This is a genomic window from Marinobacter sp. GH_1 (genome assembly GCF_048595985.1).
GTDB classification, from domain to species: domain Bacteria; phylum Pseudomonadota; class Gammaproteobacteria; order Pseudomonadales; family Oleiphilaceae; genus Marinobacter; species Marinobacter shengliensis.
The window spans coordinates 344666-806038 of sequence record NZ_CP184460.1; the positions used below are offsets into that span (position 1 = coordinate 344666).

General features: G+C 57.0%; 425 protein-coding genes, 10 tRNA genes, 3 rRNA genes, 3 pseudogenes and 1 riboswitch (2 of these 442 only partly in view). Of the genes and pseudogenes, 250 read left to right on the forward strand and 191 right to left on the reverse strand.

The genetic code is table 11. From position 1 onward, the window contains the following. From ACNSOI_RS01520 to ACNSOI_RS01545, 6 genes are all read right to left on the reverse strand, one after another. Positions 1–1225, reverse strand: partial view of an NAD(P)(+) transhydrogenase (Re/Si-specific) subunit beta gene (locus ACNSOI_RS01520; RefSeq protein WP_152437120.1) — the 5' portion only. It extends 173 nt beyond the left edge of the window; only the first 1225 of its 1398 coding nucleotides appear in the window; the start codon lies at positions 1223–1225; the stop codon falls past the left edge of the window. A gap of 2 nt (positions 1226–1227) precedes the next feature. Continuing rightward, positions 1228–1515, reverse strand: a complete 288-nt coding sequence (locus ACNSOI_RS01525; RefSeq protein ID WP_058092994.1) for an NAD(P) transhydrogenase subunit alpha — start codon at positions 1513–1515, stop codon at positions 1228–1230. Next, positions 1515–2675: a Re/Si-specific NAD(P)(+) transhydrogenase subunit alpha gene (locus tag ACNSOI_RS01530; RefSeq protein WP_152437121.1), complete on the reverse strand. Its 1161-nt coding sequence runs from the start codon at positions 2673–2675 to the stop codon at positions 1515–1517. The genes ACNSOI_RS01525 and ACNSOI_RS01530 overlap by 1 nt, the downstream gene beginning before the upstream one ends. Then, complete coding sequence (gene mqo / locus ACNSOI_RS01535) at positions 2672–4189, reverse strand: malate dehydrogenase (quinone) (protein WP_420194961.1); 1518 nt, start codon at positions 4187–4189, stop codon at positions 2672–2674. Before mqo ends, ACNSOI_RS01530 begins: the two co-directional genes overlap by 4 nt. Positions 4190–4295: 106 nt before the next feature. Beyond that, a complete protein-coding gene (nfsA, locus tag ACNSOI_RS01540) occupies positions 4296–5033 on the reverse strand; it encodes an oxygen-insensitive NADPH nitroreductase (protein WP_152437123.1) in 738 nt (245 codons plus the stop codon). A gap of 155 nt (positions 5034–5188) precedes the next feature. After that, positions 5189–6238 (reverse strand): cytochrome-c peroxidase, encoded by a 1050-nt coding sequence (locus tag ACNSOI_RS01545; RefSeq protein ID WP_152437124.1) that lies wholly within the window; start codon positions 6236–6238, stop codon positions 5189–5191. A gap of 248 nt (positions 6239–6486) precedes the next feature. Here ACNSOI_RS01545 and ACNSOI_RS01550 point away from each other — a divergent pair, with 248 nt between their 5' ends. Next, the gene (locus ACNSOI_RS01550) at positions 6487–7032 is read left to right on the forward strand and encodes a rhodanese-like domain-containing protein (RefSeq protein ID WP_152437125.1); all 546 of its coding nucleotides are present in this window, start codon (positions 6487–6489) and stop codon (positions 7030–7032) included. A gap of 42 nt (positions 7033–7074) precedes the next feature. Here ACNSOI_RS01550 and ACNSOI_RS01555 read toward each other — a convergent pair whose 3' ends face one another. Continuing rightward, positions 7075–8037 carry an SLAC1 anion channel family protein gene (locus ACNSOI_RS01555; protein WP_152437126.1) on the reverse strand — a complete coding sequence of 321 codons (963 nt, stop codon included), beginning with the start codon at positions 8035–8037 and terminating at the stop codon, positions 7075–7077. Between the two features lie 83 nt (positions 8038–8120). Then, the gene (locus ACNSOI_RS01560) at positions 8121–8573 is read right to left on the reverse strand and encodes a hypothetical protein (protein ID WP_152437127.1); all 453 of its coding nucleotides are present in this window, start codon (positions 8571–8573) and stop codon (positions 8121–8123) included. A gap of 90 nt (positions 8574–8663) precedes the next feature. On the opposite strand from ACNSOI_RS01560, the gene ACNSOI_RS01565 reads away from it, so the two are divergent. The 4 genes from ACNSOI_RS01565 to ACNSOI_RS01580 all read left to right on the forward strand — a co-directional run bounded on the left by ACNSOI_RS01565 (position 8664) and on the right by ACNSOI_RS01580 (position 11046). Next, positions 8664–8792: a hypothetical protein gene (locus ACNSOI_RS01565; protein ID WP_267313113.1), complete on the forward strand. Its 129-nt coding sequence runs from the start codon at positions 8664–8666 to the stop codon at positions 8790–8792. 174 nt (positions 8793–8966) lie between these two features. Beyond that, the gene (locus ACNSOI_RS01570; RefSeq protein ID WP_420194962.1) at positions 8967–9833 is read left to right on the forward strand and encodes an MBL fold metallo-hydrolase; all 867 of its coding nucleotides are present in this window, start codon (positions 8967–8969) and stop codon (positions 9831–9833) included. Positions 9834–9860: 27 nt separating this feature from the next. Further along, complete coding sequence (locus ACNSOI_RS01575) at positions 9861–10286, forward strand: TIGR01244 family sulfur transferase (protein ID WP_152437129.1); 426 nt, start codon at positions 9861–9863, stop codon at positions 10284–10286. A 133-nt stretch (positions 10287–10419) separates the two neighbouring features. Next, the gene (locus tag ACNSOI_RS01580) at positions 10420–11046 is read left to right on the forward strand and encodes a peroxiredoxin (protein ID WP_152437130.1); all 627 of its coding nucleotides are present in this window, start codon (positions 10420–10422) and stop codon (positions 11044–11046) included. A gap of 56 nt (positions 11047–11102) precedes the next feature. Here the strand turns inward: ACNSOI_RS01580 and ACNSOI_RS01585 are convergent, their stop codons facing one another. Next, on the reverse strand, positions 11103–12206 hold the full coding sequence (locus ACNSOI_RS01585; RefSeq protein ID WP_420194963.1) for a PilT/PilU family type 4a pilus ATPase: 1104 nt from the start codon (positions 12204–12206) through the stop codon (positions 11103–11105). 95 nt (positions 12207–12301) lie between these two features. On the opposite strand from ACNSOI_RS01585, the gene ACNSOI_RS01590 reads away from it, so the two are divergent. Next, on the forward strand, positions 12302–13129 hold the full coding sequence (locus tag ACNSOI_RS01590; RefSeq protein WP_228715473.1) for a fructosamine kinase family protein: 828 nt from the start codon (positions 12302–12304) through the stop codon (positions 13127–13129). A gap of 72 nt (positions 13130–13201) precedes the next feature. Here ACNSOI_RS01590 and ACNSOI_RS01595 read toward each other — a convergent pair whose 3' ends face one another. The 4 genes from ACNSOI_RS01595 to ACNSOI_RS01610 form a co-directional block, all read right to left on the reverse strand. Next, positions 13202–14086, reverse strand: coding sequence for a mechanosensitive ion channel family protein (locus tag ACNSOI_RS01595; protein WP_152437133.1), 885 nt, complete (start codon positions 14084–14086; stop codon positions 13202–13204). Between the two features lie 56 nt (positions 14087–14142). Then, positions 14143–15456: a peptidoglycan DD-metalloendopeptidase family protein gene (locus tag ACNSOI_RS01600; RefSeq protein WP_420194964.1), complete on the reverse strand. Its 1314-nt coding sequence runs from the start codon at positions 15454–15456 to the stop codon at positions 14143–14145. 130 nt (positions 15457–15586) lie between these two features. Next, positions 15587–16951, reverse strand: coding sequence for a cytochrome P450 (locus ACNSOI_RS01605; protein ID WP_420195696.1), 1365 nt, complete (start codon positions 16949–16951; stop codon positions 15587–15589). Between the two features lie 120 nt (positions 16952–17071). Then, positions 17072–17392: a 2Fe-2S iron-sulfur cluster-binding protein gene (locus ACNSOI_RS01610; protein ID WP_420194965.1), complete on the reverse strand. Its 321-nt coding sequence runs from the start codon at positions 17390–17392 to the stop codon at positions 17072–17074. Positions 17393–17553: 161 nt separating this feature from the next. On the opposite strand from ACNSOI_RS01610, the gene ACNSOI_RS01615 reads away from it, so the two are divergent. After that, a complete protein-coding gene (locus tag ACNSOI_RS01615; protein WP_420194966.1) occupies positions 17554–18606 on the forward strand; it encodes an AraC family transcriptional regulator ligand-binding domain-containing protein in 1053 nt (350 codons plus the stop codon). A gap of 29 nt (positions 18607–18635) precedes the next feature. Here the strand turns inward: ACNSOI_RS01615 and ACNSOI_RS01620 are convergent, their stop codons facing one another. The 9 genes from ACNSOI_RS01620 to ACNSOI_RS01660 all read right to left on the reverse strand — a co-directional run bounded on the left by ACNSOI_RS01620 (position 18636) and on the right by ACNSOI_RS01660 (position 25988). Then, positions 18636–18875, reverse strand: a complete 240-nt coding sequence (locus ACNSOI_RS01620) for a sulfurtransferase TusA family protein (RefSeq protein ID WP_420194967.1) — start codon at positions 18873–18875, stop codon at positions 18636–18638. Further along, on the reverse strand, positions 18868–18993 hold the full coding sequence (locus ACNSOI_RS01625; RefSeq protein WP_264754036.1) for a hypothetical protein: 126 nt from the start codon (positions 18991–18993) through the stop codon (positions 18868–18870). Before ACNSOI_RS01625 ends, ACNSOI_RS01620 begins: the two co-directional genes overlap by 8 nt. Then, the gene (locus ACNSOI_RS01630) at positions 18990–20162 is read right to left on the reverse strand and encodes a formate dehydrogenase subunit gamma (protein ID WP_420194968.1); all 1173 of its coding nucleotides are present in this window, start codon (positions 20160–20162) and stop codon (positions 18990–18992) included. Before ACNSOI_RS01630 ends, ACNSOI_RS01625 begins: the two co-directional genes overlap by 4 nt. A gap of 85 nt (positions 20163–20247) precedes the next feature. Continuing rightward, positions 20248–20856: a formate dehydrogenase FDH3 subunit beta gene (fdh3B, locus tag ACNSOI_RS01635; protein WP_058092956.1), complete on the reverse strand. Its 609-nt coding sequence runs from the start codon at positions 20854–20856 to the stop codon at positions 20248–20250. 15 nt (positions 20857–20871) lie between these two features. Next, positions 20872–23757, reverse strand: a complete 2886-nt coding sequence (locus tag ACNSOI_RS01640) for a formate dehydrogenase subunit alpha (protein ID WP_420194969.1) — start codon at positions 23755–23757, stop codon at positions 20872–20874. 89 nt (positions 23758–23846) lie between these two features. After that, entirely contained in the window at positions 23847–24035 is a 189-nt protein-coding gene (locus ACNSOI_RS01645; RefSeq protein WP_058092954.1) for a twin-arginine translocation signal domain-containing protein, read from the reverse strand. A 41-nt stretch (positions 24036–24076) separates the two neighbouring features. Next, on the reverse strand, positions 24077–24688 hold the full coding sequence (locus ACNSOI_RS01650; RefSeq protein ID WP_152437140.1) for a TorD/DmsD family molecular chaperone: 612 nt from the start codon (positions 24686–24688) through the stop codon (positions 24077–24079). Positions 24689–24795: 107 nt separating this feature from the next. After that, positions 24796–25410 carry a DUF3306 domain-containing protein gene (locus ACNSOI_RS01655; protein ID WP_058092952.1) on the reverse strand — a complete coding sequence of 205 codons (615 nt, stop codon included), beginning with the start codon at positions 25408–25410 and terminating at the stop codon, positions 24796–24798. Then, positions 25410–25988 carry a DUF3305 domain-containing protein gene (locus ACNSOI_RS01660; protein ID WP_152437141.1) on the reverse strand — a complete coding sequence of 193 codons (579 nt, stop codon included), beginning with the start codon at positions 25986–25988 and terminating at the stop codon, positions 25410–25412. Before ACNSOI_RS01660 ends, ACNSOI_RS01655 begins: the two co-directional genes overlap by 1 nt. A gap of 152 nt (positions 25989–26140) precedes the next feature. Here ACNSOI_RS01660 and ACNSOI_RS01665 point away from each other — a divergent pair, with 152 nt between their 5' ends. Genes ACNSOI_RS01665 through ACNSOI_RS01680 form a run of 4 tightly spaced genes read left to right on the forward strand, consistent with a single transcriptional unit; the run spans position 26141 to position 30158 of the window. Further along, complete coding sequence (locus ACNSOI_RS01665) at positions 26141–28120, forward strand: 4Fe-4S binding protein (RefSeq protein ID WP_420194970.1); 1980 nt, start codon at positions 26141–26143, stop codon at positions 28118–28120. Between the two features lie 18 nt (positions 28121–28138). After that, positions 28139–28984 carry an Mrp/NBP35 family ATP-binding protein gene (locus ACNSOI_RS01670; RefSeq protein ID WP_076657196.1) on the forward strand — a complete coding sequence of 282 codons (846 nt, stop codon included), beginning with the start codon at positions 28139–28141 and terminating at the stop codon, positions 28982–28984. After that, entirely contained in the window at positions 28981–29685 is a 705-nt protein-coding gene (locus ACNSOI_RS01675; protein ID WP_138436867.1) for a biotin/lipoate--protein ligase family protein, read from the forward strand. Before ACNSOI_RS01670 ends, ACNSOI_RS01675 begins: the two co-directional genes overlap by 4 nt. Then, positions 29682–30158, forward strand: a complete 477-nt coding sequence (locus tag ACNSOI_RS01680; protein WP_138436866.1) for a DUF6505 family protein — start codon at positions 29682–29684, stop codon at positions 30156–30158. The genes ACNSOI_RS01675 and ACNSOI_RS01680 overlap by 4 nt, the downstream gene beginning before the upstream one ends. Here ACNSOI_RS01680 and ACNSOI_RS01685 read toward each other — a convergent pair whose 3' ends face one another. From ACNSOI_RS01685 to ACNSOI_RS01715, 7 genes are all read right to left on the reverse strand, one after another. Beyond that, a complete protein-coding gene (locus ACNSOI_RS01685) occupies positions 30159–31436 on the reverse strand; it encodes a molybdopterin-binding protein (RefSeq protein WP_342631705.1) in 1278 nt (425 codons plus the stop codon). Continuing rightward, positions 31433–31924 (reverse strand): molybdopterin-guanine dinucleotide biosynthesis protein B, encoded by a 492-nt coding sequence (gene mobB / locus ACNSOI_RS01690; protein ID WP_152437146.1) that lies wholly within the window; start codon positions 31922–31924, stop codon positions 31433–31435. Before mobB ends, ACNSOI_RS01685 begins: the two co-directional genes overlap by 4 nt. Further along, positions 31921–32508 carry a molybdenum cofactor guanylyltransferase MobA gene (mobA, locus tag ACNSOI_RS01695; protein ID WP_420194971.1) on the reverse strand — a complete coding sequence of 196 codons (588 nt, stop codon included), beginning with the start codon at positions 32506–32508 and terminating at the stop codon, positions 31921–31923. The genes mobB and mobA overlap by 4 nt, the downstream gene beginning before the upstream one ends. Continuing rightward, complete coding sequence (locus ACNSOI_RS01700) at positions 32501–33370, reverse strand: formate dehydrogenase accessory sulfurtransferase FdhD (protein ID WP_420194972.1); 870 nt, start codon at positions 33368–33370, stop codon at positions 32501–32503. Before ACNSOI_RS01700 ends, mobA begins: the two co-directional genes overlap by 8 nt. 65 nt (positions 33371–33435) lie before the next feature. Continuing rightward, positions 33436–34242: a substrate-binding domain-containing protein gene (locus tag ACNSOI_RS01705; RefSeq protein ID WP_420194973.1), complete on the reverse strand. Its 807-nt coding sequence runs from the start codon at positions 34240–34242 to the stop codon at positions 33436–33438. A gap of 67 nt (positions 34243–34309) precedes the next feature. Next, positions 34310–35053, reverse strand: a complete 744-nt coding sequence (locus ACNSOI_RS01710) for an ATP-binding cassette domain-containing protein (RefSeq protein WP_420194974.1) — start codon at positions 35051–35053, stop codon at positions 34310–34312. Further along, on the reverse strand, positions 35050–35748 hold the full coding sequence (locus ACNSOI_RS01715) for an ABC transporter permease (protein WP_058092941.1): 699 nt from the start codon (positions 35746–35748) through the stop codon (positions 35050–35052). Before ACNSOI_RS01715 ends, ACNSOI_RS01710 begins: the two co-directional genes overlap by 4 nt. A gap of 76 nt (positions 35749–35824) precedes the next feature. Between ACNSOI_RS01715 and ACNSOI_RS01720 the strand changes: the two genes are divergently transcribed. Next, positions 35825–36751, forward strand: a complete 927-nt coding sequence (locus ACNSOI_RS01720; protein WP_420194975.1) for a substrate-binding domain-containing protein — start codon at positions 35825–35827, stop codon at positions 36749–36751. Positions 36752–36843: 92 nt separating this feature from the next. Here the strand turns inward: ACNSOI_RS01720 and ACNSOI_RS01725 are convergent. Then, a tRNA-OTHER gene (locus ACNSOI_RS01725) sits at positions 36844–36965 on the reverse strand. Between the two features lie 636 nt (positions 36966–37601). Between ACNSOI_RS01725 and ACNSOI_RS01730 the strand changes: the two genes are divergently transcribed. Further along, positions 37602–38600: a lipid A deacylase LpxR family protein gene (locus ACNSOI_RS01730; RefSeq protein ID WP_420194976.1), complete on the forward strand. Its 999-nt coding sequence runs from the start codon at positions 37602–37604 to the stop codon at positions 38598–38600. An 819-nt stretch (positions 38601–39419) separates the two neighbouring features. On the opposite strand, the gene ACNSOI_RS01735 is transcribed toward ACNSOI_RS01730, so the two are convergent. Beyond that, the gene (locus ACNSOI_RS01735; protein ID WP_420194977.1) at positions 39420–40313 is read right to left on the reverse strand and encodes a LysR family transcriptional regulator; all 894 of its coding nucleotides are present in this window, start codon (positions 40311–40313) and stop codon (positions 39420–39422) included. 159 nt (positions 40314–40472) lie between these two features. On the opposite strand from ACNSOI_RS01735, the gene ACNSOI_RS01740 reads away from it, so the two are divergent. The 7 genes from ACNSOI_RS01740 to ACNSOI_RS01770 all read left to right on the forward strand — a co-directional run bounded on the left by ACNSOI_RS01740 (position 40473) and on the right by ACNSOI_RS01770 (position 46813). Then, positions 40473–41231 (forward strand): SDR family oxidoreductase, encoded by a 759-nt coding sequence (locus tag ACNSOI_RS01740; protein ID WP_153740097.1) that lies wholly within the window; start codon positions 40473–40475, stop codon positions 41229–41231. Positions 41232–41305: 74 nt separating this feature from the next. Next, positions 41306–42313, forward strand: a complete 1008-nt coding sequence (locus ACNSOI_RS01745) for a zinc-dependent alcohol dehydrogenase family protein (RefSeq protein WP_420194978.1) — start codon at positions 41306–41308, stop codon at positions 42311–42313. Positions 42314–42335: 22 nt separating this feature from the next. Further along, entirely contained in the window at positions 42336–43343 is a 1008-nt protein-coding gene (locus ACNSOI_RS01750) for a zinc-dependent alcohol dehydrogenase family protein (RefSeq protein ID WP_420194979.1), read from the forward strand. A 73-nt stretch (positions 43344–43416) separates the two neighbouring features. Continuing rightward, the gene (locus ACNSOI_RS01755) at positions 43417–44613 is read left to right on the forward strand and encodes a low temperature requirement protein A (protein WP_420194980.1); all 1197 of its coding nucleotides are present in this window, start codon (positions 43417–43419) and stop codon (positions 44611–44613) included. A 189-nt stretch (positions 44614–44802) separates the two neighbouring features. After that, a complete protein-coding gene (locus ACNSOI_RS01760; protein WP_420195697.1) occupies positions 44803–45309 on the forward strand; it encodes a lipid A-modifier LpxR family protein in 507 nt (168 codons plus the stop codon). 112 nt (positions 45310–45421) lie between these two features. Then, positions 45422–45745, forward strand: coding sequence for a thioredoxin (gene trxA, locus ACNSOI_RS01765; protein ID WP_224848255.1), 324 nt, complete (start codon positions 45422–45424; stop codon positions 45743–45745). Positions 45746–45865: 120 nt separating this feature from the next. Further along, positions 45866–46813, forward strand: coding sequence for a LysR family transcriptional regulator (locus ACNSOI_RS01770; RefSeq protein ID WP_420194981.1), 948 nt, complete (start codon positions 45866–45868; stop codon positions 46811–46813). Between the two features lie 153 nt (positions 46814–46966). Here the strand turns inward: ACNSOI_RS01770 and ACNSOI_RS01775 are convergent, their stop codons facing one another. Together ACNSOI_RS01775 and ACNSOI_RS01780 are read right to left on the reverse strand one after the other, a co-directional pair. Next, positions 46967–48043 (reverse strand): alkene reductase, encoded by a 1077-nt coding sequence (locus ACNSOI_RS01775; RefSeq protein ID WP_008175562.1) that lies wholly within the window; start codon positions 48041–48043, stop codon positions 46967–46969. 98 nt (positions 48044–48141) lie between these two features. Then, on the reverse strand, positions 48142–49104 hold the full coding sequence (locus ACNSOI_RS01780) for a LysR family transcriptional regulator (protein WP_420194982.1): 963 nt from the start codon (positions 49102–49104) through the stop codon (positions 48142–48144). A 102-nt stretch (positions 49105–49206) separates the two neighbouring features. Between ACNSOI_RS01780 and ACNSOI_RS01785 the strand changes: the two genes are divergently transcribed. Continuing rightward, complete coding sequence (locus tag ACNSOI_RS01785) at positions 49207–50247, forward strand: zinc-binding alcohol dehydrogenase family protein (RefSeq protein WP_420194983.1); 1041 nt, start codon at positions 49207–49209, stop codon at positions 50245–50247. Positions 50248–50421: 174 nt separating this feature from the next. Here the strand turns inward: ACNSOI_RS01785 and fghA are convergent, their stop codons facing one another. Together fghA and ACNSOI_RS01795 are read right to left on the reverse strand one after the other, a co-directional pair. Continuing rightward, positions 50422–51261 (reverse strand): S-formylglutathione hydrolase, encoded by an 840-nt coding sequence (gene fghA / locus ACNSOI_RS01790; RefSeq protein ID WP_153740084.1) that lies wholly within the window; start codon positions 51259–51261, stop codon positions 50422–50424. A gap of 54 nt (positions 51262–51315) precedes the next feature. After that, complete coding sequence (locus ACNSOI_RS01795; protein WP_247064201.1) at positions 51316–52443, reverse strand: S-(hydroxymethyl)glutathione dehydrogenase/class III alcohol dehydrogenase; 1128 nt, start codon at positions 52441–52443, stop codon at positions 51316–51318. Between the two features lie 198 nt (positions 52444–52641). On the opposite strand from ACNSOI_RS01795, the gene ACNSOI_RS01800 reads away from it, so the two are divergent. Continuing rightward, complete coding sequence (locus ACNSOI_RS01800) at positions 52642–53511, forward strand: LysR substrate-binding domain-containing protein (protein WP_123634556.1); 870 nt, start codon at positions 52642–52644, stop codon at positions 53509–53511. A 101-nt stretch (positions 53512–53612) separates the two neighbouring features. Here the strand turns inward: ACNSOI_RS01800 and ACNSOI_RS01805 are convergent, their stop codons facing one another. Then, positions 53613–54626, reverse strand: a complete 1014-nt coding sequence (locus ACNSOI_RS01805) for a GlxA family transcriptional regulator (RefSeq protein WP_420194984.1) — start codon at positions 54624–54626, stop codon at positions 53613–53615. Positions 54627–54689: 63 nt separating this feature from the next. On the opposite strand from ACNSOI_RS01805, the gene ACNSOI_RS01810 reads away from it, so the two are divergent. Beyond that, positions 54690–54992, forward strand: a complete 303-nt coding sequence (locus tag ACNSOI_RS01810) for a putative quinol monooxygenase (protein WP_008175538.1) — start codon at positions 54690–54692, stop codon at positions 54990–54992. 269 nt (positions 54993–55261) lie between these two features. Here the strand turns inward: ACNSOI_RS01810 and ACNSOI_RS01815 are convergent. Continuing rightward, a pseudogene (locus tag ACNSOI_RS01815) lies at positions 55262–55534 on the reverse strand (IS3 family transposase); the annotation flags it as partial. Between the two features lie 492 nt (positions 55535–56026). Between ACNSOI_RS01815 and ACNSOI_RS01820 the strand changes: the two are divergent. Next, the gene (locus ACNSOI_RS01820) at positions 56027–56359 is read left to right on the forward strand and encodes an SMR family transporter (RefSeq protein WP_354447277.1); all 333 of its coding nucleotides are present in this window, start codon (positions 56027–56029) and stop codon (positions 56357–56359) included. A 274-nt stretch (positions 56360–56633) separates the two neighbouring features. Here the strand turns inward: ACNSOI_RS01820 and ACNSOI_RS01825 are convergent. Then, a tRNA-Arg gene (locus ACNSOI_RS01825) sits at positions 56634–56710 on the reverse strand. 90 nt (positions 56711–56800) lie between these two features. Next, entirely contained in the window at positions 56801–57346 is a 546-nt protein-coding gene (locus tag ACNSOI_RS01830; RefSeq protein WP_420194985.1) for a YaeQ family protein, read from the reverse strand. A gap of 69 nt (positions 57347–57415) precedes the next feature. Here ACNSOI_RS01830 and ACNSOI_RS01835 point away from each other — a divergent pair, with 69 nt between their 5' ends. From ACNSOI_RS01835 to ACNSOI_RS01855, 5 genes are all read left to right on the forward strand, one after another. Continuing rightward, entirely contained in the window at positions 57416–57781 is a 366-nt protein-coding gene (locus tag ACNSOI_RS01835; RefSeq protein WP_061333474.1) for a CidA/LrgA family protein, read from the forward strand. Next, entirely contained in the window at positions 57774–58499 is a 726-nt protein-coding gene (locus ACNSOI_RS01840) for an LrgB family protein (protein ID WP_106694390.1), read from the forward strand. The genes ACNSOI_RS01835 and ACNSOI_RS01840 overlap by 8 nt, the downstream gene beginning before the upstream one ends. A gap of 97 nt (positions 58500–58596) precedes the next feature. Further along, complete coding sequence (locus ACNSOI_RS01845; RefSeq protein WP_061333472.1) at positions 58597–58803, forward strand: bacterioferritin-associated ferredoxin; 207 nt, start codon at positions 58597–58599, stop codon at positions 58801–58803. A gap of 129 nt (positions 58804–58932) precedes the next feature. Next, positions 58933–59409 carry a bacterioferritin gene (gene bfr / locus ACNSOI_RS01850; RefSeq protein WP_061333471.1) on the forward strand — a complete coding sequence of 159 codons (477 nt, stop codon included), beginning with the start codon at positions 58933–58935 and terminating at the stop codon, positions 59407–59409. A 9-nt stretch (positions 59410–59418) separates the two neighbouring features. Continuing rightward, positions 59419–60774 (forward strand): phosphomannomutase, encoded by a 1356-nt coding sequence (locus ACNSOI_RS01855; protein ID WP_420194986.1) that lies wholly within the window; start codon positions 59419–59421, stop codon positions 60772–60774. 181 nt (positions 60775–60955) lie between these two features. Here the strand turns inward: ACNSOI_RS01855 and ACNSOI_RS01860 are convergent, their stop codons facing one another. Next, positions 60956–62074: a phospholipase A gene (locus ACNSOI_RS01860; RefSeq protein ID WP_420194987.1), complete on the reverse strand. Its 1119-nt coding sequence runs from the start codon at positions 62072–62074 to the stop codon at positions 60956–60958. Positions 62075–62083: 9 nt separating this feature from the next. After that, entirely contained in the window at positions 62084–62416 is a 333-nt protein-coding gene (locus ACNSOI_RS01865) for a hypothetical protein (protein ID WP_420194988.1), read from the reverse strand. Positions 62417–62631: 215 nt separating this feature from the next. Here ACNSOI_RS01865 and ACNSOI_RS01870 point away from each other — a divergent pair, with 215 nt between their 5' ends. After that, complete coding sequence (locus ACNSOI_RS01870) at positions 62632–63045, forward strand: c-type cytochrome (protein ID WP_420194989.1); 414 nt, start codon at positions 62632–62634, stop codon at positions 63043–63045. A 62-nt stretch (positions 63046–63107) separates the two neighbouring features. Here the strand turns inward: ACNSOI_RS01870 and ACNSOI_RS01875 are convergent, their stop codons facing one another. The 3 genes from ACNSOI_RS01875 to rep all read right to left on the reverse strand — a co-directional run bounded on the left by ACNSOI_RS01875 (position 63108) and on the right by rep (position 68101). Continuing rightward, on the reverse strand, positions 63108–63647 hold the full coding sequence (locus ACNSOI_RS01875) for a hypothetical protein (RefSeq protein ID WP_420194990.1): 540 nt from the start codon (positions 63645–63647) through the stop codon (positions 63108–63110). A 10-nt stretch (positions 63648–63657) separates the two neighbouring features. Further along, positions 63658–65961 (reverse strand): galactose oxidase-like domain-containing protein, encoded by a 2304-nt coding sequence (locus ACNSOI_RS01880; protein ID WP_420194991.1) that lies wholly within the window; start codon positions 65959–65961, stop codon positions 63658–63660. A gap of 121 nt (positions 65962–66082) precedes the next feature. Further along, complete coding sequence (gene rep / locus ACNSOI_RS01885) at positions 66083–68101, reverse strand: DNA helicase Rep (protein ID WP_420194992.1); 2019 nt, start codon at positions 68099–68101, stop codon at positions 66083–66085. A 144-nt stretch (positions 68102–68245) separates the two neighbouring features. On the opposite strand from rep, the gene ACNSOI_RS01890 reads away from it, so the two are divergent. The 4 genes from ACNSOI_RS01890 (at position 68246) to rmf (ending at position 74310) form a co-directional block, all read left to right on the forward strand. Beyond that, positions 68246–69979 carry an EAL domain-containing protein gene (locus tag ACNSOI_RS01890; RefSeq protein WP_420194993.1) on the forward strand — a complete coding sequence of 578 codons (1734 nt, stop codon included), beginning with the start codon at positions 68246–68248 and terminating at the stop codon, positions 69977–69979. Between the two features lie 52 nt (positions 69980–70031). Next, positions 70032–72362 carry a Tex family protein gene (locus ACNSOI_RS01895; RefSeq protein WP_420194994.1) on the forward strand — a complete coding sequence of 777 codons (2331 nt, stop codon included), beginning with the start codon at positions 70032–70034 and terminating at the stop codon, positions 72360–72362. A gap of 65 nt (positions 72363–72427) precedes the next feature. Next, on the forward strand, positions 72428–73984 hold the full coding sequence (gshA, locus tag ACNSOI_RS01900; RefSeq protein ID WP_420194995.1) for a glutamate--cysteine ligase: 1557 nt from the start codon (positions 72428–72430) through the stop codon (positions 73982–73984). A gap of 113 nt (positions 73985–74097) precedes the next feature. After that, positions 74098–74310: a ribosome modulation factor gene (gene rmf, locus ACNSOI_RS01905; RefSeq protein ID WP_058091935.1), complete on the forward strand. Its 213-nt coding sequence runs from the start codon at positions 74098–74100 to the stop codon at positions 74308–74310. Between the two features lies 1 nt (position 74311). Here the strand turns inward: rmf and ACNSOI_RS01910 are convergent, their stop codons facing one another. Beyond that, a complete protein-coding gene (locus tag ACNSOI_RS01910) occupies positions 74312–74737 on the reverse strand; it encodes a flagellar basal body-associated FliL family protein (RefSeq protein WP_061333486.1) in 426 nt (141 codons plus the stop codon). Positions 74738–74804: 67 nt separating this feature from the next. Here ACNSOI_RS01910 and ACNSOI_RS01915 point away from each other — a divergent pair, with 67 nt between their 5' ends. Together ACNSOI_RS01915 and rsd are read left to right on the forward strand one after the other, a co-directional pair. Further along, positions 74805–75311: a disulfide bond formation protein B gene (locus tag ACNSOI_RS01915; RefSeq protein WP_072678674.1), complete on the forward strand. Its 507-nt coding sequence runs from the start codon at positions 74805–74807 to the stop codon at positions 75309–75311. 105 nt (positions 75312–75416) lie between these two features. Beyond that, positions 75417–75896 carry a sigma D regulator gene (gene rsd / locus ACNSOI_RS01920; protein ID WP_420194996.1) on the forward strand — a complete coding sequence of 160 codons (480 nt, stop codon included), beginning with the start codon at positions 75417–75419 and terminating at the stop codon, positions 75894–75896. A 70-nt stretch (positions 75897–75966) separates the two neighbouring features. On the opposite strand, the gene ACNSOI_RS01925 is transcribed toward rsd, so the two are convergent. From ACNSOI_RS01925 to ACNSOI_RS01935, 3 genes are all read right to left on the reverse strand, one after another. Then, positions 75967–76680 carry an FKBP-type peptidyl-prolyl cis-trans isomerase gene (locus ACNSOI_RS01925; protein ID WP_420194997.1) on the reverse strand — a complete coding sequence of 238 codons (714 nt, stop codon included), beginning with the start codon at positions 76678–76680 and terminating at the stop codon, positions 75967–75969. A 123-nt stretch (positions 76681–76803) separates the two neighbouring features. Beyond that, complete coding sequence (locus tag ACNSOI_RS01930; protein WP_420194998.1) at positions 76804–77187, reverse strand: DUF4124 domain-containing protein; 384 nt, start codon at positions 77185–77187, stop codon at positions 76804–76806. Then, the gene (locus ACNSOI_RS01935; RefSeq protein WP_420194999.1) at positions 77184–77717 is read right to left on the reverse strand and encodes a DUF2390 domain-containing protein; all 534 of its coding nucleotides are present in this window, start codon (positions 77715–77717) and stop codon (positions 77184–77186) included. The genes ACNSOI_RS01930 and ACNSOI_RS01935 overlap by 4 nt, the downstream gene beginning before the upstream one ends. 44 nt (positions 77718–77761) lie before the next feature. Here ACNSOI_RS01935 and ACNSOI_RS01940 point away from each other — a divergent pair, with 44 nt between their 5' ends. Continuing rightward, a complete protein-coding gene (locus ACNSOI_RS01940; RefSeq protein WP_420195000.1) occupies positions 77762–79708 on the forward strand; it encodes an ATP-binding cassette domain-containing protein in 1947 nt (648 codons plus the stop codon). A 1-nt stretch (position 79709) separates the two neighbouring features. Here ACNSOI_RS01940 and ppx read toward each other — a convergent pair whose 3' ends face one another. Further along, the gene (gene ppx, locus ACNSOI_RS01945) at positions 79710–81191 is read right to left on the reverse strand and encodes an exopolyphosphatase (protein ID WP_420195698.1); all 1482 of its coding nucleotides are present in this window, start codon (positions 81189–81191) and stop codon (positions 79710–79712) included. A 330-nt stretch (positions 81192–81521) separates the two neighbouring features. Here ppx and trxA (ACNSOI_RS01950) point away from each other — a divergent pair, with 330 nt between their 5' ends. After that, positions 81522–81848, forward strand: a complete 327-nt coding sequence (gene trxA, locus ACNSOI_RS01950; protein WP_011784020.1) for a thioredoxin TrxA — start codon at positions 81522–81524, stop codon at positions 81846–81848. 93 nt (positions 81849–81941) lie between these two features. Here the strand turns inward: trxA (ACNSOI_RS01950) and ACNSOI_RS01955 are convergent, their stop codons facing one another. Genes ACNSOI_RS01955 through moaB form a run of 4 tightly spaced genes read right to left on the reverse strand, consistent with a single transcriptional unit; the run spans position 81942 to position 84452 of the window. After that, positions 81942–82388: a molybdenum cofactor biosynthesis protein MoaE gene (locus ACNSOI_RS01955; RefSeq protein WP_420195001.1), complete on the reverse strand. Its 447-nt coding sequence runs from the start codon at positions 82386–82388 to the stop codon at positions 81942–81944. Position 82389: 1 nt separating this feature from the next. After that, the gene (moaD, locus tag ACNSOI_RS01960) at positions 82390–82650 is read right to left on the reverse strand and encodes a molybdopterin converting factor subunit 1 (protein WP_061332511.1); all 261 of its coding nucleotides are present in this window, start codon (positions 82648–82650) and stop codon (positions 82390–82392) included. Positions 82651–82652: 2 nt separating this feature from the next. Further along, positions 82653–83867, reverse strand: a complete 1215-nt coding sequence (gene glp / locus ACNSOI_RS01965) for a gephyrin-like molybdotransferase Glp (RefSeq protein ID WP_420195002.1) — start codon at positions 83865–83867, stop codon at positions 82653–82655. Positions 83868–83879: 12 nt separating this feature from the next. After that, positions 83880–84452, reverse strand: a complete 573-nt coding sequence (gene moaB / locus ACNSOI_RS01970) for a molybdenum cofactor biosynthesis protein B (RefSeq protein WP_420195003.1) — start codon at positions 84450–84452, stop codon at positions 83880–83882. 367 nt (positions 84453–84819) lie between these two features. Between moaB and rho the strand changes: the two genes are divergently transcribed. The 3 genes from rho (at position 84820) to ACNSOI_RS01985 (ending at position 88800) form a co-directional block, all read left to right on the forward strand. Beyond that, positions 84820–86082, forward strand: coding sequence for a transcription termination factor Rho (rho, locus tag ACNSOI_RS01975; protein ID WP_058091947.1), 1263 nt, complete (start codon positions 84820–84822; stop codon positions 86080–86082). 224 nt (positions 86083–86306) lie between these two features. Further along, the gene (gene ubiD, locus ACNSOI_RS01980) at positions 86307–87794 is read left to right on the forward strand and encodes a 4-hydroxy-3-polyprenylbenzoate decarboxylase (RefSeq protein WP_420195004.1); all 1488 of its coding nucleotides are present in this window, start codon (positions 86307–86309) and stop codon (positions 87792–87794) included. A gap of 13 nt (positions 87795–87807) precedes the next feature. Continuing rightward, on the forward strand, positions 87808–88800 hold the full coding sequence (locus ACNSOI_RS01985) for a 2Fe-2S iron-sulfur cluster-binding protein (protein WP_420195005.1): 993 nt from the start codon (positions 87808–87810) through the stop codon (positions 88798–88800). Between the two features lie 61 nt (positions 88801–88861). Here the strand turns inward: ACNSOI_RS01985 and ACNSOI_RS01990 are convergent, their stop codons facing one another. The 6 genes from ACNSOI_RS01990 to ACNSOI_RS02015 all read right to left on the reverse strand — a co-directional run bounded on the left by ACNSOI_RS01990 (position 88862) and on the right by ACNSOI_RS02015 (position 94920). Continuing rightward, a complete protein-coding gene (locus ACNSOI_RS01990; RefSeq protein WP_420195006.1) occupies positions 88862–90103 on the reverse strand; it encodes a heme biosynthesis HemY N-terminal domain-containing protein in 1242 nt (413 codons plus the stop codon). Next, positions 90100–91212: a uroporphyrinogen-III C-methyltransferase gene (locus tag ACNSOI_RS01995; protein WP_420195007.1), complete on the reverse strand. Its 1113-nt coding sequence runs from the start codon at positions 91210–91212 to the stop codon at positions 90100–90102. The genes ACNSOI_RS01990 and ACNSOI_RS01995 overlap by 4 nt, the downstream gene beginning before the upstream one ends. Beyond that, positions 91199–92038 (reverse strand): uroporphyrinogen-III synthase, encoded by an 840-nt coding sequence (locus tag ACNSOI_RS02000; RefSeq protein ID WP_420195008.1) that lies wholly within the window; start codon positions 92036–92038, stop codon positions 91199–91201. Before ACNSOI_RS02000 ends, ACNSOI_RS01995 begins: the two co-directional genes overlap by 14 nt. Continuing rightward, complete coding sequence (gene hemC, locus ACNSOI_RS02005; protein ID WP_420195009.1) at positions 92019–92960, reverse strand: hydroxymethylbilane synthase; 942 nt, start codon at positions 92958–92960, stop codon at positions 92019–92021. The genes ACNSOI_RS02000 and hemC overlap by 20 nt, the downstream gene beginning before the upstream one ends. Positions 92961–93045: 85 nt before the next feature. After that, positions 93046–93801, reverse strand: coding sequence for a LytR/AlgR family response regulator transcription factor (locus tag ACNSOI_RS02010; RefSeq protein ID WP_420195010.1), 756 nt, complete (start codon positions 93799–93801; stop codon positions 93046–93048). Positions 93802–93831: 30 nt separating this feature from the next. Further along, entirely contained in the window at positions 93832–94920 is a 1089-nt protein-coding gene (locus ACNSOI_RS02015; RefSeq protein ID WP_374786382.1) for a sensor histidine kinase, read from the reverse strand. 150 nt (positions 94921–95070) lie between these two features. On the opposite strand from ACNSOI_RS02015, the gene ACNSOI_RS02020 reads away from it, so the two are divergent. Genes ACNSOI_RS02020 through ACNSOI_RS02035 form a run of 4 tightly spaced genes read left to right on the forward strand, consistent with a single transcriptional unit; the run spans position 95071 to position 100094 of the window. Further along, positions 95071–96210, forward strand: coding sequence for a tyrosine-type recombinase/integrase (locus ACNSOI_RS02020; RefSeq protein ID WP_420195011.1), 1140 nt, complete (start codon positions 95071–95073; stop codon positions 96208–96210). Further along, a complete protein-coding gene (locus ACNSOI_RS02025) occupies positions 96207–97850 on the forward strand; it encodes a hypothetical protein (protein WP_420195012.1) in 1644 nt (547 codons plus the stop codon). The genes ACNSOI_RS02020 and ACNSOI_RS02025 overlap by 4 nt, the downstream gene beginning before the upstream one ends. Continuing rightward, positions 97847–99700 (forward strand): hypothetical protein, encoded by a 1854-nt coding sequence (locus ACNSOI_RS02030; protein WP_420195013.1) that lies wholly within the window; start codon positions 97847–97849, stop codon positions 99698–99700. Before ACNSOI_RS02025 ends, ACNSOI_RS02030 begins: the two co-directional genes overlap by 4 nt. Then, positions 99684–100094 (forward strand): TetR family transcriptional regulator, encoded by a 411-nt coding sequence (locus ACNSOI_RS02035; RefSeq protein ID WP_420195014.1) that lies wholly within the window; start codon positions 99684–99686, stop codon positions 100092–100094. The genes ACNSOI_RS02030 and ACNSOI_RS02035 overlap by 17 nt, the downstream gene beginning before the upstream one ends. 477 nt (positions 100095–100571) lie before the next feature. Here ACNSOI_RS02035 and ACNSOI_RS02040 read toward each other — a convergent pair. Further along, positions 100572–100742: pseudogene (locus ACNSOI_RS02040) on the reverse strand (integrase core domain-containing protein); the annotation flags it as partial. Between the two features lie 80 nt (positions 100743–100822). Here ACNSOI_RS02040 and ACNSOI_RS02045 point away from each other — a divergent pair. Continuing rightward, positions 100823–101992 (forward strand): tetratricopeptide repeat protein, encoded by a 1170-nt coding sequence (locus tag ACNSOI_RS02045; RefSeq protein WP_273157874.1) that lies wholly within the window; start codon positions 100823–100825, stop codon positions 101990–101992. Between the two features lie 36 nt (positions 101993–102028). On the opposite strand, the gene ACNSOI_RS02050 is transcribed toward ACNSOI_RS02045, so the two are convergent. The 6 genes from ACNSOI_RS02050 to ACNSOI_RS02075 form a co-directional block, all read right to left on the reverse strand. After that, positions 102029–103417 carry an SLC13 family permease gene (locus ACNSOI_RS02050; RefSeq protein WP_176282942.1) on the reverse strand — a complete coding sequence of 463 codons (1389 nt, stop codon included), beginning with the start codon at positions 103415–103417 and terminating at the stop codon, positions 102029–102031. A 24-nt stretch (positions 103418–103441) separates the two neighbouring features. Then, the gene (locus ACNSOI_RS02055; protein ID WP_420195015.1) at positions 103442–104026 is read right to left on the reverse strand and encodes an antibiotic biosynthesis monooxygenase; all 585 of its coding nucleotides are present in this window, start codon (positions 104024–104026) and stop codon (positions 103442–103444) included. Positions 104027–104149: 123 nt separating this feature from the next. Then, positions 104150–105481 (reverse strand): DUF1329 domain-containing protein, encoded by a 1332-nt coding sequence (locus tag ACNSOI_RS02060; protein WP_273134295.1) that lies wholly within the window; start codon positions 105479–105481, stop codon positions 104150–104152. A gap of 18 nt (positions 105482–105499) precedes the next feature. Then, positions 105500–107443 carry a DUF1302 family protein gene (locus tag ACNSOI_RS02065; protein ID WP_420195016.1) on the reverse strand — a complete coding sequence of 648 codons (1944 nt, stop codon included), beginning with the start codon at positions 107441–107443 and terminating at the stop codon, positions 105500–105502. Positions 107444–107485: 42 nt separating this feature from the next. Continuing rightward, entirely contained in the window at positions 107486–109951 is a 2466-nt protein-coding gene (locus ACNSOI_RS02070; protein WP_273134297.1) for an efflux RND transporter permease subunit, read from the reverse strand. 11 nt (positions 109952–109962) lie between these two features. Then, on the reverse strand, positions 109963–110559 hold the full coding sequence (locus tag ACNSOI_RS02075) for a WD40/YVTN/BNR-like repeat-containing protein (protein WP_420195017.1): 597 nt from the start codon (positions 110557–110559) through the stop codon (positions 109963–109965). A 21-nt stretch (positions 110560–110580) separates the two neighbouring features. On the opposite strand from ACNSOI_RS02075, the gene ACNSOI_RS02080 reads away from it, so the two are divergent. Then, entirely contained in the window at positions 110581–110886 is a 306-nt protein-coding gene (locus ACNSOI_RS02080) for a hypothetical protein (protein WP_420195018.1), read from the forward strand. Between the two features lie 41 nt (positions 110887–110927). Here ACNSOI_RS02080 and ACNSOI_RS02085 read toward each other — a convergent pair whose 3' ends face one another. Together ACNSOI_RS02085 and ACNSOI_RS02090 are read right to left on the reverse strand one after the other, a co-directional pair. Next, a complete protein-coding gene (locus tag ACNSOI_RS02085; protein WP_420195019.1) occupies positions 110928–112010 on the reverse strand; it encodes an IS630 family transposase in 1083 nt (360 codons plus the stop codon). A gap of 383 nt (positions 112011–112393) precedes the next feature. Further along, on the reverse strand, positions 112394–114097 hold the full coding sequence (locus ACNSOI_RS02090) for a sigma 54-interacting transcriptional regulator (RefSeq protein WP_420195020.1): 1704 nt from the start codon (positions 114095–114097) through the stop codon (positions 112394–112396). Between the two features lie 360 nt (positions 114098–114457). Here ACNSOI_RS02090 and ACNSOI_RS02095 point away from each other — a divergent pair, with 360 nt between their 5' ends. The 9 genes from ACNSOI_RS02095 to ACNSOI_RS02135 all read left to right on the forward strand — a co-directional run bounded on the left by ACNSOI_RS02095 (position 114458) and on the right by ACNSOI_RS02135 (position 121287). Continuing rightward, a complete protein-coding gene (locus tag ACNSOI_RS02095) occupies positions 114458–114718 on the forward strand; it encodes a phenol hydroxylase subunit (RefSeq protein WP_420195021.1) in 261 nt (86 codons plus the stop codon). Between the two features lie 52 nt (positions 114719–114770). Further along, entirely contained in the window at positions 114771–115772 is a 1002-nt protein-coding gene (locus ACNSOI_RS02100; RefSeq protein WP_420195022.1) for an aromatic/alkene monooxygenase hydroxylase subunit beta, read from the forward strand. Continuing rightward, positions 115769–116038, forward strand: coding sequence for an MmoB/DmpM family protein (locus tag ACNSOI_RS02105; RefSeq protein WP_043313075.1), 270 nt, complete (start codon positions 115769–115771; stop codon positions 116036–116038). The genes ACNSOI_RS02100 and ACNSOI_RS02105 overlap by 4 nt, the downstream gene beginning before the upstream one ends. A gap of 14 nt (positions 116039–116052) precedes the next feature. Next, the gene (locus tag ACNSOI_RS02110) at positions 116053–117588 is read left to right on the forward strand and encodes an aromatic/alkene/methane monooxygenase hydroxylase/oxygenase subunit alpha (RefSeq protein ID WP_420195023.1); all 1536 of its coding nucleotides are present in this window, start codon (positions 116053–116055) and stop codon (positions 117586–117588) included. A 72-nt stretch (positions 117589–117660) separates the two neighbouring features. Beyond that, a complete protein-coding gene (locus tag ACNSOI_RS02115) occupies positions 117661–118020 on the forward strand; it encodes a phenol hydroxylase subunit P4 (RefSeq protein ID WP_061332468.1) in 360 nt (119 codons plus the stop codon). A gap of 10 nt (positions 118021–118030) precedes the next feature. Then, positions 118031–119092, forward strand: a complete 1062-nt coding sequence (locus tag ACNSOI_RS02120; RefSeq protein ID WP_420195024.1) for an NADH:ubiquinone reductase (Na(+)-transporting) subunit F — start codon at positions 118031–118033, stop codon at positions 119090–119092. Positions 119093–119105: 13 nt separating this feature from the next. Then, positions 119106–119408, forward strand: coding sequence for a 2Fe-2S iron-sulfur cluster binding domain-containing protein (locus tag ACNSOI_RS02125; RefSeq protein ID WP_420195025.1), 303 nt, complete (start codon positions 119106–119108; stop codon positions 119406–119408). Positions 119409–119437: 29 nt separating this feature from the next. Further along, positions 119438–120361, forward strand: a complete 924-nt coding sequence (locus ACNSOI_RS02130) for a catechol 2,3-dioxygenase (protein WP_420195026.1) — start codon at positions 119438–119440, stop codon at positions 120359–120361. 89 nt (positions 120362–120450) lie between these two features. Next, complete coding sequence (locus ACNSOI_RS02135) at positions 120451–121287, forward strand: alpha/beta fold hydrolase (RefSeq protein WP_420195027.1); 837 nt, start codon at positions 120451–120453, stop codon at positions 121285–121287. Positions 121288–121294: 7 nt separating this feature from the next. Here the strand turns inward: ACNSOI_RS02135 and ACNSOI_RS02140 are convergent, their stop codons facing one another. Continuing rightward, positions 121295–122173, reverse strand: coding sequence for a LysR family transcriptional regulator (locus ACNSOI_RS02140; RefSeq protein WP_420195028.1), 879 nt, complete (start codon positions 122171–122173; stop codon positions 121295–121297). Between the two features lie 203 nt (positions 122174–122376). Here ACNSOI_RS02140 and ACNSOI_RS02145 point away from each other — a divergent pair, with 203 nt between their 5' ends. Further along, positions 122377–123300 carry a catechol 2,3-dioxygenase gene (locus ACNSOI_RS02145; protein WP_420195026.1) on the forward strand — a complete coding sequence of 308 codons (924 nt, stop codon included), beginning with the start codon at positions 122377–122379 and terminating at the stop codon, positions 123298–123300. 89 nt (positions 123301–123389) lie between these two features. Continuing rightward, positions 123390–124226 carry an alpha/beta fold hydrolase gene (locus ACNSOI_RS02150; RefSeq protein WP_420195027.1) on the forward strand — a complete coding sequence of 279 codons (837 nt, stop codon included), beginning with the start codon at positions 123390–123392 and terminating at the stop codon, positions 124224–124226. Positions 124227–124233: 7 nt separating this feature from the next. On the opposite strand, the gene ACNSOI_RS02155 is transcribed toward ACNSOI_RS02150, so the two are convergent. Then, complete coding sequence (locus ACNSOI_RS02155; protein WP_420195028.1) at positions 124234–125112, reverse strand: LysR family transcriptional regulator; 879 nt, start codon at positions 125110–125112, stop codon at positions 124234–124236. Between the two features lie 203 nt (positions 125113–125315). Here ACNSOI_RS02155 and ACNSOI_RS02160 point away from each other — a divergent pair, with 203 nt between their 5' ends. The 13 genes from ACNSOI_RS02160 to argH all read left to right on the forward strand — a co-directional run bounded on the left by ACNSOI_RS02160 (position 125316) and on the right by argH (position 137655). Further along, on the forward strand, positions 125316–126239 hold the full coding sequence (locus tag ACNSOI_RS02160) for a catechol 2,3-dioxygenase (protein ID WP_420195029.1): 924 nt from the start codon (positions 125316–125318) through the stop codon (positions 126237–126239). A 30-nt stretch (positions 126240–126269) separates the two neighbouring features. Continuing rightward, positions 126270–127730 (forward strand): 2-hydroxymuconic semialdehyde dehydrogenase, encoded by a 1461-nt coding sequence (locus tag ACNSOI_RS02165; RefSeq protein WP_420195030.1) that lies wholly within the window; start codon positions 126270–126272, stop codon positions 127728–127730. Between the two features lie 18 nt (positions 127731–127748). Beyond that, positions 127749–128534 carry a 2-oxopent-4-enoate hydratase gene (gene dmpE, locus ACNSOI_RS02170; protein WP_420195031.1) on the forward strand — a complete coding sequence of 262 codons (786 nt, stop codon included), beginning with the start codon at positions 127749–127751 and terminating at the stop codon, positions 128532–128534. 24 nt (positions 128535–128558) lie between these two features. Then, entirely contained in the window at positions 128559–129494 is a 936-nt protein-coding gene (locus tag ACNSOI_RS02175) for an acetaldehyde dehydrogenase (acetylating) (RefSeq protein ID WP_420195032.1), read from the forward strand. A gap of 12 nt (positions 129495–129506) precedes the next feature. Then, the gene (gene dmpG / locus ACNSOI_RS02180; protein WP_420195033.1) at positions 129507–130544 is read left to right on the forward strand and encodes a 4-hydroxy-2-oxovalerate aldolase; all 1038 of its coding nucleotides are present in this window, start codon (positions 129507–129509) and stop codon (positions 130542–130544) included. After that, positions 130541–131335, forward strand: a complete 795-nt coding sequence (gene dmpH, locus ACNSOI_RS02185) for a 2-oxo-3-hexenedioate decarboxylase (protein WP_420195034.1) — start codon at positions 130541–130543, stop codon at positions 131333–131335. Before dmpG ends, dmpH begins: the two co-directional genes overlap by 4 nt. A 9-nt stretch (positions 131336–131344) precedes the next feature. Then, the gene (locus tag ACNSOI_RS02190) at positions 131345–131536 is read left to right on the forward strand and encodes a 2-hydroxymuconate tautomerase (protein WP_027951160.1); all 192 of its coding nucleotides are present in this window, start codon (positions 131345–131347) and stop codon (positions 131534–131536) included. Between the two features lie 37 nt (positions 131537–131573). Beyond that, entirely contained in the window at positions 131574–132260 is a 687-nt protein-coding gene (locus ACNSOI_RS02195) for a hypothetical protein (RefSeq protein ID WP_339807258.1), read from the forward strand. Between the two features lie 5 nt (positions 132261–132265). Continuing rightward, complete coding sequence (locus tag ACNSOI_RS02200) at positions 132266–132721, forward strand: heme-binding protein (RefSeq protein WP_339807257.1); 456 nt, start codon at positions 132266–132268, stop codon at positions 132719–132721. Beyond that, positions 132721–134112, forward strand: coding sequence for an amidase (locus ACNSOI_RS02205; RefSeq protein ID WP_420195035.1), 1392 nt, complete (start codon positions 132721–132723; stop codon positions 134110–134112). The genes ACNSOI_RS02200 and ACNSOI_RS02205 overlap by 1 nt, the downstream gene beginning before the upstream one ends. 38 nt (positions 134113–134150) lie before the next feature. Next, positions 134151–135098 carry a ketopantoate reductase family protein gene (locus ACNSOI_RS02210; RefSeq protein ID WP_420195036.1) on the forward strand — a complete coding sequence of 316 codons (948 nt, stop codon included), beginning with the start codon at positions 134151–134153 and terminating at the stop codon, positions 135096–135098. A 26-nt stretch (positions 135099–135124) separates the two neighbouring features. Further along, positions 135125–135862 (forward strand): hypothetical protein, encoded by a 738-nt coding sequence (locus ACNSOI_RS02215; protein ID WP_176282656.1) that lies wholly within the window; start codon positions 135125–135127, stop codon positions 135860–135862. Between the two features lie 383 nt (positions 135863–136245). Continuing rightward, positions 136246–137655: an argininosuccinate lyase gene (gene argH / locus ACNSOI_RS02220; protein ID WP_420195037.1), complete on the forward strand. Its 1410-nt coding sequence runs from the start codon at positions 136246–136248 to the stop codon at positions 137653–137655. Positions 137656–137703: 48 nt separating this feature from the next. Here the strand turns inward: argH and ACNSOI_RS02225 are convergent, their stop codons facing one another. Next, entirely contained in the window at positions 137704–140145 is a 2442-nt protein-coding gene (locus tag ACNSOI_RS02225) for an EAL domain-containing protein (protein ID WP_106694424.1), read from the reverse strand. Between the two features lie 139 nt (positions 140146–140284). Between ACNSOI_RS02225 and ACNSOI_RS02230 the strand changes: the two genes are divergently transcribed. The 7 genes from ACNSOI_RS02230 (at position 140285) to ACNSOI_RS02260 (ending at position 148745) form a co-directional block, all read left to right on the forward strand. Next, positions 140285–143134: a class I adenylate cyclase gene (locus ACNSOI_RS02230; RefSeq protein ID WP_420195038.1), complete on the forward strand. Its 2850-nt coding sequence runs from the start codon at positions 140285–140287 to the stop codon at positions 143132–143134. A gap of 72 nt (positions 143135–143206) precedes the next feature. Further along, a complete protein-coding gene (lptM, locus tag ACNSOI_RS02235; RefSeq protein WP_420195039.1) occupies positions 143207–143377 on the forward strand; it encodes an LPS translocon maturation chaperone LptM in 171 nt (56 codons plus the stop codon). 44 nt (positions 143378–143421) lie between these two features. Next, positions 143422–144672: a diaminopimelate decarboxylase gene (lysA, locus tag ACNSOI_RS02240; protein WP_106694427.1), complete on the forward strand. Its 1251-nt coding sequence runs from the start codon at positions 143422–143424 to the stop codon at positions 144670–144672. A 14-nt stretch (positions 144673–144686) separates the two neighbouring features. After that, on the forward strand, positions 144687–145601 hold the full coding sequence (dapF, locus tag ACNSOI_RS02245) for a diaminopimelate epimerase (RefSeq protein ID WP_058091368.1): 915 nt from the start codon (positions 144687–144689) through the stop codon (positions 145599–145601). Between the two features lie 17 nt (positions 145602–145618). Further along, positions 145619–146371 carry a DUF484 family protein gene (locus ACNSOI_RS02250; RefSeq protein ID WP_061332525.1) on the forward strand — a complete coding sequence of 251 codons (753 nt, stop codon included), beginning with the start codon at positions 145619–145621 and terminating at the stop codon, positions 146369–146371. Between the two features lie 35 nt (positions 146372–146406). After that, complete coding sequence (gene xerC / locus ACNSOI_RS02255) at positions 146407–147339, forward strand: tyrosine recombinase XerC (RefSeq protein WP_420195699.1); 933 nt, start codon at positions 146407–146409, stop codon at positions 147337–147339. Between the two features lie 11 nt (positions 147340–147350). Beyond that, positions 147351–148745 carry a diguanylate cyclase gene (locus ACNSOI_RS02260; protein WP_420195040.1) on the forward strand — a complete coding sequence of 465 codons (1395 nt, stop codon included), beginning with the start codon at positions 147351–147353 and terminating at the stop codon, positions 148743–148745. A gap of 9 nt (positions 148746–148754) precedes the next feature. Here the strand turns inward: ACNSOI_RS02260 and ACNSOI_RS02265 are convergent, their stop codons facing one another. After that, positions 148755–148988: a DUF2789 domain-containing protein gene (locus tag ACNSOI_RS02265; protein WP_061332527.1), complete on the reverse strand. Its 234-nt coding sequence runs from the start codon at positions 148986–148988 to the stop codon at positions 148755–148757. A 97-nt stretch (positions 148989–149085) separates the two neighbouring features. Here ACNSOI_RS02265 and ACNSOI_RS02270 point away from each other — a divergent pair, with 97 nt between their 5' ends. Next, the gene (locus tag ACNSOI_RS02270; RefSeq protein ID WP_420195041.1) at positions 149086–151842 is read left to right on the forward strand and encodes an ATP-binding protein; all 2757 of its coding nucleotides are present in this window, start codon (positions 149086–149088) and stop codon (positions 151840–151842) included. A 13-nt stretch (positions 151843–151855) separates the two neighbouring features. Here the strand turns inward: ACNSOI_RS02270 and ACNSOI_RS02275 are convergent, their stop codons facing one another. Continuing rightward, on the reverse strand, positions 151856–152221 hold the full coding sequence (locus ACNSOI_RS02275) for a hypothetical protein (protein ID WP_072678634.1): 366 nt from the start codon (positions 152219–152221) through the stop codon (positions 151856–151858). 231 nt (positions 152222–152452) lie between these two features. On the opposite strand from ACNSOI_RS02275, the gene ACNSOI_RS02280 reads away from it, so the two are divergent. Further along, entirely contained in the window at positions 152453–153061 is a 609-nt protein-coding gene (locus tag ACNSOI_RS02280) for a hypothetical protein (protein WP_420195042.1), read from the forward strand. 7 nt (positions 153062–153068) lie between these two features. Beyond that, positions 153069–155279 carry a patatin-like phospholipase family protein gene (locus tag ACNSOI_RS02285; protein WP_420195043.1) on the forward strand — a complete coding sequence of 737 codons (2211 nt, stop codon included), beginning with the start codon at positions 153069–153071 and terminating at the stop codon, positions 155277–155279. 20 nt (positions 155280–155299) lie between these two features. Here the strand turns inward: ACNSOI_RS02285 and ACNSOI_RS02290 are convergent, their stop codons facing one another. The 3 genes from ACNSOI_RS02290 to ACNSOI_RS02300 all read right to left on the reverse strand — a co-directional run bounded on the left by ACNSOI_RS02290 (position 155300) and on the right by ACNSOI_RS02300 (position 158513). Beyond that, on the reverse strand, positions 155300–155962 hold the full coding sequence (locus tag ACNSOI_RS02290; protein ID WP_420195044.1) for a GntR family transcriptional regulator: 663 nt from the start codon (positions 155960–155962) through the stop codon (positions 155300–155302). Positions 155963–156039: 77 nt separating this feature from the next. After that, the gene (gene cls, locus ACNSOI_RS02295) at positions 156040–157476 is read right to left on the reverse strand and encodes a cardiolipin synthase (RefSeq protein WP_420195045.1); all 1437 of its coding nucleotides are present in this window, start codon (positions 157474–157476) and stop codon (positions 156040–156042) included. After that, positions 157473–158513, reverse strand: a complete 1041-nt coding sequence (locus ACNSOI_RS02300) for an AraC family transcriptional regulator (protein ID WP_058091334.1) — start codon at positions 158511–158513, stop codon at positions 157473–157475. Before ACNSOI_RS02300 ends, cls begins: the two co-directional genes overlap by 4 nt. A gap of 387 nt (positions 158514–158900) precedes the next feature. Here ACNSOI_RS02300 and ACNSOI_RS02305 point away from each other — a divergent pair, with 387 nt between their 5' ends. The 4 genes from ACNSOI_RS02305 (at position 158901) to ACNSOI_RS02320 (ending at position 162399) form a co-directional block, all read left to right on the forward strand. Beyond that, entirely contained in the window at positions 158901–159692 is a 792-nt protein-coding gene (locus ACNSOI_RS02305) for an alpha/beta fold hydrolase (protein ID WP_152437194.1), read from the forward strand. A 102-nt stretch (positions 159693–159794) separates the two neighbouring features. Beyond that, on the forward strand, positions 159795–160880 hold the full coding sequence (locus tag ACNSOI_RS02310) for an SMP-30/gluconolactonase/LRE family protein (RefSeq protein WP_152439572.1): 1086 nt from the start codon (positions 159795–159797) through the stop codon (positions 160878–160880). Further along, a complete protein-coding gene (locus ACNSOI_RS02315) occupies positions 160877–161341 on the forward strand; it encodes an acyl-CoA thioesterase (RefSeq protein WP_058091336.1) in 465 nt (154 codons plus the stop codon). Before ACNSOI_RS02310 ends, ACNSOI_RS02315 begins: the two co-directional genes overlap by 4 nt. A gap of 77 nt (positions 161342–161418) precedes the next feature. After that, positions 161419–162399, forward strand: coding sequence for an NADP-dependent oxidoreductase (locus tag ACNSOI_RS02320; RefSeq protein WP_152437195.1), 981 nt, complete (start codon positions 161419–161421; stop codon positions 162397–162399). Here ACNSOI_RS02320 and tcdA read toward each other — a convergent pair. Further along, positions 162396–163193: a tRNA cyclic N6-threonylcarbamoyladenosine(37) synthase TcdA gene (gene tcdA, locus ACNSOI_RS02325; RefSeq protein ID WP_420195046.1), complete on the reverse strand. Its 798-nt coding sequence runs from the start codon at positions 163191–163193 to the stop codon at positions 162396–162398. The two genes, ACNSOI_RS02320 and tcdA, sit on opposite strands and share 4 nt — an antisense overlap. Positions 163194–163450: 257 nt before the next feature. Then, a complete protein-coding gene (locus ACNSOI_RS02330; RefSeq protein WP_420195047.1) occupies positions 163451–165226 on the reverse strand; it encodes an acyl-CoA dehydrogenase C-terminal domain-containing protein in 1776 nt (591 codons plus the stop codon). 176 nt (positions 165227–165402) lie between these two features. On the opposite strand from ACNSOI_RS02330, the gene ACNSOI_RS02335 reads away from it, so the two are divergent. After that, entirely contained in the window at positions 165403–166137 is a 735-nt protein-coding gene (locus tag ACNSOI_RS02335; protein ID WP_152437196.1) for an SDR family oxidoreductase, read from the forward strand. A gap of 18 nt (positions 166138–166155) precedes the next feature. Here ACNSOI_RS02335 and ACNSOI_RS02340 read toward each other — a convergent pair whose 3' ends face one another. The 3 genes from ACNSOI_RS02340 to ACNSOI_RS02350 form a co-directional block, all read right to left on the reverse strand. After that, complete coding sequence (locus ACNSOI_RS02340; RefSeq protein WP_420195048.1) at positions 166156–167100, reverse strand: sodium-dependent bicarbonate transport family permease; 945 nt, start codon at positions 167098–167100, stop codon at positions 166156–166158. A gap of 174 nt (positions 167101–167274) precedes the next feature. After that, the gene (locus tag ACNSOI_RS02345) at positions 167275–167913 is read right to left on the reverse strand and encodes a ChrR family anti-sigma-E factor (protein WP_420195049.1); all 639 of its coding nucleotides are present in this window, start codon (positions 167911–167913) and stop codon (positions 167275–167277) included. Next, positions 167910–168509 (reverse strand): sigma-70 family RNA polymerase sigma factor, encoded by a 600-nt coding sequence (locus ACNSOI_RS02350; protein ID WP_061332542.1) that lies wholly within the window; start codon positions 168507–168509, stop codon positions 167910–167912. The genes ACNSOI_RS02345 and ACNSOI_RS02350 overlap by 4 nt, the downstream gene beginning before the upstream one ends. Positions 168510–168736: 227 nt before the next feature. Here ACNSOI_RS02350 and ACNSOI_RS02355 point away from each other — a divergent pair, with 227 nt between their 5' ends. Beyond that, complete coding sequence (locus ACNSOI_RS02355) at positions 168737–169783, forward strand: AraC family transcriptional regulator (RefSeq protein ID WP_420195050.1); 1047 nt, start codon at positions 168737–168739, stop codon at positions 169781–169783. Between the two features lie 3 nt (positions 169784–169786). On the opposite strand, the gene speA is transcribed toward ACNSOI_RS02355, so the two are convergent. Beyond that, entirely contained in the window at positions 169787–171697 is a 1911-nt protein-coding gene (gene speA / locus ACNSOI_RS02360) for a biosynthetic arginine decarboxylase (protein ID WP_420195051.1), read from the reverse strand. Between the two features lie 229 nt (positions 171698–171926). Here speA and speE point away from each other — a divergent pair, with 229 nt between their 5' ends. Together speE and ACNSOI_RS02370 are read left to right on the forward strand one after the other, a co-directional pair. Beyond that, the gene (speE, locus tag ACNSOI_RS02365; protein ID WP_061332546.1) at positions 171927–172808 is read left to right on the forward strand and encodes a polyamine aminopropyltransferase; all 882 of its coding nucleotides are present in this window, start codon (positions 171927–171929) and stop codon (positions 172806–172808) included. A gap of 92 nt (positions 172809–172900) precedes the next feature. Further along, positions 172901–173095 carry a DUF6316 family protein gene (locus tag ACNSOI_RS02370; protein ID WP_061332547.1) on the forward strand — a complete coding sequence of 65 codons (195 nt, stop codon included), beginning with the start codon at positions 172901–172903 and terminating at the stop codon, positions 173093–173095. Positions 173096–173171: 76 nt separating this feature from the next. On the opposite strand, the gene ACNSOI_RS02375 is transcribed toward ACNSOI_RS02370, so the two are convergent. After that, positions 173172–174419, reverse strand: a complete 1248-nt coding sequence (locus tag ACNSOI_RS02375) for an ammonium transporter (protein WP_152437201.1) — start codon at positions 174417–174419, stop codon at positions 173172–173174. Positions 174420–174490: 71 nt separating this feature from the next. After that, positions 174491–174829: a P-II family nitrogen regulator gene (gene glnK / locus ACNSOI_RS02380; protein ID WP_058091350.1), complete on the reverse strand. Its 339-nt coding sequence runs from the start codon at positions 174827–174829 to the stop codon at positions 174491–174493. Positions 174830–175213: 384 nt separating this feature from the next. Here glnK and ACNSOI_RS02385 point away from each other — a divergent pair, with 384 nt between their 5' ends. From ACNSOI_RS02385 to trmB, 3 genes are all read left to right on the forward strand, one after another. Continuing rightward, entirely contained in the window at positions 175214–175465 is a 252-nt protein-coding gene (locus ACNSOI_RS02385) for an accessory factor UbiK family protein (protein ID WP_061332549.1), read from the forward strand. 73 nt (positions 175466–175538) lie between these two features. Next, positions 175539–177065, forward strand: a complete 1527-nt coding sequence (locus ACNSOI_RS02390) for a YifB family Mg chelatase-like AAA ATPase (RefSeq protein ID WP_230713404.1) — start codon at positions 175539–175541, stop codon at positions 177063–177065. A 72-nt stretch (positions 177066–177137) separates the two neighbouring features. Next, a complete protein-coding gene (trmB, locus tag ACNSOI_RS02395) occupies positions 177138–177863 on the forward strand; it encodes a tRNA (guanosine(46)-N7)-methyltransferase TrmB (RefSeq protein WP_061332551.1) in 726 nt (241 codons plus the stop codon). 12 nt (positions 177864–177875) lie between these two features. Here the strand turns inward: trmB and ACNSOI_RS02400 are convergent, their stop codons facing one another. From ACNSOI_RS02400 to ACNSOI_RS02445, 10 genes are all read right to left on the reverse strand, one after another. After that, positions 177876–178370 carry a hypothetical protein gene (locus ACNSOI_RS02400; protein WP_420195052.1) on the reverse strand — a complete coding sequence of 165 codons (495 nt, stop codon included), beginning with the start codon at positions 178368–178370 and terminating at the stop codon, positions 177876–177878. A gap of 53 nt (positions 178371–178423) precedes the next feature. Beyond that, positions 178424–179569, reverse strand: coding sequence for a radical SAM family heme chaperone HemW (gene hemW, locus ACNSOI_RS02405; protein ID WP_420195053.1), 1146 nt, complete (start codon positions 179567–179569; stop codon positions 178424–178426). A 4-nt stretch (positions 179570–179573) separates the two neighbouring features. Then, on the reverse strand, positions 179574–180173 hold the full coding sequence (gene rdgB / locus ACNSOI_RS02410) for an RdgB/HAM1 family non-canonical purine NTP pyrophosphatase (RefSeq protein WP_106694531.1): 600 nt from the start codon (positions 180171–180173) through the stop codon (positions 179574–179576). Positions 180174–180177: 4 nt separating this feature from the next. Next, positions 180178–180624 carry a DUF4426 domain-containing protein gene (locus ACNSOI_RS02415; protein ID WP_061332593.1) on the reverse strand — a complete coding sequence of 149 codons (447 nt, stop codon included), beginning with the start codon at positions 180622–180624 and terminating at the stop codon, positions 180178–180180. Beyond that, positions 180624–181226 (reverse strand): methionine biosynthesis protein MetW, encoded by a 603-nt coding sequence (gene metW / locus ACNSOI_RS02420; RefSeq protein WP_061332555.1) that lies wholly within the window; start codon positions 181224–181226, stop codon positions 180624–180626. The genes ACNSOI_RS02415 and metW overlap by 1 nt, the downstream gene beginning before the upstream one ends. After that, entirely contained in the window at positions 181223–182371 is a 1149-nt protein-coding gene (gene metX / locus ACNSOI_RS02425) for a homoserine O-succinyltransferase MetX (RefSeq protein ID WP_420195054.1), read from the reverse strand. The genes metW and metX overlap by 4 nt, the downstream gene beginning before the upstream one ends. Positions 182372–182542: 171 nt before the next feature. Next, positions 182543–184507, reverse strand: a complete 1965-nt coding sequence (locus ACNSOI_RS02430) for a dynamin family protein (protein ID WP_420195055.1) — start codon at positions 184505–184507, stop codon at positions 182543–182545. 205 nt (positions 184508–184712) lie between these two features. Further along, positions 184713–185297, reverse strand: coding sequence for a YggT family protein (locus ACNSOI_RS02435; protein ID WP_420195056.1), 585 nt, complete (start codon positions 185295–185297; stop codon positions 184713–184715). 22 nt (positions 185298–185319) lie between these two features. Further along, complete coding sequence (proC, locus tag ACNSOI_RS02440; RefSeq protein ID WP_420195057.1) at positions 185320–186153, reverse strand: pyrroline-5-carboxylate reductase; 834 nt, start codon at positions 186151–186153, stop codon at positions 185320–185322. A 63-nt stretch (positions 186154–186216) separates the two neighbouring features. Beyond that, the gene (locus ACNSOI_RS02445) at positions 186217–186930 is read right to left on the reverse strand and encodes a YggS family pyridoxal phosphate-dependent enzyme (RefSeq protein WP_420195058.1); all 714 of its coding nucleotides are present in this window, start codon (positions 186928–186930) and stop codon (positions 186217–186219) included. A 52-nt stretch (positions 186931–186982) separates the two neighbouring features. On the opposite strand from ACNSOI_RS02445, the pseudogene ACNSOI_RS02450 reads away from it, so the two are divergent. From ACNSOI_RS02450 to ACNSOI_RS02460, 3 genes and pseudogenes are all read left to right on the forward strand, one after another. Further along, positions 186983–188018, forward strand: a pseudogene (locus ACNSOI_RS02450) (type IV pilus twitching motility protein PilT). Between the two features lie 194 nt (positions 188019–188212). Then, complete coding sequence (locus ACNSOI_RS02455) at positions 188213–189334, forward strand: PilT/PilU family type 4a pilus ATPase (protein ID WP_061332594.1); 1122 nt, start codon at positions 188213–188215, stop codon at positions 189332–189334. 158 nt (positions 189335–189492) lie between these two features. Continuing rightward, positions 189493–190890 carry an OmpP1/FadL family transporter gene (locus ACNSOI_RS02460; protein WP_420195059.1) on the forward strand — a complete coding sequence of 466 codons (1398 nt, stop codon included), beginning with the start codon at positions 189493–189495 and terminating at the stop codon, positions 190888–190890. 39 nt (positions 190891–190929) lie between these two features. On the opposite strand, the gene ACNSOI_RS02465 is transcribed toward ACNSOI_RS02460, so the two are convergent. Beyond that, a complete protein-coding gene (locus tag ACNSOI_RS02465; RefSeq protein ID WP_106694532.1) occupies positions 190930–191283 on the reverse strand; it encodes a hypothetical protein in 354 nt (117 codons plus the stop codon). A gap of 196 nt (positions 191284–191479) precedes the next feature. Next, positions 191480–194212 carry a DNA polymerase I gene (gene polA / locus ACNSOI_RS02470; RefSeq protein WP_420195060.1) on the reverse strand — a complete coding sequence of 911 codons (2733 nt, stop codon included), beginning with the start codon at positions 194210–194212 and terminating at the stop codon, positions 191480–191482. 85 nt (positions 194213–194297) lie between these two features. Between polA and ACNSOI_RS02475 the strand changes: the two genes are divergently transcribed. Continuing rightward, complete coding sequence (locus ACNSOI_RS02475; RefSeq protein ID WP_061332562.1) at positions 194298–194633, forward strand: DUF2782 domain-containing protein; 336 nt, start codon at positions 194298–194300, stop codon at positions 194631–194633. A 21-nt stretch (positions 194634–194654) separates the two neighbouring features. On the opposite strand, the gene ACNSOI_RS02480 is transcribed toward ACNSOI_RS02475, so the two are convergent. Beyond that, on the reverse strand, positions 194655–195152 hold the full coding sequence (locus ACNSOI_RS02480) for a fibronectin type III domain-containing protein (protein WP_061332563.1): 498 nt from the start codon (positions 195150–195152) through the stop codon (positions 194655–194657). Between the two features lie 268 nt (positions 195153–195420). Between ACNSOI_RS02480 and ACNSOI_RS02485 the strand changes: the two genes are divergently transcribed. Next, positions 195421–195837 (forward strand): hypothetical protein, encoded by a 417-nt coding sequence (locus tag ACNSOI_RS02485; RefSeq protein WP_061332564.1) that lies wholly within the window; start codon positions 195421–195423, stop codon positions 195835–195837. Between the two features lie 72 nt (positions 195838–195909). On the opposite strand, the gene ACNSOI_RS02490 is transcribed toward ACNSOI_RS02485, so the two are convergent. Next, a complete protein-coding gene (locus tag ACNSOI_RS02490) occupies positions 195910–196551 on the reverse strand; it encodes a DUF4124 domain-containing protein (protein WP_420195061.1) in 642 nt (213 codons plus the stop codon). A gap of 2 nt (positions 196552–196553) precedes the next feature. Continuing rightward, positions 196554–197192 carry an orotate phosphoribosyltransferase gene (gene pyrE / locus ACNSOI_RS02495; RefSeq protein ID WP_061332566.1) on the reverse strand — a complete coding sequence of 213 codons (639 nt, stop codon included), beginning with the start codon at positions 197190–197192 and terminating at the stop codon, positions 196554–196556. 81 nt (positions 197193–197273) lie between these two features. Between pyrE and ACNSOI_RS02500 the strand changes: the two genes are divergently transcribed. Then, positions 197274–198080 carry an exodeoxyribonuclease III gene (locus tag ACNSOI_RS02500; protein WP_152437211.1) on the forward strand — a complete coding sequence of 269 codons (807 nt, stop codon included), beginning with the start codon at positions 197274–197276 and terminating at the stop codon, positions 198078–198080. A gap of 145 nt (positions 198081–198225) precedes the next feature. Here the strand turns inward: ACNSOI_RS02500 and rph are convergent, their stop codons facing one another. Beyond that, entirely contained in the window at positions 198226–198942 is a 717-nt protein-coding gene (gene rph / locus ACNSOI_RS02505; RefSeq protein WP_420195062.1) for a ribonuclease PH, read from the reverse strand. Positions 198943–199125: 183 nt separating this feature from the next. Here rph and ACNSOI_RS02510 point away from each other — a divergent pair, with 183 nt between their 5' ends. Both ACNSOI_RS02510 and ACNSOI_RS02515 read left to right on the forward strand, forming a co-directional pair. Beyond that, positions 199126–199995: a YicC/YloC family endoribonuclease gene (locus ACNSOI_RS02510; protein WP_420195063.1), complete on the forward strand. Its 870-nt coding sequence runs from the start codon at positions 199126–199128 to the stop codon at positions 199993–199995. Positions 199996–200178: 183 nt separating this feature from the next. After that, positions 200179–201420 carry a tyrosine-type recombinase/integrase gene (locus tag ACNSOI_RS02515; RefSeq protein ID WP_420195064.1) on the forward strand — a complete coding sequence of 414 codons (1242 nt, stop codon included), beginning with the start codon at positions 200179–200181 and terminating at the stop codon, positions 201418–201420. A gap of 10 nt (positions 201421–201430) precedes the next feature. Here ACNSOI_RS02515 and ACNSOI_RS02520 read toward each other — a convergent pair whose 3' ends face one another. From ACNSOI_RS02520 to ACNSOI_RS02530, 3 genes are read right to left on the reverse strand one after another with little or no spacing between them, the layout of a single operon-like run. Next, complete coding sequence (locus tag ACNSOI_RS02520; protein WP_420195065.1) at positions 201431–201673, reverse strand: helix-turn-helix transcriptional regulator; 243 nt, start codon at positions 201671–201673, stop codon at positions 201431–201433. Continuing rightward, on the reverse strand, positions 201666–203390 hold the full coding sequence (locus ACNSOI_RS02525) for a DUF927 domain-containing protein (RefSeq protein ID WP_420195066.1): 1725 nt from the start codon (positions 203388–203390) through the stop codon (positions 201666–201668). Before ACNSOI_RS02525 ends, ACNSOI_RS02520 begins: the two co-directional genes overlap by 8 nt. A gap of 11 nt (positions 203391–203401) precedes the next feature. Beyond that, a complete protein-coding gene (locus ACNSOI_RS02530) occupies positions 203402–203602 on the reverse strand; it encodes a helix-turn-helix transcriptional regulator (RefSeq protein ID WP_420195067.1) in 201 nt (66 codons plus the stop codon). A 40-nt stretch (positions 203603–203642) separates the two neighbouring features. On the opposite strand from ACNSOI_RS02530, the gene ACNSOI_RS02535 reads away from it, so the two are divergent. Further along, positions 203643–203852, forward strand: a complete 210-nt coding sequence (locus tag ACNSOI_RS02535; RefSeq protein WP_420195068.1) for a hypothetical protein — start codon at positions 203643–203645, stop codon at positions 203850–203852. Between the two features lie 490 nt (positions 203853–204342). Then, positions 204343–204945: a conjugative transfer protein MobI(A/C) gene (gene mobI, locus ACNSOI_RS02540; RefSeq protein ID WP_420195069.1), complete on the forward strand. Its 603-nt coding sequence runs from the start codon at positions 204343–204345 to the stop codon at positions 204943–204945. 60 nt (positions 204946–205005) lie between these two features. Here mobI and ACNSOI_RS02545 read toward each other — a convergent pair whose 3' ends face one another. Genes ACNSOI_RS02545 through ACNSOI_RS02575 form a run of 7 tightly spaced genes read right to left on the reverse strand, consistent with a single transcriptional unit; the run spans position 205006 to position 218543 of the window. After that, a complete protein-coding gene (locus ACNSOI_RS02545) occupies positions 205006–207867 on the reverse strand; it encodes an ATP-binding protein (protein WP_420195070.1) in 2862 nt (953 codons plus the stop codon). Positions 207868–207871: 4 nt separating this feature from the next. After that, complete coding sequence (locus ACNSOI_RS02550) at positions 207872–208381, reverse strand: hypothetical protein (RefSeq protein ID WP_284453092.1); 510 nt, start codon at positions 208379–208381, stop codon at positions 207872–207874. Between the two features lies 1 nt (position 208382). Further along, positions 208383–209435 (reverse strand): AAA family ATPase, encoded by a 1053-nt coding sequence (locus ACNSOI_RS02555; protein WP_044628627.1) that lies wholly within the window; start codon positions 209433–209435, stop codon positions 208383–208385. Between the two features lie 9 nt (positions 209436–209444). Continuing rightward, positions 209445–212354 (reverse strand): DUF1156 domain-containing protein, encoded by a 2910-nt coding sequence (locus tag ACNSOI_RS02560; protein ID WP_420195071.1) that lies wholly within the window; start codon positions 212352–212354, stop codon positions 209445–209447. Beyond that, a complete protein-coding gene (locus ACNSOI_RS02565) occupies positions 212354–214030 on the reverse strand; it encodes an AAA family ATPase (RefSeq protein ID WP_420195072.1) in 1677 nt (558 codons plus the stop codon). The genes ACNSOI_RS02560 and ACNSOI_RS02565 overlap by 1 nt, the downstream gene beginning before the upstream one ends. Next, on the reverse strand, positions 214027–217596 hold the full coding sequence (locus ACNSOI_RS02570) for a helicase-related protein (protein WP_420195073.1): 3570 nt from the start codon (positions 217594–217596) through the stop codon (positions 214027–214029). Before ACNSOI_RS02570 ends, ACNSOI_RS02565 begins: the two co-directional genes overlap by 4 nt. Next, positions 217593–218543: a helix-turn-helix transcriptional regulator gene (locus tag ACNSOI_RS02575; protein ID WP_420195074.1), complete on the reverse strand. Its 951-nt coding sequence runs from the start codon at positions 218541–218543 to the stop codon at positions 217593–217595. Before ACNSOI_RS02575 ends, ACNSOI_RS02570 begins: the two co-directional genes overlap by 4 nt. Positions 218544–218746: 203 nt before the next feature. Between ACNSOI_RS02575 and ACNSOI_RS02580 the strand changes: the two genes are divergently transcribed. The 3 genes from ACNSOI_RS02580 to ACNSOI_RS02590 all read left to right on the forward strand — a co-directional run bounded on the left by ACNSOI_RS02580 (position 218747) and on the right by ACNSOI_RS02590 (position 222919). Next, positions 218747–219886, forward strand: a complete 1140-nt coding sequence (locus ACNSOI_RS02580) for a metallohydrolase (RefSeq protein WP_420195075.1) — start codon at positions 218747–218749, stop codon at positions 219884–219886. A 73-nt stretch (positions 219887–219959) separates the two neighbouring features. After that, the gene (locus tag ACNSOI_RS02585) at positions 219960–222170 is read left to right on the forward strand and encodes a Mov34/MPN/PAD-1 family protein (protein ID WP_420195700.1); all 2211 of its coding nucleotides are present in this window, start codon (positions 219960–219962) and stop codon (positions 222168–222170) included. Then, positions 222167–222919, forward strand: a complete 753-nt coding sequence (locus tag ACNSOI_RS02590; protein ID WP_420195076.1) for a hypothetical protein — start codon at positions 222167–222169, stop codon at positions 222917–222919. The genes ACNSOI_RS02585 and ACNSOI_RS02590 overlap by 4 nt, the downstream gene beginning before the upstream one ends. 99 nt (positions 222920–223018) lie before the next feature. Here ACNSOI_RS02590 and ACNSOI_RS02595 read toward each other — a convergent pair whose 3' ends face one another. The 7 genes from ACNSOI_RS02595 to ACNSOI_RS02625 form a co-directional block, all read right to left on the reverse strand. Further along, complete coding sequence (locus tag ACNSOI_RS02595; protein ID WP_420195077.1) at positions 223019–223369, reverse strand: DUF7673 family protein; 351 nt, start codon at positions 223367–223369, stop codon at positions 223019–223021. Positions 223370–223474: 105 nt separating this feature from the next. After that, on the reverse strand, positions 223475–223633 hold the full coding sequence (locus ACNSOI_RS02600; RefSeq protein WP_273071540.1) for a hypothetical protein: 159 nt from the start codon (positions 223631–223633) through the stop codon (positions 223475–223477). A gap of 48 nt (positions 223634–223681) precedes the next feature. Further along, positions 223682–224314 carry a recombinase family protein gene (locus tag ACNSOI_RS02605; RefSeq protein WP_420195078.1) on the reverse strand — a complete coding sequence of 211 codons (633 nt, stop codon included), beginning with the start codon at positions 224312–224314 and terminating at the stop codon, positions 223682–223684. A gap of 120 nt (positions 224315–224434) precedes the next feature. Continuing rightward, positions 224435–224824, reverse strand: coding sequence for a hypothetical protein (locus tag ACNSOI_RS02610; protein WP_420195079.1), 390 nt, complete (start codon positions 224822–224824; stop codon positions 224435–224437). A gap of 70 nt (positions 224825–224894) precedes the next feature. Next, positions 224895–225308 (reverse strand): hypothetical protein, encoded by a 414-nt coding sequence (locus tag ACNSOI_RS02615; protein WP_420195080.1) that lies wholly within the window; start codon positions 225306–225308, stop codon positions 224895–224897. Then, complete coding sequence (locus ACNSOI_RS02620) at positions 225301–226149, reverse strand: hypothetical protein (protein WP_420195081.1); 849 nt, start codon at positions 226147–226149, stop codon at positions 225301–225303. Before ACNSOI_RS02620 ends, ACNSOI_RS02615 begins: the two co-directional genes overlap by 8 nt. A 443-nt stretch (positions 226150–226592) precedes the next feature. Continuing rightward, a complete protein-coding gene (locus ACNSOI_RS02625) occupies positions 226593–227477 on the reverse strand; it encodes a universal stress protein (protein ID WP_420195082.1) in 885 nt (294 codons plus the stop codon). A 183-nt stretch (positions 227478–227660) separates the two neighbouring features. Between ACNSOI_RS02625 and gmk the strand changes: the two genes are divergently transcribed. The 4 genes from gmk to ACNSOI_RS02645 all read left to right on the forward strand — a co-directional run bounded on the left by gmk (position 227661) and on the right by ACNSOI_RS02645 (position 231370). Continuing rightward, positions 227661–228293, forward strand: a complete 633-nt coding sequence (gene gmk, locus ACNSOI_RS02630; protein ID WP_061332570.1) for a guanylate kinase — start codon at positions 227661–227663, stop codon at positions 228291–228293. An 87-nt stretch (positions 228294–228380) separates the two neighbouring features. Then, a complete protein-coding gene (gene rpoZ, locus ACNSOI_RS02635) occupies positions 228381–228593 on the forward strand; it encodes a DNA-directed RNA polymerase subunit omega (RefSeq protein WP_058091993.1) in 213 nt (70 codons plus the stop codon). Between the two features lie 171 nt (positions 228594–228764). Beyond that, a complete protein-coding gene (locus tag ACNSOI_RS02640; RefSeq protein ID WP_061332571.1) occupies positions 228765–230906 on the forward strand; it encodes a RelA/SpoT family protein in 2142 nt (713 codons plus the stop codon). 77 nt (positions 230907–230983) lie between these two features. Next, positions 230984–231370 (forward strand): RidA family protein, encoded by a 387-nt coding sequence (locus ACNSOI_RS02645; RefSeq protein ID WP_011784170.1) that lies wholly within the window; start codon positions 230984–230986, stop codon positions 231368–231370. Here the strand turns inward: ACNSOI_RS02645 and ACNSOI_RS02650 are convergent. After that, positions 231363–232232, reverse strand: coding sequence for an NAD-dependent epimerase/dehydratase family protein (locus ACNSOI_RS02650; protein ID WP_420195083.1), 870 nt, complete (start codon positions 232230–232232; stop codon positions 231363–231365). The genes ACNSOI_RS02645 and ACNSOI_RS02650 overlap by 8 nt on opposite strands. A 76-nt stretch (positions 232233–232308) precedes the next feature. On the opposite strand from ACNSOI_RS02650, the gene ACNSOI_RS02655 reads away from it, so the two are divergent. The 3 genes from ACNSOI_RS02655 (at position 232309) to ACNSOI_RS02665 (ending at position 236841) form a co-directional block, all read left to right on the forward strand. Next, positions 232309–233268 (forward strand): hydrogen peroxide-inducible genes activator, encoded by a 960-nt coding sequence (locus ACNSOI_RS02655; protein WP_058091990.1) that lies wholly within the window; start codon positions 232309–232311, stop codon positions 233266–233268. Positions 233269–233276: 8 nt separating this feature from the next. Next, positions 233277–235352: an ATP-dependent DNA helicase RecG gene (gene recG, locus ACNSOI_RS02660; protein ID WP_420195084.1), complete on the forward strand. Its 2076-nt coding sequence runs from the start codon at positions 233277–233279 to the stop codon at positions 235350–235352. A gap of 118 nt (positions 235353–235470) precedes the next feature. Further along, complete coding sequence (locus tag ACNSOI_RS02665; RefSeq protein ID WP_420195085.1) at positions 235471–236841, forward strand: HDOD domain-containing protein; 1371 nt, start codon at positions 235471–235473, stop codon at positions 236839–236841. Between the two features lie 276 nt (positions 236842–237117). On the opposite strand, the gene ACNSOI_RS02670 is transcribed toward ACNSOI_RS02665, so the two are convergent. The 8 genes from ACNSOI_RS02670 to ACNSOI_RS02705 all read right to left on the reverse strand — a co-directional run bounded on the left by ACNSOI_RS02670 (position 237118) and on the right by ACNSOI_RS02705 (position 252213). Continuing rightward, positions 237118–237576, reverse strand: a complete 459-nt coding sequence (locus tag ACNSOI_RS02670) for a DUF2489 domain-containing protein (RefSeq protein ID WP_420195086.1) — start codon at positions 237574–237576, stop codon at positions 237118–237120. A gap of 25 nt (positions 237577–237601) precedes the next feature. Continuing rightward, a complete protein-coding gene (locus tag ACNSOI_RS02675) occupies positions 237602–239896 on the reverse strand; it encodes a molybdopterin oxidoreductase family protein (protein ID WP_420195087.1) in 2295 nt (764 codons plus the stop codon). A 154-nt stretch (positions 239897–240050) separates the two neighbouring features. Then, the gene (locus ACNSOI_RS02680) at positions 240051–243287 is read right to left on the reverse strand and encodes an Ig-like domain-containing protein (RefSeq protein WP_420195088.1); all 3237 of its coding nucleotides are present in this window, start codon (positions 243285–243287) and stop codon (positions 240051–240053) included. A gap of 13 nt (positions 243288–243300) precedes the next feature. Beyond that, positions 243301–244638, reverse strand: coding sequence for an alkane uptake protein AupA (gene aupA, locus ACNSOI_RS02685; RefSeq protein ID WP_420195089.1), 1338 nt, complete (start codon positions 244636–244638; stop codon positions 243301–243303). 360 nt (positions 244639–244998) lie between these two features. After that, entirely contained in the window at positions 244999–248061 is a 3063-nt protein-coding gene (locus ACNSOI_RS02690; protein ID WP_420195090.1) for an Ig-like domain-containing protein, read from the reverse strand. A gap of 10 nt (positions 248062–248071) precedes the next feature. Continuing rightward, positions 248072–249409 (reverse strand): alkane uptake protein AupA, encoded by a 1338-nt coding sequence (gene aupA / locus ACNSOI_RS02695; RefSeq protein ID WP_152437223.1) that lies wholly within the window; start codon positions 249407–249409, stop codon positions 248072–248074. A 375-nt stretch (positions 249410–249784) separates the two neighbouring features. Next, a complete protein-coding gene (locus ACNSOI_RS02700; RefSeq protein ID WP_420195091.1) occupies positions 249785–250303 on the reverse strand; it encodes a PEP-CTERM sorting domain-containing protein in 519 nt (172 codons plus the stop codon). Positions 250304–250539: 236 nt separating this feature from the next. Continuing rightward, positions 250540–252213, reverse strand: coding sequence for a LuxR C-terminal-related transcriptional regulator (locus tag ACNSOI_RS02705; protein WP_420195092.1), 1674 nt, complete (start codon positions 252211–252213; stop codon positions 250540–250542). Positions 252214–252344: 131 nt separating this feature from the next. On the opposite strand from ACNSOI_RS02705, the gene ACNSOI_RS02710 reads away from it, so the two are divergent. Both ACNSOI_RS02710 and ACNSOI_RS02715 read left to right on the forward strand, forming a co-directional pair. After that, the gene (locus ACNSOI_RS02710; protein ID WP_420195093.1) at positions 252345–253112 is read left to right on the forward strand and encodes a class I SAM-dependent methyltransferase; all 768 of its coding nucleotides are present in this window, start codon (positions 252345–252347) and stop codon (positions 253110–253112) included. After that, positions 253113–254792, forward strand: coding sequence for a hypothetical protein (locus ACNSOI_RS02715; RefSeq protein WP_061332584.1), 1680 nt, complete (start codon positions 253113–253115; stop codon positions 254790–254792). Here ACNSOI_RS02715 and ACNSOI_RS02720 read toward each other — a convergent pair whose 3' ends face one another. From ACNSOI_RS02720 to rpsU, 7 genes are all read right to left on the reverse strand, one after another. Then, positions 254793–256259 carry a hypothetical protein gene (locus ACNSOI_RS02720; protein WP_420195094.1) on the reverse strand — a complete coding sequence of 489 codons (1467 nt, stop codon included), beginning with the start codon at positions 256257–256259 and terminating at the stop codon, positions 254793–254795. 273 nt (positions 256260–256532) lie between these two features. Continuing rightward, a complete protein-coding gene (locus ACNSOI_RS02725; protein WP_152437228.1) occupies positions 256533–256868 on the reverse strand; it encodes a hypothetical protein in 336 nt (111 codons plus the stop codon). A gap of 58 nt (positions 256869–256926) precedes the next feature. Further along, positions 256927–257484 carry a DUF6036 family nucleotidyltransferase gene (locus tag ACNSOI_RS02730; RefSeq protein WP_152437229.1) on the reverse strand — a complete coding sequence of 186 codons (558 nt, stop codon included), beginning with the start codon at positions 257482–257484 and terminating at the stop codon, positions 256927–256929. A gap of 167 nt (positions 257485–257651) precedes the next feature. Beyond that, a tRNA-Ile gene (locus ACNSOI_RS02735) sits at positions 257652–257728 on the reverse strand. 60 nt (positions 257729–257788) lie between these two features. Next, positions 257789–259636 carry an RNA polymerase sigma factor RpoD gene (gene rpoD / locus ACNSOI_RS02740; RefSeq protein ID WP_152437230.1) on the reverse strand — a complete coding sequence of 616 codons (1848 nt, stop codon included), beginning with the start codon at positions 259634–259636 and terminating at the stop codon, positions 257789–257791. Positions 259637–259786: 150 nt separating this feature from the next. Then, positions 259787–261523 (reverse strand): DNA primase, encoded by a 1737-nt coding sequence (gene dnaG / locus ACNSOI_RS02745; RefSeq protein WP_420195095.1) that lies wholly within the window; start codon positions 261521–261523, stop codon positions 259787–259789. A gap of 153 nt (positions 261524–261676) precedes the next feature. Beyond that, the gene (rpsU, locus tag ACNSOI_RS02750) at positions 261677–261892 is read right to left on the reverse strand and encodes a 30S ribosomal protein S21 (protein WP_007153483.1); all 216 of its coding nucleotides are present in this window, start codon (positions 261890–261892) and stop codon (positions 261677–261679) included. A gap of 234 nt (positions 261893–262126) precedes the next feature. On the opposite strand from rpsU, the gene tsaD reads away from it, so the two are divergent. Then, positions 262127–263182, forward strand: a complete 1056-nt coding sequence (gene tsaD / locus ACNSOI_RS02755; RefSeq protein WP_420195096.1) for a tRNA (adenosine(37)-N6)-threonylcarbamoyltransferase complex transferase subunit TsaD — start codon at positions 262127–262129, stop codon at positions 263180–263182. Between the two features lie 12 nt (positions 263183–263194). Here the strand turns inward: tsaD and plsY are convergent, their stop codons facing one another. Beyond that, on the reverse strand, positions 263195–263788 hold the full coding sequence (gene plsY, locus ACNSOI_RS02760) for a glycerol-3-phosphate 1-O-acyltransferase PlsY (protein WP_152439574.1): 594 nt from the start codon (positions 263786–263788) through the stop codon (positions 263195–263197). A gap of 145 nt (positions 263789–263933) precedes the next feature. On the opposite strand from plsY, the gene folB reads away from it, so the two are divergent. After that, the gene (gene folB, locus ACNSOI_RS02765) at positions 263934–264305 is read left to right on the forward strand and encodes a dihydroneopterin aldolase (protein ID WP_152437233.1); all 372 of its coding nucleotides are present in this window, start codon (positions 263934–263936) and stop codon (positions 264303–264305) included. Further along, positions 264302–264817: a 2-amino-4-hydroxy-6-hydroxymethyldihydropteridine diphosphokinase gene (folK, locus tag ACNSOI_RS02770; protein ID WP_420195097.1), complete on the forward strand. Its 516-nt coding sequence runs from the start codon at positions 264302–264304 to the stop codon at positions 264815–264817. Before folB ends, folK (ACNSOI_RS02770) begins: the two co-directional genes overlap by 4 nt. On the opposite strand, the gene pgi is transcribed toward folK (ACNSOI_RS02770), so the two are convergent. The 11 genes from pgi to dksA form a co-directional block, all read right to left on the reverse strand. After that, positions 264800–266461, reverse strand: a complete 1662-nt coding sequence (pgi, locus tag ACNSOI_RS02775; protein WP_420195098.1) for a glucose-6-phosphate isomerase — start codon at positions 266459–266461, stop codon at positions 264800–264802. The two genes, folK (ACNSOI_RS02770) and pgi, sit on opposite strands and share 18 nt — an antisense overlap. A gap of 54 nt (positions 266462–266515) precedes the next feature. Further along, the gene (gene panC, locus ACNSOI_RS02780; protein ID WP_152437236.1) at positions 266516–267364 is read right to left on the reverse strand and encodes a pantoate--beta-alanine ligase; all 849 of its coding nucleotides are present in this window, start codon (positions 267362–267364) and stop codon (positions 266516–266518) included. After that, complete coding sequence (gene panB / locus ACNSOI_RS02785; protein WP_061333538.1) at positions 267361–268155, reverse strand: 3-methyl-2-oxobutanoate hydroxymethyltransferase; 795 nt, start codon at positions 268153–268155, stop codon at positions 267361–267363. Before panB ends, panC begins: the two co-directional genes overlap by 4 nt. Before the next feature lie 119 nt (positions 268156–268274). Further along, positions 268275–268775, reverse strand: a complete 501-nt coding sequence (folK, locus tag ACNSOI_RS02790; RefSeq protein WP_152437237.1) for a 2-amino-4-hydroxy-6-hydroxymethyldihydropteridine diphosphokinase — start codon at positions 268773–268775, stop codon at positions 268275–268277. Continuing rightward, positions 268772–270142, reverse strand: coding sequence for a polynucleotide adenylyltransferase PcnB (gene pcnB / locus ACNSOI_RS02795; protein ID WP_152437238.1), 1371 nt, complete (start codon positions 270140–270142; stop codon positions 268772–268774). Before pcnB ends, folK (ACNSOI_RS02790) begins: the two co-directional genes overlap by 4 nt. Next, positions 270135–270566, reverse strand: coding sequence for a hypothetical protein (locus ACNSOI_RS02800; protein ID WP_420195099.1), 432 nt, complete (start codon positions 270564–270566; stop codon positions 270135–270137). The genes pcnB and ACNSOI_RS02800 overlap by 8 nt, the downstream gene beginning before the upstream one ends. Before the next feature lie 288 nt (positions 270567–270854). Further along, positions 270855–272252, reverse strand: coding sequence for a sigma-54-dependent transcriptional regulator (locus ACNSOI_RS02805; protein WP_152437239.1), 1398 nt, complete (start codon positions 272250–272252; stop codon positions 270855–270857). A 7-nt stretch (positions 272253–272259) separates the two neighbouring features. After that, a complete protein-coding gene (locus tag ACNSOI_RS02810; RefSeq protein ID WP_420195100.1) occupies positions 272260–275223 on the reverse strand; it encodes an ATP-binding protein in 2964 nt (987 codons plus the stop codon). Further along, positions 275213–275389, reverse strand: coding sequence for a hypothetical protein (locus ACNSOI_RS02815; protein WP_058090701.1), 177 nt, complete (start codon positions 275387–275389; stop codon positions 275213–275215). The genes ACNSOI_RS02810 and ACNSOI_RS02815 overlap by 11 nt, the downstream gene beginning before the upstream one ends. A 4-nt stretch (positions 275390–275393) precedes the next feature. Further along, the gene (gluQRS, locus tag ACNSOI_RS02820; RefSeq protein ID WP_420195101.1) at positions 275394–276311 is read right to left on the reverse strand and encodes a tRNA glutamyl-Q(34) synthetase GluQRS; all 918 of its coding nucleotides are present in this window, start codon (positions 276309–276311) and stop codon (positions 275394–275396) included. 47 nt (positions 276312–276358) lie between these two features. Continuing rightward, positions 276359–276799, reverse strand: coding sequence for an RNA polymerase-binding protein DksA (dksA, locus tag ACNSOI_RS02825; protein WP_058090703.1), 441 nt, complete (start codon positions 276797–276799; stop codon positions 276359–276361). Between the two features lie 178 nt (positions 276800–276977). Here dksA and sfsA point away from each other — a divergent pair, with 178 nt between their 5' ends. Further along, the gene (gene sfsA, locus ACNSOI_RS02830) at positions 276978–277709 is read left to right on the forward strand and encodes a DNA/RNA nuclease SfsA (RefSeq protein WP_286253623.1); all 732 of its coding nucleotides are present in this window, start codon (positions 276978–276980) and stop codon (positions 277707–277709) included. On the opposite strand, the gene ACNSOI_RS02835 is transcribed toward sfsA, so the two are convergent. Genes ACNSOI_RS02835 through ACNSOI_RS02845 form a run of 3 tightly spaced genes read right to left on the reverse strand, consistent with a single transcriptional unit; the run spans position 277693 to position 280059 of the window. After that, complete coding sequence (locus ACNSOI_RS02835) at positions 277693–278064, reverse strand: Rieske (2Fe-2S) protein (RefSeq protein WP_286253625.1); 372 nt, start codon at positions 278062–278064, stop codon at positions 277693–277695. The genes sfsA and ACNSOI_RS02835 overlap by 17 nt on opposite strands. Continuing rightward, entirely contained in the window at positions 278061–278429 is a 369-nt protein-coding gene (locus tag ACNSOI_RS02840; protein WP_061333546.1) for a pentapeptide repeat-containing protein, read from the reverse strand. Before ACNSOI_RS02840 ends, ACNSOI_RS02835 begins: the two co-directional genes overlap by 4 nt. 43 nt (positions 278430–278472) lie before the next feature. Further along, on the reverse strand, positions 278473–280059 hold the full coding sequence (locus ACNSOI_RS02845; RefSeq protein WP_420195102.1) for an AAA family ATPase: 1587 nt from the start codon (positions 280057–280059) through the stop codon (positions 278473–278475). 133 nt (positions 280060–280192) lie between these two features. Between ACNSOI_RS02845 and mrcB the strand changes: the two genes are divergently transcribed. Continuing rightward, the gene (gene mrcB, locus ACNSOI_RS02850) at positions 280193–282511 is read left to right on the forward strand and encodes a penicillin-binding protein 1B (protein ID WP_420195103.1); all 2319 of its coding nucleotides are present in this window, start codon (positions 280193–280195) and stop codon (positions 282509–282511) included. Beyond that, positions 282508–283089, forward strand: coding sequence for a tetratricopeptide repeat protein (locus ACNSOI_RS02855; RefSeq protein WP_286253630.1), 582 nt, complete (start codon positions 282508–282510; stop codon positions 283087–283089). The genes mrcB and ACNSOI_RS02855 overlap by 4 nt, the downstream gene beginning before the upstream one ends. A gap of 57 nt (positions 283090–283146) precedes the next feature. On the opposite strand, the gene ACNSOI_RS02860 is transcribed toward ACNSOI_RS02855, so the two are convergent. Next, positions 283147–284088, reverse strand: a complete 942-nt coding sequence (locus tag ACNSOI_RS02860; RefSeq protein WP_374787675.1) for a DUF4382 domain-containing protein — start codon at positions 284086–284088, stop codon at positions 283147–283149. A 193-nt stretch (positions 284089–284281) separates the two neighbouring features. Between ACNSOI_RS02860 and ACNSOI_RS02865 the strand changes: the two genes are divergently transcribed. The 4 genes from ACNSOI_RS02865 to ACNSOI_RS02880 all read left to right on the forward strand — a co-directional run bounded on the left by ACNSOI_RS02865 (position 284282) and on the right by ACNSOI_RS02880 (position 287386). Further along, positions 284282–284869 (forward strand): RNA polymerase sigma factor, encoded by a 588-nt coding sequence (locus ACNSOI_RS02865; RefSeq protein WP_106694490.1) that lies wholly within the window; start codon positions 284282–284284, stop codon positions 284867–284869. Positions 284870–284879: 10 nt separating this feature from the next. Beyond that, on the forward strand, positions 284880–285518 hold the full coding sequence (locus ACNSOI_RS02870) for an anti-sigma factor family protein (RefSeq protein ID WP_420195104.1): 639 nt from the start codon (positions 284880–284882) through the stop codon (positions 285516–285518). A gap of 62 nt (positions 285519–285580) precedes the next feature. Continuing rightward, the gene (locus tag ACNSOI_RS02875; protein WP_420195105.1) at positions 285581–285979 is read left to right on the forward strand and encodes a hypothetical protein; all 399 of its coding nucleotides are present in this window, start codon (positions 285581–285583) and stop codon (positions 285977–285979) included. Positions 285980–286063: 84 nt separating this feature from the next. Beyond that, a complete protein-coding gene (locus ACNSOI_RS02880) occupies positions 286064–287386 on the forward strand; it encodes a tetratricopeptide repeat protein (protein ID WP_420195106.1) in 1323 nt (440 codons plus the stop codon). A 49-nt stretch (positions 287387–287435) separates the two neighbouring features. On the opposite strand, the gene hemL is transcribed toward ACNSOI_RS02880, so the two are convergent. The 5 genes from hemL to ACNSOI_RS02905 are packed head-to-tail and all read right to left on the reverse strand — an operon-like array spanning position 287436 to position 292389. Beyond that, a complete protein-coding gene (gene hemL / locus ACNSOI_RS02885) occupies positions 287436–288716 on the reverse strand; it encodes a glutamate-1-semialdehyde 2,1-aminomutase (protein ID WP_420195107.1) in 1281 nt (426 codons plus the stop codon). A gap of 12 nt (positions 288717–288728) precedes the next feature. After that, a complete protein-coding gene (gene thiE, locus ACNSOI_RS02890) occupies positions 288729–289379 on the reverse strand; it encodes a thiamine phosphate synthase (protein WP_420195108.1) in 651 nt (216 codons plus the stop codon). A gap of 5 nt (positions 289380–289384) precedes the next feature. Further along, positions 289385–290191 (reverse strand): bifunctional hydroxymethylpyrimidine kinase/phosphomethylpyrimidine kinase, encoded by an 807-nt coding sequence (gene thiD, locus ACNSOI_RS02895; RefSeq protein WP_420195109.1) that lies wholly within the window; start codon positions 290189–290191, stop codon positions 289385–289387. Further along, entirely contained in the window at positions 290188–290610 is a 423-nt protein-coding gene (hemJ, locus tag ACNSOI_RS02900) for a protoporphyrinogen oxidase HemJ (RefSeq protein ID WP_061333554.1), read from the reverse strand. Before hemJ ends, thiD begins: the two co-directional genes overlap by 4 nt. A 3-nt stretch (positions 290611–290613) precedes the next feature. Next, entirely contained in the window at positions 290614–292389 is a 1776-nt protein-coding gene (locus ACNSOI_RS02905; protein ID WP_061333555.1) for a chloride channel protein, read from the reverse strand. A gap of 144 nt (positions 292390–292533) precedes the next feature. Between ACNSOI_RS02905 and argC the strand changes: the two genes are divergently transcribed. The 4 genes from argC to erpA all read left to right on the forward strand — a co-directional run bounded on the left by argC (position 292534) and on the right by erpA (position 295186). Next, a complete protein-coding gene (gene argC / locus ACNSOI_RS02910) occupies positions 292534–293571 on the forward strand; it encodes an N-acetyl-gamma-glutamyl-phosphate reductase (protein ID WP_106694535.1) in 1038 nt (345 codons plus the stop codon). Between the two features lie 12 nt (positions 293572–293583). Next, a complete protein-coding gene (locus ACNSOI_RS02915) occupies positions 293584–294324 on the forward strand; it encodes a DUF6776 family protein (protein WP_061333556.1) in 741 nt (246 codons plus the stop codon). Between the two features lie 3 nt (positions 294325–294327). Continuing rightward, positions 294328–294771, forward strand: coding sequence for a bactofilin family protein (locus ACNSOI_RS02920; protein WP_061333557.1), 444 nt, complete (start codon positions 294328–294330; stop codon positions 294769–294771). Positions 294772–294832: 61 nt separating this feature from the next. Next, entirely contained in the window at positions 294833–295186 is a 354-nt protein-coding gene (erpA, locus tag ACNSOI_RS02925) for an iron-sulfur cluster insertion protein ErpA (protein WP_061333558.1), read from the forward strand. A gap of 4 nt (positions 295187–295190) precedes the next feature. On the opposite strand, the gene ACNSOI_RS02930 is transcribed toward erpA, so the two are convergent. Further along, positions 295191–296291, reverse strand: coding sequence for an anhydro-N-acetylmuramic acid kinase (locus ACNSOI_RS02930; protein ID WP_061333559.1), 1101 nt, complete (start codon positions 296289–296291; stop codon positions 295191–295193). 2 nt (positions 296292–296293) lie between these two features. After that, positions 296294–297685, reverse strand: a complete 1392-nt coding sequence (locus ACNSOI_RS02935; RefSeq protein WP_106694499.1) for an OapA family protein — start codon at positions 297683–297685, stop codon at positions 296294–296296. A gap of 313 nt (positions 297686–297998) precedes the next feature. Between ACNSOI_RS02935 and tyrS the strand changes: the two genes are divergently transcribed. From tyrS to rplQ, 59 genes are all read left to right on the forward strand, one after another. Then, positions 297999–299201 (forward strand): tyrosine--tRNA ligase, encoded by a 1203-nt coding sequence (gene tyrS / locus ACNSOI_RS02940; protein WP_420195110.1) that lies wholly within the window; start codon positions 297999–298001, stop codon positions 299199–299201. A 477-nt stretch (positions 299202–299678) separates the two neighbouring features. After that, positions 299679–301219, forward strand: a 16S ribosomal RNA gene (locus ACNSOI_RS02945). 111 nt (positions 301220–301330) lie between these two features. Continuing rightward, positions 301331–301407: transfer RNA gene (locus ACNSOI_RS02950), tRNA-Ile, on the forward strand. Between the two features lie 124 nt (positions 301408–301531). Further along, positions 301532–301607 (forward strand) — tRNA-Ala (locus ACNSOI_RS02955). A gap of 315 nt (positions 301608–301922) precedes the next feature. Further along, positions 301923–304814 (forward strand): 23S ribosomal RNA (locus ACNSOI_RS02960). A 106-nt stretch (positions 304815–304920) separates the two neighbouring features. Further along, positions 304921–305034, forward strand: a 5S ribosomal RNA gene (gene rrf / locus ACNSOI_RS02965). Together the 16S, 23S and 5S rRNA genes with 2 tRNA genes alongside form the textbook arrangement of a ribosomal RNA operon. 211 nt (positions 305035–305245) lie before the next feature. Continuing rightward, positions 305246–306448, forward strand: a complete 1203-nt coding sequence (locus tag ACNSOI_RS02970) for a DUF6160 family protein (RefSeq protein WP_106693784.1) — start codon at positions 305246–305248, stop codon at positions 306446–306448. Further along, positions 306448–307533, forward strand: a complete 1086-nt coding sequence (locus ACNSOI_RS02975; RefSeq protein WP_420195111.1) for a hypothetical protein — start codon at positions 306448–306450, stop codon at positions 307531–307533. Before ACNSOI_RS02970 ends, ACNSOI_RS02975 begins: the two co-directional genes overlap by 1 nt. Beyond that, positions 307530–308081, forward strand: a complete 552-nt coding sequence (locus ACNSOI_RS02980; RefSeq protein WP_374787731.1) for a DUF6160 family protein — start codon at positions 307530–307532, stop codon at positions 308079–308081. The genes ACNSOI_RS02975 and ACNSOI_RS02980 overlap by 4 nt, the downstream gene beginning before the upstream one ends. A gap of 11 nt (positions 308082–308092) precedes the next feature. Beyond that, entirely contained in the window at positions 308093–310492 is a 2400-nt protein-coding gene (locus ACNSOI_RS02985) for a DUF6160 family protein (RefSeq protein WP_420195112.1), read from the forward strand. A 115-nt stretch (positions 310493–310607) separates the two neighbouring features. Further along, positions 310608–311573, forward strand: a complete 966-nt coding sequence (locus ACNSOI_RS02990) for a biotin--[acetyl-CoA-carboxylase] ligase (protein WP_420195113.1) — start codon at positions 310608–310610, stop codon at positions 311571–311573. Then, positions 311570–312304, forward strand: coding sequence for a type III pantothenate kinase (locus ACNSOI_RS02995; protein ID WP_420195114.1), 735 nt, complete (start codon positions 311570–311572; stop codon positions 312302–312304). The genes ACNSOI_RS02990 and ACNSOI_RS02995 overlap by 4 nt, the downstream gene beginning before the upstream one ends. Further along, positions 312301–312939 carry a hypothetical protein gene (locus tag ACNSOI_RS03000; protein WP_106693779.1) on the forward strand — a complete coding sequence of 213 codons (639 nt, stop codon included), beginning with the start codon at positions 312301–312303 and terminating at the stop codon, positions 312937–312939. The genes ACNSOI_RS02995 and ACNSOI_RS03000 overlap by 4 nt, the downstream gene beginning before the upstream one ends. Before the next feature lie 31 nt (positions 312940–312970). Next, positions 312971–313046: transfer RNA gene (locus ACNSOI_RS03005), tRNA-Thr, on the forward strand. Positions 313047–313086: 40 nt separating this feature from the next. Next, positions 313087–313170, forward strand: a tRNA-Tyr gene (locus ACNSOI_RS03010). Between the two features lie 10 nt (positions 313171–313180). Further along, positions 313181–313255, forward strand: a tRNA-Gly gene (locus tag ACNSOI_RS03015). Between the two features lie 13 nt (positions 313256–313268). Further along, a tRNA-Thr gene (locus ACNSOI_RS03020) sits at positions 313269–313344 on the forward strand. A 50-nt stretch (positions 313345–313394) separates the two neighbouring features. Further along, positions 313395–314591 (forward strand): elongation factor Tu, encoded by a 1197-nt coding sequence (tuf, locus tag ACNSOI_RS03025; protein WP_068351550.1) that lies wholly within the window; start codon positions 313395–313397, stop codon positions 314589–314591. A 44-nt stretch (positions 314592–314635) separates the two neighbouring features. Next, positions 314636–314711 (forward strand) — tRNA-Trp (locus ACNSOI_RS03030). A gap of 33 nt (positions 314712–314744) precedes the next feature. Then, a complete protein-coding gene (gene secE, locus ACNSOI_RS03035) occupies positions 314745–315113 on the forward strand; it encodes a preprotein translocase subunit SecE (protein ID WP_072678396.1) in 369 nt (122 codons plus the stop codon). Between the two features lie 12 nt (positions 315114–315125). Further along, the gene (nusG, locus tag ACNSOI_RS03040) at positions 315126–315659 is read left to right on the forward strand and encodes a transcription termination/antitermination protein NusG (RefSeq protein WP_058092381.1); all 534 of its coding nucleotides are present in this window, start codon (positions 315126–315128) and stop codon (positions 315657–315659) included. 119 nt (positions 315660–315778) lie between these two features. Continuing rightward, on the forward strand, positions 315779–316210 hold the full coding sequence (gene rplK, locus ACNSOI_RS03045) for a 50S ribosomal protein L11 (protein WP_058092380.1): 432 nt from the start codon (positions 315779–315781) through the stop codon (positions 316208–316210). A gap of 1 nt (position 316211) precedes the next feature. Beyond that, positions 316212–316910 (forward strand): 50S ribosomal protein L1, encoded by a 699-nt coding sequence (gene rplA, locus ACNSOI_RS03050; RefSeq protein WP_058092379.1) that lies wholly within the window; start codon positions 316212–316214, stop codon positions 316908–316910. Positions 316911–317122: 212 nt separating this feature from the next. Beyond that, the gene (gene rplJ / locus ACNSOI_RS03055; RefSeq protein WP_061333835.1) at positions 317123–317653 is read left to right on the forward strand and encodes a 50S ribosomal protein L10; all 531 of its coding nucleotides are present in this window, start codon (positions 317123–317125) and stop codon (positions 317651–317653) included. 39 nt (positions 317654–317692) lie between these two features. Next, entirely contained in the window at positions 317693–318067 is a 375-nt protein-coding gene (gene rplL / locus ACNSOI_RS03060) for a 50S ribosomal protein L7/L12 (protein WP_061333837.1), read from the forward strand. Positions 318068–318309: 242 nt separating this feature from the next. Next, positions 318310–322386 carry a DNA-directed RNA polymerase subunit beta gene (gene rpoB / locus ACNSOI_RS03065; RefSeq protein WP_061333843.1) on the forward strand — a complete coding sequence of 1359 codons (4077 nt, stop codon included), beginning with the start codon at positions 318310–318312 and terminating at the stop codon, positions 322384–322386. A 76-nt stretch (positions 322387–322462) separates the two neighbouring features. After that, positions 322463–326677, forward strand: a complete 4215-nt coding sequence (gene rpoC, locus ACNSOI_RS03070) for a DNA-directed RNA polymerase subunit beta' (protein ID WP_058092376.1) — start codon at positions 322463–322465, stop codon at positions 326675–326677. A 165-nt stretch (positions 326678–326842) separates the two neighbouring features. Continuing rightward, complete coding sequence (gene rpsL, locus ACNSOI_RS03075; protein WP_012139854.1) at positions 326843–327217, forward strand: 30S ribosomal protein S12; 375 nt, start codon at positions 326843–326845, stop codon at positions 327215–327217. Positions 327218–327330: 113 nt separating this feature from the next. Further along, the gene (gene rpsG, locus ACNSOI_RS03080) at positions 327331–327801 is read left to right on the forward strand and encodes a 30S ribosomal protein S7 (protein WP_011784243.1); all 471 of its coding nucleotides are present in this window, start codon (positions 327331–327333) and stop codon (positions 327799–327801) included. A gap of 18 nt (positions 327802–327819) precedes the next feature. After that, positions 327820–329925 (forward strand): elongation factor G, encoded by a 2106-nt coding sequence (fusA, locus tag ACNSOI_RS03085; protein ID WP_061333841.1) that lies wholly within the window; start codon positions 327820–327822, stop codon positions 329923–329925. Positions 329926–329960: 35 nt separating this feature from the next. Further along, positions 329961–331157, forward strand: coding sequence for an elongation factor Tu (tuf, locus tag ACNSOI_RS03090; protein WP_068351550.1), 1197 nt, complete (start codon positions 329961–329963; stop codon positions 331155–331157). Positions 331158–331343: 186 nt separating this feature from the next. Continuing rightward, a complete protein-coding gene (rpsJ, locus tag ACNSOI_RS03095) occupies positions 331344–331655 on the forward strand; it encodes a 30S ribosomal protein S10 (RefSeq protein ID WP_004580743.1) in 312 nt (103 codons plus the stop codon). Positions 331656–331730: 75 nt separating this feature from the next. Beyond that, entirely contained in the window at positions 331731–332369 is a 639-nt protein-coding gene (rplC, locus tag ACNSOI_RS03100; protein ID WP_058089994.1) for a 50S ribosomal protein L3, read from the forward strand. Between the two features lie 11 nt (positions 332370–332380). Further along, complete coding sequence (rplD, locus tag ACNSOI_RS03105) at positions 332381–332986, forward strand: 50S ribosomal protein L4 (protein ID WP_061333569.1); 606 nt, start codon at positions 332381–332383, stop codon at positions 332984–332986. Next, positions 332983–333276, forward strand: a complete 294-nt coding sequence (gene rplW / locus ACNSOI_RS03110; RefSeq protein WP_008174862.1) for a 50S ribosomal protein L23 — start codon at positions 332983–332985, stop codon at positions 333274–333276. The genes rplD and rplW overlap by 4 nt, the downstream gene beginning before the upstream one ends. 17 nt (positions 333277–333293) lie before the next feature. Further along, positions 333294–334121 (forward strand): 50S ribosomal protein L2, encoded by an 828-nt coding sequence (gene rplB / locus ACNSOI_RS03115; RefSeq protein WP_058089996.1) that lies wholly within the window; start codon positions 333294–333296, stop codon positions 334119–334121. Between the two features lie 23 nt (positions 334122–334144). Further along, positions 334145–334420 (forward strand): 30S ribosomal protein S19, encoded by a 276-nt coding sequence (gene rpsS / locus ACNSOI_RS03120; protein ID WP_061333570.1) that lies wholly within the window; start codon positions 334145–334147, stop codon positions 334418–334420. Between the two features lie 16 nt (positions 334421–334436). Next, positions 334437–334769 carry a 50S ribosomal protein L22 gene (rplV, locus tag ACNSOI_RS03125; protein WP_008940674.1) on the forward strand — a complete coding sequence of 111 codons (333 nt, stop codon included), beginning with the start codon at positions 334437–334439 and terminating at the stop codon, positions 334767–334769. A gap of 11 nt (positions 334770–334780) precedes the next feature. Beyond that, positions 334781–335464 (forward strand): 30S ribosomal protein S3, encoded by a 684-nt coding sequence (gene rpsC, locus ACNSOI_RS03130; RefSeq protein ID WP_058089998.1) that lies wholly within the window; start codon positions 334781–334783, stop codon positions 335462–335464. Positions 335465–335476: 12 nt separating this feature from the next. Then, positions 335477–335890: a 50S ribosomal protein L16 gene (rplP, locus tag ACNSOI_RS03135; RefSeq protein WP_044387654.1), complete on the forward strand. Its 414-nt coding sequence runs from the start codon at positions 335477–335479 to the stop codon at positions 335888–335890. Then, complete coding sequence (gene rpmC / locus ACNSOI_RS03140; protein WP_058089999.1) at positions 335890–336081, forward strand: 50S ribosomal protein L29; 192 nt, start codon at positions 335890–335892, stop codon at positions 336079–336081. Before rplP ends, rpmC begins: the two co-directional genes overlap by 1 nt. 1 nt (position 336082) lies before the next feature. Next, positions 336083–336349, forward strand: coding sequence for a 30S ribosomal protein S17 (rpsQ, locus tag ACNSOI_RS03145; RefSeq protein WP_044387650.1), 267 nt, complete (start codon positions 336083–336085; stop codon positions 336347–336349). A gap of 18 nt (positions 336350–336367) precedes the next feature. Next, a complete protein-coding gene (gene rplN / locus ACNSOI_RS03150; protein WP_007154005.1) occupies positions 336368–336736 on the forward strand; it encodes a 50S ribosomal protein L14 in 369 nt (122 codons plus the stop codon). A gap of 17 nt (positions 336737–336753) precedes the next feature. Continuing rightward, a complete protein-coding gene (gene rplX / locus ACNSOI_RS03155; protein ID WP_061333571.1) occupies positions 336754–337074 on the forward strand; it encodes a 50S ribosomal protein L24 in 321 nt (106 codons plus the stop codon). 15 nt (positions 337075–337089) lie between these two features. Continuing rightward, positions 337090–337629 carry a 50S ribosomal protein L5 gene (rplE, locus tag ACNSOI_RS03160; RefSeq protein WP_058090001.1) on the forward strand — a complete coding sequence of 180 codons (540 nt, stop codon included), beginning with the start codon at positions 337090–337092 and terminating at the stop codon, positions 337627–337629. Between the two features lie 12 nt (positions 337630–337641). Beyond that, positions 337642–337947: a 30S ribosomal protein S14 gene (gene rpsN / locus ACNSOI_RS03165; protein ID WP_058090002.1), complete on the forward strand. Its 306-nt coding sequence runs from the start codon at positions 337642–337644 to the stop codon at positions 337945–337947. An 88-nt stretch (positions 337948–338035) separates the two neighbouring features. Continuing rightward, positions 338036–338428: a 30S ribosomal protein S8 gene (gene rpsH, locus ACNSOI_RS03170; RefSeq protein ID WP_420195115.1), complete on the forward strand. Its 393-nt coding sequence runs from the start codon at positions 338036–338038 to the stop codon at positions 338426–338428. Positions 338429–338437: 9 nt separating this feature from the next. Further along, on the forward strand, positions 338438–338971 hold the full coding sequence (rplF, locus tag ACNSOI_RS03175; RefSeq protein ID WP_058090004.1) for a 50S ribosomal protein L6: 534 nt from the start codon (positions 338438–338440) through the stop codon (positions 338969–338971). A 9-nt stretch (positions 338972–338980) separates the two neighbouring features. Further along, positions 338981–339328: a 50S ribosomal protein L18 gene (gene rplR, locus ACNSOI_RS03180; RefSeq protein ID WP_011784258.1), complete on the forward strand. Its 348-nt coding sequence runs from the start codon at positions 338981–338983 to the stop codon at positions 339326–339328. A 12-nt stretch (positions 339329–339340) separates the two neighbouring features. Further along, positions 339341–339841 (forward strand): 30S ribosomal protein S5, encoded by a 501-nt coding sequence (gene rpsE / locus ACNSOI_RS03185; protein WP_058090005.1) that lies wholly within the window; start codon positions 339341–339343, stop codon positions 339839–339841. Positions 339842–339845: 4 nt separating this feature from the next. Further along, on the forward strand, positions 339846–340034 hold the full coding sequence (gene rpmD / locus ACNSOI_RS03190) for a 50S ribosomal protein L30 (protein ID WP_007153997.1): 189 nt from the start codon (positions 339846–339848) through the stop codon (positions 340032–340034). A gap of 1 nt (position 340035) precedes the next feature. After that, a complete protein-coding gene (rplO, locus tag ACNSOI_RS03195) occupies positions 340036–340470 on the forward strand; it encodes a 50S ribosomal protein L15 (protein ID WP_022989795.1) in 435 nt (144 codons plus the stop codon). A gap of 17 nt (positions 340471–340487) precedes the next feature. After that, complete coding sequence (gene secY, locus ACNSOI_RS03200) at positions 340488–341810, forward strand: preprotein translocase subunit SecY (protein ID WP_058090006.1); 1323 nt, start codon at positions 340488–340490, stop codon at positions 341808–341810. Positions 341811–341843: 33 nt separating this feature from the next. Then, the gene (gene rpmJ, locus ACNSOI_RS03205; RefSeq protein WP_004580765.1) at positions 341844–341957 is read left to right on the forward strand and encodes a 50S ribosomal protein L36; all 114 of its coding nucleotides are present in this window, start codon (positions 341844–341846) and stop codon (positions 341955–341957) included. Between the two features lie 141 nt (positions 341958–342098). Further along, positions 342099–342455, forward strand: a complete 357-nt coding sequence (gene rpsM / locus ACNSOI_RS03210) for a 30S ribosomal protein S13 (protein WP_029655315.1) — start codon at positions 342099–342101, stop codon at positions 342453–342455. A gap of 13 nt (positions 342456–342468) precedes the next feature. Continuing rightward, complete coding sequence (gene rpsK, locus ACNSOI_RS03215) at positions 342469–342858, forward strand: 30S ribosomal protein S11 (RefSeq protein WP_007153992.1); 390 nt, start codon at positions 342469–342471, stop codon at positions 342856–342858. 18 nt (positions 342859–342876) lie between these two features. Next, positions 342877–343497 carry a 30S ribosomal protein S4 gene (gene rpsD, locus ACNSOI_RS03220; RefSeq protein ID WP_058090007.1) on the forward strand — a complete coding sequence of 207 codons (621 nt, stop codon included), beginning with the start codon at positions 342877–342879 and terminating at the stop codon, positions 343495–343497. Positions 343498–343532: 35 nt separating this feature from the next. Continuing rightward, positions 343533–344537 carry a DNA-directed RNA polymerase subunit alpha gene (locus tag ACNSOI_RS03225; protein ID WP_008174911.1) on the forward strand — a complete coding sequence of 335 codons (1005 nt, stop codon included), beginning with the start codon at positions 343533–343535 and terminating at the stop codon, positions 344535–344537. Positions 344538–344570: 33 nt separating this feature from the next. Then, positions 344571–344969: a 50S ribosomal protein L17 gene (rplQ, locus tag ACNSOI_RS03230; protein ID WP_058090008.1), complete on the forward strand. Its 399-nt coding sequence runs from the start codon at positions 344571–344573 to the stop codon at positions 344967–344969. A 66-nt stretch (positions 344970–345035) separates the two neighbouring features. Here the strand turns inward: rplQ and uvrA are convergent, their stop codons facing one another. Next, positions 345036–347855 (reverse strand): excinuclease ABC subunit UvrA, encoded by a 2820-nt coding sequence (gene uvrA / locus ACNSOI_RS03235; protein WP_420195116.1) that lies wholly within the window; start codon positions 347853–347855, stop codon positions 345036–345038. 180 nt (positions 347856–348035) lie between these two features. Here uvrA and ACNSOI_RS03240 point away from each other — a divergent pair, with 180 nt between their 5' ends. From ACNSOI_RS03240 to ACNSOI_RS03330, 19 genes are all read left to right on the forward strand, one after another. Continuing rightward, entirely contained in the window at positions 348036–349406 is a 1371-nt protein-coding gene (locus ACNSOI_RS03240) for an MFS transporter (protein ID WP_420195117.1), read from the forward strand. Between the two features lie 56 nt (positions 349407–349462). Next, positions 349463–350002 (forward strand): single-stranded DNA-binding protein, encoded by a 540-nt coding sequence (gene ssb, locus ACNSOI_RS03245; protein ID WP_374816049.1) that lies wholly within the window; start codon positions 349463–349465, stop codon positions 350000–350002. Between the two features lie 191 nt (positions 350003–350193). Beyond that, positions 350194–351138 (forward strand): biogenesis protein MshI, encoded by a 945-nt coding sequence (locus tag ACNSOI_RS03250; protein WP_286253712.1) that lies wholly within the window; start codon positions 350194–350196, stop codon positions 351136–351138. Further along, a complete protein-coding gene (locus tag ACNSOI_RS03255; RefSeq protein WP_227510293.1) occupies positions 351135–351755 on the forward strand; it encodes a PilN domain-containing protein in 621 nt (206 codons plus the stop codon). Before ACNSOI_RS03250 ends, ACNSOI_RS03255 begins: the two co-directional genes overlap by 4 nt. Then, positions 351752–352429, forward strand: coding sequence for a type II secretion system protein GspM (gene gspM / locus ACNSOI_RS03260; RefSeq protein ID WP_420195118.1), 678 nt, complete (start codon positions 351752–351754; stop codon positions 352427–352429). Before ACNSOI_RS03255 ends, gspM begins: the two co-directional genes overlap by 4 nt. 1 nt (position 352430) lies before the next feature. Next, the gene (locus ACNSOI_RS03265) at positions 352431–352760 is read left to right on the forward strand and encodes a hypothetical protein (RefSeq protein ID WP_420195119.1); all 330 of its coding nucleotides are present in this window, start codon (positions 352431–352433) and stop codon (positions 352758–352760) included. Next, positions 352757–354469, forward strand: coding sequence for a pilus (MSHA type) biogenesis protein MshL (mshL, locus tag ACNSOI_RS03270; RefSeq protein ID WP_420195120.1), 1713 nt, complete (start codon positions 352757–352759; stop codon positions 354467–354469). Before ACNSOI_RS03265 ends, mshL begins: the two co-directional genes overlap by 4 nt. After that, the gene (locus ACNSOI_RS03275) at positions 354469–355308 is read left to right on the forward strand and encodes an ExeA family protein (protein WP_420195121.1); all 840 of its coding nucleotides are present in this window, start codon (positions 354469–354471) and stop codon (positions 355306–355308) included. Before mshL ends, ACNSOI_RS03275 begins: the two co-directional genes overlap by 1 nt. Then, entirely contained in the window at positions 355305–356411 is a 1107-nt protein-coding gene (locus ACNSOI_RS03280) for a tetratricopeptide repeat protein (protein WP_420195122.1), read from the forward strand. Before ACNSOI_RS03275 ends, ACNSOI_RS03280 begins: the two co-directional genes overlap by 4 nt. Beyond that, positions 356408–358174 carry a GspE/PulE family protein gene (locus ACNSOI_RS03285; protein WP_420195123.1) on the forward strand — a complete coding sequence of 589 codons (1767 nt, stop codon included), beginning with the start codon at positions 356408–356410 and terminating at the stop codon, positions 358172–358174. Before ACNSOI_RS03280 ends, ACNSOI_RS03285 begins: the two co-directional genes overlap by 4 nt. Further along, positions 358174–359403: a type II secretion system F family protein gene (locus ACNSOI_RS03290; protein ID WP_058090017.1), complete on the forward strand. Its 1230-nt coding sequence runs from the start codon at positions 358174–358176 to the stop codon at positions 359401–359403. The genes ACNSOI_RS03285 and ACNSOI_RS03290 overlap by 1 nt, the downstream gene beginning before the upstream one ends. After that, positions 359403–359984 (forward strand): hypothetical protein, encoded by a 582-nt coding sequence (locus ACNSOI_RS03295; protein ID WP_420195124.1) that lies wholly within the window; start codon positions 359403–359405, stop codon positions 359982–359984. The genes ACNSOI_RS03290 and ACNSOI_RS03295 overlap by 1 nt, the downstream gene beginning before the upstream one ends. 38 nt (positions 359985–360022) lie before the next feature. Beyond that, positions 360023–360544: a prepilin-type N-terminal cleavage/methylation domain-containing protein gene (locus ACNSOI_RS03300; RefSeq protein ID WP_061333581.1), complete on the forward strand. Its 522-nt coding sequence runs from the start codon at positions 360023–360025 to the stop codon at positions 360542–360544. 44 nt (positions 360545–360588) lie between these two features. Next, complete coding sequence (locus ACNSOI_RS03305) at positions 360589–361053, forward strand: type IV pilin protein (protein ID WP_420195125.1); 465 nt, start codon at positions 360589–360591, stop codon at positions 361051–361053. A gap of 129 nt (positions 361054–361182) precedes the next feature. After that, complete coding sequence (locus ACNSOI_RS03310) at positions 361183–361611, forward strand: type II secretion system protein (RefSeq protein WP_420195126.1); 429 nt, start codon at positions 361183–361185, stop codon at positions 361609–361611. Beyond that, positions 361608–362126, forward strand: a complete 519-nt coding sequence (locus tag ACNSOI_RS03315) for a type IV pilus modification PilV family protein (protein WP_061333584.1) — start codon at positions 361608–361610, stop codon at positions 362124–362126. The genes ACNSOI_RS03310 and ACNSOI_RS03315 overlap by 4 nt, the downstream gene beginning before the upstream one ends. Next, complete coding sequence (locus tag ACNSOI_RS03320; RefSeq protein WP_420195127.1) at positions 362126–362911, forward strand: PulJ/GspJ family protein; 786 nt, start codon at positions 362126–362128, stop codon at positions 362909–362911. Before ACNSOI_RS03315 ends, ACNSOI_RS03320 begins: the two co-directional genes overlap by 1 nt. Continuing rightward, the gene (locus tag ACNSOI_RS03325) at positions 362901–363317 is read left to right on the forward strand and encodes a hypothetical protein (protein WP_106693325.1); all 417 of its coding nucleotides are present in this window, start codon (positions 362901–362903) and stop codon (positions 363315–363317) included. Before ACNSOI_RS03320 ends, ACNSOI_RS03325 begins: the two co-directional genes overlap by 11 nt. Continuing rightward, complete coding sequence (locus ACNSOI_RS03330; RefSeq protein WP_420195128.1) at positions 363314–367018, forward strand: DUF6701 domain-containing protein; 3705 nt, start codon at positions 363314–363316, stop codon at positions 367016–367018. Before ACNSOI_RS03325 ends, ACNSOI_RS03330 begins: the two co-directional genes overlap by 4 nt. A gap of 13 nt (positions 367019–367031) precedes the next feature. On the opposite strand, the gene ACNSOI_RS03335 is transcribed toward ACNSOI_RS03330, so the two are convergent. Then, positions 367032–367478 (reverse strand): hypothetical protein, encoded by a 447-nt coding sequence (locus ACNSOI_RS03335; RefSeq protein ID WP_072678380.1) that lies wholly within the window; start codon positions 367476–367478, stop codon positions 367032–367034. A gap of 180 nt (positions 367479–367658) precedes the next feature. Between ACNSOI_RS03335 and ACNSOI_RS03340 the strand changes: the two genes are divergently transcribed. The 6 genes from ACNSOI_RS03340 to ACNSOI_RS03365 all read left to right on the forward strand — a co-directional run bounded on the left by ACNSOI_RS03340 (position 367659) and on the right by ACNSOI_RS03365 (position 373133). Beyond that, positions 367659–368402, forward strand: coding sequence for a MotA/TolQ/ExbB proton channel family protein (locus ACNSOI_RS03340; RefSeq protein ID WP_286253742.1), 744 nt, complete (start codon positions 367659–367661; stop codon positions 368400–368402). Then, a complete protein-coding gene (locus ACNSOI_RS03345; RefSeq protein ID WP_420195129.1) occupies positions 368392–368790 on the forward strand; it encodes an ExbD/TolR family protein in 399 nt (132 codons plus the stop codon). Before ACNSOI_RS03340 ends, ACNSOI_RS03345 begins: the two co-directional genes overlap by 11 nt. Then, complete coding sequence (locus tag ACNSOI_RS03350) at positions 368787–369206, forward strand: ExbD/TolR family protein (protein ID WP_058090026.1); 420 nt, start codon at positions 368787–368789, stop codon at positions 369204–369206. Before ACNSOI_RS03345 ends, ACNSOI_RS03350 begins: the two co-directional genes overlap by 4 nt. Further along, positions 369206–370039 carry an energy transducer TonB gene (locus ACNSOI_RS03355; RefSeq protein ID WP_420195130.1) on the forward strand — a complete coding sequence of 278 codons (834 nt, stop codon included), beginning with the start codon at positions 369206–369208 and terminating at the stop codon, positions 370037–370039. The genes ACNSOI_RS03350 and ACNSOI_RS03355 overlap by 1 nt, the downstream gene beginning before the upstream one ends. A 132-nt stretch (positions 370040–370171) precedes the next feature. Further along, positions 370172–372295: a TonB-dependent receptor family protein gene (locus ACNSOI_RS03360; protein ID WP_420195131.1), complete on the forward strand. Its 2124-nt coding sequence runs from the start codon at positions 370172–370174 to the stop codon at positions 372293–372295. Between the two features lie 175 nt (positions 372296–372470). Then, on the forward strand, positions 372471–373133 hold the full coding sequence (locus tag ACNSOI_RS03365) for a response regulator transcription factor (RefSeq protein ID WP_286253750.1): 663 nt from the start codon (positions 372471–372473) through the stop codon (positions 373131–373133). Between the two features lie 7 nt (positions 373134–373140). Here ACNSOI_RS03365 and ntrC read toward each other — a convergent pair whose 3' ends face one another. The 4 genes from ntrC to glnA all read right to left on the reverse strand — a co-directional run bounded on the left by ntrC (position 373141) and on the right by glnA (position 378038). Then, a complete protein-coding gene (ntrC, locus tag ACNSOI_RS03370; protein ID WP_286253752.1) occupies positions 373141–374574 on the reverse strand; it encodes a nitrogen regulation protein NR(I) in 1434 nt (477 codons plus the stop codon). Continuing rightward, complete coding sequence (gene glnL / locus ACNSOI_RS03375) at positions 374571–375671, reverse strand: nitrogen regulation protein NR(II) (protein ID WP_156471785.1); 1101 nt, start codon at positions 375669–375671, stop codon at positions 374571–374573. The genes ntrC and glnL overlap by 4 nt, the downstream gene beginning before the upstream one ends. Before the next feature lie 240 nt (positions 375672–375911). After that, entirely contained in the window at positions 375912–376436 is a 525-nt protein-coding gene (locus ACNSOI_RS03380; protein ID WP_286253756.1) for a DUF4124 domain-containing protein, read from the reverse strand. Positions 376437–376634: 198 nt separating this feature from the next. Further along, positions 376635–378038, reverse strand: coding sequence for a glutamate--ammonia ligase (gene glnA / locus ACNSOI_RS03385; RefSeq protein WP_058090032.1), 1404 nt, complete (start codon positions 378036–378038; stop codon positions 376635–376637). A gap of 391 nt (positions 378039–378429) precedes the next feature. Between glnA and typA the strand changes: the two genes are divergently transcribed. From typA to ACNSOI_RS03410, 5 genes are all read left to right on the forward strand, one after another. Next, entirely contained in the window at positions 378430–380241 is a 1812-nt protein-coding gene (gene typA / locus ACNSOI_RS03390; RefSeq protein ID WP_072678372.1) for a translational GTPase TypA, read from the forward strand. Positions 380242–380327: 86 nt separating this feature from the next. Beyond that, a complete protein-coding gene (gene pip / locus ACNSOI_RS03395; protein WP_106693307.1) occupies positions 380328–381290 on the forward strand; it encodes a prolyl aminopeptidase in 963 nt (320 codons plus the stop codon). Between the two features lie 106 nt (positions 381291–381396). Then, complete coding sequence (gene dtd / locus ACNSOI_RS03400) at positions 381397–381852, forward strand: D-aminoacyl-tRNA deacylase (protein WP_106693306.1); 456 nt, start codon at positions 381397–381399, stop codon at positions 381850–381852. Positions 381853–382343: 491 nt separating this feature from the next. Beyond that, entirely contained in the window at positions 382344–383321 is a 978-nt protein-coding gene (locus tag ACNSOI_RS03405) for a porin (protein WP_286253759.1), read from the forward strand. A 91-nt stretch (positions 383322–383412) separates the two neighbouring features. Then, positions 383413–384276: a CYTH domain-containing protein gene (locus ACNSOI_RS03410; protein WP_420195132.1), complete on the forward strand. Its 864-nt coding sequence runs from the start codon at positions 383413–383415 to the stop codon at positions 384274–384276. Here ACNSOI_RS03410 and mgtE read toward each other — a convergent pair. Together mgtE and ACNSOI_RS03420 are read right to left on the reverse strand one after the other, a co-directional pair. After that, a complete protein-coding gene (mgtE, locus tag ACNSOI_RS03415; RefSeq protein WP_286253761.1) occupies positions 384269–385624 on the reverse strand; it encodes a magnesium transporter in 1356 nt (451 codons plus the stop codon). The genes ACNSOI_RS03410 and mgtE overlap by 8 nt on opposite strands. Positions 385625–385632: 8 nt before the next feature. After that, the gene (locus ACNSOI_RS03420) at positions 385633–386802 is read right to left on the reverse strand and encodes a potassium channel protein (RefSeq protein WP_286253762.1); all 1170 of its coding nucleotides are present in this window, start codon (positions 386800–386802) and stop codon (positions 385633–385635) included. Between the two features lie 80 nt (positions 386803–386882). On the opposite strand from ACNSOI_RS03420, the gene glnE reads away from it, so the two are divergent. From glnE to ACNSOI_RS03435, 3 genes are all read left to right on the forward strand, one after another. Beyond that, complete coding sequence (gene glnE, locus ACNSOI_RS03425) at positions 386883–389789, forward strand: bifunctional [glutamate--ammonia ligase]-adenylyl-L-tyrosine phosphorylase/[glutamate--ammonia-ligase] adenylyltransferase (protein ID WP_286253763.1); 2907 nt, start codon at positions 386883–386885, stop codon at positions 389787–389789. 76 nt (positions 389790–389865) lie between these two features. Continuing rightward, the gene (locus tag ACNSOI_RS03430; RefSeq protein ID WP_072678366.1) at positions 389866–390789 is read left to right on the forward strand and encodes a branched-chain amino acid transaminase; all 924 of its coding nucleotides are present in this window, start codon (positions 389866–389868) and stop codon (positions 390787–390789) included. A gap of 75 nt (positions 390790–390864) precedes the next feature. After that, positions 390865–391608: a 3-deoxy-D-manno-octulosonic acid kinase gene (locus ACNSOI_RS03435; RefSeq protein WP_244177389.1), complete on the forward strand. Its 744-nt coding sequence runs from the start codon at positions 390865–390867 to the stop codon at positions 391606–391608. On the opposite strand, the gene ACNSOI_RS03440 is transcribed toward ACNSOI_RS03435, so the two are convergent. The 10 genes from ACNSOI_RS03440 to ACNSOI_RS03485 are packed head-to-tail and all read right to left on the reverse strand — an operon-like array spanning position 391598 to position 401326. Continuing rightward, entirely contained in the window at positions 391598–392704 is a 1107-nt protein-coding gene (locus tag ACNSOI_RS03440; protein WP_286253769.1) for a glycosyltransferase family 4 protein, read from the reverse strand. The two genes, ACNSOI_RS03435 and ACNSOI_RS03440, sit on opposite strands and share 11 nt — an antisense overlap. After that, complete coding sequence (locus ACNSOI_RS03445) at positions 392701–393948, reverse strand: O-antigen ligase family protein (protein WP_106693299.1); 1248 nt, start codon at positions 393946–393948, stop codon at positions 392701–392703. Before ACNSOI_RS03445 ends, ACNSOI_RS03440 begins: the two co-directional genes overlap by 4 nt. Continuing rightward, complete coding sequence (locus tag ACNSOI_RS03450; protein WP_420195133.1) at positions 393945–394952, reverse strand: WavE lipopolysaccharide synthesis family protein; 1008 nt, start codon at positions 394950–394952, stop codon at positions 393945–393947. Before ACNSOI_RS03450 ends, ACNSOI_RS03445 begins: the two co-directional genes overlap by 4 nt. After that, positions 394949–395689 carry a glycosyltransferase family 2 protein gene (locus ACNSOI_RS03455; RefSeq protein WP_106693296.1) on the reverse strand — a complete coding sequence of 247 codons (741 nt, stop codon included), beginning with the start codon at positions 395687–395689 and terminating at the stop codon, positions 394949–394951. The genes ACNSOI_RS03450 and ACNSOI_RS03455 overlap by 4 nt, the downstream gene beginning before the upstream one ends. Then, positions 395686–397293, reverse strand: a complete 1608-nt coding sequence (locus tag ACNSOI_RS03460; RefSeq protein WP_374815290.1) for a capsular biosynthesis protein — start codon at positions 397291–397293, stop codon at positions 395686–395688. Before ACNSOI_RS03460 ends, ACNSOI_RS03455 begins: the two co-directional genes overlap by 4 nt. Further along, on the reverse strand, positions 397293–397667 hold the full coding sequence (locus tag ACNSOI_RS03465; RefSeq protein ID WP_106693293.1) for a capsular biosynthesis protein: 375 nt from the start codon (positions 397665–397667) through the stop codon (positions 397293–397295). Before ACNSOI_RS03465 ends, ACNSOI_RS03460 begins: the two co-directional genes overlap by 1 nt. 21 nt (positions 397668–397688) lie before the next feature. Then, a complete protein-coding gene (gene gmhB, locus ACNSOI_RS03470) occupies positions 397689–398255 on the reverse strand; it encodes a D-glycero-beta-D-manno-heptose 1,7-bisphosphate 7-phosphatase (RefSeq protein ID WP_420195134.1) in 567 nt (188 codons plus the stop codon). Further along, positions 398252–399295, reverse strand: a complete 1044-nt coding sequence (locus ACNSOI_RS03475) for a glycosyltransferase family 9 protein (RefSeq protein WP_420195135.1) — start codon at positions 399293–399295, stop codon at positions 398252–398254. The genes gmhB and ACNSOI_RS03475 overlap by 4 nt, the downstream gene beginning before the upstream one ends. 1 nt (position 399296) lies before the next feature. Next, a complete protein-coding gene (hldE, locus tag ACNSOI_RS03480; protein ID WP_420195701.1) occupies positions 399297–400745 on the reverse strand; it encodes a bifunctional D-glycero-beta-D-manno-heptose-7-phosphate kinase/D-glycero-beta-D-manno-heptose 1-phosphate adenylyltransferase HldE in 1449 nt (482 codons plus the stop codon). Then, on the reverse strand, positions 400742–401326 hold the full coding sequence (locus ACNSOI_RS03485) for a D-sedoheptulose-7-phosphate isomerase (protein WP_286253784.1): 585 nt from the start codon (positions 401324–401326) through the stop codon (positions 400742–400744). Before ACNSOI_RS03485 ends, hldE begins: the two co-directional genes overlap by 4 nt. A 262-nt stretch (positions 401327–401588) precedes the next feature. On the opposite strand from ACNSOI_RS03485, the gene rfaD reads away from it, so the two are divergent. Genes rfaD through ACNSOI_RS03500 form a run of 3 tightly spaced genes read left to right on the forward strand, consistent with a single transcriptional unit; the run spans position 401589 to position 404280 of the window. Beyond that, the gene (gene rfaD / locus ACNSOI_RS03490) at positions 401589–402530 is read left to right on the forward strand and encodes an ADP-glyceromanno-heptose 6-epimerase (protein WP_420195136.1); all 942 of its coding nucleotides are present in this window, start codon (positions 401589–401591) and stop codon (positions 402528–402530) included. Next, positions 402527–403534: a lipopolysaccharide heptosyltransferase II gene (waaF, locus tag ACNSOI_RS03495; protein ID WP_420195137.1), complete on the forward strand. Its 1008-nt coding sequence runs from the start codon at positions 402527–402529 to the stop codon at positions 403532–403534. Before rfaD ends, waaF begins: the two co-directional genes overlap by 4 nt. Then, entirely contained in the window at positions 403531–404280 is a 750-nt protein-coding gene (locus tag ACNSOI_RS03500) for a glycosyltransferase family 2 protein (RefSeq protein WP_138438169.1), read from the forward strand. Before waaF ends, ACNSOI_RS03500 begins: the two co-directional genes overlap by 4 nt. Here ACNSOI_RS03500 and ACNSOI_RS03505 read toward each other — a convergent pair. Beyond that, complete coding sequence (locus ACNSOI_RS03505; protein ID WP_420195138.1) at positions 404264–405295, reverse strand: glycosyltransferase family 4 protein; 1032 nt, start codon at positions 405293–405295, stop codon at positions 404264–404266. The genes ACNSOI_RS03500 and ACNSOI_RS03505 overlap by 17 nt on opposite strands. Before the next feature lie 133 nt (positions 405296–405428). Between ACNSOI_RS03505 and ACNSOI_RS03510 the strand changes: the two genes are divergently transcribed. Further along, the gene (locus ACNSOI_RS03510) at positions 405429–406457 is read left to right on the forward strand and encodes a glycosyltransferase family 4 protein (protein WP_420195139.1); all 1029 of its coding nucleotides are present in this window, start codon (positions 405429–405431) and stop codon (positions 406455–406457) included. Between the two features lie 23 nt (positions 406458–406480). On the opposite strand, the gene ACNSOI_RS03515 is transcribed toward ACNSOI_RS03510, so the two are convergent. Then, positions 406481–407389, reverse strand: coding sequence for a lysophospholipid acyltransferase family protein (locus tag ACNSOI_RS03515; RefSeq protein ID WP_420195140.1), 909 nt, complete (start codon positions 407387–407389; stop codon positions 406481–406483). Further along, entirely contained in the window at positions 407386–408804 is a 1419-nt protein-coding gene (locus ACNSOI_RS03520) for a mannose-1-phosphate guanylyltransferase/mannose-6-phosphate isomerase (protein ID WP_138438165.1), read from the reverse strand. The genes ACNSOI_RS03515 and ACNSOI_RS03520 overlap by 4 nt, the downstream gene beginning before the upstream one ends. A gap of 122 nt (positions 408805–408926) precedes the next feature. Here ACNSOI_RS03520 and ACNSOI_RS03525 point away from each other — a divergent pair, with 122 nt between their 5' ends. After that, positions 408927–409727, forward strand: coding sequence for a glycosyltransferase family 2 protein (locus ACNSOI_RS03525; RefSeq protein ID WP_420195141.1), 801 nt, complete (start codon positions 408927–408929; stop codon positions 409725–409727). Between the two features lie 16 nt (positions 409728–409743). Here ACNSOI_RS03525 and ACNSOI_RS03530 read toward each other — a convergent pair whose 3' ends face one another. From ACNSOI_RS03530 to lpxL, 4 genes are read right to left on the reverse strand one after another with little or no spacing between them, the layout of a single operon-like run. Further along, the gene (locus tag ACNSOI_RS03530) at positions 409744–410751 is read right to left on the reverse strand and encodes a glycosyltransferase (protein ID WP_420195142.1); all 1008 of its coding nucleotides are present in this window, start codon (positions 410749–410751) and stop codon (positions 409744–409746) included. Next, positions 410748–411857 carry a glycosyltransferase family 4 protein gene (locus ACNSOI_RS03535; RefSeq protein ID WP_420195143.1) on the reverse strand — a complete coding sequence of 370 codons (1110 nt, stop codon included), beginning with the start codon at positions 411855–411857 and terminating at the stop codon, positions 410748–410750. The genes ACNSOI_RS03530 and ACNSOI_RS03535 overlap by 4 nt, the downstream gene beginning before the upstream one ends. Beyond that, on the reverse strand, positions 411854–412816 hold the full coding sequence (locus tag ACNSOI_RS03540) for a mitochondrial fission ELM1 family protein (protein WP_420195144.1): 963 nt from the start codon (positions 412814–412816) through the stop codon (positions 411854–411856). The genes ACNSOI_RS03535 and ACNSOI_RS03540 overlap by 4 nt, the downstream gene beginning before the upstream one ends. A gap of 3 nt (positions 412817–412819) precedes the next feature. Beyond that, positions 412820–413776, reverse strand: a complete 957-nt coding sequence (lpxL, locus tag ACNSOI_RS03545) for an LpxL/LpxP family Kdo(2)-lipid IV(A) lauroyl/palmitoleoyl acyltransferase (RefSeq protein WP_420195145.1) — start codon at positions 413774–413776, stop codon at positions 412820–412822. Positions 413777–413878: 102 nt separating this feature from the next. Between lpxL and waaA the strand changes: the two genes are divergently transcribed. Beyond that, positions 413879–415132 carry a lipid IV(A) 3-deoxy-D-manno-octulosonic acid transferase gene (gene waaA / locus ACNSOI_RS03550; protein WP_420195146.1) on the forward strand — a complete coding sequence of 418 codons (1254 nt, stop codon included), beginning with the start codon at positions 413879–413881 and terminating at the stop codon, positions 415130–415132. Between the two features lie 43 nt (positions 415133–415175). Here the strand turns inward: waaA and ACNSOI_RS03555 are convergent, their stop codons facing one another. Further along, positions 415176–416537 carry a TolC family outer membrane protein gene (locus ACNSOI_RS03555; protein WP_106693273.1) on the reverse strand — a complete coding sequence of 454 codons (1362 nt, stop codon included), beginning with the start codon at positions 416535–416537 and terminating at the stop codon, positions 415176–415178. A gap of 188 nt (positions 416538–416725) precedes the next feature. Continuing rightward, positions 416726–416839, forward strand: a riboswitch (TPP riboswitch). 81 nt (positions 416840–416920) lie between these two features. On the opposite strand from ACNSOI_RS03555, the gene thiC reads away from it, so the two are divergent. The 4 genes from thiC (at position 416921) to cpdA (ending at position 421380) form a co-directional block, all read left to right on the forward strand. After that, a complete protein-coding gene (thiC, locus tag ACNSOI_RS03560; RefSeq protein ID WP_286253809.1) occupies positions 416921–418798 on the forward strand; it encodes a phosphomethylpyrimidine synthase ThiC in 1878 nt (625 codons plus the stop codon). 458 nt (positions 418799–419256) lie between these two features. Then, complete coding sequence (locus tag ACNSOI_RS03565; protein ID WP_138438156.1) at positions 419257–419877, forward strand: NUDIX domain-containing protein; 621 nt, start codon at positions 419257–419259, stop codon at positions 419875–419877. Then, on the forward strand, positions 419874–420359 hold the full coding sequence (locus ACNSOI_RS03570; RefSeq protein ID WP_061332404.1) for a DUF1249 domain-containing protein: 486 nt from the start codon (positions 419874–419876) through the stop codon (positions 420357–420359). Before ACNSOI_RS03565 ends, ACNSOI_RS03570 begins: the two co-directional genes overlap by 4 nt. Positions 420360–420573: 214 nt before the next feature. Further along, positions 420574–421380, forward strand: a complete 807-nt coding sequence (gene cpdA, locus ACNSOI_RS03575; RefSeq protein WP_061332403.1) for a 3',5'-cyclic-AMP phosphodiesterase — start codon at positions 420574–420576, stop codon at positions 421378–421380. An 81-nt stretch (positions 421381–421461) separates the two neighbouring features. Here the strand turns inward: cpdA and metE are convergent, their stop codons facing one another. Further along, a complete protein-coding gene (metE, locus tag ACNSOI_RS03580; RefSeq protein ID WP_420195147.1) occupies positions 421462–423732 on the reverse strand; it encodes a 5-methyltetrahydropteroyltriglutamate--homocysteine S-methyltransferase in 2271 nt (756 codons plus the stop codon). A 114-nt stretch (positions 423733–423846) separates the two neighbouring features. Here metE and ACNSOI_RS03585 point away from each other — a divergent pair, with 114 nt between their 5' ends. The 3 genes from ACNSOI_RS03585 (at position 423847) to ACNSOI_RS03595 (ending at position 426561) form a co-directional block, all read left to right on the forward strand. After that, complete coding sequence (locus ACNSOI_RS03585) at positions 423847–424737, forward strand: LysR family transcriptional regulator (RefSeq protein WP_420195148.1); 891 nt, start codon at positions 423847–423849, stop codon at positions 424735–424737. Between the two features lie 48 nt (positions 424738–424785). Beyond that, positions 424786–425178, forward strand: coding sequence for a glycine cleavage system protein GcvH (gene gcvH / locus ACNSOI_RS03590; RefSeq protein WP_061332400.1), 393 nt, complete (start codon positions 424786–424788; stop codon positions 425176–425178). Positions 425179–425364: 186 nt separating this feature from the next. Beyond that, positions 425365–426561, forward strand: a complete 1197-nt coding sequence (locus ACNSOI_RS03595; protein ID WP_420195149.1) for a class I SAM-dependent rRNA methyltransferase — start codon at positions 425365–425367, stop codon at positions 426559–426561. Between the two features lie 187 nt (positions 426562–426748). On the opposite strand, the gene ACNSOI_RS03600 is transcribed toward ACNSOI_RS03595, so the two are convergent. Then, positions 426749–427405, reverse strand: coding sequence for an HAD family hydrolase (locus ACNSOI_RS03600; RefSeq protein ID WP_061332398.1), 657 nt, complete (start codon positions 427403–427405; stop codon positions 426749–426751). Positions 427406–427575: 170 nt separating this feature from the next. On the opposite strand from ACNSOI_RS03600, the gene ACNSOI_RS03605 reads away from it, so the two are divergent. The 3 genes from ACNSOI_RS03605 to ACNSOI_RS03615 all read left to right on the forward strand — a co-directional run bounded on the left by ACNSOI_RS03605 (position 427576) and on the right by ACNSOI_RS03615 (position 431757). Next, positions 427576–428106 (forward strand): RNA pyrophosphohydrolase, encoded by a 531-nt coding sequence (locus tag ACNSOI_RS03605; protein ID WP_061332397.1) that lies wholly within the window; start codon positions 427576–427578, stop codon positions 428104–428106. 12 nt (positions 428107–428118) lie between these two features. Next, positions 428119–430425, forward strand: coding sequence for a phosphoenolpyruvate--protein phosphotransferase (gene ptsP / locus ACNSOI_RS03610; RefSeq protein WP_061332396.1), 2307 nt, complete (start codon positions 428119–428121; stop codon positions 430423–430425). A 90-nt stretch (positions 430426–430515) separates the two neighbouring features. Continuing rightward, the gene (locus ACNSOI_RS03615) at positions 430516–431757 is read left to right on the forward strand and encodes a patatin-like phospholipase family protein (protein ID WP_061332395.1); all 1242 of its coding nucleotides are present in this window, start codon (positions 430516–430518) and stop codon (positions 431755–431757) included. 73 nt (positions 431758–431830) lie between these two features. On the opposite strand, the gene hslU is transcribed toward ACNSOI_RS03615, so the two are convergent. The 6 genes from hslU to ACNSOI_RS03645 form a co-directional block, all read right to left on the reverse strand. After that, entirely contained in the window at positions 431831–433162 is a 1332-nt protein-coding gene (gene hslU, locus ACNSOI_RS03620) for an HslU--HslV peptidase ATPase subunit (RefSeq protein WP_420195150.1), read from the reverse strand. Between the two features lie 11 nt (positions 433163–433173). Then, positions 433174–433704: an ATP-dependent protease subunit HslV gene (hslV, locus tag ACNSOI_RS03625; RefSeq protein ID WP_058090075.1), complete on the reverse strand. Its 531-nt coding sequence runs from the start codon at positions 433702–433704 to the stop codon at positions 433174–433176. A gap of 258 nt (positions 433705–433962) precedes the next feature. After that, complete coding sequence (locus ACNSOI_RS03630; protein WP_420195151.1) at positions 433963–434610, reverse strand: SPOR domain-containing protein; 648 nt, start codon at positions 434608–434610, stop codon at positions 433963–433965. Positions 434611–434617: 7 nt separating this feature from the next. Beyond that, entirely contained in the window at positions 434618–436303 is a 1686-nt protein-coding gene (argS, locus tag ACNSOI_RS03635) for an arginine--tRNA ligase (RefSeq protein WP_420195152.1), read from the reverse strand. A 140-nt stretch (positions 436304–436443) separates the two neighbouring features. Next, a complete protein-coding gene (locus ACNSOI_RS03640) occupies positions 436444–438249 on the reverse strand; it encodes a hypothetical protein (RefSeq protein ID WP_138438146.1) in 1806 nt (601 codons plus the stop codon). 104 nt (positions 438250–438353) lie between these two features. Then, positions 438354–440519, reverse strand: a complete 2166-nt coding sequence (locus tag ACNSOI_RS03645; RefSeq protein ID WP_420195153.1) for a primosomal protein N' — start codon at positions 440517–440519, stop codon at positions 438354–438356. Between the two features lie 232 nt (positions 440520–440751). On the opposite strand from ACNSOI_RS03645, the gene rpmE reads away from it, so the two are divergent. Together rpmE and ACNSOI_RS03655 are read left to right on the forward strand one after the other, a co-directional pair. Continuing rightward, the gene (rpmE, locus tag ACNSOI_RS03650) at positions 440752–440973 is read left to right on the forward strand and encodes a 50S ribosomal protein L31 (RefSeq protein WP_061332390.1); all 222 of its coding nucleotides are present in this window, start codon (positions 440752–440754) and stop codon (positions 440971–440973) included. Positions 440974–441189: 216 nt separating this feature from the next. Further along, positions 441190–442455, forward strand: coding sequence for a malic enzyme-like NAD(P)-binding protein (locus ACNSOI_RS03655; protein WP_420195154.1), 1266 nt, complete (start codon positions 441190–441192; stop codon positions 442453–442455). A gap of 93 nt (positions 442456–442548) precedes the next feature. Here ACNSOI_RS03655 and ACNSOI_RS03660 read toward each other — a convergent pair whose 3' ends face one another. Continuing rightward, a complete protein-coding gene (locus ACNSOI_RS03660; protein ID WP_420195155.1) occupies positions 442549–445077 on the reverse strand; it encodes a penicillin-binding protein 1A in 2529 nt (842 codons plus the stop codon). A 238-nt stretch (positions 445078–445315) separates the two neighbouring features. Between ACNSOI_RS03660 and ACNSOI_RS03665 the strand changes: the two genes are divergently transcribed. From ACNSOI_RS03665 to ACNSOI_RS03720, 12 genes are all read left to right on the forward strand, one after another. Next, entirely contained in the window at positions 445316–446380 is a 1065-nt protein-coding gene (locus ACNSOI_RS03665; RefSeq protein WP_420195156.1) for a pilus assembly protein PilM, read from the forward strand. After that, entirely contained in the window at positions 446380–446943 is a 564-nt protein-coding gene (locus ACNSOI_RS03670; protein ID WP_106693178.1) for a PilN domain-containing protein, read from the forward strand. Before ACNSOI_RS03665 ends, ACNSOI_RS03670 begins: the two co-directional genes overlap by 1 nt. Next, positions 446943–447554, forward strand: coding sequence for a type 4a pilus biogenesis protein PilO (locus tag ACNSOI_RS03675; protein WP_072678328.1), 612 nt, complete (start codon positions 446943–446945; stop codon positions 447552–447554). The genes ACNSOI_RS03670 and ACNSOI_RS03675 overlap by 1 nt, the downstream gene beginning before the upstream one ends. Positions 447555–447556: 2 nt before the next feature. After that, on the forward strand, positions 447557–448099 hold the full coding sequence (locus tag ACNSOI_RS03680) for a pilus assembly protein PilP (protein ID WP_420195157.1): 543 nt from the start codon (positions 447557–447559) through the stop codon (positions 448097–448099). A 69-nt stretch (positions 448100–448168) separates the two neighbouring features. Continuing rightward, positions 448169–450232: a type IV pilus secretin PilQ gene (gene pilQ / locus ACNSOI_RS03685; RefSeq protein WP_420195158.1), complete on the forward strand. Its 2064-nt coding sequence runs from the start codon at positions 448169–448171 to the stop codon at positions 450230–450232. Between the two features lie 123 nt (positions 450233–450355). After that, on the forward strand, positions 450356–450940 hold the full coding sequence (gene aroK, locus ACNSOI_RS03690) for a shikimate kinase AroK (protein WP_058090087.1): 585 nt from the start codon (positions 450356–450358) through the stop codon (positions 450938–450940). Continuing rightward, positions 450915–452003, forward strand: coding sequence for a 3-dehydroquinate synthase (aroB, locus tag ACNSOI_RS03695; protein WP_420195159.1), 1089 nt, complete (start codon positions 450915–450917; stop codon positions 452001–452003). The genes aroK and aroB overlap by 26 nt, the downstream gene beginning before the upstream one ends. 43 nt (positions 452004–452046) lie before the next feature. Further along, complete coding sequence (locus tag ACNSOI_RS03700) at positions 452047–453585, forward strand: AAA family ATPase (protein WP_420195160.1); 1539 nt, start codon at positions 452047–452049, stop codon at positions 453583–453585. A 178-nt stretch (positions 453586–453763) separates the two neighbouring features. Further along, on the forward strand, positions 453764–458212 hold the full coding sequence (gltB, locus tag ACNSOI_RS03705; RefSeq protein WP_420195161.1) for a glutamate synthase large subunit: 4449 nt from the start codon (positions 453764–453766) through the stop codon (positions 458210–458212). 78 nt (positions 458213–458290) lie between these two features. Further along, positions 458291–459709: an FAD-dependent oxidoreductase gene (locus ACNSOI_RS03710; protein ID WP_420195162.1), complete on the forward strand. Its 1419-nt coding sequence runs from the start codon at positions 458291–458293 to the stop codon at positions 459707–459709. Between the two features lie 125 nt (positions 459710–459834). Next, positions 459835–460899 carry a uroporphyrinogen decarboxylase gene (gene hemE / locus ACNSOI_RS03715; protein ID WP_420195163.1) on the forward strand — a complete coding sequence of 355 codons (1065 nt, stop codon included), beginning with the start codon at positions 459835–459837 and terminating at the stop codon, positions 460897–460899. A 313-nt stretch (positions 460900–461212) separates the two neighbouring features. After that, positions 461213–461373 carry the start of a PilZ domain-containing protein gene (locus ACNSOI_RS03720; RefSeq protein WP_072678321.1) on the forward strand. It continues 208 nt past the right edge of the window, so the window shows 161 of its 369 coding nt (coding positions 1–161); its start codon is at positions 461213–461215; the stop codon falls past the right edge of the window.

Here is a 461373-nt window from a genome sequence, read left to right on the forward strand (position 1 = left end):
TGCCGAAGATGGGCGAGTTCGGATCTTCGGCGGCGGCCGGGTTCACCACGTCATTGGCTCCCAGCACGATGGCCACATCGGCCTGAGGCAGTTCCGGATTGATCGCCTCCATATCCTTCAGCTGATCATAGGGAATCTCAGCTTCCGCCAGCAGCACATTCATGTGCCCCGGCATGCGCCCGGCAACCGGGTGAATGGCGTAGCTGACTTTCGCACCACGGCCCTCAAGTTGGTTGGCCAGTTCCTTGACCGCGTGCTGGGCCTGCGCCACCGCCAGGCCATAACCCGGCACCATGACCACATTGCGGGCGCCATCCAGTAGCAGGGCCAGATCGTCAGGCGTGGCGTATTTCACCTTGCCATCATAGAACTCGCCTTCGTCCTGCTTGTTGGCGCTGTTGCCAGTGGCGCCGAAGACGCCACCGAATAGCACGTTGGGCAGGGAACGGTTCATGGCTTTGCACATGATGGCCGTCAGGATCAGCCCCGATGCACCCACCAGAGAACCGGTGATGATCAGCCCCTGGTTACCCAGCACAAAACCGGTTGCGGCGCCGGCAAGCCCCGAGTAGGCATTCAAAAGTGCCACCACCACCGGCATATCGGCACCGCCAATCGGCTGGACCAGCCCAACCCCGAGCAGCAGGCAAAGGCCGATAAGTGCAGCCAGTGCCAGCGGGCTGGTGCTGGCTTCGGTCGTGAACAGAACGGCACCAATCAGAGCTGCGACCAGTGTGATCAGTGTGACGCTGTGCCACAGGCGGTTATTGCGGCTGTCCCCAATGTTGCCTTTCAGTTTCAACACGGCCACCACTGAGCCGGTCAATGTCACCGAACCAATAATGATTGAGACAAGAATCGCTGCCGTCCAGCCATTGCTGCCCGCACCGGACGAGGCAACCGTTTGAATCCAGGTGCTGGCGGCCACCGCGACCGACGCGCCCCCGCCAATACCGTTCAGGCTGGCCACCAGTTCAGGCATTTCGGTGGTGGCGGTGCGCCGGGCCAGCCAGATACCGATACTGCCGCCTAGAATCATACCGGCGAGGATAGCGGTGTAGTTGATGATTCCCTGGTGCAGGAGGGCGGAAACAACGGCGATCAGCATACCGATGGCGGCGATCTGGTTGCCGCGAACCGCGGTTTTCGGGCGGGTCATGCCTTTAATGCCAAGAATGAAGCAAACCGCCGCAGCCAGGTAAGACAGGTTGATTAGTGCAAACATGATTATCCCTTTCGCTTAAACATATTCAGCATGCGATCTGTAACCATAAAGCCGGCTACAATGTTGATGCTTGCCAGAGTCACGGCGATAAAACCGAGTACGCCGGCAACATTGGGAGAGAGGTCCGAGCTGCCAGCGCTGATGATGGCGCCCACGATGACGATCCCGGAAATGGCGTTGGTGCCACTCATCAATGGCGTGTGGAGTGTTGGTGGCACCTTGTTGATCAGTTCAATGCCAACAAACAGTGCCAGAATGAAAATGGTGAAGCTGAGAACAAACAGTTCCATCAGGCGGTTTCCTTGCTTTCGGTGGGTTCGTTTTTTGGGGCGGAAGGCTCAGCGCCGTGAAGCACCTGTCCGCCCTGGGTGACCAGGGTTGCGGACACAATGTCGTCGTCAAAGTTGGGAACAAGCTGCCCGGCTTTGGTCATGTTGAGAAGGAAGGCGGTTATGTTCCTGGTCAGCAGTTGGGAGGCATGAACCGGCACCCGGGAAGGGTGGTTGGCGTGCCCGACAAGTGTTACCCCATCCACCACGATTTTTTTATTCAGCACGGTGCCCTCTACGTTGCCACCTTTATCGGCCACCAGGTCGACAATCACCGAGCCACTCTTCATGCGATGAATCATGTCGCTGTTAATCAGTTTCGGTGCCTGTTTGCCTGGAACCGCCGCGGTCGTGACCACCATATCCGCCCGTGCAACACAATCTGCCAGTTGCTGGCGCTGTGCTGTATAGAAGGCTTCGCTCTGGGCTTTTGCATAGCCGCTGTCGCCAGTGGTCTCCGATGATGGCACCTGAATTTCGATAAAATCGGCTCCCAGGCTCTGAACCTGCTCTTTTACTTCTGGTCGCAGATCGTAAGCCTCGACTACGGCGCCCAGGCGCCGCGCGGTAGCGATGGCCATCAATCCGGCGACGCCGGCACCGATGACAAGTACCCGCGCCGGGTGAATGGTGCCGGCGGCGGTCATCAGCATCGGGAAGTATCGTGGCAGTGCCATGGCGCCGCTGAGCACGGCTCGATAGCCACTGATGCCGGCCATGGCACTCAGCACATCCATCGGCTGCGCCCGGGTTGTTCTGGGCACGAGGTCTAGCGCAAATGCCTGTACTTTTCTGGACGCAAACCGCTCCAGAAGTGGCTTGTTGAACCATGGGTTCAGCAAGCTGATGATCGTACTCTCTTCCTGAATAAGATCGGCTTCCTCGAGGGTGGGGGCCAGCACTTTTAGAATGACGGATGCTTGCCGATACAGGGCACTGGCATCGTCAGCGATGATTGCGCCGGCATGGCGATAATCGTCATCGGTAAAGTGTGCGGCCAATCCAGCGCCGCTCTCGACGATGACTTCGTAGCCAGCTTCGAGCAGCGTCGAAACACCGGTGGGTATGATAGCGACCCGGTTCTCATTCGGGACTCGCTCTCGGGGTATGCCAATCATCATGCGTAAAGGCTCCGTTCAGTTTGAGTGTTTTCCATGCCATTACCCAATGCCAGGGTACTGAGGGTGTGCTTGCGGATGTCTGCCAGAAGCTGGTGATCCTGCTGCAGCGACTGGCCGTAGCTGGGGATCAGTGCCTGAAGGGTTTGTAGGGAGGCGCCCTGAACCAGTTCGGGCAGGCAGCGCTCTATCACATCGAGCATGGCGGCGACGGAGGTGGACGCGCCGGGGGAGGCGCCCAGCAGCGCTGCCAGACTGCCATCGCTGGTGCTCAGGACTTCCGTGCCGAACTCCAGTAAACCGCGGCCTTGGCTATCGGGTTTAATGATCTGCACCCGTTGCCCGGCTCTCACCAGCTTCCAGGCGTCGGGATCAATGTCCGGGATAAAACGCTGCAGCTGCTCAAGGCGCGATGATTTCGGGCTGAGCGACTCCTTGATCAGATAGCGGGTCAGTGGCCAGTTGTGGATAGCCACATCAAGCAGCGGCTTCAGGTTGTGGTGTCTTACTGACCGAACCAGATCCATCACGCCACCTTCTTTGAGAAAGCGTGTTGTGAAACCGGCGAAGGGACCGAACAGCAGAGCAGCCTTACCGTTGATAAAACGGGTATCGAGGTGCGGAACAGACATGGGCGGAGCACCCACCGGGGCCTGACTGTAGACTTTGGCGTTGTGCTGGAGAGCCAGGCTCTGGTCATTGCAAGCCAGCCATAGTCCGGAAACGGGGAAGCCGCCATACCCGCGGGCTTCCTGAACCCCCGCTTTTTGCAACAGGGGCAGCGCGGCGCCACCGGCGCCGATAAAGACAAAGCGGGCCGTGAGAACCTGTTGTTCGCCACTCTCATGATTGGTAAGCGTCACCCGCCATCCGCGGTTGTGACGTTCAAGCCCCGTCACCCGGCGCTGAAGGCGGATATCGCAGGCCTCGGACTGGGTGAGTGAACGCCCCAGCAGGCGGGTCAGCGAGCCGAAATTGACATCACTGCCATGCGTTACGCGGGTGGCTGCCGAGGGTGTGAATGTTTGCTGCGCTCCGTGGATCAGAGGCAGCCAGTCTGAGAGCGTCGAATCCTGATCAGTGAATTCCATACCCTGGAAAAGTGGGTGGGTCTGCAATGCGCGGTGCCTGGCGCGCAGGAACCGGCAGTCGTCCTGGCCTTGCACCCAACTGAGGTGCGGTACGCTGCGGATAAAGTTTTCAGGCCCCGGCAGCAGGCCCTTCTCGACGAGTGAACTCCAGTATTGAAGGGATACCTCAAACCGCTCATTGATGGCCAGCGCCCTGTCAATGGCGACGCTGCCATCGCCCTGTGCCGGGGTATAGTTGAGCTCGCAGTAGCCTGCGTGACCCGTTCCGGCATTGTTCCAGGCGTCGGAGCTCTCGCCGGCCAATTGCCGGCCCTGCTCGACCAGTGTCATTGAGCGCGAGCTGTCCAGCTGTGAAATAAGAGACGCCAGCGTAATGCTCATTACGCCGCCGCCAATCAGAAGTACATCTGTATCGAAGCTCGCCATAGTATGACCCTTTCGGTAGCAAACGAATAAAAGGGTTCATACTTTAGTCGAACGTCTGGTTCGTAAAAATCGTGTTTCTTGGTATTAAAGGATCGAAAAAACCGACCTATTTCAGGCCGAAGCCTCTTTTATTCAGGAACTCCTTCATGTGCGGCCGGAGCTTGCTGGTAAACAGCGGCTTGAGCTGTTCGGACCAGCTGGTGTCTTTGTTGCCGCCGGTGCGCTCGCGGTAATAGCGGGCCATTGTATCGTCGAAGCTGGCGACCAGCCGCTCGTCAGTTGAGTCGTCGTAGCTGTCTTCCTTGAGAATGGCTGCCAGAGGCAGGCGCGGCTTCACTTCCGGTTGCTGGTCCGGATAGCCCAGGCACAGACCAAATACCGGGTACACATGTTCCGGTAATTTGAGTAGATCGCTCACTTCCTGCGGGTTGTTGCGAATACCGCCAATGTAGCAGATACCCAGTCCTTCCGATTCAGCCGCTACCACCACATTCTGCGCAATCAGGGCGGTATCAATGCTGGCCACCAGCAGTTGCTCGGTCATACCACGAATCACATCCGCTCCGGCTTTCTCTGCCGATTCGGTGGCCCGCTTCATATCGGCGCAGAACACCAGGAAATCCGAGCAGCTTTCCACATAGGTCTGCCCCCCAGCCAGTTCTGCCAGTTTCCGACGGCTTTCCGGATTGACCACATGAATAATGGTGTAGGCCTGGACGTGGTTGGAGGTAGCTGCGCATTGCCCGGCACGGATCAGGTCTTCAAACAGTTCCCGGGGAATCTGCTGATCCTTGAATTTGCGGATGGAGCGATGGGATTTCAGGAGTTCAATGGTCGGATTCATAGGACCTCATCTGCTGCAGGTAAAGGCAGACGATAGCTTGCTTATCAGGACGGACACAACAGGACAAAGGTGGGGATTTGTTCGTATGGCCCCGTGCCCTGAACGAAAAAGCGCGCCCGTAGGCGCGCTGTAAACGATGTCAGCCGATCAGACGATCACGGCACCATATCGGTTGGCCGGGGGGTAGTGGCTGTGCTCGGCGGCAGGATCGGATACCGGATTTCCGGCACGTTACCGGTCAGGGTCTTGAGGAAGGCAACGATGGATTGAACCTCGCTGTCGTTCAGCTCAGTGCCCAGCTGCGCAGTACCCATTACAGCGACGGCTTCATCCAGGCTCCAAACCGCACCAGAGTGGAAGTACGGAGCAGTCAGTTCGATGTTGCGCAGTGGCGAGGCACGGAACACATACTCGTCGGTGGCTGTCTGGGTCACTTCGAAGCGGCCGCGGTCACCCTCGGGCAGAATGGCACCGCCTGGGCGTTCGACCAGACCAAACGGATAGTATTCCTGGCCACCCAGGTTCACACCACTGTGGCAGGCCGCGCAGCCACGATCCATGAACAGGGCCAGTCCCTCTTTCTCTTTTTCATTCATCGCCTCAGTGTTGCCACGCAGGTACTTGTCGAAATCTGAGTCCGGAGTGATCAAGGTTGCCTCGAAAGCTTCGATGGCAATGGCCATATTATCGAAGGTTACCGGGTCATCCTGTCCCGGGAAGGCATCGCCAAAGCGCTCAACATAATCCGGCATACTCTTCAGGGTAGAAACCACTCGCTCCGGCGTGCTGCTCATTTCCACGCCCGCCTGAACCGGGCCCTTGGCCTGTTCGGCAAGGTCGGCTGCCCGGCCATCCCAGAACTGCGCTGCGTTGAACACCGCGTTGAATACCGTCGGGGAGTTACGGGGGCCTTTCTGCCAGCCGTGACCGATGGACACCGGCAAGTAATCATCTCCGCCTAAACCGACGTTGTGGCAGGTGTTACAGCTGATCAGATGGCTGGAAGACAGGCGCGGTTCGAAGAACAGCATCTTGCCCAGTTCCACCTTGGATTGGGTCAGCTCGTTGCCGTCAATCACTGGCGGGTATTTGGGAATCGGTTCGAAGGTGCTTCTGGCCCGGTCGAGCAGCTGATCCGCGGCAGCGGAACCTGCCATGAATCCAAGACTCAGAATCAGGGCTTTGGTTAACGGACGTTTTATCATGGTTCACTCTCCTTATGAGACAGGTCTGGTCTCTCTGAACCAAAGTTAACAAATGCCCCGGCAACTGCACGGAAAACCGGTCAGAGTTGGCGTCATAATTGATGTCTGTCAATTTTCACTTTTTGTCGTGGATATTCAGGGTTAGCTGCGACATTTCGCCGCTGAACGAAGCGGTTTGGTGGGTGTCAAATGTTAGGTTATATCGTTATGCTCGAAGAGAGATCCTAGACTCAAAACAGGAGATTGCCATGAAATCGTTACTCGTGATGTTGCTGTTCAGTTTTGGCCTGGTGACCACGGCCCAGGCAGAGGAAGCGCTGTCAGTGACACCACAGGAAACCCTCGACATGGTTCAGGAACAGGGTGACCAGGTGCTGTTCATTGACGTACGGGACCCGGTGGAAATCATGTTCATCGGCTTTACCGATGCGGTGGACCTGAACATTCCGTTCCAGGTGGTGGATCGCACCCGGTTCAATGAAGAAAAAGCCGTCTTCGCCATGGACATCAATGAAAATTTCGTCGCCGAGGTGGACGCCGCGCTGGCCGAAAAGGGCCTGGATCGGGATTCGCTGATCATCACCATGTGTCGTTCAGGTTCTGCCCGTGGTAAGCCCAGCGCAGACTATTTGCTGGAGCGCGGCTTTACCAACGTGAAGTATGTGGATCACGGCTTCCAGGGGGACTCCCTGAAAGAAGGCCCCCAGAAGGGCATGCGCCTGAAGAATGGCTGGCAGAATTCCGGAATGCCCTGGTCTACCAAAGCCAACCCGGAAAAAATCTACCGTCCTTAATCGTTGGGGTGCCTGCGATGGCAGGCACCCATTCTCTTCCAGTTATTCCTCAATGCAGATTTCCCGTCGGCGTACGGCAATCGCCGTTCTCAGCACAAGCCCCGCGATCAATACCACCAGAATTAACAGCAGGCCAACGCCCAGCCATTTGAAGAACGGGCTGTCCAGGCGCTGATACATGGTCAATGTAGCGATGGTGATGGCGGCCATCGGAAACGAATAAGCCCACCAGGACAGGAAAAACTGCAACTTCAGGAATCGCGACACCTGGGTAAACAGCATCAGGGTGAGAAACAGGGCGCTGTAATAAAGCACCCGGGCAAAGCTGTCGAGTTCACCGGTAAGCTGGAGCCAGGACACGAAGCCTACTCCCGGCGGCGCGATCAGGATGAACAATGTGGGTAGCAGCTTGCCAGGCAACGGGTGGTGGAAAAACATCCGGTTGAAGATGATGGTCAGTAACACCAGCCAGAACACCAGGCCAATGCTGAAGAAAAACCAGGAAAGCTCGGTAAAACCATGTTGCACCCCGGCAATGGGCACCAGAATGTTACCGACAATCGGGATGAACCAGGCCGGGTTCATGTGGTTGATCTCGAAGTGAGTGTGGTGAATCCATGCCGAGAGCACGTAAAGCGTGAAACCCAGATGCAGTACTGTGCCTAAACCCCAGATAATCAGAGACGCGCCCTGACGGTGAGGGAGCAGAGCAATACTGATCAGAATCAACCCGATGGAAATGGTCGGAGCAAAATTGAGTTTGATCGGGTGGTTCAGTTCTGCCTTCACCTGCTGAGGGTATCGTGCCGCCTTCAGGGCATAGAGCAATGCCAGGCTGGTAAACACCGTTATGGTCAGAACCAACGCGGTGAGGCTGGCGGTTGAGGGAAGGCCAAAGACCGCCTCGGCCCGATGCAAGGCAATGGTCAGGCCGGCCAGGCCCATCACCGTGGCAAACCATGAGACGGGGAAGTTTTGCAGGCGGGAGGATTCAGCTTGGGCCATTGTTTACCTCAGTTGTCTGTTTAGAACCTGAAACGCCAGCCCTGGGGCTGGCGTTGTCGCTATAACGCGGCTACCCGATCACCTCAGAAGGTGAAGGTGCGCATTTTGCGGTCTAGCATCTGGTCGGCCATCTGCGGCGGCATGGCGACACCAATACCGTCAATCAGGTCGTCTTTGCCGTGGTCGCTGTTAGGCAGGTACAGCGCACAAACGTGTGCAGTACCACCCGCTTTCAACAGTCCACGCAGCATTTGACCGGGCGTCACGTTACGCGGTGCCAGGGCTTCGCCTTCATAGGATTTCAGAGCCAGGTCACCGGCTTCATCGCACAGCAGCACGTTAACCTTGGCGCCTTTCTCCGCCATGGTATTGGCCAGCACCATAGCCATGCCCTGAGTCTGGAGGGAGTCGCTGGACAGAATCACCAGAACTTCTTCTACGGCGTTACCTTTGTTCCCGTGGCTAGCGGCCATCGCGTGCATCGGTGCCAGTGTAACCAGAACGGCCAGGGTGAAAAGTTTGAGAATATTTGTCATTGGTTGGGCTCCTTGAGTGAGTATGTCGCTTACCAATATAGAGCGGCGATGGGAGCGAGTTCAGTGACATTGTCACTGTCGGGCGAAAGAGTGAGATGCAAATTCAGGGTAGTGCCCGGACTGTCTGCCCACGTCTACATGGCCACCATTGGCACGACGGTGACCAGTCAGATCAAGCCCATGATCACCGGTTACGAAGATCTTGAGGAACGGCACTAGCCGCTCCTACTCACCGTCCTCGTTATTCATTGATTGCTATCGAAAATAGTTGGTCGATTACCTTCCCCTATAATCGATATAGAAATGTATATTGCTAATAGGTATATCGTTATTCCTTTATGTATGGTTTAGTGGTCGGCGAGTGATCCACACCATTCCGAGGAGGAAACGACTATGCAACAGCCAATAGTCACCCACTTCTTCGACGAAGCGACCAATACCTTCAGCTACGTCGTGAAAGATCCGGGCAGTGATGCCTGTGCCATTATCGATTCGGTGCTTGATTTCGATTACGCCGCTGGCCGTACCGATGTTCGCTCAGCCGACGAGATCGTGCGTTATGTCCAGGACAACGGCCTGGTGGTGGAATGGATTCTGGAAACCCATGTCCACGCGGACCACCTCTCGGCAGCGCCGTATTTGCAGGAGCGGCTTGGCGGTAAGACCGGTATCGGCGCGCGCATCATTGAGGTTCAGGAAATCTTTGGTAAGGCCTTCAATGCCGGTACCGAGTTTGCCCGGGACGGCAGCCAGTTCGGACAGTTGTTCGAAGAAGGTGACCGTTTCCGGATCGGTGCGCTTGAGGGTTATGTGCTTCACACCCCCGGCCACACACCGGCCTGCCTGACCTATGTCATCGGCGAGGCTGCGTTTGTCGGGGACACCCTGTTTGCCCCGGATTCCGGCACGGCTCGGTGTGATTTCCCGGGGGGAGACGCCAAGGTGCTCTATCAATCAGTGCAGAAGGTGCTGGCACTGCCGGTCGAGACCCGCATTTTCCTCTGCCACGACTATAAAGCCCCGGGCCGGGATGAGTATCAGCATCAGACCACGGTCGCTGAACAGCGGGCACGCAATATCCACGTTCGCGAGGGTATGGCGGAAGAGGAGTTTGTGCGCCTGAGAACCGAGCGGGATGCCACCCTGGATATGCCGCGGCTGATTCTTCCTTCGGTGCAAGTAAACATGCGCGCCGGAGAAATGCCTGAGGCGGAGCAAAACGGTCAAGTTTATCTGAAAGTACCGGTCAACCGGTTTTGAGCAGGTTGACCCAGAGGAGAGCAAGTAATGAAAGTGCATTTTGTTGAACCCGGATTTGCGATTTCGGACGAGATTACCCCTGAGGATTTCGAGAGCGTTCGCCAGCAGGGTTTCAAAGCGGTGATTTGCAACCGGCGGGTGGGCGAAGAAGGCTACGAAAGTGAGGATGTTTTTCGTGAGTCAGCGGAGCGCGCGGGGTTGCAATGGTTCTGTGTGCCGGTGGCCTCCGGCGAGTACACCGCCGCCGATGTCGAAGCGTTCGGCAAGGCGCTGGATGCGGCGCCGACACCAATCCTGGGCTTTTGCAGGACCGGCCGGCGAGCGGTGCATATGTGGGCCCAGAGCCGCGCCCAGAATCCGCAATGCAACATCCCGATGTTGCTTAAGGCCGCGCACGAAGCAGGGCACGACCCGCAATCCATCCGTGATTTGCTGGATAAGAAGGCAGGATGATCAAGCCATCGATCATTTGCTTAAAACTAATAGACCTATAGATATATTGAAATTGATATAACGAAAGGACTCGCTTACTCTGAACTTGCTGTTAACAAAACCACTGATGTGAAAACCCGACAGGAGAAATGACATGACAATTCGACTCGGCGAAACCGCCCCGGATTTCAACGTAGACACCACCAAAGGCAAGATGAGCTTCCACGAGTGGGCAGGCGATTCCTGGGTGTTCTTCTTCAGCCACCCGGCGGACTTCACCCCGGTATGCACCACTGAAATGGGCCGGACTGCCCAGCTGGCGCAAGAGTTCGCAGCTCGCAACGTCAAGCCTCTGGGTCTGTCTACCGACTCGGTAGAAGAGCACCTGAAGTGGATTGACGACGTTAACGACACCCAGAGCTGTGATCTGCAGTTCCCGATCGTTGCCGACGAAGACTTCAAGATTGCTCAGCTGTACGAAATGATTCACCCGGGCGAGAGCGAAACCGCCGCTGTGCGCAGCGTGTTCATCATCGACCCGAACAAGAAAGTACGCCTGACCATGACCTACCCGATGGCGGTTGGTCGTAACTTCGACGAGATCCTGCGCGCCATTGACGCACTGCAGTTTGCGGATGCCAACAAGTGTGCGATGCCCGCCGACTGGCGCAAGGGTGGTGAAGTAATCATTCCGCCGTCTATCGACAACGAAAAGGCCAAGGAAATGTTCCCGCAGGGCTGGAACGAACTGCGTCCTTACCTGAGAATGACCAAGATCTGATCAGGTCTCCGGTCCAGAAAGCGCCCCGTTAATCGGGGCGTTTTTCGTTGTAAAACTCAGCTTTCGTCAATGCTCAGCAGGTCGCTGGGCGATTGTAAGCCACCGCTGGCCAGGCGGATCTTCACCTCAAGATTGTGCCTGGAGTTGGCATTGCTGAGTGCCTCTTCCCGGGTAATCTTGCTCTGATCGTAAAGTTCAAGAATGGCCTGGTCGAAGGTCTTCATGCCCCGTTCGCCGCCCCGGGTCATGATGTCGGCAATGCCATCTATCTCACCCTTGGAGATCAAATCCCGAATGTAGGGGCTGGCAAGCATTACTTCCACGGCGACCACCCGTTTGCCGTCTTTGCCCTTCAGCAGTCGCTGGGCCACCACCGCTTTCAAGTGCATGCTCATATCCATGAACAGCTCCTTGTGGGCGTGCTCGGGAAAGAAGTTCACAATCCGGCGCATGGTATGGTCCACGTTGCTGGCGTGCAGGGTGGAGATGCACAGGTGGCCGGTTTCTGCATAGGTGAGGGCGTGTTTCATGGTGTCCCGATCGCGTATTTCGCCAATCATGATGACATCCGGCGCTTCCCGCATGGCCCGGCGCAGGGCTTCGTTATAGGAGCGGGTGTCTACCCCCACTTCCCGCTGGTTAACCACGCTTTTCCTATGGTTGTGGGTGTATTCAATGGGGTCTTCCACCGTCAGAATGTGGCCAGACTGGTTGCCGTTACGGTGGTCAATCATCGAGGCCAGGGTGGTGGATTTACCGGAGCCGGTAGAGCCAACCACCAGTATCAATCCACGGGGTTCCATAATCAGTTCTTTCAGCACCGATGGCAGGCCAAGACTTTCAATGGAGGGAATGTCGTTGCGCAGATGGCGCACCACCATACTGACTTCGCCGCGTTGCCAGAACACATTCACCCGGAAGCGCCCAACCTCGTTCACCCCGATTGCCATGTCCAGTTCCAGGTTCTTCTCGAACTCGGCCCGCTGCTTGTCGTTCATCACCGAATAGGCCAGTTGCCGGACCGCGCCCGAGGCCAGGGGGTTCTGGGTGATCGGGCCGGTTTTGCCCTCGACCTTCATCATCACCGGTGAACCGGTAGAAAAGAAAAGGTCAGAGGCGCCCTTGTTGGCCATGACTTTCAGGTAGGCGGGCAGTTCCATGGAGGCTCCTTGAATGGCTTTCCTCGAAGCATAGGCTAGACCCAGGGTTATGGCGATTGGCCGGACAACCCTATTTTTACTTGCAGGTAAAAATTATGCTTTACGTTTTGTGCCGATATGCAGAATTTTATCTAGTAAGGAGGCACTTTTGCCCCCACGGTCGAGGTGATCGAATGTTCGTCAAAACCAACACCACCGGATTTTCTGATGCATTAACCCGCGAGGCGGAGGGGCTCGAAAGCCTTCGCGAAGCGTTGGTGCAGGTTGGTGTCGAGCATTTGAGAATTCCGCAAGTGGCTGAGGTCGATCAGCACCAGCTGGTGATGACCCAGATCGTGTCGGTTGCCCCGGACGACCGATGCCTGACCCTGCTCGGTGAAGGCTTGGCCCGATTACACCAACAAAAGCGGGAACACTACGGCTGGGGCCGGGATAATTACATCGGTTTGTCACCGCAACCCAATGAGTATATGGACTCCTGGGGGCGGTTCTTTGTCGACTATCGACTCCGGTACCAGGTCAGCCGGATTGCTGATCCGGTTATTAGAGAAAGGTTTCAACGCGTTCTTGACCAAAGTAGCGCTGCGCTTACCCGCTGGCTGGACAGCCACTGCGAGCACCCCAGCCTTCTGCACGGTGATTTGTGGAATGGCAACGTGTTGTTCGATTACGACGGCCCTTGGTTAATTGACCCTGCGGTGTACCAGGGTGACCGGGAAGCGGACATTGCCATGACGGAAATGTTTGGCGGCTTTGGTGCGGCCTTTTATAGCGCTTATGACAGTGTTTATCCTCGCTCAGAGGTCTATACCACCAAGCGCGAGATCTATAACCTCTACCATTACCTGAATCACTACAACCTGTTTGGCGCCGGTTATCTGGGGGGATGCGAACGGGGTATGAAGGTAGTTGCGAGGGTCTGACCAGCAGATGCGACCACTGAAAGCAGATCAAAACGACAAGGTTCGACTATTTTTGACAACTGGAAGTTTGAACTATTCCTTCGTGGGTTTGCTTGTTTCGGGCTCAGCTTTCTTGGCAGAAAAATCATTGTTCAGAAAAACCTCTGACAGAATGGCCTGCTCGATATAACTGCGTTGCCCAGTGCGGGTGGGTAAGCGGACGGTTAGATGAATCTCTCCGGCGGCTGGAGCCTGGATCGTGACCCTGGGATCGACAGAGGGCACTTCCAGTCCTCGGGCCGTACCCACTTTGCTCATGTACTTGCGGGCAATATCTAGATACGGCTCGCAGTGGTGGTTTGCGGCATTTAACAGGGCCTCCCGGGCCGCTGGCCAGTTATCTTCGCGTTTGAAAGGCACAGTAAAGACATGAAAATCCCAGTGGTCGGTAAAACTCTCATTAGTGACTGGCTCCGATACAAACAACGCATTGGGCAACACGATCATCCGCCCGGTGCGCTGATGGCTGGCCTTGCCGGGCCCAACTTCCAGCAGCGTGGTGGTCAGCAGGGTCTGGTCGATCACATCACCCCTAAAATCCTTTACCTGAATACGATCGCCAATGCTGAATGAGCCGGCACCGCCTTTGAGAATGGAGCCGGACACACAAAGAATCAGTTCCTTGGTGGCCACTACAAACGCTACCGCGATGGCGACAATCGACAGGGCCAGGGAGCGAAGCTGCTCGCCCCAGATAAAGACCAGGCCGAACACCGCCAGTAACACCAGTGCGTTTCGGGAATTGACCAAGAGCCGGCCGCGCAGTTCAGAAGACGCCACGTTGCGCCGGATAACCCCTGCGATGACAACCCTCAGGGCAATCACACCAAGGATCAGGAGCGTGGTGCTGATCAGCAGTGGTAAGGCGGAATCCGGCAGGGTGAGGTTGTCTGGAAACCAGGCCAGGCTTTCGGGCATAGCTAGCATCCTTGGGCTATAAGCGGTTGATGGTTACCCGTGCTGAATGGTCGGGTTCAGTCAAACGAAACCCGAGCGCCCGCCAACATCAGATTAGACCGACTACCCGCCCGCTCCATAACAGCGAGTTTGTAGGAAGCGTCCTCTTTGAACGCTTTGGCGTGTTCACTGGGGATGTCCGCTGCAGTAGGTATATCTGCTTTCAGAGGATTCACCGGCCGTCCATTCACATGCAGCTCAAAATGCAGGTGAGGGCCGGTGCTGCGCCCGGTATTGCCAGACAGCGCAATTCTCTCACCCCGCTGAATGGACTGTCCTTTCTTGACCAGAATCTTGTGCAGATGCAGGTAGCGGGTTTTGTAAGCGTTGCCGTGGTCGATGTCGATGTACTTGCCTGCGAAAGGATGGTTACCTACTCGCTGCACGATGCCATCGCCGGTACTGAAAATGGGGGTGCCAATGGGGGTGGCCAGATCAACGCCGTTGTGCGGGGCGATTCGCTTGGTTACCGGGTGCTTGCGGTTCAGATTGAAGTGGGAGCTGACCCGGTAAGGCGTCTGGGTGGGCCAGCGGCGAAACGCGGGCAGCACACTTTTTCCGTTTTGGTCGTAGTAATTGCCGTCCTCAAACCGGAACGCGGTGTGTGTGCGACTCCCCCGCTTCAGCGAAACCGCTTCAACCCGGGTTTTACCGGTGCTTTGATCATCGGTCATTTCATGGCTGATGATGACGGCAAACTGGTCGCCGGCACGTAAATCCCGCCGGAAATTCAGGCGGTGTTCAAGCAACTGGTTGACCGAGGCAATCTGGTGCGCGGTGAGCCCTGCTTTTACCGCAGAAACGTAGAAGCTGCCTTCAATGGAACCTCTCAGCACTTCAGACACCCAATGAGTGTCTGCTTCCATCCGTCGGTATTCGAACTGGTCATCGTCGGTGCGGGTATAGAAAACGGTGCGGGCGGAATCAAGCACAAGGGCAAGCTCGGTGAACCTGTCCTGATCGTCGAAGGTCAGCCGCAGCTGGGTGCCGGGTTGCAGGGTTTCCAGGGCCAGGTATTCCACATCCGTTTCCATGATTTTGTACAGATCAGACGTGGGTGCCCCGTGGCGGCTGAAAATACTGCTCAGGGTATCGCCGGGCTGAACTTCGTGGTGCTGGGTGCGGGTGTCTGAACGGGATTCGGCAAGCGTATTGGGCAGCGTCTCAACGCTGTCAGAGGGATCTGTAGGGGTAACCAGGGGCTCAACCGGAAGGGCGGGTATCTTCGCGGATGAGCTTTGTGTGGACCAGAAGCTGGCAATCAGCACCATGAGCACGGTGATGCCAAGCAGCACCTTGTGAGTTGGAGTGAATGCCTGTTGCTTTGCCATCGTTCAATAAACCCCGCTCGCCCTAAAACCGTTCCGACAAGCTTTAAACCTGATTGCGTACTGCACGCCCTGCGGGCATGCTCCGAAAGCAGTTTAACAGGTGATGCCCATCCGGTGTTAACCCTCCTCGTCAGGGCTTGGCGGAGAGTTTTACCGTCATCGCACTGTAGCCTCGTACAAAATTGGACTGAACGTACTCGGGCTCTGCCAAAATTTCAATACGGTCAAAGCGTTTCAGTATCTCCTCCCATAAGATCCTGAGCTGCAATTCTGCCAGGCGGTTACCCATGCAGCGGTGCACGCCGAAACCGAAGGAAAGATGCTTACGCACGTTTTTCCGATCAATAATGAACTGGTCCGGGTCTTGCTCGAAGGCCCGCTCATCCCGATTGCCCGAGGCGTACCACATCACCACCTTGTCACCCTCTTTGATGATCTGGCCGTTTAGTGTCACGTCTTTTTTGGCCACTCGGCGCATGTAGGCCAAGGGTGTTTGCCAGCGGATGATCTCGGACACCATATTGGGAATCAGCTCGGGATTCTGTTTGAGTTTTGTGAACTCCTCTGGAAACTGGTTAAGCGCCAGCACGCCTCCGGTCATGGAATTACGGGTGGTATCGTTGCCGCCGATGATCAGCAGCACCATGTTGCCCATAAACTCCATGGGGCGGTTGATCATATCCCGGGTGTCCTCGTTGGCCAGCAGCAAGCTGATCAGATCGAATCCGGTTTCTTCGCCGGCAGCTTTCCGTGCCTCCTTTTCTCGCCACAACAACGACATCTGCTGCGCCATATCGGCGGCCGCCCGGAAAAACTCGTCACGGTTGGCGTGCCCCCCGGTGGATTCCGGCGCGCCGGAGGCCACATCCGACCAGTAAGCCAATTTGTGGCGCTGCTCAAAGGGGAAATCGAACAGGGTGGCCAGCATACGGGACGTGAGTTCAACCGATACCCGTTGTACCCAGTCAAAAGGCTCATCCACCGGCAGGTGGTCCAACACGTCGGCGGTGCGGCTGCGAATCAGCGCTTCCATTTGTGCCAGGTTCTTCGGTGCTACCACGCCCTGGACGGCTTGTCGTTGAACGTCGTGTTTGGGTGGGTCCATGGCAATGAAGGTTTCAATTTCCAGGCCCTCCGGCTGGGGCCCGATGGAAATGATGGGTTCGGCGGAGAACAGGTCATGGCGGGTGTCCACAAACAGGATGTCTTCATAGCGAGTGATCGACCAGAACGGACCGAATGGACTGTGCTTCTGGAAATGCACCGGGCACTCATCCCGCAACCGCTTGAAATAGGATCGCCAAAGGCCTTGTCGATAAAGGAAGGGGTTGCTGACGTCGATGTCTTGCAGTGCCAGGGTCGATACATCCGGTAGCGGAACCTCCTGGAATACCGGGACGGCCCGGCTCCTGCCGGTCCGCTGTTTGACGCTCTGAACGGCGTGGGCACCGCGGACTTGCCAGTGAACAGGAATCATCGCCGCAGCCCTATCCATAACCGGCTTCAGTGCGGGCTCAATCAGTGAACTCAGAAGGCTCATGCAATACCTCGTTTAACTCCGTTGTTTGGTCATCGCCGGATGTGCCCCGCCGGCATCTACAACCCTGTTGGCCGCTTACATCTGAAACTCGGGCAGGCGCACGATCAGGCCATCCAAGGCTTCCGAGACGGTGACCTGGCAAGACAAACGGGAGGTGTCGGTTTTCTCCGGTGTGAGGCCGAGCATGCCCTGTTCATCGGCATTGATGTTGCCGGTGGCCTGAATCCAGTCCTGATCAACAATCACATGGCAGGTGCCGCAGGCACAGGCGCCGCCGCAATCGGCGTCGATTCCGGGGATGCCGTTGTCAACGGCGGTCTGCATCAGCGTCTGGCCCTCGGCAATCTCGACCACATGGGTGGTGCCGTTGTGCTCGATAAATGTGATCTGACCCATAGGTGCTTTACCTCTGTTGTTTTTGGAGTTAACTCAGTGAAGGCCAGATTACGTTCAGTGAGAGGTGGGTGGCAGGTCATTAATTGACAGAGCGGGGTCATTTAAAGACACTCAAAACATCCGCCTGTCTGCATTAGCGGACGGTTATCCGGCGCTCATACATGGATACAAGAATAACGATGCGCGACATTGACCTGAGCCAGCCGTGTATTCCCTCGAACTACAGCCGTTTGATTGCCCGGGAGCTGGGCTTGCAGGCCCGAGGCGTGTCAGACCTGCTGGCGATGACTCAGTTGTCGGTTGATCAGCTCCTGCAGGAAGACACCTTGCTGACCCCGCAGCAGCAACTGCAGATACTGCAAAACAGTTTGCAGCTGGCGAATGACGACACCTTCGGGTTACGCCTGGGCCGGCGCCTGACGTCGCCCACCCACGGCGCCATGGGGTTTCTGGTCAACAGCAGCCCGGACCTGCTGACGGCCATTCGGGCTTTCCAGGTCTTCCTGCCAACCCGGATGAACCTCGCCCGCCTGGAAATGGCCACCAGGGATGGCTGGCTGGAGCTGACCTGCCATTTTCATATGGAGCTGCCCGAGCAGCTGCAGCGGGTGCTGAGTGAAAGCTTTGCGGTGATCTTTTTTGATTGTGCCGAGTTTATCGTGGGCCGGCCGGTGAAGGAGGTGGCGTGTGGTTTCCTGCATGAGGCGCCGGCTTACCGGGATTGCTACGCTGACTACATTCCCGGTGCGATTACGTTTGGGGCAACCTCCCTGGCGCTGAACATCCCGCTCGACGTGTGCAAGGAGCCCAATGCGTCCGCCAACCATGAGAACTACATGATGGCGCTGAAGCAGTGTGAAGGCATGCTGGCGCAATTGCAGTCAGACCGTGAGAGCTGCAAATACCAGGTACAGAAAATGATGCTTTCCCATCCGCCGGGCGTCTTGACAGAGGAAGAGGCCGCCGCCGCGTTGTTTATCTGCAAGCGCACACTGGCCAGAAGACTGAAAGCGGAAGGCACCAGCTTTCGACAGCTCAGGGACGGCATCCTGTCGCAGCAGGCGATCGGATATCTCCGCGACAGCTCGGTGTCTGTTGAAGCCATTGCGGAGCTGCTTAATTACCACGATGGCGCCAATTTCCGCAGGGCATTCAAGCGGTGGTTTGGCGTTGCACCGGATCAGTATCGTCGGCAGCTGATATCACAGGCGTGATCGCCGAGGCCGACGCGGTGGGCTTGGTCTCAGGCGAGGCAAATACGATAACGGATCACACCGTTATCTTCCTCGTGGACCGATTCAATCCTGTGGCCGGTGATCTCGCACAACGCCTGTAAATCGCGACGGCCGCTGACGTCATCCGCCAGGAATTCCACAAGGGTGCCGCTTGGCAGGTTCTGCGTGCGTTTTTTGAAACGCAAAACCGGAAGCGGGCATACCAGACCGACGGCGTCAATCTGGTATACCTCTGTCTCGTCAGTCAAGGCGCACACTCGTGGAGCTGCCTTGTTCCGCAGAGGACCAGCCAAACTGGTTCAGTACCACCGGCGCACAAAAAGCAATGACCAGGGCCACGACAAACGCGGCTGCCATAACTTTCATGATGAACCCCCTTTGCCTTGTTTCGCTTCAACCTCTTCCACCCACAGGTCGTGATGCTGGCGGGCCCATTCGCGATCAACCTGGCCGTTGCCCATGGCATCAAACGCGCCTTCCATGCCAACCGAGCCGATGTAGATATGGGCGATGATGGCCACCATCATCGCGAAGGCAACGATTGAGTGCCAGATATTGGCGTATTGCATTTCTTCATGGGGTGTCAGCGCGGTCGGGAAGTCGGTACCGATAACGCTATTGATGACGCTGAAGGTGCCGGCGAACATGGGCATTTCAAACGGGAACAGCAGCGACAGGCCTGACAGGGACACAGAGACACCCAGCAGCATCACGGTCCAGAAAATGATCTTCTGGCCGGCATTGAACTTCTTCGAGGAGGGGTGGGACTTGGTGAAGATGCCGCCGCCCGCCTTGATCCACTGCCAGTCCAGCTTGTTGGGTATGTTGTGCACTACCCACATGCAGAAGGTCATTATCAGGCCCAGCATAAAGGCCCAGGCAATGTTGTTGTGCAACCACTTGGAGCCCACGGCGAGGGTTGAATAGGCCTCGTGCCCGATGACCGGAATCAGGAAACTTCGCCCCATCAGGGTGATCAGGCCGGTCAGGGCCAGTGCGATAAACGAACCCGCCAGCAGCCAGTGACCAAAGCGTTCGATGGCTTTGAATCGTTCGATTTTGGTGCCGGAGGGGCCACCATCAATCATGATTCTGCCGCGAACAAAGTAGAACACCACCAGCAGCAGAATGATGCCCAGAAGGGCGCCACCGCCGTAAGTGATCATGGGGCCTTCCCGGAGCTTGTACCAGGGCATGCCGCCGTCCTGAATCAGCACATCGGCCCCGGGGCCCCTGGCCTGGGTTTTGATATCGCTCTGGTTGTAGCGGATGCCCCGCCAGACATCGGAGTCTGACACGCCGCCCCGGGTGCCCAGTTGCTCCGTGATCGGCTTGGCGTTGGCCGGGTTGCCGAGGTTTTCAGACCGGAACGACTCGTCCATTTTCAGCTGTTGCTGGCGAGCCATGATATCTTCGAGGGTTTGCGCGCCCCCGGTCGCGGTTCGATCAACCGCCGGAGCATTATCCGCCCAGGCAGGGTTGAAAAGCAGTGTCGCCATTGCAAGCAGGGCGGCACCCAATAGTGTTGTTTTCATCAGAGTGCTCCAGCGGAATGGACCAAAAGAAGACGTCGCCGCAATCAGTTCCGGGGCCCTGGGGCCCCGGAACTGTCCGGCGGGCTTAAGCGCCCTTCTTCTCGTAAGCTGTGCCCCATCCCCAGGCGCCGGAACCGAAACCGCGGTTCACCACTCGCTGGCGATAGATGTCCGAAACCGTGTTGCCATCACCGGCCAACAGGGCTTTGGTTGAGCACATTTCCGCACAGAGCGGCAGCTTGCCCTCTGCAATACGGTTGCGACCGTACTTGTTGAACTCCGTGGTTGAATGGTCTTCCTCAGGACCACCTGCACAGAACGTACACTTGTCCATCTTGCCACGGCTGCCAAAGTTGCCCGCCTGGGGGAACTGCGGCGCGCCGAAGGGGCAGGCGTAAAAACAATAGCCGCACCCAATGCACAGGTCCTTGGAGTGCAGCACGATGCCGTCTGCGGTCTGGTAGAAGCAGTCTGTTGGGCAAACGGCCATACAGGGCGCGTCTGAACAGTGCATGCAGGCTACCGAGATAGACCGCTCACCGGGTTTACCATCTTCGATGGTGACCACGCGGCGGCGGTTAATGCCCCAGGGGACTTCGTGCTCGTTCTTACAGGCTGTCACGCAAGCATTACATTCGATGCAGCGCTCGGCGTCACAAAGGAATTTTGCTCTTGCTTGTCCTTCAAGTGCCATGGTCTACACCTCTTGTTATGCTGGTTCGATGGCACACAGGGTGCACTTGGTCTCTTGCATCTGCGTGACCGAGTCGTACCCGTATGTCTGAACGGTGTTTGTGGATTCACCTAATACGTAAGGATCGGCACCCTTTGGATATTTGTGCCTGCGATCCTCGCCTTGCAGGTGACCGCCGAAGTGGAATGGCATGAAGGCCACGCCTTCACCAACCCTTTCGGTAACCATTGCTTTCACCTTGATGCGCGCGCCCTCCGGGCCAGACACCCAGACATCCCTGCCGTCGCGAATGTTCATGTTATTCGCGTCGCGCGGATTCACCTCAATGAACATGTCCTGCTGGAGTTCTGCCAGCCAGGGGTTTGAGCGGGTTTCGTCGCCACCCCCTTCGTATTCCACCAGTCGACCGGAGGTCAGAATGATGGGGAAGTCCTTGCTGAAGTCATTCTTCTGAATCGATTCGTACAGCGTTGGCACTCGCCAGAAGGTCTTGTCAGCGTAGGTTGGATAGTCCTCGATCAGGTCGCGACGATTGGTATACAGCGGTTCACGGTGCAGTGGCACGGGGTCCGGGAAGTTCCAGACGATGGTGCGGGCCTTGGCATTACCGAAGGGCGCGCATTCGTGCTTGATGGCCACCCGCTGGATACCGCCTGACAGGTCCGTTTTCCAGTTCGCGGTTGGTCCGCCAACAGCTTCGATGGCAGCCCGTTCCTCTGTGGTCAGATCGCTGTCCCAGCCCAGATCCATCAGCATTTGCATGGTGAATTCCGGGTAACCATCCTTGATTTCGGAGTCTTTGGAGTAAACACCGTCTGCCAGAATGTTCTGGCCGTTGTGTTCCACCCCGAATCGCGCCCGGAAGGTGAGGCCGCCTTTGGAGACTGGCACCGACATGTCGTACAGGATATGCGTACCCGGGTGGTTCATCTCCGCTGTGCCCCAGCAGGGCCAGGGCAAACCGTAGGTGTCTCCATCACAGGGTCCGCCCACTGCGCGCAAGGTGGTCTTGTCGAAGTGGTGCTGATACTGCATGTGTTTTTTCAGGCGCTCTGGCGACTGGCCGGTGTAGCCAATGGTCCACATGCCACGGTTGAACTCGCGGGTGATGTCCTCAATCAGTGGCTCGTTGCCCTCAATGGCGATATTGCGGAACATGCGATCGGTGAAGCCAAACTTGTCCGCAAGGAGCTTCATGATTTCGTGGTCGACCTTTGAATCGAACAGAGGCTCAATCACTTTTTCACGCCACTGCAGAGAGCGGTTCGAGGCGGTCACCGAACCTGTAGTCTCGAACTGGGTGGTGGCCGGCAGCAGGTAAGCACCATCTTTACGATCATGGAGCACCGCTGACACCGTCGGGAAGGGGTCCACCACAACCAGCAGGTCGAGCTTCTCCATGGCCTCTTTCATTTCCAGCATACGGGTCTGCGAATTAGGTGCATGGCCCCACAGCACCATGGCCCGGGTGTTGTCGGGCTGCTCGAGGTTTTCCTTGGCTTCCAGAACGCCATCTATCCAGCGGGATACCGGAATGCCTTTTTCGTTGATCATGGCCCGGGATTTGCCATCTTTGTCCCAAGTGGCAAAACGACCCTTCAGCCAGTCCATGTCCTCTTCCCAGACCCGTGCCCAATGGGCCCAGGAACCGGCGGTCAGGCCGTAGTAGCCGGGCAGGGTATCGGCCAGTACGCCCAGATCGGTTGCGCCCTGTACGTTGTCGTGGCCGCGGAAAATGTTGGTGCCGCCGCCGGCTACGCCCATATTGCCCAGAGCCAGTTGCAGTACGCAGTAGGCACGGGTGTTGTTGTTGCCGTTGGTATGCTGGGTACCACCCATGCACCAGATCACCGTGCCCGGGCGATTGTTGACCAAGGTACGGGCAACCCGCTCCAGTTGCGCTCCGGGTGCACCGGTTACTCGCTCTACCTCCTCGGGGTTCCAGCGTTTAACCTCTTCGCGAATCTGCTCCATGCCATAAACGCGGGTGCGGATAAACTCTTTGTCTTCCCATTTATTTTCGAATATGTGCCAGAGAATGCCCCAGATCAGCGCGACGTCTGAACCTGGGCGGAAGCGCACAAACTCGTCGGCATGAGCGGCCGTTCGGGTGAAGCGTGGATCGCAGACAATCAGTGGTGCGTTGTTTTCTTCCTTGGCTTTAAGAATGTGCAGCAGCGATACCGGGTGTGCTTCGGCCGGGTTGCCCCCTATCAGGAAGATGGCCTTGGAATTGTGGATGTCGTTGTAGGAGTTGGTCATCGCCCCGTAGCCCCAGGTATTGGCTACACCGGCAACGGTGGTGGAGTGACAGATCCTGGCCTGGTGGTCGACGTTGTTGGTGCCCCAGTAAGCGGCAAACTTCCGGAACAAATAGGCCTGCTCGTTGTTGAACTTCGCGCTGCCGAGCCAATAGACGGAATCCGGGCCGCTCTCGTCGCGAATCTGGAGCATCTTGTCGCCAATCTCGTTGATGGCGTCGTCCCAGGAGATCTTCTGCCACTGACCGTTCACCATTTTCATGGGTGACTTCAGACGGCGCTCACCGTGGGCATGCTCCCGTACCGAAGCGCCTTTGGCGCAGTGGGCGCCCATGTTGAAGGGGCTGTCCCATCCAGGCTCCTGACCAATCCAGGTGCCGTTCTGAACCTCCGCTTCCACCGTGCAGCCTACCGAGCAGTGGGTACACACGGATTTTCTGCGAACGACGTTTCCGCCTTCAGTCGATGGCGTTGAGGCCTGTACCCGTGTGGTTGGTAACGACAACGCAGCCAGCCCGCCCACGGCAACTCCGGAGGCGGTCAAAAAGCCCCGTCGGTCCATGGTGGTTGCAGCGAGGGATGAAAGTAAAGAACCCGCCCGGGGGCCTTTCGCTACCCCGTTGGTTTTCTTCCTTAACATGTCCAATACCTCTCTCTTTTATTGTTCTCGTTCTACCGGGGGCAGGGTCATCCAAGAGCATCACGCAATCTTGAACGGCCTGGCTCCGGTCAAAAGCGAGCCGATTCGAAATACTTGCGCGTATGTTCTGTGTCGCGCAGGCCGCTGCTTTTCGGTACGTCTTTAACGACCTCGGCTGCGGCGTTCGGTGCTACCGTCATTGCAACTGCAGCGGGGGCAGCGGCAACGGCCATCCGCAAAAAATGTCGGCGGCTGTTTTCTTTATTACGGTCGTTCATACAACATCTCCACCTGGTTCAGGGGATCGAGCTGATCCCGGTTACTGGATTGCAAAGGCGTCTGCTTCTACGGCCATGAATGCTTTACCAAGCGAGCCCACGGGGGCGTAGAAGATGGCACTTTGCGCTTGCTCCAGATCGGTAAAAAACAATCGCGCCCACTTTGCCATGTGGGCGTCAAAAAACGCTTTTTGCGACGGCAGGTCGCTGTCGCACTCAAATTCGCCGGTGATAATGCCCGCCATGGTTTCACACAGCGTGCCCATGTGATCTTCCGGCTCTTTGACGTCGGCACGGGCACGGATGCCCCTTGCCATCAAATCACTGCGAAGGTTCGCAAGAGGCTTTTCGTTCAGGAACCCGGTCAGGTAATAGCTGGCGTAAGGCAGCAGCTCTCCACGGCCAAGGCCCACGAACAGATTGTTATACTCTCGCTCCGCGTCGGTGGCCGAGGTGCGTTGGGCGAGGGCCGCAAGGTTCTTCGAGGCAGACCCAATGAGGGTGTCGTCGCCCTTGAGAGTCGCCAGCCCCCTCAGCAACTCACTTGACGGTGGGTTGCTCAACAGGGTGCCCAGTAGCTGGTAAATCTGGGCTCTGGCTCGATCCTCTTCACTGATCGAGCGAGGACAAAGGCTTTCAGCAGTGTTGGCCAAATCACGTTCCTTCATGTTGTTGTTCAAATTTTGTGCTATCTAGATTTATAGTCCCGAAAGGGCGATGGCGCAACCAGTCTCGAGACATGTCCGGTTTGTGGTGGTGTTTAATCAAACCTCATTCTTGGCCGGTAACGTGGGGCCGGTTCTGCCTCTTCATCCTGCGCGTCCGACAGCGATGGTGGTTGCCTGGGCTGGCTTGAAGAGTCAATGGCTGGCTCTGGTTCCGAAGACCCCTCCGGTGGCGAAGTTTCCCGGGTATTGACTGGTTCCGGCTCGCCGGTCTGCGGTTCTGCGTGTTCTATTGTTGGTTCGGTCTTTGTCGCCGTTTTGTCGAACATGCCCTGGCCGACTTTGTACAACGTCTTGACGGCTTCGCCTGCGGTTGCCGCGTCTGTGTAGTCCTCGTCGTAGTCGTTGAGGCCATCCAGCACCGCCAGGACTGGGTTGGATTTCCAGAGTGCGCGCAGTGCCTTGCGGCGCAACAATTCGGGGATCTCCTTGCGCATGAACCCGGTGATGTCGGTGCCGAGTGTGATGGTGTCCGGATCCGGCAAGCCGTATTTTTCGAGCACTTCGTGCTCAGGCAGCGCCTGGTTAATTGCGAGCTCCTGCTCTTCGGCGGGGGGCTCATTCTCAACAGGTAAGGGGGTGGTGGGGCCAGCCTGCTTGCTGGCTTCGGCTTTCTTGCGCGACCATCTTTGCAAACGTGATTCAGTCATCACTGCACATTCGGTTTTTTGATGTTTGTCGGAGCCCGGTAAACGTCGCTCTCCTGACGAATACGGGGGTCGCCTTTGCCCTCTTCGACGGCATCTACGTCAACCCGGTCGCGGCGGCGTTTCTTGAAGGGCTCATCGACGAAGTGCATATCAATAAATTCTTTGATCCAGGCCGCCAGTGACTCTGGGATCGGAACGGGTTCGACGATGCTTTCGCCGCTGTCCAGGGTATCGAGGGCTTCATGGGCGCTGGCGGTGATGGTGGTGACGACCCATCCCGCCGGGGACTGACCGGTGGTATCTCTGTCCAACACGACCCAAACAGAGGGGACGGCCATGTTGAGGGAAACAAGGTAACCTTCCACATCAGCACGAAACAGCTCCATGGTCACGGTGCCGGCGTGGTAATCCACCACATCGCCATTGCGGACCATTTCTTTCCAGAACGCCTCTGGCGCACCGGGAATCACAGCAACGGGTGTCCAGATATCACGTGCCCACCGGGTGATTCCGGGGGTACGCCGAACCACCGCGCCGACCGGCAATTCTCGTTTCCAACTGTCCGTACGACTGCTCATGATGTTTCTCTTTCTTATTGTCTCTTGAAGCTAGCAGAGCCCCGGCAATTATCCAATTATCCGATTGTCCAAGGCCAAACAGCTGTGGCATGCTCGAAGAGCCACGGTTGAAATCAATACGTACAAAAATAACTAAAAGAGTAATTTTCCTGATGACGCCAACTAAAACCCTTCTGTTATGCACCTGCGAAAAAACGCAGGCCGTCAGTCCCGAGGCGCTGAAAGCGGCTTCGGCGGCCGGGCAGGTGATTGTTGTGGATGAGTTGTGTGGCAAGGACATGGCTACGGCCGCCGAACACCTGAGCGGTGCTGGTGAAGTGCTCATTGCCTGCGGCCAGCAAGCGGCGTTATTCGAGCGCCTGGGAGAGGATGTGCAAGCGGAAGTGGGCCAGTCCGCGCCGTTGAGCACCATCGATATCCGGGACCGTGCCGGCTGGAGCGCGCCGGATGCCAATCCCAAACGCCTGCATGCCAAGCAGGCCGCGTTGATGGCCGGGGCGCAGCTGCCAGCGGCCATGGCGCCGGCAAAGCTCATTCAGTCCAGTGGCGTCTGCTGTATCGTTGGCCCAACCGACCAGGCCATCCGGATGGCGGAACTGGTGCAGGATGAGCTTGGCGTTACCTGTGTTGTGAGCGATGCCGGCCCTGTCCAGTTACCCTCTGCCAGGTACGACGTAGCCAGGGGTAAACTGGCCTCGGCCAAGGGGGCGCTGGGCAATTTCGAGCTGGAATTTGCCCAGCTGCAAATGCTCAATCCGGCGGGCCGGGGTGCACCGGCCTATGGCGACGCCAAGGCCACGGCCCGCAGCGAGTGCGACATTTTCATCGATCTGCGGGGCGGTGCCCCGGCATTTCCACACTACCAGAAGCGCAACGGCTATTTCTGGGCTGACCCGGCCAAAAGCGGTGAGCTGGAGCGCATTGCCCTGACCGCCAGAGAGCGGGTGGGTGAGTTTGAGAAAACCGTGTATTTCCGTCTGGAAGAATCCCTGTGCGCCCACTCGCGGGCGAACCAGCCCGGTTGTACCCGTTGCCTGGACGTCTGCTCCACGGAGGCGATATTTTCAGCCGGCGATCACATTCAGATCGATTCCGATATCTGCGCCGGTTGCGGGACTTGTGCGGCGGTTTGCCCGACCTCCGCCATTACCATGAACGAAACCCCCTTTGAGTCCATTACCAAAGCGCTCGACGTGATGGCCAGGACCTACCGGGAGCATGCGGGCGAGGCACCACGGCTGGTCTTTCATAGCCTGGGTGCTGGTGCCGAGGCCATTGCCTACCTGGCCAGGTATCACGACGGGCTGGCGGACGACGTGATTCCGTTTGGCCTGGAACAGATTGACCGCATTGGTCATGCAGAGATACTGGCGGCCTTTGGTGCAGGCTATGCCGAAGTGCTGATGCTGGCCGACAGCGAACTGGATCGTCGGGCTGTCGCCGCTGAAGTGGAACTGGCCAAGGCCATGCTGGTGGGCACCCACAATTCTCCCAGCCGTATTCGGGTCATTGCCGCGGAACATCTAGGTGAAGCCGGTGACAATGCCGGTCGCCTGAGTGAACCTGTGTTGCTGGTGGGTGGCCGCCGGGATATCACCAGAGTTGCCGTCACCGCTATGGCAGACAAAATTGAGGCGCCCATCCCCCTGCCGGCGGGCGCGCCCTACGGCGCCATCGAAATTGATTCAGACAAGTGCACGTTGTGCCTTGCCTGTGTATCCCTGTGCCCGACCGGTGCGCTTGGCGATCACCCGGACAGGCCGGAAGTTCAGTTCACCGAGAACGCCTGCGTGCAGTGCGGTGTCTGCGAGAGCACCTGCCCGGAAACCGCCATCACTCTGAAACCACAACTGGACCTGTCCAAGGCGGCACTGAGCGCCCGTGCCCTGCACGGTGAAGATCCCTTCGAATGTATCCAGTGTGGTAAACCCTTTGGTGTTGCCAGCACCATTAACCGGATTGTTGAAAAGCTGGAAAACCAACACTGGATGTACACCAAGTCTGACAACGTCCAGCTCATCAAGATGTGTGACGATTGCCGGGTGAAGGCCCAGTTCCATGGTGACAGTGCGCCCATGGCCAGCGGCGAGCGCCCCCGGGTTCGCACCAGTGATGACTATCGCGACCACTAAATCTGATCGGGACATTGTATGGTTCAATACGTTAACGCCGACAAAAGTAATCTGATCGGAACCGATGCGCCTCGGCCGCAGGACAAGAATCCGAGAGGCATCAGCCGGATCATCGCCATTGCCTCGGGCAAGGGGGGTGTTGGCAAATCCACCGTGGCCTCCAACCTGGCGGTGGCGCTGGCATCGAAGGGGCTCAAAGTGGGGCTGCTAGATGCGGATGTCTACGGGCCCAGCCAGCCCCGTATGCTGGGGGTTTCCGGCCGCCCGTCCAGCCCGGACGGGCACACTATTCTGCCCTTGCGCAATCATGGCGTAACACTGATGTCGCTGGGCCTGATGACTACCGAAGACGAAGCAATCGTGTGGCGTGGGCCGATGCTGATGGGTGCCCTGGAACAGATGATGAATCAGGTGGACTGGGGCAGGCTGGACGTGTTGCTGGTGGACCTGCCCCCGGGCACCGGCGATGTCCAGATGACGCTGAGCCAGAAGTTCTTCGTGGCTGGCGCCGTCGTGGTGTCGACACCCCAGGACATTGCCCTGATGGACGCGCGCAAGGGCATCGACATGTTCAACCGTATGGAGGTGCCCCTGTTCGGGTTGATCGAGAACATGGCGTCGTTTGTCTGCGACGGTTGCGGCAAGGAGCATCATCCCTTCGGTTCTGGCGGCGCCAGGGCGGAAGCGAAAAAGCTTGGGGCGCCTTTCCTGGGCGAAATCCCGCTGGACCTGGATATCCGGGTCGGATCCGACGGCGGCGTGCCGATTGTGGTGTCGAAACCGGAAAGCCCCCAGGCCAGGGCATTCCAGCGAATCGCCGACGAAATTGTTGCCTCTGATGTGTATGCCCGGGCTGTGTTATGAACCAATCTCCCCAGTTCCCGCCACTGCTGACGGGCGAGGTGGTGCCCAAGCATACCGACCCTTTTGACAAGGCGGTCAGCCGTGCCATCGCCGGGGTCGATTCTGGCACCATCTTCTACTCGCAAGGGGAGGATACCTTGCGTGCCGCGCTTGTGTTGGCACCGGAAACGCCACTGGAAGAGGCCATTCAGGCTGTCTACGTGGCCCAGATCGGCTTGGCTGAGAGCCTGGGTGCGCTGGCGCCGCCAGAGGTGCCGGTTCACTTCCAGTGGCCGGATCGTATCAAGGTGAATGGTGCCGTGTGCGGTGGTGTTCGCTTTGCCGCGGACGTGTCTGATCCGAAGGCGTACCCGAACTGGCTGGTAATCGGGATTCATGTGCCGTTCACCATGGCTGGTAACGAGCCCGGTGACAATCCGGACGAAACCTGCCTGTGTGAAGAAGGCTGTGTGGATATCACCCCCATGTCGCTGCTGGAAAGCTGGTCCAAGCACACATTGCTCTGGCTGACCTACTTTCTGGATAGCGGATTCGAGCGCATACATACCGACTGGCGACCACGTTGCGACACCCTTGGCATGCAGATTGACTACCCGCGACCGGGACTCTTCGTTGGCCTCGATGACAAAGGCCGGATGTTGTTACGGGAAGATGTGATGACAGAAACCGTAAGCCTGATTGAATTCGCGGAGCACCTATGAAACTGGCCCGAACCCTGCGACTGGATGTGTCCGATGACAATGTGTTCGAGAATCCGGCGCCGAGCGGCGAATGGGCTATTTCGGGCGGATTCGAGTTCTCCAACTGGACCGACGCGGAGCTGAAGGGCAAAGCCCGGCAGGCCTTCAGTAATGGTTGGTACAGCATCGAATCCGGTGGTCGAGCCAGTTTCGTGGGTGTGTGTGACATTACCGAAACCGAACTGGAGGGGTTGCGCCGGACCCTGGCGCAAACCTTTGTCGAGCAATACGGGGCGCCAGACATAGAGGCGGCCTACCCCGTGGCTTGCGAAGAAATCGATCAGATGCGCAGCATGTGTGAGGACTTCGAAGACAACACCCTGCTGATGGTCAGCCGAACCCTGACCGAACTGGGGGTTGAGGAAACCTACCGTTCCCGGGCCCCGCAGGATGCCTCACTGGAAGCCTTCGCTGTGCACGGCAGCGTCGAGTAATTACAACCCGAAGCTGCCATAAGGAATAAAGCGAACGGGCGTTCCCGGCTCGATTTTCTGCGCGCTTTCGTCCAGCTCCACCAAACCTTCAGACCAGGCCAGTCCGGTGACCCGCCCGGAGCCCTCGGAACCGAATACCTCAACCTGCCCGTCCCGCACCCGTGCCCGCAACATCTCACTGCGCCCCGGTTTTTTGTTCTTGGAAAAGTTGGCGGGAATCGGATAACTCCGGGGTTCAAACCACTCACCCCCGGCCAGCAATGCCATGGCCGGTGCGGCAAAGCGTAGTGCACACACCCAGGCTGCCACCGGGTTGCCCGGCAGGCCCACCACGGGTGTGCCTTTGAACATGGCCAGAGCCAGGGGACGCCCGGGTTTGATGGCAATGCGCCAGTTGCTGATCTCGCCATGGGCTTTCAGGGTTTTCGACACATGATCCTCATCCCCTGCGGAAACGCCGCCGCTGGTAAGAATCAGGTCGCAGAGTTCCGCACCGCGCTCCAGTGCTGCTTTAACGTCCTCGGACCGGTCCAGCGCATGGCCCAGGTCGACCAGTTCATAGCCCAGTTGCGTCACCATGGCGCTGAGCATCGGGCGGTTGGCGTCGTAAATCTGCCAGTCAGTGACCGGAGCACCTACGGGCTTGACTTCGTCTCCCGTGGACAACACGCCAACACGCAGCCGCTGGTAAACATCCACCGATTCGATGCCGACGCTGGCGAGTACCGAAATCTGGGTGGGCGTCAGCCGGGTGCCGGCGGTCAGAATACAATCCTGTACCTGGATATCCTCGCCGGCTTGGCGCCGATTGGCGCCGGCCTTTAACGTGCCATTCAGGTGGAGCTGGCCATCGATGACCTCGCAGTCTTCTTCCAGCACCACGGTGTCTGTGCCTGCCGGCATCACCGCGCCGGTCAGTATGCGTATGGCGTGCCCCTCGGGAACCTGGCCCTTGTAGGGTTCACCGGCCGCACTTCGGCCATCTATCAGTGGCAGCACGCAAGGGACTTCGGTTAGAGGGCCGGCAAGGGCATAGCCATCGACGGCGGAATTGCTGCTCGGGGGATGGGCTCTGGGGGCATAGACATCCCTGGCCAGTATCCGGCCGTTGAGCTGAGCCAGCGGAACGTCTTGATCCACACCCACCACCGGGTGCAGGCGGGAACGCAGCCGCGCCAGCGCTTCGTCTACCGGTGTCCAGTTCACCCCGGGCGGCAGGGCAAAGCAGTCGTTGCGGAGCGGTGTCGTGGGGCTCCCGTTATTGGCGGCGTTGCTCATGGTTGTTCACGCTTCAGAATAAAGTCAGTGATGCCGGTGACATCGTTGATGTCGAAGACCGGGCCCGGGAAATCCGCGGCATAGTCCGCCGCCACCGCTACAATGCTTGGGTCCTGCGGATACAGGGGGGCGTGGGAGCTGTCCTGCCGGTGAACTTCAATTTTGGGATGGGCGTTGGTTTTGAATCCCTCAACCACGACCCAGTCGCAGGGGCCCAGCCTGGCCAGCAACTCATCCAGAGTTGGCTCCCGGGCGCCCCGGAGTTCATGCATGATGGCAAAGCGTTGGCCGCCCGCGAGGATCACTTCCTGAGCGCCAGCCTGCCGGTGCTTGTAGCTGTCGGTTCCGGGTTGGTCTATGTCCACCAGGTGGTGGGCGTGTTTGATGGCGTTAACGGTTAAACCTCTGCTGGACAACTCGTGAATCACGGCGCTGGCCAGGGTGGTCTTGCCCGAATTCTTCCAGCCTACGATACCTATCACGTTCACGTCAGATGCTGCTCCGCCCAAGCCAGGTCTTCCGGTGTATTGATGTTGAAGAAGTCGGCCTCATCGAACATCACCAGGGTTTCACCGTTGGCCAGAGTCCACTGGCGAATTTTGCGCACACCGTCGTTCAGGGCCGCTCGCAGGTCATGGCGCAACGCCACCTGCCAGCGGCCAAATGTGGGCTGTGGTATCCGCCCACGTTCCGGGTCTGGTGTGGCTGCCAGCACCACCGGGGCGCCAGATTCGGACAGGCGCTCGACCATGTCCAGGGGAAAAGAGGGGGTATCCGCCGCAACGCTGATCAGCCACTCATGGCCCTGTTCTGCCGCCCAGTCCATGCCCGCCAGAATGCCCGCCAGTGGGCCGGCGTAGTCGGGTATGGAGTCGGCGACCACCGGCAATCCCAGATCATCGAACCGGGACAGATCGCCATTGGCATTCAGTACTACGGCGTCTACCTGCGGTGTTATCCGCTCGATAACCCGATGAATCAGGGAGCGGCCCCCCAGCATCAACCGGCCTTTATCGCCACCGCCCATTCGGTGGGCCTGGCCCCCGGCCAGAATCACGGCGCACTCAGTCATGCTCAGCCCCTTTTCGACGCATTTTCTTGTCCTCATCGGGAACCTGAGACAGGTCCTGATCAAACACCAAGCGGTGTTGGCCACTGAGGCAGGTAAATTTTTTGCCCCGCATCCGACCGATCAGGGTTAGCCCCACCTGGCGGGCAATATCCACGCCCCAGGCGGTGAAACCGGAGCGGCTGATCAGGGTCGGGATGCCCATCAGGGAGGTTTTAATCACCATTTCGGAGGTTAAACGGCCGGTGGTGTAGAGCACCTTGTCAGCCGCGGACACGTTGTGTTGATGCATCCAGCCGGCAATCTTGTCGACCGCGTTGTGGCGCCCGACATCCTCCATGTACGCCAGAATCCTGCGGCCCTGGCACAGCGCGGTGCCATGGATGGCGCCGGTTTCCATATAAAGGCTTGGGGTGTGGTTGATCTGGTAGGAGAGATCGTAAAAGGTACTGGTGTGTACCGGGGTGTCTGGCAGCGAAAGCCCGTCCAGCCCTGCCATCATGTCACCAAACACCGTGCCGACCGCACAGCCGGAGGTGCGGGTTTTCTTTTCCAGCTTGTCCTCGACATCGGTGACACCGGCGGTGCGCACCACGACGACTTCCAGCTCTTCGTCGAAATCAATCCCGGTGACCTGATCTGTCTCTTTCAGCATGCCCTGATTCAACAGGAAACCGAGGGCCAGGTATTCGGGGTGATCGCCAATGGTCATGGCGGTGACGATTTCCTGGCTGTTCAGGTAGATGGTCAGGGGGCGCTCTTCAATAACGCTGATGGCTTTCGGTTGGCCGGTTTCACCAACACCCTCGACTGCCCGGGACAGTCGAGGGTCTTTCGGGTCTGGAAGTATGGCATCAATGGTCATTATTATTCTGGCTCTCTCACGGATTCCGCATACCGCATTATGTACGGACATAGCCAGAGATTAGCCTATTTGGCATTCGGGAAAAACAGCTGTTGTCCATTCACTTTAAAGTCAGCAATCGCTTGCTGTCCCTCTTTGGAAATCAGCCAGTTGTGCCACTGACGGGCCAGATCGTGTTTGAGGTGGGGGTGTTTCTGTTCCGAGAGCAACAAGCTGCCGTACTGGTTGAACAGCACGTTGTCGCCTTCAAACAGCAGGGTCAGGTTCTGGCGGTTGCCGAACGCTACCCAGGTGGCGCGATCCGACATCACGTAGGCGTCCATGGCCGCAGCCGTGTTAAGTGTTGGCCCCATGCCGCTGCCGAGCTCCCGGTACCAGTCGCCATCGGGCTCGACACCGGCGTTTTCCCAAAGGCGCAACTCGGCGCGGTTGGTGCCACTGTCATCACCCCGTGATGTGAACGGGGCCCGGGCATTGGCGATGGCCGCGAAGGCCTCGGCGGCGGTTCCGGCGTTGCGGACATTGGCGGGGTCGTTTGCTGGACCAATCAGTACAAAGTCGTTGTACATCACATCCGCCCGCCCGGTGGCATGTCCGTTGTCAATAAATCGCTTTTCGCCGCTGGTGTCATGTACCAGAAGACTGTCGGCGTCGCCGCGGCGGGCAAGCTCAAAGGCCTGCCCGGTGCCCACGGCCACAACCCGCACGTCGATGCCGCTGGCGCTTTTGAATTTGGGCAGAATAGAGTCGAACAGCCCCGAGTTTTCCGTCGAGGTGGTGGAAGCGAGAATGATGTATCCCTCGGCGTGCGCACCGAGCGATATGCCCATCGCCATCACACTTGCAAACAGCAGATTCAGGGTCTTTTTCATCTTGTTTTTCCTTCCGTGCGTTGGGAGTGATTTTCCGGTTACTTGATGTCGAAGTCCTGAGGTGGAGTTATTCCACCAGTTCTCCAGTAACGAACGCCTGCGCCTCGCGGGATACGGGGTTGCTGAAGAAGGTGTCAGCCGCCGTGTGTTCGCGCACTTTTCCCCCAGACAGGAACAGAACGTCACCGGCGAGCCGACGGGCCTGATGTAAATCGTGGGTGGTCATCACAATGCGTGTGCCTCGCTGGTGAAAATCCAGCACGGAGGCCTCTACGGCCTTAATCGCGGCCGGGTCAAGCGCCGAGGTGGGCTCGTCAAGAAACAGTACCTGCGGCGAGAGCACCCAGGCCCGCGCCAACGCAAGGCGTTGTTGTTGTCCACCCGAAAGCACCCGTGCGGGTGTGTGTGCGCAGGCCGACAGGCCGAAGCGTTCAAGGGCATCCAGTGCCAGTTTCGCCCGTGCCCGACGGGGGACGTTGTTGACCGCCAGAGCGTGCCGGAGATTGGCCACCGCAGAGCGGCGCAGAAGCACCGGTTGCTGGAACACCATGGCCTGACGGGGAATGCCCTCATCCGACCAAATAATCCGGCCCTGGGTGGGCGACAGCAGCCCGTGAGCCAGGCGCAGCAGGAGGCTTTTGCCGGCGCCGTTGGGGCCCATCACCAGGGTAGGGCCGGGGCCGTCCAGGGTGAAGGAACAGGGGCCCAGCAATGTGTTTTCCTCATGATGGAAGGCGACACCCTGGAAGGACAGGGCCGGTGGTGGAAGCAGAACGGATCTGGAGAAGAAGGGTGCGTTCAGTGATGTCATCCTGTCCGCCTCCTGCTCAGTTCACCCACAAGATAGGCGCCGGCGTTAATCAGCATGACCAGCGTCAAAAGCACAATGCCGAGCCCGAGCGCCAGGGGCAGATTACCTTTGCCAGTTTCCAGCACAATGGCGGTGGTCATTACCCGGGTGACCCCATCAATATTGCCGCCCACCATCATCACCGCGCCCACTTCGGCGCTGGCCCGGCCAAACCCGGCGAGCAGCACCGTCAGCAGCGCAAAACGGGCATCCCAGAGCAGGGTGGGCATCATGCGAGCCCGGGACATACCGAGAGACACGAACTGTTCCCGGTACTCGCCCAGCATCTCTTCCACCTTCTGGCGCGACAGCGCAGCCAGGATGGGCAGCACCAGCACCACCTGGGCGATCACCATGGCGCCGGGTGTAAACAGAAGCCCCCACTCACCGAGCGGCCCGGCGCGGGAGAGCAGTAAATACACCATCAGCCCGGCCACCACCGGCGGGAGTCCCATAAGTGCGTTCAGCACCACGACCACGGCGCCGCGTCCCGGGAAGCGCCACAGCGCCACTGCAGCGCCAAGCGGAAACCCCAGCACCGCTGCAATCAGCACGGCCAGAAGCGACACCTGTAGCGAGAGCGCGACGATCTGGATTAGCGAGGCGTCGAGGCTTAACAGCAACGACAACGCCACATAGAACGCATTATTTTCCACTGCTGCGTCTCCTTATTATTTGAGCATCGTGGCGTTTTTAACTACGCTTTGCACAGCCTTCCGGAATTCATGCAGCGTGAAACAGTCCTGTGCTTTCCCTGCGCCGCTGGAGAAAATGATGCCGCTTCCTGCTTATCTCACCACCGCTGAGGCCGCCGAGTATTTGCGGCTCAAAGAGCGCAAGGTTTACGACCTGGTCAGCCAGGGCGTGATTCCCTGTGTACGGGTGACAGGCAAGCTTCTCTTCCCGCGCCAGCGGCTGGATCTGTGGTTGATGAACCACCTGGAGGGTGACGATGCCGTCAGCACGCCGATCCCGCCCGTTCTGGCGGGCAGCCAGGACCCGCTGCTGGAATGGGCGGTGAAGGAAAGCGGCGCGGAACTCGCTTTGCTGTGCCAGGGGAGCGGTGATGGCGTGCAGAGACTGGTGGATGGGCGCGCCATGCTCGCCGGCATGCATATCTGGCACGAAGAAAGCCAGTGTTACAACGACCCGGCCACCCTCGGTCTGAGCGGCATGCGCGACCTGGTGTTGATTCGGTGGGCAAAACGTCAGCAGGGGCTTCTGCTGGCCGCCGACAACCCTCACCAATTGGTACGGCTAGAGGACATCGCCCGCCCCGGCATACGGGTCGCCCATCGCCAGCCCGACGCCGGCGTCAGCCACCTGCTGCAGAGTTTACTCGCTCGCCACCGTATTGACGCGAAACAACTCAGATGGGCTGTTCACCCGTCACTCAGCGAGGACGACCTAGCGCTGGCCATTCGCCAGGGCGAAGCGGATATTGGTCTGGGTATCGAAGCGGCAGCACGCCGCCAGGGCTTGGCGTTTATTCCTCTGCAGCAGGAGCATTTTGATCTCGCCATGCGCCGGCGTCACTACTTTGAGCCCGCCATGCAGCGCTTGCTGGCGTTCGCCCGATGCGCGCGCTTTGGTCAGCGGGCAGAGGCGTTGGGGGGGTATGACATCAGTGAGTTGGGGCGGGTGGTTTATAACGCGTGAGGGGGAGGGGCGAACGAAAGTTCTGCATCTGCTCTCGGGTGAACCAGAGTTCCACAAAAAAGCCCACGCGAGGTGGGCTTTTTTATTGAATATGGCCCGCCCGAGAGGATTCGAACCTCTGACCTCCGCCTCCGGAGGGCGCCGATTGGGGTCGGTTTGGAGTGAGGTCGGTGGGTCTAAGTCGTTGTTCGTCAGTAACTTGCAGGCCGGGCGGAAGTTCAAAAAAAGTTCTTTTAACACCGATAGTTACACGTTTTATCCCAAGTTTGGGCACACATTTGTCAGGTTAGAGATGGCTCTAACTGGACAGAATGACCACTGCCCCAACCGCTTAATTTCTAGTTTTGCAGTTTACTATGCGAACTTCAAGCTCAGAAAAAATGTCTGGTTTTAACTGTCCGAAATTGGACAGTAGTCGAGCGGGGTAGTCCGAAAGTCCGCCTGTAGAAAGTTATATTTTGCGAGAGAGTATCACCCATCGGCACTCGTTAATAGTCAAGGGTTGGCCGCATCACAGGTCATTGGGAATGACGGGGGATGTTCGGCTAACCACCTGGCTGACACTTGGGGCGATTAGAATAAAGTTTAGTAATTCAGGCTTACCTGACAGCAAAGAACCGGTGCCTGTAAAGTCGATTGACTACAGCTGAACTTTCAAAGTAATCGGGTGTTCTTACCTAGTCTGGCGGCACGTTAATCCGTAAGAGCTGACCGCGTCGATGGGAGGGAACTAGAAAAGCAAGGGAAAGCGACTTAGTCTCCACATCTGGATTGAGTGGCCGTTGTAACAGGTATGACTCGACAGTAGGCCATGCTCGTTAACTCATAGTATTAACCGGAGAGACTGGATTTGAGTCGTCGCTGCGAATATGCCTTCCTGTTGCTCTTCGTTATTAGTGTTTTGCCCGCCAGTCTCAGGGCAGAAGTTGTTAACCTGTCCTGGGATAACGACCTGCTTACCGGAACCGATCGCGGCTATACAAACGGGGTACGCTTTTCGTATCTGACAGACACCGCTGACGAGAACGATGGAAAGTCGGCAAGATTTGCCCGGACTCTGCGTGATGAGCTGCGCTTTCTGCCAGGTATTGGAACTGCTGATTCAAAGCAGGCGGTAAGCCTGAGTTTGCGGCAATTCATGGTTACGCCTGAAGATATTACGGTTGAAGGTCCGCAGTTCGACGACATTCCCTATGCCGGCCACCTGTCGCTCAGCGGCACACTATGGAGCTGGAACGCCGATACGATTACCGGCTTTGGTGCTCACATTGGTGTTATTGGGCCCGAAAGCGGTGCCGAGTCGGTTCAGAAATGGGTGCACAAAGCCACGGGAAGCGACAAGCCGCAAGGGTGGGGGAATCAGCTTGGAACCGATGTGGTGGGTGGCATTCAGGCTGCGCATGGCCGGAAACTCCTGCAACTCGGGCAGGGCGGCAACATTGAACAGCGTGTGTCGGTGATCGGATCCGGACTACTGTCGAGTTTTCGAACCTCCGCTAAAACCGGGTTGGTCTGGCAGCTTGGCAGAAACCTTCCTATAAATTTTGTACCGGACTACGCTGGTACCTCCTCAACCATCGCTTTGCCGGGCTCGTTCAAGGATTCAGGCAGTAGCTGGTCAGTATATGTGGGGCTGGGCGTGGAGTATGTAGGCTATTCCTACATCGACGACAATGCCGGGGCTTATCGTTTTGACGAAGGGCCGCTGATTGGTCAGCTTGGTCTGGGCGCTGCCTGGCAGTGGGATCACCTGCTGGCCTCGGTCACACTGCGTGCCTCAACCAGTGAAGACGAGCGTCATAAAGACAACTTCAGCTTTGGGACGCTGTCAGTTTCTTGGGCATTGTAGAAAGGTTGGTTTTGACCGTTGCTTACGGGATGTGGTGGCGCTTGTTCCCGCTGTTAAACAAAAGCGAACATTCAGAAGCGATCGAGTTGACCACCCGAGCGGCCAATTTGTGGTGTCAATCTCCGGCCATGTTGTGGCTTTAATACCAGTGTCGACTGCTGACCGGCATTTACCTTACTTCAACAGGTCGAGTCAGCCCATTAAAAGACCGATCCAGTAACCGAAGTTAAAAACCAGGTACAGGATCGGCACCATCGCAAGCGGAACGAGTAGGGAAGATGCACCTGCCCCAACTAGGATTCCGGTGGCCACCTTCCAGGAGCTGGATCGAGAGATCATTTTTATGTAGGCAAATAAATAACCTAGGACGAGTAGTGCTGAGGCAAAAACAAATATCATTAATCCGAGGGAATAGTTCATCAGGTCAAAGTGTAGCGATAGGTTTTCATCGAAAGAGTAATAGATCCCGAGAAGAGCTTGACGCACGTAGACAAGCCCATGCCAAATCGCTACTGAATATACCGATGCAAGGAAAATGCTCCGAACATTAACAATAGCTCCCAGCCTCAATAGCACATACCAGACGCTGATCGAGAAGAGCGCGGATATGGTGAGGAGGAAAATTACTGCCACGGGTTCATTATGTATAGCTTCTCTGATGACGTTGTCAAAGAGGATCGAGGCGAATCCAAATTTTACAAAAGCGAGCTGTGGGATGTCAGCATCAAGCAGGCAGTATTGCGGGAAGGCGATTTTTGTTGAAAGCAGTAAAGTGAGCTAATGTAGTATTCGTACTTTATGAATATTACTTTTGTGCCATTAGCGGACACTCAATCTTGACACCAAGTGATCAAAAACCAATCGAATACGTTGTGGTACCGGACCACGTTGGGGGCGATAAATATATAAATCCCAAGGCACCGGCTCGACCTCTTCTAACACTCTCACAAGTTTCTCTTGGCGTAATAAGTCTTGGGCCGAAAAGTCAGGAATTTGAGCAAACCCCAGTCCATTTTGTACACCCATTAATTCAGCTTCGGCGTCGGCACTTCGAAAACGTGTTATGGATGGCGTCCACTGTCTGTCCATGGAAAAAACCCACGGCCAAAGCTTTCCCGTATTGCGATCTACTAACCCTGTAACCGGCAAGTGGTTTAGATCTTCAATAGACTCAGGCCTTCCCACTCTATCTATTAAGTCAGGCGAAGCCACGACATACATACTAATTTTGGTGAGCTGGCGAGCAATAAATCGACTATCTCTCATGAAACCGATACGAATCCCAATATCTATTTTTTCGTCAACGACATCCACGCGCTCGTCACTGAGTGTCAGGTCTATATCAAGTTGAGGATGTACTGTTGAGAGTTCCATTAATGCTGGCATCAAGCATTTATGACCAAAACCAACAGGCGCTGCGATACGAACCCGCCCTTGTAATTCATTACCCGAGTCATCGGCACTTGTTTGAAACAATTCATCTACAGCGCGCAGGCGTTCTTTTGCGATCACAGCAAATTTTTCTCCAACCAGGGTCACTTGTATGTGTCGCGTATTTCGATGAAATAAAAGCTCCCCTTGCAATCGCTCTAACTCCTTCACTGCTCGCGTCACTGCCTGAGGAGAAATTCCCAGACGGTTAGCCGCTTCTTTAAAGCTGCGAGACTCTGCAGCAGTACAAAATATCCGGAGCATTTCCAATCTGTTAAGCATCACAGTCACACTCAGGTTTGGTATGAGTACACAAATATTATTCCAAATTCTGGAATTGTCAAATCAAAACGTTTCCATTTATTGGTTTTTGAAGGTGAGGGATAATTTGCTTGTCAGTTAGACGTAGTCATTCATTCAACTGATTTGAGGGTATTAACTATGAGTAGTGTTTTAGCAAACAACATCAGCGGTAAGGTCGTTGTGATCACTGGTGGTAGCAGCGGTTTAGGCGAGACCACGGCAAGACATTTAGCCAGTCTTGGCGCATCTGTTGTTTTAGGTGCCCGACGCATCGACAAGCTTGAAGCTATTGCTGCTGACATACGTACAGCGGGCGGAAACGTTGCGGTTCAAGCGACAGATGTGACTAGCCAGGACGAAGTGAAGGCCCTTGTAAATCTTGCACAAGAGCGCTTCGGTAAAGTTGATGTGGTTATCAATAATGCAGGGTTAATGGCGATTGCACCGTTAGCTGAGACTCGAGTTGACGAATGGGATCGCATGATTGACATCAACGTTAAAGGTCTGCTGTATGGAGTGGCCGCAGCGCTTCCGATCTTTCAGGAACAGGGATCCGGCCACTTTATCAATATTTCGTCCGTAGCGGGTATCAAAGTATTCAGTCCCGGCGGCACGGTTTATAGCGGAACCAAATTCGCTGTTCGCGCAATTGCCGAAGGCTTGCGCCATGAAGTTGGGGGTAAAATTCGTTCAACAATCATTTCACCAGGTGCAGTCGAATCTGAATTAAAACATGGAAGTTCAGATGCTCAGGGTGCAGCCTTTGTAAAAGATTTTTATCAGCAAAATGAAATTCCATCTGAATCTGTTGCTCGTGCTATCGCATACGCAATTGAGCAGCCTGCGGATGTGGATATCAACGAGATTGTTCTGCGCCCAACGGTTCAAGAATTTTAATTCGTTTAATAAAAGACCTATTAACCAGCGGGTGATTTAACCACCCGCTGAATATTCAGATTGTGAGGTTATTGATGACTGCGTTAAACGGACAAATGCGTGCTTTGATATTAGATAGCTATGAAGAAGGTACAGTATTCCGGGATGCCCTGATTAACTTACCTTCTCCATCAGCAGGTCAGGTGCAAGTAAAAATATTTGCGAGTGGCGTCAATCCTATTGATTACAAGATCCGCCAAGGTATCGCTCCTTATGCCATGCCGGAATTACCCGCAGTACTTGGCACTGATTTGGCTGGAGAAGTTGTTGCTATCGGCGACGGCGTCACCGACTTTGCAGTAGGCGATGCAGTTTATGGTCTGACTGGCGGAGTGCGAGGATTGCAAGGCTCATTGGCTGAATATGCCAACGTAGATGCTGAGTTACTTGCTCCCAAACCGAAAAATTTGTCCATGCGTGAAGCTGCGGCTTTACCTCTGGTTGCACTTACCGCTTGGGAAGGTTTGGTTGACAAGGCGAATGTTAAAGCGGGCCAGAAAATCCTTATCCAGGGTGGAGCTGGCGGAGTTGGGCATGTAGCTGTGCAAATTGCTAAGGCCTTAGGTGCCGACGTTTATGCCACTGCATCGACTGGAAAACAACAACTGCTCAAGGCGCTTGGTGCCACGCCGATTGATTATCACACTGCAAGCCCTGCTGACTACGTGGACGCATACACCCAAGGCAAAGGATTCGATATCATTTACGACACTGTCGGTGGCTCTGTACTCGATGCCTCATTAGGTATCATTGCACATTACGGACATATTTTAAGCTGTGCTGCATTCAGCTCACATAACCTCGCACCGTCGTCATTACGCTCTGCAACATTGTCAGCGATTTTTGTGTTACACCCAATGCTCAGCGGAGAGGGGCGCAAACATCATGGTGACATTCTGCGGCAAATTACGGCTCTCGTTGAAGCTGGACAAATTAAGCCATTACTCGATCCGTTACGCTTTTCCCTTGACACGGCAATGGATGCACATAATGCCGTAGAGTTGGGGTCCATGGGTAAAGTCGTTATTGATGTAATTGCTTAAAAAGACATTGTTGAGGATGCATATGAGCCCAGGAAAACTAATTCGAACTGTTCGTTTCCATGAATTAGGTGGTCCCGAGGTGTTAACTATTGACTCGCTGGCGAGTCCAGGTTTGCAGGCCACTGATGTTCGTATTGCGGTCAAAGCTGTTGGGCTCAATCGTGCTGATGCCATGTTTAGGCGAGGCAACTATATAGAAAAGGCTGACCTCCCTTCGCGAATCGGCTATGAAGCATCCGGGATAGTTATTGAAGTCGGGGAAGAGGTAAATCATTTACGCCTTGGGGAAGAGGTTTGTATTGTCCCTCAGATGGGGCTTTCTCAGAATGGCTGCTATGCAGAAGAGATTGTCGTACCAAGTGAATATGTGGCACCCAAACCAGCAGGGCTAACCTTTGCTGAAGGCGCAGCAGCCTGGATGCAGTACCTGACAGCTTATGGCGCTTTGGTCGAAATTGCCAACGTGCAAAAAGGCGATTCAGTACTGATAACCGCCGCATCGAGCAGTGTTGGATTGGCTGCGATTCAAATTGTGAATTCTCTGGGGGGTATCCCTATCGCTACAACTCTAACAGGAGCTAAAAAGGCTGCTGTGCTCGAGGCTGGCGCGGCCCATGTGATTGCAACCCAAGAAGAACCGCTACTGGATAGCTTGAGAAGCATCTTGGGAGCAAACAATTTAAAAATCGCATTTGATGCTGTCGGTGGGCCGCAGATAGCTGAAATTGCTGAAGCAATGAGCCCTGAAGGAACAATAATAGTACACGGAGCATTAAGTCCCGAAACAACCCCTTTTCCCTTAAAAATAGCACTTCGTAAAAGTCTGACAGTTAGGGGGTATGTGTTTACTGAAGTTATAAAAGACATCGAGCGTTTTCGCAGAGCAAAGCAATTTATCCACTCGGGTTTATCCGAAGGAACACTCAAGCCTGTCATTGATCGAAGCTTTAAATTTGAAGAGATAGTAGCAGCGCATCACTATCTGGAGTCAAATCAGCAGATTGGTAAAATAGTGGTCGAACTTGATTAACAGTTCGTAGCTTCCGCTAGTCTCTGGCCGGCGCATAATTCACCGCCAGAACAATAAGAAAAAGGGGTAGTGTATGGTAATTAGCGATCTTCTCTGGCGGCGTCCGCGCCATCACATGGATGTCGATGAAAACCACGACCACGTGCACTGGGTGGAACTTTTCTTCGATCTGGTCCATGTAGTGACAATTTTCATTCTGGGAAATTACCTGTCCCATCATCTGGGGTGGCAAGGATTCTGGGTGTTTACCGGACTGTTCCTGGCAATTTTCTATGCCTGGGCAGACAGCTCGCTCTATAACTCGCTGTATATCTCCACGGACATGCCGCATCGCGTGGTGATGGCACTTAAGATTGTCACGATGATGACCGTCGCGGCGGCGATTCCCGACGTGGCCGGTGAAGGCTGGACGTATTTCGCGCTGGCCTATGCGTTGAATCGGGCGCTGACGGCCTATCTTTACTGGCGGGCGCGCTGTACCGACAACGCGGCCAATAGACTGGCGCAGGAACAGGCGCGGAATTTTTTCGTGTTGGCCGGGGTGTTCGCGCTGTCGGCTTTTTTGCCGACACCGGTTGCCTACTGGGTCTTTGCCGCCGGCGTGGCAGCAATCCAGCTGCAGTACATGCTGCCGCGCGTGGGCACGCTCCGCTTCGAACGCTTTGTGCCTCAACTCGGACACATCTCGGAGCGCTTCGGCCTTCTGATGTTGATCTTGCTGGGTGAAGGCTTCTTTAAACTGGTGGTCACGCTGGCCGACAAGGGCGTCTACAGCGTCAGCGCGGGTACGCTGTTCAATGTGACCATGGGCGGCTTGTCCCTCTTCGCGCTGGCCTGGACTTATTTCGACTGCGCCGGCAATGAAAAACCGAAGAGCCTCACCAGTGCCGTGCTGCTGAGATACTGGTTTGCTCACATCGTGATTTTGTGGAGTGCGGTGACGATTGGCGTTGCGCTGGCCGGACAAGTCTACGTCGGCCTGTGGGAGCCTTATCCGCCCGGCTACGCCGCGCTTGGCTCGGTCGGCCTAGCGGTGTTTTTAGCTTCGCTATGGGCGCTGCGTCGAACCGTGACTGATGCCACCGACAAATACCACAGCGGCGGTCTGAGGCTGTTCGGCATTGTCATGGCGCTGGTTGTGCTAGCCGTTCATCCCCTCGTACCGTCGATTGTCAGCAACGGGCTTTGGGTCCTGGCGCTGTTCTCGCAGATTGGTGTGCCGATTTTTCTGGCGCTAAGAGATGCGCGCCGGTCTGGTAAAATGCTGTGATGGAACATGGCTACGCCCATGCAATTTGACAGATAGCCGTCAGTGATTGTCCGTTGGCGCTGTTCACGCCGGCGCTTCGTCCTCAGTTCGCCGTGCGTCCTCCCGCATGGCGTGCCCCAGTGACTCTTCGAGCTTCACGAACAACTCCCCGTAGCGCCGGCCGGTGGCACCTCGGGATGGACCTCCTCGCTGACCGTTGGTGCCCTGGGCTTAGACCTGTTTGAGCACAGTCAGAATGCGATTCACAAGGCCATCGGCAGTGACAAGCCCGAAGGCTGGGATCACCAGATCTCCGAAGGGGGCGAGCCTACCTTGCGGTACTCCGCAGCCTACCACCAGTACCTGGATGGCAGTGAGCCGGACAGCAAGTTCAAGGTGACCTACTTCGGGAGCGTCGGATACCTCACCGAATTTGGTGCCGCCCTGGTGTTCCGGGGAGGGCTGATTTCGTCGCCGGATAACCGCTTCAACCCGGAATTGATGGCCTACGGTGAGCGGGCGCCCAGCGTTTCCGCGGTCGGCGGTCGGGAGAACTACTTCTGGGGTGGTCTGTCGGTGAAGGCCAGGGCCTACAACGCTTTTCTGCAGGGTCAGTTCCGGGATTCTGATCACGAACTCAGTGCCAATGATCTGAATGTGCTGCTAGCGGAAGTCTGGGCCGGACTGGTGCTGAGCAAACGCTTTGGCAGTCACTGACAACCGGCGTACATCACCCTGGGAAATACCATGTATACCGCTGAACAATTGGTTTTCAGCAAGAGCAGGGCGCATGGTTAGGCTCAGGCATTACTGGAAACGGAGAAACGATATGAGCAACATCGTTGAAGTAAACGACAGCAACTTTGATGCGGCCGTTGGTCGTAACGACAAGCCGGTCCTGGTCGATTTCTGGGCACCCTGGTGCGGCCCCTGCAAGACCGTTGGCCCCATGCTTGAGGAAATCGCCGACGAACTGGGCGATGACCTGGTGGTGGCCAAGGTCAACGTGGATGACAGCCCAGAAACGGCGGCTCGCATGGGAATCCGCAGCATCCCGACCCTGGCGCTGTTCCGCGAGGGCGGCGTGGTGGCCCGGCAGACCGGTGCCGGCACCTTGGGCCAGTTGCGGGCCTTCGTCAAAGGCAACCTGTAATTCACCGGCTCGAATCAACACCCTCTTGTTATGGGAGGGTGTTTTTGTGTGCCGGTTGCGCTGCCCGCCAATGCTGGTCAGACTTATCCGGGTCCATTGCCATCATTCAGGTACCCCACGATGAAAACCCAGGAGCTGCAACTCCTCTATATTTTCGACGCCATCATGACCGAGCGCTCGGTGACCCGAGCCGCCGAGCGTCTGGCCATGACCCAGCCGGCGGTATCCAACGCAATTTCCCGGATGCGCCAGATCTGGAGCGACCCGCTGTTTGTCCGCAAAGGTCGTAACATCGAGCCAACGTCTTATGCCTTGAGCCTCTGGGACCAGGTAGGCGGGCCCATGTACGCGCTAACCAACGCGGTTTCAGCCACTCAGTTCGACCCCGCTAATTCCAAAAGGAAATTTCGCATCGCCGCTACCGACGTGATCGTTGAGATGGTCTGGCGCCAGTTAATCGAATTGCTGGAGCAGGAGGCGCCCGGTGTCGATCTGCACGCGGTCCCGTACACGCCCGATGGCACCTACGACGATCTGCGCGAAGCCCACGTGGACCTGGCGGTTGGCGTTCTGAACCAGCACGACCACAGCCTGCGGAGCACCTGGTTGTTTGAGGGTGGCTACGTGCTGGCGATGCGCGAAGGACATCCGCTGGCGGGTAAGCCGATCACCATGGAGGAATTCCTGGAGGCCCGGCATTTGCTTGTGTCCATGTCGGGCGACGCCCATGGTTTCGTGGACAGCTACCTGGACCAGAAGGGGCAAAGCCGCCGGATTGCCGCCACCGTCAATCATTTCTCCATCGTGCCGCAGGTGCTTCGGGAGACAAACCTGATTGCGGCGGTGCCGGAGCTCATCAGTCAGGACTGCGGTTTTGTGAACGGGCTCTGGATGGGAGAGCTGCCCTTTGAGGTTGATCCCACCAGCATGTACCTGGTCTGGCACGCCCGCCATGACCGGGATCCCGGCATTATCTGGATTCGGGACCACCTCGAGCGCCTGCTGCGGGATCGCTGGCGCGAAATCATGACCACCTCGCCCTGCGGGCGGCACCTGAAAGCGGTCTAGCCGGCCAGAGAAGTCGCCGCCACGGATTGTGGGGTTGGCCAGGTAAGCGCCGGCCTCAGACTGGAAGAAACAAGAAAGGAGATCGTGCTTTCAAAGGTCATGTGTTCTGCGCAACGAAAAAGGGGGCTAACAGCCCCCTCTTAACATTATGCTTCAGCTAACTCTTTCAAGGTAAGGGTAGTCAATATACCCTTCCGCACCCTGGGAGTAAAAAGTCGCCGGATCTGCTTCGTTGAGCTCGGCGCCAAGCTTCAGGCGCTCCGGGAGGTCCGGGTTGGCAATGAAGGGCACGCCAAAGGCGACAGCGTCGGCCAATCCGGATTCGATGGCTTGTTCTGCTTCTTCACCGGTGTAGCCCATGTTGAGGATCAACTTGCCCTTGAAGTGTTCGCGGACCGGAGTAATGACGTCCGCTTGCTGTTCCCCGAAAAAGTCGCTGCGCATCAAATGAACAAAGGCCAGGCCGTAGTCGTTCAGGCGCTTGGCGAGCCAGGTAACCAGACCGACCGGATCACTGTCCTTCATGCTCTGGAAGCTGTTGAGGGGGCTCAGTCGAACACCGACGTTCTCGGAACCGAACACTCCGGATACGGCTTCAATCACCTCCAGCAGAAGTCGGGCGCGATTTTCGATCGGGCCACCGTAGGGGCCTTCTCGATGGTTGGAGCTATCACGCAGGAACTGGTCCAGCAGATAGCCGTTGGCGCCATGAACCTCAACACCGTCAAAGCCGGCGCGCTTGGCATTCTCGGCGGCGGTGCGGAAACCGTCGATGATGGCCGGGATTTCGCTGTCGGCCAGTGCGCGGGGAACCGTGTAGGACTTCTTACCTTCCGGTGTGTGCACTTCATCGCTGGTGATGGCAATGGCGCTGGGCGCTACCGGATCCTTGCCATTGTTTAACACCGGGTGGCAGGCGCGGCCACCGTGAAAGATTTGCAGATAAATCTTGCCACCTTTGGCGTGTACCGCATCAGTGACTTTCTTCCAGCCTTCAACTTGCGCCTCGGAATAGATACCGGGCTCGCGCCAGAAGGCCGAATTGCCTTCAATAGCCATGGTCGCTTCAGTGATGATCAGGCCGGCAGAGGCACGCTGGGCGTAATACTCAACCATCATATCCGTGGGAACGTGATCAGCGTCGGCACGGACGCGGGTGAGGGGGGCCATGAAGACCCGATTGGCCAATTCACTGGCGCCCATTTTCAGGGGAGTAAAAAGTGTGTTCATAGCATCCTCGGGAAATTTTGTGTACAAGAGCTGGTAGCATATCCGCCCGTTGGCCGGGCGGACTAATTCGGACGAGATATATCAATCATCATCCTGACTTATACGACAGGCTGTTCATCTTTTCCTCCGGACAAGCGATCCGGAGGAAAAAAGCCGCCGGCAATCATTGCATTCATCAGTTCGCCTACTTTTGCACGCAGGTCATCCCTCAACAGCCTCATTGCCGGCGTTATTGACTGTCGGGTAGGACAAATCAGCCACAGCTCGGATACCGGCGGCGCATAGCCCGGCATGATGGTGGTGACACGGCCTGCAAGCAGATCATCCGACATATCAAGACACGATTTTATCGCAAGACCGCGACCAGCAACGCACCACCGGCGAACCAGATCGCCATCGTTTGAGGCGCGATCGCCCGTCATTTTGACTCGATACTCCTCGTCTCCGCGTTTGAACGTCCAGAGGTCAAATGGGATGTCCTGCAACTGATAGAACAGCCCGTTGTGGTTCTCAAGGTCATCAGGATGAATGGGGCGACCATGACGCGACAGGTAATCAGGAGATGCGCAAAGCAGGCGCGGCACATCGCAAATTTTGAAGCCATACAGGTTGGTGTCACTGGGCGCGCCGTAGCGAAGCGCCATGTCGACCGAATCCCGGTAAAAGTCCACGTTGGTGTCAGTAATCTGAACTCTGAGGTTCAAACCTGGATGCGTTGCCATCAATTCGTCGATCCAGGGCACAACGCGGTTACGACCAAGATCGGATGAAACCGAAAGCCGGATTTCGCCTGTTACAGAGTCAACTTCAGATCGAAGGTTCTGTTGCGCCTGGCTCAACAAGTCAATCGCTTGCTTGCAGTAAGGCAAGTATTTCTCGCCGGCCGCAGACAACCGCAACCTTCGCGTGGAGCGTACGAATAACTCTACACCCAGCTCCTGTTCTACGCGCTTTACTGCGGCGCTGGCTGTGGCAGCTCGCATATCAAGACTGGTGGCGGCAGCGGTAATGTTGCGGAATTCAGCGACCCTCAAAACCACGATCAGATCATCAAGACTCATTTTCAAAAATTCTTTGAATATGTTTAACAAATTTTCCCGTTTACCCGAGTGTAAACGGCGACCATACTGCGCGCTACTCGAAAATCATTGCGGAGACAGATAATGAAAGCTGTTGGATATCGGGAATCTCTTCCTATCGAAAACCCTGATGCGCTGCAAAATGTTGAGATGGAACGTCCCGTCGCAAAAGGCCGGGACCTGTTGGTCAGAGTCAAAGCCATCGCCGTGAACCCCGTTGACTTCAAGGTACGCCAGCAGGCAGAGCCCGAACCAGGCCAGATCAAAGTACTTGGATGGGATGCCGTTGGAGAGGTAGTGGCAATAGGCGAGGACGCTTCACTCTTCAAAGAAGGTGACACCGTATTTTATGCCGGTGACGTTACCCGTCAGGGCAGCAACGCTGAATACCAGGTTGTCGATGAGCGTCTGGTTGGTCGGAAGCCTGCCAGCCTGTCCGACGCCGATGCTGCGGCGTTGCCCCTGACCACGATAACAGCATGGGAAATGCTGTTTGACCACCTGCAACTTGAGCGACAGTTGGCTGGGTCCATCACTCCAAGCGACGATGTGGTACTTGTGATTGGCGCCGCAGGAGGCGTGGGTTCAATTCTAGTTCAATTGATCAAACAGCTGACAGGCGCAAAAGTACTCGCTACGGCATCTCGCCCGGAATCGAAGGCCTGGGTTGAATCATTGGGTGCGGATTTTGTTTTGAATCACCGTGAACCCTTGCAGCCCCAGATCGAAACACTGGTGTCTGCCGGCAAAATTGGTTCTGTAACCCATGTGGCCAGTCTTAACGCCACAGATCAATACTTCGACGATTATGTGGCGGTGCTTAAGCCGTTTGGAAAGATTGCCATGATCGACGATCCTGCAAGTCTGGACGTAATGAAGATCAAGCCGAAGAGTCTATCATTACACATTGAATTCATGTTCGCCCGCTCAATGCACCAGGCGGATGATATGCAGGTTCAGCACGACTTGTTGAATGAGGTCTCACGGCTTGTAGATCAAGGCTTCATCCGCACAACTGCAGGGAAGTACCTCGGAGCGATCAACGCCGAGAATCTACGTGCCGCACACGCCGAACTGGAATCAGGAACCGCCGTTGGCAAGATTGTGCTGGAGGGTTTTGCCTGACGGGTTCTACCCCGTTACTGCGGGCATTCCTAAGAAGAGTCACTCTTAAAGAACCCGGCAAACGATCAAGTTGCCCCATTGCTTCAGCACTTGGATCGCCAGCAATGGGGCTATAGATCTTATTTGGATTCGCCCCGGTATACTAGTCTACAAAAAGAGCACAGGGTAAATTTATCAGCCGATTAGATACTTCGCATGGAAGCGAAGGTGCTCCTCAATAAAACTGGCGATGAAGTAGTAGCTGTGGTCGTACCCTTCATGCCGGTTCAGTTCCAGCGGATAGCCACTTTGTTTGGCAGCGGCTTCCAGCATTTCCGGCTTCAACTGCTCGGTCAGGAAGTTGTCCGCTTCGCCTTGGTCCACCAACGCCGGCACAAACTTGCTCGCCTTTTGCATCAGCAAGCTGGCGTCGTACTCGGCCCAGCTGGCGGTGTCTTTACCGAGGTAAGCGCCAAAGGCCTTCTTACCCCACGGGCAATTGACCGGGTTACTGATCGGGCTGAACGCCGAGACGGACTGGAAACGCTCCGGGTTGCGCAGTGCCAGCACCAACGCACCATGCCCGCCCATCGAGTGGCCAAAGATGGAACGCTGATCGCTCACCGGGAACATATCTTCAATCAGTGCCGGTAATTCGTTGAGCACGTAATCGTACATCCGGTAATGCTTGCTCCAGGGTTCCTGAGTCGCATTTACATAGAACCCGGCGCCCTTACCCAAGTCGTAGCCTTCATCATCGGCGACATCGTCCCCGCGGGGGCTGGTGTCCGGGGCAATAATGGCGACGCCCAGTTCGGCAGCCATGCGATGGGCACCGGCTTTTTGCATGAAGTTTTCATCGGTGCAGGTCAACCCGGACAACCAATACAGCGCTGGCACCTTTTTGCCATTGGAGGCCTGCGGCGGCAGGTAGATAGCAAACCGCATCGAACAGTTCAGCGTCTCGGAGTGATGACTGTACTGCTTGTGCCAACCACCAAAACTTTTATTACTGCTCAGATTTTCAATAGTCATTGCAACCTCTCAACAAAACGGTCGCCCGCCTGACTGGCGGGCGACCAGATTTCATTACTTGTCGAAGTGAATAACGGTACGAATGCTCTTGCCTTCGTGCATCAGATCAAACGCCTTGTTGATATCTTCCAGCCCCATGGTGTGGGTGATGAAATCGTTCAACTTGAACTCACCTTGCATGTAACGCTCAACGATGCCCGGCAGCTCGGAACGGCCCTTCACGCCACCAAAGGCAGAGCCTTTCCAGACCCGACCGGTCACCAGCTGGAACGGACGCGTGGAAATTTCCTGGCCGGCGCCCGCAACACCGATAACCACCGACTCACCCCAGCCTTTGTGGCAGCATTCCAGTGCTGAACGCATTACATCTACGTTGCCGATGCACTCGAAGGAATAATCCACACCGCCGTCGGTCAGTTCTACGATCACCTCCTGAATCGGCTTGTCGTAATCTTTCGGGTTGATGCAGTCGGTCGCGCCCAACTGGCGGGCCAGCTCAAATTTGCTCTCGTTGATGTCGATAGCAATGATGCGGCTGGCTTTAGCCATGGTGGCACCAATCACCGCCGACAGGCCGATGCCGCCCATACCGAAGATGGCCACAGTGGCGCCCTCTTCTACTTTGGCGGTGTTCATCACCGCACCCATGCCGGTGGTTACGCCACAACCGAGCAAGCACACTTCTTCCAATGGCGCTTCTTTGTTCACTTTTGCCAGAGAAATCTCGGGCAGTACGGTGTACTCGGAGAAGGTTGAGCAACCCATGTAGTGATAGATCGGCTCGCCGTTTAACGAGAAACGAGTGGTGCCGTCTGGCATCAGGCCCTTGCCCTGGGTTTCACGAATCTTCCCGCACAGGTTGGTTTTACCAGAGGTGCAGAATTTACATTCGCCGCACTCAGGGGTGTACAGCGGAATAACGTGGTCACCCACTTTCAGGCTTGTAACGCCTTCGCCTACCGACTCAACAATACCGCCGCCTTCGTGGCCGAGAATGGTCGGGAAAATGCCTTCGGGATCTTCGCCAGACAAGGTAAACGCATCGGTATGACACACACCGCTAGCGATCACCCGGATACGTACTTCGCCAGCTTGAGGCGGCATCACATCCACTTCTTCAATGGACAGAGGTTGTTTCGGGCCCCAGGCGATAGCGGCTTTAGATTTGATGGTCTGAGTCATGTTGTGTGCTCCAGATTTTGTCGGGCTTCGGCAGGTTCTTCTGCCATGTTGATGGGATCATTGTATTATTATTCTTAAGATAGATAATCGGCCAATAAAGCAAATCACCTTTACTGTATAGTAACAATGAACCGTATTTTGTTTGCTGGCGGCATTTTGTATCTAAGCTCACCCAAGTCGTAACGCAAGGAACTGAACATGTTTATTTGGGAAGGGGTCAGTGAGTTTGTGGCGGTCGCGGAAGCCGAAAGTTTTACCGCTGCGGCGAAACGATTGGGCATTTCCACAGCTCAGGTGAGCCGGCAGGTCAGCGCACTGGAATCCCGGCTTTCGACCAAACTGCTGTATCGCACCACCCGCAAGGTTTCGGTGACGGAAGCCGGCCAAACCTACTACCAGTATTGCCGCCAGGTACTCGATGGTCTGGAAGAGGCCGAGCGGGCCATGACCAACCTGCAACTTATCCCCAAGGGAAAATTACGGCTGACCGCACCGGTGACCTATGGCGAGAAGGTGATCGCCCCCTTGGTGAACGATTTCATCCTGCGCTACCCGGAGTTGGAGGTGCAGCTGAATCTGACCAACCAGAAGCTGGATCTGGTCGGTGGCGGTTACGATTTGGCGATTCGGCTGGGAAAACTGGAAGATTCATCCATGATGGCCAAGCGGTTGTCGTCACGAACCTTATACGTGTGCGCCTCGCCGGAATACTTATCCACCTATGGTGTGCCGCATTCGCTTTCGGAACTGGACCGGCACAATTGTTTGCAAGGCAATCTGGATTACTGGCGCTTTCAGGACCGAGGTAAGCCCTACAACGTTCGCGTTAAAGGCAACATGAAGTGCGACAGCGGTTGGGCGTTGCTGGACGCGGCCCTGAAAGGCATCGGGATCGTGCAACTTCCCGATTATTACGTTCAGCCGTCATTGGCCTGTGGAAAACTTATGAACTTGCTGGAACATTATCAAGAAGCCGACGATGGAATCTGGGCGATTTATCCACATAACCGGCATTTATCCCCAAAAGTGCGGATGCTGCTGGATTTCCTGGACGAATCGTTAAGTTAAATTCTGTGGGGCAGTAGTTTTGTCAGTTTGTCCAAATGCGCCGTTTGGCCTGCGTCAGTTTCGCGGCGGTCTCCAGCCGTACATATACCAAACGCCTCTGGTCATCCGCCGCGTCGCAACTCCCTGACACCCCGACCCAGCTTGCGGCGCAACAGGGCCCGCAGGGTCACCCCATCCGAGTACCCGACCTGTGCGGCCACCTGGTCGACGCTCGCGTTTCCGGTGCGCAAGAGATGCACGGCATGCTCCACGCGCAGGTCTTGGAAATACGACAGCGGTGTCTTGCCCAAAACGCTTTGCAGCCGCCGCGCTAAGGTGCGCTCGCTTGTGCCCGCAGCGCTGGCGGCCTCGGCCAGCGAGAACCCCTTCGCGAGCTGACTTCTGGCCCAGCACTCGAAGCGCTCCACCACCGGGTCGGCATGCGCAAGGTGGTCGGGAATCACGAACTCGGCTTGCGAACTGCGTGTCTCGACCAGCAGATAGCGTGCCACCAGGGCAGCCAGCGCCGGACTGCGCTCCCGGATGATGCGCAAGGCCAAGTCGACGTGGGCCAAAGCGGCACCCGCGGTGGTGAAGCGTGTCGAGTTCACGATCATGCGTGACTCGTCCAGCGTGACGTTCGGATAGCGCTGCCGAAACATCGGCCCCAGCCACCATGACGTCGTCGCACGATGCCCATCAAGCAGGCCGCTCTCTGCAAGCAAGAAGCTACCGGAGCAGGCGGCACCAAGGTGCGCGCCAGCGGTGGACCACAGCTGTAGCGCGGCGACCGCATCGGGCACGTCGGGGCGTGTGAGCCGAGCCGAGAGCGTGTCAGGCATCTTGTCACCAAACGCGGGCACGAGCACGACGTCTGGTTCCGGCACACCACGCGCAGTGACCACGGGGACCGTCAAGCCTTGCGCAGTTCGGATGCGACGCCGCACGCCCACCAGCGTGAGCTCTATGTGCGCGGGAGCCTGTGGCAGCGAGCCCGCCATCGCATTGGCCAAGCCCACTGTGTCGGTGAGCGCCGCAAGCCCCAGATCAAACACGCCATCACAAACAAGGATGTGGAGTTTCATGGCAATAATGATATCAAAGTTGTCATTATTGTCTATAGAGATGGCTGTCATGACGACTTAGACTGCAGGCTCGTTGATCCATTCACCTAACCCATTTACCCAAAGGATTACAGTATGACCAAGCTCGCCCTGTTTGTTCGCCTCGAAGCCAAACCCGGCCAGGAGGCTGCGCTTGCCGACTTCCTGGCCAGCGCTCTGCCGCTCGCCAACGCCGAGTCCGGCACCACTGCCTGGTTCGCATTGAAGTTTGGCCCTTCGACGTTCGGTGTGTTCGATGCCTTTGCCGATGAGGCAGGTCGCCAGGCACATCTGAACGGCCAGATCGCCGAGGCCTTGATGGCCAACGCCGAGACCTTGCTCAGTTCTCCGCCCAATATCGAGAAGGTCGAACTGCTTGCAGCCAAACTGCCTGCATGACAACCCGGCCTTGACTCAATCAGGTCACGCTGCGTAGGGCCACACGGCCCTACGCAGCCCCCCTCGATTGCCGGGGGGATGTTCGGCGACAATTAGGATGACCAGTTGGCGACAATTCTCTTGGCAGCCAGCCTTCTGATTTTAACAAGGTCGATAATACTGATGCCTGTAGTTGCCCCAACTAAACTGAGCACCATCTTGCCAGTTCAGCCCGGTATTCCCCGGTGGCATTTCAGACTCTTGTGCGGGTGGCTGCGATTATAGTCTCAGATCCATTTCGGCAATCTGGCCATCACAGTGGCTGGATCAGGAAGGTCGTACAGGTATACATCGCCCCGCTTAAACGTCTTCACAAAAGCCTCCGCTATGCCGTTACTATGAGGACTTCGCGCGGGTGTGATATACACCACAAAACCCAGAGCGGATGCGAAGACTCGCGTTTCTTTGGCAATGTAGCAGTTGCCATTATCCGTCAGCCATTCCAGAGATTGTGGCACCCACTTCGACTAGCCGAACCGGTATTTCGGGCTTTCCCGCAGTACTCCTGTTACCTGCTTCCAACTTTTAATTCATTATGATCTTAGTAATGTTCATCACCAGAGATAGGTTCCGGAGGCGTCCTTAAAGTACGTGGCGACGTAACTCTGACGTCACTCATCGATACCGGCTGTCATGAAATACTGATTAACCTTCGGAAGTGGCAAAGTCTCTGGATTGCCGTGACGGCGCCAACTTTCGACGCATGTTCAAACGCTGGACAGGATTGACTCCTGCAGAGTATCGGTCGCGTTTCAGTTTTGGTACCAATGCGTGACAACATTTGAAAGGGGGGAATATATGAGATTTCTCCTTGCCTATAGTGCGAGTGAGGCTATTACTTGCTTGAAAAAAAACACGCGCGAAAAGCTCATCGCATAGAGTTTTCATCAAAGTGGTACAAGATCATTGCGCATAGAGCAGAGGATATAACAAGACTGCACACATTCCGATTTCTTGGGTAGCATGCATCTTAGTATTACTGTTGAGGTGTGTGAATGAAAAATTGGTTGTTTCTTAGTGTTGCAATTATTGCTGAAGTGGTGGCAACTTCAAGTTTGAAAGCAAGCGAAGGATTTACAAAGTTATGGCCTAGTTTGATTGTGCTTTTAGGATACGCCATTGCTTTCTATTTTCTTTCTCTCACCTTAAAAGCTATTCCGGTTGGCATTGCTTATGCAGTATGGGCTGGTTTAGGAATAGTACTGATTTCTTTAGCCGGCTGGTTAATCTTTGGTCAGAAGTTAGACGTGGCAAGCGTTTTGGGTATGGCGTTTATCGTTACTGGGGTTGTAGTGATCAACGTTTTTTCTAAAGTCAGTGTTCATTAAGCATTTAACAAACGGCTGTTGTCGCCCTTGCTGGCCTGGGGCGGTCTTTATGATGTTTGCGGATTTTGCTCGTCTGTTCAAGAGGTCATGGTAACGAGATAGGTTGCAGGGGCGGCGAGAAACTGTGCCCAAACCCTCTAGAGGGGCAAGTATGGCAAAGGTCACGAAAAAGATCGGAAGCTAATCTGTGAAAAAGTGCTGGGCACTGTCAGGGCACCATTTGGGCACAAGCCAAAAAAAGGACCTGCGTTTTCACGCAAGTCCTTGATATTCATGGCGCGCCCGAGAGGATTCGAACCTCTGACCTCTGCCTCCGGAGGGCAGCGCTCTATCCAGCTGAGCTACGGGCGCATTCGAAACTGCGGATTGCTCGTCAATTTCGAGTGCGCAATCTTACGTGCGCCGGGGGCGTCTGTCCAGCCCCTTGCGGCAACTCTGTTTTCATACCTTTGGCAGTTTCTGTTCCGGGGTGATGCTGACCAGATCGGTGTCATTGCTGAAGGTGACTTCGCCGTCCTGCATCGACACCTGGAAGGTCATGGAGCGCTCCACCAGGCGAGCCAGTGCGGCGGTGCTTTCGGCGGGAAGGTCGACGATGGTCAGGTTGCCAAATCTTTCCAGCTTGTTATGGTGTTTCTCCCACCACACCGGCACCGCGCGGCCACCGTAGGTATACAGAATGACCTGCTGCGACCGGTTGCAGGCTTTGCGAACCCGGTCTTCGTCTGGCAGGCCCAGCTCTACCCAGAGTTCGATGTCATCGGTCAGGGATTTCTGCCACAGCTCCGGTTCGTCATCGGTGCTCAGGCCTTTGGTAAACTCCAGCGTATCTGTGGAGTTCAGGGCAAAGGCCAGCAGCCGGATCATCATTCGCTCGTCGGTCTCTGACGGGTGGCGGGCGATGGTCAGGTGGTGGTCGGCGTAGTAATGCCGGTCCATATCCGCGATATGGAGTGTGGCTTTGAATATAGTGGCTTTCAGTGCCATTGAGCGTCCTGTGTTTTGGGTGGCAGGGCAATAGTGTAGAGCAATTTTGACTTGGCAGGGCATAGCGGCATGGTGGTGTTGCGGGGTTTTCTGGTTCTGGTGGTGTTTTTTCTGCTGGGTGAAGCGGTGCGGGTACTGGTGGGGCTGCCCATCAGCGGCGGGGTTCTGGGTATGGTGATGGCAACCTTTACCCTGATGCTTCGCGGGCGGGTAACCGACGAGCTGGCGGCAGCCAGCCAGGGGCTGATATCGGTTCTGGTGTTACTGATCACGCCCGGCGTTGTTGGTGTGTTCTTTATAGCGGATCAGTTTGCCGGGCACTGGACAGCCGTGGTGGTGGCGTTGGTTTTAGGCACCTTGCTGAGTGTATTCACCACGTTGCTGTTGATGAAGAAACTGACGACCGAGCAAGCCCGAGGTGATCAACATGACTGATCAACCGGGCGGATTCAACGCTTTGCTGGCAGCATGGACGGCTGGCCCCATGTTGTCCATCGGTCTGACCCTGGGCGCCTTTATCGTGGCCCAGTGGCTGTTTGCCAGGCTGCGGCGCCCGTTGTGGTTGCCGCCGGTGATGATTGCAGCGCTGTTGCTGGCGGCGGTGGTGGCCGCCAGTGGCCTGGGCTTTGAACGTTACGAGGCGGGTGCGCGTTGGCTAACGGTGCTGCTGGGGCCGGCAACGGTTGCGCTTGGTATTCCCCTGTATCAACAAATGCATCACATCCGGGCGCTGTGGCGGCCGATTATGGTGACGCTGCCCCTGGCCGCAAGCCTGGCGGCGTTCTATGCCCTGGCTATTGCCTGGTTGATGGGAGCGGCGCCCATGGTTCTGGCATCGCTGGCGCCCAAGTCGGTTACCGCACCCATTGCCATGGGTATCACTGAGGAGTTGGGCGGGTCGGTGTCGCTCACACTGGGCGGGCTGCTGATCACCGGTGTGCTGGCATCACTGTTCGTGGACTGGTGCGCCCGCTGGCTTCGGATTACCGACGACCGCATCATCGGTTTTGCCCTTGGCCTCAATGGTCACGCCATTGGCACGGCCCGTGCGTTTGAGATCAGTCATACTGCCGGCGCCTTTGCTTCTCTGGGGATGGGGCTGACGGGCGTATTCACGGCGTTGTTCCTGCCGCTGGCCTTCTGGATGATCTGATACATTTATTAGCAAAAAGTTAAGTACAAATGGTTGCAATTCTCGTTTGTAATGACAATAATTATCACTAACGTTTTTCAGTTGGTGAGTGTCTCCTATGTATGTATGCCTGTGTGTCGGGGTAACAGACAGAGAAATCCGCGAAGCGGCAGATAACGGTATCAGCTCCATGCGTCAGTTGGGCAAGGAGTTGGGTGTTGGTCGCCAGTGTGGTCGTTGCGCCTGTACGGCCCGGGAAATCCTGAAAGAAGCACGTTCTCCTGACTACCTGACCCTTGCCAACATGCTGGCCCAGCCCGCCTGACACTGGCGGGCGCCAGACTCCTCATCTCGGGGCGCGAAACCCTCTTAAAAATGCCACAGACATTTTTTATCGGCTACAAACCGGCTATCCTGACTAGCTGACAACTCAGCAAATCAAAGGACTCCGGCTATGAAAGGCGATAAAAAGGTCATTCAGTTCCTGAATAAAGTGCTCGCCAACGAGCTGACGGCGATCAACCAGTACTTTCTGCACTCGCGCATGTACAAGGACTGGGGTATTACCAAGCTGGCGGCCAAGGAATATGAAGAATCCATTGATGAAATGAAACACGCCGATCAGCTGATCGAGCGCATTCTGTTCCTCGAAGGCCTGCCCAACCTGCAAGACCTGAATAAGCTGCTGATCGGCGAAAACGTCCAGGAAATGATCGAGTGCGATCTGAAACTCGAGCACATTGCCCACACCGATCTGAAAGAAGCCATCCTCTATTGCGAGCAGGTGCAGGACTTTACCAGCCGTGAACTGTTCCGCAGCATCCTCGATAGCGAAGAAGAGCACATCGACTGGCTGGAAACCCAACTGGAAATGATTTCGCAGATGGGTATCCAGAATTACATTCAGCTTCAATCTTCTGCAGCGGAGTAAGCACTGACAATGGACCTGTCCTGTTTCAAGGCCTACGACCTTCGCGGTCGGGTGCCGGACCAGCTTAACCCCACGCTGGCTGAAAAGATTGGCCGGGCCTACGTGGCCATTACCGGCGCAAAAAAAGTCATCGTGGGTTACGACATCCGGCTCTCGAGCCCGGAAATCACAGAAGCCTTGAGCTCCGGCCTGATGGCCGCCGGCGCGGATGTATATGACATCGGCCTGTGTGGCACCGAGCAGGTGTATTTTGCCACCAGCCACTACGGCATGGACGGCGGCATCATGGTGACTGCCAGTCACAACCCGAAAGACCACAACGGCATGAAAATGGTTGGCCCCCAGTCACGGCCGATCAGCTCCGACAACGGCCTGAACGACATTCGGGATCGGGTTCTGGAGCCCTTCGCCAATGCGCCGGAGCAGGGCCGTTACGAGACGCTGGAAGTGATGAGTGCCTACGTAGACCACCTGCTGGGCTACATCGATGCGGCCAGCCTCAAGCCCATGACCATTGTCTGCAACGCCGGCAACGGTGGTGCCGGCCTGGTAATTGACGAGCTGGAACAGCACCTGCCATTCGAATTCGTGAAAGTGCACCACCAGCCGAATGGCCATTTCCCCAACGGCGTACCCAATCCGATCCTGCCGGAGAACCGCACCGCCACCGCAGATGCCGTGATCGAACACGGTGCCGCCATGGGCATCGCCTGGGATGGCGACTACGACCGCTGCTTCTTCTTCGACGAAAATGGCCGGTTCATAGAGGGTTATTACGTGGTGGGCTTGCTGGCTGACCAGTTCCTGCGCAAAACCGGCGGTGGCAAAGTCATCCACGACCCCCGCCTCACCTGGAACACCCTGGACCTGGTCAAAGCCGCCGGCGGCGAAGCCATCGAAAGCAAAACCGGCCACGCCTTTATCAAGCAGAGAATGCGCGACGAAGACGCCGTCTACGGCGGCGAAATGAGCGCCCACCACTACTTCCGTGACTTCGCCTACTGCGACAGCGGCATGATTCCCTGGCTATTGATCGCCGAGCGCCTGTGCCAGTCCGGCCAGACGCTGTCTTCTTTGATCGACGCCAGAATCGAAGCCTACCCCGCCAGCGGCGAAATCAACCGCACCATCAACGATCCCCCCAAGGTCATCGCCGCCATCGAAGCCAAATACTCCGTGGGAGCCAATAGCGTCAGCTTCGTAGACGGCCTGAGCGTCGAATTCGACAACTGGCGCTTCAACCTCCGGATGTCCAACACCGAACCGGTGGTTCGCCTGAACGTGGAATCCAGGGCAGACAAAGCGTTGATGGAGGCGAAAACGGAAGAGTTACTGCAGGAAATGGACAGGTTGAACACCAACTAAAGTACAAGTAGGAAACCAGGAAATTTCTCCGAGGCAAGATAGAGTGGGGAGCCTTCCAAAACAATCAGGAAAGCCACGGTTTCCGTTTTGGAAGGCTCCCCACTCTATCTTGCCTGACTCCCAACCCCAAGGTTTCCGTTTGGGAAGCCCTCCCCCTTACCCCGGTCTTGCACTATATTTACTACAGCCAGTTATTCAGCATAATACCCACCCCAAAGCGCTCAATACGCTCATTATAATCAATCAGACTCTCCCCATACCCGTTGTAGTACTGGAAAAAGCCCTTCAACGTATCCCCCATCGGGAAACTGTAGCCAAACTCAACCGACGTCCGATTGCTAGACCGCATATTATTCAAAAGCTTCAGCGAGAACGTCCGGTCCTCTGTCAGCTTATAGACGGCATGGTAACTGCCATACCCCAGATATTTCTCGATATCCGAGTTGTCGTCATCGCTGCTACTTTCCGGTAGCCGATACCAGGGGTGCACCATGAACAGCCATCGGTCATAGCTGTACGCTGCCGCGCCGGTGATCCGGTTCCAACTACGCGAGCGAGGCTCCGATTGGCCATTGGACTGATGGTTAAAACCAAGGGAAATCGCGCTTAGCGTCCCCGGGCCGAGATCCCAATTGAGGCGATGACGGAAAAAAATCTCCGGCTCGTAATTGGTCTCCCGGAACGGTGCCGAATCCTTGGTGTTGTACACCTGCCAGTAGGACTGCTGGGTATAACCGAACCAGAACGTCGTGCGGTCGTCGAAAATACCCGTCAGGAGAGGGATCTTGAAGCTGATCTGATATTTTGCCTCTTCGCTCTCCAGACCATAGTCATACCCCCCGGTACCCAGCCGGGGGCTGACCGGCCTCGGATTTGGGTCGTCTACGTAAGTAATCGGCAAGATATAGTTTGGCCGGTGGGTTACAAAACTACCGGTGAAGGAAAAAATGGCTTGCTCGGCGGTCAGATAATTGTCCACCAGTGCCGCCATTACGCCGGTATCCGGATCGTCACCAAGGGCGTCGCCGGCGATCTCCTCGCGGCTGACGTCGTCAGCAACCAGAGTGTCGGCTTCCTGCTCGGCTTTCTGCAATGCCTCTTGGTTGGCCGATTCGCGGGCCGCATCAGGATCGTTCTGGGCATCGTAGCAGGCCAGGCGCTGGATACCGTCACGGATCAGGGCGCAGTTAACAGCGCTCTGCTCGGCAGCGGTGCCCTCATCGGCCAGCGCAGCACCGCTTGTGGTCACCAAAATCGTAGCCAGAACTTTGGCCGGAAAACCGTTGTGATTTCCTTTCATCGAATCCTCTCAATTGGCGGCCGTCAGACTGATCCAGGTATTGGCAATGCTGTAAATCCAGATCCCCAGCAGGCTCAGGGCCAGCAGGAGGAAAATCAGTTTATGCCGGGTGTTGCCCTCGTTGCTGGCAGATGCCACCCAGCGCAGATACATCAGGCCGATAAAACTGAGGAACACACCCAGGCTGGCTACCGCTGGAACAAGAAGCCAGGCAGCGTTCACCGGGGTCTCAGCGGTGGACTGGTTGCCAAACCAGGCCATCGAAACCAACAGAATCGCGAGGCTTGAGAACTCTGCGATCAGCAGCGGCTTGCGCAGGCGGTGGGGGGTATGATCAGACATGCGACTCCCTGTTCTGGCCAGAATAATGTTAAACCACACGGTTAGCAGGTATGGTAACCGGAATTGGCTTCAGTTCCGTTATAGCCTACGAAACTGTCACTAAAATGGTTGAAATCAAATTCTGTCTCTGGCCTTTGGTTTTTTTGCGGGGGCTCAATCGCTATAATGCGGCAACCGAAAGATTATAACGCTCAAATGCGAGGTGCATTGTGAAGATGAAGAGAGTCCTGGCTGTTGTTGTTCTGGGTTTTGGTCTGGCCGCTGGTGCTGCACTGGCAAGTGTTGAAGATGAGATCCGTAACCGCATCAAACCGGTTGGTCAGGTGTGCCTGCAGGGTGAGGAATGTGGTGAAGCCGCAGCTGCACCGGCCGCCGCAAGCTCCGGCCCTCGCTCCGGCAGCGAAGTTTATAACGCAGCCTGTATGGCTTGCCACACCACCGGCGCCGCCGGTGCTCCGGTCATCGGCAATGCTGATCAGTGGGGGCCGCGCATCGACAAGGGCATGGACACCCTGATTGACCACGCGATTAACGGGTTCAACGCCATGCCGGCCAAAGGCGGTTGTGCCAGCTGCTCGGACGAAGAAATTGTTGCTTCTATCGAATACATTATTGAGCAAAGCCAGTAATTCAGCTCGAGTACCCGTGAATGAAACCGCCCCTCTTGAGGGGCGGTTTCATTTTGTGCCAGTCAGTGATGGTCATCCTTGGGTAATGGGTTCCTGGTTAGCCGCCCCTTGATCTCAGACTGAGCGCCCGAAGCGGTGATGACGGGAATCCGCCAGTCTCCCTCCCCGTTCTCAACGGCCAGGCGTGGATCCAGCCAGCCAAAGCTTGGCGTCGCAGACACCTTTACCCAGGAACTGTCCTTGTTGTGGCTGTTGACCATACCCGGTCTTGCCTCGCTCAGGCCGGGCCAGTCCGCGCTCGAACGGTTAGCCATCACACCTTCCGGGCCGAACCTCAGCAGCCCCTCGCCTTTTGTGTCCTCCACGGTAAGGACACTGCTCCCACGATAAGACACCAGTATGCCCGGTTGCGGCGCGTCCAGGATAACCGCAGACAGCCCGGGGATCGCTGCAGACTGGCTGATGCTCGCCTGCAGGATGTGCTCGGGCGCATTGTCTACCTCAACGGCTCCGTGCGCCAGCAAGGTTGAGGGCAAAGCTGAGCCTAGCAGTGCAAACACAGCGGCCTCAGCCAATGTCCGCGCCTTTTTCGTCATCTGCATGATCGCCTCCTTAGCCGGATACGCCAGGCATCAGCTCAAGCATGTCCTGGCCCAGCTGCGCCATGGTGGCATCGCCCTGGCACTGGAGCGCTTCGTTTACCACCGCAATTGGCGCAGAAACCGAGGGTACCCGCCCTTCCGGCGTGGATTTGCTGACGAACAACATATACTGCCCCGCAGGCACAACGCTCTGTTTCCCGGGCATTTCCAGTTGCAGGTTGCGGCCGTTGCGAGCCTTGACTGGCAGCTCAATCGCCCGCTGATCGCCATCAATCAGGTGAGTCATCACCGTTCTCCGGATCAGCAACACCTTGTCGATGTCCTGGGCCTGGTCCACCTGAATGGTAAAGCTATCGCCAACACTGAGCTGCTCGGGTGCAGACAGTATGGTGGGCCGATCATTACGCATGGCGTAGGGCGGTGTGTAGATCTCGAAGCTTGGGTCCCGGCCATCGTTCGGGGCCAGTCCGAAGTCTTCCAGGCTGATGTGAGACAAATACGCTGTGTTGATCGGAGCGTGCCCGCCAATCATGACCCGGCCATCGGCCATCAACACGGCGGTGTTGTGATAGGTGCGTGGGCGATGGCCGCTGGCCATTTCGGTCCAGGTTTCGGTCTCCGGATCAAACCGCTCAGCGGTCATGATGGCGCCTTCAAGCCCCGGCAAGACGACGCCGTCTCGGGTGCCACCACTGAATACCATCACGCTGCCGTCGGGCATCACCACATTGGTGCCATACCAGCGCGGCTGGTTCAGGGCGCCGGTCAGCCGTGATTCATAGCCAATCTGGTCGCCGTTGGTTTCAATCCGGTCAATCCGGCTCTGATCGGTCGGCAGGTAGCCGCCAGGGCTGGTCAGCAGTGCATAGCTGGGCACGCCACCGGCAGTGAGCAGCTCAACGTCGTTGTACTCGCCGTTCTCGTTCGGCTTTAACGGCAGCATGGTCGAGGAGGTGGAGCCCCGCATACCGCCGCCGATGGCCTTAACCAGCGTATCGGTTGTCAGGAGCGAATCGTCCGGGCTGGTCAGCAGATCGGTGACGGAGCTGATCAGTCCATCCGTTCTGGATAACAGGTCTTCGGTAAACAACCGGAGCTGGTCTTCGGTCAGGTTGGTCAGATTGAGCGTGCTGGCAAGTTGTCCCAACCCGACTTCGTCCAGCCGCAACGGCAGGCCGGCATAGCCAATGTCATTCCAACGCTGGCTGGCAGGGTCAAAGGTGGCGACAATGTTCCAGAGTGCCTGGTCATAACCCTGGCCAAACGGATTGAAGGCCTGGCCGCCGGCATTGTAGAGCACGTGGCCGTTGGGCAGCAGGTGCAAGCGGGGGTACAAAGGCAGAGAACGATCAGCGGTGCTGGGGTTCTGGGTCCACACGCCGGTGCAGGGGTTGAAGGTTTCCGTTTGCACCACGTTGCGGCCGGAGTTGATGGGCTCCTCGGGATAAACCGGCTTCAGCAGTTTGGTGACGCCACTGGCAACAAAGATTTTGCTGTCTGGCAGCGTGACCATGGAGGGATACCAGCGGCCGAAGTTCATGTCTCCCGTTTGTCGCCAGGTATTGGTGGTCGGATCAAAGATCCGGGAATTCTTGATGCCTTCCAGCTCAGCTACCCCCAGGGGTAAGCCATCAATGCCCGGCTCGGAATAATAGTCGGTGCCGCCCACGGCCATGACACTGCCATCCGCGAGCCCGATCACGTCAGAGCAGAACAGGGCGCCATCATTCCGGTTGGTGTTGTCGGCGGTGTCCAGCAAACCGTCCAGCGGCGTTCCGCCAAGCAACGTCTCACTGTCGTTGCCGTCCGGGTTGGCACCACCGCGTAGCGGAGAGGGTTTCAGCCAGTCGGGGCGATCGTCGTTACCCAGTGACAGCACACGGGTCTGGTCGTTTACCGATACCTCGCCGAATTCTGCAACAATGGACAACTCAACGTTTTCGGTTCCCTCCAGCGCATTCAGGTAAAGAAGGCGGTCGTCAGGAAGCAGCGCCATGGTGCCGGCGGCTGGCTTGCATTCCTGCAGACCGTCTTCGGTGGTGATGCATTTTTTGTCGGTTTCGACCACTTCACCATCTACCACGATGGTGGGTTCGGCGAACGGTGCGCTGAACACACCGATAGGTGAGTAATTCTCCGGGATGGCGGGCAGAGGCCTGGGCGACGGTTGAGCCGCGTCCGCGACTGCTGGCGCTTCGGTGCGTGTGTCGGCGGTATTGCCCGATTCAGCGCCGTCACCGCCGCAGGCTGAAAGATAGGCAGCGCCCAACAAAATGGGGACGCCCCTGTAAAACCCGATTTTTGTTCGATTCATCGTATGCTCCCTTGTTTTGTATTTGTTTGGCATGCAGTGGTCTATGCGACCACTACTTACTCATACGGCGGGGAGAGGAAAAAGTTTCAAAAAATGTAAAATGTAATATTGTCCGGCAATATTACTCGCGGAGATTGCCGAGCAGGGCGCTCAGAGTTGCCTTGCCTTTTTTCTGATTGGTCTCTTTGTCTTGATCGCCGAGGCCCTCCCACTTCACGTCGTCTTCTGGCAGCTCGTCCAGAAACCGGCTGGGAATGGTCTCCAGTTTCTCGCCGTACTGCTTGCGTGAGGCGGCATAGGTCAACGCCAGGGTTTCCCTGGCCCGGGTGATACCCACATACATCAGGCGACGCTCCTCTTCGATGTTGCCCTCCTCAATGCTGCTTCGGTGCGGCAGGATTTCCTCTTCCAGGCCCATGATGAAAACATGGGGGAACTCCAGTCCCTTGGACGCGTGAAGGGTCAACAACTGCACCTTGTCGCTGTCATCTTCCTCTTCCCGCTGTTCCATCATGTCGCGCAGAATGAGCTTGGCGATGGCATCCTCTATGCCCAATTCATCGGCGGTCCCCTTGCCGTCGTCCAGCATGCGCTGGATCGATTCCACCAGGTACCAGATGTTCTCCATCCGCCGCTCGGCCTGCTTCGGGCTGCCGGAATGCTGGTGCAGCCATTCCTCGTATTCGATGTCGGTGAACAGTTGCTTGATCACCGGTATCGGATCTTCGGAAAACAGCCGCTCGCAGGTTTTGTCCGCCCAGTGGGCGAAGCGGCGCAGCCGGTCCAGGCCTTTCTCGGTGACGTGGGTTTCCGCGCCCATGTCGCCCAGCGCCTTGAACAGGCTGACATTGCGTGAACGGGCATAGTGGCTCAGCTGTTCGAGAGTGCGCGGGCCAATCTCCCGGCGAGGCACGTTCACCACCCGCAGGAAGGCGGCGTCGTCATCCGGGTTGATCATCAACCGCAGGTACGACATCGCATCCTTGATCTCGCTCTTGGAGAAGAACGACTGCCCGCCGGAAATCCGATAGGGAATCTGATACGCCTGAAGTTTCATTTCCAGCAACCGGGCCTGGTGGTTGCCCCGGTAGAGTACAGCAAAGTCTTTGAAATCTAGCCCGTTCTTGAGCTTCTGGTCGAGGATCTCCGTGGCCACCCGCTCGGTTTCTGCGTCTTCGTTACGGCAACGGATGATGCGGATTTCCTCACCAATCGTGTGGTCACTCCACAGGGCCTTCTCGAACACGTGGGGGTTGTTGGCAATCACGGTGTTGGCGCTGCGCAGAATACGGCCGGTGGACCGGTAGTTCTGTTCCAGTTTAACGATCTTCAGGCTGGGAAAGTCTTCCTTGAGCTGCGCCAGGTTTTCCGGCCGGGCTCCACGCCAGGCATAAATGGACTGGTCATCGTCGCCCACCACGGTAAACGCTGACCGCTCTGCGACCAGTTGTTTGACCAGCTCATACTGACACACGTTGGTGTCCTGGTATTCATCCACCAGCATGTATCGGATTTTCCTGCGCCACTTGGCCAGCACGTCCGGGATGTCCCGGAACAACTGCACTGGTAGCAGGATCAGGTCGTCAAAATCCACCGCGTTGTAGGCTTTCAAATACTCGTTGTAGTGCTTGTAGACAATAGCGATACGCTGCTCACGCTCATCTGCCGCCTTGCTGTAGGCTTCCGACGGGCTGCGCATGGCGTTCTTCCAGGACGAGATGGTCATCTGTACGTCGTTCAGCTCGTCGCCGGCCTCGGCGCTGGCTTCCCGCATCATCAGGTCTTGCAGCAGGGCTTTGGCATCTTCGGCATCGAAGATGGAAAAACCGGGGTGGTAGCCTAAATGCGCATGCTCCTCCCGGATGATGTTCAGGCCCAGGTTGTGAAAGGTGGACACGATCAGTCCCCGGGCCTTGCCCCGGTCAACAATCCGGCTGACCCGTTCCTTCATTTCCCGGGCGGCCTTGTTGGTGAACGTCACTGCGGCAATGTGTCGCCCCGGAATGCCCAGCTCTTCAATCAGGTAGGCAATCTTGCGGGTGATTACACTGGTTTTGCCACTACCCGCCCCGGCCAGCACCAGCAGAGGGCCTTCGGCGTAGCGAACCGCTTCGCGTTGTCTCGGGTTGAGCTTGTTCACAATGTAGAGACCAAATAGGGAACCATGGGGAGGTATTTAGCGTGGGGCTATTCTACACCAGCCAGACTTTCTGTACCTTGACGATCTATCAGCTATGCTTCCTAGAATGGACTCTGCTGTTGGCCGACACATGGATTTTGCTCGATGACACTGTCTCTGGACACCAGACCTGATCGTCTACGCCTGCTGGTACTGACCCCGGAATACGCGGATTTTCTGTGGTTATCCGCGCTGCTGGACGACGATCCGGAAATCAGTCCGGACGCCATATGGTGCCCGGACCTGGTGGATTGTGATGATCTTATCCGCAACGCCAGTTTCGATGTCATTGTCTGGGACTGCATTTTTCACGGTGGTGACGAACAGGCATTTCTGCAGTATCTGTCCGTTTCCAGTGAAGACAAGCCGGTGCTTGCCCTGAGCGCGGAACCCTGTAAAGAGCGAGGGGGCGAGCTGCTGCGCGACGGTGCATCCGACTACCTGTGCCGGCAGACTCTGGATCGCTGGAACTTTCGCCGGGCGGTGAAATATCTATGGTATCGCGTGCAGCTGTCCGAGTCGGCCCACGGCCAGTTAGGCCGTGAGGTGGCAACCGGGTTTATCAATAGGGACCTGTTTTTCGACCGCTTGCAGCAGGCCCTGTTGCGGGCGGAGAGAGCCGGCCACCGGCTGGCACTCCTGCATCTGAATGTTGATGATTTTCGCAGTATCAACGAATCCTTCGGTTATCAGAAAAGCGACCAGTTGATGTTCCGGCTGGCGGAGCGGTTGCGCCAGAAGATGCGCCGGGTGGATTCGCTGATGCGCATCGGCGGCGACGAGTTGGCGATTATTATCGAGAAGGTGGAAGACTCGCTCGATATTACCCAGATTATCCGTAAGGTAGTGGTTGCACTGGATGAGCCGCTGACGGTTGACGGCCAGACGATTGTGGTCAGCGCCAGCCTGGGCGTGGCGACTTATCCCGAGGCGGGCGACAGCCCGGAAGAACTGCTGAGGCGGGCCAACCGGGCGATGTTTGAGGCCAAACGGGACCCGGGCACCAGCTACCGTTTCTATGACCGCCAGTTACATATTTCTGCCGGCTACCAGCTGCGGCTAGAGGCGGACTTGCGCAACGCATTGCGAGCCAAGGAACTGGAGCTGTATTATCAGCCTCGGATTGACTTGGCGACTGAGGAGGTTCGCGGTGTCGAGTGCCTGCTGCGCTGGAATCATCCCAAGCGGGGCCTGGTCGGTCCGGACGAATTCATACCGGTGGCGGAGCGCAGTGGCCTGATCGTCCCCATTGGCTACTGGGTGATCGAGCAGGCGTGTAAACGCTTGCAGGAAAGCGCCGAAATGGGCTTTCCCGGCCTGGTGTTTGCGGTCAATCTGTCATTCCGCCAGTTCCACGACCGCAAGATGACCGAAACCATCTTCCGGATTATTTTCAACGCTAACGTCGACACCAGCCTGCTGGAGCTGGAGTTGACTGAAAGCGCCATGATGCATGACCCGGACTATGCGCAGCGTTGCCTGCGTGAATTGAACCAATTGGGTATCAGCTTTGCCCTGGACGACTTCGGTACCGGCTTCTCATCCCTGAGCAATCTGCAACACCTGCCCATTTCCCTGGTGAAAATCGACAAATCCTTCGTCCAGGAACTGGGGCAGTCGGCGGACGCCGAGCACATTATCCGGGCTATCATCAGACTGGCCCACAGCCTGCAGATCAGTGTGGTGGCGGAGGGTGTTGAAACCGAAAGCCAGCTGGAATTCCTGCGCCAGCAGCACTGCGATGAGATCCAGGGCTATTACTTTGCCCGCCCCATGCCCTGGAATGATCTTGTACAATTCCTGAACCACCGTAACCAGTCCGCTTGCCTGCAGCAGTAAGCCGCTGTACCTTTGCGCATTAATTCCGAACGCGATAATACACAGAGGTTGCATGAACAGTATCTCCCGGCGCATTGCCGACGAACTCGGCGTACGCGAGCAACAGGTTAATGCCACCGTTGCCTTGCTGGATGAAGGGGCCACCGTTCCGTTTATTGCCCGTTACCGGAAAGAGGTGACCGGCTCGCTGGATGACAACCAGCTGCGAACCCTGGAAGAGCGTCTTCGTTACCTGCGCGAGCTGGAAGACCGCCGCGGCACCATCCTCAACAGCATTGATGAGCAGGGCAAGCTTACCGATGAGCTGCGCGCAGCCATCCAGGAGGCAGACACCAAGAACCGCCTGGAAGATCTGTATCTGCCCTACAAGCCCAAGCGCCGCACCAAGGCCCAGATTGCCCGTGAAGCCGGGCTGGAGCCCTTGGCTGACGCCCTGTTTGGCGACCCTACGCTGGACCCGGAAGCCACCGCCGCCGGTTACCTGAACCCGGAAGCTGGCGTGGAAGACACCAAAGCCGCGCTGGAAGGCGCCCGCCACATTCTTATGGAGCGGTTTGCCGAAGACGCCGAGTTGCTGGGTTCGCTGCGTGACTTCATCTGGCAGGAAGGTCAGTTGAAAGTCACCGTAGTGGACGGCAAGGAGAACGAAGGCGCCAAGTTCCGGGATTATTTCGATCACGTGGAACCCCTGAAAAAGGTACCGTCACACCGGGCCCTGGCCATTCTGCGCGGACGTAACGAAGGCATACTGACTTACTCGCTGGTGGTGGGGGATGTCGAAGATGATCGCCGCCAGCCCCATCCTGCCGAGCAGCGCATTGCCGCCCGCTGGGGTATTCGGGATAACGGCCGGGCCGCCGACAAATGGCTGTCGGAAGTGGTGCGCTGGACCTGGCGGGTGAAGCTCTCTACCCAGATTGAAACCGACCTGATGTCTCAGGTAAGAGAAGCCGCTGAGGCCGAAGCCATCAACGTGTTTGCCGCCAACCTCAAAGACCTGTTGTTGCTGGCCCCGGCCGGCCCCCGGCCAACCCTGGGCCTGGACCCCGGTTTGCGTACCGGCGTGAAAGTCGCGGTGATCGATGGCACCGGCCAGGTGGTGGACCACGGGGCCATCTTCCCCCATGCGCCCCAGAACAAATGGGAGCCCTCCATTGCCCAACTGGCGGCCTGGTGCCAGAAATACCAGATTGAGCTGGTCGCCATCGGCAACGGCACCGCGTCCCGGGAAACCGAGAAGCTGGTGGGCGACCTGTGCAAACGCTATCCGGAACTGAAGCTGGCCCGTATTGTGGTGAACGAATCCGGTGCGTCCATCTACTCCGCCTCGGAATTTGCCTCAAAGGAGCTGCCGGACCTGGACGTTACCATCCGTGGTGCGGTGTCCATCGCCCGCCGCCTGCAGGACCCGCTGGCGGAACTGGTAAAGATCGAACCCAAGTCCATTGGGGTTGGCCAGTACCAGCATGACGTTTCCCAGGTGCAGCTGTCCCGTAGCCTGGATGCGGTGGTTGAAGACTGTGTAAACGGCGTTGGTGTCGACCTGAATACGGCTTCCGTGCCTCTGCTTACCCGGGTATCCGGCCTTAACCCGAGCATTGCCCAGAATATCGTCGATTTCCGCAACCAGAACGGCAAGTTTGTCAGTCGCAAGCAGCTGTTGAAGGTCTCCCGCCTGGGTGAGCGCACCTTTGAGCAGGCGGCTGGCTTCCTGCGTATTGCTGGCGGCGACAACCCGCTGGACCGTTCCTCGGTGCACCCGGAAGCCTACGGTGTGGTTGAGGCCATCGCGAAGGGTAATGGTCGCAAGGTGGAAGACATCATTGGCGACTCGGCGTTTCTGCGCAGCCTGAACCCTAAGGACTACGTTACCGAACAGTTTGGCCTGCCAACCATCAAAGACATCATCTCCGAACTGGAAAAGCCGGGCCGCGACCCGCGCCCCGAGTTCCGCTTTGCCAACTTCGAGGAAGGGGTGGAAACCCTGAATGACCTGAAACCGGGCATGGTGCTGGAAGGTTCGGTAACCAACGTCACCAACTTCGGTGCCTTTGTCGACATTGGCGTTCACCAGGATGGCCTGGTGCACATCTCCGCCTTGTCTCATACTTTCGTAAAAGACCCGCGCGAAGTGGTCAAGGCCGGTGATATTGTTAAGGTCAAAGTGATGGAAGTGGACATTCCCCGTAAACGGATCGGGCTGTCCATGCGTATGGATGACCAGCCCGGTGCCGAGACCCAGGCCAAGCCAGCCCGGGGCGCCGACCGCAACGCAGGTCGCTCCGGTGGTCGCAAACCCCAGGGTGGTCAAGGCCAGACGCAGGGCGCTATGGCAGGCGCTTTGGCGCAGGCGCTGGCCTCTGCCCGCAAGAACGGTCGTTAAATCACCTCATCGATTCAACGCGGTTGCCCCTCACAAGGGGGCAATCGCGCCAACAGGAGCTCACCATGGCTGAATCCCGCCACTCCCTGTTTCACCAGTTTGCGGCCAGCGATTGGGACGGTTTTCTCAAAGGGGTCGAAAAAGAAGGCCTTCGCGTGGATGCCAATGGTTTCATTGCCCAGACACCGCACCCGGAGGCGCTGGGCTCGGCCCTGACCCATCCACGGATTACCACCGATTATTCCGAAGCCCTGCTCGAGCTGATCACCCCGGTTTTCAGCTCTACTGAGGCGATGCTGGCATCGCTGCGAGACACCCACCGGTTTGTCCAGCAGAATCTCGGTGACGAAGTGTTCTGGTCGGCCAGCATGCCCTGTGAGATTGATGGCGATCAGAGCATTCCCATCGCTGAGTATGGCCGCTCCAACATTGGCCAGCTCAAGCATGTCTATCGGCAGGGGTTGGCTGTGCGTTACGGTCGCATCATGCAGAGTATTGCCGGGGCCCACTACAACCTGTCGTTACCCGACAGTTTCTGGCGTAAGTGGCAGCAACTGACCGGCAATCAGGATGCCCTGAAGGATTTCAAATCCGACCAGTATTTTTGGTTGATCCGCAATTTCCGTCGCCGAAGCTGGCTGTTAATGCTGTTGTTCGGTGCATCACCAGCCCTGGACGCCAGTTTCGTTGCCGGCGTGAAGCATGACCTAAGCCGGTTTGACGAGCGAACCTGGTATGGCAAACACGCTACTTCGCTGAGGATGGGTGATCTGGGTTACCACAACAATGCCCAGGCCTCCCTCAACATCTGTTTCAACGAGCTGAGCACCTACACCCGTACCCTGGACCAGGCTATCCATACCAATTGGCCTGCCTATGAAGCCATTGGCACCCGTCGTAACGACGAGTTTATCCAGATCAACACCAGTGTGTTGCAGATTGAGAACGAGTATTACAGCGCCGTTCGTCCCAAACGCACCACCGAGCGCGCTGAGAAACCTATCCAGGCGCTGGATGCCCGTGGAGTTGAATACATAGAGGTACGTTGTCTGGATCTGGACCCATTCTCGCCGGTAGGGGTCAACCGAGCGCAGATCGATTTTCTGGATCTGTTCCTGCTTGACTGCCTGCTGACCGATTCTCCCCGAATCGGAGATGACGAATGTCAGCGGCTGGATGACAACTATAAAGATGTGGTGGCATCAGGCCGCTGGCAGGAGCTGGGGGTGTGCCAGGGTGGCCAGCGGGTGCCGGTGGGTGATGCTGCCCGTGAGTTGCTGGATCGCTTGCAGCCGCTGGCGGATTTGCTGGACAGCTGGGGTAAGGACGAGACCTACCGTTCAGCCCTGGCAGCCCAGCGTGAAAAGTTGCAGGGGCAGGAATGGTCTGTGCCATCAGCCCGCGTACTGGCGTCGATGGAAGCCTCCGGGCTTGGTCACCGGGACTGGGTGCTGGCGTTGTCCCGGCAGCACCAGGAAACCCTCAGAAGCGAACCACTGGCTCCGGACGTGCTGGCGGATTACCAGCGCATGTCGCGGGAATCCCTGGCCGAACAGGATGCCCAGGAACAGTCGGATAAACTTCCGTTTGCCACCTTCCTGGAAGAGTATCTTCGCTCGTGAGCCGTGGTTGAGTCACAACCCGAAAGGGACGTGACGCACAGAAACCACAGAAGGGTTTGCCGGCTTCGTTACCTGCTGTTACTTTTGTTTACAACAGGTAAGGAGACGGCGCCATGGCAAGAGATATCAAGCTCGGATGGGATGTGGAAGCCCTCAACAAGGCGTATCGCCAGGGGTACATGGCGGGCTCCATGGGCATGGATAAAAACCGATGCCCGTATCGGGGTGAGGTGATCATCGCCGCCTGGGAAGCGGGTTGGGATGATGCCGGCCAAGTGGCTGCCGAGCAGCCCTCCAGCGACGACCTGTTCTCCCGAATCGCCTGACCTACCTTTGTACCACAAATTCCGTAAACAGGACGCCGGTGATGCGCTCACCGGTTTTCTGTTCTTCCAGGGCAGCATTGATGCGCTGTGCTGCCTCCCCTCTCAACGCTTGCTGGCCCTGTTGCGTAGTGAGCTGGTCAACGTCGGTCTGTTCACCGAACAACATTACCAATTCGTGCCGTAATCTTGGCATATGGGCCTCTACAGCAGCTCTTGTCGTCTCCTGCGAGGCCCGCAGGGTTACAGACGCTTTCAGGTAAATGACCTTGTTGCCGGGTTCGCCCACATGGGTCACAAAAGCCGGCTCCATGGCGATGTAGTCGGTTACCCCCCGTTCCTCCGGCTCCTCCTCGGCCATGGCCGGCCAGGCGATCAGGGAAGCGACAGCGAGTAACAGCGTTAGGGCGTATTTTCGGTGAAAGGTCATAGGCGCAATGTTCTTCATGGGTTAGGATTGGCAGCATCAGCTTACATGATGATTCCGGGGTGTTGATTTGACAAGCAGATGGGTGTTCGGCGTCGTTTTTCTTCTGTGCGCAGCTCTGTTGGCCGTGGCCTTTTACATGGAGCACGTCATGGGCCTGGAGCCTTGCCCGTTGTGCTGGTTGCAGCGTTTTGGTTTCATGGGCGCAGGGCTGGTAGCCCTGATTGCGTTTCTCCATGGTCCCGCCGGTTTTGGTAACCGGGTGTATGGCTTTTTTCTGGTGCTGACCGCCGGTACCGGGCTGGGCATTGCTGGCCGGCAACTTTGGTTGCAAAGCCTGCCGGAGGATCAGGTGCCCGCCTGTGGCCCGTCCGTGGACTACATGCTTGAGGTGTTGCCCTGGTTTGAGGTGCTGCAGACGGCCCTGAAAGGCACCGGTGATTGCGCCGAGGTGGTCTGGCGCTTTCTCGGGTTGAGCATTCCTGGCTGGACAGCCGTGTTCTTCAGCTTGTTGGTGCTGGTTGGCCTGGTGATGATGTTCCGCCGATACCGGCCGAAAAACTGGTTGCAGGGCTGAAACGGTTGCGGGCCACCATGGCCTTGGGGTAACTTGATTCAGTCATGACGACAATCAAGTGAACGGCCATTTATCAGGCAGACTGACTGAGGGGAGACAGACGTCATGTTGGAGAACTGCAGAAACGCCAGGGAGCGTTGGGGCGGAGTCAGCGAGCTGATCGACCGTTGGCTGAAAGAGCGCCAGGAGTTGTTGGTGCGTTACTGCGATCTGTCGACTGAGACCGATTTCTCCCAGACCGAGATGCTGCGAGATAAATTTGTGCGTCTCTGTGAGGTGCTGGTCGACTATGTCTCTGCCGGGCACTTCGAGGTCTACGAACAGTTGATCCAGGAAGCCCGTGAGTTCAACGATGGCGGTCTGGAGCTGGCCGCAAAGGTCTACCCCCGAATCGAACAGACAACCGGAGTGGCCCTGAACTTCAACGATCGCGTTGATGGGCGATTGCTGACGGAGGCCGACGTCAAGGAACTGTTCGCTGAGATGTCCAAGCTGGGTGAAGTGCTGGAAAGCCGCTTCGAGATGGAAGACTTCCTGATCGAGCATCTGCATAACGCCCACGCTGGAAAAATGGCCTCAGCCTGATTCCGGGCAGCCAACAGAGTCTTCCAAAAAAACGGCCTGAATGTTCAGGCCGTTTTTTTATTGCCCGGTGTTATTCGCCTTCCGGGTTGACTGCCAGCAGTTCCACATCAAAAATCAGGGTTTCGTTGGGTCCGATGGCCTGATTGCCACCCGGGCCGTAGGCCAGATCGGCAGGAATGTAGAGCTTGTAGCGGGCGCCTTCGCTCATCAGTTGCAGGCCTTCGGTCCAGCCCGGAATTACCTGGCTAAGGCCAAAGGTAACCGGTTGGCCACGATCACGGGAGCTGTCGAACACATCGCCATTGATCAGCTCGCCGGTGTAGTGTACCTGTACACGGTCTGAAGCTGTCGGGTTGTTGCCGTCGCCTTCCTCGATGACCTCATATTGCAGGCCGGACTCGGTGGTTTCCACACCATCCCGTTCAGCGTTCTGGGCCAGGAAGGCTTCGCCGGCTTCCAGGTTCTGGCTGGCCAGTTCGTTGTATTGCTGTTCCTGTTGGCTCTGAAGCTCCTCCTGATAGGCCATCAGTGCTTCCTGAATTTGCTCCCGGGTCAGGCGCTTGGTCTCCTCGTCACCGGCGTGGCCGTGCTGGATGCCCTGCAGGAACTGATCCATTTGCAGGTCAGGCAGGTCATTGCTCATGCGCTCACCAAGCACCAGGCCCATACCGTAGCTGACTTTCTCCGGCGTCGTGTCCAGAGCGGGGTCCTTTGCGGAATCCTGGGCGGTAGAGCAGCCGGCAACCAGGCCGGTCATGGCGATAGCTAACAGGGTTTTCTTCATACGGGTATCCTTTGCGCGTGTAACAGGGCCAGACGGCCCACTTGGATTTGGCAAACAGGAAAGGTAACGGGTTCAGCGGCAGGATGCCACTGAAACTGTGGTAACAGTGCGATGCCGTTGGCGTCAGGTGCCGTTATCCCCGGGCGATGGGGCCAGGGAGAAGGGTGCCCGATAAGGCGAACGCCAGTCGTTGTCATTGTCGGCCCGGCGTTCGTTACGCAGGGTCTTGCCTGGCCGCTCGATGGCCAGTGCATTCCAGGGGCCCTGAGCCGGGGGCTGGTCGGCATAATGCCAGTTACCTTCGGTATCCTGCCATTTGAAGACAATTTCCGGGCCCTCGGTGGGGATAGGTGCTGGCAACAAACCTTCAAACGAGGGGATGGCTTCGGGTTTTTCCTCGGTCGCAGGCTCGGAGACCTTGCCCGGATCCCCCAGGCCAAAAAAAATCAGCAACAACAACAGACCAAGAGCCGGAAACGATAGCCGTATAAGCCACTTCATCATCATGGCCGGGATTCTCCTGCCGCAGCCGCCAAATGGTCAGCCAGCGTGTCCAGTGATATGGGGGCCAGGGTGTCTGCTTCCTGGCGCGGTGCTGCAGCCAACAGGTTTTGCTGGATGGCGGCTTTGCGATCGTGCATGTTGCCAGTCTCCGGGTACCTGGGTGTCAGTGTGTGCCAGGCCAGGGCAAGTTCGGTTTGCTCGGCCTGCAGTTCGGCCCGGGCCAGCGCTTCCCGGAGATCACGACAACCAATATGATGCCGGGGAATGGATTTTCTGGCCGAACGAATGCTGCCGGTTACACGGGATCGCCACTCTGTTACCTTAGCGTCCTCAACGCCAGTGAACAGGTGCCCGTTCACCCCCAACCAGCCGGCACAGAGAATTCGGGTAACGCTCCAGTCGCAGGCCTGCAACGTCAGGCAGGCCTCGGCCAGCTCCGGGTTTTGCCAGCAGGCCAGTGCATAACGCCACAGGGGATTATCCGGTTCCATTGTTGCGGGCAGATTCAATGATTCTGTCTGCGGAACGGTCATGGCAGGGCGCTTCCCTGGCTGAAATCCATGGATAAAGACAGTCTATGTTAACGATAACCGATCTCAGTTTACAACGAGGCGGCGTCTGGTTGCTAGAAAACGTCAGCCTGACGGTGCAGCCCGGCCAGAGGGTAGCGATTGTTGGCGCTAATGGTGCCGGAAAATCCAGCCTGTTCCAGCTCTTACTGGGCCATCTGGCGCCGGAGCAGGGCAGTGTGTCGCTGCCAGGGGGCTGCCGTATTGCCCACATGGCGCAGGAGGTTGAGGCCAGCCAGCGATCTGCCCGGGACTTTGTCCTGGATGGCGACTTTGAGTTGCGCCGTATGGAGCGTGAGCTGGCCGATGCGGAAGCCCGGGATGATCATCACGCCATTGCCCGCCTGCACGGCGAGTTGGATGTACATGAAGCCTGGTCTGCGCCCAGAAGGGCCGACTCGTTGCTGCGTGGGTTGGGGTTTGCCGACAGCGATGTCGGCCGGCCAGTATCGGCGTTTTCAGGGGGCTGGCGTATTCGTCTGAATCTGGCCCAGGCCCTGATGAGGCCATCAGACCTCCTGTTGCTGGATGAGCCCACCAACCACCTGGACCTGGACGCCTGTCTGTGGCTTGAGAACTGGCTTCGTCGATACCCTGGCACCCTGCTATTTATTTCCCATGATCGGGATTTCATGGACCGGGTGGCCACACACCTGGTGCACTTTGATAACAAAAAGCTGGAACTCTACACCGGCAACTACTCGGCATTTGAAGTGCAGCGCAGCGAGCGCCTGGCCCAGCAACAAGCCAATTACGAGCGCCAGCAGGCCCGTATTGCCGAGATCCAGCGTTTCATTGACCGCTTCAAGGCCAAGGCTACCAAGGCCCGCCAGGCCCAGAGCCGGGTCAAGGCCCTGGAGCGCATGGAACGAATCGCGCCAGCCCATGTGGATTCGCCCTTCAGCTTTGAATTTCCGATGGCGGACAAGGTGTCCAACCCGTTGTTGTCCATTCGCAACGGTGTGGCCGGCCATGGCCAGACGGCTATCCTGAATAATATCAACGTCACCTTATTGCCCGGCTCGCGCATTGGTTTGCTCGGCCCCAACGGTGCGGGCAAATCAACCTTTATGGATGCCCTGCGGGGCACCGGTACCCTTCTGTCGGGTGAGCGTACCTGTGGCGAGCACCTGGCCATCGGGTATTTTGCCCAGCACCAGCTGGAAGCCCTGGATCTGGATGCCAGCCCGTTCCTGCATTTGCAGCGGTTGTCGCCCCGTGCGTCCGAGCAATCGGTGCGGAACTTTCTGGGCGGCTTTGATTTCCATGGCGATGAGGCCCTGAGCCCAATTCGCTCGTTCTCCGGGGGTGAGAAAGCCCGGGTCGCCCTGGCGGTGATCGCCTGGCAGAAACCCAACCTGCTGTTGCTGGATGAGCCCACCAACCACCTGGACCTGGAGATGCGCCAGGCCCTGACCATGGCATTGCAGAATTTTGATGGTGCCATTGTGGTGGTGTCCCATGATCGGCACCTGTTACGCAATACCGTAGACGAGTTCTGGCTGGTGTCGGATGGCACAGTCCAGGAATACGACGGCGACCTGGAAGACTATGAACGCTGGCTGGCAGACCGCAGGAAGGATGAGGACGAGCCCCCCAAACGCCAGGTAGCTGAAGATTCAGAGGCTGAAAAGAAGGCGGGCAGTGCCCAGGCATTGACGGCCGAAGAGCGCAAGGCCAGAAAACGCCAGGAGGCGGAACTTCGCCAGAAGCTGAGCCCGTGGCGGAAAAAACAGGTATCTCTGGAAGCCCGGATGGATCAGCTGCAGCAGCAATTGGCAGGCGTGGAAGCTTCTCTGGGCGACCCTGCGGTGTACGAAGACAGCGGGAAAGTACGCCTGAAGGCGCTGCTGGCGGAGCAGACCGAACTCAAGCGGGCCCTGGAGGAGGCCGAGGCCGAATGGCTGGAGGTCAGCGAAACGGTGGAAAATCTGGAGGCCGAACTGGCTGGATAGTTTACCGGGTGCCGATTTCCAGGGTGAAATCCTGTTTGGACAGGTAATCCCGCTCGTTCTCCAAGTCTGCCAGGGTCAGTGGCCGGTTATCCAGCCAGCCTTCCGGAAACTCCACCACCAGCTTGTTTTCATGGCCATGGAGGACGAATTCCGGTGGCTGCTCCAGATTCCTGGGGTGTTGGATCAACACGGCCAGCCGCAGCAAAACGCACAGGTAGCGCAGGCGCGGCTTGTCTTCCGGCTCTATGCCCTCGAACACGGTGGAGGAGAATTTCCGTCGATGGCCACGCACCAGGGTGGCCAGATCTTTTTGAAACTGCTGGGTAAACCCGGGCAAGTCCGAATAACGCAGCAGATAAGCGCCATGTTTGTGGTACTGGCTGTGGGAGATGGTCAGACCAATCTCGTGCAGCCGGCAGGCCCAGCGCAGTACATCCTCGTCTGCTGACGTATGCAAGCCCCATTGATCGGCCACTTGCTGCCATGCAGCAATAGCCGTTTGCTCAACGGCAGCGCCGTGAGCCTGGTCCACATGGTAGCGCTCCTGCAGCGCGGCAATGGTGCGCTCCCGCACATCCTCGTGCTGGATACGGCCTACAATGTCGTACAGCAGCCCCTCCCGCAGCGCGCCATCAGCGAAGGTCATCGCTTGAATATCCAGTGATCGGAACGCCGCCAGCAGGATGGCAAACCCGGCCGGGAAAATGCTTTGCCGGTCCTGGCGCACGCCCAGGTCTGCCAGTTTTTCGACCCTGCCCATGTCGACAAGCCGTTTACGCAGCTCTTCCATTGCGTCACGGGTGAGGGTGCCATCGGTGATCTTCAGGTTGGCCAGCACACTGCAGATCGCCTTGATGGATCCTGAGGAACCGACGGCACTCTGCCAGCCAACCGAGCGGTAGTGCTGGCGGATGTTCAGGAGCTCCTGTTCGGCGTGAGTGATCGCTTTGTCCATCTGCCGCCGGGTAATTTTGCCGTCCGGGAAATAGCGATTGCGAAACGACACACAGCCCATATGCAGGCTTTCCAGCTCCTGGGGCTCAAATCGCTGGCCGATAATGAATTCGGTGCTGCCGCCGCCAATATCGATGACCAGTCGCTTACCTTCGTCATCGGCCAGGGTGTGGGAAACGCCAAGGTAGATCAGGCGGGCTTCTTCCCGTCCCGCGATGATCTCAACCGGGTAACCGAGGACCTCTTCTGCCCGGGCAATGAACTCGGGGGCGTTGCGGGCCACTCTCAAAGCGTTGGTACCGACAATCTGAACGCCCTCGGCAGGCATGCCCTGCAGGCGCTGGGCAAACCGGCTGAGACATTCCAGAGCCCTTTGCTGGGCTTCTTCCGTCAGCCGGTTATAGGGGTCCAGCCCAGCGCCAAGCTGGACTTTCTCGCCCATCTTTTCGACCGTGCGAATTTCACCATGGACCAGCCGGGCCACGACCATGTGGAAGCTGTTGGAGCCCATATCAATGGCTGCCAGCATATCCGGGGAGGGTGTAGTGTTCTCGGCGGGGGATGCGGCCGTCACGTGGGTTGGCGTCCTGTATGGTGTGAACTTGTCGGTGCAATGGCCGTACTATAAAAGAAAGCCTGGGGCGCTGTCAGTAACGGGCTGCGGTGAATACTGATGCGGATCAACCCGGGTACACACAGATCCTGCTTCACATTGAGGCCGGCAATCGCGTAAAGTATTCGTCTAACGAAATCCGGGCAGGCGACATTCCGATCACGGTTTGTACAGCCTGCTACAGTCAACAGCGACTCCGATGCGGCTGCGTTACAGGCCCCGGAGCGCCTGAATCAGGAAAAGGTAATGAGCGGAAATATCGTTAATGTCACCGATGCTTCTTTCGAACAGGACGTACTGAAATCTGACGTCCCGGTACTGGTCGACTACTGGGCTGAATGGTGCGGCCCGTGCAAGATGATTGCCCCGGTTCTGGAAGAAATCGCCGACGAATACGACGGCAAGCTCAAGGTCTGCAAACTCAATATCGACGAAAACGAACAGACCCCGCCCAAGTTCAACATCCGTGGCATCCCGACCCTCATGCTGTTCAAGAACGGCAATGTGGACGCCACCAAAGTAGGTGCCCTGTCAAAATCACAGCTGGCAGCCTTCCTCGACAGCAACCTCTGATCCGCTGTTGAAGATAACCGCCCCTGAACACGGTTCACGGGCGGTTTTTTTGTACCTCAATTACCTCGCTGGCCGTCAGTCGCAAGGTGGGCTTTATTTCCAGGCCCTGGAGCGGTCCAGGTCCGAGTCTTTTTGCTCAACCCAGTGTTCGGTGTCTCCGGTGATTTCTTTTTTCCAGAACGGGGCTGACGTTTTCAGGGCATCCATGATGAATTCGCAGGCTGCAAATGCGTCCCCCCGGTGAGCACTGCAAACGCCGACAAACACGATCTGATCCGACAGCGCCAGCCGCCCGACCCGATGAATCACCCTCGCCTTGCGGACATCCCAGCGCTGGGAGGCGGAATCAATCAATCCCTGAATCACCTGTTCCGTCATGCCGGGATAATGCTCCAGGAATAACCCGGTCACCCCGGACAGGTCCCCTGAGTCCCGCACCAGCCCGGAAAAGGTCGCCACCGCACCCGTGCCGGAGCCGGAGGCGCGCAGCGCCTGGTATTCCGCGCCGACATCGAAATCTTCCGTCTGGATAGAAATCATTTCAACCTCCGGTCACCGGTGGAAAAAAGGCCACTTCATCGCCCGGCGTGACTGGCGTTGATGGTTTGGCCATGGCCTGATTGACGGCCGCCATGACCGGCTGGTCGCCCTGCAGTTGAGCCCAGGGGCCGCCACGAGCGGCCAGTTCTGACAACACGCCCTCAACGGTTTGGCCCGGAGTTGCCGGCAACTCAAGGCTCTCGGTATCAAGCTCCTCGCGAAGCCGTGCGAAAAAGCGAACAGTCAGGTTCTGGTCAGTCATGATCAGCTCATCAGTTCAGGGTAAGAGTAATACATCACCGGGTCACCGATATTGATGGTGCTGTTTTCCGGCACCACCGCCAGGCCGGAGCTCCAGCAAGCGGCACTCAGCACGCCGGAGCTCTGGTTCGGGGCAGCAGACACGGAAGCGGTGGCCCCGTTGCCTGTCTTGCGGGCGCGCACAAACTCCCGTCGGATGGACGGTGAATGGGTGGTGAAGTCTGCGGGCAGGCACTCCCCGATCGGCAACGCGTCGGGTCGCCCCTGGCGTTTGCGAACGTAGGGCATCACGATGACCATAAAGGAAATCAACACAGAGGCCGGGTTGCCGGGCAGCCCAAGCACCGGCGTGTCGTCAATGCTGCCGAACGCCAATGGTTTGCCAGGCTTGATGGCCATCCGCCATAAAGACAGCCGGCCGGACTCCTCGAGCACTGCGCGCACGTGGTCTTCTTCGCCCACCGACACGCCGCCACTGGTGATAATCAGGTCGGCTTTCCTTGCCGCCTCTTGCAGCGCTTGGCGGGTGCCGTCGCGAGTATCCCGAACGGTCTCGCAGAGGATAGCCTCACATCCCGCCTGTGCCAGCATCCCGAGCAGGGTGTAGCGATTGCTGTTGTAAATCTGGCCGGGGGCAAGCGGCTCGCCGGGTTGTACCAGTTCATCGCCGGTGCTCAGGATGGCCACCCGCAACCGGTCCAGTACCGGCACCTGTGCGATGCCCATCGAGGCCAGTAAGCCCATTTCTTGGGGGCGAATAAGGGTGCCCCGGGGCAATGCCAGCTCCCCTTGGGTCAGATCCTGGCCGCGACGACGGATGTTCTGCCCTTCGTTGACTTCGGACACGATGAGGATGTTGTCATCGGCACGTTCCACCCGCTCCTGCATCACCACCGCATTCGCGCCCTCCGGAATCTCTGAACCGGTGAAGATTCGCACAGCGGTACCGGGCGCCAGTGGTTTGGGGGCCGTGCCCGCCGGCACCCGGTCAGAGACCACCAGCGCCCGCCCGGGTGCGACGTCTGAGTGGTACACCGCATAGCCATCCACGGCGCTGTTGTCAGCCGGGGGAACGTCCGCCGGCACATACTGGTTCTCGGCCAGGACCCGCCCCAAACACTCGCTGAGCGGCACCGCCTGGGATTGTGTGACAGCGGTGGCGCGACTCAATATGTAGTTGAGAGCGTCGTCAACAGAGATCAGGTCAGAGCCTGCCATGGTACCTCCCGGTTATTTTTCTGCGCGGTTGCCAATGACTTCCTGAAGCCGGCTGAAAGCACGCTCTGGCTTGCGCATGACCAGTCCGGAATAGTTGCAGGGGCCGTGCCGGCTGTCCAGCTGGTCTTTCAGAATGCCTTCCCAGCCAGTCCTGCAGGCACCGGTTGAACCCGGCAGGCAGAAAATAACGGTGTTGTTGGCCATGCCACCGAATGACCGGGACTGAATCGTGGAAGAACGGATCTCCAGCGCCGATAACCGGCGAAATTCCTCGCCGAAACCCTCAATGACCTTGTCCAGCAGGGGCTTGACCGCTTCCGGTGTGCTGTCTCGTTCGTGAAAGCCGGTGCCGCCGGTGATGATGATCGCCTGAACGTCCTGGTCCGCAATCCATTGTGAAATAATGGCGCGTATCAGGTATATGTCGTCCGGAAGAATCCGGCGAGACACCAGTCGGTGGCCGGCCTCAATCACGTTGTCTTCGAGGAACTGCCCGGAAGTGTCGTGCTCGAAACCCCGTGTGTCAGATACCGTCAAAATAGCAATATTCAGAGGTTTGAGTTCATTGGTAAGCTCAGTGCTCATGGCTTGGCTCCGCTCTACTGCATTCGAGATGCGTTCATCAGTAATAGTAGTATCAGTATCCGTATACGGGCCGCAGATGGGAAGGGAGTAACCCATCAGAGGGAGGTGTGCCGGTGGCGGAAGATCATGAAACTGACTTAATTTTGGGCAGAGGTCTTGACAGACGCCTTCAAGGTGGTCGATTATGCGGCTTGCCCGGCGAACGGTTGTTCCCACTCTCTGGCTTCAGCAAACAAATCCGGCTTCCATCTGCACCGGTTGCTCCATCTAGCCAGCACCATGTTTCAGCTTTTTTGATCAATGCGTTCAGGGGCACCCCTGTCATTCCAACAGTCGTTTACTTCCATTCCTGACAATCCTACAAATTATGAATCTTACTGAACTCAAGCAGAAATCTGTGCCCGAATTGCTCGATATCGCGCAAGAAATGGGCCTGGACAACCTGGCTCGCTCGCGCAAACAGGATGTTATCTTCACCATCCTGAAGAAACACGCCAAGAGCGGCGAAGACATCTACGGCGACGGCGTACTGGAAATTCTGCAGGACGGTTTCGGCTTCCTTCGCTCCGGCGACGCCTCCTACCTGGCAGGCCCGGACGATATCTATGTTTCACCCAGCCAGATTCGCCGTTTCAACCTGCGTACCGGCGATACCGTCTCTGGTAAAATCCGTCCTCCCAAGGATGGTGAGCGTTACTTCGCCCTGCTGAAAGTTAACGAGATTAACTTCGACAAGCCGGACAACGCCCGCAACAAGATTCTGTTTGAAAACCTGACCCCGTTGTTCCCCCAGGAGCGATTGACCCTGGAAGTGGGCAACGGCAGTACCGAAGACCTCTCGTCTCGGGTGCTCGACCTGGTAGCCCCGATCGGTAAAGGCCAGCGTGGCCTGATCGTGTCCCCACCCAAGGCTGGTAAAACGCTGCTGATGCAGGGCATCGCCCAGTCCATCGCCCGCAACAACCCGGAATGTCACCTGATGGTGCTGCTGATTGACGAGCGCCCGGAAGAAGTGACTGAAATGCAGCGTACCGTGCGCGGCGAGGTTGTAGCCTCCACCTTCGATGAGCCGCCGGCCCGTCACGTGCAGGTAGCGGAAATGGTGATCGAGAAGGCCAAGCGCCTGGTCGAGCACAAGAAAGATGTCATCATCCTGCTGGACTCCATCACCCGCCTGGCCCGTGCCTACAACACGGTGATTCCGTCGTCCGGCAAGGTGCTCACCGGTGGTGTTGACGCCCATGCCCTGGAAAAGCCCAAACGCTTCTTCGGTGCGGCCCGGAATGTGGAAGAGGGCGGCAGCCTGACCATCCTGGCGACCGCGCTGGTGGATACCGGTTCCAAGATGGACGAGGTTATCTACGAGGAGTTCAAGGGCACCGGTAACATGGAAGTGCACCTGGACCGCAAGATTGCCGAGAAGCGTGTCTACCCGGCCATCAACATCCGTCGTTCCGGCACACGCCGTGAAGACCTGCTGATGAGCGAAGCAGACATCCAGCGCGTGTGGATTCTGCGCAAGCTGCTGCACTCCATGGACGACGACACCGGTGCACTGGAGTTCCTGCTCGACAAGCTGCGTGATACCAAAACCAACGACGAGTTCTTCCAGTCCATGAAGCGTCGTTGATATTGGTTTTTATGCGCGTCTGATCTTGGGGCGTCCCCCCCCCAAAGTTCAAAGAACAAGGCCGGGAGAGGGAGTCAAAACCATCAGGAAAACCACCGTTTTCCGTTTTGACTTCCTCTCCCGGCCTTGTTCAAACTCCGAACTAAAAAATAAAAAGGCTAAACACAAGGGCAGTCCGGAAAAGCCCGAACTCCGTAGTACCGTAAACAGAAACGGAGCACACCATGAAATACAACGACCTCAGAGACTTCATCAGTCAGCTGGAAAAGCTGGGTGAGCTGAAACGCATCAGCGTAGAAGTCGACCCCCACCTGGAAATGACCGAAATCTGCGACCGCACACTGCGGGCCGGTGGGCCGGCGTTGTTGTTTGAAAACCCGAAAGGCTACGACATGCCCGTGCTGGCCAACCTGTTCGGCACCCCCAAGCGGGTGGCCCTGGGCATGGGCCAGGAAGACGTGGCGGCGTTGCGGGAGGTTGGCAAACTGCTGGCGTTCCTGAAAGAGCCGGATCCCCCCAAGGGCTTCAAGGATGCCATCGAAAAATTGCCGATCTTCAAGCAAGTGATGCGCATGAGTCCGAAAGTGCTCCGCTCGGCACCCTGCCAGGATGTGGTGATCGACAAAGACCAGGTCGACCTGTACCAGATTCCGGTGCAGCACTGCTGGCCCGGTGACGCTGGCCCGCTGGTAACCTGGCCGTTAGTGATCACCCGTGGGCCCAATAAAGAGCGCCAGAATCTGGGTATCTATCGGCAGCAGGTGATTGGCCGCAACCGGTTGATCATGCGCTGGCTCAGCCATCGGGGCGGGGCGTTGGACTACCAGGAATTCCGCCGGGCCAACCCGGACAAGCCCTACCCGGTGGCGGTGGCCCTGGGCGGGGACCCGGCGACCATTCTCGGCGCCGTTACCCCGGTGCCGGATTCCTTGTCCGAGTACGCCTTCGCCGGGCTGTTACGGGGTGCCCGTACCGAGCTGGTAAAGGCTGGTCTGAGTGACCTGCAGGTGCCGGCCAGTGCCGAAATTGTGCTGGAAGGGTTTATCTACCCGGATGACATGGCTCCCGAGGGACCGTTCGGGGACCATACCGGATACTACAACGAAGTAGACCATTTTCCGGTGTTTACCGTGGAGCGAATCACGCACCGCCGAGATCCGATTTACCACAGCACCTACACCGGCCGGCCGCCCGATGAGCCGGCGGTGCTCGGGGTCGCGTTGAACGAAGTGTTTATTCCGATCCTGCAGAAGCAGTTCCCGGAGATCGTGGATTTCTACCTGCCGCCGGAAGGCTGCTCCTATCGGCTGGCCATCGTTACCATGAAAAAACAGTATCCGGGCCATGCCAAACGGGTGATGATGGGCGTATGGTCGTTCCTGCGGCAGTTCATGTACACCAAGTTCGTGATTGTCACCGATGACGACGTGAACGCCCGCAGCTGGGAAGATGTGATCTGGGCCATGACCACCCGGATGGATCCGGTTCGGGACACCACGATGGTGGAGAATACACCGATCGACTATCTCGACTTCGCCTCGCCGGTGTCTGGCTTGGGTTCAAAAATGGGCCTGGATGCCACCAACAAATGGCCCGGTGAAACCGATCGGGAGTGGGGCACCGCGATCACCATGACCGATGAGGTCAAGCAGCGGGTGGACGACATGTGGGACAGCCTCGGCATTGAAATTCCCGCCGCCCGCCCCGATTGACAGGAGCAGCCGGATGCATTGGATTCGGCTTCAGCCATCCGGCCTGAGTTTTCAGGTGGCGGACGATACGGACTTGCTGCTGGCCGCTGCTGAATCCGGTATTCAGGTGCCGGCCGCCTGCAGAAATGGCGTTTGTGAAATCTGTGAGGCCCGGCTGGTGTCCGGCCAGGCACTGAATACCCGTAATCAGAAACTAATCACGGTCGGTGAGCGTTTAATGATGTGTCGAGCCTTGGCGCTGACTGATCTGAAACTGGAGATACCCGCCGTTATGGCATCAGGAAATCATCAACCCCGGCAATACCTGGCGAAAGTGGTGGGCGTGCGCTCCATCAGTCACGATGTGTATCGGGTTGAATTACAGTTGCCGAAGCGCCGCGAGGTGGCCTTTCACGCCGGCCAGTATCTGTCGGTGAATCTTCCAGGCGCCGAGCCCTGCTATTTTTCGATTGCCAGCAGTCCGTCGGCCGCCAATATCGAGTTGCACATCCAGGCCTCGCCAGACTGGGTGTCTGCCCAGAAGGTGATTGATGCCCTGACCTCCGGGCAGGATGTCACCGTGGAGTTGCCCCATGGCAAGGCATGCCTGGCAGCCGCGCCGGACAAACCGGTGCTGATGGTGGCGGCAGGCACCGGTTTTGCACAGATGAAAAGCCTGTGTGAATTCCTGCAGGAAACCCGTTTCCAGCACCCGGTCAAATTGTACTGGGGGGTGCGCAAGCACGAGGATATGTACCTGCGGTCGCTGGCCCAGCAATGGCATGACGACTGGCCACCGTTCAGCTTCTTCCCGGTGGTCGGTGACGACGAGGACAACGATTGGGGTGGCCATCACGATCAGTTGGTGGGTGCCGTGCTGGCATCCGGGGCAGACTGGCAAAATGTGGAAGTGCATGCCAGTGGCTCGCCAGCAATGGTCTACACCCTGATGGATGCGCTGATGGCTGAAGGGTTACCAAAGCAGGCGTTCTTTTCGGATGTGTTGGAATACGCTCCGCGGGAGTGAACGCCGCCGTGGTGAAACGAAAAGGCCGGATGGTAACCATCCGGCCTTTTGGGTTCCGGTGTCAGGCCCTTGGCATCGGCAGGTCTGGCAGGCTGTTATCGCTTTCCAGGCCCTGCATCAGCAGCTTGATGCTGGCTTCCTCTTCACCCATGTGAGCATTCAGCCGGCTTAACTCGGCCAGGGTTTCCCGGCTACGGCGCAGGTGCAGGCTGGTCTGGAAATACTCTTTTGCCTTGCCCCAGAGCTCGTTACGCAGGCTGAGGCGGCCCAGGGCCAGCAACAGCTCCGCATTATTGGGACGGTCTTTCAGCCACTGTTCGGCAATCAGCAGTTGCTCTTCGGGCTGGTTGCCCTTGATCCGCCCATACAGGTTGATGAGCTCATCGCTCCAGTGGTTTCTCAGCACCTTGCGCAACAGGGTTTCGGCCTGGGCTTCGTCACCCAGCCTGGCCAGCAGGCTGGCGTAATCCCGGATGGTGTATTCGTCCCGGCGCACAAAGCCGGGCAGTTCGTCCCATAGCCGGGTGAGCGGTTCCAGAGACGCCTCCGGGTTGTCTTTGCGCAGCTTCTGGGTGTCTTCTGCGGCCCTTTCCAGCAGGTTATGCCATACCTGCCGTTCAAGCTCGTCCAGCTCTTTGCCTGGCAATACATCCCGCTTGCGAAGCTCCGGTATCAACCGGGACAGCTCACGCCAGTCTTCCAGGCGCAGGTAGGTGTTCTTCAGTAGCTTCAGCACAAACGGATGATGGGGGGACTCCTTGCGAAGGCGCAGCAGGGTGGCCAGGGCCTGCTCCAGCCGATTGCCTGCCAGTTGCAGCTGGGCCTGGGTTAGCCCTACCGCCATGCTGGAGCCAGGGGTGCTGTCATAGGCTTTGCGCAGCAGCTCATCCACCGCTTCGTGGTCACCGGTTTCAAAGGCCGCCTGGGCGGCAGCAAGGTAGTTGATCAGCGGTGTGTCGGCTTTGTCTGCCGAGGTGGCCAGCAGCTTGCGGGCTCGCGGCCAGTTGCCCTCGGCCAGTGCCAGTAGACCCTGGGTGGTGCGGCGCCGCGCCCGGCGCTCATTGCCCCGGGATACCCAGCCCGCCATCATGCCGGTGCCCTGGCGAAGGTGCCGCAGGGTATTGAGCAGAGAAACCGCCAGCACCACCAGCAGAATCACCAGCCCGAGGCCCACCCAGAAATTGGTTTCAATCAGGTAGTGGCCCAGGCTGATGCGAATATAGCCCAGATCATAGGTCAGCCCCAGGGATAATGCGGTGCCAACCAGCAGCGCGACCAGCAGGAGCAGCAGAAGCCGGATCATGAGTCATTGCCCCCGCGTTCGGTTTCGGGAGCGTCATCATTACCGGTCGCCAGCCGACCGGCCAGCCGCTCTTTCAGCAAGCCGAGAGACTGGCTGATATCCGGCAGGGTTGGGTCCACATTGCGGTCCGCCAGTTCCGTCAGCGTATCGGCCAGTCCCTGGATGGCCGGGTTGGTCTCATCGTACCAGTCATTGACGGTGGTGATGGCCTTGTTAAGGGCCCGTTCGTACAAAGGCTGGTTGCCCCGAAGCACGGCCATTTCCGCCTCTTCCAGCATCAACTGAAGGTTAAGGCGAGCCCAGGCACTCTGGTCCGGCGACAACAGCGGTTTGACGGGCTCGTCCAGACGACGTACCACGACCACCTGTTTCAGGGTGTCGAGAAAACGGTTCCAGCCACGGACGAACATGTTGCGGCCATCGGTCGGGGCGTCAGGGTCTTCGGTCATCCGGAAGCCCGGAGCCTGGTCGTGAATCAGGGCCTGGTCGGTCAGGTCGTGGATGCTGGCGATGGCGGCTTCCAGTTTCAGGTACAGCCCGGTACGGTCGACGCCCTGAATACCGCGTAGTGACAGAATTTCCCGGGCCAGCTGCTGGCGAACCGGGTAAACCCCGATGTCATCAGATTCCCGCAGAACCTCATCCGCGGATTCCAGGGCCGACAGGGCGCCCCGGATATCTTTCTCAATCAACAGGCGCTGGTTGGCGATGCGCAGCAGGTATTCTGCCTCGGCCAGCAGCCAGTCGGTACGGGTACGATTCCCGGCCTCAAGCAGTTCCCGGGCGTTGTGGTCAATCTGTCGCTGCTGGGTGGCGATCAGCTCGCGCTGGGCTGAAAGGTTATTCTCCAGTGACTGAAGGCGCTGGCTCTGCTCGCTGCCACGGCTGCCATAACGGTCTTCCAGTTGTGCCGTATCCTGGCGCAATTCCTGGATGACCAGCATGGTGGTTTTGTGGGTTTGCCATTGTTGCCAGTTCCAGAACGCCAGGGCCAGGGCGATCATCAGCGCGAGAATGGCAATCAGCCATACTGGCCACAGGCGCACGCGGGCGGGATTGGCCGGATTAACCGGAGCGGGCAGTTGCTTTGTTGTTTCAGTCACGGGCATCCTTACTTGGTTTACCGTTGTCACCGGCCTCCTGCATCAACCAGGAAGCCACACTGGTCACCAGATCCTGATCAGCCAGGCCGTCCGGAACCAGTACGTTCCTGAAGCCGGCCTTGCGGGCCTGCTCCGAGACTCGTTCTGCTGGAACCACCAGCAGCGCATTGTTCAGGGTCGCCAGGAAGGCGCTGCTGGCCTCTACCAGATTGTTCAGGGTTTCACCGGAAAGCGCAATAATCACCTCCGGCCGGAACGCAGCGAAATTGTCTTCTAAGTCGTTGGCAGCATAGTACGGCCGGAAGCGTCGGTACAGCGGCAGAACCGTTACACGGGCACCTCGTTGCTCCAGGGTCTGCCGGATCAGCTCGCGGCCGTCTTCTCCGCGTGCCAGTAGCACTTTTTCGTGGTTTAGACTCTGCAAACCCGGAAGGGCCAGCAGAGCTTCACTGGTCCAGCCATTGTCTGGCTTGTTCGGGCTCAGACCGTGGTGGGCGAAAACCGCGGCGGTGCCGGCACCCACGCCATACCACTGGATGCCCATGGGCACCTGAGGCCACCAGTGATTGATCTCATCAAGCAGCAAGCTGGCGGCGTAGGGGCTGACGGCAATGATGTGAGCGAAGTGGTCCAGATTCTGAAGGGTCGACCGGCGCTCTGGTGTGTCAGGCAGCGGTTCCCTGGCCATCAGGGGCATCCGGCGAACCTCGGCGCCGGCGGCCTGAAAAGCCTGTGCCAGGCGGCTGGCTTCGGGCTCCGGCCGGCAAATCAGTATGCGCCGGCCCTGCACGGGCAGGGCCTGGCTATTCCGATCAGCTTGGGGTGTGGCCATAGATCTCAGCCAGTACCTTGTCGGCACCCATCGCCAGCAGTTGTTCCGCCAGTTCCCGGCCCAGGCGTTCGCCTTCGGCGCGGGGCGCGCGGCCTTCTACCCGGAAAATCTCAGTACCGTCGACCGCACCCACCAGCCCACGCAGCCACAATGTGTTGTCATCTTCCAGCAGGGCATAGGCGGCAATGGGAACCTGGCAACCCCCTTCGAGGCGCCGGTTCAGGGCCCTTTCTGCTTTCACCCGGTCAGAAGTATCGTCGTGATTCAGTGGTGCCAGCAATGCCCGCAGCTCGCTGTCATCGATGCGGCATTCAATACCCAACGCGCCCTGGCCGACGGCCGGAAGCGAGACAGTATCCGGCATGCAGTAGCGTATCCGGTCGTGGAAGCCCAGGCGCTTGAGGCCAGAGCTGGCCAGAACAATGGCGTCGTATTCGCCGGCATCCAGCTTGGCCAGTCGGGTGTTGACGTTGCCTCGCAGCATCTTGATTTCCAGGTCCGGGCGGTTGGCCCTGAGCTGGGTTTCGCGGCGCAGACTTGAGGTGCCAACCACGGCACCCTGGGGCAGTTGGTCCAGATTTCCGTACTGATTGCTGATAAACGCATCGGTCGGGTCTTCGCGCTCACAGATAGCCACCAGGCCAAGGCCCTCCGGGAATTCCATGGGCACGTCTTTCATGGAATGCACCGCAAGGTCGGCCCGGCCGTCCAGCATGGCTTCTTCCAACTCCTTCACAAACAGGCCCTTGCCACCAATCTTGGCCAGGGGCACGTCCAGAATCTTGTCGCCCTGGGTTTTAATCTTCACCAACTCCACGGTGATGTGATCGTGCAGCCTTTCCAGTTCGGATTTGATGAATTCCGCCTGCCACAACGCCAGGGCGCTGCTGCGGGTTGCAATGCGAAGGGTTCGTGTTGACATGGCACTCACAGTCGTAGGGAAAAATGTGCCCCAAGGTTACCTTGTGACAGCGAAAAAGTCCCGCCGTAGACGGCCCTGTACCCCGTCAGGGGGAGGGTTGGTGCTCCTGCAACCACTGCCTGACATGGCTGGCATGGCGGCGGCTGACCGGTAGCAGCGTGTCTGAGTCGTTCAGTGCCAGCATGCTCTGGCCGTCGTTGTTGCGCCGCAGGGCCTGGATGAAACGCACGCCGACCAGGGTATGCCGGTGAATGCGCAACAGTTTTTCCGGATACGCCTGTTCCAGTTCTTTCAGGGTGTAATCACAGACCGTTTCGCCCCGGCTGTGGTGCAGGGTCACGTATTTCTGGTCCGCTTCGCAGTAGCGGATGTCGGCAAGATCAATCAGCTCTGTTCCCCGGTGGGTGCGCACGGCAACCTGTTCGGTGGTCAGGTCGCTGTTGTGGGTCAGGGCCTGGAGCTGAACCCGGTTGACCTTTCCTGCCCGTGCCAGGGCGTCTGCCAGTGCCTCCCGTCGCACCGGTTTGAGCAGGTAGGCGATGGCGCGAACCTCAAATGCCTGGATGGCATAGTGGTCGTAGGCAGTACAGAAAATCAACGCCGGCGGGTTGGTGAGCTGGCTCAGCTGGTGCGCCGCTTCCATGCCGTCCATGCCCGGCATGCGAATGTCCATCAGCAGGATATCCGGTTCCAGTTCGGCCACCTTGCGCAGGGCGTCGTCGCCATCGCTCGCTTCACCGCACACCCGGTAATCCGGCAGCTCCTCCACCAGGCGCTGAATGCGCTGCCGGGCCAGGGGTTCGTCGTCTGCAATCAGAATGCGCTGCGGTTGTTGGTTCATGGTGCTCCTGCGGTCGCCTGGTCTGTTTTGTCAGCTTGCCGTCCTTGCGGGCAGCCTGAGGGTAACGGTGTAGATGTTGTGTTGATGGCTGTGTTTGAGAACCGCTGGCTCGCCGAACAAAGCCTGGAGCCTGGCCTGGATGTTAACAAGGGCCACCTGGTTGCCCTGGTGCTGACGGCTGCTGGACTCCGGTTTCGGGTTCTGGACCATCAAGTATACAAAATGGCCTTTGCCGTAAACCTCGATCCGCACTGTGCCCCCTTCGGGTCTGGGCTGAATGCCGTGGTAGATGGCGTTCTCTACCAGCGGTTGCAAGGTCAGCGGAGGAATGGCCTGTTGCTCCAGACCCGGCTGTATATCCCAGTCCAGCGTTAACCGGTCTCCCAGGCGCAGGGCTTCAATGGCCAGATAGCGCTGACACAGCTCCAGTTCGCGGCTGAGCGGTACCAGTTGATCATCGGTGCGCAGGCTGGCCCGGAACAGCTCGGACAGATCCAGCACTGCCTCCTCGGCCTGTTCCGGATTACTGGCAATCAGGCTGGCAATGGTGTTCATGCTGTTGAACAGAAAATGAGGCTGGATCCTGGCCTGCAGCGAGGTCAGCCGGGCCTGCATTTCGGCCTCACGCTGCTGTTGCCACTGGTGTTGCAGGTAGAAGTAGCGCAGCACCATCAGCACGATCAGCAGCGCCACCAACAGTTTCTTGGCAATGCCCTGCCATAGCGCAACACCCGGTTGTGGGTGCAAGACGTTATCGGCAAACAGGCTGAAAGCCAGCACATCCAGCAGCACGATGAACACAATAGCGAGGGTGGCGCGGGCGACGCTCATTTGCGCCAGCCATGGCCGCAGCAGGCAGATCAGTGCGGCACTGGTGAGGGTGGTCCACTGCACGAACAGGGACAGCAAGCCGAAGTAGTTCCAGTCTATCCAGCCGCGCTCGGCCTGCACAATGGACAACACCAGGACAAAAAGCTCACTGGTGACCAGCAGCAGGAACACCGCCCGTACCCGGCAAAGATCGGGCACGTAGAAGTCTGCGGTATCCTTTTCTTTGATGCCTTTGTCGGTTGCCAGGGGTGTCTCCTTAACCGGGGTCGGAATGCTATACTGCGGCAAATTTTCACTTATCCATTGCCGGCGTGATAATGCCGGGCTGTCAGCAGGAAAGATAGACCATGTTTTGTCCCACGGAAAATGTAACCCTCCTGTTGCAGTCTTAAACCACTCCTTTATACTGAATAAAAATACAGTATTGGAGGTCCGAGGGTGGAATTCCTTCTTGCTACGCCAGAGTTTGAAATCAGGGGTCATTCCTATGAAGGGTTCCCGATTCTTCTCAAAGCCAATCATGATGTGTTTGTCGAAGGAATGGAATTTCTCGTTCATCACTGCTTAAAACGTGGAAGTGTGCAAAGCCGACGTAGCTGGGAAACGTTTGGAAGGGATCTGTGTGATTATTTCGAGTTCATTGAAGCCAATGGGTTTGATTGGAGAGAGCTTGATCACCGAAACCACGAAACCCTGTTAGCCCTGTATCGCGACGTTTCCTTTGATCGATTTAACCTCAGCGCCTCCACGGTAAACCGACGACTTCACCTCGTGATCAAGTTTTATCAGTTTGCCCTCAAACAAGGTTGGGTAAGCACATTGCCGTATGACCTTGAAACGGTGAGAGTCCGGCAGACAAAGGGTTTTCTGGCACACACAGACACGTCCGGGGGGTATGCTGTAAAGCCTGATGTGCTGCTGAAAACCACGCCAACCAAGATCAAAGTCCTCAACAAAGAGCAGGTTGATGAGCTGCTGAGAACCATCAAGAACAAAACTCTCCGATTGATCGTTCGGTTGGCGTTGCTGACGGGTTTGCGTAAAGAGGAGCTGCTGACAATTCCAGTTCACTACATATCTGCGCCCCAGTCGATCTCGGCTCGAAGTCATGTGGTGGTTGAACTTGATCCCCAAGAGATGAGCACCAAGGGAGACAAACCACGGACGATCCATGTGCCGATATCATTGATGGCGGATCTCTGGGATTACGTCATTCACGAGCGTCACGAAACGATCCGAAAACACGGGACAGACCCAAAAACCCTCTTTGTAACCGCCAAGGGCACTCCCTGGAGCATTCGAACTTCGCTCAACAATCAACTGAACAGATTGGAACTTTCGTTCGACTGCCATCCTCACATACTGCGTCACACCTACGCGACGCATACCCTGAAATCACTGATGTCACGGAAGAGCACCACGTTCAATCCGTTGATCTATGTCCGAGATCGCCTCGGCCACAGCAGCATAACGACCACTGAAAAATACCTGCATTTCCTCGACGACATCGAAGACGACTTGCGCACGAGTTACCAGGAGGAAATTGAGGAAACGGCGAAGGAGGCGGCCTGCGCATGAAAAAGGATTTCACGTTAGAGGGTGACTTTAAGGTTCAGGAGGCTGGTGAGAGGGCGAACAGAGAAACGACCGACTCCAGCGATGCACCGCGATCCTCAGAGTCAGAGAATACGTTGGTCGCCCTTCCCGAAAACACAAGAGGCATCAGAAACGCCGACTTCGGGCCGTTTTACGGTCAGGGCTTTGACGAAATTACCGCTGCGTGTCAGCGCACCCTCGAAAAGCTGGTTGCCGAGAGCGTCAAGACGAAGGGCAAATCCCTCAGTGTTTCCACGATTGCGGGTTACTGGAGCAACGGCTTTCGTTACTTTGCGCCCTTTCTGTCGTTATTCCATGCCGCTAGCGGTGAACGGCTGACCATGGCGGATCTCAACGCCGAGACGATCAAGCGATTTATTCAATACCTGAGAAACGAGCCGCTTGAATACACTGGGCAAAAGGGCTGCTTCAGCGCCACCAAATCGCTACTCAGGGCCTGCCATCGGTTCGGGCTCTGGCCAGAGGCGGATATGAAGACCGCCTGGCCTGCCAATCCGTTTCCGAATTCCAACAAGCGAGTGAAAAGTCAGAAGGTGCTCAGCAAGAATGAGAAGCGGTTTCTGATCAAAGCGCTGCGCATTGAGATGGAGCGGATTGTGGCCCACTCAGAGCCGCTGACTGGCTATGATTTGTCCGTCTGCGTCTTGTCCATCGCGCTGTCTACCGGAATGAATCTGACGCCCATTCTGGAGCTGACCACGGACTGCGTGCAGCCTCACCCGCTCAAATCCAACCTAAGGCTGCTAGTGAGCTTTAAGCGCCGAGGTAACGCCACGCATGTGGTTGCCCTCAGAAAGTCTGAGGAAGTGTCTGAGATGGCCAGTATCCATCTCTATGCGGCTAATGCCATTGATCTGATCGTTACGAGGAACGCCACGACACGCGCCCAGTTTGACGACCCAAATCGGCTGCTGGTTTACAAGGGAACTCGTGGCAAGTACGTGGACAAACCACGCCGACTTACGAGCTCACTATTGAAGTACAACATCAACGCATTCGTTGACCAGCACCAGCTTCAAACGGACGATGGCAAGCCGCTCACGTTGAATGTCAGCCGGCTGCGTCAGACGCTGCTGAACCGCGTTTGGGAAATGTCGGGCCAAGACCCTCTGATGACGGCCAGAACAGGGCGACATGCCGTGGAAACTGGCAATGCCCACTACTGGGAAGCACCACCAGAAGCGGAAACCAACATGCGTTTCTTAGGCGAGGCCCGAGTGGAAGAATTGCTCAGCACGCCGACGATCATTGCCAGCGATCGAACCCCCGTTGCATCCTGTCAGGATGTCCGCCGAGGTCACCGCGCCCCGAAAGACGGAGAGCCCTGTCAAGACTACTTGGGCTGCTTCCGATGCAAGAGCTTTGTGGTGACTGGCGATGACCTTCATCGCCTGTTCAGCTTCTACTGGGCAGCCCTGCGCAACTACGACACTTTTGGTGGCAAGCGCTGGGCCAAATACCTCAAGCAAGTCATTCGACTTATCGACGAAGAGATTGCACCACACTTTGATGCAGTCTTTGTGAGCAAACAGCGGGAGAGGGCCAAATACCAGCCGCATCCGTTCTGGCGGGACCTGAGCATGGCGAGGATGGCGATATGATCGAGATTACCGGCGCAGAGGTACTGGCCGACCGTGAACGTCTGCTACGGGCTCTGCCCCGTAGTGAAGGACTCCACGGCATTATCACCACGGATCGAGCCGACAAGGTGCTGTACGTGCTCTCCCGATACCAGGACCCCGAGTGGTGGTTGCCCAAATCTAACAGCCCCGACTCCGTCAGGGACAACGCTCGAAAACTGGATTTTACTCGGATCACCGGCGAGAAACTGCGATGCGAAGCAAAGATCGCCGTGGCACGCAAAATCTGGGGGGAGAAGGCGCTGAGTAATAGCTCGATCAAGATTTTTTTCGAAGACTTGGCTTGTTGGCTTAACTGGTTACACGATCAGGGCATCAACACTCAGGTGAAGGTCACTCCCCTGGTAGCTGCGCGCTATGTGCAATACGTCAACAGCCTTACTTCTTCGACGAGGCCAGGGAAGCTGTTGGCCGGCCAGACGAAGTTGCATAAGTTATCGGCTGTCGAACAGTGCTGGCAATTCCTGCGAGATACGCTTTGCGGTTTTGATCATCCCTGGCCTGAAAGCTCTGCCTATGCGCTGGCCGGACATAAGAGATCAAACAAGGCTAAGACCGATATCATTCCCGATTATATTCTTCGAAAGCTGTTCCAGCACGCTGAATCTCTGCTCAATCGAGCCGACGAATTGTTGCAGCACCGGGACACCCTAGCCTGCTTTCAGTCGCGCTCGAAAAATCATTGCGATCAATGGGAAGATCAGGTCGAATTTTTGAAAACCCGAGGCTGGGATCTGGGACTACGGGTACTGGGCAAAACGCTGCGCGACTTGCGTGACGGCTGCTTCGTGATCATTCTGGCCACGACCGGCATACGAGCCCATGAACTCGGCAATATCCGTCGAGGCGAGTGGTACAGTGAGATACGGGATGGTAAGCGGTTCTACTTCCTCGGCTCACGATCTGATAAAACCCATGCGGGCAAGACCTCATGGCTGTGTCCCGAAATCGCGATTCAGGCGGTCAAGGTACTGGAGCGGCTTTCGGAGCCCTTGCAGGATGAGCTTGAGCAGGTGTTGCAAGAGGCCAAAGCAGCGGGAGATCTCAAGGAAGTTACGCGCCTCCAGCATTGCTCTGGCTGCATTGGGCTCACTAAAGTGCCGGGTAAGAGAAACAGCATCCACCTGCTCAGTGGAATTGCTCTGTATAGAAGGCTCGGGAAGTTTACGAAGGACCTCGGGATAGATTGGGAACTTGCTTCCCATCAGTTCCGGCGCACGTTTGCTAACTATGTCGTCCATCACAAGCTAGGCGATCTTCGCTATTTAAGGGATCACTTCAAGCACTGGAGCCTGGATATGACCATCCTGTACGCAATGAACGAGGCCCAGGATCTTGAGCTCTACGACGAAATCTACGCTGCCTTTGACGGCAAGCGCCAGGCCATTGTCGGTCACTGGTTGGAGCCTGATACGCCTCTTTCAGGTGGCATGGCCGGTCATATTCGCCAAATGCGAAACCGCTCGGAAGAAGTGCGTACCTACAAAGATCGGAAAGAGATGATTGAGGCCATCAGCGAACTGGTTTACCTGCGGTCCACCGGCATTGCCTGGTGTACCAACGATACCGGCGTGGATTGTGCGGGTGGCCAATGCGAAGATTGCGAGCACGGTTGTATTGATGATAGTCACAAGCCTTTCTGGGAAGGACTTTACATGCAACAGATTGAGCTACGCCAGATCGATGATCTGGACGACTCAGGATCAAAGACCGTCGAGCGCACCATGGAACGCTGCGAAAGGGTTTTAACGGATCTCGGTGTAGACATCAATCGCCTCAAGGAGCAAGTGGCCGATGTCGAAGCCATCTGAATCAGACACTCACAAGCGTATTCGGCTGGCCATTGTTCGGTTGGAAAAAGACCAGCCCAAGGTCGTTGAGAAGGGCAGGAAAGTCTCGGTGGCCGCTGTTGCCGAAGAGGCCGGAGTCAGTCGTGCCTTGATCCACAAAGACTACCCAGACTTGCTGGAGCGCATCCGGGGCAATTCCAACAAGGCGATCCAGAGACAGCGTGATGAGAAGCAGGAGAAACTCAAGGAAGAGCGTTTCAAGAATCGTCAACTTCGGGAAAAAATCGTAGATTTGACCGAGCAGCGCAACGAACTTGCTTCGAAAAACGCGACTCTTGAACTCGAAAATCGCCGGCTCTCGGCAATCTTGGAAAGTAAAAACGTTAGAGTTTTTAGGGGGAAATTGGGTGAGTAGCGCTACGCAGATTTTGGCCAGAATATTTTTCTCCCGCTTCTAAACAAAAGCGAACATTCGTGCTGCGCCCTACCAGAGATAATTTCCCCTCCGCAGAATGGCGAAATTTATCCTCTCCAGACGGCTTCCTTTGCCTGAAGAGTTCAATTCGAGTTCTTTCAAACTAGTGCTTATGCCATCTTGTGATTATGCGGTTGATTAAAAATCGCACATAGTAGTTAGGAGTGGCAATAATTCATATCTGAATAATAATTGTAGCCTCCCGGAAGCCCTACCCCGAGAGCATGGAGCAGCTCCTAAAAAGCATTTTTAGTCGGACTTTCAGCTGCAGAATGCACGCAGCAACCTTTCCTAAAACGAACACGGCCTCTCTGCCAACAACCCTAGAACCATCATCAATAGAAAAATGAAGGGAAAACTGATGGATTATGAAACGGACAATTTAGTGATCGGCAGTGGTGTGTAAACATCCCTGTTTTAGTTGCACCGCTGCTTAGAGTTGTCCGCCCGTTGGTGTTTCGCCAGATATTCCCATGGCGTCAGATCTTCCAGTGAATCGTGGGGGCGTTCGTCGTTGTATTCGGCCATCCACGATTCGGTTAGTTGCCGGACTTCGGTGAGATTCCGGAAGACATACATATTCAGTACCGTGATTTCTTCATGTCGTTCTCCGTTTGCCTCATTGTAGGCCGGAGAACTCTAAGGAGACTTATTCAGAGTCTCCCAAGATGTTCCTGGCTGGAGTTGTCTGCTCGGATTGCCACAACCCCCATAGCGGCAACCTGAAGATGGAGGGCAACGGTGTCTGCGCCCAGTGCCACAACGCCGGTGACTACGATACCCCGGATCATCATCACCATCCGCGTAACAGCGCGGGTGCGCAGTGCGTCAGTTGCCACATGCCCGAAGCCTCGTTTATGAGGATCGACAACCGGCGGGAGCACAGCTTCATGGTGCCCCGGCCTGATGTGTCCAAGGCATCCGGCAGCCCGGATGTTTGCCTGGCGTGCCACACGAACCAGGATCGCGCCTGGTCAATGGAAACCGTCGGCAGCTGGTACCCGGATCTTTACCAACCGGATACCTGGCATCACGTTCAGCAACGTAACTTGTCAGAGGTTCTGGCCTATCTGGCCGATGATCATGAGCCTGCCATTCGCCGGGCAACGTTGCTGGAACAGCACGGGCAAGGGCTGGTGGCCCGGCACATGGCGGTCCTGGCAAGCCTGGCAAAGAGCGATCATGCGGTCATCCGCGAAAGCGCCTATCGTGTGCTCAGGCACGGCGACATGAGCCAGTCCTGGGAGCTTGCTGAAAATGGTCTGGCTGATGACTCCCTGGCGGTCAGGCTGGCGGCCTTTGAATCCATGGTGTGGTCCGGCACCCTGCCGGACCCTGAGCGCTGGGGCGAAGTTCAGAGGGAATACGAGCACTACGTTGATATGCAGTCAGACCTGCCCGCGGGCAGCGTGCTCAAAGCCCGATACCTGATGGCAGGGGATTATGTCTACAAGGCAGAGCAACAGCTCAACCGTGCTCTGGGCAAAGACCCAGGCTACGTGCCCGCCACCATCCTGCTGACCGATATTCTCCGTGCCGGCGACCGCAACCTGGAAGCGGTCCGGGCCATTGATCAAACCCTGGAACACAGCCCTGATGAACCCCAACTGATTCACCTGCGGGGGCTGATCCGTATTCGCCTGCAAAACTACCCGGCGGCGCTGGCGGATCTGGAACGGGCCCATCAACTGGTGCCCGGCCAGTGGCTGTTTGGCTACCGGTACGCGGTTGCGCTGTTCCAGCTGGACCAGAAGGACAAAGCCCGGCAAGTGACCCAAGCCTTGTTGCAACAATACCCCGATAACGCACAATTGCGGGCACTGATGAACCACCTGTAGGGACAACCAAAACCGGGGCTGGGGCGCGCTGTCGCCTCAGATCCACCCCAGCCACCTCCACCACAGGTAATCCAGCGGAAACAGAATCACGATGGTGAGGGCGGCCAGTATCAGGCACAACCTGGCGGCATGGCCCATGGGGATGCCGGCCAGGGGCATGGCCATCATCAGGGGCACGGACTGGTAGGTAAAAATGATGGTGGAGAAGCCCAGAACCTGAGTCATCAGCACCGCTTCCAGGCTGAAGCCGGTCATTTCGCTCATGGGGCCAGCCAGGGGGGTGAGCGTTGCCGGAATGCCCGCCAGGGTGGTGACCATCCCGGTCGCGGTCGCCGTGAGTGACAAGGTAAGGAAGTTGGCAAAATCCCGCCCCGGCTCCAATGGCAGCCAGCCCAGCACGTGGCCGCCCAGAATACCGCTGATGTTCTGATGGTTGATCAGCCCGGCAATGCCCAGCAGGCCGGCCACCACCAGAATTGAGCTGATGTTCACTTTCTGGTTGAAGCTCTGTGTAGAGATCATGCCAACACCGGGCATCAGCAGCAGGGTCGCTGCCGCCAGGCCAATCCACGCCGCGGAGATCTGGTGCCAGGTGTCGGTCAGCCAGAACCCGAGGGTCACCAGAAGTATTACCATCAGCCGCGATTCCTTGAAATTGAAAGGCCGGCTTGATCCTGCTTGCGGAACCGGCTTTGGGTTGTCCGGGTACAACCGCACCAACACAACCACCAGCAGGATAGCCTTGAGGATGCCCAGCACCGGAAAGTGCAGCAACAGGTATTCCCCGAACATCGGGCTCCAGCCATGAATCTTCTCGGCAGAGCCAATCATGATCATGTTCGGGACATTGGCGGGCAGAATGGCAAAGGTGGGCAGATGGCTGCCAAAGGCCGCCGCCAGGCCAGCGGCTTTCTGGCCATTGCTGCCAGGCTCAAAGCCACAGCTGTGGGCGATGGTCAGGGCGATGGGAATAAACAGCACAATGCGCCCCACCGAGGAGGGCATCACAAAGCCCAGCAGAATACCGATCACCACGATGCCGGCGATCAACCGGGTATAGCTGGCATCCAGGTGCCGGGTAAACAGGTCTGACACCCGTTGGGCCAGGCCGGTTTCCGAGATGGCAATGCCGATCACCAGCCCGGAAACAATCAGCCAGCAGGCGGTCGAGGTGAGCCCGGAAAACACCACGTCGGCCGGAGCCAGCGACAACAGCATGGCCAGGGTCAGCACCAGCAGGGCGGTGACAAACTCCGGCACCGCGCTTGTGGCAAACAGCACAAGCCCGGCCATCACCAGCAGCGCCGAGAGCCGTTGGGGGCCATCGAACCAACCGGCTGCCGGGCTGAACAGCAACGCTGCAGACAATAACGGAATCAGGGCCAACGCAAGCCACTGAGACCGGTTAACAGGCAGATTGGTCATTGCCGGGTAAGATCCTTCTCGCCGTTAACGGACATCCCGGTTCTTCTTCGGGAACAGCCAGAAGGCAAACCAGCGGGTCATCCGTGGCATCAGCACATAGCTCATCAGCAACATGACTACGATGGTAACTGCCATGGTGCGCAGCAGCAGCGGGATCTGGGCCAGAAGGTCACCGAATAGCACGAAAACGAGCGTAACCGCAGGATACAACGCCAGCCAGCTGACTATGGTCATTTTCCACTTGGGAGGCGGTTTAACCGGGTTCTGTCCGGGCAGGGTAAACCAGGTGATGATTCCTGAAGTCACTTCACGCTCACTGGGTTTTGCCAGCAAAGCTTCAAGTTGTTCAAGGAGCTCAGCTCTTTCCGGAGACTCTTCCCAGGCGGTCAGAGTTTCTCGATCCCTAAACTTGAATATAATCCGGTATTCGGGATCATCCGGTGAGGACGGCCGGAACATGGCAGCTCCGAGGTAACCCGGAAAGTGGGCTGCTCTTTCGGTCATTTGGCTGCTGAGTTGCTCGAATGCGAACTCCTCGCCTTTCCTAACCCGACGTGAAATCACGACAGTGATCGGATGGTTGGAGGTCTGGTTGACCGTCTTTGTCATGATACATTCTCCGTAAGGTGCACAAGCCCGGGAGAGGCTCATGCCGTGATCTCTTTTGCCTGCTCTGAAATTAAAAAGGGGCCCGCAAGAGCGGGCCCAGAGAGAGCGACAACAACGAAGAGATCAGCTTCCCGTTGCGCGCATATGCTGGACGTTGAACATCTGCGGCTTGGAGAGCTCCGGATCAACCTGACCTTTAAACTGTCCGGTTGTGCAATGGCTGGCCTGTACATCGATCATGGTAAAGCTGTCATCGATAGACACGCCGCTGCCCTTGTTCTTGGGCAGGTGATGGTCCGGATGCGCCTGACCAATGGTGAAGGTTTTCCACATGCTGCCCTTGCGGTCATAAGACACCGTGCGCGGGATAGTGAAGGTCTGGGCGTCCATGTAGTGCACCCTTTTTTGCAATGGGTGACTTTCATCAACAGGAACAGCCTCTACTTCGTAAACCTTACGCAGCTGCCAGGTGATTTCCGGGAAACAGCCACCCTGGCCACCAAAGGCAACAACCTGGTAGCCATCGTCGTCCTGGTGAGTCTCTGTATCGAGCTTCATGTCATTGTGGTTATAGAAGGGCATCAGCATTTGACGGGTCCCTTTATAGGTCCAGTTCATGTCTGAAATGCGACCGTTATAACCTTCAAAGTCCTCGATCATCAGATCGGAACCCAGGAACGCATCGGTAACCTGACCGGTAGCCAGACGGCGTACACGACGCTGGAAGCCCAGATACAGCCATGAATTGTCCCGCTTGAGGTCGTCGGAAGCGCGGTGGATCAACAGCTGGGTGTTGCGAACATCAGCCGGATCCAAAGCTTGCACGTAGGTAGCGCGGAACAGGTCAGACGGGTTTGGCGTAATCTCTGGTACTGGTTCCTGGTTCACTCGGCCCTTGAAGTTCAGGAAATGGAAATTGAACTTGATGGTACGTTCCACCTTGCCGGAATCCATATCCCGATACTTCCAGTAGAACGGATAAACGGCAGCACTATCACCCCAGTTGTAGCCATATTTATAGTTCCATGCGAGTTTTTCACCGGCCCGGGGGTCACTTTCATCCGGTTCCTCAGGGAATGGTCTGCCAGCCTGCCATCCGTTGATCTCACCGAGCTGGTCGCCCAGGGATACCTTACCCAGAGAATCACGAGTGGCATTTACGTAGCCTTCATTCAGGCCAAAAGAAGTGGTATCGCCTACGGTGATCGATGTCCAGCCATTTTCGATAAAGGTGTAGAAGGCAGGGTCGATGACATCCTTGAACTGGGCCACGTTGGACTGGTCGATGGTCATGCCAACATTGAGGCCCGCATGGTTCGGAACCTCGTTCTCATAGGGAAAGAAGGAGTTCTGAATAACATCCTCGTTTGCCTGCACCTGAGTGGCAAACATGCCAGCAGCAAGACCAGCTGCGAGGCACCGTGACAGTATTGTCGGTTTTGTTGTTGGTTTCATGTTTTTATCCTCTTGTTATCAGAAGCTGTAACGGGCAGTCAGCTGGATTTCGTCTTCTTTCTGGGCCATACCGATGGGGCCGGACTTGAAGCGAGCGAGAGGTTCATAGCTGCCGACGCCGGCAGATTCACCCGGTTGTTGGCCCACAACGCCAGGTGTTTGGGTGAACGGATCCCAGGGGTTGCATGAACGACAGTCGTCGAATTTCCGGGCTCCGGTCCCCACTTTGAAATTCCCGCCCAAAGTGAGCTTGAAATTGTCATTGACCAGCCAGTCCACAGACGGCGCAATAGCGGTAGCTTGCGCTCGGAAGTCATGTGCTGTGATGATTTTCGGGGTCAGGCGACCATTCATGTAGAACCCTTGCATTAACAAGGTGGCGGTCCAGTTGTGTTCATAATCTGGAATGCCAGCTTCGCCGTAGGTTCTCTGCTCACGTTCGTGGTCCAGAATGTGCTGCCCGAAAATCTGTCCGGAGAACAGGAAGGCCTGGCTTTCGTTCAGGGCCGGGATGAAGATGTTTTTGTCCGCGCCGATTACGTAACGGAGTACATCTGATTCGGAATAGAGCTCTTTGCGAAGGGTATTGGCAAATTCCTCACCCGAGGTGTAAGCCGTTTCTACGCGGAATACCGTGTCAATTCCCTGAGAGTAATAGTCCAGAGAGCCACCAACGAGATTCACGCGCGGGAAGTGGATGTCGAAAGCGATCAGGCTCGGCCAGACAGCAGTCTCTCCGGTGAACCCATTGGTTGCAGGAATGCCCCCTCTGAGAGAGGGCAATTGGGAGCGATAGGTCAGGGCATTGAGAGAGAATCCAAGATCGCCATAAACCCCTTCAAGCTTCAGGCCCAGCTGAGTATTTGACAGGCTCCAGCTCGGCATGTGTGCCTTGCGGATACCGATCTGGCCGGGTCCGAAGTCTGTTGCGAGGCCCCCGTCAGGAGTAGCCCCCGCGAAGTTTGCCACGGTTCCACCATTTTCCCAGAGGTTGTTCATGCCCCGGAAGAAACAGCCGGCATCCAGCATCACGTTTGGTTGGCCGCACTGGCCAATGTCATGGGGGCGGAACTTGTCGAAGTTCCACACCACCTGAAAGTTCAGGTCATCAAATGCCAGACCGTCGAACACTTCGGTGGGGCCCATGCGGTAGTCAGTCCGCAGTATCCACATGGGAATCCGGATATCTTCCAGTTCGTCGTAGATGTTGTTCCGGGAGTAATCCACCGGGTTGATGACATCGAGTACCCGGAACAGGTCCGTTCTGCCCCAGATAACCTGCTGTTTACCCAGTCGTGTACTCAGGATGTTGCCGTTATCGAAGTTAATATCGAAGTCGGCATAGAGTTCCCGGATGAAGTCGGCGCGATCGTTGAACTCCTGGAATCTCAGGTCGTTGGAGTCTTTGTCCAGATACCCGTTGATACAGCCGCGGTCGTCTTTGTCACAAGGGCGCACCGGAACGCCGAAGGCGACACCGTTGTTCTGTGAATGCAAATGCTCCCCCAGAACCACCATGCCATCATTGGGGTTCTGGCTAACATCAAAGCCAAAAGCGTTACCAGGGGGCAAAGGAATAGCACTTGCAGGACTGCCAGCACCACTTCCATGCGGAACAGTGCCTTGAGGTAGATCTTGTAACTGAACCGGACCCCCTGCGTTTCGTCCATACTCATCATCATTCAGATCATAAACTCCGTCATAACTTCCCCGGAGTGTGGCGTTGAAGCCCACATTGCTAAAAATTCCCACATCACCGGCTTTTTTCTCCAGCTCTAGTTGCAAGGTATTGCGGAATTTCGAAAGCCCCACGCCTTCTCGGCCGTAGGTGGCGTTTTCAACGTAACCGTTAACGCGGGTATCTTCTGCCGCTACGGTTGTGGTCAATGGAGTCAGCGCCAGGCAGGCACCACCCGCAAGGGTGTAGCACCAGAACCTCAGGCCTTTTGTTTTTATTTGCATGGCTTGTCCTCGTTACAGGTTTTTTTGGAGTTTCGTACCGGTTTACGCCCGGTACGGTTCTCCTGGCACAAATCCGTCCTCCTGCTTCCTGGCGGGAGCAGCAGCCGGAGTTGATTTCGGTTTTCTGTGTTCGGAATGCAGAATGCCGTCTTCATCTGCGTAGACGTCGGTGATAAAGCGTGGCTTGAAGACCAGCACCCATGAGGGCACCAGAAGCATTGCGGCAAGACCGTTGATGATGATCATTACGCACAGCAATAACGCGGCATCGGACTGGAAACGCAGGTCAGAGAAGATCACCCACATGATGATTCCTGCCATCAGTGTCAGTGCGGTGAAGCTGATTGCCATGCCGGTTGTAGAAATAGAACGCTGCACAGCTTCCCGGAGGTTCTGAAACTTGGCCATTTCTTCCCGGATGCGATCCATCATGTAGATGGAGTAATCAATACCGACACCTATGCCCACGGCGATTACCGGCACCGTGTTGATGTCGATACTCAGGCTGTTCAGGCCCATATAAGCGTAGGTCAGGGTGGTGGCAAACAGCATAGCCATCAACATCATGAGGCCGGCGTGCCATGAGGTGTAGAACAGCATGACGAAAGCGAAGATCAGCAGGAATACAAGCGGCAGAACGATTACATTGGTCTCGAATGCTGATTCGTTCATTGCGGCCGCTACGCCCAGGGTGCCCCCGGCCAGCCGAATGGTCAGTCCTTCTACGCTATCGCCATTCTCTGCAATCCATTCCTTTGCCATGTGAATGGCGCGGCGAATGGTTTCGCCCTGACGATCCTTGTAGTAGAAAACCAGGTTGGCAACGCGGTCGTCGGTATCGTTGAACTCATCCAGAGCTCCGGGGATCGGGCTGGACGCCATGTAGGTAAACATCAAACCGCCCACGTAACCTGCATCATGGGGAATCTGGAACCAGCGGGGATCGTCGTTGTGCATCAGGCGGTTTACCTGCTTGACCAGGTCTGGCAGTCCCTTGGCGCCACCTACCTCCGGGTCAGTCAGCATATGGGCCTGAAGGTCGGCCAAAGCTGTCAGTACCTCCGGGCGTTTCAGCCCTCCTTTTTCATCGGTTTCAGCAACGATATAAAGTTCTTCTGATCCAGGGAAACGCTCGTTCACGATCCGGGACGAGACGTTGTAGTCATGATCTGGATAGAGAATTGGAGAACCGGGCTCGGAGTCGCCAATCTGGACATTGGATGCGGCCAAGAGTCCGCCGAGCATCGCAATGGCGCCTACGGCCAGGATGACTCGGGCAGAACCCGGTTTGGTGACCATGCGCGAACTGGTGCTACCAATATGGCGCAACACCGTTTCCCGGATTTTCGGGTTCTTGGGTGTTGGCAGGATGGAGAGCAGCAGTGGTACACCTACCAGAACGGTGAAGACCACGGTGATGGCCCACAAGGAGGCATAGATGCCAAGGTGGGTGTTGAGAGGGATAGAGCCAATGGCGATAAGGGATAGACCGATGGCGTCAGACACCACCCCTAGCGATCCTGGACGGAACAGGCTGTCAAAGGTTGCCTTGGCAGCTTTCGGGCCGTTACCCAGTTCCTGGGTTTCGGCATAATAACGCTCAACCAGCTGAACCCCGTGGCTCATGGCTCGCGCAGCAATCAAAAAGGGGATTACCAGGCCGAGAGGGTCAAGGTTGTAACCCAGGAAGCTGATAATCCCAAGCCCCCATATTGTGGAGACAAGAACGCCGCCTAGGGGGATGAGCACACCGTACGCTTTACGGAAGTGGAAGATGAGCAGCGCTAGCATGGCGAGCACAGTGAACACAAAAATTTGCAGGATCTGATCCATATAGGTGTAGGCCCAACCCACTAATACCGGCTGGCCTGTGGCATAGATGGTAACGCCTTCCGATGCCTCTTCAGCTCGCAGTTCCTGGAGTTGGGCAAACGTTGTTTCATAATCTAGTTTGCTTTCGATCAGCTGCGCTTTGACCAGCGCCATCTTCAAGTCGGGTGACACGAGAGGCCCATAGACCCGCGGGTTTGCTGCAACATCAGCGCGCATGGATTCCAGTTCATCGGAGGAATACAGACCGCGAGTGGAGTCGTAGTAGGGCTCGGAGTTAATACTACCTACTTCGGTGAGCCATACTTTTCGGGAGTTTCGATGGGTGACACTGGATACCAGGTTGTGGTTTACACCCGGCAGGCTATCGACGGCCTGAGTAATTCGATCGATGCGAGCGAGATTTTCATTCGTGAAAATATCGCCTTCTTCAAACTCAACCCCTACCACCAAAACATTAGCACCACCGAAACTGTCTTTGATGGAGTTGTGCAGTTCAATGTAGGGGTGTTGTTGGGGCAGCAGGTCAGCAAAGTCGGTAAAGATTTTCAAACCGGGAATTCGCAGGGCGAAAACCAGGGTCAGAATAGCAATCAGTGAGAGCACCTTGCGTGGGTTGTTGAATATCCACACTTCCAGCAGGTGCATCAGGTGCGTGAAGCGATGCAGTTTGGACATGGTCAGTTACCTCAGTCTGTGCTGGCGGCAAGGGCCGTTTGGGGTTTAATGTCGAATAGCAGGCCTCGGCCTCCGGCTACGAGAAGACGCTGGTCAGGCAGAGCCAGCCCGGCCCTGAGGTAGAGCGGCTGTTCGGATTCGGAGATCTTGTTCCAGGTATCCTGCTGCAGTTGCAGTACAGTGGCGTTGTCTGCCAACGCATAAAGGCTGGTGTCTCCAGCTATGAAACCGAAGATCGGAGCATTGGTTGCTGTCGACATCTGTTCCCAGTTCTGACCGCCGTCGTTGGTCTGGTAGATGAAGCCGTTAAGGCCGCCTATCCAACCGTTATCGGCGTCCTTGAAGTAACTGGTGTGAATGTAGAATTCGTCAGGGGCATTCCCGGCAATATCCCAATTCTCACCACCATCTTCGCTCTTCAGAACAAGCCCGTATTCACCAGTTGCAATGGCCTGATCTTGGTTGATGAATTGGAGGTTATTGATGATGGCATCTTCGTAAAGGGAAGCCTCGCTCCATGATTCGCCCTGGTCTGCACTGTGCTGAACCGTTGTGAAGCTCCCTGCAGTCACCCACTTGCCATCAGGCGAGCAGGCAACAGTCATCATCTGCTCCTGGCTGGGGAGGGCATGTTTTACCCAGTTTTGGGCGGACGCATCGCCATGCCAGAGGTTATTGTCAAAGCTAAGCGCAATGAAGCTTTGATCAGGACACGATGTAATCGACAGGAAGCTGTTCCCGGTGATTTCAGGATGCCGTTTCCATCTCTTCCCTTGATCACTGCTGGAGAGAAGAACGCCATCGTTGCCAGCAACAACAATAGTGTTCCGGTTGCTGGCCATGGCCTGATAGAAATCGGTTCTTTTGGTGGGCTGATTCTCAATGCTTCTGACCGCTTCAAGGTTGAGCGGGGCTTCGCATCCTGTCAGCAATAGTGTAAGTGTAGTGGCGCTAGTGTCCCGTCTGGGTAATCCGTTTATTTATTATCAATAACACTCAGCTTTGCTCGCGTCACTGAAGTCATAATCGATTCTGCACTCTTGTGCCAGCGGAACGGCTTTGCCAGTTTCTCATTATGAGTTTGGATAAAGCGACGAATCGCCTTCTTAAGTTCGCCGACACTGGTAAAAATGCCACGGTACAAAGCGCGGCGTTCCAGTTGACCAAACCAGCCCTCCACAGCATTCAGCCAAGAGGCGCTGGTTGGTGTGAAGTGAAGCTTGAACCGGGGATGCTTTTCCAGCCAGGCTTTCACTTCTGGTGTTTTGTGAGTCGAGCTGTTGTCCAGAATCAGATGAAGGTCCTGCTCTTTCGGTGTTTCTCGATCAATTTGTCGCAGAAAATCGAGAAACTCTTTGGCGCGGTGACGTTGTGTAATGCGCCCAATCACTTCGCCGTTCAGGGTATTCAGGGCCGCGTATAAGCTGGTCGTCCCGTGCCTCTTGTAATCGTGGGTACGGCGCTCGATCTGGCCGGGTTTCAGTTGCAGCTTTGGTTGAGTGCGATCCAGTGCCTGGATCTGCGTTTTTTCGTCAACCGACAGCACCAGCGCGTTATCCGGCGGATTCAGGTACAGGCCAACGACATCGAAAACCTTCTCAGCAAAGTCTGGATCGTTGCTTATTTTGAAGGTTTTCAGCCGGTGTGGTTTCAGGTCAGCCGCTTTCCAGATCTGATGCACTTGCCAGCGGCTAACACCGGCATATTCGGCCATCAACCGGACGCTCCAGTGGGTAGATTCCTTGGGCAGCTTTTTGACCGTGTCATCAAGAATAGCTTTAACCTTTTTCTGGTCCAGCTTTCTGGGTTGTCCAGGTCTTGGTGCATCCCGAAGACCGCTCAGACCCTGTTCGGTGTAACGATTACGCCACTTGAATACCGTGGCCGTCGTGGTTCCCAGTTGCTCCGCAACGACTTTGGGTGATTCACCGGAATTCAGGGCCAAAACGATTCGTGCTCGCAGAACAAGATTCTGACTCAGCGTGCTTGTTCGCAACCAGCTTTCCAGCTCGAGTTGATCGTTTACCGTAAGATTAAAGGGTGCTGGTTTCCGGGCCAAAACAGAGTCTCCGAGCTCGTAAATAATAGCTCGAATTATAGCCCACTTCCGCTTAGGAATTAACCAGACGGAACACTAGTAAACACCAGTGCAACGCCGGAGGCGCGCACAGAGCGCATAGGGGCTTCTTGCATTGTTCTGTCACCGTCTTTGTTTTTGTGAAGTAAAGCGACTGACGGAGATTCAGCAATGCCTGTGCCAGATTATTATTGATTTTTTAACATACTGAATAACAGAGGGTTTTCTGGGGCAGGTAGTATCTTAACAATTGTGTGGATGATCATTTTCAGCGTTGACTTTTATCAAATGATGAATTTCAGATTCCAGTTGCTGATTTGATCAGTTTACGAAAGCAGCAACATCCGTGTCGCGCTCAAACAGTCTTAGTTCTCAGCGAGAATGCCCGACTTCTTTAGGCGATAGGCTAGTGCCGGGCGAGTAAGCCCGAGCAGTCTCGCAGCTTTTGATACGTTCTGGTTGGCTTGTTCCATCGCTTGCTTCATTAACGTTTCTTCGACCTGGTCAAGGCTGATACCCTGTTCGATCACTTGGTCCGACCAGCTTCCGCCGTACCCACCGGGCTTGCCAGAACGCATGTTTCCGTCATCATCAATGTGTTCAACAGAATCCGGGCTGATTTGAGGGGGGCTCACGAATAGAGCGTCCTGACTGATCGTCTCGTTGTTGTCCGTAAGTATCACGCCTCGCTCGATCACGTTTTCCAGTTCACGAATGTTGCCTGGCCACCGGTATTGCATGCATAGCTCCAGAGCCTTGTCTGAGAGTCCCAGTGTTCGTTTGTTGTATTGGGCGTGGAACTTTTCCAGGAAGTGACTGGCCAGGAGCGGCAAATCTTCCTGGCGATCTCGCAATGGTGGAATGTGTACGGGAAACACGTTCAGTCGATAAAACAGGTCTGCCCGAAATTTGCCGTCTTCAACCGCCTGTTCGAGACTCTCGTTGGTGGCTGCGATGACTCGGACGTTTACCTTCCGGGTGCGATTGTCGCCGACTCTTTCGAGTTCGCTTTCCTGAAGTACCCGAAGAAGCGTGGCTTGTGCCCGGGGGGTTAGCTCAATGACCTCGTCCAGAAAGATTGTGCCGCCATCCGCTCTTTCAAAGCGGCCCTCCCGGGACTGATTGGCGCCGGTGTATGCACCTTTCTCTACACCGAACAGTTCGGCTTCGATCAGGTCTGGCGGAAGGGCTGCACAGTTCACCGCGATGAAGGGGCCATCAGAGCGCTCGCTGCGCAGGTGAACGCTTTGTGCGATGACCTCCTTGCCAACCCCTGTCTCGCCAAGCAGTAACAGTGAAACCCTTCCCTGCGCTGCCTTGTCGATCATTTTGCAGACTTTGTTGTACGAAGCAGACTGCCCGATACCGTAGTACTGGCCTTGTTGTCTCTGCAGCGTGCTGCGTAGGGAGTTCAACTGTTCCTGAAGGTCGTAGAGTTCTTCGATCATTGGGTCTGTTTTGAAGTAACGGGAGAACTCTTCCGCGTCGGGCCATTCTTCCGCGGGCTTTCCTTCTATCATGCAGGTTTCGTCACCGCAGCCGCGGCAGCTGACTTCCCGGAAGATGATCTCCCTCCCCATAAATGAGGAAGTGTAAGCGCAGGCATAGCCCAGCAAAACCCAGCAGGCGGGCTTCTTCATTTGGCCGAGTTCGGTTTTGCAGATTTCAACTTCCCAGGAGTCGATCCACTCAAGCCGGCCATAGAAATCGCCCGTTTCCTGGTCCAGGTCAATATCCAGGGGAACAACTTTCACCATTCCTTTGAGGGAGTGGAGCTGGGGCCCTGCAAGAAAAATGTCCAGCTCGCTGCAGTGAGGACGTAACTTGCGGGCAAGCTCTGCGTCTTTGAGGCCGGACAGGTACCCCAGTCGCAAGAAAAAGCCCTTGGCTCTTTCTGTGCCCATGCTATTGACAATTTCGCGACGGAAGGCCGCTAGTGATGTCAGGTTCATCAGCAACATGCGTTGCTCGCCAAACCAGATTTTGCCTTCCGAGCTGTGGAAATGAATCTGCTCCGTCAGATCCTTGAAATCCGTGTAGTTCAGTTGTGGCTTATAACTGACAGCCATGGTCGGAGACCCCCGTTAATTGTTGTGGGTGGGGAGTGGCTCTGGTGGAGCTCATTAATTGATCATCTAGCACATGATCGAAGTCAAAAATCAACCAAATAGTAAAAATTGGCAGCTGAAATGGTAATTGGCGGCTAGTCGACCATTTGAGGAGGTGTCTCCTTTTATTGATCATTTGATGAAAAATCGATGGTGGTTTGGGTGGCCTGATGTCCCTAGGTCTCAGCGTAGAAATTTTCTGTGAATAGAAAAGGTGTTTTGAATCAGTCTCCTGTGATTGTGTTTCCGCACAAAGACTAAAAGTGGCACAGGCGTTGCTCAATACTTGTCAGCCAACAAAAAACACAATCGGGGCTAACCATGACTAACGCAACCAACGAAAAAACCTTTGACGAAATGACCCGCTATATCCGGGTCCGCAGCGAGCCCGGCGACAAATTCGTGGAATTTGACTTTGCCATTGGTCATCCGGAGCTGTTCGTTGAACTGGTGCTACCCAAAGAAGCCTTCGAAATTTTCTGCAAGCACAACAACGTAGTCCATATGGATTCGGAAATGATCCGCGAGATTGACGAGGACATGATGAAGTGGCGCTTCGGAGAGCGCGGCCAACGTTACTGAATACTAGCAACACCCACAATCTGATCCACAAAAACAAAACGGAAAGGTTGATATGAATATCGAAATCAAAACCACCTCGGTGGAGCCCATTCGTCACACCTACAGCCACATTGCGCGCCGATTTGGCGACAAGCCGGCGACTCGCTATCAGGAAGCGAGCTACGACCTGGAGGCGAAAACCAACTTCCACTATCGCCCCCAATGGGATTCCCGATACGAGCTCAATGATGATCGCCGTACCGCCATCCGCATGGACGACTGGTACGCGGTGTCTGATCCCCGCCAGTACTACTACGGCGTCTACGTAGGCAACCGGGCCAAAATGCAGGAGTCCGCCGAGACCAGCTTTGGTTTTTGCGACAAGCGCAACTTGTTGACGCGCCTGCCGGAAGAGACTCAGAAGCAGCTGCTGCGCCTGCTGGTGCCTCTTCGTCATGTTGAACTGGGCGCCAACATGAACAACAGCAAGATCTCGGGTGACGCTGTAGCCACCACCGTTTCCCAGATGCACATCTACGCCGCGATGGATCGTCTGGGCATTGGTCAGTACCTGTCTCGCATTGCTCTGTTGATTGACGGTAGTACCGGTAAGGCACTGGACGAGTCCAAAGGCTACTGGATGGATGACGAGCTGTGGCAGCCCATGCGCAAACTCGTGGAGGACACCCTGGTTGTTGATGACTGGTTCGAACTGACCCTGGTTCAGAACATTCTGTTGGATGGACTGATGTACACCCTGGTGTACCACAAAATGGATGCCTGGCTTGCGACTCAGGGTGCGGAAGACGTTTCCATGCTCACCGAGTTCATGCGCGACTGGTACAAAGAATCCCTTCGCTGGACCAACGCCATGATCAAAGCCGTCGCCGGTGAGAGCGAAGCCAATTGCGAACTGCTCCAGACGTGGATCGATCAGTGGGAGCCGCAGATCTATAGCGCTCTCCAACCACTGGCAGAAGCCTCGGTGGGTATTGACGCTCTGGATGAAGCACGGGCGGAGCTTTCTACCCGCCTGAAGAAATTCGGACTGCAGAGTAGGGGAGTCTCAGCATGAGCCAGTTGGTATTCATTGTATTTCAGGACAACGACGACTCTCGCTATCTAGCCGAAGCGGTTATGGAGGATAACCCTCATGCGGAAATACAGCACCAGCCTGCGTTGATCCGGATCCAGGCTGAGAAGCGCCTGGTGATAAACCGGGAAACGATGGAAGAAAAGCTGGCTCGCGATTGGGATGTTCAGGAAATGCTCGTAAACGTCATCAGCATCGGCGGCAATGTCGATGAGGACGATGACCATTTTATTCTTGAGTGGAATTAATTGGGAGAATCATCATGGCTGTTCAAAACAAGAAATTGAATCTCAAAGACAAATACCAGTATCTGACCCGCGACATGAGTTGGGAGCCTACCTACCAGAAAAAAGAAGACATTTTTCCGCACGAGGACTTTGAAGGTATCAAGATTACCGATTGGTCTCAGTGGGAAGACCCATTCCGTCTGACCATGGATTCGTACTGGAAGTATCAGGCGGAAAAAGAGAAGAAGCTGTACGCCATTTTTGATGCGTTTGCCCAGAATAATGGCCACCAGAACATTTCAGACGCTCGCTACGTCAACGCCCTGAAGCTGTTCATAGGTGGCATATCTCCGTTGGAACATGGGGCCTACCAGGGTTATGCCAAGGCAGGTCGTCAGTTCAGTGGTGCTGGTGCGCGGGTGGCTTGTCAGATGCAGTCGATTGACGAGTTGCGTCATTCGCAGACCCAGCAACACGCCATGAGTCATTACAACAAGCACTTTAACGGCCTGCATGATGCTGCGCACATGCACGACCGGGTGTGGTTCCTGTCGGTGCCCAAGTCGTTCTTTGACGATGCCCGCACCGCTGGCCCGTTCGAATTCCTGACCGCCATTTCGTTCTCGTTCGAGTATGTGCTGACTAACCTCGTGTTTGTTCCGTTTATGTCGGGCGCCGCATACAACGGCGACATGGCCACCGTGACCTTCGGCTTCTCTGCCCAGTCAGACGAAGCACGCCACATGACCTTGGGCCTTGAGGTGATCAAGTTCATCCTGGAGCAGCACGAAGACAATGTGCCCATTGTTCAGCGCTGGATCGATAAGTGGTTCTGGCGCGGATTCCGCCTGCTCAGCCTGGTCAGCCTGATGATGGACTACATGCTGCCGAACAAGGTGATGAGCTGGGCCGAGGCCTGGGAAGTGTATTACGAGCAGAACGGTGGAGCCCTGTTCCAGGATCTGGAGCGTTACGGCATCCGTCCGCCCAAGTACCAGGAGGTGGCCAACGATGCCAAGCATCACCTGAGCCACCAGCTGTGGACCACTTTCTACCAGTATAGCCATGCCACCAACTTCCATACCTGGGTTCCAGAGAAGGAAGAAATGGACTGGATGTCTGAAAAGTACCCGGACACTTTCGACAAGTACTACCGTCCGCGTTACGAGTACCTGGCGAAAGAGGCCGCCGCTGGCCGTCGCTTCTACAACAACACCCTGCCGCAACTGTGCCAGGTGTGCCAGGTACCGAACCTGTTCACCGAAATGGGCGCGCCTACCAAGTTGAGCCATCGTCAGTTGGTTCATGAAGGCGAGCGTTACCATTTCTGCTCCGAAGCCTGCTGCGACATCTTCAAGCACGAGCCGGAAAAATATGTGCAGGCCTGGCTGCCGGTGCATCAGATCTATCAGGGTAACTGCGAAGGCGCAGATGTCGAGACCGTGGTGCAGAAGTACTACCACATCAACATCGGCGAGGACAATTTCGAGTACCTCGGTTCGCCGGACCACAAGCGCTGGATGTCCATCAAGGGCGAAAAGCCTGCTGATGAGAACCAGGACGCCGCCTGATACTGACCCGGGAGTCGCCCGGTAGCCACTGGCGCCGGGCGAACCACCCACAAAAACAACAAGGTGACCATCATGAGTGTAAGCGCACTTTACGACTACAAGTTTGAACCGAAAGACAAGGTCGAAAACTTTCACGGCATGCAGCTGCTGTATATCTACTGGCCCGACCACCTGCTGTTCTGCGCGCCGTTTGCGTTGCTGGTGCAGCCGGATATGACCTTCCGTGCCCTGGTGGAGGAGATCCTCAAGCCGGCCACCGCAGCACACCCGGAATCTGCAAAAGCGGACTTCCTGAATGCTGAATGGCTGCTGAACGATGAGCTGTTCACCCCGAATGCGGATGCCACCCTGAAAGACCAGGGCATTGATCACAAAAGCATGCTGACGGTTACCACGCCGGGCCTGAAAGGCATGGCGAACGCCGGATACTGAGGGCAGAGCGATGAGTCATACCGTTACTATCGAGCCGATTGGCGAGCAGATTGAAGTCGAGGATGGCCAGACTATCCTCCAGGCGGCCCTTCGCCAGGGTGTGTGGTTGCCCTTCGCTTGCGGTCACGGCACCTGTGCTACCTGCAAGGTGCAGGTGCTTGAGGGCGACGTCGAGATTGGCGACGCCTCACCGTTTGCCCTGATGGACGTGGAGCGAGGCGAAGGCAAGGTGCTGGCCTGCTGCGCCACAGTGGAAAGCGACGTGACCATCGAAGCCGATATCGATGTCGACCCGGACTTCGAGGGCTACCCGGTGGAGGATTACGTAGCGACAGTAACGGATATTGTTGACCTGTCGCCCACCATCAAGGGTCTGCACCTGAAACTGGACCGCCCGATGACCTTCCAGGCTGGCCAGTACATCAACATCGAAGTGCCCGGAGTTGAGGGTGCCCGCGCGTTCTCACTCGCTAACCCGCCAGGCAAGCCCGATGAAGTGGAACTGCACATTCGCCTGGTTGAAGGGGGCGCTGCAACCACCTACATCCACGAGCAGCTGAAAGCAGGCGATGAACTGAACCTGTCCGGCCCCTATGGGCAGTTCTTTGTGCGCAGTTCCCAGCCTGGTGATCTGATCTTCATCGCGGGTGGTTCAGGGCTTTCCAGCCCGCAATCGATGATTCTCGACCTGCTGGAGCAGAACGACGAACGCAAGATCGTGTTGTTCCAGGGCGCCCGCAACCTCGCAGAGCTCTACAACCGCGAACTGTTTGAAGCACTGGATCGTGACCACGACAACTTTACCTACGTGCCGGCCCTGAGCCAGGCCGAGGACGATGCCGACTGGCAGGGCTTCCGGGGTTATGTGCACGACGCCGCCAAGGAACACTTTGGCGGCCGGTTTTCCGGTAACAAGGCTTACCTGTGTGGCCCACCTCCGATGATCGATGCAGCGATCACCGCCCTGATGCAAGGCCGGTTGTTCGAGCGGGACATCTTCATGGAGAAATTCCTGACAGCGGCCGACGGTGCGGAAGAGACCCAGCGTTCGGCTCTGTTCAAGAAAATCTGACCGGGAGAGGGCGATGGTTGCGTACCAGGTATATAACCGGACGACCGGTGACCGCTTCAGCTGCGAGGAAGGGCAGAGCGTACTCAAGGCCATGGAATCGAAGGGCTACAAGTGTGTGCCGGTGGGTTGCCGGGGTGGAGGCTGCGGCTTCTGCATGATCAAAGTAATTAGCGGCAGTTATGAGTGCGGAAAGATGAGTAAGCGCCACTGTCCGCCTGAGGCATTGGAGAACGGGGAAGTGCTGGCTTGCCGCATCTACCCGACAAAGGACCTGGTTATCGAATGTCATCCTGGAGCCGGCAATTTTGCCGACTGAACAAGAACAAAAGATTAGAGGAAATCGTCATGAGAAAAGGTGTAATGCGTCCCGGTCACGTACAGGTACGGGTTCTGGATATCGATGAAGCCGTCCAACACTACACCGAGCTGCTGGGCATGATCGAAACCGATCGTGACGACCAGGGCCGGGTGTACCTGAAAGCCTGGACCGAAGTAGACAAATTCTCCCTGGTATTGCGGGAAACCGACGAGCCGGGTTGTGACTTTATGGGCTTCAAGGTGCTGGACGAAGCCGCCCTCAACCAGCTGGAAAAAGACCTGGTTGCCCACGGTCTGGAAGTGGAACACCTGCCAGCAGGCGAGCTGAAAGACTGCGGCCGCCGGATTCGGTTCACTGTGGCATCCGGCCATGCTTTCGAGCTGTATGCCGATAAGGAATACACCGGCAAGTGGGGCGTCAGCGATGTCAATCCGGAAGCCTGGCCCCGTGGCCTGAAGGGCATGAAAGCGGTGCGCTTTGACCACTGCCTGTTCTATGGCCCCAACCTGGCCGCCGTGTACGACGTCTTCGTGAACGTACTGGGCTTCCACCTGGTCGAGCAGGTGGTCGATCCGGAAGGTACCCGCATTGCCCAGTTCCTGACCTCCTCGATGAAAGAGCACGACATTGCTTTCATCCACAGTGACGACCCGGGCAAGTTCCACCACGCCTCCTTCTTCCTGGAAACCTGGGAAGACGTACTGCGGGCCGCGGACCTGATCTCCATGACCGATACCTCGATCGATATCGGCCCGACCCGTCACGGCCTGACACATGGCAAGACCATTTACTTCTTCGATCCGTCCGGAAACCGCAACGAAGTGTTCTGCGGCGGCGACTACACCTATCCGGATCACAAGCCGATTACCTGGAAAGCGGAAGATCTTGGCAAGGCAATTTTCTACCACGATCGCGTGCTGAATGAACGCTTCCTGACGGTTATGACCTGATCCTCTGATTGTCCCCGGGCCTGGGGCCCGGGGCAGAGAAGCTACCTGAACAGAATTGAAGAACACCTGAATTTGACTGTGAGGCCATCATGAATGCTCCTGTAGACAGCCCCGAAATCGGGCGCGAAATCATTGCCGCCGGCTACCGCACCAACGTCCATGATCAGGGCGAGGGCTTTCCGCTGATGATGATCCATGGCTCAGGCCCCGGTGTAACCGCGTGGGCTAACTGGCGCCTGGTGATTCCGGAGCTTGCCAAAGAACGACGGGTGGTTGCCCCGGACATGCTGGGTTTTGGATACAGCGAACGCCCGGAAGACCAGGTTTATAACCGTGAACGCTGGGTAGCCCATGCCATCGGAGTAATGGACGAACTGGGGCTGGAGCAGGTTGACCTGGTGGGTAATTCGTTCGGTGGTGGCCTGGCCCTGTCTCTGGCGATTGAGCACCCGCAGCGCGTGCGTCGCCTGGTGTTGATGGGCTCGGTGGGTGTCAGTTTCCCAATTACCAAGGGCCTGGACGAAGTCTGGGGTTACCAGCCATCACCTGAAAACATGCGCCGGTTGATGGATGTGTTCGCCTACGACAAGAGCCTGCTCACTGATGAGCTGGCGGAAATGCGCTATCAGGCCAGTATTCGCCCGGGCTTCCAGGAATCGTTTGCTGCCATGTTCCCGGCCCCGCGTCAGCGCTGGGTTGATAACCTGGCCAGCCCGGAAGAAGCGATTCGCGCATTGCCCCATGAAACACTGATTCTGCACGGCCGTGAAGACGAGGTTATTCCCCTTGAAGCGTCCTTGAAGCTGGCGGAACTGATTGACCGGGCGCAGCTGCATGTATTTGGCCGCTGTGGGCACTGGACCCAGATTGAACACGCCAACCGCTTTGCCAGGCTGGTCAGTGATTTTCTGGGTGAGGCTGACTGACTCGGGGCTACAGTTCAGCGGACTTGCGAATGACGAAGTCCACGAAGGAGCGGATCTTGTTGGGCAGCTGGTTCCGGTTGGGGTAGAGCATGTGAATGGTGCGGGTCTCCGACAGCCAGTCGCCCAACAGGCTCACCAGGGTGCCAGCTTCCAGATCTGCCTGAACCAGGTATCGGGGCAGGCAGCAGGCGCCCAGATGCGCCCGGACTGCATCGGCGGCCAACCGGATCTCGTCAGTTCGCAGCTTGGGCTTCGGTGAGTAAGTAACCGAATGACCGGCCTGGTCGTGAAAGCGCCAGTACGGCTGACGCTTCAGGCCAACCAGGGGCAGTTGGTCAAGGTCGGATGGCTCTTTTGGCTCCGGATACTGCTCAAGCAGTCGGGGAGTGGCGACCACCACCAGTTCGGTGGCATGAAGATCACGGATGATCCAGTCGTTTACCGTCACGCCGCCAAGCCGGAAGGCAACATCGATGCCGTGAGCGACAAGGTCAATCGGTTCATTGGTAAACATCAGGTCAACGCTGACCAGTGGGTTCTCTTTCATAAACTCGAAAACCCACTCTTTAACGAAAAAGTGCCCGGCGGCAATCGGTGCTGTGATGCGGATGTCGCCAGAAATGCTGGCCAGCTCGGATTTGACGTTCTCCGCGGACAGCTCGAGGTCCGTAAATATGCCGGCAAGGCTTTTGTAGAAGCGCTGGCCGGAATCGGTAAGGCCGAACTTTTTTGCGCTGCGGTGAACCAGCTTGTAGCCAAGATCCTGCTCAAGTGTCTGAAGTCGGCGGGACAGGGTTGAGGTCGGGATTTTCAGAAAATCTGCAGCCGCAACAATGCTGCCTTTTTCGGCGACTTTGATGAAGTAAAACAGGTCCTGGTAGTTCATTTAAGGGCTTCTCGGATGATTGTTAACGCAATCAGCAGGTTATTGCCTGGAACTCTAGCATGAAGGTGGTCGGTATGCCTGCTCAAGCTTCCATTTTCGGGATTTTGAGCGCCCGTATGAGTGGGTCTTATCCGGAACCCTAATCCCTATAATCGGGAACAGGTTGCCACTAAAGCAATAACAAACACAAAGAGGTACTTGTCATGAGAAAAGGTGTAATGCGTCCCGGTCACGTACAGGTACGGGTTCTGGATATCGATGAAGCCGTCCAACACTACACCGAGCTGCTGGGCATGATCGAAACCGATCGTGACGACCAGGGCCGGGTGTACCTGAAAGCCTGGACCGAAGTAGACAAATTCTCCCTGGTATTGCGGGAAACCGACGAGCCGGGTTGTGACTTTATGGGCTTCAAGGTGCTGGACGAAGCCGCCCTCAACCAGCTGGAAAAAGACCTGGTTGCCCACGGTCTGGAAGTGGAACACCTGCCAGCAGGCGAGCTGAAAGACTGCGGCCGCCGGATTCGGTTCACTGTGGCATCCGGCCATGCTTTCGAGCTGTATGCCGATAAGGAATACACCGGCAAGTGGGGCGTCAGCGATGTCAATCCGGAAGCCTGGCCCCGTGGCCTGAAGGGCATGAAAGCGGTGCGCTTTGACCACTGCCTGTTCTATGGCCCCAACCTGGCCGCCGTGTACGACGTCTTCGTGAACGTACTGGGCTTCCACCTGGTCGAGCAGGTGGTCGATCCGGAAGGTACCCGCATTGCCCAGTTCCTGACCTCCTCGATGAAAGAGCACGACATTGCTTTCATCCACAGTGACGACCCGGGCAAGTTCCACCACGCCTCCTTCTTCCTGGAAACCTGGGAAGACGTACTGCGGGCCGCGGACCTGATCTCCATGACCGATACCTCGATCGATATCGGCCCGACCCGTCACGGCCTGACACATGGCAAGACCATTTACTTCTTCGATCCGTCCGGAAACCGCAACGAAGTGTTCTGCGGCGGCGACTACACCTATCCGGATCACAAGCCGATTACCTGGAAAGCGGAAGATCTTGGCAAGGCAATTTTCTACCACGATCGCGTGCTGAATGAACGCTTCCTGACGGTTATGACCTGATCCTCTGATTGTCCCCGGGCCTGGGGCCCGGGGCAGAGAAGCTACCTGAACAGAATTGAAGAACACCTGAATTTGACTGTGAGGCCATCATGAATGCTCCTGTAGACAGCCCCGAAATCGGGCGCGAAATCATTGCCGCCGGCTACCGCACCAACGTCCATGATCAGGGCGAGGGCTTTCCGCTGATGATGATCCATGGCTCAGGCCCCGGTGTAACCGCGTGGGCTAACTGGCGCCTGGTGATTCCGGAGCTTGCCAAAGAACGACGGGTGGTTGCCCCGGACATGCTGGGTTTTGGATACAGCGAACGCCCGGAAGACCAGGTTTATAACCGTGAACGCTGGGTAGCCCATGCCATCGGAGTAATGGACGAACTGGGGCTGGAGCAGGTTGACCTGGTGGGTAATTCGTTCGGTGGTGGCCTGGCCCTGTCTCTGGCGATTGAGCACCCGCAGCGCGTGCGTCGCCTGGTGTTGATGGGCTCGGTGGGTGTCAGTTTCCCAATTACCAAGGGCCTGGACGAAGTCTGGGGTTACCAGCCATCACCTGAAAACATGCGCCGGTTGATGGATGTGTTCGCCTACGACAAGAGCCTGCTCACTGATGAGCTGGCGGAAATGCGCTATCAGGCCAGTATTCGCCCGGGCTTCCAGGAATCGTTTGCTGCCATGTTCCCGGCCCCGCGTCAGCGCTGGGTTGATAACCTGGCCAGCCCGGAAGAAGCGATTCGCGCATTGCCCCATGAAACACTGATTCTGCACGGCCGTGAAGACGAGGTTATTCCCCTTGAAGCGTCCTTGAAGCTGGCGGAACTGATTGACCGGGCGCAGCTGCATGTATTTGGCCGCTGTGGGCACTGGACCCAGATTGAACACGCCAACCGCTTTGCCAGGCTGGTCAGTGATTTTCTGGGTGAGGCTGACTGACTCGGGGCTACAGTTCAGCGGACTTGCGAATGACGAAGTCCACGAAGGAGCGGATCTTGTTGGGCAGCTGGTTCCGGTTGGGGTAGAGCATGTGAATGGTGCGGGTCTCCGACAGCCAGTCGCCCAACAGGCTCACCAGGGTGCCAGCTTCCAGATCTGCCTGAACCAGGTATCGGGGCAGGCAGCAGGCGCCCAGATGCGCCCGGACTGCATCGGCGGCCAACCGGATCTCGTCAGTTCGCAGCTTGGGCTTCGGTGAGTAAGTAACCGAATGACCGGCCTGGTCGTGAAAGCGCCAGTACGGCTGACGCTTCAGGCCAACCAGGGGCAGTTGGTCAAGGTCGGATGGCTCTTTTGGCTCCGGATACTGCTCAAGCAGTCGGGGAGTGGCGACCACCACCAGTTCGGTGGCATGAAGATCACGGATGATCCAGTCGTTTACCGTCACGCCGCCAAGCCGGAAGGCAACATCGATGCCGTGAGCGACAAGGTCAATCGGTTCATTGGTAAACATCAGGTCAACGCTGACCAGTGGGTTCTCTTTCATAAACTCGAAAACCCACTCTTTAACGAAAAAGTGCCCGGCGGCAATCGGTGCTGTGATGCGGATGTCGCCAGAAATGCTGGCCAGCTCGGATTTGACGTTCTCCGCGGACAGCTCGAGGTCCGTAAATATGCCGGCAAGGCTTTTGTAGAAGCGCTGGCCGGAATCGGTAAGGCCGAACTTTTTTGCGCTGCGGTGAACCAGCTTGTAGCCAAGATCCTGCTCAAGTGTCTGAAGTCGGCGGGACAGGGTTGAGGTCGGGATTTTCAGAAAATCTGCAGCCGCAACAATGCTGCCTTTTTCGGCGACTTTGATGAAGTAAAACAGGTCCTGGTAGTTCATTTAAGGGCTTCTCGGATGATTGTTAACGCAATCAGCAGGTTATTGCCTGGAACTCTAGCATGAAGGTGGTCGGTATGCCTGCTCAAGCTTCCATTTTCGGGATTTTGAGCGCCCGTATGAGTGGGTCTTATCCGGAACCCTAATCCCTATAATCGGGAACAGGTTGCCACTAAAGCAATAACAAACACAAAGAGGTACTTGTCATGAGAAAAGGTGTAATGCGTCCCGGTCACGTACAGGTACGGGTTCTGGATATCGATGAAGCCGTCCAACACTACACCGAGCTGCTGGGCATGATCGAAACCGATCGTGACGACCAGGGCCGGGTGTACCTGAAAGCCTGGACCGAAGTAGACAAATTCTCCCTGGTATTGCGGGAAACCGACGAGCCGGGTTGTGACTTTATGGGCTTCAAGGTGCTGGACGAAGCCGCCCTCAACCAGCTGGAAAAAGACCTGGTTGCCCACGGTCTGGAAGTGGAACACCTGCCAGCAGGCGAGCTGAAAGACTGCGGCCGCCGGATTCGGTTCACTGTGGCATCCGGCCATGCTTTCGAGCTGTATGCCGATAAGGAATACACCGGCAAGTGGGGCGTCAGCGATGTCAATCCGGAAGCCTGGCCCCGTGGCCTGAAGGGCATGAAAGCGGTGCGCTTTGACCACTGCCTGTTCTATGGCCCCAACCTGGCCGCCGTGTACGACGTCTTCGTGAACGTACTGGGCTTCCACCTGGTCGAGCAGGTGGTCGATCCGGAAGGTACCCGCATTGCCCAGTTCCTGACCTCCTCGATGAAAGAGCACGACATTGCTTTCATCCACAGTGACGACCCGGGCAAGTTCCACCACGCCTCCTTCTTCCTGGAAACCTGGGAAGACGTACTGCGGGCCGCGGACCTGATCTCCATGACCGATACCTCGATCGATATCGGCCCGACCCGTCACGGCCTGACACATGGCAAGACCATTTACTTCTTCGATCCGTCCGGAAACCGCAACGAAGTGTTCTGCGGCGGCGACTACACCTACCCGGATCACAAGCCGATTACCTGGAAAGCAGAAGATCTTGGCAAAGCGATTTTCTATCACGATCGCGTGCTGAACGAACGCTTCCTGACGGTGTTGACCTGATCCAAAAGATACAGAACAGGACGAGCAACAATGAAAGAGATCAAACACTACATCAACGGCGAATACGTAGGCTCAGCCAACGGAAAACTGTTCGATAACGTAAACCCGGTGACCGGCCAGGTGTTTGCCAAGGTCCATGAAGCCGGCCGTGAAGAAGTGGACGCAGCCGTGAAGGCTGCCCGGGCGGCGCTGAATGGTCCTTGGGGCAAAATGACCCTGGATGAGCGTACCCGCATCCTGCACAAGGTGGCCGATGGCATTAACGACCGCTTTGACGAGTTTCTGGAAGCAGAGTGTCTGGACACCGGTAAGCCCAAGTCCATGGCCAGCCACATCGATATCCCCCGGGGTGCGGCCAACTTCAAAGTGTTCGCAGACATGGTCAAGAACGTGGCGGCGGAATCCTTTGAAATGGCGACACCGGATGGCACCGGCGCCCTGAACTACGCCGTACGTCGCCCCAAAGGCGTGATCGGTGTGATCAGCCCCTGGAACCTGCCGCTGCTGTTGATGACCTGGAAAGTGGGCCCGGCACTGGCCTGTGGTAACACCGTTGTGGTGAAGCCTTCCGAAGAAACCCCAACAACTACCGCGCTGCTGGGTGAAGTAATGAAAGACGCCGGCGTGCCTGATGGCGTGTACAACGTGGTACACGGTTTTGGTGGGGATTCTGCTGGTCAGTTCCTGACGGAGCATCAGGATGTAGATGGTTTCACCTTTACCGGCGAAACCACCACCGGCGAGACCATCATGAAGTCTGCTGCCAAAGGCATTCGGGACATCTCCCTGGAGCTGGGTGGCAAGAACGCCGGCCTGGTATTCGCCGACTGCGACATGGACAAGGCTATCGAAGGCACTATGCGTTCCGCTTTCGTCAACTGTGGTCAGGTGTGCCTGGGTACCGAGCGTGTTTACGTTGAACGCTCCATTTTCGACGAGTTTGTTTCCCGTCTGAAAGAAGAAGCGGAAAAGCTGCGCATTGGCCCGCCCGATGACGAGAAGGCCAACTTCGGCCCGCTGGTCAGTCTCAAGCACCGCGAGAAAGTGCTGTCCTACTACCAGAAAGCGGTGGAAGACGGTGCCACGGTGATTACTGGCGGTGGCGTGCCCGAGATGCCGCAAGAGTATGCAGGGGGAGCCTGGGTACAGCCCACGATCTGGACAGGCCTGCCGGACGATTCCGCCGTGGTAACCGACGAGATCTTCGGCCCTTGCTGTCATATCCGCCCGTTCGATACCGAGGAAGAAGCGATCGAGCTGGCCAACAGCCTGCCATACGGCCTGGCCTCCGCCATCTGGACCGAGAACGTGAGCCGCGCCCATCGTGTAGCGGGTAAGGTTGAAGCCGGCATCATCTGGGTGAACAGCTGGTTCCTGCGGGATCTGCGCACACCGTTTGGTGGCAGCAAGCAATCCGGTATCGGCCGTGAGGGCGGTGTGCACTCCCTGGAGTTCTACACCGAAATGAAGAACGTCTGCATCAAGCTCTAACGAGCCGGGGGCTATCCAATGGACCAGCAAAAAATCCAGCAGTTCGGCGACGAACTTTACGAGGCCATGGTCAAGCGGGAAGCGGTCTCCCCGCTGACCAGCCGTGGCGAAGACATCAGCATCGAGGATGCCTACCACATCTCCCTGCGCATGCTTGAGCGCCGGCAGCAGGCCGGTGCCCGGGTAATCGGCAAGAAGATCGGCGTTACCAGCAAAGCGGTGATGAACATGCTGAACGTTCATCAGCCGGATTTCGGTTACCTGACCGACGACATGGTGTTCAACAGCGGTGAAGCGGTGCCCATCAGCGACCGGCTGATTGCGCCAAGGGCTGAGGGAGAGATTGCCTTCGTCCTGAAGAAAGATCTGGCCGGCCCCGGCGTGACCAATGCCGACGTGCTGGCGGCCACCGAATGCGTGATGCCCTGTTTCGAGATTGTCGATTCCCGCATCCAGGACTGGAAGATCGCCATTCAGGACACCATTGCCGACAACGCTTCCTGCGGTTTGTTTGTGCTGGGTGACAACGCGGTCTCCCCTCGGGATGTTGACCTGGTGACTTGCGGCATGGTGGTGGAGAAGAACGGTTCCATCATCAGCACCGGCGCCGGCGCAGCCGCGTTGAGCTCTCCAGTGAACTGCGTGGCTTGGCTGGCCAACACCCTGGGCGAGTTTGGTATTTCCCTGAAGGCAGGTGAAGTCATCCTGTCGGGCTCCCTGGTACCGCTGGAGCCGGTGAAAGCCGGTGACACCATGCGTGTGGACATTGGCGGGATTGGCAGCGCATCTGTGCGCTTTGTCTGATCCGGACCAAACGAGGACATGATTATGAGCAAGAAAATCAAAGCCGCCATCATAGGTTCGGGCAACATCGGCACCGACCTGATGATCAAGATCCTGCGTAACGGCAAGAACATCGAAATGGGCGCCATGGTCGGTATTGACCCGGAATCCGACGGTTTGGCCCGTGCCAACCGCATGGGCGTGGCCACCACCCACGAAGGTGTAGATGGCCTGGTAAACATGCCGGAATTTGCCGACATCGACATCGTATTTGACGCCACCTCCGCCGGTGCCCACATGCACAACGAAGTGTTCCTGCGTGGCCATAAAGAAAACATCAAGATTGTGGACCTGACGCCCGCGGCCATCGGGCCGTACTGCGTGCCGGTAGTGAACCTTGAGCAGAACCTGAACGAAGGTAACGTGAACATGGTTACCTGCGGTGGCCAGGCCACCATCCCGATGGTGGCGGCCGTGTCTCGCGTGGCGAAGGTGCACTACGCCGAAATCGTAGCCTCGATCTCTTCGAAGTCTGCTGGCCCCGGCACCCGCGCCAACATCGACGAGTTCACCGAAACCACCTCCAAGGCTATTGAAGTGGTCGGTGGTGCCCAGAAAGGCAAGGCCATCATCATCCTGAATCCGGCTGAGCCACCCCTGCTGATGCGCGACACGGTTTACGTGCTGTCGGATGCAGCTGACCAGGCGGAAGTCGAAGCCTCCGTCGAAGAAATGGTGCAAGCCGTGTCGTCCTACGTGCCAGGCTACCGCCTCAAGCAGAAAGTCCAGTTCGACGTCATTCCCGAAGACCAGCCGATGAACGTCCCGGGTCTCGGCCGCTTCAGTGGCCTGAAAACCTCCATCTTCCTGGAAGTGGAAGGCGCCGCCCATTACCTGCCCGCGTACGCTGGCAACCTGGACATCATGACCTCCGCAGCTCTCGGCACCGCCGAGCGCATTGCCGAATCGCTGGTCAAGTGAGGAGACTGAATCATGACTTATAACCCTGGCAAGAAACTCTATATCTCCGACGTGACCCTGCGCGACGGTAGCCACGCCATTCGTCACCAGTACTCCATCAAAAACGTGCAGGACATCGCGCGGGCCCTGGATAAAGCGAAAGTCGACAGCATCGAAGTCGCCCACGGCGACGGCCTGCAAGGTTCCAGCTTTAACTACGGCTTTGGCGCCCACACCGACCTGGAGTGGATCGAAGCGGTGGCCGAAGTGGTGGAGCACGCCCAGATTGCCACCCTGCTGCTGCCCGGTATCGGTACCGTCCATGACTTGGACAACGCCTACCAAGCTGGTGCCCGCATCGTACGTGTGGCAACTCACTGCACTGAAGCCGATGTCTCCAAACAGCACATCGAGCACGCCAGAAAGCTTGGCATGGACACCGTGGGCTTTCTGATGATGAGCCATATGCAGACCCCGCAGGGCCTCGCAGAACAAGCCAAACTGATGGAGGATTACGGTGCTACCTGCCTGTACGTGGTGGACTCCGGCGGTGCCATGAACATGAACGACATCCGGGACCGATTCCGAGCCCTGAAGGATGTTCTGAAACCGGAAACCAAAACGGGCATCCACGCCCACCACAACCTGGCGCTGGGGGTGGCCAACTCCATCGTCGCAGTGGAAGAAGGCTGTGATCGCATCGACGCCAGCCTCTCCGGCATGGGCGCCGGTGCCGGCAACGCCCCGCTGGAAGTGTGCATTGCCGCCTTCGACAAAATGGGCTGGGACCATGGCACCGACGTGTACGCCCTGATGGACGCGGCTGACGACATCGTGCGCCCGCTGCAGGACCGCCCAGTGCGTGTAGACCGCGAAACCCTGGCGCTGGGCTATGCCGGTGTGTACTCCAGCTTCCTGCGCCACTCCGAAGTGGCTGCACAGAAGTATGGCCTGAAGACCGTGGATATTCTCGTTGAACTGGGCAAACGCCGGATGGTGGGTGGCCAGGAAGACATGATCGTGGACGTGGCGCTGGACCTGCTGAAGGCGCAAGAGGAGCAAAAGGCATGAGCAAGACCCTGACTAATGAACAGATGCTGGCCCTGGCCGAGCGCGTAGAGAGCGCCGAACTGAACGCCCGCGATATCACCAAGGTCACCAACGATTACCCGGATATGACCTTCGAAGACGCCTACGACGTGCAGTGGGAAATCCGCCGCCGTAAGGAAGCTCGCGGCAACAAGGTGGTTGGTATGAAAATGGGCCTGACCTCCTGGGCTAAGATGGCCCAGATGGGCGTGGAAACCCCGATCTACGGCTTCCTGGCAGATTACTTCAGCGTGCCGGACGGCGGTGTGGTCAATACCAAGGAACTGATTCATCCGAAAATCGAAGCCGAAATCGCCTTCGTGACCAAGGCGCCCCTGCATGGCCCCGGTTGCCATATCGGTGACGTCCTGGCCGCCACCGACTTCGTGATCCCGGCGGTGGAAGTGATCGACTCCCGCTACGAGAACTTCAAGTTCGACCTGGTGAGCGTGGTGGCTGACAACGCCTCCTCCAGCCGGTTTATCACCGGTGGCACTATGGCGAACTTGGCCGATCTAGACCTTAAAACCCTAGGAGTGGTGGTGGAAAAGAACGGTGAAGTGGTAGACGTGGGCGCTGGTGCTGCTGTGCTGGGCCATCCGGCGTCTAGCGTTGCCATGCTTGCTAACCTACTGGCTGAGCGCGGTGAACACATTCCGGCCGGTACTTTTATTATGACCGGCGGAATCACAGCGGCAATTGCGGTGGAAGCCGGAGATAACATCAGCGTTCGCTACCAGGGGCTGGGTACTGTCACGGCCCGGTTCGAATAAGGAGGTTATATGCCCGTTGCCCAAATCAACATCCTGGAAGGTCGTACCGACGAGCAAAAGGAGATGCTGATCCACGAGGTAACCGACGCCATTGTCCGTTCCCTCGGAGCGCCGGTTGAAAGTGTGCGCGTCATTCTCAACGAGATGCCCAAGCAACATTTCGGCATTGGCGGGCAGTCGGCGAAAAAGCTGGGGCGATAAGCCCCGGCGATGATTGCGGATTTTTAGGAGAAGGCAAATGAGCAAACTTCCAGTGTTATTTGTCTCCTGCGATGCGGACAACATCCAGTCCCGGGAACAAGCCGGCTCAGGGCCTGCACGGATGATCTGGGGCAAGCAGTACAAAAGCGTGGTGGTGATCAGCTCCAGTGCCGGCCAAAATGCCCCGGAAATCCTGCAGCTCAAAGGCAGCGGCTCCACCTCGGGCAGGATAAAGGCGCTGCTCTCAGACCAGGGTTTTGAGCCGGAAGTGCATTCACGGGACGTATCGAGCAGGCACCAGTTGTTCCGGGTGCTTCTGGCAGAGGAGCCGGGGGAGTTAACGGAACTCATCCTTAATACCGGTATGAGTGAGCTTGAATACCGGCGAGTCGGGCGGTGTCTGGAGGTGCTTCGGGAACAGGATGTCCTTGTGATCTGCCTCGATGACAAGCCTTGCCATAGAGAAGCAGACGGTGTTTCCCTGCACGACCGGCATTTACGGGAGCTACTCAGTGCCTGGGCACAGGATCAGCAGTGGGTCGCCGTGATGTCATTCAAGGGCGATGCTGCGGGCTCCACCCAAACCAATCGCCTGGATGACCCGACGGTGTGCCTGCTCAATGCCGCGTTTACCCTGGGGGGCTCGCAGTTTCCGCAACGGATGTTCAGCAGTGGAATGAACAATGCGGCACAGATGCTGTCCGGATTTGGCTGGATGAGATAGCAACTATGGATAACAACCAGGAACTCACACTCGTACAACCCTCGTTTTCTTTGACTGAACAAGCGTCGCTAAGTTTGCTTCAGGCGGCCATTAACAAGGCTGGAGAGCTGGGCATCAAGGCGACGGTGTCGGTTGTCGATGCCTCAGGGCGTCAGTTGGCTTTCCTTAAAATGGCGGGCTCCTTTCTCGTGTCTTCCGAGCTGTCGCAGAAAAAAGCCATCACGGCGGCAGGTATGGGCCTCAACACGGTAGATCTTGAAAACGTGTTGGCTTCAGCCCCTGCCAGGGTGCTGGATGGCCTCAACCAGGCCGGCGACTTCACCATGATTGGCGGCGGCGTTCCGCTCTACCGGGATGGCGTTCTGGTCGGTGGCATCGGGGTATCTGGGGGTAGCGAAGATGAAGACATCGAATGCGCCCGTTTTGCCGCACAAGCTATTGACCTTGCCAAGGAATCGTAATGGCTCAAGCGCCACTATTGTCAACGCCGTTAAGGCAGCTGGCACAACAGCTTGAGTCCAGAACCCGGACTGGTGAGGAGCTGGTCGAAGCGGCCATTGATGCCGCTAAGACGGGTGATCACGGTGCCTATGTCAGTTGGCGCCCGGAGTCTGCGCTCGAACTTGCCCGTGCCGGAGACAAGGTAAGGGCTTCAGGCGGTAACACCGGGCCTTTGATGGGCATACCTGTGTCGGTGAAAGATCTGTTCGGTGTGCCCGGTTTTCCAACCTATGCCGGTTGCTCCCGTGCCTTGCCAGAACACTGGCAGCAGGCAGGCCCCCTCATTCACGCCCTCCAGTCCCAACTGGCGCCCGTGGTGGGTAAAACCCATTGCGTGGAATTGGCATTCGGAGGGCTCGGTACTAATAGCCACTGGGGAACCCCCAGAAACCCTTGGGACAAGCGTGTTCACCGTGTTCCTGGTGGCTCCAGTTCCGGTGCGGGTGTTTCCCTGATCAATGGAACTGCCGCGTTGGCCCTGGGCACCGATACCGCCGGTTCCGTTCGTGTGCCCGCAACGATGACCGGCGTGGCGGGGCTGAAATTGACTGCCGGGCGATGGCCAACATCGCAGATTGTACCCCTGTCGAGTACCTTGGACACGCCCGGGTTGTTGGCGCACCGTGTCGATGACCTGGCCTATGCCTTCAGTGCTCTGGACCCGGTTGTTCGGAAACAAGGCAGACAGCTGCCCGCGGTCCCGGACCTTGCCAGTCTCACCTTCGGTGTCCCCTCAGCGTTCTTTTGGGAAGACTGCAGCCCCGGCATTGCCGAAACCGTAGAGCAGGCTTTGAGGTCCTTGGAAAGGGCGGGTGCCCGGCTGGTTCGATTTAATTTGTGGGGGCTCGATGAAATCTATGGACTGTTTCTTCAGGGTGGTGTGGCGGCGCCGGAACTGGCGGCTTTTATCCGGCAAGAACTGCCGGAGATTATGCCCGCGCTGGATCCAAACGTAGCGGCAAGGTTGCGCACCGCTGGGGAGCTGCCGGCCTGGGAATATATCCACAGGCTGGACCTCATCAAGCGCCTGTCAGTCAGCGCCGCCAACGAATTGCAGGGTATCGATGCCCTGCTGATGCCGACGGTTACGCTGACACCGCCTGCGGTGGATAGTCTGGATGAACCGGGGGCCTATGCGGCGGCAAACATGCAGGCCTTGCGTAACACCGCCATGGTCAACTATCTGGGCCTGTGTGGACTAACCCTGCCAGTGGGGAAAGATAAAGCCGGGATGCCAGTTGGTTTGCAGTTGTTAAAAGGACCATGGCAGGAAGGCCGGCTTCTGGCGATTGGCCAGGCAGTTGAACGTTGCCTGGGTTTCGGTCCTGATATACTCGGAAGTTGTCCATGAATCCTATTTGACCAACATCCTGACGTATCGAGGTTGCAGTGGCTGCGTTAAAAATTCTGATGATCGGTGCCGGCGGCATCGGAGGCTACTACGCCGCAAGGCTGGCTGAAGCTGGCCACCAGGTTGTGCTGACGGCGCGCGGTGGTCACCTTCAGGCACTGAGAGCGGATGGCCTGACCGTTGATTATGAAGGGCAGGTACTCCGGCATGGTCTTCCTGCCTGTGATCATCAGACGCTCATTCGGGATTACCATCCGAATGATTTTGATCTGGTTGCCATTGCCCTCAAATCCACGGCGACCGGTGCCGTAATGGCCGAACTTTGCGACTGGCTGCGTGCCGGTTCCGTACCGGTGCTGTCATTGCAGAATGGCGTTGATAACGAACCCTTGATTGCCGAAGTGGTGGGTGAGGCGCGTGTGCTTGGTGGCCTTGCCGTGCGCATTGGCGGCCATATTACTGAACCCGGTATGGTGTTTGCCGAAGGCGTGGCCCAGATCGTGATGGGCGCCTGGCCCGCACAACAACCTAAAGACGACCCGCGTGCGGATCTTCTCAAGGTTCTGGAAGTTGCTTTTAACGAAGCCGGTATTCCCACCACTGTGACCGAAAACATCCGGTATGAACTCTGGCGCAAGTTGGTCATCAACAACGGCGTAAATCCACTCTCGGCCCTGACACGCCTGGATACTCGAAGCCTGACTCACCACCCCCAGTTCCGGCACGTTGTATTTGGGATGATGAGTGAAACGGTAGAGGCATCGAAAGCGGATGGTGTAAACCTGACCCGTAAAGATTTGGAAGAAATGTTTGAGTTGATCAGTAGTTTTAACGCGATTAAAACATCCATGCTGATTGACCGGGAAAAAGGCCGTCCATTGGAGTTGGAAAGTATCGCTGGAGCTGTTCTCAGACGGTGTGATGCTCTGGAGGTGGAGGCGCCCTATACCAGCCTGGTAAATGCTTTGCTGAATCATGGTCTCTGACAAACTCCCGCCCATTTGGTCGCTGCATGGCCTCGGCACTGACCCGGAACACCGCATTTCTGACCCTGCACATTGCCCCGTCGCGTTACAGCGTAAAGCGTGTACCCGGTTGGCTGGACCGCCAGCCTGCGGATCAGTTCCCCCGGGCGGGTCTGGTTTTAAGCATTCACTCGGTCTGGCCGCAGATCAATATCTACCCCTACCTGCGGATGCAGAATATCTCGGTGGTCCCGATTGATGCCGCGACCGCGATGATGCCGGGCGGGGAGCGCGTGGCGGTGAACGATATGGCCGGCGGCGAGCCCGGATACTTCTGGCTGAACCCGGCCAACGCACTGGTGATGTTGGGGATTATCCACCGGGACCTGCTGGCGTATGTCGAGCAGAGCTGCCTGTCCCCGGACGCCATGTCCAGGCAAGCCGACGCCCTGAAGCGCAGTTTCGACAGCTCGAGCCAGCAGTTGCGGGGCATCCAGCTGGAGCTGGACCGCAAAATCGGCGCGCTGGAGGCCCTGCAGTTCGCTGTCCGGCGACAGGAGCTGACCCCGCTCGGCCAGGCTAGCTACCTGCCTGAAGTGGCATTCGAGCAGGTGCTGACCGGCGAGTTACCGACGCTGCTGATTACCACGCTTGAGCCGGATCACAGCAAGCTGGCTGACGTTCCTCAGCATGTGTCGATCTGGCATGTGGACGACTTTTCGAAGTATACGGAAGACGGGTTTATCAGCCGTTGGGAGCGTAACCTGAGTGAGTTGCTGCGGTAAACCTTGGCAAGCCCCCGATGCAATAGACGCCTGATAGCGTCACCCTAAACGAACGGCGACGCCCACTACATTGCACCTTCGACTTCATTTCTTGCGTGCACACAGTGCAAGTGTTACCCGCGAGTTTGAATGTCCGCTTTGCGACCTTTACGAACGATTTTAGGCTTTAGGAAAATTTTCCCCATGCCGAGTTCGAACAGCCACCACCCAAGATATGTTTGGCAACCCCCAGTCGTCCTACGATATTTAGCGCGATTCCAGAATCTTGAAGCGTTATAATGAGGACAAAATTACCCGAAAAATAGCAAAAAGTGTCACTTTTACAATTCCACGAAAAAACAGACGCTTAAGCAAGAGTTACATGTTACTATAGGACTAAAACCATGACGGATCAGAAAAAGTCTGACCAGACCACATCCTCCGAAAAACCCTGGGGTGGCCGCTTCAGCGAGCCCACAGACGCCTTTGTTGAGCGCTTCACTGCGTCGGTCGGTTTTGACCAGCGCCTGTATCACCATGATATTACCGGCTCCATCGCCCATGCCACCATGCTGGCTCAAGTGGGTGTGCTCACTGACGCTGAGCGAGACCAGATTATTGATGGTCTGAAAGGCGTGAAGGAAGACATTGAGGCCGGCCGCTTCGAATGGTCTGTCAGCCTTGAAGACGTGCACATGAACATCGAAGCCCGGCTGACCGACCGCATCGGCATTACCGGTAAAAAGCTGCATACCGGCCGCAGCCGTAACGACCAGGTAGCCACCGACATCCGCCTGTACCTGCGGGACGAAATCGACGTGATTGCCGAGGAACTGGCCCGCCTGCAGGCTGGCCTGTTGGATCTGGCCGAGCGTGAAGCGGACACCATTATGCCCGGCTTCACCCACCTGCAGACCGCCCAGCCGGTTACCTTCGGCCACCACCTGCTGGCCTGGTACGAGATGCTGGTGCGCGATGCCGATCGCCTGCAGGATTGTCGCAAGCGGGTGAATGTGATGCCCCTGGGCGCTGCCGCCCTGGCCGGTACCACTTACCCGATCGACCGCAACCTGACTGCCGAGCTGCTGGGCTTTGACCGGCCGACTGAAAACAGCCTGGATTCGGTGTCTGACCGGGACTTCGCCATCGAATTCTGCAGCTTTGCCGCGCTGCTGATGACCCACCTGTCCCGGTTCAGTGAAGAGCTGGTGCTGTGGACCTCGGCCCAGTTTGATTTCATCGACCTTCCGGACCGCTTCTGCACCGGGTCCTCCATCATGCCCCAGAAGAAGAACCCGGATGTGCCGGAGCTGGTGCGCGGCAAGACCGGCCGGGTCAATGGCCACCTGATCAGCCTGCTGACCCTGATGAAGAGCCAGCCGCTGGCCTACAACAAGGACAATCAGGAAGACAAGGAGCCGCTGTTTGACACCGTCGATACCATCAAGGGCTGCCTGAAGGCCTACGCCGACATGATTCCGGCGATCGAAGCCAAGGCCGATAACATGCGGGTAGCGGCCAAGCGGGGCTTCTCTACCGCCACCGATCTGGCCGATTACCTGGTCAAGAAAGGCGTGCCTTTCCGGGATGCCCACGAGATCGTCGGCAAATCCGTGGCTTTTGGTGTGGCCGAAGGCCGTGACCTGTCCGATATGACCCTGGAAGAACTGCAGCAGTTCTCTGACGTGATTGGTGAGGATGTGTTTGACGTGCTGACCCTGGAAGGCTCCGTGCAGGCCCGTGATCACCTGGGCGGCACCGCACCGAACCAGGTGCGTGCGGCGGTGGCCCGCGCCCGCGCGGCGCTGAAGTAATCCAGCGCGTGTGCTGGGAGGAGCCTGCGGGCTGCTCCCAGCAACCGCTTACCCGCCTATGCGGCCGGTGCTGAGTTCTACCTCCGCTGGTTTGAGCTCTTCCAGCGGCCGCGGCCGTGACAAACGGTAACCCTGGCCAAAGTGAATGCCCAGGGTTCGGACTTTCCTGAGGGTTTCATCGTTCTCGATAAAGGTGGCGACGGTTTCCTTGCCGGCGGTTTCGGCAATCCGATGCAGGGCATCCACCATGATCTGCTGCACCGGATCACGTTCCAGATCGTTCATGATGCGCCGGTCCAGTTTGATGATATCCACCGGCAGGTTGGCGGCCAGGCTGTAGCTTTCCACGGATGCCCCCGCCCCTTCCAGGGCAACCCGGCACCCCGCCCGGTGCAGGGCGTCACATAATACGGCTACCTCATCGGGATACTGGGTGGCGTGGGATTCACGGATCTCCAGGCAGAAACAATGGGCCTGGAACGGGGTCTGGCGCACCTGTTGTTCCATGAAATCAGCAAAGGTGTCATCCAGAATGGTGGCCAGCGACAGGTTGAAGCCGCAGTACTTCAGCCTTGGCTCCAACAGTCGATGCTGGCTCAGCCACTGGAGAGTCTGTCGGATAACCTGGCGGTCCAGGCGCTTGGCCAGGTCAAACCGTTCTGCTACTGGCAGGAACTGCTCCGGCAGCAGGGGCGAGTCGTCGCCTGTACCCGGAATCCGGCACAGGATTTCAATGTGGTCACCCCAGGTGACGCTGGCCACCGGCTTGAGGGATTGAAACTCCAGAATCAGCTGGCCGTTATCCAGGGCCTGATGCAGCTGTTCAAGCTGGCGGTCGGTGCCCCGATTGGCCAACTCGCCGGGCAAGGCCTGGGTGGTGTGGATACGGTTGCGCCCGGAGGTCTTGGCGGTATGGCACAGGTCGGCGGCCTGGGTCAGTAGTTGTTCAGGCTGGAGCGGAGCGTCGGTTCCGAGAATCAGCAGGCCGCCACTGGCGGTGGTCTGTAACTGTCTGCCCTGCCATTCAAACTGGAACTGGGCAATCTGCTCCCGGATTTCCTCGGCAATCTTGCGGGCCCTGGGTTCCGGGCAGTTCTCTATGAACAGGGCAAAGGTGTCACCGGACAGCCGGGCCAGGGCGTCCCGCTGGCGCACCCGCAGCCCGAGCATACCGGCCAATTCACGCAGGTACCGATCGCAGGTGCCACTGCCGGCCTGTTCGTTGAACTGTTCAAAACTGTCCAGGTCGAGCAGCAGCAAGCCGTCCATCGACTGGCGTTTGCGCTTATGCTTCATGGCCCGTTCCAGATGCTCGACAAAGGAGCGCCGGTTCATCAATCCGGTCACCGGGTCATGGCGCATCCGGTAGTCGCCGCTGCCGCTGTGCTGGACACGATTGCTGATGTCTTTGGCAACATGGACGGCACCGACCACCTCGCCTTGCAGGCCCTGAATATTCTGGAAATGAAATTCGTAGACTGGCAGGCCTTCGCCCTGGCGGTTCAGGGGCATCTCGGCCACGAAGTGCTCCCGGTCAAAGGCCCGTTGCCACAGGCGCTCAATCATGCGCCGTTCGTTGGTGAAGTCGGCAAGCAGGGTTTTAAGGTTGTCGCCGGGCCTTGGTTCGGCGCCAAAGGCGTTTCGGAACTGTTCTGCCCAGGGAGCGTTGAAATGCAACAGGTTCAGGCTGGTGTCGACAGCGACCACGAGGTCTGGCGTGGCGTTGGCGGTTGCTTCCAGAATCCTCTGGGCCTGCTGCCGGGCGTGGTCGTGTAGCATGGCTTCACTGTGGTTGACCATCACGCCACCGAGCTTCTGGATCCGGCCGCCGCTTTTCAGGGCGCGGCCCGACAGGATGACTCGTTGCAGACGTTGCCGGCTGGTCAATACCGACAGCTCCATACTGAACGGGCGGCCCGTGCGCATGCAGCGGCGGAACAGGGCACGCACGCGGTTCTGGCCGACCTGGCAGTAGAACAAAGCCTGTTCGGGTGACAATTCCGTCCCGGGGCGCAACTCCAGCAAACGGTACATGCCCTCAGACCAGCTGATCTCATTGGAGGTCATATCCAGCTCCCAGAGCCCGAAACCGGCGCCTTGTTCTGCCAGTCGTAACAGGCGGCTGTCCATGTCGCCGCTGTCTTTCAGGGAAATGGTGGCGTTGGCGGCCTGGTCTGAATCACGCATTTCCATGCGCAAGCCCAGAATGGCGGTAAAAAAGAAGCCATCCTTGTGGCGGAAGGTCACCAGCACGGTCTGGCCGTTGTCCAGATGGTGTCGGTGGGCCGGGGCAAAGGGATCGTCCTGCCGGGAGGCGAGAATGCGTTGCACCGGTTGTCTGATCAACGCCCCGGCGTCGTAGCCGAACATGGCCTCGGCATGGCGGTCGACGTGGGCGATTCGGCCATCGTCGTCCACCCGCAGCAGGGTTGGCTGAATGACAGGTCCAGACAGATCCGGCCGATAACGTTGAATAATGAATTCTTTCACAGCGCAGGTGCCTCTTCAGGAGGTGCCATTTCCGGTGTTCACCGGAAACGGGTCATCCTTTTATTTTTTTACCGGTTTTGCCACGATTCATTCATCATACTGACTATCTGACCGAAAATAACCACTTGCCGGAGCCCTCTTGACCGTTCTCGCACCGCCCATCGTTCTCGACTTTGAGGACGGCATCGACCGAAAAACCCTGCGGCGGCTGCGGGACCGGTTTCTATTGGTCAATCGTCAGCGCTGGGAACGGGCGTGTTCGGCCCTGACTTACCGGCAGCAGGTGGTGCTTGAACTGTTACCGCTGGCGTTTCATCTGAATCATCCCGCTTTGCCGGGCTATCTTGATGGCAGCTGCCCCCAGGGCCTGGCCGGCTATACCCCGGGTAACGATGTGCTGAATTCCGCGCGCCGTTTTGCCCGAAGTTTCAGTGTTCGCGACCAAGGGCTTCGCAAGGCCGATCTCGACAGTCTGTTCCTGATGGGCAGTCCCGGCACCCTTGGGCACTCGGTTGCCAGTGATCTGGATGCCTGGCTTTGTCATCGGGATGATCTGTCTGAACAGGGCATCCGCAGCCTGGAGCGCAAGGCCGAAAAGCTGTCGCAATGGGCGGCAACGCTGGGCGTTGAGCTCCACGTGTTTGTCTTCTCGGCCGCTGACTGGCGGGCCGGCCGGCAGCGGGCCGAGGTCACCGGAGAGAACTGTGGCAGTGCCCAGCACTTTCTGTTGCTGGATGAATTCTACCGGACCAGCATTCATCTGGCTGGGCGCTATCCGCTCTGGTGGCTGATCCCGTCGGAGGCCGAGGCGGACTACGGGGAATGCCGCCGGCGTTTGCTGGAGTGCCGGTTCATCAAGGCCAGCGAGTACATTGATTTTGGCGCCGTGCCGTCGATTCCCGATGAGGAGTTCCCCGGCGCCGGTATCTGGCAGCTCTACAAAGGCATTGATGCTCCCTGGAAGGCCATTCTCAAGTTGTTTCTGATTGAGTGTTACGCCACCGATACCGCCCAGCCGTTATTGTCCGCCAGCTTCAAACAGGCGGTGTATCAGGGGCAAACCAGTGCCGATGTTCTGGACCCCTACGTCATGCTGTATCAGCGCCTGGAGCAATGGCTGTTAACCAGTGGTGCTCCGGAGCGCCTCGACCTGGTGCGCCGGAGCCTGTACCTGAAGGCGGGTTTGCCGCTCACCCGGGCCGGAATGGCCGGGGACCAATGGCGAATCGATCTGCTACGACAGCTAGTGCAGCAGTGGGAATGGGGCGAAGACCGCCTCAGCGCCCTGGACGATCGCCAGCGCTGGCGGGCAGAAGAGGTGACAGGCCTCAGGCGGAACATCGTGGCGGAGCTTACCCACAGTTACCGCCTGTTGTCGCGCATGGCCCGGGAGCAGCACACCCAGGCGGCTATCAGCGCCAATGACATTAACCTGCTGGGCCGCAAACTCTACGCCGCCTTTCAGCGCAAGGCGGGCAAGATCGAACTGGTTAACCCTGGTCTGGTGCCGTCGCTGGCGGAGGAAAACCTGTCTTTTCACCACCAGTCCGAACAGGGCGGGGAAGGTGATGGGTGGTTGCTGTACCGGGATCTTGAAGATCCCTCCGACGCCTTCTGGCAACCGGTGATCCGCCGCGCAGGCAATCTGGCGGAGCTGTTGGTGTGGTGTTACTGCAACGGCTTGTTGCATCGCTCCACCCGGCTCAATGTCCGGGCGGGCAAGAGTGTTGCCTCGGTGGCCGAACTGAAAGACATTGTGGAGGTGTTGTCGGGCTTTCTGCCTATGCCCATGTCTCCGGCGCCCAGAGAGGCGCTGTCCCGAGGTGTGCGCCCGCTGAAAAACCTGTTGCTGATTAATGTGGCGGTGGACCCGCAAGCCCACCTGACCGAACGTGGGCTACACAAGCTCAGTGCCCGTTCCGATTCACTGGGGTTCAGCGGTGGGCGCGATAACCTGGTGCTGACCATTGATCAGATTACTCTGAACAGCTGGCATGAGATCAGTCTGCAGCACTATGCCGCCGGAGATACCCTGATCCAGTGCCTGAAAAACGTGTTGGCTCAGGTGGCCATGAACCCGGCCGAGCTGCCGGAAATCCGCGTGGCGGCCCCCAGTCGGGGGCATGGCAGCGCCATTGCACGCCGGGTGAGGGAGTTGTTCGGAGATGTGTTGCGCCATTTCTTTGCCGGCGGCACCGGGCCGCACCCCTTGCGTTACATCATCGAGATGGATCATCGCTATTTCCTGCTGCAGTTCAGCGGCCGGGAACCGGGGTTTGTCGCCCTGGACAGTCGTGAAGCTCTGCTGGCAGCGCTGTTGCAGCCGCAGGATGAGTATCTGCCAATAGTGCCGGACCGCCATGCCCTGCGGGACGAGCCGGTGCTAAAGGCGGTCTGCGCGGCGTCCGAAGCGGGCAATATACAGGTGTTCTGGTTGCTTCAGGGTGACCGTGGCCAGCTCTGGGTTGTCGATGAGCATGGCAGTTTGTGGGCCCGTTCGGTCCGGGCAGGGCATCGCAACCACCTGCTTGGTCCGTTAATGCGCTTCCTGGAAAACCTGGTGGAACGGCGCCTGTTGCGTCAGGCAGATAACCTGGACCCGGCGGGCGGTATCCGTTGCTATGAAATGGTACGTCGCGACGCCCGCTGGATTGCTGAACTCCGGCCCTATCAGGGCACCACGGTGCCACTTTCGGGCCTGGAGGTTCAGGCCGTCGGTGTTCAGCAGGGCGACAGCACATTGCGGTTCGATATTTACTGCAACGATCAGGAATTCAGTGTGCAGGAATACGGGGACCGTCTGATTCCCGCCGTCGCACACTACATCCGTTCGCTGCGCCAAAGTGGTGAATCTTATCCGGTGTATCTCACCGACCTGCACCTGCCCCATGATCTGGACCCGCAGTTGTATCAGCGGGATATCCAGACCGGTCAGTCACTGTATTACCGTACCAGGCTGGAAGACGCCCTCAACCGTTATCTGCCGTAAGCCATCGGGTCCCTCGCGATCAGGGGCGGGTGTCGGGTATACTTCGGCCATTATTCACTCAGGGGTATGGGTATGCAGGTTGGACTATCTCGCCGGCCTTGGGCGCTCGTGATGCTATTGCTGTTGTTTCTTGCCGGTTGTGGCCAGAAAGGGCCATTGTACCGCGAAGCGCCACAGGCAGATCCGGTCCAGTCCGGGCAGGCCGACGAGCGCGCCGACACCGACGATGCGCCGGAGCACTGAGCGGCCAACCCTGGCAGTAACCCATCCAGATATTCAGGATCAACATGGACCACTTCAATTACCGCAACGGCGAACTGTACGCCGAAGATGTTCCGGTGGCGTCAATCGCTGAGCGATTTGGCACCCCGGCTTACGTATATTCCCGGGCCACCCTCGAGCGTCACTATCGGGCCTACGACAGCGCCCTGAATGGCCGCCCGCACCTGGTGTGCTATGCCGTGAAGGCCAACAGCAACCTGGCGGTGCTCAATGTGCTGGCGCGACTTGGCGCCGGTTTTGATATTGTCTCTGCCGGTGAGTTGGAGCGGGTGCTGCGCGCCGGTGGCGATGCCGCCAGGGTGGTGTTCTCCGGCGTTGGCAAGCAGGAATGGGAAATGAAGCGGGCGCTGGAAGTGGGCGTGCGCTGTTTCAACGTTGAATCTGACACCGAGCTGGACCGCCTGAACAAAGTGGCCGGAGAGTTGGGCGTGAGGGCACCGGTATCGCTTCGGGTGAACCCGGATGTCGATGCCGGCACCCATCCCTACATTTCCACCGGACTGAAGGAAAACAAATTTGGTATCGATATCGCCGAGGCCCCCCAGGTTTACGCCCGTGCCGCAGCGTTACCAAACCTGGATGTCCATGGGGTGGACTGTCACATTGGTTCCCAGCTGACGTCAGTCTCTCCGTTTCTGGATGCCCTGGACCGGGTGTTGGTGCTGATCGATACCCTGGCGGACCAGGGCATTCATATCCGCCATCTGGACATGGGGGGCGGCCTGGGCGTGACCTACAATCAGGAACAGCCCCCGCAGCCAGCGGATTACGTCAAGGCACTGGCCGAGCGACTGGGTGATCGGGAGCTGGAACTGATCATGGAACCGGGCCGCTCCATTGCCGCCAACGCCGGTATATTGCTGACCCGCGTGGAGTTTCTGAAGTGCACCGAGCATCGTAACTTCGCCATTATCGATGCCGCCATGAACGACCTGATCCGCCCGGCACTGTACAGCGCCTGGCAGGCCATCATCCCGGTACAGCCCCATCAGGATGGCGAGGAAAAAGCCTGGGATCTGGTCGGGCCGGTGTGCGAAACCGGCGATTTTCTGGGCAAGGATCGTCAACTCCGGCTGAAGGCGGGCGATTTGCTTGCGGTTCGGTCGGCGGGTGCCTACGGTTTCGTTATGGCATCCAATTACAACACCCGTAACCGCCCGCCCGAGTTGATGGTTGACGGCGATCAGGTGCATGTGGTGCGCCGCCGGGAGACCCTGGACGATCAGCTTGGCCCTGAAAGTTGCCTACCGGAATGAACGGGGAGCAAGAAATGAATCCGCAAAGACGGGGCCAGGGGCCGTTGCTCCGGTTTACCAAGATGCACGGGCTGGGGAACGACTTTATGGTGGTGGATGCCATAAGCCAGCCTTTCCGCCTGCGTCCGGAGTTGATCCGGGAGCTGGCGGATCGGAACTTTGGTATCGGCTTCGACCAGTTGCTTGTGGTCGAACCGCCGGGTCTGCCTGATGTGGATTTTCGCTATCGTATCTTTAATGCCGATGGCTCGGAAGTGGAGCAGTGCGGCAACGGCGCCCGCTGCTTTGCCCGGTTTGTGCGTGATCAGCGGCTGACCAACAAGCGGGTGATCCGGGTACAGACTGCCAAGGGCGTGATCGAGCTGAAAATCGGCAAGGATGGCCTGGTGATGGTCAATATGGGCGTGCCGGAACTCAATCCGCCCGCCATTCCCTTCGCCGCGGACTGTCAGAAGACCGTGTACACCGTCGATGTTGATGGCCAGAGCGTGGAATTGTCGGCGGTTTCCATGGGCAATCCCCACGGTGTACTGTTGGTGGATGACGTCGACACGGCGCCGGTGGCCACCCTTGGCCCCATGCTGGAGAAGCATCCCCGGTTCCCTTCAAGGGCCAATATCGGATTCCTGCAGATCGTCGACCGGGGCCATGCCCGCTTGCGTGTATTTGAGCGTGGTTCGGGAGAAACCCTGGCCTGTGGCAGTGGAGCCTGTGCTGCGGTGGTGGCAGGCCAGCTGCGAGGCCTGCTGGATACCCGGGTGGAGGTGGAGCTGCGGGGTGGCCGGCTGGTGATCGAATGGCAGGGGAATGGGTCCCCTGTTATGATGGAAGGCCCCGCTAAAACGGTATTTGAAGGGCAGCTTCGTCTGCCGGGCGATCCCCAGCCCCGGCGTCGCAGAAGTTCCCGAACCAATAAAACAAGGTCCTGACGGCTCAGGAGAACACGATGACAGAACAAACGGCCCGCCAGAAGGCCGGCGAACTCACTCGGGAGCAGGTGGCCGATTATCTTCGCGCCAATCCTGATTTTTTTCTTGATCAGGATGAACTGCTGCGCAGCCTGACTCTGCCCCACGACAGTGGCCGGGCCATCTCGCTGGTGGAACGCCAGGTTCATCTGTTCCGTGAGCAGCGTGATACCCTTCGCCGTGAACTGGTGGAGCTGGTATCGATCGCCCGTCATAACGACCGGCTGTTCGAGAAAAGCAAACGGTTGCTGATGCAGGTGATCGAAGCCAGGTCACTCAACGATATAGCCGCCGCCGTCGATGACAGCATCCGCGGCGATTTTGGCCTGGATGCTGCCTCGGTACTGCTGTTCAGCGATTCGGCGCAGCCGGAGAAAGGCGAGGGAGCCCTGCACATCGTCAACTCCGTCCAGGCCCGGGAGCGTCTGGGCTCGTTGCTGGAGGGTGACCGTGCGGTGTGCGGCCAGTTCCGGGAAAGCGAGCGGGAGTTCCTGTTCCCGGACCGGGATGAACCGATTGCCTCGGTGGCCCTGGTACCGCTGCGTCACGAGGGACTGGTTGGCGTATTTGCTGTCGGCAGCTGCGAGCAGGGTTATTTTGATCAGAGCATGGGGTCGCTGTTTCTCAGCTATATCAGCGATACCCTGAGCCGGCTGCTGCCCCCCATGCTTGATCGTTATCGCACAGATGCCCCGGTGTCTGGTCTGGCTGTGGAGAGCGGCCAGGGGTGACAGGACTGGCGACGGACACCCGACCACCCGAGGCGATGGCCGCCCCGGTGGTTGCGTTTGTCCGGCATCTCGCCACCGAAAAGCGCCATTCCCCCCGCACCTGTGATCACTATCAACGAGACCTTGATCGCCTGGTCGCCTGGCTGATCGAAGTTGACATCCCGGCCTGGTCAGAGCTGACCATTCATGACATCCGCCGCTACGTCGCCCGGCTGAGCAGAGACGGTTTAAGCGGCCGGAGCATTGCCAGGCACCTGTCCGCCATTCGGCGTTTCTATCAGTTCCTGCTTCGGGAAGGGCTTGCCCGGAATAACCCCGCTCTGGATGTCCGGGCCCCCAAGAGCGGTCGCCGGCTACCGAAGGTGGCAGACGTTGACCAGATCAGCCAGCTGCTGGACATCAATCCCGACGACCCCCTGGAAATCCGCGATCTGGCCATGTTCGAGCTGATGTACTCTTCGGGCCTCCGTTTGGCAGAACTGGCCAGCCTGAGCCTGCCCGCCCTGGACCTGAAAGGCCGGGAGGTGCGTGTTCTGGGTAAAGGTAACAAGGAGCGCATTCTGCCGGTCGGCGGCAAAGCCGTCGCGGCTCTGAATCAATGGCTGGCGCACCGAGCAGCCATGGCTAACGAGGGCGAAACTGCGGTATTCGTCAGCCAGCGGGGCGGTCGCCTGAGCCAGCGCAGTATCCAGGCCCGCCTGGCTCGCTGGGGCATGGTGCAGGGTGCCGACCAGCGCTTGCATCCGCACCTGCTGCGGCACTCCTTTGCCAGCCATATGCTGGAGTCCAGCGGCGACCTGCGTGCGGTGCAGGAACTGCTTGGTCATGCGGACATCGCCACCACACAGGTCTATACTCATCTGGACTTTCAGCATCTTGCCCGGGTGTACGATCAGAGTCATCCCCGGGCGCGTCGACGTTCGACCAACCATATCAATCGCAACGACAATGATCATACCGGTTCTTGAGGGAGTGTTTCATGGCATCTGAGGAGTCCTGGAAGGATAAGTATCTTCGGGAACTGGACGAGGCAGAGCAGCGCGAAAAACAGTGGTTAGCCGAGCGCAATGTGCTTGAGCGCATGCTGGTGCGAACCAGCCTCGCCTCGGAAGGCCAGACTCCGGAACTGGATAACCTGCTCAATCGCCTGAGATCCGACCTGCGCAAGCAAAAGTTCGATATCGATGCCTGGAAAACCCTGCAGGATCAGATTGACAAAGCCATTACCCGTCTTGATGAAGCCGAGCCAAAGGGCCCAAAGGCCGACACACCGGCCGTCGCGCAGGCGGAGCCGAGGGGAAGTGAGCATGATATCGCTGAAGAGGGGCATCGGCTCAGAATCGCCCGCCGTGTAGGCCAGTTGTTGGGGCTGTTGTTGAACCAGGTCAGCCTGGAGCCAGAGGTGGAGTCGCAGGCCAGGACGCTTCAGCAAACCCTGCTATCGAGCAACGACTGGGAGGTCCTTCGGGAAGGCCTGAATCAGGTGGCGGAGCTGGTGATCGAGGCGGTTACCCGCAGCCAGCGGGAGTTCGAGACATTCCTCAAACGGCTGGACGAGCGCCTGGAAACCCTGCGCCAGCACTTTTCGGAACAGTCCGATGCCTACGCTTCCAGACACGATGATACCGCAACGCTGGACCGGGAAATCCGGTCGGAGTTGAGCAAAGTATCCGAGGACATTCAACATAGTCAGGACTTGCAGAGCCTCAAGCAGTCTGTGAGCCAGCGACTGGAGTTCATCGGCGGTGCTCTGGAACGATTCTGCACGCGGGATGCCGAGCGGGAGGAAATGCTGGCGCAGCAACTCAATGCCATGCAGGAGAAGGTCGCTGCCATGGAGGCTCATTCCGAGCAGATGCAGGCGCAGGTTCGCCGGGAGCGGGAACGCGCGATGACCGACCTGCTTACCCAGCTGCCCAACCGGGAAGCCTGGCAGGAGCGGCTATCGTTCGAATACAACCGCTGGCAGCGTTACCGACACCCGCTCAGTGTGTCGGTGATTGATATTGACCTGTTCAAGAAAATCAACGATTCCTTTGGCCATAAAGCCGGTGACCGGGTACTGCAATTGGTGGCACGGGAGATGAAAAGCCGCCTGCGCAGCACGGATTTCATCGCCCGGTTCGGTGGTGAGGAGTTCGTGTTGCTGTTACCAGAGACCGGGCTGGAGGCTGCCCGGGACGTGGTAGAGCAGTTTCGTGAGCATGTCGGAAAACTGCCGTTCCATTTTGGCGGCAAGCCGGTTTCAATCACCTTTTCTGCCGGCGTGTCAGAGTTCCGGGATGGTGATGCCGAAGATACCGTGTTTGATCGTGCCGACCGGGCCCTGTATCAGGCCAAAGATGCCGGCCGCAATCAGGTCATGGTGGATTGACGGCGCCGATCAGTGCCGCAGCAGGGCGTCCAGTTCATCAATAATCTCGGCCCAGTCGCTGTCTTCCTCAAGGCCCTCCTCAAGAAATTGCGACTGGCTTTCGGACCAGAAAGGGGCGTCCTGGATGGCAATTTCCGAAGGCAGTGGAGAATACCGGGCGATAAAACTCTCCATGCTTTTCTGATCTGATGGTAAACCAAGCTGCTGAAAAAGGACGCTTAGAGTGTGTTTGCTGGTGTCCATAAGACAGGCTTCTCCTGTGTGCGGTGAGGCAGTATGAAATCTTCCACATTTGCAGGTATTGTTCCCTGAAATGTAGTGGAACCACCGAGGATATCCAGTGAAGTCTCTTCCACAGTTATTGTATGGCCTCTTGTTTGTCCTGATTCAAGGGGTCGTGTGGGCGGAACCGCCCCAGGCGTCGCCGGCGCCGGTTCTGGGTGCGGCAGACCTGGAGTGGTTGGGCCAGCAGGAAGGCTTCCGGGTGGCTGTCAGGCAGAGCCAGGTGCCGCTGGTGTTCGATACCGGTGAGGGTGCGCTGGCGGGTATCTGGATTGATTATCTCGCTCGCGTGTCAGATAAGCTTGGCGTGCCGGTTGAGCCTTTCATGGCGGTCGACCAGGGCGACGATGCCGACCTGGTTCTGACCACCCGCATTCCGGGATCGCCGGTGATCCCGGGCCTTCGGCACACCTCACCGATGATGTCGCTGACCTATGGGATCTTTGTGAATGCCGGTGATGCCGCCTACCGGACGCTGTCGGATCTGGAATCTGCCAACGTCGCGATTATTGGTGGCGATCCCAACCAGTTCCCACTGCTGGACCCGATTGATAACTTTTCTCCGGTGCCCGTCGCCAGTCTGGGGGAGGCCATCAGCCTGGTCTTGTCCGGCAAAGCCGACGCCTTCCTCGGACCGGTACCGGTGGTCTCGGATTACCTTGAATCCGCAATGATCAATGGTATCGGTCTGGCCGTTCTGCTGGACAATCGCCCGGTGGATGTTGTGTTGCAGGTACCGACCAGCCGTGACCGCCTTTTCCGGGTGTTTGACCGGGCCGTTCAGGCATTGAGTCACAACGAGCACCGGGATATTCGCCAGTCCTGGTTGCAGGCGAATATGCCAGCCCTTGAGGGACGTGGCGTGGCCCTGACCGCTTCGGAGCTTGAGTGGTTGAAGCGTCATCCCGGGCTGAAAGTGGGTATGCGTGGCGATTGGCCACCGTTTGAATTCGAGCAGGACGGCCGCCCGGCGGGCCTTGCCTCTGACCTGGTCAAACGCCTGGAGGAGAACCTGGATGTTCGCTTCAACCGGGTGATTGCGAGCTCCCGACAGTCGGCCGAGGACATGTTGAAGGCGGGTGAAGTGGATATTCTGCCGGGCATGTCGCGCACCCCCCGAACCGAACAGGAATTCCTGTTCACCCGGGCCTATGTGTCGGTACCGATTGCCCTGGCCATCCGGGATACTGGCCGGTTCATTGGTGATCTGAGGGAGCTGCGGGATGAGCGGGTCGGTGTGGTCAATCGCCAGGCCAGCCATGACTATCTGTTAATCAATCATCCAAACCTGGACCTTTACCCGCAAAGAACCGTGGAAGACGGGCTTCTGGCGCTGTCCAACGGCGACCTGGATGTGATGGTCACGCATATTCCGGCAGTGAGTTACACGGTTGCCCGACTGGGCCTGTCGAACCTGCGGATTACCAGCATCACGCCCTATCAATATGACCTGCGGCTGGCGGTCAGCAAGGACAACCCGGTTTTACACCGCATCCTCAACAAGGCCCTGAGCAGCCTGCCGGCATCGGAAACCGAGGCGGTGTATAACCGCTGGATACACCTGGATATCGAACAGGAAACCGACTACACGGTGGTCAGGCGCATCATTTTGATTGCCATCGTGGTGGTACTGATTTTCCTCTACTGGAACCGCAAGCTGTCGCTGGAAGTGGATGAACGGATTCGGTCCGAGAATGCCTTGCGTCGCAGTGAAGATGAACTGCGAGCGGCCAAGCTTGAGGCCGAACGCCTGGCCCGGGAGGCGGAAACGGCGAGCAGGGCCAAGAGTGAGTTCCTGGCCAATATGTCCCATGAGATCCGAACCCCGATGAATGCGGTCATTGGTTACAGCGATCTGCTCTACAACTCGGTGACTGATCCCCAGCAGCGCAACTATTTGAACGCCATCCGCGCTGGCAGCCGCAGCCTGTTAATGCTGATCAACGACATTCTTGACCTGTCACGGATCGAGGCTGGCAAGATGCGCCTGGACTTCGGCCCGGTTTCGGTTCGCCGGCTGCTCAGCGATGTCCGGCATATCTTTGATCTGCGAGCGACCGAGCAGGGCATTACCCTGGAGGTGAGCGTAGGCTCTGGCATGCCCTCGGCAATGATGTTGGATGAAACCCGGTTGCGCCAGGTGTTGTTCAATCTGGTGGGCAATGCCATCAAGTTCACTCATGAGGGTGGAGTGACAGTGCGGGCCGTGGCCAAAGAACTGGAGGAATCCACCGGTGAGGACGCGGATATCCGCTACTACCGGTTGAAAGTGACCGTGGCCGACACCGGCATTGGCATTGCGCCGGATCAGCAGGACCGTATTTTCGATGCCTTTGAGCAGCAGGAAGGTCAGAGCTCCCGGCGATACGGGGGCACCGGCCTGGGTCTGGCCATCAGCCGGAAGCTGGTGGAAATGATGGGCGGTGAACTGACGGTAAAGAGTGAACCGGATGTTGGGTCCACCTTTACTCTCGTGTTGCCCCGGGTTGAGGCTACCGTAGAGCAGGCGGAAGATGACGGGACGCCGGAGGAAGCCGAGCGGCTGCTGGCCCAGACCATGAGTATGCAGGAGCGAGGCTGGCTGCGGGAGAAGCTGGCGGAGGACTTTGGTGACCAGTGGCAGGATGTTCGTGAAAGCGGCGACCCGGAACAGATGAAAGACTTTGCGCTACGAATTATCGAATGGGGGCAGCGTCATCGTTCGCCGTCGGTGACCAGCTACGGCGAAAAACTGCTGGCGGATGTAGAGGCGTTCAATCTGGATGCGGTTAATACGGCCCTTGAAGCCTTCCCCAAATTGCTGGGCCAGCGTTGAGCTGACCAGCGGCTTAGAGGCAGTCGAACTGGGATTTGCGGTCGAACGCCACTGACACCATGTCGTACCCGGAGTCTGACAGGGAGCGAACCAGCGCCCTGTCTTTCAGCAGGGTCATGCAGACTTTGTGGACGCTGGCCTGAAGCTGCTCACTTTCCGGATTCTGCTCAGCGAGTCGGAAGTCGACGATCAGATATTTACGGTCGACGGCGGCTTGTTCCGGGATATCTTCCCGTTCCACGCTTTCAAAACCGATGTAGGTGGCTTCCTGGTTGGAAAAAACCTGGCTCATCAAAACGTCAAGATTTTCGGCGTGTGCCTGGCTGGCTGGCATCGATAACGCAACCGCGGATGCGAAGGCGTATAGTCTGGTGCGCATAACGAGCACTCCCGAAAACGGATGAGATAACTTCTATGTTACCAAGTGTAAAGTTTGGTTACGTTTGATTATTGCAGAGAGTGTTGAAAATTTCGTCATTGATTCCCGGTATTTTTCAATTGTTTGCATTTTGGACATAATTCCGCGCTGCGGGGTGTTTGCCTGCCTGCCGCAGAGCTGGTTTTCCGCTATCATGGAGCCAGAACCATTGGGAAAGTGAGAGGGATAGCCATGTTCCAGCTTGTATTCAAGGGTGAGTGCGCGCCAGGCACTGATGTTGAGACTGCCCGTAACAACGCCCGGGCCCTGTTCAAGGCCAGCGTGGAGCAACTGGACCGCATGTTCAGTGGCCAGCCCGTTGTTATTCGTAACAAGCTGGAACAGGTTCAGGCAGAGAAGTACCAGGCGGTACTGCGCAAGCATGGCATGATTGCCCATGTACAGCCGATGGCCGGGGCTACCCAGGCTGCGGCCCCGGCACCGAAACCTGCGCCGGTTTCCCAGGCTGATCAGCAAGCCGAGACTGAAACACCATCGGCCCCGCCGAAACCGGCCTCTGAGGGCAACGTGCCGGCGACCGAACCCGGAGATCGCCTGCCGGTGGCCGGTGACAAAGTGGATGATATCCTCGCGGGCTCGGGCCTGACCCTGGACCCGGTGGGTGTCACCCTGGTGGAACATGAAGACCCGGAAGCGCCCATGTTCGAGCACCTGGATGACTGGAGCCTGGCGCCTCCTGGCTCCGATCTGGGCGTAAAACGAGATCTGCCACCGCCGATGGTTCCGGACGTTTCCCACCTTTCCCTGGCCGACGATGACAAACACCGCGACAAGAGCTGACCGGGATTTGCCTGACCGGCGGTATTATCTGTTTCTGTTGTTCATTCTGGTGCCCCTGTTGTGGGCGCCAGTACTGGCGTCGGAACCCTCAGAACGCCCGAAAGTTGGGCTGGTGCTCAGCGGTGGCGGTGCCAAAGGCATGGCCCATGTGGGTGTTCTGAGGGTGCTGGAAGAAATGCGGGTGCCGGTGGATGTGGTGGTAGGCACCAGTGCCGGCTCCGCCGTGGCGGCACTCTACGCTTCGGGCATGTCGGTATCCGAGATTGAGCAGCGGTTTCTGGAGCTGGACTGGTTGTCCAGCTTCCGCGACGATCCCGGCCGGGCGTTCAAGCCGGTCCGTCGCAAACAGGACGACTGGCGTTTGCCACTGGTGCCGGGCCTGGGGGTCAGCACGCAGGGTGTGCACCTGGGCGGAGGCCTGGTGACCGGGCAGAATCTTGGTTTCATCCTCAATGAACTCACCCGCAATGCCGCCCTGGTTGAAAATTTCGACCAGTTACCCATTCCCTACCGAGCTGTGGCCACCGACCTTGAAACCGGGGAAGAGGTGGTCATCGGAGACGGTAATCTTGCCGAAGCGATTCGGGCCAGTATGAGCATTCCGGGTGTTTACGCGCCAGTTGAGCGCAATGGTCGGCTGTTGGTGGACGGAGGTGTTGCCAACAATCTTCCAGTCAGCGTGGCTCGGGAGATGGGCGCGGATGTGGTCATTGCCGTGGATATCACCGATCCGATGATGAGCGCCGATCAATTGCGAGAGGCTTTCTCGGTGGTGGGGCAACTGACTACCCTGATAACCCGCAGGAATACCGATGCCCAACTGGCACTGCTGACCGAGCAGGACGTGCTGGTGCACCCGGACCTCGAAGGCTTTGGCTCCGCCGATTTTTACGATGCGCCGGTGCTGTTTGAACTGGGTGCCACCGCCGCCCGTGAGCATGCGGTTGCCCTGAACCGGCTGTCGGTGTCGGAGGAACAGTGGGTGGCGTACCAGTCGCGCCGTGCCGCAGGCAGTTGGGTGCCCGGGCCTGTGGTTCGGGTTGAGATCGCCCAGGGCGAGCGTCTGGCGACGGACTTCCTGAGGGAGCGGATTCGCCAGCAACCGGGGCAAGTGCTGGACGTACCGGAGCTTGAGGCAGACCTGAAACGTATCTATGGCCTTGGCTATTACGAATCCGTGGGCTGGTCACTGGCGCCCACGGAAGCGGGGCCGGTCCTTGTGATAAGGGCGCGGGAGAAAAGCTGGGGACCGAATTACCTGTCGTTCGGGCTCAACTATGAAGATAACTTTGAGGGAAATACCCGCTTCAACCTGGCAGCCGGCCTGCGCATGACCGAGCTGAACCGGTTGGGCGCCGAATGGCTGACCGGCGTTCAGTTGGGAACCCAGCCGTGGGTCCGAAGCCAGTGGTACCAGCCGCTGACCTTCGGCTATGACCGGTTTGCCGTTGTCGGCGTGGAGTATCGCCGGGACGATTACAGCATTTACGATCAGGGGCGGCGCATCTCGGAAGTGGATGTCACCTTCCGGCAAGTGGACCTGGCACTGGGTATGGAGCTGGGAGGCAACGGTGAAGTCCGGCTGGCCTACGTCCGTGGCTACGCCACGGTAGAGGACGAAGTGGGCGTTCCGGTTGCACCTGCCGATAATGTCCACCAGGGGCATGTCAGCCTGCAGCTGGTGCACGATTCCCTGAGCGATGCCTTCTTCCCGAAATCCGGCGCCTTTGCCGGGATCCGCGGGCGGGTGGAGCGGGAAGATCTCGGTTCAGATCGGCACTTTGATGGCGTGACGGCGATGCTGCTGGGTACGGGCACCTGGGAGCGTTTTAACCTGACTGGGCTGTTGTATACCCGCCAGATTTTCAGCGGTGATGCCGGTATTGAAAACGCCGCCCGCTTGGGTGGCTTTCGCCAGCTCTCGGCCTATGCCCCGGGGGAAATTACCGGCAACGACGCCGTGTTGGCGTCTGTGTACGGTCGGCGGGAGTTTGGTGGTCCGGTCATGCCCTGGTTTGCCGGCGCCGGTTTTGAAACCGGCAATGCCTGGGACAGTATGCGTGATGCCAGCTGGGGTGACACGGTGCGGTCCTGGAGTGCTTTTGCTGGCGTGGATACCCTGCTTGGGCCAGTGCAACTGGCCGCTGCCTATAATAACGAGGATAACTGGACGGCCTACCTGAACATCGGCTTCTCGTTTACCCAGCTGTTCTACTGAACCGCCAGCCAGCGCCTGGATCAGCCCGCGTTGATGGCCGCCAGAACCTGTTCACATTGCTGGATGGCATATCGGTGCAGGATGTCGGCCAGGGCGGCTTCGTCACGGTTGCCAATGGCCCGGATGGATTCTTCCATGTGTGCCAGATTGTCCTCCAGTACTTGTGCCCCGCCTTGGCGAAAGGCGACAAATGCACAGCGTTTGGCCGAGGGCCAGAGGTCATCAATGGCGGAGACGATAAAGTAGTTGTCCGCGTACACCAGTGACGCCTTGGTGTATTCAATGCCCAGTTCCAGAAAAGCCATCAGGTCGTTTTTCTGGTAGCAGTCCTTCATTTGCCGATACAGATTTTCAAGCCGGGCCATGTCCTCGGGTTGCCATTGTCGCACCAGTTTTTGGCCGGTGTGGGTCAGGTACAGTTCGAGAATTTCATAGAGACTTCGTACAAAGTGCTCGTCCAGCGGGGTAACGAACGCCCCCTTGCGTGGCACGTTGCGGACCAGGTGCCGTTTTTCCAGCAGTAACAGCGCCTCGCGGATGGAACCATGACTGACGTCCATCTCTTTGGCCATGGAGCTTTCGTAGATGCGCTCACCGGATCTCAGCTGTTCAAAGGCAATCAGGTTTTCAATATGGCGGGCGACTTGTTCGGTCAGGGTTTCTCTGGGCTTGAATGCGTTCATGGGTTATCTGTTTACAGCAGGTGAACCGTCGGAAAGGCCATGGTCGCACAATGTTTTTGCCGGAGCCAGAATAACCGCTACAGCAACGGCGCCAGCAGTCGCACCGCGCGACAGCTGAGTCGGAAGAGGATGGATCGGTCCTGGTAGTCCCGCTCAGTCATTCTCTGGCAGTACTCAAGGTCTTCCCGGAGCATGGAGTCGACCGAGCGGACGAAGTCCTCGTTGGTGTTCACCGCCGTGATCTCGAAGTTCAGGCGCATGGAGCGATTGTCCAGGTTCGCCGTGCCCACGGCAGCATAACGGTCATCCACCAGCACCACCTTCTGGTGCATGAAACCGGGCTGGTAGCGATAGATCCCGATGCCAGCCTGGCTGGCTTGCACCAGGTAGGAATAGGCCGCCAGGCGAATAAGCCGGTTATCGGTTTTTTCCGGAATCAGGATGCGAACATCCACCCCCCGCAGCGCCGCCAGCTGCAGGGCGTTCATGATCTGAAAATCCGGGACAAAATAGGGCGATGCAATCCAGATTCGGGTGCGGGCATTGTTGATGCTGTTCAGGAAGAATAGCGTGCAGGTCTCCCAGGTGTCTGCAGGCCCGGTAGGCAGCACCAGAACCTGTTGATCACCGCCGGTGTCAAAGCCCGGGTGCCAGTCCAGTTCCGGGCGGATATTGCTGGCCCAGTGCCAGTCTTCCAGCCACGCCAGCTGCAAACCGGTCACCGCCGGGCCCTCAATGCGACAGTGGGTATCGCGCCAGGGTTCCTGGTCCATCGCCGTGCCCAGGTATTCGTCGCCCAGGTTAATGCCGCCAACAAAGCCCACCTTGCCATCACAGACCAGTAACTTCCGGTGGTTCCGGAAATTGATCTGGAAACGCCGGCGGCGCACGTTACCGTTGCCGAACGAAGCGATGCGCGCGCCGGCGGCTGACAGTTCGTCAAGCCAGCGCCGTGACAGCAACACACTGCCGATGTCGTCGTACAGAAACCACACCTCGACACCCTGCGCCAGCTTGCGTTCCAGAATCGCCTTGATGCGCTGCCCCACCTTGTCTGAGCGCACGATGTAGAACTCCAGCAGAATGTATTGCCTGGCATCCTCCATGGCTTCGAACAGGGCCTCAAATGTTGCGGTTCCGTCTTTCAGCAGTGTGCACTGGTTGCCGCTGGTAAACGGTTGCCGGCTCAACTTGCACAGTACCTGAAGCTCATCGCTGAAATGTTCGTGGCCGGGGTTGGAGATCGACGTGGTCTGCTTCTCGAACTGGTCCAGCAGGGTGGTCAGAGACTGATCCCCCATCCGGCGGGCTTTGACATAACCGCCAAAGCGGCTTCGGCCGAACAGAACAAACAGTGGCACCGCGATATAGGGCAGGCCTACCAGTGCGATGATCCAGGCAATGGCCCCCTGGGCGGTGCGATAGCTGAGCAGGATCCGATAAATGCAGGCCAGGGCTGCCAGGTACAGTGCGGCAAGGGGGATGGCCAGCAATGACAGATTATCCGGAGTCATTCGTTACCTTCCTGATGGTTTGCCCGAAACTGGGCCGGTGCCATGCCGGTCCAGCGTTTGAAGGCACGGCTGAAGGCGCTGAGTTCAGAAAAACCCAGCAGGAAGGCAATTTCCCCCAGGGCATACTGGTCGTCAGCTACATACCGAAGGGCCTTGTCCTGGCGCACCTGTTCCACCAGATCATGAAAACTCAGGCCCTCTTTTTTCAGCTTGCGGTACAGGGTTTGGCGGCTCATGTGGCACTGCCGGGCCAGGGTGTCGGCATCAATGCGATCAGTGGCCATTTGCCGTGAAATCAGGCGGCGAACCTTGCGGCTGAAAGACTTCCGCGTTTGCAGGCGGGCCAGCACCGCATTGACCTGCTTCAGCACGGCGGAATAGACATACGGGTTGCGATGGGGAATCGGGTGCCCGAGGTGCTGGCTGGAGAACGCCATTCTGGTGATGCCGGTACCAAAAATAACCGGCCCGCCAAACAGTTTCCGGTACTCGCTGGCATAGCCGGGTTCCGGATGGGCCACTTCCAGCCAGTCGGCTTCAATGCCCCGGTGAATAAAGTGACGGGTTCGACACAGCGCCGCCGCCAGGGTGCGATCCATATCCTGACGACAGTAGTGATCGGGGTGGTCTGGCTGCCAGGTCAGGATGGCCTGATCCGGCGTTTGCTCAAAGCTCAGGGTTACCGATTCGTTGATCAGCCGGTGCAGGCGCACGTACTGCACGACGGCCTCGCCCAGAGTGTCGCAATTGAAGAAAACATGCCCGACGAGGCCCATTCGTTCAGGGTCAACCACCTGCCCGGCGTGCAGTCCAACACCGGGGTCTCCGGTCAGCTGTTCGGCCAGATCCCAAAGTTGGTAGTGGGTGCTGGCGGGAATGCGCAAATCCGGATCTTCCAGGGCTTCCAGGCTAAGGCCGGTGAGGGTTTCAATCCGGGGGCGATTCAACAGCCCGAGCGTATCCAGGTAATGCACGAGCGCCAGTGTGCTGGAGGCCGCAACCTGCGGGGTATCCGCTTGGTCCGTTTGCGCGTGCATGCCGATGGTTGGCTCCGGGTGGTTGTGTGTCAGAGTGATACAAAATGTCAAACGATTGGCACAGCCAGTCAACGGCTTGCCATAGCTTCAACGATAGCATGGTACGCATCAGGTTGAAGTAGCCAACAGGCAAAATGGAGGTGTTGTATGGAACGGGAAATCTTTGTACCCCATAACGAGGCCGAGCGTAAAAACGTTTTGGCACTGGCGGAGTATCTGGACAGCATCTTCTACTGCTGAGCTGTCCGTCGTAATGTCTGTGACCTTCTGGCCGGGTTCATCCCGGCTTTTTTGTGCCTGCGGTTTGCCTGCCTAATTTCTCCTTGCCCCCGAGTCTGGCGATGGTAGTGTATCCGGTTCATCCCCATCACCGGAGGCTGTCAGCGTATGACCGTTGAACTGAATCATCGTATTACCGGCCAGGGCGAGCCCCTGATCCTGCTGCATGGGCTGTTCGGCTCCCTTGAGAACCTTGGAGGTATCGCCCGCCGCCTGGAAGATGGTTGGCAGATTCACGCCCTCGATCAGCGCAATCATGGCAGCTCACCCCACACTGACGACATGGACTACCCGGCCATGGCGGCCGATGTGGTGGCCTACATGGACGCTCACAATCTGGACAAGGCCTGGGTGCTGGGTCATTCCATGGGTGGCAAGGTGGCGATGCAGGTCGCCTTGGTTTATCCGGAGCGGGTCAAGGGGATCATCGTCGCGGACATCGCACCGGTCACCTACAAAGCCCGGCATGATGCGGTTCTGGACGGCATGAAGAACCTGGAGCTGGTTGGCGTAACAACCCGCCAGGAAGCGGACAAGCGCCTGGCTGAATTCGTTGAAATCCCGGGCGTGCGGCAGTTCCTGCTGAAAAACCTGGAGCGGATACCGGCAGAGCAGGCCGGTGATGGTGACCAGCTGTTCCGCTGGCGTCTGAATTTACCTGTGATTGACACCTGTTATCAGAAGCTGGCCGCCGCGCCGGAGGGTGAGGGCCCGTACAATGGTCCGGTGCTGTTTATCAAAGGCGCTGATTCCGCCTATATCCAAAGCAAACATCAAGACACCATCCGGCAACTGTTCCCAGCCGCCGAACTGAAGATAATCGAGGGTACCGGGCACTGGCTGCATGCTGAAAAGCCCGATACCTTTGCGGCTTTGTGTCGTCGTTTTCTCGGATCCTGACGGCCTGTCCTGCGTTGCCAGAAACCCGGTAATGTCTGCTAAGGTTAGGGTGCTTTGATATTGCCTTCCGTCTAACAATCACCAATGGATCGGGCGCTCATGATGAAATGGTTGTTGATAGGCCTGCTGGTCATCTTTCTGCTGCTGGGCAGTTTCCTGCTCACGCCGTCGCCGGTTGACAGCAAGGCCTGGGAGGCACCATCGCCTCCGGCCATGACCGGTGTGCTGGCGCCCAATGAACGCCTGCGCCTGGCAGACTTGCTGGCCCGGGGCCAGGTCTATGGTCCGGAAGATACCACCATTGATGCAAACGGCGTGCTTTACGCCGGCACCCAGGACGGCAAAATCGTGCGGGTGTTTCCGGATGGCACCGTAGAGAACTGGCTGGAAACCGGCGGACGGCCACTGGGTATGGTATTCGATGCCCAGGGCAACCTGATTGTCGCTGATGCCTGGAAAGGCCTGTTGTCCATCACCCCAGACGGCACCCTGTCGGTACTGACCCGCGAGGCCGAAGGCACGCCGTTCCGCTTTACTGACGACGTGGACATAGCACCGGACGGCCGTATCTATTTCACTGACGCCAGCTCCCGCTTCCGCCAGCCGGACTACATTCTGGACTTGCTGGAGATGCGCCCCCACGGCCGGCTGCTTCGCTATAACCCCCGTACCCGCCGTACCGAAGTCCTGCTGGCCAATCTGCACTTTGCCAACGGTGTGGCGGTGTCGCCGGCGGGTGACTATGTGCTGGTTAACGAAACCTGGAAGTACCGCATCCTGAAATACTGGATCACCGGGCCCAGGGCCGGCCAGGCCGAAGTGTTTGCGGACAACCTGCCGGGATTTCCCGATAACCTGGCGGTGGATGATCAGGGCCGCTACTGGGTTGCGTTTCCAACCCTGCGTAATGCCCAGGTGGACAGCATGCATCGCAAACCCTGGCTGAAGAATCTGGTGGCCAAGTTGCCTGACAGTCTGAAGCCCCAGCCACAGGAGTATGGGCTGGTGGTTGCCTTCGATACCAGCGGTAAGATGATCACCAGCCTGCACGATACCCGCGGCAGCCACCTTCAGGAAATCACCTCGGTGAATCCCCATGATGGCGTTCTATACTTTGGTTCACTTCACAATGACCGTATTGGCCGGCTACCGTTGCACGCTATTCCTGGCCTTGGAGAGCAACCATGACACAGGCACTGAACTGGGACTTGCCTGACCCGTTTACCATGACCATCACCGTTCGCCCGGAGGACACCGACCGCCTGGGGCACGCCAATAACGTGGTGTATGTGCGCTGGCTGGAAGAAGTGAGTTGGCAGCACATCGACAGCCTGGGCATGACCTGGGCCCTGCACGAAGAAACCGGCAAGGCCATGGCGATTACCCGCACTGAGCTGGATTACCTGGCCTCTGCCAATGCCGGGGATGAACTGGTGCTGGGTACCTGGCTCACTGACTGGGATGGCCGTTTCCGCTCTGCCCGGCAGTTTCAGCTGATTCGCCCGGCCGATGGCAAAACCTTGCTGCGGGCGCTCTCTACCCATGCCTGTGTCGATATGAAATCCCAGCGGCCAGCCCGGGCGCCCAAGGCCTTCGCCGAGATACTTGGCAGCGCGCTGGTTGCCGGCGGGCGGGGCCTGCCCGGTTGAGGCCGGGCCGGTAAAATTCTGCTAGTCTGAGAGTTCAGGCCGGTAACGGCACCGTTCACTGCTGTCTGGAGACGCCCATGGAATCATCTGATCTGACCGAAACCGGCACCATGCGCCACGTGGTCTATGATCGCTTTGGTGAGCGTGATGTGCTGCGCGTGACAGAATCGCCCATTCCGCAACCGGGTGAGGGCGAGGTGCTGGTTCGCGTACACGGCGCTGGCCTCAATCCCATCGACTGGAAAACCCGTAAGGGCATGGGGTTCGTCGCCACCCAGATAGAAAACAGCCTGCCCTGGACACCCGGTTACGACGCGGCCGGTGAGGTGGTGGAAGTGGGCGAGGGCGTGACCACACTGGTGCCGGGCGACCGGGTGATGGGCATGATCGGCTTCCCGGTCACCGGCGGAGCCTACGCCGAGTACGCCATTGCCGACGCTGAAGATCTCGCCATTGTGCCGGAAGAGCTGGACCTGATCGCGGCGGCCGGCGTGCCCCTGGCGGCACTCACGGCCTGGCAGGCCCTGTTTGAAGTGGCGGAGCTGGAGTCTGGCCAGAAAATCCTGATTCATGCCGGGGCCGGTGGTGTTGGGCACTTTGCGGTTCAGTTTGCCCTGGAGCGGGGCGCCCACGTCATCGTGACGGCGTCCTCCCGTAACCGGGATTTTCTGGCGGAGCTGGGGGTGCATGAGGTGATCGACTACCACACCACTGACTTCACCGAAGAATGCTATGGCCTGGACGTAGTGCTGGACCTGGTAGGGGGCGAGACTGGCAAACGCTCCCTGCAAACCCTCAGTGATTCCGGCGTGCTGGTAACCATCCCGACGGTGACTGCCGATGACGTGGTCAGCGCCGCAGAAGCCATGGGCGTTCGAGCCCATGGCATGCGCTCACGGCCAGATGCCTTCCATCTGGATGAAATCGCCGAGTTGATTGAAGACGGTGATGTGAAGGTCCATGTTGAGCAGGTATTTTCCCTGGATCAGGTACAGGCAGCCCACGAACTGCTGGAAGGCGGTCATGTGCGGGGCAAGCTGGTGCTGGATTGCCGTTAATCGGCCTGATTGGCTTTGCGGGCAATCCGGTTCAGTAACCGGGAGGCGGCAAAGAAGCCAAAACTGGCGGTTACCGGGCTGGCTGCGCCGAAGCCGGAGGCGCAGTCAAGCCGCACCGGACCCTCGGTGGCTGGTTTCTGCAGGCATACCTCGCCATCGGCGGCTGGGTAGGTGAGCTGTTCCAGTGAATACACCGCCTCAATTCCAAAACGCCGCTTTGGATTCCGGGAGAACCCGTACTCCCGGCGCAGCATATTACGCACTTTTGCCAACAACGGGTCCTGGGTGGTCTTGCTCAGGTCTGCCACCTGAATCTGGGTTGGGTCCATCTGGCCGCCGGCCCCGCCGGCACAGACAATCGGAATCTTGCGCCGCTGGCAATGGGCAATCAGCGCTGCTTTCGCCTTCACGCTGTCGATGGCATCCACCACTCCGGTCATATCCTCGGTAATCAACTCTGCCACGTTCTTGGTGGTCAGAAATCCGAAATGCACCCGGATATCCGCCTGGGGGTTGATGGCCTTCAGCCGCTCGGCCATGGCATCGGTCTTGGTGCGGCCATACTGGCCCTCGAGGGCATGCAGCTGGCGGTTGGTGTTGGACACACAGATGTCGTCCATGTCGATCAGGGTGAGCGTGCCGATGCCGCTGCGAGCCAGCGATTCAGCGGCCCAGGAGCCAACACCACCGAGGCCGACGATGGCTATGTGGGCATTACGGAAAGCGTTCAGGGCCTTGCGGCCATAGAGGCGCTCTATGCCGCCAAAGCGGAACGGATAATCATCGGCGGTCATTCAGCCTCCGGAATGCAGGGAGAAAAGAGAAGCGCATTGTAACCGAGACAGCGGCGGGCGGGAAAACACCATAAAAAAAGCCGCGCAAGAGCGCGGCTTCAAGAAGGTACCCGGCTCGGCAAGAGGCGGGTTGGACTAGTTCAGAGACACTAATCAACGTGACTATTATCAAGTTCTGATCTGTCTTTAAGAAGGTCAGAAGTTGCCAACTGTCGGTCATTTTCGGCCAGCCATTTTGGCCAGACCGGTATTGCCGTTTAAGCCACCCAGTGCTCGTCTTCAATTGCCATCAGGCTGTCTTTGCCGGTCTGGATGTCTTTCAGCAGCCAGTCCACCTCTGGCATCAGCTTCTCGAAGTAATAGCGGGCAGACACCTGCTTGCCTTCGAGCAGCGGCTTGTTGCCCTCGCCAAGTTGCAGCTGCTGGCCTGCGACGCCGGCCATGCGGGACCACAGATAACCGATGACGGTCAGGGCCATAATCCGCAGGTACGGGGTGGCGGCAGCGCCGGCCTGTTCCGGATCTTTCGGTGCATTCTGGGCCAGCCACAGGGTGGCCTGCTCCAGGCTCTTCAACGCCCCCTTGAGCTCTTCGCGGTACGGTGCCTCCGGGTTTTCCTTCAGGTAACCGGTCAGCTCTGCGAACAGGGCGCGAACCAGCTGGCCACCCTTGAGGGACAGCTTCCGACCCACCAGATCCATGGCCTGGATACCGTTGGTACCCTCATAGATGCGGGCAATTCGGCCGTCCCGGACCAGTTGCTCCAGCGGCCAGTCCTGGGTGAAGCCAGAGCCACCCAGAACCTGCTGACCCCAGTTGGCGTTGTTGTAGCCTTCGTCGGTCAGGAAGGCTTTGACCACCGGGGTCAGCAGCTGTACCAGGTCATCGGCGTTTTCACGCACGCTGTCATCCGGGTGCGCCACGGAAAGATCCAGCTGGTGGCCAGTGAACAGCGCCAGCGCACGCATGCCTTCGTTCAGCACCTTCTGGCGCATCAGCATGCGGCGTACGTCCGGGTGCACAATGATCGCGTCAGCCGGGCCGTTCGGGTTCTTGGGGCCGCTCAGGGAACGGCTTTGCAGGCGTTCCCTGGCAAAGGCCAGGCTTTCCTGGTACGCCATTTCGGCCAGACCAAGGCCCTGCATGCCCACCATCAGCCGGGCTTCGTTCATCATGGTGAACATGGCGCTCATACCCTTGTTGGGCTCGCCCACCAGCCAGCCTTTGGCGCCTTCAAAATTCATTACGCAGGTGGCGGAGCCTTTGATGCCCATCTTGTGCTCAAGGCCACCACAGAAGGCCGGGTTGCGCTCGCCGGAATCCGGCAGGAACTTGGGTACCACAAACAGGGAGATGCCCTTGGTGGTGTCCGGTGCGCCCGGCAACTTGGCCAGCACCAGGTGCACGATGTTGTCGACCAGGTCGTGCTCACCGCCGGTGATCCAGATCTTGGTGCCCTCGATGGCATAGCTGCCGTCGTCATTGGGTGTGGCCTTGGTGCGGATCAGGCCCAGATCGGTGCCGCACTGGGGCTCGGTCAGACACATGGTGCCGGTCCACTCGCCGGAAATCAGTTTTTCCAGATAAGTCTGCTTCAACTCCTCGGAGCCATGCGCGTACAGGGCGCTGATGGCGCCGTGGGTCAAGCCCGGGTACATGCCCAGGGACAGGTTGGTGGAGCACACCATTTCGTCCACGACAAACTTCAGAGTGTGGGGCAGGCCCTGCCCGCCGAATTCCAGTGGTGCATCCAGGGCGGTCCAGCCACCTTCCACAAACTTCCGGTAGGCCTCTTTGAAGCCGTCAGGTGTCTTGACCGATTTGGTTTCCGGATCGTAGCTGCAACCCTGGCGGTCGCCCACCTGGTTGGTAGGCTGGATGACCTCTGCCGCCAGTTTGCCGGCTTCATCGATCACCGCCGAAATTAGATCCGGAGTCGCATCGGCGTACTTTTCCAGTTCGTGCAGTTTGTCTGCGCCCAACACATCAAACAACAGAAAGCGAAGATCGTTCGCTGGTGCCTGGTATTGCATGGATACTCTCCTGTTTGGATATAGCAGTCTGAATGACTGCCGGATGTCGTTGTTTCAATCCGGAAGTGTCTCTTCATACGAGCGTTTGAATTTTTTGGTTTGCTGGCTGGTGGCCCGAAGGCATTGAATTTTCGTATCACCGGCATGGTATCCATTGATAGTGGAAGGGCGTGGGAATGACGATCGTGATTGCCGGTATATCCGGTGCAATTGGTGCGGCGTTGGCAAAACGCTATCTGGAGACTTGCCCGGAACAGGCCGTCATTGGTCTGTGCCGCGATCCTCAGCGGGCACCGGACGATCTCAGAAATCATCCCGGTGTGAGATTGCTGGCCTGGGATGCGGAAGATGAGCAGCGGCTTGATAAAGCCGAGTTGAAAACGGCATTGGACGGTTCCGGCCCGATCGTCACGGTGATTTACGCCGCTGGCCTGCTGCATGACGACCGGCTTTTTCCCGAGAAGCGATTGGAAGACGTGACGGCCGCTAACATGGCCCGCGCTTTCGCGGTCAACGCCACCGGATTTACCTTGCTGATCCAGGCCCTGCTGCCCTGGCTGCGGCATCGTGAGTTCAAGCGCGTGGCGGCCATCTCGGCCAAGGTGGGGTCGATATCCGATAACGGGTTTGGCGGCTGGTATGCTTATCGGAGTTCAAAAGCCGCCCTGAATATGCTGGTGCGGAATCTTTCCATCGAACTGCCTCGCCGGTGCAAGCCCATTGCCTGCGTGGCGCTGCATCCGGGGACCACCGAGTCGGCCCTGAGTTCACCGTTCAGCCAGTCACTGTCCAAACTGACGGTACATAAGCCCTTGCAGACGGCTGATAACCTGATCCGGGTATTGGGCGCCCTGGACGACAGCAGTAACGGTCGATTCTTCAGTTGGGATGGTTCGGAGTTACCCTGGTAGGCGGCGCCATGCGGGACACTATAGCGGCACCGCCCAGCTGAGCATGGAGTAATAAAGCCCGATGCCGACGAGCACATTGAATGGAAAGGTGACGCCCAGGGAAGCCAGCATGGCCAGGCCGATATTGGCATCGGGAACGGCGTGGCGAATCGCCACCGGTGCGGCGATGTAGGACGCACTGGCGGTGAGGGTGGCGAGGATGACGATAGAGCCGGTGTCGAGCCCGAGCAGGGTGCCCACCGTTAGCCCCGCCACCGACAGCACGGGGGGCATTGCAAGCCCGAATAGTACGATTCTCCAGTGGATCAGCTTCAGGTTGCGCAGGGTTTCGGCGGCCACCAGCCCCATCTCCAGCAGGAACAGCGACAGAATGACGGAAAAGGCGCTGGTCAGGGGGGCGGTGACGCCGGTGCCCTGTCCTGGCCCGTAAAGCGCTCCAATGACCACGCCGCCCACCAGTAGGATAACGCTTCGGTTGGTCAGGGTTTCCTGCCAGAGCGGCGTGCCCTTGGCATCGCCGGTGCGTTTGCCAAAACGTCTGTAGAACCAGAGCCCGACCATGATGGCAGGTAACTCCAGAAGCACCAGATAGAGCGTGACCTGGCCGCCGGAGCTGAGGCCGCGAGTTTCAACCCACGCCAGGGCGACGGCAAAAGTGCCTGCACTGACCGAGCCATAGTGGGCGGCAAAACTGGCGGTGTCGGCGATTGACAGGCCGACGCCATAACGCAGGATCGGGATCATCAGCAGGGGTAACGCAAAACCCAGGCCTGCTACCGCAAGCATCTCCAGGAGCAGGCCTGGTGCCAGGTTCCCGTACAGGGCCATTCCGCCTTTCAGGCCAATGGTGAGCATCAGCAGCAGGCTGAGAATGTCGTAGGCTTCTCGTGGAATGGACAGGTCAGATTTGACGGTTCCTGCTACCAGGCCGAGCAGGAAAAACATGACGATGATGTCGGGCATGTGTCAGCTGTTGCGTTTTGAATGGGGCTGGAGTTGTTACCTTCTATGGACCAGTTTAGGGGGATGGGCGCCCAAGTCAATTAAACCATGACTGGATTGCAGTGACGGGTTTTCAGTCGCCATAAAAAACGGAGGCAACTTGCCTCCGTGTATCCAACGGCCTGGTCGAAAGACTTACCGAATAAACGGGTTCAGCATCCTGGTGAAGGTGCCCGTCAGCTTAACCGGGGCGCTGAGCACAGACAGCGTAATGCAGTCTTCACACCCGACGGCAACGGGCCTGTGCTCGTCCTGCTCATTCAACACCACGAAATCCCATTGGTTGAATACGCCCTTCTGGTCGGCGAATGCACCCTGCAGTACGATCGTTGTCTCATCACCGCGGTGAGTGTGGGCCGGGGCCTTGCCGCCTGCCACCAGTTTCTGCAGTACCACCCGCTCGCCCTGGCCGGGAAATTTTTCTGAAATATCCAGTATGCTGACATCGCCCAGCTGACGTTTCCAGGGCAGCTCGTTGATGTCCTGACCAAGCAACTTCTGTAGCGGGCTCAATCGCGGTGCCTGCACACCCGTTGAAGTATCCTGGGGGGTTGAGTCAATGCGCGCCATCAACTGCTCGAAACTGCTGTCCGACACAGTAACCTTCGGCTGCTGTTCCATCATCACCGCGCCCAGGCTGTTCAGGGTGTCCACCCGGCTCCGACAGTGTGGGCACTGCTCAAGATGCAGCCGGATGCACAGAGCATGGGGCTCAGTCAGATTGCCAGCGCTATATTCCATCAGGCTGAGACTGTCGGGGTGGTGCCGTGTCATACGTTCTGATCCTGCAAAATCACTTTTAACTTGTTCAGTGCCAGGCGTACCCGGCTCTTCACGGTTCCCAAGGGGATCTGAAGTTCATCTGCCACCATCTGGTGAGATTTGTGCTCCATGTACACCTTAGCGATGACGGTAATCTGCTCTTCCGGTAACTGGCTGAGTGACTCACGAATCCGGCGCTCCGACATCAAACGGTGCAGGGAGGTCACCGGTTCATCCTCGTTATCGCCAGGAATCTGCCACAGATCCTCGGTTTCCACGGCCATTTCAGCGCTGGTTCGCTGCATTTTCCGCAGCATATCAATCCGCTGGTTACGGGCAATGGTAAAGATCCAGGTAGACGCCGCAGCCTTACGCCAGTCATACAGGCAGGAGCGGCGCCAGATGGAAATGAACACCTCCTGCACCAGTTCCTCGGCGTGGCTGGCCATGCCGTTAGAAATCGCGTAGTACTTTATCTGCGGCGCAAAGTGTTCGAACAAAGCGTGGTATGCAGCTCTATCCTGGTGTTTGCCTACTTTTTCCAGCAAGACACCCCAAGGGTCCTTCCGGCCCTCGGCTTTGGCTGGTTGCTGATCCAGTGTGGTCACCGGACGCTCCTTGACAGTCGCATGAGTTGAGCTGATTACAGTCATCATTCTAGGCACTCGCCGCTGGTTTGTCAGTTGGGTTATTTACGGGAGGCTGCAAGAAGTGGATTGCCTTGGGTGAAAAAAATCTGGCCGCATTGTCGGCGGAGTTGTGTCAGTGGAGTGATTGCCGGATCCCAGAGCAGGCGCTAGTCTGACAACCATAATAACGACTCAAAGTTCAAACCATGAACGCACTGCTTTCTGGTGGCACCCTGCCTGTTATCCGGGCCCATTACGCAGAGATTCTTTGCCAGCTGGCAGAGGAGCGGGGCGTTGCCCAGCAAGAGCTGGTCAGCGCTGCCGGTATCCGCCAGCCACAACTGGGTCACCCGGATAATTTCATTACCCTGGACCAGTTCACGGAGCTGTGTCGTCAAGCCTTTGTTCGCTGCAAGGACGACAGCCTGGGGCTGGAGTTTGGCCGGCGCCTGAAATTTACCGCCCATGGTGCGCTGTCTCAGGCCGCCATCAGCTGCGACACCCTCGAGCAGGCGCTGCGGGTGTTGATCAAATATTTTCGGATTCGTTTTGCCTACATGGCCCTGTCGTTTTTTATCGAAGGCGATGAAGCTGTCATTCAGCTCGATATCAAGCACGACACCCGGGATTTACATCGTTTCAACATCGAGGTGGTCCTGGCTTCCCTGATGGAAGTGAACAACTTGCTGTTTGGTCAGCGGTTGTTGGAGGGCGGGCGGTGCCTGGTGGACTACGAGCAACCAGCCAATGTGAGGCCTTACCAGCCGATGTTTGGCAATGCCGTGAGTTTCTGCACCGGTGTTAACCAGCTCCGCTTCCAAAAGCAGTTTCTGAGCCTGCCGTTATCCTTGTCCAATCCTGTGGCTCGTCGCGTGGCTGAAGCTCAATGCGAGGAAGAAATGCGGCAGATGGAGGCATCCACCTCAGTAACGGAACGAGTGGTCAGGATGCTGGAATCGGTTCGTGACGGCCGCCTGCTGAGTCTGGAGGATGTGGCCGGGCAGTTACATGTGTCTGCTCGCACTCTCCGGCGCCAGCTGGCTGCAGAAGGCGCCCGTTTCCAGCTGCTACAGGAAACCGTGCGCCATCAACGTGCGCTGGATTGTCTAAGGCGACACTCACCCCTGAGTATCGACGACATTGCGGAACACCTGGGTTACAGCGACCCATCCAATTTTGGCCGAGCCTTTCGCAAATGGGAGGGGATTTCACCCTCGGCCTGGCGCAGATTGCACCAGACCGACGGTGATTGAGGGCTACTCCTCCAGGTAAGTGTAGCCCTCAAGACCGGCTTTCAGTTCGTCCAGTAATCGGTCCTGTGTGGGTTTATCCAGGTTGCTGGCGGCAAACTTATCCTGGTAGGACTTGATCAGGTTCTCCGGTTCAAAGTTGACGTAACGAAGCACCTTGGCGACGGTGTCGCCGGTAATGGGCTTGCCAATGTCATACTCGCCCCGGTTGTTCAGCCGCACATCCACCGAGTGGGTATCGCCGAACAGGTTGTGCATGTCTCCCAGGATCTCCTGATAGGCGCCGGTCATGAAGAACCCCATCAGCAGTGGCTCGCCCTCTTTCTCCTCCGGCAATGCCAGGGTAGTTTCGATGCCCTGGCCGTCCACGTACTGGTCAATCCGGCCGTCCGAATCACAGGTAATGTCCTGAATCACCGCGCGCCGGCTCAGCGGGCGGTTCAGGCCATTGATCGGCATCACCGGGAAAATCTGGTCGATGCCCCAGACATCCGGCAGGGACTGGAACAGGGAAAAGTTAACAAAGAGCTTTTCAGCGAGCTTTTCGTTGAGTTCATCGATGATTTCCCGGTGCGCCCGACTGCCACTGTCCAGCTGAACCCGAAGCAGGCGGCAGCAGGTGGTGTAGAGGGTTTCGGCCTGCGCTCGCTCGCTGAGTGACAGCAGACCATGGGCGAACTGGGCGTGGACATCGTTCATCGCATGCAGCACATCGTGGTAAATCTCGGCCAGCGACCGGGGTGAGTGATCATCCTGCAGGCTGAGAAGGTCGCGCCAAAGGTCATGCAGTGGTGCTGGAGCGTCTGCTTCAGGTTCAGTGACTTCCCGATGGTCTGGAGATTCCCGATCAATCACGTTGGTGACCAGAACCGAGTGGTGGGCTGTCAGGGCCCGGCCGGATTCACTGATCAGGTCCGGGTGGGGAATGCCCTGGCGATCGCATTCGGCTTGCAGCACATGCACCACGTTATAGGCGTATTCAAACACGCTGTAATTCATTGAGCAGCTGCTGCGGGAGCGGGTGCCCTCATAGTCCACGCCCAGGCCGCCGCCGATATCCACGGTACCGACGGGTGCGCCCAACTGGTGCAGTTCCGTGTAGAAACGGGCGCATTCCTTCAGGCCGGTCTGGATATCGCGGATGTTGGCAATTTGTGAACCCAGGTGGAAGTGCAGCAGCTGCAGGGTACCCAGAGCGCCAGCCTGTTTAAGGGTATTCACCACATCCAGAACCTGGCTGGCGGACAACCCGAACTTGGATTTTTCACCGCCGGTGTTCTGCCAGTTACCTTTGCCAATGGTGGCCAATCGTGCCCGCACGCCAATCAGGGGTGATACCTCAAGACGCTCGGCCTCTTCCAGTATCAGAGGCAGTTCCGATTGCTTCTCCACCACGATAAACACCCGGTGGCCCAGCTTCTGGCCGATCAGGGCCAGGCGGATATACTCACGGTCTTTATAGCCGTTGCAGACAATCACTGACCCCGCTTTGGGGGCAAGGGCCAATACCGCCATCAATTCCGGCTTGCTGCCGGCTTCGAGCCCGACCTGTCCGGCCGAGGCGGCGGGTTGTGCCGCCAACAGCTCTTCCACAACCCGTCGCTGCTGGTTCACTTTGATCGGGTAGACCGCGGTATAGCGGCCCTTGTAGCCCTGTTCGGCGGTCACCTTGTTGAAGGCGCCGCAAAGCTTGTTCACCCGGTCGTGCAGTATGTCGGTAAAACGGATCAGTACCGGCAGGGCAACCCCGGACTCGGCCAGAGACCGGGTCAGGTCAGGAAGGTTGATGTGGGCTGCGGTCCGCCCCCGGTCCGGGCAGATCTCGACTTCACCCCGGGGAGTCACCGCGATGTAGCCATCACTCCAGTGAGCGATGTTATAAACCTTGTGGGCAGGTAAGGCTGTGGTTTCAGGCATTGTTGCTATCCTGTCAGGAAACCGGAATGGCCCGCAGGCCGTTGTCAGGCTGCATTGTAGGACCTGACAGGCCGGATCGAAAGCATTGCCAGGCCACGAGTGGCCTGAAATGTGAAAAATACGGGGCGGCGAGGGGGAATAGTACTTTGGCTATGGCCTTGGGCCCCCTACAATACGCCCCTTTGAACAGGCCCCGACCCCGTGGTGGCGCAATGAATGGGAGGTACAGATGACGGTATTGAACGAAGGCTGGTTTACCGAGGTGTTCCAGGATCAGGGCACGGCATTTTCCCTGCAGGTCAAGCGCAAGCTGCACGAAGAGCAGACGCCGTTCCAGAAGCTGGAAATCTATGAAACGGAAACCTTTGGCAACCTGATGGTGCTGGACGGTTGCGTGATGCTGACCACCCGTGACAACTTTCTGTACCACGAGATGATGACCCACCCGGCGTTGTTCACTCACAAGAACCCGAAGAAAGTGGTGATAGTGGGCGGTGGAGACTGCGGAACCCTGAAGGAAGTGCTCAAGCACCCCGGTGTCGAGGAGGCCTGGCAGGTGGAAATCGACGAGCGGGTTACCCGCATGTCGGAAAAATACTTCCCGGAGCTGTGTGAGGCCAATAATGACCCCCGGGCAAATTTCTTTTTTGGCGACGGGATCAAGTGGATGCGGGATATTGAGCCCAACAGCATCGACCTGCTGATTATCGACAGTACCGACCCGGTGGGCCCCGCCGAAGGCTTGTTTGCCCTGGATTTCTACCGGGACGCCATGGCGGCGCTTCGGGAGGGCGGCATTATTGTGCAGCAAAGTGAATCGCCGCTGTTGCACACGGACAGCATCATCAAAGACATCCACAGCGATATGCAGAAGGCCGGCTTCGGCCACGTACAGACTTTGCCGTTCCCTCAGCCTGTCTACCCGACCGGGTGGTGGAGCTGCACCATGGGTAGCAAGGATAACCCGCTGAAGTATTTCCGTGAGGAAGACGCCAACAATCGCCCGTTCGTGACCCGCTATTACAACGCCGGCATTCACCATGGAGCCCTGGCGATGCCTCAGTTTATGGTGGATGCGCTGGAAGATGCGGTGCGCCCCGAAGAGGCCTGACAAAAATTAGACAGCTTCGCACTCTGAGCTATGCTGAAACAGTGTGGTCATTTATTGATCATCGTGCTGTGTTCGGAGTGAAAAGAGTTGTTATGGAAACGCGCAAAGGTGAACAGGATCGTCACTGGTTTCGTAGTGAGCGGTTCTCGCTGGTCAACGGACAGTGGTTTTTCCAGACTCGCGAGGGCTCGATCCAGGGGCCATTTGACAGTGTCCACGAAGCGGAAATGGAATTGATGTTGTATCTGCGGCACGCGGATGACCAATTGTTCCAGGGCGTCTGTTAGTGACGGGACGCCAGTAACAGAAACAAGAAGGGCGCCATTTGGCGCCCTTCTTGTTTTCCGCGGTTGTCAGACCGGTTTACTGCTTGCCGCTGACAAACTCTGGATAGGCTTCCATGCCACACTCGGAGTAATCCACACCTTCGTACTCGTCTTCTTCGGATACCCGGATGCCCATGACCGCCTTGAGAATGCTCCAGACAATCAGGCTGGTCACGAAGACCCAGACAAAGATGGTAATGGCACCGATGATCTGGCCGCTGAAGCTGGCGTCGCCGTTAGTAACCGGCACCAGCAGCAGGCCGAGCAGACCGCAGACGCCGTGAACGGAGATGGCACCAACTGGATCGTCAATGCGCAGCTTGTCCAGGCTCACAATGCTCACCACCACCAGCAGACCACCAAAGGCACCGAAAATGGTTGCCAGCAGCGGAGTGGGGGTGTCCGGGCCGGCAGTGATGGTCACCAGACCAGCCAGTGCACCGTTCAGGAGCATGGTCAGGTCAGCTTTGCCAAACATCAGTCGGGCAAGGATCAGAGCCGCGAGACCGCCACCAGCCGCTGCGGCGTTGGTGTTCATGAATACGATGGCGACGTCGTTCGCGGATTCTGCAGATGCAGTCGCCAGAACCGAGCCACCGTTGAAGCCGAACCAGCCCATCCACAGGATGAAGGTGCCCAGAGTGGCGAGGGGCAGGTTGGCGCCGGGAATGGCACGGATCTCACCGTTCGGGCCGTATTTGCCTTTACGGGCACCCAGCAGGAGCACACCAGCCAGGGCCGCAGCCGCACCGGCCATGTGAACAATACCGGAGCCGGCAAAGTCACTGAAGCCAAGATCGCCCAGGTTATACATGCCGAAGACGTCAGCTTCGCCCCAGGTCCAGGCGCCTTCCATCGGGTAGATGAAACCGGTCATCACAACCGCGAAGATCAGGAATGCCCAGAGCTTCATGCGCTCGGCCACGGCACCGGATACGATGGACATGGCCGTGGCAACAAAGACCACCTGGAAGAAGAAGTCAGCGGATGGCGCGTAGGTTGCTGCAGCCTCATACTCGAAGCCTTCTTCAACGCCCATGCCAGTAATGCCGCTCAGGAAGGTACCGCCACCGTACATGATCGCGTAGCCGCAGACCATGTACATGGTGCAGGCAACGGCGTACAGGGCGACGTTCTTGGTCAGGATTTCAGTGGTGTTCTTTGAGCGCACCAGGCCGGATTCGAGCATGGCAAAGCCTGCTGCCATCCACATGACCAATGCGCCACACACGAGGAAGTAAAACGTATCTAATGCGTACTGTATTTCAAAAACAGTGCTTTCCATAGGAGGCCCTCCGCACAAGGCTCTTAGGTTATAAATTTTTTGCGTTGGCTTTTTTCAGAGTCAGTCTGCTGTCAGACCGCTTCTTCGCCAGTCTCGCCGGTTCGAATCCGGATGGCTTGCGCCAGTTCGGTCACGAAGATCTTGCCGTCGCCGATTTTGCCGGTATTGGCCGCCTTGGTGATGGCTTCGATGACCTGGTCAAGCAGGTTGTCGCCAATGGCGATTTCCACTTTGACTTTGGGCAGGAAGTCCACCACGTATTCCGCGCCACGGTAGAGCTCTGTGTGGCCTTTTTGCCGACCGAAGCCTTTGACTTCAGTGACGGTTACGCCTTGTACGCCAATCTCGGATAGTGCCTCACGGACATCATCCAATTTGAAAGGCTTGATGATCGCTGTCACAAGTTTCATTGCTTTCTCCTTGGTAAAGCCGTCCCAACAGTGAGGGCCAGCGGCCGGTTGTTGAGTTCGGGATGCTGCCACCTCGCACATCAATTGTGCGGATTGCGTACGAGAGCTTTAGCATCGGGTGTGCCAACGCAAAAAAATTGTTTTAAATCAGTTTGTTGGTTATATCTTGTTCCAGAATGGCGCAATAACGCGCACCAACCTGGTGCGATGAGCCCGCCCTTGGCTCAAAAAAGAGCATGGCCGGGTTTGCCATCCGCCACCATTATAATGCGGACAGGGCACAGTATGGCAGGGGCGGCGGTGTGATACACTCCCACCAAAGCGGATAGCGACTCAGCCACGGCTTTTGCCGCGTCGGGAAACAGAGACTCTCAGAGGTGATTTATGAAAGGGCCACAGGACTTTTTTGCTCAGTTACAGGGCCAGTTTGGCCAGTTCGTACCGGATATGGCTCGGGCCGCGAAAGACGATTTTGAGGCCCAGGCCAGAGCAACGGTGATGACGGTCATGTCGAAGCTGGAACTGGTCACCCGCGAAGAGTTCGATGCCCAGCAGGCGGTATTGATGAGAACCCGTGAAAAAGTAGAAGCGCTTGAGAAGCGGGTTGCCGAACTCGAGCAGAAACTGTCCTCATAATGACCGGTCTGGCCCGGCCTGCAGGATGCAGCGGCCGGGCCTTGTAAGAAACTGATTGCCAAGGAAGGTTGCCATGCTTGCTATTGTCCATTCCCGTGCCAGTATCGGTGTGTCTGCACCGGCAGTGACTGTTGAAGTGCATCTGTCTGGCGGACTGCCGGCCCTGTCGATTGTTGGATTGCCGGAAACCGGTGTGCGTGAGAGCAAAGACCGGGTTCGCAGTGCCTTGATCAACGCCGGGTTCGAATTCCCCGCCCGTCGAATCACCATTAACCTGGCCCCCGCAGACCTGCCCAAAGAGGGTGGACGCTTCGACCTGCCCATCGCCCTTGGCATCCTCGCCGCTTCCGGGCAGATTCCCGCCGAAAGTCTCAAAGACCTCGAGTTCATTGGCGAGTTGTCCCTGGATGGCGCATTACGGCCCCTGAAAGGCGTATTGCCGGCGGTACTGGCGGCAAGAGGCGCCGGTCGCGCGCTGTTGCTTCCCCAAGACAATGCTGAAGAGGCCGCGCTGGCCAGCGATGATGACGTGTTTGCCGCCAGCCACATACTGACCGTCTGTGAGCATTTGTCTGGTCGCGCCCGGATATCCCCGGTAGCTCGAGCCCAGCCAGAAGCCGGGCCCCGGGACGAGGGGCTGGACCTCGCGGACGTCCGGGGCCAGCAGGTTCCCCGACGGGCCCTGGAAGTGGCGGCTGCCGGCGGGCACAATCTTCTGCTGTTTGGCCCGCCAGGCACCGGCAAAAGCATGCTGGCCAGCCGGCTGCCCGGCATACTGCCAGCCCTGGACGACGCCGCGGCCATGGAGGTGGCCAGTGTGCATTCGGTCGCCGGCCTCCCCCTCAAGCCCGGTGGTTGGCGGCAGGCTCCATTCCGCTCCCCGCACCATACCGCTTCGGCGGTGGCGCTGGTGGGAGGTGGTAGCAGCCCAAGGCCCGGAGAAATCTCCCTGGCCCATCGAGGCGTACTGTTTCTTGACGAGTTGCCAGAGTTCCAGCGCCGCGTGTTGGAGGTATTGCGGGAACCTATGGAAACCGGTGAAATTTCCATCAGTCGGGCTGCACGGCAGGTCACTTTTCCTGCCCGATTCCAGGTGGTTGCTGCTATGAACCCTTGCCCGTGCGGCTACAGTGGGCATCCGACCATGGAGTGTCAGTGTACGCCGCAGCAGGTCATGCGCTATCGCTCCCGGATATCCGGGCCGTTGCTGGACCGGTTTGACCTGCACGTTGAAGTGCCGGTGCAGGCCGGGGGCGTGTTGTTGGGGGCGGGTGAAACCGGAGAGTCCAGCGCCAGCGTCCGGGAACGGGTGCTACGGGCCCGGGCCAGGCAGTCAGAACGGGGCGTGCTCAATGCGGCCCTTGCTGGCAAGGCGTTGCACGAGGCCAGCCATCTGAACGCGGAGAGCGAGAAACTGCTGTCCGGAGCCATGGAGAAACTGGGGTTGTCTGCGCGGGCGTTGCATCGGATTCTGCGAGTGGCCCGCACCCTGGCGGACCTGGATGACCAGCCAGCGGTAACCCGAAACTATCTGATGGAAGCGCTCGGCTACCGGCAACTGGACCGTCAACAGGGGCAAAGCTCGGTTGTCTCCGCTTGAGGCGGTCTACTCTGGTAAACTGGCGGGTAACGTTCCCTAAATCAGATCCGCATTGACGGTTGAGGACCACAGATGACTGACCAGCATGAGACGCACGATGCCTCCGGCGACAACCCGATCACCACCCGCCGCGGTGTTCGCAGTTTTGTCTTGCGCCAGGGCCGGATGACCGAGGGTCAGAAAAAAGCCTATGAACGCAGCTGGCCCAAGTACGGCCTGACCCGCGACAACGGCATGATCGACCCGAGGGAAGTGTTTGGCCGGGACAACATGCTGAATCTGGAGATTGGGTTTGGCATGGGGAAATCCCTGGCGGATATGGCGGAAGCGGCCCCCGAGCAGGACTTTATCGGTGTGGAAGTGCACTTGCCCGGTGTTGGAGCCTTGCTCAAAGAGGTGGAGGATCGCGGACTTGAGAACGTGCGCGTTTACAATATCGACGCCAATGACGTCATCGACTTGTGCTTACCAGATGCCAGCCTGGACCGTGTGATGGTGTTCTTTCCGGACCCCTGGCACAAGAAAAAGCACCACAAACGTCGCCTGATCCAGCACGACTTTGTTCAGAGGATTCGTCACAAACTCCGCGTTGGTGGCATTCTGCACCTGGCGACAGACTGGGAAAACTACGCCGAGCACATGCTGGAAGTGATGAACGATTCGGAAGGGTTCGCCAATACTCAGGAGCAGGGCGGCTACTCACCGCGCCCGGATGACCGTCCGATCACCAAATTCGAAAAGCGTGGCGAAAATCTTGGCCACGGAGTCTGGGATTTGTTGTTCTATCGCACCAATTGAGGCGGGACGGTGTCAGGAGTGGCTCAGCGGATGCCGGCGGGCAGCCCGGATGATGACAAGTCCGGCCACTCCGAGCAGCAGCCCGGTGAATTTGATCAACGCGAGGATAGTGGCGGTCATGCTCATGGAGTCTGTGGGCGGGCTCAGGTTGTTCAGCAGTACAATGTTCTCTGCCACGTCACTCAGCCCTGCCGTGATAAACAGCGCGCGCACCCAGCGTGCGACCTTGCGCTCCCGGATGCCGGGCCTGTCCCGGGTGAAGTGTCTGGTCAACTGCAACAGCGCGGCCAGGTAAGCCACGATAAACAGAAAGTCTACCCACAATGACGCTTTTGCCCAGATCAAGCCGTTCTCGCGCCAGCTGCGGATAATGGCGTAGGCCTGGTCTGCCGTGCCTGCCAGTTGGAAGCTGACAATGCCCTGAGGGGCAGAACCGGTCTTCAGGGGTTGGTTGATGGCCATCAGAACCAGAAACAGCGCCACCGCCACCACGATGGATACCTTCATGGGCGGTTTCATTGGGTGAGGCCCGGATGGCACGGTGTGCTGAGCTGAATTCATCAGAGGAAGTGCTCCAGCAGGCTATTCAGGTAACGCTGTCCTTGCTCGGTCGCCTGCAGGCGATCAGGGGTCAGCAGATGTTGTTTGCGTAATTGCTCAAGTTGTACCGCAACTGACGACAAGGGTAAACCTGTACGCTCAAGATACAGTTGTTCCGACGTGCCCCGTTTCAGGCGTAACGCATTCATCATGAACTCCAGCGGCCGGTCCTCCGGTGCCAGCTCTTCGCTACCGGAGGTGCGGGAGCCGATTCGTTGCAGGTAGGCGTCTGGTTGCCGGGTTTTCCAGTACCGCAGAATCCGGCCGTCGGCCAGGCTGACTTTGCCGTGAGCGCCGGCACCCAGCGCCAGATAGTCGCCAAAGCTCCAGTAATTCAGGTTATGTCTGCTTTCCCGGCCGGGCAAGCTCCAGGCCGAGATCTCGTAATCATCGAAGTCCGCTGACCGAAGATGGGCTGCCCCCTGCTGATAAATGTCCCAGAGCCGATCGTCGTCCGGCAACGCCGGTGGTCGCGAGAAAAATTCGGTGTTCGGCTCAATGGTGAGTTGGTACCAGGACAGGTGGGTTGGCCGGTGGGCCAGTGCGGCGTGCAGGTCGCTGACCGCCTGTTCCGGAGTTTGCCCCGGCAGGCCGTGCATCAGATCGATGTTGAAATTGTCGAACCCGGCAGCCCGGGCGGATTCGATGGCCCGGTGGGCCATCGCCTGATCGTGGATACGGCCGAGGGATTGCAGGTGTTCCGGGTGAAAACTCTGTACCCCGATGGACAGCCGGTTGATGCCGGCTGCGCGGAAACATTCGAAGCGGCCCGCTTCCAGCGTGCCGGGATTGGCTTCCAGGGTAATTTCCGCATCGGTTGAAAAAGCCAGGCGTTGGCGGAGCCCGTCGAACAGCTGTTGATAGAAGGCGCCGCTCATCAGGGAAGGAGTACCGCCGCCGATAAAGACGGTTTCGATAGGGCGCCCCAGGATATAGAACAGGTCCTGATCCAGATCCTCCAGAATGGCGTTCAGATAGGCCGTTTCCGGAATTTCCCCCTTGACGGCATGTGAATTGAAGTCACAGTAGGGGCATTTGCGCACGCACCAGGGCACGTGGATGTACAGGCTCAGTGGCGGGCAGACCGCAACCGGGGTGGCGGTCATGGGTTTACCGCTCCGCCTGGAGTTGTTCCAGCAGGCTGGCCAGGGCCCGGCCCCGATGGCTGATCTTGCCTTTCTGTGCCCGGGTCAGTTCTGCGGCGCTGCAGTTGAACTCCGGCGCCAGGAATACAGGGTCATAACCGAAGCCGCCGTCACCCCGGGGCTCGGTCAGGATCTGCCCGGGCCAGCGGCCATGGCAAATGATCGGCGTGGGGTCGTCGGCATGTCGAAGATACACCAGAACACAATGGAACTGGGCACTGCGTTGTGCGGCGGGAACGTCGTTCAAGGCATCCAGAAGTGCCGCCACGTTGTCGGCGTCGGAAGCGGCGTCGCCGGCGTACCGCGCCGAGCGCACGCCGGGCTCGCCATTGAGGGCATCCACGGCCAGGCCGCTGTCGTCTGCCAGGGCCGGCAGCCCGGTTTCCCGGGCGGCATGGCGGGCTTTGAGGATGGCGTTTTCAACGAAGGTGACCGCCGGTTCTTCGGCCTCGCTCACGCCCAGTTCGCCCTGGGCAACCGGCTGCAACCCCAAGGGGCTGAGCAGTTCTGTCAGTTCGGCAATCTTGCCTTTGTTATTGCTGGCGATGACAAATTTCTGGCTCATGGTGTCAGTCATTGAACAGGGTATGGGAGAAACGAACTGGCAGATCCCGGTTGTGGCCAGTGGGCCGGGCCGTGATGTTGAACGTCATCAGGTCGCCGGAACGGTACTGGTACTGGGCGATGAAATAGACTGCATCACCCTCCTGAATACGACGGAAGGCCAGGAAATTCACCTGCTGGATGTCATTGGTAACCTGGCCCTGTACCTGCCCGCCAACCGGCCGGATCTGGCCATGCTCACCTTCGGTCATAATGGAAATGTTGATGATGCCAATGCCCCGGCTGCGTTGCAGGTTGTTGGCCCTGGCGACTTCCGGGTCAAGGAAGGTGCTTGGGAAAACGCTCCAGTGCACCTGATAGTCACCGAAGTCTTCCTGGCCGGCCTGCGCCTGAGCGAATAACAGCAGTCCCAGGGTCAGGGTCAGTAGGCGAGTGATCGAACGAGTCATCATCATGGGTTCTCCCGCGTGATTCGATAGATGGCAATTTCCCCCAACAGGTTCGGCCAGAGCCTGGCCAGCCAGCTGTTCTGATGCTGACCGTCTACCACCCGGCGGCTCTTGATGCGAATGCCTTTCTGACGGCACAAGGCTTCAAAATCCTTGAAGGTGCATAGCCGTATGTTGGGGGTGTTATACCATTTATACGGTAGTGCGTCGGATTCGGGCATACGGCCACTCAGAGCCAGTCCCCAGCGCAGGCGCCAATGGGCAAAGTTGGGGAAGGTGACGATGCCCTCTCGGCCGACCCGGAGCATCTCTTCGATCACTTTGTCTGGCCGCCGCACCGCCTGCAGGGCCTGGGTCATCAGAACCACGTCGAACATGCCGTCGTCAAAATTGTCCAGCCCCTGGGTGTCCAGGTTCTGCTCGATCACGCTCACCCCTTTCGCCATACAGGTGGTGATGTGGTCCGGGTTGATCTCCAGGCCAAACCCCGTGGCGCCTCGCTCCCGCTGAAGAAAGTCCAGCAGGGTGCCATTGCCGCAACCCAGGTCCAGTACGTGATGCCCTGGCTGGACCCATTGCTGGATGATTTCCAGGTCTGGTCTCATGCGCCCACCTCCCGTGCTACCCGGTCCATATAGGCGGTGAAAACATCGGTGTACCTGGGGGTTGGAATCAGGAACGCGTCATGGCCCCAGGGGGCATCGATTTCGGCGTAGCTGACCTTCTTGCGGGCAGAGATCATGGCGTTCACCATCTCTTCGGAGCGTTCGGGCGAAAAGCGCCAGTCGGTGCTGAACGACAGCACCAGGTACTCGCAGCTTGCCGGTGCCAGAGCCTTGGCCAGATCCCCGCCGGCGGCATAGGCCGGATCGAAGTAGTCCAGGGCCCGGGTCATCAACAGGTAGGTGTTGGCATCAAAGCTTTCTGAGAAACGCTCGCCCTGGTAACGAAGGTAACTTTCTACCTGGAACTCGGCGTCGAAACCGAACTTGTAGGCTTCTTCCCGAAGTTCCCGGCCGAATTTCTCGCCCATGGAAGCGTCGGACAGGTAGGTGATATGGCCGACCATTCGGGCCAGCATCAGACCACGACGAGGCACTGCGTCAAAATCGTAGTATCGACCGTCGTGGAATTCCCGGTCAGAGGTAATGGCCTGGCGAGCCACTTCGTTGAAGGCGATATTCTGTGCGCTGAGCCGGGGCGTGGACGCAATCACCACCGAATGCCGCAACCGTTCCGGGTAATCCAGGCTCCACTGTAACGCCTGCATGCCGCCCAGCGAGCCGCCGACCACTGCGGCCCACTGTTCAATGCCCAGGTGGTCAGCCAGGTAAGCCTGGCTTTTTACCCAGTCGGCAACCGTAATCACCGGAAAATCCGGGCCGAAGGGTTTGCCCGTTACCGGATTGTTGGAATTGGGGCCGGTGCTGCCGTGGCAGCCACCCAGGTTGTTCAGGCTGACCACAAAGAAGCGATTGGTGTCGATGGGTTTGCCGGGGCCAATGCAACTGTCCCACCAGCCAGGCTTTTTGTCGTCCATGCTGTGATAGCCTGCGGCATGGTGATGGCCGCTGAGTGCATGGCAAATCAGCACCGCGTTGCTGGCTTCCGGGTTCAGGGTGCCGTAGGTTTCCACCACCAGGTCATAGCTGTCCAGGGTCTGGCCACAGGCCAGCTCGATAGGCTTGTCAAAATGAATGGTTTGAGGGCTTACAAGGCCCACGGAATCCGAGGGCAGGGAATCAGGCATGGCGGTGATGAGTTCCTGGTCCGGTCCACAAGTGTCTGGCCATTGGCCTTGGAGTGTTCAGAAATGCGCGACAGCAGTGCAGTTTAAAGGCGGGTGGGGGTTGCTGCAACCGGCGCGTGACTGCGGTGTCGTTATCGGGGCCCGCGCGATGTTCGAGCGGGCCCCGGCCATTCAGATCGCGCCTGAAATATTGACCACTTTCTGCTGAATCATGGTCGGGGCCGGTTTGCGGATTTGCCGCATCATGGCATCGGCGAGTTCCAGTTGTTTACGCAGGTCGGCAATGGCGTTATCCAGGCGCTGGCGCTCGGCGCGGCTGTCCCGGTCGCTGCGAACCATATCGCGCAGGCGTCTGATCTGGTGCTCCAGCAGCTGTTTCTGTTCCATGGAATACTGCATGATCGGCAGCAGGGCTTCCTGGGGCCAGCGCTCTACATCCTTGCGAACTCGACCGTGAAGGGTGCGGGCTTCGCCCACCATGACATTGAAGAAACGCCGCACCAGCAGCGATTGTTCGGTCAGCAGGTTTTTCGGGCTGATGCGGAAACGCTTGGCTTTCTTGCGCAGCTCCCGAATAGCGATCACATGGCGGCCCGCCCGCAGTGGGATAGGCTCCAGATGCCTGGCCCGGGTGTCTTCGTTGTAACGGCGGTAGATGGCGCCTACCATCTTCTCCGCCAGCCTGCCCTCGGCCAGCAGATTGGTCAGGTCACTTTCCAGTAATTCAAAGAAATGGTCCATGGCCCGGTTCATGCCAGCCGTGGTCCAGCTCTTGGACATCATGTGGCGAACCTTGGATGCATGGTTCTCAAAACGATCCTCGGCCACCAGGTTCTTCAGCATTTCGCCCTGGGAATCCATGAGCCGTCGGGATGAACGCAGGGTGATCAGCTTCTTGTAGTAGAAGTCGTAATCTTTCTGGGCGCGCTCTGCCAGTCGGCCAAGGGCAGCCTTGTCCATGGTGGCGCCGGCACAGGCCTGGCGCTCTTCTTCCAGCGACTCAAGCCGATATTGCATCGCGGCCTGGCTGTTTTGCAGCATGCCCAGAAGGTCGTTGATCAGATTCTGGGTAATCAACTGCTCTTTGTGCATCAGGATGCGCTGGATGATCAGTTGCTCCAGCTGGCCGATGTTGGAACGCCCGAACAGCTCGTTGTCCTTGCGCACGCGGGCCAGCAGCCCCTGTTTAGCCGACAGCGGGATTACGTCTTGCTGGCGGATGCCCAGGTGTTCGGCGGTGTAGGTGCGTACCCGCTCAATGGCATCGCTGGTGTGTTGCTCGCCCTGCAGGTCGTCCCATAACACATCAATCTTGTTCAGAACCGCAAACCGGCCGGCCCGGTGGTCGGCGTGCTCGGTATCGATATGGTCTTTCCAGATGGTCATATCGCTGGCGGTTACGCCGGTGTCTGCGCTCAGCACAAAAATGACCGCGTGTGCACGGGGCAGCATGCTGATGGTCAGTTCCGGCTCGGAGCCCAGCGCGTTGAGCCCAGGTGTGTCCAGAATACGCAGGCCCCTTTCGAACAGCGGGTGGCGAATGCTGATCTGGGCGTTGCGCCAGGCCGGCACCAGCACGTTGCCGGGATTGTTGCGATCGTGTTCCAGCATGGCTTCGTCGAAGCCCAGCTGGCGTGCCTCTTCCGGGGTCACGCTTTTAACTCGGGCAACTTCGGCGAGCACTTCGCGCATGACTTCCGGGTTGCGCTCGTCCAGGTCGTGCTTTACCCAACGTTCGGGTTGCTTGCGCAGTTGCTGCAGGGAAAGTTCGCCGGTCCGGGTCTCGATGGGCAGGAGCAGCAGGTAGTTCTGGTTGGCGCTGCGATCAAAGAACAGCTCCGTGGGGCACATGGTGGTGCGGCCTGCCTGGGACGGCAGCATGCGCTGACCGTACTCCGAGAAAAACAGGGCATTGATCAGCTCGGTCTTGCCGCGGGAGTACTCACCTACAAAGGCAATGGTCAGCTCATCTTCAATGAGCAGTTCCAGGCCATGGCGAATTCGGGTGCTGACGTCTTCCGAGAACAGATTGTTATCTTGCAGCCATAGCCGGTACCGGCCAATCTGCCGGATCAGCTCTTTCTTCCAGTTGTGGTATGCCTCAACCTGCTGCGACAGAGTTCCCTGCTGATTCATTGGATAATCCTTCTGCGCGACTTCCGAGATTAAATGACGTTAATAGTAGCCTTTTTAGTCAGTTGGGTGGGATGCGCCAGTCGGCATTTTTTGCGGTTTATCGGGATCTGTCAAAAAAAGGCTTCAGAATCATGCTGTTGACGCTGAAGCCCTTGGTGTTTTGAATTAGAGAAAACTGTAACTGAATGTATATCTGTGAGGCAGGTTACATTCCCAGGCCGATGGAGCCGAGGCCCGCAGCGATCTTCATATGGTCAATCACCACAGAAATGACGTTCAGAATCAGGAAAACAATAATAGGTGACAGATCCAACCCGCCCATGGAAGGCATGATGCTACGCACCGGTCGCATGACCGGTTCGGTAATCTGCGCTACCAGCTGGATAGCTGGGTGGCTGCTTTGCGGGGCAATCCAACTGACCACCACCACGGCAATCACTGACCAGAAGTAGATTTTGACAATCAGGCTGAGCACATTCAAAACGGCCCAGACGAGCAGGGTAATCGGATTGATGCCGGGAATCCCGCCGTTCAGGGCCACCAGGATCAGGAAGAAGGTAATGGCCTGGATAATGACAGCAAGTACCAGCGCTGCCCCATCAATGCCGCCCCAGCCGGGAATGAAGCGGCGTAGCGGGCGTAGCGGCGGATTGGTGGCCTTCACCACAAACTGGGAAATCGGGTTATAGAAGTCGGCCCGGGCCAGCTGTAGCAGGAAGCGCAGCAGTACGATGGTCATGTAGAAGGTAGACGCGATCAGCAGGATCGTAATCACAATATCTGCCAGCATGAAGCTGTGTCTCCGTTAACGGTTACTGTTTATCTGCCAGTTCTTTGGACATTTCCCGGGAGCGATCAAACGCCGCGCCATAGGCCTTTTTCACAAGTTGCCGCAGGCCGCCTTCCTCAAAGGTATTCACTGCACGCTCGGTGGTGCCGCCGGGGGACATGACGTTGCGTTTGAGCTGCGCCGGGTCATCGTCGCTCCGGGCCGCCATTTCGGCCGCGCCCGCCATGGTCTGAATAGCGAGTGCCCGAGCGGTTTCAGGTGCAATGCCGGCTTCGGTGGCGGCGCCTTCCAGAGCTTCAAGCATCAAGAAGAAATACGCCGGGCCGCTTCCGGATAGCGCGGTAACGCCGTGCAACTGGTCTTCGTCGTCCACCCACAGCGCTGAGCCGATGCTTTCGAACATCGACTGTACCGATGTCTTCTGTGCGTCTTTGACTTGTGCGTTGGCAAACAGCCCGGCGGCACCCTTGCCAACCAGCGACGGTGTGTTGGGCATCACGCGAACCAGCGGCATGCCGCCGCCAAGCCAGTTGTCCAGAGTCTCAGCGGTCAGGCCCGCGGCGATGGAAACCATCAGCGGGCGGGTGTTCTGCACCACCGGGGCGATGTCGTGGCAGACATCCGCCATCACCTGGGGTTTAACGGCCAAGATCACAATATCCGCCTGTTGGGCGCAGTACCGGTTGTCCGTGGTGACACTGACGCCAAAACGCTTCCGGATGGATTGCAGGTGGCTATCATCCGGGGCGCTTACCCAGATATTGCCGGCCTCGTAGCCGCTCTCCAGCATGCCGCCGATAATGGCACTGGCCATGTTGCCGGCACCTATAAAAGAAATCGTGGGTGATTTGCTCAAGGTTTGCTCCAGGGCTTTGGTCAGTTAATCCGTTGAATGCGATGATAGCAGGAACCAGCGGTTTCAGCTCTGGCTGTGTTTGGATGGCCTTGCCCCAAATAGAGCGGTACCTACGCGAACCCAGGTTGCTCCCTCTGCGATGGCGATCTCCAGATCATCCGACATACCCATAGACAGTGTGTCCATCGGGCCGGCCTCAGGAGATCCCCGTTTAAGCTCCCGCAGGGTATTGGCCAGCTTGCGAAAACTCATCCGCAGATCTGCCTCGGACTGGTCTGGATCGGGAATCGCCATAAGCCCTCGCAATTTTACGTTAGGCAAATCGCCGATCTCATCCACCAGTTCGGGCAGTTCGGACAAGGTGCAGCCGGATTTGCTGTCCTCGTCATTGATGTTGACCTGCAGGCACAGATTCAATGGTGGTAAACCGGGAGGTCTCTGCTCGCTCAGACGGCGGGCAATCTTCAGCCGGTCAACGCTGTGCACCCAGGCGAACATCTCCGCAATTTGCCGGGTTTTGTTGGACTGGATGGGGCCAATAAAGTGCCACTCAATCTGATCGAGATCCTTCAGGGCTTCAATCTTGTCCAGCGCCTCCTGAAGGTAGTTTTCACCAAAGGCGACCTGCCCGGCGTTGGCGGCGGCCCGGAGTTCGTCTGGCTGGCGTGTCTTGCTGACTGCCAACAGGCGCACACTGCCGGCTTCCCGGCCTGCCTTCAATGTTGCTTTTTGTATGCGTCGGGTTACGCTCCCGATGTTGTCTGCTATGCTGCTCATAGTGTGAGTTTGCCGCTTCTGGACTAAAAGAAAAAGCCCTCCGAGGAATCCTATGGATATTACTGAACTGCTTGCCTTTTCGGCGAAACAGGGCGCATCGGATTTGCACCTGTCTGCCGGTCTGCCCCCCCATGATCCGTGTCGACGGCGACGTGCGCCGCATCAACCTGCCCCCGATGGAGCACAAAGAAGTGCACGGGTTGATCTACGACATCATGAACGACAAGCAGCGTAAGGATTACGAAGAGTTCCTGGAAACCGACTTCTCGTTCGAGGTGCCGGGTGTGGCCCGTTTCCGGGTAAACGCCTTCAACCAGAATCGTGGCGCCGGCGCTGTATTCCGGACCATCCCCTCGAAGGTTCTGACCATGGAAGATCTGGGCATGGGGCAGGTGTTCAAGGACATTTCGTCCGTACCCCGTGGCCTGGTGCTGGTCACCGGGCCCACCGGCTCCGGTAAGTCCACCACCCTGGCGGCGATGATGGACTACATCAACGACACCCGCTATGAGCATATCCTGACCATCGAAGACCCGATCGAATTCGTGCACGACTCGAAAAAGTGCCTGGTCAACCAGCGGGAAGTGCACCGGGATACCCTGGGCTTTAACGAAGCCCTGCGTTCCGCCTTGCGGGAAGACCCGGACATCATCCTGGTAGGTGAGCTCCGGGACCTGGAAACCATCCGACTGGCCCTGACCGCCGCAGAAACCGGCCACCTGGTGTTCGGCACCCTGCACACCACCTCCGCTGCGAAGACCATCGACCGGGTGGTTGACGTGTTCCCGGCCGAGGAGAAGTCCATGGTGCGGTCCATGTTGTCGGAATCCCTGCAGGCGGTTATCTCCCAGACCCTGATGAAGAAGATGGGCGGCGGCCGGATTGCCGCCCACGAGATCATGATTGGTACGTCTGCGATCCGTAACCTGATTCGTGAAGACAAGATTGCCCAGATGTACTCGTCTATCCAGACGGGTGGTTCCCTGGGCATGCAGACGCTGGATCAGTGCCTGGAGCGCCTGTTGCAGAAGGGTCTTATTTCCCTTGAAGCAGCGCGGGCCAAGGCCAAGATGCCTGATAACTTTTAACTTCGGGCTCCTTGCTTCCACCTTTGGGGAGGGAGCGAGGCGGGCGGCCTTCCCGGGACACGCTGTAAATACGTCCCTGTACGCTTGACTGCAGCATCCATGCTGCAGACAGTCCCGGGAAGGCCGCCCGCCCCGCTCCTCGAACACTGTTCGGGGAGTCAACGTGGTGAGAACAAAACGGTATAGGTAGACAAATGGAATTCGAAAAACTGTTACGGCTGATGGTGGAAAAAGGCGGTTCGGACCTGTTTATTACAGCGGGTGTGCCGCCGAGCATGAAGGTAAACGGGAAAGTGCTCCCGGTCACCAAGAACGCGCTGACGCCAGAGCAGACGAGGGAGTTTGTCTACGGCGCCATGAACGACAAACAGCGCGCCGAATTCGAAGAAACCCACGAATGTAACTTCGCCATCAGTGCCCGGGGCATTGGCCGCTTCCGGGTGTCCGCGTTTTTCCAACGCAACCTGTGCGGTATGGTATTGCGACGGATTGAAGTGAAAATTCCCCAGATTGACGACCTGGCGCTGCCCGAGATTGTCAAAGACCTGGCCATGACCAAACGTGGCCTGATCATGTTTGTGGGCGCCACCGGTACCGGTAAGTCCACCTCCCTGGCTGCCATGCTTGGGCACCGTAACCGCAACAGCCGCGGCCACATCATCTCCATCGAAGACCCGATTGAATTCGTGCACCAGCACCAGGGTTGCATCGTCACCCAGCGGGAAGTGGGTATCGACACCGAAAGCTTTGAGGTGGCCCTGAAAAACACTCTGCGCCAGGCGCCGGACGTTATCCTGATTGGTGAGGTGCGTACCCGCCAGACCATGGAGTATTCGGTACAGTTCGCAGAAACCGGCCACCTGTGTCTGGCCACCCTGCACGCCAACAACGCCAACCAGGCCCTGGACCGGATTATCCAGTTCTTCCCGCCGGAACAGCACAACCAGATCTGGATGGACCTCTCCCTGAACCTCCGCGCCATCGTGGCTCAGCAGTTGGTGCCGACGCCGGATGGCAAAGGCCGCAAGGCCGTAATCGAAGTGTTGATCAACACGCCGCTGGTGGCGGACCTGATTCGGAAAGCCGAAGTGCACAAACTCAAGGAGTTGATGGCCAAGTCCAACGAATCCGGTATGCAGACGTTTGATCAAGCGTTGTACCGGCTGTACGCCGAAGGCTCCATCACCTATGAGGATGCTTTGGCCCACGCGGATTCCGCCAACGATCTGCGCCTGATGATCAAGCTCGGTGCCGATGCCCAGGGTGCCGACAAGCTGTCATCTTCGGTCGACAAGCTCACCATTCAGGACGATTGATCGAAACCGAACAGCGATCCTCCTTCCAGGCGGCCCTGTCCGGGGCCGCCTTAATACCAAAGTCGTACTTTGTTAGTGCCTGCAACCAGTAGTTTTGGCATTTGAGGCCATTGTGCTGCCCTGCGTATACTCCGCGCGCGACTAACAAAGGAGACAGCATGCACAAGAATACCAATGCCCTCGTAAAGGCCATCCGCTTCGCTACCGTGACAGCTCTCGCCGCCCCAGCCACTGTTTTGGCCGGCGGATTCGCCCTGAACGAGCAGAGCGCCAGTGCCATGGGCACTGCTAATGCCGGTGCGGCGGCTAACCCCGAGAATGCCACTATTGTATTCTTTAACCCCGCTGGCATGAGCCAGTTGTCTGGGACCAATATTTCGTTTGGTGCCGCGGTGTTGGATATTGATGCCAAGGCGAAGACTTCCAGTATCCGAGCTATTGGTGCCGATGGGCAGCCGGTTGATGGGGGTAATTATAGGAATGGCGGAGATATCGCCGACCCAGCAGTATTGCCTAATTTCTACTTGGCCCATGAAATCAACGACTTTATCGATGTTGGCTTTGGTATTCATGCACCTTACGGACTGGCTGCAGATTATGAAAATGATTTTGCCGGTCGTTTTTTTGCTGATAAAACTGAGTTGACTGCGATCGCATTTACCCCATCTATTGCTCTCAATAATGGCAAGGGACTGTCGATGGGGTTGGGTCTCAATGTGCTATATGCAGAAGGTCGCCTTAGCCGTTATCAGGACCTGAGCGCATCGCCTTTGGCGGCAACTGGAGCAGAGCCATACGCCGATGTGGAAGGCGATGATATTGGTGTGACTTTTCGGGTGGGCTTTCTGTATGAGTTCTCTGACCGCACACAATTCGGGTTGACCGCTCAAACAGGTACGGAGCTTAACCTTAAAGGAGATATGGAAGTCACGGGCCTTCCCGGGGCCCCTTTCACGCCAGTGACGACAGCTACCGAGAGAGTTGAAGTTCCGTTGGCAATTCCGGAAAGTATTGGTTTTGGTGCTCGCCACCAGCTGACTGACGAGGTGACGCTGCTTGCGGGCGCAACCTATGCTCGGTGGAGCCGATTTGAGGAACTGGATATCGTTAGTCGCGAGGGTGCGACGGGCCAGGTCTCAGGAATCCTGGGCGCGCTCAATGGTGGTCAGGCTCCTGATCCAATCAACCACGTGACGGAAGAATGGAAGAACACCTGGCAGGTTAATGTTGGGGGCATCTGGCAGGCAACTCCGGCTTGGGCGTTCAAAGCGGGTTATGCTTTCGATGAATCTCCTGTTGACCAATACGTCACTGCACGGATTCCGTCCACGGACCGCCATTGGTTGACGCTGGGTGCGCAATGGAAGGATGTTGCAAGTGGTTGGACGGTCGACGCGGCCGTCGGAACGTTGATATTCGACGGTACTGCCAAGGTTGATGACCGTGAGTATAGTCACGACGATCCAACGGGCGATCCAATCAGCCAATCCAACTACCAAGCCGAATACGACCTGAGCGCCTGGAGCGCCGCCATCGAGTTCAGCAAGGCCTTCTAAGCGGCTGTCCTTCTCGATAGCTGATCCGGCCTGTCCGGGTCAGCCTACCACCTGACCACGATAGATAACCTGTTTCTTCCGTGGTCGGGCCTCTTCCCCGCCTGCCTCCTCCTCTGAACCAGCAATCTCCTGCCCGCGATAAGTTTTGGCAGCGGCTGGCGCTGCATCTATCTGCCCCAGCTCCGGCACCCTCTGTTTAAGCGCTTCCCAGGTATGCACCAGATGCTTCGATCGGGTTTTACCTGCGTATTCAGCCAAGTGCTCCGCAAGGTGGTCTTCGTTCAGGTGGAGCTTTACCCCGAATTCAGACTGAATCAGCCGGCGGCACTGTTGCACCAGTTTCAGGTGGGATGGGTCGAATAACCAGTTGCGTTCATTCGCTACGGAATTCATGGAAAGGCCTCGCATCGCTGTCACGGCATAGGGCATCAAAGAGCCCAGACCCTCAGATCTGTGCAGTTTTCGTGCCGTGATCGGGAGGCGCTTAAACGTAGCGGGAAGGTGGAGTGAAGGGGAAAGGGTGCCCTGTCATTGTGCTTTTCCAGTGAAAATGAACAAAAACAGGGCGTTATCGGGCCAGGTTTCAGGTCTAGTGAGCTTGGTCCCAGTTGTCGCCGGTGCCGGCTTCTACCAGTAACGGTACGTCCAGCTTGGCGGCAGCCTGCATTCGCTGCACCAGGCCCTTGCGCACGGTCTCCAGAGCCTCTTCCCGCACTTCGATGATCAGTTCATCGTGCACCTGCATGGTCATCCAGGCATCGTCGGCATGCTCTGTGTGCAGCCACTGGTCCACATCGATCATCGCCCGCTTGATTATGTCGGCAGCGGTCCCCTGCATGGGCGCGTTGATGGCGGTGCGCTCGGCAGCCTGTTGCAGCTGTTTGTTCCGGGCGTTGATCTCCGGCAGATACAGGCGGCGGCCGTACAGGGTTTCCACGTAGCCATCGTCGTGGGCCTGTTTGCGGATGTTATCCATGTATTTGAGTACGCCCGGGTAACGTTCGAAATAGCGGTCGATGTATTCCTGGGCGGTCTTGCGGTCGACCTCCAGCTGGCGGGCCAGGCCGAAAGCAGACATGCCGTAGATAAGGCCAAAGTTGATGGCTTTGGCGCTGCGGCGTTGGTCGGAGCTGACCTCGATCAGGCTCACGCCGAAGACCTCGGCGGCGGTGGCTTTGTGAATGTCTTCACCATGTTCGAAGGCCCTCAGCAGGCCCTTGTCACCAGACAGATGCGCCATGATTCGCAGCTCTATCTGGGAATAGTCCGCCGCCAACAGTTTGTAGCCTTCCGGCGCGATGAAGGCCTGGCGAATGCGGCGGCCTTCCGGAGTGCGGATAGGAATGTTCTGCAGGTTCGGCTCGGAGGACGACAGGCGCCCCGTGGCAGTTACCGCCTGATGGTAGGAGGTGTGTACACGGCCGGTGCGGTGATGGATCAGCTCTGGCAGGGTGTCCGTGTAGGTGGACTTCAACTTGCTCAGGCTGCGGTGCTCTACAATCAGTCGGGGCAGTTCGTGCTCATGGGCCAGTTCCTGCAATACTGGCTCGGCGGTGGAGGGTGCACCCTTCGGAGTTTTCTTGATCACGCGCAGGCCGAACTTGTCGTACAGAATGGCCTGCAGCTGCTTGGTGGAGCCCAGGTTGAAGCTTTCGCCGGCCACCTCGTGGGCCTCTTTCTCCAGTTCCGCCATGCGCTCGGCCAGTTCCTGGCTGTGCTGGCGCAGGGTGCTGGCGCTGATCAGAGTGCCTCTTTGTTCCATGCGTGACAGCACCGGTACCAGCGGCAGGTCGATCTCCCGGTACACCGATTCCAGCTTGCCGGTTTCTTTCAGTTTCGGGCTCAAAGCCTGGTGCAGGCGAAGGGTAATGTCGGCGTCTTCGGCTGCGTAGGGGCCTGCTTTCTCCAGATCAATCTGATTGAAGGTGAGCTGCTTGGCACCCTTGCCGGCGATGGATTCGTAGGTGATGGTCTGCTCACCGAGGTATTCCAGGGCCAGGCTATCCATGTCGTGGCGGGTGGCCACTGAGTTGAGTACATAGGACTCCACCATGGTGTCGTCGCCGATGCCCTCCAGCTGGATACCATGGTTGGCGAGCACATTCTTGTCGTACTTCAGGTTCTGGCCGATCTTTTTCACGTCCGGGCTTTCCAGCAGGGGTTTGAGCTGGTTAAGCACATGGTCGCGGTCCAGTTGATCCGGTGCCCCCATGTAATCGTGGCCCAGAGGTACATAGGCCGCTTCCCCCGGCTCGATAGCAAAAGACACACCCACGATTTCGGCGTCCATATAGCGCAGGCTGGTGGTTTCGGTGTCGAAAGCGAATTGGTCGGCGGCTTTCAGTCGTTGCAGCCAGGTATCCAGCTCTCCCTGCTCGGTAACCAAGGAATACTGTTTCTCTACCGGTTTTGCGGATTCCTGCTCGGTGGAGCGCTCACGTTGGTCGCTGGCGGAACCTTCGGTGTTCTCCAACTCAGCAATCCAGCTGCGGAATTCGTACTCCTTGAACAGTTCCAGCAGGGAATTGTCGTCCTGTTCCCGCTCCTGCAGATCTTCCAGGCCGAAATCCAGGTCAACATCCAGGCGGATGGTGGCCAGTTCCCGGCTCAGGGGCAGGGTGCCGGCGGCTTCCCGCAGGTATTCACCGATCTTGCCTTTGATCTCGTCGGCGTGTTCGATCAGGTTGTCGAGATCGTTGTAAGTCTGCAGCCATTTCACCGCGGTTTTCGGGCCACATTTGTTCACGCCCGGAATGTTATCCACCTTGTCACCCACCAAGGCCAGGTAGTCGATGATCTGTTCCGGGGTCACCCCGAATTTCTCGATCACCCCCTCCCGATCCATGGCGGTTTCAGTCATGGTATTGATCAGGGTCACGTGATCGCTCACCAGCTGGGCCATGTCTTTGTCGCCGGTGGAGACCACCACATCGATACCCTTGCTGGTGGCTTCGTAGGCCAGGGTGCCAATGACGTCATCGGCCTCCACGCCCGGAACAATCAATAGGGGGAGCCCCATGGCGCGGACGATTTCGTGGATCGGTTCGATCTGAACGGCCAGATCTTCCGGCATGGGTGGCCGGTTGGCCTTGTACTCTTCATAGATGTCATGGCGGAAGGTTTTGCCTTTGGCATCGAACACCACCACCACCTTGGAGCCGGGGAAATCCTGCTCAAGACGCCGAAGCATGCTGATAACGCCCTTGATGGCTCCGGTCGGATGGTTTTTGCTGGTAGTCAGTGGTGGCAGCGCATGGTAAGCGCGAAACAGGTAGGACGATCCGTCAACAAGAACCACGGGTGGGGTCTTTTTCTCAGTCATATCAAAGCCGGTCCGGAATCTGATTGAAGCGTGGGTTGGCTTGTGCAACTCTAGCCAGAAAGATGAACGAAAGGGTACCACGAAAATGAAACGAATCGCCTGTTCCGCCATGTTGGCTGGGCTTGTGTCATTACCGGTGATGGCGCAGCAAGAAGGCTCGCTGGATGCCACCCCGGTGGTCACGCCCCAGGAGCCTGTGGTTATTTCCGATTACCAACCCCCGGAAGGCGGGCCGGAAATTGTGATCCGGCCGGGGGAGAATGAAGTGTTCTATGAATACCGCGTGAATGGCCAGCTTATGGAAATCAAGGTGGTGCCTAACGTCGGGCCCGAATACTACCTGGTACCATCTGGTGGTGGCTGGATACAGGACACTGAGTCTGACCTGCTGATTCCAAGCTGGGTGATCTTCCGCTGGTAACCTGGCACCTTTCCTTTGCGCTCAGATCAGGTTGACTTCCACCGGGTCTGAGCGTCGGCTTTCAAGCCCATCCACATCGACCGTCGTAATCGAGAACTCGTAGGCGCCGGGGGGCATGTCCTCAAGGCGGTAACGGGTTGTGCTGGCATCGTTCAGCGGAATGATATTGAAATCATTCTTGTGCTTCATCCGGTAATAGATGCGATACCCAGAGATCTGGCCCGGTGCCAGTGACGAGCCATCTTCGCGGGTCATTGGCGGATTCCAGGCCAGGGTGCGGGGGCTTTCGGTATTATCCGCAGGATACTGGCTCTCCTTCGCTGTGGGCGATTGCCCCAGTGTGGCCAGCAGGTTTGATTGTGCCTGTTTCAGCCGGGCATCTGAGACTTCCGAGGCGCGCTGTGTGTCGAGTTTGCTGGCGCGAGTGTCTTCCTGACAGCCAGTGATCATGGAGGCAAGGGCAATAATCAGCAGGCAAAGCACAGCCTGGCCGGGTAGTGGTGGCAGTAGAATTTTCATGGTCAACTCGCATACGGAGCCGTGGAGGGCTCTCTGGTTACTGATCGTATGGAGCCTGAATAAAACCGGGAGACGGGCTACCTGAAACAAGATGCGATTATGCCAGCCACTACCTTTCGATCAAGTGAACTATCTGTAAAAACCGAAAATTGGTTTTAGTATGAACATTCTAATTTTTATCCGTACCTTGGCAGGTGAAAGTTACCAAAGGCACGCAGAAGCAAGGGCTTGTGGTGCCGAAACGATCCTAATATCAAGGAGAACTACCATGGGTAAACTTAAATCCTACCAGGAACAACTGCAGGACATCGTTGAGAAGGGCATCAACGCTGCTGAAGAGCAGCAGAAGAAGCTGGCTTCCAAGCCGTTTGATTACGCAGAGAAGCTGGAAGCAGAAGCCCGCGAATACAGTGTAAAGACCCTGCGCAAGCGCTACACCGGCTACTCCGAGAACCTGTTCGAGCAGCTGCGCAGCCTGAACAGCCGTTTCGGCAACTTCGCCGCCGAACTGGTTGCCAAGCTGGAGAAAGAAGCGGCTGAAGGCGCTGACGCCGTTTCCGGCGCTGCTGAAGACGTAGCGGAAGCTGCCCAGGATGCCAAGAAGTCAGTCACTGCCAAGAAGCCGGCCGCTCGTAAGCCTGCGGCTCGCAAGACGGCAGCCAAGAAGGAAACAGCTTCCGCCTGATCATAACGGCGAGCTGTAACCACAAAGGGCGCTCTGGTGAGCGCCCTTTGTCATTTCCGCCAATACAAACGTTTATTCCGGCTCGAGGGGGAGTGTCCGCTCCTGGCCAGTAACGACTTCCAATCTTTTGATATCCGCCTCAAATTCCTTTTTCATCGCACTGATGTCTTGCTGTTGGGCGGCAATTTCCCGTTCCACGTCGCGGATCTGTGACTCCAGCCGACGAATCCGTTCCAGAGTAGCTTCCGGAATATCCCTGCCAGCCCGCTCCATATCGGCTGCCCGGCTTTGTTCGCTGTCAAGCTGGCTGGAAATCACGGAAATATTGCCTCGCTTTAACTGGATGATCCCTTCCAGCTCGCGAATTTTCCGATGCATGGCGCGAACAGCCTGGTCTGGATGGCTGAAGCGCTTCAACAGCTGGCGATCCTGCTCCTGTTGAATCTCGGCCTGACGTTGGCGCTCTTTCTCCGCTTCCCGGGCGGCGATTTCCTCGGCTGTGGGGGCCGGTGGAATGGTTTCAATCACCCGGCCATTGGCGCTGAGGATGTCGTAACCGCGTTTGGTGGCTTCCTGCGGGATGGTGCTGCTGATCACCAGTTGACCGTTGTCATCCGTGTAACGATACATATTGGCCTGCACACTGGCGGACAGCAGCAGTCCTGCTGCGGCCAGGCTGGCAATAACCGTTGATTTGGACACACGGTGGTGCATGGTCAGACTCCGTAACGGTCCCGGTAGCTGGCCACTGTTTCCGCGTGGCCGGCAAACTCCGGATTGGACTTCAGGTAGTCCAGTACCTGCTCAAGACGAATGATGCTGACAACGGGGATGCCGAATTCCTGCTCCACTTCCTGGATGGCGGATAGCTCGCCATTGCCTTTCTCCTGCCTGTCCAACGCAATCAGCACGCCGGCGGGCTCCGCGCCAGCGGCACGAATGAGGTCGATGGATTCCCGAATGGCGGTGCCGGCAGTGATTACGTCATCCACAATCAGTACCTTACCTTGTAGTGGGGCGCCGACAATATTGCCACCCTCCCCATGATCTTTCTTTTCTTTGCGATTGAAGGCAAACGGTTTGCTGTTACCGTCTGTTGCAAGGGCCATAGCGGTCACTGTGGCCAACGGAATGCCCTTATAGGCGGGGCCGAAAATAATGTCATAATTCAGGCCGCTGCGTTCGATGGCTGCGGCATAGGCTTTGCTTAGCTGCAACAGGTCGTTTCCGGTATTGAATAGCCCGGCATTGAAAAAGTAGGGGCTGGTTCGGCCGGATTTGAGCGTGAACTCTCCAAAGCGCAGAACATTCCGCTCAATGGCAAACTCGATAAAATTTTGCTGATAGTCGTGCATGGCAAGGCTTCTGGCGGGGTTTGATCTTTAATTAAAGCGTAAAACCGGTATCATACACACAAACCGAATCAGGGAACATGTATGCGGGTAGTTACAATCAGCGTCAATGGTCTTGAACAGGCCGTTGAGAAGGGTTTTTTTGACTGGCTTGCAGAGCAGGACGCTGATGTCGTCTGTGTGCAGGACCACCGCATGCGTGCCTATGAAGTAGAAGACAAAAACCTGATTCCGGAAGGCTATGAGGCCTACTTTATTGATGGTGAGTTGAACGAACACGGTGGTGTGGGTATCTACACTCGCCATTTTCCGAAGGCCATCATGTACGGGTTTGCTAATGAGCAGGCAGATCGCGAAGGTCGCTTTATCCAGGCGGATTTCGACAAGGTCTCCGTGGCTTGCGTGCTGGCGCCCTGCGCCCTTGGCCGGGAAGACGAGCTGCTTGGTGAAGATGACCTGACCGTGCTCGATCACAAAGACGAGTTCATGGAAGCCTTCGGCCTGCATATGCAGAAGACCCTGCGCAAGCGCCGGCAGTTCATCTTCTGCGCCAACCTGCAGACCGCCCACCACGTGACGGACGCCAGCCCGCTGTACCACAAGACGGATTTCTCCGGTTTCCTGCCCCATGAGCGTGCATGGCTTGATCGCCTGTTTGATGAGATGGGCTGCATTGATGGTTTCCGGGAAATCAACAAACAGAGCAATCAGTTTACCTGGTGGCCGGAGCAAACCGAGGGCTCCCGTAAGAAGGCGGGTATTCGGGTGGATTACCAGTTGTTGACGCCGGGTATTCGCAAGACCATCCGTGATGGCTGGATTGATGAAGACACCCGTTTCTCTGATCACGCGCCGGTGATCATGGATTACGACATCGAAATAGGCTTCTGATTCAGACGGCTACTGATTAGGAGCGGGCTCGGAGGGGGAGACCTTTCCGGGACCCTCTCCGGCCAGGGATGGCCGGAGCGGAGCGCACATGGATGTGCTTGTAGCGTGTCCCGGAAAGGTCTCCCCCTCCGGGCACGCGGGCGGCTTACTCAGCCAACGCCGTCTTCTGAATTTCGAACAGTTCGTTAATCGCCTTTCTTGCCAGAACCAGCATGGAATCCAGTTCGGCCTGCTCGAACGGAGCGCCTTCCGCCGTTCCCTGAATTTCGATGAAGCCACCCTTATCCGTCATGATCACGTTCATATCGGTTTCCGCTTCGGAATCCTCCGGATAGTCCAGGTCCGCTACCGGCGTGCCTTTGTAAACGCCAACGGAGACCGCTGCCACCATTTGAACAAGGGGAGATTTCTTCAGTCGTTTGGTGGCGACCAGGTGGTTCAAAGCGTCAACCAGTGCCACGCAGCCGCCGGTGATGGCCGCTGTGCGGGTGCCGCCGTCGGCCTGGATAACGTCGCAGTCGATGGTGATGGTGTGCTCGCCCAGGGCTTCCAGGTCAACCGCGGCGCGGAGGCTGCGGCCGATCAGGCGCTGGATTTCCACGGTGCGGCCACCCTGTTTGCCGCGGGCGGCTTCGCGGCCCATGCGGCTGCCGGTAGAACGGGGCAGCATGCCGTACTCAGCGGTGATCCAGCCTTTGCCTTCGCCGCGCAGGAACGGCGGTACCTTGTTCTCAACAGAGGCGGTACAGATGACTTTTGTATCACCAAACTCTACCAGAACCGAGCCTTCGGCATGGCGGGTGTAGTTGCGGGTGATGCGGACGTCTCTGGGTTGCTCGGGCGTTCTGCCACTTGGTCGCATAGTGTGTCCTGTTTATGAAAATACATGTCCGGGCGGTGCCGGGCGGAATCTTTGAAAGGTCGGCGAGTATAACACGTAGCATGCCCGGGGCGGTGGCCTGCAGGGTGATCTTTGGTCGGGTTCGCCGCCCGGGCAAATACCCTGTTAAACTCGATGCTTCTGTTCATCGGTTATGGAGCCAATATGATCCGCAGCATGACTGCTTTTGCCCGCAAGGATACCCAGGGTGACTGGGGTACGCTCACGTGTGAGATCCGTACCGTAAATCACCGCTACCTGGAGCCGTCTTTCCGTTTGCCGGAGGCGTTCAGGGAACTGGAGAACCGGTTTCGAGAAGAGCTGCGTAGTCAGGGTTTAAAGCGGGGCAAGGTGGATATCTCCATGCGCCTGCAGTCTGCCGAGAACGAGGTGCAGAGCTTCGAGATCAGCGATGAGATGGCCAAGGCGGTGAACGAGGCAGCCAACCACATCAACCGCATTCTCGATAACCCCGCCCATATTAATGCACTGGATATTCTGCGTTGGCCAGGCGTGATGTCTTTGCCGGAGAAAGACTACAGCGCGGCGAAAGAGGCGGCTGCCGGCCTTTTCAAAGACACGGTCAAAGAGCTGATGTCCGTTCGCGAACGGGAGGGCGAGCGCTTGAGGCCGTTATTTGAGGATCGTCTGGCCACCATGGGCAAGCTGGTGGCAGAAGTGCGGGAGAAAATGCCGCAGCTGCTGGCCGCCCAGGAGCAGAATCTGCGGGATCGCTTCGATAAAGCAAAAGTGGAGCTGGAGCCGGAGCGTGTGGCCCAGGAAATGGTGATGCTGGCGCAGAAGAGTGATGTGGCCGAGGAGCTGGACCGGCTGGAGGCTCATATCAGTGAAGTGACCGATACCCTGAAAAACGATGATGCCATCGGCCGGCGGCTGGATTTCCTGATGCAGGAGCTGAACCGGGAAGCCAATACCCTCAGCAGTAAAAGTATTGACGCGGCGGTTACCCGCGCGGCGGTGGACCTCAAGGTTTTGATCGAGCAAATTCGGGAGCAGGTGCAGAACATAGAGTGATGTTCTTGGGTGTTCATTGTTGTTCTTTAGTCCATTAAATATCAGAGACTTATGAAATTTTAACGGTCACCGCGTTCGTGTAAGTTTTGCCAAGTTTGGGTGGTGATGGGTAGTAGATTGGGGAGTATTTTCTCGCTATATTGTGTCGGCGAGATTGTACTCCCCAATTTTTGAGGCAGGAAGGTGGGCAAGCTACACGACAAGACCGTCAAGAAACTGATCAAAGAGAAGCCATCCGTACGGCATGCCGACGGCAATGGTCTCTACCTCATGACCCCGAAGCGCGGCGATGCCTACTGGATGCTGCGCTACACCACCCCAGCCACCAAGCTCCGGCGCGAATACACCATCGGCAAGGTGGATGACTGGTCATTGGCCGACGCCCGCGATGAAGCGGCGAAGCTGAGGTTGGCGATCAAGCGTGAGGGTGCTGACCCGGTACAGGAAAGGCAGAAGGTCAACCAAAACCCCTTCAAGACCTTGAACGATTTGTATGCAGACTATCACCAGCTGCGCCAGCGGGAGATTGCGACCCACCAAAAAGAGAAGAGTCTTTACGATCGTGAGGTCGCTTGGCGCATCGGGAAGGCGGACCTGGAACGGATTCGGCCTGTCGACGTTAGTGAAATATTGCGGGATATCGCTAATGGGTACGATGACAACCCGCCTCGGCCAACTATATCAAACGACGTAATGCGAATGCTGAAGCGGGTGTTTGATCACGGCATGAAGCTGGATGTCACGCGGTTCAATCCGGCCACTCCGTTTCGCCCCAGGGATGCGGGTGGAGAGGAAAAGGCGGCCAACTACCCAATGACAGAGTTCGAGGTGAAAGAGTTCTTCGACAAGCTCAGAGACATCCCCGCCAAGTTCTCCCGGGAGAATTACTTGGCTTGTGCACTGCTCATTGGCACATGCACAAGAAAGATGGAGCTTCTCGCAGCACCTTGGTCGGAATTCGATTTGGATAACAAAGTCTGGCACTTGCCAGCCGAGCGAACCAAGAAACGCAGGGCGATTGACATCCCGTTGACCGAGCCAGTAATGGGATGGCTTGAGGAGCTGAAAGTACGGTCTTGTGGCAGTGAGTGGGTCTTCCCGGCTAGGCGGATCAGCAAGAAGGCTCGCACCCCTCACGTCTGCGAGAACACATTAAACCACGCACTCAAGAAACTGTTCGAGGAGAGGTTCTTCTCATTTGATAAAAGGCGGGTCCATGACCTGCGTGGCACCGCGAGAACTATGCTTGGAAAGCTGGGATTCGATGATGATCTGGCCAAGCGCTGCCTGAACCAACAGGCCGGCAACCGGGTTGATCAAATCTATAATCGGCATGCGTATTTTGAAGAACGAAAAGAGGCTCACGAGGCGCTCTGCGAGTGGCTGGCGCCCATCGTGAGAGGTGAAGTCAGCTCTGGAGAGTAAAGGGGCCAGATCAGGCCCCTTGTTGCTCGATCCAGGCCAGCAGATCCGATAACCGCCACGCGACCGAGTTGCAACCCAGCCTTAGTCGTGCCGGAGCAACTTTCCTTCGTTCCAGCGACCACCATTGAGTTCGGCTGACGCCGGTAATCGCTCGACGGTCTGACTCCCGGACCAGCCGCTCACACTGTCCAGAACGAGCCAGCAGCTTGGTGCGCACCTCTTCCGAAGGCGGACTGAAGGTTTTATCAATCATCCTCCTCTACCTCCGAATCACCAGTGGGAATAGTGGGAAACTGGGAAAGTCCATCTCCATCCGGTAGCGCTTCCCAATACGCCTTGATGCGATCAGGCCACAGGGCGAAAAAACGCTCCGATCGATCCCGCAGCTTGATTTTCATGGTGCCACGGCTCTGCTCATTGGTTTCCATGAAATCTCTCTGGATAAGCGGCTCAATTTCCCGAGTGTATCGACTACGAAGGCCAAGCTCCTTGATCAGAGTATTTTTGGGTATCAGCCACTGCGTCTCACCGGCCACTTTGCGTCGCAGACCAATTGCTCTTCCGTAATCCCCCCGCTCTATGTCAACGAGGCGGTGATTCCATTTGTAAATTGCATCGCGAAGGCGAGCCAAAACGCGGTGCTCCTCCGAATTGAAGATGTGACCTCGGCTCCGAAGCCAAGCTCCAACTGCTTGGTGCACCGCTCGAACTGACTCCGCTTCCGACCAGGGGAGTAGGTAGTTCCGGCAGGCTAGGCACAGAGCAGCGGTGATCAGTGCGAACCGCCTAATCACCCGGACGACTTGCGAAGCCATATGAGAGGTCTTCCATTGGTCCGTCAACCGGGCGACCTCATTCTGGATATAGCCGGGCAAGTCATCCACATCTTCTGTGAGACGCTCAAGCCAGTGCCGGAACAGCGTGCCGTGGTAGTGCCTGGTGCGGCTTTTCAGCACATCGACCAGCTCCTGGGAGCTGGCAAACCCATGCAATTCATCAAATGCGCCAAATCGTCCAAATATCGGAATCTCGACAAGTCGGTTCTCTTGGCCGGCTTTAACCGATTTCCCTATTTCCTGAAACACTTCCGACAGCCATACCTCACCGGTACTTAACGCCAGCGTTCGCCAGTGCGTTTGTGCAGCAAGGTCCCCAGATATGTTCGCACGCAGCTTACTGGCGCCGGTCATTATGTGATACGTCGCCACATCAACATCTTCCGGACGAGCCAGACCAATTTCGTCCAGGGCCAACAACATGTCGTTGTGCTCAGCAGCCACAGCTGCCAGGCCATTGCTAGTCGCTACCCAGCTCCTTAAGAATGTAGGTGCTCCGCAAACACTCACGGCCACCTGGAGCAACGTCGTTTTCCCGGTAGAGCTATTACCAATCAAGTGAAAAGCTCCATTTTCAAGCTCCGCATGTTTTAGCAGGGGCGCGGCGAGGGCTACCCCGACGCTGAGTATCGCCAGTGGGTTGCCCTTACAGAGCTTCCCCACTTGATTTTGCCAATCTTGCAAAGACCCGCTTTCCTGGAGAAGCGGTGAGGTCGAAAGCTGCCCGACAAAGTGGTGGTGCTCCTCAGCTTGGCCAGCTGTCCAGCCACTCGTCGCGAACACGGTTCGATGCCATCCGGTGCGGTCGACGGTGATGGCCGGAGGCGCTTTCGCCATCTCCTCAAGCAAATAGCGTTGCAGCCGCGTCCAGCTTATATTGCCGGGTTCGAGCGGGTAGCCGCTGTCCACCAAAATCTCTCGTATCTGCCGGGCGTTATCACCGTTCAGAGTCCTCGCATACACCACCTCGCGCAGCAGGACGTTGTCCATATTTTTCCACTGCAGAAGCGCGCCGTGGCCGTGTTTTTTATTGGAAAGGCGGGTTCGGGCAACAACCTCAATCCACCCACCAACCCTTTGCCATTCATCAGTGCTGAGGCAGTACAGGCCAGAGTCTCTCAATTGAAAGTTCATTTGTCCCTCCGTCACAACCGATCCAGCCAGTTTCTAACATCCTGGATCCGAAACCTGACGGCTCGACCCTGCGGGTTTGGCTTGATGGGGGCAGGGAAACGACCTGCTTTCACGTGCCTTCGAAGCGTGGCTTGCGAAAGCTGGGTGACGGCACAAACCTCTTCATATGTGAGCAAACGTTCATTCGTTTCGTTGAAATACTGTCTTTGCATAATCCACTCCTGATTCGTTGTTTGACGGACAGGAGTGATTATGAATAGTCCTGAATTCACACCAGAACCGTGGAGTTGGCCATTTTGGGCGCAAAGAGAAAAAATTTATAACCAGCTGAATTTAAAGATTAATTTTTGTTATTTGGGCGATTTCCATGTGAACCCCATCGGTTTACGGGAAAAATCTGGTGAAAATGTGAACGGCCGCTGTTACCCGCCACCATCACGGCATCATTTTGTGAAGCGGTAATGCTCATTAACTTTCACATGTGAAAGTCAATGCTGGACGTGATCAAAACAGCCTCTTAAAGAGCCTTTTCGAGGCCCTGTTACTTCACGGGTTATCCCCGTATCACACCGGGGCTCCAAAAGGCCTCTTCCAAGCCCCTTGTAAGTGTCCCGAGGAAATAGCGGGAATTGTTGTAGCGACGACAGTCAGCCCGGTTACATCAGGCCGTTGCATACCTGAGTCTTCCCAGCAAATGGGGCGGTAGGTCCCAAATAAATAACGGAGATCCACGCTTTTAGCCCATGCCACCTATGCCTTGGGGGATGGGAGCATAGCGCAGAAGTCCCAAATCAGATAGTTATGTGGAAAGGAACTGGAAAGTCCCTTGGCATTTTATGACTTTTTCATCCCAAGTTCGCCGTTGCGCCCAAAAAGGGCAAAAGCACGGGCCACCGTAATGATCAAATCCGGTTAGCATCATTCGTGCATTCAGAACGAGAGGAGTAAGTGAATGACGCGATTGAACAAACAGCAGGTAGTCGACCACTGGTGTCATGCAAGTCGACTTGAAGGGGTTGATCACACACGGGGCACCCAGGCAGCGACTCAGCAATCTAAAGCATTTTTGCAAACGCTTATGGACTTGATTGACGTTGAACAGGCCAGATATCGATACTTAGCCCAACGTATTTGTGATGTATATTGGGAGCACAATATTGCTCACCGAACCGATCAGACGGAGGGTTACCCTGGCCATCATGGCTGCCGTGTAAGGCTGAGGGGAAGAAAGCTGGAACTGTCTTGGTATTACAATTCATTCGTGCCAAAGAAAAGCGGAACCGGACATGCCGTTTACAGCGAACATATTTCCAAAGAAGGTCGGTACCGCCATTTCAAGTCGGCATTCGTGCGTGCCCAGGACTGGGAAAAGTCCCTCATTGCAGATATCGAAGATGGTTTTGAACTGATCCGCCGGCTCAACGCTAATCTGACGCAACTTAGGAGAACACTGAAATCCAGTATCCATCTAATGGCTGAACTGGAGGCCTATCTGGAGGAAACACTGGCCCCGCTCGCCAGGACAGTCAAAACTGAGGACACCTCGAAAAAGTAGGGGCAGGATGACGCGAAGGCCGCAACCGAGCGCAAGTTACGGCCTTCATGAGCTTCTCAATCAGTCCTCTTCAAACTCAGAAGAGCTGAACCTCAGTACATTGCAGTTTTCCTTGATGGTGCGCTGCAATGACTCGTCGAAACCATCTTTCTTCTTGGCCTCGATTTCGACTGAGATTGTCACCTCAACACCCAATTGTGCCGTGAACTGCTGCACCACTTCATCGACGATGGTGGCGAAATCCATTTTCGCCTTCACTGGGTCCAACGCTGTGGTTCCATAAAAATGCGTTTTTACCACTTCGGAACCACTGCTTCCGGCACCACCGGTATCGTCGATAACCCCTGGTGGAGTATTGACCGGAGAGCTGCCACCACCTTGTGTGCCGCCGATTCCTCCAGCAACGCTCGTAGGGTCTCCCGTGTCTCCTCCAGGCAGAGGTTGGGGTTGCTGCGCTTGACGCTGCTTCTCAGCATAGGCAACTGCCGCCTCACGCTCTATCAGCAGCGATGAATCGTCCAACGGGGCAATGGATCCTCGTCCGAAGCTAAAGCCCAGGTAGCGATCCCCTTCCTTTCCGGATGCGTACGCAAAATAATCTTCAGTTTCTACACCCTGGCTGATGGCGTTGCGAAACACTTGGTCGTTGACCAACCGGGGCAGGTAGAGATAGTGACAGCTGTCTTGCCAAACTTTCAGCGCACTGACTTCTGTCACACCATCCTTCAGGTACCAGTCATTGAGCACCTTGCGTAGGTGAATCGGCGACCATTCGTAGACCAACCATTCTTCTTCACGCAGTTTATCCTCAATACTTTGAATGAGATTTGGGGCTGTCGGCGGAATAGACACCACTTCCCAGTTCAACTCGGGACGTCCCTTCACAAAATCCTCAACGGGAGCCAGGAGCCATTTCCAGGTTTCCCGGATGAGCTGGGTAAGCGATTGTTCTGCTCCGTCACGATTACGCTTGGCCTGGTTCAGATGCGACAGATCCTGGTTGAGCGTGCCGCTTTCAATATCTGCCACGATTGAACGCCAGGCCAGGAAAATTCTGCCTTGCTCCTTCAGGCGGCTGACAACGTCAAAATCCGGTGCCAAGAAGATCAGGCGGTTTTGTTTCTGACGGGGTTGCTCGCCACGGTAGCGCAGAATCTTTTCTGCCTCGCCAAAGGCCTGGTTTGTCTCAGTGCGGCTGTAACCAGCCTGAGTGGGTAGTACCACCAGGCGAGGGCCAGAACCGTAGTCATCGGGCACATCTACCGATGGCGTGAACACATGAATGCCACCGAAGTGGTGGTTTTTACCAAACGACCGATTCACGCGCTCTTTCAGCATGGGAATCAGGTCATCGCGCTCACTGATATTCTGTTTGCGGCTTTCCATTTCCCGTCGCAGGTTGGGCTTGGTATCCAGCCAATAGCGATCCTGTTCGGCGTACAGATAGTGCAAACGATCCCGGAGCCGTTTGAGTACATCTTCAAACACACCGATAGTTTGTCCCGGTTGCACAGTGCCCAATAAAATTCGCTCGGCCTGAATGCCGCGTATCATCTGTTCCTGGCTGGAAGGGGCGCTGCCTAGAAAAATACTACGTGCAGTACGCCGGGCAGCCTGGACTCCGCCGAACAAAGTGTGGTGGCCATCAATGTCGGCGGGGATAGAGCGCGGGCCATCCACTTCTTTTTCAATAACCGGCTCCCACCCTTGGGGCAGATAGTGAATGCTCTTGTTGCGCACATTGGTGTCTTCCAGCGGCAACGAACCGGGCATGATAAGCGCGTCCCGATTGTCAGAGTTCCAAAGGCGATGAATCACAATGGCCATGTACTGAAGCACACCACGTGTTCGCTGGAATTTGTCCAGAGTGGACCAGTCTTCGTAAAGTCTATCGAATACCTCAGGGTGAATCGGGTAGGAAGAGCACAGTCGCTCAAAGTATTCGTTGGATTGGGTCTCCACGGGGAACTTATCCGCGTGCTTCCGGTAGAAGTCCGAAAATTGTCGGCTAATACCTTCGATCTCGGCACGTTCACCGGAGCTTTCGAACAGGCGCCGGCGCACAATTTCGAAGGCCTCACGCGAGCCCACGGGCTTCCACACAGACTCTACACGGGCAAAATATGTCTCCAGCGATTCAAGAGCGCGCTGGCCCATGGTTCCGCCCACCTCCAGCTCAGATTCGGGCAATGAGGCAAGAAGAATCGCATTGGGTACGGCCTTTAGCGCTTCCGTTAGCCCCTGAATAAAACTGATATTGCTGTCAAAGGTGCCGGCTTTATATTGCTTACCTAACTCCAGTTGTCGGGTAAACGCCACCAACTCATCAATTAGGATTACGCAGGGCGCTGCGCGGCTTAATAATTCTTTCAGCACGTCCTTGCCCGGCGATGTACCGTCCGCATCACTGTCGGCGACCAGGGCAAAGCCTTCTTCGCTAAGCAACTGCCAGGCCAGTTCTCCCCATAAAGTATTGACTGTCGTAGAGCCGTAAGTCCGGGCCTGACTGGGCGACAGGCGGATACCATCAATCACCGCCATGCGCGCTCGGGGTAACTCGCTGATACCCGCTTCATCCAGCACAGGGGGAATGCCCATCAGTTTGTCGGTGCTGACTTCACGACTGGCCAGGTGGAATACGGCCAGCATGGTATGTGTTTTACCGCCACCGAACGCCGTTTGAAGCTGAATGACTGGATCACCACCATGACCTGCCAGACGCTGCGCCACGGAGATCAGCAAAAGGCGCATCCCCTCAGTAATATAGGTTCGTGAGAAAAACTTCTCGGCGTTCTGATACTCATCAGGCGCGGTTCCGCCGGCCACCTGAGATATGTCAGCGGCAAATTCGGATTGCTTGAAAGAGCCTTCCAGAACGTCTTTATGTGGGCGGGCGATCTCTCGCCATGGTTTCAAACTCATAGTATTATCCTGTGACCTGCCAGTGCATATCAGGCTTCAAACATGTCTGGTCGACGATGACCGGATGCGGATCGACCGCCTTCAAAACCTGCTTTAGTTTCATAACCAGCTTTGAAGGGTCAACTGCTTGAGGGAATAGCTTGCTCGGCTTCCTAGGTTGCTCAAGATGCAATACGACCCTCAACCGGTTTTTCTTGAGAGCCTTTCGGGCACAAGCCCGCTCGCTTTGGTTATTTGCATTGGACTTTGCTGCGGCAAGTCCTGCAAGTGTGTCCCTGACTTTTAGTGCGATTTCATCGCCCAGATCGATGGCCTTGGTTCGCCGGTTGGCTCTGTAGTCTTTCACCTCAATTAACCAGGTTTTATCGTTATCAATACAAATGAAGTCGATTGCCTTGGTACCGCCGAAAGCACTGTTGAACTGGTTTCGATAGAATGCCCAACTGTCATATTGGGCTGCCTCAAGTGGGTCTGGAAAGGTAAATGTTAAACGGCCCTCGTGGAACTGTCTCATGTCAGGGGTTTACCTCCATAAAGCGGTCAGACTGGGACAGCTCTTCATCTAGGAGAACAAGTGTATTCAGATCATCCACTCGATCACCTTGCTCCACTTCAACGCCGTTCGGTTCGGGCCTCAGAGCGAAGAAGCGATGCTTGATCTTCTTGAATTCACTGCTCTGAGAAAGCACCTCCAACTCCCTGAGTAGGAACAAGGAGTGAGTTGCGATAAAGACCTGAATACCTTGCTGACAGAGGTGATAGATCACACGTGCAACGAGCTTAATCAACTTGGGGTTTAGGTTCGTTTCGGGTTCATCCCAGAACAAATAGCCTTTATCTAATAGTGAGCCCGTACTGATCAGGCGGGCGATCATTGCAAGCTTACGCAGACCCTCTGCCACCAGAGGCATCTCCATATTCCCTTTACCCGGCAGCTGAAGATAAAAACGACCATTCTTATCGAGCACCACCTTGCCGCCCATCGCTTCTTCCAGTGGTTTCAGCAATTCGGCGGCCTGTTTTTCTCTGGGCCCTCGCAAGGCGAGCGCCCCCAGTAACAAGCATGTATCTCGGTAGGTTTCTTCAAACTCCAGATAATGATTTTCGTAAACGGATATAAAGTTTGGAAAGATTGTCAGCAGCTCTCGGGTAGGCAAAAAAACGGGTGCTTTTTCATGCCATTTTTTGGGCAGCTTATCGACCTGAACCTCTGATTTGCTCGACGTTGCGAAGCTCAACGCGCAATTCAAGTTGGCGTCGTTGAACTGAAAAGATAATTCACATCGCTTCCGCCCCTGAATCCGACTGGCAAGACGCCCTAGTGACTCTGGCCGCATGACATGGACCAATTTATCGGCAATGGACTTTTGCAGCGCCACTTTGGTCGGTTCACCGGCAGTGGGCTTTTTCCCCTCCTCCGCACTATTGGCGATGACCGAGTAGGCCGCCTTGAGCAAATGGGACTTACCGCAGCCATTTTCACCAATCACCACGTTTAAACCAGAGGCGAATCTCAGCTCGGTATCAGTAAAGACGGTAAAACCGTTTAGAGTAAGTTTGTTCAGCATAAGTGCCTCTTAAAAGTTCAGTCCGTGTTGTTCACCTTTGTGCCCCAAATCGTGGGAAGCGGCGACAATAGCGTGCCAGGAGCCGATCAGTTCGTTGTAGGCGCGGGCTTCTTCGGCCCACTTCTTGCGTTCGCATAAGGTATACAGGTGATAGGCCAGTTGGCGAATGGCTTCGCCTTTCTCCGGCATTTTGGCGAGCAGTTCCCCGGCAGCTGATTCGCCGCTGTTATTCAGGCGACGGATCATCTGATGGCAGGCTTCCCACACGGGCGTTCGATCGTCCTTGGCGGGATCCCAGTCGGACTCGTAATCGTTCCAGCGTAGCAGGCGCACCTTGCCGCCGCCGGATTCGGCCACTCCAGCCGCTTTAACGCCATCGACACTCGTGCCCTTGGCGCGGGCGAGGGTGTCTGCTTCGCCGAACTGGCCATGGTTCCAGCCGTATTGCTCAAACCAGCTTGAGCAGAACTGGGTGTCGGCATCGAAGCTGCCGGAATCTGGGCTCAGGTATTCGGTAATGGCGCGGTTAATCAGCACCAGGGCGTCGTGCACGCTCATGCGCGAGCCGTCCTGATTCAGTACCGCCTCGTATTTGGAGTAGATGGCCATGCCTGGGCCGATAGCGGACTGAGCCAAATCCACCGGAGCTATGGGGGTTTGACCGGTTTGGCCGCCGATCATAGTTTCCAGGGCTTCGGGCATTTCTTCGCGCAGTTGGCGCTGGAAATCGCGGCGAGAGATAGAATCCGCGTTGGTTTCGCGTTTGCGGCAGACCAAGACGATGGAGGATGCCAAGGCGTTGCTGCCGATACCGATGCTACGTCCTTCGCGTTCAGTTCGAACAGGCCACGTACCATCAATAGAAAAGCCAGCCTGAATTACAGCTTCTAAGAAGGTAACCCAACCGGTACTGGTGGTGCTGCCTTCTTTGGTTTCTGACTGCTTAAAGGCGTAGTAGATGGAAACCGGAAACGCTGGATGAGACTTCTCAGCCATGTTGTGAATGGCGCGGGTCATCCCATCCATAAAGAAGGTCTCAGCCTTCTCTTTGTTGCCATGACGGTAAGGCGTAGCAACCAGCTCTTCGGCTTTGGGTACTGCCATGGTCGCGAACAATGTGGGGTAAATGCCTCGCAATGCTCTGCGCATCCAGACATAGAAAAAGTCAGACAGATCAGCGTAACCAATATTGTCGTAATAGGGGGGGTCAGATGAAATGACCTTATTGAGGCTGATTGACTGCGTCGCTGCATCACTTTGCTGTGCGCCGCCAGAGGCAGTGGCTGGTAAAAGGTCAACTACCTTAAATACCCAGCTAATGCTTCCGATGAAGTTACCTGTTGAGTCGGACAAGGGGTTTACTTCTGCAAAATCCCAGACCATTGGAATGGCCTGCCTTGCGAAGGTACTTCGAATCGTGTCCCGCTGTGACGTCCAACTGGCAATTGTTGAGCCCGAGTCGGCAACCTTATCGACTGCAAAGCCCAAATACACCGCCACAGCCTCCCCATAAGCCGTAGCCCCAGCGCCGCCTTGGGCCAGGCCTTGGCCGTCATCCGGCAGGCCAGCGGCTTTGGCGTCGGCAATGGCTTTTTCACGGGCTTCCTGCACCAGATCGGAGAAGGTGGTCAAGGCCACCAGTTGGCGGGGGGTGAATAGGTCCAGAAACTTAGTCATGCCATACTCGACGACATTCGTTCTTCCGGGCCAGTGCGAGATTTCTGTCTCAGTGAACCGCTGAGCCTCAGCTGAATTGGCGACTTCTTCGTCAGACTCGGTTGGGGACAAATAAACTCGTCCTTTCTTTCCTTCAGCCACAACCGCCATTAGCTTCTGACCCATTCGGCCATTCTTGGCTTCGTTGCGAATGTACTTAAACGGGATGGCTGTTTGAGACAGTATACAAGTACCACCACTTCGTACGACTGTTCCCTGTAAGGCTTCATCAGATGGTTCGCCGAACCTCACTTCGAACGTGTAACGATCGCCATCAACGACGGGCTCTACCCATGCCTCTTTACCTTTCCTACTAGATAAGACAAAGGAGCGGGCGAGAGGGACGTCCATATGACTAAACGCCGGGTTAGGGCTTTTGACGGTCCTGGCCCAGAGCCAGGCAATAACAGTCAGCTCTTCGCCTTTATAGGCCTTTAGATCAGGTCGCTCGGCGACCATCTCAGAGGTAATTCGAACTTTGGGATAGAGGTGACCAATACGCTTGAAGGCTTCTTCCCGTATCCAGTGGCCGTAGCGGCGCACATCTTCAGCCAGACCTTTGGCCCCAGCCCAATCTTCAAAGGCGTCACTGGTCGCTGACTTCTTGGTTTGCTTGTCGGATTCTGGCCGTGGCCCCACCGGCTTCTGCCCGGCAAACTTGGGTGGGATTTCGATCATCGCCTTGTTGATCATCACCGCTACCGGGTTTAGATCGCTGGCATAGCTTTCCAAACCCAAGCGCTGAGCCTCCAGGGGAATGGCACCACCACCGGCAAAGGGGTCATGGAAGGCAGGCAGTTTCTCCGGATTGAACAGTTCCGAGGCCTGAGGATGATTCCGGTTCAGGCGGCAGGTTTCACGCCAGCTCTCCCAGATGGCCTCACGGGCACGGCCGAGCACTTCTTCGTTGTTGGTGTTCTCCCATTTCACCAGATCTCGGATGATCTGGAACAGCTTCTCCCGCTTGATTTCCGCTTCTTTTTTGTTAACGCCATGTCCCAATTCCCGCTGATAGCCGGGGTCGTTCACCAATTGTGCAAACAACACAGCCCGAGCCGCTGCCAATGGACGACGGGCCCACCACAGGTGCAGAGTGCTGGGGTGGCCGTGCCGAATGGACTTCTCACGGGCGGCAGCGACATTTATGTCATCGAGCGGCAGCGCTACTTCGATTAATTTTCTAGGAGATTTAACTTGAACCATTATTTATCCTGTATTCTCAAAGGAGCCAATACCGCTTCAGCCAGCTCGTTGTAAATGGCCATTCCGGGTTGAATTAATGGTGCAAGTTTTTCTATGGAGAAAGCCTCAGCTGTATTTCCACAACCGTGCAGGTTGAGTACTCGCTTGCACTTGTTGTATAAACTATCGGATATGGCCTTAATGTCATCAGCGGGCTTGCCTCGCCCTGGGAGAGACTGAATCTGTGACTGTTTCTCTAGCTGTATTTCTGAAAAAGCTTCAGGCGAGTTGTGAATTTCGCAAAGTTTCAGTAAAACTTCGTCATCCCACAGAAAACTTTCGATATCCCTGCGAGATAGGACGTATGTTTCTTCATCCTTTAATTGATCAATTTCGACTGAATTTCGATCATCTTGGTCAAGAACTTTCCAGGTTTTTATTCCTGGGGCGAGTTTGGTAAGTAGATAGTCAAACGCCTTCCCATCAAACTGAACTTCATTGGTGCCGCCTAAAGGAATAAATTCAATCTCTGGATGCCACGGGCTAAATATCTTTTGATATACAGCTGCGTCAAAGCTTGGCTTTTTTCCCGTCTGATTAACTTTTCGGCCTTCACAAAAAACGACATACTCAGGTACAACAAGCTCTGCCAAATCATCAAGGGCAGTGTGGAACATTTGTTGCCAGAACTGCCTGCCAGGTTTTATTGGTTCTAACCTCACGGGCTGATCAAAATTTTGTTCATGGAAGTCAATGAACGCTACTTGCCCTGGGTTGGCTGAATTGAGTTCAGCGGCCTTGCGGGCCATGCCGATAGAGTGCGTTGAGAGCCATAGCTGGCAGTTGTCTGGGATTAAATCGAACATTGCTTCGAGTAGTGTCGCTTGAAGTCTCGTGTGCATATGCAACTCTGGCTCATCAACACAAAATATGGTGTCGTCAAACTTTTTACGTTTAACAATGAAATCCAGAAGAAGATCGAATGCAGCTTTTTCTCCACCTGACAAATTTTTATAGTGGAAATTTGAAGAGTCACCTTTTGTGAAACGAAATGTGCCGCCCTCTAAGGGGTTGCCAGGCCCTTCAAGAACTAGTCCATCAAAAACTTTGAGCATGGCTTTCTTTACTTCGCCGATTAATTCATCAGTAATCTGTCCGGCTGTTCTATCTCTTTGCTCATTGTCGTATAAACTTTCCAAACTCATGCCGACAAGGCGTTGATAGTTGTCCTGAACTCGAGACTCGGAGAGCACTAGCTTCGAAGCTCTGCTTGAGTCATTGAGGATGTCATCAAGCTTTTGAAGCCCATCGATAGTAAAATCCGGAGAATGTCGATACGCTGATCGGATATAAAAAGCTTTTCTGCAAGCCTCTTGATCGTGTTTTATTTCCTCATTCAATCCATGAAATTTCGGAGTAATCTTGTCCCAGGTTTCCTGAGCCAAGTTTCTAGTTCTTTTCGCCTTTTCTGGAGTCATCGCAAGACTGTCTATTGGTCTCAAATAGTAGTCAGGATCGTAGTTCCAGTCTTGGCGCGCTGATATTTTCATCCAATAATTAAAGGCTTCAAAAAGCGAGGTTTTGCCACTTCCATTTGGTCCGGTAAGTAGTACCAATTTGGCGGTCGAAGGAATATTCGAAATTTCAAGATTCGCGAAGCGCTTGAAATCTCTAATAGTAATTTTTTCTAGCTTCATAAGCCTGACTCCTGCTGCTCTGCCTTTGATAGCAGGTATTTGAGCTCGTAATTCACCGAAGGGACGCCGAAATCCGGTTCGGTTGTGAAGGGGTTTTTCACGTAAAACGGCCCTTCGTGGCTGTCGCCGTCCACAATGACGATTGCGAGCCAGAACTTGTCGGCCTGATTGAGGGCGTACAGAATCTCGTTGCGGCTGACGGTGATGGTTTCCTGGCCTTTGGCGCGGCCTTTGACTTCGATATGCCGGTCAGGCAGCAATGAGCCGTCCGGATTCGCCGGGAGCCTGGCCGTAATGTCCCAGCCGCATTTCTCGGCGGAGACATCCTTGACAGTGTGCTCCAAAGCCCGCTCATGATCTGTAACTGCCTTCATGGCCACCTGTTCAATACGCGCGCGGGCCTGTGCATCGGCGGTAAAGGTGGTTTCGCCCTTGCGCATGGCCAGTAACCCCTGAGGGATGACCAGAGCACCGCCGATTACGACCGGGGTGCTGGAGACCACGCTTTTCATGGCTTCCAGTTCCCTCTTGCGCTGGTTCAGGCGTTCGGTGAGTTCATCGACTCGGCGACGGGCCATCTCTGGCTGCATGCGCGGCTGTTTGCCTGCGGTTACATCGTCGGTGAGTTTGATGTAGCGATCAGACCAGTAGCTGATTTCCTTCACTAATCGCTCGTGTACGGCAGCCAGCACTTTGTCGGCTTGCCGCTCACGGCGGGTTTTAACTTCCTGATAGTGTTCCGGCACCAAGTGTTGGGAGGCGTGGTTCAGGGCCAGGCCTTCGAGGTTTCCGGTGATCCAGGGTGCATTCAGAATATCCTGAACCAGCTTGTGGTCGTAATCGTCGATGGGCTGTAAATCAAGATGAGGTGCCCAGCCCGCATGGGTGGTATTGCCATGCTTATCAATCTCCACAAACTGTAACCGGCGGGAGGCGATGGTGGATTTGCCGCTGTCTTTGTCGCCGCTGCTCATGCTCTCGCGAATGGTGTGATCCACCATGAAAAGAATTTTCGGCTCAGTGCCCTCGTCGTTCGGATCTACAAGCACGGCACCCTGCTTGAGTTTGCTGCGGTGTGCCTGAAGAATCAGGTCCGTCGCGGCGTGCATCAGCGGATGACTCGGGTGGATTAAGTCGGCCATGGGCTTGCCCGGCACTCGGACAAGCTGCTTTTCAAAACAGATTCTTTCGTACTTTTTCAGTACGGGAGTACGGCTCTCGCCAATAATACGGTCCCGCTCACGTATCGCTGCCGGTACGTGACGGACCTCGTAACGACCTGCTTCTCTGGGGCGCATTTCCCCGCTCAGTGTCTGAAACGCCTCAGTGAAGAAAGCGCGGATGAAGTAGGGCTGGAGCTTGCGCGCCTCAGCCTTTTCCATTTCCTCCTTCACAGCGTAAAGGTCTTCCAGTGACATGTGCTGCTCGACGAGGGCATTACGGCGTAGGATTTCCTTCAGGTGATCGGTGTCCAGTGCCCCGTCGATCACCCGGTTGAGCTTGTCCTTCACCTCGGGAGATTCGCCATAGCGAATCGCCTCGATGAGCAGGTCTTTCAGGGATTTGTTCTCAAAGGCTTCACCCAGAATATCGAAGACTTTGCCACCCAGCGCCTGTTTTTCGATTTCCAGCTTGTCGAACAGCTTCTGGAATACATCGCCTTCCCGGGTTTCATTGGCTACCAGGTTCCACAGATGGCAGACCTCGGTTTGGCCGATGCGGTGAATACGGCCAAAGCGCTGCTCAAGCCGGTTGGGGTTCCAGGGCAAGTCGTAATTGACCATAAGGCTGGCGTTTTGCAGGTTCACACCTTCACCGGCGGCATCCGTCGCCACCAGTACCAGTACGTCAGGATTGTTGCGGAATTCTTCCTGAGCTTTGCGGCGTTCGTCGCGGTTGGTGCCGCCATGAATGGTTATGACGGCGCCGGGGTCACCCAGTAGCCCACTGATGCGTTGAACAAGGTAATTCAGTGTGTCCTTGTGTTCGGTAAAGATGATGAGCTTGCGGCGGCTACCACCGGCGGTGTACATCTCTGGCTGGTCTTGTAGCAGATGCGAAAGCTCTTCCCATTTTTTGTCGTTGCCAGACTGCACCACAGTCATAGCCTGGTATTCCAGGTCTTTCAGGATGACGATTTCGGCTTCCAGTTCCGGAATGGTTTCGGCGGCAGTGGCTTGATCAACCACCTGATCGACCACCATTTCGTACTCTTCGGCGCTCAGCTCTTCATCCATCTCATCGATGTTGTCAGGCACATCAATTTGCTTCGTGACCTGATATTCGCCCAGGGTTTCCGCCACGCCATTCCGGCCAGCCTTTTTAAGCCCTTCGCCCCGTGCAACCAGCTTCATTTCGTCCAACCGGGCTTCAAGGCGCTTGCGGCGACGTTTCAGCGACTGGTAAATGGCTTCGGGGCTGGACGCCAGGCGGCGCTGGAGCTGGGTGAGAGCGAAGCCAACAGTGCCTTTACGCTTACCATCAAGATTATCCGCACGGTTCATTTCGTTGCGGACATAGTTGGTCACTTCGGCATAAAGTTCGGCTTCGGCATCGGATAACTCATAGTTGGCGGTATAGGCCCGGCGTTCCGGAAATAGCGGAGTACCATCAAACTTGAGCAGCTCTTCCTTGACCATGCGACGCATCATGTCGGAGACATCGACCTTATGTGCGCCTTCACGGAATTTGCCGTAGAAGCGGTCACCATCCAGCAGAGAGAGCCAGATCTGGAAGTCTTCCTCCTTGCCGTTGTGGGGCGTTGCGGTCATCAGTAGAAAGTGCCGGGTTATGGAGCCCAGCATTTCACCGAGTTGGAACCGCTTGGTTTTGTTGACCTTGTTGCCAAAGTAATTGGCTGAGAGCTTGTGTGCTTCATCGACAATGATCAGGTCCCACTCGGTATTCTTGAGCTTCTCCTGGAAATCCTCATTGCGGGAGAGCTGGTCCAGACGGCAGATAAGTTGGTTGGCTTCATCAAAGAAGTTGCCGGAGGCACATTGCTCCTGCTTTTCGCGGCTGAAAATCTCGAACTGGACGCCAAATTTCTCTAGCAGTTCGTCCTGCCACTGTTCGGTGAGCCCGCCAGGAGAAACGATGAGGATCCGTTTGGCATCCGCACGCATGAGCAGCTCACGAATCAGCAAGCCAGCCATGATGGTTTTACCTGCCCCGGGGTCGTCTGCCAGTACGAAGCGCAGGGGCTGACGGGGCAGCATGGCCTCATACACTGCTGAAATCTGGTGCGGCAATGGCTCGACGTTGGATGTATGCACGGCCATCATGGGGTCGAACAACGCGGCTTGGGTGATACGGTAGGCTTCAAGGCCGAGTTTGAAGTCAGCCCCCGGAGCATCAAATGCCCAAGGCCGGCCCGCTTCCGCCAGTTCCAGGCGTGCTTCGTCGGAACGAAAAAGCATCTGTTCGTTCAGGCGGCCCTGGCTGTCCTTGTAGTATATGGTGAGCGCATGCTCACCGACCGGTTCAGTTTGTACGACCCGGACAATTTCGTTGCCTTGGATGCCGCGAATTTGCGCGTCTTTTTTGATGTCTTCCAGTTTGATCATTCAACGTCTCCCCATTCCATGGTGGATATCACAGCCTGGTCTTCGGTGTGGACTTGGTCTGTCGATGGAGATTTAAAGCCAGGCGCAATGACCAGGTTCTCGACTCCGTAGAGCGTTTGGTGATTACGCAGCCACAGATGGTACTCGGCGCCCGTCAGGCTATGGTCTTCAGAGCAGTCGATATTCCACCGGCGCAACACATAGCCAGCGACCGCTGCCCGCACCTGCACTTTCAGCAAGCCTTGGTACATCCCGTATTCATGCTCGATGGTTTCCGCATGCTTTAGCTGCGGGTGGGGTACCAGGTGCATTTCGACGATGCGGTTCCACTGGATATCCGCTTCTTTGGTTTCATGGCTGGGTAGCACTTTTCCAGCAATGAGCCTGGGCTTGGCGATGCGATTGATCACGAAGTCAGTAAAGCGCTCCCGCTTGCGATCATAAGCCCGCACATGCCAACGCAGACCGTTATCGACCAGGGCGAAGGGGACAATTTCCCGGTTTGTGTGCCCGCTGGAAAGGGAACGGTAATGAACGTGCACCGCTTTTTTCTGATAAATGGCCCGACTGATGACCGAGAGAACATCCAACTGGGGCAGGTTTAGCTGTGTAGGAGTCTCGGCAGTTATCAGGGCGCGGTGGACGCCGACATAGTCGTCGCCGAGACCTTGACAGAGCGCGGCCAGAACCTGGCCTTGGGAGCAGTCAAATAGAGGGGTGAACTGTCCGGAGGCATTATAAATCTTGGCCTTTGTGTCGTACTCGAGATTGCCCGGGGCTAGCTCCTTGTAGAGTGACAGGTCGCGCGTGGCGGCAGCGGCCTTGACGCCAAAGCGGTTTACAAGGTCAGCGCGAGACACGGCGCCTAGAAATCGGAGGCGGAAGTCTATGTGAAACAGGCGCTCTTTCTGCGCCTGACTGACGTTGTCCAGATGGTTGCTGGTCATTTGGTTACCTGACGGAAATTTAGAGCTAAATTAGCACGATAGTAGAAATTGTGCCATATCAAATCTAATTTGAACACGTATTGTGATCAAAATGAGGTTGACTAGGTCGTAGACCATTGCTTTAATGTGATTCATTGGCTTTAATTCTGACAAGAGTCAGAGGGATGGCTTGCTGGCTATTGACTTGACGGGAGTGGCTTGTGATGACTGCGATTATGCGATTTTTCCCTGTGGACAACGGCGACATGACGCTGCTCCAGTTGGAGTCAGGCAGATTCTTGCTCGTCGACATCAACATCAGGTCGGACGCAGACGACCCAGATGGTGAAAAGCCAGATGTAGCTGCTCAGCTCCGAAAGCTGTTACCCCGAGATAGCCAGGATCGACTTTATGTCGATGCCTTTCTGCTCAGTCACCCCGACCAAGACCACTGCCGGGGCTTAGGTAATCACTTCCATCTTGGCCCGGCGGATGAATGGTCGAAGAAGGATGACAAAATATTGATTCGGGAAATGTGGTCTTCTCCAATCGTGTTCCGTCGCGCAAGCCGAAATCACACGCTCTGTGAGGATGCGAGGTTGTGGAACAGTGAAGCCAGACGGCGCGTAAAACAGTTTCGCGATGGAGGGGCTAGAACAGACGGGGAGCGGATTTTGATCCTCGGTGAGGACGACAACGGTAAAACTGATGATTTGACCGACATACTCGTCAAAGTAGATGAAACCTTCAGCTTTATGAATGGCTCATTAGATGACAGCTTTTCAGCGACATTGCTTGCGCCGCTTCCGATCAATGACGATGAAGAGGAGCTTTCGAAGAATAAATCTAGCGTTATTCTTCAATTTTCGATCGCCGGGGGCGGAATACCGGGTAAGTGCCTCTATTTAACGGGAGGCGATGCCGAAGTGGCCATTTGGGAAAGATTGTGGCAACAGCATAAGAAAGACCCTGACGTGCTCTCGTATGACGTATTACTGACGCCGCACCACTGTTCATGGCGCAGCTTGTCATACGACAGCTGGAGCGACAAAGGAGAAGATGCCCAGGTTTGTCAGGATGCGCAAAGCGCTCTGTCTCAGGCCAAGCCTGGTGCGATCCTGATTGCGAGCAGTAAGCCGGTGCTGAATGACTCAAATGATCCACCCTGCTTTCGCGCAAAGCGAGAGTACGAAAATATTGCAGATGACTGCGGTGGGAGCTTTGAGTGTGTGGGGGACCTTTCGCCAAAGGCGTTGGAAATTGAAATTGGAAGCAATGGCCCTAAGCCTAGAGCCAAACTACTGACTTCAGCTGCCATCGTGAGTTCGGGTCTGGTTGGGAGTCAGCCGGTTGGCCATGGGTAATTCAGGAGATACTCACCATTCACAGAAGCGGGAAGTTGATCGAGCGATTGCGATCATCAAAGCCCACCCTCAGGTGAACCAGGTTAGTGAGCCTTACACCCAGGATGACGTTTTTCATCTTGATGTGATACTTGAGGTTCCTATGCCCAATGCTTGGAGGGCTACAGGTGAGAGCCCGTCTGGGGTGAGGCGATTTGAAGAGATTCATCTCAAGTTCCCCCGGCTATATCCACTGGACCCACCGGAGTTATCCCTGCGAGCTGACTTCAGCCGAAATCATGCACATATTCAGCCATGGCTTACCTCTGATAAACGACCAGTGCCGTGTATTCAAGACGGACAGCTTACGGAGTTCATGCAACAACATGGTATTGCCGGTATTTTAAATCAAACGGTGTTATGGCTTGAGCATGCCGCTGAAGGGCGTTTGATTGATCCTGAGCAAGGCTGGGAGCCCCAGCGCAGGGATGATACTCAAGATTTCTTGGTTGCTGACAGCTCTAGCCTACGAGCGAAAGTCAGCCGCAATGGCGGATTCCAATTCAACCGTATGGGTTACTTTCGGCGTCATGGGCATTGGCTATTCGGCCAAGTTTTTAATGACCAGGTTCCTGTGAATGAGAAGTCCATACGTAATGCGGTAACATGGACTACCCATAACGAGGAGTTCCAGCGCGGAGATAGCTTGGCATTGATTGTATGGCCAGGCAAGCAACCCTCTGGTGACCCTATTGTTTGCGATGTTTATGTACCGGATAACGTAAAAAATCTCAGTGACCTGAAGGAAAAGGCACGAGAGTTCGGATGTGTTCGGGAGCTTACCGATGGGCTAAACAGGCTTGCAAAGTGCGTCAAAAAATACCGTTCTAGGGAAGCCTGTCCAATAGCAGTTGTGCTGTGTGCTCGTCGTCCATGCAATATCATTGGGACCACTAGTAACATCGAAATATGCTGCTATACATTGGACTTTTACGCCAATGAGGCATTTCCTAATGGAGATGACACACCGGTAAGACCCTGTGCTCATCGTGACCACATCACGCGAGAGCTATTATCTACACTATCCGGTCTTCCCGCTGAAGACACCCCTCCCGCATGGACATTGATCGGGGCGGGTAGTCTCGGATCGAAAATAGCCCTGCATTTAGGCAGAGCCGGCCGAGGGCCGAGTACGATCATAGACTCGGCCATGATGGTGCCCCACAATGCGGCTCGCCACGCGATAGCGCCCGCTGATGCTGACAAGCAGGTCATGTTGATGGACATGAAGGCGCGACTACTAAAAGAAGCCCTATCCGGACTTTCGCAGAACGTGACGGCAATCACCGATGATATAGTTGATGCACTCCACTCGCGCGCTCTGTCAAAACAGGCATACCATAAAGACACGTGGGCAATCATCAATACGACAGCGTCACTTCGCGCCCGCGCTGCACTCTGCACACAGACGTTTCGTCACAGAGTAATTGAAGCTCTGCTCTATGCAAATGGTAGCCTCGGTGTCATAGCAACCGAGGGTGTTAATCGTAACCCTGACATCGGAGACATCTTCACGGAGTTGTATGCTCTGGCCTCTGGCGACGACAAAATAGGGCAGCAGCTTTATCCCGAGGGCGGCGATATCGAACTTCCGCGTATTATTGTGGGTGAAGGGTGTGGCTCAGCGACAATGCAGGTCTCGGACGGGAGGATATCGATGTATGCGGCTGGAATGTCTGAGTATTTGCTATCCCGTCAACAAGAAGGGTTGCCTACAGAAGGTGAACTCCTGATTGGTCGGCTCTCTGATACCGGAATCGGTGTTAGTTGGGAGCATGTCCCTGTTGCCCCCGTGCGCATCGTCAGGACGGAAAACGAAACTGGTTGGACAATTCGTTTGAGCGCCCGCGCGCACGAAAAAATAGAACGGGAGGTCGCTCATTGGGCCAGCGTTGAGACAGGAGGAGTGCTCCTTGGCCGACAAGATGAGGTAACACGGAGCTTTTACGTGGTGGATGTACTGGCAGCCCCCGAAGACAGTCAACGATCACGACATAAGTTTGTGCTCGGTGTGAAAGACCTCAGGCGCACTCTCGATAACTACGTCAGAACAACAAATGCAACTTTGTATTGTCTCGGTACCTGGCACAGCCACTTGGCCCCAAGCGGACCGTCAGCGCTCGACAATCAATCAGCACAGGCTATGGGGCTCGCCCGTCTTGCTCCCTCAATCTTGTTGATACACACACCAGATGGCTATCGTGCAGTCCTCGCTGAAAGGGAAATCGGTGAGGGAAGAGCATGAACCTTACTGAACTGGTCACAGACCCTTATAACCGGCGCGCACGCTTCCAGCCCGCACTATTGGCGCTTCTGCCAGTTGGTATCGTCGCTTTGATTTTTTTCCCCGGGCTTGAGTCAAAAGCTGCCACGCTTATTGGTGTTGCCGCGTATTTTGGAGGTGCGACCTGGCTGACCCAAGTCGGTCGAGCTCGAGGAAAGCGTCAGGAATCCAAGCTGTTCCAATCGTGGGGAGGCATGCCATCTATTTCTATGCTGCGCCACCGAGATAAGCGACTCAACAAGTTGACGAAGGAACGGTATCACCGCTTTCTATCCACACATATTCAGAACATCGTTCTGCCCAGCTCTGAAGAGGAGTTAAATGATCCCGAAACAGCAGATGAGGTCTACGCATCAGCAAACGATTGGCTTTTACAAACGACGCGAGGCCAAGAGTCGGCTAAACTCATTTTCGAAGAGAACATGAACTACGGTTTCCGAAGGAATTTCTGGGCTTTACGACCTGTGGCACTGCTGGTGGATTTGGTGCTGGCTGTAGTCGTCGTTGTGCTGACCGTACCTTTGCAAAGCGCCCCGTTTTCCATCATAGAGTTAAACACCGCTGCACTCGTTGCCTTGGCTGTCATTGTCGTACACATTCTGGTTGTATTGGGAGCGACGAAGAAATGGGTGCTCGCCGCCGCAGAAGCCTATGCCAGGCAACTGCTTTCCGCATGCGATGTTCCCAACGACAAAAGCATTAAAGGTTAGAGTCCAGAAGTCAGCAACGACCTTCTGCTGCTTAATACTATGAGATAAGACGAAATGCGAGACGGGGTGAATTTCAAAAAGAGCAGCTCAATAAAGCTATCAGTCTCCCGATTCCCGCTCCCACCAAGACTGAAACAACTCGTCACCACCCGGCACATAGGTGTGAACCTCCCGGCCATTCCAATCCAGCGCCAGAACCTGCAGGACTGCCTGTTGCAGTTCAGTATCCAAGGCCCTCAACCGGTTCAACTCGAATGGCCAGTGGCTGGCGTTATATAGGCCAAGCAGGAATCGCCGGATATGCCGGGCCTGGCCACCACCGCTGTGAGCGGCGTCGATCAGCATTGTGAGAGCCGAAAGCCCCTCGCCCTCCCGCTGTAGCCTCCGCTTTTCTTCCTGTTCTAGCAAATCTAGAAAGCCTTCGGGAAGCATGGCTGTTTTGTCCGTCATGTGCATAACCTCATATCGACTTCACGATCATGCTGCCATGGACGACGCAGTAGGCACGGCTCTCAAACTGCCCGTTTTGGTCAAGAACACCGGTTTGCCCCAAATTTATTTCGGGCCGCCATTGTGGCGGGATGATCTTTTCCGGAATTTGCCCTCTGCAAACGCTTCCAGACGGTCTGCGTTGCGGTAGGCCATAACGCAGATAAAAAGTACGACTGCGACAAAGCTCAGGAATGCAATCAGTGTGGCAGATAGGTTCAGCATATTCAGGTCTCCAATAGTTGATGACCCTTTGAGGGCCCTTTGTTGGTCTCAGGCCACCACATCGGCCTGTCTTTGTTCTTTGGCGACAGACGCGATCAAGTGCCGCGAGCAACTCAGCATTTCCTGGATCTCGCTGTAGCTGTGGCCGCTGCGCAGAAGGCTGGCGATGTGCTGCCTGCGCTTTAGGTCTAGCTGTCGACCTTGGTACTTACCCTCCGCTTTGGCTTTATGGATGCCCTGGAACTGGCGGCGCCGTCGGTCTTCGTAATCTTTGCGGGCCACGGCAGCCAGCATGTCGAGCATCATGGCGTTGACCGCTCGTAGAATGGAGTCGGTGAAACCGGTGTCGTCTTTCTTTTCCAGGGCGAGCCAACTGGTCGGTAATTCCGGGGAGACGATGGCCAACCGCTTGGCGGCCAGTTTTTGTTTGAGAGAGTCCCAATCATTCTGTTTGAGGCGAGCCAGCCGGTCGATCTGTTCGACCAGCACAATGTCGCCCTCGCCGGAATCTGCAATCAGCTTCATCAGCTCGGGGCGGTGTAAGGTGGCGCCGGACACGTTCTCCACATAGAACGCGGCGATCCGCTGGCCATGGTTGGCTGCAAACTGAACCAGTGACTCCCGGGCTCGCTCCGCATTCTGTTCCTGCGTGGATGCCCGAAGGTAGGCTCGAATAAACATCGTCGGTTCCTCAGTCTGTTATAAGTGGTTCTCTCTGGCCGGTCTGGTTTAGGTGGTTCCGGTGGTCGCTACCGGGTTCGAACCCCTGGTTCTCCTGATCTGTACCCATAAAGAACCACTTCAAGAGTCGAGAAACTCCCCGAACGGATCGTTCGCTCGATAAAACTGGTTGATCCTGTCGTCATCAGGGAAACCCTCCGTACCGCCATCGTTTCCGTTGCCGGAAGTTGCCTTGCTGCTCGCGCCGACTGTCTCCTCTCCAGTGCCTCGCCTAAACGACGCCATCTTTTCCTCGAATTCAGGAAACGTCATTTCCCCATCGGGTCCCTTGGCGAAAACCGTCTTGTAGGCATCGACTACGGCCAGTGCGAAGCGAATGAACAGTGCGACCACCCAGAGCACGAACAATAGATACCATGCGTAAAGCGCTACATCGGTACCCCTAAAGGCGAGCTCCACAACGCCGATCCCGGCGAGCCCCACTGCTGCGATTTTTCCCACTCTCACCATGGTGTCAGTCCCCGATCGTTCTTTACTTCGAAGCTACCAGAACCTGAGAAAATGCAAGTTTTGCCCGGGATCAGGCCGCTGCGGCTTGCCCGGCCAGCCATGGCAGTTTCACCTTGCTGTAGGCATCGTTCGTCATCGCCCTCAAATCTTCCACGTCCAGGTGTGGAACCACCAACGCCGTGCCTCGGTATCGAACTCGCGGGTAGCTGGATGGCTGGAATACGCCATGAGGGAGGTCGTCCTCATCGCCCAGCCACTGTCTGAGTCGGAGATCGATACACCAGCCCTGTTCGAGCTCGATCCAGCAATGGGGAGCGGTGATCATTAGGCTCAGCCGGTCCTCCGCGTATCCGATCCGGCATTGATGAAGGATGCCGTGCTCGCCCAAGGCGCTGCTGATCACAAAAGTCATGTAGACGCTATCGACTCTCAGGTCCTCCAGCGGCAGCAGTGCCAACTCAAGTTCATCGTGCCAGTCACTCATGATCGGGCTCCCTGAACATCAACTGTTGGCCCTGTTCATACAACACCGGATAGGGGAGCGGCTCTCCATCCTGGATCACGGTGTTTGGTGGAAAGTACATCACTATCCAGGGAGGCATGCCGGCGCTGACAGCGCCATAGAATTCATCTACTGGAAAGGTGAGTTCATGGCCGGACTGCCGAAATACCAGTCGGGAGTATTTCTCGGGGTGGTTGGCAGCGATGTTGTAACTGGCTGCTTCACCGCCGATGACATAGCTTGGTGTCTTCCAGTGATTCGGTTGTTGGATGTTGTAGGCGATGACGCAGTTGCTATCGGCACAGCCATATCGCTCCGCTGTCACCGACCACAGCATGAGCGGGTGCCCGTCAATTTCTGGCGTCTTCACGTCTGTGAGTTTCGTTGCCGTAATTGCCATCGATTCGGCGGCCTGGGTGATGGCCTCATCCACGACGGCAACATAGTGGTCATAGGCGTCATCCTCGTTCGCCGCCAGTGATTCCGGCATCCAGCCCATCAGGCTGGGTCGCGCCGAAGGGTTGTCCGGCGTCATCATGATGTCAGTGGCGTTGAAGAGCAGCGTCTGGGTGCCGGTAAGATGACGAAGCGGCGCGTCTAATGAGGTCGTCAGACTGGCCAGGTTGAGGGCGCCCATCAACAGGCTTTTGCGATAAGAGCGGGTGCCGTCTGGTGAATCCCGCAGGTCTTGATCGTAGATGCCCCCAGCGCGTGCCAGGTTCAGTGCGCGGGATGATTCGTCGTCATAGTGTCGAGGCGTGGCAGCGCAACCCACGAGTGCGGCTGTAGTTACAGCAAAACAAATGGTCTTCAACTTGGTCATTTTGAACTCCTGCGTTTTCTAAAATACTCGCACGAAGTTCCAAATATGCAAGAGGAAAAATAAAAAAATATCTAATAAAATCAATAGTTTGTACTGTCAGTACAAACTTCGATGTATCAGCAGAGGTGCGCTGGGAGCGCCGCTCTTGCTAGACTTGCTGGCAGGTTTTCTTCGGTTGAGACGAGGTGACGGGAAACCGGAAAAAGATCAGGAATTCCCAGTTTCCCACTTATCCCAGCTTATAATCATGAGTAGTAACTATGTGGGCTACTCAGAGATAAAGTTTCTATCCATGGGTAGTAAATTGGGTAGTACCGATCATTTATCACAAGAGAAAACATTTTAATCACCTGCTTTTTAAAGGTTTTATATTTTTATTCTTTAAGCAGGTGCAAAACCTTGAATGATTGTCGCGGGCCGGAGTAGACCGGCCCCTTTCTGCCTTATTCTTTCTCGGCCGGTTTAATGGCCACGAGATCGGTTCTCAGGTGAGTCAGCACTTTCTCAGCCGTATTGCCGACAACTTTAGCCGCCAGACCGGTTTTGCCGGTGGTGCCCATGACCACCATATCAGCCTTGATTTTGTTGGCGACACTCGGGATCACTTTTTGTGCCGGGCCAGCGATAATGTGAACCTGCTCCGGGTTCAGGTGCCAGGTGTTGCGCAGGTGTTCGATTCTGGGCTTCAGTTCTTCCTCGCGCTTGCGTGTATGGGCGGCGGTATCAATGATGTCCAGATCAGCCAGCACCACCGATGTGTGGAGCGCATGCACCAGGTGTAGGTCGGTATCCATGGCCTTGGCCAGCCGCCAGGCATGATCAATAATCCGGTTGTTCAGGGCCCGTTTAACTGGCTTCTCCGAGCTCAGGTCAATGGCGGCCAGAATCGGGTGTGCTTTCTTCCATTTGTTGTCTGCCACCAGCATCACCGGCGCCGGGCACTCCCGAATCAGATGCCAGTCGGTGGGTGTGTACAGGAACGTCTCGGATCGATGCCCGGTTTTCACCACGGTGCTGATATTCTCGCGTTCGCAATGCTCGTTAATCCATTGGTGAATCTGCTTGGCCCAGACCGTGTGGGCGACCACGTTCAGGTCGTCGCAGTCTGCCAGTGCCAGCATTTTCTCCAGCCATTCCTGGCGTAACTCGATCAGTGCCGTGCGTGCATTGTTCTGGACCACCGGGTCGGCGGGAAGGGCGTCGAGATATTCATGCACGAAGGCCACGATTTCGAGGCTGGCACCGGTTGCCCGGGCCAGTTCAATACCCCGGCTCAGTGCGGTCTGGTGCTTGTGTTTCGGGTCCATGATGATCAGGAGTTTGTCCATTCCGGGCTTCCAATAATCGGCAGATTCAGGGTGAGGGGCTGATGGCCCCGGTGTCTGGGTTTAACGCGCTATATTATCAGTAGAACACGGCTCGGGATGCGCATATAAGTCAAACCCCGTATAATTCACGGTTTTCTCGCAGGCCCCTGGGGCTGCGCAAACTGTATTTGGAGTCAGTAAGCCATGAGCCAGGCCGGTGAGCAGGGTACCCTGTTTGTAATTTCCGCTCCCTCGGGCGCGGGCAAAACCAGCCTTGTCGCGGAAATGCTCCGTCAGGATTCGCAGCTGGGCGTGTCGGTGTCTCACACCACCCGGCCCATGCGCACCGGCGAGCAAGACGGCGTGAATTACCACTTCGTCAGCCGTGATGAGTTCGAGGCGATGATTGCCGAGGGCGACTTCCTGGAGCATGCCGATGTTTTCGGTAATTACTACGGCACCTCACATGCGTGGGTCCGCGAGACCCTCGCGACAGGTCAGGATGTCATCCTGGAAATTGACTGGCAGGGCGCCGAGCAAGTTCGCCGCCTGGTTCCCGAGTGCGTCAGTATCTTTATTGTGCCGCCCTCTGCGGAGGTGCTGCGTGAGCGCCTGATTGGCCGCGGCACCGATGCGCCGGAGGTGATTGAGCGCCGGTTGGCAGAGGCGGAAGAAGAGTGCCGGCACGCTGCCGAGTTTGACTACCTGGTGGTAAACGACGATTTCGGCGTGGCATTGGCCGACCTGCTGGCCATCACCCGCGCCCAGCGGCTGAAAATGTCGGTGCAACAGTTGCGCCACGGCAAACTGCTGGCGGGTCTTGTCAGTCGGGACTGAATCTGGTTTTCCCTGTATACAAATTGAACCAGGGGCAGTAAACTACGCGGTCTGCTAAATCAGTGATTCTTTTTGTCGGGGAAGATAATGGCACGAGTTACCGTTGAAGATTGTCTGGAAAACGTTGATAACCGCTTCCAGCTGGTCATGCTGGCCACCAAGCGCGCCCGCCAGATTGCCACCAAAGGTTCAGAGCCTATGGTTGCTGAAGAGAATGACAAGCCGACGGTTATCGCCCTGCGTGAAATTGCCGAAGGTAAAGTTACTCGCGATCTGCTGACCGAAGACGACGACGAGTAAAATCGCCGGCAGGAGTGCGTACATTTACCTGCCAGCGATTGAGACCCATTGAAATCTGTCACCGCAGTTTTATAGTGTAGCTATAGAAACCTGCTGGAAGGACAAGGGAAGGCCCGGATGCATGCATTCGGGCTTTTTTGTCCCTGGCGAACAGAGAACACTGGAGGCGCGGTGTCGGAAGAGGCAACGGTAGAAGAACTGGCCAAAGAGCTCAGTTCGTATCTGGATACCAGTCGCATCAATCAGGTGCGAAGGGCTTACTATTACGCGGAGCAGGCCCATGAAGGGCAGATGCGTAAAAGTGGCGACCGTTACATTACCCACCCTCTGGCCGTAGCCCACATCCTTGCCGAGCTGAGACTGGACCATCAAAGCCTGATGGCGGCCATGCTCCATGACGTTATCGAAGATACTGGAATCCCCAAAGACGCGCTGACAGAACAGTTTGGTGAAGATGTCGCTGAGCTGGTGGATGGTGTCTCAAAACTGACCCAGATTGAATTCCGCTCCCGAGCCGAAGCCCAGGCCGAGAACTTCCAGAAAATGACGCTGGCCATGGCCAAGGATATCCGGGTAATCCTGGTCAAACTGGCAGACCGCCTGCACAACATGCGCACGTTGGGGCCGATGCCCTATGAAAAGCGCCAGCGCATTGCCACCGAAACCCTGGATATCTATGCCCCGATTGCGAACCGGCTCGGGATGCATGCCATCTCCACAGAACTGGAAGATCTTGGCTTCTCCTCGCTGTACCCAATGCGGTCCAAGTACATTTCCAAGGCGGTCGACAAGCTGCGGGGCAGTCATCGAGAGATCATTGATGAGATTCGGGGCAAGCTGCAGGAGAAACTGGAAGAACGGGGTTTGCCCGGGCGCATTCAGGGCCGGGAGAAACACCTGAACTCCATCTACAACAAGATGAAGTTCAAACAGAAATCCTTCCATGAAATCATGGATGTCTATGCGTTTCGGATCATCACAGACACGGAAGACGATTGTTACCGCATTCTGGGTGCCGTGCACAGCCTCTACAAACCGCTGCCGGGCCGCTTCAAAGACTATATTGCCATGCCCAAGGCCAACGGCTACCAGTCGTTGCACACAACGCTGTTCGGCATGCACGTGAACATCGAAATCCAGATCCGCACCGAGGAAATGGAGCACATCGCCAATAACGGTATCGCCGCGCACTGGATGTACAAAACCGACGATTCCGGAGTCACCAACATCAATCAGTCCAGGGTTGATCGATGGGTGAAAGGGTTGATGGAAATGCGGGAGCGGGCGGATGACTCCATGGAGTTCATCGAGCACGTAAAGGTTGACCTGTTCCCTGACGAGATCTACGTGTTCACGCCCAAAGGGCGCATCATGGAATTGCCCAGCGGCGCCACATCGGTTGACTTTGCCTACGCCATTCACACAGATATCGGTAACGCTGCGGTTGCCTGCCGGATCAACCGCAACCTCGCCTCCCTGAGCCAGCCGCTGCAAAGTGGTCAGACCGTCGAGATCATCACTGCGCCCGGCGCCAAGCCGAACCCCGCCTGGTTGAGCTTTGTGGTCACCGGTAAGGCCCGAAGCAGCATTCGACATGTGTTGAAAACCCGCAAGCGGGCAGAGTCCATCGAGCTGGGCAGAACCCTGCTGAAGAAGTCCCTGAAAGGATTCGGTGCAAAACTGGCGGACATTAGCGATGCCCAGAAACAGGCTGTGGTGAACCACAATCAAGTCAACAGTTTTGATGACCTGATCGGCGATATCGGGCTGGGCAATCGCATGGCTTACCTGGTGGCGCGGCAGCTGGTATCTGGCAACGAAGCGCTGGATGGTCCGGCTAATCTGGAGAATGTGGAGGTCGACAAACAGGGCGCGGTGACCATTCGCGGTACCGAAGGCATGCTGGTGCGCTTTGCCAACTGCTGCAAGCCGATTCCGGGCGACCCGGTGGTCGGCATGATGGATTCCGGCAATGGCATGGTCATTCATTCCGACACTTGCTCCCGTCTGCCGGAAGACGACGAAGGCCGTGCCCGCCTGACCCACCTGAAATGGGCCAAAGACATCACCGATGAGTTCTCAGTGGAGCTGCGCGTAGAGCTGGAGCGTCAGCGCGGTGTGATTGCAGAAATGGCCAACGCCGTTGCCATGGCCGATGGCAACATCGAGCGGATTAACGTGGAAGAGCAGAATGCCAAGTTTGGTATTGTCAGCCTGGTGGTTCACGTGAATGGCCGTAAACACCTGGCACGGGTGATGCGCCGGGTGCGCAACATTCGGGCGGTGACCCACATCAGTCGGGTTCGCCACTGACCAGACCGAGGTATGGTTGACAGTGGCCACGGCGAAGGGTGACGATTGGCGTTTTGAACGAGAGGAAATTACAGGTCATGACCAACAAATCTGTCATCCAGACTGAAAACGCCCCTCAGGCGATTGGTACATATTCCCAGGCGGTGAAAGCCGGGGACACCGTGTATTTGTCTGGCCAGATTCCGCTGGACCCGGAAACCATGGAAGTGGTCGCAGGTGACTTCGCCGCCAAGACCCGCCAGGTGTTTGAAAACCTGAAGGCTGTGTGCGAGGCCGCAGGCGGTGAGCTGAAAGACATCGTCAAACTGAACATTTACATGACCGACCTGGCCAACTTTGCCACCGTGAATGAAATCATGGCGACCTATTTCCAGGAACCCTACCCGGCACGGGCTGCCGTGGGCGTGGCAGCGTTGCCGAAAGGTGTGCCTGTGGAAATGGAAGCCGTGATGGTGCTCAGCTAAGGCCGTCGATGAGTTCCCGGTATCCTGCCTTGTAATCGGGGTACCGGAACTCAAAGCCGGTGGCCAGCAGGCGCTGATTGCTGCATCGCTTGCTGCCAGCTCTGCCGCCCTTACGGGCACCCTCCACCGGATCTTTACACGGCACCTGCTGCCGAACCCACGCTACCACGTCATCCAGCCGCACCGGCTCGCAATCACTACCAATGTAGAGATCGTCCAGTGGTTCTCCCTTCATGGCATTTTCTGTCAGCCAGGCGACCGCCCGGGCCGCATCCTGCTCGTGAATCCGGTTGCTGAACGGGGCAGGGGGCTCTGGGTTCATTCGCCCTTCAAGAACCTCCTCCAGAAAGCGTTGCCGGCTGTGGCCGTAAATACCGCTGAACCGGACCACGGTGGCCGGGTGAATACTGTTCAGGGCGGTCTGTTCGCCTTCGAGAATGAGTTGCCCGGTGAAGCGGTCTGGCCTGGCCTCACTGTGTTCATCCACCCAGCTGTCGTCGTTCTGGGCGTACACGCTGGTGCTGCTGATGAACAGGAGTCTGGTTAATTTATTCGGACCCAGGGCATTGATCAGGTTCTGTAGTCCGGTGACGTAGGCATCCCGGTAACCCGGTTCGTCGTAGCTTGATGGTGTCAGGCAGTAAATCACCACATCAAGATTTTCTGGCAGTTGGCCCTTCAGTGTATCTGGCCGGGTCAGGTCGGCACCTATACCTGTAACCCCGGGCGGTACCTTGTGTGGGTTCCGGCGCAAGCCGTACACGTCAGCCGTCTTTGCCAGCAAGGAGGCGATGTCGCCACCCAGCTTGCCGCAGCCCGCCACCAGGATTCGCGTTGAATGTTTGCGATCGGTCATTGCCATAGACAATTTCAATCCTTATGCTTTCGCTGATAAAGTATGTGAAACTTCGACCTGCACCCTGTGACCGGAGCTCACCATGACACTCACCGAGTTACGATACGTCGTTACGCTTGCCCGGGAAAGGCATTTTGGCCGCGCGGCAGAGCGTTGTCACGTCAGTCAGCCCACGTTGAGTGTGGCGGTTAAAAAGCTGGAAGATGAGCTCGGCATTCCGTTGTTTGAGCGGAGCAAAAGCAGTATCCGCGTCACTGAAGTGGGCCAGCGGATTATCGAACAGGCCCAGCGGGTTTTGGACCAGGTGGGTGTCATCAAGGACATGGCCCAGGACGGCAAGAATCAGCTCAACTCGCCGCTCAAGGTGGGTGCCATCTACACCATTGGTCCCTATCTGTTCCCACACCTGTTGCCGGAGTTGCGCCGCGCCGCGCCGGAAATGCCGCTCTACATAGAAGAGAACTACACCGCCAACCTGCGCCAGAAACTCCGGCATTCCGATCTCGATGCCATCATCATCGCCTTGCCATTTGAAGAGCCGGAGGTGGTCACGCTGCCGCTGTATGATGAACCCTTCGTGGTGTTGCTACCGGCCGACCACCCGCTGACGGCGAAAGACCAGATCACGGCGGAAGAGATGTCCAAGGAGCAGCTTCTGTTGTTAGGGCCGGGCCACTGTTTCCGGGACCAGGTGCTGGAATCCTGCCCGCCATTGGTTGATGCCATCACCAAGCGCACTGATAACGGCCAACCTGAACTGGTTACTGAAGGTAGTTCTCTGGAAACCATAAGGCACATGGTGGCTTCAGGGTTAGGGATCACCGTGTTACCCCTGTCTGCCGCCACCGCCATCAAATACCAGGAAGATATCCTGGCGGTGCGCCCGTTTGCGCCGCCGGTACCCTTCCGCACAGTCGCCCTGGCCTGGCGCGTAACCTTCCCCCGCCCGAAAGCCATTGATGTGTTGTCGCTGGCGGCCAGCCAGTGCCGCGTAATGGAGAAGGCGAAAACGGCAACGCCGGTGGTTGCTGAGCGCGCCTGAGGGCTGTTATGACGTCACTGGACGACATCTCCGTTACCCAGCTCAAGGGCGTAGGAAGCGCCCTCGCGGGAACGCTTGCCAAGCTGGGTATCCATTCCATTCAGGACCTCCTGTTTCATCTGCCTTATCGTTACGAAGACCGAACCCGCGTTGTCCCCATGGGCAGTTTGCGCATCGGCGACGTGGCGGTGGTCGAAGGCGAAGTCATGAAGTCCGACCTGGTAATGGGGCGCCGTCGATCGCTTCAGGTTACCCTGCGGGATGACAGTGGTTTTCTGGTGATGCGGTTCTTCCACTTTAACGCAGCCCAGAAAAACCAGCTGACTGAAGGCGCTCGGGTTCGTTGTTTCGGTGAGGTTCGCCCCGGCCGGGCCGGTTATGAGTTCTATCACCCCGAATACGAGGTTAATCCGCCACCCATGGCAGCTGCCGGTGAGGCGACACTGACTCCGGTCTACCCGCTGACCGAGGGCATTCAGCAGCCCCGGGTGCGAGGCCTGTGCCAGCAGGCACTGGGTTACCTGGCCCGTTTCCCGATCAAGGACTGGTTGCCGCCGTCACTGTTATCAGACTATCAACTGCCTGGTATTACTGACGCGGTCAAACTGGTGCATTCTCCTCCTGCCGATGCGGCGGTGCATTTGCTGATGGAGGGCCGGCACCCGGCCCAGCAGCGCCTGGTGATGGAGGAATTGCTGGCCCATCAACTCAGCCTGTTGCAGGTGCGTGAGCAGATTCAGGCCCGGGCGGCGCTCCCACTGTTGCCGATCGGTGACTTGCCGGAGCAGTTCCTTGACCAACTGCCGTTCAGCCTGACTGGCGCCCAGAAGCAGGTGATGAAGGAGATCCGGCAAGACCTCAGTCAGCCGGTGCCCATGCTGCGCCTGGTTCAGGGCGATGTTGGTTCCGGAAAAACCGTGGTGGCAGCTCTGGCAGCGCTACAAGCCATTGGCTCGGGCGCTCAGGTAGCCCTGATGGCACCGACGGAGATTCTGGCCGAGCAGCATTACCGGAACTTCCAGGGCTGGCTTGCCCCTTTAGGGATTGAACTCGCCTGGTTGTCTGGCAAGGTAAAGGGCAAGGCCCGGCAGGAGGCTCTGGCAGCGGTTGCTTCCGGCCAGGCGCAGGTGGCCATCGGTACCCATGCGCTGTTCCAAGACGAGGTTCAGTTCCAGCGCCTGGCCCTGGTGATTGTTGACGAGCAACACCGGTTTGGTGTGCACCAGCGCCTGGCGCTTCGCGAGAAAGGCGTCGGCGGTCAGTTGGCCCCGCATCAGTTGATCATGACCGCAACACCGATCCCCCGAACCCTGGCCATGAGTGCCTACGCCGACCTGGACACGTCGGTGATCGACGAACTGCCGCCTGGCCGGAAGCCGATAGAAACCGTTGTGCTGCCGGATTCCCGCCGTGATGATATTGTTGAACGGGTGCGCACCGCCTGCCGTCAAGGCCGCCAGGCGTATTGGGTGTGCACGCTGATTGAGGAATCCGAAGCGCTACAGTGTCAGGCTGCGGAGGTGACAGCGCAGGAGCTGGCGGAGCGATTGCCGGATCTGAAAATCGGATTGGTCCATGGTCGGCTCAAAGCCGTAGATAAGGCCAGCGTAATGGAACGGTTCAAGAGTGGCGAGCTGGACTTGCTGGTGGCCACCACCGTGATTGAGGTGGGAGTTGATGTACCCAATGCGTCGCTGATCATCATTGAGAACCCGGAGCGTCTTGGGCTGGCGCAACTGCATCAGCTGCGGGGGCGTGTGGGCCGGGGGGAACAGGCCAGTTTCTGTGTGTTGATGTATCACCCGCCTTTGTCGAATAACGGAAAAGCAAGGTTGCAGGCGCTCAGAGACAGCCAGGATGGTTTCTTTATTGCCGAAAAAGACCTTGAGATTCGTGGCCCGGGTGAAGTTCTGGGTACCCGCCAGACGGGCCTGATGCAGTTCAGGCTCGCGGATTTTGAACGGGACAAGGGCTGGATCGAACCCGTCAAAGCGATGGCGCCCGCGCTCATGCGACAGCCAGCGGTGGTGTCCGCTCTAATCAGGCGATGGCTCGGGGAGAATATTCGGTACGGCGAGGTGTGAGGCCGAGGCCATACTCTGTTGGCTCATTGTGGCCTGGCCCACTTTTTGCCCAGAGTTTGCTTGAAATTAGCTGCACAATGCAGCCAAATAGGTATCAAACCTTCTTTTGGAGAAAGTTATGGAGCTCCCTGTTTCTGTTCAGCAAGCGCTTGGCGACAGCGCCGCAGGGGTGTCGCTGAGAAATGCGAACCAGATTCAGCCGCAGCACCTGTTGCGTATGGTGCTGCTGAATGACAGCGAAGGTAATCTGCAGGCTATTTGCCGGCGGGATGACTTGCTGGATCTGGAAGTGCTGAACAAACAGCTTGGCCGTGATCTGAGGATGATGCAGCGGCGCGAGCAGGTCCGGGTGCGCCAGCGCTCCGGATTACAGGAGTTGCCCGCCTTGCCATCGTTAACTGGCTGGCCGACCGTGATCGACCGGAGGGTGGATGAACTGGAATCCGTCGCCCTGGAATTGGCGGATCAGAAACTGGCGATCATGATGCCAGCGGCGGATTTCCGCCAATTGACCGCCAAGGCCGAACGCCATGACTTTGCGGTGGATACCGACACCATCTCTGTGAATCTCGACAATCACGGTGCTGATCGGGACCAGTTGCATTCTGCGCTGAAAAAATTTACTGGCCTGCGCATCCAGCAACGGCTGGAGGATACCCTGGAATTGCCGCCACTGCCTGAGACCGCCCAGCGCATTATTCACCTTCGGGTAAACCCGAACGCGGTCATGGGTGACCTTGTGGATGTGGTAGAGAGCGATCCCAGCCTGGCAGCCCAGGTAGTAAGCTGGGCGTCGTCCTCGTTTTATGCCGCGGCGGGGCAGGTGCGCTCGGTGCACGATGCGGTGTCGCGGGTGCTGGGCTTTGATCTGGTGATGAACCTTGCTATGGGCCTGGCCCTTGGGCGGGCACTCAAACACCCGAAAGACCATCCGGATGGCTACGTGGATTACTGGCAGCAGGCCATCTGGCAGGCGCAATCGGCTGGCATTCTGGCGAGTATGATGCCCAGGGGCCGGCGCCCGATGTTTGGCCTGGCGTATCTGGCTGGCCTGTTGCACAACTTTGGCCACCTGGTGCTGGCCCAGGTGTTTCCTCCCCATTTCAAACTGGTTTGCCGCTCTCTGGAAGTGAACCCGCATATCGATTCCAGCGTGATCGAGCATTACCTTCTGGGCATCACCCGTGAGCAAATCTCCGCCCAGTTGATGGAAAACTGGGGCATGCCCGACGAAGTAACCCTGGCCATCCGGTATCAAAAGAATCCTACCTACGATGGCCCCCACAGCGATTACGCCCGATTACTCTGGCTGGGGCGCCAGTTGCTGACAGAGCGAGGGGTGGCCCTGGGGGCAGGAAAGCTGGCAGACGCCTCGGTATACGAGGAGTTGGGTCTGGATCGAGAGGCTGTGGAGGAACAGTTCGATGAGCTGGTCAACAGTAAAGACAGCATTATGGCCATGGCCGGCATGATGGGCCAAGGCTCGTAAAAAAGCCGGCCTTGGAAGGCCGGCAAATTCAACCGCTTTGCAGAGTCGTCCAAACTTATCAGGAGACAACAACACAGGTTTCTGCCCCGGATGCGTGGGGGCAGCGTCCTTGTTTAAAGTTAGACAAGCTACGGGAAAAGGAAAGCACCAAACGCTGCTTCGCAATCCATGAGCGCAACGTCAGGTTTGCACGGAAAGCAAAACTATTGATTTGCTTTGCTATATCTCTCTGGGCGCCCGGCCATCCGTTACAAAAAATTACAAAATAGGCGCCGATCAATCGAAACGATGGTGCCGTATGGCGGTTGCTGCCCGGCGCACCTCGTCTGAATGGGCCTGTTCGACGGCATGGCGTTCTTTATCCATTTTCTCGACAAAGCGGGTGTCAGTGGCCTGCCGGGCCCGATGAGTCGGCATGTGCTGAATCTTGTCGTGAACCTCCTGAAACACCCGGAAAGGTGATTTTTCCAGCAGGTCCGGGGCAACGTGGTCCAGCAAGCCCTTGAGTCGCAGGCAAGCCTCGGAGTACTCCACCTGGTCTTCCTCCACCGCCATGGCAATAATCCGGATGCTCTCAATCATCTCGTCCCGGCGCTTGGCCCGAAACTCCTCCGACTTTTTCTGGCGCAACCGGTGTTCCGAGATCGCCCCGGCCTGGCGCCAGATGTAGAACAGCAGAATGCCTATGGCCACCAGGCCAATAACGATGATGACCAGTTGGAGCCCTCTGGGCATGATGTGTCTCCCTGTGGTGAATGTGTCAGGCCTGCTTGAGTTGCGCCTCAGTTTGCCAGACTTTGACACTCACTACCTGCCCATTTAACACGGATGTGCCGGAAACCGGGTCCACATCTGCGTCGTTCAGCACGTCATTGATGCTGGCGCCAGCATGGGCCGCCGCCGTGGACTGGCCGGTGCCCGGGCGATGATGACCCCAGCCATGGGGGATGGACACCACGCCGGGCATAATATCTTCGGTCACTTCCACCGGCAGGACCACTGATCGGCCGCCGGAGCCGATTTCCGCCTGCTGGCCGTCGGTCAGCCCACGGGTTTCGGCATCCACTGGGTGCATCATCAGTGTGCAGCGGCTTTTGCCCTTCACCAGTCGCTGACTGTTGTGCATCCAGGAGTTATTGCTGCGCACATGGCGCCGGCCGATCAGCTGCAAGTCATCGGCTTTGCCGGGCTCCAGCAAGGCTTTCAGCCGTTCTACATCGGCAAGATATCGGCGTGGTGCCAGCTGTATCTTGCCATCCCGGGTATACAGGCGCTCTGGCAGCGAGGGTTGCAGGGGGCCAAGATCAACGCCGCTGGGATAGTCTTTCAGCAAGGACAATGACAAACCTTTGGGTAACTCCTGCCAGCGCCGATTCAGGGGGCTGAGTTTGGCCAGGCCTTTCAGGGGGTGGCGCTTGGGCAAGCTGTCCATGGCCAGGTCCAGTGCCGGCTGGACGAGCTTGCCTGCCTTGCCCAGGTTGGCGCCGTAGGGGCCGGTGCGCAGCAGGGCGTCCAGAATCGGGTCTGGCCCCAAGGCTTTGAATGCCTTCCAGCCCAGCTCAGAGCGCAGTGGCAAACGACCGCCTTTGCGAGCTTTCTCCAAGCGATGGGCCAGTTCCAGAAGAATCTGCCAGTCGTGGCGAGCGTCTGGTACAGGTTCAAACAGGGCTTCGCTGTATTTGGCCACGTTGCGAACCGCAAACATACTGAAAATCAGATCGTAATGGCTGCGCTCAAGCGCGGCGGTGGGCGGCAGTATCACGTCGGCGTGGCGGGTGGTTTCGTTCAGGTAGTAATCCACCGACACCATAAACTCGAGACCTTCGAGGGCCTCATCCAGCCGTTGTCCATTAGGATTCGACAGAACCGGGTTCCCGGCCACGGTCACGAATGCACGAATCTGCCCGTCACCGGGGGTGAGCATTTCATCAGCCATGGTGCTGGCCGGGTACTCGCCGGCAAACTCCGGCAGCCCGCGAACCCGGCTGTGCCGCTTGGCGAAGTGGCCATTCTGGCCAGACAAGGCCCCCAGTGCCACCAGGTCAACAGCGGGTTGGGTAAACAGAACACCGCCGGGAATGTCCAGTTTGCCGGTCAGGATGTTGATGCAGTAGGCCAGCCAGGTGGTGGTGGCACCGAACGCCTGGGTGCTGGTACCCATTCGGGTATACAGGGCAGCCTTGCGGGTGTTCGCCAGATCCCGGGCCAGCTGGCGAATGTCGTCTGCGGCAATGCCCGTGGCTTCTGCGACCGATTCCGGGCTGAAGCCAAGCGCCGCCAACCGCAGCAGGTCCATGTCTTTCACCAGCCGCTCGGCCGCGCCGGCGTTGACCAGGTTTTCCGCAAACAGGGTATGTACCATGGCCATCAGCAGCAGGGCATCGGTGCCGGGGCGAACAAAGTGGAACTGGTCCGCGAGCTTGGCGGTTTCCGTGCGGCGGGGGTCAATCACAACCAGCTTGCCGCCACGCTGTTTCAGGGCTTTTATCCGCCCGCGTACGTCCGGCACCGTCATCAGGCTGCCATTGGAGGCCATCGGATTGCCGCCAATGCAGATGAACAGGTCGGTATTGTCGATGTCCGGAATCGGGAACAGTATCTGATGCCCGAACATTTCCAGGCTGGCCAGCATGTGAGGTAGCTGGTCGTTGGAAGTGGCAGAGAAGCGGTTTTGGGTGCCAATGGCATGCAAGAACGGCATGGTGGTCATCAGGGTGCCGTGGTTATGTACGTTGGGGTTGCCCAGGTACACGCCAATGCTGTTGCGGCCATGGCGCTTGCGAATATCGGTCAGCCGCTCGGCTACCAGGTCAAAGGCGTCATCCCAGGAGATCTCCTGCCAACCGTCGGCGGTTTTGCGGATTGGCTTGCGCAGGCGTTCGGCATCCTCATGCAAATCCTGCAAGGCAACCGCTTTCGGGCATATATGGCCCTGGCTGAGCGGGTCCTGCTCGTCGCCCTTGATGGAGGCAATCTTGCCATCCTGAACCTCAATCGCGACGCCACACATGGCCTCACAAAGATGACAGGTACGGTAGTGTGTGCCGTTTTGCATGGGGCTCTCCCGGAATTGTTGTTTTAGGTTTCAAGTTGCAACCAGATTATCAGGAAATGGCTGCCAGATAAAAGAACGGATGGCAAAGAACAGCTGACCTTTGTTCATACAAAAAGGCCAGTCCGGAGACTGGCCTTGCTGGCAGGGGCCTGGGTTAACGCTGAGCCGGTATTTCCTTTACCGGGTTGGAGATGAAGTTCAGGTAAACGCCTTGTTCCGGTATGACCAGAGGAATGGTGATGTCTCCTCTTTCCGTTTCTGTTGACGAGTCTGCAAGGCACGTGACTATGCCAGTCAACCCTCGCTCTTCGACACATGCTGCATAGCTCAGGAACTCACCAATAATGGGGACAGTGACGTTAACTCGGACATCAATGCCTGGGCTGTTGTTATTTCTTTGCTCAACCTGCATGCGTCCATCATCAAAGAACACAATGGGCCCATCTAGCTCAAGTGTTACCGGCTTGCTATAGAGATCGTGTGAGAGCGCTGAAGCAATTGGTAATGAGAGGTTCGGCGCGTCCAGGGTCAGATCAGCCGTAGTCATGAAAGTGGGGTGTCCGTCTTCACCCTCAACAATCAAGCCCTCAACCAGTCCCATAGGGTTGTCTTCGGTTGGTTCGCCGTAGGTCATACGCAGAATTTGCGGGCCGGTTGCCTGTTCTCCGAAGCCGTCGAGGAAAACACTTGCGGAGGTTGTGGCCAGCATGGTCGGATACAGCAGAACCCGAATTGCTTTCTCCCCGGTCTCCTCGTCCAACACTACCGTTCCCACGATTTCGGTATTAAGACCGTAGGTTTGATAGATGAATTTGTTCTCCGGGCATTCCTCTGAGGCTGAGCAACCGACGCTGGCACCAACTGGAATACCGAGTGCACTGGCCTGATTGCCAATAACTCCCAGTTTGGCTGCGTTTGCCGAGGGCAGGAAACCTCCTGCACCATCTTCCTCATGAGCAAAAGGCTCCAGGCAATCAGCCGCACCGGGCGAGGTGCAGTCAATCACATAGTTGGAGTTGGTGTCTCGCACGGGCAGGTTGCGAAGCGGCGTAAACACACTGTTCACCGCCTCCGTCCCACGGAAGTAGATCTCCATATCGGGCCCGCCAATATCTTCTGGATCAACCAGGAGATCGGTTTGCAGCGGATAGCCTTGCTCTGAGCAGATGGCGGACTCACAGTTCATGCCTGAGGCAGAGGCCATAATGTAACGGTAATAGCTGCCGGGCTCCCAACCTTCCGTGGGATAGAATCGAATGCGCTGATTGTTCTTTTCCAGTCGACCGGCGACTTCGGCAAAGTCGCCGGCTTCGCCGCGTTTTTCCACTCTGAAAGTGTCACCTAAACGGATGCTGTCCAAGTTCATGGACTGAGAGAATACGACGGTAATGGGCCGATCCTCCGGCATGGAAGTGATCGGTAATATCTGACCGGCCGGGCCGTCGGGCGCTGCATCCAGACATTGGCCGTGATTCGGGTTAGCTGAATCAAGATCAACGGGTGTGGTGGCACAGGGATAGCCGGGGTAGGTGGTCAGTGCAATTGGTGAAACAAACTCAACAGTGGTCTCGGAATTATCCAAAGCCTCAAGAGTAAAGTTCAGTGGTGCGAGTGCCGCAGGGTTGCCTGCAAGGTCAGTGAGGCCGTTCACTTCAACAGAGTAAGGTGCTCCGTGTTCCAAACCACCCTCGGGATTAAGCACAAGAGCGGTGCCATCAAGGTTATGATCGAAGGCGACGGGTGTTCCATTTGCCTTGAGCGTTATCCCGTTGCTGATAGATTCGGCATCCAGTGGCTCGTCAAAAAATAGAATCACTGGATCACCCGGTCGCTGCATCGACTGACGGGTAGCTGGGGTGGCATTCTCAGAGCCTGGCATCCAGCTCACCAGTTGCGGTGGTGTGTTGTCCAGCTCCCGCAGCGTTTCCGCATCCAGAACTGAATCCACGTCCGTAGCCGCCTGCAAGTGGAAGGCAATGGTGGAGTCGGTGAATTCCTGCCCCAGAAGGTTGGGCTCCACCATGCCGATGGCATCAATCGTCAGCACACCATCCTGTACCAGCGCAATCCCGCGCAGCTCCACCCCCATCAGATCCTGAGACAGCGAGGCATTGGGCTGCGCTTCCTCAGTGTTCATGGAAACATCCATAAACAGGGTAATGTGACGCGGGGCATTCTGGTTGTCCGTGTAGGGGTTCGGGCTGAGGTAACCGGAGGCATCTGACAACATGGTGACCTTGATGTTCCCGGTGGTCTGCAGTTGTCCGGAGTCTGCATTCAGGATCGGCACCGCACCGCCGATCAGTACATCCAGACTGGTGCTGTTCAGAATACTGCCTTTGGGCACTCGCAAGGGCAGCGCCTCATCCGCCCGGAAGGCGGGGGCAAAGCCCAGCTCGGCGTACAGATCCCCGGTTTGCTGGGAAGGACCAGCCACGCCTTGAAGCACCGAGTTCAGGGTTACCCCATTGATAATCTGGCCGTTCAGGATAGAACGCTGGGCGGCATCTTCTGATACTCCCTCACCAAGGCCGGAATCCACCGCCGCCTGTTGAAGCACCACGGTTGGGCCGGTATCACGGGGCTGGAAGCTGAATTCCTGGCTGAAGCGGTCGCCATCCGGGCCATTGGTCAGGCTGGCCAGGTTGTTCAGCTTGAGAGTGTAAGTCTGGCCGGCTTCGAGAACGTCTGCCTTGCTGCCGCAGTCTTCCGGTTCTGCTGTGACGCAGGGATCAACCGTAATGCGGTTGCCTTTGACCAGAACAGTGGCCGGTACCGCCTGGTTGTCTGAATCCAGCAGCTCGATGGTGCCGCCAAGTTTTTTCCAGTCCGGATGGACAGGGTGGGTCATGGCCAGGCGAAAGGTGGAGAAGTTCATGGCCTGGAAGGCGCTTCCCTGATCCGGCACCTTCCAGGCCACTCGGAAGGTTTCGTCGGTGTTGGTCAGGTTGGCGATAGCGGTAAAGTCACCCCGGGTGTCGAACTGGATACCCGGTTCGCCGACCGCATTAGGGGTAGCGACGGTGCGACCGCCCTCCGCTGCCAGCGGCTGTTCGAAGGTGACGGAATAGCGGGTCAGGATATCTAACCTGCCAGTGGGCTGGAGCTTCAGGCTTTTGCCACCGTCGATTTTTTCGACGGTAAAGTCCTGAGAAGTATCGCCAGAACTGATGCTGATTTTCTCACGTATTGTGGCTTCGTCATCGGTAATCGCATGTGAGAATCGCAGTACCAGCTCGGTTTTCGGACTCACATCTGCTTGTCCGTCCATCGGGAAGGAATACACCACAGAACCGGGCGCGGAGCGCTCACTCATGGTCTGTTCATCACTGCCGCCGCAGGCGGCGAGCAGAATTGCGGGAACGAGTGCCAGTGTCTTATTGTATTTCATGGCCTTCCTCTCCTCAGAACTTCAGGGTGATGGAGCCGCTGACGACGTGGACGTCACCGTCTGCTGTCACATCGGTTTCATTGCCGTCAAAGTCGACCAGCGTGAAATCGCGCTTCTGCAGTTGTTGGTACTGATAGCCCAGGTCAAGCCGCACCGGGTAAGCCAACAGGCGGGTTCGGTCATAGGTGGCACTGATGCCAAGGCCAACAATGATTTTGTCGGTGTCCAGGTAGTTGAGTTCGGGATTGCGTGTCGTTTTCAGCGGTGATTCTTCATAGGCAACACCACCTCGTACCGCGAAGTTTTTGTTCAACTGATATTCGCCGCCGAGGCGGGGAATAAGAATGTCGTCAAACCGGATACGGTTGCCCGGAGCAACAGAGCCCTGGTCTTTGATCGTGTCGCTGGCGAAAATATCTTCAAGCTCCGACCAGTTCTGCTGCTCGATACTGCCGCCCACTCGCCAGCCGTCGCCGACATACTGTGTGCCAATAGCGAAGGTTTCCGGCTGGAAGGAGTCGATGGTGGTCACCGCGAGGCTCAGGCCCGGGTCGGGAATGGTCTGGGTGACGATGATGTTGGAGTCCACGGTGGTGGAGGCCGATGACTTGGTACGATAGGTGAACGCGGTCTCCCAGCCATCCAGGAAACAGTTGCTGTCCGGGCAGAAGGTGCTACCCAGATCGACTCGGGTACCCAGAATGGTTTTCATGGAAGGCTCGGCGCTGACGGCCAGGCGTTCACGGCTGGTTTCGCCGCCCAGGGTAGAAACCGCATCCAGGTTGGCGGTGGCTTCCAGAGTGATTCTGACCGAGGCGCCGACGGAAATACCGCGCCAAATCGGAGTGGCACCGCCGATATTCAGGAACAGAGGTTCACGGCCATACTGAAGGTACTGACCGGTTTCGCTGGTCTCGGACCCGAAGGCCAACATTTCCTTGCCGTATTTCTCCACGCCGGCCACGAAGCCCAGGTAGATCGGGTGCTTGAAGCGGGTCAGCGAGCCCAGGTTGGTTTTCATGCCGATCAACACGTGTTGGCTGGGGGAGTTTGATAGCACGTCGCCATCGGCGTTGGGGTTCTTTGAACGTAACTCCTGCTCTGCATGGAGAATGCCGGCGGTCAACTCGCCGCGCTGGTCACTGGTCAGTGACGCAGGATTGTAGTAGGTCGCGGACACCTGATCATTAAACATGGAGAGCGATTGAGCAGTGCCTACGTCAATGGGCATTACGCCGTAGCTGGTACCCAGGTTTCCCATACTGGCGTGAGCATTGAAAGAAAGGCCGGCAGTTGTTGTGACAATGGCCACGGACAGTGCCCGCAGGGCAAAGCGGTGAGAACCTATCATGTGTAAAGCTCCTGTTATTTTTGTCATTCAGGTGTTCATGAGCCGGCAATTATTCTGGCCGTTTTTTCGTATTTACACCTCTATGCTGGATATTAGCCCGCTTGTCTTTTTGGGACGTTGGCCCGGATGACGCAAATTTGCGTCGAATTGAACACAGAATTTCCCACTTACATGGTTAGACAAAAGCAGGGAGCTGTGTAGATCAATTCGGGTCAGGTTTGTTGGGGATTTGTGAGTAAATGTTTCTATGTGGCATGCGCTCGACATCAGTAGGCATGAACACTCGGTACTGACGCTATGGCCTGGGAAGGGTGGGCGACTACTGAAAAAGAAAAGGCCGGCGAGTGCCGGCCTTGCGTTTTACGGTTGGGTGGATGGCGATATGTAGTTCAGGTAAAGCTGCTGTTCGGGTATTGTCAGCGCCAGCGAGGTGCGGGGGCCTAAGCCGAGGATGTTGCCCAAACCGCCCAGGGTGTTCCCGTCAATCACGATATTCGGCAGGTCAACAGTTGCGGTGTTTCTCTGCACAATCTGCATGCGCCCATCGTCCAGAAAGGTGACGGGCCCCGAGAGCTTGAGGTTGTTAATCGGAAAGCTTCGCATATTGTGGTCAAGTTCCGTCAGGGGGATTTCCGGCTTCAGGTAAGGCGCGTCCATATAGAGGTCCAGCTCGGTTTCGAACGTAAGCACTCCCTCTCCATTGGTAAACAAATAGCCGCTGATCAGCTCGTTCCTTTGTTCCCCTTCATAACGCATGCGCATCAGCATCGGGCCGGTCTTTATGCTGTGATGTTTGCCGACGAGCCAGGCCACCAGATCGGAAATGCTCACATTCACATCAAGTTCTGAGGTGTAGAGCACTGAGGGGTACAGCTTCACCGGTACTCTTCCCTGATCATCCGGTTGGCCGATGACGGCAACGTCCAACATCGCGGTCATGTAAATGAACTTCTCTTGTTCACAAGTCTGACCGACACGGCATCCGATATTCGCATTGTCGACCAGCGTGCTGTCCACACTTCCGGGCTTGTATCGAACCTGCCCCGAGTTCTCGATAGCGGCGTAGGTGCCAGATTCGCCTGGCTGAACCTTCTGTTCAGGATTGGTGATCTGAAAATCACTATTGATATCGGCCGTTGGGAGGTTCCGCAGAGGGGTCAGAACGCTCGGATTCTCTGGGCCGCCCACGAAGTAATTCTCCATAGCCGGGCCGCCGAAGGTCCGAACCGGGGTGCGAATGGATTGGCTCAGTACCTGGGTCTGGAGTGGAAGATTGGCGACCGATCGGATGCCATCTTGACCAGATTCGAGGCGATACCGGTAGTGTGTGCCGGATTGCCAGCGGTCATTTGGAATTATTTTGAGTTCCTGTGGGCTGGTCTCAACGACAAAGTCAGTGAAAGCTTGCCAAGTGCCGTCTTTGAACTCGTCCATTCGCACCGTATCGTCAGCGATGATCGAGTCGCTCTTCATGATCTGCGAGAAACGCACGATGATCGGTTGCTGGCCAGGATGCGTGTGAATTGGCAGCAAATCATCTGTGCTTTTGCCGCCAGCACACCGGCCCTGGTTGCCGGCCTCCGGATTCGCCGGAACGTTAACCTTGGCGCATGGGTAACCGGGCAACGAGGTTAAAACCACGGGTGATTGGTTGCTCGGGTTGTCCTGATTGGTACGCGGACGAGTAAACATCTTTTCAGTGGGCGTCAGGGCGTTGCCCGCAATATCGGTGATGCTGCCGGAAAGTGACAACCGGTACTCCCTGCCTCCCTCAAGAGGAGAATGCGGTGCCACTGACAGTGCCGATCCGTTGAGTGTCAGCGAAGCCGGCGTTGGCTCGTTCGGATTGTCCACCGGATACAGAGTAACGGAGCTGCTTGTTACCGTGCTCGGGAGCAAAGGCTCAGAGAAGAACACCGTAAGAGGGTCGCCCGGAAGCAGTTTGTCCACGTCGGCAGCCGCAGGTGACCAACTCTTAACAAACGGAGCCTCCTGGTCCGCGAACTGTTCCTGTGTTGGAGCATCTGCCTCAAAGCGGAAGCCCTCCAGCCGGAACGAGATCAACCCTGAGGCCTTGTCCACTCCCATGACGTCGGGTTCGATAACGCCGACCGCTTCAATGGTCAAAGTGCCGTTTTCCACGATGGCTGTGCCCACCAGTTGAACGTGCAGCATTTGTTGGGCGAATGCGGCGTTGGCAGTCGGGTTTTCCGTGTTCAGGGCCATATCGATGAACAGTTCGACAAGCCGGGGAGCATCCTCTGCGTTGGTGTAGGGATTTGGCATCAGGAACCCGTTTGCGTCCGAAATAAAGCGAACGCTCACGGCATCGGACTCAAAGCCGGCAGGAACAGCGCCGGCAACGTTGACCTCCACGCTTGAGCCCGTCATCAGTGAGCCCCGGCTTATCGCCAGGGGCACACTCTTGCCTTCCCTTTCGAACTTTGGAATGTAGCCCAGCTCAGCAAATACCACGCCGCTGGCAGTGGTAGGATTCTCCTCTCCCAGGAGTTGCGATCGCAGGTTCACGGTATTGAATTCTGCTCCGGAAAGGGCAACTTCTCCGGGATTGGTGGCCGCTTTCTGGGCGGCAAACTGACGTTCGCCGTTCGGCGAACGAGTGTCCAGCGGCTGGAATGTCCAGGGGGCTTCTGCCGGCACGTTCAGTTTGGCGCCAAGTATTTCACTTTCAATGCCGTCGGTCACTTCGATGGAATAGGTTTGCGAAGGGTCCAGGTAGTCGTCCGGATCAATCGTCAACCGGTGGCCCCGGAGGTACACTTCAGCTGGCACCAGTTCACCGTTGCTATCGCGCAGGCTGAAAGTGTGGCCATAGACCAAGGTTGAGGCTTTCACCGGTTCGGTAAACTGAACCCGAAGCACCGACAGGTCGGTTGCAGGGTATCGGTCGTCATCAAGGGGGATAAATCGAGCAATTCGGAAGTCGATATCCTCAGCCTGGCTTAGCAGTGGCCCCTTGACTGCCGGTTCGGTCTTGAAGACGATGCCATCGCTTGTGAGTGTGACAGCCTGGCCCGCCACTTCCAGGCCGTCTGCGGTGAGTGTGTAGACCTGTCGCGGGGATAGCGGTTCAAGCGGTCTCACAGCCAGTCCTTTGTCGCCGGCGGTTAACGTCGCAGCTCCTAATGGAACGGCGTTGCCCTGGCTATCCTTCAGGGACAGGGTATTGGCAAGTTCGTCCTCGGGAGTGGTGATTCGATCAGTGAATCGCAGGAAAATGGGTGCTGACACGGGTACCGTACTGGTAAAAAGCTGTTGCCCGTTCGCCATAACCGGAGTGTCGGCCGGATAGGCGAAATACAGTTCCGGGGCTGCGGCTGGCTGGTTGACGGTCTGATTGTCGCCACCGCAACCCACCAAACCGAGACCTGCCACTGACAGTGCAAGAATTGTTTTTTTCATGGTGCGCCTCTCAGAACTTCAGGGTAACTGAGCCACTGACGACGTGGATGTCGCCGTCGGCCGTGACCGCTTCTTCGTTGCCGTTGAAGTCGACGATCGTAAAATCGCGCTTCTGTAATTGTTGGTACTGGTAGCCAATGTCGAATCGAACTGGGTAGGCGAGCAGCCGGGTACGATCGTACGTGGCACTGAGCCCCAGGCCCACCACTATCTTGTCTGTGTCCAGGTAGTTCACTTCCGGATTGCGATCCGATTTGAGTGGAGACTCCTCGAAAGCAATGCCTGCTTGAAACGCAAAGTTTTCGTTAAGGTTGTACTCACCACCCAGTCTCGGAACGAGGATGTCGTCAAACCTCATCCGGCTGGCGGCTGCAACACCCTGTTGATCTTTTACACTGTCGTTGGCGAATACGCTTTCAAGCTCTGACCACTTTTGCTGCTCAACGCTACCGCCGATTCGCCAACCATCGCCCCGGTATTGGGTGCCAATACTGAGCGTTTCCGGCTGGAAGGAATCAATGGTGGAAACCGCCAAGCTCAAACCCGGGGCTGGGATGGTCTGGCTGACGATCACGTTGGACGATATGGTGGTAGACGATGTCGATTTGGTGCGGTAGGAAATCGCCGTTTCCCATCCGTCCAGGAAACATGCCTGGTCTGGGCAGAAGGTATCTGCGTAATCGATATTAACGCTAAGAATGCTCTTCAACGACGGCTTGGCATTCACGCTGAGCTTCTCTTTCTCCGTATCGCCTGCCAGGTTGGAGGTGGCGATCAGTTCGGCCTCAGCTTCCAGTGTGATTCTGGCCGAAACCCCGGCGTCGATACCGCGCCAAATTCGCGTGGCACCGCCCAGATTAAGAAACAGAGGTTCTTTTCCGTACTGCAGAAACTGCCCCGTCTCGGATGTTTCAGACGAGAACGCGAGCATCTCTTTTCCATATTTTTCCACACCCGCTATGAAACCGAGGTAAAGCGGGTGCCCGAAACGGGTCAGTGAGCCCAGATTGGTTTTCATGCCAATCAAGACGTGCTGGCTTGGGGAGCTGGAAACCACGTCACCATCCCGGTTTGGGCCGCTGGCGCGCAGTTCCTGTTCGGCATGCAGCAGGCCGGCAGTGAGCTCACCCCGGGGGTCCTTGGTCAGATAGGCGGGGTTGTAATAGGTGGCAGACACTTGTGTATTAAACATCGACAGTGCCTGCGCTGAGGCAACATCAGTGGGCATCACGCCATAGGTGGTACCAAGGTTTCCCATGCTGGCACACACGGGTAACGACAGGGATAGACTGATCGCCGAAACAGAGGCGCAGAGAATCCGCTTACCTGCGAAATCAAAGCCGTGCATTGTAATACTCCGTTGTTTTTTTTAGTCGCTTGTCGGTCTTGTGACCGATTTATCATTATTCTGTGATCATAAGCTGGACGGCGCACTGCGTGGTGTGGCTTTGGTGACAGGTAAAGAGGCGTTTGAGGGTCAAGATTGATATAAGTCACTGTCTGGCATTGGGTTTGCGAGCCAGCCCGAGAAGTGCGGGAGGGATCAAGTTGTCCGTTTTGTGATGAGCTTCACGTATTTTGGGGGGCAGCCGTGTGTTGATGAGCGCGGTAATTTGTTTGATGCGTAAAGAAACCTGACAGCTACTTCTATGGTGGGCCACGATCATAAAAACAAAGCCCCCCGATAGGAGGGCTCTGAAGAGACGGCAACGACTCTAGCTGCTTATGCAGTGCGTTGCAGGTTCCGGCGAACCGTCAGCAGCCCCAGGATGCCGAGACCAAGAAGGCCCAGCGTGCCCGGTTCGGGTACAGTAACGGTACCGCCGTTGAACTCAGTCAGATGGCTGAGCTGAAGATCTTCTTTGTCCTTGAAGTAGTCCAGAAGCCGGAACACGCCCCAATCCATGTTGGGCTCGTTCTTGAACAGAACGTGTGTGCGGGCGTCTTTCAACAGAAAGTAGGACGGTGTGGTCAACAGTTTGAACGCGACGATACCCGAGTCTTCAACGGTGACCTGAAAGCTCGCGGGATCTGATTTTCCTGTAAACGTCAATGTGGTACCAACGATGCCTGATGCCCACGTTGCTTCCGTGGCGGGGTCCGACGGATTCATGTTTTCGATCTTTCCTAAGAATGAATCGATTCCTCCAACGTCGGTACCACCCGCGATGGTGTACGCAAAAGCGCTGCCACTGACACTGAAGGCCAGTAACGCACTGAATAACATAGTTTTGATTTTCATGATGACACACTCCCTAAGATCAGCACCTGTCGGTGACCAACGGCACCCTGTATCGATCTTTTCACTACCCATTCCTTAAGGGCGTGTAGTGTCGGGTTTCCATACGGATGTCATAGTGGGTAAAGCAATCGGCGGGCCAAGGTTTCAGTGCATTGATCGATATGGGGTTTTTGTCTCGCCAAATGTCGAGAGTGTAAAGTTACCTGACGTCTGATCGGGTGTGGCTGTAAAGGGACCTATCCGTGTTCTCGTGCGAGTCGGTTACCGGAGGCGTTTGCCATTGTCGCAAGGGCTTTGTAGAGCCGTTCGGTTTGCGAGACCGCCAATGTTAGCCCCTCGCCTTCAACCAGCTCGATGGTGAGGTCAGGGTTAATGCCCCGGAAAATACTCAGGTGAGGCACCGGGGTACTGGCATTGCAGTCGCCGTGAATAAGTGTCAGAGGGAGGTTCGGAGCGTCCAGCAAGTGCCCCCAATCCTGAATCATAATTCTGAGGTCCTCCAGATACCCGGCCCCGAGCTGATTGATATAAAACCCGTAGGCCGCGATCACCCCTTGTCTGAGGGAGTTTTTGCGAATTATATGCTCATCTGGCTCCACGCCCTCGAAAATCACTTTGGGCCACTGCTCCGGCCCGAGCTTCCTCATTCTCAGGATCAACAGCCGAACCATCAACCTGGCCAGCCAAGGCGCGTGGCGGGCGGCCTGGATGAAAATCGCCTGGTGAGCAGGCATGGCGTTAATCTGCTCCAGCTCCTTGAAAGGCGGAGCTGCGGAGACGGAAACAATGCCGTTTATCGCTATGCCTGGCTGTTTCAGCAGCGCAAGGGCGGGGATAAGGGCGACTTCATGGGACAGAATGGTTATCCGAGAGATCGACAGGGAGCCTAGCACGGCGAGTATATCGTGGCACTGGCTTTCCAGTGGGTCTTCGGATTTGTCCGAGGGTTCGGTCCTGCCATAACCGGCGCGTTCGACGGCAATGACATCCAGCCCAAACTGCGAAGCCAGTCGCCGTTCGTCCGGAAAGTCCCCGGCACCGAAGGAGGGGCCATGGAGGAGTAGCACGGGTTGCCCGCCGGGGCGACCAAACCGGCGCCAGCCAATTCGCCGGTGATCACGGACCACCTCATGAATACTCATGGGATAATCGTCGTAATGGGCAGACAGCAAATCCCCTTTCGCTTTCACGGTATCCATGGCGGTCGCTGCAGAAGCGGCCATGGTGGCAGCCTGTACCTGACTTTTAGCGCCCAGCTTCTGTAGCAGGCTTTTGATTTGCTGCCGGACGGTTGCCACCGAACTGCCTCGCTCTTCAGCGATCTCTTCCGACGAGCAGCCCCGTGATAGCAGCGCGAGGATATGGCGTTCACTGGCGGACAGGCCGAACACGTCTGCGAACGCCAGATCAATGGATTCCGGCCAGTGTTGTTGCAAGGCATTCAGCACGAAGGTTTTCAGTTTCTGCTGGTACATGCCCACGAGAATCAGGGGCAGGGTATGTTCGTCACTGCCTTTTCGGTAGGCCTTCAACAACGTGGGGCCCTGGGTGGAGGCGAGGCGTTCCTTGAACTGATGAAAGGCCTCCGGGCTGATGCCCAGGGCTACCAGGCCATCACCGGATTGCATATCGAACAGCTGGGCCGCGCCCACGTTCAGAGCAACAACCTGGCCAGACTCATTCAGCGCCAGGGCGGGGGCCGTGTGGTCGTTGACCAGTCTGTATAGCGGGTCGTGGCCCGTTGCACGCTCTTCCAGGTCGTGCAGCGCCGTAGACAGCTCCAGGGCAAGATCAGTCGGCAGAATGGCCTGTGAGCTAAGATCTGGCGCCAGAGCGACGATCAGGTCGGCAAATTCCGCTTGCCTGGCGGCAACGGCCGAGATGAGTTCCTTGAGGTTGTTGTCTGACATCGGGCTCCACCGGATATATCCCACCAGTTAAACGAAATCAGGGAATTTCCGGATCACTTATACCATGTGGTAGATGCCGCTTGGTGGCAGGCCCATTAATGTTAGCTCAAAACGCTGGGAGATACGGACAGGTGCTTGCAGATTACGCTGAAATTTTCCGGCACCGGGGTGGCAGTTACCATAAGGCCATGCTCACTGTGCCTCATGCGAGGGTGCTTGAGTTTAAACGGGCTTTAGAGCCCCTTATAGCAGACCTTGCAGCCCGTCCCGCCTTCCGGATAGCTGATGCGCCGTCTGGCGGGGAGTACCTGCGGAGTTTTCTGCCCGCAACGGTGGAGTACCATGGCTTCGACCCCAGTTCTGGCTTTAATACCGGCCCGGCTGAAGGTGGCGATCTGGCTGACTTGCCTTTCCCGGACCTATCGATTGATGCGTTTATAAGCCTGGCGGGGCTCCATCACTGTCTGGATAAGCGCCCTTTTCTGAATGCGTGTCACCGCACACTGGTACCCCGTGGTTTGCTGTCTGTGCTGGATGTCGGGTCCGGTTCTCCTGAAGCCCGGTTTCTCGACGAGTTTGTGGGTAAGTACAACGGCATGGGGCATGAAGGCGATTATCTCGGGCCTGGGTTCGTTTTGCAGTTCGAACCATCAAAATGGGATGTCCTGTCAGCGGGTATGGTGGATTGCCACTGGCAATTCGCCAGTAAAACCGAACTGTGCGAATTCTGCCGTGGGCTGTTTCGTCTGCAGGGCGTTTCAGACAGCCTGACCCTTGAGGCCGTCAGAAGTTACCTGGGCGTCAAACCGAGTATTGATTCGCAAGAATCTGTGCAAATGCCATGGCGCCTTTACCGAGTGGTGGCTCGCAAATGCGTCCCCAACCCGCAGGAGCACTGAATGCTGCAGAGACCCGATTGGGATATGCAGCCACCGGTTACGCGCTATTACGGTGGTTCAGATGTGACCCGTCAGCCTGGCTTCTGCGTGAACATCCGCCCGCCTTCGAATGCTTCGGAGCCGGTCTCACGGGCTTTTGTCACTTTGCTCGAACGCGCCTTTCCGGAACCCGGTTTTGGCCGATTACCGGAGCCTTCGGCTCACCCCGTCGGGCCTGAGACCTGGTTGGAATGGCTTGGGTACTGGCACCATCGAATCGTGCGGTTCGCCGGGTTGCCGGTATTCGAGGCGCCGAAGGCTTTGCCTTCGCCGGATATGCCCAATTACTACCTGGTGTACTTCCCCTCATACGAGGGTACGGAGAACGCCAGTTTATCGCTTTTGAAGTGGCTGTTGACGGTGTCCATGGCCCCCCAAACCGACACCCTTGTTCGTGAGGCAATGTCCAGCCTTGAAACCGTCATGAAGCCCCTGGCTGACTGTGCCCCGACCTCGGCCAACATCTCGAGGTTTCTCTTCGCCGCTTTCGAGGCGCGTTTGCCAGTGGTTAGTCTGGGGCATCACATGTTTCAGATCGGCATTGGTGCATCCGGTGTGTGGCTCGACAGCTCGTTTACCTCCTCAACCCCGGTGATGTCGGCCAATCTGGTGAGAAACAAAGCGGCCACCAGCGACTTCCTTGCCAAGGCGGGCATTCCGGTGCCCAGGCAGGCACTGATCATGGAGGAGGTGCAGCTGAAGCCTGTCGCCGAGGCACTGGGCTTTCCCTTGGTGTGCAAGCCGGCCGATCTGGACGGTGGTAAGGGCGTTCATCTGTACCTGGAAGACCTGCCTTCGCTGGCGGAGGCCTTCCGGCAGTGCCGGGAACTAACCGATCAGGTTCTTGTTCAGCCTCAGGTGCAGGGTCGGGATTATCGATTAACAGTGCATCGCGGAGAATGTGTATGGGCGATAGAGCGAGTGCCCGCCAGTGTGATTGGTAATGGAAAAGACACTGTTTCGAGATTAATAGAGCGTGAAAACGCCCGGCCGGAGCGTTCCGGCGCCGGCCTCAGCCCGCTCAAGCCTTTGCCTGGTGCGGAATCCGCGAAAGACTTGCTCAACGCTCAGAACCTCAAGCCAACCAGTGTGCCGGCAACAGGCCAGGTTGTTGTGCTGTCGCATTTACCGAATGTCGCCGCCGGTGGCCAGCCGGTTCCGGTCTACGCCGACATTCACCCGGACAACGCCGAGCTAGCAGCCAAAGTAGCGCGATTGTGCCGCCTGGACCTGGCCGGCATTGATCTGATCATGCCGGACATCAGTCATTCATGGCGTGATATCGGCGCCTGGGTGATCGAAGTGAACGCGCAGCCGGATATTGGCCAGACCACCGCTGCCCACCTGTACGGCAAATTGCTCGGAAGGATGCTGCCGGAAAAGCCGGTTGAGATTCGCTACGTTGAAGGGCGGGAGCGTGATGCCTGGGGTAGGGGGGATAGAGTGAGCCACAAGGGGCTTTTTTGGGATGGGTTGAGCTGGCAGCCGTTGCCCGATAAAACGGCCGAACGGATTGCCTGGGCGCGACAGTGCCTTTTGGATGATCAATGCCAAGGTGTATGGCTGGATGAGGTGAGTTGGAAATGGTTCAGGCAAGCCGCCACGGACTTGAGAATCCAATGGCGGCCGCAAGAAGACTAGTTAAATCACCACGGATGGATCATAGGAAATTGGCCCGAGCCCCGGAAGAGGAATGAACCTGGTTGGGCCATTTTCGCCATCGCGACAGACGTTATCTTCACTTGCTGTCGATATTGCCACAGCTGGATCGCGGTTGGTTTGAGTATTGTTCTCATCCACATACACGCGAGTCGTTTCCTGCGAGTTGCCATCTAAAAGGAAACTGATGCCCGCGACCAGTGGTGCGCTGGGTGTAGAGGAATAGCCAATCGTGGCACTTGTTGGGCAATCCAGCCGCGCTTGGTCTGATCTGCCTCTCAAGAAGCTGGCTTCGTCTCCAACAAACTCAAAGTCCGCGGTAATGAACTTATCATTGCCACCGTTTGACAGGGTTTCGATAAAGACCGTTTCGGCGTCCTCATCACTACCGAATACGATAGAGCTAGCTTCGGCATTTTCATCACCGCGGTAGGGTGATTCGACGTACAACTTGTAGATATCGTCTGGCGTGTTGTTACCCAACTCAGTTGGGGCCACAAAAACAGACGCAAAGTTGTTGAACTGCACCTGCGATGCTGTGCCACCATCGGGTGTGGTGGTGATGCTCAGGTTCGCTGCATCGAAGGCATACATGCCTTTGAAGTTGTTATCGGCTAAACGCTGCTGGAACAGGCGTGATCTGAACGGCTGAGCGTATTCAAAATTGCTCAGTGCGTTTTGTTGGGCCTGGGAGAACTCGCCAAAGACATGGGTTTCGGTAAAGCCAAAAGCCAAGCTGTAGGTGGTGTTACCCTTGGTCACAACAACCGGCTCTCTGGCTTCAAGGCCAGACGTGCCGAAGTTAAAGTGGAAGTTATCCATGATAATACGGCTGTTACCCATATCCCCGTTGCTGCTCTCTCCAACCCATTCCCGTATAAGTGCGACCTGGCCATTAATCGTGGCGACGACGGTGCTTGAATCGGCCGGGTCGACGAGTTCACAATCATTGAAGATCAGAAGGGCGACTTCTCTGAAGAGCGCTGCCGTACCGACGCCATCCGGGTATGCCCCAAGCTCTTCTTCGTTATTCGCAGTATCTTTGGAAGACACTTGAAAGGAATTGGCGGGTGTTCCGACGGCTGGGTCAGGCTGTGTTGCTAGAGCGCCAAAGGTGCCTACGCCACACTGATAGTTGGTGAAGGCATCTTTTGTATCAATCCAAAACGAAAGCCTGTCTGTGCTCGACGCAGTGCCGCCTTCAATGAGCTGCTGGCGTAAGAGGTTATACAGCTCGGCCGGAAACGCCTTCTCAGGCAACTCCTTCATCTCATCCAGCGCCGTCGCCGGATTCTGACTGAACGCAAACGCTGCCGGGAAAGTCGGCTCATCCGGCGTCATATCCTCTTCCACCTGCTGATTCCCAGAGGAACTGGAACCACCACAACCCGCCAGCGCCAGTGAGGTGGTTAAAACTGCTAAACCCAGAAGATTCTTCTTTGTGTTCATGGTCGACATCCATTCTGATCACGGAATTAAGTGCCCGAACAGAGTAGGAGAGCGACACAAACGGAGCATCTACCATCTGGTATAAAAGTTGGGTTCTACTGGGAAAAAATCGAAAAGTATTTGAAACGATGGAGTTCGCTTTAGGAGAGGGAAGAAAGCTGCAAGTAGTGTTGGGCCCACCTGGACTCGAACCAGGGACCAAAATTCATGTGTGGCCGTTTCTACGTATCCGACGCCCCCTTAGTCCAGGGCCCTTCGGACTAAATGGTATCTTCAGGCAGCGGTTTTATCGAGACCGCGCTTATAGTGCCGGGTTTGGAAGGGGAGTAAGGCTTTCATAAACGGCCTGAGATCGTGATCGAGCCCCCAGGATCGGGCCAGCCCGTCGACACGCTCCCGTGACAAACGCTCAGGAAGGTTCGCCTTCGCATCAGAGGCGACGGTTTGCAGTTCTTTCTTCTGCTCGGCACTCAGGCAGTTGAACCTGGATAAACGGTCAACCAGATAGCCGGCCAGGCGTCGCTCTTCTAGGGGCAACCCTGAAAGCGTCGGGACATAGCCCTGATGCCAGACTTCAAGGGCCGCTTTTACAACCTCTTGGTCTGTCACACGGTCGAGTCCTTTGTGTGCGACGTTAAGTAAGGAATTCATGAAATATCCGCGTTGATCACTTTGTATACGTTTTTATAACGTGGGTGATATTCCCTGTCAATCTGTCGAGGTTGCCGGGAAAGTACTTACGGGCCTCCTCGGCACGGTTTTTGAACTCCTCGATGGAGAGTCCATGGTCAAACAGCGTGTGTATATCATCGATGTCCTGGTCTCCATAGCGCCCGAGTTTCGAAACAGCCAGGTCCACTTTTTGAACCAGGTAGACCCAGATCGGTGAGTCTTCCTCGTTCCGGTTAAGCCAAATGGCGTCTTCCTGGTAATCCTCATGCAACGGTGCGAGGGTCGGAGTGAAATTCGGATCGAATACGATAGATGAGGGGCCGGTTTCCGGATCATCAAAAAAGACTTCATCCAGCGCAAGGACCAGCTCATTTGGAGAAATCCTCTCCATAGCTTCGAGTTCAATATCCAGATCACTGCTACCACGAGCGTTAGTATGGAGGTGGAGAGCACACCCGCCGAAAATATACGCCTTACAGCTACCAGGCTTTGCTCCTCGATCTTCCAGGAAGTCAGCCAGGTTATCGAACATTTCGAAAATGGCTTTCGCCATTGGTGTGTCCCTGTATATTTCGGTCATGGATACCCCCGTATATCAGCCCGGAAGCATAACAGAACCTCAGAGTCGTATCGTCCAGGTTAGCAGTAAAAAAGCGCCGTTGACGTTTGGTTGACACCTAGCGAGGAGAGGGGGGAGAAGTGATGTAAGTGCTTGAAATATGGTGGGCCCAGCTGGACTCGAACCAGCGACCAAGGGATTATGAGTCCCCTGCTCTAACCAACTGAGCTATAGGCCCTAAAGGGAAAGCGGGCGCCATTATACCCACGAGGGGTGGCGCCCGCTACTGTCTTGCGGATTAACCGTTGCCCTGGTCGTCAATAAAGCCGCGCAGGTGATCGGAGCGGGAAGGGTGGCGCAGTTTGCGCAGGGCCTTGGCTTCGATCTGACGGATACGCTCCCGAGTTACGTCGAACTGTTTGCCGACTTCTTCCAGGGTGTGGTCGGTGTTCATTTCAATACCGAAACGCATGCGCAGTACTTTCGATTCGCGAGCGGTCAGGCCGGCCAGCACCGAGCGGGTCGCCTCGCGCAGGCCTTCGGCAGTAGCGGAATCCACCGGCGACAGGGCCTGGATATCTTCGATGAAATCGCCCAGATGGCTGTCTTCATCGTCGCCAATCGGGGTTTCCATGGAGATCGGCTCTTTGGCGATCTTCAGTACCTTGCGGATCTTGTCTTCCGGCATGTCCATGCGCTCGCCCAGCTCTTCAGGCGTGGGCTCGCGGCCCATTTCCTGCAGCATCTGGCGGGAGATACGGTTGAGCTTGTTGATGGTCTCAATCATATGCACCGGAATCCGGATGGTACGGGCCTGGTCCGCGATGGAGCGGGTAATGGCCTGGCGAATCCACCAGGTGGCGTAGGTGGAGAACTTGTAGCCACGGCGGTATTCGAACTTATCCACGGCCTTCATCAGGCCGATGTTGCCTTCCTGAATCAGGTCCAGGAACTGCAGGCCACGGTTGGTATATTTCTTGGCGATGGAAATCACCAGTCGCAGGTTGGCCTCGACCATTTCTTTCTTGGCGCGGCGGGCCTTGGCTTCGCCGATGGACACCCGACGGTTGATTTCCTTGATATCGACTACGTCCAGATCCACTTCGGTCTGTACGTTCTGGATGCGCTTCTGCAGGCGCACGATCTCGTCGATGCGCTCACCAATGGCGGCGGCGTATGGCTTCTTGGTGGCCGCGATTTCTTTCGCCCATTCCAGGTCGGTCTCGTTGCCCGGGAACCATTTGATGAAATCTTTGCGCGGCATTTTGCAGTCGCGTACGCAGATCTGCATGATGGCCCGTTCGTTCTCCCGCACCAGATCGTTGGTGGAGCGAACCACGTTTACCAGCTCGTCGAACGCCTTGTTGCCCAGCTTGAAGGGGGCAAATACCTGGCCCAATTCGTTCAGCGCTTCCTGGGTTTTCTTGTGGCTGCGGCCGTGCTTGGCCAGCGCCTTGTCGGCGGCATCCAGTTTTTCTTTCAGCAACTCAAAACGCAGGCGGGTTTCTTCCGGGTCCGGACCGTTATCGGTTTCTTCCTCGGTTGAAGTGTCGTCGTCATCATCGCTGCTGTCGTTGTCGTCAGCAGAGGTGTCTTCGCTGGTGTCTTCGCCCATGAACGGCTCGGCGTCGTCCGGGTCCAGGAAGCCGGTAACGATGTCGCTGATGCGACCTTCGTTCTCGATGATACGATCGTAAGCCTGAATCACGGTGCCGGCGGTGCCGGGGAAGTGGGCTACGGCGGCCATGACGTCGCGAATGCCTTCCTCAATGCGCTTGGCGATCACGATTTCGCCTTCACGGGTCAGCAGTTCAACGGTGCCCATTTCACGCATGTACATGCGTACCGGGTCGGTGGTGCGGCCGGCATCGGTTTCTACGGCGGCGAGAGCGGCGGCGGCTTCAGCAGCGGCGGCTTCGTCGGCGGTGGAGTCGCCTTCGGTCATTAACAGGGTATCGGCGTCGGGTGTTTCTTCGCACACCTGGATACCCATGTCGTTGATCATCCGGATAATGTCTTCAACCTGATCCGGATCTGCGATATCTTCCGGTAGGTGGTCGTTTACCTCGGCGTAAGTCAGGTAACCTTGTTCCTTGCCTCGTGCGATGAGGTCTTTCAAACGTGATTTCTGCGAATTGCCTGACATAGACACCCTGTGAACTCGCTTTTAAAGAGGAAAAAAGTTAAACAGCCATTATAGCTGCCGCGTATCTGCTGTGCCACCGAATGGTTAGATGGTGATCAGTGGCGTCAGTTTCAAGTGGTCATGCCCCAGCAACGGGATTTAACGCAGGATTCAATCTACGTTGCCCTTGCTGAGCGTTCTCAGCTCTTCCCGCTGTTCCGGGGTGAGCGTGGCCAGATTCCGGAGCAGGGTTGCCAGTCTTTGCTGGCGCGCGGCCTCTTCGTTCGGGCTCAGCAGTTCTCTGGCGGCTGCCAGTATGCTTTCCCGGGCCGGTATATGCTCCAGTCCATCAAACAGGTTGTAGAACCTGTCTCTGGCCTGTTTGTCCGTTGCCAGCCCCGCGACTAATGCTTTGCGGGTACTGATATTCTGTTCCATCAGCCAGCGGGCGAACCGCCCGGCCTGCTCCAGCTGGCGGTTGCTGTCAGCCAATGCTTTGACTTCCGCCGCCATTTCCGGTGCTTCCAGTAGTGCCAGGCAAAGCGTGCTGTCTTTGCTCAGCTTCACATCTATGCGTTCTTCTGTCGGCCGGCTCTGCCGCTCGCCGCGCCATCCGCGCGCCTTGAAGTCATTGCCTTTAGGCCGCTCCTGCCAGGGCTTCCGGCCGCCACACAGGCGCATCATTTCGTGCCACATGGCGTCCCGCAGTGTGCTGCGGGGCATTTTGTTCAGAAGCGGTTCTGCCCGGGCTCTCAGTTCGCCTCGGTGTTCCGGCAGCTCCAGGTTCAAACCTTCGCTCTGCCGGTCGAACAGGTAACGTGACAGGGGCGTTGCCGCCTCAATCCGCTGTCTGAAGGCGTCTGCGCCTTCCTTCCGGATCAGTGTGTCCGGGTCTTCACCCTGTGGCAGCATCAGAAACTGCAGGTGCAGGCCGTCGGCCATCAGTTCCAGGGCGTTCTCCATGGCGCGGTCTGCAGCACGGAAACCGGCCTGGTCGCCATCAAAGCAGAACACAATGTGCCGGACTTGCCTTAGCAAGGCGGTCAGACTGTCCTGGTTGGTTGCGGTGCCCAGGGTTGCCACTGCATCGTGTATGCCGTTCTGGGCCAGCGCGATCACGTCCATATAGCCTTCAACCACCAGCAGTTTGTCCAGCTGGCGGATGGCTTGCCGGGCCTCATAAAGGCCGTAGATCTCCCGGCTTTTATGAAACACATCCGACTCCGGGGAGTTGATGTATTTGGCCTTGTCGTCTCCGAGGGTGCGGCCGCCAAAGGCCACCGTTTTGCCCCGGGTGTTCCGGATCGGAAACATCACCCGATTGCGGAACAGATCTCTTGGTCGGCCGTACTTGTCTGAAACCGTTTTGGTTTCCAGTAACGGCTCTTTCAGATCTTTCGGTGCGGCGTCAAAAAGCGCCGTTCCGGTGCCGGGCGCAAAGCCGATCTGGTACTGCTCGATGATGGCATCGTCCAGGCCGCGCTGTTTCAGGTAGTCCCGAGCGTAAGCGCCTTGCTGGCTGCCTAGGGCCGAGTGGTAGAAGCGGCTGGCGAAATCCAGGGCGTCGGTCAGGGTTCTGGCCTGTTGCATTTCCTGTCGCGCAGCGCGGTCATAAGGCACTTCCAGCCCGGCCCGTTTCGCCAGTTCTTCTACGGCTTCGGTAAAGCCCAGACCGTCGAATTCGCGGATAAAGCTGATGGCATCGCCATGAGCGCCGCATCCGAAGCAGTGGTAAAAGCCTTTGTCTGGACGAACGTTAAACGACGGTGTTTTTTCGTCGTGAAACGGACAGCAGGCCTTGTAGTTGGCGCCAGCCTTTTTGAGGGTTATGCGGCTACCGATCAGCTCTGCCAGATCAATCCGATCAAGCAGGTCTTCAACAAATCGTTGAGGGATCAGTCCGCTCATGGTGGCTCCACTTCAGTCGGGGTGCCTGATACAAACCGGTATTCACCATAGCCAAAAATGCCGCCGAAGCCAGGCCTCGGCGGCATTTTCAGTTTGCCGGAGAAGGCGAAACGCCGTTCCGGCAATCAGTCTTGCTGTCGATGCGCGCTGAACTCAGTACAGACGCTCGAACTTACGCTGCTCACGCTGAAGCTTCTTGAGATGACGCTTAACGGCGGCAGCTGCTTTACGCTTACGAACAGCGGTCGGCTTCTCGTAGTGCTCACGACGACGTACTTCAGACAGTACACCGGCCTTCTCGCAGGAACGCTTGAAGCGACGCAGTGCTACATCAAACGGCTCATTCTCTTTCACTTTAACAGCTGGCATTCGAAAATCACCTACCTGATAGATTCGGTTTCAATTGGTCCCGCCGGCCTTGGCCACGCGGGCTCGATACCTGGTCAGATTGGCTAAAACTCGACCAGTGCATAATTTAGGGCGGCAATGATAGCCGTTGGATATGTTCAGGTCAATGACTGTTCAACGAAACTGCCGGAGCCTTTCGGGTTTCTGCTAAAATGCCGCCAGTTCCACATTCCCATTTCGGACGCGGCCCAGACTATGCTGATTCTTGGTATTGAAACCTCCTGTGACGAAACCGGCGTTGCCCTGTATGACACCGAGCAGGGCTTGCTGGCCCACGCGCTGTTCAGCCAGATTGCTATGCATGCGGATTATGGCGGGGTAGTGCCTGAGCTGGCGTCCCGCGACCATGTTCGCAAGCTCTTGCCGCTGTGTGACCAGGTATTGGCCAAGGCTGGCAGGGATCGTAACGATCTTGAAGGGATAGCCTATACCGCCGGCCCAGGGCTGGTCGGGGCGCTGATGGTGGGTGGTTCCGTGGCCCATGCTCTGGGTTTTGCGCTGGGTATTCCGGTACTGGGTGTCCACCACATGGAAGGGCATTTGCTGGCGCCAATGTTGGAAGAAAACCCGCCAGCGTTTCCTTTTGTTGCTCTGCTGGTGTCCGGTGGCCACACCCAATTGGTCCGGGTGGATGGTATCGGACAGTACCAGATGCTGGGAGAGTCGGTGGATGATGCTGCCGGCGAAGCCTTTGATAAAACTGCCAAGATGCTCGGGCTGGATTACCCGGGAGGCCCCCGGGTGGCAGCCTTGGCGGAAAAGGGCCGCGAGGGGATCTACCGTTTCCCCCGGCCAATGACGGATCGTCCCGGGCTGGATTTCAGCTTCAGCGGCTTGAAAACGTTTACCCTGAACACGGTGAACGATGCGAAAGATAACGATGCCTTCGATGAGCAGGTAAAAGCAGACATCGCCCTGGCGTTTGAGGCGGCGGTAGTGGATACCCTGACTATCAAGTGCCGGAGGGCGTTGGAGCAAACCGGTTGCAAGCGCCTGGTTATTGCCGGTGGAGTAAGCGCCAACAAGCGGTTGCGGGCAGGGCTGGAAAAGATGACCGCGAAACTCAATGGCTCGGTGTTTTACGCCCGCCCGGAGTTCTGTACTGACAATGGCGCGATGATTGCGTATGCCGGTGCCCAGCGGCTCAAGAGCGGTCAAAGGGACGGTGAGCGCATTGTGTCTGTGCCGCGCTGGCCGATGAATACCTTGCCGCCGGTTAACGAGCCGCGGGCGAACGGCCTGGTTTATTAACCCGGCCGGGCTTCAGAGCCCGGTTTCTCGACCCTGGGCGAGGCGGATCAGGTTGTTGCGGTGGCGCACAACGATCAGCAGGGTCAGCAGCCCGAACAGTGGCAGGGTTTCCGGCTCAATCAGCGCGCTGATAACCGGCCCACTGGTAACCGCCACCAGGGAGGCCAGCGCTGAAATGCGCCAGCGCCACATGATCAGCAGCCAAAGCAGCGCCATAATACCGGTGGTCACCGGAGCCAACGCCAAACCGGCCCCGAGTGCTGTGGCCACGCCCTTGCCGCCTTTGAAACGATAGAACAGGGGGATCATGTGGCCGGTGACCGCGCACAGTGCCACCATGGCCTGAACCAGTATCGACATACCCGCAATGTGTGATAGCCACACTGGCAGCCAGCCTTTGAATGCATCCAGTACCAGTGTAGCCACCGCAGGTTGCCAGCCACCGGCCCGGTATACGTTGGTGGCACCGGGGTTGCCGGAGCCCAGGGCTCTTGGGTCAGGCAGGTGCCAGAGCCTGCATACCGGGATGGCAAACAGCACGGAGCCGGCCAGGTAGGCGCCGAAGCAGAGTGCGACAATCAGAACTGGGTTACTGGTCAGGTTCATGGCCATATCACGGGCGCGCAGACGGCGCCGGGTGTTCTGTGAGAAAATGCCCGCCCTGAAGCTCAGTACACAGGCAAACTCCCACACTATCGTTTGCCTGCACATTATTCAATCAGCCTTGAGTGGAACACACTGGGAGTCCGGTTTGGCAGAAGGTTTGGTAGACACAGTGCTCATCGAGGGCCTGGCAGTGGACACCGTGATCGGCGTTTACGATTGGGAGAGGGAAATCACCCAGCGGATACTGGTGGATCTGGAAATGGCCTGGGACAACCGTGCGCCCGGGGCCAGCGACAATGTCGCCGATGCACTGGATTACGCGGCCGTTAGTGAGCGGGTGAGTGAATGCCTGCAAACCCTGAAACCCCAGCTGCTGGAACGGGCAGCGGAGGAGATTGCTGCGCTGTTGCAGTCGGAATTTGGTGTTCGCTGGCTACGGCTGACCCTGAACAAGCCCGGGGCCGTGCCGGCTGCGCGCTCCGTGGGCGTCCGGATTGTGCGGGGAACGCGGGCATGAGCCGGGTTTACATCAGCGTTGGTACTAACATCGAGCGATACCGCCATGTCACTGTGGCACTGGACGCGCTGGCAGGGTGGTTTGGAGATTTGACCATCTCGCCGGTTTACGAGAGTGAATCCGTCGGTTTTGAAGGTTCCGATTTCCTCAATCTGGTGGTGGGAATCGACACCGGGCTTTCGGTGGGAGAGCTGTCCCGCCGGTTCAAGAAGTTGGAAGCCGACAACGGCCGAACCCGATCTGCGCCGAAATTCAGCCCTCGAACCTTGGACCTGGATATATTGACCTATGATGATTCTGTCGGGGTGGTCGACGGTGTCGAGCTGCCGAGGGCGGAGATTCTCAAGAACGCTTTCGTGTTGCGGCCGCTGGCAGACATTGCCGGGGCGGAAATGCATCCGGCCTGCCGGCAAACTTACCAGCAGCTCTGGCAGGACTACCAGCGTGACCAGAAGCTCTGGCCGGTCGACTTCAGCTGGCAGGGGCGCCAGATTTCACGGGCGGTTGGCTGACCTGAATAGCCGGATCATCTGGTCGGTGGCACTGTCGCCGGCGGTGCCTTCGAATTTATCTCCGAGCAGCCGGGGCAGGATCTGGTTGCCAATCTGCTTGCCCAGTTCCACGCCCCACTGATCAAAGCAATCGATATCCCAGATCACGCTTTGCACGAAGGTGCGGTGCTCATACAGCGCGATCACGGCCCCAAGGGTTGTCGGGGTAATCTTGTCCATCACCAGAATATTGCTGGGTTTATTGCCCGGGATTTCCTTGTGGGGTGCCAGAGCTTTTGCGTCAGCCGAGGCCAGGCCCGCCTGCAACAGTTCCTGTTCCGCCTCGGCCCGGGTTTTCCCGGCCATCATCGCGCTGGCCTGGCTCAGGCAGTTGGCAAACAGGGTAGCGTGGTGATGTTCCACCGGGTTGTGGGACTGTAAAGGGATGATGAAGTCAGCCGGGATCAGCCGTGTGCCCTGGTGAATCAGCTGGTGGTAAGCGTGCTGGCCATTGGCGCCAACGCCGCCCCACAGGATTGGCCCGGTTTCGTAATCTACCGCGTTGCCGTTCTGGGTTACCCGCTTACCATTACTTTCCATATCCAGCTGTTGCAAGTGCTCCGGCAGATGCTTGAGGTATTCGTCATACGGTAGAACGGCGTGGCTCTGTGCATCCCAGAAGTTGTTGTACCAGACGCTCAGCATGGCCATGATCACTGGCAGGTTGCTGGCTGCTGGCTGTTCACGGAAGTGACAGTCCATCGCGTGAGCGCCCTCAAGCAGCGCCCGGAAGTGCTCCATGCCGATGGTCAGGGCAATGGGCAGGCCGATGGCCGACCAGAGTGAGTAGCGGCCCCCTACCCAGTCCCACATGGGGAAGATGTTGTTGCGGTCGATGCCAAACCGGATGGCTTCGTCCACGTTGGCGGTCACCGCCAGGAAATGCCGGGCCACCGCTGGCTCACTGCCGCTCTTGTCGAGAAACCACTGGCGGGCCAACAGGCTGTTATCCAGGGTTTCCTGGGTGCGGAACGACTTCGACTGCACTAGGAATAAGGTGGTTTCCGGGTTCAGCGACCTCAAGGTTTCGGCGATGTCGGTGCCGTCGATGTTGGCGACAAAGTGGCAGTTTAACTGGCCGTGCCAGAAGGGTTTCAGGGCTTCCACCACCAGTTTCGGGCCGAGGAACGAGCCGCCGATACCGATGCTCACCACGTCGGTAAAGGGTTTGTTGGTATAACCGGTATGGCGGCCCTCGGTGATGGCGGACACCAGCTCTGCCATTCTGTCGAGTGTGGCGTGCACTTCCGGAATAATGTTTTCACCGTGTACCCGAACGTCCTGGCCGCGGGGTTGGCGCAATGCCGTGTGCAGGGCGGGGCGGTTTTCCGTTCGATTGACGATGCCGCCATCAAACAGCGCGTTTCGCTGCTGCTCCAGGCCACAGGCCCGGGCCAGGTCCATCAGCGCGTTGAAGGTGGCATCGGTAAGCCGATTGCGGGAGAAGTCCAGGGTCAGACCGGCGCCGCTCACCAGGTACCGCTGGGCTCGCTGCGGGTCGTCCCTGAACAGATCCCGTATCGGCGTTCCGGCCAGCTGATCCTTGAATTGGGCCAGAACCCGCCATTCCGGAAGGTGAGTCAGTGGTGCCGGTTTGTCGGGCATCAGAGGTTCCTTTCTGTTCGCCGCCGGACAGTCTTCAGGCGGTGGTTCCTGGTGTTATCGGGTGACGCTAAGGTTGTCGATTAGCCGGGTGGTCCCTAAAAACGCCGCGACCAGGAGTGTCAGCTCCTGATCTGCTTCGATGGCTGGTTTCAGCGTCTGGCTATTCACAATGTTGAAATAATCCGGGCGTAGCCCGGCCTTGGCCAGCGTGTCGTTCGCTTCCCGTGCCAGATCGTCAAAATCGGAACGGCCCTGTTCCAGTTGCGCAGCCACGTTGGTCAACGTCTGATACACCACCGGCGCAATGGCTCTCTCCTCTTCATTGAGATAGCCGTTTCTGGAGCTTTTCGCCAGCCCGTCCTCTTCGCGAACAGTGGGGGCGCCAATAATTTCAACCGGGATCATCAGGTCCCGGGTCAGTTTGCGGATGACGGCCAATTGCTGGAAATCTTTCTCGCCGAACACTGCCAGGTCGGGCTGAACCATGTTGAACAGCATGGTGACGACCGTTGCCACACCCTCGAAGTGCCCTGGCCGGCTGGCACCGCAGTGCCCTTCGCTGACTTCCGGCACAACCACTTTGGTTTGTCGGGCCAGGCCTTCGGGGTAAATCTCGTCCGCCGAGGGCGCGAACACCAGGGTGTTGCCAGCGGCGGCCAGCTTGTCCTGGTCGTCGGCGAGTGTGCGGGGGTAAGTGTCCAGGTCTTCGTTGGCGCCGAACTGCATCGGATTGACAAAAATGCTGGTGACAACGATATCCGCAGCCTCTGCCGCCTTCCGTACCAGCGAAACGTGGCCCTCGTGCAGGTTGCCCATGGTGGGCACCAAGCCAATGGTTTTACCCTGCTGCCGGTAGCTGCGCAGAATGGTTCGGAGTTCTTTGAGTGAATGTACGGTTCTCATGCCTTGAACGTATGCTCCTCGGCTGGAAATGAACGCGCCTTGACGGCCTGGGCGTAGGCGGCGATGGCCTCCGGAATAGAGTTGGTTTCCGCCAGGAAGTTCTTCACGAAGCGGGGTTTGCGGCCGGTGGTGATGCCCAGCATATCGTGCAGCACCAGTACCTGGCCGTCGGTGTCTGCGCCTGCGCCAATGCCGATCACCGGGGCCCGGACGGCCTGAGTGATGCGGGCAGCCAGAGGGGCGGGTACGCATTCCAGAAGGATGACATCGGCGCCGGCCGCTTCCAGCTCGCAGGCATGCTCGATCATGGCTTCGGCAGCCTTTTCGTCACGGCCCTGAACCTTGTAGCCGCCAAACTTGTTGACGAATTGTGGCGTCAGCCCCAGGTGGGCGCATACCGGCACACCGCGCTCGCTCAGCGCTTCGATGGTGTCTTTCATCCAGTCGGTGCCTTCAAGCTTGACCATGTGGGCGCCGGCGCGCATCAGTTCTGCGGCGTTGTCCAGGGCATCGGTCACGGTGCCGTAAGACATGAAAGGCATATCGGCCATGATCAGTGAACCCTGGTTGCCTTTGGCAACGCAGCTGGTGTGGTAAACCATCTGTTCCATTGTGACCGGCAGGGTGCTGTCATGCCCCTGCAGAACCATGCCCAGCGAATCACCAATCAGGATAACGTCAACGCCGGCCTCACTGACCACATGTGCGAAGGTGGCATCGTAGGAGGTCAGGGCAGAGAAGGCTTCGCCCTTTTGCTTGTATTCCCGCAGGGTATTGATGGTAACTGCCATAAGATCCTTGCCTTTTGGGTGGATGGGCCGGTTCTGGCTCGGGGTCGTCCGAGCTCAGAGCGATAGATTAATGCCGGGGTATATCTGACACAAGAGTAGCATGGGAGTCTGGCTTGGGGTCAGTGACTTCCGGCCTTTGGGGGCAATAATCGAAGCTGGTTGTCCGGGCATGCTTGTCGCAGTGTTTCAATGCTTCGGCCATCGGGCAGCACCAGCTCGGGATTCAGATCGAGCAGGGGCTGCAGCACGAAGTCCCGGTTGGCCAGCTCGGCATGGGGTACGGTCAGTCGTTCGTCGTGGATGCTGTCGTTGCCGTAAAGCAGCAGGTCAAGGTCCAGGGTTCGGGGCCCCCAGTGGCGCAGTCGCTCCCGGCCATGAGCCTGTTCGATGGCTTGAAGATGATCCAGTAGCTGGTGTGGCGACAGCTCCGTGGACAGTTGCACGGCGCCATTCACGAAGTCCGGTTGATCCTGAGGGCCAACCGGCCGGCTGGCATAGAAGGCAGACTGTGCCATCAGGGAGGTGTTGGGCAGGCTGGCCAGTTCGGCAACCGCGCGTGCCAGCTGTGCAGTTGGGTCTTCCAGATTGCTGCCCAGCCCAACATAGGCCACTACCGTCATGCTTGCGGTGGCCTTTTGACCGGGCTGCGTTTGCGGCGCCGTTTACGCGGGGTGCTGGCGGAGCCCAGTTCCGACAGCATTTTTTCCTGCCCGCGTTCATCCAGGCGCTGGAATTCCGTCCACCAGTCGCCGAGGCCCGGTTCGATCTCGCCGGCGGATTCACGTACCAGCAGGAAATCGTACGCAGCCCGGAAGCGCGGGTGGGTCAGCGTGCCAAAAGCCCGCTTGCCCTGGCGCCTGGGCAGGCGCATCTGCATTTCCCAGATCTCTTTCATCGGGCCTGAGAAGCGTTTCGGAATGGCCGTGGCCTGCACCTGCCGGCCAATGACTTTGCCGATGGCGCCATGAAGGGCGGGCTGCACCGGGTCGCCATTATCCTGGCGGCGGCGCCATTCCACTTGTAGGGCCGGCCAGAGCATGGCGGCAAACAGGAAGTAAGGAGTGACGGATTTGCCCTGGGCAATCCGGGCGTCGGTATTGCGCAGTGCCTGGCGAATGAGTTCGTCGGATTCCCCGGCGTCGATGGCCTTGGCGGTTTCCGGGAACAAGGGCGCCAGTAGCCCGTACTCGCTGAGCAAGTCGTAGGTAGCTTCGCCATGGCCCGCCGAGAACAGCTTGAGCACTTCATCAAATAGCCGGGCCGATGGGATGTGAGTCAGCAGTGGCGCCAGTTCCCGGATGGGAGCTTCGGTGTCCGGTTCAATCTCGAAACCCAGTTTGGCGGCAAAGCGGATGGCGCGAAGCATGCGAACCGGGTCTTCACGGTAGCGGGTTTCCGGGTCACCGATCAGGCGGATCTGGCGATTTTTCAGATCGTCAACGCCGTTGGCGTAGTCGATGATGGTGAAGTTGCGGATGCAGTAGTAAAGCGCGTTGATGGTGAAGTCACGGCGCAGGGCGTCTTCTTCCTGGTTGCCGTAGACATTGTCGCGCAACAGCAGGCCATGCTCACTGGTTCTGTGCTCGTCGGCTGCCGGTTCATCTTCGGTGTCCCGGGCGTTGCCCCTGAAAGTGGTCACCTCGATGATTTCCCGGCCGAATACCACGTGCACAATCCGGAACCGGCGCCCGATCAGTCGGGAATTCCGGAACAGGTCGTGAACTTCCTCAGGGGTAGCGTCGGTGGCAATGTCGAAATCCTTTGGCTGTCCGCCCAGGAGGATGTCGCGCACGCCGCCACCCACCAGATAAGCTTCATAGCCGGCTTTGTTGAGCCGATGCAGGACTTTTCGTGCGGGCTCGCTGATCATCGAGCGGGACACGGTGTGCTGATCCCGGGGGATCTCCTGCCGCTGGTAGCGTCGGGCTTTCTTTTTCCCGTTGCCGGGAATGAAGGAGCGTAGTTTTTCTACAAGTCGTTTAGGCATGAAATTCCGTGATTGCGATGCGCAAAGACGGGGATTTTAACGGTTTGCGCAGGAATTGCACATGTTTAGGCAGAAACGGAAATAGAAAAGGTGATTTTTGTTCAGGGGTTGGGGCGGTGAGGGTGGGTCTGTGGGTCAGATAATCAAAAGGCGGATCCGTTTTCACGAACCCGCCCTGAAAGCGTTGACGATCTGCATTGTTTTTGTTGTTGCCGGGATTCTTTTTGATTTTTTTACCCCACCGTGCTGTCCCAACAGTAAGGACATCAAATAACGCAAACGGAAAGCTTTGAATACATAGAGCGGTCAGGAGCAAAATGCGGGCTATGTTGGTAGGTGCAGTGCCGCTTCTGGAGCGATTCTTCTCTACATCTACAACTCGCACATGCCTGGGGACCACTAAAAAGCAAAGTACCCAAAACACTCAGTTCGCTTGCATCCTGTTTTTGTTTTTGTTGCTGGATGCTCATGCAGCTTTTTGTTTTTGTTTTGCCGCTGCGTTGTCACTTTTGTTTTTGTTGTTGTGCGCTAATAAGAGTGCGAAGGCTGTGCCAGTTTTTAAAAATCTTTAATTAACAGAGGGTTATGTTTTTGTGAGAAATAAGTGTTACCCCGTATACGTCTAAAGTGTTACCTGTCTCACGTAACCTGAGCCGGAAGTGTTACCTTGGGGAACGCCTGGTAACAAATGATTTTGGATTCATTTCTTTGTTCAGGAACTTTTCTTGCGGGGAATACCCAAACGCTGGCGCCGTTCCCACAGAGATTTCCGGCTGATGCCCAGTTTCTGGGCCAGCTCGGTTTCGCTCATCCGGTCCTGGTTCTCCAGCACAAAATGCTGAAAGTAGTCTTCCAGAGACAGGTCGTTGGCGGAGTCCGGCTCGCGGGTGCGGGTCTGCTCGTTGTTGCCTTCTACCAGGGTTTCGGGAATGTATTCGTCACTGCCCTCGTTATCGAGGTCCAGCACTGAGGGGGTGATGATGTCTCCGTCCGTGAGAATGGAGGCCCGTTCGATGGCATTTTCCAGCTCCCGCACGTTACCTGGCCAGCGGCACCGCTCCAGCGCCTGCATGGCCTCCGGGCTGAGACTGAGCTCCGGCCGTCCGAGCTTCTCTGCCTGCCGCTTAAGGAAACGGCGGGCCAGGCCCAGAATGTCTGACCGGCGTTCTCGCAGGGGCGGAATTCGGATTTGCATTACGTTAAGCCGGTAATACAGGTCTTCCCGGAATTCTCCGGTGCGGGTCATTGCTTTCAGGTTGCGGTGGGTTGCGGCAATCATGCGCACATCGACTTTCCGGCTCTGGGTGGAGCCGACCTTGCGGATCTCGCTTTCCTGCAGCACCCGCAGTAGCCGGGCCTGGGCTTCCGCTGGCAGTTCTCCTATCTCATCAAGGAACAGGCTGCCGCCATCGGCGGCTTCAATCAGACCGGTACGGGCGGATACGGCGCCGGTGAAGGCGCCTTTCTCATGGCCGAACAACTCCGATTCAATCAGGCTTTCGGGGATGGCGGCGCAGTTTACTGAAATCAGCGGCTTGGTAGCCCGGGGGCTGAGCAGATGCAGGGCTCTGGCCGCCAACTCCTTACCGGTGCCGGACTCGCCCTGTATCAGGACGGTGGTTTCGGTCGGGGCCACCTTGCGAATCAGCGTGAACACCTTCTGCATGGGCTCGCACTGGCCGTACATGATGGCTGCCGGGTCGGATTCGGTCGCCTGGTGCTGCCCGGTGCTCTCGCCACTGCCGGGCTCAGCAGGCTGCGTACTCTGGCGGGCCAGGATGTTCTCCACGGCTGCGAGCATTTCATCGTGATCAAAGGGCTTGGCGATGTAGTCCACGGCGCCGAGTTTCATGGAATCCACGGCGGAGCGCAGGCTGGCATAGCTGGTCATGATCAGCACCGGGGTGTTGGGCGCCCGGTTGATCATCTCGGTACCCGCCGCGCCGGGCAGGCGCAGATCTGTGATGATCAGGTCAAAGCCGTCCGGTTCCAGGTTGTCCGCTTCCTCAACGGAGACGGCATCCGCCACCTCGTAACCGGCGTGCTGTAGAAGCTTGCGGACCGCGGAGCGGATAATGTCTTCATCTTCAACTATCAGAATACGGGGCATATCGCGTTCACGACCTTTCGTTCGGGGTGCTGTTGCCGGTATCGGTGTCTGGCTCGTAGGCGGGCAGGCGTAACCTCACACAGGTTCCCAGCTGGCGTTCGGTATCGGCCGGGCTTTCCACTTGTACGTTGCCATAGTGTTCTTCAACAATGCTGTACACCAGCGAAAGCCCAAGGCCCGTGCCTTTGTTCGGTGCTTTGGTGGTGTAAAACGGTTCAAAGATATGGTCCAGCTGGTCAGCGGGAATGCCGGTGCCTTCGTCAATCACTTCGATGATAGCGGAGTAGCCATCGCCCTTTCCACTGACCCGAATGGTGCCGCCGTCTGGCGAGGCATCACGGGCGTTGGCCAGCAGGTTGACGAAGACCTGCACCAGGCGTTGCTCATCCCCCAGTATCTGCAGGTTTGCCGGGCACTCATTCATGTACCGGATGCCCATACCCTTGTCACTCAGCGACAACAGGTTGATGGATTCTTCCACGCAGCGGTGGATACTGACCGGCTCATAGCGGTTGGCATGGGCGTGGTTGCCCGTTCGGGCAAAGTTCATCAGTGACTGCAGAATGGCGGAGATGCGTCGGGTTTGCTGCTGTATCTGGTCTGCGGTTTCCAGGATGGACGGGTCGTCGGTTTCCAGTTTCAGGTTCTGGGCCAACGACGAAATACCGGTGACCGGGTTGCCAATCTCGTGGGCAACACCTGCGGCCAGTCGGCCCACGGAGGCCAGCCGTTCACTGTGCATCAGCTCGTCTTCCAGCAACCGGGTTTCGGTCTGGTCTTCCACCAGAATGATAGAGCCACCCTCTGGATGGTCTGGCCCGCTCAGGGCGGCCTTATGAAGGTTCAGCCAGTGGGGCTTGCCGCGCAGGTCCAGCCGGTGTTTGTAACGGTGCAGGTCGTCGCCCCGGTTGAAGTCGTCCAGCAGGGTATGCCAGTGCTCCGGCAGAGCCATGAGTTTGGCGCCGACCACCTCGTCGGCAGAAATGCCGGTGAGCGATTCGATGGCGTGGTTCCACATCAGGATTTCGCCATCCTCACCGACAGAGCAGGCGGGTATCGGCAGGTTCTGCAGGGTCTGCCGGTAGTGGCGCCGCAAGTTGTCGAGCTCCCCCGCCAGGCCGGTGAGCTGGTTCTGGTAGTCGCCCAGCGCCCGTTCCACGTAGCGGATGTCCTGGCCGGTGCCGCCGTGGGTCAGGGGTTTGAAGCCCAGATGGCGTTTGACAATATCCCGGGCCACGGCAGGGCCCAGCAAGCCCGACAGGTTGATTTCAACCTGATCCCGCAGGCGCCTGAGCTGGTAGGGGCGAAACTCCACGTTGGGCAGCTTTAATTGCCCCAGTGCGCGCTCCACTTCCCGCCGGGCCACGGTCGGGCCCAGCGGGTCGGTCAGGTGTTGAACGAAGTCGTTGGAAGATGTTGCCAGCAGTTCCCTACGCTGTGGGCGAGACAGCGCACCCAGGGAGCAGGCCTGTGCCGCGCTGGTTTCTTCCGGAGACGCGGGGCTCAGGATGGAGACCAGTGCAAACACCGAAATGTTGGCCGTCAGGCTGATGAACGTGAACAGATGCCAGTTGTCATAACCCGGAGTGACCGGAAGGTCCAGCCAGGACAGCAGGTCGGCGGCGTAGGAAAACGGCAGCACCAGGGTGGTCATCCAGATGGCCAGGCCGGTCAGCAGTCCGGCGATCAGGCCGCGCCGGTTGCCCTCCGGCCAGTAGATAACGCCGAGGGCGCCTGGTAGCAGCTGCAAGGTGCCGGAGAGCGAGATTGCTCCGAGGATGGACAGGTCCAGGTTCTGGCCAATGGTTTCGTGGAATAGCAGCGCCAGAAACAGGATAACGGCAATGAGCAGGCGTTTTACCCACTGCAGCCACTGATAGATGTCGCCCTGGTCTTTGGGGGTTTTCAGGGGCAGCACAACATGGTTCAGAACCATACCCGACAGCGCCAGGGTGCTGACGATCATCAGTCCGCTGGCGGCGGAAAGCCCTGCGATATACATCAACAGTGTTAGCGCTGGGCTCTCCAGTGCCTGGGCCACCCCGATACTGAAAAACGCCTGGGGCACAACAACACCCAGGGCCTGACCGGCCCAGACAATCAGGGGCACAGGCAGGCCAAGCAGCAGCAGATACAGGGGCAGGCCCCAGCTGGCTTTCGCCAGGGCTCTTGGCGATGGGTTCTCGCTGAAGGTCATATGGTACATGTGCGGCAGGACCAGCGCGGCGGCAAACGACATCAGCAGCAGGGCCCGCCAGCTGCCGTCATTGATCGCCATGGTCATGGTTGCCTCGGGGTGTGAGGCCTGGGCCAACCATTCTTCAAGCCCGTCGGTGCCGCCGAACACACCGAATAACACCACACCACCCAGCACCAGCAGGGCAACCACCTTGACCAGGGAGTCAAAGGCGATGGCCAGCACCAGCCCCTGATGGTTGCCAGAGCTCTGGTGCCGGCGTGCGCCAAAGAGCATGGTGAACAGCACGACGATCAGGCTGAACATCACACTGATGGCTTTGGGTGAGGTGTCAGGCGCGAGCAGGGACGCCGATACCGCAACAGCCTGAATCTGCATGCTCAGCAGCGCCAGAATGGCGGCGGCTGAGCAGAGTGTCACCAGGGTGCCGGCCCACTGGCTGCGATAACGATAGGCAAACAGGTCAGCCAGGGACGTCAGTTGATAAGCGCGGCCGATGCGCAAGATCGGGTTCAGCAACACCGGTGCCAGCAGAAAGGCCCCGGAGATACCCAGATAGTAAGCCAGAAAGCCGTAACCGGATTCCGCGGCCATGCCGATGGCGCCGTAGACTGCCCAGATGCCGGCGTAGACGCCAAGGCTGAGGGTATAAACCAGAGGATGCCGTACCCACTGGCGCAGCAGAGTGCCCCGCTCGGTACTCCAGGCAATGCCGAACAACAGAATCAGGTACAGGAGGCTGGCCAGTAGCAGGCCGCTGGCGCTAAAACTCATTTGGGTCTCGCCGCCATTCGAGCCAGAAGCCGATGGCAATCAGGCCTCCCCAGATCACGTAGGGGCTGTACCAGGCGTTATCTGGTGAGGTCCACCAGTCCAGAATGTTGGGAGAAAAAATATAAATGGCCAGTACCAGCAAAAAGACCAGGCGGTAGATATACATCGGCTCAGTGGTCCGGACGCAAGTGTGTGTTTGGGGTTATACCACGGGCCTGCCGGGATGTCAGGGGGATAGCGTGCCGGCGCCAGTTTTCCCGGCCCCAGGCGAGCACATCGTCCACCGTTGCGTTCAGAAGCGCGGACGGCGGCTGTTGGCCCAGGGCTGCCAGTGCGTTGACCAGGTTGGCTGCGGGCTGTTGGTCATCCAGCGCCGGAGCATGGGTCTGTTTGCTCAGCTTCTGGCCCTGATCGTTCACGATGACGGGAATATGCAGCCACTGCGGTGGCTGGGCGCCAAGAGCACGGAAAATCTGTTGCTGCTGCGCGGTCATGTCCAGTAAGTCGGAGCCCCGCACCACGTGGCTGATGTTCTGGTCGATATCGTCCACCACCACCGCCAGTTGGTAGGCATAGAAGCCCTCCTTACGCAGTAGCACCGGGTCGTCCAGTTCTGCCGCTACTTTCTGTTGCTGATCGCCCAGCAGCAGGTCCTGCCAGTGGCTGAGTTCGTCGGTCAGGGCAAATCGAATAGCGTAGGGGGTATCTCCAGGTGCTGGATGGCCATCTCGGCAGTGGTCCGGATGATAACCGCCGTGTTTTTGGAGCAGTTTTCGGGAGCACCGGCAACGATAGGCTTGATGCCGCGCCAGAAGCTGGCCAATGGCAGCCTGGTAGGCGTCGTGGCGCCGGGATTGAAATCGTACCGGTTCGTCGGGAAACAGCCCGTGGCAATCCAGGGAATAGAGAATCTGGCCGGTGGCCTCGGGGGGCTCCCGTAGCGGGTCCAGGTCTTCGATACGAACCAGCCAGTCGCCACCGGCGGTGCGGGCTTCCAGCCAACTGGCCAGGGCGGTTACAAGGGAGCCGAAATGCAGCGGTCCTGTCGGGGAAGGGGCAAAACGCCCACGGTACCGTGGTTGCTCCATAGAGACTCAGTAAGCCGGCTGCTCATGCGGCCGGCTATCGGTGGGGCTCAGATGCCAGTCTGGCGCTCGCGGATTTCCGCCAGGGTTTTGCAGTCGATGCACAGTGTGGCCGTCGGGCGAGCTTCCAGGCGACGAATGCCGATCTCCACGCCGCACTGATCGCAGAAGCCGTAGTCGTCTTTGTCGATGCGGTCGATGGTCTGGTCAATCTTTTTGATCAGCTTGCGCTCGCGATCCCGGGTGCGCAGCTCCAGGCTGAATTCTTCTTCCTGGGTTGCACGGTCACTGGGATCCGCGTAATTTGCGGCGTCTTCCTGCATGTGGTGCATGGTGCGGTCCACTTCTTCCATCAGCTCCTGTTTCCATTGCAGGAGCAGATTTTTGAAGTGCTGCAGCATGTCAGCACTCATGTAGTCTTCACCCTTTTTCATTTCATAAGGGGTGAAATTGGTAAAACGTTCGCGTGGTTGTTCTGCAGTGTTTGCCATTGAACCCGGCCTCTTGTTTGTACTACTACAAGAACGCTTTGCTTCCGCCGCGCCAGCACGGTTGCTGCGCGGTTTAACCCTGGATAAAAGCATTCGTCCTGAAACGGGAATTTGCGGAAAATAGCAGATTAGTCTCAGGGTGGCCAGCCTTGTGACAACGACTTTTTGCGGAGATCACATGAAGTTTGCTGAACCTTTGGTGGAAGGGCGGCTGATTCGCCGCTACAAACGCTTCCTTGCCGATGTGCGATTGCCCGATGGCGAGGAGGTAACGGCCCACTGCCCGAACACCGGCTCCATGCTGGGCTGCCAGCCCGATAACGCCAGGGTCTGGCTGAGCCGTAGCGATAATCCCAAGCGCAAGTTGAAGTACACCTGGGAGCTGGTGGAAACCGCCCCGGCGGTATTTGCCTGCGTGAATACCGCCCGTCCCAACGCCCAGGCACGGGAGGCCATTGAAGCCGGGCGGGTACCGGAGCTGGCCGGTTACACAGAGTGCCGGGCAGAAGTGCGTTACGGTGATGAGAAAAGCCGGATAGATTTGTTGTTGTCGGGCCATCCGGCGCGGCCAGACGCCTGGGTTGAGGTGAAGAATGTCACGCTGGCGGACGGTTCAAGCGGCTATTTCCCGGATGCGGTGACCGAAAGGGGCCAGAAGCACCTTCGGGAACTGATGGCGCAGGTTGCAAAAGGCGACCGGGCGGTACTCTTCTTTGTGGTTAACCACACAGGAATCGAAAGGGTGCGCCCGGCGGATCATATTGATGCCCACTATGGCGAGTTGTTACGCCAGGCGAAGGCCGCCGGGGTCGAGGTGCTGGCTTATCGCGCCGCGCTGTCGGGACCGGATGGCAACCCGGGAGGCGGGCTGGACCTGACCGAAGCGGTGCCGGTCAGTCTCCAAGCCTGATTTCGATCTGGTCACCGTTCTGGCGTACCTCCAGGGCGGTCAAGGCATCGCCCTGGCAAGGGCCCGCAATGCATTCACCGGTGCCGGGCTTGAACAACGCGCCGTGGGTAGAGCATTGGATAAACAGGTTGTCGGCGTCCATGAATTTGCCCGGCATCCAGTTCAGTTCGATGCCCAGGTGCGGGCAGATGTTCAGGTAGGCTTTCGGCTCGCTACCATCCAGAAACACAAAACCGGTCAGGGGCATGCCTTCCGGTTCACGGGCTTTCTGTTTCAGCCGGAATTCAATAAACCGACCTGGAACCAGTTCCGTTGCCGGGCAAACGGTCTCCCAGGGATGGTTCTGTTCCGTCATTTTGGCAGCAGGGCGTATCGCATGCGGGTGCCGTGGTTCAGTGACATCACGATTTCATCGGCCTCCAGGCGATGGGGGAAATAGCAGCCGGAGATCTTGGCGCTGGCGATGCTGGCACCCTCCATCCGGGATTTGGAAAAGTCGATGCCGCGCAGGTCGGCGCCCCGGAAGTAAGCGTGGCGCAAATCCAGCCCCTTGGCGTCGAGGCCGCGTAAATCCAGGCCCCGGAAGTCGCCATGGGCAAAACTGGGCAGGTCGCTCAGTTTTGCTTTCTCGGCATTGAACGCCTTGATGTCTTCGCTGCGCAGTATGTCATACAGCGGGTGATCAATCTGATGCAGTTCGTGTTCCTGAATGTCGTCCATCTCACACCTCGAATGGAATGATGCCAAGCGTACGCAGGTAAGTTTAGACGCTTTGGCTCGGTGGCAAGCCAAAGTGCTGCCGAATTCGGTCTGCAACTGCTTCTGCTACATGCTCCTGGTCGGTATGCAGGTGCACGGTGTGGGTTTTCTCCTCCACCGTCAGTGGCTCGAACCAGCGTTGCTGTGCATCCAGCAGGTCTTCGGTGGCTTCCGAGGCATCGCCTTTGCGTTTGCGCACCCACTCCCGCCTTAGCTGTTCCGGGGCCTCGCAGTGCAGCAGCGCAAAGGGCACGCCCTGGGCCTCGGCCACCTTGGCAAAGAGGGTGCGTTCGCGTTCTTTCAGGCAGGCGGCATCCACGATGACAGAAAGCCCGGAGGCCAGCAGGTCCTGGGCCAGATCGGCGAGGTGCTGGTAAGTCTGTTCGGTGACTTCCGGGCTGTACAGGTCCGTGCCAACGCCAGATTTGCTGTCGTCCAGCGGTCCAAGGCCGTGCAACCGCTTGCGCTCAACATCTGAGCGTAGCCTGATCAGGTTCAGCTCGCCGGCCATGGCGGCACTGACGCAGGTTTTGCCGCTGGCTGAAAGCCCGGTGGTGGCCAGCAGGTAATGGTTGGGGATCTCGCCGTAATCTTCCGCCAACTGGGCGTAATCCCGGTAGCGTTGCATCAGGCCGGCTTTTTCGCCCTCGCCCAGGCTGGGGTTAGCCATGGTGAACAAGGCAATCTTGGCCCGGACCATCGCCCGGTAAGCCTTGTAGAGCGGGAGCAGCGCCAAGGCTTCGAAATCGCCCCGGTATTCCAGATAGCTGTTCAGTACCAGGTTGGCCAGCAGCGGTTCACGGCGGGATTCCAGGTCCATCAGCAGAAACGCCAGATCGTTGATGACATCAATCCAGCGGAACGGCTCATTGAATTCGATGCAGTCGAACACCGTGACCTGATCGTTGAACACCGTAATATTGGCCAGGTGCAAGTCGCCATGGCATTCCCGCACCATGCCCTTGGCCCTGCGGCTGGCAATCAGCTCCCGGTGCCGCTCGAAGGTGGTCCGGGTCCATTCTTCCAGATTGTCCAGCTGCAGCAGCAGGGTGTTGTCGTCCAGCATCGGGCGAATCTGGTCGAAGTTTTCCTGCATCGCGGCGTACACCGCTTCCGGGGTGCCCAGGGGTTTATCTTCGGCAACGGCAGGCAAGCTATCGTGGAACTGCGCTACCTGGCGGGACAGGTTGGTGAGCATCTCCGGTGGCAGGTCACCGCGCTCCTGGCGCTTGTCGAACAGCTGGTCCTGGTCGAACTGGCGCATGCGGATGGCGTATTCAAAGGCTTCTCCCTCGCCGCCGATAACAGGTTGCTCCGGTGTGCCGGTAATGGGAAAAACGTCCTGGTACAGTTCCGAGGCCAGGCGGCTGTTGAGTCGGAGTTCTTCCTCGCAGAAGTGCTTGCGGCGCGCCAGGGTGGAGAAGTCCAGAAAGCCGAAATCCATCGGTTTTTTGATCTTGTAGGCGTAGCTGCCGGTCAGTAACACCTGTGAAATATGGGTTTCAATGACCTGGAAGCCCTGTACCGGGTGGTCATACAGTGCCGGGTTTTGCAGTGCCTTGATCAGTGTTTCCGATGGGGTCGCGCTCACGGTGTGCTCCTGGTTCCCTGAACTCATTGATTTTTATCGCTCTGTTCTGATTGGCCTACTATAACGGGCGGATTACAGAAATAACACACAACAGACCTGCCGAAGGGGTCGCCCGCTTCGTTATAATCCGGCCATGACCAAATCTCGTTCCCCCCGTAAAAAATCGTCCAAATCCAGGCCAGCGGCCAAACGCAGCGGTTTCTGGCGTTTCATGTTTCGTGTCGGGGCCCTGGGCCTGGTGCTTCTGGCCGGCTGGATGGTGTACCTGGATGCGGTTGTAACCTCCCGTTTTGAGGGCCGCCGTTTTGAAGTGCCGTCCCGTGTCTACGCCCGGCCGTTGGAGCTTTATGATGGCGCGAGCGTAAGCGCGGCAGGCCTTGCCCGGGAGCTGGAATTGGCCGGCTACCGGGCCGGAGATGGCGTTCGGGCCGGGACTTATCAGCGAAATGGCGGGCGGTTTATGATCAGCGCTCGTGGTTTCAGGTTCCCCGATGGTGAAGAGCCCAGGCGCCGATTGTCATTGGTGGTGTCGGGAGACCGTGTTCAGTCGTTTTCGGTGGTCGCCGGCCCGGATTCCCCGATTGTCCGGCTGGAACCGGCCCAGATCGGCGGTATCTACCCCTCCCACCGGGAGGACCGGGTGCTGGTTCGGCTGGATGAAGTACCGGAACTGTTGCCCCTTGGCCTGATGGCTATTGAGGATCGACAGTTTTACGATCATTACGGCGTTGCGCCGCTGTCTATTGCCCGGGCCATGCTGGCCAACGTTAAAGCCGGGCAGATTGTGCAGGGCGGCAGTACCCTGACCCAGCAGTTGGTGAAGAACTTTTTCCTGACCCGCGACCAGACCCTGGTACGCAAGGGCAATGAAGCCTTGATGTCGATCCTGCTGGAATGGCATTACGAGAAAGACGACATTCTGGAAACCTATCTGAACGAGGTCTACCTTGGCCAGGCAGGCAACCGCAGCATCAACGGCTTTGGCCTGGCCAGCCAGTTTTTCTTTGGGGAGCCCCTGAAAGATCTGGACGTTCATCAGATTGCCCTGTTGATCGGTATGGTCAAAGGCCCCAGTTACTACAATCCGCGCCGACACCCGGAGCGCGCCAAGGCTCGGCGAGACCTGGTGCTGTCGGAAATGGCCGAGGCCGGGCTAATCAGCGCTGATGACGCTACTCGCGCTATCGGCCAGCCCCTGGGTGTGAGCGCCCGGCCGTCCTATACCGACAACCGTTACCCGGCGTACATTGACTTGGTGCGCCGGCACCTGGGGCGCGATTACCGTGAAGAAGACCTGCAAAGCGAGGGTTTGCGCATCTTCACCACCCTGGACCCAGCGGTTCAGGATGCGTCAGAAAAGGCGATTCGCGATACTCTGCCCCGGCTGGCCCGCGGTGAGACCCGCGAGGCTCTTGAGGCGGCCCTGGTGGTCACCGCCAAGGACACCGGCGAGGTGTTGGCGCTGGTGGGCGGAAAAGACCCGGAGTTTGCCGGTTTCAACCGTGCGGTGGACGCCCGCCGGCCGATTGGCTCGCTGATCAAACCGTTTACCTACCTGGCAGCTCTGGAGCAGGCCGACCGGTATACCTTGATTACGCCGGTACAGGATCGCGCGTTTACCCTGGAGTTTGACGACGGCCGGTTGTGGCAGCCCAAGAACTTTGATGGTGAGGAGCGTGGCGAAGTGCCCCTGCACCTGGCCCTGTCCCGATCCTACAACCTCCCGGCAGTGCGTGTCGGGCTGGATGTCGGCATCCCGCGCGTGCAGAAAGTGTTGAGGGCATTTGGGGTGACCACACCGATTTCGGACTATCCCTCGCTGCTGCTTGGCTCGATGTCGTTGACGCCGGCGGAAGTGGCCCAGCTCTACCAGGGGCTGGCTACCTCGGGCTTCAACACACCCTTGCGGACCATTCGGGAAGTGACCGATGCCCGCAACGAGCCTTTGTCTCGCTACAGCCTGAAGGTCGACCGGGTTGCCGATCCCGCTGCTGTGCACCTGGTGCAGTACGCCATGCAGGAAACCATGCAGGAGGGGACGGGCCGCTCTGCATACCTCACCCTGCCTGATCGCCTGACATTGGCGGGAAAGACCGGCACAACCGATCAGGGCCGGGACTCCTGGTTTGCCGGGTTCAGTGGTGATTATCTGGCGGTGGCCTGGGTGGGGCGTGACGATAACGGCCCCACGGTATTGACCGGCGCCTCTGGCGCCTTGCCGGTGTGGTCTGCAATGATGGCGCAGTTGCCACAGCATGGCTTTTCACCGGTCATGCCGGACGGTGTCCAGTATCATTGGGTCAATGCCCGCGAACAGGCATTGACGGGAGAGCGGTGTGAGGATGCCCGTCTGGTGCCATTTATCGCCGGCAGTGAGCCCCGGCAGCGCCTGGACTGCGAAGGGCAGTTCGGCCGGCAAATACGCAGTTGGTTTGAAGGATTGTTCCGATGAATAAAACAACGATTACCCGCGCCGGTTGCCTGGCCATGGCGCTGGGTCTTGCAGGTTGCGCCAGCGGCCCCGGGGGTGGCTCTATCTACGTACCTATGGGCGGCGACGATCGCTCGAGTGCGCCGGAACCGCCAAGAACCGCGGAACCGCAAGAAGAGTCTGAGCCCCGGGTATGGCGCAAGAGCGAGCAGCCCGAGGTGAGTGAGCCGGAGGCGCCCGCTACCCGCTCGCCCAGTTATCGGGAGTCCGGTGACGAACTGCCGGCCGCAGCGGTCAGCCTGATTCGTGACGCCGACCAGCGCCTGGCGCAGGGGGACTCTGCCGGCGCTATCGCCCGCCTGGAGCGGGCACAACGCATAGCGCCGCGTTCCTCAGAGGTTTATTTCAAGCTGGCGGAAGCCTATGTGTCTGGTGACAATCTGGGGGCGGCAGAACAGTTCACGCTGAAAGGTCTGTCGCTGGCGGGTAACGATTCGAGGATGCAGCGCTCGGGTTGGTTGCTGCTGGCGGATATTCGCCGGGCCAGGGGTAATGTGGCCGGGGCCGATCAGGCTGAGGCCCGTGCCGGGGCTTTGTGATAGGAGAATGTCAGGAGAGCAAAGGCCGTCCCTGGCCTTTGCGTCAATGCAGCGCTATTAAGGCTGCAGCGGGATGGGGTCAGCCACAGTGGTTTCGCCGGCGATGACGTCGAGGGTCTGGGTACCCTCAAACTCGATCTCGTCGTCGGTTTCGTTATCATCCAGCTGGCAGCTGTAGCTGATGGTGTAGGTGCCCTCGGTGAGGAAGGCGGCGGTCCACTCATACAGGTTGCCATCTTCCTGCTCGTTGACCGGCACCACCATCAGCGGATTGAGGCCGTCTCGCTCGACGTTCAGATCTACCGGCTCGTCAATCTCACCCTCGTAGACATAGACTGCACCTTCATAGTTCGGGCTGCAGTCGAGCTGCTCCGGGTCTTCATTGCGAGCTTGCAGGATAGTGGCGTAATCCACCTCGCCAGTCAGCTCACCCACCTCCAGGTTGTTGACCAGGCGAAGTACCGGCTTGAGCATGTAATCCGCCAGCGCCTTTCCGGGAGGGTTCACAATGGATTTGCGAACATCAAAATCGATGGTGAAGCTCTGGCTGGTGTCGGCGGCAACAACAAAGCTGCCTTTGAGTTTCAGGCCGCTTTGCTCGCCGGAGGGCACCGCCAGGGTATAGCGGGCATCACCTTCGGATTCCTTGGTCACCCAAGACTGCTCAGTATCGACAATCAGGCGGATTTCCTCATATTCACCGGCAGGTACTTCCTCGTCGGTAATCAGAGGCTCGGTCACGCCGCCTTGCAGGGTGAGCAGGTCAATAATCCCGACTTCGTCCAGGCTGAACTCCTGCCACTGTCCATCCACCGGTTTGAGCCGGATCGCATTGAACGCCACGTTCACGCTGCTTAGATCCATGGTGGGAGCATCAGTGAGCCCCATGGATACCGTCCCTGTTTGCCCAGAAGAGAGGCTGCCGTCACCGCTCCCACCACAGGCGGCCAATGCGGCCGCAAGGGCGGAGACCGCGAAAACTTGGGTTGAACGCTTCATAAATCCTCCGGTTCGTATCCGTTGCGTTGTTTATCCGGCGTTGCAATCGCCAGTAATGACTTCACGATCCGGAATCGCTGCGGGTTCCCCTCGATTTGATTAACATTTACACATGAGTTGGTCATAATTCGCCGATAAGGGCAGGGCTGTTATAGACTGCGCGCTTCCGTAAACCGTCATCAGGCAGTACTTTTTGGCCATTCTTCCGTTTCGCCCATCCGCCCAAAAGCGATTTCAGCGCCTGGTGCAGCCGCACCTGACGGCGTTGCACAGCTTTGCCTATCGATTAACCGGTAGCCTTCAGGACGCCGAGGATCTGGTGCAGGATGTGGTGGTGAAGCTCTACCCGCGCCTGGATGAGCTGGAATCCGTGGATCAGCTCAGGCCGTGGTTAAACCGGGTGTTGTACCGTCAGTTCATCGATTCCGTCAGAAAGAAGGGGCGCCAGGCCGATCGTCCGGTGAGCGAATTGATGGAGGCGGAGAGTCAGTCTGATTGGCTCGACAGCCAGATGTCGGACGATCAGTCGCCCGAGCTGGAGCTAAACAAAGAGCGGCTTGGCCCAATGCTCGACCGGGCGCTGGAACAGATGTCGCCGGACCAGCGCACCCTGCTGTTGCTTCACGATGTGGATGGCTGGCGCCAGGAAGATGTGGCGGAAGTGTTGGGCGTGCCCATCGGAACCGTCAAATCCCGGCTGCATCGCAGTCGGGCTGCCTTGAGGAAGCATCTTCAGTTGGCAATGGAACCGGATGATGATTCCGGGCGTCTGGAACATTGAGGTGATAACTATGTCCTGTCGGCAAATCCAATCACAATTGCCCGACTATGTTCGGGGCCAGCTGCCCGCCGATGAGTCGCAGGTGGTGCGCGCGCACCTGGAGAGTTGTGCTCTGTGCCAGCAGCACGAGGTGTTCGAGCGCTCGCTGATGTCCGAATTGGCTTCACGCTGCAGGCTGCCGGAAGCGTCACCGGGCTTTGAAAACCGGGTGTTCGGCCAGCTTCCCGCACCGGCCTCCAATCACAAGGTTCATGTGGCCTGGGGCGGTGCCGTTGCGGCCGCGCTGGTGCTGGGTCTGATGCTCGGCCAGGGGGGAGATAAACCCGCGCTTGAGCCGGAAGTGGCAGCCACGGCCCCGGCCGAAGAAGCGGCGGCTCCGTCAGAGATGGCGCCGGTGGAACGGACAGTACGGCTGGCCTTTAATGCCGGTGAAGCCCTGGATGATGTTACCTTGACACTGGATCTGCCGCCCCATGTAGAGTTGTCAGGCTTGCCCGGTCAGCATCGGGTCAGCTGGCAGGTGAGTCTTGTACAGGGCGACAATGTGCTGGAGTTACCCTTGACGATTCTGTTTCCCGGCGCCGGCGAGTTGGTTGCCGAACTCGATGCAAATGGTCGTCAGAAAGTTTTCAGGGCGATGGTGCCCTAGTACCCGAACGATGATGGCCCGGCAGCCTCCGGCAGTCGGACAAATCACGAGGAGCCTGCAACATGAGCGTTTGTGAATCCTGGTGGCGGGCCAGCTCTTCCCGCTTGATGCTGGCGGCCGTGCTGGTAGTGAGCGCCCCTTTGGCGCTGGCTGACGACCTTGATGTGACCATGAGAATGGTGGACGACAGCGAAGATCTCACCGGTGCCGTGACTCGGGAAATACGCCTGCCGGAGTTGCCCGGATTGCGCCGCCATGAACGGGGTAATACCTTGGCGCCCGGCAGGGCAACGGCAGAGGATGCCAGAGAGCGGGGGCGGGAATTTGGCCAGTCGGTCTCCGAGCGTGCCCGGGAAGTCCGGGGTGGAAATCCGGATATCGGGCGTGACAGTCTGCCGGAAACTGTACGGGATCTTGACGAACTGAGGCCTGAGCTACCGTCACCATCGTCACGTCCCTGATCTTTTATCTGTGTTAACCTCAGGGCTCGCCCGGAACGGGGCTGCCCCGGCCGGTTCCGTTGATGTCGAGCCTGAGGTTTTCGGTTGTTCAAGACCCTTCGTTTTGTGGGCCTGTTGGCCATCTCCGCTGTCGTTGTTGCCGAGCCGGATCAATCCGCGCAGCAGGCCATGGCCACTGGCATTGAACAGTTTCAGCAGGGCGATTATCCCGCCGCACGGCAGCAGTTTGAAGCGGCCAGGGAGCTGGGTCACGACAGCCCGGCCCTGACCTACAACCTGGCGGTCACATACTACAAAACCGGTGATTATCCGGCCGCCGAAGCTCTGTTTCTCCAGCTTTTGCAGGGGCCAAATCAGGCTCTTGCCCACTACAATCTCGGTCTGGTTGCCCTGGCGGATGGCCGAACGGCCGAGGCAGAACGCTGGTTTCAGGAATCTGCCCGTCAGGAAGCGCCAGAAACCATCCGTGAGCTGGCACAGCGGCAGCTGGCCAAACTGGCCGAAGACGCCCCCTCTGACTCGTCCTCGATGAAATCGATTGCCCAAGGCTACTTGGCTACCGGGCTTGGCTACGACAGCAATGTGGCCGGCGTTCCCGACGACTCGCCGAGCGACAGAGGCAGCTTTTTCGCCGAGCTGGTGGCGGCGGGCACTCTGAGCCAGCCGGTCAGCGAGCACTGGCGGGTGGTCTGGGATGGCGTGATTTATGGTCAGGATTATACCCGCGGCCGGGCGGACGACACGTCTGTGGTTCAGGCCCGGGCGGCCGGGGTGCGCCGCTTTGACCAGTGGGAACTTGGCCTGCGTGCCGGTGCCTCACGGGCCTGGCTGGGCAATGATGAGCTGGAAACCCGTGTAGGCCTGAGCCTGTTCGGCCGTTCCGGCGTTTGCCCGTTATCCGACTGGCTGTCCGGCTGTTCATGGTCGGTGTCAGCGGATCAGGTGAATGGTGGCCCGGATTACGCCGCCTATGATGGCCAGTGGTACCAGTTTGAAGTCCGTGCCGAACAAAACGTTGATTGGCTGCTTGTTGAAGCATTCTATCGTTGGCAGCGCAATCATCGGAAAGACTTTCAACAGGACGAGTTTTTCGCCAGCGTATCCCCGGTCCATCATGAACTGGGCGTTGAGGCGATTTATCCGGTTGGGCCGGCTCTTTCGGTAGGGGCGGAGGTTGCCGTGCGGCACAGTCGTTACGAAGATCCACACCAATGGCTCGAACAAGGCACACTGGCCACTCAGCGGCGCCGGGATGTGCGGCGGGAGTTCGGGCTGATGGCGGAGTACGCAATCAGTCGGCAATGGCTGGTGCGTAACCAGTGGCTGTTCCGGGATCAGAATAGCCGGATTGACCGGTACGATTACCGTCGTCACACCTATACAGTATCGCTGGAAGGGGTATTCTGAAAACCATCAGCCCTGGCCCGAGGTGGCCAGAGCTGACAAGACGACCCTGTTACAGGGTCGCCATGACTTTCCGGGCTGCGGCCAGGGTGAACTCAATGTCCTCATCGCTGAGGGCCGCTGTGGTAAAGCCCGCTTCGAATGCCGAGGGCGCAAGGTAGATGCCTTCCTTCAGCATTCCCTGGAAGAACTTCTTGAAACGTTCCACATCGCACGCCATCACCTGTTCGAAGGTGGTCACCGAGGGCTCATCGGTGAAGAAAAAGCCGAACATGGCGCCAGCGGACTGGACGGTCAGCGGGATGCCGGCTTCGTCGGCGGCGGCTTTCAGGCCATCACGCACCTTGTTGGTTTTGTCCGTCAGCTTGTCGTGGAAGCCGGGCTCAGAAATGGCATTCAGGGTGGTCAGGCCCGCGGTCATGGCCAGGGGGTTGCCGCTCAGGGTGCCGGCCTGGTAGACCGGACCCAGTGGAGAAATGTGCTCCATGATTTCCCGCTTGCCGCCAAAAGCACCCACCGGCAAGCCGCCACCGATCACTTTGCCCAGGGCGGTCAGGTCCGGCTTAACGCCGTAGAAGCCTTGGGCACCGCCGAGTGACACCCGGAAGCCGGTCATTACTTCGTCAAAAATCAGCACCGTGCCGTGTTCATCGCAGACGTCCCGCAGCCCTTCCAGGAACCCAGGTACCGGCGGAATGCAGTTCATGTTGCCGGCAACAGGTTCGACAATAATAGCTGCCACCTGATCGCCGATGTCCTTGAAGGTCTCACGTACCTGATCGATGTCGTTGTAGTTCAGGGTAATGGTGTGTTCGGCCAGGCTGGCGGGAATGCCCGGGGAGTTGGGTACGCCCAGGGTGAGAGCGCCGGAGCCGGCCTTCACCAGCAGCGAATCCACGTGGCCGTGGTAGCAACCCTCAAACTTTACAATCTTGTCCCGGCCGGTGTAGCCACGGGCCAGGCGAATGGCGCTCATGGTGGCTTCGGTGCCGGAGTTGACCATGCGCACCAGTTCAATGGAGGGCACCAGTTCACACACCTTTTTCGCCATCTCGGTTTCGATGGCCGTAGGAGCGCCATAGCCCACACCCAGATCCACCTGGGCGTGCAGGGCCGCTTTAATGCGCGGGTCTGAGTGGCCAAGAATCATCGGGCCCCAGGAGCCGATAAAGTCGATGTAACGGCGGTCATCTTCGTCGTACAGATAAGCGCCTTCGGCATGCTTGAAGAAAACCGGAGTACCGCCAACACCGCGGAAGGCCCGCACCGGTGAATTTACGCCGCCCGGAATGTATTTCTGGGCCTGTTCGAATAGCGTTTCAGAGTGAGTCACGGATAGCTCCTGTCAGTTTGAAGATGAGAAAAGAGGGTGATGCCTGGCCACCAGCCGGGTAAAGGTTTCCGCTCTGTGCCGGATGTCCTCCGGAGTGCCACCAAACAGACCTCCCACTACCGCAATCAGGTCTGCGCCGGCACGGATCAGGGCTTCGGCGTTGTCGGTGGTGATGCCGCCAATCGCGGTAATCGGAAGCGCCAGCGCTCTGGCTTCCGTCAATACAGTCGTTTCTGCAGGTGGTGCACCGGGTTTGGTGGCCGAGCTGTAGAACCGGCCAAACGCCAGGTAGTCGGCCCCTGCCGCCTTGGCGTTGCGGGCAAGGTCCAGCCGATGGTGGCAGGTAATGCCGATGACGGCCTCTGGCCCCAGAACATGCCGGGCGTCGGCCAGGGTGCAATCTTCCTGGCCCAGGTGCACACCCGCAGCGCCCACCCGCAGGGCCAGTTCCGGGTCATCGTTAATCAGCAGGGGCACGCCGGCCTGGCGGCACAGAACGTTCAGCTCCGTTGCCTCGCGCAATCGCTCGGCACTGGTGCCTACCTTGTCGCGGTACTGTACCAATGTCGCTCCGCCCTGCAATGCCGCTTCCACGGCGGCAATCAGCTGATCTGCCGGGGTCAGTGCGTTATCGGTAATGGCATACAGGCCAGGTTTTAGCATCCGGTTCAGCGTTCCCACAGAATGCCCCGGTCGGGAACCCGTTGACCCTTGCCTACGTTCAGCGCGTGCAGAAGGGCGCGATGAACGTAGTTCTGCGCCTGGGATATCGATGCCCTGGCCGATAGCCCGCTGGCGCGCCCGGCCGCGATGGCGGCCGCCAGGGTACAACCGGTGCCGTGGAACTCATTGGCGCCCACCCGCTCCACTTCCCAGTGCATGGGTTCCGGAGCATGGTTGTACAGGGTGTTGATGATGTGGATGCCTGTGCCGTGACCACCTGTAGCCAGAACCGATTGACAGCCGGCGTCAATGAGGTTTCGCGCGGCCTGGTCCGGGTCTTCGCTGCCACCCAACTGGGCCAGTTCAACACCGTTGGGTGTGATCATTTCCGCTCTGGGAAACAGCCGGGTTTTCATGGCTTGAACCAATGCTTCATCGGCAAGATCGCCGCCGCCAGCTGCCTTGATGACCGGGTCGACAATCAGCGGTAACTCCGGCTGGCTGTCGAGAAACTCCACCAGCACATCGACCACATCGGCATTGCCCAGGGCGCCGGTCTTGATGGCATGGATGGGCACATCTGCTGCCAGGCACTGCAGTTGTTGCCGGATCAGCTCAGCGTTGACAGGCTCGGCGCCATACACGTTCTTGGTGTCCTGCACGGTCAGGCAGGTCAGCACTGGCAGGGGGTGCCCGCCAAGGGAAGTAATCGCCTGGATATCGGCCTGAATGCCAGCACCACCGGAGGGGTCCAGCCCTGACAGCACCAGAACATGGGGGCGGGTGTAGCTATTAATGGTTGCTCTCCTCAAAAGGGTTTTACAACAGCCAGAATGACCACTGCTAACAGAATGAATACCGGAACCTCGTTAAACCAGCGATAGAACACGTGGCTGCGGGTATTCTTGTCATCCCGGAAGACTTTCACCAAGTGGCCGCAATAGAAATGGTAGACGACCAGCAGCGCGACCAGAGCCAGTTTGGCGTGCATCCAGCCCATGCTGAAATAACCGGACACATTGTAACTGAGTAACCAGATTCCAAAGACCACCGTGGCGATCATTGAAGGTGTTGTTATGCCCCGGTACAGCTTGCGCTCCATGATCTTGAAGCGTTCGCGGCCCGGCTGGTCCTCACAGGCTGCATGGTACACGAACAGTCTGGGCAGATAGAAAATGCCGGCAAACCAGCACACCAGGGAAATGATATGAAACGCTTTGACCCACAACATCCATCAACTCCGTCGGTATTGGTAATAGCTTTCGATGTCTGATTGAAGCACGACACCATAAACCCGCTGAATCATCGGGGCTACATGGCGTTGTACGTACAGCGCCTCAGCCTGGGTCGAGTCGAATTCGTTCAGGGCCTCTTCCAGGGTGGCTTGATATTGCACTGGCGCCACATCCCGCCGGTTGGCCGGGATTTCCATCAGGTCGACGGTGTCTGGGGGTGCGATGCCTTCTTCGGCAACCTGTTTTTCGGTGTCTTCAAGGTAGCGGGCAAGATCCACTGCCGGTAACAGAGCGGTTGGCCCGTTGCTGCCCTCGACCAGCAACCATTTGGGTTCCGACTTCAGTGCCTTGCGGGCTTCATCCGGGGTCAGCTCCCGATCCGTACGCAAAATGCTCCGGTCCATGATCGCGCCCACAGACACTCGTCTTAACGCCTGGATCACTGGTGAATTCTGGTAACTCAGGCCCTGGTTTTTCAGAATGGTCAGGAACAGGGATTTTTTTCCGAAAGCTTCGCTGGTCACCAGGCTGGCGGTGGTGATGATCAGCATGCCAGGCAGAATGATGTTCGGGTTTCGAGTCAGTTCCATCAAGGCCATCAGAGCGGCCAGCGGTGCCTGTAGCACCGCCCCCATCATCGCCCCCATGCCCAGCATGGCGTAAAAGCCCACCGACGATGCCAGCTCGGGGAAGATCTGGGCGCCGATCAGCCCCATCGCTCCGCCAAGGGTCGCCCCCATGAAAATGGTCGGGCCGATCACGCCACTTGGCATACCAAGCCCGATAGACAACCCGGTAATCACCAGTTTTGCCACGCCCACGCCAAGCAGCAGCCAGAACCCCAGCTCGCCGTGAATGGTTTCGCTGACCGTGTCGTAACCAATACCCATGGTTTCCGGAACCAGGATCGCAAACGGCACCATCAGCAGGCCAGCCACCGTGATACGGAGCAGTACCGGCCGGTGGTGATGGCGCCCCATGTTGTCCACCAGATGGATAAAGGCCGCGGCGGCAATTCCGATGATCACGGCAATCGCGAGGATCCATGGAATTTCCAGCAGAGAGTTCATAGTCAGTGCGGGCACGCTGAAGGCTGGCTCCGAGCCGTAGACAATCTGGGTAATGATGGCGGCACTGACCGCCGCCAGAATAATTGGCGTAAAGCCGGCAATGGTGTACTCCATCATCACCACTTCCATGGCGAAGATCACGCCGGCAATCGGCGTGTTGAAAGACGCCGAGATAGCGGCTGCACAGCCGCAGGCCACCAGGGTTCGTATGCTGTTGTTGGGCAGCCTCAGCCATTGCCCGAACAGGCTTGAAAACGCCGCGCCCAGGTGCACCGCAGGGCCCTCCCGGCCAGCCGACTGGCCGGATACTACGGTGGTAACCCCGGCAACAAACTGAACCATGGCGCTTTTGAACGATATGTAGCCCTGATGGTAGTTCAGGCGCTCCATAATGTGGACGATGCCCACCTTGCGATCGTGAATGGACAGTTTGTGCAACAGAATGCCCAGACCAACGGCGCCGGCCAGCGGCAGCAGCCCCCTGGTCAGAATATCCAGTTGCTCGAAGTTCTCTGAGCCCGCACCGGGCAGGAAATGTTCCAGCGGCCATTCAATGGCGAGCCGGAACAACAGAATCACCGCCCCGGTGACAATTCCGGACAACAGCCCAAGCACAGCCAGTTGTGGCAGTGCATCGACACCCGACAGTTTCCTCCGGAAAACGGGGATCAGGTTCTCAGTGATCTGTTGCCTGATGTTACGCATGAGCACCGGGTTCCGGGTCGATGGGCGGGTCCTTCAGAAGGATTCTGACAACATTGTAACCATGGGTCTGCAGGCTGCAATAAGTCCTTGGATTATCATGGTAGACTACTCGGGAATTCTGACCAGACCACGTTGGAGATGAGTGTGATTAAAATAGGCATCGTTGGGGGAACCGGGTACACCGGTGTTGAGCTGTTGCGGATTCTTGCCGTTCATCCGGACGCAGAAGTGAAATGCATCACTTCGCGCTCCGAGGCTGGTATGCCGGTGGCCGACATGTACCCCAATCTGCGAGGGCATTTTGACCTGGCCTTCTCGGAGCCTGATTCGGCGGTGCTGGCACAGTGCGACCTGGTGTTCTTTGCCACGCCTCACGGGGTTGCCATGCGCATGGTTCCGGAACTGATGGCCGCCGGCGTTCGTGTGGTAGACCTGTCTGCGGATTTCCGCCTGAAAGACCTGGATGTCTGGGCCCAGTGGTACGGTATGCCCCATGAAACACCGGAGTGGGCACAAAAAGCGGTTTATGGCCTGCCTGAGGTAGCACGTGACGCGATTCGCCAGGCCCAGTTGGTCGCCAACCCTGGTTGTTATCCCACGGCGGTGCAGCTTGGCTTCCTCCCCTTGCTCGAACAGGGGTTGGTAGACCCCAGCCGGCTGATTGCCGATGCCAAATCCGGTGCCAGCGGTGCCGGTCGCCAGGGCAACATCGGCATGCTACATGGTGAGATCGGTGAAAGCTTCAAGGCCTACGGTGCCTCCGGGCATCGGCACCTGCCGGAAATTCGCCAGGGCCTGAGTCTGGCAGCTACCGGTCCGGTGGGCGTAACCTTCGTGCCGCACCTGGTACCGATGATTCGGGGTATCGAGGCCACCTTGTATGCGGAGCTGTCGGAGCCTGCGGATTTTGATCGGCTCCAGGCCCTCTACGAAGAGCGCTACAAGACCGAGCCATTTGTGGATGTCATGCCTTTTGGCAGTCACCCGGAAACCCGCAGTGTTCGCGGCGGCAACCAGTGCCGGATGGCATTGCATCGCCAGGAGCAGAGCAATGTGGTGATTGTCTCCTCGGTCATCGACAACCTGGTCAAAGGCGCTGCCGGGCAGGCAGTGCAGAACATGAATATCATGTTTGGTCTTGACGAAACCCAGGGCCTGAAGGCTCCGGCACTTCTTCCTTGAGGGCAAGACAAGGTGAGTGATACCCGCAAACCGAACGATGAGTATGTGGTGATCCGTCACCGGCCGGGCTACCGCCTGCGCCGGACGATGATCCTGCTGGCTTTTACCGTGGTTGCCGCCATTGCAGGTTACGCTGCTGGAATGGCGCAGGGCGGGTTCCGGTTTTCATCTGCCGAAGCTTCAAACGAACAGCTGGCGCAGGAATTGCGCAGTCTGCGGGATCAGTTCCGCACCGCGCGGCAGAATCTGGTGAATCTTGAGCGCGGGCGGGCGATTGACGAACAGGCGCTGCGGGAAGCCAGGAACACCATCGTTGGGCTCGAAACCCGAATATCGGAGTTGGAGGCAGACCTGACGTTCTATCGGAATATCATGGCGCCCTCAGAGACGAGCAAAGGGCTGCAGGTTGACAGCTTTACGCTGGCGTCCGCCCGTGGCGATAACACCTATCGGTTCAAGATGGTGCTAACTCAGGTTGGCAATAACAACAGTTTTATTGCCGGGCAGGTGGCCGTGAATATCATAGGCCGGTTGGACGGTGAGAAAGAAGTGATTGCCTTGCGCGATCTGTCCGACGACATCGAGGATCTGGGGGTCAGGTTCCGGTTTCGGTACTTCCAGGATGTAGAGGGTACCTTGAACCTTCCCCAAGGCTTTGAGCCCTACGAAATCCAGGTGGTGGCGCAGGCGCAGGGGCGGAATGCCTCACAGGCAGAACGAACATTTGATTGGGCACAGTTAACTGGGAGCTGATACATGCTGGGCAAGAAAAAACAGAAACCGCGCCGTTCCGTTGGCCATTTCGATACCTTGATTTCATCCAGAACAACCATTGAGGGTGATGTACGCTTTTCGGGCGGCTTGCACGTGGATGGCAAAATCAAAGGTCGGGTGCTGGCGGAAGAGGGCAGTGACGCTGTGGTCCGGCTGTCGGAAGTGGGTGAAATCACCGGCGATATCACTGCGCCACACATTATTATCAATGGCAAGGTGAACGGTGACGTGCGCGCCACCAGCCACCTCGAACTGGCAGAGAACGCTGCCATTAACGGTAACGTATACTATCGTCTTATCGAGATGGCCATGGGGGCATCCGTGAACGGTAATCTGGTTCGTCAGGATGAAACCAGCGGCCTGCTGACTCACGATAAAGAGTCTGTGCTAAGTGCGGAGTCAGAGGGTGAGGGTAAATCCGAATAGTTGACTGTTTTAGTCGGGAATACCATAATCCTCTGACCGCTTTATCTCCCGGAGGCATACCTTGAGTGTAGTTCAACAGCAAATAGCCACACCGTTGTTCTTCAGCGACAGCGCTGTTGCCAAGGTTCGCGAGTTGATCGAGGAAGAGGAGAATCCTGATCTCAAACTGCGGGTGTTCGTAACAGGTGGCGGTTGTTCGGGGTTCCAGTACGGATTTTCGTTCGACGAGAATCAGGAAGACGACGATACCGTCATAGAGCGGGATGGAGTAAAGCTGTTGGTTGATTCCATGAGCTACCAATACCTCGTAGGCGCCACCATTGATTATCAGGAAGGCCTTCAGGGTTCACAGTTTGTTGTTCAGAATCCAAACGCCAGCTCCACCTGCGGTTGCGGCAGTTCGTTTTCCATCTGAAGCCTCAAGCCGGGTAAATCGCGCCCAACACCCGCGGGCCTCTGGCGCCGGTTACCTCAGGCAGGTTTCCCGGCTGGCCTTCAAGGGTTTGTCTGGCCAGCCAGGCAAATGCCACTGGCTCTACCCATTGCGGGTCCAACCCCAGATCAGCCGTTGTGGTCAGCGCTACCGACCCCAGTCCAACTCTGAGTTCATTCATCATTAACCGGTTGAACGTTCCGCCGCCGCAGGCGTAAACCGTCATGTTGGCGGACTCTTGTGGCAACTGCTTCAGAACGGTAATCACCGTCAGTTGTAAGAGGGTCCGTTGAACGTCTTCTGCAGCCAGATCGGGGAACCGCTGCAGGTGGGTACGGATCCAGTCAAGGTTGAAGCGCTCCTTGCCGGTGCTTTTCGGAGCTGGCTTGCTGAAATAGGCGTCGGAAAGCATGCTGCTCAACAGCTCCGAATGCACAGCGCCCTCGCTTGCCAGGTGTCCGGATTCATCATAGTGACGCCCGGTCTGGTCCAGGCACCAGGCATCAAGCAAGGCATTTGCCGGGCCGGTATCAAAACCGACCACGGGTTTTCGTCCGGCTGCGGGAAGCCAGGTGATATTGGCGATACCTCCGAGGTTCAGAATACAGCGGTCCTGCTCGTCCGAGGTAAACAGCCATTGATGGAAGGCCGGAACCAGTGGGGCGCCCTGACCACCTGCGGCCAGGTCTCTGCTGCGAAAATCCGAGACCGTGGTCAGTCCGGTGCTTTCCGCAATACAGGCGGCATTGCCAATCTGAAGTGAGAAGGGGGCAGGGCCGGCAGGTTGGTGGCGTACTGTTTGCCCGTGACTGCCAATGCCCTGAATATCCCGGAGTTTCAGGCCGGAGCGCCGGATCAGTTCCTTTGCGGTATGACCAAAGTGGTGGCCCACCAGTGTGTCCAATTCACCGAGTTCGTCAGTGTCTGACTGGTTTCGGGTGGCCAGCAGGAGCCTTTGTCTGAGTGGTTCAGGGTAGGGTAGCGAAAGCGTGGAATGAATATCCAGATGCCGGCCAGTGAAAGACACCAGCACCGCGTCAACCGCGTCCATGCTGGTGCCTGACATCAGGCCGAGCCAGTAGGTCATAATCAGTTGTCCGACGCCAGAGCCAGTTGGCGACCACTTTCGCGGAAACCATTGAACTGCGCCAGCCGCTGCTCGGTGAATTGGCGAAATCTTGCCATTTCAGCGCTTGGTACGGGCTTGGCGTCGGGCAGTTTCACGGTACGGGAGTTCTTGGCAACGCCATTCACCCGGAACTCGTAATGCAGATGAGGGCCGGTCACCATTCCGGACGAGCCAACATAGCCAATGGTGTCTCCCTGTTTTACCCGTGTGCCATTCTTGATGCCTTTACCCAGTCGGCTCATATGAGCATACAGGGTGGTGATGTTGTCGCCATGCTGCAAAACCACGGTGCGGCCATAGCCGCCTTTCCAGCCGGCAAACTGCACTCGCCCACTGCCGGCTGCCTTGATCGGTGTGCCCGGGGGCGCGGCATAGTCGGTTCCCTCGTGGGGTCTGACCACGTCCAGCACGGGGTGTCGGCGTTGCAGGTTGAAGGGCGATGACACGCGGGCGTTGATTGGAACCCTCAGGAACGCCTTACGCATACTTTTGCCTTCCGGCGTGTAATAGTCACTCTCGCCGTTTTTGTCTGTATACAGCAGAGCCACATTCTCAGTACCGCGGTTGATGAAACGTGCGGAAAGAATCCGGCCGGTATCAAATTTTTTACCGTCGATGTACAGCTCTTCGTACACTACCTCAAAGCTGTCACCCTTGCGGACATCGTAGACAAAGTCGATGTCCCAACCGAAGATCCCGGCCAGTTCCATGGTGAGCCGGTCATTCAGTCCTGCGTCCCTGGCAGCAAGATAGAGGGAACCGTCAATGACGCCGGCGGCAAATGCCGGGCGCGGCTCCGGTTTGCGAACTTCTGTGTTGCCAAGGAAGCCGTTGTCGGTCTTTGAGATCTTGAGAGTTTCCAAGCGGCTGCGTTGCAGCTCCACGGCCACTAGCTGCCCCTCACTGTCAACACCGAAGCGAATGTCTTCCCCGGCGTAAAGGCGCTGAAGCTTGCCTGCTTCGCCTTCACCATGAATGACCGACAGCATGATGCCATCGTTGAAACCTGCTTTGCGAAACAGCGAAGACAGTGTGTCGCCGGACTTTACACGAAATTCCTGCCAGTCGACCTTCGGGACATCGGGTTTCGATGTGCGCCCGGCCTGAGCGATTGGTTCGCCGGCACTTTGCGCTTTGTCCTCTGAGGGCTGAGTGTCGGTGGCTTCCTGTGTCTGGGCGGGCCTGGTGTCTTTCGATGCCGCGCCAGACGCCAGGCCCTCTTCGAGGTCAATGGTGTAGGACATGCGCTTGGCTTCGACGTCAGCGCTGGGGCTCATCAGCACAGCGGCAGAGACAACAATCGTCGCTGCTGCTGCCAGAGTAATATGTGTTTTGGGGAATGTTTTAAGCACGTGGCTCACCCGTTTTCATCGGTATTCCAGCAAGTTGTACTAGCTAATTAAAGCGCTAGATCAAGTAAAGTCAAACAGATTACCGCATCTGACATTATCAGGACAGTGTCGAACATTACGGTTGAGCGGGTGTCTGGTCGTACAAAACTGCCTGCCGCTGGTATAATGCCGGTCCTTTTATTGCTCGGTTTGGTTGAAAACTGAGCAGTCACACTTTAGCAAGGGTGTCGGTTAAACACAGATTTGTTTTGTTGAGGTCTGTAACTGCCGCCGGCAAACCCTGACACCAAGTCAAACTGGGGACGAAAGGTTCATGGCAACAATTGAGGAAGCGTTGGCCGTTATCAAGCGCGGTATTGACGAGCTGATTCCCGAAGAGGATTTGATTGCAAAGCTTAAAGAAGATCGGCCGCTGAGGATCAAGGCGGGTTTCGATCCGACCGCACCTGATTTGCACCTCGGCCACACCGTGCTAATCAACAAGCTTCGCCAGTTTCAGGATCTTGGCCATGAAATCATCTTCCTTATTGGTGACTTCACGGGAATGATCGGCGATCCAACCGGAAAAAGCGCAACCCGTCCTCCTTTAACAGAAGAGCAGGTGCGCAAGAACGCCATTACCTATAAAGAGCAGGTGTTCAAGATTCTGGACCCGGAGAAAACCCGGGTTGTATTCAATTCCGAATGGATGAGCCAGATGAATGCCGCGAGCATGATCCAGCTCGCGGGCCAGTATACGGTTGCACGGATGCTCGAGCGTGATGATTTCACCAAGCGTTACAGAGCTGAGCAGCCAATTGCCATTCATGAGTTCCTGTATCCGCTGATTCAGGGCTACGACTCCGTAGCGCTTGAAGCTGATGTGGAGCTCGGTGGTACTGACCAGAAGTTTAATTTGCTGATGGGGCGGATTCTCCAGAAGCATTATGGTCAGGCGCCCCAGGCCATTATTACCGTTCCGATTCTTGAGGGGTTGGACGGTGTGCAGAAGATGTCCAAGTCGTTGGGCAACTATGTTGGGGTTAGTGATTCACCCGGAGAGATGTACACCAAGCTGTTGTCGATGCCGGATGAGTTGCTGTGGCGTTACTTCGAATTGCTGAGCTTCCGGCCAATGGCGGAAGTGGAGCAGTTCCGTACTGAGGTAGGAGCTGGTGCCAACCCGCAGGACTATAAAAAACTCCTGGCTGAAGAGCTGATTACTCGCTTCCATGACGAAGAGGCCGCGAAAACCGCTCACAAGTCTGCCGGCAACCGGGTTGCGCTTGGGGAGATTCCGGAAAACGTGCCACTGGTAGAAGTCTCTCTCGAGGGGCAGGATGAAATGCCGATGGCAGCCGTCCTTCGCCTGGCTGGGCTGGTAAAGAATGGCGCTGCTGCTAGAGATGTTCTTGGTCGTGGTGCTGTCTATATAGATGGCAAACAGTTTGAAGGTGATCGCAGGTTTGTCAAAGGTGATGATTGCGTTGTCCAGGCGGGTAAAAAGAAGATTGCCCGGGTGGTCATTGTCGAGTGAAGTGAGGCTGGTTGCGACCAATTTGAAAAAATTTCAGATTGGTCGTTGACTCCTCAGCAGAGGTCTGTAGAATGCGCATCTCGCTTGAGGGGCTGGCCACTGAGAAGAGGCAAAACCTCAGCGATAACTGCTTGAAAGCACTGAAGAAAAAGTTCGAAAGATTCTTCAGAAAGCGGTTGACAGGAAGGCGGTTCAGTGTAGAATGCGCACCTCGAAACAGGCAGTAAGCCGGACAGTTTTTCGGCGGTTTTCGGAAGCGGAAACAGCGAAAAATAAACGGTTGACAGGGCAGCGGAACGATGTAGAATACGCGGCCTTGATTGAGCAACAGCTCAAACGCTCTTTAAAAAGTTAACCAAGTAATTCGTGTGGGCGCTGGCCGAGGTATTTCGGATACGAAATATCAGGACAGTGACTCGTCGAAATTGAGTTTTGTCTTGAGCAAGAATTAAGAACTTTCGAGTTCTTGTATGATTTAAACTGAAGAGTTTGATCATGGCTCAGATTGAACGCTGGCGGCAGGCTTAACACATGCAAGTCGAGCGGTAACAGGGGGTGCTTGCACCCCGCTGACGAGCGGCGGACGGGTGAGTAATGCTTAGGAATCTGCCCAGTAGTGGGGGATAGCCCGGGGAAACCCGGATTAATACCGCATACGTCCTACGGGAGAAAGCAGGGGATCTTCGGACCTTGCGCTACTGGATGAGCCTAAGTCGGATTAGCTAGTTGGTGGGGTAAAGGCCTACCAAGGCGACGATCCGTAGCTGGTCTGAGAGGATGATCAGCCACATCGGGACTGAGACACGGCCCGAACTCCTACGGGAGGCAGCAGTGGGGAATATTGGACAATGGGGGCAACCCTGATCCAGCCATGCCGCGTGTGTGAAGAAGGCTTTCGGGTTGTAAAGCACTTTCAGCGAGGAGGAAGGCTCTGAAGTTAATACCTTCAGGGATTGACGTTACTCGCAGAAGAAGCACCGGCTAACTCCGTGCCAGCAGCCGCGGTAATACGGAGGGTGCAAGCGTTAATCGGAATTACTGGGCGTAAAGCGCGCGTAGGTGGTTAGGTAAGCGAGATGTGAAAGCCCCGGGCTTAACCTGGGAACGGCATTTCGAACTGTCTGACTAGAGTGTGGTAGAGGGTAGTGGAATTTCCTGTGTAGCGGTGAAATGCGTAGATATAGGAAGGAACACCAGTGGCGAAGGCGGCTACCTGGACCAACACTGACACTGAGGTGCGAAAGCGTGGGGAGCAAACAGGATTAGATACCCTGGTAGTCCACGCCGTAAACGATGTCAACTAGCCGTTGGGACTCTTGAAGTCTTAGTGGCGCAGCTAACGCACTAAGTTGACCGCCTGGGGAGTACGGCCGCAAGGTTAAAACTCAAATGAATTGACGGGGGCCCGCACAAGCGGTGGAGCATGTGGTTTAATTCGACGCAACGCGAAGAACCTTACCTGGCCTTGACATCCAGAGAACTTTCCAGAGATGGATTGGTGCCTTCGGGAACTCTGAGACAGGTGCTGCATGGCCGTCGTCAGCTCGTGTCGTGAGATGTTGGGTTAAGTCCCGTAACGAGCGCAACCCCTATCCCTGGTTGCTAGCAGGTAATGCTGAGAACTCCAGGGAGACTGCCGGTGACAAACCGGAGGAAGGTGGGGATGACGTCAGGTCATCATGGCCCTTACGGCCAGGGCTACACACGTGCTACAATGGCGCGTACAGAGGGCTGCCAACTCGCGAGAGTGCGCCAATCCCTTAAAACGCGTCGTAGTCCGGATCGGAGTCTGCAACTCGACTCCGTGAAGTCGGAATCGCTAGTAATCGCGAATCAGAATGTCGCGGTGAATACGTTCCCGGGCCTTGTACACACCGCCCGTCACACCATGGGAGTGGATTGCACCAGAAGTAGTTAGTCTAACCTTCGGGAGGACGATTACCACGGTGTGGTTCATGACTGGGGTGAAGTCGTAACAAGGTAGCCGTAGGGGAACCTGCGGCTGGATCACCTCCTTAAACGAAGCCGAATGCTTCGGTCAGAGTCCACACGAATTACTTGGTTGGCTAATAAAGAGAGCAAAAGGGTCTTTCAGACCCGACTTGGCTTGTTGTATGACAAGCAAAACCGGGTCTGTAGCTCAGGTGGTTAGAGCGCACCCCTGATAAGGGTGAGGTCGGTGGTTCAAGTCCACCCAGACCCACCAAAATCGCTCAGCTCGTCGTTGCTTCCAGGCTCACGTGCTACTCGCACGCTACACCTGAAAGCGCCTAGATCTGAACGATTTTCCGAGTACGGCATCTGGCCGGCTTGGTGAGTGGTTTCGATGAGGGGCTATAGCTCAGCTGGGAGAGCGCCTGCCTTGCACGCAGGAGGTCGGCAGTTCGATCCTGCCTAGCTCCACCAAACTTTACTGACTAACTCCGGTTAGCAGTGTGCAGAAACAAGTATTTCGATTTAATGACATCGGTTGTTAAGCGAAGTCCTTCTTTCTGATCACTGGGTCAGATTTGCTCTTTAACAAATTGGACGAGATAGAACACGAATAGATTTCTCTCATTATCTCCGAGAGAAACTGTTCAAAGTGATAGCGATTTCAAGCGTTATCCGGTGTTGTCGTTGAAGTGGTTGTTATATCGCTTCAAGGAACTGTCTCCAGTTATCGTCTTCCTGGTTTACCAGGCGGTCGATGGATGGAACACAGTTGTCTTGGGGTTATATAGTCAAGCAACTAAGCGCATACGGTGGATGCCTTGGCAGTCAGAGGCGATGAAAGACGTGGAAGCCTGCGATAAGGTTCGGGGAGCTGGCAAACGAGCTGTGATCCGGACATCTCTGAATGGGGAAACCCACCTGGTTTCGGCCAGGTATCTTACACTGAATCCATAGGTGTAAGAGGCGAACCGGGGGAACTGAAACATCTAAGTACCCCGAGGAAAAGAAATCAACCGAGATTCCCTAAGTAGCGGCGAGCGAACGGGGACCAGCCCTTAAGCTGGACAACTGGTAGGAGAAGGCTCTGGAAAGTGCCGCCATAGTGGGTGATAGCCCCGTATCCGAAACCTGAGTCCAGTGAAATCGAGTAGGTCGGCGCACGAGAAACGTTGACTGAACATGGGGGGACCATCCTCCAAGGCTAAATACTCCTGACTGACCGATAGTGAACCAGTACCGTGAGGGAAAGGCGAAAAGAACCCCTGTGAGGGGAGTGAAATAGACCCTGAAACCGTATGCGTACAAGCAGTCGGAGCAGACTTGTTCTGTGACGGCGTACCTTTTGTATAATGGGTCAGCGACTTATGTTCAGTGGCGAGGTTAACCGTTTAGGGGAGCCGTAGGGAAACCGAGTCTGAATAGGGCGAATTAGTCGCTGGGCATAGACCCGAAACCGGGCGATCTATCCATGAGCAGGTTGAAGGTGCCGTAACAGGCACTGGAGGACCGAACCCACTGTCGTTGAAAAGCCAGGGGATGACTTGTGGATCGGAGTGAAAGGCTAATCAAGCCCGGAGATAGCTGGTTCTCCCCGAAAGCTATTTAGGTAGCGCCTCGGACGAATACCACAGGGGGTAGAGCACTGTTTCGGCTAGGGGGTCATCTCGACTTACCAACCCGATGCAAACTCCGAATACCTGTGAGTACTATCCGGGAGACACACGGCGGGTGCTAACGTCCGTCGTGAAGAGGGAAACAACCCAGACCGCCAGCTAAGGTCCCAAAGTACCAGTTAAGTGGGAAACGATGTGGGAAGGCTCAGACAGCTAGGAGGTTGGCTTAGAAGCAGCCATCCTTTAAAGAAAGCGTAATAGCTCACTAGTCGAGTCGGCCTGCGCGGAAGATGTAACGGGGCTCAAACTGGTCACCGAAGCTGCGGCTGCATACTTTGTATGCGGGGTAGGGGAGCGTTCTGTAAGCCTGCGAAGGTGTGTTGAGAAGCATGCTGGAGGTATCAGAAGTGCGAATGCTGACATGAGTAACGACAATGCGGGTGAAAAACCCGCACGCCGGAAGACCAAGGGTTCCTGCGCAACGCTAATCGGCGCAGGGTGAGTCGGCCCCTAAGGCGAGACCGAAAGGTGTAGTCGATGGGAAACGGGTTAATATTCCCGTACCTTGGATAGCTGCGATGGAGAGACGGAGAAGGCTAGGTGAGCCGGGCGACGGTTGTCCCGGTTTAAGCGAGTAGGGAGTGGACTTAGGCAAATCCGGGTCCACAATCCTGAGACGCGACGACGAGTGCCCAAGGGCGCGAAGTCATTGATGCCCTGCTTCCAGGAAAATCTTCTAAGCTTCAGGCTATTCGAGACCGTACCCCAAACCGACACAGGTGGTCAGGTAGAGAATACCAAGGCGCTTGAGAGAACTCGGGTAAAGGAACTAGGCAAAATGGTGCCGTAACTTCGGGAGAAGGCACGCCGGTGTGTACGTGAAGCCCCTGCGGGTGGAGCGGAAGCCGGTCGAAGATACCAGGCCCCTGCGACTGTTTATTAAAAACACAGCACTCTGCAAACACGTAAGTGGACGTATAGGGTGTGACGCCTGCCCGGTGCCGGAAGGTTAATTGATGGGGTTAGCACTCGTGCGAAGCTCTTGATCGAAGCCCCGGTAAACGGCGGCCGTAACTATAACGGTCCTAAGGTAGCGAAATTCCTTGTCGGGTAAGTTCCGACCTGCACGAATGGCGTAACGATGGGGGCGCTGTCTCTACCCGAGACTCAGTGAAATTGAAATCGCCGTGAAGATGCGGTGTATCCGCGGCTAGACGGAAAGACCCCGTGAACCTTTACTATAGCTTCACAGTGAACTTTGAGCATGCTTGTGTAGGATAGCTGGGAGGCTTTGAACCCGGGACGCCAGTTCCGGTGGAGCCAACCTTGAAATACCAGCCTGGCATGTTTGAGGTTCTAACTCTGACCCCTTATCGGGGTTGAGGACACTGTGTGGTGGGTAGTTTGACTGGGGCGGTCTCCTCCCAAAGCGTAACGGAGGAGCACAAAGGTGGGCTAAGTACGGTCGGACATCGTACGGTTAGTGTAATGGCACAAGCCCGCTTGACTGCGAGACAGACACGTCGAGCAGGTACGAAAGTAGGTCATAGTGATCCGGTGGTTCTGTATGGAAGGGCCATCGCTCAACGGATAAAAGGTACTCCGGGGATAACAGGCTGATACCGCCCAAGAGTTCACATCGACGGCGGTGTTTGGCACCTCGATGTCGGCTCATCACATCCTGGGGCTGAAGCCGGTCCCAAGGGTATGGCTGTTCGCCATTTAAAGTGGTACGCGAGCTGGGTTTAGAACGTCGTGAGACAGTTCGGTCCCTATCTGCCGTGGACGTTGGAGATTTGAGGAAAGCTGCTCCTAGTACGAGAGGACCGGAGTGGACGAACCGCTGGTGTTCGGGTTGTGTCGCCAGACGCATTGCCCGGTAGCTATGTTCGGACAGGATAACCGCTGAAAGCATCTAAGCGGGAAGCCCCTTCCAAGATGAGATCTCCCTGAGGCCTTGAGCCTCCTGAAGAGCCGTTCAAGACCAGGACGTTGATAGGCTGGGTGTGTAAGCGCTGTGAGGCGTTGAGCTAACCAGTACTAATTGCTCGTGCGGCTTGACTATATAACACCCAAGACAATTGCGGATAACGCAGAGCAGGGCAAACGCCACGCTCCATAGAAATCAACATCACGTTCCATCTCGTCCTTCCCAGTGATCATCCGTTTTGCCTGACGACCATAGCGGTCTGGAACCACCTGATCCCATCCCGAACTCAGAAGTGAAACAGACCAGCGCCGATGGTAGTGTGGTTCGCCCATGTGAGAGTAGGTCATCGTCAGGCTCTTAATACCAAAGCCCCAGCATCCTTGATGTTGGGGCTTTTTTATTTGTGTTTTCGAAAGTATGACTCGCCGCACAGCTACAACCTGCAAACAAAGTTAACATTCGGTAAAGACTGGCCGACCCAGAATATAAAAAGAGCCAGCTTCAGAGACACTCATCAGTCATTCAATCGATGCCGTCAATAACAAGAAACGGCGCAGGGTGTGGCTATGAGTAAAAAACTGCAGGCACTTGTTGTTGCCATTGTTTCCCTGCCGGTATCCGCCGAAGCAGGTCTTCAGCCTATTTCCGATGAGCAGATGTCGGAAGTCACCGGGCAAGCATTCCTTTCGGTTGATCGCCAATACCATCCCGATCCGGACAACACTACCTCTTATACCCGCGTTAACCTTGGCATGGACATAGAAATCCAGACCAATGTTGATGTTCTGGAGCTTGGCCGTTATGAACGGGAAGGTGAGAAGGCCGGCTCATCGGACGTCTTGATAAGGGATTTTGCGCTCGGCTATATCAACAACCAGGCCTACTATCAACGTAACCCCAAGGCGGCGAGACAATATCGTCCGGATGGCTCTTCTTATAACGAGAACGAAATCGTTCCGTTCATGATCGATAACCCCTTTTTCGAGTTTGCATTTGATGAGGCGACCAACGAAGTGGTTGGTGTTCGCCTTGGCTTTGGTGATGCAATGGGAGTGCTGTCGGGTAAGATCGAAACCCTGACGGGTAATGTGAATGTGGACATTATTGATCGGGGCGAAGGGCTGCGGGATGCCAGTTCCAGCGGTAACTTCTTTGATCAACTGATTGTTTTGCTGACCCCTCTTCTGGAAGGCGGAAGTCCCCTGGCAACCAAAGCGCAGCTGGTCTACGGCGATGATAACGATCCTCGGGTGGGTGAGCTTGACCCAATAAGAGCAGAGTACATCGGTATCCCCAACGGCGAAAAATTCGTTCTGGAGAACGCGGGCAGCTTCACCCGCTGGTCGGTTAAAAACCTGATTGGCTGGGGTTCGAGCTCGGAGATAGAGGTTCCCAATTGTTCATTCTTTAGCTGCGGCTCCGGTGATATCTACGTGTATGCCGATGGCTGCAGGGTGTTGGGCATTGACGCCTGTTTTGATCTGGATATCTACAACAGCTTCCCTATAGGGCAGGTAGAAGAGGTAAACGGAGAGCGTAGGCTCACCGGCCCTGCGGACGGAGCGTTCATTTCTTTCCAGACCAAAGATCTGGATTGGCTGAAAGACGTTAAGAAAAGCGATCTGACGGTGGAGGACTTTATCCGGGCGACCTCAGGAGCCTTCTTTAATATTCCGAACGGTGCCACCGAGGTTAACCTGAACGAAGCCCTGAATGGGACCGACCGGTATCGTACTGAGTATATCGACCGCGGCCGGGGGCTGTTCTGATGAACGGGCGTAGGCTGTCCTGTAAAGCAGGCTTCGGCTATGCCTTTGCTGGCGTGTTTCTTGTTTTGGTTGCTATTACTCCGGCCTCCGCCCTGGCGGAGCTGGAGCGGCTCGCCGAGTCGGAGATGTCTGAGATAGATGGCGCAGGTATTGGTCTGGTATTCGATAACTTTACCTTTTCCCACGGCACTGACCGGCCGGACGCTGACGGCAACCAGGCTCGCATCTTCCGTATATCCGGTATCAAGAGCACCGATGGTCGGGAAGTGGATATCACGGTCAATCACCTGTATATCGCAGGCGCCAATTCAAATTACGGGGAAAACCTGACGCCGGTGAATCTTGGCAGGCTGGTTAATCCTTGGCGAATCGATATTGTTGACGGAAATGGCATTGGTGTTCCCGATAAGGCGGTTCTTGAACTGGCCGCGCCGAGCAAGATTCCGGGAGCTGAAGGGTTCGACTGCATGGGCGCCTCTGCCGCCGCCGGCAGTGGCCAATGTTCCAGTCGACCGGCCACAGCTGACTGGATTGGCGAGCGGGCAGATATCGGTATGCAGATGAATGTCGCCGTTGGCGATGACCGTTCAGCGAATCTCAATATCCATGCCCGAAGTGCTGTTATTGACGGGAGTTATCTGCGTTTGTGGGGTGATGACCAGCGCAGCCAGATGGCGGGGCAGTTCAAGCTCAACTTCTATTCACCCGAAGTGTCCATCAATGCCTGTACCCAAGACGGCACCGCTTGTGGTTCCCGGATTACCATGTCGGATTTTGCCTTGGAGCTGGCGATTGGTAACAGTTTACAGCCGATATTTTTCGACGTTGATGGCGGCGGAAATTTCATCCTGGAGGTGGAAACCATTCGCTCCCCGGGCGCCGGCCAAATTGCTGCAAACGGACTGAGGGCCGGGAGTAATGCCCAAACCTGGGATTTCTACCAGGATTACTACAGCAACCCTGAGTATCGAAGTAACCTCCAGATCGGCAACTTCAGCGTTGGCGACCGTGATTTCGGCGCTGCACGGGTTGAGGGCATGCTGATACAGCATTTGCAAATACAGACAAAGGATCTGGCGCCATGACTATTCCATATGCGCTCCCTGTACTCGCGCTGTCTCTGGCGGCAGTCCTCACCTTGCCGGCCAGAGCCGAGATGGCTCCGCTGGAAGATGAGGCCTTGTCGAAGGTAGCGGGACAGGGCGGAATTTATCTGTCGGGTGACATCAGCATCAATGAAATGGGCGGGCCGGTAGAGAATGCTTACTTTGGCCGTTGCGATGAAACGGACAAAAAATGCGGTGCCCGGTTTGCCTATCGCTTGAAAGAAGACGGTGGCTGGATGGTTCTTGATGAAATTCGGGGGCTGTTTGCGTTCGAGGGGTTAACGCTAAGGGTAAGAAAGATCGATTCCGGGTTTGGCGGCGACGGCGAGCTGTTTGATCGGGATGTGATTGAACTGGGATTGCCAGATACCGTTCGGTTTACCGATGTGCATTTCAAGGTCGCAGCCAGCAGTACTGCCAGGCCGACCGATCCGGGGTTCATCCAGACCGATATTTTTGCGGTGCAGATGCAGGGTGATGTCATCATGCAGGGCAACCTGCTGGTCTTTCCGGACGGAAACCCATGAGGAAAAGCCTAATGGCCATGACAGATGCTCGTCTTTCCACGGCTCCTCTTTTATTGGTATCGATGGTGCCCGTGCTCGTTAACCCTGTGGCTGCCATGGAGCGGTTGGATGATACCGCCCTATCAAAGATTCAGGGGCAGAGCGGTATCACATTGGAGATGGAGTTGAACCTCTCCGCCGACCGCCTCTCCTATTATGATGATGGCAAGGGTGTGCATCTTGAGGGTATGCGCGTTGGATCGTCCAGGGGAGATAATGCGGGGGCGTTCCATCGGGTAAAGGTTGACATTGGGGCCGATGCATCATTGAACCTCGATTATCTGGTAGAGGATCGAAGAGTCGAGTTTTCAGATATACGCCTGGCCGGAGCCCCCGGTGTGGGTATGGGGGGGATATTCTTTGATCACTCCCTGCAGGGTAGCCTGCGTATTCGACAAGGTGGGGCTGTGGGCGGCAGTGGTTACACCTTCGATACCGCCTACACCATGACGGGTGGGCGATTGGGATACCGAACCAATGGCAACAGCGTCTTCCTGGATGATATCACCATGGACGTCCAGGCTCTTGGGGTTACGCTGGATGTTGTGGGGGACACGCTGCAGCTGGTTTCCCCGGAGGTGATTGGCAACTGGAGCGTTGGTGCCATTCGCTACAGCAACGAACCGGGCAATTACGGCCAAAGTTTTAGTTCTGCCACGGGGCTGCCCTTGCCAAGCTACGGTGGGCTGCAGGGGCACTACGAGCTATCCTCCGTGACCGACATTCGGGCCGGTGGCCGGTCGGGTGAGGGGTTAAGGCTGGATAATGAAACCATCATCCACACGGCATCGTTTATCTATCTGGATGATGGCAACGGCCTGGCTTTGCGGGATATCACCGGTGACTATCGCATACGCGACCTTCGCCTGGATGTTTCAGAGGACGGGCGTGGTCGACCTGCGGTTGCGCTTACCCTTGGTGGATTGCAGGGTAATCTGAATATCGGCTCTATAGAGGTGGGCAGTAGCGGCCAAAGCTTTGGCTCGCTGAATCTGTCGTTTTTACTGGAAGACCAGATATTCAACGGTCGAACCTATCGCAATGAGTTGTATCTCCAGGGTGGAGGGCACCCTGACGCCGGCCCGCAGGGACTGCGCATGGCAACGGAGTGGAGTTTGCGCCTCGCTGATCTGAGCTACACGGAAGATGGCAATCGTGTGATCTTCAGCGGTCTGCAATCCTGGGGATCGGGGGATGTCACCGTCAATGTCACGCGCAACGAAGTACGTAATGGCACACGGTTCTACGATGGCCTGCGAATTGGCTTTGAAGGCCTGGAAGCGGGTTATCGTATCAACGGGCTGAGAGTTGGCAGTGATGACGCACCGCTTCAGGGCGGTACCGAGTTGCTGTTGGCGCTGGGATTCTACCCCGCCTATGAGTTTGAACTGGATGGGCATATAACCCTGGGTGCCGGCGGCGCCTCGGGAGAGGGGCTCACAATCAATTCCGACATCCAGATTCGGGATGGTAAGGCAGCGGTGATCGCGGCTCCCTATGATGAAGGTAATGGCGAAATCGCCCAGAAGGGACTTTGGCTGACGGAAATGACTTATGACGGTCACGTCCGGGATATGACCCTGGATGTGACCGAAGAGGGGCTGGCCATTGGCACCGGGGAGTCCTGGAGCACCATGGATATCGGCAATGTGCGGGTGGGCACCAAGGACCACGGCGCCAGTATGGGACGGTTACGAATTCAAAAATATCAGACCGGCAGCACGGCTTTGGTGAAGCCCGGAGGGGTCGGAGATATCTGTGTCGGGGGGGCTGGTAGTTCTGAGGGGGCCTGTGTGGCCGCCGGCGGGCAGTGGGAGACTCGGGGCAGCGAGGGTGTGACCATCGACATGGTGCAGGTTCTGGCTCGAGCCGAGGGCGACGATAAGAAGAACGCCTTGATGTGGGAGAGTAATCGCGCCGTGGATAGTCAGGGAAGGCCAATAAACAACACCGGTATGAAGTTGTTGGTTAACGATATCTATACCAGTGATGGCGGTGACTTTGATGGTGATGGCGTTGAAGACAATCGCTTCGGGATTCGAACCGATCTGTCGGTGGATGTCTACCAGACCAGGGTTACCAAAAAAGAGGATGGGCCTGACGCCCAGGGCGTCGTGGGAAGCCGCGGCGATGAGAAAATCATGAGCCCCGGGTCGGCGGCTGGGTACCGGTATGTAGCCAATCCAGGCCCGGGAGACGTTGCTAACCGCCCCCTTGGTTTTGCGGTAAAGGCAGATACCCGTTTCAAGGAGCTCTCAATCAATAACATCGATCTGATCCATCCTGTCGGCGGCAGTCAAACGGTTGTCTACGGAGCGAAATTCCAGAATGTAGATATCCGTGCGAACCTGACCGCAACCCCCATACCCTGACGATTCAGGGGGCCGGTTATGGCAAACGGGCAGTCAAGGCGACTGTCCTTTTTGTGTTTTTGGCTGTCCTGTTGTTTAATCCGGGCTGTTCCATGTCGCCTCCGGAAGTTGTTTCATGAAATCCAGCTCGCTGCTATCCCTTCTTGAAGATTGTCGAATCCATTCCGGCGAATCGCTGGCGCAAACGCTCGGTATTTCCCGAACGGCGGTCTGGAAGCAGATTCGCAAGGCGCAAGCCGAAGGCGTGGAAATCAGAACCATCCGCGGGCAGGGTTATCAGCTCATCTCTACGTTGGATCTCCTGGCAAGTGACCGCATTCGGCAAGCACTGCCGGAGCGCCTGCATAACGTCATTGCCCTTGATGTTCTGGATACCGTTGACTCAACCAACGCGGAAGTGGCGCGACGGTTGACCTCGGAGTTGAAAGGCGTGCCGGTGGTGGTGGCTGACAGCCAGACTGCAGGTCGTGGCCGCCGGGGGCGTCAATGGGTGAGTCCGCAAGGAGAAAACCTTTATCTGAGCCTGGGGTTGAGTGTTCAGGGCGGGTTTTCTGCCCTCGACGGTATGAGCCTTGTATTGGGGGTGGCGGTCAGTCGGGCCCTGTCGACCTTTGGGGCAACGGATGCCGGTTTGAAGTGGCCCAATGATCTGTTCTACGGTGACCGGAAGCTCGGCGGGATACTGGTTGAGATTCAGGGAGAGCTTCAGGACGGAGAAGTGCAGGTTATTGCTGGTATAGGGATTAACGTGCATATGAAGCAGGCTGAGTTGGTCGACCAGCCATGGATAAGTCTGGCCGAGGCATGGCCGGATGTCGTTTGGACGCGAAATGCTCTGACGGCGGCCATTGTGTCGGAGGTAGTAGAGATTATCGCGCAGTTCGAACGTCAGGGCTTTGCCCCGTTCAGGGATGAATGGCAGGCACGGGATATCTTTTTCAGCAAAGATCTGGTGGCCAGAGATGGCGGCGTTGAGGGTAGAGGTGCTGGTATTGATGCCGCAGGCAACTATCAGGTTGATACCCCTGAGGGGCTGGTGCCCGTCAGGGCCGGAGATATCAGCTTGCGGGTGCGATCATGATTCTTTTGCTGGACTGTGGCAACACCCGGGTAAAATGGCGCCTCATGGCCGATGGAGTCGTCGTGCATGACGGTGGGGGAGCCCTGGAAGAAACAGTGACTTTTACTGATTTGATAACGTACGCCCGCAAGATAGATCGTGTTGCCGTATCGACAGTCGCATCGGAACAGAGCCGACTGCGCCTAGAGGAGCGCTTGGCAACCGTTACCTCTGCCCCGGTTCGATACCACTGGGCGGAGGTGAGCCGGGACGGGCTCAGGAATTCCTACCAGGAAGTGGCCAAAATGGGTGCCGACCGATGGCACGCAATGGTGGCCGCGTGGGTTGGCGCCCGGCGCAGTTTCGCCGTCGTGGATGCGGGCAGTGCAGTGACTATTGACTATGTCGATGGCCAGGGCCAGCACCTGGGCGGGTATATTCTGCCAGGGCTGCATATGATGCGACGGAGCCTCAAGCTGGATGCCGCCCGCATTGGATTCGAATACGACGAACAGATCAACGCTGCGCCGGGCCAGTCCACCGGTGAGTGCGCAAACCACGGTCTCGCATGGCTGACAGAGAGCCTCGTTCAGCGTCTGCATGGTGATGTTGGTCGACTCGGGCTGGAACGAGTTGTTTTAACCGGCGGAGATGCGGGTCGTTTTCAGTCGTTGGGTCTGAAGGCGGAGCATCGGCCTGGTCTGGTGCTGGAGGGGGTGGAAATCGTCGATCTTCAGGAATCGCAGGCATGAGGCTGGTTGCGTTGGTGTTGTTGCTGGCCAACCTGGCTGTCTGGTTTGCCCCCGGCTTGATTCCGCCGGTCACCTATGAGGCGTCGGCCGGTGGTATTTTGCCTCGCGTTGCAAGCCTGAAAGTGTCCGATTCGAGTGAGCAGGCTCCGCTACCTCCCACGGAGTGTGTCAGGGTCGGTTGGTTTGACTCCCGCGAGGACGCCACTGCATTTGCAGAACGGGTTGGCGAGCATTTCCGCATTGAGGAGCGAGAGCGGGAGCTGCCGCCGCTGAATTGGGTGATGATCCCTCCGCAGCCCAGGGAGGTGGCGCTATCCCAGTTTCGCGATCTCTTTAGTCGTGGCGTGGAGTCTTATGTGGTGACAGAGGGTGAGTACCGAAACGCCATCTCGCTTGGCCTGTTTGAGTCGAGGGCAGCAGCAGAGTCTGTGCTGGAGGAAAAAAAACAGCAGAATCTCAATGTAGTGCTAGTCAACTTCCCCCGAAATCGTATAGGATACGCCCTCGTTTTTGATGTTGAGCCAGCAAGGGAAACCGAGGTGGTTCAGGCGGTTGAGGCGGAAAGTCACAGCAATTTCGACTTCGTTGAAATCTACGCTTGTGAAGGTGTTGCATCACCAGAAAAAAATCCGTAGTATACCGCCCTCGCTGAACAGGCGAATGTGAGCTGGCGTAGCTCAGTTGGTAGAGCAGCTGACTTGTAATCAGCAGGTCGGGGGTTCGATTCCGTCCGCCAGCTCCACTTTAAGTTTTGAGCAGATTTGCGGTTGCAGATCTGTACGGGAGGGGTTCCCGAGTGGCCAAAGGGATCAGACTGTAAATCTGACGCGAAAGCTTCGCAGGTTCGAATCCTGCCCCCTCCACCACTAATTGCTCGCGGGCATCGTATAGTGGCTATTACCTCAGCCTTCCAAGCTGATGACGTGGGTTCGATTCCCACTGCCCGCTCCAATTTGGTTTCAATGCTCATGTAGCTCAGTCGGTAGAGCACATCCTTGGTAAGGATGAGGTCACCGGTTCAATTCCGGTCATGAGCTCCATTTTTATCCGGTCAACGTTACGATCCTGGTTGATTAGGGAGATTGGTCGAATGTCTAAAGCAAAGTTTGAGCGTAACAAGCCGCACGTAAACGTGGGCACCATTGGTCACGTTGACCATGGTAAGACCACTCTGACAGCCGCCCTGACTCGTGTATGTCACGAAGTATGGGGTACTGGTGAGAGCCGTGCTTTCGATCAGATCGATAACGCACCGGAAGAGCGTGCGCGTGGTATCACCATCGCGACCTCTCACGTTGAGTACGATTCTCCGACCCGTCACTACGCACACGTAGACTGCCCGGGCCACGCGGATTATGTTAAGAACATGATCACCGGTGCGGCCCAGATGGACGGCGCTATCCTGGTTTGCTCCGCAGCTGACGGCCCCATGCCGCAGACTCGTGAGCACATCCTGCTGTCCCGTCAGGTTGGTGTACCGTTCATCGTTGTGTTCCTGAACAAAGCGGACATGGTAGACGATGAAGAGCTGCTTGAGCTGGTGGAGATGGAAGTTCGTGACCTGCTGAGCCAGTACGACTTCCCGGGTGACGACACTCCGATCATCACCGGTTCTGCGCTGATGGCTCTGGAAGGTAAAGACGACAACGAGATGGGTACTACCGCTGTTAAGAAGCTGGTAGAAGCCCTGGACGACTACATCCCTGAGCCGGAGCGTGCGATTGATCAGCCGTTCCTGATGCCGATCGAGGACGTATTCTCCATCTCTGGTCGTGGTACCGTTGTTACCGGTCGTGTAGAGCGTGGCATCATCAAAGTAGGTGACGAAGTGGAAATCGTGGGTATCCGCGACACCACCAAGACCACCTGTACTGGTGTTGAGATGTTCCGCAAGCTGCTGGACGAAGGTCGTGCCGGTGAGAACGTAGGTGTTCTGCTGCGTGGTACCAAGCGTGACGACGTTGAGCGTGGTCAGGTTCTGTGTGTGCCGGGCTCCATCAAGCCGCACACCAAGTTCGAGTGTGAAGTGTACGTACTGTCCAAAGAAGAAGGTGGTCGTCATACTCCGTTCTTCAAGGGCTACCGTCCGCAGTTCTACTTCCGGACTACTGATGTAACCGGTTCTTGTGAACTGCCGGAAGGCGTTGAAATGGTAATGCCGGGTGACAACGTGAAAATGACTGTTACCCTGATCGCTCCGATCGCCATGGAGGATGGTCTGCGCTTCGCGATTCGCGAAGGCGGCCGTACCGTTGGTGCCGGCGTGGTCTCCAAGATCATCGAGTAACCTTCGGGTTACTCGTTGTTTGTTGCGCTGAGTTGTTTCGGTGCAGGCCAGTAGCTCAATTGGCAGAGCAGCGGTCTCCAAAACCGCAGGTTGGGGGTTCGATTCCCTCCTGGCCTGCCATTTTTCAACATCCGGATACATAAGTTGATTCCTATGGAGTCAAAAGCCGTTCAGTCAGCCGGCCGTTTCGATACCGTGAAATGGCTGGTTGTTTTCGTTTTGATTGCCGTCGGCGTTGTCGGTAATCAGTACTTCAGTGCCGAGTCCGTGCTATATCGGGTTCTGGCTCTTGTTGCGCTAGGCTTGGTTGCTGCGTTTGTGGCGTTGCAAACCGAGCGGGGGCGGCGTTTTGCCACCCTGTTAAAAGAAGCGCGTGTCGAGATCCGGAAAGTCGTCTGGCCGACCAGGCCAGAGTTGATTCAGACCACCATCATTGTGGTTGTGTTTGTTCTGGTAGTGGCGCTTATTTTGTGGGGCATGGATTCGCTGATCAGTTGGCTGGTCGCCGGATTTATCGGTTAACGGGAGTGGGCAATGGCTAAGCGCTGGTACGTCGTTCATGCGTATTCTGGCTTTGAGAAGCATGTAATGCGCACTCTTAAAGAGCGTGTGGCGCTCGAGCAGATGGAAGACAAGTTCGGCGAAATCCTGGTTCCGACTGAAGAAGTGGTCGAAATGCGGGACGGGAAGAAGCGCAAGAGTGAGCGCAAGTTTTATCCCGGCTACGTACTGGTCCAGATGGAAATGGACGACGCCTCGTGGCATCTTGTCAAGAATACACCTCGGGTACTGGGCTTTATCGGCGGTACCAAAGACAAGCCGGCTCCGATTACTGAGCGCGAGGCTGAGGCTATTCTGCGTCGTGTTGAAAGTGGTGCAGACAAGCCCAAGCCCAAGACGCTGTTCGAGCCAGGTGAAATTGTTCGCGTTGTTGAAGGTCCGTTTGCAGACTTCAACGGTGTGGTAGAAGAAGTCGACTACGAGAAGAGTCGAGTGAAGGTTGCCGTTCTTATCTTTGGCCGTTCTACTCCGGTTGAGCTGGAGTTCGGGCAGGTCGAAAAAGACTGATGGCGGCTTTGAAAATTGAAAGCTCGCGCGCTACGGCGACGCGGGCTTTTTGTGTCTGCTTAAAGCAGTTGTGAAAAACCGGGGAGCCGAAAGGCGTTCGAACCCACAGGAGATCTATCATGGCAAAGAAGATTGAAGCCTATATCAAGCTTCAGGTTGCTGCCGGTCAGGCCAACCCGAGTCCCCCCGTTGGTCCTGCGCTGGGTCAGCGTGGTGTTAACATCATGGAATTCTGTAAGGCGTTCAACGCCAAGACTCAGGGCATGGAGCCTGGTCTGCCAATTCCGACCGTTATCACCGTTTACAGTGATCGCAGCTTCACATTCATCACCAAGACCCCGCCTGCGCCGGTCCTGCTGAAGAAGGCCGCTGGCATTAAGAGTGGCTCTGGTCGTCCGAACACTGACAAAGTGGGTACGGTTACCCGTGCTCAGCTGGAAGAAATCGCCAAGACCAAAGAGCCGGACATGACTGCTGCCGATATGGAAGCAGCCGTTCGCACCATCGCTGGTACTGCCCGCAGCATGGGCCTGAACGTGGAGGGTCTGTAAGATGGCTAAGCTGAGCAAGCGTCAAAAGCTGATTCGTGAAAAAGTAGACTCCACCCGCGCCTACTCTGTAGACGAAGCGGTTGCGCTGCTGGCCGAACTGGGTCAGAACGTGAAGTTCAAAGAGTCTGTAGACGTAGCGGTTAACCTGGGTGTTGATGCACGTAAATCCGACCAGGTTGTGCGTAGCAGCACTGTTCTGCCTCACGGTACCGGTAAATCCGTGCGTGTGGCTGTGTTCACCCAGGGTGCCAATGCCGAGAAAGCGACCGCGGCCGGTGCCGACATCGTAGGCATGGACGACCTGGCTGATGAAGTCAAAAAAGGCAACATGGACTTCGACGTGGTTATCGCCACTCCGGATGCCATGCGTGTTGTTGGTCAACTGGGCCAGATCCTCGGTCCCCGTGGCCTGATGCCGAACCCGAAGGTTGGCACCGTAACCGCTGATGTTGAGACAGCGGTTAAGAATGCCAAAGCTGGTCAGGTTCGTTACCGTACTGACAAAAACGGCATTATCCACGCTCCGCTGGGTAACGTTGAGTTCTCTGCCCAGAACATCAAGGAAAACCTTGAAGCTCTGGTGGCAGACCTGAAAAAGGCCAAGCCTGCATCGTCCAAGGGTGTGTATCTGAAAAAGATCACCATCTCTTCTACGATGGGTCCTGGTCTGACTATTGATCAGGGTACTCTGAGTCTCTGATTGGTAGTTACTTTGTAGTCTGGGCGGAAGCCAAGGCTGTCAAAGACCGCAGGCCCCCGAAGCCCTTGGTAACAAGGGCTGCAAGGGTTAAAGCAACGCCTGCGCAGACGGTGTGAAGACGTTCTCTCTGAACCCAAACACCGTTAGGCGTCCTCGTTGAGGACAATGATGGGTTTGCCGGCATAACGCTGGCGAAATCGAGGAGAAATCCAGTGGCAATTAGACTCGAAGACAAGAAGGCGATCGTCGCTGAAGTCAACGAGACTGCTGGAGCTGCTCTGTCTGTGGTTTTGGCTGACTACCGTGGTGTCACCTCTGGTGACATGACTGCCCTTCGTGCCAAAGCTCGTGCCGAGAATGTTCGTCTGAAGGTTGTTCGTAACAACCTGGCGAAGATTGCTATCAAAGGTACTGAGTTTGAGTGCATCGATCCGGCGCTGGTTGGCCCGACCATTCTGGCTTTCTCTATGGAAGATCCGGGTGCCGCTGCGCGCCTGCTGAAGGATTTTGCCAAAGAGAAAGAGGCGTTTGAGATCAAGGGTCTGGCTGTCGGCGGTGAGCTGATGGGCGCAGAACAGATCGATCGCCTGGCCACGCTGCCGACGCTGCACGAAGCGTTGACCAAGCTGGCTATTGTTACACAGGCACCAGTTACCAAGCTTGCACGTACCCTGAACGATATTCCGGGCAGGATCACACGTGTTGTAGCTGCAGTCCGCGACCAGAAGCAAGACGCTGCTTGATTCTGTTGAACACCATTTTTTACATTTTCGGAGAAAGTCATGGCTCTGTCTAAAGACGATATTTTGAATGCAATTGCTGAAATGAGCGTAATGGAAGTTGTTGAGCTCGTTGAAGCTATGGAAGAGAAGTTCAATGTTTCTGCTGCCGCTGCTGTTGCCGCTGCACCTGCTGCTGCCGCTGGTGGCGAAGCTGCTGAAGAGCAGACCGAGTTCGACGTAGTTCTGACTGGCGCTGGCGAGAAGAAAGTCAACGTCATCAAGGCCGTTCGTGAGCTGACTGGTCTGGGTCTGAAAGAAGCCAAGGAAATGGTTGACGGCGCTCCTTCTACTGTTAAGGAAGGCGCTAGCAAGGACGAGGCTGAAGAAGCCAAGAAGAAGCTTGAGGAAGCAGGCGCTTCTGTTGAGCTCAAGTAATAGTCGGCTGTTGATCGACACCGTGCGTTAAGCATGGATGGGCTGGTGGCTCTGTGCCACCGGCCTTTTTCTGTTGTATATGCTATAGAGTCTGGTGTGCTTTTACGGGTTAATGTCAGATCTATAACCTACAGCCAGAGTCTTGTTCAAGACGGCGCGATAAGCCGAGCAATTCGGCCCCGAAGCAGAACATTTGATTGCTTCTTGATACCAGGTATCAGGTCTAAAGCTGGGGAATGCAGATGACTTACTCCTACACTGAGAAAAAGCGGATTCGCAAAGATTTTAGTAAATTGCCTTCCGTGATGGACGTCCCCTATTTGCTGTCTATTCAGCTGGATTCGTTCCGGGACTTCCTGCAAATGGAAGCCGCTCCTGAAGACCGCCGGGAAACCGGTCTTCACGCAGCGTTCAAATCCGTATTCCCGATTGTCAGTTACTCTGGCAACGCCGCGCTCGAGTATGTGAGCTATCGAATCGGCGAGCCAGTGTTCGACGTCAAGGAATGTCAGCTCAGGGGCGTTACTTACGCCGCGCCGCTGCGGGTGAAAGTCCGCTTGATCATTTATGACAAGGAATCGTCCAACAAGGCGATCAAGGACATCAAAGAGCAAGAAGTCTACATGGGCGAGATGCCCCTGATGACTGAAAACGGTACCTTCGTGGTCAACGGTACCGAGCGTGTTATTGTTTCCCAGCTGCACCGTTCGCCTGGCGTCTTCTTTGATCACGACAAAGGCAAGACTCACTCCTCCGGCAAGCTGTTGTATTCGGCCCGAGTGATTCCTTACCGTGGTTCCTGGCTTGACTTCGAATTCGATCCGAAGGACTCCGTGTTCGTTCGTATCGACCGTCGTCGTAAGCTGCCTGCGTCGATCCTCCTGCGCGCTCTGGGTTACACCTCTGAGCAGATGCTCGACATGTTCTTCGAAACCAGTAAGTTTGCTCTGGGTGAAGAAGTCTGCAAGCTTGAGTTGGTGCCCAGCCGGCTGCGTGGTGACATTGCGACCTTTGACATCAAAGATAAGGAAGGCAACGTCATTGCTGAAGAAGGCCGCCGTATTACGGCGCGTCACATCAAGCAGTTGGAAAAGGCCGGCATTACCGAGCTGGAAGTTCCCACTGAATACCTGTACGGCCGTGTTCTTGCCAAGGACATGATCGATCAGTCTACCGGCGAAGTGCTGGTGGAATGTAACACCGAGCTGACCGAAGAAGTCATCACCAAGATTCTCGGCGCTGGTGTTAAGGATATTGAAACTCTTTACACCAACGATCTGGATTGTGGTCCGTTCATGTCTGATACCCTGCGTATCGACCCGACCCGAACTCCGTTGGAAGCGTTGGTTGAAATCTACCGGATGATGCGCCCGGGCGAGCCGCCCACCAAGGAATCCGCGGAGAACCTGTTCAACAACCTGTTCTTCTCTGAGGAGCGCTACGACCTGTCCGGCGTTGGCCGGATGAAGCTCAACCGTCGCCTTGGTCGTGACGAGAGCACCGGTGAGGGCACGCTGACCCACGACGATATCATCGACGTGCTGAAAACCCTGATTGCCATTCGTAATGGCCAGGGCCAGGTAGATGATATCGACAACCTGGGCAACCGTCGGGTTCGCTGTGTTGGCGAGATGGCTGAAAACCAGTTCCGGGTAGGCCTGGTACGGGTTGAGCGCGCTGTTCGAGAGCGTCTGAGTCTGGCTGAAAGCGAAGGCCTGATGCCGCAGGACCTGATCAACGCCAAGCCTGTTGCGGCCGCAGTCAAGGAGTTCTTTGGTTCCAGCCAGCTGTCCCAGTTTATGGACCAGAACAATCCGCTGTCTGAGGTAACTCACAAGCGTCGTATCTCCGCGTTGGGTCCGGGCGGTCTGACCCGTGAGCGTGCCGGCTTTGAGGTTCGGGACGTTCACCCGACCCATTACGGCCGTGTGTGTCCTATCGAGACTCCGGAAGGCCCGAACATCGGTCTGATCAACTCGCTGGCAACCTATGCCCGTGCCAACTCCTACGGCTTCCTGGAAAGTCCGTACCGTAGAGTCGTCGACGGCGTGGTGACCGATGAGCTGGTGTATCTGTCTGCGATTGAAGAGAGCAACTATGTGATCGCTCAGGCCAGTGCTGCTACCGATGATGGCAAGCGCCTGACCGACGAGCTGGTTACCGTGCGTCACCAGAACGAATTTACCGTCGCTCCGCCGGAAGCGGTTAACTTCATGGACGTATCTCCACGCCAGGTTGTATCGGTGGCGGCGTCTCTGATCCCGTTCCTTGAGCACGACGATGCTAACCGGGCCCTGATGGGTGCGAACATGCAGCGTCAGGCGGTTCCGACGCTGAAATCACAGGTTCCGCTGGTCGGCACCGGTGTAGAACGCACCGTTGCCCAGGATTCCGGCGTGTGCGTGACCGCCCGTCGTGGCGGTGTGATTGAAAGCGTGGATGCTGCCCGTATTGTGGTGCGCGTAAACAACGAAGAAACCGAGGCCGGTGATGCAGGTGTGGATATCTACAACCTCACCAAGTACACCCGCTCTAACCAGAATACCTGTATCAACCAGCGCTCCATCGTGCGTCAGGGCGATGTGATTGCCCGTGGCGACGTGCTGGCAGATGGTCCCTCCGTGGATCTGGGTGAGCTGGCGCTGGGCCAGAACATGCGCATCGCGTTCATGCCCTGGAACGGTTACAACTTCGAGGACTCCATCCTGATCTCCGAAAAGGTGGTTCAGGAAGACCGGCTGACCACGATCCACATTCAGGAACTGACCTGTGTGGCCCGTGACACCAAGCTGGGTAGCGAAGAAATCACTGCGGATATTCCGAACGTTGGTGAAAGCGCGCTGTCCAAGCTGGATGAGTCCGGTATTGTCTACATCGGTGCGGAAGTGGGCCCGGGCGACATTCTGGTGGGTAAGGTCACGCCGAAAGGTGAGACCCAGCTGACACCGGAAGAGAAGCTGCTGCGTGCGATCTTTGGTGAAAAGGCCTCTGACGTTAAAGATACCTCTCAGCGTGTTCCGACCGGCACCCGCGGAACGGTTATCGATGTTCAGGTATTCACCCGTGACGGTATCGAAAAAGATGCCCGCGCTCAGTCCATCGAGAAAGAGCAGCTCGATCAGTACCGTAAGGATCTGAAAGACGAGTACCGCATTGTCGAAGGCGCTACCTATGAGCGTCTGACTGCAGCACTCAACGGCCAGGAAGTGATCAGTGGCCCGGGTCTGAAGAAGGGCGCCAAGCTTGATGAAGCCTATCTGGCCGATCTGCCGCGTCCGGACTGGTTCAAGCTGCGCATGAAAGACGAAGCTCTGAACGAACTTCTGGAGAAATCCGAGCAGGGTCTGGAAGATCGCAAGAAAGAGCACGAAGCCCGCTTCGACGACAAGAAAGGCAAGCTGCAGCAGGGCGATGACCTTGCTCCGGGCGTGCTGAAAATCGTCAAGGTTTACCTGGCCATCAAGCGTCGCATCCAGCCGGGTGACAAGATGGCCGGTCGTCACGGTAACAAGGGTGTTATCTCCGCGGTAATGCCGATTGAGGATATGCCTTACGACGAAAACGGCACCACCGTTGATATCGTGCTCAACCCGCTGGGTGTTCCTTCGCGGATGAACGTTGGTCAGGTTCTGGAAACCCATCTGGGCGCAGCCGCCAAGGGGCTGGGTGAAAAGATCAGCCGGATGCTGGAAGAGCAGCGTAAAGTGGCTGAACTGCGCAAGCTGCTGGATGAGATCTACAACCACTCAGACGAAGTGACCAAGGTTGATCTCGACAGCCTGAGCGACAAGGAAATTCTGGAGCTGTGCGGTAACCTGCGTGACGGTGTCCCGATGGCAACGCCGGTCTTTGACGGTGCCAAGGAAGCCGAGGTGAAGCGTATGCTTGAGCTGGCCGACATGGATACCAGTGGTCAGGTCAAGCTGTACGACGGCCGCACCGGTGATGCATTTGACCGTCCGGTGACTGTGGGCTACATGTACATGCTCAAGCTCAACCACTTGATCGATGACAAGATGCACGCTCGTTCCACCGGCTCTTACAGCCTGGTAACCCAGCAGCCGCTGGGTGGTAAGGCTCAGTTCGGTGGTCAGCGTTTCGGTGAGATGGAAGTCTGGGCTCTGGAGGCATACGGTGCCGCCTATACCCTGCAGGAAATGCTTACCGTCAAGTCTGATGACGTCAACGGTCGGACCAAGATGTACAAGAACATTGTCGATGGTGATCATCGTATGGAGCCGGGCATGCCCGAATCCTTCAACGTTCTCGTCAAGGAAATCCGCTCGTTGGGTATCGACATCGAGCTGGAATCCGAGTGAGCCGAATTGTTTTTGGCAGCGTGAGCGGGCACCTCGTGTGCCCGCCCGAGATTAACGCCATCCGGAGCTTTTACTGATGAAAGATTTGCTGAATCTTCTCAAGAGCCAGAATCAGAGCAAGGAATTCGACGCCATCCGTATCGGACTGGCTTCGCCTGACATGATTCGTTCCTGGTCTTTTGGCGAAGTAAAAAAGCCTGAGACCATTAACTACCGTACCTTCAAGCCGGAGCGTGACGGTCTTTTCTGTGCCAAGATTTTCGGCCCGATCAAAGACTACGAGTGCTTGTGCGGAAAATACAAGCGCCTGAAGCATCGCGGCGTTATCTGTGAAAAGTGCGGTGTTGAAGTCGCACTGGCCAGCGTGCGCCGTGAGCGTATGGGCCATATCGAGCTGGCCAGCCCGGTCGCTCACATCTGGTTCCTGAAGTCATTGCCGTCCCGTATCGGCCTGATGCTGGACATGACCCTGCGAGATATCGAGCGGGTTCTGTACTTTGAATCCTTCATCGTTATCGATCCGGGTATGACCACCCTGGAGAAGGGCCAGTTGCTGAATGACGAGCAGTACTATGAGGCCCTGGAAGAATTCGGTGACGAGTTCGACGCCCGTATGGGTGCCGAGGCCATCAAAGAGTTGCTCGAAGCTATCGATCTGCAGGCGGAAGTTGACGCCCTGCGGGAAGAGATCCCCCAGACCAACTCCGAGACCAAGATCAAGAAATTCAGCAAGCGCCTGAAAATTCTTGAGGCGTTCCTGTACTCCGGTAACAAGCCGGGCGACATGGTGATGACCGTTCTGCCGGTTCTGCCACCCGATCTGCGCCCGCTGGTTCCCCTGGACGGTGGCCGTTTTGCCACTTCCGACCTGAACGATCTGTACCGTCGGGTCATTAACCGGAACAACCGTCTCAAGCGCCTGCTGGAACTGAACGCTCCGGATATCATCGTGCGCAACGAGAAGCGTATGCTGCAGGAAGCGGTTGACGCCCTGCTGGATAACGGTCGTCGTGGTCGGGCCATCACTGGCACCAACAAGCGTCCGCTGAAGTCTCTGGCTGACATGATCAAGGGTAAGCAGGGTCGTTTCCGTCAGAACCTGCTGGGTAAGCGAGTCGACTACTCTGGCCGTTCCGTGATCGTGGTGGGTCCGTACCTGCGCCTGCACCAGTGCGGTCTGCCCAAGAAGATGGCCCTGGAGCTGTTCAAGCCGTTCATTTTCTCCAAGCTTGAGCACCGTGGCCTGGCGACCACCATCAAGGCCGCCAAGAAAATGGTCGAGCGCGAGGAAGGCGTGGTCTGGGATATCCTGGACGAAGTCATCCGCGAGCACCCGATCCTGCTGAACCGTGCGCCCACCCTGCACCGTCTGGGCATCCAGGCGTTCGAGCCGGTTCTGATCGAAGGTAAAGCGATCCAGCTGCACCCGCTGGTGTGTGCGGCTTACAACGCCGACTTCGACGGTGACCAGATGGCGGTACACGTACCGCTGACCCTGGAAGCCCAGCTTGAAGCCCGTGCGTTGATGATGTCCACCAACAACGTGCTGTCTCCAGCGAACGGTGAGCCGATCATCGTACCGTCTCAGGACGTGGTATTGGGTCTGTATTACATGACCCGCGAGCGCCACGCTGCACTGGGTGAAGGCATGGTGTTTGCTGATGTCAAAGAAGCCCATCGTGCCTATGGTGCCGGCAAGGTTGACCTGCAGGCGAAGGTCAAGGTGCGGGTTAAGGAAGTGGCCTATGCCGAAGATGGCAGCAAGTCCGAAGCCTACCGTGTGGTTGATACCACCGTTGGCCGTGCTTTGTTGTTTGATATCGTTCCTGACGGCCTGCCGTTTGAAATCGTCAACCGTCCTATGGTCAAGAAGGCGATTTCCAACCTGATCAACACCTGTTATCGGGACGCTGGTCTGAAAGATACTGTCATCTTTGCTGACCAACTGATGTACATGGGTTACCACTATGCAACCCGTTCCGGTATTTCTATCGGCTTCAACGACTTCGAGATTCCGCCGGAGAAGTATGAGCTGGTTGATGCGGCGTCTGACGAAGTAAAAGACATCGAGAACCAGTACGCATCCGGTCTGCTGACCCAGGGTGAGAAGTACAACAAGGTGATCGATATCTGGTCCCGCGCCAACGATAAAGTGTCCAAGGCGATGATGGAGCGTCTGTCCAAAGAGCAGGTTATTGGTCCTGACGGCCAGCCTGTGAAGGGTGAAGACGGCGAAGACCTGATGCAGGAATCCTTCAACTCCGTCTACATGATGGCCGATTCCGGTGCGCGGGGTTCCGCTGCCCAGATTCGTCAGTTGTCCGGTATGCGTGGTCTGATGGCCAAGCCGGATGGCTCCATCATCGAAACGCCGATTACCGCGAACTTCCGTGAAGGTCTGAACGTACTCCAGTACTTCATCTCCACCCACGGTGCTCGTAAAGGTCTGGCGGATACTGCACTGAAGACCGCGAACTCCGGTTACCTGACCCGTCGTCTCGTTGACGTGTCCCAGGACCTGGTGGTGACCGAGGAAGACTGCGGTACCGATGAAGGTCTGCTGATGACGCCGCACATTGAAGGTGGCGACGTTGTTGTGCCGCTGGGTGATCGTGTTCTGGGGCGTGTGACAGCCCGTGACGTATTCACCCCAACCGACAAGGACAACGCTGTTGTTCCGGCCGGCACTTTGCTGGACGAGAAAACCGTCGAGATGGTCGAGCGCGCCGGTGTGGATGAGATCTGGGTTCGCTCTGCGATTACCTGTGAGACTCGTCACGGCATCTGCTCCAAGTGTTACGGCCGCGATCTTGCCCGTGGTCACCGTGTTAACGTGGGTGAGGCCGTCGGTGTTATCGCTGCCCAATCCATCGGTGAGCCAGGCACCCAGCTGACCATGCGGACCTTCCACATTGGTGGTGCGGCCAGCCGGGCCTCCGCCGTGGATAACATTCAGGTCAAGCACGGCGGCACGGTACGTCTGCACAACCTGAAGTCCATCGAGAAGACCGATGGCTCCCTGGTTGTGGTGTCCCGTTCTTCGGCCCTGGCGATTGCCGACGAGCAGGGTCGTGAGCGCGAGTGGTACAAGCTGCCCTACGGTGCCGTTCTGTCTGTGAAGAACGGTGACGTGGTTGAGGCCGGCGTTGTAGTTGCTAAGTGGGATCCGCACACGCATCCGATCATCGCCGAAGCGAAAGGCACGGCCAAGTTTGTCAACATGGAAGAGGGCATTACTGTCCGTACCCAGGCTGACGAGCTGACCGGTCTGTCCACCATGGAAGTGATTGACCCGAAAGAGCGTCCTGCTGCTGGTAAGGACATTCGTCCGGCTATCCAGCTGATTGACGATGCGGGTGAAGAAGTAGAACTGCCAGGCGGTGGTACCGCGATCTTCTTCCTACCGGCTAACGCGCTGGTGACCATGGCTAATGGCGCGAAGATCGAGCTGGGTGACGTAGTTGCCCGTATTCCGCAGGAAAGCTCGAAGACCCGGGACATCACCGGTGGTCTGCCGCGGGTTGCCGACCTGTTCGAGGCTCGTCGCCCGAAAGAGTCTGCCATCCTGGCGGAAATCAGTGGTGTGGTGTCTTTCGGTAAAGAGACCAAAGGCAAGAAGCGCCTGGTCATCACGCCGAAAGATGACGATGCCTATGAGGTTCTGATTCCGAAGCATCGCCAGCTCAACGTTTTCGAAGGTGAAACGGTTGAGAAGGGTGAGGTGATTTCCGACGGTCCGTCCAACCCGCACGACATCTTGCGTCTGCTGGGTGTGGTCGAGCTGGCCAAGTACATCACCAACGAAATCCAGGATGTGTACCGCCTGCAGGGTGTTGTCATCAACGATAAACACATCGAGGTTATCGTTCGGCAGATGCTGCGCAAGGTGGAAATTACCGATCCGGGTGATACCACCCTGCTGTCTGGCGACCAGGTGGAAATCACTCAGGTGCTGGAAGAGAACGAAAAGGCGAATCAGGCGGACAAAGAGCCTGCCAGATTCGAGCGTCTGCTGCTTGGTATTACCAAGGCATCGCTGGCCACCGAATCGTTCATTTCTGCGGCTTCGTTCCAGGAAACCACCCGGGTCCTCACAGAAGGTGCGGTGACCGGTAAGCGTGACTTCCTGCGTGGCCTGAAAGAAAACGTTGTGGTTGGCCGGTTGATTCCGGCGGGTACTGGTCTGGCTTACCACAGCGAACGTCGTCGCAAGCGTGACCTGGAAGAGCAGGGCGTGACCGCGGCAGATGTTGAAGAAGCTCTGAGCGCGGAGCTCAACCGAGAAGGTTGATTGCCGGCGTGCCATTCTCGGGGTAGTTACTTATCCCGAGGGTGGTTAAAAAGAGAACAGTCATCTTGACTGAGTCGGGGCGCAGGCTTACACTTGCGTCCCTTAAATTTTACCCCCTGCACAGGGGGTAAGTTTCATTGGTATGGTTTTTTGGAGTTTGCTTACATGGCAACGATTAATCAGTTGGTGCGTAAGCCTCGTAAGCGCAAGGTAGCCAAGAGCGATGTTCCTGCTCTCCAGGCTTGTCCTCAGCGCCGTGGTGTGTGCACTCGTGTGTACACCACAACGCCGAAGAAGCCGAACTCAGCACTCCGTAAAGTGTGCCGTGTTCGTCTGACCAACGGCTTCGAGGTTTCCTCTTACATTGGTGGTGAAGGTCACAACCTTCAGGAGCACAGTGTTGTGCTGATCCGTGGCGGTCGAGTAAAAGACCTTCCGGGTGTGCGCTATCACACTGTTCGCGGTACTTTGGATACCCAAGGTGTTCAGAACCGTAAGCAGGGCCGCTCCAAGTACGGTGCAAAACGACCCAAGTCCTGATGTCCCGAGCGGGTGTCTTTTATCGTTGCTTGTAAGAACGGTAAGAGTAAGGCTGAGTAGCATTTGGCTATCTCAGGGGTTCCTGAAGACCTTTTAGATATAAGGGCTTATCGATGCCTAGAAGAAGAGTTGCAGCAAAGCGGGAAATCATTCCCGATCCTAAATTCGGCAGTGCACGTCTTGCCAAGTTCATCAACCATGTGATGGAAAGCGGTAAGAAGTCGGTTGCAGAGCGCATTGTTTACGGTGCTCTGGATATCGTTGCCGAGAAATCTAAAGAAGAGCCGATCGAAATGTTCGAGAAGGCCCTGGAGAACATCCAGCCGATGGTTGAGGTTAAGTCCCGTCGTGTGGGTGGTGCTACTTACCAGGTGCCGGTAGAAGTTCGGCCTTCCCGTCAGAACGCGTTGGCGATGCGCTGGCTCGTTGAATATTCCCGGAAGCGCGGTGAGAAGAGCATGGCGCAGCGTCTGGCTGGCGAAATTCTTGATGCGGCCGATAGCAAGGGTGCCGCAGTGAAGAAGCGCGAAGACGTGCATCGCATGGCAGAAGCCAACAAGGCATTCTCTCACTTCCGTTTCTAACAAGCCGAGGTTTATATCGTGGCACGCAAGACTCCTATCAAACGTTACAGAAACATTGGTATCTGTGCGCACGTGGATGCGGGCAAGACTACTACCACCGAGCGTATTCTTTATTACACCGGTCGTAGTCACAAGATGGGTGAGACCCATGACGGCGCTTCCACTACAGACTGGATGGAGCAGGAGCAGGAGCGTGGTATCACCATCACGTCTGCCGCTGTTACAACCTTCTGGCAGGGTATGGACAAGCAGTATCCCGAGCACCGTATCAACATCATCGACACCCCGGGGCACGTTGACTTCACCATCGAAGTAGAGCGTTCCCTGCGTGTTCTTGATGGTGCCGTGGTTGTGTTCTGTGGTTCCTCAGGTGTTGAGCCGCAGTCCGAGACTGTATGGCGCCAAGCCAACAAGTATGAAGTTCCCCGCATGGTTTTCGTCAACAAGATGGACCGTGCAGGCGCCAACTTCATGCGCGTTGTTGAGCAGATTCGTAACCGTCTGGGTGCTATCACTGTGCCCATCCAGCTGCCGATCGGCGCCGAAGACGATTTCGAGGGTATCGTGGATCTGCTTCGCATGAAGGCAATCTACTGGAACGAAGCTGATCAGGGTATGACCTACGAGCTTCGCGATATTCCTGAGTCCATGGTTGCTGAGGCCGAGAAAGCGCGCGAGCAGATGATCGAAGCCGCCGCTGAAGCCAACGAAGAGTTTATGGAGAAATACCTCGAAGGCGAAGAGCTGACCTACGAAGAAATCAAGCAGGGTCTGCGTACTCGTACCATCGCCAACGAAATCGTTCTGGCTACCTGTGGTTCTGCGTTCAAGAACAAGGGCGTGCAGGCGGTGCTGGATGCGGTCATCGAATTCCTGCCGGCCCCGGATGAGGTTAAAGCCATCCGCGGTGAGGTGGATGACGAGGGTACCGAGGAAACCCGTCCGGTTGACGACGATGCTCCGTTCGCCGCTCTGGCGTTCAAGATCGCTACCGACCCGTTCGTGGGTACGCTGACGTTCTTCCGGGTTTACTCCGGTAAGCTTGAGTCCGGTAACGCGGTATTCAACTCCGTGAAGGGCAAGAAAGAGCGTGTGGGCCGTATGGTTCAGATGCACGCCAACGACCGTGAAGAGATCAAAGAAGTTCTGGCGGGCGACATCGCGGCTGCGATCGGCCTGAAGAACGTGACCACGGGTGACACCCTGTGTGATGAGAACAACAGAATTGTTCTTGAGCGCATGGAGTTCCCGGAGCCGGTTATCTCCGTTGCGGTTGAGCCGAAGTCGAAAGCCGACCAGGAAAAGATGGGTGTTGCTCTGGGTAAGCTGGCCCAGGAAGATCCGTCATTCCGTGTTCGCACCGACGAAGAGTCCGGCCAGACCATCATCTCCGGTATGGGTGAGCTTCACCTGGATATCATCGTTGACCGTATGCGTCGCGAGTTCAAGGTAGAAGCGAATATCGGTAAGCCGCAGGTTGCTTATCGTGAGTGCATCCGCAAGCCGGTTGACGTTGAAGGTAAGTTCGTTCGTCAGTCTGGTGGTCGCGGTCAGTACGGTCACGTAAAAGTGAAGTTGGAGCCGCTGCCTCTGGATGATGAAGATGCTGAAAACTTCATCTTCGTGAACGAGATCGTTGGTGGTGTGGTTCCGAAGGAATACATCCCGGCTGTTCAGCAGGGTATCGAAGAGCAGATGCAGAACGGCTGTCTGGCCGGCTATCCGCTGCTGGGTATCAAGGCAACGCTGTACGATGGTTCCTACCACGACGTTGACTCCAACGAGATGGCGTTCAAAATCGCTGGTTCCATGGCGATGAAGAAAGGCGCCCTCGAAGCGAATCCTGCCCTTCTTGAGCCGATCATGAAGGTTGAGGTTGTTACCCCTGAAGATTACATGGGTGACGTTGTTGGCGACCTGAACCGTCGTCGCGGCCTTGTGCAGGGTATGGATGAAGGCCCTGCGGGCAAGGTCATCCGTGCTGAAGTTCCGTTGTCGGAGATGTTCGGTTACGCCACCGACCTGCGTTCTGCAACACAGGGTCGGGCGTCTTATGCGATGGAGTTCTCCCGCTATATGGAAGCTCCTTCGAACATTGCCGAAGCGATCATTAAAAAGGGTTGATCCCCAGGACTTAAGAAACAGGAAGAGGTGTAACCGTGTCTAAAGCAAAGTTTGAGCGTAACAAGCCGCACGTAAACGTGGGCACCATTGGTCACGTTGACCATGGTAAGACCACTCTGACAGCCGCCCTGACTCGTGTATGTCACGAAGTATGGGGTACTGGTGAGAGCCGTGCTTTCGATCAGATCGATAACGCACCGGAAGAGCGTGCGCGTGGTATCACCATCGCGACCTCTCACGTTGAGTACGATTCTCCGACCCGTCACTACGCACACGTAGACTGCCCGGGCCACGCGGATTATGTTAAGAACATGATCACCGGTGCGGCCCAGATGGACGGCGCTATCCTGGTTTGCTCCGCAGCTGACGGCCCCATGCCGCAGACTCGTGAGCACATCCTGCTGTCCCGTCAGGTTGGTGTACCGTTCATCGTTGTGTTCCTGAACAAAGCGGACATGGTAGACGATGAAGAGCTGCTTGAGCTGGTGGAGATGGAAGTTCGTGACCTGCTGAGCCAGTACGACTTCCCGGGTGACGACACTCCGATCATCACCGGTTCTGCGCTGATGGCTCTGGAAGGTAAAGACGACAACGAGATGGGTACTACCGCTGTTAAGAAGCTGGTAGAAGCCCTGGACGACTACATCCCTGAGCCGGAGCGTGCGATTGATCAGCCGTTCCTGATGCCGATCGAGGACGTATTCTCCATCTCTGGTCGTGGTACCGTTGTTACCGGTCGTGTAGAGCGTGGCATCATCAAAGTAGGTGACGAAGTGGAAATCGTGGGTATCCGCGACACCACCAAGACCACCTGTACTGGTGTTGAGATGTTCCGCAAGCTGCTGGACGAAGGTCGTGCCGGTGAGAACGTAGGTGTTCTGCTGCGTGGTACCAAGCGTGACGACGTTGAGCGTGGTCAGGTTCTGTGTGTGCCGGGCTCCATCAAGCCGCACACCAAGTTCGAGTGTGAAGTGTACGTACTGTCCAAAGAAGAAGGTGGTCGTCATACTCCGTTCTTCAAGGGCTACCGTCCGCAGTTCTACTTCCGGACTACTGATGTAACCGGTTCTTGTGAACTGCCGGAAGGCGTTGAAATGGTAATGCCGGGTGACAACGTGAAAATGACTGTTACCCTGATCGCTCCGATCGCCATGGAGGATGGTCTGCGCTTCGCGATTCGCGAAGGCGGCCGTACCGTTGGTGCCGGCGTGGTCTCCAAGATCATCGAGTAATCTGCTCGTTTGATCAGGAAAAAGGGGCTGACTGGTTCAGCCCCTTTTTCTGTTTAAGTCGCAAAGTCTGCCTGACCTCCGTCAATATCAATGATGTTGACAGGGTTGGGTATTATGCATACAATGCGGCTCCTTTTTTTGAAGGTCGGCTAACTAGTAGCTGCTACGAGTGGAGTTTGGTGCATCATGCAAAGCCAAAAGATTCGAATCCGGTTGAAGGCATTTGATTATCGCCTGATCGACCAGTCCACGCAGGAGATCGTCGATACCGCCAAGCGGACCGGCGCTCAGGTGCGTGGTCCTATTCCTCTGCCGACGCGCAAGGAAAAGTACACGGTATTGATCTCTCCGCACGTCAATAAAGACGCGCGTGATCAGTATGAAATTCGTACCCACAAGCGTTTGCTCGACATTGTTGAGCCGACGGAGAAGACAGTGGATGCTCTGATGAAACTGGACCTGGCAGCAGGTGTAGACGTTCAGATCAGCCTCGGCTAATACCGCCCGGTATTAGTCTGTGTAACTGTCACAGGCCATAGAGGGTGCAAGCCCCGTACACTTAAGAGGTGAAACATGGCAATTGGTGTTGTCGGTCGTAAGGCCGGTATGACCCGTATTTTTACGGACGAGGGGCAGGCATTGCCCGTAACGGTAATCGAGGTTGAGCCCAACCGCATTACCCAACTGAAAACTCTCGAAAACGACGGCTACCGCGCTGTGCAGGTAACCGTAGGTTCTCGTCGTGCCTCCCGCGTGAGCAAGGCTGCTGCTGGTCACTTTGCGAAAGCAGGTGTTGAAGCTGGTCGTGGCGTGTGGGAATTTCGTCTGGCTGATGGCGAAGGTGAAGACCTCGCTGCAGGCGGCGAGCTGACAGTCTCTGTGTTTGAAGACGGTCAGGTGGTTGATGCCACTGGTCAGTCCAAAGGTAAGGGCTTCCAGGGTGGTGTCAAGCGCTGGAACTTCTCCATGCAGGACGCTACTCACGGTAACTCCCTGTCTCATCGTGCTCCGGGTTCTATTGGTCAGAACCAGACTCCGGGCAAGGTATTCAAGGGTAAAAAGATGGCCGGTCAGATGGGTAACGCGCAGGTCACTGTGCAGAACCTGAAAATCGTCCGTGTCGATGCCGAGCGCAACCTGCTGCTGGTAAGTGGTGCCGTACCTGGTGCGACTGGCGGCGACGTTGTCATCAAGCCTGCAGTTAAAGCCTGAGGAGCGGTGCGATGGAATTGACAATTACTGGTAGCGGCAAGGGGATTTCTGTTTCCGACGCTGCGTTTGCCAAAGATTTTAATGAAGCACTGGTGCACCAGGTGGTAACTGCCTACATGGCAGCTGGCCGTCAGGGTACCAAGGCTCAGAAAACACGTTCCGAAGTCAGTGGCGGTGGCAAGAAGCCGTGGCGTCAGAAGGGCACCGGTCGCGCTCGTGCGGGCACCATTCGTAGCCCGATCTGGCGTTCAGGCGGCGTAACTTTTGCGGCCAAGCCCCGTGATTTCGAACAGAAAGTTAACCGCAAGATGTATCGTGCGGCTATGTGTTCCATTCTTTCCGAGCTGGTCCGTCAGGAGCGTCTGGTGGTTGTTGACGATATGAACGTTGACAGTCCCAAGACCAAGGCGTTCACCGCCAAGCTGAAGGATCTGGGCGTATCTAACGCTCTGATTCTTTCCGATAGCGTTGAGCAGAACCTGCACCTGGCTTCCCGCAACATTCCTCACGTGGATGTTCGCGACGTGGCAGGTCTGGATCCGGTCAGCCTGGTTGCCTACGAGAACGTTGTGGTAACTGTTCCCGCTCTGAAGAAGATCGAGGAGATGCTGGGATGAATCAGGAACGTATTTATAAGGTCCTGCTGGGGCCGCACGTATCAGAGAAAGCGTCTCTGGCAGCCGAGCGTGGTCAGGTGGTATTCCGTGTAGCACCAGACGCCACCAAGCCGGAGATCAAGAAAGCCGTTGAGCAGCTGTTCAACGTCACCGTCGAAGGTGTTCAGGTTCTGAACCGTAAGGGTAAGCTCAAGCGCACTATCCGCGGGTTCGGCAAGCGTAATGACATTCGTAAGGCTTACGTCAAGCTGGCAGAAGGTCAGGACATCGATTTTCTGGATGTGGAATAAGGTAAAGGGGTCGTAATATGCCGATCGTCAAAACCAAGCCAACATCTGCCGGACGCCGTCACGTTGTAAAACTTTACAACCCGGATCTGCACAAAGGACGTCCTTACGAGCCGTTGGTAGAAACTAAGAGTAAGTCAGGTGGTCGTAACAACGCTGGCCGCATTACTACTCGTCACATTGGTGGTGGCCACAAACAGCACTACCGTGTAATTGATTTCAAGCGGACCAAAGATGGTATCCCGGCGGTTATTGAACGCCTGGAATATGATCCTAACCGCTCTGCGCACATCGCGCTGCTGAAGTACTCCGATGGCGAGCGTCGCTACATCATCGCTCCCAAAGGTATGAAGGCAGGTGATCCTGTGCGGTCCGGCGTCGACGCGCCGATTAAGGTGGGCTCCACTCTGCCGCTCCGGAACATTCCGGTTGGTTCTGTGATCCACTGCGTCGAACTCAAGCCTGGCAAAGGTGCCCAGCTGGCTCGCTCCGCGGGCGCATCCGTACAGCTGGTAGCTCGGGAAGGGGCTTATGCCACTATCCGCCTGCGTTCAGGTGAAATGCGTAAGGTGCTTGTAGATTGCCGTGCAACGCTGGGTGAAGTGTCCAACAGCGAGCACAGCCTCAAGCAGCTTGGTAAAGCGGGTGCATCACGTTGGCGCGGTAAACGTCCAACAGTACGTGGTGTTGCTATGAACCCAGTTGACCACCCACATGGTGGTGGTGAAGGGCGTACCTCTGGCGGGCGTCACCCGGTTACTCCGTGGGGTGTTCCGACCAAAGGGCATAAGACTCGTAAGAACAAACGTACTGACAAGATGATAGTACGTCGTCGTTCAGCCAAGTAAACGACTACATAGAGGTAAATGCTGTGCCACGTTCTTTGAAGAAAGGTCCTTTTATAGACCTGCATCTGTTGAAGAAGGTCGAGGCAGCTCTGGAAACAAGTGACAAGCGGCCGATCAAAACCTGGTCCCGCCGGTCAACAATCTTTCCGGAGATGGTAGGCCTGACCATTGCAGTCCACAACGGCAAGCAGCACGTGCCGGTTTATGTCACCGAAGATATGGTCGGACATAAACTGGGTGAGTTCGCGGCAACGCGTACTTATCGTGGTCATGCGGCCGACAAGAAAGCTAAACGCTGATTGTGAGGTAATAGAAATGGAAGTAGCAGCCAAGTACAAGGGCGCTCGCCTCTCAGCTCAGAAAGCACGTCTTGTTGCCGACCAGGTACGCGGCAAGGCTGTTGAGGACGCCCTGAACATTCTGACTTTCAGCCCTAAGAAGGCAGCGGTTGTGATCAAGAAAGCTCTTGAATCCGCCATTGCCAACGCTGAGCACAACGAAGGTCTGGACGTAGATGATCTGCGGGTTTCCACCGTCATGGTGGATGAGGGCCCAACGCTCAAGCGAATCAAAGCTCGAGCCAAGGGGCGCGCTGACCGTATTTTCAAGCGCACCTGTCATATCACCGTCAAGGTCGCCGACAAGTAGGAGATGCTCAGATGGGTCATAAAGTAAATCCAACCGGCATGCGCCTGGGTGTGATCAAAGAGCACAACTCAGTGTGGTATGCCGACAAGAAGGACTACGCGAAGAATCTGCTGAATGATATTCAGGTTCGCGAGTTCCTGGACAAGCGTCTGGTTAAGGCGTCTGTCAGCAAGATCGTGATCGAGCGCCCTGCTCAGAACGCCCGGATCACGATCCATACCGCCCGCCCCGGTATTGTTATCGGTAAGAAGGGTGAAGATGTTGACCGTCTGCGTCGCGAAGTCAGCGACATGATGGGTGTGCCTGTGCACATCAACATCGAAGAAGTCCGCAAGCCGGACCTGGATGCCCGCCTGGTAGCGCAAAACGTTGCCGGTCAGCTGGAGCGTCGTGTGATGTTCCGTCGCGCTATGAAGCGTGCGGTTCAGAACGCCATGCGTCAGGGTGCCAAGGGTATCAAGATTCAGGTTGGCGGTCGTCTTGGGGGTGCTGAAATCGCACGTTCCGAGTGGTATCGCGAAGGTCGTGTACCTCTGCACACATTACGTGCAGATATTGATTATGCAACCTATGAAGCGCACACCACTTACGGCGTTATCGGCGTAAAGGTATGGATCTTCAAAGGTGAGATTCTTGGTGGTATGGAGCAGGTCCGTGCTGACAAGAAAGCCTCTGGGAAGAAAGGTTCTAAGTAAAGGGGCACTCTTATGCTGCAACCAAAACGCACCAAATTCCGCAAGGTAATGAAAGGCCGTAACACCGGTCTTGCTCACCGCGCCAACAAGGTGAGCTTCGGTGAATACGGATTGAAAGCGACCAGTCGCGGGCGTATAACTGCGCGCCAGATTGAGGCGGCACGTCGTACTATGACACGTCGTATCAAGCGGGGCGGTAAGATCTGGATCCGGGTTTTCCCGGACAAGCCGATCACCGGTAAGCCGCTTGAAGTACGGATGGGTAAAGGTAAAGGTTCTGTCGAGTATTGGGTGGCTGAAATTCAGCCAGGCCGTATGTTGTATGAGATGGAAGGTGTTTCCGAGGAAATCGCTCGTGAGGCCTTCACTCTTGCAGCGGCCAAACTGCCGGTACAGACCACCTTTGTAACGAGGACGGTGATGTGATGAATGCAACAGAGCTGCGTGAAAAGTCAGTCGAGGAGCTGAACAAAGAGCTGATCGACCTCCTGAAGGAGCAGTTCAACCTGCGCATGCGCAAAGCGACAGGTCAGCTGAATCAGTCTCACCTCCTCGGCAAGGTGAAGCGCGATATCGCTCGCGTTAAAACGGTATTGAATGAAAAGGCAGGACAGTGACATGACCGAAGCTACCCAAACTGCCAGAACTCTGAGCGGCAAGGTCGTGAGCAACAAGATGGACAAGTCCATCGTGGTCCTGGTTGAGCGTCAGGTGAAACATCCTCTGTACGGCAAGTACATGAAGCGCTCGACCAAGATCCATGCGCACGATGAAAGCAATCAGTGCAACATCGGCGACATCGTAACCATTCAGGAAACCCGCCCGGTCTCCAAGACCAAAAGCTGGGCCCTGGTGGAAGTCACCGAACGCGCGTCCAAGGTGTAATTCGCCCGGAGAACAACCATGATTCAGACTCAAACAATGCTTGAAGTCGCGGATAACAGTGGTGCACGTCAGGTTATGTGCATCAAGGTCCTGGGCGGATCTCACCGGCGTTATGCGAGCGTTGGGGATATCATCAAGGTAACCGTTAAGGAAGCCATCCCCCGCGGTAAGGTGAAGAAAGGCCAGGTCCTCAAGGCTGTTGTAGTACGTACCCGTAAGGGTGTGCGTCGTCCGGACGGTTCATTGATCCGTTTTGACGGTAACGCGGCGGTACTTCTGAACAATCAGGACGCTCCCATTGGTACCCGTATCTTCGGACCGGTTACCCGTGAACTGCGTAACGAGAAGTTCATGAAGATTATCTCACTGGCACCCGAAGTACTTTAAAGGACCAGAGGCCGGTTATGAAAAAGATCAAACGAGATGACGAAGTAATCGTCACCACGGGGAAAGACAAAGGCAAACGTGGTAAAGTCCTGAAGGTTCAGGACGACGGCCGTGTGATTGTTTCTGGCATCAATATGATGAAGAAGCACACCAAGCCGAACCCGATGCTCGGCACCCCGGGTGGTATCGTCGAAAAAGAAGCGCCTATCCAGGCTTCCAACGTGGCTATTTTTAATCCGCAGACCGGCAAAGCCGATCGTGTTGGCTTCCAGACCAAGGAAGACGGCAGCAAAGTGCGGATCTTCAAGTCCACGAACGAAGCTGTCGATAACCAGTAAGCGGTGGTGGTTACGATGCTTAACATGAAAGAGCAGTACACTAAGGAAGTGGTACCCGCCCTGCAGAAAGAGTTCGGTTACAAGAACGTTATGCAGGTGCCGCGTATCGAGAAAATCACCCTGAACATGGGTGTTGGCGAAGCGGTTGGTGACAAAAAGCTGATTGAAAACGCGGTGGCGGATCTTGAGCGCCTGGCGGGTCAAAAAGCGGTTGTTACCAAGGCGCGCAAATCCGTAGCGGGTTTCAAAATCCGTGAAGGTTGGCCGATTGGCTGTAAGGTGACCCTGCGCGGTGAGCGTATGTGGGATTTCTTTGATCGCCTGGTGCACATTGCGGTTCCCCGCATTCGTGACTTCCGCGGTCTGAACCCGAAATCCTTCGACGGTCGCGGTAACTACAGCATGGGTGTTCGTGAGCAGATCATCTTCCCTGAGATCGAGTACGACAAAGTCGACAAGATCCGCGGGCTGGATATCACCATCACCACCACTGCCGGTACCGACGACGAAGGTCGCGAACTGTTGAAAGCCTTTGGCTTTCCGTTCAAGAAATAAGGAACGAGTGACATGGCGAAGGTTTCAATGAAAAACCGTGAGCTCAAGCGCGAAAAGACTGTGGCTAAATTCGCAGCCAAGCGCGCCGAGCTCAAGGCGATTATCAAAAACCCGAATACCAGCGAAGAAGATCGTTGGAACGCGCAAATGAAGCTGCAACAGCTGCCTCGTGATGCGAGTCCCTCACGTCTTCGGAATCGTTGCCAGGTGACTGGTCGTCCCCACGGCGTTCTGCGCAAGTTCGAACTGTCACGGATCAAACTCCGTGAGTACGGCATGCGCGGTGACGTTCCGGGCCTGACCAAGGCAAGCTGGTAAGATAGGTCGCCTGACTTCGGTCAGGTGCCTGTTGGTAAGCGGTGCGGCACGCCGCTGCACAACTAAAAAGATCAGGAGCCTCATACTAATGAGTATGCAAGACACGCTTGCGGATATGTTTACCCGTATCCGTAATGCCCAGATGGCATCGAAAGCTGATGTGACGATGCCGTCTTCAAAATTGAAGGTCTCCGTGGCCCAGGTCCTTAAGGACGAAGGCTACGTAGCAGATTTTTCTGTTTCAGCTGACGCGAAGCCCGAGCTGACCATCACTCTGAAATACTTCGGCGGCAAGCCGGTTATCGAAGAGATCAAGCGGGTCAGCCGTCCGAGTCTGCGCCAGTATAAAGGCGCTGGGGAACTGCCGAAGGTTTCCGGCGGTCTGGGAGTCGCGATTGTCTCAACGTCCAAGGGCGTTATGACAGACCGCGCCGCACGTGCTGCAGGCGTGGGTGGCGAAGTCATCTGCACCGTATTCTAGGAGATACACATGTCCAGGGTTGCCAATAATCCTGTCGTGCTGCCTTCCGGTGTTGAGGTTAAGCTGAACGGACAGGAAATTAATGTGAAGGGCTCCAAGGGAGCTCTCCAATTCACCATTCACCAAGCGGTTGAAGTGAAGCAGGAAGAGGGTTCTCTTCGCTTTGCGGCCCGCGATGGTGCGAAACAGTCCCGCGCTCTTGCTGGTACTACTCGTGCGCTGGTTAACAACATGGTTACCGGCGTATCCACAGGCTGGGAGCGTAAGCTGCAGCTGACGGGCGTAGGTTATCGTGCGCAGGCGCAAGGTAAGAAGCTCAATCTGACACTGGGTTTTTCTCACCCGGTTGAGTACGAGCTGCCCGAGGGTGTTACCGCTGAAACTCCGTCCAATACGGAAGTTGTGATTCGCGGTATCGACAAGCAACAGGTTGGCCAGGTCGCTGCTGAAATCCGCGCGTTCCGTCCGCCCGAGCCTTATAAGGGCAAGGGTGTTCGTTATGCGGATGAGCAGGTCAGACGCAAAGAAGCCAAGAAGAAATAAGGCGGGACTATGAGCGCGAATAACGAAAGATTGCGTCGCGCACGCAAAGTGCGCATGAAGATCCGTGAACTGGGTACCGACCGTCTGTGCGTTCACCGCACGCCGCGTCATATGTACGCCCAGGTTACGACTGCAGATGGCAGCAAAGTGCTGGCCACTGCCTCCACGTTGGATAAGGAACTGCGCCAGGGTGCAACCGGTAACGTGGACGCTGCCAAGAAGGTCGGTCAGCTGATTGCTGAGCGTGCCAAGGCGGCAGGCATTGAGAAGGTCGCTTTTGACCGCTCAGGTTACCGTTATCACGGTCGTGTACAGGCTCTGGCCGACGCAGCCCGTGAAGCTGGCTTGCAATTCTAAGAGGTGGAGAAGATGAGCGTTAACGAACAGAAGGCGCCTGAGCTCCAGGAAAAGCTGGTTCAGGTCAATCGCGTCGCCAAGGTAGTTAAAGGCGGCCGTATTTTTGCCTTCACCGCACTGACTGTGGTGGGTGATGGCAAAGGACGCGTTGGTTTCGGTCGTGGTAAGGCCCGGGAAGTCCCGGTTGCCATCCAGAAGGCGATGGAAGCTGCTCGCAAGAACATGGTAGACGTGGCCCTTGACGGCACCACCCTGCAGTACGCAGTTCGTGCCCAGCACGGTGGCTCCAAGGTGTTCATGCAGCCTGCATCCGAAGGTACCGGTATTATCGCCGGTGGTGCGATGCGTGCGGTACTGGAAGTGGCCGGCGTACACAACGTACTGTCCAAGTGCTACGGCTCTACCAACCCGGTGAACGTTGTACGTTCTACCATCAAGGGTCTGCAGGCCATGAAGGCGCCTGAAGATATTGCAGCCAAGCGCGGTAAATCCGTCGAAGATATTCTGGGTTGAAGTCATGGCGAACGCAAAAACGATCAAAGTAACTCTGACCCGCAGCCCGATCGGCTGTCAGCCCAAGCACAAGCTGTGTGTGAAAGGCCTGGGTCTTCGTAAAATCGGTCATACCGTTGAGGTGGAAGATACACCTTCTATTCGCGGCATGATCAACCGGGTTAACTACCTGGTGCAGGTTGAGGAGAACTAAGATGCGTCTGAACGAACTTGCTCCGGAACCTGGTTCACGTCCTTCCGCCAAGCGTGTTGGTCGTGGTATCGGTAGCGGTCTGGGTAAAACTGGTGGTCGCGGTCATAAAGGTCTGAAATCCCGTTCCGGTGGCTCTGTAGCGCCTGGTTTCGAGGGTGGTCAGCAGCCTTTGGCCCGTCGTCTGCCCAAGTTTGGTTTCACTTCCCGCCAGCAGCGCTATGTTGCCGAAATTCGCCTGAACGAGCTGGCGAAGGTTGAAGGCGACGTGGTCGATCTGGCTGCACTGAAGAAGGCTGACATCATTCGCGAAGAAATTCGCGAAGCCAAGGTTATGCTGTCCGGTGAGCTGGATCGCGCTGTAACCGTTAAAGGGCTACGTGTCACCAAAGGCGCACGCGAGGCAATCATTGCCGCGGGTGGGAAAGTCGAAGACTAAGACGAGTCGAGGACTAAATGGCCAAGACAGCATCATTGCCTGCGGGCGCCGGAAAGGGATTTGCAGAGCTGCGTTCGCGGCTCTGGTTCGTGTTTCTGGCGTTGTTGGTGTACCGGATCGGTGCCCACATTCCCGTTCCAGGCATCAACCCGGACCGGTTGGCGGCACTGTTTGATCAGAACCAGGGAACCATCCTGAGTTTGTTCAACATGTTTTCCGGTGGTGCGCTTGAGCGCATGAGTATCTTCGCACTCGGTATCATGCCGTACATTTCGGCTTCTATTATCATGCAGCTCATGACTGCGGTCAGTCCGCAGCTTGAGCAGCTGAAGAAGGAAGGCGAGGCGGGTCGTCGCAAGATCAGCCAGTATACGCGGTATGGTACGGTTGTCCTGGCCCTGGTTCAGGGCTTTGGTATTTCTGTAGGGTTGGCCTCTCAGGGCGTCACCTTCAACGACAGCTTCAGCTTCCACTTTGTGGCAGTGGTGTCTTTCGTGTGTGGTGCCGTCTTCATGATGTGGCTCGGTGAGCAGATCACCGAGCGTGGCGTTGGCAACGGTATATCACTGCTGATTTTCGCAGGGATTGTCGCCGGCTTGCCGGGCGCCATCGGTCAGACTCTGGAGCAGGCCCGTAACGGTGAAATGAGCCTGCTGGTAGTGCTCGGTATTGGTGTGTTGGCGATCGCGGTGGTTGGCTTCGTGGTGTTCATGGAGCGGGGCCAGCGGCGGTTAACCATCAATTATGCCAAACGGCAGCAGGGCCGCCGGGTGTTTGCCCAGCAGTCCAGTCATTTGCCGCTGAAGGTCAATATGGCCGGTGTTATTCCGCCGATCTTTGCCTCGTCGATTCTGTTGTTCCCGGCCTCCTTGGGCCAGTGGTTCGGGCAGGGTGAGGGCATGGAATGGTTGAGTGACATTTCTCAGGCATTGGCTCCGAGCCAGCCGTTGTATATCATCCTGTTCGCAGCAGCAGTGGTCTTCTTCTGCTTCTTCTATACAGCACTGATGTACAACCCGAAGGAAGTTGCGGATAACCTCAAGCGTTCCGGCGCGTTCATCCCGGGCATTCGCCCAGGAGAGCAGACTGCCAAGTACATCGATGGTGTACTGACCCGTCTGACGTTGTTCGGGGCTATGTATATTGCAGCAGTGTCCTTGTTCCCTCAGTTCCTGATGGTGGCAGGTAATGTACCTTTCTATCTTGGTGGTACCTCACTGCTGATTGTTGTAGTCGTGGTGATGGATTTCATGGCTCAGGTTCAGTCGCACCTGATGTCGCATCAGTATGAATCGCTGATGAAGAAGTCCAATCTCAAGGGCTATGGTCGGAACGGCTGACACAGCCGTTCCCCTTGAAAACTGGAGTCGACAATGAAAGTACGCGCTTCGGTAAAGAAAATTTGCCGTAACTGCAAAGTAATTCGTCGCAATGGCTCGGTTCGAGTCATCTGCACGGAGCCTCGTCACAAGCAGCGCCAGGGCTGATTTCCAAGAAATCGCTCTGACATTGTAAAAGGGGTTCGGAATAGTAGCGCTTGACTCGCGAGCGGGTCAGGCGCTATTATTTCGCGCCCTTTTTGTGGCGGAAAATTCACACAGCAAAGCTTTGAACGCGGAGTAATTTGGATGGCACGTATAGCCGGTGTCAATATACCCGATCACAAACATGCTGTTATCTCGCTCACCTACATCTTTGGTGTTGGCAAGACAACAGCCCAGAAGCTTTGCGATGCAACCGGCGTTAAGCCGGACGTCAAGGTCAAAGACCTGAGCGACGAGCAGCTTGAAGCACTTCGTACCGAAGTGGGCAAGTTCACCGTCGAAGGCGATCTGCGTCGTGAAGTACAGATGAACATCAAGCGTTTGAAGGATCTCGGTTGCTTCCGTGGTCTGCGTCATCGTCATGGACTTCCGGTCCGTGGCCAGCGCACCAAGACCAACGCCCGCACCCGTAAAGGTCCTCGCAAACCTATTCGTAAGTAACAGGTAGGCAAACATGGCAAAGCCAGGTACACGTACCCGTAAAAAGGTGAAAAAGACGGTTGTTGATGGCGTCGCGCACATTCACGCGTCCTTCAACAACACCATCGTGACCATTTCGGACCGTCAGGGCAACGTCCTGTCCTGGGCCACCTCAGGTGGTTCCGGTTTCCGCGGCTCACGTAAGAGTACACCTTTTGCTGCGCAGGTAGCAGCTGAAAGAGCCGGTAATGCGGCTGCTGAATACGGCCTTAAAAACCTGGACGTAGAGGTTAAGGGTCCTGGGCCCGGACGTGAATCTGCAGTTCGCGCGCTGAATGCGTGTGGCTACAAGATCACCAACATCACTGATGTGACGCCGATTCCCCATAACGGCTGTCGTCCGCCCAAGAAGCGCCGCGTCTAACACAGGAGACAGTGAAATATGGCTCGTTATATAGGCCCGAAGTGCAAGCTGTCTCGTCGTGAAGGGACAGACCTTTTTCTGAAGAGCGGCGTACGCGCGCTCGATTCGAAGTGCAACATCGAGACTCCGCCGGGTATGCACGGCGCGCGTCGCGGTCGTCTGTCCGAGTACGGCGTACAGCTTCGTGAAAAACAGAAAGTCCGTCGTATCTACGGCGTACTTGAGAAGCAATTCCGCAACTACTACAAAGAGGCCGCTCGCCTGAAGGGTGCAACCGGTGAAAACCTGCTGCAACTTCTGGAAGGTCGTCTGGATAACGTTGTGTATCGCATGGGCTTTGGTTCTACCCGTGCAGAAGCCCGTCAGCTCGTCTCTCACAAGGCGATCCTGGTGAACGATAAGCCGGTCAACGTGCCGTCCTATCAAGTCAAGCCGGGCGACGTTGTGAGTGTGCGTGAGAAGGCCAAAAACCAGCTGCGCGTTAAAGGTGCACTGGATCTGGCTGGTAGCCGCGCACCGGTAAGCTGGGTAGAGGTTGACGCCAACAAGATGTCCGGCGTTTACAAGTCAGTACCTGAGCGTACTGAACTGCCGGCCGACATCAACGAGAACCTCATCGTCGAGCTTTACTCCAAGTAAAGCCCAGTTAGCAACGATAGCAGATAGGGGCGTCTATGCAGCGTTCAGTACATGAGTTATTGACACCTCGTACCATTGACGTGAAAGAATCCAGCGCCACGCGCGCCAAGGTGACACTGGAGCCGCTTGAGCGCGGTTTCGGTCATACCCTGGGTAGCGCACTGCGTCGCATTCTCTTGTCTTCGATGCCGGGCTGCGCCGTGACTGAAGCACAGATCGACGGTGTCCTGCACGAGTACAGCGCCATTGAGGGTGTCCAGGAGGACGTCATCGAGATTCTTCTGAATCTCAAGGGCGTCGCCGTAAAGATGAACGGCCGTGACGATGCTGAGCTGACGCTCAGCAAGAAGGGCCCGGGTGTAGTGACCGCCGGCGATATCAAGCTGGACCACGATGTGGAAATCGCTAACCCCGAGCACGTGATCTGTCACCTGAGCGAGAACGGCGAAGTCAACATGCGTTTGCGTGTTGCCCGCGGTCGCGGCTATGAGCCGGCTGATCAGCGTGGTCTGGACGAGGATGAAACTCGTGCCATCGGACGTTTGCAGCTTGATGCTACGTTCAGCCCGGTTCGCCGAGTGGCGTATGCCGTCGAAAGCGCACGGGTTGAGCAGCGTACAGATCTGGACAAGCTTGTTATTGATCTGGAGACAAATGGCACCATCGATCCGGAAGAAGCGATTCGCCGGGCGGCCACGATTCTCCAGCAGCAGCTGGCTGTGTTTGTAGATTTCGATCATGAGAAAGAGCCAGAGCGTGTAGAAGAAGAGGAAGAAATCGATCCGATTCTGCTGCGCCCGGTTGATGATCTGGAATTGACTGTGCGTTCAGCTAACTGCTTGAAGGCAGAAAACATTTACTATATCGGCGATCTTATCCAGCGCACCGAAGTGGAGCTGCTGAAGACGCCTAACCTTGGCAAAAAGTCGCTGACCGAGATCAAGGACGTTCTTGCGTCCCGTGGTTTGTCTCTGGGCATGCGTCTTGATAACTGGCCGCCGGCAAGCCTTCGTGGTGATGACCGGGTTCTGGGCGGTTGATCGCCGATTAGTTTAAGGTAAGGAATCAGAGCAATGCGTCATCGTAAGAGTGGTCGTAAGTTCAGCAGGACCAGTGCGCATCGCAAGGCCATGTTCCGTAACATGACTGCGTCACTGGTTGAACATGAGCTGATCAAGACAACGCTGCCGAAAGCTAAAGAGCTTCGTCGTGTAGCTGAGCCGTTGATCACGCTCGCAAAGAATGATTCGGTTGCAAATCGTCGTCTGGCGTTCTCACGCCTGCGTAGCGATGCTGCGGTAGCCAAGCTGTTCAACGAGCTGGGCCCCCGTTATAGCGAGCGTCCGGGTGGTTATCTTCGTATTCTGAAGTGCGGTTTCCGTGCTGGCGACAATGCCCCTATGGCATTCGTTGAGCTGGTTGGCCGTCCTCTGGACATCGAGGCTGAAGAGGTGGACGAAGGCGAAGAGTAAAATCTACGCTCTAGTTCAAAAAAAACCGGGTTCCGAAAGGTTCCCGGTTTTTTTTGTGGTGAAAACCTACTTGAGCATAGGCTTGAGATAACGCCCGGTATGGGATGCCGGATTGTCCGCTACCTCCTCCGGCGTTCCCTCAGCAATAATCTGCCCGCCGCCAGAACCACCCTCTGGTCCCAGGTCGACAATCCAGTCAGCCGTTTTGATCACATCCAGGTTGTGTTCGATGACCACGATGGTGTTGCCGTGATCCCTCAGGCGTTCAAGGACGTTCAACAGTTGCTGGATGTCGTAAAAGTGCAAACCCGTGGTGGGTTCGTCGAGGATGTACAGGGTTTTGCCGGTGTCGCGCTTGGACAGTTCCTTGGCCAGTTTTACCCGCTGGGCCTCACCACCCGATAGGGTGACCGCACTCTGTCCAAGACGGATGTAGGACAAGCCCACGTCCATGAGGGTTTGCAGTTTTCTGGCGATAAAGGGTACGGCGTCGAAGAACTCTCGCCCTTCCTCAACGGTCATCTCAAGCACTTCGTTGATGTTCTTGCCCTTGTAGCGGACTTCCAGGGTTTCGCGGTTGTAGCGCTTGCCTTTGCAGATGTCGCAGGGCACGTAGACGTCCGGCAGGAAGTGCATTTCCACTTTGATTACGCCGTCACCCTGGCAGGCTTCACAGCGTCCGCCTTTGACGTTGAAGGAGAATCGGCCGGGCTTGTAGCCGCGAGACCGTGCTTCCTGGGTGCCGGCAAAGAGCTCACGGATGGGGGTGAACAGGCCGGTGTATGTCGCCGGATTCGACCGGGGGGTGCGCCCGATCGGACTTTGATCAATGTCGATAACCTTATCGAGGTGATCCAGGCCCTTGAGGTTTTTATAGGGGGCATGGTTCAGGCTGGTGGCCTTGTTTAGCTTGGCCGCAGCCACCGGGTACAGGGTGCTGTTAATGAGGGTGGATTTACCGGAGCCGGAGACCCCGGTTACGCACGTCATGACCCCCAGTGGCAGCGTTAGCGTGACGTCCTGAAGGTTGTTGCCTGTGGCGCCGGACAGGACCAGGTGTTTGCCGTTGCCCTTGTTGCGGGTTGCTGGCACGGCAATTTTTTTCTCTCCGCTCAGGTATTGGCCAGTCATCGATGCCGGGTTGGCGATAATCTCTTCAGGGGTGCCGCGAGCAACGATTTCACCACCGTGTACGCCGGCACCAGGGCCAATATCGATGACATAATCGGCAGCACGGATGGCGTCTTCGTCGTGTTCAACGACAATCACGGTGTTGCCGAGGTCCCGCAGGTGGGTGAGGGTGGCCAGCAGGCGGTCGTTGTCCCGCTGGTGCAGGCCGATGGACGGTTCGTCCAGGATGTACATGACACCCACCAGCCCGGCGCCAATCTGGCTGGCCAGGCGAATCCGCTGTGCCTCACCGCCCGAGAGGGTGTCTGCGCTGCGTTCCAGCGTCAGGTACTCAAGGCCGACATTGACCAGGAACTGTAAGCGTTCCCGCACTTCCTTGAGGATTTTTTCGGCGATTTCACCTTTACGGCCAGGCAGAGTCAGCTCGCTGAAGTAGCGGTGAGCGTCGCCTACCGGCAGGTGAGTGATTTCAGGTAGTGTCCGTTCCTCGATAAAGACATTGCGGGCGCCGCGGCGAAGCCGGGTGCCACCGCAGTCTTTGCAAGGCTGGGTGCTCAGGTTGCGGGCCAGTTCTTCGCGCATGCTTTGGGAGTCTGTCTCCCGGTAGCGGCGTTCCAGGTTCGGGATGATGCCCTCAAAGGGGTGGGCTCTCTCCATGATCTGGCCACGGGAATTGACGTACCGGAAGCTGATGTCTTCATTGCCAGAGCCATAGAGCAGTGCTCGCTGAAACGGTTCTGGCAAGTCTTCCCACGGCGTTTCCAGGTCGATGTCATAATGCTCGGCCACGCTGGTCAGCATCTGGAAGTAATAGACCGCGCGCCGGTCCCAGCCCTTGATCGCGCCGGAGGCCAGCGTGGCTTCCGGATTCTGGATAACTTTTTCGGCATCAAAGAACTGGCGCACTCCCAGACCATCACAGGTGGGGCATGCGCCGGCTGGGTTGTTGAAGGAGAAGAGCTTGGGTTCGAGTTCGCTCAGTGAATACCCGCATTGGGTACAGGCATAGCGTGCCGAGAAGGTCTGTTCTTCGCCGTCTCCGGTCATTGGGGCGACCAGCGCGATGCCATCGGCCAACTCAAGGGCGGTTTCGAAACTTTCCGCCAATCGCTGTTCCAGGCCCTCTTTGACCTTGAAGCGGTCTACCACGACATCAATCTGGTGTTTGCGTTTCTTGTCCAGCGCCGGAACATCATCGATGTCATAAACCGTGCCGTCGACCCTAAGGCGGATGAAGCCCTGGCTGCGCATGGTATCAATCACCTGGAGGTGCTCGCCTTTTCGGTCCCTGATCACCGGCGCCAGGATCATCAGTTTGCTGCCTTCAGGCATCGCCAGGACCTGATCGACCATCTGGCTCACGGTCTGGGCCTCCAGCGGCTGACCGTGGTCCGGGCAACGGGGTTCGCCGGACCGGGCAAAAAGCAGTCGCAGGTAGTCGTAGATTTCAGTGATGGTGCCAACGGTTGAGCGGGGATTATGGGATGTGGACTTCTGTTCAATGGAAATGGCGGGTGACAGGCCTTCGATGTGATCAACATCGGGTTTTTCCATCATCGACAGGAATTGCCGCGCGTAGGTGGACAAAGACTCTACATACCGGCGCTGCCCTTCGGCGTAGAGGGTGTCGAAGGCCAGTGAGGATTTTCCTGAACCTGACAGCCCGGTGATGACAATGAGTTTGTCTCTTGGCATATCCAGGTCGATGTTCTTCAGGTTGTGCGTGCGTGCGCCTTTGATCTGGATATGGTCCATAACACCTCGCTTGAGTAAAACCACCATTATATCGTTTTCGGTAGCCCCCGGCGAAACTGGAGTTGTGCCGCCTGGGGTATGCTGTCTTGGGTAGTCCCTCACCCGGGGCGCATCTGGTACAATGCGCCGCTCGCAGCCAGTAGCTGCCTTCCCAATTTTTTCAATCCGGCACAGGTAAGCATGAACGCGCTTGAAAAACGCTCTGTTACGGCTTTGGCCTCGGTGTACGCAATGCGTATGCTTGGCCTGTTCATGGTCATGCCGGTGTTCGTGTTGCTCGGTAGTGATCTGCAGGGCGCGACGCCTGCGCTCATTGGTTTGGCAATTGGGGCCTATGGTCTCAGTCAGGCCCTGTTGCAGATTCCGTTCGGCTTGCTGTCTGACCGGGTTGGCCGCAAGCGGATGATCTATATCGGGCTGGTGCTGTTCGCCGCTGGAAGCCTGCTGGCAGCCTCCACCGACTCCATATACGTTGTGATTGCCGGACGGATTCTTCAGGGGGCAGGCGCGATTGCCAGCGTGTTGATGGCCCTGTTAAGCGACCTGACCCGCGAGGAAGAGCGCACCAAGGCAATGGCTATGGTGGGCATTTCCATTGGTCTGTCGTTCTCGGTGTCACTGGTGGTTGGGCCCCTCCTGGGCTCGCTCTGGGGATTGTCCGGCATTTTCTATGCAACGGCAGCCATGGCCATGGTGGCCTTGTTCATCGTAGCCAGAGTGGTGCCAACACCCCATGCCCACAGAATCAGCGCGGATACCCATCCCGCGAGGGAGATGGTCGGGCGGGTGCTGCGGGACGGTCGCCTGCTGCGGCTGGACTTCGGTATCTTCATCCTCCATTTTGCCCTGACAGCGCTGTTTCTGGTGTTTCCCACCATGCTTCAGGATCAGTTGGGGCTGGCCAGCGTTTCCCATTGGTGGTTCTACTTGACGGTGATGGTGACATCCTTCTTCGCCATGGTGCCGTTTATCATCATTGGCGAGAAAAAGCGGGTGATGAAACCGGTGCTTTGCGGTGCCATCGCCCTGCTTTCGCTGGCAACGGCCGCACTGACCGGTGTGGAGAAGAGTCTCTGGCTGGCCTGGGGCGTACTGTTCTTCTTCTTTATGGCGTTTAACCTTCTGGAAGCGAGCCTGCCCTCATTGATCAGCAAAGAAGCTCCGGCCGCCAGTAAGGGGACCGCTATGGGGGTTTACTCGACGTCGCAGTTTTTTGGTGCGTTTCTCGGCGGTGCCCTGGGCGGTTACTTGCTACAATCTGCCGGCCTGGAAGGGGTTCTCTGGTTAATGGCCGGTGGTTTGGCTGCCTGGTTTCTGGTAGCACTGACGATGCCGGCGCCGAATTACACCACGAGCTTTGTGGTTGAGTTGGAGCAGGTGCTGCCTGCCGGTTTTGATGAGATTGATGAGACATTGCGCCGCCTGCCCGGTGTGCAGGACGTGGTGATTGTGGAAGATGCGGCAACCGCTTACTTAAAAGTGGACCGTCAGCATTTTCATGAAGATCAGCTTGCGCACTTTGAATTTGTGCGGCAGGGTAAAGGTTCTTAAACAAAGGATGCGTGCATGGACCGCACGTGTTCCGGAAAATCGATCAGGAGCAGAAGATGGCACGAGGCATTAACAAGGTAATTCTCATTGGTAATCTGGGCCAGGATCCGGATACCCGCTATACCCCGAATGGCAACGCGGTTGTGAATCTCAACCTGGCTACCGATGAAAGTTACAAGGATCGCCAGACTGGCCAGATGGTACCGAGAACCGAATGGCACCGGGTTGTGCTGTTCGGCAAGGTGGCGGAAGTGGCCGGCCAGTACCTGCGTAAAGGTTCCAAGGTGTATATCGAAGGTCGCCTGCAAACCCGCAAGTGGCAGAACAAAGAAGGACAGGACGTATACACCACCGAGATTGTGGTAGACATCAACGGCCAGATGCAGATGCTCGACAGCCGCGGTGGCGAGGGTGGCATGAACCAGGGAGCTCCCCAGGGTCGTCCGCAGCAGCAACCCCAATCTCAGTATAATGCTCCGCCCCAGCAGCAGGGTGGTCAGGCTCAGCAGCCGTCCGGAGGGTATAACCCTCAAGGGCAGCAGGGCGGTGGCATGCCGGAACCGATTGATGATTTTGATGACGACATTCCGTTCTGAATGTGATCCAGCTCATCGACAATCAAAAAGCCCGTGCTCTGCGCGGGTTTTTTTGTTAACGAGTTGCAAAATCTCCGTGAAATCAGTCGGTGAAACGTAGAGTTACGTTCACTTTCTCAACTATCATGTAAGCCTGTGTTAAAAGTGCTGATAATTTAAACACCTTGTGCACGCCGGCCGGCAGCAGAGCTGTGGCCACGACCTGGGAATCCATGATCCTGAATCTTGTTACGACTCTACAAAAACTGATCCGCCGCAAGCCTTCGGGACAGCCTGTCTGTCTTGAGGTGCGCCCGGATGGCATTGCCTGGGCCAGAGCCGCTGCTTCGCCCGGGCAGTCGCTGGGCTTTGTTGAGTGTGTTTCTGCACAACGGCAGGACACGCTCAGCAAGCTGGTGGACGACCAGGGCTGGGCTGGTGTGCCTGCGGTTCTGGTCCTGCCCATTGATCAATATCAGGTGTTTCAAGTTGAGCGTCCGGAGGGTGTTGAGGACAGTGAGCTGGCCGATGCGCTCAAATGGAAGCTCAAGGACTTCCTCGATTTCAGCCCGGCCGACGCCGTGTCGGATGTGTTTGCATTTCCGGAAGACGCGTCCCGTGGGCGTGGCCCGCTGGTGAACGTTGTTGCAGCCCGCAAATCTCTGGTTCGCGAGCTGATTGGTCTGGTAGCGGATGCAGGCCTTGAGCTGGATCGAATCGATATTGCCGAGCTGGCCTTGCGAAATCTGGCGGCCCGCCTGGATCAGTCGAATAGGGGGGTGGCTCTGGTTCATCTTCGTGACCGCTATGGCCAGATGGTCATATGCCAGGGCGATACCCTGTATCTCTCCCGCCGCCTTGAGCTGTCTTATGATGATCTGCGGGACGCCTCCAGCCAGGAGAGTGCTGTGCAATCCCTGGCGCTGGAGATCCAGCGTTCCATGGACTATTTCGAGAGCCAGCTCGGCCAGGTGCCACCGTCGACCATCCAACTGGTGGCCCGGGATTCGGTATTACCGTTGAACTCCATGCTCTCATCTTACATGGCGGCCGGTATCGAGGTGCCTGAGTGGAGCCAGTTTGGCTTGTCTGACGCGCTTGATAGCCGATGCCTGCCCGCCTGGAGTGCGGCGCTTGGCCAGGGGGGGCAGGCATGATCAGGCAACAGGTGAACCTGTATACCCCGGAACTTCGCCCTACAAGGCAGCGGCTGCATGCCGGTACGGCCGGAGCGTTGGTTGGGATCGTATTGCTGATACTCGTGGCCGTCATGGCTTTTGGCCGCTGGCACAATCAGACGCTGGAGCAGCAGGTAGAGCGGCTGGAACAGCAGAACCGGAATCTGGAAACGGCGGTTGCCACCATGGCCGACCAGGTGCAGGCAAGGCAACCAGATCCTGACCTGGAAGCCTCGCTGGCGCGGATCACCGAGACAATTGCTCGCAGGCAGCGTCTGCTCGAACGGGTGGAAGGGCTGGCAACCCACAACCACGGTGGTTTTTCCGGGCGGCTTTCGGCCCTGGCGCGCCAGGTTCCTGAGGACCTGTGGCTGACAGCCGTGCGCTTGCAATCGCTTCCCTCGGCCATGCGTCTTGAGGGCAGGACTCGGGCGGCGGAACTGGTGCCCAGCTACCTCGCGCGCTTGGGTGACGAGCCGGCGTTTGTTGGTGAAACCTTTGGCGATTTCCGGTTGCAGCGGCCAGACGACGAAGCTGATCATCAGTGGGTGGAATTTCGTGTTGCAACACAACCGGGAGAGGCGTCGGGGCGATGAGTAAATTGACAGATTCCCTGGCCAGCACTGCGCAGTGGTACAACGACCGCCCGATCCGTGAGCGGGTTTTGATCGTCGTGACTGCCTGTGTGCTCATGTTCGTCCTGGGCTGGGAGTTGTTGGTTACCCCAGTGGAAACCCGGCAGCAGCAACTCAATAACCGAGTGCAGGCACTAACGGCTACGCAGAACAGCTTGCTTAGCCAACAGGAAACCCTCAACAGCCAGTTGGCCGGTGACCCTTCGGAGGCATTGCGCCAGCGACTGGCTTCCCGGCAAAGCCGCCTGGAGCGGCTGGATCAGGAAATTACCGAGACTACCGGGCAGCTGATCGCACCGAGGGACATGGTCACGCTGTTGCGGGACATGCTCTCAGCTCAACAGGGCTTGCAGTTGGAATCCATGACATTGCGCACGCCAACACCGGTTTATGACGGTGCCCAGCCAGAGGCGGGTAATCGGCAAGCTGCAGAGCCCTTGCTCTATGCCCACGACGTGGAGCTGACCATCCGTGGTGGTTATCTCGATGTGCTGGCGTATCTACAGCGGCTCGAAACCATGGATGAGCGCCTGGGGTGGATACAGCTGGACTATCAGGCCGGTGCCTGGCCCAAGGGTGAAGCGACCATCCGTGTGCGCACCCTGAGCCTTGATGCCGCGTGGCTAGGAGTTTGAGATGGCACATCCTTTGTTCAGATATTTGATGATGACGTTGGTGTCACTTGGGTCGCTCCAGGCCTATGCCTTGCAAGACCCGACCCGACCTCCCGGTGCTGACGCGCAGCCGGTGGTGGCATCGCCGGTCCGGGAAATTCGGCTGGGCTCGATCCTCCTGGGCAAGGAGCGGCGGATTGCCGTCATTGAGGGTGTAGCCCTGAAAGAGGGCGACAGCCATGACAACATACGTGTGCGCCGTATCTTCAAAGATCGGGTAGAAGTAACAGATCGCGGCCAACCCAGAACCCTGTATCCGGAACCGCTCCCGCAGGTGCGGAGAACACCATGACAGACAGTCGGACCATGATGACAACACTCAGACCTCTCGCAGCTGCCATGCTCTCACTAACGCTGGTTGCCTGCGCCAATAACCCGCTGATGCGGACGTCTGCCGCCACATCAACAGACGTTGCCGATCAGATTGACCAGGTGCTGGCCGAAGCCGAGCGGCAAACCCCTGCCTCGGGTTCCGCATCCGGTGATCCTGCTCCTGTATCAGCCGCGGAAATCAGCAGTCAGTTGCTACCGCCCCTGTCCAGTGCGCAGGAGCAGGACGAGCGTTTTGATGTGAATGCCCGCGGCGTTCCAGCCTCCAGCTTCTTTGAAGCGCTGGTGGAGGGTACCCGCTATAACGTGGTGGTCCATCCGGGCGTTACGACACCGGTTGATCTGCGCCTGAGCGATGTCACCGTCCCGGAAGTCATGGAGATTGCTGCGGATTTATACGGTCTGGATATCCAGCGTAATGGCCGGCTGTTTCGGGTGGCGGAAGACCGGATACAGACAAGACTTTTCCCCATTGACTACCTGCATTTCAAACGCCGCGGTGGCTCAGAAACCCGTGTCAGTTCGGGCCAGGTCAGCAGCGCCCGGGGCAGTGGCAACGGTGCTTCCAACTCAAACTCCAATTCCAATACCGGTAATGAAACCCGAAACCTGGTGGGCACCACCATATCGACCGATACCGAGTCTGACTTCTGGCGGGATATTCGCCAGACGGTGGCTATGATCGTGGGTAATGATGGCCAGGTAGTGGTTAACGCTGGCGCGGGCCTGGTGATGGTCCGGGCGGGCTCTGACGATTTGCGGATGGTGGAGGATTACCTGCGCCGGACTGAACTGATCATGCAGCGTCAGGTTGTTCTGGAAGCGAAAATACTGGAGGTTACTCTGAACGAGGGCTACCAGCAGGGCATCAACTGGGCTGACGTCCAGAGCTCCGCCGGTCGTGCCGATTATTTCACGGCCCAGTCGCTGGCGGGTCAGCCGATCCGCACCCCGGATATTGGCGGGCTGTTCTCCGCCACGGTGAGCGCCGGCGATTTTACCGGTCTTATTCAGCTGTTGGGTCAGCAGGGCAATGTGCAGATTCTGTCGAGCCCGCGCATCTCCACCATCAACAACCAGAAAGCCGTCATCAAGGTAGGTACCGACGAGTTCTTCGTCACCGATATTGATTTCAATGATAACAACTCGGCGGTGACCGCCACCGACAGAACGTCCACTTCGGTTGAGTTGACGCCGTTCTTCTCCGGAATTTCCCTGGACGTTACCCCGCAGATTTCCGACAGCGGCGCGATAACACTGCATGTGCATCCATCAGTCAGCGAAGTGAATGACCAGGAAAAGGTCATCACCATTGGCGAGCGGGATGTCACCCTGCCTCTGGCGCGCAGCACGGTGCGTGAAACCGACAGCGTGATTCGGGCAGAGAGTGGTCAGATTGTGGTGATTGGTGGTTTGATTCAGGACACCAGTGAAGACACTACTTCTGCCGTGCCCTTCTTCAGCGATATCCCGCTGGTGGGGGAATTGTTCAAGCAGCGCCGCTTCGAATCCCGCAAGAGTGAGTTGGTCATCCTGATACGGCCCATGGTGGCCAACACTGGCCAAATGCAGGCGGATGTGCAGGCCAGCCGGGAGCGGATGAACGTGCTCAGAGATCTGCTGAACTCGGCAGAGTCGGTTAAACCCCAGGCGGAGACGGCCCCCCGCTGATGTACGAAAGCCACTTTGGACTGCAGGAAGCACCGTTCGCATTGACGCCAAACACCCGGTATTTCCTCCGGGCGCCCAGTCATGCCGATGCGTTGGAGCTGTTATTGGTGGCGTTGCAGCAACGGGAAGGCTTTATCAAGGTGACTGGCGAGGTGGGCACCGGAAAGACCCTGCTCTGCCGCTTGCTGCTCAACGAACTGGATAAGACCGCCTGCACGGCTTACATACCCAATCCGAACCTGCCGCCGGAGACCCTCTATGAGGCGGTTGCCGAGGAACTGGGTGTTGACGTGGCCGGGTGTAGTAACGGCCACCAGATTCTCAAGGCGCTGAACCAGCGATTGATTGCCCTGGCCATGGAACAAAGCCCGGCGGTACTGGTGATTGATGAAGCCCAGGCCATGCCCGAAGAAACCATTGAGGCTCTGCGGTTGCTGACCAACCTGGAAACCGAAAGCACCCGGTTGTTGCAGATTGTGCTGTTTGGCCAGCCGGAGCTGGACACCATCCTGGCGAAGGACAGCCTGCGCCAGTTGCGCCAGAGAATCACCTTTCAGACCCGATTGCAGCCACTGGGTCAGGAATCCGTGGGCCAGTACCTGCGGCATCGCCTGGCCCGGGCCGGCTATAACGGAGCGGACATTTTTGCCCCGGCAGCATTAAAAGTCATCTGGCGTTCATCCGGCGGTATTCCCCGGCTGGTGAATGTCCTGGCCCACAAATCCATGCTGGCGGCCTGGGGGCGGGGAGACCGCCAGGTGGCCAGAAAGCACGCTCTGCAGGCCGTGAAAGACACAGAGAGTGCCCGCCCCGTTAGCTGGCTCCGGAGGTGGGTATGAGCTTGTTGAATGATGCCCTGAGGGCCGCAGAGGAACGGCAGAATCCGCCCCGTGTGGCCGGCACATACACTGGCCAGCCTGTGGCCCGGGATTCGGCAGCGTCCGGGATGCCGATTGCCATTGTTTTGACGGTGGCACTGGCGTTGATGGGTGGCGTAGGTGCCTGGTGGATGCTGTCAGGTAGTTCTGAAGAGCAGTCCGTTGTCGCCGATAGCGCCAGGGTTTCGGCAGCCCCGGAATCACAAGAGATCACGGAGACAGCCGCCCTGCCAGAGGTCATCGTCGAACCGATCCCTGTTGAGCCTGCTTCTGAAACCGAGGTGTCGACCCCTGATAGTGCATCCACGGCGGAGATCGTGTTGGTAACCGAGCCCACGCCGGAGCGCTCCGAGCCGGCCAATGCGGAGCCCGCGGCGGACCAGGACGAGCCCGAGGTTATTCAGGTGGCGCAAGCGCAGCCACAAACCCCTGATCGGGAGGTGAACACTTGGGATCGTGCGCCGGAAGCATCGGTAAAGCAGCAACGGGAAACGCCGGAAGCGGTGGACCTGCGCACCAGTCGTGACTTGGCCAGCTTGCTGGCAACCGGTCGCAATGGTGATGCAGAGCGTGCACTGACGGAACTGACCACCCGTCAAACGGCTCCCCGAAGCCGGGAGATCTTTGCCCGGGAGATGCTGGTTCTGGATAGGCCAGGTCGTGCCCTGGAATGGTTGCCGGACTCTGTGACCAACGAACATGCTGGCCTGAGATTGCTGAAAGCCCGCGCCCAGTTGGCACTGGGCGATTTGAACCTGGCGATCGCTACCTTGCAGGCGCGGGTGCCCCCGGTGGCTGAACAGGTGGAATATCGCATTACCCTGGCCACCTTGTTACAGCAGGCCGGCGAGGCCGACGAATCGGCCGGCCACTGGTCTGAATTGATCGCCCACGACGACAGCCAGGGTACCTGGTGGCTGGGGTTGGCCATTGCGCTGGAAACCGGAGGGCGCAACCGAAGTGCATTGCAGGCCTTCACACAGGCTGCGGCCATGCCCGGAATGTCTGCTTCACTGGCGGACTACGCGCGGCAACGCATATCAGTTTTGCAGGCGGAATCATGAGTACGGAACCGAAAAAGAAAATCCGCATAGGCGACCTGCTGGTTCAGAATAATGTCATCACTGAACAGCAGTTGATGACCGCCCTGCGGGAGCAGAAAAGTACCGGTCGCAAGCTTGGCCGAACGCTCATCGAGCTGGGCTATGTCGACGAAGACAACCTGCTCAACATCCTCTCGCGCCAGTTGGACGTGCCCTTTGTTCAGCTGCGCCATTACCAGTTCAATAACGAACTGGTTAAGAAGCTGCCAGAAGCCATGGCGCGCCGGTTCCGGGCCATTGTGCTGGCGGAACAGGGCGGGGAGTTGCTGGTGGGCATGGCCGACCCGCTGGATATCTTCGCCTACGACGAATTGGTGCGGGTGCTCAAGCAGCCCATCAAACAGGCGGTGGTGCGGGAGAGCGAACTGCTCAACACCCTGGAAATGGTCTACCGCCGCACCGATGAAATCGCCTCCCTGGCGGAAGAGCTGGAAGACGAACTGGGTGATGACGCTTTCGACCTGGCTGACCTGTCCGCCGAATCCGAAAGCGCCGACGCCCCGGTGGTCAAACTGCTGCAGACCCTGTTCGAAGATGCCGTACAGGCCAGAAGCTCGGATATCCATATCGAGCCCGACGAGACCGTCGTGCGCATTCGCCAACGGGTGGATGGCGTACTGCAAGAACAGGTGATGAAAGAAAAGCGCGTGAATGCAGCGCTTGTTCTGCGCCTGAAACTGATGGCCGGGCTCAACATCTCCGAGAAGCGCCTGCCCCAGGATGGGCGCTTCAACGTGCGGGTGAAAGGCCGCAGCATTGATGTGCGGGTATCCACCATGCCGGTTCAGTACGGCGAATCGGTGGTAATGCGTTTGCTGGATCAGAGCCAGGGCACTTTGGATCTGGAAAGCACCGGCATGCCGTCACACCTGCTGGACCGCTTCCGCAAACTGATCAAAAAGCCCCATGGCATGATTCTGGTCACCGGCCCCACCGGTAGTGGTAAAACCACCACCCTCTACGGTGCCCTGACCGAGCTGAACAAGGCAGAAGTGAAGATCATCACCGCCGAAGACCCGGTGGAATACCGGCTGCCTCGCATCACCCAGGTACAGGTAAACCCGAAAATCGGGCTGGAGTTCGCCACGGTGTTGCGCTCCGCCCTGCGGCAAGACCCGGACATCATCCTGGTGGGTGAGATGCGGGACCACGAAACCGTGGAAATCGGCCTGCGCGCCGCCATGACCGGCCACCTGGTGCTGTCGACCCTGCATACCAACGATTCCATCAGCAGTGCCATGCGTTTGATCGACATGGGCGCTGAGCCGTTCCTGGTGGCCAGTTCCCTACTGGGCGTGGTGGCCCAGCGCCTGGTGCGCCGAGTGTGCGATAACTGTAAGGAAACCTACCAGCCTTCTGAGCAGGAACTGGTGTGGCTGCAGTCCTTCGACCTGGACCCACTGGATATCGAGGCCGGCTTCGTGCACGGCCGTGGCTGCTACCAATGCAGTAATACCGGTTACAAGGGCCGGGTGGGCGTGTACGAAATGCTGGAAATGAACGAAGACATGCTGGATGCCCTGCGCAGAAAGGACGTGTCCGACTTTACCCGGGCTGCCCGCAAGAGCCCATTGTTCCGACCGCTTGGCCAGTGCGCCATGGACTATGCCCTGCAGGGCGTGACCTCTTTACAGGAGGTTGCACGGGTGGCGGCCACTACAGAAGGTGCATTGCTGGAAGGTGACGATCTGGCAGCCGACGGCGCCATAGGGGTAGATGACTGATGCAGTTCAGCTACCGGGGTAAAGACAACCGTGGTGTTGTCCAGCAAGGTTCACTGACCGCCGCCAATGTGGATGCGGCGGCCAGTGAGCTGATGCGCCGTGGTATTACCCCGCTGGCCATTCAGGAACAGGTGCAAACGCAATCCGGCATGGACCGGGTAAACAACCTGGCCATCTTCCGCAAAAAAGTAACGTTGGATGAACTGATTGTGTTCTGCCGGCAAATGCACGCGCTCACCAAAGCGGGCATCCCGCTGATCCGCACCATGCGCGGGTTGGCGGAAACCTCCCGTTCACCGGTGCTGGCGGAGGTACTGGAAGATATCACCAATCGCCTCGAAGGCGGTAATACCATGGCCACGGCCATGCAGGCGCACCCGAAAGTGTTCTCCGACCTGTTCATCGCCATGATCCACGTGGGCGAAAATACGGGCATGCTGGATGACGCGTTCAAGCGCCTGTCGGAAATCCTGGAACTGGAACGGGACACCAAACGCCGGGTAAAACAGGCCCTGCGTTACCCCACCTTTGTGGTGGTGGCCCTGCTGGCGGCCCTGATGGTGGTGAACTTTCTGGTTATTCCCAGGTTTGCCTCGGTGTTCAGCCGCATGGGGGCCGACTTGCCCTTCCTTACCCAGGTCTTGGTGGGCACGTCTAATTTTCTGCTCAATTACTGGTATGTGATGTTGTTTGGTTTCGCCGCTGCCGGTGTGCTCGTGCGCCAGTGGAAGCAGACAGAACAGGGGCGGGAAATCTGGGACCGCTACAAACTGAAGCTCCCGATTATCGGCCCCCTGCTGGAGCTGATTACCCTCAGCCGGTTTGCCCGGAACTTCGCCACCATGTTGAAAGCCGGTATGCCGGTGACCCATGCCTTGACCGTGGTCGCCGATGCCACAGACAACGCCTGGATAGCGCACCACATCAAGGATATGCGCCTGGGCATCGAGCGCGGCGAAAGCCTGCTGCGCACCGCACGCGCCAGCGAAATGTTCACCCCGCTGATTTTGCAGATGATTGCCGTGGGCGAGGAAACCGGCTCGGTGGATGACATGCTCAACAACGTGGCGGATTTCTACGACGAAGACGTGGACTACGGCCTGAAACGGCTGGCGGAATCCATAGAGCCGATTCTGATTGTGGCCATGGGCATCCTGGTACTGATATTGGCGCTGGGCGTGTTCCTGCCCATATGGGACCTGGGAGCCGCCGCCATGGGGCGCGGCTAGTGCGCCAACCGGTCTGGTCTTCCGCCAGTGGGCTGGCTAACGCCCGGCGCATGCGGCTGTTTGTTGCCCTGCTGGTGCTGTTCACCCTCTGGTGGGTGTTGCTGGGCAAACTGGAAGGCGAGCTGCAGCGGGCGGAACAACAGAGCGTTAACATGGTGTTGAGCCAGTTGCGGGCGGCATTGGTGGTGAAAGGGGCCGAAACCATGCTGAGCCGGCAGGGCAGTCTGGAAGAACTGGAAGGGCGTAACCCCTTTGACTGGCTGGACCACCAATGGCCCATGTACTCGGGCGAATGTAGCGAAGGGGAGCCAAAGCAAGGTGGCTGGTGCTTTCGCCCTGGGCAACAAAAAGAAACAGGCGAAGATGGCAAGGGTTGGTTAATTTATAACCCAAAGCAGCCGATAACCATTGAAGGGCAGCTCGCAGAACCCGGCCACCCCTTCGCCTGGACAGTGACAACCGAATTTGCAAACCGCAGCCGGAACAACCTGCGGGTGCAAGCACAGCGGCCAACCGGCCTGAAACTGGCACCGGTGCCGTTGACAGAAACCACAGTGAGCGGGCAGGACGCCAGCCGCTGACGGGATAACACGACAGATCACAGGCAAGAGGCTGACGAATGATGCAGTACAACAGCAGGCAAAAACAAAAGGGTTTTACCCTGATCGAGCTGGTGGTGGTGATTGCCATCCTGGCGATACTGGCGGCGTTTGCGCTGCCGAGGTTTGCGCAGCTTTCGGAGCAGGCGCATCAGGCGAGTATCAAGGGTACCGCTGGTGCCTTGAGCGCGGGTGTGGCCTTGGCTAAGGCTCAGTGGGTGGCGAATGGCCAGACTGGAGCCGTGAGTGCTGTTGATGGTTTTGGCGACGGCGATGTAGCAGTTAATGAAGATGGTTGGGCCACCTCAACTGACGGAACGACCACTGCACCAAACCAGGCGCGCTGCGTACAGATCTGGCGAGGTCTGATGCAGTCCAACGCTCCGACCATCGACCAGCGCTCGGCCGCTAACGCCAACGCGGAGTACTGGGCCGCTGTGTCCAACACAACCGCATGTGAGTACGAGTACCAGCTTGATGGCCAGAACAGCACGATTACCTACGACACCGCTGACGGCTCCATAGTGACCGTCATCAACTGATATCGAAAAACGAGTTTGAGTAGACCCCAGAAGAGGTAATGACAATGATGAATGCAATTCAGACAAGAAAGCAGAAAGGTTTCACCCTGATCGAACTGGTTATGGTGATTGTGATTTTGGGTATTCTGGCGGCGTTTGCTTTGCCGCGGTTTGCGGATTTGGGAAGTGATGCACGTCGCGCAACCATTGAAGGGGCTGCAGGAGCAATACGCTCCTCTGCCTCAATAGCGTACTCGGCTTGTTTGGCCAGCAATGCTTGTGATGCAAACGCAGAAACAGGCGAAGAGGTTACTCTTGAGGGCACGGCAATAGCGCTCGCTTATGGGTATCCAACAACTGCTTCCATTCTCTTGGCTGCGCAGTTAGACGGTGACTTCGATACGGATACGACTGGAGAGATTCGCGCTGCAGGGGCTCCCTCGGACGGAGATAATTGCTTGATTACCTATGCAAACGCTACTGGCCCCGGTGTAAGACCTGCCATAACAGTTGATACGGACGACTGCTAATTCTGAGGTCGAAAGTTGCATGGGGGTTGACCTGGCTGTCGAACTTTTTGAGTGTTGATGGTGACTGAGAGGGTTGTGGCTTTGAGCGTTACCGGAAGACCCCAAGGGTTTACACTGGTTGAGCTGGTGATGGTGATTATACTCATCGGAGTGATCTCCATTCTCGGTGTCGGGCTATTCGTCAGAAGCTCAGCCTTTGCCCCCTTATTGGCCACCCAACAACTAGCCTCCGCCACGCTGCTTGCCCAACAAGCAGCGCTGGCGGGCAATCCCTCCAATTCCGTAACCATCCGCCAAACCTCGAATGCTTTTGAGTTCGAGGCGGCGGATTCCCTGTTTTCCATCCGCCGTGAGGGCGCCAGTATGGCGTATCAGGTAGCCGGTCAATCCGGGCTCACTCCGATTCCTGGCGGCGGGTTTACCATCAACTTTGACCGAATGGGGCGCCTGGCGACACCGTTCAGCGGTCAAAGTCTCCAATTCCAGATCTCAGGCGACAGTGACTTTACCCTGTGTCTGAGCTCCCTTGGCGCCGTGTATCAGGGGCCTTGTTCATGAGGTCTTGCCGGCGCCCCGGTGTTCGCCAGCAGGGCGCGACCCTGGTGGAGCTGGTGATGACCATTGTCATTATCAGCATTGCTATCGCCGGCGTTGTTGGTGCCTTTGCCTTGATCACCGGCCGAAGCGCTGACCCCTTAAATCAGACCCGTGCGGTGGCATTGTCGCAACTCTACATGGACGAAATCCTCTCCAAATCCTTTGCCCATGATTCCCCTGTGGGCGGCGGAGCGGTGGATGCCGGCGACGCGGATTGCAACAACCTTGGGCCGGATGGCGAAACACGGCGTACCTTCAACGATGTGGACGATTATCACACCCTGAATAACGCGCCGCCCGAGAACAGCGAGGAGGAATCGTTATCGGGCTACAACAATTTTCAGGTGTCTATTTCGGTGGCCTGTGCCGGCACCGAAGTGGGCCTGAGCAATCATGAAGCCAAACGCATCGATATTACCGTTACCGATCCCTCCGGGAACACCTACCTGTTCAGCGCCTACCGGGGGAATTTCTGATGCGCCAGCAACAGGGGTTCACCCTGGTCGAGCTGGTGATGGTCATCGTGCTGTTGGGCATTGTGGCCACCATCTCGGTGCAGTTTGTTGCCCTGTCCACTCGTGGTGCGCTGGACGTAAGCGAACGGCAACAGCGCGCGCTGCAAGGCGTGGTGATCAGTGAGCAAATCACCCGGGAGGTGCGCGAAGCGTTTCCCCTGTCCGTTCGCGAGAACGGCGAATGTCTGGAATGGCTGCCGGTAATCGCCGGCACCGGCTATGAATCCCTGACAACAGGCCCAGGCTTTGATGAAGTGAGCATAGTGCCCTTCGGCCGAGCAGTCCCCGCCGGTGCCCGGCTGGTGGTGTACGGCTACGGCTCGGCCCAGTCCGATCTCTACGACACCTCCAATCCTGGGCCGGTTTCACCGGCCATTATTGCGGTCGCGGATAGTGATACAACCATTGAACTGTCCGCCAGTCATCGTTTTCGCGAGCGCTCACCGGAAAAACGCGTTTACGCCATCGCTAGCCCGGTCAGTGTCTGTCAGGTTGGGCAATGGCTTTATCGATTCAGCGGGTACTCTCCAGGCTCTACTCAGCCTTCTGCTGCTGCCCTGAACGGAGCCGGTGGAACTCGGGAGGTTATGAGTGCCAACCTGGTCGGCGGTTCGTTCAACCTAAAAGTAACGCCACCCTCGTTGCAACGGGCGGCGGTTGTGAATTTTGAATTTGAGTTGGCAAACCTGAATGGTGACGAGACCACTCGAATGAGCCAGGAGGTGCAAATTCGCAATGTACCCTGAGCAATCGATTCACAATCAGGCCGGTGCCGGTTTGCCGGTCGCACTGTTTGTTATCACCGTGCTGGCGCTGCTGGTCATCGGGATGGCTCAGTTGCAACAAAGTTCCAGCAACGCTGTAAGTCTGCAAATCCAGTCTCAGCGTGCCTTTTTCTCCGCAGAAAGCGGTGCTCAGCTCGCGGTTGCTGACGTCCTCTATGGAGGGCGGTCCTGTCCGGCTTCCTGGGTGCTGAATTTCACCGAGGCATCCCTTTCAAGCTGCTCGGCGTTGCTGGCTTGTTCCGCAGAGGATCCATCCGGGGGTACGGGGGGCAGCGGCGGGGACACGCTCTACACAATCACGAGCAGGGGTGTCTGTGGTTCAGGCGCGGATGCCGCGGAACGAGTCCTGGAGGTTAGAGTACGATGAGGTCCCCCCACTTCTCCTGGGCCATGCTGGCAGTACTCTTCGTGTTGTTCATGGCAGCGCCGCCAGCTTGGGCGGCCCAATGTTCTGATGTGTTCGGTGCTCCCAGTGGTGTCAACAGCAACCTGCAGGCTTCCGGAAATACCTTGGACCTTTCGGGGGTGCCCTGGGCCAACAATCCATGGCCAGTATCAGGCACGACACTGGCCGCCGGAGACTATTATTTCGGTAGTGCGAACCTTGGTAATGGGTACCAATTGAATGTCGCAGACGGTGCCCAGGTAAGGATTTTTATCAATGGTTCGCAAGCCTTTGGGAATAACATTGCAATCAATGCGGGCGGTGATCCGGGCCAGTTGTTATTGGTGACCAGAGGTAGCCTGACCTTGGGGAACAACGCCCAGGTCAATGGGCTACTCTACGCCGCCGGGTCGATCAGCGTTGGCAATAATGCTGTGATCACGGGTGGCCTGGCAGCCGGTGGCGGCATCAGCACCGGCAATACCGGCCCGGTGGCAGACTACAGCGGCATTGAGCAGGGCTTGCTGGCCGGACTGTGTGCCAGACGTGTGGAGCTTTCCGCCAATGGTGACAGTGTTGGCCCGGTCACAGTTGAAGTTGGGGACGCTGTCTCATTGAGTGTGACGGGGGAAGGGTGCCCGAGTGCTGGCTTTCTTCGTTTCCTCCGGTGGGAGGATCGATGGTCTATTGATGGTGTACAAGACCAATCGTCTACCAGCGATGTCTCCCTGTGCGAGCGCTCACCAGTAAACCGCACTGTAACGTTCGATTCGCCTGGTGATTACTCAGTGCGATTTGAATCGGTTTACCGGGACTGCAGCATATTTTTCGGATGTTTAGGGGCTTCCGTTCAGAGTTTTGGGCAGGATGAAATCATCATCTCTGTCACAGATCCCAGTGACGGCCTGACCTGTTTTGTCGATGACTTCGACGGCGGAAGCCTGTCTGCGGACGATTGGGTTACTTCTGTGGCCAGTGGAAGCTTCACCCCATCGGTCGTCAACAATCGATTAAGAATGACCCAAGCCGTCAGTAATCAGTCGACAGCAGCGACGCTGCAGCGAGAGATCCCGGGCGCAGACAATCTGGTGATTCTCGAGTTCGACTATTTTGCTTACGGTGGCAGTGGTGCAGATGGGCTGGCGATTGTGTTGTCAGATTCTGCAATAACGCCGCAGCCAGGCAGCTTCGGTGGTTCACTGGGGTATGCCCAGCGAGATAATGGCGACCCCGGGTTTGCAGGCGGTTGGCTCGGGATCGGGCTGGATGAGTTTGGCAACTTTTCCAATCCCACTGAGGGGCGGCAGGGAGGCCCCGGTTCCCGGGCAGACGCCGTTGCCATTCGCGGCGCCTTTCAGGGCAATTATCGTTACCTGAGAGGTACCAACACGCTTTCGCCGGGCATCGATCAGGCCGGTACTAACCCCACGGCCCAGCGCTATCGAATCACCGTTGATTCCAGGCTGGCGAACCAGGCCATTGTGTCGGTAGAGCGGGATACTTCCGGAAGTGGTAACAATTTCCAGACGCTTATTGCCCCGTTCAATGCGCTGGCGGAGCCCGGCCAGCCTGCGGTGCCGGAAAATTTTCTGCTCTCCTTGACGGGCTCCACTGGTGGCTCCACCAACATCCATGAGCTGGGAAACATTGAACTGTGCGCCTTAAAGTTGAATCCCGTAGGGCAACAGGTAGACCATTTCGAGATCATTCATGACGGCGTTGCCCTGACGTGTCAACCCGAGACGGTACAGGTTCGAGCATGCGGCAACGCCGATTGCTCTGAGCTATTCACCGACCCGGTACAGGCGACACTGGCCCCCGCCAACGGTTGGCAAGGTGGAAACGTAGTGTCGTTGGTAAATGGCTTCGGGGAGGCGACGTTGCAGAACACGTCGCCCGGAACCGTGAGGCTCGATGTTGTTGGATCAAATCCTTCAACACGCCCCCAGGCCGTGACACTTTGCCAGATAGGTGGATCCTTGTCGGCGTCAAATTGCGACCTGCCCTTCTTTGAATCGGGCCTGGCGTTTGACCTTCCCGATCTGATTTCACACCGACCCTCCGGCCCTGTTCAAGTGCGGGCGGTCCGTCAGGACGATGTCACTCAGCAATGTGTGCCGGCGTTTGCAAACCAAACCAAAGCTGTGGAGTTTTGGTCCGAATATGTAGACCCTGGCCCGGGTGGCCGAGACGTCAGTCGAGCGGTGTCTGTGAATGGGGCGCCGGTTGGCATAGACGCTTCCGCACCAGCTGGAATTGATTTGTCATTTGATGGTGATGGCGTTGCGGAGATCGATGTGATCTATCCGGATGCAGGGCAGATGCAGCTCAACGCACTGTATCGGGGCAGCGAGGCAACCGAAGATGCCGGCCTGCTGATGCCCGGCGCGGACAGCTTTGTCAGCGTGCCCGCCGGTTTTTGTGTTTCCGCGGCATCGTCCTGTACCCAGGGTGATGAGACCTGCCCATTGTTCCGCAGGGCAGGGGAATTCTTTGACCTGACCATTACTGCAGCAGGTTGGCAGAGTGACACAGATGTGGATTTCTGTGCTGGTAATCCGGTCACGCCAAACTTCGAACTGCCGGGTATTCCTTTACAGGTGGAGTTGGTGGCCCCTGCCGGTGGCGAGACCGGTGAGGTTTCTCCTGGTAGTTACGATCATGCTCGAGCCGCTGATGCGCAAACCACGGTAGCTGTAAATCAGTCCGAAGTGGGGGTATTCCGCTTTCTCACAAGCCCGGCGCCCGGGGCTTATCTGGGGCGGGATCTGCCGCAGGGCCGGAGTGCTCCGGTCGGGCGCTTCTATCCTGACCGCTTCCGGGTCACGGTGGACCCAGGCGCCTTTGAAGCGGAGTGCGGGGCAGGGCAGTTCACTTACACGGGACAACCGTTCGGTTGGTTGATGGCGCCCACCGCGCTGCTTGAGCCGTTGTCTGTACAGGGCGGGCGAACCCGAAACTACACGTTCGACGGCTTCAGGCGCCTATCGGTGGCCGGCGTCTCAACACTTGTTCCCATTGAGGACCTTGCTGCAACCGATGCCAATGGCGACCCAATGGCGTTTTCTGTCACTCAGGAGGCGGCCGCACTCAGCGTACAGGAACCCGGACTTATATTGTTCTCGTTCAACCCGAACGATCAGTTCGAGTATCCGAAGAGCCCGGTCACGCGTATAGAGCCATTCTTGCCGCAGTTAGAATTTACCGTCACATCGGTTCAGGATACCGACGGTGTTCAGGCCGAGGCGGCCCCCTATGACTTCGAACCGGAGGCCTCTTTTGAGATCCGCTACGGCCGGCTGATCATGGAGAACGTTTACGGCCCGGAAACGGTGGAGGCCTTGTTTATGCCGTTCAGGGTGGAGTCTTTCGAGGGCGGGCGGTTTGTTACCCGTGATGCGGACAGTTGCACCACGTGGACAACGACCGATATTGATTCGGCCGAAACTCACCATGCGCTGCTGGCGGATTCCGGAGTTTTCGACGAGGGCACAGCCGGGCCATTGCGCCTGGAACCTCTTGGTACCCAGGGCACCGATCTGCTGACCTGGGATGTTCCGGAGTGGCTGGAGGATGATTGGAACAACGATGGGGTGTTAGCAGACCCCTCCGCCACCGCCACCTTCGGCGTCTACCGAGGCAACGACCGCATCATCTACTGGCGGGAAGTACCCGCTAACTGAGCCACCGGCGTTATCAATAAATGCGTATGCTGCCGGTCATTCCTGCCTCCTGATGACCGGCTACCGGGCAGGTCAGGTCGTTGAACTCTCCGGTTTGTACCGGCACAAACCACCAATCCGCCTTGTGGCCTGGAAATACCTCAATTTCATGGATGTGGCCTTTGATTTCGGCTGTGCGCTGGCCGTCGGGTGCGTAGGTTTGTGCCTTGCGGGTAAATACCGAGCGTGCCATACCATTGGAGGAAAAATAGTGTGGCTGGGGGCTGTTGTTGATCAGCACCAGCCGGTAGAGCTTACCAGTCTCAAATTCGAGGTGTGATGGGCTGAATCGCATCTCACCCTCGGTCGTGCCCAGTTCGACTTCCACTACGATGGGCGTTTGTCTGGTCAGGTCGCCTTCACTGTGAGCCTGAAAGGGTAGTGTGATGCCAGCCACCAGTAGCGTTATCCAGAATTTCATCGCGTTGTTCTCCTCATCCACTCGTTTCGACAGTATCAGCGGACAAGTCGGGATACCTAGCGTCTTTCCGTAGTACAACCAAAGTTGGGGAAGTGGCGACCAAAGGGCGGTTCAGGCGGTCCTGGCATTGTGTCAGGCTCAGGCTGAATCAGTGCCATTTGCGCGGGATTGGGTGACGTGATGTCTGAGTGGTTGAGTCCGTTGGTGGAAATGGGTGTGTTGACGCCCGGGTTGGTGGAATTGCTGGGTATTGGCGGGCCGGTGGTGGCGATCTTGTTGGTATTCTCCATGGTTGCCGTCACGTTGATTATTGGCAAATCCCTGCAGTTGTTTTTGGCCACCTGGCAATCCAAAACCAAAGTTTCGGACAGTCTGTCTTTGTGGCGGGACGGCCAAGTGCGTGACGCCCACAGTCTCTTGATGACGTGCCAGCAGCCGGTTCCGGCATTGGTGGCCAGTGCCATGGCCTCGGTGATGCGCCATGGTGACGCGCCGCTGGTTCGGGAGGAGCTGGCCCGCCAGGCGTCCCGGCACTTGGCGTCGCTCAAGTGCTATCTGAAGCCGCTGGAAGTCATTGCCACATTAAGCCCATTGCTGGGCCTTCTGGGTACGGTAATGGGAATGATTCTGGCGTTCCAGCAGATGGAAGCGGCCGGTAACCAGGTGGACCCGTCGGTGCTGTCGGGAGGGATCTGGCAGGCGCTGCTGACCACAGCTGCGGGCCTGATTGTGGCCATTCCCGTGGTCATGTTGCACAGCTACCTTGAGCGTAAAACGGACCGCCTGGTGGATGAGATGGAAGATGCGCTGACCGCGGTGTTTACCGGACCCTTGGTTGGCAATACTTCCGGCGCGGTGAATGTGTCTGAGCCGGCGGCTAATCCTCTTAACGCCAGTGATGAGCGGCGGGGCCATGCAGCTTGATCGCCCTGCGGCACCCTCCCGAAAGCTGATTGGTCTGACACCACTGATTGATGTGGTGTTCATTCTACTGCTGTTTTTCATGCTGACCTCCTCGTTTATCCAGTGGCAAAGTCTCGACTTGATGGTGTCGACGGGCGAGGGCTCGGAGGTCTCCGGTGAGCCACCGTTGATGCTGGGGATGGCACCGGATGGCCGACCAATCCTGCCGGATGAGCCGCTCGTGTTTCTGGATGACAGGCAGCTGAGTGACCTGCTCGCAGGAGGCGACCGATCCGTGATCCTCACACCCAATCCAGCGAGTTCAATACAACAGGTGGTCTGGTTGCTCGATAAGGTAGGGGGGTTGGGTGCAGCCAGCGTCTCGGTGAACACTGGGGCGACAGAATGAACATCAAACGTGGCAGCGCTCCGGCGGCCAGTAATGACGATCATCTGATACCGCTGATCAACGTGGTCTTTCTGATGCTGATCTTCTTCATGCTGGCCGGTCAGATTCGGGCGTCTGATGGTTTGCCGTTTGTTCCGCCAGCCATGGACTCCGGCGGACCGGAGGTGTCAGCGCAGGTCGAGATTCTGATGACGGAAGGTGGTGAGGTTTTTCTCAATGGCACCCCGGTCCAGCACGACGAGCTCTCGCGGGTATTGGCGGATGGCTGGGGTGTGGATGGAGCGGCGCGCTCCCAATCCCCGGTGCTGGTCAGGATTGATCAAGCGTTAACGGCAGAGCAATGGCAGCCGGTGTTGGCCTGGGTGTCGGAAGCAGGGTTTGAATCGGTGCACCTGTCCACGCGGCGGAGCCCGTGATGGGGTTGAAACGTCGGTATCTGTTTGCGGGTGCGCTCTGTGCACTGGCGTTTCATGCCGGAGCCTTTCTGATCGTGCAGGGTGTATTGGCGCACCAGCCGGTGCTGGATGTGGCCGCGGATGAAGGGACCGATGGTGTTTTCGTGACGCTGGCGAGTGCTGACATGTCGCCTGCTGAAAATCCTTCTGACACTGATCCGGAGCCGGTACAGGCCACCCCGAAAGAGGAGCCCCTGCAGAAGCCTGATTCCTTGCAGGCCCCCATGCCCGCGCCGTCGCCAGAAACAAAGCCAGAACCCCTGCCAGAACCAGAGCCCAAGCCACAACCAACGCCAGAGCCAGAGCCAGAGCCAGAGCCAGAGCCAGAGCCGGAGCCTGTCGAGCCAGTATCGACAACGTCAGAACCCGATAGGGACGTAGAGGAGCAGGAGGTGCCCGAAATCAGTGGCGCCGACCCGGCACCCACCGCAGAGCCTAACTTGGCCCCCGCCGAAGATGCCTCGGCAACCCCCGCGACACAGGCAGATACCGGTGGTGTGGTGAACGATGAAGCCCGTTATCTGCAAGCGTTACTGGGCCACCTGAACCGCTATAAACGTTACCCCGATTCTGCCCGCCGCATGCGTCGGGAAGGTGTGGTCGAGGTGACCTTTACGGTTAACCGGCAAGGCCAGGTGGCAGACGCCCGGGTGGTAAAGAGTGCGGGCTTTCGCCCCCTGGATGACGAGGTGCGGGATATGTTGTCCAGGGCGGTACCGTTACCCGGAGTGCCTGCGGATTATGGCCGGCCCGAGTTGACGGTGACCTTGCCCGTCGCCTTCTCACTGCGGTAACGCCCGGCTTTAACGGGAAAATGTCCCGACCCAAAGTAGGCCTCCTCAGGTTCCATCGTTCAGTTCTCCCGAATCGTTACCCACTCTAAGGTTACCCCAACAGCAATAAAAACCTGTGCTAAGGGGAATACGATGAGTTTGATGTTGAAACCAATAACCCGCGCGGTGCGTTTCGCCGTTCTGGCTTCCGTTCCGGGCATTGTGATGGCCCAGCAGACAGGCGAGGCAGTGTATCTGCCGGCACTGGATGTGCGTAGCCTGGTGCCCACGTCTGTTGAGGGCATGCCGGGTGCCGCGAGCGTGCTGACCCGTGACCAGATCGATGTGTATAAGCCCTACACCCTGCATGATGCCCTGGACTTTGTGCCGGGCGTGCGCACCATTGATGATGATGTCCTCGGCCGGCGCTCCGGTATTGGTGTTCGCGGTGCACCGCCGCGCCGTTCCCGTAAGGTGCTCTTGCTCGAAGACGGCACGCCGATCAACAACAGTGCATACCTCGATTCCGGTGCGCATTACACCCCGCCGCTGGAGCGCCTGGAGCGCGTTGAGGTTTACAAGGGCGCCGGGCAGATTGTCCACGGCCCTCTGAACAACCACGGCATCGTCAATTTCCGTAACCTGAAACCTACCCCGGTGCCGGAAACCGTCATCGAAGTGGGCGTGGGCAACCAGGACACCATCCAGCAGCATATTCACCATCGCCGCACTGAAGGCGATGTCGGCATGGTGCTCTCCTACACCGGCAAGCGTGCTGACGGAACCTTTGATGTAGAAGAGCATCAGTACGACGATTTCTACACTGGCCTGGAATGGCAGGTTGATGAACGCAACCAGCTGGCGGCGTCTGTGACCTACTTGCGTGAGCGCAGCGATGGTTACGACGAAGCGAACCTCTCCCTGCAGGAGTATCGTGACGCGCCCCGCAACAAGAGCCGTTTCGATGAGGGGCGCGAAGATAACAACATTTCGGTGAACTACCTGAAGTACGACCTGACCCATAACCTGCAGGTGACGGACGATGTCAGCGTGTCCAGTAAAGTCTTCTTTACAGACCTGGACCGCCCGCGTTTCCAGACCCGCGGCACGGCACCTGCAGACGGCGGCGTGATGGAAGGCCGGGATCGCCGTTATGAGAACCTTGGGCTGGAGAGCCGACTGGAGTGGGCCAACATCGAAGCGCTTGGGCTGACCCATCGTATCCAGACCGGCGTACGCTACGAGAACCACAGCTTTGAGGACCGCCGCCCCGTTGGTCTGCCGGGTGAGAAACTGGATGAGGGCAACCGGGGCCGTTTGTTTGCCGTCTCTGGCGAGGATGGTTACACCCGTGACGGGCGCCTGGTGGAATACGATGCTGAAGCGGTTTCCGGATATATCCAGAACAGCATGAGCTTTGGCGACTGGACGGTGACCCCGGGCCTTCGTTATGAAACCTACAACCAATACAAAGACACGGTGTTTCGCCCTGGTAGCAGTGACGAAGGTGTTCGGGAAAAGGATTCCAACGCATTGTTCCTGCCCGGCATAAGTCTGCTTTACACAGGGTTTGCGCAATCAGAGATCTACGCCGGCATCCATCGCGGTTATGCGCCTGCCTCGGCTCGCTCGGATGAGTTTCCGCTCACCCCGGAAACCGGCGTGAACAGCCAGTTGGGTGTCCGTACCAGCGCAATCAAAGGCGTCAGCCTGGATGCCGCCGTGTTCCACAATCGCATCAAGGACACGTTGATTCGTGATGATGTGGACGAATTCGGTGATGCGTTGTTTGTAAACGCAGCGGATTCGCGCATTACCGGCGTCGATGTCGGCGCCAGAATCGATTCCTCTGCCTTCTATCTGGCGGATTACAACCTGTTCGCCGAAGCTGCGCTGAATTACACCGATGCCCGTTTCACCACCGGACCCCTGGACGATAATCACGTGCCAGAAATCCCGACCCGGGCAGGCAGCTTCACCCTTGGGATGGATCACATGGCCGGCTGGCACTTGAGCGCCACTGTCAGCCATCTGGGGTCCTTCTACAGTGATATCGAAAATACCCGTGAGCTGACCTCTGACGGCGAGGCGGGCAAGGTGCCGAGCCGTACCCTGTTCTCGGCACGGGCAAGCTACAAGTTGCCGACCACCACGGATGCAACCTTGTGGGTTCAGGGGCGCAACCTGTCAGACAAGCTGTATATCTCGGATGTGCAGGACGGCATCCGCCCCGGCGCTCCGAGAACCGTGGTTGCTGGCGCAACAGTGAGGTTTTGATATGACCCTCGGTTAGTCATATCGCTTGGCCGGGTTTCCTTCCTTTTCCCGGCATTTTTCTTCTGATGCTCCGGTTGCTCTGCGGCCGGAGCTTTTTTCGTGTCAGGGGGGAACAAACGCCCGAGAGGGTTGTGATAATCTTGGCTGGCGAATACCAACAACAAAAGAGTCCGAGATGAAAATTCTGATTGCGGATGATCATGCGGTGGTGCGACAGGGTTATGTCAGCCTGTTGTCGATGGCCCTGGAACCCTGTGAAATTATGGAGGCGGCATCTGGGGAGGAAGCCTGCGACTTCAGCAGAAGGCATCAGCCGGACCTGATCATCATGGACGTAGGGTTGCCGGGCATCAGCGGCATAGAAGCGGCGGCCCGTATTCTGGAAGATCAGAAAGACGCGCGTATCCTGTTTTTCAGCATGTACAACGAAGTTCCCATCGTTAAGCGCGCCCTTCAGGTGGGCGCCATGGGTTACATCACCAAGTCCTGCGAGACCGACACCCTGATCAAGGCCGTTCAGCGAGTTGCCGAAGGTGAAATTTTTGTTGAATACGATCTGATCATGAAATCGTCTTTCAATGATCAGGCGTCTGAGTCCTCAAAACTGCAGCAGTTGACGCGCCGCCAGTTTGAAGTGTTTTCCATGCTGGCTCGCGGGTTAAGCAATGATGAAATTGCCCATGCCCTGGCAATCGAAAAGAAAACCGTGGCCAATACGGTGACCGCCATTAAGAGCAGCCTTGGAATCGAGTCGATGGCGAAGCTGGTCTTCTTCGCCATTGATGCCGGGCTGGTTCAAATCTGCACGCAGCCAGCGGCGTCCGTCGCCCAGGATTGACGGCTGCTTAGTCTTCCGAGTCCTCAGCAGAATCGATTTTCAGTTCGTTGATCTTCCGGGTCAGCGTATTCCTGCCCCAGCCAAGCAGCACGGACGCATCCCGGCGGCGCCCGCCGGTGTGCTTCAGGGCGACCTCAATCATAATCTTCTCGAACTCCGGTACGGCGGTGTCCAGGATCGACTTCTTGCCGCGCTTCAGTTCCTGTTCTGCCCAGTTTTTCAGGCCTTCCTGCCAGGTCTGGCCAGTGGCGCTGTGCTCACTCTCTGCCTGGTGCAGGAGTTCCGGGGGCAGGTCATCTACATGAATCTCGCGCCCGCTGGCCATCACGGTCAGCCAGCGGCAGGTGTTTTCCAGCTGGCGGACGTTACCGGGCCAGGGCAGGGTGGTCAGGTACTCTTCGGCATCCGGGCGCAACAACTTGGGCTCTACCGCCAGTTCCTTGGCGGCCCGCTTCAGGAAGTGCTGCATCAGGCGGGGAATGTCTTCCCGCCGCTCCGCCAGCTTGGGCAGATGCACGCGGATAACGTTCAGGCGGTGGAATAAGTCTTCCCGGAAGCTACCTGCCTGAACCAGTTTTTCCAGGTCTTGATGAGTGGCGGCGATGATACGCACATCCACTTTAATCGGGGTAGTGCCACCTACCCGATAGAATTCGCCATCGGCCAATACTCGCAGCAGACGGGTCTGGGTGTCGGCTGGCATATCACCGATCTCATCCAGAAACAGGGTGCCGCCGTTCGCCTGTTCAAACCGCCCCTGGCGGGCTGCACCGGCACCGGTGAAGGCGCCCTTTTCGTGGCCGAACAGCTCAGACTCAATCAGGTCTTTCGGGATGGCAGCCATGTTAAGGGCGATGAACGGGTTGCGGGCCCGGGGGCTGTGGTTGTGCAGGGCCTGAGCGACGAGTTCCTTACCGGTGCCGCTTTCTCCGTTGATCAATACCGTGATGTTGGAATGGGACAGGCGGCCGATGGCCCTGAACACTTCCTGCATGGCCGGGGCTTCACCGATGATCTCGGTGTTGCGCTGGGCACTGTCGGCCTGGGGTTCGCTGGCGGCCCGTTTTTCATGACTGTGGGCCACAGCGCGTTTAACCAGGGCTACGGCATCGTCTACATCAAAGGGCTTGGGCAGGTATTCGAAGGCACCGGTCTGATAACTGGTAACCGCACTCTCCAGGTCCGAATGGGCGGTCATGATGATCACCGGCACATCCGGATGCTTATCGACAATCTGTGAAAGCAGGGTGATGCCGTCTACTCCGGGCATGCGGATATCGCTGACGATGGCATCGGGCTGTTCGTGTTCCAGTCGCATCATGATGCTTTCGCCGCTGTCGAAAACCCGCGGCTGCATACCGGCCTGGTTCAGGGCGCGTTCCAGCACCCAGCGAATGCTCTTGTCGTCGTCGATAATCCAGACGTTTGCCGGTTGGCTCATTGGTTGTCCTCCAGAGGCAGGAAGATGATGAAATCGGTTCTTCCGGGCTCGCTCTCACACTCCACCAGCCCTCGGTGCTGGCCGATGATGCTTTGGGTAATAGAAAGGCCAAGGCCGGTTCCTGAGGCCCGGCCACTGATCATGGGATAAAAGATGTTCTGCAGAAGATCCGCTGGAATACCCGGGCCGTTATCGATGATGTCGGCCCGGCACACCAGCCGGTGACGACGGTGGCCGATGGTGAACTGGCGAAGCGCACGGGTACGGAAAGTGATGGTCGGCGGTACATCGGAAGGCGTGGCGCCTTCGTTCTCGAAGGCGGCTTCCATAGCGTTGCGGGCGATGTTCAGGAACGCCTGGATCAGTTGTTCCTTGTCGCCCGGGAACTCGGGGATGCTGGGGTCGTAATCCCGTTTCAGGCGGACCCGGCCTTTGCTCTCAGCCTCAACCAGAGTACGTACCCGCTCCAGCACCTCGTGGATATTGGTGGGTGCAATCTTCAACGCCTTGTTGGGGCCGAGCATACGATCGACCAGGCTGCGCAGGCGGTCTGCTTCGTCAATGATTACCCGGGTGTATTCGCGCTGGTCTTCATCGTTCAGCTCCCGGTCAAGCAGTTGAGCCGCGCCACGAATGCCGCCCAATGGGTTCTTGATTTCATGGGCCATGCCGCGAACCAGGATCCGGGTGGTCTCCTGTTGGGAGATGATGTCTTCCTCGCGGCTGATGCGCATCAGCCGGTCCCGGGGCTGGATCTCGATCAACAGCTCCATGGGCTCAAGGCTGATGGGTGTCACCGAATAGTCCACCGTCAGTCTTGAGCCGCTCAGTAAAGCGAACTCTGCTTCTCGCCGGGTGTAGGATTGGCCATTGCCTGCTGCCGCATACAGGGTTTTCAGAGCGTCCGCAGAATCGAGCAGAACGTCTTTCAGGGGCAGGCCCTGGCTACGGGTCATGCTGGTTTCAAAAAGACTTTCGGCGGCGGGGTTCAGGTAACGGATGGTCAGGTCGTTTCCCAGCACCAGAACGGCCGTGGTCAGGCTGTCCAGAATGCTCTTATAACCGCTTCCCAGCGAGATGGATGGTTGGAACGACATGCTTGGTTTCCGTTTTAAACTCATAGTGGTTACCCCGGTTTTGCAAAAAACGAACCAGTTTTGCCTGCTGAGATACGACGATGGTCTAAGTACGGGCACAGCAGGGCCCGGAGGGCATCCGGGTGCTGTAGGTTGGTGCAGATGGGGAGCTTGTCGCTACAGGCAGCCGGGGTTTTGCCCCTTCGCTGCCCAAAGTATGGCTTTATCGTGGTGCGGTTGCACTAAAGTAGTGCGTAAATATCAGTTCAGGCGCGAAGGTCGGTGAATGGTAAAGGTGATTGGCTGGCCGCTTTTCACCTGTATGCCATCGCGATCCACGATGTGCACGCCCGCCTGATGGGTGCCCCGGTCAATATTGCGGACGGTGATGGAGCCTGAGGTGCTTTGGCCAACTGGCTGGCCGTCCAGGGTAACCTCATAGCGATGACCGCGCCGCAGGCTCGGTGTGCTACGCACTTCAAAGGTGACGTCGCCGTTGCCACTGTGGAAGGCCTGGTCGTTCTCAGGGGAGATCAGGGAAAGGCTCTCATAGGCTGCACCTTCGCGCTCCACTTCCTCAAGCAACTGTTCGGTTTCTCTCACCGCGTCAGGCTTTGGCAGTGTGATGGTGGTTACCGGTTTAACCTCGATTTCTTCCCCGCCCTGCATGGGCTCGTCCGAGAAGGTTACATTGCCCTGGGCATCCACATGGCGGTAAACCTCTGCGTGGGCGGATGCGGTGGCCAGCAGTAACAAGCCGGTTGCGAGCGTGAGCGGTGCTTTCATGACAATAACCTGCGGTAGTGAACTGTCTCGATTATCGGCGGCGGGTGCAGGCATTTCAACGCCGGAGGGCGATCCCTTGGTTACATATCGTTAAGGGCGCGGGGTGTTTGGCGGGATTTGAGAAAAACGGCACAAAAAAGCCCCGCACGGGGCGGGGCTTTCAGGCTTAAATGCCCTGCACCTTATTGGTGCATTGCATTAGCAGGAGTAGTAAAGCTGGAACTCAACCGGGTGAGTGGTCATGTTCAGCTTCTCAACTTCACCGCGTTTCAGGTCAATGTAGCCTGCGATCATGTCTTCGGTGAACACGCCGCCACGGGTCAGGAACTCGTGGTCTGCTTCCAGGCAGTCCAGCGCTTCAGATAGTGTTTCGGCAACCTTCGGAATGTTCAGAGCCTCTTCCTTCGGCAGGTCATACAGATCCTTGTCCATGGCATCGCCAGGGTGGATCTTGTTCTGGATGCCGTCCAGGCCGGCCATCATCAGCGCAGCGAAGGCCAGGTACGGGTTGGCTGCCGGGTCCGGGAAGCGCACTTCGATACGACGTGCTTTCGGGCTGTTTACGTACGGAATACGGATGGACGCGGAACGGTTACGCGCAGAGTAGGCCAGCATAACCGGAGCTTCGAAGCCCGGAACCAGACGCTTGTAGCTGTTGGTGGCCGGGTTGGTGAAGGCGTTGATGGCCTTGGCATGCTTGATCACACCACCAATGTAGTACAGGGCGGCTTCACTCAGGCCTGCGTAGCTGTCGCCAGCGAACAGGTTCTTGCCGTCTTTGCTCAGGGACATGTGTACGTGCATACCGGAACCGTTGTCACCAACCACCGGCTTGGGCATGAAGGTGGCGGTTTTGCCGTAGGCGTGGGCCACGTTGTGTACGCAGTACTTCAGGATCTGAACTTCGTCAGCCTTGCGGGTCAGGGTATTGGCGCCAACGCCGATTTCACACTGGCCAGCGGTACCCACTTCGTGGTGGTGTACTTCAATTTCCAGACCCATGGATTCCATGGCGGCACACATGGCGCCACGCAGGTCGTGCAGGCTGTCGACCGGCGGAACCGGGAAATAGCCGCCTTTCACGCCTGGGCGGTGGCCGATGTTGTTGCGATCGAAGTCTTCGCCGGAAACCCAGGCAGCTTCTTCAGAGTGAATGTGGTAAGACGCGCCTTGCATGTCCACGTTCCATTTAACGGAATCGAACACGAAGAACTCGGGCTCCGGGCCAAACAGCGCGCCATCGGCGATGCCGGTGGACTTCAGGTATTCTTCGGCACGACGGGCAACAGAGCGGGGATCGCGCTCATAACCCTGCATGGTAGACGGCTCTACAATGTTGCAGGTGATGTTGACGGTGGTTTCTTCGGTGAACGGATCCAGTACGGCGGTCTCGTCGTCCGGCATCAGGATCATGTCGGATTCGTTGATACCTTTCCAGCCAGCAATAGAGGAGCCGTCAAACATTTTGCCGTCAGCAAAGAAATCTTCATCGGCTTCGGTGGCGGGCAGGGTGACGTGCTGCTCTTTTCCGCGGCTGTCGGTGAAGCGCAGGTCAATCCATTTCACTTCGTGTTCTTTGATCAAATCAATCGTCTTGGACATTGTGCATGCTCCGTAGTGATGTCGTGTTCGTTATGCCGGATCGTTCAGCGGGCTGAAGCCCGATCTTTTTCAGGTCAGGGCAGCTTAACAGAAGCTATTGGCTCTTACCTTTCAATTACGGCTGCACAAGGTTAAGCAAGGGGCTTGCCAGTTTTTCGGTTTTGCGCCAGAACAGCGCAGCGGCAAGGCTTTGGGGCGATTCTGGCGCACCGGAGTGCAGCTTACAGGCATTGGTTGCATTGAATGTGTGCACTTTATTGGTGCATTGATTCTTATCCTGCCTGATAACGGTGCATTAGTCGATTGGTTACATATTAGGCACTATTCTTCATATTATCGACATGGACTTTTCTATATACTGCTCGCCGCTAAATTCTGCAGGATACCCGTTGTGATTGATAAGCTTAGAAACGTTGCCATTATTGCCCACGTTGACCACGGTAAAACCACCCTGGTTGACCAATTGTTGCGCCAGTCTGGAACTTTGGACCGTAAAGAGCTCGAAAACGAGCGCGTTATGGACTCCAACGACCAGGAAAAAGAGCGTGGCATCACCATTCTGGCGAAGAATACCGCGCTGAAATGGAAAGACTACGACATCAACATCGTGGACACCCCGGGGCACGCGGATTTTGGTGGCGAAGTTGAGCGAGTCATGAGCATGGTAGACAGTGTGCTGTTGGTGGTGGATTCCATTGATGGCCCGATGCCGCAGACCCGTTTTGTAACCCAGAAGGCGTTTGCCGCTGGCCTGCGCCCGATCGTGGTGGTTAACAAGATTGACCGCCCCGGCGCGCGCCCGGACTGGGTGGTGGATCAGGTATTTGACCTGTTCGATAACCTTGGTGCCACCGACGAGCAGTTGGACTTCCCGATTGTTTACGCCAGTGCCCTGAACGGCATTGCCGGCATGGAGCATGAAAACCTGGACGACAACATGGATGCCGTATTCCAGGCGATTGTCGACCATGTGCCCGCGCCTTCCGTAGATCTGGACGGCCCGTTCCAGATGCAGATTTCCCAGTTGGACTACAACAGCTTCCTGGGCGTGATCGGTATCGGCCGCATTATGCGTGGCAAGGTCAGAACCAACACTCCGGTGGTGGCTGTCGGTGCCGATGGCAAGAAGCGTAATGGTCGTATCCTGAAAATCATGGGCCACTCCGGTCTGCAGCGTGTGGAAGTTGAAGAAGCGCAGGCTGGCGACATTGTGTGCGTGAGTGGTCTGGATCAGCTGTACATCTCTGATACCTTATGCGATCCCGCCAATGTTGAGGCACTGCCGGCGCTGACCGTTGACGAACCCACGGTATCCATGACCTTCCAGGTCAACGATTCACCGTTTGCTGGCAAAGAAGGCAAGTACGTGACCAGCCGTAACATCAAGGAACGTCTGGAAAAAGAACTGCTGCACAACGTGGCGCTACGGGTAGAAGAAGGGGACTCTGCCGACAAGTTCAAGGTCTCCGGCCGGGGTGAGCTGCACCTGTCCGTATTGATCGAGAACATGCGCCGTGAGAACTTCGAGTTGGCCGTGGGCCGCCCGGAGGTTGTGATCAAGGAGATCGATGGCGTCAAGCAAGAGCCTTACGAGAACGTGATCATTGACATTGAAGAGCAGCACCAGGGTTCCATTATGGAACAGATGGGACTGCGCAAGGGCGACATGACCAACATGATCCCGGATGGCAAGGGTCGTATCCGCCTGGAATACACCATTCCCGCCCGTGGCCTGATTGGTTTCCGGAATACCTTCCTGACCATGACATCGGGCACCGGTATTCTGACGTCTACCTTCAGCCACTACGGCCCGATCAAACTGGGTGACGTAACCAGCCGCCAGAATGGTGTGATTGTCTCCATGGCCACGGGCACAGCGCTGACCTACTCGCTGGAAACCCTGCAGAGCCGTGGCAAGCTGTTCCTCGACCCGGGCCAGGAGATCTATGAAGGCCAGCTGTGTGGTATCCACAGCCGCGACAACGACCTGGTGGTTAACCCCACCAAGGGCAAGAAGCTGGACAACATGCGTGCCTCTGGTAAAGACGAAGTGATCGGCCTGGTACCGCCCATCAAGTTCACCCTGGAGCAGGCGCTGGAGTTCATTGATGACGACGAACTGGTAGAGGTAACGCCCAAGTCGATCCGTCTGCGCAAGAAACTGCTGACCGAGAACGAGCGTAAGCGCGCCGGTAAGAAGTAAGATTAGAATTGAATGGCCAGGGACGGCCATTGCTTTCTCCCCTTAAATCTCAGCTAGACTACCGTTATCCCTAAACGGAGTTCGTCATGCTGAGCCTGTATCCTGAAATCCAGCCCTACGCTCGTCACCACCTCGCGGTGGAAGAGCCCCATGAGCTTTACCTGGAAGAGTCCGGCAACCCGGAGGGTATTCCTGTGTTAGTGGTGCATGGGGGGCCAGGTGGTGGCTGTGAGGATAATCACCGGCGATATTTTGATGCTGAACGCTTCCGGATCATTCTGATGGACCAGCGCGGGGCAGGGCGATCCACCCCGCTTGCGGAACTGGAAGGCAATAGCACAGACAAGCTGGTGGAGGACATGGAAACCGTTCGCCAGTTTCTGGGTATTGATCGCTGGCTGCTGTTTGGCGGCAGCTGGGGCTCCACCCTCAGCCTGGTGTATGCTCAGGCTTACCCGGAGCGGGTCTCTGGGTTGGTACTCCGTGGCATTTTTCTGTGCCGGCCCAAAGATATCCAATGGTTCTATCAGGAAGGCGCCAGCCGCGTGTTCCCGGACTACTGGCAGGATTTCGTGTCACCCATCCCCGACGTGGAGCGTGATGATCTGGTGTCGGCCTATTACCGCAGGCTGACCAGCCCCAACGAGCTTGAGCAGATTCAGGCAGCTAAGGCCTGGTCAGTCTGGGAAGGGCGTTGCGCTACCTTGCATCCCAACCCTCGGGTTGTTGAACGCTTCGCTCACCCACATGTTGCGATTGCTTTGGCAAGGATTGAATGCCATTACTTTGTGAACCAGGCGTTTTTAGTGCCAGACCAGATCGTGCGAAATGCTGCGCGGCTTTCCGGAATACCCGGTGTGATCGTCCATGGCCGCTACGATATGGTGTGTCCGCTGGATAACGCCCTGGCGCTCAGTCTGGCCTGGCCAGAAGCAGGCCTACGTATTATCCGCGATGCGGGGCATTCCGCGTCTGAACCTGCCATTGTCGATGCACTGATTCGGGCCGTTGAGGATGTGGTGTCACAATCTGACTCGCCCGCCGGGTGACTGGATTATCTTTTCTTGATCTGAGGGGTTGCGGCCGGTGTTGCGCGCCGATACACTCTCGACGTTTCTGATTTTTAACCCTCGAAGTTGTTGCTCAAGGGATTGAATGAAAGGACTTATCCAGCGAGTATCGGAAGCCAGCGTAACGGTTGACGGCCGGAAAATTGCCAGCATTGGCAAGGGGCTTTTGTTACTGCTGGGCGTTGAAAGGGACGACTCACCGAGTGAGGCAAAGGAGCTGTGCCGAAAAATTCTTTCCTACCGGGTTTTTCCGGACGAGCAAGGCCGTATGAACATTAACGTTCAGGATGCGGGCGGCTCCATCCTTGTTGTTCCCCAGTTTACGCTTGCGGCCGACACCAGTTCAGGCACCCGGGCGGGCTTTTCACTGGCTGCTGCACCGGAGCTGGCTGTTTCGTTGTATCGCGAGTTCCTGATCAGTGCCCGTAACCAAATGGGGTGCGAGCGCGTGGAAGAAGGGGAGTTTGGAGCGGATATGAAAGTCGCGCTTATCAATGACGGGCCAGTCACCTTTTTGCTGGAGGTTGCGCAGAAACGTTAATGCCCCGAAATGTTGCGCGTACCCTCTGTGTGCGCGTTTCTGGTGCCGCAATGTCGGGCATATGATTTGACGAAGATGTTGGGAAACGGCTTGGCATGGTTTAACTGTATGTTTTAGATTGGAAAAACCTGTTCTGGCCTCGAATTTGAGTGATCTGCATATCGGAAAGCTGGCAAACTTTTGGGCATAAAGGGTTGCCTTGCAGGCACCAAAAAGGCTAAAAACCGGTTGTTAAAAATTTGCAAAAATACATTCATTGTATTAAAACAGGGTCATCACTAAGAGCTTTAAGAAAAGCTGTTAAGTGGTTGAGATGTAAGGCTCAGCTTGATGGCTTGAGTCATATAAAAAGAAAAAATGTCGTGTCCCGCAGGATATAAATGGGAGGCGATCAGGAGTCCGGCAAGCGCAGCCCAGGCTGTTTTTGCCAGCAAAAATCGGGATTTAGAACCCGTCGAAAACCTGAGTTAACTCAAAAAGGAAGACGCAACATGAAAAAAACTATCCTTGCTTCTGCTATCGCAGCTGCAACCTTCTCTGGCGCTGCTCTGGCCCAGGAAAGCAACCTGCCGACTATCTACGGTAACATCCAGCTGGCCGTTACCCATGATAACGTCGACGGTGGCGGTTCCGAAGTTGAGCATTTCGACAATGGTTCTACCATTGGCGTTCTGCACAACCACCAGATCGCTCCTGGTATTGAGGGCTTCTTCAAGGCTGAATTCCACTTCAACGCTGATGACAACAACTCCCGTGGATCTGGTATCTACGAGATTGACGAAGCTTACATCGGTGTACGTGGTGAGAACTTTGGTCAGCTGTGGGTAGGTAAAGACGACACTATCTACGAAATCGCCACTACCGAAATTTCAGAATTTTACGAAGTTGCTGTTCTGAGCCAGGGCGTTGAGTACGACACCGGTGAAGGCGACATGGTTCAGTACCTGTCTCCGAACTTCGGCGGCCTGACTATTGGCGCGGCTGTTCAGGTGAACGGTGATGCCGATCCTGCTGTTTCCAAGAAATCCTACCCGTGGCAGCTGGCTGCCATGTACCAGGTAGATGCCCTGGAACTGGCTGTTGCTGTTGACTCCAACGACGGTGGTCGTGGCGGCGAGAATAACGAAAACACCTACGGTCTGCGTGCCAGCTACAACCTGGACAACCTGCGTCTGACCGGTGAATTCCACACCCGCAAAGACGTTGCAGATACCTTCGGTGTTATGGGTGTCTACACTCTGGGCAAAAACCAGTTCGCGCTGTCTTATGAGCTGAGCCAGTACGACTCCAACTCCTCCATGGGCGACGTCGACATCGACACCGTTACCCTGCAGGCGCTGCACAACCTGTCTGACAACATGTACGTTTACTTCGAAGGCTACCTCGGTGGCGGCGATAACGGCGTATACGGTGTTGCTGACAAGAGCGAGCGTTCCGTCGCTGCCGTTGGTGCTACCTACTACTTCTGATCAGCTAACCAGCTAATCAAGTAGTCTCAAAAACCGGTGACTCAGGTCACCGGTTTTTGTATTTTTAGGGACCCGTTTTTTGGAGTCTGTCATGGCCGTCGAACTTGAAATCAAACTGACCCTATCGGAACGGGCGCAGGCGCAAGCCCTGGAGTGGTTGCTTGCGCAGCCTGAGGCCAAGCCTGGTGGTCAAAAACTCCTGGTGAATCGCTACTACGATACGCCGGACGCAGCGCTCAACAGGGCCAGGGCGGCACTTCGTGTAAGGCAATCCGGAAATCGCTACATTCAGACTCTGAAAACCCAGGGCGAATTTGTTGATGGCGCCCATCGCCGGCAGGAGTGGGAGTGGCCGCTGCCGGGGCCTGAGCTGGATCTGTCGCTGCTCGAAAGTACGCCCTTGAAACAACTGCTGGATCTACAGAAACTCCAAGTGGCTTTCGAAACCAACTTCAACCGTCAGGTGGTCATGCTGGAAACCGCGGATGCGGTTGTTGAAGTGGCGGTAGACTCCGGCGAGATTGTGGGCGGCGGGCAATCCCGAGCGCTCCACGAAGTGGAGTTCGAGCTGAAATCCGGAAACCCAGCAGCACTGATGTCCTGGGCCCGGATGTTGGCAGATGAAGTGCCAGTGTTTCTGAATCTGGTGAGCAAAGCCGAGCAGGGATACTACCTGGCCGAAATCTATCGACCGGAACTGGACCAGGCTCCTGGCGAGTTGTCTGTCACGGAGTTTCTCCAACAACTCAGTCTCAGTTGGCTTCTGCAAAAACCGCTAAACTGCCCAGAGCCTGCTCTGCTGAGGGTAAAAAACGCGGCTATACAAGCGGGAGTACAAGCGCTGTGGGATGAAATTCAGCCAATAATAGGCCAATACGCTTTGCCAGAGCTGATAGATAAAGCGCCCCGTCTTGGAGCGCTTCAGTTGGCATTGGCAGCGTCTGCCACTAACTGAGTCCGAGCAGGGCCGTGGCCACGCTGAAGTAAATCAGCACACCACTAACATCGGCAATGGTGGTAATCAGCGGGGTACTGGCCGTTGCAGGGTCGAACTTCAGCTTGTCCAGCAGGAAAGGCAGCAGCATACCAATGAGGCTGCCCACCATCACCACGGCGATCATAGTTATTGCGACAACCACGGCGATTTCAGGCCCGGCGCGCATAATGCCCACCAGCATTACGGCGGCGGCCATGGTAACCCCCAAGGCGCTGGCAACGAGGGTTTCCTTGCCCAGCAGTTTGCCCCAGTCTGCGACTGTTACATCTCCAGTGGCAATACCCCGAACCATCAGCGTGGCAGACTGAGCGCCGGCGTTACCGGCGCTGGCGACCAGCAGTGGCATGAAAAACAGTAAGGCGAGGTGCTCGGATATAATGTCTTCAAAATAGGCGATACCGGCGCCGGTGAAGATATTGGCAAACACCAGAATCACCAGCCATTGCACCCGCGAGCGGTAGAGCGAGAACGGTGTTGCATCCCTCAGGCCGGTTTCCAGTTTGCCCACCGTGGCGCCTTTGTGGATGTCTTCGGTGGCTTCTTCTTCCGCTACGTCCATGGCGTCATCGTAGGTGACGATGCCCACCAGCCGTTCGTCCTGATCCAGAATTGGCAATGCCAGCAAGTCGTAGCGTGATATCAGTCGGGCCACTTCTTCCTGGGGAGTGTCGGTGCTGGCGGTCACCAGGCCAGTAGCAATCAGGTTATCCACCGGCGTGCCAGGCATTGCGGTAATCAGGTTCCGAAGGGAAACTGCACCCACCAGTTTGTGCTGGTCATCGATCACGTACGCCTGGTAGATGGTTTCTTTATCCGGCGCGGTGTTTCGGAGCAGGTTAATCGCCGCGCTGGCCGACATGCCGGTGCTGATCACCGCGTATTCCGAGCTCATCAGGGCGCCGGCGGTGCCTTCCTCAAAGCTTGCCAGGCGCCGAAGGTCTTCCCGTTCTTTGCTGGCGAGGGACTGGAACAGGGTGTGCTGGCGGTTCTCATCCAGCAGGTTGAAGAAGTCGGCCCGTTCGTCCGAGGGCATGGCGGTTACCAGCTCAGCCAGGTCTTGGGTGGGCAACAGCTCGGCGATCAACGTTTGGGTGTTGGGGCCGATATAACCGAATACCTTGGCGCTTTGCTCTGTTGTCAGGGCCCGAAGAAGGCGGATGCCTTCCTCGTTATCCGGGTTTTCTTCAACAAACTCCGCAAGGTCAGCGGCATTGAAGGTGGCGGCTGCTGCCTGAATCTGTGCCTGGTCGTCGGTGGCGATGGCCTCAAAAATGGGCTGGTAGAATTCGGAGTCCAGGTATGACATTGGTTACCTTACTCTTTTGGGTTAATTGTGTCGGCTGTCTGCTTGTCATCATTGTGCAGGTCTTGCCACTGCTTGAGGAATTCCCGGTACCGGTCCAGGGCCTCCTCAACCACAGATACAGATGGAGTGTCTGTTGATCGGACCAGCACAATCAGTCCCTTGCCCTCGACCTCTTCATTGGTGGGAGGGTGGCAAATCACTTCATTGTCGTGATCGATATACGCTAGGGCAGTGCCAATGCCGTGGCGCACAAGGGCGCTGACAATGTCTGCCCAGACCAGGTCGTCCAACTCCAGATCATAGCGGTGAGGATGGTCGCGTTCGTAATTGAACATGTCTTCCAGCACCTTCTCGGAACCCGGCGCCACCACGGCGCGAACCATGATCTCCGGGTAGGTGCGAACCGGACGGATCGTGGTGCGCACCCCAAGTGTTTTGAAACGGTCGCGATTGTGATCACTCACGCATTCCACGGTGGTTCGACCCCCCAGGTTGGATTCTACCAGTCTGTGGGCAATATCGAAGGTCAGGCTGTCTGAGAAAGGATCAGATTCGTCTGCGGCGAGCACAATGATGTGTTTGGCGCTGCCGGCATGCACCGCTTTCAGGGCTTCTGGATCGTTACCCGCGCCGTGAAAATGGACCATTCCGCAATCGGACAGTTCTGCAGGTAAACCACCCGGGAACTGACGGGTCAGCAGCATGATGGGTACCGTGTGGTACTCGGGCACGGATCGGATCTGGGAGGCGAAGCGCATGAAGTACTGCTCGCCGCCACTGCGAGGGGTGTTAATGATTACGATGTGATCTTTCATGTTGTAAATCCAGCGTCCGGTCAGGATTCGTTCACGGCGGTAGAACCGGTATTCAATATAGTCGCTGACGATCAACGTCAGCAGCGTGATGGCACTGATAAACATCAGCAGGATGGTGCTCAGGCGGCCAACGGTGGTTTCTGGTGCGAAATCGCCGTAGCCCACGGTAACCAGCGTGGTCATGGTCATCCACGCTGCCTCGAACAGCGTCAGAGGCTCTGCCGCCCAGATAATCAGTATCTGGGTGATGAGCAAGCAGCCCAGTATGACAAAGAGCCGCCGCATACGATTGCGGATCAGGCCGCCCATGGGCAGGTGAGACTGCGTATGTTCGGGATTCAGTGGGCGGCGATTGCGCATCATAGAGTTGGCGTGCCTGTTCAGTCCTTGGCGAGTTCGTTATACAGTACCGGAAATATATCAGAGAGACAGGGGTTTGCGTTATGTCTGAGCCTTGGGGTTCATTGCCAGCGGAACTGGCCAACGATGTGTCAGGTTGTTGGGCTTCGATATTCCCGGACGGGATTCCAGGCTGGTTGACCGATGACGCAGACCTGACGGAAGCCGATATTGCCGAAGCCTTTGCCCGAAGCCTGTTCTTGCGGCAAACCATAGAGCGACATTCTGAGCAGATTCGCTCGGCGGTACAGGCACGGCCACTGCAAGAACCCACCACCGAATCCTGGCTGGCGGAGCGCTGGGCGTCTTTCCTGGGCTCGGTGGATTCTGAACCGGCGTTGCACGCCGCACTCAGGCAATTCCGGCGGGAGATCCAGTTCCGGATTATCTGGCGGGACCTCCTTAAATGGGCCGACCTTCAGGAAACCATCGCCGCCACCAGTGCGTTCGCCGATACCTGTATTGATGGCGCGCTGGATTGGCTGTACGAACAGGCTTGTGAAGAGTCCGGAACGCCCTGGGGCAAAGACCCGGTAACCGGCGAGGAAGCTCCCCAGAAAATGGTGGTGCTGGGCATGGGCAAACTCGGCGGCCGTGAACTGAACGTCTCTTCTGATATTGATCTTATCTTCGCCTTCCCGGGCAAGGGCGAAACGCGCGGTGGTCGGCGAGCCCTGGATAACCAGCAGTTCTTTATTCGTCTGGGGCAAAAACTGATCCAGGCGCTGGACCAGATCACCGCCGACGGCTTTGTGTTCCGTGTGGATATGCGCCTGCGCCCCTACGGCCAGAGCGGCGCCCTGGCCCTGAGTTTCGCAGCGCTGGAAACCTACTATCAGGACCAGGGCCGTGACTGGGAACGCTACGCGATGGTGAAAGCCCGGGTAGTGGCGGGCGACCAGCGGGCAGGGGAGGTGCTGATGAGTAGCCTTCGGCCCTTCGTTTACCGGAAGTATATTGATTTCAGTGCCTTTGAGTCGCTGCGCAATATGAAGGCGATGATCAGCCGAGAAGTGCGCCGCAAGGGGCTGGAAAACAACATCAAGCTGGGCAGCGGCGGCATCCGTGAAATCGAGTTTGTGGTGCAGGCGTTTCAGCTGATTCGGGGCGGCCGGGACCGGGAGCTGCAGCAGCGGGAACTGCTGGTGATCCTTAAAGAGCTAGAGGAGCTGGAGCTACTGCCCTCCACCGTGGTTCGGGAGCTTCGGGATGCCTATGTGTTCCTGAGAAACCTGGAACATGCCCTTCAAGGCATGGAAGACAAGCAGACTCAGGAGCTGCCCGACGATGCACTTTCTCTGGCTCGGATATCACTGATCATGGGTTACGAGGATTGGTCCGCCTGCCAGAAGGCCCTGACAGAGCATCGTGAGCGTGTGGCCACACATTTTTCCAATATCATTGCCTCGGAGGAAGAGGAGCAGGAGGGCGAAGCCGGCATTGAGGATGGCTGGTTCGAGCTTTGGCTGGCGGAAATGGAAACGCCTGCTGCCGTGGAGTGGCTCTCTGAGCAGGGGTTCGAGCGCCCTGAAGACAGCGTCCAGAAACTGACGGACTTACGGGACAGCCGCACCGTGCAAACGCTGCAAACCCAGGGCCGCCGGCGCCTGAATGAATTCATGCCGCTGCTGCTAAGTGCCCTGACTGGCGTAGAGAATCCCTCAGAAACGCTTGAGCGAGTGCTTCAGCTTGTTGAGGCCATTCTGCGCCGCACCGCGTACATGGTGCTGTTGTTGGAGAACCCCGGCGCCCTGACCCAGCTGGTACGCCTGTGCAGCGACAGCCCCTGGATCGCCAGCTTGCTGGCGGAAACCCCGTTGTTGCTGGACGAATTGCTGAACGCCGAAAGCCTGTACACGCCCCCCGCCAAGGAAGAGTTACAGGACGACCTGCGCCAGCAAATGCTGCGGATTCCCTATGAAGACCTGGAAGAGCAGATGGAATCGCTGCGGTATTTCAAAAAGGCCCATGTGCTGCGGGTAGCTGCCTCTGAGATCAAAGGCACCCTGCCGTTGATGAAGGTGAGTGATTACCTCACCTGGATCGCCGAGGTGGTGCTGGACCACGTGGTGGATGTGGCGTTCGCAAACCTGGTGAGCCGGCACGGCTATCCGCGCCGGGCTGATGGCTCCGCCTGTGATACCGACTTCGCCATCATTGGTTATGGCAAGCTCGGTGGCATCGAATTGGGTTACACCTCAGATCTGGATCTGGTGTTTGTGCACCAGGCAGACCCGGAACTGGCCACCGACGGCGACAAGCCCATCGACAATGCCGTGTTCTATACCCGCCTCGGCCAGCGCATCGTCCACATCCTCAGCACTCAGACCCCGTCCGGCCAGTTGTACGAAGTGGATATGCGTCTGCGCCCTTCGGGCAATTCCGGGTTGCTGGTCAGCACCTTGCAGGCCTTTGAAAAATACCAGCGGAATGATGCCTGGACCTGGGAGCACCAGGCTCTGGCCCGGGCCCGTGGGGTGGCCGGCTGCCCGGATACCCTGAAAGCCTTTGAAGCCATTCGCCATAATATTCTTTGTCAGCCACGAGACAAGCTGGCGCTGCGCAAGGAAGTGGTGGATATGCGGGAAAAAATGCGCGCCAATCTTGGTACGCCCGAGGCCCGGCGGGCAGAGGTGTTCCACATCAAGCACGACAACGGCGGCATTGTTGATATCGAGTTCCTGGTGCAATACCTGATGCTGGCCTGGAGTGCGGAGCACCCTGAGCTGACCCAGTGGAGTGACAACATCCGGCAGATGGAAGAGCTGGGCCGTGCCGGCGTGATGGCGGTGGAAGATACCGAAAAGCTCAGAGAGGTGTTCATAACCCTGAGATCCACCATACACCGGAGGGCCCTGCAGAACCTGAACAGCCAGGTGGAGGGAGAGGCCTTTCACGATGAGCGGGCTTACATACAATCCATGTGGCAAAAAGTGATGCTCGCCGATTAAGCAACATTCAATTCCGGCAGAGAATCCTGCTAGAATGCCGGTTCCCCGAAAACCGCTTTTTTAGGAGCAGAACAGAATGTCGATGGCTGACCGCGATGGCGTTATCTGGCTGGACGGAGAAATGGTTCCCTGGCGTGATGCCAAGACCCACGTCCTCACCCACACCCTGCATTACGGCCTCGGCTGTTTTGAAGGCGTGCGTGCGTACAACACCGCGAACGGCCCGGCGATTTTCCGCCTGAAAGAGCATACCGACCGCCTGTTCCGCTCCGCTCACATCCTGAACATGAAAATGCCGTTCAGCAAGGATGAGATTAACGAAGCCCAGCGTGCTGCGGTTCGTGAGAACAACCTGGACGAAGCCTACCTGCGCCCCATGGCGTTCCTGGGCTCAGAAGGCATGGGCCTGCGTGCCGACAACCTGAAAGTGCACGTGATGGTGGCCGCCTGGAGCTGGCCGTCCTACATGTCTCCGGAAGCCAAAGAGCTGGGCATCAAGGTTCGCACCTCGTCCTACACCCGCCACCACGTGAACATCACCATGTGTAAGGCAAAGGCCAACGGCAACTACATCAACTCCATGCTGGCCCTGAACGAAGCCATCTCCGGCGGTGCCGAAGAAGCCCTGTTGCTGGATAACGAAGGCTACGTGGCTGAAGGTTCTGGTGAGAACATCTTCATTGTGCGTGACGGGGTGCTGCACACTCCGGAGCTTACCTCCTGTCTGGAAGGCATCACTCGCGCCACCATTATCGACTTCGCCAAAGACCTGGGCCTGCAGGTGAAAGAGCGTCGCATCACCCGTGACGAAGTCTACGTCGCCGAAGAAGCCTTCTTCACCGGCACAGCTGCCGAAGTACTGCCAATCCGCGAGCTGGATGGTCGTCAGATTGGTGAAGGCAAGCGTGGGCCGATTACCGAGAAGCTGCAGAGCATGTATTTTGATGCGGTTAAGGGGAAGCTTGCTGCGCATCAGGAGTGGCTGACGGCAGTTCGCTAACCCGGAAATCGTGTTCGATCAGTGTAGAAGCCGCCCCAAGTTTCCCGTGGGGCGGCTTTTTTATTAGAGTTGTTGGTGAATGGCCTTGTGAGAGGTTCGGTGGTGGGCTCAGATACGGAAGTACACATAAGTCGCGATGGCATCAACGCACTGGTGGTGCCTGAGTGGGCAGAGCAGTTCGACCCTGATTGGTTTGACCCTGATTATTGGGGTGAGCGCGCGGTACCGGTTTCTTCGGGGGGGCGTGGGAGCGCCTGGTTTATTGAGCGCAGCCCGGAACATTGGGTGCTTCGCCATTACCGTCGGGGAGGATTGGTCGGAAAGCTGATACGTGATCGGTACCTATACGCAGGCGAGGTGCGCGTGCGCGCGTTCGTTGAATTCCGACTGTTAGTCCAGCTCCGTGTTTTGGGGCTTCCTGTTCCTAAGCCCGTGGCTGTTGTGTACCAGCGCAAGGGGGTACTTTACTCCTCGGCCATTATCATCGAACGCTTGCAAGGTGTTCGCCCATTAGGGGATGTTGCTCTGTCCCTGGACGCAACCCGTTGGCGCGAAATCGGGCAAGTGATTCGTCAATTCCATGATGCGGGTGTGTATCACGCGGATTTGAACTGTTTCAACATCCTGGTCGGAGAGACTTCAACCCACCTGATAGACTTTGATAAAGGTGAGCTGCGCTCCCGAACCCCTTATCGGACTTCCTGGAAAGGTAATACGTTAGATCGGTTGAAGCGTTCCCTGAATAAGGCTTATGGCGAAGAGCTGGAGCGTGAATGGCAGTTTTTCCTTGAGGGGTACAACGCATCCACTAACGTTTGATGAGAGAGCTCAATAGATCCGCCATAGCCTGTTTTTGGTTTACCATTGAATACTGTTGGGCAAGACTTGCCGCCGCCTGACTAGCTCGCTTTCCTGCGTCAGGGTCTGTCAGCATGTTCTGCGCGGCTTTACCCCACTCCTGCAGGTTGTAGCCACTGATTACCTCTGGCACTGAGTGATCCTGCATCAACTCAGCGACGCCGACGTTGTCACTTGCGATTGTAGGCACTCCACAGGCCAGCCCCTCCAGAACTACACGGCCATATTCTTCCAGTAAGGCGGGGAATATGTGCAAATCCAAGGCATGAAACAGTTCGTGGACGTTTGGTACCGGGTCGATAAATCGAATCCGGGACTGCAGGCCGTTTACTGATATCTGGTCGGCAAAACGAGTACTGTTGGATTTCCCCACGACAAGGAATTCAATCGGAAAGGATGTGTTTGCTGCAAGAAATCCGGCGACCTCCAGAAAGAAACGAACGTTTCGTTTGGTAAAGTCTCCGGAGGTGATCAGTCCAACAACCTTGGATGTTTCAGGGAGCTGCAGTTCTCGGCGAGCTTTACACCGGAGTGCTTCTTTGTCAGACACGTTGAACAGACTGGTGTCAACGCCCTGATAGAAAACTCGTAGTTTGTCGTTGGGCACTGAATATCGCTGCTGGAAATCATCGGCCATAAGCTTGGAGTTGGTGATGAGCGCCCGATAATCTCCTGCCGAGATGACGGAGTCATGGAATGCTGCAACATCAAGTTCAGGTGTGCCGCATGTTTCTTCATGCAATCTGACACAGTTGTGCATCACCAGGATGTCATTGCTGTGGCTGTCACCATGACTGAAAAAGAGGTCGTAGGGGTTTGCTCTCAGCCAGTGTTGTACACGCTTATCAAACCAGGTTCGGCGATAGGCCCCTTTGATTGGCCATCGCATGATGCGAACAAAATCCGCTCCACACTCATCCAGGATTTCTCGGTTATACCGTTCAGCTATGATCGTAGTTTCATAGCCCAGGGCCTTGAGGTACTTGCAGTGCTCGATAACGTTCCGAACCGCACCCGTGTGTCTTTGGATTTGCCTGATAGCGATGACGGCTCTCAATGTAGACTCTTCCTGTTAGTGTTACAGATGAACCAGGCTGCGACAGAATAATACAATCCAAAGTTCTGAAGAATTCTCCTCTGATCAAACAGAGTGATGGTAAGTCCAAAGAAGATGAACGATAGAAAAATCACAGCCAGCGTAACACGCAGAATATGGTGGTTCAGATGGCTGCCAGGGCGAGGTGTGGCCAAGTAGAACAAGGGAAGGGTCAGCATCAAAAGTAGAAGAAACAGACCTATCAGGCCGTGAGAGGCAAGCTGATACAGGTATTGATTGTGTGGCTCGGAAGAGAAATCTGACATGAGTGGTTTTAGTTGCCCTTCGGAAATCCGGGTCAGGATTTCCGTTCGGTATCCCGAGAAACCTGAGCCAATAAAAGGGGCCTCGGTGACAACGTTCAGCGCGGCATCCCACATGAGTAGGCGCATTCCCATGGAGGTATACATCTGACCTTCTGAGAACTTATCAATCTCATTCAGGGTTAACTCGTATCGTTCGGATATTGGGTCAACAAATTTGACTGAGACGATGGCAACCGAAGCGACGAGAGCGAGTGTAATGACAAAGTAACGGATTTGGTTTCGGGTAACACTGAACCAGAATCCAATGGCGAGAAGTGCCAGAAACAAAGCAACCAAGCCGCCCCGGGATCCGGACTCCATAAAGGCTATCAGTGCGCCAACACTTCCCATCGCGGCTATCACATACCAGTGACGCTTGCTCTGGGTGAGTAATCCTCCAACGCAGAGTATCAAGGTAATAAGGGCGATATTGCCAAAATGGATGGCATGAACCAGTCCGTCTAACCTGCCCTCGCCGTCGTGCACAATCCAATACGCCAGAAACACCAGACCGCTCAGCGAAAAACTCAGTAACAGATCCTTTGCCCGGAACCGCGCGTGAAACAGGAGTGCGATGACAGGAATGCTGATCAAGAGCAGGGCGTGTCGCTCCACACGGGATTTTGCGAAATCGCTGGGATCAACGAGCCAGTAAATAATGATTGACCACATAAAGAAGAGAAAAGGTGCGGCAACGAATAGCAGGGCCTTTGGTTCAAAGCAAAGTCTCCTGCGAACGTTGGCGCTGATCGCAAATGAGACGATTCCGGCGAGCCCCAAAAGATACCAAAGGGCACTGCCGTACCCATCAACGATGACGCTGAGTGCAGGGAAGGTGCCAATGACGATAAGCAGTAAATATTTGAGGGCGGATGCCAGGCCATGTTGTGCTGGGGTCATTTGATGCCGCCTGACTCACTGCTGCGTCTGTTTTTGTAGAGCTTGACGATGGTCTCCAGCTTGACAGGATGCACATGGACCAAGCGTTTCAGAAACAGGTTTGCCTTCACTGAAGCCGGTGCTTTAGGGAAATCCGGGTCGCAGTAACGGCGATAAATCTCTTGCCACTCCCAGTGTTGCCACTGGGCGCATTGCCCTTTGGTACGTGAGATTCGGGCGGTTCCGAGAAACTTCTGGCAAAGCCCCAAGCCGAGGTCGGCAGGGGAGGCTATTACCAGGTTGTTGGCGAAACACTGTTCGGATATTTCAAGGTTTTCTGGGCTGTTGTCCAGGAGACCATTGATGTAGATCGAGGAGTCAAACTTCTGGAGGGCCCGAATCCAGAAGGCTTGAGTACAATCAGTTGCGAATCCGTCGAATAATACGTTCTCTCTGTCAGTTTCGGAGTCCATGGCATCAGGAAATAGTTCCAAATCCCAAAGCGCTAACAGGTCTTCCGTCAGTCCAAAGTAGAAAAAATCGGATAGATGAAATGGTACGCGGAAGCCCTTCGCATATTGCCGTGTGAATACGTTAGCGACAACAACCCGTTCGTTCAGGAAGCAATGAGATTTACTCCGATTGGGATACTTTTGCTGAAGTTCTATGAAGGAGTTGCCGGTGAGGAAATTGTCGCTCCGAAGCTTTATCGCATAGCGGGTGCTTACCTTTTTTAATCCTTCACGAGTCGACACAATTTGGCGATTGTTATTGAAATACTGAGGATTTCCGTCCGATTTTAGAAATCTTACGTTGGGCCCTGGGTCTTCTGAAATCACCAGCTCGTCATAGTCCAATCCACTCAAGTCTTGGGATGGCCACGTGGAGAGGATAATGCGGCTTCCCGGGAGCTGCGAGCGAACCGATTCGAGACATTTTTTTGTAATCCCTGGCTCCTGGGCTCTGTCCTGGAAAGTTTGGACAGGTCCTTGCACGACAACGGTAATATCTTTGTGGTTAATCATGGTTTTGTATTTGGTCTGGAGGCCGTAAATTCCTGATACTCTGACGGCGTGCCGCAGAAGATAACATCGTCTCTGTTGATCAAATGGTAATAAACATTCTTTCCCTGATTGATGGTCAGATTGTACAGCGGCGCAATATAAAGCTCTCCCTTGGCCCACTGACTTTTGGGCAGTTGGCTGTATGATTCGAAAGCGTCGATAAAATCCTGACAGTTTGAATAGTGATACAGTCCGGTGCTGCAAAGGTCAGAAATGCGGACCTTTTCTGTTGTTCTGCACACCCGTCCATTCTCTGATGGATCGGGTTCAACAAAGGACCAATGGTCTCCTGGTCCTTGGAAGACTTCTAAATACCCGCTTCCTTTTTTACTTTCAGCTGGAAAAGTAAAGTTGGGTCGAAATGTATCAATATTGAAGATCGTCAGGGACTGATCGGTATTCATGGACTGTTTCAGCGCGAGATAAACCGTTTCAGCCTGTCCTCGAGTTTCCTCATCAAGAGTTACGATTTGGTAGCTCTTGATACCCAAGGCTTTAACCCTATCGGTGACGAAATTCAGAGTGTCGTGAACGTCGCGGATTACGAACAGAAATGTCTCAGAGCCAAAATAGTTTTTGAAACTCAGAACGGAATGGTCGAAAAGGGTCCTACCGTGGGCTTCCAGCATGTATTTAGGCTTGTCATAACCTGCCCTGAAAAATCGCGAGCTGAGGCCAGCCATTGGAATTACAATCATTGAGAGTGGCGCTCCATCAAGTCGTAAAGCCTGAAGGCATTGGCAAACAGGGCATTCTGTCGATTAGGATCATCTGCATGCAGCGGCAGCATGGACAAAAAGAGTTGTACCTGCATGGCGTAGAGTTCGGGGGGGGTAATTGAAAACTGTGATCCTAGCATTTCCAGAAAAAGCTGTTGAACGTCGTGGTGCTTCGCTGATTCTGGCAACGCGATCGATATGTTATCACCGCTCAGACTAGTGTTGTGATAGCCCGCGATTATCCAATCATACATTCCCAGAACGGAGTGACTGAGTTTGGCCAAGTCATAGCGAATGTCTCCATAAGCACTGATAGTCCCGTCATGCGTCATTCCTCTTGGGTCAATAACTTTGATTCTATTGGTTCTGAACTCGTAAAGGATGTTGCTGAAGCAAAAGTCGCCGTGGATTAGAGTAGCGCGAGCGTCGTCCTTTGGAAGAATTGCCGCGCTTCCTCGAACGAGATCATTGACTGATAGTCGCAGCCCTTGCCCGCTCGAGCTCTGGGGGCGGAATGTAAACAGACTGTCGGCAGACAAGCCGCGCTCCTCACAAAAGGTTTTCAGCCTGTTTTCCGTTTTGACTGTAAATAGATGCCTCAAATCGGATGAGGGGGCATTCTTTTGGGGTTTTGGATGTGATGCGCAGTTAGCGAGGAAGTTCAGGCATTCTTTGAAGATTTTTTTCCACAAAAGTGCAGGGACATCCGCAAAGACGAAGAGCTCGTTGAGTGCGGTGTGGTGTAGGTATTCGAGCCGGTAGGCCCCGCTTTCTCTGTTTTCCGGTCGGCCAAGATACTGGGGCGTGAAGCGGCGAACCATTGGGGGGAGGCTCTCAAACCAGTTTGCCTCTGCTTCAATCTTGTCACCATGATTGCCAGATTTTTCGATCCAGTCAGGTGTTATCTTGAGGTGGTTAAAGACCCTCTGGGTCGTGTGTGCCGATTTAGATCGGTAATAAGTATTTGCGTGCCCGAAATCCAGCCAGTTAGGTACTTTGCTGGTGCTGAGGCCAACAGCTTTTCGATATCGGCCCAACCCCTCAAGAAAATGCCAGTTGGACTGCGTAATACATCTGATCAATTGTCGCGGGCTGCTAAACCTGAAATATCCGGTGACAACCTCGTGTTCTTGCTGTGCAAGGGTGTTTTGGCTGCTGGTGAGCCAGTTGTCATCATTTTCCGTTACGATTGCCCAGTCGTAGTTGTCTTCAACATTGGCCACTGCAACCAGATCATCCCCGTGAGGCAGTGGATCAACCAGCGTGTCACCGAAGAGCACATGCAGAGGTGTCTCAAGCCCTTGTTCGATCAGGTTCAGCGCTGCAACCAAAGAAGCCCCAAGGCTGAGTCCGTCGGGGAGCGGGATAACAGTGATCTCATTTTGGTCAAGCCATGCCTGATCAAAGTATGAAATCTTGAACGATTCAGGAACGGTAAGAAACACCGACGTGTTGTCTGGTGCGAGGCGCACCTGATGTTGGAAAAGCCGACGGTTGCCCAGAGGCAGGAAGCTGGGAGGCAGTGCTCCGAATTCTGATCGAAGCTCTTGGGTTATATAGGCCGCAGACATTATCAGGAACATCAGTGCTTTTCCTGTTCGATTAGCGCCTCGATTTCTTCCGGAGTCAGCTGGGTAAATTCGGACGGACGTATAGCGCGGTCGTCAATGTAGAAGCCCTCAAAGCCGCACCAAGGTTTGCCTACGTGAATTTCGTCATAAGGCACATCGTGGCGATCCAGCCATTCCGTCACGATCGGTAGCGTGTGTATGTTTATCTTCCCGACGTTACCTTCGAACGTTCTCATATTTCGAGCTGTCTGAATAATTACCTCGTAACCGAGTTCTTTATAAAAACGAAGCCGGTCGATTACGTCCAGGTTTGGTGAAACGTTGCGGTAATCGGATGTATCACCCTTCGTGATGGTCCCGTCGAGATCGACAATCAATTTTTTCATTACAATAGCCTCGAAACTGGTTCACGATTCTTCGGGGCAATTACAGACGCCTTCAGGAGGTGTGAGTAGTTGCTTGAGGTTGTTTATGCGGCAGAAACGGTTGCCCTCGCTCAACTTTTCCACTTCGTCGTTGAGGAGAATGCCAGTGCCTAAGTCTGCGGATTCTGCAGCGGTCATGTCAGAGACTTTGTCACCAACCATCAGGCAAAGTTTTGGTTCCAGCTCAAACTCCTCAATCCCCCTCAAGATCATCCCCGGCTTAGGCTTCCTGCAATCGCAATCCCGCTCATCAGCAGGCCCAAAGTCCGGATGGTGGGGGCAATGATAAACCTTGGTGATGGTCACATCCTGTTCCTTGAAGCGTTCTACCATCCAGTCTGTTAGCTCCTGGAATTGAGCTTCTGAGTACATGCCTCGGGCAATGCCGGACTGGTTGGTGACGACAATCAGCAGATAACCCTGTTCCTGGAAGTGCCGGCAGGCCTCGAATATACCATCGACAAACTCGAAATCTTCTTTGCGATAAACATAGCCGTGATCCACGTTGATCACGCCATCCCGGTCCAGAAATACGGCTTTGTTGGTCATAGGTTCTGTTCCTGAATACAGCGGTCCAACATGTCGATAACGTGTTCCGTCGTGATGTTCTCCATCAGTTCTTCGCCCTTGAGCCTCTGGCCCCAGCGGCTTTGTTCCGGCGTTGCCCCTCGCATCTGTTTCAGTGCGGGGGTATAGGCGTCTACCACGTAGTTTTGCCACAGGTAGGGGCCGGTACGTTTCGGGTTGCTGTGAGCATACAGGCCGATAATCGGCGTGCCGGCGGCAACGGCCATGTGGGCCGGGCCGGTGTCTGGTGCGAGCACAAGGCTGGCCTCGCCAATCAGGGCGAACAATTGCTTCAGGCTCGACTGGCCAACCAGGTTATGCAGGGAGTGTTTGGCGTGGGCCTGAATGTTGGCAGCTAATTGCTTTTCATGATTGGCCGGCCCGCCACACAGATAGACGGAAAAACCCCTGCTGGCGGCATGGTCAGCCACGGCCGCGTATCGCTCGGGCAGCCAGTTGCGCTCGGCGTTAGAGGCGGCGGGGGTGATAATAAGGTGTTTGCGGGTGCCCGGGTCGAGCTGGGCTTTGGCCCAGTCCCGCTCTTCCGCATTAACCGGAATGTTCCAGTCGGGTGCTTCGAGGGGGATACCCAGCGTTTTCTGGAACTGCCGGAAATTGTCCAGCACGTGGACCTTGTCCGTTGGCTCGATCCGCTCATTGATAAACAGGCTGTGCAGCTCTTTGCTCTTGGCTTTGTCGTAGCCGATTCGTCGCTTGGCAGAAATACACAAGCTAGCCAGGTTCGCTCTCAGGGCGACTTGCATCAGTAGCAGGGCATCGAATCGTTTGCCCTGGAGCTGGCGCCGAAGGTTGCGGTATGCGGCCAAGCCCTGTTTCTTGTCAAACACAACAAAGTTGACGCCGTCCATGCCCGCCATCAGTGCGGCTTCGGCCTTGCCGATCACCCAGGTGATCTCAGCTTCCGGGTAATATTGCCGGATGGCATTCACTACCGCAGCGGCGTTGCAGGTGTCGCCAATGGCCGACAGGCGCAGCAGGCAGATGGAGCGTGGCGCAGACAAATCAGCCTCGAACTTTCTTGATCAGCCCGGTGGTGGAACGGCCTTCAACCGTGGGCAGAATGGCAACCTCACCGCCGTTTTCCTGAACAAAGTCCGCGCCGACGATGGTGTCGATTGAGTAGTCGCCGCCTTTGGCGAGCACCTGCGGATTCACCCGTTTGATGAGTTGCTCCGGGGTGTCGTTCTCCTCAGTGTTGTCACCGAAGGGGATGACCCAGTCCACGCAGGCCAGGGCGGATAGCACTTCCATCCGGTCTTCCAGTGAGTTCACCGGGCGCTCCTCGCCCTTCAGGCGACGCACGGAGGCATCGGAATTCAGCCCGACAACCAGTCTGTCACCGAGCGCTCGGGCCTGGGCCAGGTAGCGCACATGGCCGGCGTGCAGGATGTCGAAGCAACCGTTGGTAAAGACAATCCGTTCGCCCTGTTGTCGGGCGTAATCAATGTGCAGCAGGCTCTGCTCGACACTGGGGTGGTAGCCGCTGGTCTTGGCCGACCACTGGTGGCTGGCGCGGGCAGCCAGTTCCTCCGGGGAAACGGTTGCGGCGCCCAGTTTGGCGACCACAATGCCAGCCGCAAGGTTGGACAGCCAGGCGGCGTCTTTCAGATCAAACCCGGCGCTCAGCAAGGTACCCAGTGTAGCAATCACAGTGTCACCGGCGCCGGTGACATCGCTTACTTCCAGGACTTCCGCCGGGAAATGGTGGTGCTCCGTCGGGGTGATCAGACTCATGCCTTGCTCGCTACGGGTCAGCAGCATGGTATCGATGCCCGCGTCGGCCAGCATGGCGCGGGCCGAGCGCAGCATGGCGTCATCTGAGGAGGCATCTCCGCCGGCGGCCTTGAACTCACTCAGATTTGGGGTAATGACGGTTGCGCCACGATACAGGGAGAAGTCTTTGCTTTTCGGGTCCACCAGCACTTGTTTGCCGGCCTTTCGCGCAGCCTGGATCAAGCCGCCAACACAGGCGAGGGTGCCTTTGGCGTAGTCGCTGATGATGACGGTATTGTATTGCTCAACCAGTTCGCCGTAACGCTGCTTGACGCTTTCGGCCTGGGCGACGGGGAAGGTGTCTTCCATGTCTAGCCGAACCATCTGTTGATGGCGGGAGATAATGCGAGTTTTGGATATCGTGCGTGCGTCGTCCAGTTCCAGGAGCTCGGAATGGACCTTTTCCTTGACCAGAAGATCTTTCAGCAAACGACCGTCTGTGTCGTTGCCGATGATGCCTAGAATGGCGGCCTGGCCATCAAGGTGGGCAATGTTTCTGGCAACGTTGGCGGCACCGCCGGCCCGGTCTTCTGTGTGTGCGACGCGTACCACCGGCACCGGTGCTTCCGGTGAAATGCGGTTGGTGTCACCAATGAAATAGCGGTCGAGCATGACATCGCCAATCACCAGCACAGAGGCGTTCTGAAGCTGGTCCAGCCGGGCCAGATCAAGCATCAGTCAAGGCCTCCGGACAGCACCACCTCATCCATCGCTTCACACAGCCAGTGGCCGATGAACATATGGGCCTCCTGGATGCGGGCGGTTTCGTCACTGTTGATGATGATGGACAGCCTGGCGATGTCTTTTACCTTGCCGCCATCCCGGCCGGTCAGAGCAACGGTTGCGGCGCCCATGTCGTTGGCAGCTTTCAGGGCCCGGTTGATGTTCTCACTCTGGCCGGAGGTGGTCAGGCCGATCACCAGATCTTCGGGCTTTCCCAGGCCCAGAACTTGTCGCTCAAATACGGTCTCGAATTCGTAGTCGTTCGGGTGTGCTGTCAGAATGGACGTGTCTGTGGTCAGGGCGATGGAGGCCAGGGGGCCGCGCTCTTTTTTATAGCGGACCATGAACTCGGCCGCCAAATGCTGCGAATCTGCAGCACTGCCGCCGTTGCCCAAGAAAATGATCTTGCCGCCCCGTTTCAGGCTTTGGCGCGTCAGCTCCAACAGTTGCTCGACGGCTTCCTGGTGTTCTTCCATCACTGCAAAGGTTTTGCGGTGCCGTTCCAGGGTGGCGAGGTAACTGCTTTGCTGGGACATGTGAGCCTCCGGTATGAACAATCCCAAAGTCGACCCGGTGCGGCAGCACCAGTTCCAAACGCGAAGTGTACCATGGCCGCAACAGGCGTCCCATATGCTTTTTCACAGACTAACCGCCCGTTAATCCAGTGTTCATCATGGTTCTGGCCGATGGAGACTCGGGCTCTGGTTGTTTTAGGCAGGTACAAAAGAGGTTAGTATTACGGCTGAACACAGCGGCCATCTTCTGGCCTGTCCGCACAGAAATTTCAGGAGCCTTACCATGATTGTCGTCACTGGCGGTGCCGGTTTCATTGGAGCCAACATTATTCACGCCCTTAACTCGCGTGGCGAAACCGATATTCTGGTGGTGGACGATCTGACCGACGGTACCCGTTTCCGGAACCTGGCGGAGCTGGATGTCACGGATTACATGGACAAAGGCGAGTTCCTGGAGCGGGTCAAAGCGAATGACCTGCCGGTGGGTATAAGGGCCATCTTCCACGAGGGGGCCTGTTCAGACACCACCGAGTGGGATGGCAAGTTCATGATGGAGAACAACTACACCTACTCCAAGGTGTTGTTGCACTGGTGCCTTGATCGCAAGGTGCCGTTCCTCTATGCGTCCAGTGCCGCCGTCTACGGAGCCAGTGATGAATTTCGCGAAGAGCGCGAGTGCGAGCGACCGCTTAACGTTTACGGTTATTCCAAGTGGCAGTTTGACCAGTACGTGCGCAAGATTCTGCCCTCCGCCCGTTGCCAGGTTGTTGGTTTCCGCTACTTCAACGTGTATGGCCCGAGGGAGCAGCACAAGGGCAAGATGGCGTCCGTGGCCTATCACCTGCATGAACAGATCAAGGCCGGCCAGAACCCCAAGCTGTTCGAGGGGTGGGATGGATACTCTGATGGTGGTCAGCAGCGGGATTTCGTTTACGTGGATGATGTCTGCAAGGTCAACCTCTGGTTCTACGACAACCCCGAACAATCCGGCATTTTCAACCTGGGTACAGGGCGCGCCCAGTCGTTTCTGGATGTGGCAGAGGCTGTTATCCGCTACCACGGCAAGGGCAGTGTTGAGTTCATTCCCTTCCCGGATGAGTTGAAAGGGCGCTATCAGAGCTTTACGCAGGCCGATATTACCGCTTTGCGTGATGTTGGCTACACCGCTGAGTTTGCTGATGTGGCCAGCGGTGTTGAGAGCTATCTGGCCTGGCTGGACCGATGAAATACCTGGTGGTAGGGCCGTCCTGGGTGGGTGACATGGTCATGGCCCAGGCGCTGTTCATGTCCCTCAAGCAGCAGGACCTGCAAGCAGAAGTCGATGTGCTGGCTCCCGGGTGGTCGCTCCCGATCATCGCCCGTATGCCTGAGGTCAACACAGGCATTGCGGCACCCTGGAAAAGTGGCGAGCTGGCCCTGAAGGCTCAGTGGCGACTGGCCAGAACGCTGAAAGGGTATGATAAAGCCATTGTCCTGCCGCGTTCGTTCAAGTCCTCTTTGATCCCTTTCTTTGCAGGCATTCCCGAGCGAGTGGGTTTCAGTGGGGAAGGGCGCTCGATTCTACTGACCGATGCCCGGCGCAGACACCCAACTCGAGACGGCTCTACCATCACCGACAAAACCGTGTGGCGCTACATGGGGCTTGGGGCCAGCAAGGCGGATTACGAAACCTATCGGTTTGATGTGCCACAACCGTCACTGACGATTAACAAGACTAACCTGAACGACGTGATGGGCAAACTGGGCCTGGACCCGGAACGCCCCGCCATTGCCATCTGCCCCGGTGCGGAGTTTGGCCCGGCAAAGCAGTGGCCTCTTGAAAACCACCGGGCGCTCGCTGAAAAACTGGTGCAGCAGGGCTTTCAGGTCTGGGTTATGGGCGGTCCGAAAGATGTGGAGCCGGGTGAGCAGATTGCCAATGGTCAGGAGGGCGTGTTCAATCTTTGTGGCAAAACCCGCCTGGAAGATACCGTGGACCTGTTCAGTCATTGCCGCAAAGTGGTCAGTCACGATTCCGGCTTGATGCACGTGGCCGCCGCATCTGGTGCTGATGTGGTTGCCATCTACGGTTCCACCAGCCCGGATTTCACGCCTCCGCTGACGGATAAGGCGACGATTGTCCGGCATCCGGTGGAGTGTAGTCCCTGCTTTGAGCGCACCTGCCGTTTTGGCCATTACAACTGCTTGACCGGTATTTCCGTGCAGCGGGTTCTGGAGGCGTGCCAGTGAAACTCAGCGCGGTACTGATTACCAAAAACGCAGGGCCTGAGTTTGCCAAATGCCTGGAGAGTCTGGCTTTTGCCGATGAGATTGTAGTGCTGGACTCTGGTTCGACGGACGATACGCTGGCCGTCGCCGAGCAATTCGGGGCGCGCATTTTCCAATCGGACGACTGGCCAGGCTTTGGTCCGCAGCGTCAGAGGGCCCAAAGCCACGCGCAGGGCGAGTGGTTGTTCTGGATCGATACCGACGAAGTGGTCACCCCGGAGCTGGCCTCCTCCATTCAGCGCGCCATCGAACAGGCTCCGGCGAAGAAGGTGTTTCAGGTAAAGCGGTTGTCGTGGTTTTTTGGCCGTTTCATCCGGCACTCTGGCTGGTATCCCGATAAAGTAGTCCGGTTGTACCGCCGTGAAGAATTCGGTTATGACGATGCGCTGGTGCATGAAAAGGTACACTGCCCAGGCGCCAGCGTGGAGACATTGGGCGGGGATCTACTGCACTATACCGCGACCAATTTCCCTGATTACATGGCGAAATCCGTCCGTTATGCAGAGGATTGGGCCGAGGGGCGGGCCCGCCGTGGCAAGAAAGCCTCACTGTTTTCCGCCTGCACCCACAGTTTAGGCGCATTTGTCCGGAAGTATCTGCTTCAAAGGGGTTTTCTGGACGGCCGGCATGGGTTTTTGCTGGCCGTCACCACCGCCATTTATGCCTTCAACAAATACGCAGCACTCTGGATTAAAACTCGCCGTTGACGGTTTCGCTCAGCACCTTCAAAAGGGCTTCAGACGAATGCTGTACGTGAAAGTGCGAGGCGATTCTATCTCGAGCGCTTTGGCCCATATTTGCGCATAGTTCTGGGGATTCATGCAGCCGCTGAATGCCTGCAGCAATTTCTTCAGCGCTACCGGGCGTTACGCGTATGCCGGAAACGCCATCTTCAATGAGCTCCGCACTTCCTCCGGTATCGCTGACGATTGGTGCAACGCCATAGGCCATAGCTTCAATCACCGTTTTTGGAAGCCCCTCGCGTTTGGTCGAAGCCAGCACGGATACCTGGCAGGACGCAATGATGGCTGGCGCGTCTTTTCTGAATCCAGTCAGGTGAATTCTGTCGGCCATCGGGCTGGCCTGGATTAGAGCCTGAACCGCTGGATTGTCCATTCCCCGGCCCACGAGCAATAGGTGGATGTTGCTGTCCGCGGGTAAAAGGTGTGTGGCTTTCAGCAGAATTGGCAGTCCTTTTCTGGGGCGGATATTTGCCACCGACCCAACCACAAAGGCGCCATCCGGTACGCCGAATTGTTTGAGGTCTACCGGAGTATCCTGGTACCAGTCGAGATCGTGGCCTTTATAGACCGTACAAACTTTGTCTTTGTTGCCCCAGACGTGCTTTTGTAGGTCATCGCGGGTTGCTTTGGAAACGCAGATAATTCGATCCACCCGTGGGCTTAAGTGGGTCAGGTAGCCACTTGGGTCCCAGCGGCTGATATTGCCGGTTTGGCCTCGATAGGTCATAACTTTGACTGGCAGGCCGATTGCCGCAAGGTTGGTGTTAGCGATGGCTTTGTTGTTAAAGCAGTACACGGCGTCAAACTTGCCTTCGATCAGGAGGTGACGAATTCGACGAATGGCTTCAGGCTCTATTTTCTTTCGGGGATGGAAACCGTGTACCTTGATGCCGTTTTCTTCAAATCGGGAGCGGTACTCCGCATCCGGTTGTGTCATCAGCTCAACTTCGACACCCAATTTTGCCAGCCCGATCAGCATTTCGGCTTCTGGCCGAACAGAGTTCCAGGTATCTACATAGGAGCTGATTACAAGTAGCTTCACAGTGTTATGTCCTTTTCATGGTCGATCTCTTACACTGCCGCCATTAAAACATCGACGGGGCCGAGTTGGTATGCACATTTGCCACGTAAATCTGGCCGGAGGTTTTTCCGGTGGTGAGCGACAGACCGTAAACCTGATTCGGGAGCTGGCGAGGCGTGGCATTCAGCAATCGCTGGTGGCCCGGCCGGGGAGTCGTCTATGGGCTGAGCTGGAAAGCATCCAATCGCTCGGTAGGCGAGAGACTGCACATTTTCTGCTGGGCCACGGCAAGGGGGATTGGGACCTCGTTCATTGCCACGACGGTAAATCAGTCTACTGGGCCTGGATCGAGTCCCGCCTGCGTAGAACGCCTTACGTCGTCACACGGCGAGTCGATAATCCCATCGGAACCGGGCGCCTGACGTCTGCGGCCTATGGCGGAGCCGCGACCGTCGTCTGCCTGAGTTCGGCCATTGAATCAGTTGTACAACAGCGACTGGGCCGCGTGGACACTGTCATCATTCCCTCGAGTTTCTCAGGCTTTCCCGCCGCACCAGACGCCGTCGAAGCTATCCGGCAGCAGTATCCCGCCAAACGCCTGGTTGGCCAAGTGGGGCGCCTCCTGAAGCACAAGGGTTATCACATCACGATTGAGGCAGCGCGTTTGCTGGGCAGCCTCAGGCCAGACGTGCAGTTCATTTTCCTGGGAGAAGGGCCAGATGAACAGTGGCTCAAGTCCCAGGCACAGGGTTTGCCCAACGTCAGTTTTCTGGGGCATAAAGATAACGTCGGGGATTGGTTGGCAGCTCTGGATGTCTTCGTGTTCCCCTCACTCTCCGAGGGGCTTGGCTCAACGATTCTTGAGGCCATGCAACATCATGTGCCGGTGGTTGGGGCCAAAGCCGGAGGCATTCCTGATCTGATCTCCGATAAAGCGAATGGTCTTCTGGTATCTCCGGGTGACCCGGAGGCTTTGGCTTCGGCGATTCAGTTTATCCTCGATAACCCAGAGCAGGCCGCCGCATTCGCAGACGCTGCCCAGGCTGGCTTAACAGCGTTCAGCCCTGCATCGGTAGCGGAGCGTTACCTGGGACTCTACTCCGCAACCTTGCAATCCTAAGGGAGTTCCTGGCAGCCGGGCGGTTAGTCGCAAATCTGCCCGGGCTTATAAGGATTCGGGTTCCCCGGCGGCCGGTGCCGCATACGTTTGTACTCCCACTGGTACTGTTCAGGGGCCATTCGCACCACCTTTTCCACGGATTGATTCAAGGCGGTGGCGCCGGCCACTGTATCATCGGCACCAATGCCAGGCTCCGCCCGAGTGACCAGAATCTTGAAGCCTTCGCCGTTGGGCAGGCGCTCGGCGTAGGTCACCAGAACATTGGCCCCGGTTTTCTGTACCAACTTGCCGACCAGGGTCATGGTCATCACGTCCATGCCAAAAAAGGGCGCGTAGGCGTTGGTTTTGCCCCGGGGAGATTGGTCGGGAAGAATGCCGGCTACGCCGCCTTCCTTCAAAATACCCATCAGGCGCATCAGGCCTTTACGGTCGCCGCGCACAAGTTCGGAGCCCAGGCGCCCCCTCACCCGAATCATGTAATCTTCGAATTCCTTGATGTGCGGAGGGCTGTATAGTGCGGCCATTTTATAGCGGGAGGAGAAAAACAGGCCGGCCAGCTCCCAGTTGCCAAGGTGGGGCGCGAGCAAGATCAATCCTTTGCCGGTCGCCAGGGCCTCATCAACCAGCTCCAGGCCTTCCGTTTCCTTGATCAACCCGAGGCACTTATCGACGGGCCACTCCCACATCAGCGGGATCTCCAGGGCCGTCATGCCGGTATGGGCCAGCGAGTCTCTGGAAAGGTCCCTGCGCTGCTCTTCGGTGAGTTCCGGCAGGCAGATGTCCAGATTGATGTCGGTGATCTTCTTTGGCCTGCCGCCCAGTTTCCAGGCCAGGAGCCCCAGCCATTTGCCGATGAACTGTGCGGCTCCCAGGGGTAAATAGCTAACCATCCGCAACAGGCCGGCAATCAGGTAATACTTGAATTTGCTCATGATCTGCCGTACCGGTCCTCGAATCGTACAATATCGTCTTCGCCCAGATAGGATCCGGACTGCACTTCAATCAGTTCCAGATCAATAACGCCGGGGTTTTCAAGGCAATGGATCTGGCCGACCGGTATGTAAGTGGACTGGTTTTCGGTCACCAGGTACGACTCCTCGCCATTGGTTACCTTTGCGGTGCCGCTGACGACAATCCAGTGTTCTGCCCGGTGGTGGTGCATCTGGACAGACAGCTTGGCGCCGGGCTTCACGGTGATGCGTTTCACCTGGTAGCGGTGGCCATTATCGATGGAATCATATACACCCCAGGGCCGGTAGACTTCCCGGTGATTCATGTGCTCGTGTCGACCATCATTCTTGATGCGTTCAACCACCTTTTTGACATCCTGGACCTGATCTTTATGGGCGACCAGCAAGGCGTCTTTGGTTTCAATGATCACCAGATCTTTCACGCCAACCGTGGCCACAAGGCGGCTGTCTGCCCGGACCAGAGTGCTCTCTGTGTTATGGGCAATGACATCACCGCTGAATGCGTTTCCGCAGCTGTCTTTCTCGGAAACTTCCCACAAGGCGGACCAGGAGCCGATATCGCTCCAGCCGGCATCGAGCGCTACCACGGCGGCGTTATCGGTCTTTTCCATCACGGCGTAATCGATGGAATCTTCCGGGCACTCGGCGAATACGCTTTCATTCACGCGGGTGAAGTGCAGATCCTCGCTGGCGTCGTCCAGCGCTGCCTGGCAGATGGCGAGAATGTCCGGGCGGTGTTTCTGCAGTTCCTGAAGGTAGGTGCGGGCGCCGAACAGGAACATGCCACTGTTCCAGAGGTAATCACCGGATGCGAGGTATTCTTCCGCGGTAGTCTGGTCAGGCTTCTCTACAAACCGGCTGACACTGAAACTGTCGGCGGCCAATTTCGGGCCTTGCTGGATGTAGCCGTAACCGGTTTCCGCATGGCCGGGTACTATGCCGAAGGTCACCAGCTTATCCTCCTGAGCCAGAGGAATGGCCTTCTGGATGCCGCTCTGGAACGCAGCGATGTCTTTGATCAGGTGGTCCGCAGCCAGAACCAGCATCAGCGGGTTCTGGTTTTCATCGATGTTCTTGACCAGTTGCAGGGCGGCCAGAGCGATGGCCGGTGCCGTGTTGCGCCCACAGGGCTCCAGAATGATTCGGGCATCTTTGTAGCCCGCCTGGCGCATTTGCTCAGCCGCCAGAAAACGGTGGTCTTCGTTGCAGATCAGCAGTGGATCGGCGGATTCCATCCCATCCAGCCGGGCCACGGTCAGCTGCAGCATGGATAGATGTTGGTCCGTCAGTTTCAGGAACTGCTTGGGGTTCAGTTGCCTGGATAACGGCCAAAGGCGAGAGCCGGTGCCTCCGGCCATAATGACGGGGTGAATCATGTGTTTGCTCCACGCGTAGCTTTCGGTCAGCATTGTCCTTTTCTGATGGCTGAATATTATCACAGGTGCGCTCTCTCGGCAGTGTTTGGGGCCGAGCAGGGTCCAGTTTGCGGGTGTTTATGATGAAACTGCCGTTATCGGTTTACTACATCACGTTGAATGAAGAGCAGAGGCTGCCGGAATCTCTTGAGAAGGTGAAGGACTGGGCTGATGAAATCATCGTTGTTGATTCGGGTAGTACAGACCGAACCTGTGAACTAGCAGAGGCCGCGGGCGCCCGGGTGGTTTATCGGGAATGGGAAGGCTTTGCGAGCCAGAAGGCCTATGCCGCCAGCCTGTGTGCGAACGACTGGGTACTTGATCTGGATGCTGATGAAGTGCTTTCCGATACCCTGGTACGAAACATCAAGCAGCTGTTTTCCAAGCCGATCTCTCCGGATATCGCTGGTTATCGTATGCGTTGGGTTTTGTCGTCCCCCAACCCGAGGCACCCTTTTCGGCACGACAAGTCCAAGAAGATCCTGCGGCTCTACAATCGGAAACGGGCTGCGATCCATGCGGAAAAACACAGTAACGATGATCGGCCTAGAGTGCATACAGGTAGCGTGTTGGAGTTCAAAGGCGATGTCTTGCACAGGACATTGATTTCTCTGGAGCAGATGGAGAGAAAGTACATTCAACTGTCCAGTGAGCAGGCCCGGTTCCTCTATGAGAAGGGCAGGCGAATTTCGACCCCGCGTTTGATGGTCGAATTTCCTTTGAAGTTTTTGAAGTATTACCTGATCCACCGTCAGGTATTGAATGGCTGGTTCGGGTTCAGTGTTTCAGTAGTGGCCGCAAACCGTAATTTCATGCGGTTGGCGAAGGCAAGGGAATTGCAGATGCTCGAGAGAATCAGTCGTTCCGGTGGCGAGGAGCAGTAAGACGCTCTCACAGGTGCTATTCGGCTTGATACACTCTGACGGTTGCCTCTGCCATGCCCCTGAGCGTGAGATGTGTCTGCGCATAGTCAAATGCGGATTGCTCAGATTCTTGAAGACCATCCAGGTTGTTCAGTGCGCTGGCGATGACGTCGGCGATAGCCTGCGCGGAAATGTCCCTGGCGAGCGCGTTCTCGGGAAGCAGGTCGACACTGCCGGAAACCGGGGTTGAGACCACCGGCAGTCCGGCCATCAAGGCTTCGATCAAAACGTAAGGAAACCCCTCCCGCCTTGAGCTGAGAACCATCAAGTCTGCATTGGACAATGCCGATGCCAGCGTTGTTTGGTGTCCTGCCATCGTCACCGAGTGTCTCAGTCTTTCATCGCCAATCAGCCGATGCAGGTTTCTGGCTTCAGAGCCGTCACCAAAGATGGTGAGGTGTGCCGTCGGAAAGCGGTCATGGATCATACTCCATGCCTGGATTAGCATGTCGAACCCCTTTACTGGCTCCAGCCTCCCGGCAGCAATGACGTTCGTTGTTTCGGGGAGTGGATAGTTGCCGGGGGGCGATTCCGGGGTGTCCTTCCGGATTCCATTGTAAATCAGATGAAGGGACCGGTGACTAAGGCCCTCGTAGATCGACCCGCTGACGGCAATGACTTTGTCCAGCACAAGGAAAGGGCGAAGGTTTGATTTGCTTCCGTGAATCGTCCCTACGGTTTGCCAGGTCTGACGAGGCAACCTGCCGAGTATGACGGCGGCTTTATTGCCGTGGGCGTGGGCGATATCGGGAGAAACCCGCTTCAATATCCGGGAAACGCACCAACGAAGCCAGGGGTTGTTTCGGCTCAGCTTCATCGGGCACGGATGAAACTCGGCGAATGGGAAGTGCGAGCGGTAGTCGGGATGGGCGATTATGTGCACCTCATGCCCGAGGCTCGTGAGGGCTTCCGCCAGGTCCGCCACATGTTTTTCCATGCCACCCCAGGCACTACCAGGCGTTGCGAGTATCAGGGCGACCTTCAATCGGGCCTCCCGTTCAGGGCCTGCTGGTATACCCGAAGCGTCGCCTCCGTCTGCGCCCGCAACAAAAACCGCTCCGGCAACTCAATCTCTGGCCGGGGCTTATCCAGCAATCCCAACACCGCACTGGCAAACGCCCCGGTATCATCCGGCGTCACCAGTCCGTCCCGAAAGCATGCCTGCAGCGTTTCCGCCGCACCGCCCCGGTTGTAGGCCACCACTGGCGTGCCGGACGCCAGGGCTTCGGTCACCGTGCGTCCGAAGGGTTCCGGCTTGGTGGACATGTGGCAAACCACATCAGCGAACAGATACAGGTTGGTCATGTCGTTGCGCTGGCCGAGGAATGTGACTTTATCGGTCAGGCCTAGCCGGCTGCGCTCTTTTTCAAGCTCCTGCAGGAATCGTTCTTTTCCCGGTTCGGCCCCGCCCACGATGATGCCGTGACAGTCCAGCCGCTGGCGGACAATGCGGGCCATGGCTTCAAGGTAGTCCAGTTGGCCTTTCCAGCGGGAAATGCGGCCGGGCATCATAATGATTTTCTTGCCGGCCAGTTGGGGGAAGCGGGACAGGAGGATGTCCAGCCACTGGTCGTTGATGGCGCGGTTGCGGAAGGCGTCGATGTCGACGCCGCGCTGGATCACCGTCAGCTTGTCTTCCGCTACCTCGAAATTCTTCAACACGTAATCCCGCACGCAATTGGAGACGGCAATGATCTGGTCCGCCCTGGTCATGATGGCGCTGTAGGGATTAACGGAATACATGCCGTGAAAGGTCGAGACAACGGCGGGCTGTTGGTCGGCAGGCAGGGTCTTCAGGGCCAGATGGATAATCCAGGCGGGCATGCGGGAGCGGACATGAACAATGTCAGGCCGCAGCTCCTGCAACAGCTTGCGCATGGGCAGAATCTGCCCGAAAGACGCGGGCGTTTTCCGGTGGATGGGCATGTGGATGTGGGTTGAGCCCTGGCCGCGCACTTGCTCTGCCATGGGCCCACCGTTGGAGACCACAAAAGACTCATGGCCACGCTTGACCAGCTCGGCGGCGAATTCCACCGTGCCTCTTTCCACGCCACCGCTATAGAGCGCAGGAAGAGCCTGGAGAATCTTCATTGCCTGGCCTCCTTTCCTGATTGTTGAAAAGCAGCCAAATAGTTACCCGCCACCCATTGGGCAGCCCGGTCGGCTTCCCAGAGTCGTTCATGCCTTTCTGCCTGTTCGGCCATCACGCTGGCATGGTCTGCCCAGTGGGCAATCAGCCCCCGCTCTGTCAGGCGTTTTACTCCGTTCGCCACTCGGCTGTTGGCACGCGCATTCAAACTCAGCAGGCCGGTGGGCACGCCGGAAGTGGCGGCTTCGCACACCATGGAAATGCTGTCCGGCGTTACCCAGACCGCGCGGGAAGCAGCGAGCTGGTGGCTGAGCCAGTCGTCGTGGGTACGGGTGTGATGCACTACGGAGATTTTCGGGCTCTGCAATTCGGCCAGCCGATCGGTGGTGCTTTCTGGTGTGCGCCGGGAATCGGTGATGGTCCAGCGCCACTGAGGGTAGCGGGCTATCAGGTCACTGACCTGGTTCAGAATGGCATCGTCGTCCCAATCGAAATGTTCCGAACGCCCACCCACCAGGATCAGGGCTTCCGGTTTGCTGGTCAGCCGGGCGAGGGGTGTGATGGTGTTGATCACGCCTTCGGTGTGCAGGATGTTGTTAGCGGGCTTTACCTCATCATGGGTCGGGATAATCGCGCCATCTACCCAGCCCAGTGGGAAGGCCGGTTTCATCAGTACCAGGGCTTTGGCCTTGCCCAGGCGCCGAAGTGCCAGTAATAAACGATGAGTACCGGTGCCTGCGGCCACAATCAGGTCCGGTTTGGGCAGTGCTGTATCCATAGCTGGGGCCACACCCAGCAGGGCCCGCCACAGAGGTACCGGGTATTCTTCGGCACTGATCCAGTAGAGCGCCGCGCCGGTCAGCACCCGCAGGCGATTGCCCAGCCCCTTGAGTTGGTTTTTGTGGCCGGGCTTGTTGTCTGTCAGCAGCCAGACAACCGGTGCTTGCGAGTGATTGCTCACGGGTTATTCCTTGCGCTTGCGCCCGTAAAAGCCGGGGTCTTCGCGGTCAGGGCGGGTTTTGAAGCGCCGGTGCATCCACAGGTATTGGTCTGGCGCTTTGCGGATTTCCTGCTCGATGACGGCGTTGATCCGGGTTGCATCGTCCAGGTCGTCACCGCTTGGGAAGTTCTCAAGGGCGGGGTGGAAATAGATGTCATAGCCGGGCTTGTCATCGCGGCGAAAATGGCTGAAGGGCACGACTTTACAGCCGCTGCGTTCGGCAATTCGCGAGGTGGCTGTGATGGTGCCGGCGGGAATGCCGAAGAAGGGGGCGAACACGATGTCCTTGCGGCCGTAGTCCTGATCTGTCGCGTACCACACGGCGCGATTTTTCTTGAGGCTCCTGAACAGGCCGCGAAGGTCGCGTGCGCCTAACACAGAACCGTATCGGCGGCCCCGGGCGCGGGTCATTACCGCATTCATCAGGGGGTTGTTGTGATCCCGTTGCATCACATCAGCCTCAATAAACTCAGTTGTCAGCCCTCCGCCCAAATCCAGAGTGCTGTAATGCCCTCCAAGTAATAACACTCCGTGGCCAGCTTCCAATGCTTTGTGATAGTGCTCAATGCCATGCACTCGAGTGATGCTTTTTAGTTTGGCTGGGTCCCGGAACCAGGCAATGCCAATTTCCATAAGACCAATGCCGTTGGCAATGAAGGAGTTGCGCACCAGGGCGGTCTGTTGTTGCGCGTTCAGTTCCGGGAAGCACAGCCGGATGTTGACTTCGGTAATGTGCCGCCGGCTTTTAGCTAACTTCCAAACCAGCAACCCGATCACCTTGCCAAGCCACCACTGAACACGGAGGGGAAGCTGTGCTACCAGCCACATCAACCCGATACCCAGCCAGGTTGGCCACCAGCGAGGATGACGGTAAGCTGAATAGTCGGTATTCCTTGGAAGTTTGCGGTACTTCTTTTTCAAAATCGTGAATCCTGCATCGACAAACGTTTAACCCGGGGGCAAGATGCAACCCCTCGACATTTTTCGCCCTATGATAACGCACTGTTTTGCCGGGAGTCCTGCGTGTTCCAGTTTATCTATTCCCTGCTGATTCGCCTGGCTCTGCCGTTTATTCTCATCCGGCTTTGGTGGCAAGGCCGCAAGGCGCCGGCGCTCAGGCAAGACTGGCAGCATCGCCTGGGCCACGTGCCTTCCATACCCGGGCCCGTAATCTGGGTGCATGCGGTCTCCGTGGGCGAGACCATCGCCGCCGGCCCCATGGTGCGTCGACTGTTGGCGCGCAATCTCGGTGCCACCATTCTGATGACCGCCATGACCGACACCGGCCTTGCCCAGGCCCGGAAAATGTTTGGTAACAGGGTAACCTATGCCTACGCGCCGTACGACACACCGGGCGCCATCCGTCGATTTCTTCGGCGGGTCAATCCCCGCATTCTGGTCATCATGGAAACCGAGATCTGGCCCAATATGATCAGCCAGTGCCGCCGCAAAAACGTGCCGGCGTTTCTGATCAACGCCCGGCTGTCGGAGCGCTCTGCCAGGGGCTACGAGCGGGTCAGGGGGCTGGCGTCGCCGATCATGAAAAGCATCACCTGGGTGGCGGCCCAGGCAGAACCGGATGCAGAACGCTTTCGTCGAATTGGGGTTGCCGCAAGCCACGTCGAGGTGACCGGCAGTGTGAAGTTCGATGTAGACATCCCGGAGGATGTCCGGCTTGCCTCTGAACGTTTTCGTACCACGCTTGGCCCCCGTCCGGTCTGGATCGCCGGCAGCACACACAGTGGCGAGGATGAACAGCTGCTTCAGGCTCACCGGTTGGTGCTTGCGGGACACTCTGATGCCCTGTTGATTATTGTGCCGCGCCACCCGGAACGCTTTGACGCCGTGGCGGTCATGGCACAGGAGCTGGGCTTTCAGGTTGCACGGCGATCTCAGGCGCAGAGTGCCGGGGGCGCGCAGGTTTATCTGGCTGATACCATGGGCGAGCTGATGATGCTCTACGGCGCCAGCGACCTTGCCTTTGTGGGAGGTTCACTGATCGAACGGGGCGGTCACAATCCGCTGGAGCCGGCAGCCTGGGGTATCCCGGTGTTTTCCGGGCCTCATGTGTTCAATTTCGAGACCATCTACGAACGGTTGCTGGCAGACCAGGGTGTGCAGTTGGTTCAGGGGGCAGACGATCTGGCTCGGGCGATCAATCTATTGTTTGCCAACCCGGCGGAACGCAAAGCCTATGGGGAGCGAGCACTGGCGGTGGTTAACAAAAACCGGGGCGCATTAGACAGAGTGGTTGAGGGGATAATAGAAAGGCTGTGATTCCGGGGCAGTCGCCACCGGAATCACACGGACGACGGTGCCATTACTGCGTGGGGTCGTCCAGGGTCAGATCTTCTTCTGCCAGAGCTTCGATGCCCCTGGCGCTGGCGCTGAGCCAGTTGTTCAGTTCAATCAGGTCTTGCGGGCTCAGAGTGCCTGCCGCCTGTTTCAGCTGTAACGTGTTAATTACGTAATCGTAACGGGCATTGGCATAATCCCGCAGGGCCACGTAATACGCCCGCTCGGCATCCAGCACTTCCACAATGTTCCGGGTTCCCACATCGTAACCGGCACGGGTCGCGTCCAGCGCACTGCGGCGGGAGATGATGGTCTGTTCCAGGGCTGAGGCGGTTTCAACGTTATTATTTACGGTCAGGTACAGGCTGCGGGTGTTAACCCGAACATCCCGGCGCGTTGTGTTCAGGTCTTCCTGCGCGGCGGTAACCAGTGAGCGCTGCTGGCGCACGCCGGCTTGTGTGCCGCCACCCATGTAGAGGGGAACGTTCAGCTCAAGGCCAATAACGCCTTGTGTGCCTTCCTGTTGGGTATTCTTGGCGCCATCCAGTTCAGACTTGCCATAAGACGCAAACAGGTCAAGCGTAGGCAGGTGGCCGGATTTCGCGACCTTCAGGTTGGCCTCGTTGGCATTCAACTGATAAAGCGCAGACTGAATAACCCAGTTCTGCTCAAGTGCGGTGTTTTCCCAGGCTGAAGGATCCATCGGCTCCGGTCGGCCAAGCGGGAAGTTCTCGCGCAGGTTTTCCAGATCCTCTGCGTATTCGCCAGTCAAACGCGCCAGTTGTTCACGGGCAACGTTGAGCTGGTTTTCAGCGGCGATGCGCTGACTTTTACTGTCATCGTAACTGGCGCGGGCCTCATAGACCTCGGTGATGGCAATCAGGCCGACATCAAAGCGTTCCTGAGCCTGCTCGTACTGCCGCTGGATGGCTGCTTCGGTGGCGCGTGCGGTTGTCACCGTATCCTGGGCACGCAGCACGTTGAAGTAAGCGGTGGCGACGTCCAGAATCAGCTGCTGTTGGGCCAGGTTGTACTGAGCCTGGGCGGCTTCGGTCTGGAACTGACTGGCATCGTAGCGGAACCAGCTGTCGGCACGAAACACCGGTTGGCTCAGCCGAACGCCGTAGTTCAGGGCCTTATAGCTGTCTCCCGGGCCATTCTTGGCGTCGAAATCTGTGTGGTTGGCCTCAGCAAACGCGCCGACTTGTGGCAGAAGTGTGCTCCTGCTGACATCGCTGGCCGCCTGTTGCGCCTGGAACTGTGCCAGCGCCGAGGCAATGCCCGAATCGTAAGATAGCGCTTTCTCGTAGGTTTCCATCAGATCCAGAGAAAAGGCAGGCTGGGCTGCGAGCAGGGTGATCAATCCTGGAAGTAAACGTTTCTTCATTGTTTCTCCTGACATGCTATCTCCGGGCATCCGTGATCGGGATACGGGAATCGGAAGGCCATCGCGCAGAGTGATAGAGCTGCCCTGATAGTGACCCAAAGGTATTGGTTGACCATTATGGACAATAATCAGTCCGGCCTCTACACTTGCATAGCTCAACCATTTTGTGAGCAAAACAAAATACTTATCGCGTCTTGACGGGGTGCCGAATTGCCAGAACATGGCGATCGGCTGAGATTGCAACGCAGAACCCGCGACCTGATCCGGATAATACCGGCGTAGGAATTAAGACCATATGAACCGCGTCAACATGCCTTTGGTGGCATCTTGTCGTAACTCCGTCATACGCGACCCGACACCATCAGCCTCAACGGGAGCAGATCATGACGGACTTGCCAGCTTACCTCAGCGACTCCGCGAAAGTGGACTCCGCAGCAATCAAACCATTACCAAGCTCACGAAAAATATATGTGCAGGGTAGCCGACCCGATCTGCGCGTGCCTATGCGGGAAATTACTGTGGGAGACACCCCCACGGAAATGGGCGGCGAAAAGAACCCGCCGGTCGTTGTGTACGACACTTCCGGGCCTTACACCGACCCTGAGGCCTCCATCGACCTGAGAAAAGGCCTGCCCCCGGTTCGCGCCAACTGGATTGCCGAGAGGGGCGATGTGGAGCAGCTGGATGGCTACACCTCCGAATTCACCCGCCGGCGCATGAAAGACCCCCAGCTCGACCCGTTGCGCTTTATGGATGAGCGTAAACCCCTGCGAGCGAAGCCGGGCAAGAACGTTTCCCAGATGCATTACGCCCGCCAGGGCATCATCACCCCGGAGATGGAATACATCGCCATCCGGGAAAACATGAAGCTGCAGGAAGCTCGTGACAATGGCTTGCTGGCGGATCAACACCCCGGCCAATCTTTCGGTGCCAACCTGCCGCCGGAGATCACTCCCGAGTTTGTTCGCGACGAAGTGGCTCGTGGCCGCGCCATCATTCCCGCCAACATCAACCACCCGGAAACCGAGCCGATGATCATCGGCCGTAACTTTCTGGTGAAGATCAACGGCAACATCGGCAACTCGGCGGTCACCTCGTCCATCGAAGACGAAGTCGAAAAACTGACCTGGGGTATCCGCTGGGGTTCCGACACGGTGATGGACCTGTCCACCGGCAAGAACATCCACGAAACCCGCGAGTGGATCATCCGCAACTCGCCGGTGCCGATCGGCACCGTGCCCATTTACCAGGCCCTGGAAAAAGTGGGCGGCGTGGCCGAAGACCTGACCTGGGAAATCTTCCGGGACACGTTAATTGAGCAGGCAGAACAGGGCGTAGACTACTTCACCATCCACGCCGGCGTGCGGCTCCATCACGTGCCGCTGACCGCGAAACGTACCACCGGCATCGTGTCCCGCGGTGGCTCCATCATGGCCAAGTGGTGCCTGGCGCACCACAAGGAAAGCTTCCTGTACGAGCACTTCGAAGACATCTGCGAAATCATGAAGGCCTACGACGTGTCCTTCAGCCTCGGCGACGGACTGCGCCCCGGTTCTATCGCGGATGCCAACGACGCCGCCCAGTTCGGCGAACTGGAAACCCTGGGCGAGCTCACCAAAATTGCCTGGAAGCACGACGTCCAGTGCATGATCGAAGGCCCCGGCCATGTACCCATGCACCTGATCAAAGAGAACATGGACAAGCAGCTGGAATGCTGCGACGAAGCGCCGTTCTACACCCTCGGCCCACTGACCACGGATATTGCTCCAGGCTACGACCACATCACTTCCGGAATTGGTGCGGCCATGATTGGCTGGTTCGGCTGCGCCATGCTCTGCTACGTTACCCCGAAGGAGCACCTGGGGCTGCCGAACAAGGATGATGTAAAAACCGGCATCATCACCTACAAAATCGCCGCCCACGCGGCCGATCTGGCCAAGGGCCATCCGGGGGCCCAGATCCGCGATAATGCCTTGTCCAAGGCCCGTTTCGAGTTCCGCTGGGAAGACCAGTTCAACCTCGGCCTGGACCCGGACACCGCCCGCGCTTTCCACGATGAGACCCTGCCCAAGGAATCGGCGAAGGTGGCCCACTTCTGCTCCATGTGTGGGCCGAAGTTCTGTTCCATGAAAATCTCGCAGGAAGTAAGGGATTACGCGGCAGAGCAGGGCATCGACGAGGTATCGGCGATTGATGCCGGGATGCAGGCCAAATCGCGGGAGTTCGTGGAGTCCGGCTCCAAGCTTTACGACAAGGTCTGACTTTGGCGCTCTAGATCGCCTAGCCTGCTGGTTAGGCGTTGTGAGTCGGGGTGGGGGTGCCGTTCAGGAGACGCCTCAAGACGTCCCTGTGCGGCTTGGGCTCCGCCATCCCTGGCTCCGCACACTCCTGAACGGCACCCCCACCCCAACTCTCTTGGGCTTTGGCAGTAATCGCTCCCAAGAGGGCGTCAGGCAATGTTGGGGCGTGTCGCACAAGCGTCGGCTGCAGTCGTTGGGTATTGCTTTCCAAAACTGTGCGGAGCCAGGGATGGCGGAGCCCAAGCGCCCCATGGATGGGCCGAAGGAGCGTGTTTTGGAAAGCAATACCCAACGACTGCGATGCACCAACCTGAGCAGGCTAGGGCCAGAACCAAACCATTACGCCAGCCGTAAGACACTTGCACCCAAGCAACCCCAAAGGCTATCGTTCCAAGCCGAACACCAAACCGGAAACACGAATGCCGAAACCGTTCCAGTTCAACGCCAGCGACGTCACCGTCGAAAAACGCGAAACCGTTTTCCAGGGCTTCTTCCGCATGGACAAGCTCTGGCTGACTCACCCGCGCTTTGACGGCCGCGACATGCCCACCTTCACCCGCGAACTTTTCGTTCGGGGCGACGCCACCTGCGTGCTCCCCTACGACCCGGAACGGGACGAAGTCGTGCTGCTGGAACAGTTTCGCCTCGGCGCTCTGGGCCGTAACCAGTCGCCCTGGTTGCTGGAGCTCGTGGCCGGCATGAATGAAGACGGCGAAAGCCCGGAAGACGTGGCCCAGCGGGAAGGGCAGGAAGAGGCAGGGTTGAGCTTTAGCCGACTTGATAAAATCTGCGATTACCTGGTGTCTCCGGGTGGCACCACCGAAATGATTCACCTTTATTGCGGACAGGTCAGTACGGCCGAGGCTGGCGGTGTTTTCGGTATGGAGCACGAACACGAAGATATTCTCAGCCACGTGGTCAGCGCTGAAGAGTGCTTCGCCATGATTGCCGATGGCCGCATCAACAACGCTGCCGCCATCATCGCTATCCAATGGCTGCAGCTGAACCGGGACAGGCTGCGCCGGGAGTGGCGGGCATGACCGAGTGGGTAAAACGGCCCAAGCCGTATGTGCCGGATCTGCGTCAGTTGGGTGCGCTGTGTGATGGCAACTACCAGCGCCTGCGCAAACTGCGCCAGTTGGAGGCTGATGGTAAGCCCGTTTGCGAGTTTGAGCTGCACCGGGAAAACCAGTATTTGGGCCGGGTGCGCATCGAAGTGCTGCAAACCGCAAAGTTCACCGAAACCCTGTTACTCGAGCAAGTGCATAACAGTGGCCGGTGGCTGAACAACCCGCAAATGACGGTGCGTGTATACCATGACGCGCTCATGGCTGAAGTGATCAGTTGCTACCGGCAGCGCCAGATTGCGCCGGTAAACGACTACCCGAACCGGTTCATGCATCACCCGGATGAGAAGGTTCAGGTTAATGGGTTTCTGGCCGATTGGCTGGATTACTGCCTGCGGTTTGGACACCTGCCTATGGAGCACGCCGCCTGGTCTGCGGGCGAAGGCTGCGACTGAATTCGTTGTCTCTGTCATGAACTGCGCCACAGTGCGCTGAAAGTCTGACTTGCTCCCGGCTTTGCCTGTGCCATAGTTGTCAAAAACTGCAAAATCTTTGTGGTGGCGGGCCAGAATGTGACCTACCTTCCATTTAAAACTGATAAAACGGAACGCAGCCGTCGTACACTTGTCTGAAATATCAAACGGTTGCACTCAAGACAACAGGCCCTGAATGACCATTGCGCATACTGCTCACCCCCTGAAGGTATTGCAGCTGACCGACCCGCACCTGATGGCGTCGGCAGATGGCGCGTTGCTTGGGGTCAATACCCGGGACAGCCTGGCGGCGGTGATTGATGAAGTCTTGCGCAACCATGGCCAGCCGGATCTGATCCTCGCGACCGGTGATCTTACTCAGGATGCGTCATCTGAGGCCTATCGGTATTTTGGCGAGCAGTTGAAAGCGTTTAACTGCCCCTCGCTCTGGATTGCCGGCAATCACGACGATTCCGACTTGTTGGCGTCCATCGCAGCGGAGTTTCAGGCGGAGCAAAAACAGCTCGTGCAGGGAGGCTGGCATTTTGTGATGTTGGACTCTTCCGTGCACGGCAAGGTTTTCGGTGAGCTTTCGCAGCCGGAGCTTGCTTTCCTGGACGAGTCACTGTCGCAGCAACCGGAGTTGCCCACCATGGTGTGCCTGCACCATCACCCGGTGGATATTGGCTCTGACTGGATGGAAAAAATCGGCCTGAAGAACCGCGATGCTTTCTGGCAGGTGATCGACAGGCACCCGCAAGTGAAAATCGTGCTCTGGGGTCACATCCACCAGGATCTCCAACAGCAGCGTAATAGCGTGCAGCTGCTCGCCACGCCCTCCACTTGCATCCAGTTCGCCACTGGGTCCAGCAAATTTGCCGTAGAGCCGCTGGCGCCCGGATACCGTTGGTTTGAGCTTGAGGCTTCCGGGCAGTACTCCACGGAAGTATGCCGGGCGAATGGGTTCGAGTTTGATCTGGACGAGAAGAGTACCGGTTACTAGCCGATTATTATGTCCCTGTATATTCACAGGCCGGCGTGTTCGCCGGCCTGTGAATATACAGGGACAGTCCGTGTTCGAGCGTCAGGCCCGCAAAGCCTGGGCCGCTGCAACCATCGTCTCCAGCGCAGGCGTCACTTCCTCCCATTTACGGGTTTTCAAACCGCAGTCCGGGTTGATCCACAATCGTTCTGCCGGGATGCGTTCTGCCGCCAGGGTCATCAGATTGATGATGTGTTGCTTGTCCGGAATGTTGGGGGAGTGAATATCGTACACGCCCGGGCCAATGTCGTTCGGGTATTCAAAGTTCCGGAAAGCATCCAGCAACTCCATGTCCGACCGTGAGGTCTCGATGGTGATCACGTCGGCATCCATGTGGGCGATGGCCTCAATGATGTCGTTGAACTCCGAATAACACATGTGGGTGTGAATCTGGGTGCTGTCATCCACGCCATTGGCGGCGATGCGGAAGCTGTTAATCGCCCAGTCCAGGTACGTTGCCCAGTCTGACTGGCGCAGGGGCAAGCCTTCCCGCAACGCGGCTTCGTCGATCTGGATGATGTTCACGCCAGCCTTTTCCAGGTCCTGTACCTCTTCACGAATGGCCAGGGCCAGTTGCAGGCAGGAGTCTTTCCTTGGCTGATCGTCCCGCACGAAGGACCAGTTCAGAATCGTCACCGGGCCGGTCAGCATGCCTTTTACCGGCTTGTCGGTGAGGGATTGGGCAAAACGAATCCAGTCCACCGTCATCGCTGCTGGCCGGCGGATGTCTCCAAACAGGATGGGTGGTTTTACACAGCGGGAGCCGTAGGATTGCACCCAGCCGAAGCGGGTAAAGGCATAGCCTTCCAACTGCTCACCGAAGTATTCCACCATGTCGTTGCGCTCTGGCTCACCATGAACCAGCACATCCAGTCCCAGCTTTTCCTGCTCTTCGATGCATCGGGCGATTTCTGCCTGCATCTGCTCGGTATAGGCTTGCCCGGTCAGTTCGCCTTTACGGAATTGCAACCTTGCCTGGCGGATCTCCGGCGTTTGCGGGAAAGAACCGATGGTGGTGGTCGGGAACGCCGGGAGGTTCAGGATCTGACGCTGCCTGGCAATTCGCTGGGGATAGGGGCTTTGGCGGTTGCCCAGTTCCTGCGTCACTGCGGCGATGGCACGGCGAACCTCCGGGTTGATAACACGGTCGGATTTCCGGCGGCTGTTAATGGCCCGCTGGTTTGCGGCCAGCTCTGCGCGAACACTGGCGTGGCCTTCGTTCAGGGACTTCGCCAGCGTGCTCAGCTCATCAAGTTTCTGCACAGCAAAGGCCAGCCAGCTGCGGATTTCAGTATCCAGCTCCTGCTCACGATCCAGGTCTACCGGCACATGCAGCAGCGAGCACGACGGCGCCAGCCACAGGCGGTCGGCCAATTTCTCACTCAGCGGCTCCAGCCACTCCAATATGGCGTTCAGGTCGGATTTCCAGATGTTACGGCCGTTGATGACACCAAGGGAAAGCACCTTGTGGCTGGGCAGCCAATCTGCCACGCGGCTGACTTCAGCAGGGGCGCTCACAGCATCGATGTGCAGCCCGGCCACCGGCAATTCGCAAGCCAGTTGCAGGTTATCCCGGAGCTCTCCGAAATAGGTAGCCAGCAGCAGCTTCGGGCGATTGGCCTTTAACTGGTGATAGGCCAGGTTGAACGCATAGCGCCAGTTGGCGTCCAAATCGGTCACCAGGGCCGGTTCATCAATCTGCACCCATTCGGCACCGGCATCGGCCAGGGCTTCCAGTAGCTGCGAGTAGACTGGCAGCAGGCGCTCCAGCAAATCCAGGCGATGACTGCCATCCGAGGTTTTGCCTAACCACAGGTAAGTAACGGGCCCGATGATCACGGGCTTGGCATTAACGCCCTGTTTCCGTGCTTCAGCCAATTGGGCCAGAAGGCGTTCGGGATTCAGCTCGAACTGGGTGTTGGCATGAAGCTCCGGCACGATGTAGTGGTAGTTGGTATCGAACCATTTGGTCATTTCGCCAGCGGCGGTGGCGCAGCAGGGGCTGTCGTTGGCACCCCGGCCCCGGGCGGCACGGAAGTAGGCGTCCAGTTCCGAGCCTTCTTTGTCTTTGGCCCGTGCTGGCAGGTTGCCGAGGGAGACGGACATATCCAATACCTGGTCGTAAAGTGAGAACTCACCTACCGGTACATAGTCCAGCCCGGCTTGCTGCTGCCAGTGGCGCCGGCGCAGGTCGGCGGCCGTGATGGCTAATTCTTGCTCGGTCTGCCGGCCAGCCCAGTAGGCTTCCAGTGCGAATTTCAGCTCCCTCTGGCCGCCAATGCGGGGGAAGCCCAGGTTGTGAGTGATTGCCATGATTGAATCCTTGAATTCCGTGGTTTGTTGAAGGCCTTCAAGGTTAGGTGGGTGATGACATGAATAAAAATGGTATTATTTCACCTATTCATGAGAATAATTCACGGGTTGGCCATGATTGAACGACATCACCTGGAGATATTGCGAGCGGTGGAGCGCCATGGCTCGTTGACGGCGGCAGCGGAACAGTTGCACCTGACTCAATCCGCGCTGTCCCATGCGGTTCGCAAGTTGGAGCAGCAGCTGGACACGCCGGTCTGGCTGAGGGAAGGGCGCCAATTGCGGTTTACCCAGGCGGGCAGTCAGCTGTTGGGATTGGCGAACCGCCTGTTGCCCCAGTTTGAACATGCGGAAATGCAGGTTCGACAGATTGCCAGGGGCCAACGCGGGAGCCTGCGTGTGGGAATGGAGTGCCATCCTTGCTATCAATGGCTTCTGAAGGTAGTGGGTCCTTACTTGCAGTATTGGCCGGATGTGGATGTGGATGTAAAGCAAGAGTTCCAGTTCGGTGGTATGGGGGCGCTTTTCGGCCATGACATCGATCTTCTGGTAACGCCAGATCCGCTGCACAAGCCGGGAGTATGTTTTGAGCCGGTGTTCGACTACGAGCAGGTGTTGGTGGTGCCTGAAGGCCACTCGCTGGCGGGCAAGGCGTGGGTAGAGCCCCACCAATTGGAGAAAGAAACCCTGATTACCTACCCGGTGGCGGTGGAGCGGCTGGATATTTTTACCCGGTTTTTCCTGCCGGCCCACTGCGCGCCCGCCCGGCACAAGACCATCGAAACCACTGATATCATGTTGCAGATGGTGGCTGCGGGCCGGGGAGTGAGTGCGTTGCCGCGCTGGCTGGTGGATGAGTACGCCAGAAACCTGCCAATTACTGCGCTGAAGCTGGGTAAAGAGGGTATGCCCAAACAGATTTTTCTGGGCTTCCGGGAGCGGGATGAGTCGGTGGATTATCTTTCCGAGTTTGTGAAGTTGGCGCGTGAGGTTCGCTGGGGCTAGGATCTTCGGTTAAACTGCGCGAAAAATTTCAACAGGACACACAAAATCATGAGCGATATTCCTGCAGATCTGAAATACATCGAAACTCATCAGTGGGTTCGGGTGGATGCCGATGGCACAGCCACCGTGGGGATTACCGATTTTGCCCAGGAGCAGTTAGGTGATGTGGTTTATATCGGTGTGCCGGAGGTTGGTGCGACGGTGAATGGTGGCGAGGAGGCCGGTGTGGCCGAGTCGGTTAAGTCGGCTTCGGATGTTTTTAGCCCGGTGACGGGTGAGGTGATTGAGATTAATGAGAAGCTTGAAGACGAGCCGGAGATTGTGAACGAAGATCCTTATGGCGATGGTTGGATGTTCAAGGTGAAGCTGGCTGATAAAGGCGAGCTTGATGGCCTGATGGATGCGGCAGCCTATGGTGAGCATGTGGCAGCAGAAGAGTAAGATCCGCTCCTGGTGCAAGCGTGTTTCCGGGGACAGACCTCCCGAAACACGCTCCTTCGGCACATCCATGTGGCGCTTGGGCTCCGCCATCCATGGCTCCGCACAGTTTCGTGAGGCCTGTCCCCGGAAGCACGCCCAAGCAATGGCGCGGTCCTCTATTTAACCGAACTCTCAGGTAACTATTCGATGGATTTTCCCGTTCTCTACCTGCGCAAGGGCGCAGAACGCCGTCTTCGTGCCGGCCATTTGTGGGTGTACAGCAACGAAGTAGACACTCAACGCAGCCCGCTACCGGGGTTTGAGTCCGGCGCGCAGGTTCAGGTGCGTGCATCGAACGACAAGCCGATGGGTGTGGCGTTTGTGAACCCTCACGCATTGATTTGCGGCCGGCTGATCAGTCGGGATGCGGACCATGGCATGACGCCTAAGCGGCTGACGGATCGGATGGAGGCGGCGCTCAGTCTTCGGGAGCGTTTGTTTGATAAGCCTTTTTACCGTTGGGTGTTTGGTGACAGTGATGGGCTGTCTGGCTTGGTGGTGGATCGGTTTGATGATGTCGTGGTGGTGCAGATTTCCACCGCGGGCATGGAGCAGATGAAGGATGCCATTGTGCGTGCGGTGCAGCGGTTGGCTCATGCCCGGGTTATTGTGCTGAAGAACGACGGCAAGATGCGCAAGGTTGAAGGGCTGGACACCTATGTGGAGTTTGCCCATGGGCCGGAAGCGGATACGGTGCTGGTGGAGGAGAACGGTGCTCGCTTTGAGGTGCCGTTGGCCGGTGGTCAGAAAACCGGCTGGTTCTATGATCATCGTATGAATCGGCAACGCCTGCAGGCCTATGCGCCGGGTAAGAAAGTGCTGGATGTGTTCAGTTACGTGGGCGGTTGGGGTATTCAGGCCGCTTGTGCCGGGGCATCCCAGGTGACCTGTGTGGACGCGTCCTCATCGGCGGTGGATGCGGTGCACCACAATGCCAAGCTGAACGGGCTGGAGAATGTGGACACTATTGAAGGCGACGCCTTTGATGCCCTGAAAGCTCTGGCGGATGAGAAAGAAAAGTTCGACATTGTGGTACTGGACCCGCCCGCGCTGATTCCCCGCCGCCGTGACCAGAAAGCTGGGGAGCAGGCCTATGCCCGGCTGAATCAATTGGGGCTCAGGCTGCTGGAGCGTGATGGATTGCTGGTGTCAGCATCTTGCTCCATGCATCTGTCCCAGGAAAAGCTGATCGACATTATTCGTGGCAGTGGCCGCAAGATTGACCGGTTTGTGCAGCTGCTGGAGCAAGGTCACCAGGCGCCGGACCACCCGATTGTGCCGGGGATTCCGGAAACGGACTACATCAAGTCCTGCTTTGTGCGGTCTCTGACAGGGTTTTTCTAGGTTTTAAGGGTCTGTCCCCGCATGGGGACTGACCCATCTTGGAATCCAGTACCATTGTCTAGGGGTCTGTCCCCGAACGGGGACTGACCCATTTTGGACTCCAGCACCATGGTTCGATCTGGTTGCAACAGACGGGCAAAAGTGGGTCAGTCCCCATGCGGGGACAGACCCCTGGAGCAGCCCCCTGTCAGACCCGTAACGACATAACCTTCCAGCCATTCTCCACAGCCGTCTTCTCCAGCGTCGGATCCGGATCAACCGCCACCGGGTTCTCCACCCTCCGCAACAGCGGCAGGTCGTTATGTGAGTCGCTGTAGAACCAGGCGCCCTCAAGGCTCTCACCGTGAGCTGCCAGCCAGTCGTTCAGCCGTTCCACTTTGCCTTCCTGAAAACTTGGTGTGCCAGCCACTTCACCGGTGAATTTGCCGTTGACCAGCTCGGGTTCGGTGGCGATCAGGTGCTCAATGCCCATTAGTTCAGCAATTGGCTCGGTAATGAATCGGTTGGTGGCGGTGATAATCATCAGGGTATGGCCCTGTTCGCGGTGGTCGGCCAGTAGCTTCGCCGCCTTATCCTGCATCATGGGCTGTACTTTCTTGGCCATGAAGGCTTCGCGCCAGCGTTCCAGTTCGTCCATGTTGTGCCGGGTCAGTGGTGCCAGGACAAAGCGCTGATAGTGGAATACGTCGAGCTCTCCGTTCAGATACTCTTCGTAAAAGCGGTCATTGGCGCGCTTGTACTCTTCGGCATCCACCATGCCCTCTTCCACCAGAAACTCACCCCAGGCATGGTCGCTGTCACCGTTCAGCAAGGTGTTGTCCAGATCAAATATTGCGAGCGTCAAGCCGTTTCCTCCCATTGTGACAGGCTCTGAAGCAGGAGCCACAGTCTACCATGACCTGCCGCTAACGGCTCCGTTTGCCGAAGCCTTGGGATTCTGTAAGAATGAGAGCAACTTGGACAATTTTCGCCGGTTAAAACTTAACCGGTGCCGACTTTAATGAGGACTGTGCCGTGATCGACTCAGACGGTTTCAGACCCAACGTCGGAATCATTCTGGCCAACCACAGGGGAGAGGTTCTCTGGGCAAGGCGAATAGGGCAGGACTCCTGGCAGTTTCCACAAGGTGGTATCAAGCACGACGAATCACCGGAGGATGCGCTTTATCGGGAGCTTGGAGAGGAAATCGGCCTGAGTGCCAGCGATGTGGAAATCATCAGCTGCACCCGGGGCTGGCTGCGTTACCGGCTTCCGAGGAGGATGGTACGCCATAACTCGCACCCCGTTTGTGTGGGGCAAAAACAGAAATGGTTCCTGCTGAGGATGATGTCGCCAGACGCGCATGTGCGCGTGGATGGTACCGATTCACCGGAATTCGACGGGTGGCAGTGGGTAAGCTACTGGTATCCGTTAGGACAAGTAGTTTCATTCAAGAGAGAAGTGTATAGGCGCGCGCTGAGAGAACTGGCTCCCAGGCTGTTCCACAACATGGAACAGTGGCAACGGAGTGAGCAGAACCGGCGTTTGAAGGAACACCAGAAATGACGGACTGACTCCATGCTGAGCATCCTGCGAAGTCTAGTACAAGAGGTAAACAGCGCCCGCGATTTGCAGGAGGCGCTGGATATCATTGTCTCGCGGGTGCAAAAGGCCATGAATACCGAGGTCTGCTCCGTCTATCTTTTAGATCCGGCATCCAACCGTTACATCCTGATGGCTACCGAGGGTCTTTACAAAGACTCTGTTGGAAAGGTCAGTCTTGCTTATTCTGAGGGCCTGGTGGGCCTGGTAGGCTCCCGTGAGGAGCCTATCAATCTTGAAGACGCCCCTGCCCATCCCCGCTATCGTTACTTCCCGGAGACGGGTGAGGAACGCTTCCGTTCATTCCTGGGCGTGCCCATCATTCACCATCGCCGGGTACTGGGCGTGCTGGTGGTTCAGCAACGGGAGAGCTCCCGTTGTTTTGATGAGGGCGAAGAGGCGTTCCTGGTCACGGTCTCTGCCCAGTTGGCGGGTGTCATTGCCCACAGCGAGGCCACCGGGGCCATAAGCGGCTTGTCATTGACCGGGGAAGAAACCCAGGATGTCAGTTTCAATGGTGTGCCGGGCTCCCCTGGTGTCGCGATTGGTACTGGTGTGGTGGTGTATCCGTCCGCCGATCTGGATGTGGTGCCGGAGAAACCGACCGAGAACATCGAGCAGGAACTGGAGCTGTTCCAGTCTGCCGTGCAGGCCGTTAGGGAAGACATCGAGCGGGTAGCGAACCGCCTGGCCTCGCAACTGCGCCCCGAAGAACAGGCCCTGTTTGACGTTTACCTGCGGATGCTGGATGACGGTGCCCTGCCAGGCGAAGTTGCGATCAAAATTCGCGAAGGCATCTGGGCTCAGGGTGCTTTGAAACAGGTGGTGCAGCAGTACATCCGTCATTTCGAGATGATGGATGATCTTTACCTGCAAGAGCGGGTGGTGGATATCCGGGATCTCGGCCGGCGGCTGCTGTCCCATATGCAGGAAGGCGAGCAAAAGCTTCAGGAATACCCGGAGCACACGGTACTGGTCAGTGAAGAACTGACGCCAGCCATGCTGGGCGAAGTGCCGAAAGGGCAACTGGTTGGCCTTGTGTCCGTCAAAGGGTCCAGTAACTCCCATGTGGCCATACTGGCCCGCGCCATGGGTGTGCCCACGGTGATGGGGCTGGTGGATATTCCGGTCAACCAGCTGGACGGCCGCGAACTGGTGGTGGACGGCTTTGAAGGGCAGATTTTTGCCTCGCCGTCATCGGATCTTCGCGCTTTCTACCAGGCCATCTGTGAGGAAGAAGACGAGCTGATCCGTGGGCTTGAGGTGCTGCGGGACAAGCCCTGCGAAACCACCGATGGCCATCGGGTGTCGCTGCTGGTAAATACCGGCCTGATGACCGATGTGGTGCGCTCGCTGTCTCACGGGGCCGAAGGCATTGGGCTGTATCGCACCGAAGTCCCGTTCATGATCAAGGACCGCTTTCCGTCTGAGCAGGAGCAGCGGGAGTATTACCGGGAACAACTGGAAGCCTTTGCGCCTAATCCGGTGACCATGCGTACTCTGGACATCGGTGGTGACAAAGCCCTGACCTATTTCCCGATTGAGGAGGAAAACCCCTTTCTTGGTTGGCGGGGCATCCGGGTTACCCTGGATCACCCCGAGATCTTTCTTGTTCAGGTGCGGGCCATGCTGAAGGCCAGCGAAGGCTTGAACAACCTGCAGATCATGCTGCCGATGATCAGCAACATTTCCGAGGTGGAGGAATCCCTGCACCTGATTTACCGGGTTTATCACGAAGTGCGCGAAGAAGGCTACGACATCCACATGCCCAAAGTGGGTGTGATGGTGGAAGTGCCGGCTGCCGTTTACCAGATTCGTGAACTGGCTGAGCGCGTGGACTTTCTCTCGGTGGGTTCCAACGACCTGACCCAATACCTGTTGGCGGTAGATCGCAACAACCCGCGTGTTGCCCAGCTTTACCATTCCTATCATCCGGCCGTTTTACAGGCATTGGTGCGCATTGCCCAGGATGCCCACTCCGTGGGTAAGCCGGTGGGCATCTGTGGCGAGCTGGCCGGCGACCCGGGTGGCGCGTTGCTGTTAATGGCGATGGGCTATGATTCCCTGTCGATGAACGCGGCCAGTCTGCCGAAGGTGAAATCCGTTATCCGCAGCATTGATCGGGAGTGGGCTATCCAGTTGCTGGAAGATGTTCTGCTGCTGGATTCCCCCCACGTCATCAAGAGCTGTGTCGACCTGGCCCTGCGTAATGCCGGGTTTGGCCGGTATTTGCGACCGGTGAAATCCTCCAGCGCTGCGATGGCAGAGCAGGCGGTTTCCTGACCGACTGTGACAGTAATAGGGTGCTTACTCTAAAATCCGTTGATAGGTTAGTAACGTAATTCTTACTGCAGTACCTACGAAGGACAGGCTATGACCAAAGCGACCGAGCTCAAGCCAGCACCGCGCATTGGCCTCGCCCTTGGGGGCGGTGGGCCACTGGGTGGCATTTATGAGATCGGAGCGCTAAGGGCGCTGGACGAAGCCCTGGATGGCCTGGATTTCAACAACATCGATGTTTATGTCGGGGTTAACTCTGGCTCCTTTGTGGCGGCTAACCTGGCCAATCAGATGACCACGGCCCAGTTGTGTCGTATCTTCGTGCGCAATGAAGCCGAGGTTCACCCGTTCCACCCGGAAGTATTCTATCGCCCTGCATTCCGGGAGATTGGTAGTCGCTTGCTGGCGGTTCCCGGTTTGTTGTCTTCGGCTGTCAGCCGTTTTATCAATAACCCCTACGACCAGAGCCTTCTGGAAGCCTTGACCATTCTGGCCCAAGCCGCGCCAGCCGGGTTGTTTGATAACGAGGGGCTGCACGAATACCTGCGGCGGGCGTTTACCATGCTTGGCCGCACCAACGATTTCCGTCAGCTAAAGCGTAGCCTGTACGTGGTGGCTGCGGATGTGGAGAGCACGGAAGCGGTGTGCTTTGGTGCCCCGGGGTATGACCACGTACCCATTTCCAAGGCGGTCCAGGCCAGCACGGCTTCGCCGGGGCTGTATGTGCCGGTCGACATCGATGGTCGTTACTATGTGGACGGCACCTTGCGTAAGGGGTTGCATGCCTCGGTCGCCTTCGAAGACGGCGCCGATTTGGTGCTGGCGGTGAACCCTCAGGTGCCTATCGACGCCAGCGCAGCGGTGCGTGCAGGCACCATGAAGCCTGGCGACCTCACGCGCTCAGGCATGCCCAACCTGTTGTCCCAGACGTTCCGCACCATGGTCTACTCACGGATGCAGTCCGGTATTGCCCAGTATGGTCGTGACTACCCGGACAAAGACATCCTGCTGTTCGAGCCCACCCGGGACGACGCCAAGCTGTTCTTCTCCAACGTGTTCAGCTTCCAGAGCCGGCGGATGGTGTGCGAACACGCCTATCAAATGACGCGTAGAGATCTGCTGAACCGGGCCGATGAACTGGAGCCAAAACTGCTCAAGTACGGCATCAAACTGCGTCGGGATCGCCTGGAAGACGAACAACGCACCATCAGCACCAGCCTGTATGGCGAAATGCTGCCCTTGTATGTGGCCAAGGGGCGCAAGAAGCAGGCGGAGAAGGGCAAGTTAGCCGCAAGTATCGGCAACGTCACTCATTTGTTCTCGAAAGCCCAGTAAAAAAAGCGCCAGGGTACAAAAAAGGCCGGATGCGTTAAACACATCCGGCCTTTTCAGTGTCGGGCGAAGCCGGTTACAGAATATACCGGCTCAGGTCCTCGTCTTCAGACAACTCGCCCAGCTTCTCATCGACGTACTCCGCAGTAATCTCGAAGCCATCCGTTACCTTGTCACCGGCATCGAACGACAGGCTTTCAAGCAAGCGTTCCAGCACCGTATGCAGGCGACGGGCACCGATGTTCTCGGTGGTTTCGTTCACCTTGAAAGCCACCTCTGCGATCCGCGCAATGGCATCTTCGCTGAAGTTGAGCTTCACGCCTTCGGTGCCCATCAGGGCTTCGTATTGCTGCACCAGAGAGGCGTCTGGTTCGGTCAGGATGCGTTTGAAGTCGTCCGGTGTCAGCGCCTGGAGTTCTACCCGGATCGGCAAACGCCCCTGCAGTTCCGGGATCAGGTCTGACGGCTTGGACAGGTGGAAGGCGCCGGAGGCGATAAACAGAATGTGATCGGTGCGCACCGCGCCATACTTGGTGCTGACCGTGCTGCCTTCAATCAACGGCAACAAATCACGCTGAACGCCCTCGCGGGAGACATCTGATGAAGTGTTCTCGGAGCGTTTGGCGACTTTGTCGATCTCATCAATGAACACAATGCCATTCTGCTCAACCGCATCAATGGCCTTGTGCTTGATCTCTTCCTCGTTCACCAGCTTGGCGGCTTCCTCATCCTTAACCTGCTTCATGGCATCCGCCACTTTCATCTTGCGGGTCTTGCGCTTGTCAGATGACAGGTTGGAGAACATGCTCTGAAGCTGGTTGGTCATCTCCTCCATGCCAGGAGGGGCCATGATCTCAACGCCGGCGCCGCCACTGCGAACGTCAATCTCGATTTCCTTGTCATCCAGCTCGCCTTCCCGCAATTTCTTGCGGAACATCTGGCGGGTGGCGGAATCGTTACTGGCGCGCTGGCTGTTTTCGTTGAAATCCCGGGCTGGTGGCAGCAAGGCATCCAGAATACGGTCCTCGGCGGCATCCAGGGCACGGTTCTCGTGGCGTTTCATCTCCTTCTCGCGGAGCAGTTTCACCGCCATATCCGCCAGGTCCCGGATAATGGATTCCACATCCCGGCCCACATAGCCCACCTCGGTGAACTTGGTGGCTTCCACTTTCAGGAACGGCGCATCCGCCAACTTGGCCAGGCGCCGGGCGATCTCGGTTTTACCCACGCCGGTGGGACCAATCATCAAAATGTTCTTGGGAGTGATTTCGTCACGCAGGCTGCTGTCCAGCTGCATGCGGCGCCAGCGGTTACGCAGGGCAATGGCTACGGCACGCTTGGCTTCATCCTGACCCACGATGTGTTTATTGAGCTCGTGGACAATCTCACGGGGAGTCATTGCAGACATGGTCGCTCCGGTCAGTCTTTGAAGGACAGCACTTCCAGAGTGCGGTTCTGATTGGTGTAAATGCAGATATCACCGGCGATCTCGAGCGCCTTTTCGGCGATTTCATGCGCACTCAGGTCGGTATTTTCAAGCAGCGCACGAGCCGAGGCCTGGGCAAACGGGCCACCGGAGCCAATGGCAATCAGCCCTTGTTCAGGCTCGATGACATCCCCGTTACCGGTAATGATCAGCGAGGCGGTTTTGTCGGCCACGGCCAGCAGGGCCTCCAGCTTTCGCAGAGCGCGATCGGTACGCCAGTCTTTGGCCAGCTCTACCGCAGCCCGGGTAAGATTACCTTGGTGCTTCTCCAACTGGGCTTCAAAACGTTCAAACAAAGTGAACGCGTCGGCGGTACCGCCGGCAAACCCGGCAATCACCTGGCCGTTATAGAGCCTGCGAACCTTACGGGCATTGCCTTTCATGACGGTGTTGCCCAGAGAAACCTGGCCATCGCCGCCCATGGCGACTTCATCGTCCCGACGGACGGAAACTATGGTAGTCATTTTGGCTCCAGTTGCCTGATGTAAAAGTGTCTTGGAGCTTTATGGAGGCTTCTGGCGGGAATTCAAGAGGGCCGGCTTGAGGTGGAGGACAGGTTTGCGGGGGTGCTTTTCAAAACACGCTGTGAATACGTCCATGTACGCTCTGCTCCGCCATCCATGGCTCCGCAAGGTTTTGAAAAGCACCCCCGCAAACCTGTCCCAATCTCCGGCGCGGTTATCTTTTCGAGTGATTCCAGAGTCGGCGGGCTTACAAGAAATTTAACCTTCGCGCGGAATTTTCCGAACCAGCGGCTGAATATTAATAGAAACCAGCTTATCCACCGCCGCATTCATCTGGCTGCGAGACTCAAATGGCCCCACATTCACCCGATACCACACACTGCCACTTTCCAGATCAATGCGCTGAACCTGCGCTCGCAAACCCTGGAACGCGATCTGAGCCCGCTGCCGTTCGGCATCCGCCTGGCTGCGGAAAGAGCCGGACTGGACAATATAATTGAAGTCCTGCTGAGCAGGGTTGGGGGAGTACTCCTGAACCTTAGGGGGCACCACTTCTGATTCCGGCAACATATCGTAGAACCGGAAATTCTGCTCCCGTGGCCGGCTTGGCTCCTGCTTGGCGGTGCTGGGCGCGGGTGTTGTGGGCTGGGCAGACTGCTGTGCGGGTTCGCTCGGCCTGGCGGATTCCTGGCCTGTAGGCAGTGTGTTGAGATACACGATAAAGCCGACAAAACCACCCACCGCAGCCAGAGACAGAATCCATTTGAACGACAGCGCCCCGTGCTGGGAGTGCGATGGCGCACTCCGCTTGGCGGGGGAGGCTTTACGGGGCTTCGGCGCTGGCTTTCTGGACGAAGCCGCTCCTTTTCCCGCAGGCCGGTCTTTCTTGGCGTAGTCTCTGGCCATGGTCTTTTTACATCTCCTCTGGCGCACTAACGCCCAGCAAATCCAGGCCGTTGGCGATCACCTGGCGCACGGCCAGATAAAGGCTGACACGGGCATCCCGCAGGGAGGTATCTTCAATCAACACCTTGTGGGCGTTGTAATAGGTATGGAACTGGCCGGCCAGCTCACGCAGGTAATGGGTGAGGTGGTGCGGCTCCCGCTGGGTGGCGGAGTTGGCAATCAGCTCCGGATACTTGGCCAGCTGATTGGCCAGTTCTTTCTCTTCGTCCAGGGTTAACAGGCTGAGATCGCCAACACATTCGGTCATGCCCCGTTGTACGCCCTCGGCTGCGAGCTTACGCAGCACGCTGCAAATACGGGCATGGGCATACTGGATGTAATACACCGGGTTTTCATTGGTCTGGGAGCGGGCCAGGTCGATATCGAAGGTCAACTGGGAATCGACACGGCGCGCGGCCAGGAAGAAACGGGTGGCATCGCGGCCGACTTCGTCGATCAGGTCCCGTACGGTTACGTAGCTGCCGGCCCGCTTGGAGATTTTCACTTCCTGGCCGGAGCGGGTCACCATCACCATCTGGTGCAGAACGTAGTCCGGCCAGCCCTGTGGGATGTCGGCTTTCAGTGCCTGCAGGCCGGCGCGCACACGGGTCACGGTGGAGTGGTGGTCTGCACCCTGTTCGTTGATCACGGTGGTAAAGCCACGCTGCCACTTGTCCAGGTGATAGGCCACATCCGGCAGGAAGTAGGTGTAGCCGCCATCCTTTTTACGCATAACCCGGTCTTTGTCATCGCCAAACTCGGTGGTTTTCAGCCACATGGCGCCGTCTTGCTCGTAGGTGTAGCCGTTGGCCTTCAGGCGCTCAACGGTGGCCTCCACCTTGCCGTCCTCGTACAGGGAAGATTCCAGGAAATACACATCGAACTGAACGCCAAAGGCTTTCAGGTCCAGGTCCTGCTCCCGGCGCAGGTAGGCCACGGCAAAGTCGCGGATGGCGTCCTGGTCGTCCGGGTCGGCCTTGGCGGTCACTTCCCGGTCATCGGCAATCACCGTTTCGCCGGCCATATAGGCGTTGGCCACGTCGACAATATAGTCGCCCCGGTATCCGTCTTCCGGCCAGCTTTCATGCTCCGGGGTCAGGCCTTTCACGCGGGACTGAACCGACCGCGCCAGATTGTTGATCTGGGCGCCGGCGTCGTTGTAATAAAACTCACGGGTAACGTCGTAACCGTTGGCTTCCAGCAGGCGACACAGGCAGTCGCCAATAGCGGCACCGCGGCCATGGCCCACGTGCAGGGGGCCGGTGGGGTTGGCCGACACAAACTCCACCTGAACCTTCTCACCTTTGCCCGAGTTGTTACGGCCAAACTGTTCCGCTTCGCCCAGGATGGTATTCACTATTCCGAACGCGCTGGCGGTGCTCATGAAAAAGTTAATAAAGCCCGGCCCGGCAATCTCCACCTTCTCCACCGCTGAACTCTCCGGCAACGCCGCCACCAGGGCCTCGGCCAGCTTTCGCGGCGGGCAGCCAGCCGCCTTGGCGGCCATCAGGGCAATGTTGCAAGCGTAATCGCCATGGGATTTGTCCTTGGTGTTGCCAACCTGGGGGGTAAAGGTCTGGTCAGCCGGCAGAGTGCCTTCAGACTGCAGGGCAGCCAGTGCGGACTGGAGAAGCTCGGATACGGTCTCTTTCATGCGTCAGATGACTCGGTTTTCAGGAAATGGATACAGGGCAGGGCGCCCGCTGAAATCAGAAGAGGCGTATTATCGCGGAAAGTTTGGGTGTAAGCAAAAAGCCCGGCGCTGGGGCCGGGCTCTGTTAGGAAAATTATTGATTAATCAGTAATCGGTGCCTGTAGCGTGAAAGGGTCGCCGTTAAATGGTGCTGGAGGAGTCACTTCGACGGTGAAGGTGCCTGTAGATGATGTGCCGTCGGCCTCGACCGTTACGCATAGCTCGATCGGTGTTGTCCTGTATGACGTGGTGGACGTGAAGCTGGTTGGATCAACCAATGTTCCGTTTGTTGTCGCGAACGAAACATCGGTGCCTCCTGGCGGTGGGCCTGCAACTGTAGTGCCCAAGTCGTCGTTCCAAAACATGCCGGCAACCTGTGCGCATACAAGTCCTGGCGCGACCGGCGTTGTAAACGTGATCATGATGTCGTCACTGGCAAGGAAAAGTTTGCCTGTTTGCGTGATTTCCAGCAGAGAGCTCGTACAGTTCTCTTCCGTCACGCAGGCTGTTCCGTTATAGATGCCGTTGGGCGGGTCATACTGGCCATTGTTGTTGTAATCGAAATACTCTTCACCAGGGTCGTAAACGCCGTTTTGATTTCTATCTAGAAACGCTTCCCCCAAATCATCTGCAACTGTGTTGAATTGATCTGTCCCGAAAGTATATTGTCCGTCACTGTTAACATCGCGGAAGCTCTCCTCACCAACGGTTCGAGCTAGTATTAAAACAACGCCGTCTGAGCTGCGGGGGTTCTGGCTGATCCATTCAATTGAGCAAGCACCATCAACTAGGGTGCACTCGCTTTGAACAGATCCAGCGTTGGTGAGAAAGTTAACTACAGCATCTCTGACCCTGTTGTTGTTTCTGTCTGCGGCGCGAATAGTAATTGGGACCTCAATACCATCGTAGTTGCGGGCGTTTGGAAGAAAATTTTCTTCAATAGAGATCGAAAAACTGTCTTGGTCTGGGATTGCTGCACTGATAGATATAGGGGCGGAAGTGGTTTGGATCGTCGCGCCTGAGTCGGTGGTGTGACTTGCGGTGACGCTTACAACACCGGGGACGGAGCCGGCATTTACTCGTGTTGTAGCTACCCCATTGCCATCAGTTTCGACTGATTCACGTGAAAGCGAGATGCCTCCTACTGTTGTGGAAAGCCTGAATCGGACCTCCTTGCCGGTTGTAATCGGCTCACCACCATTCGCAGTAAGTCTGAAAGAGACTTCTGAGACACTTGGTCTGGAAGCGTTCGAATTTCCGCTTAAAGCAATTGAATCTGGTACAACACTAACAAATTCAAGCTCGCCTACTTGAGCTGAGGCCACTGAGAGTACGACGGTCGCACTCGCGCCATTATCCAGCCTTGCGGTAATTGTGTCGGAGCCCTCACATGCAGCATTATAGTTAAACGTAAATGAGCCAGAGTTAGAGGTGATCAATCGGTCGAAATCAGCATTTTGGCAAAGCGAAGAGATTGCTGCCGAAGTCGGTTCTGCGTTGTAAATGGTGTTTCCGGTTCGCGCATCAACCACGTTGAATTCGAGACGTGCAGAACCCCCAAAAGACAGCTCTGTCGCAGAAGCCTGAATTCGACCCGACTGGAAGCTAGAGCCGCTGCCGCTTCCAAGCTCAAGGACAGCTGTTTGGGCCCCATCACCGTTGCCCGTTCCTCCATTATTCCCGCCGGTCCCACTGCCACCGGCCAGAGGAGTGGAGTTTTCATCTCCCCCGCAAGCGGCCAAAACAAAAGCCAGCGACAACGCTGACGCACGCGCAAGGAATTTCCCTGACATTTTTATATCTCCAGTTTTCGTTACAGCAAAAGCCTTTTCGCTGCGCATTCCCTGCACGAGAACCGCAACCTCAGGTGTTGTTACAGCTTTATTAGGTAGTTTGCTGAAAATCATAGCACAGTCGGCGCGAACGCAATGCTTACGGGTGCGGATTTCTGCAAAAGATTGTAACGATTTGCAGGTTATCGACTGCGTCACATTTTTGTTGGCTGAACAGGTTAGCCGGTTTCCTGCGGATCTACATCAACCACCCATCGGGTACTGGAGGGCAGCCTGGCCTGGTCCAGGTATTGGCAGAGTTGTGTCAGCACGCGGTTCAGGTGGCCACGGCTATCGCTGCACAGAATCAGTTGGGCCCGGTGGCGGTCTGCTTTGCGGGCGATAACGGCAGGTAACGGGCCCCAGATTTCGATGCCGGGGCTCTGCGCCATGGGTTTCAGGGTGTCCAGAAGTTGCAGGCTGTTTTGCATGGTGTCGGCTTCGGCCCGTACGATCGCCATAGCGCGGTAGGGTGGCAGGGCGCCTGTTTCACGCTCAGCTAGGAGTTGGTCTGCGATTGCAGCGTAGTTGCCCCGGCACAAGTTGGTGAGAAGCGGGTGGTCGCTGTGGCAGGTCTGGATCAGCACTTTTCCTGGTTTGTCGCCCCGGCCGGCGCGGCCACTGACCTGCAGTAGGGTCTGTATCATCTGTTCCGGCGCCCGGAAATCAACACTGAACAGGCCGCCGTCGGCGTTTACCACGCACACCAGGGTGACGTTGGGGAAGTCGTGGCCTTTGGCCAGCATCTGGGTGCCGACAAGAATGCACGGCTCACCAGTGTTCACTCTTTTAAGGATGGCTTGAATGCTGCCTTTACGCTGGGTGCTGTCGCGGTCTACCCGCACGATTGGCGTGTCCGGAAATTGCTCGGCAAGGGTATCTTCGGTGCGCTCGGTGCCCTGGCCAACCGGTTTGTAGTTTTCACTCTGGCATTTTGGGCAGGTGTGGCTGGCAGCCATCTGGAAGTCACAGTGGTGGCAGCGCATGGCGTGGTCGCGGCGGTGGTAGGTCAGGCGGGTGTCGCAGCGTGGGCATTCTTCAAGGTGGCCGCAATCAAAGCACATCATCACAGGGGCAAACCCCCGTCTGTTGACGAAGACCAGCGCCTGCTCGCCCCTCGCAAGCGTTTCTTTGATCGAATTCAGGGTCGGGCGGGACAATCCCGCTTCAAGTGGCCGGCTTCGGATGTCCAGTAATTCAAGCTGGGGCGGCTTCGCGTTGCCGGCCCGTTCTTCCAGTCGAATCAGTTGGTATTTGCCCTGTTGCGCGTTATGCCAGGATTCCAGGGACGGTGTGGCCGAGCCGAGAATCACCGGGCACCGGTTCAGGTGAGCGCGGTAGACGGCAACATCCCGCCCGGAATACCGGAAACCTTCGCCCTGTTTGTAGGAGTTGTCGTGCTCCTCATCGACGATGATGGTGCGAAGGTGGCTAAAAGGAAGCAGTACTGCCGAGCGGGTGCCGATCAGGATCACCGGTTCGCCATTGCGGATTTTCAGCCAGGTGCTCAGGCGCTCACCGTCATTCAGGGCAGAGTGCCATACCTGAATGCGGTTGCCGAAGTAGCGGCGAAAGCGGGCGAGTGTTTGTGGTGTCAGGTTGATCTCGGGTACCAGTACCAGTGCCTGCTCGTTCGCGTTGAGGTGCGTTTTTAAATAATGAAGGTAAAGTTCGGTTTTACCGCTACCGGTTATTCCATAGAGCAGGGTGGCAGAGAATTCGTGTGTGTGCTCCGGCATCTGAGCTGACGCTGCCTGTTGGGCGGCGGACAGGGTCGGGGCCGGCAGGTCTTTGGTGGCCGGCGCAGTTATGGCTTTGGCGCCCTCGGTGATCAGATCTTTCTGTTGCAGATTGCGAATCTGGGCCCGGCTGAAGCCGGATTTCACCAGCGCGCTGGAGCTAATGCCGGGTGATTCCTTGATGGCATTGAACAGGGCGACTTGCCGATGTGCGTTGGCTGGTAAGACGGCCTCTGTTGCTGCCGGGTGCCAGCTTTCATCCGCTTTCTCCTGAGCGGGGCGACCTCTTCGCAAGGCTGGGGGGAGAGCAGTGAACAGGCATTCCCCCAATGGATGCTGGTAATAATCGCTGGCCCAGGTCAGCAGTTTGAAGGTGTTCTCTGGCAGGGCTGGCCAGGCTTCCAGTGTGCCTTTGATGGCCTTCAGGTTGACGCCGGGCGGGGGCTCAACGCCAATCTCTACTACCAGGCCAGTCAAAGTCTGGCGCCCGAAAGGCACGGTAACCCGCTGGCCAGGTGCGAGCTCAAGGCTGTCGGGAATCAGGTAGTCAAACAGGCGCCGCAGGGGGCGGTTCAGGGCGATGCGGGCGATAGCTGGCCGTGTCACGGTATCTGCGTATCCTGATGGCGGGCCTTCTGGCGCCGGGCGTTGTGTTCTGGAGTCTTGTGAGGAGTCAAGATACTTGCCTGTGGCCGGGTTTGTCAGTAAGATTCGCGGTCTGTTTATGGCCGGGCATGATTGTGCACGGTCTTTCCAATTGATTCAAACATGCGGTGCCTGGCATGTAGGCCGTTTTCGGCGGGTGATCAGGTAGCGGCATGACCGACAGAGGTTCGCCATGAAAGAAGGTATTCACCCGAAGTACGAAGACATTACCGCCACCTGTTCATGCGGTAACGTGATCAAGACTCGCTCCACTGTAGGCCACGACCTGCAGCTGGACGTATGCTCCCAGTGCCACCCGTTCTACACTGGCAAGCAGAAGGTTATGGACACCGGCGGTCGTATTGATCGGTTCCAGAAGCGTTTCGGCAGCCGTATCGGCGGCAAGAAAGCCTGATCTGCACCGAAATGTTGCAAAAAAGCGCCTCAGGGCGCTTTTTTTGTGTCTGGACGTCGGTTTTTTCGATGTCTTATACGCAAAATGCACTATTGACTGGTCATAAAATATTCGGTTTTGGCTTGTCGTTTCGGGGCGGTCGCGCCATAATGTCGCGCTCCGTTGGGCGAGCCCCGGCGGTTATTACCTTTAAACGTGACAAACGGAACAGTGGCAATGTCTCAAGATCTGAAAGAAGCAGCCCTTGAATATCACGCCAAACCGCGGCCGGGTAAGCTGAGTGTTGAAATCACCAAGCCAACCCAAACTGCCCGCGACCTTTCCCTGGCGTACAGCCCCGGGGTTGCCGAACCGGTCCGCGAGATCGCGAAGGACCCCGAGAACGCATACAAGTACACGGCCAAGGGCAACCTGGTAGCTGTGATTTCTGATGGTACTGCGATCCTGGGTCTGGGTAATCTCGGCCCCCTGGCAAGCAAGCCGGTAATGGAAGGCAAGGGCGTACTGTTCAAGCGCTTTGCTGGTATTGACGTGTTCGATATCGAAGTCAATTCCGAAAGCCCGCAAGCGTTTATTGAAACCGTTGAGCGTATCGCGGATACCTTCGGTGGTATCAACCTCGAAGACATCAAGGCACCGGAGTGCTTCGAGATTGAGCGTGCGCTGATCGAAAAGTGCAACGTGCCCATCTTCCATGATGACCAGCACGGTACTGCCATCGTGACTGCAGCTGGCATGATCAATGCCCTCGAGCTGCAGGGCAAGAAAATTGAAGAGGCGAAGGTAGTTTGTCTGGGCGCCGGTGCGGCTGCCATCGCCTGCATGAAGCTGCTGATCAGCTGCGGCATTCGCTCTGAGAACATCTTCATGCTCGACCGTAAGGGTGTGATCCACTCTGGTCGTGACGATCTGAATCAGTACAAGGCGATGTTCGCCAACGATACGGACAAGCGTACACTGGATGACGCCATTGACGGCGCCGACGTGTTCCTGGGTCTGTCTGGTCCGGACCTGTTGAGTGCTGAGCAGCTGGCGAAGATGGCTCCGAACCCGATCGTATTCGCGTGCTCCAACCCGGATCCGGAAATCAGTCCGGAAGTGGCTCTGGCTACCCGCGATGATCTGATCATGGCGACCGGCCGTTCGGACTATCCGAACCAGGTGAACAACGTTCTGGGCTTCCCGTTCATTTTCCGCGGCGCGCTGGACGTTCGTGCAACCGCCATCAACGAGGAAATGAAAGTGGCAGCGGTTCATGCTATCCGTGAACTGGCTAAAGAGCCCGTGCCTCAGGAAATCTGTGCCGCTTACGGTGTCGACAGCCTGGAGTTCGGTAAGGAATACATCATTCCCAAGCCGATGGACGTTCGTCTGCTTGACGTAGTGCCCGCTGCGGTTGCCCGTGCTGCCGTAGACTCTGGTGTGGCGCGCAATCCTTACCCAGCGCACTACCCGCTGAAGTCCATGGACGACATCATCTGATCTGGATGTAGTTGTTCGGCTTCAACAAAAAAACCGGCGGAGATCCCGCCGGTTTTTTTGTGTCTGCCCATTGCCTGGCTCGCCTGCGCCGGATCAGAAAATCTGTCCGGGCAGGCTGTCAGAGTCGTTGGCACCTGACCCGTTGCCGTTGGTGTCCTGTGATAGCGGCGCTGGGGCGTCTTCCTCTTTGAAGATTTCAAAGGTGCCATCCTCTCCAGGGCGTGCCCGTTCGCCGGTTCTGGGGTTGATGCGAATGCTCACAATCCCGTTGGGCCTTGCCATGGTTGATTCCGGTGCGCCTTGCATGGCGGTTTTCATGTAGTCAACCCAGATTGGCAGAGCTGTGCTTGCGCCAAACTCCCGTCGGCCGAGGGGGGCGGGCTGGTCGAAGCCTACCCACACTGTTGTTGCAATGTCGTGATTGAAGCCGGCAAACCAGGTGTCTTTCTGTTCATTCGTTGTTCCGGTCTTGCCTGCCAGGTCTTTGCGGTTCAGCGCCAGTGCGCGGCGACCAGTGCCGCGACGGACCACGTCCTGAAGAATCGTGTGCATGATATAAACCGAGCGTTCGTCGGCCAGGCGTTTCATCACGCGTTTTTCCGCAGACTGCTGAGCGCTTGCCGGCAACAGAATGCCATCCGTTTCCGGTGTGTCGCTGTTGCTCTCTGTGAGCGGGCCTTCACTGACGTTATCTGTCAGTTGCTGTTCGCAGTCGCTGTCGCAAAGTACGGTTTCAGGTGCCTCGTAGACAACGGTGCCATCCGGTTCCTGGATGGTTTTAATCAGATACGGTTCCACGTCATAACCGCCGTTGGCGATAACGGCGAAGCCGCGCGCCAGCTCCATTGGCGTGAGCTGGCCAGCCCCCAGGGAGAGAGACAAGTTGGCTGGCATGTTGGCGGTCGGGATCTTCAATTGATCCAGATAGTTCAGTGTTTGGCGAATGCCCAGATCTCTCAGCAGCCGGATTGAAACCAGGTTGCGCGAGCGATAGAGGCCTTCCCTGAGTGTCGTTGGGCCATAAAACTGGCCCGATGAATTCTGGGGGCGCCAGGCGCCTTCGAGTTCTGAGTCCTCAAATACGATGGGTGCATCATTGTAAATGGTTGCCGGTGTGCGGCCGTTCTCCAGGGCAGAGAGGTACAGGAAAGGCTTGAACGTAGAACCCGGCTGGCGGTTAGCCTGGGTTGCCCGGTTGTATTTGCTCTGGCTAAAGCTGTAGCCGCCGGCAAGGGCCTCAATGGCGCCGGTTTTTGCCGACAGGGAAATCACTGCGCCTTCCACCCTCGGGGCCTGAGAGAGCGCAACCTGCAGTTCAAGCCGAGGCTCGTTGCCGTCGGTTTCAGGGGTTTGCTCCTGAATTTGCGGCAGTTGCGTTACCTTCACATAGACCACGTCGCCGACATTAACGACATCGGATGGCTTCTCCGGGGCTGGTCCTGTCAGGTTCTCTGTGCGGTATCGCTTAGCCCAGGTCATGGTTTCGAAGTCCATTTTTCCCGGACCGAGGTGGCGGGTGTGAACCCTTGCTGCGCCCTCATCATCGTTGACTGAGGTGATCACTGCAGGGATGAGGCCTTCTACCCTCGGGTAGTTGAGTAGCTGATTGGACAGCTCTGCTGTAGACATACCGGCAACGTCAAACTGGCCGATGGGGCCACGGAAGCCGTGACGCCGATCGTAGTTTTCAAGGCCGGTGCGAAGGGCTTCCGTTGCCGCTTGTTGTTTGGTTCCGTCAACGGTCAGTGTCACGCTGTAGCCATCATTGTAGGCGGCTTCACCAAAACGGCGAACCATTTCCGTTCGTGCCATCTCGGCGACGTAATCGGCGTCTACCTCGGCCTCCCGCATGTTGTAGGTAGCGGTAAGCGGGGCTTCGGTTGCTTCTGACCAGTCTTCCTCTGAGATGTAGCCAAGGTCCCGCATTCTTCCAAGAATCCAGTTTCGGCGTATCAGGGCTCGTTCTGGATTGGCCAGAGGGTTGTAGGCAGAAGGTGCTTTCGGCAGTCCGGCCAGCATGGCCATCTGGGCAAGGGTGAGCTCGTCGACGGGTTTGTCGTAATAGACCTGGGCGGCGGCGGCGATGCCGTAGGCGCGGTTGCCCAGGTAGATCTTATTCAGGTACAGCTCCAGGATCTTGTCTTTATCAAGTTCACGTTCGATCTGAAGAGCCAGAAGTATCTCATTGAACTTACGAATAAAGGTGCGGTCGCGTGACAAAAAGTAATTTTTTGCAACCTGCATGGTGATCGTACTACCGCCGGACTGGATACTGCCGGTGGACACCAGTTCGATGGCAGCCCGCGTCAACCCTTTGATGTCGACACCGAAATGGTCGTGGAATCGGGCGTCTTCCGCGGCCAGAAAGGCTTGTAACTGAATTGTAGGGATCTGTTCGATTGTGATCGGTGCCCTTCTCTTTTCGCCGAATTCTGCTATTAATCTGTTGTCTGCACTGTATACCCGAAGCGGCGTCTGAAGTTTTACGTCCAGCAACTGGTGAACAGGGGGCAGACTGGGCCGAAGGTATAAATAGAAGGCTGAGGCGATAATAATGGCGACACTCAGGCCGGTGAGCAGGAACCAGGCGAAAACACGAGATGTGCGCAGCAAATGAGACATTTTTTTCTGACAACAGTTGGATATAGGTCTATTATTTGAGAAATTGCTTTAGGAAGGTTAAGTCGCTTCACTGAATGCAAGATCTCTTGAATAACAAAGAGCCTGCATTGTAGACGGAAAACTTGAAGAATTCTCTTACATAAAAAACACATAAAGCGTCTCTGTCATGATTGCCGTATCAGGGATTGGTTCAGAGGCGCCTTAGCCGGGTGCATTAAACCAGGTATAGGGTGAGCGCGTGTTCGGATTGCTAGGAAAAAAATCCAGTGCGGTGCTGGGCGTGGATATCAGCTCCAGCTCGGTCAAACTTCTGGAACTGTCAAGGCATGGCGACCGTTACAAGGTTGAAAGCTATGCGGTTGAGCCGTTGCCGGCCAACGCAGTTGTCGAGAAAAACATCACTGATGTAGAAGCGGTGGGTGAGGTGCTCAAGCGAGTGGCCTCTAAATCCCGTACCGGCGTCAAGCAGGTTGCCGTGGCTGTGTCAGGTTCTGCAGTTATCACCAAGCTCATCCAGATGGATGGCGGCCTCAACGAGTTCGAGATGGAAGACCAGATCACCCTCGAGGCCGATCAGTACATCCCGTATCCGCTGGATGAGGTAGCTATCGATTTTGAGGTGCAGGGTCCGTCTGAGACGAATCCGGACCAGGTCGACGTGTTGCTGGCTGCGTGCAGAAAAGAGAACGTGGATATCCGTGAGGACGCTCTCGAGATTGCCGGCCTGACCACCAAGATTGTCGATGTCGAGGCCTATGCACTGGAAAGGGCGTACAAACTGATCGAGCCCCAGTTGGAGTCCCAGGGCGAAGAGCTGGTGGTTGCCATCGTCGATATCGGCGCAACCATGACCACGCTGAGTGTGCTGGCTGAGGGTAAGACAGTTTATACCCGTGAGCAGATTTTCGGGGGCAAGCAGCTTACCGAGGAAATTCAGCGCCGCTACGGCTTGTCACTTGAAGAAGCCGGCCTGGCCAAGAAGCAGGGCGGGCTCCCGGACGACTACGAACCGGAGGTGCTTACCCCCTTCCGTGAAGCGGTTGTGCAGCAAGTTGCACGCGCTCTCCAGTTCTTCTTTGGTGCCAGCCAGTACAACGCTGTTGATTACGTCGTTCTTGCAGGCGGTACGGCATCCATTCAGGGCCTGACCGAGATGGTGGAGGAGAAGACCGGTACGCCAACCCTGGTTGCGAATCCATTCGCCGACATGGCCGTGGGTTCCAGGGTGAATGCATCAGCCCTGAGCAATGATGCCCCATCGTTGATGATTGCCTGCGGCCTGGCAATGAGGAGTTTCGACTGATGGCAAAGATTAACCTCAGACCATGGCGTGAGGAACTGCGAGCTGAGAAGCAGAAGCAGTTCGTGGTCATGATCCTTGGCGCAGCTATTGTGGCGGCTGGCCTGGCATTCCTCTGGAAGTCGGATATGGACAGCCGGATTGCTTATCAGCAATCCCGAAACGCCTATATTGAAACCGCTGCAAAACAGCTTGATCAGCAGATCAGAGAGATCGAGAACCTCAAGCGCCAGCGCGATGAGTTGTTGGCTCGGATGCAGGTAATCCAAGATCTCCAGGGCACACGTCCGGTCATCGTTCGGGTGTTTGATGAGTTGGTTCGCACCTTGCCTGATGGCCTCTTCTACACCGATCTGAAGCGGACGGGAGAACGCATCGAAATCGTGGGTATGGCGGAGTCGAACAGCCGTATATCCAATCTGATGCGTCAGTTTGATGACTCTGACTGGTTCACCAATCCCAATCTCACCAATGTGGCTGCAGCCGACGCTCGTCGTGCAGGTTACAGCCAGTTCAACCTGTCTGTTCAGCAGCAGACACCAGAGCCCGAAGGGGAGGATAATTAATGAGCCTCGCGGACTCACTCAAGAGCTTGAACGAATTTGATATCAACGACCTCGATATCAATAATGCCGGTATCTGGCCTGCACCGATAAAAGCAATTGTTGCTCTGATTATCTTTGGCCTGATTCTTGGCGGCGGATACTGGTTCTTCATCAAGGATCAGTATGCCCAGCTGGACAGGGTCGAGCGCACCGAGCAGGAGCTCAAGCAGCAATATGAGCGTAAGGCCTATCAGGTGGCCAACCTTGATGTGTTCAAGGCCCAAATGGCTGAGATGGAAGAGACGTTTGGCGCGTTGGTACGCCAGTTGCCCAGTGAGACTGAGGTGCCGGGTTTGCTGGAAGATATCACCAATACCGCATTGGGTAGTGGTCTGTCTCTGCAGCAGGTGGCGCTGCAGCCTGAGCAGCGGCGTGATTTCTACTCGGAACTGCCGATCAATATCCGGGTATCCGGTGCCTATCACGAGTTGGCGACATTCGTCAGCAGCGTGGCAAGCCTGCCACGGATTGTGACGCTGCACGATTTAACCATTCAACCAATTGGCGGTGATGGCGAACGGCTTGATATGCAAGTTGTTGCGCGAACCTACCGCTACCGGGCTGGAGAGTGAGCATGACAGGAAAGCATGCGGTAAAAGCCTGGCTGGGTGTGTGTCTGGCGTCTTTGTTGACGGCTTGTTCCCAAGGCAACGGTTTCTCGGATCTGGACAAGTTCATGGCCGATACCCGGGCGAAGCCCCGGGGGCACGTGGAGCCCCTGCCAGAGTTCAAGGCTTATGAGGCGTTCAGTTATTCAGCAGCCGATCGTCGTGCCCCCTTTGAGCCGCCTGTTGACGTTCAGTTGACCATGGTGGACGACGAACCGGTCAGTGACGTCGAGCCAGATCTGGACCGGCCGAGAGAGGTTCTTGAGAACTTCGATCTTAAATCTCTGACCATGGTTGGTACGCTTCAGGGTGTCGGCGGCGGATTGTTTGCATTGATTCGTGACGGCAGTGGCGGCATCCACCGGGTGCGAAGCGGAAATTATATGGGTCAGAACTACGGCCGGATTGTCGGTATCAGTGAAACCCGCATTGAATTGATTGAAATCGTTCCAAATGGCCGGGGTGGCTGGGTCGAGCGCCCGCGTTCCCTGTCTTTGGATGAAGGATAAGGCCGGGAGCGATACAGGATGAACGAAAAAAACATGCACGAACAAAATGGTTTAAGGTCGAGGCTAGCGATGTTCAAAAAACTCAATGTCTGCGTGGGCGTGATTGCCATCGGGTTATGGAGCAGCCTGGCCAGCGCGGTCACGCTGGAAGACGTGTCGTTTTCGTCGCTGCCGGGAGAACGCCTGGAAGTGACCATGAAATTCGATGGGCCACCGCCCGAGCCTACCGGGTACACGATTGAGCGCCCGGCGCGCATCGCTGTGGACCTCAAGGACACCACCAGTGGGCTTAACCAGCGGAGTATTCCGCTTGGGTCCGGCAATGCGCAAAGCGTGACCGTGGTGGAAACCAAAGATCGCACTCGGCTGATCTTCAATCTGGTGGAATTGACTCCCCACGAGACAGTTCGTCAAAACAATTCGCTGGTCATGACTATTGGCGGCGCCAGTGGAGCTACGGCCACTGCGGCAGCTTCCCAGCAGCGCCAGTCAGGATCGACGGCCGCTGCCTCCTCCAATGCCCTTGCAGGCGTGGACTTCCGCCGGAGCAAGGAAGGCGAGGGGCGCGTCATCGTTGATCTTGGAAGTGCCTCTGCGGCGGTGAATCTGTCTGAGCAGGCTGGTCGCATCCGGCTGACCATGCCGGGGCTGGATGTCCCTTCAGATCTTCGTCGTCGACTTGATGTTACAGACTTTGCCACTCCTGTTACCCGGATCGATACTTTCGTTGAGGACGGCAATGCGGTGGTTGAGATTCGCCCGGAAGGCAATTATGACTATATTGCCTATCAGTCAGGTCGCGAGTTTACCGTTAGCGTTGAGAAACTTACTGAAGAAGAGGCGGAGACCCGTCGCGAAGAGAAATTCCCGTACACCGGCGACAAGCTGTCCTTGAACTTCCAGGACATCGAAGTACGTTCGGTTCTCCAGTTGATTGCCGACTTTACCGGCCTGAACCTGGTGGCCAGTGACACCGTTGGTGGCAGCATTACCCTGCGGTTGCAGAATGTACCCTGGGATCAGGCGCTTGACCTTATTCTGAAGACCAAGGGGCTGGACAAGCGTCAAATTGGCAACGTTCTGCTGGTGGCTCCGGCAGAGGAAATCGCCGCCCGCGAAAAGCTTGAGCTCGAGACCAGTAAGCAAATCGCCGAACTTGCGCCGGTTCGCCTGGATATTATTCAGGTGAATTACGCGAAAGCGGCAGATATTGTGGCGCTGATTCGCGCGGATGAAGAGTTGATTTCATCCCGCGGCTTTGTGTCTTCAGACGTTCGTACCAACACGATCAGCGTTCGGGAAACCCAGCAGAAGCTGGAAGAGATCCGTCGCCTAGTGGGCACCTGGGATGTGCCGGTTCGTCAGGTATCCATTGAGGCTCGTATCGTTCGCGCCCAGACCAATGTGGCTGAGAATCTTGGGGTTCGCTGGGGCGGCGCCGCTTACGATGTCAGTGGTAATGATGTGATCAGCATTGGCGGATCGCTGGGTACACTCCAGGAGGCGCGTGATGCTGCAGCCGGCGGTAGTGGCGCAATTTCCTTCCCAGGGGCGCTGGGTGTTGATTTGGGTGTTTCTGGTGACGGTGCTTCATCTTTCGCTATCGGCTGGGGAAGCGATGACTTCCTTATTGACCTGGAACTTTCGGCTCTGGAAACAGACGGTCGCGCCGAGGTTGTCTCTCAGCCGCGCGTGGTAACAGCCGATCGACAGAGTGCTTCCATCAAGTCAGGTGAAGAGATTCCTTACCAGGAAGCGACGTCCAGCGGCGCGACTAACGTAGAGTTCAAAGAAGCCGTGCTATCTCTGGAGGTGACCCCGCAGATCACTCCGGACGACAAGATCATTATGGATCTGGTCGTGAACCAGGATTCCCGGGGCGAGGTAACGGCTGGTATACCCTCTATCAACACCAACTCCGTGACCACCCAGGTCTTGGTAGCCAACGGAGAAACTGTTGTATTGGGCGGTATCTTCCAGTCGGAAGTGGCGACACAAACCACCAAGACGCCGTTCCTGGGAGATATTCCCTACCTCGGCCGTTTGTTCAAGCGTACGGAGCACATTGATGAGCGCAGCGAGTTGCTGATCTTCATCACACCCAAGATCATCAAAAACGATCTGATTCAGTAATCGCTCCGCACATAAAAAGCCGCCGCTAACCCCGGCGGCTTTTTTCTTTGTATCGGCCTCCGGCTTATGGAATGTCTTGCCCTGTGCTATTCTCACGCGCTTGAACCCTGTTGAGCGGAAATTATGTCTTTGCCCGAACGTGTTGTCCTGGTCGGCCCTATGGGAGCCGGAAAAAGTACGATTGGCCGTATGCTCGCCAAAGAGCTGGGTTATCGTTTTCTTGATTCAGACCGGATAATCGAAGAGCGGTGCGGAGCCAATATTCCCTGGATATTCGATGTCGAGGGAGAAGACGGATTCCGGCAGCGCGAAACCGCCATGCTGGATGAGCTTTCAGAAACGCAGGGAACGGTATTGGCGACCGGAGGTGGTGCGGTCATGCGCCCGGAAAACCATGCATTGTTGCGGAAAAATGCAGTGGTGATCTATCTCAAAACGTCGATTGAGCAGCAGGTAGAGCGCACCCGAAAAGATCGAAATCGCCCCCTGCTTCAGAACGATGACCCCGAGGGTGTGTTGAGAAGGCTGTTCGCAGTCCGGGACCCGCTATACACCAAGCTCGCTGATATCGTGATGTTCACCGATCGCAAGAGTCCGCGATTGGTGGTGCGCCAGCTGGTGAATCGAATCAATCCCAAAACCCCAAGACACAAACGGCAGAGACGGAAAGAAGGTCGTCAACATGTACCAGGTACTCAAAGAGCTTAAAGTAGAGCTGGGTGACCGCAGTTATCCCATTGTTATCGGCCAGGGGTTGCTGGGGGCTTTTGACTTGACGCCCTGGGTTTCGGGCAGTCAGGTGATGATTGTCACCAATGAAACGGTAGCGCCTTTGTATCTTGAGCGAGCGAAGGCCTGCTTCCCCGGAAAAACCATCGACGTGGTGACGCTCCCGGATGGCGAGAAGTTCAAAGACTGGCAGACTCTGAACCTCATCTTCGACCAACTGCTGGAACGCCGGCACTCCAGGAAAACCACGCTTGCGGCCCTGGGTGGTGGTGTGATCGGTGATATGGCGGGGTTCGCAGCGGCCTGCTACCAGCGAGGTGTGCCGTTTATCCAAATGCCCACGACCCTGCTGTCCCAGGTGGATTCATCCGTTGGCGGCAAAACCGGGATCAATCATCCATTGGGCAAGAACATGGTTGGCGCTTTTCATCAGCCGAACATCGTCCTTATTGATACCGACTCGCTCACTACGCTGCCCCCCAGGGAAGTGTCGGCGGGGCTGGCCGAGGTTATAAAGTACGGTCTTATTCGTGATGTACCGTTTCTGGAATGGTTGGAAGGCAACATTGAAGTGTTGGTTCGGTTAGAGCCTGAGGCAATAGGTGAGGCCATTTTTCGTTCCTGTCAGTGCAAGGCAGACGTGGTCGCCGCTGACGAAAGGGAAGGGGGCTTACGGGCAATCCTGAACCTTGGCCATACCTTCGGTCATGCCATCGAAACCTATGCAGGCTATGGAAGCTGGCTCCATGGCGAGGCTGTGGGAACCGGGATGATGATGGCTTCTGATCTGTCTCGGAGGGAAGGTATGATCAGCGCTGATGATCATCAGCGGGCGGTGGCTCTGATACGCCGGGCGGGCTTGCCCGAGAGGGCACCGAAAGGCATGACGCCGGACGATTTCATGTCTCTGATGGCGGTTGACAAGAAGAATGTGGATGGCAACCTTCGCCTGGTTTTGATGCGCGCTTTGGGCGATGCCTTCGTAACCGCTGATGCTTCGCCGGATAATCTCAGAGAGACCTTGTTGGAATTTATCGATTAAGCGTCGTATCACGCAGTGATTGAGCAACGGGCAGGGATGAGTTGTGACCCAGGATAACCTGAACGCGATAGACAGTGGCGGATTGTTTCCCCGCCTCCAGCAACGCTACGGCTTGCGCGATAATCCGCTGGACATGGAGACGCCGTTCTTCCCGGACGCCATGCGCCACCATGCACTGGAGTCACTGCGTCATCTCTGCGGTTTCGGGGATATGGCGCTGCTGGTAACGGGTGCGCCAGGTGCTGGCAAAACGCGGATACTCACGGAGTTGGTTCGCAGCGAATCATCGCGTCTCGATTTTCATCGTATCCCCACGGCAGCTTTGACCAGCGCCCAGGCATTGGCTCGCGATCTCCGGAAAATTGCCCGCTCAGGTGTTCCGGCAGGGTCGGAGCCCCGGGAACTGGCTTACCAGTTTTTCCGCTGGTCCGAAGCGCGCGCCCAGCGTGGGCAGCGCCTGGTGTTGATCCTGGATGATGCCGACCGAGTGGCGCCTGAGCTGCTGAATCTTCTCCTCTCCGGTTTCCTTGCCGCTGATCGATCATTGGCCGCTGCGCTGGTATTTTCTGGCGCGGACGGGTTGCAGGACCAGTTCCGGGCTGAAGACCTTGCCGCCCACATCCACCATATCAGCCTCCCACCATTAACCCGTGAAGAAATTTTTGCGTTTCTTGAGCCCCGGGTTCATCGGGCCGGCGGGCGAAAGGAAGAACTACTCTCGCCCCCACGTGTCAAGCAACTTCATGCTCTGAGTCAAGGCAGCTTCGGACGCCTGAAACGGGTTGCTCCCGGTATCTGGCTTGATATGGTTGGGCCACAAAGTCGTGCAGTGGCACGCAACTGGCCCCCCCTTGCCTCCTTGCGCTGGCCGGCTTTGGCGCTGGCGCTGTTACTGGTGTCGTGGTGGTTTGTAGCGCGGCAATATGATGAATCTGTCGCGGGCTCTGCTGCTGTGGAGCCCCGGAACGAGACTGTTCGCAGGAGCATCACTATTGGTCCTGAGGTGGGCGAAGCAGGGAGGGACACAGTGGAATCTTCTACCCTTGAAGTCCTTCCTGAAACGGAAGTACCGAACAGGCATGACACAGAAGATTTGGTCTTGACGAGATCGGAGGAGCTCATAGAAATTGCTCCTGAACCAGAACCAGAACCAGAACCAGAACCAGAACCAGAACCAGAACCAGAGCCAGAGCCAGAACCTGAACCTGAACCTGAAGCTGAACCTGAAGCTGAATCTGAATCTGAACCTGAGCCAGAGCCAATAGCGGAACCGGATTCGGAGCCGGCTTTTACCCCGGCGAGGCCTGAAAACTTTGTGCCTCTGGCGGAGCTGAGACAACGTGAAGGTTGGACTCTCCAGCTCGTCGCTGGTAATCAGGAGCGCACGATTTTGAATGTTCTTGATCGCCAGCCAGATGATGCGCAACTGAGTTACACGCTCGGAGAGCGTCAGGGTCAGCCCTGGTTTATGCTGGTGTATGGCCAGTATCCAAACCGCGAATCTGCCCGGGAGGCATCCGGGCGATTGCCCTCTGCCCTGGGGATTACGGAGCCCTGGGTGAGGTCCTTCGAAAGTTACTAGGCGCACCTTTTTGGTGCGCCTCGGGCCTGTTCAAGCCGTAAAACTGCGAAAAAAATTGTATACGTAGTTTCACGTGTGTAAAATCGCTTCCCCCTTTTTTTCGGTGTCAGTACATTTTGTGCACTGTATTGGTGCGCAGATGGCTGGCGGGAAAGCATTTACACGTGAGAGAACGCTTATGACAACAGGCTTGTATCATCCCGATGAGTTCAGGGACAACTGTGGTTTTGGCCTGATTGCCCACATGAAGGGCGAGGCGAGCCATAAGCTGTTGCAAACGGCTATCGAGTCACTGACTTGCATGACCCACCGTGGAGGCATCGCAGCAGATGGCAAAACCGGTGATGGTTGTGGCCTGCTTATTCAGAGCCCCAAGGCCTTCCTCTATAAAGCTGCTCAGGCGGCGTTCGGGAAAAAACCTGGAGACTTATTTGCAGTCGGCCAGGTTTTTTTAGCCCAGGATGAAAGTCAAGCGGCCGTTGGTCGCGCTGCAGTCGAGAAAAACCTGGTCGACCAGGGCCTGGAAATCATGGGCTGGCGCGAAGTGCCCGTGGACGACAGTTGTCTCGGGCCGATGGCCCTGGACTGCCTGCCCAGGATCGAACAGGTTTTTGTTGAGCCGGGCGGAAAAACCGAGCAGGAGTTTGCTATCGGCCTGTTTGTGGGTCGCCGCCATGCTGAGCGGGAAATGGCGGACGATTCCGAATTCTATATCTGCAGCCTGTCCCATCGCACCCTGGCCTACAAAGGCCTGATGATGCCGGCGGACCTCGCCAACTTCTATAAGGATTTGGGCGATCCGGACCTGCAAACCGCCATCTGCGTGTTCCACCAGCGGTTTTCCACCAACACCATGCCCAAGTGGCCGCTGGCCCAGCCCTTCCGGTTCCTCGCCCATAACGGTGAGATCAATACCATCGACGGTAACCGTAACTGGGCCATTGCCCGTGCCGCCAAGTTCAGCTCACCGGACCTGCCAGACCTGCAAACCCTGCAGCCGCTGGTTAACCTGGCTGGATCGGATTCATCCAGCATGGATAACATGCTGGAGATATTGCTGGCCGGTGGCGTTGACCTGTTCCGTGCCGTTCGGATGATGATCCCGCCGGCCTGGCAGAATGTCGACACCATGGACTCCCAACTGCGGGCGTTCTACGAGTACAACTCCATGCACATGGAGCCTTGGGACGGCCCTGCAGGCCTGGTTATGTCTGATGGTCGTTACGCTCTGTGTATGCTAGACCGCAACGGCTTGCGCCCGGCTCGCTGGGTCATTACCAAGGACGACTTCATCACCCTGGCGTCGGAAGTGGGCACCTACGGCTACTCGCCCGATGACGTGGTAGCCAAGGGCCGTGTGGGGCCGGGCCAGATGCTGGCCATCGATACCGAGTCTGGGGAAGTGTTGCACACCGCGGATATCGATCAGCGCCTGAAAACCGCGCAGCCCTACAAGCGCTGGCTGAAAGAAAACGCCCTGAGGGTTGAAACCACGCTCAACCAGGCCACCCCTGAATTCAAACTGATGGAGCCGGACGAGCTTCTGGTTCATCAGAAGATGTTCAATATCTCCTTTGAAGAGCGCGACCAGGTGTTGCGTCCGCTGGCTGAAAGCGCGCAAGAAGCTGTGGGCTCCATGGGTGACGATACGCCGATGGCCGTGCTGTCCAGCAAGGTGCGGCATGTGGCGGATTATTTCCGCCAGAAGTTTGCCCAGGTCACCAACCCGCCTATCGACCCGCTGCGCGAAACCATCGTGATGTCGCTGGAAACCTGCTTGGGTGCGGAGCAAAACGTCTTTGAGGAGACCCCGGAACACGCCAACCGGATTATTCTGACAACCCCGGTGTTGTCGCCGGCCAAGTTCCTCAAGCTCAGCAATAACGATCGCCCGGGCTTTGAAGTGGCCAGAATTGCCATGAGCTACCGCCCGGAGGAAGGCCTTCAGGAGGCGGTTCGCCGGATGTGCGATGAGGCTGAAAAGTCGGTCCGCGACGGTAAGGTACTGCTGATTCTAAGCGACAAGGACCTGGTGGAAGGCGAGTTGCCTGTCAACGCCATGATGGTGACCGGTGCTGTGCACCACCACCTGGTTGAACGGGGCCTTCGCTGCGATTCCAACATCATTGTGGAAACCGGCTGGGCCCGGGATCCCCATCACTTCGCCGTACTGTTCGGCTTTGGTGCCACTGCGGTTTATCCGTACCTGGCCTATCAGGTCCTTAACGATCTGATCCGGACCGGCGAGTTGCTGATGGATCCGATTGAAGCCAAGAACAACTACCGTAAGGGCATCAACAAAGGCTTGCTGAAGATCCTGTCGAAGATGGGGATCTCCACCATCACCTCCTACCGCGGTGCCCAGCTGTTTGAAGCCATCGGTCTGGCCGATAACGTTGTGGATCTCTGCTTCAAGGGTGTGCCCAGCCGTATTCAAGGCGCGGACTTCTTCGACTTCCAGCAGGATCAGGAGCAGCTCGCAGCCGTTGCCTGGAAGCCCCGTAAGCCGCTGTCTCAAGGTGGCTTGCTCAAGTACGTTCACGGCCAGGAATATCACGCTTTTAACCCGGACGTGGTTGCCAAGCTCCAGGATGCGGTTATCAGTGGTGATTACGGCCATTACCAGGAATACGCTGGCCTGGTGAACGAGCGCCCGGTGGCCACTCTGCGTGACCTCCTGGTATTCAAGAAAGATCTCAAGCCGATTGATATCTCCGAGGTTGAGCCGGTTGAGAATATCTTCCCCCGGTTTGATTCGGCGGCCATGTCGTTGGGCGCTTTGTCTCCCGAGGCCCACGAGGCGCTGGCAGTAGCCATGAATACTCTGGGTGGCCGTTCTAACTCTGGTGAGGGTGGTGAAGACCCTGCCCGCCATGGCACCAATCGCCGTTCGAAGATCAAGCAGGTTGCCTCTGGCCGATTCGGTGTAACCGCAGAATACCTGCGAAGCGCCGATGTCATGCAGATTAAAGTCGCCCAGGGTGCCAAGCCCGGTGAGGGCGGTCAGTTGCCTGGTGGCAAGGTGAATGATCTGATCGCTCGCCTGCGTTATTCCGTGCCGGGTGTGACCCTGATTTCGCCACCACCGCACCACGATATCTATTCTATCGAGGATCTGGCGCAGCTGATTTTCGATCTGAAGCAGGTGAACCCGGAAGCCCTGGTGTCGGTGAAGCTGGTGTCCGAACCTGGAGTGGGTACTATCGCCGCCGGTGTGGCAAAGGCCTATGCCGACCTGATTACTGTATCTGGTTACGATGGCGGTACTGCGGCCAGCCCGCTGACATCGATTCGCTATGCCGGCTCGCCGTGGGAGCTGGGTCTGACCGAAACCCAGCAGGCGCTGAGAGCAAATGACCTGCGGGGCAAGATTCGCCTGCAGACTGACGGTGGTATCAAGACTGGCTTGGATGTTGTTAAAGCAGCCATTCTGGGCGCTGAAAGCTTTGGCTTCGGCACTACGCCAATGGTGGCCCTGGGTTGTAAATACCTGCGTATCTGTCACCTGAATAACTGTGCCACCGGTGTTGCTACCCAGAACGATTACCTGCGGGAAGAGCACTTCAAGGGCACCGTTGAGATGGCCATGAACTTCTTCCGTTTTGTCGCGGAAGAAACCCGCGAGTGGATGGCCAAGCTGGGTGTTCGCAGTCTCGAGGAACTGGTTGGCCGTGTCGATCTGCTTGAGCGCCTGCCGGGCAATACCGAGCGCCAGAAAAAGCTGGATCTGACCCGTCTGCTGCAGAATGATCACATCCCGGCGGACAAGCCCCAGACTTGTCAGGTTGAGCGCAACCACCCGTTCGACGAAGGCCGCCTGGCGGAGCAGATGGTGAAAGACACCGCTGCAGCTATCGCCGAGAAGTCCGGCGGGGCCTGGAGCTACAAGGTTACCAACTGCGATCGCTCCATTGGTGCGCGGCTGTCTGGCGAAATTGCAGCGCAGTACGGTAACCAGGGAATGGTGGATGCACCGATCACTCTGGATCTTACCGGGACCGCAGGCCAGAGCTTTGGTGTGTGGAACGTGGGTGGTCTGAACCTGATCCTTGAAGGCGATGCCAACGACTACGTGGGTAAGGGTATGACCGGCGGCAAGCTGGTTGTGAAACCGCCCCGCGGCAGCGACTTCAAGACCCAGGAAACGTCCATTGTGGGTAACACCTGCTTGTACGGCGCGACAGGGGGCAAGCTGTTTGCCGCTGGCACAGCCGGTGAACGCTTTGCCGTTCGTAACTCTGGTGCCCATGCGGTTGTCGAAGGGGCCGGGGACCACTGTTGTGAATACATGACCGGCGGCCTGGTGACCGTTCTCGGTTCCACCGGATATAACTTCGGTGCCGGCATGACCGGCGGCTTCGCCTATGTGCTGGACCTGGACAACACCTTCGTGGACAAGTACAACCACGAATTGGTTGAGATCCAGCGCATTTCGCGGGAAGACATGGAGGCCTACCGGAATCACCTGCGTGGTGTGATTCGGGAGCATATTTCCGAAACCGGAAGCGCCTGGGCGGAGCACCTACTTGAAGATTTCGACGATTACATCGGCCGCTTCTGGCTGGTGAAGCCAAAGGCTGCGAACCTGCGCAGCCTGCTGGCCAGCACCCGTGCCCGTCCGGAATAAGGCTGGGCAACGCAAAGGTTGATGGGCTGCGCCAACGGGCGCAGCCCCCGTCGAAATTGAGCTGATGAGAGTAGCAACATGAAAGAACGTCTCAACAATGACTTTCAGTTTGTGGAAGTTGGGCGGGTAGACCCAAAGAAGGTGCCTGCCAAAAAGCGGAAGAAAGAATTCGGTGAGATCTATCACCCGTTTACCGAAACCCATGCGGCGTCTCAGTCTCACCGCTGCCTGGCTTGCGGTAACCCCTATTGTGAGTGGAAATGCCCGGTACACAACTATATCCCGAACTGGCTGAAGCTGGTGTCTGAAGGCAACATCATGAAGGCCGTGGAGTTGTGCCACCAGACCAACTCCCTGCCGGAAGTGTGCGGCCGGGTGTGCCCCCAGGATCGCCTGTGTGAGGGTGCCTGCACCCTGAACGATGGCTACGGTGCGGTAACCATCGGTTCGGTGGAAAAATACATTACCGACACGGCCTTCGCGCTGGGTTGGAAACCTGATATGTCCAATGTGAAATGGACAGACAAAAAAGTTGCCGTTATCGGCGCCGGGCCCGCTGGCCTCGGCTGTGCCGATATCCTGGTGCGTAATGGCGTCAAGGCGGTGGTTTTCGATCGTTACCCTGAAATTGGCGGCCTGCTGACCTTCGGTATTCCCGAGTTCAAGCTGGAAAAGTCCGTGATGTCCCGGCGCCGTAAGGTGTTCGAGGAGATGGGCGTGGAATTCCGTCTGAACACCGAGGTGGGCAAAGATGTTCAGTTGAAGAGCATCATGGAGGAATTCGATGCGGTGTTCATGGGTATGGGCACCTACACCTACATGAAGGGCGGCTTCCCGGGCGAAGACCTGCCGGGTGTATATGACGCCTTGCCGTTCCTGATTTCCAACGTGAATCGCCGTCTTGGGTTCGAGAAAAAAGCGTCAGACTTCATCGATATGAAGGGCAAGCGCGTGGTGGTGCTGGGTGGTGGTGATACCGCCATGGACTGCAACCGGACCTCCATTCGTCAGCAGGCGGAGAGCGTCACCTGTGCCTACCGTCGGGATGAAGCCAACATGCCGGGGTCGCGCCGGGAAGTCGCAAACGCCAAGGAAGAAGGTGTGAAGTTCCTGTTTAACCGGCAGCCTATCGCCATCATCGGTGAAGACCGTGTTGAGGGCGTCAAGGTTGTGTCTACCCAGTTGGGAGAACCGGACGAAAATGGCCGTCGCCGCCCTGAAGTCGTGCCGGGCAGTGAGGAAGTCATTCCTGCGGATGCGGTGCTGGTGGCGTTTGGTTTCCGGCCGAGCCCCGCTGACTGGTTTGGTGAACACGAGGTGAACACCGATGATTCCGGCCGTGTTGCAGCGCCGGAGGAAGCCGAGTTCCCGTTCCAGACCAGCAACCCGAAGATCTTCGCCGGTGGCGATATGGTGCGCGGCTCAGATCTTGTGGTCACTGCCATCTGGGAAGGTCGCCAGGCTGCGGAAGGCATTCTGGACTACCTCGACGTATAACTCTGAGTTGATCAGAGTCAGAAGGGCGGCTTGCTACGGGTAAGCCGCCCTTTTTTATTCGTATAAACGGGGTATCATTGCTCCCCATTATCTCTGACCATTTACCGACGAGAACGGGATACCATATGACCGAGCTGAAGAATGACCGCTTCCTGCGCGCCCTGATGCGCCAGCCTGTAGACCGCACCCCGGTGTGGATGATGCGCCAGGCGGGCCGCTACCTGCCGGAGTACCGCGCAACCCGGGCAAAAGCCGGTGATTTTCTCAGCCTGTGCAAGAACACGCCGCTGGCCTGCGAAGTTACCCTGCAGCCGCTCGAGCGCTATCCGCTGGACGCTGCCATCCTGTTCTCGGATATCCTGACCATTCCCGACGCCCTGGGTCTGGGCCTGTATTTCGAAACCGGCGAAGGCCCGAAATTCCGCAAGGTGATTCGCACCGAGGCCGACGTCGACGCCCTGCCGAAGATGAATGCCGAGTCGGATCTGGACTATGTGATGAACGCAGTCTCCACCATCCGCCGCGAACTCAACGGCCGGGTACCGCTGATCGGTTTCTCCGGCAGCCCCTGGACCCTGGCCACGTACATGATTGAAGGGGGCTCCTCCAAGACCTTCTCTGAAGCCAAGAAACTGATGTACGGCCAGCCGGAGGTAATGCACCGCTTGCTGGACCACCTGGCAGACTCGGTGATTGATTATCTGAACGGCCAGATCAAGGCCGGTGCCCAGGCGGTACAGATTTTTGATACCTGGGGCGGTGTGCTGAGCAGCTGGGCCTACGAGGAATTTTCCCTGCGTTACATGACGAAGATTGTTGATGGTCTGATTCGCGAGAGCGAAGGCCGCAGGGTGCCGGTGATTGTGTTTACCAAGAATGGTGGTCAGTGGCTGGAGTCCATTGCTGATTGTGGCGCCGACGCCGTGGGCCTGGATTGGACGACGGACATTGGCAATGCCCGCGCTCGCGTGGGCGATAAAGTGGCTCTGCAGGGCAATATGGACCCGGCCATGTTGTATGCGCCGAAGGCGCGGATTCGCCAGGAAGTGGCGGATATCCTGAAGCGTTATGGCTCGGGTTCCGGGCATATCTTCAACCTGGGGCATGGGATTACGCCGGATGTGGATCCGGAGCATGCCGGGGCCTTCATTGAGGCGGTTGTTGAGCTTAGCGGGCAGTATCACCAGTAGTCTGGTTTTTGATATTGCCGTCTTTTGGCAGCCTGCGAGTTCCGTGTTTGCGGACTGGTGGGACGGCCTCCGAAAAAACGCTACGAGCTCATCCCTGAGCGCTTCGCTCCGGCCATCCATGGCCTCCGAGATTTTTCGGAGGCCGTCCCACCAGCCCGCTTTTGAGCTCTCTGGAACTATCCTCTTTGGAATGGGCGCAGTGTTGTGGGGCGGTGGCATGCCTGCTCCCCCTCTTTGGAGGTTCTGAGCTGTACTCCCTTTTGTGTCCGGTCTATAGTCATAGGAAGTAAGAACTTCTGGCCGGAGCTTTCCTTTGTCTACCAAATCATCCGAAAAACGCCGTTTCCACCGAATCAGTTTTGACGCGCCCTGTGAGCTGCATTGTCAGGATCAGGTTTGGTCAACCGAGGTGTTGGATATTTCCCTGAAGGGCGTTTTGGTCCAGCGGCCGGAAGGTTGGAAGGTTCCGCTGAA

Bases quoted from the DNA above. Each gene is read 5' to 3' on its own strand.
- ACNSOI_RS01525 (WP_058092994.1), bottom strand. From the start codon at position 1,515: ATGGAACTGTTTGTTCTCAGCTTCACCATTTTCATTCTGGCACTGTTT.
- ACNSOI_RS01530 (WP_152437121.1), bottom strand. From the start codon at position 2,675: ATGATGATTGGCATACCCCGAGAGCGAGTCCCGAATGAGAACCGGGTC.
- mqo (WP_420194961.1), bottom strand. From the start codon at position 4,189: ATGGCGAGCTTCGATACAGATGTACTTCTGATTGGCGGCGGCGTAATG.
- nfsA (WP_152437123.1), bottom strand. From the start codon at position 5,033: ATGAATCCGACCATTGAACTCCTGAAATCCCATCGCTCCATCCGCAAA.
- ACNSOI_RS01545 (WP_152437124.1), bottom strand. From the start codon at position 6,238: ATGATAAAACGTCCGTTAACCAAAGCCCTGATTCTGAGTCTTGGATTC.
- ACNSOI_RS01550 (WP_152437125.1), top strand. From the start codon at position 6,487: ATGAAATCGTTACTCGTGATGTTGCTGTTCAGTTTTGGCCTGGTGACC.
- ACNSOI_RS01555 (WP_152437126.1), bottom strand. From the start codon at position 8,037: ATGGCCCAAGCTGAATCCTCCCGCCTGCAAAACTTCCCCGTCTCATGG.
- ACNSOI_RS01560 (WP_152437127.1), bottom strand. From the start codon at position 8,573: ATGACAAATATTCTCAAACTTTTCACCCTGGCCGTTCTGGTTACACTG.
- ACNSOI_RS01570 (WP_420194962.1), top strand. From the start codon at position 8,967: ATGCAACAGCCAATAGTCACCCACTTCTTCGACGAAGCGACCAATACC.
- ACNSOI_RS01575 (WP_152437129.1), top strand. From the start codon at position 9,861: ATGAAAGTGCATTTTGTTGAACCCGGATTTGCGATTTCGGACGAGATT.
- ACNSOI_RS01580 (WP_152437130.1), top strand. From the start codon at position 10,420: ATGACAATTCGACTCGGCGAAACCGCCCCGGATTTCAACGTAGACACC.
- ACNSOI_RS01585 (WP_420194963.1), bottom strand. From the start codon at position 12,206: ATGGAACTGCCCGCCTACCTGAAAGTCATGGCCAACAAGGGCGCCTCT.
- ACNSOI_RS01590 (WP_228715473.1), top strand. From the start codon at position 12,302: ATGCTTTACGTTTTGTGCCGATATGCAGAATTTTATCTAGTAAGGAGG.
- ACNSOI_RS01595 (WP_152437133.1), bottom strand. From the start codon at position 14,086: ATGCCCGAAAGCCTGGCCTGGTTTCCAGACAACCTCACCCTGCCGGAT.
- ACNSOI_RS01600 (WP_420194964.1), bottom strand. From the start codon at position 15,456: ATGGCAAAGCAACAGGCATTCACTCCAACTCACAAGGTGCTGCTTGGC.
- ACNSOI_RS01605 (WP_420195696.1), bottom strand. From the start codon at position 16,951: ATGGATAGGGCTGCGGCGATGATTCCTGTTCACTGGCAAGTCCGCGGT.
- ACNSOI_RS01610 (WP_420194965.1), bottom strand. From the start codon at position 17,392: ATGGGTCAGATCACATTTATCGAGCACAACGGCACCACCCATGTGGTC.
- ACNSOI_RS01615 (WP_420194966.1), top strand. From the start codon at position 17,554: ATGGATACAAGAATAACGATGCGCGACATTGACCTGAGCCAGCCGTGT.
- ACNSOI_RS01625 (WP_264754036.1), bottom strand. From the start codon at position 18,993: ATGAAAGTTATGGCAGCCGCGTTTGTCGTGGCCCTGGTCATTGCTTTT.
- ACNSOI_RS01630 (WP_420194968.1), bottom strand. From the start codon at position 20,162: ATGAAAACAACACTATTGGGTGCCGCCCTGCTTGCAATGGCGACACTG.
- fdh3B (WP_058092956.1), bottom strand. From the start codon at position 20,856: ATGGCACTTGAAGGACAAGCAAGAGCAAAATTCCTTTGTGACGCCGAG.
- ACNSOI_RS01640 (WP_420194969.1), bottom strand. From the start codon at position 23,757: ATGTTAAGGAAGAAAACCAACGGGGTAGCGAAAGGCCCCCGGGCGGGT.
- ACNSOI_RS01645 (WP_058092954.1), bottom strand. From the start codon at position 24,035: ATGAACGACCGTAATAAAGAAAACAGCCGCCGACATTTTTTGCGGATG.
- ACNSOI_RS01655 (WP_058092952.1), bottom strand. From the start codon at position 25,410: ATGACTGAATCACGTTTGCAAAGATGGTCGCGCAAGAAAGCCGAAGCC.
- ACNSOI_RS01660 (WP_152437141.1), bottom strand. From the start codon at position 25,988: ATGAGCAGTCGTACGGACAGTTGGAAACGAGAATTGCCGGTCGGCGCG.
- ACNSOI_RS01665 (WP_420194970.1), top strand. From the start codon at position 26,141: ATGACGCCAACTAAAACCCTTCTGTTATGCACCTGCGAAAAAACGCAG.
- ACNSOI_RS01670 (WP_076657196.1), top strand. From the start codon at position 28,139: ATGGTTCAATACGTTAACGCCGACAAAAGTAATCTGATCGGAACCGAT.
- ACNSOI_RS01675 (WP_138436867.1), top strand. From the start codon at position 28,981: ATGAACCAATCTCCCCAGTTCCCGCCACTGCTGACGGGCGAGGTGGTG.
- ACNSOI_RS01680 (WP_138436866.1), top strand. From the start codon at position 29,682: ATGAAACTGGCCCGAACCCTGCGACTGGATGTGTCCGATGACAATGTG.
- ACNSOI_RS01685 (WP_342631705.1), bottom strand. From the start codon at position 31,436: ATGAGCAACGCCGCCAATAACGGGAGCCCCACGACACCGCTCCGCAAC.
- mobA (WP_420194971.1), bottom strand. From the start codon at position 32,508: ATGACTGAGTGCGCCGTGATTCTGGCCGGGGGCCAGGCCCACCGAATG.
- ACNSOI_RS01700 (WP_420194972.1), bottom strand. From the start codon at position 33,370: ATGACCATTGATGCCATACTTCCAGACCCGAAAGACCCTCGACTGTCC.
- ACNSOI_RS01705 (WP_420194973.1), bottom strand. From the start codon at position 34,242: ATGAAAAAGACCCTGAATCTGCTGTTTGCAAGTGTGATGGCGATGGGC.
- ACNSOI_RS01710 (WP_420194974.1), bottom strand. From the start codon at position 35,053: ATGACATCACTGAACGCACCCTTCTTCTCCAGATCCGTTCTGCTTCCA.
- ACNSOI_RS01735 (WP_420194977.1), bottom strand. From the start codon at position 40,313: ATGCTTAACAGATTGGAAATGCTCCGGATATTTTGTACTGCTGCAGAG.
- ACNSOI_RS01740 (WP_153740097.1), top strand. From the start codon at position 40,473: ATGAGTAGTGTTTTAGCAAACAACATCAGCGGTAAGGTCGTTGTGATC.
- ACNSOI_RS01745 (WP_420194978.1), top strand. From the start codon at position 41,306: ATGACTGCGTTAAACGGACAAATGCGTGCTTTGATATTAGATAGCTAT.
- ACNSOI_RS01750 (WP_420194979.1), top strand. From the start codon at position 42,336: ATGAGCCCAGGAAAACTAATTCGAACTGTTCGTTTCCATGAATTAGGT.
- ACNSOI_RS01755 (WP_420194980.1), top strand. From the start codon at position 43,417: ATGGTAATTAGCGATCTTCTCTGGCGGCGTCCGCGCCATCACATGGAT.
- trxA (WP_224848255.1), top strand. From the start codon at position 45,422: ATGAGCAACATCGTTGAAGTAAACGACAGCAACTTTGATGCGGCCGTT.
- ACNSOI_RS01770 (WP_420194981.1), top strand. From the start codon at position 45,866: ATGAAAACCCAGGAGCTGCAACTCCTCTATATTTTCGACGCCATCATG.
- ACNSOI_RS01775 (WP_008175562.1), bottom strand. From the start codon at position 48,043: ATGAACACACTTTTTACTCCCCTGAAAATGGGCGCCAGTGAATTGGCC.
- ACNSOI_RS01780 (WP_420194982.1), bottom strand. From the start codon at position 49,104: ATGAGTCTTGATGATCTGATCGTGGTTTTGAGGGTCGCTGAATTCCGC.
- ACNSOI_RS01785 (WP_420194983.1), top strand. From the start codon at position 49,207: ATGAAAGCTGTTGGATATCGGGAATCTCTTCCTATCGAAAACCCTGAT.
- fghA (WP_153740084.1), bottom strand. From the start codon at position 51,261: ATGACTATTGAAAATCTGAGCAGTAATAAAAGTTTTGGTGGTTGGCAC.
- ACNSOI_RS01795 (WP_247064201.1), bottom strand. From the start codon at position 52,443: ATGACTCAGACCATCAAATCTAAAGCCGCTATCGCCTGGGGCCCGAAA.
- ACNSOI_RS01800 (WP_123634556.1), top strand. From the start codon at position 52,642: ATGTTTATTTGGGAAGGGGTCAGTGAGTTTGTGGCGGTCGCGGAAGCC.
- ACNSOI_RS01805 (WP_420194984.1), bottom strand. From the start codon at position 54,626: ATGACAGCCATCTCTATAGACAATAATGACAACTTTGATATCATTATT.
- ACNSOI_RS01810 (WP_008175538.1), top strand. From the start codon at position 54,690: ATGACCAAGCTCGCCCTGTTTGTTCGCCTCGAAGCCAAACCCGGCCAG.
- ACNSOI_RS01820 (WP_354447277.1), top strand. From the start codon at position 56,027: ATGAAAAATTGGTTGTTTCTTAGTGTTGCAATTATTGCTGAAGTGGTG.
- ACNSOI_RS01830 (WP_420194985.1), bottom strand. From the start codon at position 57,346: ATGGCACTGAAAGCCACTATATTCAAAGCCACACTCCATATCGCGGAT.
- ACNSOI_RS01835 (WP_061333474.1), top strand. From the start codon at position 57,416: ATGGTGGTGTTGCGGGGTTTTCTGGTTCTGGTGGTGTTTTTTCTGCTG.
- ACNSOI_RS01840 (WP_106694390.1), top strand. From the start codon at position 57,774: ATGACTGATCAACCGGGCGGATTCAACGCTTTGCTGGCAGCATGGACG.
- ACNSOI_RS01845 (WP_061333472.1), top strand. From the start codon at position 58,597: ATGTATGTATGCCTGTGTGTCGGGGTAACAGACAGAGAAATCCGCGAA.
- bfr (WP_061333471.1), top strand. From the start codon at position 58,933: ATGAAAGGCGATAAAAAGGTCATTCAGTTCCTGAATAAAGTGCTCGCC.
- ACNSOI_RS01855 (WP_420194986.1), top strand. From the start codon at position 59,419: ATGGACCTGTCCTGTTTCAAGGCCTACGACCTTCGCGGTCGGGTGCCG.
- ACNSOI_RS01860 (WP_420194987.1), bottom strand. From the start codon at position 62,074: ATGAAAGGAAATCACAACGGTTTTCCGGCCAAAGTTCTGGCTACGATT.
- ACNSOI_RS01865 (WP_420194988.1), bottom strand. From the start codon at position 62,416: ATGTCTGATCATACCCCCCACCGCCTGCGCAAGCCGCTGCTGATCGCA.
- ACNSOI_RS01870 (WP_420194989.1), top strand. From the start codon at position 62,632: ATGAAGAGAGTCCTGGCTGTTGTTGTTCTGGGTTTTGGTCTGGCCGCT.
- ACNSOI_RS01875 (WP_420194990.1), bottom strand. From the start codon at position 63,647: ATGCAGATGACGAAAAAGGCGCGGACATTGGCTGAGGCCGCTGTGTTT.
- ACNSOI_RS01880 (WP_420194991.1), bottom strand. From the start codon at position 65,961: ATGAATCGAACAAAAATCGGGTTTTACAGGGGCGTCCCCATTTTGTTG.
- ACNSOI_RS01890 (WP_420194993.1), top strand. From the start codon at position 68,246: ATGACACTGTCTCTGGACACCAGACCTGATCGTCTACGCCTGCTGGTA.
- ACNSOI_RS01895 (WP_420194994.1), top strand. From the start codon at position 70,032: ATGAACAGTATCTCCCGGCGCATTGCCGACGAACTCGGCGTACGCGAG.
- gshA (WP_420194995.1), top strand. From the start codon at position 72,428: ATGGCTGAATCCCGCCACTCCCTGTTTCACCAGTTTGCGGCCAGCGAT.
- rmf (WP_058091935.1), top strand. From the start codon at position 74,098: ATGGCAAGAGATATCAAGCTCGGATGGGATGTGGAAGCCCTCAACAAG.
- ACNSOI_RS01910 (WP_061333486.1), bottom strand. From the start codon at position 74,737: ATGACCTTTCACCGAAAATACGCCCTAACGCTGTTACTCGCTGTCGCT.
- rsd (WP_420194996.1), top strand. From the start codon at position 75,417: ATGTTGGAGAACTGCAGAAACGCCAGGGAGCGTTGGGGCGGAGTCAGC.
- ACNSOI_RS01925 (WP_420194997.1), bottom strand. From the start codon at position 76,680: ATGAAGAAAACCCTGTTAGCTATCGCCATGACCGGCCTGGTTGCCGGC.
- ACNSOI_RS01930 (WP_420194998.1), bottom strand. From the start codon at position 77,187: ATGATGATGAAGTGGCTTATACGGCTATCGTTTCCGGCTCTTGGTCTG.
- ACNSOI_RS01935 (WP_420194999.1), bottom strand. From the start codon at position 77,717: ATGACCGTTCCGCAGACAGAATCATTGAATCTGCCCGCAACAATGGAA.
- ACNSOI_RS01940 (WP_420195000.1), top strand. From the start codon at position 77,762: ATGTTAACGATAACCGATCTCAGTTTACAACGAGGCGGCGTCTGGTTG.
- ppx (WP_420195698.1), bottom strand. From the start codon at position 81,191: ATGCTGGCAGCCATTGATATGGGCTCCAACAGCTTCCACATGGTCGTG.
- trxA (WP_011784020.1), top strand. From the start codon at position 81,522: ATGAGCGGAAATATCGTTAATGTCACCGATGCTTCTTTCGAACAGGAC.
- ACNSOI_RS01955 (WP_420195001.1), bottom strand. From the start codon at position 82,388: ATGATTTCTATCCAGACGGAAGATTTCGATGTCGGCGCGGAATACCAG.
- moaD (WP_061332511.1), bottom strand. From the start codon at position 82,650: ATGACTGACCAGAACCTGACTGTTCGCTTTTTCGCACGGCTTCGCGAG.
- glp (WP_420195002.1), bottom strand. From the start codon at position 83,867: ATGGCAGGCTCTGACCTGATCTCTGTTGACGACGCTCTCAACTACATA.
- moaB (WP_420195003.1), bottom strand. From the start codon at position 84,452: ATGAGCACTGAGCTTACCAATGAACTCAAACCTCTGAATATTGCTATT.
- rho (WP_058091947.1), top strand. From the start codon at position 84,820: ATGAATCTTACTGAACTCAAGCAGAAATCTGTGCCCGAATTGCTCGAT.
- ubiD (WP_420195004.1), top strand. From the start codon at position 86,307: ATGAAATACAACGACCTCAGAGACTTCATCAGTCAGCTGGAAAAGCTG.
- ACNSOI_RS01985 (WP_420195005.1), top strand. From the start codon at position 87,808: ATGCATTGGATTCGGCTTCAGCCATCCGGCCTGAGTTTTCAGGTGGCG.
- ACNSOI_RS01990 (WP_420195006.1), bottom strand. From the start codon at position 90,103: ATGATCCGGCTTCTGCTGCTCCTGCTGGTCGCGCTGCTGGTTGGCACC.
- ACNSOI_RS01995 (WP_420195007.1), bottom strand. From the start codon at position 91,212: ATGCCCGTGACTGAAACAACAAAGCAACTGCCCGCTCCGGTTAATCCG.
- ACNSOI_RS02000 (WP_420195008.1), bottom strand. From the start codon at position 92,038: ATGGCCACACCCCAAGCTGATCGGAATAGCCAGGCCCTGCCCGTGCAG.
- hemC (WP_420195009.1), bottom strand. From the start codon at position 92,960: ATGTCAACACGAACCCTTCGCATTGCAACCCGCAGCAGCGCCCTGGCG.
- ACNSOI_RS02010 (WP_420195010.1), bottom strand. From the start codon at position 93,801: ATGAACCAACAACCGCAGCGCATTCTGATTGCAGACGACGAACCCCTG.
- ACNSOI_RS02025 (WP_420195012.1), top strand. From the start codon at position 96,207: ATGAAAAAGGATTTCACGTTAGAGGGTGACTTTAAGGTTCAGGAGGCT.
- ACNSOI_RS02030 (WP_420195013.1), top strand. From the start codon at position 97,847: ATGATCGAGATTACCGGCGCAGAGGTACTGGCCGACCGTGAACGTCTG.
- ACNSOI_RS02035 (WP_420195014.1), top strand. From the start codon at position 99,684: ATGTCGAAGCCATCTGAATCAGACACTCACAAGCGTATTCGGCTGGCC.
- ACNSOI_RS02045 (WP_273157874.1), top strand. From the start codon at position 100,823: ATGTTCCTGGCTGGAGTTGTCTGCTCGGATTGCCACAACCCCCATAGC.
- ACNSOI_RS02050 (WP_176282942.1), bottom strand. From the start codon at position 103,417: ATGACCAATCTGCCTGTTAACCGGTCTCAGTGGCTTGCGTTGGCCCTG.
- ACNSOI_RS02055 (WP_420195015.1), bottom strand. From the start codon at position 104,026: ATGACAAAGACGGTCAACCAGACCTCCAACCATCCGATCACTGTCGTG.
- ACNSOI_RS02060 (WP_273134295.1), bottom strand. From the start codon at position 105,481: ATGAAACCAACAACAAAACCGACAATACTGTCACGGTGCCTCGCAGCT.
- ACNSOI_RS02065 (WP_420195016.1), bottom strand. From the start codon at position 107,443: ATGCAAATAAAAACAAAAGGCCTGAGGTTCTGGTGCTACACCCTTGCG.
- ACNSOI_RS02070 (WP_273134297.1), bottom strand. From the start codon at position 109,951: ATGTCCAAACTGCATCGCTTCACGCACCTGATGCACCTGCTGGAAGTG.
- ACNSOI_RS02075 (WP_420195017.1), bottom strand. From the start codon at position 110,559: ATGATGACTGTTGCCTGCTCGCCTGATGGCAAGTGGGTGACTGCAGGG.
- ACNSOI_RS02080 (WP_420195018.1), top strand. From the start codon at position 110,581: ATGTTTTACCCAGTTTTGGGCGGACGCATCGCCATGCCAGAGGTTATT.
- ACNSOI_RS02090 (WP_420195020.1), bottom strand. From the start codon at position 114,097: ATGGCTGTCAGTTATAAGCCACAACTGAACTACACGGATTTCAAGGAT.
- ACNSOI_RS02095 (WP_420195021.1), top strand. From the start codon at position 114,458: ATGACTAACGCAACCAACGAAAAAACCTTTGACGAAATGACCCGCTAT.
- ACNSOI_RS02100 (WP_420195022.1), top strand. From the start codon at position 114,771: ATGAATATCGAAATCAAAACCACCTCGGTGGAGCCCATTCGTCACACC.
- ACNSOI_RS02105 (WP_043313075.1), top strand. From the start codon at position 115,769: ATGAGCCAGTTGGTATTCATTGTATTTCAGGACAACGACGACTCTCGC.
- ACNSOI_RS02110 (WP_420195023.1), top strand. From the start codon at position 116,053: ATGGCTGTTCAAAACAAGAAATTGAATCTCAAAGACAAATACCAGTAT.
- ACNSOI_RS02115 (WP_061332468.1), top strand. From the start codon at position 117,661: ATGAGTGTAAGCGCACTTTACGACTACAAGTTTGAACCGAAAGACAAG.
- ACNSOI_RS02120 (WP_420195024.1), top strand. From the start codon at position 118,031: ATGAGTCATACCGTTACTATCGAGCCGATTGGCGAGCAGATTGAAGTC.
- ACNSOI_RS02125 (WP_420195025.1), top strand. From the start codon at position 119,106: ATGGTTGCGTACCAGGTATATAACCGGACGACCGGTGACCGCTTCAGC.
- ACNSOI_RS02130 (WP_420195026.1), top strand. From the start codon at position 119,438: ATGAGAAAAGGTGTAATGCGTCCCGGTCACGTACAGGTACGGGTTCTG.
- ACNSOI_RS02135 (WP_420195027.1), top strand. From the start codon at position 120,451: ATGAATGCTCCTGTAGACAGCCCCGAAATCGGGCGCGAAATCATTGCC.
- ACNSOI_RS02140 (WP_420195028.1), bottom strand. From the start codon at position 122,173: ATGAACTACCAGGACCTGTTTTACTTCATCAAAGTCGCCGAAAAAGGC.
- ACNSOI_RS02145 (WP_420195026.1), top strand. From the start codon at position 122,377: ATGAGAAAAGGTGTAATGCGTCCCGGTCACGTACAGGTACGGGTTCTG.
- ACNSOI_RS02150 (WP_420195027.1), top strand. From the start codon at position 123,390: ATGAATGCTCCTGTAGACAGCCCCGAAATCGGGCGCGAAATCATTGCC.
- ACNSOI_RS02155 (WP_420195028.1), bottom strand. From the start codon at position 125,112: ATGAACTACCAGGACCTGTTTTACTTCATCAAAGTCGCCGAAAAAGGC.
- ACNSOI_RS02160 (WP_420195029.1), top strand. From the start codon at position 125,316: ATGAGAAAAGGTGTAATGCGTCCCGGTCACGTACAGGTACGGGTTCTG.
- ACNSOI_RS02165 (WP_420195030.1), top strand. From the start codon at position 126,270: ATGAAAGAGATCAAACACTACATCAACGGCGAATACGTAGGCTCAGCC.
- dmpE (WP_420195031.1), top strand. From the start codon at position 127,749: ATGGACCAGCAAAAAATCCAGCAGTTCGGCGACGAACTTTACGAGGCC.
- ACNSOI_RS02175 (WP_420195032.1), top strand. From the start codon at position 128,559: ATGAGCAAGAAAATCAAAGCCGCCATCATAGGTTCGGGCAACATCGGC.
- dmpG (WP_420195033.1), top strand. From the start codon at position 129,507: ATGACTTATAACCCTGGCAAGAAACTCTATATCTCCGACGTGACCCTG.
- dmpH (WP_420195034.1), top strand. From the start codon at position 130,541: ATGAGCAAGACCCTGACTAATGAACAGATGCTGGCCCTGGCCGAGCGC.
- ACNSOI_RS02190 (WP_027951160.1), top strand. From the start codon at position 131,345: ATGCCCGTTGCCCAAATCAACATCCTGGAAGGTCGTACCGACGAGCAA.
- ACNSOI_RS02195 (WP_339807258.1), top strand. From the start codon at position 131,574: ATGAGCAAACTTCCAGTGTTATTTGTCTCCTGCGATGCGGACAACATC.
- ACNSOI_RS02200 (WP_339807257.1), top strand. From the start codon at position 132,266: ATGGATAACAACCAGGAACTCACACTCGTACAACCCTCGTTTTCTTTG.
- ACNSOI_RS02205 (WP_420195035.1), top strand. From the start codon at position 132,721: ATGGCTCAAGCGCCACTATTGTCAACGCCGTTAAGGCAGCTGGCACAA.
- ACNSOI_RS02215 (WP_176282656.1), top strand. From the start codon at position 135,125: ATGGCCTCGGCACTGACCCGGAACACCGCATTTCTGACCCTGCACATT.
- argH (WP_420195037.1), top strand. From the start codon at position 136,246: ATGACGGATCAGAAAAAGTCTGACCAGACCACATCCTCCGAAAAACCC.
- lptM (WP_420195039.1), top strand. From the start codon at position 143,207: ATGCAGGTTGGACTATCTCGCCGGCCTTGGGCGCTCGTGATGCTATTG.
- lysA (WP_106694427.1), top strand. From the start codon at position 143,422: ATGGACCACTTCAATTACCGCAACGGCGAACTGTACGCCGAAGATGTT.
- dapF (WP_058091368.1), top strand. From the start codon at position 144,687: ATGAATCCGCAAAGACGGGGCCAGGGGCCGTTGCTCCGGTTTACCAAG.
- ACNSOI_RS02250 (WP_061332525.1), top strand. From the start codon at position 145,619: ATGACAGAACAAACGGCCCGCCAGAAGGCCGGCGAACTCACTCGGGAG.
- xerC (WP_420195699.1), top strand. From the start codon at position 146,407: ATGGCCGCCCCGGTGGTTGCGTTTGTCCGGCATCTCGCCACCGAAAAG.
- ACNSOI_RS02260 (WP_420195040.1), top strand. From the start codon at position 147,351: ATGGCATCTGAGGAGTCCTGGAAGGATAAGTATCTTCGGGAACTGGAC.
- ACNSOI_RS02265 (WP_061332527.1), bottom strand. From the start codon at position 148,988: ATGGACACCAGCAAACACACTCTAAGCGTCCTTTTTCAGCAGCTTGGT.
- ACNSOI_RS02275 (WP_072678634.1), bottom strand. From the start codon at position 152,221: ATGCGCACCAGACTATACGCCTTCGCATCCGCGGTTGCGTTATCGATG.
- ACNSOI_RS02280 (WP_420195042.1), top strand. From the start codon at position 152,453: ATGTTCCAGCTTGTATTCAAGGGTGAGTGCGCGCCAGGCACTGATGTT.
- ACNSOI_RS02290 (WP_420195044.1), bottom strand. From the start codon at position 155,962: ATGAACGCATTCAAGCCCAGAGAAACCCTGACCGAACAAGTCGCCCGC.
- cls (WP_420195045.1), bottom strand. From the start codon at position 157,476: ATGACTCCGGATAATCTGTCATTGCTGGCCATCCCCCTTGCCGCACTG.
- ACNSOI_RS02300 (WP_058091334.1), bottom strand. From the start codon at position 158,513: ATGCACGCGCAAACGGACCAAGCGGATACCCCGCAGGTTGCGGCCTCC.
- ACNSOI_RS02305 (WP_152437194.1), top strand. From the start codon at position 158,901: ATGACCGTTGAACTGAATCATCGTATTACCGGCCAGGGCGAGCCCCTG.
- ACNSOI_RS02310 (WP_152439572.1), top strand. From the start codon at position 159,795: ATGAAATGGTTGTTGATAGGCCTGCTGGTCATCTTTCTGCTGCTGGGC.
- ACNSOI_RS02315 (WP_058091336.1), top strand. From the start codon at position 160,877: ATGACACAGGCACTGAACTGGGACTTGCCTGACCCGTTTACCATGACC.
- ACNSOI_RS02320 (WP_152437195.1), top strand. From the start codon at position 161,419: ATGGAATCATCTGATCTGACCGAAACCGGCACCATGCGCCACGTGGTC.
- tcdA (WP_420195046.1), bottom strand. From the start codon at position 163,193: ATGACCGCCGATGATTATCCGTTCCGCTTTGGCGGCATAGAGCGCCTC.
- ACNSOI_RS02330 (WP_420195047.1), bottom strand. From the start codon at position 165,226: ATGCAATACCAGGCACCAGCGAACGATCTTCGCTTTCTGTTGTTTGAT.
- ACNSOI_RS02335 (WP_152437196.1), top strand. From the start codon at position 165,403: ATGACGATCGTGATTGCCGGTATATCCGGTGCAATTGGTGCGGCGTTG.
- ACNSOI_RS02340 (WP_420195048.1), bottom strand. From the start codon at position 167,100: ATGCCCGACATCATCGTCATGTTTTTCCTGCTCGGCCTGGTAGCAGGA.
- ACNSOI_RS02345 (WP_420195049.1), bottom strand. From the start codon at position 167,913: ATGACACGGCACCACCCCGACAGTCTCAGCCTGATGGAATATAGCGCT.
- ACNSOI_RS02355 (WP_420195050.1), top strand. From the start codon at position 168,737: ATGAACGCACTGCTTTCTGGTGGCACCCTGCCTGTTATCCGGGCCCAT.
- speA (WP_420195051.1), bottom strand. From the start codon at position 171,697: ATGCCTGAAACCACAGCCTTACCTGCCCACAAGGTTTATAACATCGCT.
- speE (WP_061332546.1), top strand. From the start codon at position 171,927: ATGACGGTATTGAACGAAGGCTGGTTTACCGAGGTGTTCCAGGATCAG.
- ACNSOI_RS02370 (WP_061332547.1), top strand. From the start codon at position 172,901: ATGGAAACGCGCAAAGGTGAACAGGATCGTCACTGGTTTCGTAGTGAG.
- ACNSOI_RS02375 (WP_152437201.1), bottom strand. From the start codon at position 174,419: ATGGAAAGCACTGTTTTTGAAATACAGTACGCATTAGATACGTTTTAC.
- glnK (WP_058091350.1), bottom strand. From the start codon at position 174,829: ATGAAACTTGTGACAGCGATCATCAAGCCTTTCAAATTGGATGATGTC.
- ACNSOI_RS02385 (WP_061332549.1), top strand. From the start codon at position 175,214: ATGAAAGGGCCACAGGACTTTTTTGCTCAGTTACAGGGCCAGTTTGGC.
- ACNSOI_RS02390 (WP_230713404.1), top strand. From the start codon at position 175,539: ATGCTTGCTATTGTCCATTCCCGTGCCAGTATCGGTGTGTCTGCACCG.
- trmB (WP_061332551.1), top strand. From the start codon at position 177,138: ATGACTGACCAGCATGAGACGCACGATGCCTCCGGCGACAACCCGATC.
- ACNSOI_RS02400 (WP_420195052.1), bottom strand. From the start codon at position 178,370: ATGAAGGTATCCATCGTGGTGGCGGTGGCGCTGTTTCTGGTTCTGATG.
- hemW (WP_420195053.1), bottom strand. From the start codon at position 179,569: ATGACCGCCACCCCGGTTGCGGTCTGCCCGCCACTGAGCCTGTACATC.
- rdgB (WP_106694531.1), bottom strand. From the start codon at position 180,173: ATGAGCCAGAAATTTGTCATCGCCAGCAATAACAAAGGCAAGATTGCC.
- ACNSOI_RS02415 (WP_061332593.1), bottom strand. From the start codon at position 180,624: ATGATGACTCGTTCGATCACTCGCCTACTGACCCTGACCCTGGGACTG.
- metW (WP_061332555.1), bottom strand. From the start codon at position 181,226: ATGAGACCAGACCTGGAAATCATCCAGCAATGGGTCCAGCCAGGGCAT.
- metX (WP_420195054.1), bottom strand. From the start codon at position 182,371: ATGCCTGATTCCCTGCCCTCGGATTCCGTGGGCCTTGTAAGCCCTCAA.
- ACNSOI_RS02430 (WP_420195055.1), bottom strand. From the start codon at position 184,507: ATGAATCAGCAGGGAACTCTGTCGCAGCAGGTTGAGGCATACCACAAC.
- ACNSOI_RS02435 (WP_420195056.1), bottom strand. From the start codon at position 185,297: ATGCTGGCAGATATTGTGATTACGATCCTGCTGATCGCGTCTACCTTC.
- ACNSOI_RS02445 (WP_420195058.1), bottom strand. From the start codon at position 186,930: ATGAGCAGCATAGCAGACAACATCGGGAGCGTAACCCGACGCATACAA.
- ACNSOI_RS02455 (WP_061332594.1), top strand. From the start codon at position 188,213: ATGGAATTCGAAAAACTGTTACGGCTGATGGTGGAAAAAGGCGGTTCG.
- ACNSOI_RS02460 (WP_420195059.1), top strand. From the start codon at position 189,493: ATGCACAAGAATACCAATGCCCTCGTAAAGGCCATCCGCTTCGCTACC.
- ACNSOI_RS02465 (WP_106694532.1), bottom strand. From the start codon at position 191,283: ATGAATTCCGTAGCGAATGAACGCAACTGGTTATTCGACCCATCCCAC.
- polA (WP_420195060.1), bottom strand. From the start codon at position 194,212: ATGACTGAGAAAAAGACCCCACCCGTGGTTCTTGTTGACGGATCGTCC.
- ACNSOI_RS02475 (WP_061332562.1), top strand. From the start codon at position 194,298: ATGAAACGAATCGCCTGTTCCGCCATGTTGGCTGGGCTTGTGTCATTA.
- ACNSOI_RS02480 (WP_061332563.1), bottom strand. From the start codon at position 195,152: ATGAAAATTCTACTGCCACCACTACCCGGCCAGGCTGTGCTTTGCCTG.
- ACNSOI_RS02485 (WP_061332564.1), top strand. From the start codon at position 195,421: ATGGGTAAACTTAAATCCTACCAGGAACAACTGCAGGACATCGTTGAG.
- ACNSOI_RS02490 (WP_420195061.1), bottom strand. From the start codon at position 196,551: ATGCACCACCGTGTGTCCAAATCAACGGTTATTGCCAGCCTGGCCGCA.
- pyrE (WP_061332566.1), bottom strand. From the start codon at position 197,192: ATGCACGACTATCAGCAAAATTTTATCGAGTTTGCCATTGAGCGGAAT.
- ACNSOI_RS02500 (WP_152437211.1), top strand. From the start codon at position 197,274: ATGCGGGTAGTTACAATCAGCGTCAATGGTCTTGAACAGGCCGTTGAG.
- rph (WP_420195062.1), bottom strand. From the start codon at position 198,942: ATGCGACCAAGTGGCAGAACGCCCGAGCAACCCAGAGACGTCCGCATC.
- ACNSOI_RS02510 (WP_420195063.1), top strand. From the start codon at position 199,126: ATGATCCGCAGCATGACTGCTTTTGCCCGCAAGGATACCCAGGGTGAC.
- ACNSOI_RS02520 (WP_420195065.1), bottom strand. From the start codon at position 201,673: ATGATTGATAAAACCTTCAGTCCGCCTTCGGAAGAGGTGCGCACCAAG.
- ACNSOI_RS02525 (WP_420195066.1), bottom strand. From the start codon at position 203,390: ATGAACTTTCAATTGAGAGACTCTGGCCTGTACTGCCTCAGCACTGAT.
- ACNSOI_RS02530 (WP_420195067.1), bottom strand. From the start codon at position 203,602: ATGCAAAGACAGTATTTCAACGAAACGAATGAACGTTTGCTCACATAT.
- ACNSOI_RS02535 (WP_420195068.1), top strand. From the start codon at position 203,643: ATGAATAGTCCTGAATTCACACCAGAACCGTGGAGTTGGCCATTTTGG.
- mobI (WP_420195069.1), top strand. From the start codon at position 204,343: ATGACGCGATTGAACAAACAGCAGGTAGTCGACCACTGGTGTCATGCA.
- ACNSOI_RS02545 (WP_420195070.1), bottom strand. From the start codon at position 207,867: ATGAGTTTGAAACCATGGCGAGAGATCGCCCGCCCACATAAAGACGTT.
- ACNSOI_RS02550 (WP_284453092.1), bottom strand. From the start codon at position 208,381: ATGAGACAGTTCCACGAGGGCCGTTTAACATTTACCTTTCCAGACCCA.
- ACNSOI_RS02555 (WP_044628627.1), bottom strand. From the start codon at position 209,435: ATGCTGAACAAACTTACTCTAAACGGTTTTACCGTCTTTACTGATACC.
- ACNSOI_RS02560 (WP_420195071.1), bottom strand. From the start codon at position 212,354: ATGGTTCAAGTTAAATCTCCTAGAAAATTAATCGAAGTAGCGCTGCCG.
- ACNSOI_RS02565 (WP_420195072.1), bottom strand. From the start codon at position 214,030: ATGAAGCTAGAAAAAATTACTATTAGAGATTTCAAGCGCTTCGCGAAT.
- ACNSOI_RS02570 (WP_420195073.1), bottom strand. From the start codon at position 217,596: ATGATCAAACTGGAAGACATCAAAAAAGACGCGCAAATTCGCGGCATC.
- ACNSOI_RS02575 (WP_420195074.1), bottom strand. From the start codon at position 218,543: ATGACCAGCAACCATCTGGACAACGTCAGTCAGGCGCAGAAAGAGCGC.
- ACNSOI_RS02580 (WP_420195075.1), top strand. From the start codon at position 218,747: ATGACTGCGATTATGCGATTTTTCCCTGTGGACAACGGCGACATGACG.
- ACNSOI_RS02590 (WP_420195076.1), top strand. From the start codon at position 222,167: ATGAACCTTACTGAACTGGTCACAGACCCTTATAACCGGCGCGCACGC.
- ACNSOI_RS02595 (WP_420195077.1), bottom strand. From the start codon at position 223,369: ATGACGGACAAAACAGCCATGCTTCCCGAAGGCTTTCTAGATTTGCTA.
- ACNSOI_RS02600 (WP_273071540.1), bottom strand. From the start codon at position 223,633: ATGCTGAACCTATCTGCCACACTGATTGCATTCCTGAGCTTTGTCGCA.
- ACNSOI_RS02605 (WP_420195078.1), bottom strand. From the start codon at position 224,314: ATGTTTATTCGAGCCTACCTTCGGGCATCCACGCAGGAACAGAATGCG.
- ACNSOI_RS02610 (WP_420195079.1), bottom strand. From the start codon at position 224,824: ATGGTGAGAGTGGGAAAAATCGCAGCAGTGGGGCTCGCCGGGATCGGC.
- ACNSOI_RS02615 (WP_420195080.1), bottom strand. From the start codon at position 225,308: ATGAGTGACTGGCACGATGAACTTGAGTTGGCACTGCTGCCGCTGGAG.
- ACNSOI_RS02620 (WP_420195081.1), bottom strand. From the start codon at position 226,149: ATGACCAAGTTGAAGACCATTTGTTTTGCTGTAACTACAGCCGCACTC.
- ACNSOI_RS02625 (WP_420195082.1), bottom strand. From the start codon at position 227,477: ATGGACAAACTCCTGATCATCATGGACCCGAAACACAAGCACCAGACC.
- gmk (WP_061332570.1), top strand. From the start codon at position 227,661: ATGAGCCAGGCCGGTGAGCAGGGTACCCTGTTTGTAATTTCCGCTCCC.
- rpoZ (WP_058091993.1), top strand. From the start codon at position 228,381: ATGGCACGAGTTACCGTTGAAGATTGTCTGGAAAACGTTGATAACCGC.
- ACNSOI_RS02645 (WP_011784170.1), top strand. From the start codon at position 230,984: ATGACCAACAAATCTGTCATCCAGACTGAAAACGCCCCTCAGGCGATT.
- ACNSOI_RS02650 (WP_420195083.1), bottom strand. From the start codon at position 232,232: ATGGCAATGACCGATCGCAAACATTCAACGCGAATCCTGGTGGCGGGC.
- ACNSOI_RS02655 (WP_058091990.1), top strand. From the start codon at position 232,309: ATGACACTCACCGAGTTACGATACGTCGTTACGCTTGCCCGGGAAAGG.
- recG (WP_420195084.1), top strand. From the start codon at position 233,277: ATGACGTCACTGGACGACATCTCCGTTACCCAGCTCAAGGGCGTAGGA.
- ACNSOI_RS02665 (WP_420195085.1), top strand. From the start codon at position 235,471: ATGGAGCTCCCTGTTTCTGTTCAGCAAGCGCTTGGCGACAGCGCCGCA.
- ACNSOI_RS02670 (WP_420195086.1), bottom strand. From the start codon at position 237,576: ATGCCCAGAGGGCTCCAACTGGTCATCATCGTTATTGGCCTGGTGGCC.
- ACNSOI_RS02675 (WP_420195087.1), bottom strand. From the start codon at position 239,896: ATGCAAAACGGCACACACTACCGTACCTGTCATCTTTGTGAGGCCATG.
- ACNSOI_RS02680 (WP_420195088.1), bottom strand. From the start codon at position 243,287: ATGAAATACAATAAGACACTGGCACTCGTTCCCGCAATTCTGCTCGCC.
- aupA (WP_420195089.1), bottom strand. From the start codon at position 244,638: ATGATAGGTTCTCACCGCTTTGCCCTGCGGGCACTGTCCGTGGCCATT.
- ACNSOI_RS02690 (WP_420195090.1), bottom strand. From the start codon at position 248,061: ATGAAAAAAACAATTCTTGCACTGTCAGTGGCAGGTCTCGGTTTGGTG.
- aupA (WP_152437223.1), bottom strand. From the start codon at position 249,409: ATGCACGGCTTTGATTTCGCAGGTAAGCGGATTCTCTGCGCCTCTGTT.
- ACNSOI_RS02700 (WP_420195091.1), bottom strand. From the start codon at position 250,303: ATGAAAATCAAAACTATGTTATTCAGTGCGTTACTGGCCTTCAGTGTC.
- ACNSOI_RS02705 (WP_420195092.1), bottom strand. From the start codon at position 252,213: ATGTCAGACAACAACCTCAAGGAACTCATCTCGGCCGTTGCCGCCAGG.
- ACNSOI_RS02715 (WP_061332584.1), top strand. From the start codon at position 253,113: ATGCTGCAGAGACCCGATTGGGATATGCAGCCACCGGTTACGCGCTAT.
- ACNSOI_RS02720 (WP_420195094.1), bottom strand. From the start codon at position 256,259: ATGAACACAAAGAAGAATCTTCTGGGTTTAGCAGTTTTAACCACCTCA.
- ACNSOI_RS02730 (WP_152437229.1), bottom strand. From the start codon at position 257,484: ATGGCGAAAGCCATTTTCGAAATGTTCGATAACCTGGCTGACTTCCTG.
- rpoD (WP_152437230.1), bottom strand. From the start codon at position 259,636: ATGTCAGGCAATTCGCAGAAATCACGTTTGAAAGACCTCATCGCACGA.
- dnaG (WP_420195095.1), bottom strand. From the start codon at position 261,523: ATGAGCGGACTGATCCCTCAACGATTTGTTGAAGACCTGCTTGATCGG.
- rpsU (WP_007153483.1), bottom strand. From the start codon at position 261,892: ATGCCAGCTGTTAAAGTGAAAGAGAATGAGCCGTTTGATGTAGCACTG.
- tsaD (WP_420195096.1), top strand. From the start codon at position 262,127: ATGCTGATTCTTGGTATTGAAACCTCCTGTGACGAAACCGGCGTTGCC.
- plsY (WP_152439574.1), bottom strand. From the start codon at position 263,788: ATGAACCTGACCAGTAACCCAGTTCTGATTGTCGCACTCTGCTTCGGC.
- folK (WP_420195097.1), top strand. From the start codon at position 264,302: ATGAGCCGGGTTTACATCAGCGTTGGTACTAACATCGAGCGATACCGC.
- pgi (WP_420195098.1), bottom strand. From the start codon at position 266,461: ATGCCCGACAAACCGGCACCACTGACTCACCTTCCGGAATGGCGGGTT.
- panC (WP_152437236.1), bottom strand. From the start codon at position 267,364: ATGAGAACCGTACATTCACTCAAAGAACTCCGAACCATTCTGCGCAGC.
- panB (WP_061333538.1), bottom strand. From the start codon at position 268,155: ATGGCAGTTACCATCAATACCCTGCGGGAATACAAGCAAAAGGGCGAA.
- folK (WP_152437237.1), bottom strand. From the start codon at position 268,775: ATGACGGTAGTGGCCTATGTTGGGCTGGGCAGCAATCTGGAAGACCCA.
- pcnB (WP_152437238.1), bottom strand. From the start codon at position 270,142: ATGCCTAAACGACTTGTAGAAAAACTACGCTCCTTCATTCCCGGCAAC.
- ACNSOI_RS02805 (WP_152437239.1), bottom strand. From the start codon at position 272,252: ATGCCCCGTATTCTGATAGTTGAAGATGAAGACATTATCCGCTCCGCG.
- ACNSOI_RS02810 (WP_420195100.1), bottom strand. From the start codon at position 275,223: ATGAGTTTTAGCGCCAGCGGCCTGCTACTGGCCAGCCTCCTGTACCTG.
- ACNSOI_RS02815 (WP_058090701.1), bottom strand. From the start codon at position 275,389: ATGTATATCTACCGCCTGGTCTTTTTGCTGGTACTGGCCATTTATATT.
- gluQRS (WP_420195101.1), bottom strand. From the start codon at position 276,311: ATGGAGCAACCACGGTACCGTGGGCGTTTTGCCCCTTCCCCGACAGGA.
- dksA (WP_058090703.1), bottom strand. From the start codon at position 276,799: ATGGCAAACACTGCAGAACAACCACGCGAACGTTTTACCAATTTCACC.
- sfsA (WP_286253623.1), top strand. From the start codon at position 276,978: ATGAAGTTTGCTGAACCTTTGGTGGAAGGGCGGCTGATTCGCCGCTAC.
- ACNSOI_RS02835 (WP_286253625.1), bottom strand. From the start codon at position 278,064: ATGACGGAACAGAACCATCCCTGGGAGACCGTTTGCCCGGCAACGGAA.
- ACNSOI_RS02840 (WP_061333546.1), bottom strand. From the start codon at position 278,429: ATGGACGACATTCAGGAACACGAACTGCATCAGATTGATCACCCGCTG.
- mrcB (WP_420195103.1), top strand. From the start codon at position 280,193: ATGACCAAATCTCGTTCCCCCCGTAAAAAATCGTCCAAATCCAGGCCA.
- ACNSOI_RS02855 (WP_286253630.1), top strand. From the start codon at position 282,508: ATGAATAAAACAACGATTACCCGCGCCGGTTGCCTGGCCATGGCGCTG.
- ACNSOI_RS02860 (WP_374787675.1), bottom strand. From the start codon at position 284,088: ATGAAGCGTTCAACCCAAGTTTTCGCGGTCTCCGCCCTTGCGGCCGCA.
- ACNSOI_RS02870 (WP_420195104.1), top strand. From the start codon at position 284,880: ATGTCCTGTCGGCAAATCCAATCACAATTGCCCGACTATGTTCGGGGC.
- ACNSOI_RS02875 (WP_420195105.1), top strand. From the start codon at position 285,581: ATGAGCGTTTGTGAATCCTGGTGGCGGGCCAGCTCTTCCCGCTTGATG.
- thiE (WP_420195108.1), bottom strand. From the start codon at position 289,379: ATGCTAAAACCTGGCCTGTATGCCATTACCGATAACGCACTGACCCCG.
- hemJ (WP_061333554.1), bottom strand. From the start codon at position 290,610: ATGTTGTGGGTCAAAGCGTTTCATATCATTTCCCTGGTGTGCTGGTTT.
- ACNSOI_RS02905 (WP_061333555.1), bottom strand. From the start codon at position 292,389: ATGCGTAACATCAGGCAACAGATCACTGAGAACCTGATCCCCGTTTTC.
- ACNSOI_RS02920 (WP_061333557.1), top strand. From the start codon at position 294,328: ATGCTGGGCAAGAAAAAACAGAAACCGCGCCGTTCCGTTGGCCATTTC.
- ACNSOI_RS02930 (WP_061333559.1), bottom strand. From the start codon at position 296,291: ATGACCTACTGGCTCGGCCTGATGTCAGGCACCAGCATGGACGCGGTT.
- tyrS (WP_420195110.1), top strand. From the start codon at position 297,999: ATGGCAACAATTGAGGAAGCGTTGGCCGTTATCAAGCGCGGTATTGAC.
- ACNSOI_RS02970 (WP_106693784.1), top strand. From the start codon at position 305,246: ATGAGTAAAAAACTGCAGGCACTTGTTGTTGCCATTGTTTCCCTGCCG.
- ACNSOI_RS02975 (WP_420195111.1), top strand. From the start codon at position 306,448: ATGAACGGGCGTAGGCTGTCCTGTAAAGCAGGCTTCGGCTATGCCTTT.
- ACNSOI_RS02980 (WP_374787731.1), top strand. From the start codon at position 307,530: ATGACTATTCCATATGCGCTCCCTGTACTCGCGCTGTCTCTGGCGGCA.
- ACNSOI_RS02985 (WP_420195112.1), top strand. From the start codon at position 308,093: ATGGCCATGACAGATGCTCGTCTTTCCACGGCTCCTCTTTTATTGGTA.
- ACNSOI_RS02990 (WP_420195113.1), top strand. From the start codon at position 310,608: ATGAAATCCAGCTCGCTGCTATCCCTTCTTGAAGATTGTCGAATCCAT.
- ACNSOI_RS02995 (WP_420195114.1), top strand. From the start codon at position 311,570: ATGATTCTTTTGCTGGACTGTGGCAACACCCGGGTAAAATGGCGCCTC.
- ACNSOI_RS03000 (WP_106693779.1), top strand. From the start codon at position 312,301: ATGAGGCTGGTTGCGTTGGTGTTGTTGCTGGCCAACCTGGCTGTCTGG.
- tuf (WP_068351550.1), top strand. From the start codon at position 313,395: ATGTCTAAAGCAAAGTTTGAGCGTAACAAGCCGCACGTAAACGTGGGC.
- secE (WP_072678396.1), top strand. From the start codon at position 314,745: ATGGAGTCAAAAGCCGTTCAGTCAGCCGGCCGTTTCGATACCGTGAAA.
- nusG (WP_058092381.1), top strand. From the start codon at position 315,126: ATGGCTAAGCGCTGGTACGTCGTTCATGCGTATTCTGGCTTTGAGAAG.
- rplK (WP_058092380.1), top strand. From the start codon at position 315,779: ATGGCAAAGAAGATTGAAGCCTATATCAAGCTTCAGGTTGCTGCCGGT.
- rplA (WP_058092379.1), top strand. From the start codon at position 316,212: ATGGCTAAGCTGAGCAAGCGTCAAAAGCTGATTCGTGAAAAAGTAGAC.
- rplL (WP_061333837.1), top strand. From the start codon at position 317,693: ATGGCTCTGTCTAAAGACGATATTTTGAATGCAATTGCTGAAATGAGC.
- rpoB (WP_061333843.1), top strand. From the start codon at position 318,310: ATGACTTACTCCTACACTGAGAAAAAGCGGATTCGCAAAGATTTTAGT.
- rpoC (WP_058092376.1), top strand. From the start codon at position 322,463: ATGAAAGATTTGCTGAATCTTCTCAAGAGCCAGAATCAGAGCAAGGAA.
- rpsL (WP_012139854.1), top strand. From the start codon at position 326,843: ATGGCAACGATTAATCAGTTGGTGCGTAAGCCTCGTAAGCGCAAGGTA.
- rpsG (WP_011784243.1), top strand. From the start codon at position 327,331: ATGCCTAGAAGAAGAGTTGCAGCAAAGCGGGAAATCATTCCCGATCCT.
- rpsJ (WP_004580743.1), top strand. From the start codon at position 331,344: ATGCAAAGCCAAAAGATTCGAATCCGGTTGAAGGCATTTGATTATCGC.
- rplC (WP_058089994.1), top strand. From the start codon at position 331,731: ATGGCAATTGGTGTTGTCGGTCGTAAGGCCGGTATGACCCGTATTTTT.
- rplD (WP_061333569.1), top strand. From the start codon at position 332,381: ATGGAATTGACAATTACTGGTAGCGGCAAGGGGATTTCTGTTTCCGAC.
- rplW (WP_008174862.1), top strand. From the start codon at position 332,983: ATGAATCAGGAACGTATTTATAAGGTCCTGCTGGGGCCGCACGTATCA.
- rplB (WP_058089996.1), top strand. From the start codon at position 333,294: ATGCCGATCGTCAAAACCAAGCCAACATCTGCCGGACGCCGTCACGTT.
- rplV (WP_008940674.1), top strand. From the start codon at position 334,437: ATGGAAGTAGCAGCCAAGTACAAGGGCGCTCGCCTCTCAGCTCAGAAA.
- rpsC (WP_058089998.1), top strand. From the start codon at position 334,781: ATGGGTCATAAAGTAAATCCAACCGGCATGCGCCTGGGTGTGATCAAA.
- rplP (WP_044387654.1), top strand. From the start codon at position 335,477: ATGCTGCAACCAAAACGCACCAAATTCCGCAAGGTAATGAAAGGCCGT.
- rpmC (WP_058089999.1), top strand. From the start codon at position 335,890: ATGAATGCAACAGAGCTGCGTGAAAAGTCAGTCGAGGAGCTGAACAAA.
- rpsQ (WP_044387650.1), top strand. From the start codon at position 336,083: ATGACCGAAGCTACCCAAACTGCCAGAACTCTGAGCGGCAAGGTCGTG.
- rplN (WP_007154005.1), top strand. From the start codon at position 336,368: ATGATTCAGACTCAAACAATGCTTGAAGTCGCGGATAACAGTGGTGCA.
- rplX (WP_061333571.1), top strand. From the start codon at position 336,754: ATGAAAAAGATCAAACGAGATGACGAAGTAATCGTCACCACGGGGAAA.
- rplE (WP_058090001.1), top strand. From the start codon at position 337,090: ATGCTTAACATGAAAGAGCAGTACACTAAGGAAGTGGTACCCGCCCTG.
- rpsN (WP_058090002.1), top strand. From the start codon at position 337,642: ATGGCGAAGGTTTCAATGAAAAACCGTGAGCTCAAGCGCGAAAAGACT.
- rpsH (WP_420195115.1), top strand. From the start codon at position 338,036: ATGAGTATGCAAGACACGCTTGCGGATATGTTTACCCGTATCCGTAAT.
- rplF (WP_058090004.1), top strand. From the start codon at position 338,438: ATGTCCAGGGTTGCCAATAATCCTGTCGTGCTGCCTTCCGGTGTTGAG.
- rplR (WP_011784258.1), top strand. From the start codon at position 338,981: ATGAGCGCGAATAACGAAAGATTGCGTCGCGCACGCAAAGTGCGCATG.
- rpsE (WP_058090005.1), top strand. From the start codon at position 339,341: ATGAGCGTTAACGAACAGAAGGCGCCTGAGCTCCAGGAAAAGCTGGTT.
- rpmD (WP_007153997.1), top strand. From the start codon at position 339,846: ATGGCGAACGCAAAAACGATCAAAGTAACTCTGACCCGCAGCCCGATC.
- rplO (WP_022989795.1), top strand. From the start codon at position 340,036: ATGCGTCTGAACGAACTTGCTCCGGAACCTGGTTCACGTCCTTCCGCC.
- secY (WP_058090006.1), top strand. From the start codon at position 340,488: ATGGCCAAGACAGCATCATTGCCTGCGGGCGCCGGAAAGGGATTTGCA.
- rpmJ (WP_004580765.1), top strand. From the start codon at position 341,844: ATGAAAGTACGCGCTTCGGTAAAGAAAATTTGCCGTAACTGCAAAGTA.
- rpsM (WP_029655315.1), top strand. From the start codon at position 342,099: ATGGCACGTATAGCCGGTGTCAATATACCCGATCACAAACATGCTGTT.
- rpsK (WP_007153992.1), top strand. From the start codon at position 342,469: ATGGCAAAGCCAGGTACACGTACCCGTAAAAAGGTGAAAAAGACGGTT.
- rpsD (WP_058090007.1), top strand. From the start codon at position 342,877: ATGGCTCGTTATATAGGCCCGAAGTGCAAGCTGTCTCGTCGTGAAGGG.
- ACNSOI_RS03225 (WP_008174911.1), top strand. From the start codon at position 343,533: ATGCAGCGTTCAGTACATGAGTTATTGACACCTCGTACCATTGACGTG.
- rplQ (WP_058090008.1), top strand. From the start codon at position 344,571: ATGCGTCATCGTAAGAGTGGTCGTAAGTTCAGCAGGACCAGTGCGCAT.
- uvrA (WP_420195116.1), bottom strand. From the start codon at position 347,855: ATGGACCATATCCAGATCAAAGGCGCACGCACGCACAACCTGAAGAAC.
- ACNSOI_RS03240 (WP_420195117.1), top strand. From the start codon at position 348,036: ATGAACGCGCTTGAAAAACGCTCTGTTACGGCTTTGGCCTCGGTGTAC.
- ssb (WP_374816049.1), top strand. From the start codon at position 349,463: ATGGCACGAGGCATTAACAAGGTAATTCTCATTGGTAATCTGGGCCAG.
- ACNSOI_RS03255 (WP_227510293.1), top strand. From the start codon at position 351,135: ATGATCAGGCAACAGGTGAACCTGTATACCCCGGAACTTCGCCCTACA.
- gspM (WP_420195118.1), top strand. From the start codon at position 351,752: ATGAGTAAATTGACAGATTCCCTGGCCAGCACTGCGCAGTGGTACAAC.
- ACNSOI_RS03265 (WP_420195119.1), top strand. From the start codon at position 352,431: ATGGCACATCCTTTGTTCAGATATTTGATGATGACGTTGGTGTCACTT.
- mshL (WP_420195120.1), top strand. From the start codon at position 352,757: ATGACAGACAGTCGGACCATGATGACAACACTCAGACCTCTCGCAGCT.
- ACNSOI_RS03275 (WP_420195121.1), top strand. From the start codon at position 354,469: ATGTACGAAAGCCACTTTGGACTGCAGGAAGCACCGTTCGCATTGACG.
- ACNSOI_RS03280 (WP_420195122.1), top strand. From the start codon at position 355,305: ATGAGCTTGTTGAATGATGCCCTGAGGGCCGCAGAGGAACGGCAGAAT.
- ACNSOI_RS03285 (WP_420195123.1), top strand. From the start codon at position 356,408: ATGAGTACGGAACCGAAAAAGAAAATCCGCATAGGCGACCTGCTGGTT.
- ACNSOI_RS03290 (WP_058090017.1), top strand. From the start codon at position 358,174: ATGCAGTTCAGCTACCGGGGTAAAGACAACCGTGGTGTTGTCCAGCAA.
- ACNSOI_RS03300 (WP_061333581.1), top strand. From the start codon at position 360,023: ATGATGCAGTACAACAGCAGGCAAAAACAAAAGGGTTTTACCCTGATC.
- ACNSOI_RS03305 (WP_420195125.1), top strand. From the start codon at position 360,589: ATGATGAATGCAATTCAGACAAGAAAGCAGAAAGGTTTCACCCTGATC.
- ACNSOI_RS03310 (WP_420195126.1), top strand. From the start codon at position 361,183: ATGGTGATTATACTCATCGGAGTGATCTCCATTCTCGGTGTCGGGCTA.
- ACNSOI_RS03315 (WP_061333584.1), top strand. From the start codon at position 361,608: ATGAGGTCTTGCCGGCGCCCCGGTGTTCGCCAGCAGGGCGCGACCCTG.
- ACNSOI_RS03320 (WP_420195127.1), top strand. From the start codon at position 362,126: ATGCGCCAGCAACAGGGGTTCACCCTGGTCGAGCTGGTGATGGTCATC.
- ACNSOI_RS03325 (WP_106693325.1), top strand. From the start codon at position 362,901: ATGTACCCTGAGCAATCGATTCACAATCAGGCCGGTGCCGGTTTGCCG.
- ACNSOI_RS03330 (WP_420195128.1), top strand. From the start codon at position 363,314: ATGAGGTCCCCCCACTTCTCCTGGGCCATGCTGGCAGTACTCTTCGTG.
- ACNSOI_RS03335 (WP_072678380.1), bottom strand. From the start codon at position 367,478: ATGAAATTCTGGATAACGCTACTGGTGGCTGGCATCACACTACCCTTT.
- ACNSOI_RS03340 (WP_286253742.1), top strand. From the start codon at position 367,659: ATGTCTGAGTGGTTGAGTCCGTTGGTGGAAATGGGTGTGTTGACGCCC.
- ACNSOI_RS03345 (WP_420195129.1), top strand. From the start codon at position 368,392: ATGCAGCTTGATCGCCCTGCGGCACCCTCCCGAAAGCTGATTGGTCTG.
- ACNSOI_RS03350 (WP_058090026.1), top strand. From the start codon at position 368,787: ATGAACATCAAACGTGGCAGCGCTCCGGCGGCCAGTAATGACGATCAT.
- ACNSOI_RS03355 (WP_420195130.1), top strand. From the start codon at position 369,206: ATGGGGTTGAAACGTCGGTATCTGTTTGCGGGTGCGCTCTGTGCACTG.
- ACNSOI_RS03360 (WP_420195131.1), top strand. From the start codon at position 370,172: ATGAGTTTGATGTTGAAACCAATAACCCGCGCGGTGCGTTTCGCCGTT.
- ACNSOI_RS03365 (WP_286253750.1), top strand. From the start codon at position 372,471: ATGAAAATTCTGATTGCGGATGATCATGCGGTGGTGCGACAGGGTTAT.
- ntrC (WP_286253752.1), bottom strand. From the start codon at position 374,574: ATGAGCCAACCGGCAAACGTCTGGATTATCGACGACGACAAGAGCATT.
- glnL (WP_156471785.1), bottom strand. From the start codon at position 375,671: ATGTCGTTCCAACCATCCATCTCGCTGGGAAGCGGTTATAAGAGCATT.
- ACNSOI_RS03380 (WP_286253756.1), bottom strand. From the start codon at position 376,436: ATGAAAGCACCGCTCACGCTCGCAACCGGCTTGTTACTGCTGGCCACC.
- glnA (WP_058090032.1), bottom strand. From the start codon at position 378,038: ATGTCCAAGACGATTGATTTGATCAAAGAACACGAAGTGAAATGGATT.
- pip (WP_106693307.1), top strand. From the start codon at position 380,328: ATGCTGAGCCTGTATCCTGAAATCCAGCCCTACGCTCGTCACCACCTC.
- dtd (WP_106693306.1), top strand. From the start codon at position 381,397: ATGAAAGGACTTATCCAGCGAGTATCGGAAGCCAGCGTAACGGTTGAC.
- ACNSOI_RS03405 (WP_286253759.1), top strand. From the start codon at position 382,344: ATGAAAAAAACTATCCTTGCTTCTGCTATCGCAGCTGCAACCTTCTCT.
- ACNSOI_RS03410 (WP_420195132.1), top strand. From the start codon at position 383,413: ATGGCCGTCGAACTTGAAATCAAACTGACCCTATCGGAACGGGCGCAG.
- mgtE (WP_286253761.1), bottom strand. From the start codon at position 385,624: ATGTCATACCTGGACTCCGAATTCTACCAGCCCATTTTTGAGGCCATC.
- ACNSOI_RS03420 (WP_286253762.1), bottom strand. From the start codon at position 386,802: ATGATGCGCAATCGCCGCCCACTGAATCCCGAACATACGCAGTCTCAC.
- glnE (WP_286253763.1), top strand. From the start codon at position 386,883: ATGTCTGAGCCTTGGGGTTCATTGCCAGCGGAACTGGCCAACGATGTG.
- ACNSOI_RS03430 (WP_072678366.1), top strand. From the start codon at position 389,866: ATGTCGATGGCTGACCGCGATGGCGTTATCTGGCTGGACGGAGAAATG.
- ACNSOI_RS03445 (WP_106693299.1), bottom strand. From the start codon at position 393,948: ATGACCCCAGCACAACATGGCCTGGCATCCGCCCTCAAATATTTACTG.
- ACNSOI_RS03450 (WP_420195133.1), bottom strand. From the start codon at position 394,952: ATGATTAACCACAAAGATATTACCGTTGTCGTGCAAGGACCTGTCCAA.
- ACNSOI_RS03455 (WP_106693296.1), bottom strand. From the start codon at position 395,689: ATGATTGTAATTCCAATGGCTGGCCTCAGCTCGCGATTTTTCAGGGCA.
- ACNSOI_RS03460 (WP_374815290.1), bottom strand. From the start codon at position 397,293: ATGTTCCTGATAATGTCTGCGGCCTATATAACCCAAGAGCTTCGATCA.
- ACNSOI_RS03465 (WP_106693293.1), bottom strand. From the start codon at position 397,667: ATGAAAAAATTGATTGTCGATCTCGACGGGACCATCACGAAGGGTGAT.
- gmhB (WP_420195134.1), bottom strand. From the start codon at position 398,255: ATGACCAACAAAGCCGTATTTCTGGACCGGGATGGCGTGATCAACGTG.
- ACNSOI_RS03485 (WP_286253784.1), bottom strand. From the start codon at position 401,326: ATGTCCCAGCAAAGCAGTTACCTCGCCACCCTGGAACGGCACCGCAAA.
- rfaD (WP_420195136.1), top strand. From the start codon at position 401,589: ATGATTGTCGTCACTGGCGGTGCCGGTTTCATTGGAGCCAACATTATT.
- waaF (WP_420195137.1), top strand. From the start codon at position 402,527: ATGAAATACCTGGTGGTAGGGCCGTCCTGGGTGGGTGACATGGTCATG.
- ACNSOI_RS03505 (WP_420195138.1), bottom strand. From the start codon at position 405,295: ATGCTGATCGGGCTGGCAAAATTGGGTGTCGAAGTTGAGCTGATGACA.
- ACNSOI_RS03510 (WP_420195139.1), top strand. From the start codon at position 405,429: ATGCACATTTGCCACGTAAATCTGGCCGGAGGTTTTTCCGGTGGTGAG.
- ACNSOI_RS03515 (WP_420195140.1), bottom strand. From the start codon at position 407,389: ATGAGCAAATTCAAGTATTACCTGATTGCCGGCCTGTTGCGGATGGTT.
- ACNSOI_RS03520 (WP_138438165.1), bottom strand. From the start codon at position 408,804: ATGATTCACCCCGTCATTATGGCCGGAGGCACCGGCTCTCGCCTTTGG.
- ACNSOI_RS03525 (WP_420195141.1), top strand. From the start codon at position 408,927: ATGAAACTGCCGTTATCGGTTTACTACATCACGTTGAATGAAGAGCAG.
- ACNSOI_RS03535 (WP_420195143.1), bottom strand. From the start codon at position 411,857: ATGAAGATTCTCCAGGCTCTTCCTGCGCTCTATAGCGGTGGCGTGGAA.
- ACNSOI_RS03555 (WP_106693273.1), bottom strand. From the start codon at position 416,537: ATGAAGAAACGTTTACTTCCAGGATTGATCACCCTGCTCGCAGCCCAG.
- thiC (WP_286253809.1), top strand. From the start codon at position 416,921: ATGACGGACTTGCCAGCTTACCTCAGCGACTCCGCGAAAGTGGACTCC.
- ACNSOI_RS03565 (WP_138438156.1), top strand. From the start codon at position 419,257: ATGCCGAAACCGTTCCAGTTCAACGCCAGCGACGTCACCGTCGAAAAA.
- ACNSOI_RS03570 (WP_061332404.1), top strand. From the start codon at position 419,874: ATGACCGAGTGGGTAAAACGGCCCAAGCCGTATGTGCCGGATCTGCGT.
- cpdA (WP_061332403.1), top strand. From the start codon at position 420,574: ATGACCATTGCGCATACTGCTCACCCCCTGAAGGTATTGCAGCTGACC.
- metE (WP_420195147.1), bottom strand. From the start codon at position 423,732: ATGGCAATCACTCACAACCTGGGCTTCCCCCGCATTGGCGGCCAGAGG.
- ACNSOI_RS03585 (WP_420195148.1), top strand. From the start codon at position 423,847: ATGATTGAACGACATCACCTGGAGATATTGCGAGCGGTGGAGCGCCAT.
- gcvH (WP_061332400.1), top strand. From the start codon at position 424,786: ATGAGCGATATTCCTGCAGATCTGAAATACATCGAAACTCATCAGTGG.
- ACNSOI_RS03595 (WP_420195149.1), top strand. From the start codon at position 425,365: ATGGATTTTCCCGTTCTCTACCTGCGCAAGGGCGCAGAACGCCGTCTT.
- ptsP (WP_061332396.1), top strand. From the start codon at position 428,119: ATGCTGAGCATCCTGCGAAGTCTAGTACAAGAGGTAAACAGCGCCCGC.
- ACNSOI_RS03615 (WP_061332395.1), top strand. From the start codon at position 430,516: ATGACCAAAGCGACCGAGCTCAAGCCAGCACCGCGCATTGGCCTCGCC.
- hslU (WP_420195150.1), bottom strand. From the start codon at position 433,162: ATGTCTGCAATGACTCCCCGTGAGATTGTCCACGAGCTCAATAAACAC.
- hslV (WP_058090075.1), bottom strand. From the start codon at position 433,704: ATGACTACCATAGTTTCCGTCCGTCGGGACGATGAAGTCGCCATGGGC.
- ACNSOI_RS03630 (WP_420195151.1), bottom strand. From the start codon at position 434,610: ATGGCCAGAGACTACGCCAAGAAAGACCGGCCTGCGGGAAAAGGAGCG.
- argS (WP_420195152.1), bottom strand. From the start codon at position 436,303: ATGAAAGAGACCGTATCCGAGCTTCTCCAGTCCGCACTGGCTGCCCTG.
- ACNSOI_RS03640 (WP_138438146.1), bottom strand. From the start codon at position 438,249: ATGATTTTCAGCAAACTACCTAATAAAGCTGTAACAACACCTGAGGTT.
- rpmE (WP_061332390.1), top strand. From the start codon at position 440,752: ATGAAAGAAGGTATTCACCCGAAGTACGAAGACATTACCGCCACCTGT.
- ACNSOI_RS03655 (WP_420195154.1), top strand. From the start codon at position 441,190: ATGTCTCAAGATCTGAAAGAAGCAGCCCTTGAATATCACGCCAAACCG.
- ACNSOI_RS03660 (WP_420195155.1), bottom strand. From the start codon at position 445,077: ATGTCTCATTTGCTGCGCACATCTCGTGTTTTCGCCTGGTTCCTGCTC.
- ACNSOI_RS03670 (WP_106693178.1), top strand. From the start codon at position 446,380: ATGGCAAAGATTAACCTCAGACCATGGCGTGAGGAACTGCGAGCTGAG.
- ACNSOI_RS03675 (WP_072678328.1), top strand. From the start codon at position 446,943: ATGAGCCTCGCGGACTCACTCAAGAGCTTGAACGAATTTGATATCAAC.
- ACNSOI_RS03680 (WP_420195157.1), top strand. From the start codon at position 447,557: ATGACAGGAAAGCATGCGGTAAAAGCCTGGCTGGGTGTGTGTCTGGCG.
- pilQ (WP_420195158.1), top strand. From the start codon at position 448,169: ATGTTCAAAAAACTCAATGTCTGCGTGGGCGTGATTGCCATCGGGTTA.
- aroK (WP_058090087.1), top strand. From the start codon at position 450,356: ATGTCTTTGCCCGAACGTGTTGTCCTGGTCGGCCCTATGGGAGCCGGA.
- aroB (WP_420195159.1), top strand. From the start codon at position 450,915: ATGTACCAGGTACTCAAAGAGCTTAAAGTAGAGCTGGGTGACCGCAGT.
- gltB (WP_420195161.1), top strand. From the start codon at position 453,764: ATGACAACAGGCTTGTATCATCCCGATGAGTTCAGGGACAACTGTGGT.
- ACNSOI_RS03710 (WP_420195162.1), top strand. From the start codon at position 458,291: ATGAAAGAACGTCTCAACAATGACTTTCAGTTTGTGGAAGTTGGGCGG.
- hemE (WP_420195163.1), top strand. From the start codon at position 459,835: ATGACCGAGCTGAAGAATGACCGCTTCCTGCGCGCCCTGATGCGCCAG.